We start from the raw sequence: 452507 nt of genomic DNA, 5'->3' as shown, positions 1-452507 counted from the left end.
TCGCAAGGCCGCCCCGTCCCGTGCGCGCCGGAAGAAACACTGGGCGCTGCGCGTGGTCGGGTGGTTGCTGGCTCTGTTCTTCCTCGGTGTGATCGGGGCCGCGGCCACCTTTTTCATCGGGTACCAGACCACGGACATCCCGGACCCGAACAAGGCGTTCCAGATGAACACCACCACGGTGTACTACTCCGACAACGAGACCGAGCTGGGGTCGTTCTACGACCAGAACCGCAAGTCGGTGCCGCTGAACCAGATCCCGAAGACGGTCCAGGACGCGGTGATCGCGGCCGAGGACCGGACCTTCTGGACGAACCCGGGCGTCTCGCCGTCGGGCATGGCGCGAGCGGCGTTCAACATCGCGCGCGGTCAGCAACTCCAGGGTGGGTCGACGATCACCCAGCAGTACGTGAAGATCATGTACCTGACGCAGGAGCGGACCTTCTCGCGGAAGTTCTCCGAGCTGTTCATCGCCACGAAGCTGAGCCGGCAGACGGACAAGAAGGAGATCCTCGAGGGGTACCTGAACACCATCTACTTCGGTGAGGGTGCCTACGGCATCAGTGCGGCGGGTGACGCGTACTTCAGCGAGCCCGACCCGAAGAAGCTCACCGTGGATCAGACGGCCCTGCTGGCGACGGTGCTGAACAACCCGAGCTACTTCGACCCGGACAAGGCCGTGGCGCAGAAGCGGATCCTCGAGCGGTACCGGTACGTGCTGGACGGGATGCGGATCGGCGGCACCATCTCCGAGGCGCAGTACGCGAAGTTCAGCAAGGCGCTGCCGAAGCTGGACAAGCCGCAGAAGCCAGGTCGCTTCGCCGGGACCAAGGGCTACCTGCTCGCGATGGCGAGAGAAGAGCTGGAGACCCTCGGCTACACGCCGGAGGAGATCAGCGGTGGTGGCCTGCGGGTTGTCACGACCTTCGAGATCGGCAAGCAGAACGAGGCGGTCCGCGCGGGCACGACCCAACTGCCGAAGAAGAACGCGGGCCTGCACGTCGGCCTCGCGTCGGTCCGGCCCGGGACGGGCGAGCTCGTCGCCATGTACGGCGGGGTCGACTTCCTGAAGAGCGAGCTGAACTGGGCCCGGCTGCGCGCTCGCCCCGGCTCGTCGTTCAAGCCGTTCGCCGTGGCGGCCGCGCTGGAGAACGACCGCAGCCTGTACGACACGTTCCAGGGCACCAGCCCCATCGAGATCAACGGCGAAGAGAAGAACAACGAGTTCGACCGCGACTACGGCGCCCAGGTCACGCTGCTCAGGGCCACCAAGCTGTCGATCAACACCGCGTTCTACGACCTGGTCGACAAGCAGATGGACGACGGGCCGTCGAAGGTGGTCGACGCTGCCGAGGCCGCCGGCATCCCGAAGACCGCGGCGCTCGAGCGCGGCCGGAACCAGTCGTCCACGGTGCTCGGCCCGGACCCGTACGCCTCACCGGTCGAGATGGCCAACGCGTACGCGACGTTCGCGGCCGGCGGGATGTACACGCCGGTGCACACGATCAAGACCGTCACCTCGCCCGGCAACGCGAAGAACTTCGACCAGAAGGACAAGTACAAGCCGGAACGAAAGTTCGACAAGGCGATCGCCGACCAGGTCAACTTCGCGCTGATGAGCGTGACGGAGGACGGCGGCAGCGGCGAGCGGGCGCAGAAGCTCGACCGTGAGGTGGCCGGCAAGACCGGTACGGCGGGTGGTGTCGCGGTCGAGCACCGGGCCAAGAACACCAAGTGTGATGGTTGCCTGGAGGGCGACGACACACTGACGTCCTGGTGGACCGGTTACACCCCGCAGCTCTCGACGTCCGTGCTCTACCGCGCGGGCAAGACGGGTGAAGGCGACCTCGACCCGTTCAGCGACGACGCGGCGTTCTTCGGCGGCAACTGGCCACTGAAGACCTGGCTGGCCTACATGGAGCCGGCGCTGGGCAGCTCGGACGAGGTGAAGTTCGACGAGCCGGACCCCGACTCGATGGACAGCCCGACACCGACGTTCACCCCGACGACGCCGTCCATCACCCCGACGACCCCGCCCCCGAGCAAGCCGTCGGACCCGCCGAGCACGCCTCCGAGCACCCCGCCGAGCACGCCCCCGAGCACCCCGCCGAGCACGCCGGACGACCCCCCGACGACCAAACCGACCCGGCCCACCCGGCCACCGATCACCTTCCCCACCGGACCGAACGACCCACCCGGTGAAGGCGAAGGCGGCGGTGGCGGCGGAGGAAACGGCAACGGCAACAACCAGTAGCGCTCGTTACCGACGGACCGCACCCCTCGGGTGCGGTCCGTCGGCGTTCCCGGCGACGCTCCTGTGGACCGGAACTGAGCCGGTTCAGTGGTGATGGGGCACGATGGGGGTGTGTTCGAGCGAACAGCTGGGGAGCAGCCCAAGCGGGCTCGGCGGGCCCGGGAGACGGGTGTCGCCGGGATTCGGCAGTGGTTGCCGGAGCAGCTGAGCCGGGAGGCGCTCGGGTGGTGGCTGGTCACGCGGGCGGGGATCTTCCTGCTCGCGTTGTCCGCGCCGTTGCTGTTCAACCGCGGGGACACCTACCCGAACGTCTGGCACGCGTGGTGGCAGTGGGACGTCTGGCACTTCAAGGCGATCGCCGAGTTCGGCTATGCGAACGGCGAGCCGTCCGGCGCGCCGCTGGCGGCGTTCTTCCCTGGCCTGCCGGTCCTGATGCGGGCGGCCAGCTGGCTCGGCATCGGGTACGTCGGCGGCGGCGTGCTGGTCTCCGCGATCGCGAGTGCCTTCGCCGGGGTCTGGCTGGCCAAGCTCGCCCGGTACGAGTTCCCCGAGCTGCGGGACTTCGGGCCGACGGCGGCGCTGGTCTGGTTCACCGCACCGGTCGGCGTCTTCCTGGCCGCGCCGTACACCGAGGCTCTGTTCTGCGCGTTCGCGTTCCCGGCCTGGCTGGCGGCGCGGCAGGGGCGCTGGGCCCGGGCGGCGGTGCTGGTCGCGCTGGCGTCGACGGTTCGCGTCTCGGGCCTGTTCCTGATCTTCGCGCTGTGCGTCGAGTTCGTCACCTCGAAGAAGCGCGACTGGCGGTCGCTGCCTTGGCTCGCGCTGCCGGCCGTGCCGGTGCTCGGCTTCATGGCGTACCTGAAGCAGATCCACGGCTCCTGGTTCGCCTGGCAGGAGGCGCAGGAGAAGGGCTGGGCCCGCGAGTTCACCTGGCCGTGGACCTCGATCGTCCACACTTTCGAGGCTGCCACCACCGGCCGATTCCCCGCCGACCGGACGGACTGGACCTGGATGTTCCGGGCCGAGTTGGTCGCGCTGCTGGTCGGGCTGATCCTGCTCGCCTGGCTGCTCTGGCGCCGCTCCTGGGGCGAGGCCGCCTGGGTCGGGGCGACGCTGGCCGCGTTCGTCACGTCGTACTGGGTGTACTCGCTGACCAGGGCGACGCTGCTCTGGTGGCCGCTGTGGATCGGGCTGGCCGTGCTGCTGCATCGGAGACCCTGGCTGGGCCGGTTCTACCTCGGCCTGGCGATACCACTGGCCGCCATCTGGGCCGCGGCCTTCTTCACCGGCCGCTGGTCAGGCTGAGCTCCGCACCACGTAGGAGAAGCGCTGCGGAGCAGTCTGCCCGTACGGCGTGACGACGGCGACCGCGAGCTCGTGCCGACCAGGGGTCAGGTCAAGCGCCCACTCGTCGGCGTCCACAGCCCTGTCGGACAGGTGCAGCCGGATGCCGACGCCGTACGGGTGGAAGTGCTCGAAGCGGACCACCGGGCGCGTGACCGTCCCGTCGAGCCCGGTGCGGAGGGCGGAGAGCTGTGGATAGTTGCTCTGCCGCGCGAGGTGGGGCGTCTGGATCACCCTCGCCCCTTGGAAGAGCGGCGCGAAGCTCCCGGCCGCCCAGGTCACGCCGGTCGTCGTCGCCGAGGCGAAGTACCTGAACCACTCAGCAGCCTGCGACTGACTGAGTGAACCGATGCAGCGCGGCGGACTGTCGAGCGCCTGCAGTTCCTGGACGCCCAGCGGCTGACCGGTGTCGTCGGCCCAGTACGAGCCGTTCTGCCCGTCCAGGACGACCCAGCGGTCCAGCTCGTCGATCCAGGCCTCGCTGACGACGTGGCCGCGGCCTACTCCGGTGTGGTGGGCGGGCTGGCGCAGGTCGACGCGGCGCGCGGGGATCCGTACGGCGTTGAGCGCCTGGCTGAGCACGACCGAGTACTCGACACAGGCGAACCGCTCGCCGGCGTCGACCCGCTCCAGCACGGTCAGCGCGTCTGGGTCGTTCACGTGGTCGTTGGCGTGCTGCCAGCTCTTGTGGACCCACTGGAGCAGGCCGAGCGCCGTAGCCCAGGCCGACGTCCCCGCTGAGGGCAGGCGCTCCAGCAGCCCGCTCAGCCGGTCCGGCGCGATCGTGTAGAGCTCCAGCGGCAGCATCGGAGGTGCGTCGGGCCAGTCGGTCAGCTCCAGCGATGGCAGCGGCACGTTGCCGAGCACCCGGCCTCCCAGCGCCGGCCACTCGGTCGCGAACACCTTCTCCAGCTCTCCGTCGAACAGCTCCGGCTGGCTGAACCCACCGGCAATCGCCTCCTCGAGCAGCGCCAGAGCGTCGGAGGGCGAGCCCAGGCGAGCAGCAGCCAGTGCCGCGCCCGGCGCCCACAGGTGAGCCCACCACTCGGTGTCGCCGCGCAGCTCGGGCACCAGGCCCAGCAACTCCTGGTGGCGGCCGGCCCGCAGGCGCTCCTCGGCCCGCAGCCGCAGCTGGGCGAGCTCCCGAGGCGGCAGCTCGGCGCGGTGCCCAGCCGTCGCCCGCTGGTCGTCCACCGGCCCACCCATCCTGCCTCCATCTCGCGATGTGGACTCTTGAAGTCCCGGGCAACCTATCCGGCGGCCCGTTCGTCAGTACGAGTGGAAGGGGTGGCAGGCCGGGCGGGGTCGCCACCCCTCCCTTCTCGTGAACACACGTCCGGCGGAACCTCTCAGGGGCAGGTTCCGCCGGAGAATTCGTACCGGAGGGGCGGGCCACCCAGGTGGCCCGCCCCTCCGTCGCAGCTCAGCCGAAGTTGCGCTCGATCGACTGCGACGGCGTCGGGCTCGGCTTGGTCTCCGCGACCCGCTTGTCGCTCGGATGCGTACCCGCCTCGATGCCCTTCAGCGTCCCGAGCAGCTCCAGCTCGGACAGCGTCACCCCGGTCGCCCCGGCCGCAGGCGTCAGCACCAACCGGTACTGCGTGTACGTCTTCGGCTGGGCCACGCTGAACGACCGCGTGTACGACGGGAACGCCCAGGTCTGCCCCGACCGCTTGTCCACGGTCGTCCACTTGGTCCCGTCGTTCGAGCCCTCCAGCGTCCAGCCCGAAGGCGCGGCGCCGGTGGCCCCACTGGTCAGCGTGTACATCGTCACCGGACGTCCCTGCTGCAGCGTGACGGTCACCGTCGGCGTGGCACCGGTCAGCGTGACCTGCTGCTTGGAGTCGTTGTCGGTCAGCGCGGACACGTCCACCCCGCCGGCCGCGGTGACCGCGCCCTCGTCCTCGGTCGAGTCGCGCCAGGTCTTCGGGTCCTCACCGGGCTTGGTGAGCGACGGCGGCGCGTCGTTGCGGCCGGTGCCCCAGCTCGACGGCTTGTCGGTCATCTCGAACTCGAGCTTGCCGCCGTGCGCGATCAGGTCGTGCGGCAGCGCGGTCGAGGACCACTTCTTGCCGTTCACCTTCACACCCTTGACGTAGATGTTCTTCGCGCTGTTCTTCGGCGCGCTGACCACCAGCTTCTTGCCGCCCGGCAGGTTCACCGTCGCCTTGGTGAACAACGGCGAACCGATCGCGTACGACGGCGAGCCGACCTGCAGCGGGTAGAACCCGAGCATGCTGAACAGGTACCAGGCCGACATCTCGCCGTTGTCCTCGTCGCCCGGGTAGCCCTGGCCGATCTCCGACCCGAGGTACAGCCGGTCGAGCGCCTCGCGCACCTTCTCCTGCGTCTTCGACGGCTGCCCGGCGAAGTCGTACATGTACGCGATGTGGTGCGACGGCTGGTTCGAGTGGCCGTACTGGCCCATCCGGACGTCCCGCGCCTCGAGCATCTCGTGGATCGTGCCGCCGTACCCGCCGACGTGCGTGGCGTCCTCCGGCGTCGAGAAGAACTCGTCCAGCTTCTTGGCCAGGCCGTCGCGGCCGCCGTACAGGGCCGCCAGGCCGGCACCGTCCTGCGGCGTCGAGAAGGCCATGTTCCAGGCGTTGGTCTCGGTGTAGTCGTGACCCCAGTCGCGTGGGTCGAAGGTGGTCGGCGAGTTGCCCCAGACGCCGACGGCGTCCTTGCCCTGGAAGAAGCCCAGCGCCGGGTCGAACAGGGTCACGTAGTTGCGCGCCCGGTTCAGGTAGTAGTCGTAGTTGTCCTTGTACTCCTGCTTGCGCGGATCACTCTTCTTCGCCGCGTCGTACAGGGCTTTGGACATGTTCGCGATGCCGTAGTCGTTGATGTAGCCGTCCATCGACCAGCTGAAGCCCTCGGCCGTGGTGTTGGCCGTGTAGCCGTTGAAGGTCGAGCGGTCCAGGCCCTTGCGGCCGACGTTCTCCGTCGGCGGGCGGACGGCCGCGTTCTTCAGCGCCGCGTCGTACGCCGCCTGGACGTCGATGCCCTTGATGCCCTTGAGGTAGGCGTCGGCGAACGCGACGTCCGAGCTGGTGCCGACCATCAGGTTCGCGTAGCCCGGCGAGGACCAGCGCGAGATCCAGCCGCCGTCCTTGTACTGCTGGACGAAGCCGTTCACCAGGTCGTCGGCGGTGTCCTGCGCGAACAGGCTGTACGCCGGCCAGACGGTCCGGTAGGTGTCCCAGAACCCGTTGTTCACGTAGGTCTGACCGGCCACCAGCTTCGAGCCGGTCGCGGTCGGGGTGTCCGTGCCGACCTTCGGCGAGACCGGCGACGCGTAGGTGATCACCGGCTTCTTCGCCGTACCGGTGTTCTCCGAGCCGTTGTTCGGGTAGAGGAACAGCCGGTACAGGTTGGAGTAGAGCGAGTGCAGCTGGTCCGCGGTGGCACCCTCGACCTCGATCGTGCGCAGCTTGGCGTCCCAGAGCTTCTGCGCCGCCGACTTCACCTTGTCGAACTTGCTGTCGGCATCGAGTTCGAGCTCGAGGTTCTTCTTCGCCTGCGCCGTCCCGATCAGCGAGGTGGCGATCCGGAGCTGGACCTGCTGGACCTTCTTGTCGAAGCTGAAGTAGCCGCCGACGTTGGCGCCCCCGCCGTTCGCAAGCTTGCCGGAGGCAACGACCTTCTGGTCGACCACGCCGTACACGAACAGCCGGCCGGCGCCGGTCGACAGCCCGCTCTTCACGTCGCTGAAGCCGGTCACGACCCCGGTCTTCGGGTCGAGCGTCAGGCCGCCGTTGTTGTTGGCGTTGTCGAAGACCAGCGACGCCTGGCCCTTCGGGAAGCTGAACCGCAGCATCGCCGCGTGGTCGGTCGGAGCGACCTCGAGCGCGTTGCCGTTGTCGAAGGTGACGCCGTAGTAGTACGGCCGGGCCACCTCGTTGTCGTGGCTGAACGCCCAGGCCCGCGCCTTGCGGTCCGCGGTCGGGGTCGCCGCCGTCGTCGGCATCACCTGGAAGGTCTGCCGGTCACCCATCCACGGGCTCGGCTCGTGGCTGATCGACAGCGCCTGGATCTCCGGCTTGTTCTGCTCGTTGTTGCCCTTGGCGTAGTCGTACAGCCAGGACGTCGAGCCGGCGTTCGTCACCGGCGTCCAGAAGTTGAAGCCGTGCGGTACGGCGGTCGCCGGGATGTTGTTGCCGCGGGAGAACCCGCCGGTCGAGTTCGTGCCGCGGGTGGTGATCGCGAGCTCCGACGGGTGCTTCGCCGCGGTCTTGCGCGCCGCGGAGTCCGGGTTCTCCGCCTTGGCGATCCGGACGTCGTCGATCCAGCCGCGGAAGTCGGCCGGGCCCTCGGGCTTGTCGTAGCCGACGAGGATCCGCTTGACCGTCTTGCCGGCGGCGTACTTGCCGAGGTCGGCCTCGATGTTGTTCCACTGGTTCGTGGACAGACCCTTGGCGTCGCCCTGCCCGCGCGGGCTGAGGCCGAAGCCGTGGTGGTCCTTGGCCTTCAGGTCGCTCAGGTAGGTGCCGTCCGAGAAGGCCAGGTCGAGCGCGGCGTACGTGCTCGGGTAGCTGAGGTCGCCCTCGACGTGCTCGGGGAAGATCTTGTACGACAGCCGGGTCTCCTTGCCGACCTTCAGGTCGACGTCGGCGATCTTGTTCCAGGTGAAGCCGCGACCCTCGGCGGTCTGGTGGCCGGCGTACCGGAAGGACTTGACGCCGGTGAAGCCGGTCCGGGCCCGGGCGTTGTAGGCGCTGGTCGGGCCGGAGTCGAGCCGCGACTCGGCCACCTCACCAGGAGGCGGCAGCGGAGCGCCGTTCGACAGGTACCAGTCGGCGAGCTGGATGATGTCCTCGCCGTGGTTGAGCGTGATGTCGAGCTTGAAGTGCGTGTACGCCGCCTCGTTCGCGAGCGTGTACTCCTTGGTCTGGAAGCGGTTCTCGAACGACTCGCCGGTGCGGGTGTCGAGCACGGTCCAGGTGGTGCCGTCGTTCGAGCCGGACACCGTCCAGTTCTGCGGGTCGCGGCCCTCGGCGTCGTTGGCCGAGGTCAGCGCGTACTTGCGCAAGGTGACCGGGGCGGACGTCTGGTAGGTCAGCCAGCCGGTCGGCTCGAAGACGAGCCACTTGGTGAACTTGTCGCCGTCGGCCACGTTGCTCGCGATCTCACCGCCCCCGGTGTTCTCGTCGCTGGCCGCGACCTGGGTGACCTTGTCCATCTCGCTGCCGCCGATCCCGGTCGGCGTCGGGCCTTCGACACCGCCGGTCCGGGGTTTCCCGTCCGGACCGGTCTCGACCGTGTCGGTGTAACCGGGCTGCGGCTGTCCCGGCTCGAAGGAAGTGAAGTAGGAAGCCCCACTCACCACAGGCTGCTGGTGCGCCTGGGAGGAGGTGGGAAGGGAGGCGCTCGCTGACGTCATGGCAGACATTGTCACAACAAGCCCCAGAGACGTGACGAGCCCCAGTGGGCGGCGGAGTTTCATCTCGGCTCCTCAGTACGGCAGGACGGCACCCGGCGACGGCGGCCGCCGAGCATCCAGAGGTGGTCACGCGGCCCCGATGACAAGGTTGTCAGCCCGCGTCCGCAGTGATCCTCCCTACCGAGATCACCCCGGGTCAAGACTTCGTCGCACTCAGTTCAGCAAGTTACTCCTCGCCGGCACCAACTCGCCGTACGTCGCGCGAGGCGTGTCAGGCGTACTTCCCGGCGTTCGGTCACCGGGTCGCGACGACCAGCAGCGTCGGCAGTACGGCGAGGAACCGGTCGCGCCGGGCCCGGTCGTTCTGCTCGGCCAGCCACCCGTCGGCGTCGTCCCGCGTGATCAACGCCCGGTCGACGGCCGCGTCGGCGGCCATCTCCAGCTGCTGGACCATGACGTCGTGGCCGGTGACGACCTGGTTGTGGACAACCACCTCCGGGTCGTGGAACCCGGTGTCGAGCAGCCAGTCGCGGAAGCTCCGGGCGGCCCGCGGCGCGACCGACCGCGACTCCAGCCCGAGCAGGATCACATCGGTCAGGTCCTGGTCGCTGCTGTCGACCAGCAGGAACCCGTAGTCCTGCCCGGCGAGCACTGCTCGCCCGCCAGGCCGCAGGACCCGGTACGCCTCGGTCAGCGTCGGCAGCGGGTCGTCGAGCAGGTGGAACAGCCGGGCCGCGCGGTAGCCGTCGACGGATCCATCCGCCAGCGGCAGCTCGTCGGAGCGTGCCACGTGAAACATTGCGCTCGGCAGCCGCGCCGAGGCGACGGCGATCGCGGCCGGGTCGTTGTCGACCCCGATCGTCTTGAGGCCCGCGTCGATCAGCTCGGCGGCCGCATGGCCGCAGCCGCAGGCGACGTCGACCAGCGTCTGGCCCGGGGCGAGGTCCAGCAAGCGGTAGGACTCGGCCCGCAGTTCGACCGCACCGGGCGTCTGCTCGATCCGGTCCAGGAAAGTCAGTTCAGCCATGGGACCACGGTGCAACTTCAGGTGCACCTGAAGTCAACACCCGTGGTGACCGGATCAGTCCATCGAGACCTTGTCGAAGATCGTGGTCGTGTAGCGGACGTCGACGCCGACCTCGTCGCCGACGGCCGGCGGCGCCACCGAGGACGGCAGGAACAGCATGCTCGCCTGCATGTGCGGCGGCTCGGCGAACCAGCGCTGCTTGCCCTCGATCGTGAACGGCGACAGCGCCATCCCGGCCGCGTCCAGGCTGCCCTTGGCCACCGCGATCGCGCGCTGGCGGACGCTGGCGGCCGCGGTCGGCGCCTCCAGGCCGACGCCGTGCGCCGTCCCGCCGGACACCACCAGGATGTGGCCGTCGCCCGTCACCCGGCGCTGGCGGTAGCCGACGCGCTCGCCGCGTCGTACCGAGTGCACGTCGAGCACGGTCGCGCGGACGGTGAACGCGCCCCGGTCGCCCAGCCACAGGCCGGTGCCCATCCGCAGCTTCACGTTCTCGCCGATGTCGGCCAGCTTCTGCGCCGGCACGTGCGACACCCACAACGGACCCTGCCGGACGGCGCGCGCCTGCTTGCCCAGCTCGGCGGCCTCCCGGATGTTGGCCGACGTACCGCCGGCGCCCATCGGGAAGTGCAGCGACCAGCCCTCGAACTTGATCCGGTCGAGCGCGTTCAGCAGCATCGTGTGGCGCAGCTCGCGGGCGCCGATCCCGTGCCGGCGCATCGAGGTCTGCACCTCGATCAGCACCCGGCTGCCGGCCGGGATCGAGACCAGATCAGCCAGCCGGCTGACCGTGTGGATGACGTTCTTGCCCTGCGGGACGTCGAGGAACGAGCGCCACGGCGAGAGCACCACGACGTCGTCCTTGGAGTCCGGCGGAACCTCTGTGTAGGTACCGACCGCGACCGTCTTCGCGCCGAGCGCCCGCGCCTCGGCCAGCAGCCGCGGGTTGCCCACGCCGTACCCGTTGCCCTTGGCCACCGGGATGATGTCGGCGTTCCACGTGGAACGGAGATGGTCGCGCCATCGATCGGAGTCGATGTGCAGGATCAGGGGCATGGTGTCAACGCCGTCTCATGTAGAGGTCGAATGCGGTGTAGAGCGCCTTGTTCAACGGCAGATCCCACTCACCGACGTACTCGACGGCCTCGCCGCCGGTGCCGACCTTGAACTGGATCAACCCGACGTGCGAGTCGTTCGGGTCCAAGGTGTCGGTGATGCCCCGTAGGTCGTACACGGTCGCGCCCGCGGAGAGCGCGTCCGACATCATCCGCCACTGGATCGCGTTCGATCCACGGACGTCCCGCTTGGCGGTCGAGCTGGCTCCGTAGGAGTACCAGGAATGACCGCCGACCCGGACCCAGATCGTCGAGGCGACCAGGTCCCCCTCGTGGTAGGCGTTGTAGAGCCGGAAGTCGCAGACGTCGGCTGGCTGGTTGGCCATCGCCGCCTGCATCTTGACGAAGTACGGCAGCGGCCGCGGCGTGAAGTGGTCACGCTCGGCGGTCTCGACGTACAGCTGGTGGAAGGCCTTCAGGTCCTCCGGTGTGCCGAGGGTGACCTCGACGCCGAGCTTGTCGGCCTTCTTGATGTTGCGGCGCCAGAGCTGGTTCATGCCCTTGAGCAGGTCGTCCTGGCTACGGCCGGCCAGCGGGACCTGGAAGACGTACTGCGGCTGGCCGGCGGCGAAGCCCTCGCCGGACTTTGGCGCCTTCCAGCCGAGCGCGCGCAGCTGCGCCGCGACGGTCGCGCCGGACGGCTCGATCACGTCGGCGCGGACGTCACCCAGCTTCGGCTGCTGGCCACCGGCGATCGCGTCCTTGATCGTCTTCGCGGTCCACCGCCGGGTCGCGACCGGCGGACCCATCCGCAGCCCGAACGCGCCCTGCTCCGCCGTGTGCGCCGCGAGCGGGCGCAGGAAGCGGCCGAGGTCGATCGCGTCCCAGTCGATCACCGGGCCCTCGGGCAGGTACGCCAGGTAGCGCTTCACCTTCGGCATCTGCCGGTAGAGCACCAGCGCGACGCCGACCAGCTCGCCCGGGTTCGACGGGTCGTACCAGCCGAGCGACTCGGCCTTCCACTCGCTCTTCACCGCCGCCCAGCCCGGGGTCTGCAGGAAGCTCGCCGACGGCTGGGCCGCCAGGTAGGCGGCGTGCTCGTCGGCCGAGATGGTCCGGATGCTCAAGTCACTCACGGTCGGTCAGGTTACCGGGCGGGAGCGCAAGACCGTAGCCGAGCGGACACATCCGCCCGCTGATCACGCTCCCACCCGGTACGGCGTCAGCCGATCCGGATCAGCCGGGAGCCGTGCGCGGGCACGTCCTCGGCGGTCCAGCTGCCCCAGGACCAGCCCAGGTTCTTCCGCGCCACCAGGTCACGGACGGTGTGCAGGCGGCCTGTGCCGAGCGCCTTGAAGTCGACCTTGATGTCGGCCGGGGTGGAGCCGAGGTTGTAGACCGCGGCGTACGTCCTGCCGTGCACGACCTTCTTCCAGACCTGCAGCTCGCCGCCGCTGACGCGGGTCGGCAGTACGGCGGACTGGTCGAGCGCGATCACCTCGGGGTTGGTGAGGATGCTCACGGCCTGGTCGTCGAGGTTCTGCAGGTCGCCCCCGACGTACAGGGGAGACGACGCCATCGACCAGAACGTCATCACGGACTGCCGCTCGGTGTCGCTGATGCCGTCCTGCAGTCCGGTGCCGGTGTTGTTGACGATCGGCATCGAGTCGAGGTCGCCGAGGTAGTTCGACCGCAGGTGCGGCAGCCAGTTCGGCAGGTCCTCCCAGCGGTTGTCGACCGAGCTCTCCCAGGTCGCCGTGGTGTCGCAGTAGCACTCGATGTCGGTGTCGATCCGGACGCCGTTCACCGACGGCCGCAGGCCCTCGGCGGCCGCGATGTCGACCGGCCAGGCGCTGCCGCTGAGCCAGATCTTCCGGCCGGTCCTGTCGATCGCCTTCGAGTACGCCGCCATCTCGGCCACGCTCGACGGCAGGATCCCGTCGATCTTGAGGAAGTCGACGCCCCAGGAGGCGAACTTCTTGACCACCGAGTCGATGTACTTCTGCGCGCACGGCTTGCTGTAGTCGATCATCCAGTTGTCGTCCCACTTGTTCGCCGTGGTCAGCGGCAGGACGACGATCTGCTGGACCGTGCAGTTCGTGCCCGCGATCGGCACGTTGTTGTCGTAGATCTTCTTCTCCAGGCCGATCGCGCCGTAGATCCCGAGCTTCAGGCCCTTGCGGTGCACGTAGTCGGCGACCGGCTTGATGCCGTTCGGGAAGCGGACCGGGTCGGCACTCGGGATCCCGTTGGCGTCGCTGTTGGCCTGCCAGTCGCCGCGGGTCTTGCTCCACTCGGCGTCGAGGTTGATGTAGCGGTACCCGGCGGGCTTGAGCTTGGCCGCCATCGTGTCCGCGGTCTTCCTGATCCGGGCCTCGTCCATCCAGTCACCGCCGTACCCGGGTGCCTTGGTCGAACCGATGCTCCAGCTGCTCCATCCCATGAAGGGCTGCGGATGCGGTGCCTTCGCCTCAGCCGGCGCCGCGACGGCGAAGGCCAGCAGCGGGACGATTGCTGCGAAACTGACGACTTTTCGGAGGGTCATACCAACGAACCTAAAGTCATTACTTAACCGTGGCAACAAATACCCGCCTGTCGGTTTCCCTAGAGTGATGGGCATGGGTGTGGCCTTGGTGACGGGTTCGGCGTCGGGAATCGGTGCGGCGGTCGCGCGGCGGCTGGCGGCGGACGGGACGACCGTGGTCGTGAACTCGCGGTCCAGTCGCGACGCGGGAGAGGCGCTGGCGGCGGAGCTCGGCGGGACCTACCTGCACCAAGCTGCTCGCGGCGGCGCTCGGGCCGGAGGTTCGGGTCAACGCCGTCGCGCCGGGGCTGGTCGACACTCCGCTGACGGCGACCTGGACCGAGGCCCAGGAGTTGTGGAGAACCCGCAGCCCGATGGGTCGGGCCGCGCGGCCCGAGGACGTGGCCGACCTGATCGCGGCCGTCGTCGCCGACAAGTACCTGACCGGCGAGGTGATCCTGCTCGACGGCGGTCTCAACCTCCGCTGACGTTCTGTCGGTGGGGGCTTCTACGATCGCCGGATGCCGTCGCTGGGTGTGGACTTCCGTCGTCTCTGGATCGCCTACACGGTGAGCGCCGCGGGCAGTGCGGTCGGTTTCGGTGCGCTGCCGCTGATCGCGGTGCTCGTGCTCGACGTCAGCACCTTCCAGGTCGCGTTGCTGGCCGCCCTGTCGGCGGTCGCGGGCGCGGCGCTCGCGGTGCCGATGGGCGACTTCATCGAGCAGCGGCACAAGCGGCCGGTGATGATCGCCGCGGACCTCGTGCGCTTCGCCGTACTGATCAGCATCCCGGTCGCCGCCGTGCTCGACGTGCTGACGTACGGGCAGCTCTGTGTCGTCGGCATCCTGCACGCCGCCGCGTTGATCGCCTTCACCGCGGCCAGCGGCGCGCACCTCAAGGCGCTCGTCCCGGTCGACCAGCGGACCGAGGCGAACGGCCGGTTCGAGCAGTCCACGTGGATCACGCTCAGCATCGGCCCGCCGATCGGCGGTGCGCTGATCGGCCTGATCGGTGCGACGTTCACGCTCGCGCTCGACGCGCTCTCGTTCCTGCTCTCGGCGTTCGGCATCAGCCGGATCCGCCACCCGGAGCCGGTCCCGGCGAAGCGGAACGACCGGCGCGACCTCACCGCGGGCTGGCGCTACATCTGGCGGCAGCGCGGTCTGCGGGTGCTCTTCCTCAACTCCCAGTTCTTCGGCGGTCCGGTGATGATGACGTCGCCGTTGCTCGCGGTGTTCATGCTGCGTGACCTCGGGATGCCGGCCTGGCAGTACGGGCTGGTCCTCGGCCTGCCCTGTGCCGGCGGCGTGCTCGGAGCCTGGCTGGCGCCGCGGCTGACCCGGCGGCTCGGGCTGCACCGGATGCTGCTCGTGTTCGGCGTACTGCGGGCGCCCTGGCTGCTGCTGTTCCCGCTGGCGACGCCCGGGACCGACGGGCTGATCCTGCTGATCGTGGCGGACACCGGTCTGCTCATCGCGGCCGGTGCGTTCAACCCGTCGTTCGCGACGTACCGGATGGAGGTGACCGAGGACCGCTACATGGCCAGGGTCTTCACCTCCTGGTCGATCACCTCGCGGGCCGTGCAGCCGGCGTTCATGGCGGTCGGCGGAGCGCTGGCCGGTGTGATCGGCTTGCGGCCGACGCTCCTGGTCGCCGGGATCGGCTGCCTGGTCAGCGCTGCCGTCCTGCCCTGGCGGAGCGCCGCCCATGCCGAGCCAGTGCCGGAGACTGCCTGAGCGTTGCGGTACGGTCCGGCGCATGGCGGATGCCGAAGCGACGACCGACCGCACCAGCACGTTCTACTGGGTGTGCGCGATCGCATGCCTGCTGATCGGCCTCTTCCTCGCCGCCGACGTCATCCAGTCGAACAGCCGGTACGGCGCGACCGCCTGGACCGGCGTTGCCCTGTCCGCCGTACTGATCCTGGGTCTGACCACCCTGTACGTCGGGTGCGCCCGCGGGCGCCTCGAGATGCGGCAGGTCCTGGCCGGCAACTTCACGCTCTTCCACGCCTCGACCATCGCCGTGGTCGCTGCGGTCGGCGCCGACATCCTGATCCCCGACCGCGACACCGGCGCACTCGCGCTGCTGCTCCCGTTCGGCATCACGTACTGGCTCTACAACCTGAGACCCACCGAGCCGAAGGCCTGAGCGTCAGCTGAGGTGGGCCCGCAGGTAGTCGAGGTCGGCCTTCTGGCCGTTGTCGGTGTTCGGCGTCTCGACGACGACCGGTGCGCCGGCGGCCTTCACCACCGCGACGATGTCGGCCGGGTCGATGTGGCCCTGCTCGAAGTTGCTGTGCCGGTCGGCACCCGAGCCGAACTCGTCCCGCGAGCCGTTGGCGTGCACGAGATCGATCCGGCCGGTGATCGCGAGCACCTTCTCGACGATCGTCGGCAGCTCCTCGCCGGCCGCGTGGAAGTGGCAGGTGTCGAGGCAGAAGCCGACGTTCTCCAGCCGGTCGTTGCCCGAGGCCTGCACCGCCTCCCACAGCCGCTCGATCCGCTCCAGCTGCCGGGCCATCGCGTTCTCGCCGCCGGCCGTGTTCTCGATCAGCAGCGGCACCGGCAGCTCGGCCCGCTCGACGCACTTGCGCCAGTTGTCGAAGCCGGCCTCGGGGTCGTCCTCGTCGCCGACGTGCCCGCCGTGCACGATCACGCCCTTGACGCCGATCTCGGCGGACTTGTCGAGCGTCTGCTGCAGCAGCTTGCGGCTCGGGATCCGGATCCGGTTGTTCGTGTTCGCCACGTTCAGCCGGTACGGCGCGTGCACGTACAGCGCGACGCCGGCGGCCTCGGCCCGCTCGCGCAAGGCCTCCTCGCCGTCGGCGTACGCCAGCTTCGGCGCCTTGTAGTCCTGCGGGTTGCCCAGGAAGAACTGCACCAGGTCGGCTCCCCGGTCAGCCGCCTCGGCCAGCGGGTCTTCCTGATCGACGTGCGCCCCAAGCTGAAAACTCATGGCACCCACCCTAGATCCGTCCACCGACAGTTCCGGCATCCCGTCTAGGCTCGCCCGATGATCAGTCCCGACAACTTCCGGGCGTTGCGCCCCGGCCCGGTGCAGGTCGACGGACGCACCTGGACGCTCACCGTGCACGACCTCGGCGTACTGCGGGTTCCGAGCGGCCGGCTCGAGGCCAGCGACCCGTTCGTCACGCTCGCCGAAGGGCCGGTGCTGGACGTGCCGCCCGGGGAGCATCCGGCGCTCGTCACCGTCGCGGACGTGTCGGAGGCGCAGGACGGCAGCCACCTGCGCGAGGCGTACCTGTCGCTTCGCCTGGCCGACGGCGAGGTCGCCGCGGTCGAAGCCGCCACCGGGCCCGACGACAAGCTCGGCGAGGGCGAGTTCTGGATGGTCGGCGTGGACGCGGGCACCGTCGCGTTCGCCGATGCCGAGGCCGTCCGGACCAAGATGCCGGACGGAGACTGGTACGAGGACCTGTTCGACAACGGCCGGGACGACAGCTGGTTCGCGCTGATGGACTCGGCCCACCACTTGCGGCCGGGGGCCGCGAACATCGTGCTCCCACTGGCCACCGCCGGCGAGAACGTGGTGCTCACCCACTCCGGCTGGGGCGACGGCGCCTATCCCGTCGTACGGACCGTGGACACCGAAGGGCGCGTCCTCGGCATCCACATCGACCTGCTCGTCGTCGAACCGGAGAGCGACGGCTGAGTCGCGCTCGGTGAGCGAACCGGCGGGGGACAGGCCTGTGGATATGGTCAGGAGGCGGTCCGGCCGCTGGTATTCTTCTGGTGTGGCCCGGTCCATCGACCGGGCTGCTTGCTTGGGTTCGGCGGCAATTGCCGGGCCCAGGTGTTCGCATCGCCCTCCTGCCACGGAGAGACCGTGGCCGCCAAGTCCGAAGGAGGTGGAGTTCGCGCATGCGTCGTTACGAAGTCATGGTGATCCTCGACCCTGAGCTCGAAGAGCGCACCGTCGAGCCGTCGCTCGACACGTACCTGAACATCGTCCGCAAGGAAGGTGGAACGGTCGAGAAGGTCGACATCTGGGGCCGTCGCAAGCTTGCTTACGACGTCAAGAAGAAGGCCGAAGGCATCTACGCCGTCATCGACCTGACCGCCGAGCCGGCCGTGGTGAAGGAGCTCGACCGTCAGCTCACGCTGAACGAGTCGATCCTGCGCACCAAGGTCCTCCGGCCGGACCAGCGCTGACCCTGGGGTCGTCAGCAGCATCGGTACTGTCGGCGCAGGCCGCTACTGATAGCTGTGGACACAGTCACACCCGAATGCAGGAGGAACGGTAATGGCAGGCGAAACCGTCGTCACACTGGTCGGCAATCTTGTCGACGACCCTGAACTGCGGTTCACCCCGTCCGGGGCGGCCGTCGCGAACTTCCGAGTCGCGTCGACACCACGGACGTACGACCGGCAGTCCGGTGAGTGGAAGGACGGCGAGTCGCTGTTCCTGAGCTGCTCCGTCTGGCGGCAGGCCGCCGAGAACGTGGCCGAGTCGCTGCAGCGCGGTATGCGCGTGATCGTGCAGGGCCGGCTCAAGTCGCGCTCGTACGACGACCGTGAGGGCCAGAAGCGCACGGTCTTCGAGATCGACGTCGACGAGGTCGGTCCGTCACTGCGCAGCGCCACCGCCAAGGTGACCCGGGCCTCGCGCTCGGGCGGCGGCGAAGGCGGCGGCGGCAACTTCGGTGGTGGCGGTGGCGGAAACTCCGGTGGTGGGTTCGGCGGTGGCGGCAACCAGGCCCCGCAGAACGACCCCTGGGCCGCCCCGCAGGGTGGAGGCGGTGGCGGCGGACAGCCGGCCGCCGCTCAGCAGAACGACCCCTGGGCGAGCCAGGGCGGCGGTTCCATGGAGGAGCCTCCGTTCTGATCCGTCACAGGATCCAGCACTGACACTGCGACCATTCCGGCACCCGTGCCGGGCTCTGCTAGGAGGAGAGCACCACAATGGCCAAAATTATCCGGAAGCCGAAGAAGAAGGTCTGCGGCTTCTGCAAGGACAAGGCGACGTACGTCGACTACAAGGACACGGCGCTGCTGCGCAAGTTCATCTCGGACCGCGGCAAGATCCGCGCCCGCCGGGTGACCGGGAACTGCGTGCAGCACCAGCGCGACGTCGCCACCGCCATCAAGAACGCTCGTGAGGTGGCGCTGCTGCCGTACACGAGCACGGCTCGCTGAGGGAGGTCTGAGACATGAAGCTCATCCTTGCGCAGGAGGTCGAAGGCCTCGGTAACCCCGGCGACATCGTCGAGGTGAAGGACGGCTACGGCCGCAACTACCTGGTTCCGCGCGGGCTGGCCATCGGCTGGACCCGTGGGGCCGAGAAGCAGATCACGTCGATCAAGCGGGCGCGTGACGCCCGGGCGATCCAGGGCAAGGAGCACGCGAGCAAGGTCAAGAACCAGCTCGAGCAGCTCGGCGTCACGCTGGACGTGAAGGCCGGCGACACCGGCCGCCTGTTCGGATCGGTCACCCCGGCGGACGTCGCCGGCGCGATCAAGTCCGCCGGCGGCCCGCTGGTCGAGAAGCGCGCGATCACGATCGGTTCGCCGATCAAGACCACGGGCAAGCACCAGGTCTCGATCCAGCTGCACCCCGAGGTGGCCGCCACGGTCCGCCTCGACGTCGTCGCGGTCTGACGCACCCGAAACACCAGCACGGCCCGGACTCCACGGAGTCCGGGCCATTGCTGTACCCGCGGCCGGGCTGGTCCCGCCGACCCGCCCGCCGACCCGGCTACCCGCCGACCCGCGCGCCGGCCCGCTGACCTGCGCTGACCCGCCGGCCCGCGCGCCGGCGCGTTGCGGCCTTGACGAGGTCCTACTGCCGTTCGGGGGCCGGCCAGGTGTTGGGGCGGGGATCGTTGCTCTGGGCTGTCTCCGGCCGGTCGACCGTCGGGCGGCTGACCGGCCTCGGGTCCGACTGGTTCACGGAGCCGGACGGCTTCTCGACCGTCGGCCAGCTGGTCGGCTTCGGCTCGTCCTCGAGACCCGCTGCCCCCGCCGACACCGGCGCGAAGGCAACCACCAGCGCCACCACGCCGGCGAGCCCCCACCGCCCACCAGCCCGCGCCGATGGAACCCAGGCGAGCCCCCAGCGCCCACCCGCCCGCGCCGATGGAGTCCCGGCAAGCGCCGAGCGCCCACCAGCTCGCGCCGATGGAAGCCTGCCGAGCGCCGAGCGCCCGCCAGCCCGCGCCGGTAGAACCCTGGCGAGCACCCACTGCCCACCCGCCCGTGCCGATGGAACCCTGGCGAGCGCCCACCGCCCGCCCGCGCGCGCCGACGCAGCTCCAGTGAGCCCTCGTCGCCCGCCCGGCCGCATGCGCGCGTTCACTTCTTGTCCAGCGCGTACAGAACGGTGCCGTGGACAACGATCGCCCGGTTCCCCGCGAGGCCCCACGGGCGCGCGGCGTTCTTCGGGAGCGGGGTCAGCTTGCCGCCGCCGGGGACGATCGACGACAGGGCGCCGCCGTAGTTCGCGTAGATCGTCGTACCGGTGATCGACAGCGGGTCGAAATCTTCGAGAAGACTGGTCTTCCGGCCGGTGAAGTCGATCACGCACTCGCCGTACGCCGCGACCTTGCCGGTCTGGTCCGGTACCCACTTCCAGTTCTCGACCCGGTTCAGATCCACCGTCGGGCAGGCCGCGGCGACCGAGCCGTCGGCCGTCGAGCTGACCGTCGGGATCACGTCGTTGGCCTTCTTGGTGTTCCAGACCACCAGCGCGCGCCCGGCGCTGGCCATCGCGATGTGGTTGATCCCGGTCGCCCCGGGCGGCGGTTTCAGGGCCAGTTGCTGCAGGTCCTTGCCGGCCTGGCTCCAGTACAGCGGGCCGGCGTACCGGGCGAGCAGCGCCTTGTCGCCCTCGGCCAGCAGCACGGTCGAGAAGCGCGGCCGGCCCTCCACCGTGTGCAGGTCGCCGTTGCTGACCACGCTCGCGCCCTCGCCGCTGAAGGTGACCAGCGGCGAGCTGCCGAAGAACTGCACGTCGGCGCCGTCCGGCAGGTCGAGCTCGGTCGGCTCCACCCCGTCGCCGGGGTAGTAGCGCAGCACCTTCGGCGTCGCGACCGCGAGCACCGGCTTGGAGTCGATGGTGGTGTAGACCGGATCGTTCGCGTCCCTCGGCACCTCGTCCTGCCACAGCACCTTGCCGTTGCTGTCCAGGACGACGAGCTTCTGGTCCTCGGTCAGGACCGCGACCTCGCTGCCGTCGGGCGACACCACCGGCGCGGAGCCCTCGGCGATGTCGATCGTCCAGCTCGCGTTGGTGGTCCAGCCGGGCGGTGCCGGGCGGGCGATGAACTGGTCCGGGACGATCTTCGGCATCGGCAGTTCCGGCAGCATCTTGGCCACCGGCGCCTTCGGCTTGGCCGGTTCACGCCCGAACAGCAGGTACCCCGCGGTACCGCCGATCAGTACGACGGCCAGCCCGGCGGCCGCGACGATCGGCCAGATCGGCTTCGACTTCGGCGCCACCTCGATCGCGTCGACCGTGCCGTCGGGGTGGATCACCAGCGGCCACGACGAGCCGTCGGAGTCGACCGCGGTCGCCTTCACCGGGCGCCCGAGCTGACCGGCGCGCTCGGCGATCAGCGCGATCGCGGCCTGCCGCGGGTCGTGATGGTTCACCGGGTGGCTGCGCCCGGCGATCTTCACCTCGGCGTTGTGGTCGTCGTACAGCCGAATCGTGACCTTCGGCCAGGACGGGATGCCCTTGTCAGCCACGGTCACCACTCATCCAGGCCACGGAACTCCCTCGATCGTCGGCTTCACGGGGTCTCGTTCTAGCATGGCGACCGCCCCTAACACATGCAGCCGCCCAGGCATGCCAAGCCCCGAGCCGGTCAGGCTCGGCTGACCCCGACAAGGGGGTAGAAACATCCTCGCCTGTGGATGGGTCACGCCCGTGTACCCCGTTAGCGAGACAATACTGTGGGCGACAGCCCGTGACACGCCGCGAGAGGAGGGGCCATGACGCAACCGCAGCAGAACCCGTGGACGACGCAGCAGCCGCTGCCGCCCGGGCCGCAGCAGCCCGCGTCAGGCCCTGTCGCGGAGACTGGCCCCCGTGGACCGTCGGCCCCGCAGCACGGTGTGCCCGCGCCCGCCGAGGACCAGCGGCTGCCCAAGTTCGCCATCCCCGCCGCCGACACCTTGTGGTGGGTCGGCGTGCACGGCGGCGCGGGGGAGTCGACGATGTCGCTGCTGCTGCCCGGGACGCGCGCGGCCGGTCACCGCTGGCCGATCCCGCCGCCGCCGGTGCCGACCCCGGTCGTGCTGGTCGCGCGAACGAACGGATCGGGCTTGCGCGCGGCGCAGCGCGCGGCGATCGAGTGGGCCTCGGGTGTGGTGCAGGGCGTCGCCGTCCTGGGCCTGGTGCTGATCGCCGACGCCCCCGGCCGGCTGCCGCGGGTGCTGGACGACTTCGCCGACATCGTCGGCGGTGGTGTTCCCAGAGTGTGGGACATCCCCTGGATCGAGGAGTGGCGAAGGGGGGAAGATCCCACGCCTGACAACACCCCCGACGAGGTTTTCGAAGTTCTCGAATCCATTTACGCTCTTCGCGCGTCACAACCAGCGGACTACCCCGCCCCGTACTGAGAGGCTCTGTTCATGTTGGCTAAGTACATCTACCTCCTCGTCCCGCTCCGCGAGGAGCTGCCGGACGAGGTCACCACCAAGGTCAACACGGTGGTCGACTGGGTGACCACCGTCGCGATCACGATCTGCATCCTCGGTGTGGTCATCGCCGGCGCCATGATGGCGATCGGCCAGCGCCGCGGTGAGGGCGGCGAGCACGCGGCCCGCCTCGGCTGGGTCCTCGCGGGCTGCATCGTGATCGGAGCGGCCTCGGCGCTGGTCAAGGCCATCGTCTAGTGACGACCACACCGCGCACCGCCCTGCTCGGTACGTCGAGGGCCTGATCCACGATGGCCTGGTTCAGTGGACGCGACACCTCCGGATCGGGGGACGACGGCGACGACGCCCCGATCTGGGAGAGTCGTGGCTTCGTCGCCTCGGCGATCGTCATCGGGGCGGTCGTCGTGTGTCTCGTGGTCTGGCTGGTGGTGAACGGTGACTCCGGCGCACCGTCCAGCCGGCCGAGTCCGTCGGTCACGCCCACGCTGGGCGGGACGACCGACGGTCCGACGGGCCGGCCCACCGAACCACCGGCGACTCCTGACCCGACGACGCCGACGCGGACGCCGTCCGCACCGGTGAACCCCGACGGCACCGGTGGCTGCCGGGCCAAGAACCCGCCCCAGCGCATTCCCCGGGAGGCACCGGGCGCGGTCAGCTGGCAGTTCGAGACCAACATGCTGATCCCCCTGCAGGCGCAGGGCGGCCCGGCGGTCGAGGACTCCAGGGGACTGCGGTCCTGCTTCGCCCACTCGCCGACCGGCGCCGTACTGGCCGCGATGGTGACGCTGGGCCAGATCCGCAATCCCGAGCTCACCGAGGCGGTGCTGCGGACCCGGATCGCTCCGGGCGACGGCCGCAACCTGGCCCTGCGGACGGTCCGGACCTCACCGACGCCGCGCAACACCGGCCAGACCTCGCAGTTCACCGGCTTCAAGGTGGTCGACTACCTGCCGAACCGGGCGATCGTCTCGATCGCGGTCCGCCTGGACAGCCAGAAGGTGGCCGGCCTGCCGATCACGCTGCTGTGGCAGAACAACGACTGGAAGCTGGTGCTGCAGCCCGACGGCAGCTTCAACGGCGAGGTCGCGCCGGACGTGCTGCAGTCGCTCGAGGGTTACGTCCGGTTCGGGGGCGCCTGATGATCGTGCTGGGCTGTTCCTGGGCGCCGTGGGACTGGGGCGACTGCATCTCGCAGTTCCTCGGCGACGCGCTCGAATGGGCGATCGGCAGCCTGTTCAACCTGATCTTCGAGGCGATCAAGTTCGTCGTGATCAAGGCCGTCGAGATGGTGATGAAAGCGGTCGGCACGCTCTGGATCGACATCGACACCCCGCAGTTCGGCAACAACAGCGCGATCGCGTTCGTCCAGGACCGCACGCTGTGGATCCTGATCCTCGCGGCCACCATCGCGATGATCGTCGGCGGGGTCCGGATGGCGCTCGCGCAGCGCGGCGAGGCGGTCCGCGACATCATCAAGAGCCTGCTCACGATGGTGGTGGTCTCGACCGGCTGCGTCGCGTTCTCGGCGGCACTGATCGAGATCGCCGACCAGTTCTCGGAGTGGATCGTCGACGAGGCGATCGGTGGGTCGGACTTCTCCACCCGGATCGGCGAGATCCTGGTGAACCCGCTGAAGACCGAGGGCGTCGGGCTGATGCTGGTGATCGTGATGGGCATCCTGATGATCGTCACGTCGCTGATCCAGCTGGCGCTGATGGTGGTCCGGTACGGGATGCTGATCCTGCTCGTCGGCGTCCTGCCGCTGACCGCGGCCGCGACCAACACCGAGGCCGGGATGATGTGGTTCAAGCGGGCGATCGCCTGGCTGGCCGGGTTCATCCTCTACAAACCGATCGCCGCGATCATCTACGCGGCCGCGATCACGCTGATCGGTACGCCGGAAGGCGCGACGGACGAGACGCTGGCCGTGATCACCGGCGTCGCCATGATGATGCTCGCCGTCGTCGCCCTGCCGGCCATCCTGCGCTTTGTCTCACCGAAGACCGGGAGCTGACATGCTGGCACTCCTGTGCGACGACGGCTGGGAAGCGTGCATCCGGGACTTCCTGCTGGAAGCCCTCACCCCCGCAGTCGAGGCGTTGATAGCGTTGATCTTCGATCCGATTCTCAGTGCCCTGGCCGAGGCCGTCGGCAAGGTGATGGGGACCATCGGCACCTTCTGGGTCTTCATCGACACCCCCGGGGTGGGCGACGACCAGGGCCGGCCGGACAGCGCGACCGTCGGCTGGCTGTGGGAGCACACCTCCTGGCTCGCGGTTTTCGCGGCGATCATCGGCATCATCGTGGGCGGCGCCCAGATGGCCTGGTCGAGTCGCGGCGACTCGGCGCGCGAGATCCTCAAGTCCCTCTTCACGCTGGCGATCGCGTCCACGCTGGCGATCGGTATCGCCCAGCTGCTGATCAGCATCGGTGACACCTTCTCCAAGTGCATCGTCGCGACCTCGCTGGACACCGACGCGGGCACCGGCTGGACCTGTTCGATCAGCGACGCGAACCCGCAGGCCTTCGGGGACGCGATGATCGTGCTGTTCGGGCTGTCGGTCGCGCAGGGCGGCACGCTCGGGATCGGGCTGATGATCGCGATCGCGATCCTGACCTTGCTCGCGTCGGTGATCCAGGTCGTGCTGATGGTGGTCCGGTACGCGATGCTGATCCTGCTGCTGGGGGTGCTGCCGATCGCGGCGGCCGCCACCAACACCGAGATGGGCCGCGGCTGGTTCAAGCGGATCCTCGGCTGGCTGGCCGCCTTCATCCTCTACAAACCGGTGTCGGCGCTGATCTACGCCACCGCGATCAAGCTGACCGGCGCGGCCTTCGAGGAGGGTGAGCGGAACGGTCCGCTGGCCTTCGTCGAGCAGGACCCCGGGACGGCGATCATGAACATGGTCACCGGTGTCACCATGCTGGTGCTCGCGCTGTTCGCGATGCCGGCGCTGATGCGGTTCGTCGCGCCGATGGTGTCCGCGACCGCGGGTGCGGCCGGTGCCGGCGGGATCGCGGCCAAGATGGTCGGCGCGGACAAGCTCGCCGACGGAGCCACCAAGAGCGCCTCGAGCGAGAGCGACGGCCCGTCCGGGTCCCGCAACGTCGGTCGCCCCAGCAGCAACAACTCGTCCCCGCCGAGCTCCGGCCCGAGCGGAGGCCAGAACGCCGGCCAGGCGAGCGGTAGCCGAGGCGCTGGTGGTGGCGGCGGTGGTGGTGGCGGTGCCGGTGGTGGTGCGGGCGGCGGCGCCGGAGGCGGTGCAGGTGCAGGTGCCGGAGCCGGCGGAGGCGCTGGTGCAGGTGCCGGCGGCGCGGCCGGTGGTGGCGCGGCCGCGGGAGGTGGCGCAGCAGCAGGCGGTGCCGCGGCCGGTGGTGGCGCGGCGGCCGGCGGTGCGGCCGGTGGCGCGGCGGCCGGTGCGGGTGCGGCCGCGGGCCCGGTCGGTCTCGCAGTGGTGGCCGCCGCCGCGGCGGCCAAGAAGGTCAAGGAAACCAACGACGCCGTGATCAACGAAGCAACCAGCGGCGCGGATGACGAGGGACCAAGTGGCAGCGGCTGACAACGTACGGACGGCGCCGAGAACGTACGGCAACTGGCGGGCGCCCGCCTCGGCGGGCATCGCCGGGATGGGCATGCTCGGCACCGGGATCATGATGATGGGCCTGGTGGTCACGATGATCGCCACCCTGACCAGCGGGATCGCCGGTGCGCTGGTCTCGCTGACGATCGTCGGCATCGCCCTGCTGCTGCTGATGACCAAGGACAAGCACGGGCACTCCGCCCTGCAGAGGCTCTCGACCCGAATTGGATGGCAGCGAGCGAAGATGGCCAAGCACAACGTCTACCGATCCGGACCTCTCGGCCGTACGGCGTGGGGCAAGTTCCAGCTCCCCGGTCTCGCCGCGGCCTCCCAGCTCAGCGAGTACCAGGACTCCTACGGCCGCCCGTTCGCGCTGCTGTTCTACCCGAGCACCCGGCACTTCACCGTAGTGATCAACGCCGAACCCGACGGCGCCTCCCTGGTCGACGAGGACCAGATCGACGTCTGGGTGGCGCACTGGGGTCAGTGGCTGGCGTCGCTCGGCCACGAGCCGGGCATCGTCGCCGCCTCGGTCACGGTGGAGACCGCACCGGACACGGGGATCCGGCTGCGTCGTGAGGTCTCGCAGAACATGCAGGACGGTACGCCGGCGATCGCCCGCGCGATGCTCGCCGAGGTGATCCAGACCTACCCGGAGGGCTCGGCGCTGGTGTCGGCCCGGGTCGCGCTGACCTTCAAGGGCACCGACCGCAACGGCAAGCGCCGCAAGGAAGACGACATGGGCCGCGAGCTGGCGTCCCGGTTGCCCGCGCTGACCCAGAGCCTGAACTCGACCGGCGCGGGTGCCGCCCGTCCGGTCAACGCCCAGGAGCTGTGCGAGACGATCCGGATCGCCTACGACCCGGCCGCCGCCGTACTGATCGACGAGGCCCGCGGTCAGGGCATCGCGCCGGAGCTGCAGTGGACCGACGTCGGCCCGGCCGGCGCGCAGGCGTTCTGGGACAAGTACCGGCACGACAGCGCCTGGTCGATGACCTGGTTGATGACCCAGGCGCCGCGCGGTGAGGTGTTCTCCTCGGTGCTGTCCCAGCTGGTCGGGCCGCACCCGGACATCGACCGCAAGCGGGTCACCCTGCTGTACCGGCCGCTCGACGCCGCCACCGCGGCCCGGATGGTCGAGGCCGACAAGCGCAACGCGTCGTTCCGCGCGACCGCGTCCGCCCGTCCGTCGGCCCGCTCGATGGCCGAGGCCCGGGCCGCCGACCGGACCGCGCAGGAAGAGGCCCGCGGCGCCGGCCTGGTGAACTTCGGCATGGTCGTGACCGGCACGGTGATGACCGCCGAGCAGTTGCCGGACATGATCGCCGCGATCGACAACCTCGGTGCCACCGCCCGCGTGCTGCTGCGCCCGGCGTACGGGTCGCAGGACTCCGGCTTCGTCGCCGGGCTGCCGCTCGGTGTCGTGATGCAGAGCCACCTGTCGGTTCCGGCCGGTCTTCGGGAAGCGCTGTGAGTCGACAGGAGAGCTTGTGAGCAAGCAGAAGAAGCCGGTCGACCCGAGCCGCGGCGGCCGCCGTCCGATGCCGCGTGGCTGGCCGGGGATGGGCGGCGGCTACTCGACGTACCTGCAGGCCCCCGCCGAGTGGCGCGGTACGACGGTGCAGGTGTGCGGCATGTGGCCGTTCGCGTCCGGCACCGGCAGCCCGATGGTCGGGGTGCCGATCGGCCGCAACATCCTGTCCGGCGCGACCATGTGCTGCGACCCGATCAGCTGGTTCATGCGGGCCAAGCTGATCTCCAACCCGTCGATGTTCGTGCTCGGCAAGCCCGGTCTGGGCAAGTCGACGATCACCCGGCGGATGGCACTCGGCCTGGCCGGGTACGGCGTGATGCCGCTGGTCCTGGGCGACCTGAAGCCGGACTACAAGGACCTGATCGAGGCGCTCGGTGGCCAGGTGATCCAGCTCGGCCGCGGCCGCGGTCACCTCAACGTGCTCGACCCCGGCGAGTCCCGCCAGGCCGCGCTGCGGCTGACCGGCTCGGCCCGGCAGGCGATCGAGGCCGACGCGCACGGCCGCCGGCAGACGATGGTCTCGGCGCTGATCTCGATCATGCGCTCGGCCCCGCCGACGGACCGCGAGGAGACCATCATCGACGAGGCCCTCAAGGTGCTCGACGAGCGCCACGAGGGCACGCCGGTGCTGCGCGACCTGCTGAAGGTCGTCCAGGACGCACCCGACCGGGTCCGCAACGTCACCCTCGACCGCGGCAGCCTGGACCGGTACCGGCAGATCACCGAAGGCCTGGAGGCCTCGCTGATCGGTCTGGTCGGCGGCGGCCGGCTCGGTGAGATCTTCTCCGAGCAGACCAACAACCCGATGAAGCTGGACCGCCCGGTCGTCTTCGACGTGTCCAACATCGACGACTCCGAGACCAACCTGCAGGCCGCCGTACTGCTGGCCTGCTGGTCGTACGGGTTCGGCGCGGTCGCCGTCTCGCAGGCGCTGGCCGACGCCGGCCTCGAGCCGCGGCGGCACTACTTCGTCATCCTCGACGAGCTCTGGCGGGTCCTGCGGGCCGGGCGCGGCCTGGTCGACCGCGTCGACGCGCTGACCCGGCTGAACCGGCAGCGCGGTGTCGGGATGGCGATGATCTCGCACACCATGTCCGACCTGCTGGCGCTCGAGCACCCCGAGGACCGGATGAAGGCCAAGGGCTTCGTCGAGCGGTCCGGCATGGTGATCTGCGGCGGTCTGCCGCGGGCCGAGATGGAGAACCTCACCGAGGTCGTGCCGATGTCCGAGGAGGAGCAGAACATGCTCATCGGCTGGCAGGACCCGCCCGCGTGGGACCCGGCCACCGGCGAGGAGGCCGCACCGCCCGGCCGAGGCAACTTCCTGGTCAAGGTCGGCGGCCGGCCGGGCATCCCGGTGCACGTCGGGCTGACCTCGGTCGAGCGCGAGATCAACGACACCAACAAGCTCTGGAAGACCGGCGCGGACGGCCGCCCGCTCAAGGTGGAGATCGCCGACGACGGAACCGAGGAGGTGGTGGCCGAGTACACCTTCGACGACCCGGCCCAGCTGCCTCCGCCCGACCCCACCACCCGCGTGGTCGCGCGAAGCGGAGTTGACGACTGATGGCACAGGGACGCAAGAGCACCGGCGGGGCCGCGATCTCGCCCGAGGCGATCGCGCTGTTCGTGGTGATCGGCCTGATCGCGCTGGTCTCGGTCGGGACCTGGGCCGCGGCCTCGCTCGGGGCGGCGATCAGCGGTGACAAGAAGCCGGGCGGCAACCCGCTGTCGGTCCCGGTCGACCTGTTCACCGGGGACTACGAGTGGCCGGGCGCGGCCACCGCCGTACTGGTCGTCGAGATCGTCGTGGTCGCCGCGCTGATCGTCGGCGTGTTCCTGCTGCTGCGCCGGCGGACCGGCACCAAGTCCCGCGTCGACCGGCACGCGTTCCTGATGTCGAACCGCAAGGACCTGCGCAAGATCCTCCGCGAAGGCGCCCAGGAGACCGCGAACCGGCTCGGCGCCGGGCACGCCGGTCCGGGAGTCTTCATCGGCCGGACCGTGCGGGACGACCTCGAGCTGTTCGGCTCGTGGGAGGACATGCACATCGACATCTGGGGGCCGCGGACCGGTAAGACCACCACCCGCGCCGTACCGGCCATCCTGGACGCGCCGGGTGCGGTGATCGCGACCTCGAACAAGCGCGACATCGTCGACGCCAGCCGGGGCCCGCGCAGCGCCAAGGGCCAGGTCTGGGTGTTCGACCCGCAGGGCGTCGCCGACGAGGAGCCGACCTGGTGGTGGAACCCGCTGAGCTACGTCACCGACGAGGTGAAGGCCCGGCAGTTCGCCGACCACATCGTCAACAGCCAGCGCCAGGAGGGCGCCCGGTCCGACGCCTACTTCGACACCGTGGCGGCCGACCTCCTGGCCGGGCTGCTGCTCGCGGCCGCACTGGCCAAGCGGCCGATCAACCAGGTCTACCTGTGGCTCAGCGACCAGCTGAACGACGAGCCGGCCCGCATCCTCGACAACACTCCGGGGTACGAGCTGCCCGCGCAGCAGATGGCCAGCCTCTACAGCCTGCCGGACAAGCAGCGGGCCGGTGTCTTCGGGACCGCCCAGCCGAGCGTGCAGTTCCTGCTGAACCGCCAGGTCGCCAAGTGGGTCAACCCGAACGGCCAGGCCGACAACCGCCCACAGTTCAACCCGCACGACTTCGTCCGCAGCGGCGGCACGCTTTACAGCCTGTCCAAGGAAGGCAGCGGTACGGCGGGCCCGCTGGTCGCCGGGCTCACCGTCGCGATCGTCGAGGCGGCCGAGGAGTACGCCAAGACCTGCCCGATGGGCCGGCTGCCCACCCCGCTGGTCGGCGTACTCGACGAAGCCGCGAACGTCTGCCGCTGGAAGGACCTGCCCGACCTCTACAGCCACTTCGGCTCCCGCGGCATCGTGCTGATGACGATCCTGCAGTCCTGGGCCCAGGGCGTGGAGTGCTGGGGCGAGCACGGCATCGAGAAGCTGTGGTCCTCGGCCAACATCCGGGTGTACGGCGGCGGTGTCTCCGACTCGGCCTTCCTGGAGCGGCTGAGCAAACTGATCGGCGAGTACGACATCAACTCGAACACCGTCTCGTACGAGGGTGGCAAGCGCTCGCACAGCAGCCAGGTCCAGCGGCACGCGATCATGGAGGTCTCCGACCTGACCTCGATGCCGCCCGGCCGCGCGGTCGTCTTCGCCTCCGGCACGCCGGCCACGATGATCAAGACGATCCCGTGGATGGCCCGGCCGGACGCCGCGTCGGTCCGTGCGTCGCTCGCGCAGTTCGACCCGGGCGCGGCGTCGACCGCGGGCCCGGCCGGCGGCGCGTCGAACCCGTGGATCGCGGCCGGTCAGAAGGCCAAGCACAACCCGCTCGGTCCTGCCCAGGCGACCTGGCCGGCGGTGCCCGACAACCAGCCGCAGCCCCAGCAGCAGGCGCCGCAGCCCGGACAGCAGCAGTGGGGCCAGGCACAGTGGAGCCCGCCGAACCCGAACGACCGGCGCGGGTGACAATGTGGTCCTGCAACACGGCGGTGCGGGTCGCACCGGCCGGCCGAAACGCTAGCCCTGGGCAAGGAGTGGAGCCATGGACGACGACGACGTGATGGAGCTGTACTACCCGCACGTCGCGGCCTTCGTGGAGGACAGGCTGGTCTACCTGTACGCGCGCCGGCTCGGCCAGACCTTCGTCTGGTGCCCCGAGTGGTTCCGGCACGCCGAGGCGCTGAGCCGGCTGGACTCGATCTGGCGCGCCTGGGAGCACCTGCGGCTGGACCCGGCGACGGGGATGTCGGTGTGGTGGCGCGACCACGCGGACCCGCACATGCACGTGCTGCTCAACCCCGACGGCCCGTTCGCGGGCTGCCGCGGAGCGCACAGCGAGTACACGGCCCGCCCGCTCGCCACGGTGCCGCCGCCGGAAGGCCTCTTCTTCGACCAGCGCGAGCCCCACCTGCGCAGCATCTGATCCAGCAGCCGCAAGGCTCTGGGAGAATAGAGACATGGCTATGGAATCCGCACGTCCGGTGTCGCTGACCGGGATCAAGCCGACCGGCGACCCGCATCTCGGCAACCTGATCGGCGCGATCCGGCCGGCGCTGCAGCTGGCCGACTCCTACGACGCGATGTACTTCATCGCCGACTACCACGCGCTGACCGTGCTGCGGGACGCCGAGCAGCTGCGGCACTACACCCGCTCGGTGGCGGCGACGTGGATCGCGGCCGGTCTCGACACCGACCGGATCACGATGTACCGGCAGTCCGACGTACCGGAGACGTTCGAGCTGCACTGGGTGCTGTCGACGGTCGCCGCGAAGGGCCTGATGAACCGGGCGCACGCGTACAAGGCGGCCCGGGACAAGAACGCGGAGGCCGGCAAGCCCGACCTGGACGCGGGCGTCAACATGGGTCTCTACAACTACCCGGTGCTGATGGCGGCCGACATCCTGCTGATGGACTCCGACGTCGTACCGGTCGGCAAGGACCAGTCGCAGCACGTCGAGTACGCCGCGGACATCGCCGGGACCTTCAACCACCTCTTCGGTGAGAACAAACTGAAGGTGCCGCGTCTGGTCCTGCCCGAGGACGACGCGGCCAAGACGCTGCCGGGGGTCGACGGCCGCAAGATGAGCAAGAGCTACGGCAACACGATCCCGCTGTTCGCGCCGGAGAACCAGCTGAAGAAGCTGGTCCGCCGGATCGCCACCGACAGCACGCCGGTCGAGGAGCCGAAGGACCCGGACAGCTCGTCGGCGTTCCTGATCTACGAGCAGTTCGCGTCGCCGGAGCAGCTCGCCGACACCCGCAAGCGGCTCGAGGCCGGCGGGATGGGCTGGGGCGACCTGAAGAACGAGCTGTTCGAGGTGATCAACACGCAGATCGGCCCACTACGAGCCCGGTACGACGAACTGATGGCCCCGGGCAGCGACCTCGACGCCCTGCTCGAGGCCGGCGCCGTCCGGGCCCGTGCCCGCGCCAAGGTCGTCCTGGACCGCGTCCGCGACGCGGTCGGCATCTCCCAGTAGGCGCGGCCGCCGGCGCGGTCAGCGGACCGCGCCGGTGACCAGCCACGCGTCCCGGCGTTCCCGGGTGAGCAGGGTCAGCAGGCGGAGCAGCATGAACCCGCCGAACGCCCACCACAGCGCCACGACGCCGCCGTCGAACCAGATGACGCTCAGCGCCAGCGGGACGTACAGCACGAGCGCGATCACCCCGGCGACCGCCAGGTACGGGCCGTCGCCGGCACCGATCAGTACGCCGTCCAGTACGAACACCACGCCGTTCACCGGCTGCCAGAGCGCGGCGACGAGCAGCACCGCCGAGAGCGAGTGCCGTACGGCCGGGTCCTCGGTGAACCAGGGCACGTAGATCGAGTGCAGGCCCCACAGCGCGAGGCCGCCGACCACGCCCGACCAGAGTCCCCACCACATCATCCGCCGGGTGATCGCACGCGTCCCTTCGACGTCGCCCGCACCCAGCGCCCGGCCGGTCAGCGCCTGCGCGGCGATCGCGATCGCGTCCAGCGCGAGGGCCAGGAACGACCAGAGCGTGAACGCGACCTGATGGGCCGCGACGGACGTCGTACCGAGTGAGGTGGCGACGAAGGTGGCCAGGATGATCGCGACCCGCAGCGTGAGGGTCCGGACCACCAGCGGTACGCCGGAGTGGGCCGAGGCGCGGATGCCGGGGAAGTCCGGGCGCAGCTTGGCGCCGTCGCGGCGGGCGCCGCGGACGACGACCACGACCAGCGCGACGCCGGCGGCGGTCTGGGCGAGCGCCGTACCGAGGGCCGATCCGGCGATGTCCAGGTCGAGGCCGTAGACCAGGATCAGGTTGAGCACGATGTTCAGCAGGTTGGCGGTGATCGCGACGATCATCGGCGTCTTGGTGTCCTGCAGACCACGCAGTACGCCGGTCGCCGCGAGCAGCAGCAGCATCGACGGGATGCCGAGGCAGCTGATCCGCAGGTAGATCACCGCGTGGTCGGCGACGTCGGGGGAGGGGTTGAACGCGCCGATCGCGGCCGGGGCGAGCAGGACACCGACCACAGCCAGTACGACGCCCAGCAGCAGCGCGAGCCAGAGGCCGTCGATGCCCTGGGCCAGCGCGCCCTTGTGGTCGCCGGCGCCGATCCGCCGCGCGACCGCCGACGTCGTGCCGTACGCCAGGAACACGCAGACGCCGACCAGGGTCTGCAGGATCGTGCCCGCGATCCCCAGGGCGGCGAGCTGCGGGGTGCCGAGGTGGCCGACGATGGCCGAGTCGGCCAGCAGCATCAGCGGCTCGGACACGAGGGCGAAGAAGGCCGGTACCGCCAGTCGGAGGATCTCCCGGTCCTGGCTGCTGGTAAGGCGCATAGGCCTCATTGTGCCTGGCGGCTGCTGTGCACAACGCACCGGACCGAACTGTCTCGAATCTTTTTCTTCTCCACACCTGTGGGTTTGAAAAACCGCAGGTCAGAGGGATGTTGTGGAGCTTTCCCCACAGATATCCACAGGGTTGTTCCCAACCTGTGCACAGGACTTCCCGGGGTTTCCCACAGGTGGTCCACACCCCCTGTGGATACTCGGCTACCGGGTGGCGGCCGTTCGGGCGTACCGTCGCGTGTCCGACGCCGTCCGCCCGACTCGGGGGTCCGGGTGGGTCGGGGAAAACTGTCGGCGACGCCGGATACGGTTCGATCACGTGTTCGACCCGTTGGGCGGGTCGGTGGGCGGACGAGGAGGTCGGGGCAGTGAGCGTTGCGGAGTTCCGCGGAGGGCCGGACGGCGGGAACGAGGAACGCAACCCGGCGATGGGCTTCGACCGCACCCCGCCGCAGGACCTGGCCGCCGAGCAGTGCGTGCTCGGCGCGATGATGCTGAGCAAGGACGCGATCGCCGACTGCATCGAGACCGTCCGCGGCACGGACTTCTACCGCCCGGCGCACGAGTCGGTCTACGACGCGATCACCGACCTGTACGCGCGGGGCGAGCCGGCCGACGCGATCACCGTCGCGGCCGAGCTGACCAAGCGCGGCGAGATGGCCCGGATCGGCGGTGCGCCGTACGTGCACACCCTGGTCGCCTCGGTGCCGCTGGCGGCGAACGCCAGCTACTACGCGCACATCGTCCGCGAGAAGGCGATCCTGCGCCGCCTGGTCGAGGCCGGCACCAAGATCGTCCAGCTCGGGTACGCCGGGGAGGGCGAGGTCGACGACGTCGTCGACGAGGCCCAGGCCGAGATCTACCAGGTCACCGAGAAGCGGACCACCGAGGACTACGCGCCGCTGAAGGACATCATGGAGGGCGCCCTCGACGAGATCGAGGCGATCGACTCCCGCGGCGACGCGATGATCGGCGTACCGACCGGCTTCACCGACCTCGACGAGCTGACCAACGGGCTGCACCCGGGGCAGATGATCATCGTCGCCGCGCGTCCCGCGATGGGCAAGGCGCTCGCGCTGGACACCCCGCTGCCGACGCCGTCCGGCTGGACGACGATGGGCGAGGTCGCCACCGGCGACGTGCTGCTCGATGCGGACGGCCGCCCGACCCGCGTGGTCGCCGCGACCGACGTGATGGAAGACCGGCCCTGCTACCAGTTGACCTTCTCCGACGGCACGACGATCGTCGCCGACGCCGAGCACCAGTGGGTCGTCGAGGACGGCGGCCAGCCGGTCGTCTGTACGACGCTCGACCTGCACAGCGCCATGTCGGCGTACCAGGGTCTGACTCCCGCGGTGCCGAGGTCGGCGCCGCGCGAGATCGCCGGGCACGGCGTCACCACCGGCGTGCTCGGTGAGCCCGACCGCCGCGTCGAGCGGGTCGAGCCGGTCGCGTCCGTCCCGGTCCGCTGCGTCGAGGTCGACAACCCCGACCACCTGTACCTGGCCGGCAAGACGATGGTGCCGACCCACAACTCCACGCTGGGCCTGGACTTCGCCCGCTCCGCCTCGATCAAGCACGGCCTGACCTCGTGCATCTTCTCGCTGGAGATGAGCCGCAACGAGATCACCATGCGACTGCTCTCGGCCGAGGCGAAGGTCCCGCTGCACCACATGCGCAACGGCAAGATGACCGACGAGGACTGGGCCCGCCTGGCCCGCAAGATGGGCGAGGTCTCCGAGGCCCCCCTGTTCATCGACGACTCCCCGAACCTCACCATGATGGAGATCCGCGCGAAGGCCCGCCGCCTCAAACAGCGCCACGACCTCCGCCTGATCGTGATCGACTACCTCCAGCTGATGACGTCCGGCAAGAAGGTCGAGTCCCGCCAGCTCGAGGTCTCCGAGTTCTCCCGCTCCATCAAACTCCTCGCCAAGGAGCTCGAACTCCCGGTCGTCGCCATCTGCCAGCTCAACCGCGGCTCCGAGCAACGATCCGACAAACGCCCGATGACCTCCGACCTTCGCGAGTCGGGCTGCCTGACCGCCGACACCCGGCTGATGCGCGCAGACACCGGCGCCGAGGTGTCGCTCGGCGAACTGCTGGCCGACGACACTCGGGACGTCCCGGTGTGGTCGCTCGACGACCGGCTGAAGCTGGTGCCGCGCACTCTGACGCACGCGTTCCCCAGCGGCGTGAAGGAGGTCTTCCGGCTCAAACTCGCGTCCGGGCGGGAGATCAAGGCAACCGCGAATCACCCCTTCCTCACGTACGACGGCTGGAAGCCGCTGGGTGAGCTGACTCCCGGCGCGCGCATCGGTTCGGTGCGGCACGTACCGCCGCCGCTCGAGCTGAAGCCGTGGGACGACGACGAGGTGACGCTGCTCGCTCACCTGCTGGGCGATGGCTCCTTCGTCCGGCGGCAGCCGATCCGGTACGCCAGCATCGACGAGCACAACCTCGACGCCGTCACCTCGGCAGCCAAGCGTCGATTCGGGATCACCGGGGTGCGGGACGAGTACGCCGCGGCGCGAGTGACCACTCTGCGGCTGCCGGCGCCGTACCGACTAGCTCGTGGCAAGCGAAACCCGATCGCCGCCTGGCTGGACGAGCTGGGACTGTTCGGGCTGCGCAGCCATGAGAAGTTCGTGCCGGACGGTGTGTTCGGACTGCCCAAGGAACAGGTTGGCAGCTTCATCCGGCACCTGTGGGCCACCGACGGTTCGGTCCGGTGGGACAGCAAGGCCGGTCAAGGACGGATCTACTACGCGTCGACCAGTCGCCGACTGGTGGACGACCTGGCCCGCTTGCTGCTGCGGTTCAACATCTTCAGCCGCATATACGTCGCCAGGAAGGCCGGATATCGCGACTCGTACCACCTGACAATCGACGGCGTCGAGAACCAACGACGCTTCTGCGACGAGATCGGCGTGCACGGTTTACGTGGCAAGAAGGCGCGCGAGGTTCTTGAGCGCTTGCGAGACATCAACCCTGCACCGAAGCTCGACACTGTGCCGGTCCAGGTTTGGGACCAGGTCAAGGTCGCCATGCATGATCGCGGAATGACCAAGGTCGCCCTCGCGTCCGCCCTTGGGCGGCGTAACCCGAACCGTCTGTTTGCCGGCGCTCCTACCCGAGAGCGTCTTGCGAACGTGGCCAGTGCCCTCGATCTCGCCGACCTGGAACTCATGGCAACGAACGACCTCTTCTGGGACACCGTCACGAGCATCGAGAGCGTCGGTGAACGTGAGGTCTACGACGCGACTGTCCTCGGTACGCACAACTTCGTTGCCGACGGCATCGCTGTCCACAACAGTCTTGAGCAAGATGCCGACATGGTGATCCTGCTGCACCGTGAGGACGCCTACGAGCGCGAGTCGACCCGCCCCGGCGAGGCCGACTTCATCGTCGCCAAGCACCGCAACGGCCCCACCGCCGAGGTCGTCGTCGCCTTCCAGGGCCACTACTCCCGCTTCGTCGACATGGCCCACGACGGCTAGTCGGTCCAGCGGTCCTTGGAGATGGACTCCTGGGCGAGGAGGCGTAGGGACGCGATCAGCGTCTCGCCGAGGATGGTGCCGATGACGACGCTTTCGGCGATTTGGTGGGGGTCGGTGCGGGCGGTGACCGAGGCGACCTCTAGGGCGGTGAACTTCTCGACCGCGTCGGCGTAGGAGTCGAGGAAGTCGACCAGGTGGTCCTGGTCGAGCGTGCGGAGGGCGGCGACTGTCTCGATCAGCGTGGTGAGTGCGGGGGCGTCGGGCTCGACCTTCCAGCCGCGGCGGGCGATCAGTTCGCCGACCTGTACGGCGGCCGCCGTACGCGCCTCGCTGCCGGCGGTCGGTGTGCGGGTCGGGGTGATCGCGCGGTGCGCGCGGCCGATCTGGTCGTGCAGGGGCATCGAGTCGGAGTCCAGGCCTTCGAGGATCTCCTTCACCCGGGCGACCGGCACCTGGCCGAGGTCGATCAGCGCCCGGATCAGCCGCAGCCGGCGCAGGTGGGTCTCGCCGTAGGACGCCTGGTTCGGGCTGGTCAGCTCGCCCGGTGGCAGCAGGCCCTCGCGCAGGTAGTACTTGATCGTCGGCACCGGAACCCCTGACTGCCGGCTCAACTCCGCGATGCGCATAACCGCCTTGCCTTCCCTCGACCTGTGATGGATAGTAGCAGTATCCATTAACGGATAGTCGCACTATCCATCCAGAGAAGAGGTGAAATGCTCATCGATGTCGTGCTCGTCGTCGCGACGCTGATCTTCCGCGGGCTCGGAGCACTCGGCGTGCGCCGGTTCGCCCGCTGGCCGGTGGCCGCCGCGCACGGGCTGGCCGTGATGCTGGTGCTGACCGCGAGCGCCCACTTCGTCCCGGCCGACGTGACCGTGATGCCGAACCACGCGGACATGGTCCGGATCGTCCCGCCGTTCGTCCCGTACGCCGACGCGATGGTCTACCTGACCGGCGTACTGGAACTGCTCGGCGCGCTCGGTCTGGTCCTGACCGCAACCCGCTGGGCCGCCGGCTGGTCGCTCGCCGCGCTGTTCGTGGCGTTGCTCCCGGCCAACATCTACGAGGCCGTCGAGCAGATCTCGTTCGCCAACGGGGAGGCCGCGACGCCGCTGTGGCAGCGCATCCCCGAGCAGGTCCTCTACATCGCGGTCGCCGTCTGGGCCGCCCGATCAACCCGTACGCCGTCCGCCGCGCCGCGGCCCGCGCTCGTCGACACCCACTGAAGGAGCCCGACATGTCCGACCCGACCCGCACCTTGGCCGGCGTCATCCTGCTGACGATCGTCACGATCGAGTTCGGCGGCTGGTTCCTGACCAAGATCGCCCGCGGCCAGGTGCCGATGACCGACTTCCAGAAAGCGTTCGCCCGGGCCGGCCACGCGCACGCCGGCGTGCTGGTGATCCTCAGCCTGGTCGGCCTGCTGTACGTCGACCTGACCGGCCTCGACGGTTTCTGGCTGTGGGTCGGCCGGCTCGCCTTGCCAGTCGCGGCGATCCTGATGTCCGGCGGCTTCTTCGCCTCGTCCGCGGGCAAGAACGTCACTCAGCCCACCAAGTTCATCGCCATCCTCTGGGTCGGCGCGGCCAGTCTCGCCGTCGGCGCGCTGACCCTGGGGATCGGCCTGATCACCGCCTAGCCGGTCCAACTGCGCCGACATCACCGGTCACCTAACAAGTACCGACCCTCGACAGGTGGCCGGTACTTGCTAGGTGACCGGTGATGACTGCTAGGTCGACGCCAGCCGGGCGCCGACCGACTGGATGATCGCGGCCGTCTCCGGCGGCGCCTCGAGCGTGAAGTCGGCGCCCAGGGCAACCACTCCGGCGACGTACTGGATCAGCAGCTGGGCCGAGTCGGCGCTCAGCGTGAGCACGCACGACTCCGGCCCGGTCGGTACGACGGTGCCCGGCAGCCACCACCCGTAGAAGCCTTCCCGCACCTTCTCCTCCGACAGCTCGACGCGCAGCACCGCCGAGTGCCGGTACGTCGCCGCCGCGAACGATTCGGCCAGGTACGCCGCGGCGTCGGCCGCCGGGATCTCGCGCCGGACGAACCGGTGCCGGCTCGGCCGGACGTCGCTGATCCGGTCGACCCGGAAGCTGCGCCAGTCGTCGCGGTCCGGGTCGAACGCGAGCAGGTACCAGGTCCCGACCAGCGCGACCAGGTGATGCGGCTCGACCCGCCGGCTGGTCACCGCGCCGTGCCGCGATTCGTAGCTGAAGGCAACGATCTCCAGATCGCGGCAGCAGGCGGCGAGAATCGCCAGCCGCCCCGGATCGACCTGGGGCAGATCCGCCCGAGCGACCACCGACGACGCCCCGACCGCCGCGACCTGTGGACGAAGTCGCGGCGGCAGCACCTGGGACAGCTTCGCCAGGGCGCTCATCGAGCTGTCGTACATCCCCGTCACCCCACCGCTGCCCGCGCCGGCCAGACCGACCGCGACCGCCACCGCCTCGTCGTCCGAGAGCACTAGCGGCGGCATCGCGCGCCCGGAGACCAGGCGGTACCCACCGGCCGTCCCCGTCGTCCCGACGACCGGGTAGTCGAGCGAGCGCAGCCGGTCGACGTCCCGCCGGATCGTCCGGTCGGTGACGCCCAGCCGCTCGGCGAGCTCGGCGCCCGACCACTCCCGGCGCGACTGCAGCAGCGACAGCAGCCGCAGCAGTCGTCCGGGCAGGTCGTTCATATCCACAAAGATATCCACAGCTTGAGGACAACCCCTGTCCGGAACGCCGTCTACGGTCGGCGGCATGGAGACTTGGACCCCTGAAACCGACGGCTACGACGACCAGCGCACCGGCTTCCAGCGCCGCGATCCGCACCGGCCGGCGCGGATCTTCGCCGCGACCAGCGCGACCGACATCCAGGAGGCGGTGCGCTATGCCCGCGACCACGAGCTGCGGCTCGCGGTCCAGGCGAGCGGGCACGGCCACACGACGCCGACCGACGGCGTGCTCGTCACGACCAGCGGCTTCGCCGGTGTGACGGTCGATCCGGAGCAGAAGACCGCGACGATCCAGGCGGGCGCGACCTGGCAGCAGGTGACCGCCGCGACCTCGCCGTACGGGCTGGCTCCGCTGTCCGGCAGCTTCCCCGGCGTCGGCGCGATCTCGTACACACTCGGCGGCGGACTCGGGCTGATGGCGCGCAAGTACGGCTTCGCCGCCGACCACGTCCGCCGGATCGACCTCGTCACGCCGGGCGGCGAGCTGCGCTCGGTGACGCCCGACTACGTGGAGCTGTTCTGGGCGCTGCGCGGTGGCGGCGGCAACTTCGGCGTCGTCACCGAGCTGGAGATCGACCTGTTCGAGGTCGCGACGGTCGCCGGCGGCAGCCTGTACTACGACCTCGCGACCACACCCGACGTACTCCAGACCTGGCGCGAGTGGACGGCGACCGTGCCCGAGGAGGTCACCTCGGCCGTCGGCGTCCTGGTGCTGCCAGACCTCCCGATGGTCCCCGCGCCGCTGCGCGGCAAGCACATCGCGCAGCTCCAGCTCTGCCTCCTCACCGACCTCGCACAAGCCGAGCAGCTGATCGCACCGCTGCGCGCGCTCGGCGAGCCGGTCATGGACACCTTCGGCGAGATCCCGTACGCCGAGTCCGGCCGCATCTTCGCCGAGCCCGAGCAGCCCCACGGCTACCGCGCCCAGAACCTCCTGCTCGCCGACCTCGACCCGGTCGCGCTCTCCACCATCCCCAAGCTCGCCGGCCCGGAGGCGGGCGCGATGTGCGTCATCGGCATCCGTCACCTCGGCGGCGCGCTGTCGCGCCCGCCCGCGATCCCGAACGCGGTCGGCCGCCGCGAGGCGCAGTACGCGCTGACCGTCCTCTCACCCGGCGAGCAGGACCTCACCCAGCTGCACCGCAGCATCCTGGAGCCGTGGACGTCGATCGGCCGCCAGCTCAACTTCAGCTTCGGCCCGCTCACTCCCGACCAGATCGCCGAGGCCTACGAACCCGCCGACCTCGAACGCCTCCGGCGGATCAAGAACGACCTCGACCCGACCGGCCTGCTCCAGCCGAACCATGTGATCTGAGGCTCACCCGCTGGTCGCGTCCGCCCGGCCGGAGCAGGGTGAAACCATGAACAAGGCCCATCTCGAACTCTGCTCGTCGGACTACTGGATGACCCATCTCGGCACCACCGTCGTGCCGTGGGCGCTGGAGCGGGTCGCGCTCGGCGGCCGGCTGCTCGAGATCGGGTCCGGGCCGGGCGCCGCGACGCGGGTGCTGCGGGAGAGCTTCGAAGTGACGGCCGTCGAGTACGACGTGGAGCTGGCCGCCGCGCTGATCGACCAGTTCGAGAACGACCCGCGCGTGCACGCCAAGCAGGGCGACGCCACGAAGCTGGACGAGCCGGACGGCCGGTACGACGCGGCCGCGTGCTTCACGATGCTGCACCACATCCCGTCGCGCGAGCAGCAGGACCAGGTGTTCGCCGAGCTGGCCCGGGTACTCCGGCCGGGCGGCGTGTTCTTCGGGACCGACAGCCTGGCCGGGCCCGGGTTCTTCCGGCTGCACGAGGGCGACATCTGCGTACCGGTCGACCCGACGACGCTGGCCGATCGGCTGGAGGCGGCGGGTTTCGTCGACGTCGACCTGGAAATCCGCGGCGAAGGTGTCCGCTGGACCTGCTCGACGCCGGAGCCGACCGGCGCGCGGGTGCAGGTCCGGGAGCCGTTCCTGCGGACCTACATCAGCGACGAGTTCCGCCACGGCATCGTCACCGACTGGGTCCCGCAGCTCCTCGAAGTCGTTGACCTGGGCAACGACCCGCTGCACCTCGACGCCGGCCCCGCCGACGCCGCCGAACCCCTCCGCGCCGCCGCGCCCCGCCTCACCGTCGCGCAGCTCGACCCCGCGTTCACCCCGGACCTCCGCGCTCGAGCAGCCGCGGACCTCGAGATCGTCGACGTGGACCCGCTCCACCTTCCCTTCGACGACAACCGCTTCACCGCGGCGACGGTCTTCCTCTCGCTGATGCACCTCCGCTCGGCCCGCACCCAGGACGCCGCCCTCCGCGAGCTCCACCGAGTCCTCCGCCCCGGAGCGACCTTCGCGGGCCTCAACGCCCTCGACGGCAACCACTTCCGCGGCATGAACGACCACGACCGGGCCGTCCCCATCGACCCGTTCGCCTTCGCCGCCCGCCTGGAAGCCGCCGGGTTCAGCAACCCCAAGGTCGACTACTGGTCCTTCCCCCGCTTCACCGCCCAGGCCTGAGCAACTCCGCGATCAACGCGCTCTTTCCTTCCCCGTACGCCGCCCGGTCGCGCGTCAGCTCCCGCTTCCGCGCCGCGTACCGCTCCCGCGCGACCGCGTCGACCCGCAACAGATCCCGCAGTACGACGTGATCCCGGTGCGCCGCACGATCTCGGCGGGTGGGATCACAGGGCCGCGGTCACGTCGATCTCGACGAGCTGCCCGGGGAAGCCGAGTTGGGCTACGCCCAGGAGGGTGCTGGCGGTGGTGAAGGCGGGGGCCAGTGGCGATGCGTTGAGCTGGGTCCACACGGCGGCGAGCTGCTCGCGGTCGGTGCTGACGACGTAGATCACCGTCCGTACGACGTCCTCGGGCCGAGCGCCGGCAGACTCCAACCCGGTCAGGATGTTGGTGATCACCTGGGCGGTCTGGCCCTCCAGGTCCTCGGCGGCCAGGTCGCCGGCGGGGTCCAGCGGGCACTGTCCGGCGAGGAAGACCAGGCGGGACGCCTCGACGGTGGTCACGTGGTGGTAGCCGGGGGTCGGGTGCAGGGCCGGGGGATTGGTGCGTTCGATCGTCACCGGCCCAGCCAAGGTCACCACTCACGCACGGTCAACAGAATTAGGCGATGACCACCAAGCCTCAGGCCGCTAAGCGCCGCACGTAACGCTTCTGCCAGGGCGTCTCCACCGCGTGCGAGCTGTAGTTCGCCCGCACGTAGGCGACCGCCTCGTCAGCCGGCACCCCATCGAGAATCGCCAGACAGGCCAGCGCCGTACCGGTCCTTCCGCGCCCACCACCACACGCGAACTCGACCCGCTCACCAGCGCGGAGGCGTTCGAGCGCCTCCGCGAAAGCAGAGCGTGCGGCATCCCGGTCACTGGGCAGCCGGAAGTCAGGCCAACGGACCCACCGGCTCTCCCAGCGGACCGGCGGTGGTTCCTTGCCCAGCAGGTACACGCCGAACGTCGGGTCCAGACCCGGCGGCGCCGGGTTGCGGAGTCCACGTCCTCGCACGACCAGTCCGGAGGGGAGCTTCATCAGGCCGTCGTACTCGGCCGTCCACTGGTGTGCCATCCACAAACCTTAGCCAGAATCCGCATTCCTAGAACTGCGTGCCGCCGGGGCGGACGCTGTCCGCCACCAGCTCGAGCAGCGCGGCCACCGCGCGGCTCGGCCGCCGGCCACTCAACGTGATCGTCGACAGCGTCCACGCGAGGTCGACTCCGGTGAGACGCATCCGGGTGATGCCCGGTTGGGACCCCTGCTCGATCGCCGGTACGACGGCCACGCCGAGCCCGGTCCGCACGTAGTCGGGCACGGTCGTCAGGTCCGGGACCTCGACCTGCACGCGCCGCGGCTGCCCGACCGCGTCGAAGGCCCGGTCCACGCTCGTCCGGTTGCCGAACCCGGGCAGCATGTCGACGAACCGCTCCCCGGCCAGATCCTCCAGCCGGACCTCCGCCCGCCCGGCCAGCCGATGCGTCGACGGCACCAGGACGACGTACGGGACGGTCGCCAGCTCGCGGGCCTCCAGGCCGATCAGGTCCGACTGCCCGAGGCCGACCAGTGCGACGTCCAGCCGTCCGTGCCGTACGTCGTCCGCCAGTCCCGACGAACCGCTCGGCGAGGTCGTGACCTGGACGTCGACCAAGGGGTAGCGCTGGTAGAACGCGCCGAGCAGGCCGGCCAGATCGACCAGGCCGAGGCGGGTCAGCGTGCCGATCCGCAGACTGCCGCGCAGTCCGGTGGACGCCTCCTCGACGACGGCGCGGGCGCGGTTCATGGCCTCCAGCGCGTCCTTCGCCTCCGGGAGCAGGGCCTGGCCGGCCGGTGAAAGCTCCACCCGCCGGGTCGAGCGGTCGAAGAGCGTTGTCTTCAGCTCGGTCTCGAGGCCGCGGATCGCCGCCGACACCGTGGACTGGACGGTGAACAGCCGCTGCGCCGCGCGGGTGAAGCTCAGTTCCTCGGCGACCGCGACGAAGTACTCCAGCTGGCGGGAATCCACAGCGCCAACTATCGGTGAGGGCGATGAGAGTCCGCAAGAATCTTCGTTTGTGTCGATAGATCTCCGGGCTCACCCTGAAGACATGACAACACTCACCGGACCGCGGGCGGTCGACGCCGTCGGCACGAAGGTCCGCTTCGCCCACGGCCCGGGGTTCTGGACGATCGCCGCCGCCTTCCTGACCACGATGGCGTTCTCCACGGTGCCGACGCCGCTCTACGCGATCTACCAGCAGCGCGACGGCTTCCCGACGTTCCTGATCACGGTGATCTTCGCCGCGTACGCGGTCGGCGTGATGGCGAGCCTGTACCTGGCCGGCCACGTCAGCGACTGGCTCGGCCGGCGCCAGGTCGCGCTGCTCGCCGTACTGGCCGAGGTGGTCGCCGCGCTGATCTTCCTCTTCTGGCCGGAGGTTCCCGGGCTGCTGATCGCCCGGTTCGTGTCCGGCGTCGGAGTCGGCATCCTGACCGCGACGGCGACCGCGCACCTGTCCGAGCTGCGCAAGATCGCCCGGCCGGACGAGGACCCGAGCCGGTCCGCGCTGATCTCCAGCATGGTGAACCTGGGCGGCCTCGCCTTCGGTCCGCTGATCGGCGGCCTGCTGGCCCAGTACGTCGGCCGCCCGATCGAGCGCCCGTACGAGGTGTTCCTGGTGCTGCTCGTGATCAGCGCCGTCGGCATCGCACTGGTCCCCGAGACGGTCGAACGGCGCGAGACGCGTCCGGCGTACCGGCCGCAGCGGGTCGCACTGCCGGCCGCCGCCAGGCCGCTGTTCTTCGCGAGCGCGGCCGGCGCCTTCGCGGCGTTCGCGATCTTCGGGTTGTTCACGTCGCTCGCCCCGACGTTCCTGGCGGGCACGCTGCACCACACGTCCCGGCTGCTCGCCGGAGTGGTGACCTTCGCGGCCTTCATCGCCGGCGCGGCCAGCCAGGTCGTCTTCGTCCAGCTCACCCGCACCCGTCAGCTGCAGCTGGGCCTGGCCTTCATGTCGGTCGGCCTCGTCGGAGTCGCCGCCGGCGGCCTGACCCCGAGCCTCGCCCTGTTCGTGATCGGCGGCATCGTCGCCGGCGCCGGCGTAGGACTAGTGTTCCGCGCGGCCGTCGCCACGGCAGCCGGCCTCGCCGACGCAGGCTCCCGCGGCGAGGTCCTCGCCGCCCTCTTCCTGATCGCGTACGCCGGCCTCGCGCTCCCCGTCCTGGCCATCGGCCTCGGCATCGCCTTGCTCCCGGCCGAAGTAGCCCTGGTCGTCTTCGCCGCGATCATCTTGGTCATGGTCAACGCCGCCGGACTCCGCATGCTGGCGGCCCACCAGCGCTGACCACCCCGCGCGCCGCCCCCGCGCACCCCTCTCTTTTCTCCGGCCGACGCCACCTCAGCCCCGTGCGACCCTCCCGGCCGCATCACCGGCAACCTCCGCCCCCCCGCTCGGCGAAAGCACGAGCCGCGAGTAGCGTCCCGCTCCATGGGTGAATACGTCTCCGTCGGAAGCTTGACCGCCTACCTCTCCATCGGCCGCGCCAACGGTCCTGGGATGCTGCTGCTCCCGATGATCACCGGCATCGGCGAGCAGCTCCGGGACTGGGCCGACGAGCTCGCCGACCGCGGGATCACCGCACTGACCTGGGATCCCTTCCACGGCCGCAGTACCGACAACTCCACCGTCGACGAGCTCCACGAGCTCCTCCTCCAGCTGGACGACGACGCGGCCCTCGCCGAGCAGACCCAACTCCTGGACCACCTGCTCGGCGACCTCGCCGCCCCCAAGGCCGGCGTCATCGGCTGGTGCCTCGGCGGCCGGTTCGCGATCCTGCTCGGCGCCCGCGACCACCGCCTGGCCAACGTCACGGCCTTCCACCCGACGACACCGTCGCAGCTGCGCCCCAACCAGACGTACGACGCGATCGCCGACGCCGCCGCGATCACCGCGCCCGTCCTGGTCAGCTACCCCGGCGCGGACGCCGCCGTACCGGTCGCGGACTTCGAGGCCCTGCAGACCTCGCTCCAGACCCGTCCGACCGGCCACACCTTCGCCCTCTTCCACCCCGGCGCCGACCACGGTTTCACCAACCGCGACCGCCACGACAAGCCGGTCAATGCCGACGCCTACCAGCTCGCCTGGCCCCAGGCCCTCACCTTCATCGACACCACTACCGCCTAGGCGGCAGTCGAAGCCCGCCGGTGGGCGGTCGGATTCGTTCCCCGCAGTCGCTTGAACGCGACCGACAACGCGAACGCGTTCGCATAGCCCACCCGGCGAGCGATCGACTCCACGGTCTGGTTGGTCTCCCGCAGCAGATCGGCCGCGAGCGTGATCCGCCATCCGGTCAGATACGCCATCGGCGCTTCGCCCACCAGCGCGGTGAAGCGCCGCGCCAGACTCGCCCGCGAGACGCCCGTCCGATCGGCCAGCTCGACAACCGACCACGGATGCGCAGGATCCTCGTGCAGCAGCCGCAACGCCAACCCCACCACGGGATCGGACTGCGCCTGGTACCACCCGGGCGCGTGCGACTCGGGCCGCGCGAACCAGGCCCGCAACGTCGTGATCAACGCCAGGTCGAGCCACCGGTCGAGCACACTCTGCTGCCCGGGCTCGTCGCGCTGGATCTCCCCGAGCACCATCTCCATCACCGGCCCGGTGACGTCCCCGGCCGGTACGACGAGCACCGGCGGCAGCGCGGTCAGCAGTCGCCGGCTGACGTCGCCCTCCAGCTGATAGGTGCCGCTGACAACCATCGCCTGACCCTCGGGCCGCGCGCCGTAGGTCCGGACGCCGAGCCGCGCGCTGTAGTCGACAGGTGCCCCAGGCAACGGTTCGCAGATCCCGCCGGGATGGATCCGCAGCTGCGGCTCGGTCTCCGGGGCGTCCACCACGACGTACGGCTCCGGCCCGCGCAGCACCGCGACGTCCCGTTCGTTCATCCGGACCGGATCCAGCCCGTCGCGCAGGATCCACGCCGACCCGCGGACCAGCGTCGCGAGCGCGAGCGGCGCCTCGTCGACGATGTCCAGACCCCACGGCGGATCGAGCACGGTCAGGTTGAAGACCCCGCCACGGGCCCGGGTGCCGGCCAGCAAGTCGTCGAGAACATCCATGCCGACCACCATAGCTGAGACTCTCAGACATCGAAATGCGTCGGACAACCATGGTTTGTCTCAGCTGTAGCCGCTGAAATTAACCCATGACAACGACACCGATTCTGATCCTGAGTGGTATGGGCAAGACCGGCCGACGCGTGGTGGAGCGGCTCGAGCAGCGCGACGTCCCGGTCCGGCTGGCCTCACGGTCCAGCGAGCAGCGCTTCGACTGGTACGACGAGGGCACATGGACCGGCGCCGCCGCCGGCGTCGACACGGCGTACCTGGCACCTCCGGTCGGCCCGACCGGGCTCACCCAGGCCGGCCGCTTCGTCAAGCAGGCGGCGGCCGAAGGGCTGCGCCGGGTAGTACTGCTCTCCGGCCGCGGCGTCGGCAGCCCGGAGCGCGAGTTCGCCGTGTACGAGAGCAGCGTCGAGCTCGAGAACGCCGTCAAGGAGAGCGGCGCCGAGTGGACGATCGTCCGGCCCGCGTGGTTCATGCAGGGCTTCAGCGAGGACTTCCTGCTCGACTACGTGCTGGCGGGCGAGGTGCGGGTCTCCGCCGGCACCGGAGGCGAGGCGTGGATCGACACCAACGACGTCGGCGACGTGATGGCGGCGGCGATCCTGGACGACTCGCACAGCGGGCAGCACTACACGCTGTCCGGACCGCGCGTGCTGACGATCGCCGAGGTCACGGCCGAACTGTCCGCCGCGACCGGCCGGGACATCCGGTACGTCGACCTGGACCCGGAGCAGCACGTCGAGGAACTGGTCGGCATCGGCCTGCCGCACGAGGACGCCGAGTCGGTCCGCGACCTGTTCGCGGTGATCCGGCACCACCGGTCGGAGTACGTGTCCGACGACGCCGTCCGGGCGATCCTCGGCCGGGCCCCGCGCGACTTCTCCGACTGGGCCCGCGAGACCGCGGCGACCGGGGTGTGGTCGGCATGACCAAGATCCTGACCGTCGCGGGCCTGGTCGGCAGTGCCCTGATGGGCGGACTGTTCTTCGCCTTCGGTACGGCGGTGATGAGCTCGCTGCAACGCCTCCCGGCCGGCCAGGGTGCCGCCGCGATGAACCTGATCAACACCCGGATCCAGAACCCGCTGTTCCTGCTGATCTTCTGCGGCACCGCGCTGATCTGCCTGGCCCTCCCCGTGCTGGCCCTGGTCCGGGACACCCCGGGCAAGGGCTGGATCGTGGCCGGCTCGGCGCTCTACCTGGTCGGCGTCATCGTGATCAGCTTTGCGATCAACATCCCGCTGAACGACGGACTCGCCGCCGGGACGACCGACTGGACGGCGTACCTGGCGAAGTGGAACCCTGCGAACAACCTGCGGGCCGTGGCCGGGGCGCTCAGCGTCATCGCCTTCGCGCTCGCGCTGATCAAGGCGGAGTAGGGGAGTCCGGATGACCGAGCAGCTGGTGCCCGTGAACGGTGTCGAGCTCTGTATCGAGACCTTCGGCGACCCGGCCGACCCGCCGGTGCTGCTGATCCACGGCGCAGCCGCTTCGATGGACTACTGGGAGACCCCGTTCTGTGAGCTGCTGGCGGCCGGGCCGCGGTACGTGATCCGTTACGACCACCGCGACACCGGCCGCTCGGCCGCCGACCCGCCGGGCGAACCGGCGTACGAAGGACCGGATCTGTTCAAGGACCCGGTCGGCATCCTGGACGCGCTCGGCATCGACCGGGCGCACCTGGTCGGCCTCTCGATGGGCGGCGCGATCGCCCTGCAGATCGGTCTGGACTATCCCGACCGGGTCCGCAGCCTGACGCTCGCCTCCACCAGCCCGCTCGGCGACGATCTGCCCCCACCGACCGACCGGATCCGCGAGCACTTCAGCACCGAGACCCCGCCGACCGACTGGTCCGACACCGAGGCCGCGATCGACAGCCTGATCGCCGAAGAGAAGCTGTACGCCGGAACGCTCCCGTACGACGAACCCGCCCGCCGCGACCTGCTCCGCGCGATGATCGCCCGCACCACCGACCTCGCGTCGGCCGTCACCAACCACTGGGTCCTTCCCGACGACGACACCCCGCCGACCCGCCCCCGCCTCGGCGAGGTCAAGGTCCCGGTCCTCGTCCTGCACGGCACCGAGGACCCCCTCTTCCCACCCGCCCACGGCGAAGCCCTCGCCCGCGAGATCCCCGGCGCCCACCTCGTCCTCCTCCCCGGCGCCGGCCACGAACTCCCCGAGCCGGCCTGGGAGATCGCCGTCCCCGCCATCCTCGCCAACACCACCGGCTGAACTACTGCAGAACTTGTGCGCCCGCTAGCGTGGACGACGTGATCACCGTCGAGCGTTCCGTCACCGTGGACCGGCCGGTCGAGGCCGTCTTCGGGTACCTGTCCGACTTCGAGACCACCACCGCGTGGGATCCCGGCACGGTCCGTACGACGCGGATCTCCGGCGAGGGCGGCCCTGGTACGACGTACCAGAACGTCTCGACCTTCAACGGCAAGCAGACCGAGCTCGAGTACGTCGTCCAGCAGCTCGACCCGAACCGTTTCTTCCAGGTTCGCGGCGAGAACAAGACCATCTCGGCCCTGGACACGATGACCTTCCAGGCCGACGGCGACCGCACGACCGTCACCTACCGTGCCGAGTTCACCCTGAAGGGCCTCGCCCGGCTGGCCGAGCCGTTCCTCAAAGCCCCGTTCAAGAAGCTCGGCGACGAGGCCGAAACCGGCCTCCGCGACACCCTGAACAAACTCCAGGGGTAGAGCCTGCCCCACCATCGATCCGGGCGTGGACGGGATGGGGCGGAGGCGTCGGGGACGGAAGGGTTGGAACCACTAGATTCCGACTCTCCCGGAGGACCTCCGATGAAGCGAAACAGCCGTGTCGCCGCCGCCCTGACGGCTGCCGCTCTGCTCAGCGCCGCCGCGTTGCCCGCGGCAACTGCCGTGGTGGCGCCGCCGCACAGCGCCGTCAATGCAGTGACCCAGAACCCAGTGCCGGCGCTCAACCGCGCCGCGTACCCGTTGCTCTCCACCAAGGCCACCGGCCAGCTGCACGACCTGAGGCCGCTCGTCCGCATGGTCGGTGACGCGAAGGTCGTCGGCGTCGGTGAGGCGACGCACAACTCCAGCGAGTTCTTCACGCTCAAGCACCGCATCTTCCGGGCGCTCGTCGAGCAGCGCGGGTTCACCACCTTCGCGCTCGAGGCGAGCTGGAGCACCGGCGTCGCGCTCGACCAGTACGTCGTGCACGGCGTCGGCGACCCGCGGGCGATCATGCAGCACGAGTTCCAGGGCTCGTACGAGTTCTGGAACGCCGAGGAGTACCTCGACCTGATCGAGTGGATGCGGTCCTACAACCAGACCCACACCCGCAAGCTCCACTTCGTCGGCGACGACCTCGGCTACATCTCGCCCGCCACGCTCGACCTGGTCACGTCGTACGTCGGCAAGGTCCGCCCGGCGCTGGTCCCCGAGATCACCCGCGCGTACGCCGGTATCCGGTCCGACGCGAACGCCGCCGACTTCCTCACCGAGCTGGTCGCCAAGCCGCTCGCGGAGCGGCAGAAGACCGAGGTGGCGACCCGCAAGGCGCTGGCCGCGGTCGAGTCGCTGCCGAAGAGCGAGGCGCAGACCTGGGCGGTGCAGCACGCGCGGGCCGCGTGGCAGGTCGCGAAGTTCGTCGCGTACGACATCGCGGACCCGAAGGTGCTGCCGTCGGCGATGCTGTTCCGCGACGAGGTGATGGCCGCGAACACGGTCTGGTGGACCAAGCACACCGGCGCCAAGGTCGTGCTGGGCGCGCACAACGGCCACATCGCGCTGACCTCGTCGATGCCGGCCGAGTACCCGAAGATCCAGGGCGAGTTCCTCCGCGAGCAACTCGGCCGGCGGTACGTGCCGATCGGCCTGAGCTTCGATCACGGCTCGTTCAACGCCCGCGATGTCAACGATACGAACGGCACGATCCGCAAGTTCACGGTCGCCCCGGCCGCGGCAGGCAACAACGAGCACACCCTCGACAAGGTCGCCTACCGCGACTACTACGTCGACCTGCGAACCCTGCCCCGCAGCACCAAGACCTGGCTCTCGACCGAACGCCCGACCCGAGACATCGGCACCGCCTACCCCTGGCCCGACTCACCCGTCGCCCTGGCCGCGTCGTACGACGTACTGATCCATCTCAACCAGGTGACCGCCGCCCACCTGCGCTGAAGAAACACCGAAGGACCTCGGGTCGCCCCGAGGTCCTTCGGTGTCCGGTCAGTCAGCCGACCTCAGCATCGTCCGGATCCCCACCGTCAGCCCCAGCGCGCCCGTGACGATCGCGGCCACGAAACCCCACAGCACCGCGGTCGACCACACGTCACCCGCGAACAGCGTCCGCTCGGCCTCCACCAAGTACGACAGCGGGTTGAACTTCGACGCCACCCGCATCCACTCCGGGCCGGTCTCCAGCGGCAGGAGCATGCCGGACAGGATCATCAGCGGGAACAGGAACGTCTGCTGCACGACCCAGAACATCCAGTCCTGCTTCCGTACGGCGATCGCCAGCGCGTAGCTGAACGAACCCAGACCGATCCCGAACGCCGCGAGCAGCACCAGTCCGACGATCGCGCCGTCGAGGTGCAGGTCGAAGCCGAACGGCACCATCACCGCGATCACGATCACCGCCTGCCCGAACAGCGGCACCATCTCCTTCAGCGCCCGCCCGACCAGCAGCGAGGACCGGCTCAGCGGCGTGACCAGCATCCGTTCGTGCGCGCCGGTCTGGAACTCGAACAGCAGGTTCGACCCGGTCGCCGACGTACCGAACAGCGTCGTCATCACCAGGATCGCCGGCACGAACCACTGCCAGACGCCGCCGTCCAGCGTGCCGCCCATCGAACCGGCCAGCAGCGGGCCGAACAGCGCGAGGAAGATCAGCGGCTGGATCATCCCGAACAGCAACGAGAACGGGTCCCGCAGCACCGGCTTGAGCTCGCGCACCATCACGATCCGGATGTCGCGGAACAGGCTGCGGTTCGGCACCCGGGTGGTCGGTGCGGCAACAGTGGAAGCGGTCAAGGTGGTCATCAGGCGGCCTTTCCGTTCGCGTCGCGCAGGCTGCGACCGGTGAGATTGAGGAACACGTCGTCGAGCGTCGGGCGGTGCACCTGAGCAGCAGCCACCGGTACGCCGTACTGCTGTGCCGCGCCGAGCAGGATCGGCAGGGCGGCGGGTCCGTCGGTCACCCGCAGGCTGACCTGGTCGCCCGCGGTCTCGAACTCGCGCGCACCGGGCAGCTTCTCGGCCAGCTCCCGGATCCGTGCGTGGTTGCCAGGAGCAACGGTCAGCGCGAGCCGGTCCCCGGCCAGCCGGGTCTTCAGCGCCTCGGCGGTGTCGTCCGCGATCACCTCGCCGTGGTCGACCACGACCACCCGCTCGGCCATCGAGTCCGCCTCGTCCAGGTAGTGCGTGGTGAGCACGATCGTCATCGCGTACTGCTCGCGCATCCGCAGGATGTGGTCCCACAGGTTCGCCCGGTTCTGCGGGTCGAGGCCGGTCGACGGCTCGTCCAGGAAGAGCAGGCTCGGCGCGTGCACCAGGCCCATCGCGACGTCGAGCCGGCGGCGCTGACCGCCGGACAGCTCGGACACCTTGCGCTGGGCGAGATCCTTCAGCTCCAGACCGTCGAGCAGTTCCTCGGCCCGGCGCTTCGCGGCGCGCCGGTCCAGGCCGTAGATGACGCCCTGGCCGTAGAGCTCGTCGCCGACCCGGTGCTGGTGGCCGGCGCCGTTGCCCTGACCGACGTACCCGATCTGGCGGCGGACTTGGGACGGGTGCGACGTCACGTCGTACCCGGCCACGGTCGCGGTGCCCGAGGTCGGGCCGATCAGGGTGGTGAGCATCCGCAGCGTGGTGGTCTTGCCGGCGCCGTTCGGGCCGAGGACCGCGACGAGCTCGCCGGGTTCGACGTCCAGGCTGATTCCGCGGACCGCGTGCACGGTCTCGGTCCGGCTCACCACGAAATCCTTGGTGAGTTCTCGGGTGCTGATCACGGTCGGTCTCCTTCATCGGGGGTGCTTGAGGACGACATTTCCAGGAGAAGAGGACAGGTTCTGGCCGTTACTTCTGGCAATCTGAAGTCATGTCCGAGACCTCCGCACGACTCCTCTCGCTGCTGTCCCTCCTGCAGGCCCGCCGCGACTGGCCGGGTGCGCTGCTCGCCGAACGGCTGGAGGTGAGCCCGCGCACGGTCCGCCGCGACGTCGACCGGCTGCGCGACCTGGGCTACCCGGTCCGCGCGAGCAAGGGCCCGGACGGCGGCTACCGGCTCGACGCCGGGGCCGACCTGCCGCCGCTGCTGTTCGACGACGACCAGGCGATCGCCGTCGCGGTCGCGCTGCAGACGGCGACCACCACCGTGACCGGGATCGAGGAAGGTGCGTTGCGCGCGCTCGCCACGGTCCGCCAGGTGATGCCCGCCCGGCTGCGGCAACGCGTCGACGCGCTGCAGGTGACGACGGTCGACCGCTGGGCCGACTCGAAGCGGACCAAGGTCGACTCCGAACACCTGATCGCGATCGGTACGGCGGTCCGGGCGCGCGAGGTACTGCGGTTCGACTACGCGTCGCCGGGCGCCTCCGGTGACGAGTGGGTGCCGCCGCGCAAGGTCGAGCCGCACCACCTGGTCACGTGGGGCGGGCGCTGGTACCTGGTCGGTTGGGACCTGGACCGCAAGGACTGGCGGACGTTCCGCGTCGACCGGATGCAGCCGAAGACGCCGACGGGTCCGCGCTTCACACCGCGTGAGCTCCCCGAGGGCGACGTCGCGACGTACATCTCGTCGCGTTTCGCCGGCCGCAACGAGTGGCCGTGCCGAGGCGAGGCGATCCTGCAGGCCAAGGCCTCCGACATCGCCCGGTGGTCCGGCCGGGACTCCGTGGTCGAGGAGATCACGCCGAGGTCCTGCCGGCTCATCCTGCCCGGCTGGTCGTGGACCGGACTGGCCGCGAACTTCGGGATGTTCGAGTGCGACCTGGAGTTCGTCGGCCCGCCGGAGTTGAAAGCCGCCGCTGCCACGCTCGCCGCCCGCTACACGGCGGCGGCCTCATGACGACGCCCGAGCACATCTTCACCGACGCCGCTGCCTGGCACGACTGGCTCAGCGCCGAGCACGAGACCTCCGACGGCATCTGGCTCGTCCTGGCGAAGAAGGGGACGACCGATCCGACGACCCTGACGTACGACCAAGCGCTGGACGAGGCGCTGTGCCACGGCTGGATCGACGGCCAGCGCGTCACGCGCGACGCCGGCACCTTCAAGCAGCGCTACACGCCAAGGCGCGCCCGGAGCAACTGGTCGCTGCGCAACGTCGGCATCGTCAAACGCCTGCACGAGGAGGGCCGGATGCGCCCGGCCGGCGTCGCCGAGGTCGACCGCGCCAAGTCCGACGGCCGCTGGGACGCGGCGTACGGCGAGGCGACGACCCGCGAGGTCCCACCAGACCTCGCCGAGGCCCTGGCCGCATCGCCACGAGCCGAGGCGATGTTCGAGATCCTCACGCAGCAGAACAGATTCGCCATCCTCTACCGGCTGCACTCGGCCAAACGCCCAGAGACCCGAACGAAATGGATCACCCGGTACGTCGACGAGTTGGCCACAGGAGAAACCCCGTACCCGCAGAAGCGCACGCTGGACTAGCGCCGACTCCGACTTGAGGCCAGAGCCCGCCGGACTCTCGCAGGCGCCGTGCCCCGCCAGTGCGTGCCCGCTCCCTTCCCCACAAGTAGTTGCCCTGATCCCCGGGGCGGTGGGGATCAGGGCAACGTGCGATCAGCTCCGCGGCGTGGTGAGCGAGACGATCTGCGGGTTGGTCCAGTCGCTCGACACGATCGTGGCCCCGTGCGCGGCGAGCTGCTGCACCTTGTCCGTCGCCTGCTGCACCGTCGGGTTGCGCCCGTCGATTGCCGGCGCGACGGCATGCGCCTCGACCATCACGACCAAGTAGTTGTTGCTCGTGTAGAAGGCCGTCGACCCGGCGTACCAGCTGCTCGCGTTGCCGTCGAAGGTCACATACCAAGGCGCTCGCGCACCCCCGCGCTCACCCACGCGCGGGTCGGTCGCGGACGCGCCGTTGATCGTCGTGAACATCGTCGCGCTCGCCAGCTTCCCGGCGGCGTTCAGGCCGATCAGGTGGTCGGCGTACTCGAGATCCGTGTCGTAGTTGTCGAACGGGTTGCCCGCCTCGAAGGCCCCCGTCTCCACCAGGACGACGAACTTCCCGCGCAGGCTCTCGCGGCTCGGCCAGCCACCGGTCCGTACGGCGGTGTCGAGCGAAGCCGCCGATCCCTTCACCTCGGCCGGGTGCAGAATCGCCCCCGCGCCGAGCGCGGTCGTCAGCACCGTGTCGAACTGCGCCGGCCCGAAGCCCGCCCGTCCGTCGAACCCGTTCTTCAGCTCCAGCTTGAGCACGACCGGCGCGTGGTTCGGGTTCTGGTCGTGCCAGAGCCGCAGGTTGCGCAGGCAGGTCTGCAGGCTCTGGTTGCGCGACCCGGTGCGCAGCGCGGCGAACGTGGTCGCCGACGAGCAGTTGTTGACGTTGCCGACCGGGTCGTGACCGACCCAGTACGCGCGCGAGCCGAGGAAGTTCTGCCAGACGTCGATCTCCAGCATCGAGGCGCCGGACTCGAGCGCGTCGATCATCCAGGGAAAGGTCGCCTGCACGTACGCGTTGTGCACGCCGACGCCGGTGATCCCGGCGATCGAGTCGTCGGCACGCGGCGCCGCCTGAGCGGTGGGGGACAGGGACAGAGCGGTGGCGACAACGGCCACCAGGGCAGCAAGACGCTTCACGGGAGTACTCCTCAAGGGGCGGGTCGAGGGGAACTCACCCATGATCACCCACGGTCGCGTGGCACGAACCAAACGTGAGCGAACACCAGTGGACGATCAGCGGTCGGCGAAGCGAGCCACCGATCGTTTCACCAGGTCCGAGACCGCTGTCGTGTGAGCTCCGTGCCCGGCGTCCTCGACGATCGTCAGCTCGGCGTCCGGCCAGCCCTGCGTCATGTTCCACGCGGCCTCGACCGGACTGCTGAAGTCGAGCCGCCCGACGATCAGTACGCCGGGAATCCCGGCCAGCTTGCCCGCCTCCCGCGCCAGCACGCCTTCGTCCAGCCACGCGGCGTGCGCCCAGTAGTGCGACACCAGCCGCGCGAACCGCAACCGGAACCGGGGATCGCGGTTCTGCAGATCCGCCTGGATCCCCAGTCCGCGGGTCGACATGTGCGTGTCCTCCCAGGTGCACCACGCGAGCGCCGCCCGCTCCCGCACCGCCGGATCCGGATCGTGCAGCAGCCGGCTGTACGCCGGCGCGAGATTCCCGTCCCGCTCACCCTCCGGTACGCCGTCCCGGAAGCGCCGCCACTCCTCCGGGAACACCCGGCCCATGTCGCGCGTCAGCCACTCCACCTCGCGCCGGGTCGTGTTGGTGACGCTGAACAGCACGAGCTCCGACACCGCCGACGGGTGCTGCTCGGCGTACGCGAGCCCCAGCGTCGCGCCCCACGACGCCCCGAGCACCAGCCACCGCTCGATCCCGAGCTGCTGCCGCAGCAACTCCAGATCCGCGATCAGGTGGTGGGTCGTGTTGGCGCTGAGATCGACCGCGTCGTCCCCGGCGTCCGGCGTACTCCGCCCGCAGTTCCGCTGGTCGAACAGCACCACCTTGTACTTCGTCAGGTCGAAGTAGTCCAGCCAGAAGGGCTTCGCCCCCGACCCTGGCCCACCGTGCACGACCACCGCCGGCTTCCCGTCAGGGTTACCGCGGACCTCCCAGTACACCTGGTGCCCGTCGCCCACATCCAGCATCCCGTGCTCCGTCATCCGGCAACTGTAACAGTGCTGTTAGACTCCGGGGATGGACGGAGCGATCGGCACCCAACTGCGGCACCTGCTGGAACAGCTCGACGGCGACGTCGCGCAGCTCTACCGCGACCTCGACCTGGCCGACTACCGCCCGCGCTTCTCGCCGATCGTCCGCACTTTGGTTGCCCAAGGCCCCCTTTCGGTGCGCGCCCTGGCCGATGCCGTCGGCGTCACCCACTCGGCCGCGAGCCAGACCGTCGCCCAGCTCACCAAGTCAGGCTTCGCCACCCAGCTCCCCAGCCCGACCGACGCCCGCCAACGCGTCGTCCACCTCACGCCGCGGACCGAGGCGCTGCTCCCACTCATCGAAGCCGAGTGGAAGGCAACGACCACGGCGCTGACCGCCCTCGACCAAGAGCTCTCCGTCCCGCTCGAGTCCTACCTCGCCGAGCTCCAAGCAGCCCTGACCCGCCGCCCGATGCACAACCGGATCTCCGAGCACTTCTCAGGCGGCGTCGTGCAGGACCAGTCCAAGCGTGTGCCGAAGGCCTGAGCGCACCGTACTCACTCCGTGCCGCACCGGCGCCGCCGACCAACCGCGCGTCGACTGCACCGGCCGGTCGCGCGTCGTGAAGATCAGCCCGCGCCCTTGCGGCAACGACGTCACCGTCGCCCGCGACTGAGCGCGAGGCCGCTGCTCCACCAGCAGGAACTCGCCGCCCTCGTAGTCCACGCCGGGCCGGTCCAGCCCGATCACCACCTGCAGCGGGAACACCAGGTCGCCGTACAGATCGCGGTGCAAGGCGTTCCAGTCGCCGGCCTGGTACTTGAGCAGGATCGGGGTCGGCCGTTCCTGCCCGGCGCGGTGGCAGTCGTCGAGCCACTCGCCGAACGAGTCGGGCCACGGCGCCGGCTTCCTGAGCTTGTCGGCCCAGTCGCGAGCGACCGGCAGCAGTTGCGCGTAGAACGACGCCCGCAGGTCGGCCAGCGGGTCGGGCAGGGGATAGGCGAAGTACCGGTACTGGCCCGAGCCGAAGCGGTAGCGGGCCATGTCGATCGTCGCGCGGAAGCGCTTGGCCTCGGCGTACCAGCCGCTGAGCTCCTCGCACTGTGCCGGGGTCAGCAGCGGCGGGGTCAGTGTGCAGCCGACGTCGTTGAGCTCTGCGATCCAGTCCATACCGATGGAACGGTCCGGACGCTCAGAATGTGAGGACGCCCGTGTAGGTGAGCGCGAACGTCCCGCAGGGGAACAGGAACAGGCCGGCCAGGATGACGACCTGCTTGAAGGTCTGCCCCGGGCCGATCAGCCGGCGGTAGGCGACGACGAGGACCGGGACCATCACCACCTCGAGCGCCAGCATGCCCCGAGGGATCACGTGGTCCAGTGCCGCCAGGACGACGGAGAGCGTCGCCGCGGCGATCCAGGCCGCGTAGCCGATCCGGTACGTCGTCCGCGCGCCCAGCCGGACGGCGATCGTCTGGTACCCCGCGGCGCGGTCGGCGGGCAGGTCGGCGAGCGTCGTCGGAAGGTAGAGCCCGATCGCGGCGAGCGTGCCCTGCAGCGCCATCACCCAGGGGAAGTCGCCGAGGTCCGGAGTCACCGCGGCCCACCCGGCGAGCGGGCCGAAGGCGCCGAGAGCCAGCGAGTTCGACCCGACGTCGAAGCCCGCGCGTGTCTTCAACCGCAGCGGGGGAGCGCTGTACGCCCAGCCGAGCAGCAGCGCGAACAGCACGCCGGCCGTGAACACCCACCCGACGAAAGCGCCGACCACCAACGCAGCAACCCCGGCCAGGGCCGCGAGCTTCTTCGCCTCCGCGACCGTCACCCGCCCGTCCAGCAACGGCGACTTGGACTTGCGCGGGTTGAGCAGGTCGCCCGGCAGGTCGTACGCGTCGTTGATCGCGAGCACCGCCAGCCAGAGCAGCGGGCCCATCACGACCGCGCCGAGGAGGAGCCGCGGCCAGGCGTCGACCGGCGGAACCAGTCGGTGCGTGGCCAGCAGAATCCCCACGTAGTACGGCACGACCGACACGATCCAGAACGCCGGACGCCCGACCAGAAGCACATCCCGCAGCCGGGGAAGTGTCCGCACCGCCACCATTGTGGTCACGTCTCCACACTGCTCCTCAGCGCTGCCGAGCACCTCCCTCCAACGGGTGAATCACCTCACTCCTGAGGCTGAACGTGAGCAACGGAACCCCGTTCGAGCGCCACCCACACCGACCCGTCCGGCGCCACCGCCAGTCCGTGCGGCTCGGAACCGTCGCCCAGAGCAACGGTCTGCCGTACGACGCCCGCCGCGTCCAGCCGCACCAGCGAGCCCGAACCCCACAACGTCACCCAGCACCCGCCGTCGTCGGTCGCCACCACCGCATGCGGCTTGGCCTCCCGGTCCGGCAGCGGGATCTCGGTGATCACCCCGTCCGCGTCGATCCGCCCGACCTGCCCGGCGAGGATCTCGACGAACCACACACCGTCGGGCCCACCGCTGATCCCCACCGGCCCGGCCGCCTCGGTCGGCAGGGGATAGGTCGTCACCTCACCACCAACCGTCATCCGCCCGATCGCGTTCCCCGCGTTCAAGGTGAACCACAAGTCCCCACCACCACTCGTGATGAACGCCGGAAAGGCGCCGACCGTCCCGATCGGGAACTCGGTCACCACCCCATCGACCCCCACCCGCCCGACCAGATCCGCATCCATCACCGTGAACCAGAGGGCGTCATCCGGCCCGACACAAATGCCGTACGGCGACCCACCAACCTTCACCGACGAAGCAACACCATCACTGATCCACCCAATGCTGTTGTCCCCCGACCGCGTGAACCACACCGTCCCGTCCGGCCCTGTCACCATCACACTCGGCCGGCTCTCCGCCGCCCCGAGGCCGATCCGCTCGACCTCGCCGTCCACCAGCCGCACGACCACACCGGCGTGCACCAGCGTCGTCCACACCTCCTCGCCGCGCAGCGCCACGCCGTAAGCGCCCTGACCCACCGTGAACTCACTGACTGACAAGGGAATCCTCCTCGATCGTGTGGATGGCGCCGCGCCACCGGGAGATGAAGCGGCGGTCGTGGGTCACCACGACGAGCGCGCCGGGATAACTGTCGAGCGCGGCCTCGAGCTCCTCCACGAGGACCAGCGACAGGTGGTTGGTCGGCTCGTCGAGCAGCATCCCGTCGTACTGCGACGTCAGCAGCCGCGCGAGCGCGAGCCGGCGCCGTTGCCCCGTCGACAGCGCCCCGACCCTCGTCGGCAACTGGTCCTTCCGGAACAGCCCCAACGCACCGGCACCGCGATGCCGCGCGAGCGCCTTGCGCAGCGACTCGTCCGGCCGATCCTCGACGACTTCCTGCGCCAAGTACCCGAGCCGCCCACGCCGTTCGACCACGCCACGCTCCGGCTTCAGCCGCCCCGCCAGGACGTCGAGCAGCGTCGACTTGCCGGCGCCATTGGCTCCGGTGATCAGCAACCGTCCACCCACCGGAACCTCGACGGACACAGGCCGCAACCGTCCTCCGACAGCAACGTCGACCGCCTTCACCAGTACGCCGTCCTCAGCAGCGCCCGCCGTCCGCAACGACACCGCGAACCGCAACGGCTTGGCCGGCACCGGCGGCGGGTCCGCCTCCAACCTGCGTAGCCGTTCCTTCGCGTTGCGGATCTTGCTCCGCTCCGCCTCGTTCACCCGGCCGGTCGCGCGGTCGTACGCGACCTTGTTGTTGTCCTGCATCGGTCGCCCGTACGCCACCCGGTCCGCGGTCGTCCGCACGGTCGCCTTCATCACCGCGACCTCGTCCTCCCACACCTGCCGCGTTTGCTCGGCCCGGGCGCGCTCGGCCGCCTTCTCGGCCAGGTATCCGCCGTAGCCGTTGCCGTATCGCGTGATCCGGTGCGTGTCTCCGTCCACCTCGAACAGCGTCGACGCGACCCGCTCCAGGAACGCGCGGTCGTGCGACACGACGACCGTCGTACCGGCGCGTGACCGCAGGTGCTCCTCCAGCCACACCGTCCCCGACAGGTCGAGATGGTTCGTCGGTTCGTCCAGCAGCAGCACCTCCGGCGAAGCAGCCAGTACGGCGGCCAGGTGCAACCGCGCGAGTTCGCCCCCGGACAGCTCGGCCAACCGGCGATCGCGCGGCAGGTCGGACAACCCGAGGCCGTGCATCGCCTTCGCCAGTCGCGCGTCCGCGTCGTACCCTTCGCGCGCCTCGAACGCCTGCTGCACCTCGCCGTACTCGGTCATGGCCGAGAGGTTGCCGTCAGCAAGCAATTCCTCGAGCTCGCGGAGGCGGGCCTCGAGCGCCCGGAGATCGGCCAGTGCGTGATCCGCGACGGCGGCGACGTCGAGGTGCAGCGGCACCGGGTTCTCCTGCGCGAGGAAGCCGAACCCGCCGTCGGCGACCAACGTGACCGACCCGTCGTCGGGCGGCTCGACGCCGGCGAGCAGCCGGAGCAACGTGGACTTGCCGGAGCCGTTCTCGCCGATCAGCCCGCTGATTCGTCCCGGCGGGAACGCACAGTCGACCTGATCGAGCACGAGCCGGTGGTCGTAGGACTTGGTGAGGTGGTGCACGGACAGCTGCGTAGACATACGGGTCCTCCTGACGCGCGGGTTCAGACGGTGGGCCGGGTGCGGGCCACCGGAACATCGGCGGGTCAGAGGTTCACGCGCTACTCCTAAAGGCGACGAATGTTGCGTTAAGATGAAACCATGACTGCCGCGGCCGACGCAACCCCCTTCGCCCAGGAGCCCGGCGAACCCGATGGTCCGGCCGCGCGGCGCCCCGGAGGCCGGAGTGCCCGCGTCCGCGCGCAGGTCCTCGCCGCCGTCGAGCAGGAACTCGCCGAGCACGGCTACGACGGCCTCACCGTCGACGGTGTCGCAGCGCGGTCCGGCGTCCACCGCACGACGATCTACCGCCGCTGGAAAACCGTCGACACCCTCCTCGTCGACCTCCTGGAAGCCGGCCACGACGACACCTGGGTCCCAGCTGACACAGGCACCCTCGCCGGCGACCTGATCGCCCTCAACCGAGAACTCCACACCTCCCTCGCCACCCCCTCCCAAGCACCAACCCTCACCTCACCCACCCCCGCCCAGGCACCACCCCCCGCTTCATCCACCCCCGCCCAGGCACCACCCCCCGCTTCATCCATCCCCTCCCAAGTACCGGCCCCCGCTTCACCCCCGGCTCCCGTCCCAGCCCCACCCGACGAGTCCACAACCACCGCCGTCATCGCCGCCGCCTTCCGGAACCCCGCAGCCGCCGCCGCGCTCACCCGCTTCTGGGACGACCGTTACCACCGCAGCGCGATCGTCGTCACCCGCGCGATCGCCCGCCAAGAGATCCCGGCAGACACCGCCCCAGACCGCGTCCTGATGGCCGCGACCTCCCCCCTCTTCCACCAACTGACCCTCCGCAGACAACCAATGACGGCCGAAGAAGCAGACCGCTGGGCCAAGGACACGGCCGCGGCCGCCCAGGCAGGCATCTACCGAGCCTGAGCCCCTCCACATAGGCTGCCTCTACACCGATGGAGGAGGCTGGAGTGCCTGGACGTCTGACCGGCGAGGTCGTACTGGTGACCGGAGCGGCCCGCGGGATCGGCCGCGCGATCGCCGTGAAAGCCGCCGAGGAGGGCGCCGCGGTCGGCCTGCTCGACCTCCTGCCCGACGAGCTGGCAGCGACCACCGAGGCGATCGCCGCGACCGGCGCGCAGGTCGCCGCGGCCGTCGGCGACATCACCGACGAGAGCTCGGTCCGTACCTCGGTCGACGACCTGACCGGAAAACTCGGCGCCGTCACCGTCCTGGTCAACAACGCCGGCAAGAACGCGTACGCCGACGCGACCGCCATGACGGTCGACGAGTGGGACAGCGTCTTCGACGTCGACCTGAAGGGCGCCTGGCTGATGGCCCGCCAGGTGCTGCCGGCGATGATCGCGCACCGCCACGGCGCGATCGTCAACATCGCCTCGATCCACTCCAACCTGACCACCGCCGGCATGTTCCCGTACGCCGCGGCGAAGTCCGGCCTGGTCGGGATGACCCGCAGCCTCGCCCTCGACGTCGCCCCGCACGACGTCCGGGTGAACGCGGTCAGCCCCGGCTTCATCGCCACCGACCTGCTCGAGGAGTTCTTCGACACCATCCCCGGTGCCCGCGACTCCGCCTTGGCGGTCCACCCACTCGGCCGCATCGGTACGCCGGAGAACGTCGCCGAGGTCGTCTGCTTCCTCGCCTCCACCGCGGCCGCGTTCGTCACCGGCGCCAACTGGACCGTCGACGGCGGCCTGGGCGTGCGCTACGCCTGACGACCCACCCGATCAAGCATCCTGGACCCATGAGCGAGCAGGTGCTGGACCGACGAGCCCTCAACCGAGCCACCCTGGCCCGCCAACTCCTGCTCGCCCGCCACCAGATCCCGGCCCTCGACGCGGTCCACGCCCTGGCAGGCCTGAACGCCCAAACCTCCAAGGACCCGTACGTCGGCCTCTGGGCCCGCCTCACCGACTTCGCGCCGGACGACCTCGCCGACCTCCTGCACTCCAAGCAGGTCGTCCGAGCCTGCCTGATGCGCTGTACCCAGCACCTGGTCACGGCCGCTGACTACCAGGTCGTCCAACCGGCGCTTGCCCCGATGCTCGCCCGGGTCCAACGCAGCACCTTCGGCAAAAGGACCCAAGGCGTCGACCTCGAAGAACTCGTCGGACTCGGCACGGCCGCGCTGACCGGCGTCACCCTCACCCGCCCGCAACTCGGCCGGAAGCTCAAAGAACGCTGGCCGGATCACGAGGGCAGCGCGCTGGGCTGGACCTTCCAGTACCTGGCTCCCGTCGTTCACCCGCCCCCGGACGGACTGTGGGGCCGCAAGGGCGGCGTGACTCCGTTCGCCCTGGCCGAAGACTGGCTGGAGACAACGCTCGACGAACCGGACGTCGGCCGGCTGATCCTCCTCTACCTGGCCGCGTTCGGCCCGGCGACCCAGCGGGACCTGCACGCCTGGTCGGGTCTCAGCCGCCTCGGTGACGTCGTCGACGGACTCCGGCCGCAGCTCGTCACGTTCACGAACGAGGCCGGCATCGAACTGTTCGACCTGCCCGACGCGCCACGGCCGGGTCCCGAAACACCGGTGCCGGTGCGGCTGCTACCGGAGTTCGACAACCTGATGGTCGGCTATCGCGACCGCTCCCGGGTCATGACGAAGGAGCAGCAGCGCCGCGTCTGTGACGGTGACCTGATCGCGGCCACGCTGCTCGTCGACGGTTTCGTCCGCGGGATCTGGAAGCTCGAACTCACCGACGACACCGCGACGCTGATGATCGAGCTGCTCGACGACAACGGTGGCGGCGACGTCGTACTGACTTCGGCCGAGCGTAAAGCCGTCGAGGCCGAGGGGCTCGATCTGCTGCGGTTCGTGACGCCCGAGCTGGAACACCGGGTTCAGCTGGTCTGACAGCCGCACGAGTTGCGGTGCACCAGCGTCGGCTCGACCCGGATCGTGCGGGCCGGCAGCTCCGGCTCGGCGATCCGCGACGTGATCAGCTCCAGCGCCCGCGTCGCGAGCTCGGCGTGCGGCTGCGCGATCGTCGTCAGCCGCGGCTCGAACAGGTCGGCCCAGTCGAAGTCGTCGAAGGCGACCAGCGCGATGTCCCGCGGCACCGCCACCCCGGCCTCACGCAGCGCCCGCATCGCACCGATCGTCATCTGGTTGTTCGCGACGATCAGCGCCGTCGGCGGATCGGTCAGGGCGAGCAGCCGCGCGGTCGCGCCTTGCGCCGGTACGGCGTCCGAGGCGCCGTCGGTCCGCAGCTCCGCGTCGTACGCGAGACCCGCCCGCTCCAGCCCGAGCTGGTACCCGACGATGCGCTCCTCGGACGTCGCGACGCCGGGCAGGCCGGCCACGATGCCGATCCGCGTGTGCCCGAGCCCGGTCAGGTGCTCGACCAGCTGGGCCGTCGCCTCGACGTTCTCGGTGCCGACCTCGTCCAGGCCGGACCCGATCATCCGATCCACCAGGACGACGGGAACGGTGCGCTGCCGCAGGTAGTCGAGCGTCGCGTCCGGCCGCGCGGACACCGCGATGATGATCCCGTCGGCGCGGCGTTCGTGCAGGTCACGAACGACCTGCAGCTCGCGGTCCGGGTCGTCGTGGGTGTCGGCGATCAGGATCGAGTACCCGCGCCGTTCCGCCTCGGCCTGCAGGTGGTGCGCCAGCTCACCGAAGTACGGGTTCGAGATCGAGGACAGCGCGAGCCCGATCGTGTCGGTCTTCGACATCACCAGCGACCGGGCCACCGTGTTCGGCACATAGCCGGTCTCCCGGACGGCCGTCAGCACCGCCTCGCGCGTCTCCGGCGCCACGAACCGGGTGTCGTTCAGCACGTGCGACACCGTCGTCACCGACACCCGGGCCCGCCGCGCGACGTCCGCCATCTTCACCACCCACCCATTCTCCCCCCGAACGAGGGCCGCCGGAGAACAAGGAGCTTCCGCTCCCAGCCGCGCACCAACTACAACGCTTGACGGTCCATCCCACGGCGGGGGGCGGCGGACGACGATCGGCCGGTTCACCCGACCCCGGGAAAGGAGCTTCCGCTCCCAGCCGTCCACCAGCCACCACGCCCGGCGTTCCATCCGACGGTCGGGTGGTTGGGCGGCGCACGACGATCGGCCGGCGCGCCCCGACCCCGGCGGCAAAGAGCTGCCGCTTCCAGCCGCGCACCAAGTACTCCTGCCTCCCGTACTCGAACAGGCGTGGTCCACCTAGTTCGTCGGGTTGTACGCGCAGGAGTCGGACAGGTCGCCCGCGTCGGGAGAGGCGGACGGCTTGGTGGTCGGCTTGCCGGCCGGTTTCGTCGGCGGCTTGGTCGTGGGCGGAGCGGTGGTCGGCGTACCGGAGAAGGCCTTCTCGACGATCGCGCGCATCCCCGCGTAGTTCGGGTTGCGGCCGGTCGGGAAGTTCTTCTTCTTGTCCAGGTCGAGGTTGCGGATCTTCGCGGTCTTCACCTTCGCGCCGAGCCCGGCGAGATCACCGAGCAAGGTCTGCGGGATGTCGGTCTGGATCAGCTGCTCGCCGGCCGCCGCGATCTCCTTGTAGTGCGTCAGCACGTTCTGCGGGGTCGCGCGCTCGACGATCGCCTTGATCGTGCAGCGCTGCCGAGCCTGCCGGGCGAGGTCCGCGCCGGGCACCTTGTACCGGCCGCGGGCGAACCACAGCGCGTCGAACCCGTTCAGCTTCCGGTCCGGTCCGGGCTGGAGGTAGCGGCCCGGCGGGATGTTCTTGTCGTCGTTGCCGCCGACCGGGACCGGGTAGTTGATGTTCACCGTGATCCCGCCGAGCGCGCCCACCATCTGCTCGAACCCGGCCAGGTTGATCTGCACGTAGTAGTGCAGCTTCAGCCCGAGCGCCTCGCCGACCGACAGCTTGAGTACGTCGGCGCCGGGGTTGTCGGTCTCGCCCAGCAGGTCCTTGTACTTCGGCGGGATGTTGCGGTACATCGCGTCCAGGTAGTACTCCGGCTGCTCCGGCGCGGGATCCGACGGGTCCCAGTAGCCGGTCGGGAACACCTTGTGCAGCGGGTGGTCCTTCGGGAACGGCATCCGCATGAAGTTCCGGGTCATCGAGATCAGCGAGGTCTCGCCGGTGTGGGTGTCGATGCTGGCCACCATCACCGTGTCCGCCCGCGCGCCCTGCCGGCCCTCGCCGTCGTCCGCGCCGAGCAGCAGCAGGTTGATCCGCGGCAGCGTCGCCCACGGGTCCTTCTGGTCGATCTTCGGCGCGGTCGCGCTCTTCGACTTCTCACCCGCGAACACCTTGGTCACCAGGCTGCGCTGGGCGACCAGGTTCTGCGCGCCGAGCGCCGAGCCGGACGCGATCGAGAAGCACACCACCCCGACCACGAGCGCCCCACCCAACCGAGCCAGTACGCCGGTCTGCAGCGGCCGCAACATCTTGTACGACGTCACGAGCACGACCACCAGGAACAGCCCCGCCACGCCCAGCCCGACGATCATCCCCGTCAGCACGTCCGGGTCGAGCGCCCACTGGATCACGTCGTCCCGCCGGAGCAGCACGACGTACGCCGCAGCGCCGTACAGCAGCACGCTGAGCGTGGTGACCACCGCCCCGAGCCGCTTCCGCCCGGCCGCCAGGTACGCCGTACCGGGAACCAGCACACCAAGGACCGCAACCCCCAGCGCCCCCGAAGCACGCCGCGACCGACTGCTCCGCGGCTTGGCTCTCCGTGCTCTTGATGCGTTGGGGGACATGGCTCCACTCGGTGCTCGGCAGCAGGGCAACGGGCGCCGCCCCTGATCAGCGCCCCTCTGGTTCGATTCCGGCCGGGCCCGGAAAGTTCGGCAGAATCCTCCCGTGACCGAGATCGAGGTACGCCGAGCCAAGCCCGACGACGCCGAAGCGCTCGTCCACCTCCGGGGACTGATGCTCGACGCGATGGGCATGGACGTCGGCGACGAGAACGCACCGTGGCGAGCCGTGGCCCTGCGCTACTTCTCCGAGCAACTCACAGTGCCTTCGACCTTCGCCGCGTTCGTCGTCGACGACCCCAGCGTCGGCGTGGTCGCCGGCGCCGTCGGGCACCTCAACTCCCACGCGCCGAGCCCCACCGACTTCTCCCTGGTCCGCGGCACCCTCTACAACGTCAGCACCGACCCCGGCTTCCGCCGCCGCGGCCTGGCCCGCGCCTGCGTGATCGCCCTGCTCGACTGGTTCCGCGACGAGACCCCGGTCGGCCAGATCGAGCTCCACGCCACCCAGGACGGCGACGACCTCTACCGCTCCCTGGGCTTCGTCGACAGCTTCTACCCGGCGCAGCGCCTGCTCATCACGCGCTGAGCCACGCCAGCATCCGCCGGTACTCCTCGTCGTTCTGGACATGCCCGCCGACGTACTCGACAACCTCCGCCGACGGAATCGCCGCCGCCAAGTGAGCCGCCTGCCGCCGGTCGCGGTCGCTCGCCGACCCGAACCACAGGCTCACCGGCACCTCGATCTCGCCGAGCTGAAATCCCCAGTCCCGGGCGAACGCCAGGTTGTCGTCGATCCACCCGTCCTGGCTGTCCACAAAGGTCGCCCGGACCCGGGCCATCGCCTCGGCATCATCCCGAGCCGGCGGCCCAGGCGGTTCGTTCGAAGCAGGCGGGATCTCCGGCCCGCCGGCCTCGATCAGCGCCATGATCTGTCGCGCCGTCTCCTCCACCCCGGGCCTCAGCGCCTCCTCGCCGCGGTGCGCGGCCAACCACAGCGTGCGATCTCGCCGGGGGTCGTCCGCGTCGTCCTCGGCCGGCTCCGGCCCGTCGACCAGCGGGGGAGCGTTGCCGCCCACCACGGCACACCGAGTCACCCGCTCCGGCAGCAAGGCTGCACAGGCCAACGCATGCGGCCCACCACCCGACCCACCGGCGACCGCGAACCGCTCCCACCCCTGCGCATCCGCCAGCAGCCGCACGTCAGCGGCGATATCGCCCACGCTCCGCCCGACCTGCCGGGTCGACTCGCCGTACCCGGGCCGGTCGAACGTCAGCAGCCGGATCCCACTCTCCTCAGTCGCCCGTACGACGTCCGGCCGCCGCCACCGCGTGCTCGGTGTGCCGACGTGGAAGACCACGGGCATACCGCCCGGATCGCCGTACAGGCTGTAGCCGACGGTGCGTCCGTCCGGCGTACTGATTGAGGTCACACCTGATCCAACCACCACCGGTCGCTCTCCCGGGTGTCCCGCAGCGCGTTGGTCGCGCAGTGCACCTCACCGCCGCCGAGGTGCGACCAGAAGAAGTTGTCCACCCAGTGCACTCGCACGCCAGTACGCCGCAACGCCCGCTCCGCGGTCGCCTTGAACACATCCACGCCCCGCACCTTCGGCCCCTGCGGATCCGGCGCCGCGAACTGCCGATCGGTCAGCGACAGCCCGTTCACCAGCCCCGGCGTCATCGCCCGCAGTCCGGGCAGCACCGGGTGCGCCTCGAAGAACACCGGCAGCCGCACGAGCTCGTCGGACCGCAACCCGGTCGCCTTCAGCAGGATCGCCAGCTGCTCGTCGATGTGCCCGGCGGCAGCGCGGTTGTCCGCCAAGTGCTTGCTGTCGGCAAGGATCTCGTCGACGCTCGGCTTGCGCGGCGAGTTCGTGTCGGCGAACAACCTGGCCTTCCCGGCCCCGGCCCGCTGAGCGTCCCGCAACAGCTTCTCGGCCAGCCGCGGATCCGCGACCGCCAGCGTCCAGCCCCGCGCGTTGCCGGCCCGTACGACGTGCGTCGTCTCGTCCGCGTGCCCGACCGCCAGCCACGACGTGTCCACCCGTACCGGTTCCTGGAACCCCTGCCCGGTCACGAGTTCCAGGAACCCAGGATCAGGCTTCCGCTCACCCGCGCCGTACAGCACTCGCCCGTTCGGATACCCGGCGTACGGCGGCAACGTCTCGATGTTCCCGCCCATGTTCAGCAGGTCGTCGGCATCGGGCGAAGCGGCCGGACTCAACTCCTGCACGACACCGACGTCCGGCCCGCGCAGATCGCGGAACAGCAGTCGCCCAGCCGGTCGCGGCGTCGGCAGCGGCGCCTCGGGTGTGCCGAACTCCCACACGTTCCCCGACCGGATCAGCACGCGCATCGTGTGCGCGCCGCCGACCGCCGGCAGGCTCGCGGTCGCCGGCTCGAACGTGTCCTGCAACCACATGTCCTTCCAGCCGTTGGGTGTGCCCTGCACGTACTGGAGTTTCGCTCCGCTCGACCGCGTCGCCTTGCCGAGCGTCTTCGCGAACGCGTCCCACTCACCCGGAACCCCTGGCGGGTACGGGAACACGCCCCCGTCGCCCTTGGTGGGCTTGCCGGCCAGCACGGTCTCGGCCCGCTGCAGGTCGTTCTGCAGCATCAGCGGCGCGACCCGGAGCTTCACGACATCGGTCGCGGTCCGGCCGTGGTCGGTGACGGTCAGCGTGACCGTGATCGTCCCGTCCCACTTCGCGCGGTCACGGAGGACGTCCCGCCCCTCCAGCTTCAGCCGTACTCCGTGCCGCAGCTGGGCGGCGCTCAACTCCTCGGCGACTCGACCGTCCGCGAAGATCCGCGCCTTGTCCGCTGGTACGACGTCCAGCCGGCCGGTCGCGGAGCGGCTCAGACCGCGCGCGGCGGGGACATCCAGCGGGGCCAAGTCCTTCAGGTCCCGCGGCCCGTTGATCCGCTCGTCCGCCGAGTCGTTGCACGCGGCAAGCTTCTTGTCGACGGCCGGGCCGGGGTCCTCGAGCGTGGCCGGGTCGACGCCGCAGCGCCGCTCGTCGTCGTCCACGTTCGCGAGGAAGATCGCTCCGCGCCGCGCCGACCAGGACTCCTCACCGATCTCGTCCGCCCGCGTCACCAGCCCGTCGCGGTTCACGTCCGCCCGCAGCTCGGCACCCGTCGGACCGGCACCCCACGCGACCGTCGCCGGCCCGGACGCGGTCAGCACCGCGGTCGTCGCCAGACCTGTCACCCAACGTCTCATCTCTGACTCCCCAACTATTTGGCACACCCGTGTTGTTAATCGATCCGAAACTAACACGGCTGTATCAAAACCAGCAGGGGGATTTTCGTGGTCCACCGAGAGGTGGAGAAGGGTTCGTGCCCGATCAGGCAAGTACAGGTGAGGACGCGCTCACCCCTGGGGGCGCGGTGAGGAGTCCAGCAGATGCGCAAGGTGAGGATCGCCGGTCTGGGTGTCGTCGCGGCACTGGTGGTGGTCGGGCTGTTGCAGGCCGACCCGTTCGCGCGGCACGACCTGCCCGACCGCGCGCCCGTCGCGGCGTCGGCACCGCTCGACGACCCCACGGCGACCGAGGGCGCTCCCGCCGAGAGCAAGCCTGGCAAGGGCGGCCCGCAGACCCCGGCCAAGCCCGCCGAGCCGCCGATCACCTACCCGGAGCAGGGCAGCGTCTCGTACTCCGTCCTGCCCGGCGCCCCGGAGACGATCGGGACCGAGGGCCGCCTGCTCACCTTCGAGATCGACATCGAGGACGGCATCAAGGGCATCGACCGGACCGAGCTCGCCCGCTTCGTCCGCACGACGTACGGCGCGCCGCAGGGCTGGACGGCCGGCGGGAAGTGGCGCTTCCGCCAGGTCGGTCCTGGTCAGGATCCGGGCTTCAAGCTGATGTTCGTCACGCCCGCGACCAGGGACATCCTCTGTGGCGGCGGTTGCGACCACTACACGAGCTGCCGGATCGGGCAGCGCGTCGTCCTGAACATCGCGCGCTGGGTGAACGGCGTACCGAACTACGGCGCCTCACTCACGGAGTACCGCAAGTACATGCTCAACCACGAGACCGGCCACCGCCTCGGCGAGGCCCACGAGCTCTGCCCCGGCCCTGGCCGGCCCGCGCCGGTGATGCAGCAGCAGACCCTGGGCCTGCACGGCTGCACCCCGTACGCCTGGCCGTACCAGGACGGGCGCCGCTACGAAGGCCGTCTCGGCAAGTACGACGACCCGGTGCCGGGCACCTGAGGCTCACACCTCGAGGATCGCCAGGACGTTCCCGGCCGGGTCCTTGAACCAGGCGATCAGCGGGCCTTCGCCGCGCATCACCCCGAGCTCGTCCTGCCCCGCGTCGTACCGCTCGAACGCCACTCCGCGGGCCGCCAGCTCCCGCGCCGTCGCGGTGATGTCGTCGACCGGGAAGTTGAGCATCGTGTACTCGGCCGGGACGTGGTCGTCCTTGGGATAGACCAGCACCGTGTTGCCGCCCGCGATCTTCAGGTGCAGCATCCCGTGGTCCTCCTCGACCTCCAGCCCGAGGATCCCGGCGTAGAACTCCTTGGCCGCCGGAACGTCATCCACCGAGAACCCGCTGAACGCCTTCGTCTGTCCGAACATGACTGCCTCCTACCAGGTTGTTGTCACCCGGTACGTCGGCAGCGTGCTCGGCTTCTCGACATCTCAGTTGTTCAAGGCCTGTGGAACGACCTGTCCGACCGCCGCGGTCACCGCGGCGGTCTCCAGTCCGTCGGCCACCGTGTGCAGGAGCCGCACGAGCTGTGCCGCATCCGCCGGCCCGAGAATCCCCGTGATCACGTCCAGCACCCGAACGGTCAGCGCGTCGAGCTGCGACAGCCGCGCCTGCCCCATCCCGGTCACCATCAGCACCGGCTCGCTCTTCACCAGCCCCAGCCCCGCGAGCTCCGCGATCGCCAGCTCCGCCTCACCGGTCGTCGTCCCGACCTGCTCGGCCACGGCGGCCGCCGAGTCCCGTCCGTTGGAGATCGCGCTGAGCACGAGCGCCGCCGGCATCTTCATCCCGACCGCGTCCTGCAGTCCCAGAATCAAAGGATGCGCGTGCCCGCGGACCCGCTCCACCGCGTCCAGCAAACGCAGCGCGTCCCCCACGTCACCGATCAGCTGCTCGGTCTGCACCGTCGCGATCCCGCTCAACGGCACTTCCCGCTCGGGCACGGCCAGTGCCCTGGTCCCCGTCTCTTCGATGGTCACCGTTCCAGCCTACGGATCCCCGCTGACAGTTCGGCGTGTCGTTCCTGAGGAATCCCTATGAATTCGGCCTCACCCGACAACCGAACAAGCGTTCCCACTCATCCGGTTAATCCACACGATCGTGTTAATATAACTCGGGTACGCCGATCGACCCCGAGACGGAAGGACTCCCGATGACCGCCGACGCCTCCCCGAGGCAGAGCCCGATCCGGCAGACCACCGGCGCCGGCCTGACGGCGTTGACCCTCGCCGTCCTGGCGACCGTGGGCAGCAGCCTGGCGATCCAGCTCGTCGCAGAGGATGTCCCGCGGATCGCGCTGGGGATCCTCGTCACGCTGCTGCTGTGCGTGGGCGGCGCGCTGCTGCGGACCCGCGGCCGGCACCGGCCGGTCGGCGACGCCGTTCTCGCGCTGGGAGCGCTGTCGGTCTTCGGCTGGGCCTCGGCCGTCATCACGTCGATTCCCGCCGTCGACCGCTGGCTCGAGGCCGTTCCGCTGGCGGTCGCGTTCCTCGTCGTCAACGCCACCAAGCTCACGTCCGTCGCCGCGCTGGTGATCATCGCGGTCGCCTGCGGGTGGACACGCGACGGCCTGCTCTTCGTCCGCGGCCGCATCAACGGGCGGACCTGCGTCCCCGGGCTCCGCTGGCCGGTCGTGGGTCCGATCGTCATCGTCGCGGTGGTGGCGCTGTTCCTGACCGCACCGGAGGTCCTGGCCAACTTCACCGGCGTCCGGCAGGTTGCCGACCTGCTTCTTCCGGTCCTGCCGTTCCTGCTCGCCGGACCGCTCGTCAACGCCGTCTCGGAGGAACTGCTGTACCGGCACGCGCTGATCACCACATTGCGGCCCCTGATCGGTGCCGGCGTCGCCGTGGTCGTGTCCTCCGCGATCTTCGGTCTCGGCCACGTCACCGGAAGTCCCGGAGGCTGGACCGGCGTCCTGTTCACCTTCGGCTACGGACTCGTGAGTGCGCTGGCGATGCTCCAGAACCGGGGCACGGTCTGGAACACCGGGATCCACTTCTTCGCCGACCTGGCCGCGATCTCGGCGCTGATCATCGCCGCGGCCTGATTGACAGCTGGTATTTCTGAACAAAGGAACAGTTGTTCGAGTGAACTGATCAGAAAATCCATCTTTCATTCCGGAAAATCGGAACCCAAGCGTGACCTCTGCTCCCGGTCGTGCGTTGCATCTGACATGACGGGGATCACACGGCTCAACCGTCATCGCGCTCGCTCCGCGTTCCAGGCCGACCACCCCTCAGATCTGCCTCAGGAGGACCTGTGACAACCGCCACCGCCACCCAGACTGCCGAGCGCCGACGCGTCCGAGTCTGGTTCGGTGAGCACGTGATCGCCGACTACAACGCCGAACCGGCGTTGGCCGAGCGGTACGCCCACGCCATGAGCCGTCGCTTCGCCGGACTGCGGGTCACCAACGACCCGATGCCCGCCGTGGACCGGCTCCCCGACCCCCTGCCCGGCGAGCGCATGTGGGACGTAGCCCCGCGCTGAACCGTCCGTACTGCGCACTCCCTGTTGACGCAGCACGACCGATCGACCCAGTGCGAACCACGAGTACGACGACGAACCGCCCGCACCACGGCCCACGAGGCCGGGTGCGGGCGGTTCTTTTCGTCCGTGTCGAAGGACGGTGCGGGTCTCCGACGTCTCCGGCGTGACCGATCAACCAGAGGAGACCACGATGGCCCGGCCCGTTCTGAACAGCATGCTGCTCGGCAGCACCGACCCCGACCGGCTGAAGGCCTGGTACCGCGACGCGTTCCAGGCCGGCGTCGACGGCTACGGCAACCTCGATCTCGGCGGCTTCGGTCTGGTGATCGAGCACCGCGACGACGTCGCGGCGCAGGCCCCCGAGCCCGGCCGGTTCATCGTCAACTTCGCCGTCGACGACATCGAGGCCAGCGCCGAGCACCTGCGCACCCTCGACGTCGACTGGCTGGTCGAGCCCGAGGACCGCGGTATCGGCAAGTTCGCCACTCTCACCGACCCCGACGGCAACTACGTCCAGCTGATCCAGATGAAGCCCGAGTACTACGCCAACCGCTGACGGCGAGCCCTCCGGGGCGGCGGCCTTCGGGCCCGCCCGCCCCGGCCGCGGACCCACGCCCCGGCCGCGGACCCACGCCCCGGCCGCGGACCCACGCCCCGGCCGCGGCCCCCACGCCCCGGCCACGGCCCCCAGGGCCCGGCGGACCCATCACCCCGGCAGGATGTTCTGGTTCAGGTGGAACACGTTCGCCGGGTCCCAGACCGTCTTCAGCGCCCGTAGCCGCGCGAGCTTCGCCGCCGGGAACGCCCGCCGTACCGGCTCTCCGTTGAGCGTGTTCACGTACGCGCCCGACGCGTACGGCTCGAGCCCGGCGGCGTACTCGCGCACCATCGCGATCCGGGTCGCGTCGTCGGCCGGGTCCTCCCACCGCGTCGCGGTGACGAACTCGAAGGCCGTGTCCCGGTGGCTGAAGGCAGCCGCCGCGTCCGGCACGTCAGCGATCGCTCCGCCGTACGCCTGCAGGCTCGCGCCGATCCCGGGATTGCGCAGCAACGCCCGCAGCGCCTCGTCCGGCAACGCCTTGAAGTAGTGCCCCTTCCAGTACCGCCGGAACCGGTGCCCCTGCACGTTGTCGTCCCGCGTCTGCAGCACGAGGTACGGCAATTGCTCGACCGACTCCTCGACAACGGTTCCGAGCGTGCGGAACGCCGGCAGCAGCTCCGCGCCCTCGGCCGGATCCCCGACCCACACGAACCCGACCTGTACGGCGTCGCCCACCACCGACGCGGTGAACGTCGCCTCCCGCGGCGCGGCAGCGCTCAACTCCCGCCACCCCGCCAGCACCTCGAAGCCCTCGCCGGCGCCGTACGAGAACTCCGCGACCAGCGTCCGGGTCCCCACCGCGTGCAGCCGGAACTCGAACGACGTCACGATCCCGAAGTTCCCGCCCCCACCCCGCAACCCCCAGAACAGCTCCGCGTTCTCGTCAGCGGAAGCCCGCACGACCTCGCCGTCAGCGGTGACGACCTCGTACGACACGACGTTGTCGCAGGCCAGTCCGAACCGGCGAGCCAGCCACCCCATCCCGCCACCCAGCGTCAGCCCACCGACCCCGGTGTGCGACACGTTCCCGGCGGTGGTGGCGAGCCCGAACTCCTGCGCCGCCCGGTCCAGCTCGCCGAGCAACGCCCCGCCCTGCACCCACGCCAGCCGGCGCTCCGGATCAACCCGTACGCCGCCCATCGGCGTCAGGTCGATCATCATCCCGCCGTCCGGCACCGCGAGCCCCGCGATGTTGTGCCCACCGCAGCGCACCCCGATCTCCAGCGACCGGCTCCGCGCGAACCTCACCGCCGCGGCCACTTCGGCCGTGGAAGCACACCGGGCGATGAACTCCGGACGCCGATCGACCATCGAGTTCCACACCGTCCGCGCTTCGTCGTATCCCGGGTCGCCGGCCTGCAACAGCACCGGCCGCTGGATCTCAGTCGTCGTCATCGCAGGTCTCCTTGTCCACAGGGCTGATGTCTTCACCCTGACAGCGCCCCATCGCCCGGATAAGGTCCAATTCCATGAGCCGTTCGAGGACCGGTTCCGGTACCGGTGAGCTGCTGGTCGAGATTGAGCGCAACAGCGCCGTGCCCTTGCACCAGCAGCTGGAGACCGGCATCCGCGAGCGGATCCGCGAAGGCCTGCTCCGTGCGGACGCCGTACTGCCGTCCTCCCGCGCGCTCGCGAACGACCTCGGCCTGTCCCGCGGCGTCGTGGTCGAGGCGTATCAGCAGCTCGTCGCCGAGGGCTACCTGGTCAGCCGCACCGGCGGCTACACCCAGGTCGCTCAGACCGCGCGCCCGCAGCCGGCGACCCGGGCCAACCGCCAACCGGCCGGCCCGCCGCGGATCGACTTCAAGTACAGCCGCCCCGACGTCACCCAGTTCCCCCGCGCGGCCTGGCTCCGATCCGTCCGCCGCGTCCTGAACGAGACCCCGCACCGGACCTTCTCCTACCTGAGCGGCCAGGGCGCGCTCGACCTCCGCGAGGCGCTGGCCGACTACCTCAACCGCGTCCGCGGTACGTCGGCCCGGCCGGAGAACATGCTGATCTACCACGGTTTCGCCCAGGGCTCGCGGCTGCTGTTCCAGGTCCTGGTCGCGGCCGGCTACCGACGGATCGCGCTCGAGGACCCGTCCGACTACGAGCTGCGCAACGTCGCGGTCGCGGCCGGTCTGGAGGTGGTCGGCGTACCGGTTCTCGACTCGGGCGTGGACGTCGACGCCCTCGACCGCTCCGGCGCGGACCTCGTCCTGGTCACCGCCGCTCACCAGATGCCGATCGGCGCCGTCGCGTCGCCCGAGACCCGCGCCGCGCTGGTCGAGTGGGCCGTCCGCCGGAACGCGCTGATCCTCGAGGACGACTACGACGCGGAGTACCGCTACGACCGCGAGCCGATCGGCGCCATCCAGGGCCTGGCCCCGGACCGCGTCGTCTACGCCGGTACGGCGAGCAAGACCCTCGCGCCCGGCCTTCGCCTCGGCTGGCTGATCCTCCCGGACGCACTGGTCGAGCCGATCGCCGCGGCGAAACTGGTCGACGACCGCGGCTCGTCGGTCCTGGACCAGCTGACTTTTGCCGACTTCATCGCGCGCGGCGAGTTCGACCGCCACCTGCGCCGGATGCGCCCGCGCTACCGGAACCTCCGCGATCTCCTCGTCACCCAACTGGCCGACCGCCTCCCCGACTTCAAGCCGATCGGCATCTCGGCCGGACTCCACCTGCTCACCTGGCTGCCGCCCGACCTCCCCGCCGAGGCCGTCGCCGAGGCAGCCCGTGCCCGCGAGGTCGGCGTCTACCCGCTCACGCCGTACTGGTTCACCCCGCCCGGCCCGCCGGGCCTGGTCTTCGGGTACGGCAGCCTCAGCGCGAAAGAAGTTGCTGAGGGCATCGATTTGCTGGCCGACGCGGTGGGCACTCTCAGGTCATGATCGACACCTTCCGGATCGCCGTCCCGCAGAGCGAGCTCGACGACCTCCGATGCCGCCTTGCCCGGACCCGCTGGCCCCGCGAGCTCCCCGCCGCCGACGACTGGTCCCGTGGCGTCCCGGTCAGCTACCTCCGGCAGGTCGTCGGGCACTGGCTGGACGAGTACGACTGGCGCACGTGGGAAGCCCGCCTGAACGCCTTCCCGCAGTTCACCACTACGATCGAGGGCCAGCCGATCCACTTCCTGCACGTCCGTTCACCCGAGCCGAACGCACTCCCGCTGATCCTCACCCACGGCTGGCCCGGCTCGGTCGCCGAGTTCCTCGACGTCATCGGCCCGCTCACCGACCCCCAGGCGCACGGCGGCGACCCCGCAGACGCCTTCCACGTCGTCGCCCCCTCGGTCCCCGGCCACGGCTTCTCGGTCCCTCTCGAGGACCTCGGCTGGGACCATCTCCGCATCGCCCACGCCTGGGCCACCCTGATGGACCGCCTCGACTACGACCGGTACGTCGCCCAAGGCGGCGACACCGGCTCGGTCGTCTCCCCACTGCTCGGCCAGGTCGCCCCCGACCACGTCATCGGCGTACACCTCAACGGCGGCCTGGCCCACCCGTCCACCGACCCCGGCTACCGCCCCGGCGACTTCGACGACCTCAGCCCGACCGACCAGGCCAAACTCACCTTCGCCGACCACGTCCGAGCGACCGGTACGGCGTACGCGGAACTGCAGGGCACCAAACCGCAGACGCTCGCCTTCGCCCTGAGCGACTCACCCGTCGGCCAGCTCGCCTGGATCCTGGAAAAGTTCCACGACTGGTCCGACCCGGCCCGCCCACTGCCGGACTTCGCCCTCGACCACATCCTCACCGACGTCTGCCTCTACTGGTTCACCAACACCAGCGCCACCTCGGCCACCCTCTACGGCGAACCCACCAGCCCACTGACCAAGCCCGGAGTCCCCACCGGAGTCGCCGTGTTCCCCACCGACCCAGCAATGCGCCACATCCTCGCCCGCACCCACCACCTCACCCACTGGACCGAACACCCCCACGGCGGCCACTTCGCCGCCCTAGAAGTCCCCGAGGTCCTTGTCGAAGACCTCCGAGACTTCTGCCGCCCGCTCCGCGCTCACTGACGCCAGAACGCCTCGACCACCTCCGGGGCGTACACCTTCTCGCACGGTATGCCGTTGCCGTCGGCATCCAATCGGTCCGGCATTCCCGCGTACCACCAGTACGTCACCGCTTCGCCGTACGACGCTCCGAGTGCGACCAGATCGCGGCAGAACAGGCCGTCCGGGACCGAGGCCAGTGTGCTCACCTTGCGGCCCTGCCAGTACTTCCCGACCTCGGCGCGGGAGTACTCCGGCTCGCAGGGGATTCCGTTGCGGTCGGCATCCATCCGCTGAGGCTGGCCCTGCACCTTCCAGTAGTCGACGGCGGCGACGTACCCGTACCCGCGCTTCTTCAAGTCCCGGCACAGCAGCCCCACCGGCAGTTCACGGACGTCCCCGAACGCCTTCACCGACGCCGCGGTCGAGCTCGGTCGGGGCGTCACCGGCACGGTTGCAGCCGGTGTCGGCTGGGCGACCCGGGCGGGCGCGGCGGCCTGGACCCTCGGCCCGGCCTCCTCCGGCTGGTGCATCGCCAGTACGACGAGCCCGGTGACCAGTACGGCGACGAGCCCGGCGGTGATCCCCGCGACGGCAGCGAGGAAGGCACTGCCGGCCGAGAAGCGTGTGCCCGAGTTCCCCATGGTTTCCCCCTGCTCCCAGTGAAGCCACCCGGCGCCGGGTTGTCCATGGTTGGAGGGCAAACGCGACATGGTCGCAAAAGAAGGGCGACGGGGCAACCAGTGGTGCCGACGGTTCATCGGGAGAACACCTTCACGTCATGAAGAAAGGCGATGATCGCGCCGGATTCCGCCATCCGAGAGGACGCACGATGGGACACTCCCACGACCACAGCGGTCACGGCCACGGGCATGGACACGGCCATGGGCACGGCCACGAGCACGACCACCACCACCCGAACACCGAGCTGGACGCCACGACGCTGGCCGCGCTGGACGAGTCGATCCCGGACGCGGACCTCTCGCCGTCCGAGGTGAGCCGCCGGTCGCTGCTGCGCTCGGCCGGCATCCTCGGCGGTACGGCGGCGCTGGCCGTCACCGGCGCGCAGGCGGCCGCCGCCGCGACGCCGAAGAACGTGCCGGGCTGGATCTTCCAGCGGCACAAGCGCCCGAACGTCTGGCTGGCCGGCGACCACCACATCCACACGCAGCTGAGCTCGGACGGCATGTACCGGGTGATCGACCAGGCCCGCCACGCGTCGGCGTACGGGCTGGACTGGCTGGTGATCACCGACCACGGTGGCGCCACCCACGCCCGGATCGGCGTCGACCTGGTCAACCCGCAGATCAAGGCGGCCCGGAGCGAGCTGAAGAACACCCTGATCTTCCAGGGCCTGGAGTGGAACATCCCGGCCGCCGAGCACGGTACCGTCTTCGTCGCGCCGGGCAGCCGCGAGGTCGAGGTCCTCAAGCAGTTCGAGAACAGCTACGACGGCAGCGTGAAGAACGCGAGTGGGAACACCCCGGCCAACGAGCAGCTCGCGGTCTCCGGCATCCAGTGGCTCGGTCAGCAGGTCGACCGCCGCCGGGTCCAGGACGCGCTGTTCCTGGCCAACCACCCGGCCCGCAACGGCATCGACAGCCCGCACGAGATCCGCAACTGGCGCGACGCCGACCCGCGGATCGCGATCGGCTTCGAGGGCGCGCCCGGCCACCAGGCCGCCGGTCTGCCGGCCTCGATCGGCGGCGCCTCGGCCCGTGGCTTCTACGGCAACGCGCCGGGCGCGAACTCCTTCGCCGGCTACCCGGCCGAGTCCTACCGGACCTGGGGTGGCTTCGACTGGATGACCGCGACCGTCGGCGGTCTGTGGGACAGCCTGCTCGCCGAGGGCAAGCCCTGGTGGATCAGCGCGAACTCCGACAGCCACGTGAACTGGAACGAGACGGCCCGCCGCCCCGACGGTTCCGACCAGGCCCAGTTCGACCGCGACGGCCGCTACATGGACCCGGTCTACGGCAACACCGTGAACCGGACCGCGGGCGACTTCTTCCCCGGCTACTACAGCCGCACCCACGTCGGCGCCGACCGCCGCGACTACCTGTCGGTGATGGAAGGCCTGCGGGCCGGCCGGATGTGGGTCGACCACGGCATGCTCGCCAAGGGCGTCGAGGTCGAGGTCCGCGAGGTCGGCCACCGGTACGGCGAGCCGCTCGGCGGCGCGCTGACCGTACGGCGCGGCCGCGCGGTCGAGCTGGTCGTCCGGATCACCGCCCAGACGATGCCGAACTGGTCGAACTTCGTCCCGAAGCTGAACCGGGTCGACGCGATCCGCGGCGCGGTCAAGGGCACGGTCAGCAACCGCGACACGTTCACCGCTCCCGACACCAAGGTCGTCCGGCAGTGGGACACCTCGGGCAAGCGCGGCACGTTCGAGCTGGTGCTGCCGCTGGGTCGCGCCGAGGAGCCGTTCTACGTCCGGGTCCGCGGCACCGACGGCAACCGCAGCCAGCCGGGCTACCTCGGTACGGCGATCGACCCTGCGGGCCCGCAGTTCGACGTGGTCGGCGACGCCGACCCGTGGGCGGACCTGTGGTTCTACACGAACCCGATCTGGGTGCTCCCGAAAAAGTGATCATCGCCGTCGACGCGGGCAGCCGCGACACCGCCGCGGCCGAGCACGTTCTGCACGAACTGCTCGGCCCGGCGCCGACCCCGGTGATCGCGTGCACGCACATGATCACCGGGGGCGAGACCCCGCACCTCGCCGTCTCCATCACCGCGCCGACGGACGAACTCGAGGACCACGTCCGCGCCTGGTGCACCGACCACGGCGCGGGATCGGCCTTCACCCACCCCGGCGCGACCGCCCCCGACCTCGCCGGCCCGAGCAACCTGGTGCGCGGTGCGTACGTCGCCGCGGTCGAGACCGCCCTGGGCACCGGTCGCCTGGTCCGCTGGCCCGGCCGCGAGCACGCGTACGGCGTACAGACGGCTGCTGATCTCCGCGCCAAGGCCGGGATCGACTACGTCGAGGCGATCGGCGGCCTACCGATCACCGACGCCACCGTCATCGACACCCGCGACTTCGTCCGGCCCGTACGCCGTGAAGGCCAGATCGTTCTCCAGGTCCAGCCCGCGGCCGGCGGCGTCCTCATCCCCTTCGAAGCCGAACACCAGCAGAAGTGCTGCGCCGACCACTAACTCCTGATGTCCCAGGCGTCTGACTCGGCCAGCACTTCAGGCAACTCGCCGATCACGCCGAGCCGCTGCGTGCAGCGCGTCAGCGCGACGTACAGGTCGCGCAGGCCGCGCGGCGACTCGAGCATGATGCCCTCGGGATCGACCACCAGGACCGAGTCGAACTCGAGCCCCTTCGCACCGGCGACAGTCAGCACCGTCACATCCGCCAGCTCGCCGACCGCTTCCTGCACGAGCTCCAGCCGCAGCCGTGAGGTGATCACCCCGACCTGCCCGTGCTGGACCTCCTCGCCGGCGACCTTGCTGACGTACGCCGCCTGATCAGCCGGTACGACGTCGACGTGCCACGGCTTCACCCCGGTCGACCGGACCGACTCCGGCGCCTTCACCGTCGGATCCACCAGCTGCAGCACGTGCCCGGCCAGCTCCATCACCTCGGCCGGCGTCCGGTAGTTCATCGTCAGCTCCGCGAGCCGCCAGCGATCGCCGAAGCTCGACGCCAGCGCCTGCTGCCAGCTCGTCCCGCCACCAGCCGCGCTGGTCTGCGCGACGTCGCCGACCAGCGTCATCGAGCGCAACGGGCACCGCCGCGCGATCGCCCGCCACGCCATCGGCGACAACTCCTGCGCCTCGTCGACGATCACGTGCCCGTACGTCCACCGCCGATCCACCGCGGCCCGCTCGGCCAGCGTCCGGTCGTCGTCCGCCTCGTACCGCTCGGCCAGCGCCTCCGCGTCCAGGAGGTCCCGCGCGGTCAGCACCTCCGACTCGTCGTCCTCGTCGAAGTCCGTCGACCCCGACCCGCTCAGGACGTCGAGAGACCCTTGCGCATAAGCGATCGCGCGCGCCCGCTCCGCCTTCAGCCGGGCCGCCTCCTGCCCGTCGTCCCCGAGCAGCTCGGCCGCCTCGTCGAGCAGCGGTACGTCGGCCGGGCTCCAGTCGTCGCCGTACCGGAGCAGGTGCTCGCGATCCAGCTCGCTCAGCTGCGGAGCCGCCTCGGCGAGGCGGCGCTCGTCGCCGTACAGGTCGACCAGCAGTTCGCGGGGGCTCAGGTTCGGCCAAAGACGATGCAACAGCTCCTGCACGGCCGGCTCGGCGATCACCTCCTTGCGCAGCTCGGCCAGGTCGTACTCGTCGAGCAGGTTCTCGCCGCCGAGCGGGTCGGCGCCGATGATCTCGGCATACTGGTCGACGAGCGCGTCGACGATCTCGGTCAGGAAGAACGGCCGGGCCTGGTTGTGCGTCAGCCGCCGCTCGCGCGCCCTGGCTCGCGCCTCCTCGGCGACGGTCGGGTCGAGCCGCAGGACGGTCCGGTCGACGGTCACCTCGAGCGGCTTCGCCGGCACCCACTGCCGGTCCGCGACGGCCTGGGCGATCACCTCGGCCATCACCGCGCGGCCCTTCACCTCGCCCGCCTCGGCGGACTCCGGCCGGGTCGCGGTCAGACCGGGGTACAGCTCGGCCAGTGTGACGAGACGAACACCGTCCTCACCCAGCGACGGAAGCACCTGCCCGATGAACTTCAAGAACGTCGGATTCGGCCCGACCACGAGAATTCCGCGCTTTTCCAGCTGATCGCGATGGGTGTACAGAAGGTAAGCGGCCCGGTGCAATGCGATGGCGGTCTTTCCCGTTCCGGGACCGCCTTGAACGACCAGTACGCCGGGCAGCTCGGAGCGGATGATCCGGTCCTGGTCGGCCTGGATCGTCTGCACGATCGACTCCATCGAGCCGGTCCGGCGGGCCTCGAGCGCCTTCAGCAGGACGGCCTCGCCCATCACGCCGGTCCCGAGTCGCGACTCACCCTCCGCCGTCCGGCCGAGATCGAGCTGCTCGTCCTGGACGTCGACCACCTTGCGCAGCCGGCTCTGGATGTGCCGACGCCGTACGACGCCCTGGTTGTGCACGGCTGTTGCCACGTAGAACGGGCGCGCGGCAGGCGCGCGCCAGTCGACGAGCAGCGGCTCGTAGTCCTCGTCGTGCAGGCCGATCCGGCCGAGGTGCAGGACCTCGCCGTCGCTGTCGTCGAGCCGGCCGAAGTACAGGCCCTCCTCGGCGGCGTTCAGCCGGGCGAGCCGGGCGTTCAGGTCACGGACCCGGCCGTCGCGCTGGTGCAGAGCCTGCGCGTTCCGCGTCCCGGCCACCTGCTCGCTCTCGCGCCGGGTCTCGGCCTGGCCGCGCTCGCGGTCCAGCGCCGCGTAGAACGTGGTCAGGTGAAACTGTTCGGACTGGACCGGATTCTGCAATTCCAACCCCTTGTGATAAAATGCCGCAAGTCGGCTCCCAGAACAATTCTGGTTGATCCCACAAATCCTCGATTTTAGCGCATTTCCTCCTTTCCGCCAGGAGTCGTTCCGTGGACGGGCTTGACCTCAAGTCGGGTTGAGGTATTACCGTCCGACGACGTGACCGTTCATCCGCTCCGCCTCGCCCTCCTCGTCCGCAGCGCGGAGGCCAGTCCGTTCTGCCGGACGCTGATGACCTGGTTCAGCCGGCAGGTGGACCTCCGGGACGACTTCAAGCTCGACCTCGTCGACCTGTCGCGCACCGGTGACCTCCGGCAGCGCATCGCTGACGCCGACGCGGTCGTGATCATCGCCCCGGAGTACAACCACGCCTATCCCGGCGACCTGAAGACCGCGATCGACACCGTCCGCGAGCCCTGGTACGGCAAACCGATCGGCTTCGTCGTGTACGGCGGCCGCTCGCGCGGACTGCGCGCCGCCGAGCAGTTGCGCCTCGTCTTCGGCGAGCTGCACGCCGTCACCGTCCGCGAGACGCTCAGCTTCCAGCAGTTCCCCGGGTCGGCGGATCCGGAAGAGCTCGACGACGACGCCACCGCCGCGGCCGCGACCGCCCTGCTCGACCAGCTCGCCTGGTGGGCCCGGGCTCTCCGCGACGCCCGCGCCGCGTCGCCGTACCCGGCCTGATTAGCTAGGCCCTCGTGACCCACGTAGTCGACGTCACCGCCTTCGGCGCGGACCTTGGCGGTATCCAAGACAGCACCCCGGCCGTCGTCGCCGCGCTGGCGCACGCGGGAGCCTTGGACGGCCCGGTCCGCCTTCTGTTCCCGCGGGGTCTCTACCAGCTCTACCCCGAGCACGCGGTCGAACGGGAGTTCTACATCTCCAACACCGTCGGCGCCGATCAGGCCCACCGGCACAAGCGCTTCGCCTTCCTGATCGAGGACCTGGCGGACCTGACGATCGACGGCGACGGCTCGTCGTTGGTGTTGCACGGTCTGATGGGGCTGTTCGCGGTGGTCCGCTCGGAGCGCGTGACGATCAGCAACTTCGCCTTCGACACGGTGGCGCCGAAGGTCGTCGACGTGACGGTCGCGGAGGCCGGGCCGGCGTACCGGGTGCTGAGCATTCCGCCGGGCAACCCGTATCTGGTCGCCGATGGGTTGACCTTTCTTGGCGAGACCAGCCCGGCCGGTACGCCGTACTGGCGGCACACCACCGACGAGATGTGGTACTCGCAGATCCACGATCCGGTCGCTCAGCGGACCTGGCGTGGACCGAACCCGCTCTTCGCCGAGGTCGCGGGGCTGACCGATCTCGGTGATCACCGGGTGCGCGTCGACTACGCCTCCGCGGTCGTCCCCGAAGACCTCGGCCTCGTCTACCAGCTGCGCGAGCCCACCCGCGACACGGCGGCCGGGTTCATCTGGGAGTCCGCGCAGGTCACAGTCACGAACCTGAAGGCCGGTTACCTGCACGGCTTCGGCATCGTCGGCCAGCTCAGCGCCGACATCACTGTGACGGACAACGAGTTCCACGCCGACCGCTCGATCGGGCGCAGTACGGCGGCGTTCGCGGACATCCTGCAGCTGTCGGGTGTGCGCGGCACGGTGACGATCAGCGGCAACCTGTTCGACGGCGCGCACGACGACCCGATCAACGTGCACGGCACGTACGTCGAGGTGGTGGAGGTGGATGGAACCCGGCTCGGGCTGCGGTACATGCACGACGAGACCGCGGGTTTTCCACAGTTCCACCCCGGTGATGCCGTCGAGCTGGTCGACAAGCTGACGATGGCCGGCGCCGGTCAGGCGACGGTCACCAGGGTCGACGGTCCGACCGGGATCGACAGCAGCAAGCCGCTGACCACGATGACGATCACGCTCGACCGCGCCGTACCCGCCGCGGTCGTGCCCGGCGGTCATGTCGTCGAGAACCTCACCTACACGCCGAGCGTGCGGATCGCCGGGAACACCTTCCGCAACATCCCGACCCGCGGGGTCCTGCTCACGACGCGGGGGAGCAGCGTGATCGAGGACAACGTGTTCGACGGGATGAGCATGGCGAGCAGCTACGTGTCGGCCGACGCGCACCAGTGGTACGAGTCGGGGCCGGTCCGGGATCTCGTCGTCAGGGGCAACCAGTTCCTGCGGCCGGCGACGCCGGTGATCTGGTTCGACCCGACGAACCAGATCGAGGGCGAGCCGGTGCACCGCGGCGTACGGATCGAGGACAACGAGTTCCGGCTGACCGGCGACGGCGAGGTCCTGCGCGCGAAGAGCGTCGGCGGGCTGGTCTTCACCGGCAACCGGGTGGCCGGCGGCGAGCCGTCGTACACGTTCACCGGGTGCTCGGACGTGACGGTGGACGGCGAGCCGGTACGTCGTACCGGCGCGGCTCCCGGCCCGGCGGTGGAATAGGTCGGCGGACCGGCCGGTTGGGGTTGTACGTGACGAGTGAAGCGATGCCGCTGTCCGTGCTCGACCTGTCTCCCGTGCCGAGCGGGACCAAGCCGTCGGAGGCGTTGCACGAGACGCTCGAACTGGCGAAGAGCGTGGAGGCGGCCGGCTACAGCCGCTTCTGGCTGGCCGAGCACCACAACATCCCGAGCGTCGCCAGCTCCACGCCCGAGGTGATGATCGCGGCCGTCGCCGCCGTCACCTCGACGATCCGCGTCGGCTCCGGCGGCATCATGCTCCCGAACCACTCCCCGCTGAAGGTCGCCGAGACCTTCCGCGTCCTGGCCGGCCTGCACCCCGGCCGGATCGACCTGGGCATCGGCCGCGCGCCCGGCACCGACCAGCGCACCGCGCTCGCACTCCGCCGCAGCCGCGAGGCCCTCGCCGCCGACGACTTCCCCGACCAGTACGCCGAACTCCGCGCGTACGCCGAGGGCTTCCCCGCCGACCACCCGTTCGCCCCGATCACCGCGCAGCCGTCCGACGTACCGCTGCCCCCGGTGTGGATCCTCGGCTCCAGCACGTACGGCGGCCAGGCCGCCGCGATCCTCGGCACCGGCTTCGCCTACGCCGGCCACTTCGGCACCCTCGACCCCGCCGGCGTGATCGGCAAGTACAAAGAAATCTTCCAGCCCTCCGCCGAGCAGTCCGAGCCCCACGCGATCCTCGCCCTCGCCGCGATCGTCGCCGAAACCGAAGAACGCGCCCAGCAGCTCGCCCAGGCCAACGCCCTCTCCATGCTCCGCCTCCGCTCCGGCCGCCCCGGCCCCCTCCCGTCCCCCGAAGAGGCCGCCGCCTACCCGTGGTCCGAGGGCGAAAAGGCCGCCGTCGAGGAATGGACCAACGTCGTCTCGGTCGGCACCCCCGACCAGGTAGCCGCCGACCTGGGCCGCCGAGCCAACAAGGCCGGCGCCGACGAACTCATCATCACCACCGCCATCCACGACCCCGCCGAACGCCGCCACTCGTTCACGCTCCTGGCGGAGGCCTGGGGCCTGAAACCCCGCTGAGCTGGTAGGGGTTGCTCCCACCCGACCGTCGCCCACCCGGCGGTTTCCGTCCAGCGCCTCTCATCCACGCCTCTCGCCCGGTGCCCGTCCCACGCCTCCCGCCCGGTAGTCCGACGCCGCGGCCTTGCCTGGCTTCCCTCCTACGGCGCCGACCCTCGGCCGCCGCACCGACGAGCCAGTAGTCGCCATGGTGGCGGCAGCAACCGGGGACCTAGGACAGAAAACGGGGACCGCGGACAAGCTATTAGATGTTCGAGGTCCCCATCAGTTGTTCACGCACACCCGCTCGCCGTCCAACCGAGCCAGGCCGGCGGGCTGGCCCGCGCGACTCACCCTCACCAGTTGGCCACACCCACCAGACCCATCCAGCGCCATCACTTCCTCCCAGGCCCGCGACCCGCTCAGGAGCCGAGCCGACCGGCCCTGGCGCAAGCCTCCCCCCAGCAACCTCGCTCACCGGCCGCCCCAGCACCGCTCACGACCACGCTCACCAGCCCGCCCATCACCCGCAGCCTCCGCCCAGCCGACCTCCGCCCAGATGACCTTCGGGGGCATCCGCACATAGCCCTCCCACCCGGGGGCCACCACCTGACCCCCACAGCAACGGCAGCCGGCACGGTCCACCCCATAGGGCGGCAAAGCACAACCATCGCGAACCGGGAAGCGGTCCGGTGCAGCCCCAGCGAACGCCGTACGGCGACCGCCCGCCCTCGCCTGCTCTCTTGTTGCACGACTGGTCCCTTGTTGCACCACTGACGCCGTACAACGCACCAGTGGTCACATAAGGGACCAGTCGTCGAAGAATGCAGCAGTGGATCGTTCGAGCAGCCGGCCGCGGGTTCCCACCTGACCTCACGCTTGGAGAAGCGGCAGCTGACGGAGGGCCGTACCAATCCGCCCCGCACCCCAGCAGCGAGCCCTCCCACCCATAGCCCTCCCACCCGGGGGCCACCACCTCAGCCCCAGCAGGACCTAGCATCGGAAGATGTACTTCCTGGTTCTGCTGCAGTTGCTGCCGGACGCTCCGGCGGACGTGCCTGCGCATGAGCCCTTCATCGACAGCCTGATCGAGCGGCACCTGGTGCTGCTCGGCGGTGGGTTCGGCTCCGAGCCCGTCGACGGTGTCATCGGCGGATACCTGCTGCACGTCACCGACCAGGCTCAGGCCGAGGCCATCGTCGCCACCGACCCGTACCTCACCAGCGGCGCCTGCACCGCCACCATCACCCACTGGGACCTGGTCGGCATCGACAGAGAAGCTATCGACCATGATTTTGACTGAATTGCCAGAGTCAGAACACCCGGCGCACGGGTACGTGAGCGCCGGGTGTCAGTTGGTCGGCAGCTGCTTCAAGATCAACTGTCGGCTCGCGCGGCGAGCGCTGAGGACCGTGCCCTTCTCGAAGTCGAACAGAGGATCTGGCACGAACAGGCTCATCGGTCCCCAACCCTCGACCCGTAGCTCAGCGCCATGAAGCTTGCCTTGATGCACCGTTCTCGAGCGCTTCGCGTAGGCGGTGGCGAGAAGCTCGACCTGCTCAGGCTTGAGGACTGGGCGAATGGCCTCCTCGAACCGCGCTCGGCTGCCGATGACCGACTTGCACTCCTCGCAGCGATCAGGCTTCCTGTCGAGTTGCGCGATCGTCTCGATGGCCGCGATGAAGCAGACGAGTGCGATCGAGGGATTGTGGGCGGTCAGGCCGAGGCCCTGGTAATGCATGACGAGGGCATCACGTGTTCTGGTCCGCCGCATCACCTCGGACTCGGCCTTCTCCAGCCAGCGGGGTACCACCACGGACTGTCCACGAGCGAGCGGATGGTCATCCTCGATTCGTTTCCATCCATGACCCATGAGAGGAGCTTCACCCTCCCAGTGGACGCCCGACTGCCTTGGGCCTTCTCGAATCCTCCAATGGCTGTCCCATTCCAGCGAGAGCAAGGCCACAAGCACACTGACGCGCTCAGCTGTCCGCCAATCGCCGTCCTGGCCCCAGGCATAGCACGACGCGACACCCGACAGTTCGATCGGCCAGTGGAAGCTCGGCATAACCATGACGCCGACGTCGCTCATTGTCGCTGACCTGTCTTCACTGATGCAGCCGTCGAGAAGTCGGAATTGCAACTCAGACCGGTCGGCTGACGGAGTCAGCTTTTGGGCGAAGGCCACATCCGACGGGGATTGGGACAGGATGGCGACCCACTCCACATCAGCTCTCTTTCCGAGTGTGCTCAAGCTGTGTTCGATGCATTGCTGCCAGACAAGAAGTTCCTCGCCCTCCGAACCGAGGCCGGCCGCGTACAAGATCAGGTAGCCGTCGTGGCTCACGATCCAGAGTCTCGGGAGTTCTTTTGAGCCAGAAGTGTTGAGGCAGTACTCGTCAACCCGTCCGATCGCAGGCACGTAGACGGTCCGTGAGCTGTAGCCGTAGTCGAGCCTGTCTCGCATGAACGTGATGAGTCGATGCAGGAACTCGTCCTTGGCTGTGTTCTCTACCGCAACGCGGGCGAGGCCGGGGATAGGTACGACCCAGTCAGGGATCCAGTCGGTCATGTTGTTCCCCCAGAAGCGCGGTGCCGCTTGGGCTGCAATTGTCCTTGAGTTGGATCTGTTGACCCATCCCACTTGATCTCCGGTTATCCACAGGCCTATCCACAGGTCACGGTCTGACGTGTTCGAAGATCAGGCTGGTCTCCGCGTGGACCACCGCGGGGTCCGCCGTCAGGTGGTCGAGGACGAAATCACGCAGCGCGTCAGGCGACTCGGCGGCCACGTGCAGCAGGTAGTCGTTGGCGCCGCTGACGTGGAACAACGACAGGACGCCGGGTAGCCGCGGGACCATCGCGCGGAAGCGGTCGATCTCGTCGCGGGAGTGCGCGCCGATCCGGATCGCCACCATCGCCTGCAGCGGGCGCCCGAGCGCGGCCAGGTCGACGTCGGCGTGGAATCCGCGGATCACCCCGCGGTCGCGCAGCGCGCGCACGCGCGCCAGGCAGGTCGACGGGGCGATCCCGGTCGCCTCGGCGAGCGCGTTGTTCGGCATCCGGCCGTCCGCGGTGAGCAGCCGGACGAGCTCCAGGTCGACCTCGTCGAGCCCCGGGGGGACCGGCCGGGGGGCCGGTCCGGGGGTCCGGCGATCCTTCGGCATGACCTTACTGTAAGGGCCGTCCACAGAATCCACAGCGTGTGGACAGACCTGTGGACGAATTTTCTTCGGAACTCTTGCCCCAAACTCGCAGAAGATTCCACCCTTGGCGCACCGCAGACGGACCAAGGAGGCTCGATGACCGCATCGGACACCCGCGCCGTGCACGCCGGCCGCGACGACCTGACCGCGCTCGGCGTGCACGTCCCGCCGATCGACCTGAGTACGACGTACCCGCTGACCGACCTGCAGGCGGGCGGCGCGGCGTACGACCGCCTGGCGACCGGCGGCGACCCGGCCGGCGGCAGCCTCGTCTACCAGCGGCTGTGGAACCCGAACGTCGCCCGCCTGGAAACCGCCCTGGCCGAGCTGGAGACCTGCGACGGCGCAGTCGCGTTCAGCACCGGCATGGCCGCGCTGGCCGCGGTCCTGCTCGCCACGGTCGCCTCCGGCAAGCCGCACGTCGTTGCCGTCCGACCCTTGTACGGCGGCTCCGACCACCTGTTGTCCACAGGCCTACTCGGTACGACGGTCAGCTGGGCAACCCCCGGCACCGTCGCCGGCGAGCTCCGCCCCGACACAGGGCTCGTGCTCATCGAGACCCCGGCCAACCCGACCGTCGAGCTCGTCGACATCGCCGACGTGGTCCGTCAGGCGGCCGGCGTACCGGTGGCTGTCGACAACACGTTCGCGACCCCCGTACTCCAGCAGCCCGCCCAGCACGGCGCCACGCTCGTGCTGCACTCGGCCACGAAGTACCTGGGCGGCCACGGCGACCTGATGGGCGGACTGGTCGCCGGCCCGGCGGAGTGGGTCGCCAGGATCCGCCAGATGCGTGCGGTGACCGGGGCGCTGCTCTACCCGCTGGCGGCGTACGAGCTGCACCGGGGGCTGCAGACGCTGCCGGTGCGCGTCCGCGCTCAGCAGGCCGGTGCGGCGAAGGTGGCTGACTGGCTGAGCACGCACCCGGCTGTGGACAAGGTCTACTACCCCGGTCTGCCCGAGTGTGATCCGCGCGGGCTGGTCGGTCGGCAGCAGAGCGGGCCGGGCGCCGTACTGGCGTTCCGGACGAGCCGGGCCGACCAGCTGCTGGCCAGGCTCGAGCTGATCACCCATGCGGTGTCGCTGGGCGGTGTCGACACCCTCATCCAGCACCCGGCCGCGCTGACCCACCGCCTGGTTGCCGAGGACGCCAAGCCCGACCAGGACCTGCTCCGCATCAGCATCGGCCTGGAGGACCCCGAGGACCTGGTCAAGGACCTCGCGCAGGCCTTGGCCTAGCAGCCGCCGGGGCCCGCAGTTCGGGGGAGCGGGCTCCGGCTCAGACGCTGACCGGCTGGGTCAGCACCCGGTCGACGATGCCGTAGTCGAGCGCCTGCTCCGGCGTGAACCACCTGTCCCGGTCGAAGTCCTCGGTGATCCGGTCCACCGACTGCCCGGTCCGGTCGGCCAGCAGTTCGGCCAGCTGCTGCTTGGCCAGCAGTGACTGCTCCGCCTGGGTCTTGATGTCACTGGCCGTCCCGCCCATCCCGCCGGACGGCTGGTGCATCATGATCCGCGCGTGCGGCAGGCTGAACCGCTTGCCCGGCGTACCGCAGGCCAGCAGCACCTGTCCCATCGACGCGGCCAGGCCCATCGCGTACGTCGAGACGTCGTTGCTGATGAAGTTCATCGTGTCGAGGATCGCCAGCCCGGCCGACACCGAGCCGCCGGGGGAGTTGATGTAGAGCGAGATCTCCGCCTTCGGGTCCTCCGCGTTCAGCAGGACCAGCTGCGCGCACAGCGCGTTGGCGTTCTCGTCCTTGATCTCGTCGCGCAGGACGACGATGCGCTGCCAGAGCAGACGCTGGTAGATGTGCTGGTCGAGGTCGGTGGTTCGCTGGTTCTCGCTCATGTCCCCAGCGTGACCGCCCTGGGGCCGGGCGGCCCCGGAATCTGCCCGTGGCAGATCTGCCCACCGCAGACCCGCCGGGGATGGCACACTCGGTACAGGAACCACCGAGCTCGAGGAGGACCGGACGTGCTGCTACGCCAGGTGATCGGGAACGTCTTCCGCCGGCTGCGGCGCGAGCGGGGGATCACCCTGCGCGAGCTCGCCGAGGTGGCCCAGGTGTCCGTGCCGTACCTGTCCGAGATCGAGCGCGGCCGCAAGGAGCCCTCCTCGGAGATCCTCGCCGCGATCTGCCGGGCGCTCGACCTGGAGCTGTCCGACCTGCTGGCCGAGGTGCAGTTCGACCTGGCCACCGCGGTCCGGTCCACGCTGCCGGTCCGCCTGCACACGGCGTCGATCCGGGTCGAGGAGTCGGCTCCGCAGCGGATCGGGACCTCGTCCCCGCAGTCGTACTCGACCACCGCGCAGACGTTCGCCCTGGTCGCGTAGCCGGTGCTGTACCGGGCGGCAGCCCGCTCACGTCGTACGACGCCGGCACCTGCCGACGTGCTGGCGTTCCACCAGAGCCTGGCCGACTACGCCCCCACGCCGCTGCACGACGTACCGGCCCTGGCTGCTGAGTTGGGCCTCGGCCGAGTGCTGGTGAAGGACGAGTCGCAGCGCCTGGGCCTGCCCGCCTTCAAGGCGCTCGGCGCCTGGTGGGCGATCCACCGCGCCCTCCAACCCGACACCGAGGTCCTGGTGACCGCCACCGACGGCAACCACGGCCGCGCGGTCGCCCGGCGCGCCCAGCTGCTCGGGCTGCGCTCGCACGTCTTCATCCCCGACGTGGTCAGCCCGCGAGCCATCGACGCCATCCGCTCCGAGGGTGCCGAGGTCACAGTCCTGTCCAGCTCGTACGACGACGCCGTGCTCGCCGCTGCCGACTCCATCACCCCTGGCCGCCTCCTGATCCAGGACTCGGCCTGGCCCGGCTACGAGGAGATCCCGCAACTCATCGTCGACGGCTACTCGACCCTGTTCCACGAGGTCGACGTAGCCGCCGACCTGGTCGTCGTACCGATGGGCGTCGGCTCGGTCGCCCAAGCAGGAGTCACCCACTGCGCCACCGTGCTCGGTGTAGAGCCCAGCAGCGCCGCCTGTGTCACCAGCAGCTTGCTGACCGGTCACCTGGTGACAGTGGAGACCAGCAGCACAGTCATGGCCGGCCTGAACTGCGGTACGCCGTCCAGCCTGGCCTGGCCGGTCCTGCGCGACGGCCTCCACGCGTCGGTCACGGTGGATGACCCTGAAGCCCTGCAGGCTTCAGAGGACCTTGCAGCGTTGGGCATCTCGTCGGGGCCGAGCGGAGCAGCCACACTGGCCGGCCTGCGCGCCGCACGCGCTGAGCTCGACCTGACGGCCGACAGCACCGTCGTACTGATCAGCACGGAAGGACGCTAAGTGGAACTGCGGGTGCGTTTCCCCGTCGACGACCAGGTGCTCTCGGCCCTGCACTCGTTGGCCTTCGGGGCCCCAGGCGAGGTCGAGCCATGGGCAGCCCGCCTGGAGCGCCACGCGCTCACCTGGGTCGGGGCCTTCGACAACGACGAGCTGATCGGCTTTGTCCAGGTCTGCTGGGACGGCGGCGCCCACGCGTTCGTGCTGGACACCGCCGTGCACCCGGACCACGGGCGCAAGGGGATCGGCTCGCAGCTGGTCGCCCGGGCCGCCGACGAGTCACGGGCGGCTGGGTGCGAGTGGCTGCACGTCGACTACGAGCCGCACCTCGCGAGCTTCTACCTCGACGCGTGCGGCTTCACGCCGACCGACGCCGGGCTGCTCAAACTGCGCTGAGTGCAGTCAGGCGTTCGGTGGAGACGCAGGAGATCAGGCAGCGCTCCTTGGCGTCCCCCAGCAGGTCAGCGGTCCAGCGGGTGAAGCCGCCGTCGCCCAGCTCGTTGCCGGCGACTCCCACGCCGATCGCCGTACCGGAGTAGTAGCCGGCGCCCTTGGTGCGCCCGGTGTCCTCCACGAACTCCACCGGCAGCCCAGGCCGTACGGTGTCGTCGATCCGCTCCCGGACCGCGCTCGGCGCGAACGTGGTGAAGCTGAGGTCCGCCTTGTCACCCAGTACGGCGTACCAGTAGCGCAGGTGATCCAGCAGCAGCTCCGCCTCCGTGCGGCCGGACCCGGTGTCCCGGGCCGACGACACCAGCGCGAACAGCTGGAAGTGCGCGAACATCCCAGGCCCGTCGTTCACCTGAGCGCGCACCACGCGCTGACAGGTCGCCAGGTCGACGCGCTCGGCGCCGGCACGTCGCCGTACGGCGGCCTCGAGCGCGAGCTCGTTGGTCGGGTCGCTGGCGACCTCGGTGTTCCGCATCGTGCTCAGCACCATGTTCTGGTGGATGTTGGACACGACCGAACAGGTGCCAAGCGGCGTGACCGGTGACAGCTCGACGCCTGCGAACCGGTCCGGCAGCAGGTCCCAGAGACGGGCCTGGGTCCGGACCAGCGCCCGCGGGTCGGCCTGCGACGGCTGGACGAAGCGGTCGTTGCGCCAGCGATCGAAGACGCGGGCCGGCGTCAGCTTCGCGGCGCGCTCACGACTGATCTCCAGGAACGCGCTCTGCAGGTCGGACGGGCTCAGCCCGTCGACCAGCGCCTCCCGCGTCCCGGCGGGGAGCTTCGACCAGACCCGATCGCTCGTCATGGGCCAAGCCTGGCCGAAAGTGTGGACGGGCGCGCGGCAATTAGCTCTGTACCTACTAGTATGTTCGGGGCGTCGATCGAGAGGGAGCAGGCCATGTACGCGATGCAGTACGAGGTGACCTTGCCGGCGGACTACGACATGGGGATCATCCGGCGCCGCGTGCTCGAGCGCGGCGCGGCGACCGACGGCTTCGACGGGCTCGGGCTGAAGGCCTACCTGGTCCAGGACCAGGCGAACGGCGCGGCGGTGAACCAGTACGCGCCGTTCTACCTGTGGAACGCCTCGGCCGGGATGGCGCGGTTCCTGTGGGGCGGCGGGTTCTTCACGGGGATCTGCCAGTCGTTCGGGCGGCCGAGCGTGCGGCACTGGACCGGCGTCGACTCGCTGGCCGGGCCGGACGTGGACCAGCCGGCGGTGGCGGCGACTCGGAACACCCTCGCTTTATCGCCTGACGTGGATCCAGCCGGGCCGGTGGCCGAGGCTGTCGAGTCGTTGCGCTCGACCGCTCAGCTGCCGGGGGTGCACAGCTCGGCGATCGCGGTGGATCCGTCGCGCTGGGAGCTGGTCCACTTCACGCTGTGGAGCGGCGAGCCGGGGATCGTGCCGGGCACGCGCTACCAGGTTCTGCACTTGTCCACACCCGGAACAAAAGAGCTTCTCGCCGGGTGAGGTCGCGGGTATTTTCTAGGCATGAGATACCCGAGCCCGTTCCTTTGACGCCCTGACCGCCTTTCGGTCCGCATCGTCGCCTACGAGGCGCTGCAGGACCTGATCCCTCTGTATCCGCTGTACCAGTTGCTGTTCGAGGATCACGGACTGACCTCCACCGAGATCTCGACCCTCTTCATCATCTGGTCGGCGACAGCGTTCCTGCTGGAGATCCCGTCCGGTGCCTTGGCCGACGTCTTCTCCCGCCGCAAACTGCTGATGCTCGGCCCTGCCCTGACCGGCCTGGGCTACGCAGCGTGGATCACCGTGCCGTCGTACGCCGCGTTCGCCCTCGGCTTCATCCTCTGGGGAGCAGGCTCCGCCCTGATCTCCGGCACGTACGAAGCCTTCGTGTACGACGAACTGGCCGCCCGAGGTGCCACCGCCAAGTACGCGGGCCTTCTCGGCAAAGCCAGATCGGCCAGTCTGATCGCCAACCTGACGGCGACCTTGCTGGCGATCCCGTTGTTCGCGGCCGGCGGCTACCTGCTGGTCGGCGTCCTCAGTGTCATCAGTTGCCTAGCGCAAGTAGTTGTCGCGGCATCACTTCCCGAAGCAACCCGAGTAGCTTCCGCCGAGGAGACCGATCCAGAGGCGGCAGCCCACTCCACTGGTGGTTGGCGCGGTGCTCTGGAGCGGTACGTGGTGATGCTGCGCGCCGGTCTTCAGGAAGCCTCCACCAGCCGGGTGGTGCGGCGAGCTGTGGGACTGGTTGCTCTGCTGGGCGGGTTCCTGGCGTTCGACGAGTACTTCCCACTGCTGGCCAGGGGAGTAGGGGCGACCACCACCCTGGTGCCACTGCTGATTGCAGGGACCGTGGCGGCGCAGGCGATCGGCGGTGCGCTGGCGGGACCGGCGTACCGGCTGCCTGCCGCGGTGTTCGCCGTGGGGCTGGGAGCGACGGCAGGACTGATCTCCTGGGGATCGTTGAGCGGGACGGCGGCGGGGTTCGTTCCGATCGCGGTCGGGTACGGCGTGATGCAGCTCGTCATCGTCGTCGCGGACGCGCGCCTGCAGGACGCCATCGAGGGTCCCGCGCGGGCGACCGTGACGTCGGTGTCCGGCTTCTTCGCCGAGGTGTTCGCGGTCTCGGTGTACGCCGGGTTCGCGCTCGGCGCGGTCTGGGTCAGCCTGCCGGTCCTGGTCGCCGGCCTGACCGTCCCCGTCCTCATCACCGCACTCATCACCCCGAAGGTCCTGCCCCCACCCCCGAAGAAGGAAGAGGTCTAGCCGACTCACACCACGACGCCGTCACCCGTTCCACTCAAGAGCCACGGCCCAACCCCGGCGACCGCGGAATTCGGTGTCGGCCGAACCGTCGAGCACCTACCGTCAGACCCATGAGAACCCCCAGGAGGTCGCAGTGACAGACCGGCGACAGGCAGTCCTCGCGGCCGGCGCAGCAGCCATCACCGTCGTGCTCTGGGCCTCGGCCTTCGTCGCGATCCGCCACGTCGGCCACGAGTTCTCGGCCGGCGCACTCTCGCTCGGTCGCCTCGTCGTCGGCAGCGTCATCCTCGGCGCTCTCGTCTTCACCCGCCCGCGCCGCTGGCCGGACAAACGTGACTGGAAACTCCTCCTGATCTGCGGCCTGCTGTGGTTCGGCGTCTACAACGTCGCGCTCAACGAAGCCGAGCAACGCCTCGACGCCGGTACGGCGGCCATGCTGGTCAACATCGGCCCGCTGCTGATCGCCGTACTCGCGGGCCTGCTCCTCAGTGAGGGCTTCCCGCGCCGTCTGGTCGTCGGCAGCGCGGTCGCCTTCGCCGGCGTACTGCTGATCGGCACGTCGTCGTCCAGCGGTCAGGCCGAGACCTGGGGAGTCGTCCTCTGCGTCGCGGCCGCCATCGCGTACGCCATCGGCGTCGTCGCCCAGAAGCCCTTGCTGGCCAGGCTTCCCGCGCTCGAGGTCACCTGGATCGCCTGCACGATCGGCGCGATCAGCTGCCTGCCGTTCGCGCCGACCCTCGTCAGCGAGACCGCCGACGCGCGACCCTCGACGATCTGGTGGGTCGTGTTCCTCGGCGCGTTCCCGACCGCGCTCGCCTTCACCACCTGGGCCTACGCCCTCGCCCGGACGAGCGCGGGCCGGATGGGCGCGACGACGTACCTCGTCCCGCCGCTCACGATCTTCCTCGGCTGGCTCCTGCTCGACGAGTCACCCGCGGCACTCGCGTACGCCGGTGGCGCACTCTGCCTGCTCGGTGTCGCGATCTCCCGCCTGAAGGGCGGTCAGCGCAAGGTCGACTCGATGCCGCTGACCAGCACCGTCAACGCCGACTCGAAGCCGCTGTCGAAGTCGTAGTGCAGACCGTCCCGCCCGAGGGCAAGCACCACCCGGCTCAACGTCGGCGCCTTGCCCTCGGGCAGTTTCTCGACCCGGTCGACCAGATCGGGCGCGAGCTCGAAGGTCGCCGCGCGGACCGACAGCTCGCCGAGCAGGAAGCCGTGCACGAAGTCGACGAGCGTGTTCACCGACTCGAAGATCGCCCGCGGCGTCAGCCCACCACGATCGAGCGCGCGGTAGAACGGCTCGACCGTCACCACCACGACGTCCGACACGGCTGACGGGTCCGACAACACCTGCAGCGCCAGATTCGGATGCGCCTGCAACGCGGCCCGATAGGCCCGCGCCGCATCCTTCAACTCCTCCTGCCACGACAGCCCGGCCCGAGGCTGGACGGCGTCCAGCCCCGCGAACACCACCTCCGCCAGCCCGGCGAACACCGCGGCCTTGTTCGGCAGGTGGTGGTAGATCGACATCGGGTTCACCCCGAGCGTCCCGGCCAGCCGGCGCATCGTCATCGCCTCGACACCCTCGTCGTCGACGAGCTTCAGTGCCGCCGCGAGGATCGCGTCCCGGCTCAGCCGCTCCGCCCCGGCGCGCGGCCGGCCGGGCTTGCCAGCAGTATTCATACGCCGTATGGTAGCGGAATCGTACAGCGTATGGTTAAGGAAGGTGGGCGGATGTCGAGCAAGCCTCTGGACGGCAAGGTGGCACTGGTCGCGGGCGGGACCCGGGCGGCCGGCCGCGGGACGGCGATCGCCCTGGGCGAAGCCGGTGCGACGGTCTACGTGACCGGCCGGACCACGCGCGCCCAGCAGTCGGAGATGCAGCGGCCGGAGACGATCGAGGAGACCGCCGAGCAGGTCGACCGGGCCGGCGGCCGCGGGATCGCGGTCCAGGTCGACCACCTCGAGCAGGACCAGGTCCGCGACCTGGTCGCTCGGATCGAGCGTGAGCAGGGCGCGCTGCACGTGCTGGTCAACGACATCTTCGGCCTGACCACGATGGAGTGGGACAAGACCGTCTGGGAGTCGTCGCTCGACGTCGGGCTGCGGACCTTCCGGCTCGCGGTCGAGACGCACGCGATCACCAGCCACTTCGCGCTGCCGCTGCTGATCAAGCAGCCGGGCGGCTTGGTGATCGAGATGACGGACGGCACCGACGAGTACAACGCGACCAACTACCGCGTCTCGTTCTTCTACGACCTGGCCAAGGCCGCGGTGAACCGGATGGCCTTCTCGCTGGCGCACGAGCTCGAGCCGCACGGCGGCACCGCGCTGTCGCTGACGCCGGGCTGGCTCCGGTCCGAGGCGATGCTCGACGGCTTCGGCGTCACCGAGGAGAACTGGCGCGACGCGACCGAGAAGATCCCGCACTTCGCCATCTCCGAGAGCCCTCTGTACGTCGGCCGAGCGGTCGCCGCGCTCGCGGCCGACCCCGAGGTCGCCCGGTGGAACCAGCAGTCCCTCTCGAGCGGTCAGCTCGCGCAGGTCTACGGCTTCACCGACGTCGACGGCAGCCAGCCGGACGCCTGGCGCTACATCGTCGAGGTGCAGGACGCAGGCAAGCCCGCCGACACGACCGGCTACCGCTGATCGCAGCTGACGTGTGCGGCGGTTATCGGCACGCCTAGCTCGGCCGCAAGCCGCAGTACCTCCCGGCGGGACGTCGTAGCGACAGCAGGCTCCCGCTCGTAGACGTAGACCAGCCCAGGCCACTTGGCCTGAGCTGGGTGCACCAGCACGTCCCCAGCGATCAGTGCCCGATCAGTCAGCACCGACTGGTGGCCCGGCGTGTGCCCTGGCGTCGGCAGCAGGGTCAGCCCAGCAACAGACACCTGCCCGTCCACAGCCCGCACCTGCGACCCCAGCGGCTCAATGAGATTCCGGTACGTCGTACTGCCCCGCGCGTGGTCCAGCTCAGCCTGCTGCACCACGTACGTCGCCTTGCCGAACCGCGGCCGATCGCCGTCCACGTTCCACCCCGCATGGTCCAGATGGACATGCGTCAGGATCACCGTGTCGATCTCATCGGTCCCGACCCCAGCGGACTCCAGCAACTGAGGCAACCGCCCCGCCGTACCAAGCCACTCAGCCGCCTCCCCGCCAGCCGGCCCGACCCCGGTATCCACCAGCACAGCGTGCCGGTCGGTGGTCACCAGGTACGAGTGGAAGTGCAGCAGCCAGCCCCCATCGGCTGCGACGTTCCCCGGCGCCTCCGACTCGGCCCAGCTCTGCTGCTCAGCCGACCACCCCGGCAGCGCATCGCCGATCGGCTCCGGGAACACCGCCACGGCGTCACACAACACAGTCACGTCCACCCGCCCATTGTTGGGACTCAGGGGAGCAGCATCCAGGTGCCGAGCGCGGTCATCACCACGGCGATGGCGCCGTCGAGGAACTGCCAGGCGCGGGCGCGGGAGAAGACCGGGCCGAGCTTGCGGGCGAAGTAGCCGAGGGAGAAGAACCAGAAGAAGCTGCCGGTGACGGCGCCGATGCCGTAGAGCCAGCGGCCGTCCGTGCCGCGCTGGTTGGCCAGGGAGCCGAGCAGGACGACGGTGTCGAGGTAGACGTGCGGGTTGAGATAGGTGAATCCGAGGCAGGTCAGCAGCACGGTGCGCAGTGCGGCCGGGGCATGGTCGGCCGCGGTCAGCGTGCTCGGCCGGAACGCGCGGCGGGCCGCGACCGCGGCGTACCCGAAGAGGAAGAGCGCACCGGCGTACTTGGTGATGGTCAACGCCGTGGCGTTGCCGGTGAGCAGGGCGCCGAGACCGGCAATGCCACTGGTGATCAGCAGTGCGTCGGACACCGCGCAGATCAGGACGACCGGCAGGACGAACTCGCGCCGCAGCCCCTGGCGCAGGACGAAGGCGTTCTGCGCGCCGATGGCGACGATCATGGACAAGGTCGTGGCGAAGCCGGCCAGGAGGTTCACGCTCTCGACCGTAGGGAGCTCAGTCTCGGTAGACCAGCTAAAGATTCTTCAGTGCCATTAGCATCACTTCATGCAACTCGACTCGTCCCAGCTCGACACCTTCGCGGCGGTGATCGACGAAGGCAGCTTCGACCTGGCGGCCCGGCGGTTGCGGATCACGCCGTCGGCGGTCAGCCAGCGGATCAAGGCGCTGGAGAGCCGCGTCGGGCAGGTCCTGATCCAGCGCGGCAAACCAGCCCGTACGACGGCCGCCGGCGACGCGCTGCTCCGACTCGCCCGGCAGGTCTCGCTGCTCGAGGTCGAGGCGATCGCGGCGGTGAAGGGCGCGGTCGAAGGGCTGCGCCTACCGATCGCGGTCAACGCGGACTCGCTGAACGGCTGGTTCCTGCCCGCGCTGCTCGCCGTACCGCAGGATCTGGTGACGGCGTTCGACCTGCGCCAGGAGGACCAGGACCACTCGGCCGAGCTGCTCCGCGCCGGCTCGGTGCTCGCGGCCGTGACCGCCGACCCGCGCCCGGTGCAGGGCTGCCGGGTGATGCCGCTCGGCCGGATGCGGTACCTGTCGATCGCCACACCGTCGTACGCCGAACGCTGGCTCACCGGCCGCCCACTGGCCGAGGCGCTCGGCGACGCGCCGCTGCTGGTGTTCAACACCAAGGACATGTTGCAGCACCGGCTGATGCGCAAGGTGACCCGGCGCCGGCTCGACCCGCCGGTGCACTCGATCCCCGCGCCCGGCCCGTTCGTCCGCGCGATCCGGCTCGGGCTGGGCTGGGGGATGATCGAGGAAGAGGTGGTCGAGGCCGACCTCGATGCCGACACGCTGGTAGAAGTTGCCAAGGGCAAGTATGTCGACGTGCCGCTGTACTGGCAGTACTGGAAGCTCGACTCGCCGGTCCTGGACGCGCTCACCGAGGCGGTACTGCAGGCAGCGGCCGACGGGCTTCGTACTGCTTGAGCTCGACCGCGTTGCCGACCTTCAAGGGGAGTTCGTCGATCAGCTTGCGCCACGGCAGGTACGGCATCAGCCGGAACGTGAGGTTGCGCAGGGCAAGGAATGCCCGGCTGCCGGGGATGAACCAGCGTGCGCCGTCGACCGCCTGCTTCTGGCAGGCCGCGACGAACGGTCGCATCACCGCGTCGTACGCCGCGAACGCCCTGAGGTGGGCCGCCGCTGGAGTGCTGCCGGGTCTGTGCGCTACATCGTCGGCGCGCCGATCCTTCGCGTCGGTGAGGGCTGCCTGCAGTTCGCCCGCGAGCACGTACGCGCCGACGATGCCGAGGCTGGTGCCCATCCCGGACAGCGGTGAGGCGCAGTAGCCGGCGTCGCCGACCAGCGCGATCCGGCCGCGGGAGTAGCTGTCGAGCTTGATCTGGCTGATCGAGTCGAAATAGAAGTCGTCGGCGACCCGCAGCTCGCTGAGCAGACGCGGGACCTCCCAGCCGATGCCCGTAAACGTGTCCTCGACCAACTGCCGCTGGGCGGCAGTGTCGCGCCGATCGACCGCCGGGCTCTTGCTCGCTTTGCTGGTGTCAGTGGCGAAGTAGAAGAGTGCCTTCGCCTCGGTGTTCCCGCGCGCGGAGTACGCACCGACCGTCTTGCCGGGCAGGCTGAGCAGGCGGCCGGTGTGGTCGAGGTCGAGATGGTTCGGCACGGTCGCGACCGAGACGGCGTACCCGAGGTCGTGCCGGAAGTCCTGCTCGGGCCCGAACGCCAGGCGCCGTACGGTGGAGTGCAGTCCGTCGGCGCCGATGACGAGGTCGAACCGGCGCGGCGCGCCGCGCTCGAACTCGACCAGTACGCCGTCCGCGTCCTCGCTCAGGCGGGTGATCGAGTCGCTGAACACGTACTCGACGCCGTCGCGGGTGGCGTCGTACAGGATCTCGACCAGATCGCCCCGGAGCACTTCGAGCTCGCCGCTGAACGCGGTCTCCGACGTCCGCGCGACGACTTTGCCGGACTCGTTCACGTAGTCCATGCCGCCCATCCGGGTGGCACGCGCCTCGACCGCGGCCCGCAGGCCCATCCGGTCGAGGACGTCGAGGGACGCGCCGCGGAAGTCCACGGCGTAGCCGCCCGGACGGGGCGCGGGCGCCTTTTCGATCACGGTCGCGGTGTGGCTGAACCGCTGTAACCAGTACGCGAGGGCCGGGCCGGCGACGCTGGCCCCTGAGATCAGGAAGGTGGTCATGCCATCGACTGTACGTAAGTCTTAGACGGATGTGCAAGACGTTCGTGCGAGCTTTCTCGCTAGGATCTGCGCATGGGCAATCGCGAGGCTTTGATCGACGGCGCCAAGACCTGCCTGCGGGAGAAGGGCTACACCCGGACGACCGCGCGCGACATCGCCACCGCGGCCGGGGTCAGCCTGGCCGCGATCGGCTACCACTTCGGCTCGAAGGACGCGCTGCTGAACGAGGCGATGCGCCAGGCGCTCGGCGAGTGGGGCGACGAGCTGAGCCGCACGATGAGCGCCGGTCCGAACGCGGATCGCCAGCGGCCCGCCGACCCGCAGCTCACGCCCGCCGCCTCCGGCAGCCAGACCGGCCAGCCTGCTGCCTCGGGCGGCCAGCCCGCCCAGCTCGCCGCGGACGGCGGCCAGCCCGCCCAGCTCGCCGCGGACGGCGGCCAGACCGCCCAGCTCGCCGCGGACGGCGGCCAGACCGCCCAGCCCGCCGCCTACGGCAGCCAGACCGCCCAGCCCGCTGGTGCGGCGGAGGAGCGATTTACCGCCATCTGGGCGCTGGTCGGTGACAGCTTGTCCAACCCGGAGAGCCGGGCCCTGTGGACAACGCAGTTCGAGATCCTCAGCCAGGGCTCACAGCTGCCCGACCTGCTGCAGGCGGTCTCCGCGATGCAGGTCGAGGCGCGAGAGGGTCTGGCCACGCTGTTCGGTGCCACCGACGCCGATTCCGACGAGGCGACCGTGCAGCAGACCGGCTCGTTCCTGCAGGCGCTGCTGCTCGGGGTGGTCGCGCTGACGATGTTCGACCCTGAGCGGGCGCCGCGCGGCGAGGACCTGTCAGCGTCCATCCAGCTGATGGCCGCGAAGCTCGCCCGCTAGGCTCGCCCTACCCCGGCTCGCTTCTGCCCCCCGCGTTCCTCTGGTCGAAAGGTCGTCCTGCTGTGAAGAAGATCGTCGCGAGCGCCTTCGGCATTCTGCTGACCGTCGCCGGCGTGGTCTGGACCCTCCAGGGTCTCGGCTACCTCAAGGGCAGCTCGATGACCGGCAGCAGCTTCTGGGCGATCGCCGGCCCGGTCGTCGCCGCGCTCGGGGTCTCGCTGCTGTACGTCACCTTCCGAGGCCAGCCGAAGCGCTGACCTTCGGGCGCGGCCTCGGTTCGTCAGTGCGGCGTGCCGCCGGTTGGACGTGTTGACAATCGGCGGCGCTCAGCCGGCCGGCCGGTCGAGCTCGGCCTCCGGCCACCGCAGCGCCATCGGGTTGTCCGGCGGGATCAGCCCCGACGACATCACCATCGTGCTCATCGGCCGAACCACCCGCTCGAGCTCATCCGCCTTCTCGTCCCCCAACGCCCGCCACCCCTGCTCGGCCAGGCGGTCGGTGGTCTCCTCGACCTCACGCCGTACGGCGTACCCGCGTTCGGTCAGCACGCCGTCATCACCCAGCAGCCCGCGCTCCCGCAGATCCCGCTCCGCCTCGGCCCACTCGTCGTCACTCCACCGCCGGCTCTGCCGGTACACCTCCTTCGACGGCCCACCCGACGCCGTCAACGTCAGATTCGCCTGACACGGACTGATCCCCGCCGCGATCAACGCCGCGACATGCCCGTCCCCTCGCGACTCCCGCAGAATCGTCGTCGCCTGCCACAGCACGAGATGCGGCTCGTCCGCCCAATCCAGCGCAGCATTAGCCGCCGCCAACAGCCGCCCAGCAGTCGGCGCCACCTCCGCCGCCTCCCGAGCCAACTCAGCCGCCCGCCGCACCGTCGTACTGCTCACTGCATCAGGCAGCAACCGCCGTACGGCCTGGTCCACAGCCTCCAGCCGTACGCCGACCAACTGCTCCGGCGACGCATACCCCCAAGCATCCGGAATCGCCCGCGCCACCATCCCCGGATGAAAGTTGTAGAACGCAGCCGCCACCACCTCCGGCCCCACCGCCCCCAACGGAGCCGCCCGGCAGGCGAAGTAACTCATCCACCCACCCCGCAACCCCAGCCCATCCGTAGCCCGCCGAGTCTCCGGCGCAAAATACGTCACCGCATGAACCGGCTCCAACACCCGCCACAACCGCCGCGCCCGACTCTCCGTCATCTTCCGATCCAAACACGCCGCTCTCTTCCCCACACCCCTCTGTGACCCACCAGCCATCTCACCCTCCGTCCGGGACCGGTCGCCCCCGACCGGTCACCTCGCCCCCGCCGACAACCTCGCCCCCGCCGACAACCTCGCCCCCGACCGGTCACCTCGCTCCGCGGCCGGTCACCTCGCTCCGCGACCCGCTCCCCGCCGCCAACGAACGCTGCAGTTGCTTGGCCTCCCCTCAGCAGAGTGCGGGCCGGCTGAATGAGAAGGTTCCTGCATGGCAATCCGGGTGCAGTGTGTGAACTACGACGCGATCGACCCCGCCGCGCAGGCACGTTTCTGGGCCGAGGTCCTCGGCTGGCGCATCACCTTCGAACACGAGAAGGAGTACGTCCTCGAGCCCCCGGCCGGCAGCCCCGAGGACGGCATCGTCCCCGACATCCTCTTCCTCCGCGTCGCCGCCGACGAGCCGAAGGCCCTGAAGAACCGCGTCCACATGGACCTCCGCCCCGAGGACCAGTCCGCCGAAGTAGCCCGCATCGAGTCCCTCGGCGGCAAGCAGGTAGACATCGGCCAGGACGCCACCGCCTCCTGGGTAGTCATGACCGACCCCGAAGGCAACGAGTTCTGCGTCCTCAGAGCCTTCACCCCCGAGGAACTAGCCTCCTTCTGAACGAACCCGACGACCACCGCCGGCACGACCACGGCGGGGGTCGTCGACCTGCACCCCGCCGACCACCGACCAGTCCGTCGGCAAGCACCCCGACCAACTGAGCCAGCCAACCACCCGGCCAACCAGATCCAACTGACCATCGAGCCATCCGGCCCGCAGCGGACCACTCCGGCCGACAAACCCTGCAGTCCACGCGATACTGGCCGCCCGCCGCCCGCCGCCCGCCGCCCGCCGCCCGCCGCCCGCCGCCCACCGACCCGGCGCCCACCGACCCGGCGCCCACCGACCCGGCGCCCACCGACCCGGCGCCCACCGACCCGGCGCCCACCGACCCGTCGCCCACCGACCCGTCGCCCACCGACCCGTCGCCCACCGACCCGTCGCCCACCGACCCGCCGCCCACCGACCCGCCGTGCGTCGCCGTCCAAGGCGGCCAGCCGACACCGGCAAGTAGTCCTCGGGCGTGGCTGCCCGCTGCCCAGGCCGCGGGGTGCCGCGGCCATTCGACGAGTCAGGCGACGACCGCGCCGACCCGCTGAGCAAGACCATCCTCGCCTTGGAAGACCACCGGTCTCGTCCTGAACAGCCTCGCCGTCGCGCTCACGAAAGCCCGCTGCCGTACCTCGCGCGCTCGCTGGAGTCCGCCGGTCTGCAGCGGGTGGCTGCGCACGATCAACGGCTCGCCCAGGCTTCTCCCGCCGTGTGTTGTGTCGGGTGCCAAAGGGTCGACATCTCCGGCTGGAACTGGTGGTCAAGGCCATGCACGAGAGATCGCCCGGTCGGTGAGCAGGCAGCGGTCGGCGAAGCTGTACGCAGGGGAGTACTTGCCGAGACCCAGCGCTGCACGGTCGAAGGTGGCCGCCGTGCCGTTGGCTGGTACGACGAACTGAGTCGCGCTGGTACGGCGAGAGCCGCGGGGTGGGGAGCAGGTCGCCAGCCAGCGGCCGATGATCGTGGATACCGGGTCCTGGATAACCGAGGGTCGCGGCGGCGGTTGCCAGCCGCCAGCCGCCAGCCGCCAGCCGCCAGCCGCCAGCCGCCAGCCGCCAGCCGCCAGCCGCCAGCCGCCAGCCGCCAGCCGCCGGTCGCCAGCTGCCGGTCGCCCCTTGGCGCTGGCGGGTGGGGCTGTTAGGGGAGCGGGCGGTGCATGACGTGGAGACCCACGTAGGAGTGGGTGGGGTGGTGGAAGGCTTCGGGGACGGTGCCGATGATGGTGAAGCCGAGGGACTGCCAGAGGTGGACTGCTGGGGTGTTGGTTTCGACGACGGCGTTGAACTGGATGGCTCGGAAGCCTTCGGTGGTGGACCAGGTGATCACGTCCTGGCAGAGGGCTCGGCCTACGCCTTTGCCTCGGGCGGTGGAGGCGACCATGAAACTGGCGCTGGAGACGTGGGCACCGCGGCCGGGGCGGTTGGGGTACATGTTGGCGCTGCCGAGAACGGTGCCGTCGGCATCGATCGCTACCGTGGTACGGCTGTTGGGTGCGCTGGACGGTGACATCCAGAGGTCGCGTGCCTGGTCGTCGGTCAGGGCCGGGTCGTAGGCGTAGGTTTCCCCCGCGTCGACGATCTCCCGGAAGAACGGCAGGATGGCCGGCCAGTCGTCCGCTCGGGCGTCTCTGATCTTCACCGTCACTGTGTTTCTGCTTTCTCTGGGGTGCCGTCGAGGGGGTGGGAGCCGGTCGGGCGGCAGACGACGTCGGCTGCGTCCGAACCTTCCAGGGTCAGTACTTGGAAGCCTTCTGCGGTGAGTTCGTTTCGCAGTGCGTCGGCTGAAAGGTGTCTTCGGTGTGGGGCGTACCAACGGCCGCCTAGCTCGACAACTTGGTCGCAGACGGAGCCGGGTGGGATCTCGCGGTAGTAGATGCCGGTGGATTCGTCGTAGTGGAATCCGGGTTCGGTGGTGCGTTCCGGACCTCGTACGGCCGTGGAGATGACGTAGTAGCCGCTGGGTTTCAGTCGCGCACGGACGGCCGCGAACACGGCGCGGCGGTCCTCGTCGGTGACGATGGACTGCAGGCAGTAACTGTCGAGGACGAGGTCGTACTTGCGCTCGGTGCCGATGGCGTTCGGCGAGAGGGCGCTGGGCCGCAGATCCGCACGTGGTGAGGGGGCGCCGGGCTGCGGGGGTGCGGGAACGTCGCGTCCCACGGGGGTGTCGTGTGGTTCGGTCGGTAGATCGCAGATGTCGGCCACGGCGAAGGTGACTCGCAGTCCGCGGTCTTCGGCCATCCGGCGGGCGATGGTGATGGCTTCGGGGATGAGGTCGATCGCGTCCACCTCGAAACCCTGAGCGGCGAGCCAGCAGGCTGCCGGGCCGGTGCCACAGCCGTACTCGAACGCTCTTGGAGCAGGTGCCGCCAGAGCTTCGCCGGGCAGGGCGAGGTGTGGGAGGGCCTGTTCGAGGAAGGGGCGGTTTTGGAAGTGGTCGTAGGTCCAGTTGGCGGTGGGGTCGAAGAGGTCGTTCCACTGGGTGTGGCCGCGGCGTTCGACTTCTCGGTAGGCGGACTCGTGCTCGGGGTGGTAGTAGCGCACGGGGTCACCTCCGGGGGTGGTGTCGGTGATCGGATCGATGCGAAAAGGATCACGGCGGGAGCGGTGGGATGCCAACTGGTTTGCGGTGGAGCGAATAGGATCTTGGGGGATGACAAACTCCGTGGTTCATGGGTTGCCGCGCTGGAGTCTGGCCGTGCCCCCGCTCGCGCTCGTGGTTCTGGTGCTGTCCTGGGGACGGGATCTCGGGACGGTTCTGCTGGTTCTGGTGTGCGCCGGGCTCGGTGCTGCCGTGATCGCGGCCGTGCACCATGCCGAGGTTGTCGCGCACAAGGTGGGCGAGCCGTTCGGCACGTTGATCCTCGCGCTGGCGGTCACGGTGATCGAGGTCGCGCTGATCGTCACGCTGATGGCGTCGGGTGGTGACAAGGCCGCGTCGCTGGCGCGGGACACCGTGTTCGCCGCGGTGATGATCACCTGCAACGGCATCCTGGGCCTGTCGCTCGTCGTCGGCTCTCTGCGGCACCGGACCCAGCAGTTCCGCGTGCATGCCTCGGGGAGCGCGCTCGCCGTGATCACCGCGCTGGTCACGCTCAGCTTGGTGCTGCCGACGTTCACCACCAGTACGCCGGGTGCGACCTTCAGCAGTGCGCAGCTCGCGTTCGCCGGAGTCGTCTCGCTGGTGATGTACGGCGTGTTCGTGTTCGTGCAGACCATTCGTCATCGCGACTACTTCCTTCCCGTCGAGCACCCTGTCGAGGATGGAGCGCAGGCCGGGGGAGCGCACCAGGCCACCGCGGCAGCACGCACCGGAGGCGCGGGACGAGCGGACGCCGACCTGCCATCGACCGAGGGCAGGTCGGACGCCCAGCCGTCGCCGGCTGGAAGCGAGGGCGAGTTGGACGCCCAGCTGTCGCAGACCGGGGACGAGGGCAAGTCGGATGCCCAGCCGTCGCCGGCCACCGCGGCCACCGTGGCGGCCCGGGACGGAGAGGCCGAGGCAGCAGCGGACCCGGTCACCGAGGTTGTCGAGAACGAGAACGAGGACGACGACCAGGAGACGCACGCCGCGGCGCCGAGTGGGCGGGTGGCGCTGGTCAGCCTCGGCATGCTGTTCGTCTGCCTGATCGCCGTGGTGGGGCTGGCGAAGACCGTCTCCCCGAAGCTCGAGGACGCGGTCGCGTCGGCGGGCGCGCCGGTCGCCGTGGTCGGTGTGATCATCGCTCTCCTTGTCCTGTTGCCGGAAACGGTCGCCGCCGTCCGGGCCGCCCTGCGGAACCGGCTGCAGACCAGCCTCAACCTCGCGCTCGGCTCCGCGCTGGCCAGCATCGGGCTGACCATCCCGGCGATCGCGCTCGCGTCGATCTGGCTGGACGGCCCGCTCGTCCTGGGCCTCAGCGGCACCGAGATGGTGCTGTTCGCGTTGACCGTCGTGATCAGTCAGCTCACGCTGGCGACCGGCCGGGCCACCCTGCTGCAGGGTGTCACCCACCTCATGGTCTTCAGCGCCTTCCTGTTCCTTGCCGTCAGCCCCTAAATGGGAGCCTCCAGGGCGGTCAGGTAGTCGACGACCTCCTGCTGGTGGTTGTAGACGGCCCAGCCGAGTGGCGTGCTCTGGTGGCGCGGGTCGCTGGTCGTTGGATCCGCGCCGAGCTCGATCAGCTTGCGGACGGTGGCCAAGTGGCCGTGGAAGGCTGCCTGGTGCAGCGGGGTGGCCATGCCGAGGACGTTGAGGTCCCAGCCGAGGTCCTTCAGTGGCTGCAGGGCTTCTGTTCGGCCGACTTCGGCTGCTCGGAGTGGGAGGAACGGATTGCGCTGGACGGCGCGTGCCGCCAGCGACGGATCGACACTGCCGACAGAGCCGGCCATCACGGATCGGAAGAGTTGGTGGATGTCGTCCAGGGGAGCCGCGCCGGCGTCCCGAAGGAGGTCGGCGATGGCGGTGTGGCCCTGCACGGAGGCCAGTTCGAAGGCGCGGTGGCCGCAGAAGACGGGATGCTCTGTGCCTCGGCCTTCCGGGTCGACGCCGGCTGCCAGCACCAACCGGGCCCGATCGACAAGGCCTTCCGATGAGGCGAAGACCAGCTCGTCTTCCAGCAGTTGGCTTGCCGTGGGATGGGCCACGGTCAGTCGCTGGTGCCAGGGACCACCATCGCCCTGTCCCAGTCCGAACTCCAGCAACATCCGCAGATGGTCGTCGTCGTGCGGCGGTGGGCAGCCGGGGCCGCAGTTGTACATCGTCTGGCTGTCGTTCGGATCGGCGCCGGCCTCCAGCAGCAGTCGTGCCAGCTCCAATCGGCTCTGGTGTGGTGGCTGATCGCCTTCTCCCCGGCCGAAGACACCGGTCAGCGCGGTGAAGGGCGACGGCATGCCTGCCCAGAGGAAACCGGCATTGGGATCCGCGCCGTGCCGGAGGAGGAGGCGGGCGATCTCCAGTGGGGCTTCAGGGGCTACCTCCAGACGTGAGTAGGCGAGGTAGAGCAGGGGCTCCCAGCGGAACGGGCCGCCTTGGCGCTCGGCGCGGTCCGGTGAACGGTCGAGCTCGGCGCGGACGGCGCCGACGTCACCCGCGACGACCATGGTGAAGATGTTGCTGACAGCAACTTCAGGGAAGCGGGTCAGGAGCGCGCGGGCCGCGTCGGGGTGCTGGGGGTCGTCCTGGCCGTAGTGCAGGGTCGCGAGGCGCAGGAACTCGTCGGCCCGCTGGTCCGGGGTTTCGACCGGACCACCGATCGGCTCCCGGTGGGGTGAACGGGTGTAGCGGTCGACGATCCCCAGGTGCCGGCCGAGCTGCGGCCAGCTGGGAAAGCCGTAGCTCCGGGCGATCACCAGTTGCGCGTCGGCAAGACCTTGTAGCGGCTCGGCCGCGGATCGTTCGGATGCCGCTGGATGGAACTCAGCGGCCAGCGTGAGTGCCTCGTCATCACCGGCGCGGACCTGCTTCAGCAAGGTCTTGGCCTGGTTGCGCAGGTGCTCGAGGTTCGGATCGTCGGGAAGACGGCGGGTCGGCATGGCGACCTCCTCTCTGTGTGCATGCTGTCCGCGTCGTCAGGCGAGAAAGGAGGTGGGCTCGGGTCACCCGTCAGCGCACAAGAGCTGATCGGGCACCCCGGTGGTGCACAACCTCGACCGCTCAGGTGGGCTGAGCCCTTCCCGCGGACCGGTGGCACCCTGCGTGCCGAACTCCCACAGTACGCCGGATCACGGCGCTTGCATCCACCATTCGGTGAACTCGTGGGCCCGTCCGCCCCGGTCCAGGCGGATCACCCACAGGTTGCTGAACATCGTCGGCGGGTTGGTCAGGTACGTCGTCCAGCCGCGGACGAACCCGACCCCGTCACCGAACCCGAGCACCTCGTACTCGAAGGTGGTCTCGCCCGCGGCGTCGGCGACCTCCAGCCAGGCGCGCACGATCGCGTCCCGGCCCTGCACCGGCTCCTCGTCGGGGCGCCGGAAGAAGACGGCGTCCTCGGTCCACAGCGCGCCGATGTCCTTGGGGTCGTTCGACTCCCAGGCCCGCCGGTACCGCCCGACCCACTTGTCCAGGTCCTTCTCCCGCATGTCTGCATCCTGCCTCCTCGAAGAGCCGATCCGAGGGCGCCGGGGGCCCTCTTGCCAGAGAAGATACGAAGATGACGACCTGGACCTTCGACGGAGTTTCGCTGCCTGTGGACAAGTCGGTCCGCCTGCGGTTCGGCACGGGGGACGAGGAGAAGCTGCCCGGCCGGTTCGCGCTCCCGGGGCTGGTCGACGCGCACTGTCACCTGACCGTCGACGCCGACGAGAAAGGACCGTTGCTCACGGACAGCGCCCAGGCCGAGGACCGGCTCGACCAGCTCGCTCAGGCCGGCGTGAGCGCGGTTCGCGACGTCGGCGGCCGGCGCGAGATCACGCTCCGGTTCGCGCGCGAACCGCGGGAGGACCGCCCGATCGTGCTCGCGGCGGGCCGGTTCCTCGCGCCGGAGGGCCGGTACTTCCCACGCCTGCACGACCCGGTCGAGGCCGACGAGTTACTCGCCGCCGTCGAGGCCGAGCTGAACGACGGCGCGACCTGGGTCAAGCTGGTCGCGGACTTCCCCGCGGTCGGTCCGGACGGTCCGATCCGCGGCAGTGCCATCGAGCCGACGTACGAGATCGGTCTGATCGAGCAGGTGGTCGCCACGGTGCACGCCAAGGGCGGGCGGGTCGCGGCGCACACGAACGGCACCGTTGTGAGCGAACTGGTCCGGGCCGGTGTCGACTCGATCGAGCACGGCACGGTCATCACCGAGCGGGATCTCGAGGTCCTCGGCGCCCGGGGTGGCGCGTGGACGCCGACCCTCAGTGCCTCGATCGACGGCCGTCCCGACGAGACACCGGAACAGCGCGACAGACGCCGAACGAAGGCGAAGTACCTGACCAGCATGCTCGAACTGGCCGACCGGTACGGCGTGACCGTGCTGACCGGTTCGGACGCCGTCGGCTCGGTCGCGCGGGAGATCGAACTGCTCACGCAGCACGGCCTCGACGCCACCCAGGCGATGGCGGCAGCTACCACGAAGGCCTGGGACTACCTGGGCCTGCTCGACGACGGCGGCAACCTCGTCACGTACGACGAGGACCCGCGCGAGCACCCGGAGACGCTCGTGAAGCCGGCCGCCGTGATCCTCCACGGCCACCGGATCCGCTAGCCAACGCTCACCGCAGCCGCCGGCCGCTGAGCCTCACTCCCCGACGAGACCGTCGATCCGCTCGCGCAGCAGGTCGGCGTGCCCGTTGTGCCGCGAGTACTCCTCGATCATGTGGATGTACAGCCAGCGCACCGAGAGGTCGGGCCCGCCGCGCGGCCGGGTGAACTCGTGGTCGAGGTCGTAGCCGCGGGCAATCGCGTCGGACTCCGAGACCACCTGGCGGAACGTCAGGAGATCCGCTTCGGCCTCGGCAGCCGACACCAGGTCGAAGTCGCCGTCGGGGTGCTCGTCCGTCCAGAACTTCAAGGCGTCAATGCGTCCGTCCAGCGAGAGGTGGAACCAGTACCGCTCCACCTCGGTCAGGTGCCGGACCAGTCCCAGCAGCGTCATTCCCGACGGGTCGACCGTCGGGCGGACCAGTTCGTCGCCACTCAGCGCGGACACTTTCCAGAGCAGCGTGCCCCGGTGGAAGTCGAGAAATCCTTGCAGCAGGGCGCGTTCGTCACCGGTCGACGGCGGGTCAGTACGGAACTGCGCGGAGGTGTCGGTCGTCACAGCCAGGACCGTACCGCGACCAAAGTCCCTGGGGAGGCGAACACCGATGCCGTATGCTGGTTGTTGACGGTCCGCCCAGTTCTGCCTCGGACCATTTGGCAGTCGACCCCCACGCGCCGCGGCCTGTGATGCCGCGCCGGGCAGGACGACCCTTTTCGACTTTCTTGGAGTACCAGATGGCGGTCAGCCGCCCCATGCCCACGCCCGAAACGAGTTCCGCCCGCCCGGACGGCCCCGCGCGACCCCGTCGCCGCCGCCGTTCAGGTGCCGGTGGCAACCAATCCGCACCGGCCGCCGGCCGGAGCAACCCCCAGAACAACGCACAGAGCAACGAGACCCGCACCCAAGGTGAGCGCCGTCGCGGCAAGAAAACCCCTGCCGTGCAGGCCGTTCCGGTGAGCACCGAGCAGTACGACGACATCGAGCCGCTGGTGGTCCCCGACGACCTGACCTTCGCCGACCTCGGCCTGCCGGCCGAGCTGGTCGCCGCGCTGGCCAAGTCCGGTGTCACCAAGCCGTTCCCGATCCAGGCCGCGACGCTGCCGGACTCGCTGGCCGGCAAGGACGTGCTCGGTCGCGGCCGGACCGGTTCCGGCAAGACCTACGCGTTCGTGCTGCCGCTGATCGCGCGGCTCGCGTCCAGCGGCACCCGCCGCCGGCCGAACCAGCCGCGCGCCCTGATCCTGGCGCCGACCCGGGAGCTGGCCACCCAGATCCAGGCGTCGATCACGCCGCTGACCGACGCGTTCGGCCTGCGCACGATGACCATCTTCGGTGGCGTCGGGCACGGCCCGCAGATCACCGCGCTGCGCAAGGGCGTCGACATCGTCGTCGCCTGCCCCGGCCGGCTCGAGGACCACGTCAAGGCCGGTCACGCGAAGCTCGACGCGGTGGAGATCACCGTGCTCGACGAGGCCGACCACATGGCCGACCTGGGCTTCCTGCCCGCCGTACGCCGGTTGCTGGAGGCGACTCCGGCCAACACCCAGCGGCTGCTGTTCTCGGCCACGCTGGACGCCGGCGTCGACGTCCTGGTCAAGCGGTTCATGCGCAGCCCGACCACGCACAGCGTCGACTCGGCGCAGTCGCCGGTCTCGAAGATGACCCACCACGTCCTGCACCTGCAGGCCGACAGCCGGCTCCCGGTGCTGGTGGACCTGGCCGCGGCTCCTGGTCGCACGCTGGTCTTCACCCGGACCAAGTACGGCGCCAAGTCGCTCACCAAGAAGCTGATCGCCCAGGGCGTGCCCGCGGTCGAGCTGCACGGCAACCTGTCCCAGGGCGCTCGCACCCGCAACCTGGAGGCCTTCTCCGACGGGTCCGCCCGGACGCTGGTCGCCACCGACATCGCGGCCCGCGGGATCCACGTCGACGACGTGTCGCTGGTGATCCACGCGGACCCGCCGATCGAGCACAAGGCGTACCTGCACCGCTCCGGCCGGACGGCGCGCGCCGGGGCCGAGGGCACCGTCGTCACGCTGATGACCGACGACCAGGTCAGCGACGTACGGGACCTGACCCGCAAGGCCGGTATCGCGCCGAAGGTCACCAAGCTGCGGGTCGGCGACCCGCTGCTGACCGAGCTCGCCCCAGGCGAGCGCACCTACGTCGAGCCGCCGGCCAAGCCGGACAACGACCAGGTACGCCGTACCGGTGGCGAGTCGGCCGGACGGGGACGCGGTGGCCGTGGCCGCCGCTCGGCTTCCGGCCCGGGCCAGTCCGCTCCGGCGGCCCGCGGCGCATCCACCGGCGGTGGCCGTGGAGGCGGCGCTCGCAATGGTGGAGCCGGCGCGGGTCGTAGCGGCGGAGCACGCGCCGGCGCCGGCGGCGGAGGCCGTGGCGGATCCGGTGGGCGTAGTGGTTCCGGCGGCGCACCGAAGAGCTACACCACGACGACTCCGGGTGCCAGCACCCGTCCGGCGGGAGCCGCGGCCTTCTCGGCCGGCACCCGCGCGGGCAGCGGCCGTCGCGGTCGCTGACCTCTGGCAACCCGATCGTCAGAGCCCAGGATGCCCATGGCAGCCTGGGCTCTGCCGTGTCCTGAAGGGGAGAACCGATGGCTGTCGTACGGACCGTGTTGGGCGACGTTGCACCCGAGGACCTCGGGGTCTGCGACGCTCACGACCACCTGTTCATCCGCAGCGCCATGTTGCCGCCGGGCCAGGAGCTCGACGACTACGACGCCGCGGTGCAGGAGGCGACGCTGTACGCCGACGCCGGTGGGCAGTCGGTCATCCAGTGGACGCCGCACGGGCTGGGCCGCCGGGCGGACCTGCTGCCGAAGGTGTCGGAGGAGACCGGCGTCAAGCTGGTCGCCGCGACCGGACTGCACCGCGCCGAGCACTACGCGGAGCTGCCGACCGAGGACCTGGCCGAGCTGTTCGTCCGTGAGCTGACCGAGGGCATCGGCGACAGCCAGGTGCGCGCCGGGCTGATCAAGATCGCCAGTGGGTTCCACGGGCTCGACGAGCACACCTCGTGGGTGCTGGACGCGGCCGCCGAGGCCCAAAGAGCCACCGGCGCGCCGATCGGCATCCACCACGAGCTGGGCACCGGAGCGGACGCCGTACTGGACCGCCTCGAAGGGCACGGCGTCCCGCCGGACCGGATCGTGCTCGGGCATCTGAACCGCTTCCCTGATCACCAGGTCCACCAGGTCCACCAGGAGCTGGCGGCGCGTGGGGCGTTCCTCGCGTTCGACGGGCCGTCGCGGGGCAACCATGCGACCGACTGGCGGATGGTCGATTGCCTGGCGGCGCTGGTCGAGACCGGGTACGCCGACCACCTGCTGCTCGGCGGCGACACGACGACCGCGCGGGCGCGGCTGGCGACCGGCGAAGGGCCGGGAATGCCGTACCTGTTGACGAATCTGCGACCCCGGCTCACCCGCCGGCTCGGCGAGGACGTGGTCGGGCAGATCTTCGTCACCAACCCGGCGCGCGCCTTCGCGACCGACTGGAAGTAGCGGCACGAACTCGTCCGCGGTGACGGTGCGTTGCCACGGGCCTCCGGGCGGTACGGTTCGCAGGTGAACACCGTCGCGCAGATCTTCGTTGCCCTGGCCGGGGTCCTGCACCTGGTCTTCTTCGCGCTGGAGAGCGTGCTCTTCCGCAAGCCGAGCGTCCAGAAGCGCTTCCTGATCAAGACCGAGGCAGAGGCCGACGCGGCCCGGCCCTGGGCGTTCAACCAGGGGTTCTACAACCTGTTCCTGGCGGCGGGAGCGATCGGCGGCCTGATCGCGGGTGGGGACCGCGGGCACGCGATCGCGCTGTTCTCGTGCGCGTGCATGCTCGGCGCCGGGCTGGTGCTGATCGGCTCGGACCGCCGGATGGCGAGGTCCGCCGCGATCCAGGCCGTGCCGCCGATCCTCGCGCTGCTGCTCGCCGCGGTGCTCTGAGTTCCAGCGGGCCCGAAGTGCAGAGGTTGACTTCAAGCGCACTTGAACGATGAGAGTGCTGGGCATGACCTCGACGATCACGGCGCCCCGCCCGCCCGGAGTTCTCGCCCCGCAGTACCGTGCGCTGACCGTCGGGATGGTCGCGCTGATCACGCTTGTCGCGTTCGAGGCGCTCGCCGTGACGACCGCGATGCCGACCGTCGCGCAGTCCCTCGACGGGCTGTCGCTGTACGCGCTGGCGTTCGGCGGACCGCTCGCCTCGGGCGTGGTCGCGATGGTGATCTCGGGGACCTGGTCCGATCTCAAGGGCCCTACCCGCCCGCTCTGGCACGGCACCGGATGGTTCCTGGCCGGCCTGGTCATCGCCGGGCTCGCGCCGACCATGGAGGTGCTGGTCGTCGGCCGGGCGATCCAGGGCTTCGGCGGTGGGTTGCTGACGGTCGCGCTGTACGTCGTGGTCGGGCGTCTCTACCCGGCCGAGCTCCGGCCGCGGATCTTCGCCGCCTTCTCGACCGCCTGGGTCGTGCCGTCGCTGGTCGGGCCGGCGATCGCCGGGCTGATCGTCCAGCACACGAACTGGCGGATCGTGTTCCTCGCCGTACCGGTCCTGGCCGTTCCCGCGGCACTGATCATGCGGCCCGGGCTCTCCAAGGGGCAGGAAGTCACCGGCTCGGGCAAGCTCTGGACCGAGCGGGCCTGGTACGCCGTTGGGGCCGCGCTCGGCGTCGGGCTGCTGCACTACGGCGGCCAGCAGCGTGGGGCCGTCCAGCTGATCCTGATCGCTGTCGGTCTGGCCGCGGTGGTCGTGTTCGCCCCGAAGCTGCTGCCGAAGGGCACGTTCACGATCCGTGCCGGACTCCCGTCGGTGATCGCGCTGCGCGGTCTGGTCGCGGCAGCCGGCTTCGGTGCCGAGGTTTTCCTGCCGCTGATGCTGACCCGTGAACGCGGGCTGTCGCCGGCGTTCGCGGGGCTGGTGCTGACCGTCAGCGCGCTGAGCTGGAGCGCGGCGTCCTGGTACCGGGGCCGGCCGAACCAGCCGTTCGAGCACCACGTGTTCCTGCAGGCGGGCATGGTCTCGATCTTGCTGGGCATCGCGATCGCGGCCGCCACGCTCGACGACCGGGTGCCGGTCGTGGTCGGCATCCTCGGCTGGGCGCTGACCGGGCTCGGGATGGGGACCGTGTTCCCGACCGTGTCGGTGCTGGTCCTGGAGTACTCGACCGTCGAGCAGCAAGGCGCGAACAGCTCGGCGCTGCAGCTCAGCGACTCGTTGCTGACGGCAACGGTGCTGGCGATCGGCGGGTCGCTCTTCGCGGCGATCGAACCGCACTCGCCGACCACCGCGTTCCTGACCGCCTTCGGCCTGCCGGCCGCGCTGGCACTCGTCGGAGTCTTCGCGGCCCGGCGTACTAGTCCTTTGAGCCGCTGACGGCGATGCTCGCGCCAAGGCCGATCATCATCAAGCCGCCGGTGCCGCCGACCAGCTCCAGGCGGCGAGGGGACCGGGCGAACCAGTCTCGGGCCGATCCCGCGGCCACCGCCCAGACGCTGTCGGAGATCAGGGCAATCAGGATGAAGACCAGACCGAGCAGCAGGATCTGCAGGGTGGCGTGACCGGCGGCGGGGTCGATGAACTGGGGGAGCACGGCAGCGAAGAAGACCGCGGTCTTCGCGTTGGTCACGCCGACGAGGAAGCCCTGACGCAGGACGCGGCGGGTGTTCGCCGGTCGTACTCCGCCGGTCAGGGCGGTGGCGAGGGACTTGCGGGTGCGGAAGGCGTGGATGCCGAGGTAGATCAGGTACGCCGCGCCCGCCAGCTTCACCACGGTCAGCGCGACCGCGCTCGCCGCGATCAGCGTTCCAAGCCCGAGGGCGACGGCGACCAGCAGGAACGCGGCGCCGAGCGTGTTGCCGACCATCGTCAGCATCGCCTCTCGACGGCCGACGGCCAGGGCGCGGCCGACGATGAACAGAACGCTCGGCCCCGGGACGACGATCACGATCAGTGCGGTGACGGCGAAGGCCACCAGATGATGAACGGACGGCATTCCGTCAGGGTAGGCGCGATCGGCTCGGCGTACGAGGTGATCTCACCAGGTGGGGAAGATCACCGGCGCCGCCGTCCGTTGACCTGTCACGAACCCGGCCGCTACCGTTCAAAGGTCAACCTGCGGTGCCATGAGGGAAACCGGTGAGAGACCGGTACGGCCGCGCCACTGTGAGCGAGCAGCTGCTCGTGAGTCAGGACGCTCGGGCACTCGCAGCCTTTCGATGGGGACGCGCATTTCCCCTGGAGGTTCAGATGCCCGCTCCTGCTCGCTCGGTCGCCGTACCGGCCGTCTCGCCGCGTCTGCTCGCGGTCGCCCTGCTCACCGTCGGCCTGCTGCTGGTGCTCGCCTACCTGGTCGCCTTCGACCAGGGCGCGATCTCCCAGTCCGGGATGTACATGCACGAACTCATGCACGACGGCCGGCACCTGCTCGGCGTGCCCTGCCACTGACGTCCTGCAGTTCTCCGTACTCCCGTTCCCGACCCGCTCGGGCTGATCCTCTGACAGGACCGTCATGCGTACATTCGGAAATCTCCTGGTGCGCGGACTGATCGTCGGCCTCTTCGCCGGCCTGCTGGCCGGAACCTTCGCGTACGTGATGGGCGAACCGCACATCGACGCCGCGATCGCGATCGAGGAAGCCGGCGGCGCCGCACACACCCACGGCGAGGAACCCGCCGCCCAGGCTCCCGCCGCCGAGGAAGAAGAACCCCTGGTCAGCCGCAACGGCCAGCGCTTCGGCCTCTTCCTGGCCACCAGCCTGTACGGCGTGGCGCTCGGCGGCATCTTCGCTGTCGGTTTCGCGCTGCTGCGCCGCCGCCTGCGCACCCCCAGCGACTCGTACGCCGCCCTCGGGCTGGCCGCCGCGGGCTTCGTCGGGATCGTGCTCGTGCCGTTCCTCAAGTACCCGCCGAACCCACCGGCCGTCGGTGACCCGGAGACGATCACCAAGCGCACGATCACCTACCTGCTGACGCTCGTGATCGGCCTGCTCGCGGTCTGGGCCGGTGTCGCGGCGTCCCGCTGGGCGCAGCGCTTCGGCGACGCGCCCTGGATCCGGCCGGCCGGTGGCGGTCTCGCCTTCGTGGTGACGATCGTCGCGGCGTACCTGATCCTGCCCTCGATCAACGAGGTGCCCGGGTCGTTCCCGGCGACGCTGCTGTGGCAGTTCCGGTTCGCCTCGCTCGGCACGCAGGCGGTGCTGTGGACCTTGCTGGGCTTCGGCTACGCTGCGTTGATGGATCGTCACTCCAAGGTCACCAAGGAGACCGTCGCCGCGTGACCACAACGCTGACTCTCGTCGCGCATGCGCTGACGCCTGGGCTGCGCGGGCTCGTCCTCGGTGGAGAGCCCGCGCCGGACCAGTCCGGCCTGGAGGCGGCCCACGACGTGCGGGTCGACGCCGGTACGACGTACTGCGGGCCGGAGCCGGCCGCGATCCTGACCGCGGAGGCGATGGGCTTCCAGCCGGTGGTGGTCGGCGCACTGCGCGACCGCGAGTACGGCGACTGGACCGGGCGCGACCTGGAGGAGCTGCTGGCCACGGAGACCGCTGCGGTCTCGGCGTGGCTGGAGCGGCCTCATACAGCGCCGCCCGGCGGGGAGACGGCCAACGACCTGATCGCCCGCGTCGCCGACTGGCTGGGCGACCTGACCGAGGACCCGGGGCACGCTGAGCGCCGTACGGTCGTTGCCGTCGTCCACCCGGCCGTAGTGCGCGCTGCCGTGCTCTACGCGCTGGAGGCCCCAGCCGAGTCGCTCCGGCACATCGACGTCCGCCCGCTGACGACCGTAGGCCTTTCCGCGCACGCCACCTCCTGGTCACTCAACTTGCACTGACAAACCCGTCCCCCGCGGTTTATCGTTCGCCAAAGCATCCCAACGCCCCCGAGGATGACGATGAGCTTCGACGAGCTGCTGGACCGTGTCACCGACCTCCCGTCCCAGAAGGCCGCGCGAGAGGTCAGGGACTACTTCGACGCGCTCCCGGCCGATGCCGCGTGGGCGCTCGCGGAGAGCCGGACCCATGAGGTCGGTGGGCTCGACAGTGTACCGGCCGAGCTGCGGTACCGGGCCAACCACCTTCGCCTGGTCGAGACGCTTCGGGCCAAGCTCGACGGAGCCTCCGCGGACGAGGTGATCCGGTACAACACGCTGTCCGAGATGCTGCGGCCGGTCGGGCAGCGGCTGGATGTCGATGCCGACGGCAACCGCATCGTCGTCCCGGTGCACCGGCAGTTCCTGCTGGTCGAGCCCGAGGGTCAGGGCCGGATGGCCGAGGTGCTCGGCGACCTCGCCACGGCCGACCGGGTGAGCGTGCTGGTGCCCGGGATGAACAACAACCTCGACAAGGTGCGCTCGCAGATGGCGCGCGCCCAGGACCTGCAGACGGAGTCCGGGCCGGGATCGGCGACGGTGGTCTGGCTCGGGTACGACGCTCCGCTGACCCTCGAAGGGGCGATGTCCAAGGAGAGCTCGATCGCGGCGGCGCCCCTGCTGGCGAAGTTCGCCGCCGGGCTCGGCACCGAGGTGAGGCCCGACGCGGACCGGATCCTGATCGGCAACAGCTACGGCGGCCAGGTGGCCGGCCAGGCGATGCTGCGCGAGGGTGTGCGCTTCGACCGGGTGATCCTGACCGGCTGCCCCGGCGTCGAGCCGTCCGTCCGGAGCGCGGCCGACTTCGTCCCGAAGGGTGTGCCGCTGTACGTCGCCCGCGCGCCCGGCGACTTCATCTCGTACGCCGAACCGCACGGGCCGGACCCGGCGTCGTTCACCGACGCGATCCGGTTCGAGACCAACGACGGCAACGTGCCCGTGCGCGGTCACGTGAGCTACTTCGTCCACGACAGCGAGTCGATGCGCAACATCGGCCGGATCATCCGCGGCGATCTCCGGGCGGTGACCCGGACGAGCACGACGCCGGAGGAGGAGAGCCGGGTGCTGGGCGGCCTCTCCTGGGCCGAGCCGCTGCGTCAGGCGGCGGCCAGTCCGGCCGCCGTACCGCTGGCGAGGGTGTTCGACGGCGTACGGGCGCTCGGCAAGCTCAGCACCGCGCGGCCAGAACCTGTGAACGACGGAGCCCGGGCACGGCGTACGCCGGGCCCTGGCATCACCAGACGACCGGAAGGACCTACCCGATGACGCTGACCGAGGCCCGCGACCTCCTGCGCGAGGAGCTGCTCGCGGTAGCGGCGGCCGCCGTACCGGGACAGCAGGGTGTCGTCACGCACGACGTAGGCCCGGTGAACCCGCACGTGCTGGAGGACGGGGACGGGCCGCAGTCGGTGTGCCTGATCACGGTGGAGAACGGCGACCCGGCTGTCGTCGACCCAGTGGGGCAGGTCGAGGCGGCTGTTGCGGCGCTCGCCGGTCGCGGCTGGCAGGCAGAGGTTCAGCCGGTCGAGAGCGGGCACCACCGGGCCTCCGCGACCCGCGACGGCTACGGCATCGTCGTGCACGGCTGGGACGGCGAGTGGAGGGTCACGCTCTCAGGGCAGACCCCGGAGATCGTCAGCTAGTAGCAGCCCGCTCGGCGGCCGAGCGGAGTACGCAGAACTCGTTGCCGGCCGGGTCGAGCATCACCACGAAGCCCAGACCGTTCGGCTCGCGGTGGTCGTGCTCGATCGTCGCGCCCAGGGCGACCAGCCGCTCGACCTCCTGGTCGCGCGGGATGTCCGGCTCGAGGTCGAGGTGCACCCGGTTCTTCGCCCGCTTCGGGTCGTTGTTGCGCTCGAACAGCAGCTTCACCGAGCCGGTGTTCACCGCGGCGTACGGGTCTTCGGGGTGGTCGTCGTCCGGCCGCTCCACGTCGAACACCTGCAGCCAGAACCCGGCCAGCTCCCACGGGTCGGCCGCGTCGAAGGTCACCGTGCGCACGATCGAAGTCATGCCCCGAACGATGCCGTACGACGACACCGCCCCGCCACCGCAATACGGTGGCGGGGCGGTGTCATGGAGTTGCTCAGGCCTGCCGGAGCTCCTGGCGCTGCCGCCCGAGGCCCTGGATCTCGCACTCGACGACGTCGCCGGGCGCCAGGTACGGGAAGCGGCCGGACAGCGCGACGCCCTCCGGCGTACCGGTGTTGACGAGGTCGCCCGGGTCGAGCGTCATGTACTGCGACAGGTCGCGGACCAGTGCGGCGACCGAGAAGATCATGTCGCGGGTGTTGGAGGCCTGCCGCGGCTCGCCGTTGACGAACGACTTCAGGTCCAGCGCCTGCGGGTCGCCGATCTCGTCGGCGGGGACCAGCACCGGGCCGAGCGGGTTGAAGGTCTCGCAGCACTTGCCCTTCGACCACTGGCCGCCGGACACCTCCAGCTGGAAGGCGCGCTCGGAGACGTCGTTGGAGACGGTGTAGCCGGCGATGCAGGCCAGGGCCTCCTCGTCGGAGGTCAGGTAGCGGGCGGTCTTGCCGATCACGACCGCGAGCTCGACCTCCCAGTCGGTCCGGCGGCTGTCCCGCGGCACCAGCACGTCGTCGTACGGGCCGATGACGGTGTTCGGGTGCTTGAAGAAGACGATCGGCTCCTTCGGCGGCTCGGCCCCGGACTCGGCGGCGTGCGCGGCGTAGTTCTGGCCGATGCAGACCACCGCGGCCGGCTTGGCGATCGGGGCACCGACCCGCAGGCCCTCGACGTCGGCGGCCGGCAGCGAGCCGGCCTCCAGCGCGGCGCGGGCGCGGGCGATCCCGTCCGAGGCCAGGAAGGCCCCGTCGATCTCGGCGGTGACGGAGCTCAGGTCGTAGGTGGTGCCGTCGGTGGCGCGCGCGTACGGGCGCTCCTCACCGACCGCGCCGAGGCGCAGCAGTTCCACGAAATCTCCTTAGAGCGGATTCATTCTTGGTCGAACACGGGCCGCAGCCGGGCCCGTGAGGCTTCGATGTGCGAACGCATCGCGGCGGCGGCCTGCTCGGGATCGCCCTTGCGGACCGCGGTGACGACCGCCTTGTGCTCGCGCAGCGCCTGGGTCGCGATCCCGCCGCCGTAGTACAGCCGGAACAGGTGCAGGTGGCAGTGCGTCCGGGCGAAGGACTGCCGGGCCGTCTCGTTGCCGGCCAGCTCCAGCACCAGGTCGTGGAAGCGCTGGTCGTGCCCGGCCATCGCCTTGTACGAGTCGTAGTCCGGCCGTTCCGGGACCTCGGTGTAGCTGAGCATCTCGTCCTTGAGCCGGACCAGGTCCTCGGCCGACGTCCGCTCCGCCGCCCGGCCCGCGGCCCACGGCTCGATGTGCAGCCGGTACTCGAAGAGGTCCTCGAACTCGGCCCGGGTCAGCGTCGAGGAGACCCGGTAACCGCGCAGCGGCTCCTTGATCACCAGCCCGTCGGACTCCAGCCGGGCCAGCGACTCGCGGATCGGGGTCTGGGAGATGCCCAGCTCCCGGGTCAGCGCGTCGATGTTCAGCCGGGTGCCCGGCGCGACCACGCTGTCCATGATCAGGCCCTTGACCGTCTCGTAGACGTCGTCGCTCAGTACCTGTCGCTGCGGCAGGCGCGTGAGCTGCCCCGCCAGACCCACATGCGCATCCGTCACCGTCGCTCCTCCCGAAGCATCCCATTCTGCCTGACCCGGCGGCCGTGCTCAGTCGTTACCCGGGCAAGGGTTGACGCCACCAGTGTGAAGCGGCAGCATCAGCTTCGCAATATCCTATAGGATCTTCGAGGGAGCGCCCCATGCCCAAGCCCGCGTTGTGGTACCGAAGGACAGCCGTCGCCGGCCTGGCCGTGCTCGCCCTGGCCGCCACCGGTTGCAGCACCAAGAGCTCCAACGACAGCACGGGCGGTACGGCGGGCGACGACGCGTCGACCGGCTCCACCGGCGGTCCGGTCACCCTCAAGGACGGCTCCAGCGTGAAGCTGGCACTCATTCCCGGCGGCGCGCACCCCTACTTCCAGCCCTGGAAGGCTACCGCCGAGCTGGACAAGACCGAGTTCAAGCTCGGCGACGTGACCTTCGACGAGACCGGCGAGTGGGACCAGAGCAAGCAGAACAACGTGGTCACCTCGCTGGCCGCACGGGGCTTCAACGCGTTCGGCATCTTCGGCGTGTCGCCGACCGACATCAACACCACCTTCGAGGACCTGAAGTCCAAGGGCTTCGCGGTCGGCTCGCTGGCCTCCTGCCCGGCCGGCGACACCAACTCGGCCGACTTCTGCCTGTCCACCGACGTCGAGGCGGCGGCGTACAAGGCGGCCAAGGCGACCATCGAGGCGATCGGCGGCGAGGGCACGATCGTGCACCTGACCGGCAACAACGTCGACTCCAACACCCAGCGCCGGATCGCCGGCGTGAAGAAGGCGGTCGGTGAGACCGGCGGCAAGGTGACCGAGCTGCCGGTGGTCACCGACATCGACAAGGACCTGCAGACCGCGCAGCGCTCGGTCGCCGACCTGCTCGCGGCCAAGGGCAAGGACATCAAGGGCATCGTCACCACGGCGTACAACCCGGCGGTGGCCGCGGCCGACGGTGTGGCCGGCAGCAAGCTGCCGATCAAGGTGGTCGCGATCGACGACGACGCCAAGATCCTGTCCGGCATCAGGTCCGGCGGCGTGTCGGCGACCGTCGCGCAGAACCCGGTCGGCCAGGCGTACGTCGGTGGCTGGCTGCTCGCGCTGCTCGGCTCGAAGCAGTGCACGATGAAGACGCCCGGCGTGATCGTCGACTCCGGCTCGTTCGTGGTGACCAAGGACAACGTCGACACCTACGACGACGAGCGCAAGGCCAAGACCAAGGAGCTCCAGACCGAGTTCGCGAGCCAGCTGAGCTGCCAGTGACCATCACACGCGCTGAAGCCTTCCTGGTCGATCTCGAGGTCGAGACCGTCCGGACCGACGCGGTCCAGTCGTTCCTGAAGCAGGAGACGATCTTCGTCGAGCTGGAGACCTCCGACGGCGGTGCTGGGCTCGGCTACTCGTACACCATCGGCACCGGCGGTACGGCGGTGCTGGCGATGCTGCGCGACCACCTGCTGCCGCGGCTGGTCGGTGCGGACGCCCGCAACGTCGAAGGGCTCTGGTACGACCTGTTCGCGTCCACCCGGGCGACCACGGTCGGTGCGATCACGTCGCTCGCACTGGCCGCGGTCGACACCGCCCTGTGGGACCTGCGCTGCCGTCGGGCCGGTGAGCCGCTGTGGCGGCTGGCCGGTGGGTTCCGCCGGAACGTCCCGCTGTACGACACCGAGGGCGGCTGGCTGCACCTGTCGACCGACGAGCTCGTGGCTGGCGCACTGGCCTCGCAGAAGGCCGGCTGGCCCGGGGTGAAGCTCAAGGTGGGCAAGCCCCGGGTGCACGAGGACGTGGAGCGGCTGCACGCCGTACGGGATGCTGTGGGGCCGGCGCTGGACATCATGGTCGACGCCAACCAGTCCATGACGTACCCGGAGGCCAAGCGGCGTGCTGCCGCCTTCGAGCCGCTGGACCTGAGCTGGTTCGAGGAGCCGCTGCCCGCTGACGACCTGACCGGTCACGTCCGGCTGGCGGCCTCCACCTCGATCCCGGTGGCTGTGGGGGAGTCCATGTACTCCGTCTCGCAGTTCCGCGAGTACGTCGCCGCCGGCGCGGCCGGCATCGTCCAGGTCGACGTGGCCCGGATCGGTGGCATCACCCCGTGGCTGAAGGTGGCGCACCTCGCCGAGACCTTCAACCTGGAGGTCTGCCCGCACTTCCTGATGGAGCTGCACGTCAGCCTGACCGCCGCCGTACCGAACGGCCGGTACGTCGAGCACATCCCGCAGCTGCGGGCGATCACCCGGAGCGAGATGGAGATCTCCGACGGGCACGCGGTCGCGCCGGACGCACCGGGCCTGGGCATCGACTGGGACCGGGACGCCATCGACGACCGGCGCGTCTCGTGAGCGCTCCGGTCTCGGAGACCGCCACCGCGGCGCTCCAGGAGCCGGATCAGCCGCCGTCGTCGTCCCGGGGTGGTCGGACTCCCTGGTGGGCGAACCAGCGGATCGGTCTGCTGATCCTGGTGGTGCTGCTGGCGGTTCTGTTCGGTCTGCTGCGGCCCGCGTTCTTCAACCAGCAGCTGGTGGTGTTCCCACTGCTGCGGGACATCGCGATGTTCACCGTGGTCGGTCTGGCGCAGCTGTGCGTGCTGTCGATCGGGCACATGAACCTCGCCGTCGGCCGGATGGCCGCGTTCTCGATGATGATCACCGGCATCTCGTACGACCTGTGGCACTTCAGCCTGTACGCCGGGCTGCTGGTCGGCCTGATCGCCGGCGCGGCCATCGGCGCGCTGGCCGGCTGGGTGATCGCGCGGACCGGGGTCAACTCGTTCGTCGTGACGCTGGCGCTGGACTTCCTGCTGCTCGGTCTGATTCCGCTCGTCTACACGGCGCTGACCGACAACGCGGCCTTCGTGACCAAGCCGGACGGCATGCGGGAGATGCGCAACTACTCGCTCGCCGACATCTGCATCGGCAACGTCTGCGGCTCACCGGCGGTCCCGCAGCTCGCGTTGTTCGCGGTGATCGCGATGGGGGTGGTCGGCTGGATCTACAGCCGGACCAAGCTCGGCCGTGAGCTGTTGATGACCGGTACGTCGGTCAAGGCCGCGGAGCTGTCCGGGATCCCGACCGCGCGGCGCGTCATCACCGCGCACGCGATGTCGGGCTGCCTGGCGGCGCTGGCCGGGTTCATGCTCGCGGTCAGCACCGGTTCGATCAAGGCGACGATCGGCGAGGAGTTCATGCTGCCGTCGTTCCTCGGACCGATCCTCGGGGGCACGTTGCTGGCCGGTGGGTTCATCTCGGTCTGGGGCACACTGCTCGGGACGGCGCTGACGTCGGTGATCCGCAAGGGGCTCGACCTGCTCGGCGTCGGGCTGGAGAGCCTGAACATCTACCTCGGGCTGATCCTGCTCGTTGCCTTGAGCACCGACCGGATCCGGACCGTGCTGTCGGAGCGGCAGGAGGTGCGACAACGATGAAGCGGTTCGTGAAGACGACCGAGATGACCTTGCTGGTGATCTGCGTGGTGTTCTTCGTCTTCCTGGTGATCGCCTCTGGTGGTGACCTGGTCGGGGCGAATTCCCTGAAAGTGCTGCTTCAGTTCCTGGCGGTGCCCATTCTCATCGGGTTAGCTCAAATGGTGGTCCTCGCAGTGGGCCAACTGAACCTGGCGGTCGGCGCCGTCGGGGGATTCGCAGCAGCCGCGATGGGAGTGATGATGGCCGACCACGGAGTCCCGGTGCCGTTGGCACTGCTGTTCGGCTTCCTGCTCGCGGCCGCCGCGGGCTTGGCCAACGGGTTGCTCGTCGTGCTGACGCGGATCAACGGGTTCATCGTCACGCTGGCGACGATGACAGTGTTGCTGGGTGTGCAGTACCGGTTGGTGGGCACGCGGACGGTCGACGCGTATCCGGCCGGCTTGAAGAGCTTCGGGTCGCACGCGTTGTTCGGGGTGCTGCCGCTGATCTTCCTGGTGGCGTTGGCGGTCGCGGGTCTGCTGGCGTTGATGCTGCGGCGGACGGTGCCGGGGCGGCAGTTGCTGGCCTCGGGTGGGAACCCGATCGCCGCCCGGCTGTCGGGGATCTCGAACGACCGGTCGGTGATCCTCGCGCACACGTTGTCCGGCGCGATCCTCGGTGTCGCGGCGATCCTGACCGTCGCGTCCTCGCCGGGGGTGAACAAGAGCATCGGCGGCGACTGGCTGCTGCCGTCGTTCGCGGCGCCGATCATCGGTGGTGCCCTGCTGACGGGTGGCTCGGCGGTCGTGCTCGGGACGGTGCTGGCCGCGTTCATCGTGCGCTTCGTGGACACGGCGCGGGCCGAGTTCTCGCTCGAGCCGAGCTGGGTGAACTTCGTCGTCGGCGCGGTGGTGCTCGGGTCGGTGGTGCTCGGACAGGTCCGGACCCGGCGGCAACTTCGTCGTACGGTCGTGAAAGCGCCGGACGCGGCGGTCGCCGGAGGTGTCTCGTGACGTTGTTCGTGGCCGAGAAGGTGGACAAGCTGTTCCCCGGCGTACGGGCTCTTGACGGGGTGACGCTGTCGCTCGAGGCGGGTTCGGTGCACGCGCTGCTCGGGGAGAACGGCGCGGGCAAGTCGACGCTGATCAAGGTGATCACGGGGTTGTACCGGCCGGACGGTGGGCGACTGCTGCTCGACGGTGCGGAGGTGACCTTCGGATCGCCGCACGAGTCCGCCTCGGCCGGCATCGGCGTGGTGCACCAGGAGCGCAACCTGATCCCGGGCTTCACCGTCGGGGAGAACATCCTGCTCCAGAAGCTGCCGACGTCGCGCGGGCTGGTGGATCGTGCGGCGATCCGGTCGGAGGCGTCGCGCTGGCTGGCGGAGCTGGAGCTGGACATCGATCCGGATCAGCCGGTGACCGAGCTGTCGGTGGCGCAGGCGCAGCTGGTCGAGATCGCGAAGGCGCTGTCGGTGGAGAGCCGCGTGCTGCTGCTCGACGAGCCGACGGCGTCGATCACGCCGAACGAGGCCGACCGGCTGTTCCGGGTGGTCGACAAGCTGAAGAACGACGGGCGCTCGGTGCTGTTCGTCAGCCACAAGCTCGAAGAGGTGTTCCAGATCTGCGACACCGTCACCGTGCTGCGGGACGGGGCGTCGGTGCTGGAATCGGGTGCGTTGTCGGAGCTGACGCGTGACCAGGTGGTCGACCTGATGGTTGGCCGAGTGCACGAGGCCTTGAGTCTTCCGCCGCGGAGTGTGGATCGGTCGGTTGCTCCATTGCTGGAGTTGTCGGGGGTCGGGACGGCGACTGGGCATGCGGATGTCGATCTGGCCGTGCGGCCGGGGGAGATCGTGGGGCTGTACGGGCTTGTCGGTGCTGGTCGGAGTGAGCTGGCGAAGGCGTTGCTGGGGCTGGACCGGATCACCGCGGGCACGGTGCGGGTCCGCGGCGTCGAGGTGCGGATCAAGAACGTCCGGGATGCGCTGCGGAATCACAAGATTGGTTACGTCACGGAGAACCGCAAGGAAGAGGGTGTCTTCCTCGAGCAGTCCGTGAGCCGCAACATCGCCGTCACGATCTGGGACCGGCTGCGGAAGCTGCTCGGTTATGTCCCGGCCAAGGCGGAGTCGGCGCTGGTCGCGCAGTACGTCGAACAGCTCGGCATCCGGATCGCCTCCCCGGCGCAACTGGCCGGCACGCTGTCCGGCGGCAACCAGCAGAAGGTCTCCCTGGCGAAGTGGCTCGCCGCGCAGACCGAGATCCTGATCATCGACGAGCCCACGGTCGGGATCGACGTCCGTACCAAGGACGCCTTCCACACCCTGATCTGGGACCTGGCCGCGAACGGCCTGGCCATCCTGCTGATCACCTCCGACCTGCCCGAGATGATCACGCTCGCCGACCGTGTCGTCGTCATGCGCGACCACCGCGTCCAGGGCGAGGTCTCCAACGACCACGACTACGACCGGATGAGCCAGCAGGTCATCCGCCTGATCCACGCCGAGAAGGTGATCGCATGAGCAGGGTCGACGCCCACCATCACGTCTGGGACCTCGGTGTCCGCGAGCAGAGCTGGATGGTCGGGTCCGCGATGGACCCGATCCGGCGCAACTTCCTGGTGGACGACCTGGCGCCGCTCGCCGCCGCGGCCGATGTCACGCAGACAGTCCTTGTGCAGACCGTGGGGCTGGCCGCCGAGACGCCGGAGTTCCTAGCCGTTGCTGAGAGCAACGAATTGGTGGCGGGGGTGGTCGGGTGGGTCGACCTGACCGCCGACGACGTCGAGAACGCCCTGGCCGGCCTGCTGAACCGTCCGGACGGCTCGTGGCTGAAGGGAATCCGGCACCAGGTCCACGACGAGCCGGACGTCGAGTGGCTCAACCGGGCCGACGTACGGCGTGGTCTCGCGACGATCGCGGAGGCCGGACTCGTCTACGACCTGCTCACCAAGACCCCGCATCTACCGGCCGCTGTCGAAACAGTTCGCGCCTTGCCCGAGCTGACTTTCGTGGTGGACCACATCTCGAAGCCAGTCATCGGCGGCGACCTGGAGCCGTGGGCCACCGGCCTGCGAGACCTCGCAGCCGAACCGAACGTCACCTGCAAACTCTCCGGCCTGGTCACCGAGGCGTCGTGGACCGGCTGGAAGGTCGCCGACCTGAAGCCGTACGCCGACGTGGTCCTGGAGGCGTTCGGCCCGGACCGGGTGATGTTCGGCTCCGACTGGCCGGTCTGCCTGCTGGCCGCGACCTACGGCGAGGTTGTGGACGCCGCGGAGCAACTCACGGAGGGCCTGACCACCGCCGAGCGTGCTGACGTCTTCGGCGAGACAGCCCGGCGGACCTACCACCTCTGACCGCCGCCCCAGGCAACACGAGCCTGCGCCTGCTGACCCGGCGACCCGTGACCGACGTCCTGCCCTCAGGGCGAGTTGCTGGCCCGGACCTGCCAGGACGACGTCCGGCTGCGCGACCACACCCGCCGGGCGTTCCACGAGGTCGTCGTCGAGCTGCTGGTGAACTTCGACCGGTACCGCCGTCAGCGGCCAGGCAACACCCTTGGCCTGGTCGAGGATCCGGTGTAGCTCCGGCCCGACCCGTTACGTCCGAAGAAGCGCGATGCGTCCGAAGGAGCCGCCATGCGTCCGAAGGAGCCGCGATGCGTCCGAAGGAGCCGCGATGCGTCCGAAGGAGCCGCGATGCGTCCGAAGGAGCGCGATGCGTCCGAAGGACCCGAGGCTATAGCGCTCGCGTCTTCGGACGCCAACGGCTTCTTCGGACGCTAGCGGCTCCGTGCACGTTGTTCGGACGCTGTGGTTCGGCTGGCTTCCGATGCTCGGCGACCAGTGGCCCGACGCTCGGTCACCCTGTGCCGGCTTCCGGCGCTCGGCAACCCGGTGCCCCGGACCTCGGTGCCTGGTGACCCGGTGCCTGGTGACCCGGCGATCGGAGACCGGTGGCCGACGTCCTGCCTCGGTCGTCAGCGACCATGCAACCCGGTGTAGCTCCCGGCCCGACCTGGTGCGTCCGAAGAAAGGCGATGCGTCCGAAGGACCCGAGGCTATAGCGCTCGCCTCTTCGGACGCTAGCGGCTCCGTGCGCGTTGTTCGGACGTTGCGTTTTCGGCTGGCTTCCGATGCTCGGCGACTGACCGCGTCGCGCGGGCTGGTCGGTGGCCAGTCCGCGCGGCGGAGGTCAGAAGCTGCTCCCGCGCGACGACAAGGGCGTTATCCGGTCCGTGTCACGGGCGCCGTTAGCTGGTCCGTGTGACGGGAGCCGGTGGTCGGTCCGCGCGGCGGAGGGTGGTGGTCAGTCCGTGCGGCGGAGGGGCGGAAGGCGGTCGGTGAGACGGGGAAGTTGATCCGCCGCGGCGGAGGGTTCAGAAGCCGGTGCTTGCGATGGGGGCAAGTACTTGCGGGAGATTGCGTTCTGGTTCGGGTCGGGAAGGCTCAGAAGCCGGGGAAGACCTGGCGGAGCTGGTCCAGGGTGAGCTTGTCGCTGGTCAGGGTGACCGACGGCGGGGTGTACTGCGCGGCGTTCCGGCCGGTGACCAGGCGGACGATGTACTCGGCGGGGGCGTTCAGCTCGCCGTCGGGAGTGGCCGGGGTGTCGGTGAGCTCGATGGTGTCGGCGATGGTGAGGCCGAAGGTGCGGTCGGGGGCGGTGGTGTTCACCGTGAGGGCTGCGGTGCCGTCGAGTTGGTCGGCCTTGCCGACCCAGCCGAGCAGGCGGCCGATGCCGTCGAGGAGGAGTTCGGTGGCTTCGGGGGCGAGGGTCGCGTCGGGGTCGAGGCCGACGCGGACGTCCCAGCTGTGCAGGGTGAACTCGCTCAGCCGCATCGCCGCCGCGGTCTCCACGTCGACGGGCTCGGGCAGGAAGCCGTAGTCGATGCGCAGGTTGGCGAGCTGGTCGTCGTTGAGGCCCTCGTACCGCTGGACCAGCTTCTGGTTGGCGGTGAGGAAGTTCGACGCCTGGTCGGCGGGGCTGAGTGCGTTCCAGCGGTCCCAGGTGGACGTGTTGAAGTCGGCGGCCGGCGTACCGGTGCCGTCGAGTGCGCCTTCGAGGAGGGCGAGGTTGATCTCCGCGCCGCTGCCGAGGTGGCTCAGGACGTCGGCGAGCTTCCACTCGCTCGCGCCGGAAGGACGGACGAGGTCGTCCGGCTGCAGCCCACCGACGAGCTCGGCGAGGGAGTCGTAACCGGTACGAAGGGCGCTGATCGCGCGCTCGGCCTTGCTGGTCATCAGGTGTCTCCCGGTGATGGATGAACGATCAAGTAATCACAGCAACCACGGGCCGCCATTACTTCCCGATCACCGCGGGAGATTTCGTCAGGGGAGACGGACGTAGCCGAGGGTCGCCTTCGTGGCGATCGTCTGGAGCGCAGCGAGATCCTGGGGGCGGCCGGAGGCGGCGAGTTCGAAGCCGGTGCTGGTGGCGTTGTCGATGGTGACGTAGCGCTGCAGGACCAGGCGGGTGCCGCGGGCTGGATCGGTGTAGGAGTACGTCAGCGTCGTGTACTGGAAGGTGACGCCCGCGAAGACCGGGCTGGTCGCTTGGCCGGCGCCGTCGGTTCGGGAGATGAGCTGGAAGCCCGGGGTGGACTTCAGCGCGGCCAGCTGCTGGGCGACGGAGGTGATGCGGGGTTGGGGCTTGGCCAGTACGCCGTTGAGGCGGAGAGTCCACAGCTGGTTCGGGCTGGTGAAGCGGGACTCGAAGGTGGAGAGCTTCGCCATCGACCAGGTGTTCGGGACCGGGACGATCACGCCGAGCTCGGTCTTCGGGTCGCCCCAGACGCGGTTGACGTAGGTCAGACCCTGGGCCGTGAGCGGCGCCGCCCCGACCGGCGTCGCGGTCGGCGGACCGCCCGGCCTCGTGATCGCCGGTCCGCCGGGCGCGGTGCTCGCCGGTCGGCGGGTTGCCGGTCCGCCGGGCGTGGTGGCCGCGGGACCGCCGGGCGTCGGGGGCACCGGTCCGCCGGGGGTGGTGCCGGCCGGTGACGCGGGTGCGGTCGGTGTTGCCGCGGTGCTCGGCGTACCGGGAGCGCTCGCCGCGGGTGCGGAGGTCGCGGGACGGGCCAGGAGGAGGGCCGTGGTGGCACCCGCCGCGAGGACGGCGGCTGCAACGACGGTGATGACGCGCGTGCGAGGCCTCATGGGACACCTTTCCGGTGGGCTGCCGGCGGTTGGATGCTGCCCGGCGCGGAAAAGTTGGCGGTCAGCCCGGCGAGGTTCCCTGCGTCCCGTCGGCGTCGGCGTCGGCGTCCGCGTCCGCGTCCGGGTCGGTGTCCGCGTCCGCGTCCGCGTCCGAGCCGGCGTCGGCGTCGGCGTCGGTGTCCGCGTCCGCGTCGGTGTCCGCGTCGGTGTCCGCGTCGGTGTCCGCGTCTGCGTCGGCCGGCGGGGGCGCGAACTCCGCCCGTACGCCGAGCAACCGGACCGGGCGGCGGAGCTCGAACTTCGCCAGGACGGTCAGCGCCGCGTCGGCCACGACGCCGGGATCCTGGGTCGGCGCGGGGAGCTTGCGCGACTTGATCGGTGTGAAGAACGTGATGAACCGGACCTTCACGTGCACCCGCTGGATCCAGCGGCCTTCGGCGACGACCGAGCGGGTGAGCTCCTCGGCGAGTTCACGGACCTTGTCCTGGATCTCGGCCGGGTCGGACAGGTCCTCGGGGTAGGTGACCTCGTGGCTGCGGGAGACGGGTTCGCGCGGGACGTCGGTGACCTCGGTGTCGCCGAGGCCGCGGCCGAGGGCGCCGTACCAGGTGCCCATCTTGGGGCCGAAGCGTTCCCGCAAACCGTCGAGGTCCGCGGCGGCCAGGTCGGCGACGGTCTGCAGCCCGAGGTCGTTCAGGTTCTGCGACATCCGGGCGCCGATGCCCCACAGGTCGCGGACCGGGCGGTGGTGCATCACGTCGGCCCAGTTCTCCTGGGTGAGCCGGAAGGTCCCGCCGTCACCGGCGCGCTGGTCGGGCCCGGGCTTCGCGAACCCGGTAGCGAGCTTCGCGCGCACCTTGTTGTCACCAATCCCGATCGAGCAGGTCAGCCCGGTCCGCTCCAGGACGGCGGCGCGCATCTCGACCGCCAGGGCCTCGGGATCGGAGGTCGTCGCGCCGACGAAGCACTCGTCCCAGCCCCACACCTCGACGGTCACCGGGAACGACCGCAGTACGTCCATCACCTCGGTCGACGCCGCGTCGTACGCCGTCGGGTCCGAGGGCAGGAACACCGCGTCCGGGCACTTCTTGTACGCCGCCCTCAAGGGCATCCCCGAGCCGACGCCGAACGCGCGCGCCTCGTACGACGCCGTCGCCACCACCTGCCGGGCCTGCTGCGGATCGCCCGACCCACCGACCACCACCGGCAACCCCCGCAGCTCGGGCCGCCGCCGAATCTCCACCGCCGCAATGAACTGGTCCATGTCCACATGCAGCAACCACCAGTTCGCGGTCATGCCTCAGGGGTATCACAAGCGACCGAACAGGTCGTGGAGTTTCGGGCGGACACCACAGCAGAGCAAGGAACTCGGCCCTGAGTCGGGCGCGGGCTGCTTGGACCGGCGAAAGATTGGACCGGGGAAGACTTGAAAACGTGGGCGGGGGAGGCGGCCTGACCTACAGCTGCTTGCGCATCATCTGGCTGACGGTCTCGAAGCCCAGGGACTCGTACAGGTTGATCGCGGTCGCGTTGTTGCCGAAGACGTTCAGGTCCAGCTGGCTGTACCCCCGGAGCCGGCACTCCTCTTCGGCCGCGACCATGATCGAGCGGCCGTAGCCCTTGCCGCGCTGGGCCTCGGCCACCTCGACGCCGTAGATGTATGGGACCGGCGTCAGCACGCTGATCCACAGGCTGCCGACCAGCGGGCCGTCGCCGGCGAACGCCGTCCAGAGCAGGTGCTTGTCGGTCCGGAGGCCGTCCGGGAGCAGCTTGTCGACCTCGGCGCGGGCGAACGCGATCGCGGCCTCGCCGTCGAGGCCACGCAGCGGGCCGATGCCGGCGGCGAAGGACTGCGCGTTGCGGTCCTGCCAGCCGGCGTACTCGGCATCGGTCATCGCGCGCAGCGTGACCGGGGGCGGGGTGCTCATTTCGCCGACGATAGCCCTCGGGCGGCCAGATGGCGATCGTGTTGCGGTCGGCGCTCTGTTGGTTCACAGCGTCCTCCGTCACGCACAGTGCTCATAGGGTGTCTGCCGAGGTAGTTGCCTTTGGCCACAGGAGGAGCAAACGTGCGCGTCTCACCCGTACGCACCATGGCGGCCGGAGGTCTGGCCGCCGCCGTTGCCGTCGGCCTCGGGCAGGTACCGCCGCGGGACGCGGCCGCCGACACCGCGACGACGACAGCGGGCCCGGTCGCCGGCCTGCACGCCGACGAGCTGGTGAACCCGCTCGAGGACAAGCGGCGCGAGCTGCGCGAGGCGGCGCTGAACGGTGTGCTCAACGGTTCGGCCAAGGCCGAGCAGCGTGGCACGAGCAAGGTGGTCAAGGTCGGCCAGGAGGTCGCCGGACCGGCGGCCCGGGACGGCCTCGGCAGGATCAAGTTCGCCGAGCAGCGCAGGGCCCAGTACGTCGAGCTGGCGCGTGAGAAGACCGACAAGATCTTCGTCATCCTGGCCGAGTTCGGCACCAAGCGGCACCCGGACTTCCCCGACCGCGACACCGACCCGGACACCGCCGGGCCGACGACGTACGAAGGCCCGGTGCACAACGCGATCCCGGCACCGGACCGAAAGACCGACAACTCGACGGTCTGGCAGGCCGACTACTCCGCGCAGCACTACCGCGACCTGTACTTCGGCGACGGCGAGTCGGTCAAGACGTACTACGAGAAGCAGTCGTCCGGCCGGTACAGCGTCGAGGGAACCGTCTCGGACTGGGTGAAGGTGCCCTACAACGAGGCGCGCTACGGCCGGTCGAACGGTACGCCGTGCGCCGACACGATCTGCAGCAACACCTGGGCGCTGATCACCGACGCGGTCTCCCAGTGGGTGACGCTGCAGCAGAAGGCCGGCAAGTCCGCCGCGGACATCCGTAGCACGCTGCAGTCCTACGACCAGTGGGACCGCTACGATTTCGATGCCGACGGCAACTTCAACGAGCCGGACGGCTACCTGGACCACTTCCAGATCGTGCACGCCGGTGGCGACCAGGCCGACGGCGACCCGCACCAGGGCGAGGACGCGATCTGGTCGCACCGCTGGTACGCCGACCAGAACACCAGCAGCGGCCCGGCCGCCAACAAGCTCGGCGGTGTCCAGGTCGGCGGGACCGGCCTGTGGATCGGCGACTACACGATCCAGCCGGAGAACGGTGGCCTGAGCGTCTTCGCGCACGAGTACGGGCACGACCTCGGCCTGCCGGACCACTACGACACGTCCGGGAAGCCGAGCCAGAACCCGGTGAACTGGTGGAGCGTGATGTCGCAGTCGCGGTCCGGCGCCAAGGGCGACGTCGGGATCGGGCTCAAGCCGCAGGACCTCGGCACCTGGGACAAGCTGCAACTCGGCTGGCTCGACACCGTGACGGTCAAGGCCGGTCAGACCAAGACGGTGGAGCTCGGCCCGCACGAGTACAACTCGAACCGTCCGCAGGGTCTGGTTGTCTCGCTGCCGAAGAAGAAGCTGACCAAGCAGCTGGTCGCCCCGGCGGCCGGTGCGAAGTCGTGGTGGAGCGGGACCGGCGACGAGCTCGACAACACGCTGACCCGCAAGGTGACGCTGCCGGCCGGCAAAGCGTCGCTGGCGTTCCAGGCGAACTGGCGGATCGAGGACTGTGGCGCCGAGGCCTGCGACTACGCGTACGTCGAGGTGAACGACGGGTCGGGCTTCAAGGCGATCCCGGGCAGCATCACGAAGGCCGGCGAGGCGAACGGGATCGACGGCAACTCCGGTGGCTGGAAGCCGGCGACGTTCGACCTGTCGGCGTACGCCGGGAAGACGGTCGACCTGCGGTTCCGGTACGCGACGGACTCGGCCACGCACGAGCTCGGCTTCTTCGCCGACGAGATCAAGCTGACCGCGAACGGGCAGGCCCTCGTCACCGACGGTGCCGAAAGCGGGACCGGCGGCTGGACGGCGAAGGGTTTCCAGGCGGCCGGTCAGACGGTCACCACCGAGCACGACCACTACTACCTGGCGTCGAACTACACGTACAACTCGTTCAACCGCTACCTGCAGACCGGCCCGTACAACTTCGTCGGCAACCCGCGGCCGAACTGGGTCGAGCACTTCCCGTACCAGGACGGCCTGCTGATCTCGTACTGGGACACCTCGCAGTCCGACAACGAGACCGCGGTGCACCCGGGCCAGGGCCAGTGGCTGCCGATCGACGCGAACCCGGAGCTGCGGCCGAACCCGGCCGGCGGGTTCTGGAAGAGCACGCTGCAGAGCTACGACTCGACGTTCGGGCTGCAGCGGTCGGACTCGTTCGACCTGACCGTGAGCGGCAAGAAGAACCACTTCGCCGGGGCGGACGCCGTACCGACGTTCGACGACCGCAACGAGTTCTGGTCGTCGAAGGTGCCGTCGTACGGCGTGAAGGTGCCGCACGTCGGGGTGACGATCAAGGTGATCGGTCAGCGCAGCACCAACGTGCGGGTGGTGGTCGGGCGGTAACCACGCTGGGTGAGCGTTTGCTGTCGGGTACCGATCAGAGGTGAGTGTCTACCGTCTGCTCCTCAGGACGCCCTCATGAGGCGTAAACCGCCCGCCGGGGCGGTCACCAAGGCGCCCGACGGGCTGCCGTCGGCGATGATCGAGAACTGGGCGTGGCACGACCACGCCGCGTGCCGGGACGTGAACCCGGAGCTGTTCTTCTCCGCCGAGTCCGAACGCGGGCTGCGCAAGCACGCCCGTGAACTGCTCGCGAAGTCGCTCTGCGGCACCTGCCCGGTCAGGCTGCAGTGCCGCGAGCACGCGCTCATGGTCGGCGAGATGTACGGCGTGTGGGGCGGCACGACCGAGGAGGAGCGCGAACCCGCGCTCCACGGCCGGCACCGCTAGGTCGCTACGCCCAGGTCAGTCGAACAGCTCGTCGAAGAACGACTTCTTCTTCTTGCGCTGCGGGTACTGCTGGCCGTACTTGTTGCGGTCGTCGTAGCGGCGGTCGCTGTCGTGGCGACGGTCGTCGTACCGCTTCTCCTCGTACCGCTTCTCTTCGTAGCGCGGCTCGGGCGCGCGGGTCTGCTGCGGCCCGTTGTAGGCCACCTCGGCGTCCACCAGCTTCTCCAGCTCGCCCCGGTCGAGAAAGATGCCGCGGCACTCGGTGCACTGGTCGACGGTGACGTTGCTGCGCTCGTACGTCCGCATTGCGCCCCGGCACTTGGGACAGATCAGGCTCTCCATCGCACCACCCTAAGTGACGAAAAGGCCGCCCTGACGCGGATTCAGCGAACTCTCAGGAACCCACACAGTGACGGCTGGAAACTCTTAGGAACCGCCGTGGTGAGAGGATGCAAACCGGTCGGTCGACGAGGAGTGTGGGAATGGCTGAGCAGGCCGCGGGGCTGCTGGGGCGGCGACGTGCTCGCGGGTTGTGGGTGCGTGGGGCGCGGCAGCTGGGGTTTGCCAAGGCCGACGAGAAGGCGGTGACGACGGACAAGCCGGCGGCACTGGAGAACTTCACCAAGGCGGTCGAGCTGGACCCCGGGATGACGGACGCCTGGCTCGGGTTCCACGCGGCCGGTGGGGACGCGGACACCGCGCTCGACAAGCTGGTCGCGGGCGTGAAGCGGTTCGGGGAAGAGCGGGACGCCGACAAGCGGCGGCTCAGTTCGTCGTTCCGGGCGGGCTGGTGGTTCACCCACTCGCTCGAGACGACTGATCACGTCTGGCACGCGGAGGCGCTGCGGCGGCTCGGTGCGGGGAACGCCGCGGGCGCGGCCGAGGCCACCGCCCAGGTGATCGAGGACCTGCGCCGCAACTTCCTCGAGGCCGCGGTCGCGATGAACCGGTCGGAGTTCGAGACCGCGATCGGCATCCTGCGCCGGATCCCCACCGACGGGCACCTCGGCATCGAGGCGCAGCTGCGCCTCGGCATGCTGCTGGCGACCGTCGAGCAGTGGAGCGAGGCCGAGACCATCCTGCGCCAGGCCGCCGGTCAGCAGCTCAACTCGTTCGTCGCCGTGGACGCGGAGTACTACCTCGGCTTCGTCTACCGCGGCACCAACCGCGAGCAGAACGCGATCCGCCAGTTCGAGTGGGTCTACGAGCGCGACAACTCCCACCGCCAGGTCGCCGAGGCGCTGGCCGACTCCAACGTCCGGCTGAGCACCCGTCGTACCGAAACCCGCAGTACGACGGCGCCGGCCGCGCCGGTGATCCGCCGCGGCTCGCCGTCCGCGCCCGCGCTGCACCGGCAGCCGGACTGGGGCGCGGTGCAGGGCATCCTCAACGAGCTCGACCGCAACGTCGGCATGCAGGACGTCAAGCAGCAGGTCTCGGCCGTCGCCGCGCAGGTCCGGGCCGGCCTGATGCGCGCCGAACGCGGGCTGCCCACCGCCAAGCTCGGCGGCCATTTGATCTTCGCCGGACCACCCGGCACCGGTAAGACCACTGTCGCTCGCGTCGTGGCCCGCCTGTACTGCGCGCTCGGGTTGCTCGCCGCGGACACGGTGATCGAGACCGACCGCTCCGGCCTGGTCGCGGAGTGGATCGGTCAGACCGCCGTGAAGACCAACGAGGTGGTCGACTCCGCGCTGGACGGCGTGCTGTTCATCGACGAGGCGTACGCGCTGAAGAAGAAGGGCACCAGCACCAACGACTTCGGCACGGAGGCGATCGACACGCTGCTGAAGCGGATGGAGGACGACCGCGACCGCCTGGTGGTGATCGTCGCCGGGTACTCCGAGCCGATGGCCGAGTTCCTCGAGGCGAACCCGGGGCTGCGCAGCCGCTTCTCGACCCGGATCGACTTCCCGCGCTACACCGCCGACCAGCTCCGCGAGATCGCGCTGCGACTGGTCGAGAGCCGCGGCGACCACATCACCCCGGACGCCGCAGCCAGTCTGACCGCCGCCCTGGACCAGGTCTGCGCCAACGGCCGGATCGACGAGCTCGGCAACGCCCGCTTCATCCGGACCGTGCTGGAGACCGCGGGCAAGCACCGGGACCTGCGGCTGTTCCACTCGCCTGGGTTCCCGACGGACCTGGAGCTGGTGACGCTGGACGGCTCGGATTTGAAGTCCGCGATCCAGGAGATCCTCAGCTTTTGAGCCGGGCGCGGCGAAGCCGCAGCCCCGTGGGGCTGCGGCTTCCGTCGGACCAAGGCTCTTACTCTCGGGGGCGAGGCGGGCGAAGCCCGCGAGCCCGTCTACTTGAAGCGCGTGAGGAAGTTCTTCAGGACCGGGCCGGCTGCCTTGCCGCCCGAGACGCCGCCTTCGACGATCACCGCGAAGGCCACGTCGCCGCGGAAGCCGACCATCCAGCCGTTGGTGATGACCTTGCCGTTGGCAACGACCTCGGCGGTGCCGGTCTTGCCCGAGGCGACGCCGGTGCTGGCCAGCGCGGACGCTGTGCCGTTGGTGACGGTGCTCCGCATCATCGCGCGCAGCGCGTTGGCCGTGGCCGGGGGCAACGGTGCCGCCGCCGGGCCGGCCGGGTCCTTGCCGGTCACCAGCACCGGCTTCATCGCCGTGCCGTGCTTGACCGTGGCGCCGATCAGTGCGACGCCCAGCGGGCTCGCCGTCACGGTGCCCTGGCCGATCATCGACGCGGCCTCGGCGACGTCGTCCTTCGGCGCCGGCACCTCACCGCCGTACGCCGGAACGGAGGTCTTCAGCTCCTGGCCGAGGCCGAACATCGCCGCCGCCTTGGTCATCCCGTCCTTGGCCAGCCGCCCGTGCTGGGAGATGAACGCGGTGTTGCAGGACTGGTTGAACGCCTTCTCCATCGTGCCGTTGCCGTACGGCGCGAGGCCGTCGTAGTTCTTGAACGACTTGCCGAACACGTTGATCGTGTTCGTGCACGGCAGCGGGGACGCCTGGGTCAGCCCGGCGCCCATCAGCGCCGCCGACGTGACGATCTTGAACGTCGAGCCCGGCGCGTAGTGGCCCTGGAAGGCGCGGTTGTAGTTGGTCGCGGTCGGGCCGTTCGCGGCGGCCAGGATCTGACCGGTCGACGCCTGGACGGCGACCAGCGACGCGGGCAGCTTGCTCGTGGCCAGCGCGGCCTCGGCGGCGCGCTGCAGGTTGGTGTCCAGCGTGGTGCGGACCGGCGTACCGGCCTTGCCCTCCTGCTTGAACACCTCCTTGATCACCATCTTGGTCTTGCCGTCGCGCAGGTTGACCTCGCCGCCGGGCGTGCCGGCCAGTTGCTGCTGCATCGAGTACTGCAGGCCGGTGGTGCCGACCTGGTCCTGGCTCGAGGCCGTCGGGCCCGCGTTCTTCAGGGTCTCCGCGGTCGCGGTCTTCATCGTGCCGATCACCGAGCGCGCGAACGTCGAGCTCTCCGGCAGCGACTGCGTGCCGCCCATGGTCAGGACGCCGGGCAGGTTGCCCATCTTCGGGCGGAGCTTGTCCCACTCCTCGGCGCGGATCGTGATCGCGTCGACGAACTGGCCCGCCGGGGCGGCCTTCGCGCGGTTCCACAGCTTGGTGCCGTCGACGTCGAGGTTCTTGGTGAACGCCGCGTACGTCGCCGCGGTCGCCTTGTTCCCGGAGGCGACGCCGACGATGACGACCGGGCGGTTCGTGGTCAGCGGCTTACCGGTCCGGTCCAGGATCGACGCCCGGGCCGGCACCGAACGGACCCGCTTGAGGTAGTTGGCCTCGCCGAGCCCGGGGTAGATGGTGTCGCCGGAGGCCTTGATCTTCCAGGCGTCGCCGGTCTTCACCACGGCCGCCGTACTGGTCCACTTCATCGTGCCGATGCCGCGCAGTACCGCCTCGACGGCCAGGTCCTGCGTGCAGTTGCTGTCGTCGGCGCAGTCCGGCTCACCTTGCGGCGTGACGGTCGCCGACTGCGCGACCAGCGCGGTGTCGACGTCGTCCAGCCGCGGGCCGAACGTCGCCGGGTTGTCGGTCAGCGCGGCGGCCTCGGTCGGCTTGCCGTCCGGCGCCCAGGCCTTCACCCAGCCGACCGCGAAAGCCTTGACCACCTCGGCGGAGGCCTGCTTCTCGTCGTTCGGGTCGGCCTTCCCGCCGTCACCGGACTTGCTGTCGGAACAACCAGCAGTGACCAGCAGGGCACTCAGACAAACGATGGCAGCAGTTCGCTTCACGATCTCCACTCTCGCACGGCGACGGGTTGACACTTCCGTTCAGTCTTCGGCGTGTGCCCAGCCTGCCACGAGGGGGGAAATACTCAGGCGGGCCACGGTAGTACGACGCTCAGCCGTCCCCGGCGGTTGGTTTTCGATTCCTCAAAGCTTCGTTCAGACCGACAGCTGGATCACCGCGAACACGGCCGACTCCGGGTCGGTCAGCACGGCCATCCGGCCGAAGTCGGTGTCGAGCGGATCGCCCCTGAGCCGGCCGCCGGTGCGTTCGGCGCGGGTGACGGTGTCGTCGAGGTCCGCGGTCGCGAAGTACGGCAGCCAGTGCGCGCGGGTCTCGGCCGGCATGTCCGGGTGGAACTCGCCGGTCCCGGCGACCGGGCGGCCGGCGGCGTAGAGCGCGGCGTACCGGGCGTCGGCGTACTGGTCGCCGGGTCCGAAGTCCGACGTGGTGCCGATCTCCTCGACGCGGTAGCCGAAGACCTTGGTGTAGAAGGCCTTCGCTTCGTCGTACCCGCGACTGAGGGCCTCGCTCCAGACCAGCATGCCCGGCTCCGACCGGCGGCCGGTGCCGATGTGGTCGGTGGCCTGCCAGAGACCGAAGATCGCGTCGTTCGGATCGGTCGCGATCGCCATCCGGCCGTGCACGGAGACGTCGGTCGGGTCGAGCAGCACCCGGCCGCCGGCCTCGGTGATCGCGGCCGCGGTCCGGTCGACGTGCGCGGTCGCCAGGTACGTCGTCCAGCGGCTGGGCAGGGCCTCGGTGCCGGGGTGCTTGCCGCCGATGCCGCCGACGTCCTCGCCGTCGACGCGGCAGATCCAGTAGTCGCGACTGTCCTGGTGCTCGCACTGCCAGCCGAACAGTCCGGCGTAGAACCGGGTCGCCGCGCGGGCGTCCGTCGCGGCCAGATCCACCCAGTTCGGCGTACCGGCAGGCCAGGGGGCGGTGCGATCGGCCATGCGCGCTCCTGGGGAATCGGTTACCGGAGGCACACAACCTGCCAGGGTGGGCCGGTCACGTCGAGGCGATCGCCGGTGAACCGGGTAACGGTTCGATCACTCCGGGGCGTATTCTCCCCGGTTGTGACCCGCCTCGCCCTGCACAGCCGGCTGATCGCCGGCACCGAAGAGTCCTACGCGCTCGAGCACGCCCGGGTCTGGCCCGAGCTCATCGGGGTGATGAACGCCGCCGGCATCACCGACTGGAGCATCTGGCGCAGCGGCCGGGACCTGTTCCACCTGGTCGAGTGCGACGACTACGAGGCCGCCGTGGCCCAGCTCGCGAACGACCCGGTCGATCAGCGCTGGCAGCAGCACATGAGCCAGTTCGTCGAGGGCTTCGCCGAGAACGGCGGACCGCTGCAGCATGTCTGGACCATGTCGCTGCAGACCGGCTAACGCATCTCCCAGACGAGGATCTCGGCGCCGCCTGCACCCGCGGTGACGCGCTGGCCGTCGGCCGCGACGATCCGGGCGGCGTCGGCCTCGTGGAGTTCGCCGGCGCCTTCGAGGGTGACGGAGCCGAGGGCAACGAACACGTGCACGTACGGCGCCACCGGCAGCTCGACCGTGCCCTCCGGCCGCAGCCGTGCGACCGTCATTCCGGCGCCGCGCTGGTTGATCCGGATCGCCGTACTCGTGGCGTGCTTGGCCAGGCCCGAGGCGATCGGGACCAGCTCACCGGTGCTCAACGCCTCGTCGACCTCAGCTTGCTGGTACGACGGCGCCAGGTCGATCTCGTCGGGCCGGACCCACATCTGCACGTAGCGCACGGGCTCGCCCGCGTCGTTCTTCTCCGAGTGCCGGATCCCGCTGCCCGCGCTCATCCGCTGCGCGAGGCCGGGGTACACGATGCCGCTGTGGCCCTCGGAGTCCTGGTGCACGAGCGCGCCGCGCAGGACCCAGGTGACGATCTCCAGGTCCTGGTGCGGGTGCAGGTCGAACCCGGTGCCGGGGGCAACCACTTCGTCGTTGTGCACGAGCAGGGCGCCGAACCCGACGTTCGCCGGGTCGTAGTACGGGCCGAAGGAGAACGAGTGGCGCGACTCCAGCCAGTCCTCGGTGGTCAGGAACCGGTCACCCGCACGGCGTACGTCGATGCTCACACCGACTAGTAATACCCCTTCTCGCCGTCGAGCAGCTCGCGGATGGTGTCGAGGTGGCCGACGTGGCGCGCGGTCTCCTCGATCATGTGCAGCACCATCCAGCGCAGCGTCGCCTGACCGGACTTGAAGTCGGGGTGCCGGCCGGTCTCGTCGAGGGAGTGCGCGGCGATGATCTCGTTCGACCGCTCGCACTGCGCCTCGAACTCGTCCAGCAGCTGCTTCAGCGGCACGGTCGGCATCATGTCGGCGTCCTCGGGCAGCGACTCGTCGAACTGCGGGTTCTCCGCCGACGAGCCGTTCAGGAACAGGACCTCGAACCAGCAGTGCTCGACCCAGCGCAGGTGGTAGACCAGCCCCGCCATCGTCATCGCGGGCGACGTGGGCAGCACCGACCGCAGCTCGTCGGCCTCGGCGAGCCCTTCGCACTTCCACCGCACCAGCGCCCGCTGCTGATCCAGCCACCCGACCAACTGGGTCCGCTCATCAGCAACAAACGGCGGCCGCTCGCGAGAAAACGTCATGGGCGGACCGTACTCGGCGCTCGGTCCGCCCGCGACACAATTAGACGTCAGCGGCCTTGCAGTGACTTGACGTTGTCGCCGAAGGTCCAGTTCTTCGAGCCGTCCCAGTTGATCGACCAGGTCATCAGGCCTTTGAGCTGGCCGTTGAAGCTGTTCCAGGACTGGGAGACCAGGGACGGCGCCATGTAGCCGCCGCCGGCGCCGTTCTGGGCGGGCAGACCGGGCACCTGCTTGTCGTACGGGACGCGGATGGTGACGCCCTGGATGACGAGGCCGTTGTTGAGGCAGGTGGTCTGGGCGACGAAGCCCTGGACGGTGCCGGCGGAGTACGAGTCGCCGGAGCAGCCGTACATGCTGCCGTTGTAGTACTGCATGTTCAGCCACCACAGGCGGCCGTTGTCGGCGTACTTCTTGATAATCGGCAGGTACGAGCCCCAGATCGAGCCGTAGGTGACGCTGCCGCCGGTGACGTATGCCGTCTCGGGCGCCATCGTCAGGCCGAAGTTCGACGGCATCTGGGCCAGCACGCCGTCGATGATCCGGATCAGGTTGGCCTGCGAGGTGGACAGCTGGTTGATGTTGCCGCTGCCGGTCAGGCCGGTCTCGACGTCGATGTCGATCCCGTCGAAGTTGTACTGCTTGAGGATCGGTACGACGGTCGCGACGAACCGGTCGGCGACGGTGGACGAGCTGAGGTCGATCCCCGCGGTCGCGCCGCCGATCGACAGCAGGATGGTCTGGCCCGCCGCCTTCGCCGCGCACATCTCCGCGGGCGTCGCGACCTTCACGGTTGCGTCCATCCCGTCCTCCCACTTGACCGTGCCGTCGGACAGGATCACCGGGAACGCCGCGTTGATCACGTTGTAGCCGTGCTGGCCGATCCGGGCGTCGGTGATCGGCGTCCAGCCGAACGGCGGGTGCACGCCGTTGGCGGCGCCGTCCCAGTTCTCCCAGTAGCCGTGCAGGACCTTGCCGGCCGGGCGGGACTTCACCGCGCAGGTCGCGGAGCCGGGTGGCGGCGTGGTCGGCGGGGTGCTGTCGCAGGCGCCTTGGTCGAGCCAGAGGGAGGGAGCCGCGACCGGGTTCCATCCGGAGCCGGGTGGGGCGGTGTGCGCGGAGCGGGCGGCGTACGAACGGTTCTGGTAGGTCACGGTGGCGCCGGCCGGGTAGCTGACGCCCTCGGCCCAGGCGGCCGCCGTACAGGCTGCTTGGACCGACGACGGGCCGGCCTGAGCCACCAGCCCGGCCGACGCGAGCAGCACCCCGACTGCCATCGCACTCGCGAACACGGTCCCGATCCGTCGGTTCATGGCCGCTCCTCAGTCCAATACGCAGTGACCTTTCGTTTCTTCACCGTAGGCGTTGGGAGAACCGGCGGCTACGACATGTCGGAAAGCCGACAGCTGAGGAGGTGGAATCGGTGATCCGGCCGTTGACGACAGAACGGGACTCCGGCCGCTCGGTGGGCGGTCGGAGTCCCGGTTCGTGGTTCGGGTGCCGGGGGAGGAGGGGCCCCCGGCACCGAGTTCACCCCGTGGGGTTGCCGTTGTCGGAGCCGAGCTTCGCCTTCGCCGTCTGGCCGGTCTGGCCGGAGCGGTTGTAGGTGATCGTCACTTCATCGTCCGGACGGTGCGAACGGACCGCGGCGACCAACGCGTCCCCTGACGCAATCGCCTTGCCGTCGATCGCGGTGACCACGTCACCGCTCTTCAGGCCGGCCTTGTCCGCCGCACCGCCGGACGTCACCTTGCCGAGGGTTGCTCCTTGAGTGAGCCCGCCGGAAGACTGCGCGTTGCCGACCTGCACTCCGAGCCGCGCATGGGTGGCCTTGCCCTTGGCCACCAGCTCGTCGATGATCGGCTTGGCCTGGTCGATCGGGATTGCGAAGCCCAGGCCGATGTTTCCGCCTTCGGATTGTCCCGATCCTCCGGCGGTTTTGATCGCGCTGTTGATTCCGACCACCTGGCCGGCAAGGTCGATCAGGGCGCCGCCGGAGTTTCCCGGATTGATCGCGGCGTCCGTTTGTACTGCGGGAAAGACTGTCGTGCTGTCGTTCTCGCTCTCCCCGCCCGACGTGACCGGGCGGTTGAGCGCCGAGACGATGCCGCTGGTCACGGTGGCGTCGAGGCCGAACGGCGAACCGATCGCGACCACGCCCTGCCCGACGGCCAGGTTGCCGCTCGAACCGAGGGCGGCGGGCGTCAGGTCCTTGGCGTCGGCGCGGATCACCGCGAGATCAGTCAGGGGGTCGGTGCCGACCACGGTCGCGGAGACCGTACGGCCGTCGTTCAGGATCACGCTCAGCTCGCCGCCCTGACCGGCACCCGCCACCACGTGGTTGTTGGTGACGATCAGACCGTCCTTGCTGATCACGATGCCCGAACCCGTACCGCTGCCCTGGTTGGTGGTGAAGGCGATCTTCACCACACTCGGCAGCACCTTGGCCGCGGCCTGCTGCACCGAGCCGTTCGGCGCGGACGCCGGAGCCGCTTGCCCGCCGTTCAGCGGGGCGGTCACCGACGGGGTCGCGCTGGAGTCGTTCGTGGCCGAGTAAACAGCCGCACCACCCACGCCGCCGGCGGTCCCGACCAGCAGTGCGGTCAGCGCCACCAGAGCCAGCCCACGCCGCTTGGGCTTGGGACGCTCCGGCTGGGCCGGCGGCTGGGGGCCGAACGGCGGTGGCCAGTTGGTACCCGGCGACGCCCCCTGATGCGCCCCGGTCGTACCGAACTGACCGCCTTGGTAACGCCCCTGGCCCTGCGGCGCGTACTGCTGTTGCGCGTGCTGGCCGTAGCCGGTCGTCGGCAGCTGCTGAGTACGCTCCTGCGGACTCGAGCCGTACGACGGTGGCGTCCCCTGCGGAGCCTGGTTCCCGTACGTCGAACCCTGGGCCGGGGTGTCGTTCCCGGGCTGGTTCTGCGGCTGGTGCGGCTGGTTCTCGGTCATGGGTCAACCATGGGCGCCGGACCTGAGAGAGCCCTGAAGATCCCGTCAGAGCAGCCAAAGAACTCCGTGAGCTTCCGCTGAGGATTCTGTGACGAAGCTGTGAAGAGAGGGAGTTTCCGGCTGAGGCCCGCGGTGATGCGGCCGGAGAGGTCCTCGGGGGCTGAGGCCGCTCCGGCCGGAAAGAGGAGTAGTACGAGGCCCTCCACTACCCCGGTGGGGTGGTGGGGGTCAGCGGGACTGGGTGGCGGCGTGGGGGAGCCAGAGGGTGAACTGGGCTCCGCCGGTGGGGGCGTTGCGGGCGTAGATCATGCCGCCGTGCTGTTCGGCCGCGTGTTTGACGATGGCCAGGCCGAGGCCGGAGCCGGGGCGGCTGCGGGCTTCGCTGGAGCGGTAGAAGCGGTCGAACACGTGCGGCAGGTCGGCCTCGGCGATGCCGGGGCCGCTGTCGGTGACCGTGAGGACGCCGTCGCGCAGGCGGACGATCACCCGGGACGGCGGCTCGCCGGCGGCGGGGGGAACGTCGGGGGTGCTGTACTTCGCGGCGTTGTCGAGCAGGTTCGTCACCGCGCGACCGAGCAACCGCTCGTCGCCCCACACGGGGAACGGCGCCAGCTGCACGTCCCACTCCAGCCCGGGAGCGCGCCGGCGCACCTTCAGTACGGCGTCCTCGACCACGTTCGCCAGCTCGATCAGCTCGGCGTCGCGGACCTGCGGGGTGTCGCGGGCCAGCTCGGTCAGGTCGCCGATCAGTGTGGTCAGCTCGTCCATCTGAGCGCGGACGTCCTCCAGCAGCTGCTGCCGGTCCTCCGGTCGCAGCCCGCCGCGCTTGTCGGCCTGGGCGAGTAGGTCGAGGTTGGTCCGGATGCTCGTCAACGGTGTCCGTAGCTCGTGTCCGGCGTCGCCGACGAGTCTGCGCTGGCGGTCCTGAGAGCGCGCCAGGGCCTGCAGCATCGCGTTGAACGCCTGGGCGAGCCGGGAGATCTCGTCCGAACCTGTCACCGGGATCGGCCGCAGCTCTTCCGTCCGGGCGACGTGCTCGGCGGCGCCTGTCAACCGGGTCAGCGGCCTGAGGCCTGACTGGGCGATCGCGTTCCCGGCGAGCGCCGCGCCGATCACGCCGACCAGGCCGAACGCCCAGAGCACGATCCCGAGGTTGTGCAGGGTCCGGTCGATCGGATCGAGCGACTGTGCCACGACCAACGCGGCCGGCTGCGTCTGCCCGTCCTCGGGATCGCAGCTGTTCGCGACGTACGGGCAGAACCGGGCCGGGACGGCGACGACCCGGAAGTGCTCGCCGTTGCGCGTGCCGAAGGTCCGCACGCTGGCCTCGTCGGACGGGTTCCGCGCGATGTCCAGCTCGGCGGGGCCCATCGGCGGTAGGTAGCTGTTGGTCGCGCCGATGGGCTGACCGGTGGTGAGGTAGACGCCGAGCCGGAGGTCGCTGAGGCCGAAGGCGTCGGTCGGGATCTGCACCAGGTTTTTCTGGCTGGTCAAGACGCCGTTCTTGGCGGCCTGCGAGGCGCGGTCCACCAGGCTGTTGTCGAGGTTCTGGTACATCTGCTGGCGCACGGTCACGTACGCCGAGACGCTGACCAGCGCGACGGCGAAGCCCACGGCCACGGCCGCCAGCAGGGTGACCCGGGCGTGCAGACTCAGCCGGTGCAGCTTCTCCTGCCACCAGCTCTGCGTCCGGGCAGCGGTCGCCGCCATCCGATTCCCGTTGCCGTTCAGCCAAGCCTTCGGGGTGTTGGCAGCGGAATCGCCCTGGTCGGTCCGACCCATGCCGGCAGCGGGGGTGATTCCGCCGGCGCCTATCGGGCCCTGGGCCCCAGGGCCACCCGTACCGCCTCCGCCGGGTGCGTTCCCGCTGCTCGGTGACGCAGGCCTGGGGGTTGGAGTCGGGGGAATCCGCCCGCTGCCGCCGTACTTCGGGAAGTCCGGGGGTTGCGAACTCACGGTGGGGTGTCCCTGAGGACGTAGCCGATGCCGCGGACGGTGTGGATCAGGCGGGGCAGGCCGTTGACCTCGGTCTTGCGGCGGAGGTACCCGACGTAGACCTCGAGGGAGTTGGCGGTGGTCGGGAAGTCGTAGCCCCAGACGGCGTCCAGGATGACGGCGCGCTCGAGCACGCGGCGCGGGTTGCGGATCAGCAGCTCCAGCAGCGAGAACTCGGTCCGGGTCAGCTGGATCGCGACGTCGCCGCGGTGCACCTCGTGCGCGTCCACGTCGACCACGAGGTCGGCGTACTGCAACACTTCGCCGCGCGGGCCGCCCTCGCCGGGCGTCGCGCTGCGGCGCAGCAAGGCGCGCAGGCGCGCGAGCAGTTCCTCCAGCGCGAACGGCTTGGTCAGGTAGTCGTCGCCGCCGGCGTCGAGGCCGTCGACCCGGTCGGCCACCGCGTCCCGCGCGGTCAGCACCAGGATCGGCACGTTGTTGCCCGCGGCCCGCAGCGCCTTGGTCGTCTCCAGCCCGTCCAGGCGCGGCATCATCACGTCCATCACGACCACGTCGGGCTCGACGTTGCCGATCACCGCGAGCGCCTCGGCGCCGTCGGAGGCCGTCACCACCTCGAAGTCGTTGAACTCCAGCGAACGGCGCAGCGAGTCCCGGACCGCCCGGTCGTCGTCCACCACCAGTACCCGCATCCGCCGCTCCCCGCTCGTGACCGGCGCACCGCCGGCCGGACCTGGACGGCGATCCGGTCTGCTCCTGATCACCGCCTTACGAGCCTAGGTGGTCTGTTTGAGAATCCGCTGAGAACCCGCTGATCAGTGCCGAAGGACCCGACGGCCGGTGACCCGGCCACCGCCTACGATAGTGGACTAGACAGGAACCATTCATTTGCAGCACGGGCGCCCGGCCGGGCGTCCCGATCCTTTGGGAGATGTGTCGATGAAGAACCCCGTTCGTCTGCTGACCGCCGCCACGATGCTGGGGGCCTTGGCCCTCGCGCCGCTCACCGCGGCCGCGACCCCGGCGGCGACCCGGACCTCCGCGGCGGTCCAGACACCGGCGGACGTGTTCCAGCACCAGGCCGGTCCGTACGGCGATCTGAACGCCTGCATCGCCGGCCGGCAGATCATGTTGTGGGCCAAGCCCGCGTACAAGGTCGGCAACTGCATCATCCTGTCCGACGGCCGCATCTACTTCGGGTACGACGACTGATCACTGGTCGGGCGGTCGATTTCGGCCGCCCGACCGGCTCCGCAGCATCAAGCCCTGAAGGCCGGTACGACGTCCTCCGCGAACCGTTGCAGTGGTTCGTGGTCGTAGGCGACGCCCGGGATGTAGGCGATCACGTACTCGATCCCGATCTCGGCCAGCTGTTCCAGCTGGATCCGCACTTGCTCGGCCGTCACGAGCTCGGCCCGCAGGCCCTCCAGTCCACCGCCGGCGCCGATCTCGCCGAACTCCTGCAGCGTGTAGCGGCCCCGGGCCTTCGCCGTCGCGGTCACCGGGTCGGCGCCGGTCTCGACGGGGAACACGTTGATGCTCGTGGATTTCACGATCGTGCCGTAGTCGCGGCCGACCGCGTCGCAGTGCCGGCGCAGGACGGCGAGCTTGCGCTTGATCGTGTCGACGACGCCGGTCCCGAAGTTGCAGGCGTCGGCGTACTGCGCGACGAGTTTGAGCGTGATCTTCTCGCCACCGCCGCCGATCCACAGCGGCGGCTTGCGGCGCGGTTCGACGAAGGGCTTGTCGGCCGAGTGGTACTTGCCGTGGAAGACGACGTCCTCCTCGGTCCACAGCCGGTGGATCAGTTCGACGGACTCGCTGAACGAGCCCATCCGGTCCTTGAGGCCGGTCCAGGGATACCCGTACGCCGTCCACTCGTGCTCCGACCAGCCGGCCCCGATCCCGGCGTACAGGCGGCCGTGGCTGGCGACGTCGACGGTCGCGGCCATCTTCGCGTAGAGGGCGGGGTTGCGGTATCCGTTGCAGCCGACCATCTGGCCGAGCTTCACCCGGTGCGTGTCGCGGGCCAGGGCGGCGGTGGTCGTCCAGGCCTCGAAGACGGTCTCGCGGACCGGTTCGGGCACGGTGTGGAAGTGGTCGAACAGCCAGATCGAGTCCCACGGGCCGGCGTCGGCCGTGCGGGCGACGGCGGTCATCGCCTCCCACTGCTCGACCGGGTCGTCGATCTCGACGAGGTCCATCCGCCAGCCCTGCGGGACGAAGAGTCCGAACTTCATCGGGCCATCTCCTTCACTCGGGCAACGGCGACCCTGCGTCGGGAGACCGCGACGCCGGCCAGGCAGAGCGCGCCGCCCGCGATCGCCAAGCCGGCCGGGGTTTCGGCGAGGAAGAGCCAGCCGAGGCCGATGGCAACGACCGGTACGGCGTACACGGTGACGCCCATCCGGCCCGCGGTCGAGCGGCGCAACGCGAAGGCCCAGGTGGTGAAGCCGAGCGCGGTCGGGAAGGCGCCGAGGTAGACGACCCACCAGATCGTCCCGGCGCTCGCGATCCGGAGCTCGTCGATCAGGGTAGGGGTGAACGGCAGGCAGACGACCGCGCCGATCGTGCAGGCGATCCAGGTGACCTGGGCCGCGGGGAGCCGGCCGAGCAGGGGTTTCTGGGTGACCACGCCGACGGCGTACGAGATGGCGGCGGTGACGCAGAGGACGACGCCCCAGGTCTCCGCGCGGCCGGTGGAGGTCGACGTACCGATCACCACGACGCCGGCGAACGCGACCAGGCTGCCGATCACCAGCGGCCGGGGGAAGCCTTCGCCGAGGGTGAGCCCGGCCAGCAGCGCGATCAGCAGCGGCGCGATGTGGACGAGCATCGCCGCGGTGCCGGCGTCGAGGCGGCGTTCGGCCTCGTTCAGGGTGAGGTTGTAGACGCCGAACCAGAGCAGTCCGCAGGCCAGCAGCAGCGGCCAGTCGCGGCGGGCCGGGCGTTGCCAGCGGCGGTCGCGCGGCTGGAGGAGGAGGAAGGCGCCGAGCAGGACGCTGCCGATCACGAGGCGGGCGAGGGACAGCGGGCCGGCCGAGAACTCCGTGCCGGTATGGCGGATGGCGACGAAGGAGGAGGCCCAGAGCAGCACGGTGACGGCGGCGGCGGTCGGGGCGAGCAGGTTCTTCACGGGGTCAACGTTAGAAAGAACCAGCGGGCAACGACATGGTGTTTTGAAGGTGATTTGCGGTTCGTACTTGCAAGAACGGAGGTGGATGGCGAGTTAGACTTGCTGGGTGATGGATGAACTCAATGAGCGGTTGCTGACCGAGTTGGCGGCGGATCCTCGGCTGCGGACGACCGAGCTCGCGCGCCGGCTCGGGGTCTCGGCGCCGACCGTGCGCGAGCGGGTCACGCGGCTGGAGGAGTCGGGGGTGATCCGCGGCTACCGGCTCGACCTCGACCCGGCGGCGCTCGGCCTGCCCGTCGCCGCCTGGGTGCGGCTCAAGCCCGGTCCGGGGCAGATTCCGCGGATCATCGAGCTGGCCCGGGCGACTCCCGAGGTGGTCGAGTGCCACCGGATCTCCGGCGAGGACTGCTTCCTGATCCGGGTCCAGGTCCCCGCGATCGACGCGCTGGAAGACCTGCTGGACAAGCTGAACGTGCACGGCTCGACGAACAGTTCGTTCGTCGTCTCAACTCCCGTCCCGCCGCGCGCGGTCCCGCTGCGCTGACCCGGCGTACTTGCGGGCCACCGTCGCGAAGGCCTCCTTCGGCTCGCGGCGCTCGAGGTCGTGGGCCGGGATCTTCACCACGCCGAACCCGGCCATGTCGAGGTCGAACAGCGGGTCGGACCAGTGCGGGAAGTCCTGCATCGCGTAGGTGAAGACGAAGCACCCGTGCACGCGGCGGGCGTCGTACAGGTCGATCAGTTCGCCCAGGTACGCCGCCTGGGTCGCCTCGTCGCGCTGGTACCCCTCCTTGACCCGCGGGGGCGAGGCGAACCAGTTGACGATCAGGAACGACCCGGGCCCGCGCCGGTCCGCCCCGACGAACGAGCCGCAGCCGAACTCCGTGATCACCACCGGCTTGCTCGACTCCGCGACCAGCGCGTCCAGCTGTCGCTCGTACGCCGCGGGGTCGGTCCCGAAGCGGTACAGGTTGACGCCGACCAGGTCGAAGCCGGACCAGTCGACCTGCTCCCAGTAGCCGGCCGCGTAGCTGACCGGTCCGTCGAACGACTCCCGCGCGGTCGCCAGCGCCGCCTTCAGCAGTACGCCGAGCTTGCGCGTGATCCGGCGGTCGAAGAAGCGCCGCCAGCGCACGAGCACCTGGATCCGCAGCCAGATCTTCGGCCCCGGGATCATCCCCGGCGAGCTCAGCGAGAACTCGCTGCCGACCAGCAATGTCACCTGGCCCGGATGCCGCTGCCGCAGCTGCTCGGCCATCGCCGCGGTCGTCGCCAGGTGCGCCAGGATCTCCCGGTGCGGCCGGTCCTCCAGGTACGGGCGGATCCAGACGTCCAGCCCGAGCTGCAGCGCGTACTCCGCGGCCGCGCGGTGCCGCTCGGAGTCCGACTCGATCAGCATCACCGTGTCGCAGTGCAGGTCCTCGGCGATCGCACGCAGATCCCGCCGTACGGCGTCCGGATCGGCCGCGGGAACGTACGAGATACCACGCAGCTGCAGACTCATCTCCGCAGTCTTGTCGCCGCCCCGGCCCGGCGAAAGACCAGTGGCGGCTTCCGAGACCTAAGTCGGACCGGCCGGGTACTTCGGTCGGGCCCGTGTCCGCCTGGTGGGCCCCGACCAGCGTTGGAAGTGGTCTGCCTCACTACGCTGGGAGCGACTTCAGCGACCTTCGGAAGGACCCGACCCATGGCTGCCGACAAGCCTGTCCGCAGAGTTGCCCTTCTCACCGCGGGTGGGCTCGCGCCCTGCCTGTCGTCCGCCGTCGGCGGACTGATCCAGCGCTACACCGCCGTGGCGCCGGACGTGGAGATCATCGGATACCTGAACGGGTACCACGGCCTGCTGAGCGGCCGGTACGTCGACGTGACGCCCGAGGTGCGGGCCCAGGCCGGTCTGCTGCACAAGTTCGGCGGCAGCCCGATCGGCAACAGCCGGGTCAAGCTGACCAACACCGCCGACCTGGTCAAGCGCGGCCTGATCGCCGACGGCCAGAACGCCCTCCAGGTGGCGGCCGAGCGACTCGTCGCCGACGGCGTCGACGTGCTGCACACGATCGGCGGCGACGACACCAACACCACCGCCGCCGACCTTGCGGCGTACCTGCACGAGCACGACTACGACCTGACCGTGGTCGGCCTGCCGAAGACGATCGACAACGACGTGGTGCCGATCCGGCAGAGCCTCGGTGCCTGGACCGCCGCCGAGCAGGGCGCGCTGTTCGCCCGCAACGTGATCGCCGAGCACAGTTCGAACCCGCGGATGCTCGTCGTGCACGAGGTGATGGGCCGCAACTGTGGCTGGCTGACCGCCGCCACCGCGCTGGCCTACCGCGAGTGGGTCAAGGACCAGGAGTGGAACCCGGGCATCGGCCTGACGTCCGGCGGCTGGGACGTGCACGCCGTGTACGTGCCGGAGGCAACGATCGACCTGGACGCCGAGGCCGAGCGCCTGAAGGCGGTCATGGACGAGAACGACTGCGTCAACATCTTCCTGTCCGAGGGCGCCGGCGTCCCGGCGATCGTGGCCGAGCTGGAGGCCCGCGGCGAGGAGGTCGGCCGGGACCCGTTCGGGCACGTGAAGCTGGACACGATCAACCCGGGGGCCTGGTTCGCCAAGCAGTTCGCCGAGCGGATCGGCGCCGAGAAGACGATGGTGCAGAAGAGCGGGTACTTCAGCCGCTCGGCCGCCGCCAACGACAAGGACCTGGCGCTGATCAAGGAGTGCACCGACTACGCCGTGGACGCGGCGCTGCGGGGCGAGTCCGGGGTCGTCGGCCACGACGAGGAGCGCGGCGACGAGCTGCGCGCGATCGAGTTCCCGCGGATCGCCGGCGGCAAGGAGTTCGACGCGGGCGTGGAGTGGTTCACCGCGCTGAAGGCGGAGATCGGCCAGCCGTAAGGCGTTATCGGGAGAGCCGCGCGACCCAGGTGTCCGCGGCTTTCTCGATCTGGTCGAGCACGTCGTCGAAGCCTTCGTCCTCGCCGTAGTACGGGTCCGGTACGTCGACGTCCGCGAACAGCTCGACCGTCACGACCTCGTCGCCGAGGCGGCGGTTCAGCGCGGACAGGTGACCCGAGTCCATCGCCAGCACCAGGTCGCGCTCGGCGAACCAGCAGCTGCGGAACTCCTGCGCCCGGTGCGCGCTCCCGTCGTACCCGCGTCGGGCCAGCGCGGCGGCGGCGCGGGAGTCCATCGGGTCGCCGATGTGCCAGCCGCTCGTCCCCGAGCTGGTCACCACGACGTCGGTCAGGCCGGCCTCGGCCAGCTTGGCGCGCAGGACGATCTCGCCGACCGGCGAGCGGCAGATGTTGCCCGTACAGACCACCTCGACGCGCCTCACCGCGGGACTCATCTCAGCGGATCTCGGCCTTGTCCGGGAGGACGGCGTTCAGCAGGACGCCGACCAGGGTGATCACCAGCGAGCCGAGCAGCGCCGCGACGAACCCGTCGACGTGGAACTGGACGTCCAGCTTGCCGGTGATCCAGGAGGTCAGCAGCAGCATCAGGGCGTTGATCACGAAGATCAGCAGGCCCAGCGTCAGGATGATGAACGGCAGCGAGAGCAGCTTGGCGATCGGCTTCACGACCGCGTTCACGATGCCGAAGATGGCCGCGACGATCAGCAGCGTGAGCACCCGCTTTCCGGTGGTCGCCCCCTCCAGCGTGATCCCCCCGACGACCCAGCTCGCCACCGCCAGCGCCACGGCGTTCGCCAGCAACTTGATGATCAGGTTCTTCATACCCCGATCCTCCCATCTCCGGTGCCGCGACGGCCGACCGGTGACCCTGAGGCGTCCCGAGTCTTGACAGGCTAATGACCAAGTGATCAGATCATTTTCTACGTGTGGTCAATCCCTGCCGAAGAGGATGATGGTGAAGGACAACAAGTCACACCGCCGCTGGATCGCCGCCGCCACCACCCTGGCCGCCGCGGTCGCCGCCACGAGCCTGTCGCCCGCCGCCGCCGAAACCGGCCCTCCGCCCGTCATCGGCAACCTCCGGGCCCCGGCGACCACCACCGCGCCGGCCCACGCGTTCGCCGCGCAGACCGGGTCGCGGAGCTGCGCCACTGTACGGACGAACTGGAAAGCGACCGCGCGGCCGCACGCCGCTCCCGAGGCCCTGTTCAACGCCTACAGCGACACCGGCAAGGGCTGGACGGGCGCCGACAGCACGTACTCGGTCCGCCTGCCCGGCGGCCGGACGGCCTGGATCTTCTCCGACACCTTCCTCGGCCCGGTCAACCCGGACGGCAGCCGTCCCACCACGACGCCGTTCATCAACAACTCCTTCATGGTCCAGCGGGGCAACTCCCTGAAGACCGTCACCGGCGGTACGGCGAACGACCCGACCGCGCTGGTCCCTCCGCCCGCGAACGGCTGGTACTGGTTCGGCGCCGCGGGGACGAGCAAGGCCGGCCGGAACCTCGACGTCGTCGCGCTGCGGTTCGAGCGGACCGGGACGGGCCAGTGGGACTGGCGCTGGGCGAGCAACTCGCTGGCCCGGTTCGACAGCAAGACGCTGAAGCTGCAGAAGCTCGTCCCGCTGCCGTCGGCGGCCAACGTCCAGTGGTCCGCGTGGCTGCTCCGGGACCGTGGGTACACCTACGTGTACGGCGTGGAGGACCTGGGCGCGTCGAAGTACGAGCACGTCGCGCGAGTCCGCGGCGACGACCTGGCCGCGGCGCCCTGGCAGTACTGGACGGGCAGTGGCTGGTCGGCGGACGAGACCGCCTCGGCACGGGTGCTCGAGGGCGTCGCCAACGAGCACAGCGTCACCCGCTGGGGTGACGGCTACCTGCTGGTCACGCACGACACCACCGAGCTGTTCAGCGATCGCGTCGTCGGCTACTTCTCCTGCTCGCCGACCGGCCCGTTCGTCAACCAGGTCGAGCTGTACCGGACGCCGGAGACCGGCGCGTCGGGCAGCTACGGCGACGCGGACATCATCACCTACAACTCCCACGAGCACCCCGACCTGCGCCGCGGCAACACCCTGCTGGTCAGCCACAACGTCAACAGCCTCGACGCCAACAACGACCTGTACGCCGACGTGAGCATCTACCGGCCCAGGTTCACCGGCGTCACCCTCACCCGGGACAGCGGCCCGTGAGCACGCCAGGCGTCGTACGACGTACGCTGCTCGACGATCTGGCCGCGTCGATGCTGGCGCTGATCGCCGATCGCAAGCTGGCCGCCGGCGACCAGTTCGAGTCGGTCCGGTCCCTGGCGGACCGGTTCAAGGTCGCGGTGCCGACCGTCCGCGAGACGCTGCGCCGGCTCGAGGCGACCGGCGCGGTCGAGCTCCGGCACGGCTCCGGCGTGTACGTCGGGCCGCACATCGGCCGGCTCGTGCTGGCCAACCCGCTGGCCCCGACCCCGTCGGCCGACCGGCTGGTCGAGCTGCTCCAGGCCAGGGCCCTGATCGAGCCGCCCGTCGCGGCGCTGGCCGCCCAGGTCCGCGGCGCCGAGGCGCTCGACCGGATGGCGACCGATCTGGCCGCGGCCGCGGAGCTGATCGCCGTCGGCGACCACGCCCGGCTGGCCGAGGTGAACATGGACTTCCACCGCAACCTCGCGCAGGCGTCGGGCAACGCGACGCTGGCCGAGGTGGTCGAGTCCGTCACCGTCGTCAACGTCCGTGAGCAGCTCGAGATCCTGCACATCCACGGCGACCGGCAGACCGACCTGGTCGAGCACCAGGCCATTCTCGCCGCCGTCCGGGCCGGCGACGTCGCGCTGGCCGAACGGCTCACCCGTGAACACCTGGGCGGCGTGCTCGCCGTCATCAACGAACGCGTCCAGCACCCCTGAGAGAGGTCGACCCATGTCACGCTTCGCCAATCGCCGCACCGCGCTCACCGCACTCGCGGTGGCCGGCGCGCTCGCCCTGTCCGCCTGCGGCGGTGGTGGTTCCCCGGCCGCGAAGGGCGAGGACAAGCCCGTCGACTCGCTGAAGTTCTACAACGACAAGGGCGGCTGGAAGGACGCCTTCGTCCAGGTCGGCGCCGCGAGCAAGAAGGACGCCGGGGTCGGCATCGAGCCGGTCGGGTACTCCGACTCCAACGCCTACACCGCGTTCATCAGGTCGTCGTTCCGGACCAAGGAGAAGGCGGACCTGTTCACCTGGCACACCGGCAAGGAGCTGGAGGACCTGGTCGACCAGAACCTGGTCGCCGAGACCACCGACCAGTGGACCAAGGCGGTTGCTGATGGCAACATCCCGGCGGCGCTCAAGCCGTACTTCACCTACGACGACAAGCAGTACTGCGTCCCCCTGAACGCCGGCTACTGGGTGATGTACTACAACAAGGCCGTCTTCAAGAAGGCCGGGATCACCGCGACGCCGAAGACCTGGCCGGAGCTGCTCGCCGTCGCCGACAAGGTGAAGGCGGCCGGGGTGAAGCCGTTCTACCAGACCAACATCCTGTTCAGCTTCGTCTGGTTCGAGACGCTGCTGGCCGGTAAGGACCCGGACCTGTACGACGCGCTCGCGACCGGCAAGGCCAAGTACACCGACCCGGGCGTGGTCGAGGTGATGAACGACTGGAAGAAGATGATCGAGGCCGGCCTGTTCAGCGACCCGGGGTCGAAGACCGAGCCGCAGAGCCAGCTGAAGAACGGCGACGTCGGCATGATCAACTTCGGCACCTGGTTCAGCGGCTCGCTGAACACGCTGAAGATGAAGGCCGGCACCGACTACGACTTCTTCGTCATCCCGAACGTGAACGCCGCGCTGCCGAAGACCTCGATGATCTTCGAGACCGGCCCGGTCTGCTCGGCCGCCAAGGGCGAGCACAGCTCGACGGTGACCAAGTGGAACGACTGGTGGGTCAGCCCGCAGGCGCAGACGGCCTGGGCGAACGCCCGTGGCGACCTGTCCTTCAACCCGAAGGCCGAGGTCAAGGACCCGAGCCTGGCGAGCCTGAACAAGGACGTCGGCGGCGAGGGCTACCGGCTGATCAACCGCTGGTTCGAGGCGACGCCGGTCCCGGTCGCGACCAAGGCGCTGGAAGTGTTCGGAGCGTTCGTCACCAAGCCGGGTGACCCGATGCCGGGCCTGCAGAAGATCCAGGCCGAGGCGGACGAGTACTGGGCCAAGCAGAAGTGAGCTCGGCTGTCCGCGACGCCCGTACTGGTGGTCGGGCAGCGCCCCTGTTCGGACTGCCGGCCGTCGGCGTCGTCGCGCTGCTGCTGTACGTGCCGTTCCTCTGGACGACGTACGTCAGCTTCACCGACTACGACGGACTCGAGTCACCGGTGTGGTCCGGACTGACCAACTACAAGGCGATGTTCAGCGACCCCGACCTGATCGGGGCGCTGACCAACACGCTGCTGTGGGTGGTCGGGATGGTCACGCTGCCGGTCGCGCTCGGCCTGGTGATCGCGGTGCTGACGTACGGGCACCGCTGGGGCACCTGGCTGCGGCTGCCGTTCCTGCTGCCGTACGCGATCTCCGGTGTGGCGGTCGGCGTCATCTGGGGCTTCGTGCTGCAGCCGGACGGCGCGCTCGGGCAGGCGCTCGGCTTCTTCGGGCTGCCCGGCGCGAGTACGGGCTGGTTGCAGGCCGGTCCGGGCAACACGCTGATGATGATCGTGGCGGTCACCTGGCAGGCGGCCGGCGTGAACGCGCTGCTGTTCGTGGTCGGCCTGCAGTCCATCCCGGCCGAGCCGCTGGAGGCCGCCCGGCTCGACGGCGCCGAGGGGTTCCGGTTGTTCGCCCACCACCTGTGGCCGCAGCTGCGGCCGATCACCACCGTCGTGATCGGGCTGTCCATCGTCGGCAGCCTGAAGACCTTCGACGTGGTCTGGGTGATGACGCAGGGCGGACCCGGTACGTCGTCGGAGACGCTCGCGCTGTCGATGTACAAGGAGACCTTCGTGCTCAACGACTACGGCCAGGGCGCGGCGATCGCGCTGTTCCTCAGCCTGGTCACCTTCGCCGCGTCGGTGCTCTACCTGCGCTATCAGCTCGCGGACGGGGACTCACGATGAAGAACACCTCCTCGGGCTCGGTCCGCACGGTGCTGCTCGCCGTCCTCGGGCTGATCTGGCTGCTGCCGGTCTACCTGCTGGTCGTGAACGCGGCCAAACCGGTCGACGGGTACAACGCCGCCACCGTCTGGAAGCCGGACGGGTTCTCGCTGTTCGCGAACTTCGCCGACGCCTGGGACAAGGCCGCGCTCGGTGGCACGGTGCTGGCGACCACGCTCTACAGCGTCGTAGCGCCGGTGCTCGCCGTCCTGATCGGCGCGGCCGCCGGGTACGCGATCGTCGTCCTGCGGCTCCGGCGCGGGTTCCTGTGGTTCGTGTTCATCTTCGGCGGCACGATCTTCCCGCTGCAGATGGTGCTGATGCCGCTGTTCTCCGGCTACGCCAGCTCCGGCCTGTACGACACCAGGCTCGGCATGGTCGTCGTCTACACCGCGATCAGCGTGCCGTTCTCGGCCTTCGTGATGCGCAACTTCTTCACCGGGATCGCGCGCAGCGTGTTCGAGGCCGCGATCGTCGACGGCGGCAGCCTGTTCCGGATCTTCCGCAGCATCTACCTGCCGATGGCCGGCAGCGCGCTGGCCGCGATCTTCATCCTGCAGGCGACGTTCGTCTGGAACGACCTGCTGCTCGGCCTGACGCTGAGCCAGTCCGACTCGGTCCGGCCGATCATGCCGGCCCTGACCGGCCTGCAGAGCACGTACGGCGGCGCCGCGCTGCCCACCGTGCTGGCCGGCGGCCTGCTGGTGTCGCTGCCGACGGTCGTGCTCTTCCTGGCCGCCCAACGCTTCTTCTCCCGGGGCCTGGCCCTCGGGCAGTTCTGATCTCGGAGGATCTCCATGTCACAGGAACCGCTTCGCACCGTCGTGGTCACCGGTGGTGCCGCCGGGATCGGCCGGGGCGCGGTCGAGCGCTTCGTCCAGGCCGGGGCCCGGGTCTTCGCCCTGGACCGGGACGCCGATGCCCTGGCGGCGCTGGCGACCGAGCTCGGTGGGCAGGTTGTCCCACTGGTCGTCGACGTGGGGGACCGCGACGCGCTCGCGGGCGCAGCGCGGCAGGTCGCGGCGGCGCTCGGCGACGACAGCCTGTCCGCGCTCGTCTGCGCGGCCGGCGTCCAGCGCTACGGCACCGTCACGGACACGTCGTACCAGGTGTACGACGAGGTGATGGCGGTCAACGTCGGCGGGGTCTTCTTCGCCTGCCAGGCGTTCGTCCCGTTGCTGTCCCGCGGCGGCAGTGTCGTCGTCGTCGCCTCCGTCCAGGCGTACGCCGCGCAGCACGGCGTCGCGGCGTACGCGATGGGCAAGGGCGCCCTGCTCTCGCTGGTCCGGGCGATGGCCGTGGACCACGCGGCCGACGGCATCCGGGTCAACGCGGTCTGCCCGGGCTCGGTGGACACCCCGATGCTGCGGACCTCGGCCGCGGAGTTCGGCGGCGGCCGGTCGACCGACGAGGTCGTTGCCGAGTGGGGCCGCTCGCACCCGCTCGGCCGGGTGGCGACGCCGCAGGAAGTTGCCGACGTCATCCATTTCCTGACCTCCCCGCCGGCGGCGTTCGTGACCGGGGCCGACGTGAAGGTCGACGGCGGGCTGACCGCCGGGCTGGCCGTCGTACTGCCGGAGGAGGCCAAGTGAGCGGGCTGAAGATCGTCGACGTCCGGGCGACCACGGTGACGGTGCCGCTGGAGGCGCCGTTGCGGCACAGCAACGGCGCGCACTGGGGACGGTTCGTCCGCACGGTGGTCGAGGTCGAGGCCGACAACGGCCTGATCGGCCTCGGCGAGATGGGCGGCGGCGGCCAGAGCGCCGAGGCCGCGGTCGCCGGGCTGAAGCCGTACCTGCTCGGGCACGACCCGGCGCGCACCGAGGCGTTGCGCTGGATGCTGGCGAACCCGACCGCGAGCCTCTACAACAACCGCACCCAGCTGCTCGCCGCGATCGAGTTCGCCTGCCTCGACCTGCAGGGCCGCGCGCTCGGCGTACCGGTGCACGAGCTGCTCGGCGGCAAGGTCCGGGACCGGGTGCCGTTCGCCAGCTACCTGTTCTTCCGGCACCCGGCCGAGGACGGCAGCGGCGAGATCAGGACGCCCGAGCAGCTGGTGGAGCACGCCCGGGCGCTGGTCGACGAGCACGGGTTCGGCGTGCACAAGCTGAAGGGTGGCGTCTTCCCGCCGGACTACGAACGCGACTGTTTCCGGGCGCTGGCCGAGGCGTTCCCCGGGCACCGCGTCCGGTTCGACCCGAACGGCGCCTTCAGCGTCGAGGAGGCGATCCGCTTCGCCCGCGGGATCGAGGACCTCGACAACGACTACCTGGAGGACCCGACCTGGGGCATGAACGGGATGCGCCGGGTCCGCGACAAGACGCCGATCCCGCTGGCCACCAACACCGTGGTGGTGAACTTCGAGCAGCTCGCCGCGAACGTCCGCGACCCCGCGGTCGACGTGATCCTGCTCGACACCACCTTTTGGGGCGGCATCCGCCCGTGCGTGAAGGCCGCCGGCGTCTGCGAGACCTTCCAGCTCGGCGTGGCCGTGCACTCCTCGGGCGAGCTGGGGATCCAACTGTCCACCATGCTGCAGCTCGGCGCCGTCGTACCGAACCTGGCTTTCGCCGCCGACGCGCACTACCACCACCTGCGGGACGATGTCATTGCCGGAGGCAAGCTTCCGTACGTCGACGGCGCGATCGCCGTACCGGACGGCCCGGGTCTGGGCGTCGAGCTCGACCGGGACAAGCTCGCCGAGTACGCCGAGCTGTTCCGCGAGCTCGGCCCCTACCCGTACGACCGCGACCCGGCCCGCCCGGACTGGTACCCCCTGCTCCCGAACACCGATTGGGCTCCCGTATGACCATCCCGCGCTCCGTCGATCTCTCCAGCGACGTCCTCACCCACACCTACGACGACATGTTCAACCCGCCCGGGCTGACCAACTTCCTCGGCACGGCACAGGTCGACCTGGACGTGTTCGCCGTGCGGAGTGTGAACTTCCCGCCGTACTCGCACGGCGACTGCATCACCGGCCAGCTGTACGTCGACGGCCGGCTGGCCCGCTCGTACGGCGGTGAGGTCGAGGTCGTCTGGCAGCCGGACCGTGTGGTCCGCTCGACGACGGTCGATGCGCTGTCGCTGCGGACTACGACGGCGTGTGCGCCGGGACGCCCGGCGGTCGTCGTACAGCTGGAGGTCGAGGGGACGCCCGGCCGTGAGGTGCGGATCGGGTTGGCGCTGGCCAGTACGGCGACCCGCTCGCCCACCGGCTGGCTGCGACCAGAGCCGCCGTCGGAGCCGAACAATCTCGCCGCGGCCGACGGGCGCGTCGCCCTGGTGGGGACCGGTGAGTCGGCGTCCGCGGTGAGCCTGCAGGGGCTCGACGGACCGGGGGAGGTCCGTGGGCAGTCTCTCGTCGAGACGACGCTCACGCTCGATGCTTCGGGGCGGGCTCGGCTCGGGTACGTCCACGTCCTCGCCGGGACGCTGGAGGAGGCGGGCGAGCACTACGACGCCTGCGTGGCCGACGTACCCGGTGTCCTGGTGGCAGCCGAGCAGCTGTGGGACCAGGCGCTGGCTGACGCGTTCGACCCGGACGGTGATGGGTTCAGCGGGTCGCTGCCGGTGCTGGAGACGTCCAACGAGGCGCTGCGCAAGCTGTACTGGTGGGGCGTGCTCGGGGTGATCTGGTTCCGGCGGGACAACCCGGCGAGCGTGTTGGGCCGGACCTACGACACGTTGATGCCGCGGTACTGGCAGACCACGACGTTCATCTGGGACTACAGCCTCTCCTCGCTGACCCACGCGCTGCTCGACCCCGCGCCGATGCGGCGCCACATCGAGCACTGGATCGACCTCGACACCCACGCGCACTTCGGGACCGAGTGGCTCACCGGCGGACCGGTCGGCTACTGGTACTCGGTCAACGACTTCGCGATGACGCGGCTGGTACGGGACTACGTCAGGTTCACCGGGGACGGCGACTTCCTCGCGGCACCGGTCGGCCGGGAGACCGCGCGCAAGCCCGTCGCGGAGCACCTGCACGACTGGGCGACGGCGTGGCGCGGGCTGCGCAAGGACCACGCGCTCGCGGACTACGGCGGCATCGACAACCTGATGGAGTGCGTCAGCAGCTACGTCCACGAGGTGGCCAGCTTCAACGCGGCGAACGTCTGGTGCCTGCGGGTGGCTGCTGAGGTCGTCGAGCGCGGCGGTGACGTCGACCGGGCCGAACTGCTGCGCAAGGAGGCGGACGAGCAGGCCGGTCACGTCAACGAGCTGTACATCGAGGGCGCCGGCTTCTGGCACGCCCGCCAGCCGGACGGGACGCTGTTCCCGGTGCGGCACTGCTACGACTTCAACATCGTCGGTACGACGATGGCGGACGACCTGTCCGAGACGCAGCGCGCCGAGATGGTCGAGTTCTTCCAGCGGGAGCTGCAGACGCCGACCTGGATGCGGGCGCTGTCGCCGTACGACGCGGACGCCGCGTTCAGCCTGCGGCCCGACCACCAGTGGAACGGCGCGTACCCGGCGTGGCCCGCGGACGCCGGGCGGGCGCTGTTCGCCCTGGGCCGCGGTGACGTCGCACTGGACTGGCTACCGGGTCTGGCGAAGACGGCGAACCAGGGACCGTGCGGCCAGGCCCACTTCGTCGAGGAGGCTGTCCCGGCGATGGCCGGCGGAGCCCGGAAGTCGCCGCCGCAGTTCCCGTACCTGATCGACTGGTCCTGCTCGTCGTCCGGCTCCTGGGTGAGCCTGATCCTCGAGGGCGTGTTCGGTCTGCAGGTCGGCCTCGACGGCACTGTCGCCGCGAACCCCCAGCTGAGCACGCTCGACCCCGACGCTCGCCTGCTGGGCCTGCGCATCGGGGCGTCCACCTACGACGTCACTGCTGATGGGGTGACTGCTGTGCAGTGATCAGCTGTGCGGGATCGCGATGGCTTCCAGCAGAGACTCCTCGGCCCCCGCCAGATGTCTCCGCAGCTCCTCGACGCACTCGTCGAGCTCACCCTTTTCCAGCAGCCGGATCAGCTTCCGGTGGGACGCGACCTGCTGCTTCGCGTCCTGCCGGAGCGCGTCCACCCGAGCCAGCGCCAGCCTGGCCTCGCCCGTGATCGAGTCGGCCGTGGCGATCAGCCGCTCGCTCCCGGTCAGCGCGACCAGGCTGCGGTGGATCGCCAGATGCGTCTCCGTCATCGCCTCCGGGTCCGCGCCGTCCTTGGCCGTCGCGGCGAATTCCCGCATCGCCACCCGGACCTGCTCCCGGGCGGACTCCTCGGCGTCGTACCAGGCCTTGATGCCGGCCGACTCCAGCACGAACCGCGCCCGGCAGATGTCGGCGACCGCGGCCGGGTGCAGGATCGCGACGCTGACGCCCTTGTTCGGCTCGCGGACCGCCAGGCCCTCGGTGACCAGCATCGTCATCGCCTCGCGGACCGTGCTGCGGGCGACGCCGAGCGCCTCCGCCAGCGGCTGCTCGCGCAGCGGGGTCCCCGGTTCGAGGTCACCGGCGAAGAGAGCGGCCCGGAGCGCGTCCACGACCCGGTCCACCGTGGTCGAGCGATCTACCCGCAGCCGTTCGTACATGGGAGGATTCTCGTCCAGTCAGGGGCCGTTGTCGCGCGCGGCACCCGTCCGGGACCCGACCTGTGGACAACTCCCGGCATGATGAGCCCCTTTTCGGGCAGTCTGTTCCCAGGCGAACGACGGCCGCCCACTCTCCGCCCGGAGAGCCGCTGATCGACCAGGAGGACGCGATGGAGGGTAAAGCGCTGCCGGCGCTGAGCGCTGTCGGGCTCGTCCTGGTCCTCCCGCTGCTGATCGTGCTGGCGATGCTGCTCACCTCGATGGGCTCGATCGGGCAGGCCTCGGAGTGCGCGCCGGCGACGAGCGCCGGCAAGGCGTTCGGCTGGCCGACCGACGAGCACGAGCCGTCCGAGGGCTGGGACGACGGCGACCCCAAGCACACCGGCCTCGACTTCGACGTCGACAAGGGCAGCAAGGTGATGGCCGCCGAGGACGGCGAGGTGATCGACACCGCCGGCGACTGGATCAAGATCAAGCACCAGGACGACGCGGTGCAGACCTGGTACCAGTTCTTCGAGTCCAAGAGCGTCCGGGTCGGCGACAAGGTCACCCGCGGCCAGGAGATCGGCAAGTCCGGCGAGGGCGACGAGGAGGACCCGGGCGAGGACGGCGAGCACCTGCACTTCGAGCTGCGGATCCGCGGCGGCGAGAACGGCGGCGGCGACCTCCAGCCGCAGGACCCGACCGACGAGCTCGGCGAGGACACCACCGAGTCGTCCGGTGGCTGCGGGTGCGGCGGCGGCCCGCTGGTCGGCGGCAACAACCAGGAGAAGGCCTTCAACTTCTTCGCGTCGAACGGGTTCAGCAAGGAGCAGGCCGCCGGCATCGTCGGCAACATGATCCACGAGTCGAGCGTCGAGCCGGCTCGCCTGCAGAACACGGCGCCCGGCGTCGAGACGAGCGCGAGCGCGGCCCGCGGCAGCGAGCTCGGCTGGGGCATCGTGCAGTGGACGCCGGCCGGCAAGATGATCAACCCGTCGATGGAGGCCACCAACAACGACGAGGCCAAGGTCGCGTCGCTGGAGTGGCAGCTGGAGTTCCTGCTCAAGCAGCTGAACGGCGAAGGACCGCTGCCGGAGGGGAACGCCGGCGACAAGCTCCACGCGGCCAACGGGGTCGAGGCCGCCGCGGTCGCGTTCGGCCAGTACTTCGAGCGCTTCGCCGGGTCCGAGGACCTGAGCAACCCGCGGTACACCGAGCGCAAGGCGACCGCGGTCGAGGTCATGGCGACCTTCGGCGACGGTGCCACGCCGGGTGGCGGTGGCTGCGGCGCGGGCAACATGGACATCGTCGCGACCGCGAAGAATCTCGCCTGGGACACTCCCGGCCACGGCAAGAACAAGGGCGACGCCAAGCCGGAGTACCAGGCGGCGATGCCGGAGTACAACGGCTCGACCGGCACCGACGAGTACTCCGACTGTGGCGTGTTCGTCGCGACCGTGATGCGGATGAGCGGCGCCGACCCGGACTACCCGGTCCGCGGCACCAGCATCCAGGAACCGTACCTGCGCAACTCCGGCAAGTACGACGTGTACGACAACATCACCACCGAGCAGCTGAAACCGGGTGACATCCTGATCGGGCCCGGTCACACGTACCTGTTCGTCGGTGAGTTCAACGGCTACGACGCGGCCGCCGCCTCGCTGCACGGGCACGTCCCGGAGGCCGGCAACACCTACAACATCGGCAGCGAGTTCGCTGCCGCCCGGTTGAAGAACCCGCCGACCCCGAAGGCCTGACCGACCCGTACCGACCGCCCGCCCGCAACGACCGAGGGAGAGACTGATGGAGGACGAGAGGCTGCCGCGGCTGTGGCTGCTCAGCGGCGTCGTGGTCGTCATCCTGGTGGTGCTGGTCGGCGGCTACCTGGTCTTCCGCGGCGGCGCGGAGTCGAAGCTGACCGTGCGATCGATCCCGAACGACCTGACCCTGACCATCGACGGGCAGCCGATCGCGGCGAACGGCGAGGTCAAGATCAAGGCCGGCCAGCACACGCTGAAGGCCGAGCGGGACGGTTTCGAGACCTACACCCAGACCGTGACCGCCAAGGGCGGCGACCCGCTGTCGGTCAAGATGTACCTGTACTCCAACGGCCCCGCCGGCCGGACCTGGACCCAGAACAACCCCGAGCAGGCCCTCGAGGCCGAGGCCGAGGCCGGCCGCCGGTACGACGAGATCCAGCGCCGCCTGGCCGCGAAGTACCCGGTCATGCGCGAACTCCCGTACGTCGGCCCCGGCTTCAAGGCGACGTACGGCGCGTCCAAGTCCGACCCGAAGAACCCCGAAGCGATCTCCCTCAAGATCCGCACCTTCAGCCCCGAGGGCCGCACCAAGGCCCTCCAATGGATCGAAGGCCACGGCTACGACCCCGCCACCCTGGACATCGTCTGGACAACTTCGTAAGCCCACACCACCACCCCCGAACAACGCGCGCCCCCACCGCCGAACAACGCGCGCCCCCACCGCCGAACAACGCGCGCCCCCACCGCCAAGGCAGCAAATAGTCGCTGAACCCCCACTCAGCTGCCTGTAAGCACCCCCCCGCGCCGAGCCTAAAACCCAAGACCTCCGCACCTAACCGCCCACCCGCCACCCCTGCGGCGGCGCCCGCACATACCTCCCCCCGTTCAAGCCCGTCGCCGCACCACGACCGCCCTCACCCACCCCACGCACCCCGAGCGGCTTGACGCCACTCAAGCAGATCTGCAAACTGACTGATTGTCGGACAATCAGAGAATCCGTCGATCACGGATCAGAGTGCGAAGAGGTGCGTCCATGGGTCAGCCGCTGGGGTGGGGTCGCCGTAACCTGATGGTCCGTCCGGACCACTACCGCATCGACTACGTGATCAACCCGTACATGTCGACCCAGGACCAACCCGATCCGAAGCTGGCGACCAAGCAGTGGGAGTCGCTGCGTCAGGCGATCGTCGACGCCGGCGGCACCGTCGAGGTCCTCGACCAACGCCCGGACTCACCCGACATGGTCTACGCCATGAACGTCGGCCTTGCCACCGCCGACGGCCGCGCAATGCTCTCGCACATGCGCTTCGAGCCCCGTCGCAAGGAATCCCTCTCCGCGGCCGACTGGTTCACCACCAACGGGTTCACCCTCGGCCGAACCGGCACCGACGGCGTCGGCCCGCACTTCGAGTCCGGTGACGCGTTCGTCTTCGGCGACGCCCTGGTCGTCGGTTACGGGCACCGCTCCGAGGCACTGGCGCTCAAGCACCTGGCGACCGAGTGGAACATCCGGGTTCGCGGCCTGCGGATCGCGCACGAGGGCATGTACCACCTGGACCTGCCGTTCTGCCCGGTCGACAGCACCCACGCGATGGTCTACCCGCCGGCCTTCGGCGCGGCCAGCCGGGGCCGGCTGGAGCAGATCGTGCCGGAGCCGATCGTGCTCACCGACGAGGAGGCGTTCGCGTTCAGCGGCAACTCCGTCGTGGTCGGCGAGACGATCCTGATGCCGGACTGCTCGCCGCGGCTGCGGGAGATCCTGACCGGCCTGGGGCTGCGCGTCGTCGTGCTCGACCTGTCCGAGTTCCACAAGGGCGGCGGCTCGGCGCGGTGCATGACGAACCCGCTAGATTTCGACCTTTCCGGGATCGGTGTCGCCGGTGGAGAGGTCATTCTGCCGGACTGATCCCGATTGGCTGGACAGTTTGTACAGTCGCCGCGTTAGCTCTTCTGCCCGGGCCGGTGAAGCACTTAGCCTGCGGTCATGACCGCACAGGATGAGGTCCGCTTCCGCCCCTGCCTGGACGACGTCGCGGCGTACAAGCCGGGCCGTCCGCCGGAGCGCACCGACGGCCGCCCGACGTACAAGCTGTCCAGCAACGAGAACCCGTACCCGCCGCTGCCGGGCGTGCTGGCCGCGGCGACGGCCGCGGCCGGGGACATGAACCGGTACCCGGACATGGGTGCGGTCGACCTGCTCGAGGCGCTGTCGGAGCGGTTCGGCCTACCGGTCAGCGATCTCGCGGTCGGCACGGGCTCGGTCGCGGTGCTCTACCACCTGCTGCAGGCGGCCTGCGCCGCCGGCGACGAGGTCATCTACGCGTGGCGGTCCTTCGAGGCGTACCCGATCGCCGTGCAGCTGACCGGTGCGACGTCGGTGCGGGTGCCGCTGACCGAGGACGCCCGGCACGACTTCAAGGCGATGGAAGCCGCGATCACCGACCGGACCCGGGTCGTGCTGGTCTGTACGCCGAACAACCCGACCGGTCCCGTCGTCCGCCGCGACGAGCTGCTCGCGTTCCTGGACGTCGTCCCGTCGAACGTGCTGGTGGTGATCGACGAGGCGTACCGCGAGTTCGTCCGCGAGCCGGACACCGTCGACGGCGCCGAGCTCTACCGCGACCGCCCGAACGTGGTCGTCCTGCGCACGTTCTCGAAGGCGTACGGCCTGGCCGGCTTCCGCGTCGGCTACGCCATCGGCCACCCGCCGGTGGTCGCCGCCATCCGCAAGTGCGCCCTGCCCTTCGGCGTCAGCCAGGTCGCCCAGGCGGCCGCGATCGCGTCCATCCAGGCCGAGCAGGAACTCCTCGACCGGGTCGAGGCCCTGTGCCACGAGCGCCGCCGCGTCGTCGGCGAGCTCCAGGCGGCCGGCTGGGACGTCCCCGAAACCCACGCCAACTTCGTCTGGATGCCACTCGGCGACGACACCGTCCCCTTCGCCGAAGCCGTCCAGGCCGAAGGCGTATCCGTCCGCCCGTTCCCCGGCGAAGGCGCCCGGGTCACCATCGGCGAGGCCGAAGCCAACAACCTCTTCCTCCAGGTCGCCCGCACCTGGCGCAAGTGAAGTCCACCGCCGTCGGTACGTTGGCGGCGTGAGCGGACAAACACTGGTCTGGATCTCCGGTGCCTCGGCGGGCATCGGCGCCGCGCTGGCCACGGACGTGCCCTGGCCGGACTCTCGGGTGATCGATCTGTCACGGCGTGGGGGTGGTCCGGCCGAGCACTTCGCGGTGGACCTGGCTGAGCCGTCGGAGTGGGAGCGAGTCGAACAGCACTTCGTGGACGAGCTGGCCGGGTTCGCGGGCGAGCGGGTGGTGTTCGTGCACAACGCGGGGACCGTCGTGCCGATCGGGCCGGCGGGGGAGGTCGATGCGGCGGCGTACGCGCGGGCCGTGCTGCTGAACTCGGCGGCGCCTCAGGCGCTGGGGCGGTCGTTCCTGGCGGCGACGGCGGGGCTGGACTGTGAGAAGCACCTGGTGATGCTGACGTCGGGCGCCGCGAAGAAGCCGTACGCCGGATGGTCGGCGTACGGCGCAGGAAAGGCCGCGGTCGACCACTGGGTGCGGACGGTCGGCCTGGAGCCGAACGGGTGCCGGGTGGTCGCGGTCGCACCCGGGGTGGTCGACACCGCGATGCAGGGCGAGATCCGGAAGGCCGACGAGCGGGCGTTCCCGTCGGTGGAGCGTTTCCGCGAGCTCCAGCGCACCGGCGGACTGGTCACGCCGCGGCAGGCCGCCCAGGGGATCTGGTCGCTGGTGGACCGGGCGCTGCCGAGTGGTTCGGTCGTCGATCTGCGCGAGCTCTGACAACAGAAGAACGGCACCGGGAGGAGTGAGGCTTTCTTCCCGGTGCCGTTCGGATGGTGCTACCGAATCAGTCACCCCACCGAGGGGACAGGTTCGGGTCCTGCATCACTGACCAGGGAGGGTCAGTTGTTCTGGCCGACTTCCTGCTCACAGGTCTTCAGCGACTCGACCGCGTTCGCGTTCTGGTCGAGGCCCAGCAGACCGGTCAGGTCCGAAACCGGAACCTGAACGCCAACGGCGTTGATCGGGATGTCGTTGTGGCAGGCCTGGAACGGGCCGACCTTGTTGTCCGAGACCGAGATCAGGCCGTCGTCGCCGGCGCGGTACCACTTGCCGTGGTGGTCGTTCTGGCCGACCTCCTGCTCGCAGGTCTTCACCGCGGTGGCGGAGTTGCCGTTCTGGTCGAAGCCGACGATGCCGACGATGTCCTTGACCGGGACCTGGACGCCCACGGCGTTCACCGGGATGAAGTTGTCGCAGGCCTGGAACGGGCCGACCTTGTTGTCGTCGATGGCCAGCAGGCCGCCGTCGCGGTCAACGCCGTACCACTTGTGGCCACCCTTGTCGCCGTAGCCCTTGGAGGCCGAGGAGACGGTGTCAGCAAGGCCGCTGTTGGCCTTGGTGTCGTCGATCATGTTCGCGCTGACGACGGTGGCCAGGCCCAGCGTGGCGACGGTCGCCACGGCCGCAGCAGCGGCGATCTTGCGTGTTACCTGCATTGTGCGAGGTTTCCTTTCGGGTTCGACGGATTCGTCTTAGTGGGTAACGACACCTGGTCATGGGGGTTACAGAATTCTTCGAGGACTTTTGTTTCGAAAGCGTCTCGGGAGCGCTGCCGAGGAGATGCCTGACATTGCAGCAACTGCTGTCTGACCAGGAAACTTGCCCAGCCCGTAACTCATCCCCGATTTCCTCGTTGTGTCATCGCGGGAGACGGATCGCCCGGTGATTCATGGAGATTTTCGGTGGGCTCGGTGGCCGTCGAATCGGCAATACCATGATGAATCGGTATGTCGTCGCACTATTGCCGGAGTTCGCGCCGTGTTTTTTCGGGGCACAGCGCGCGACCGGCAACTGAGGACCCGCTGCCGCGCGCATCGGCAGCGGTGGGAGACCCGGGCACCCCATGGGAGCCCGGGTCTTTCCTCTTCCTTCCGCGCGCGGGTGCCCGCGCGCGAGCGAGTGGTCTACTCCGCGGGCGGAGCGCCGGCGCCCGACCTGGTCGTCGCCACCGCGGGCCGCCGCTCGGCGGTCACCACCAGTGCCACACCCAGGACGACGACCGCACCGCCCAGCAGGATCGTCGTCGTGACGTGCTCGCTCAGGACCAGCCAGCCGAGGAACACCGCGACCGCCGGGTTCACGTACGCGTAGGTGCCGATCAGCGAGATCGGAGCGTTCGCCAGCAAGTACGAGTACGCCGTGTACGCGAGCAGCGAGCCGAAGACGACCAGGTAGGCCAGTGCGAACCAGCCCTTCGAGTCCACCGCGCCGAGGTGCAGCCGGGCGGGCTCGCCGCGGAGCACGCCGATCACGATCATCGCCGTACCGCCGATCGCCATCTCGTACGTCGTCGCGACCAGCGGGTCCTTCGGCAGCCCGAGCCGCGGCGAGAAGCGCGAGCCGATCGCCCAGCTGATCGTGCCGAGCACCAGGATCGCGACCGAGAGCGGCTTCGCGCTGGTGTTGCCGCCGGAGACCGACAGCAGGGCCGCGCCGGCGAAGCCGATCAGGACGCCGGTCCAGGTCAGCACCCGCGGGCGCTCGCCGCCACCGACGCGAAGCAGCATCAGCCACAGCGGTACGGCGGCCACCAGCAGCGCCGCGAGGCCGGACGGCACGGTCTGCTCGGCGATCGCCACCGCGCCGTTGCCGAAGGCGAGGAGCAGCAGCCCGACGACGCCCGAGCCGAGCAGTTCGCGCCGGGTCACGTTGAGCCGGCGGCCGCCGGAGCGCAGGACGAGGAACGTCGCCAGCAGCAGGGCGGCGGCCAGGAAGCGGGTCGCCATCCCGAGCATCGGCGGGATCCGCGCCTCGACCACGATCCGGATCGCCAGGTACGTCGAGCCCCACACGACGTACACGATCGCCAGCGCCAACCAGATCATCGCGGGCGACGCGCTCCGGGCGTCGGGCAGTGCCGGGACGACGGGTGCGGAGGCGGCCATCAGATCTCCTTGTAACCAGTAAAACTGCAAGACGATCCTTACGCTAGTCGGCGGCCCGGGCGGCGGCAAGGGGATTCCCTGCCAGCCGCCGACGGTTTCCTGCCGGGTTCACGCACCGGCCAACCGGCCGTCATCGGCTCCCGCGATCGTGACCGCCAACCGTGAGGAGACAGAACATGCGCTACGTCGCTGCACTGACCGCAGGCGTGCTGCTTGCTGCCGCCGCCACCGGCTCCGCCGGGGCGGCTGGGTGGGGAGAGGGGGAGGGGCGCGCCGCCCCCGCCACCGGCTTCGCCGGGGCGGCCGGATCCGCTGCCGCGAGCAGGGCGCCCGCGCTTGCCCAGGTCCGGGCTGTGGCCGAGACCGCGCCGAACTGGGACGACGCGGCGGGTGGTGACGCCAACGCCGACGACCCGGCGATCTGGGTCAGTCCGACCAGGCCCGAGAAGTCCGTCGTGCTCGGGGCGCTCAAGAACGGTGGACTGACTGCCGTCGACCTCACCGGCAAGGAGCTGCAGCACATCGCCACCCCGCCGGCGCCCGAAGAGGGCCAGGAGCCCGGCCGGTTCAACAACGTCGACCTGGTGCAGAACGCCGTACTCGGCGGCCGCCTGAGGGATCTCGCCGTCGTCACCGACCGCGGCCGGGACCAGCTGCGGATCTACTCGGTCGACCGTCGCGGCGCCGACGCCAAGGACAAGGTGCTCACCGACCTCACCAGCGCGAAGGCCCCGCTCGTCTTCAGCAAGGACACCGACGAGGTGCAGGAACAGCGCACGGCGTACGGCGTCGCGGTGCTCGCGGACCCGCTCGGCCCGCTGGTCGCCGTCACCCGGCGCAGCGAGGCCCGGATCGGGCTGTTCCGCCTGGTCGCGGACGGCGCGAAGGTCACCTACAAGCCGGTGACGCGGTGGGACTTCCCGACGAGCTTCAAGCTCCGCGACGGCAGCACCTGGGCGCCCTGCGAGGAGCCGGGCGACCGTCCGCAGTTCGAGGGCATGGTCTTCGACCGGACCACCCGCACCCTGTACGCCGCTCAGGAGCACGTCGGCATCTGGCGGGTCCCGCTGCGTGGCAAGCCGGAGCTGCTGGAGAAGGTTCGCGAGTTCGGCCAGCCGGCGGCGTACGACGAAGAGACCGAGGAGTGCGCCCCGACCGGCCCGGCCCGGCCGGACGCCGGCAAGTACCTCAGCGCGGACGCCGAGGGCCTGACCATCGCGTACAAGAACGGCCGCAAGACCCTCTACGCCTCGAGCCAGGGTGACTCGACCTTCGCGGTCTACCGGCTTGACGCCCGCGGCCTCACCTACCGGGCCGGCTTCGAGGTCGTCGACGGCCACGCGACCGACGGCGTTCAGCACAGCGACGGCGCGGCCGTGACGACCCAGCCGCTCGGCGCCCGGTTCCCGCACGGCCTGCTCGCGGTCCACGACGGCGAGAACACGCCCGGCGACGGCGACCGGGAGGGGACCAATTTCAAACTGGTCCGGCTGGAGCAGTTGCCCTGATCGGTACGAAGCTGTGACACAAAACACTCGGAGCGGGCAGCGGGCGTCACATCGCCCGCTCCGAGCGTGCCGGGCGCCCCGGATATGACCACTTGATGGACTGGTGTCTCAGGGCGGCACGCGTTTCGGTACCGGCGTACGAGTTGGCGTCCAGACAGTTAGCGCAACCACCACCGGCTCGGTACGGTGTCCGGCAAGATGGGCAGTGGTACCAGTGAGGAGGTTCACTGCCGGACGGTGCATCAACCCTGGACCCACGCGGTCCTGTCTGAGAGGCCTCACCCGGCTGGTCAGGCCGGCAGCGTGCAAGTTGCGGTCGCGGCGATCCCGCGCTCGAACCCCCGAGGAGTGCATGTGAGTGAGTCGGTGCCGGGCCTTGCCCCGGAAGTGTTCGCGCCCGTCGAGGCGCCGGTCAGTCCCCCGCAGGCCTCCGAGGAGGTCGAGTTCGTCCAGCTGCTGACGCCCGAAGGTGAGCGCGTCGAGCACCCGGACTACTCGTTCGACCTCGACGACGAGGCGATCAAGGGCTTCTACCGGGACATGACGCTGGTCCGCCGGATCGACACCGAGGCGACCGCGCTGCAGCGCCAGGGCGAGCTGGGCCTGTGGGCCTCGCTGCTCGGCCAGGAGGCCGCCCAGATCGGCTCCGGGCGCGCGCTCAACCGCAAGGACATGGTCTTCCCGACCTACCGCGAGCACGGCGTCGCGTTCTGCCAGGGCGTCAACCCGCTGAACCTGCTCGGCCTGTTCCGCGGCGTCGACCAGGGCGCCTGGGACCCCCGGGACAACAACTTCCACCTCTACACGATCGTGATCGGCGCCCAGACGCTGCACGCGACCGGGTACGCGATGGGTCAGCAGCGCGACCACGCGGTCGGCGACCCGGAGAACGGTGAGGCGACGATCGCGTACTTCGGCGACGGCGCCAGCAGCCAGGGCGACGTGAACGAAGCCTTCATCTACGCCTCGGTGTTCAACGCCCCCGTGGTCTTCTTCTGCCAGAACAACCAGTGGGCGATCTCCGAGCCGATCGACCGGCAGACCCGGATCCCGCTCTACCAGCGCGCGGCCGGCTTCGGTTTCCCCGGCGTCCGCGTCGACGGCAACGACGTCCTCGCGACGTACGCCGTCACCCAGCAGGCGCTGAAGCGGGCCCGCGAAGGCAGCGGCCCGACCCTGGTCGAGGCCTACACGTACCGGATGGGCGCGCACACCACGTCCGACGACCCGACGAAGTACCGGCTGTCGGAGGACCTGGAGTACTGGAAGCTCAAGGACCCGATCGAGCGCGTCAAGGCGTACCTGGCCCGCCAGGCCGGTGTCGAGCACGACTTCTTCGACCAGGTCGAGGCCGAGGCCGACCAGGTCGCCGCCGAGCTGCGTCAGGGCTGCCTGGCGATGCCGGACCCGGAGCTGACCGACTTCTTCAAGTACGCGTACGTCGACATGCCGGACGAGCTGGCCGAGCAGCGTGACCAGTACGCCGCGTACGCCGCTTCCTTCAACGCAGAGGGCGAGGGCTGAGCCGGATGACGAAGATCAGTCTCGGCAAGGGCATCAACGCGGGCCTGCGGGCCTCGATGGACAACGACCCCAAGGTGATCATCCTGGGTGAGGACATCGGCAAGCTCGGCGGTGTCTTCCGGGTCACCGAGGGTCTGCAGAAGGACTTCGGCGAGGACCGGGTGATCGACACCCCGCTGGCCGAGTCCGGCATCATCGGGACCGCGGTCGGCCTGGCGCTGCGCGGCTACCGGCCGGTCTGCGAGATCCAGTTCGACGGGTTCGTCTTCCCGGCGTACGACCAGATCATCAACCAGGTCGCCAAGATGCACTACCGGTCGATGGGCAAGCTGCGGATGCCGATCGTGATCCGGATCCCGTTCGGTGGCGGCATCGGCGCGGTCGAGCACCACTCGGAGTCGCCGGAGACGCTGTTCGCGCACATCGCCGGTCTCAAGGTGGTCGCGTGCGGCGACCCGGTGGACGCGTACTGGATGATCCAGCAGGCGATCAGCTCCGACGACCCGGTCATCTTCCTGGAGCCCAAGCGGCGCTACCACGAGAAGGCCGAGCTCGACGAGAGCGTGCCGCCGGCGTACCCGCTGCACAAGGCGAAGGTGGTCCGCGAGGGCACCGACGCGACACTGTTCTGCTACGGCCCGATGGTGAAGACCTGCCTGCAGGCGGCCGAGGCGGCGCTCGAGGACGGGCGCGACCTGGAGGTCGTCGACCTGCGGACCATCTCGCCGCTGGACCTGCGGACGATCTTCGACTCGGTCAAGAAGACCCGGCGCGCGGTCGTCGTGCACGAGGCGCCGTTCTCGCTCGGTCCCGGCGCGGAGGTCGCGGCGCGGATCACCGAGGAGTGCTTCTACCACCTGGAGGCGCCGGTGCTCCGGGTCGCCGGGTACGACACTCCCTACCCGCCGTCGCGGATGGAAGAGGAGTACCTGCCCGACCTGGACCGGGTGCTCGACGGTGTCGACCGGGTGATGGGGTACTGATGGGCATCCAGCAGTTCCGCCTCCCCGACGTCGGCGAGGGTCTGGTCGAGGCCGAGATCGTCAGCTGGAAGGTCAAGCCCGGCGACACGGTCAAGCTCAACGACACCGTCGTCGAGATCGAGACCGCCAAGTCCCTGGTCGAGCTGCCGGTGCCGTTCGCCGGCACGGTCGCCGAGCTCCTGGTCCCCGAGGGCGAGACCGTTCCGGTCGGTACGCCGATCATCGCCGTCGAGACCGCCGACGCCACGCCTGGTGACCTGACGCCACCGGTGGCCTCCGGTACGCCGAAGGAAGACCTGGTCCCGGACATCGAGAACGGCGGCACGGGCCGTACGGCGGTGCTGGTCGGTTACGGCCCCCGGACGACCGAAGCCAAACGCCGTCCCCGCAAGGGCGGAGCCCCCGCGGCCGCGCCCGCCGCCCTCGCGCCGTCGGCGGTCCCCGCCCCGGCAGGGGCCGTCGCGCCGCAGGCGGTCCCCGCCCCGGCACCGGTCGTCCCCGCCCCGGCTCCAGTACCGGCCCCCGCTCCGACTCCGGCCGCCGCAGCAGTTGCTGCTGGCAACGTTCATGTCCTGGCCAAGCCCCCGGTCCGCAAGCTGGCCAAGGACCTGGGCATCGACCTCGGCACGGTCACCGCCACGGGTGTAGGCGGGATCATCACCCGCTCCGACGTGGAGAACCACACCACCACACCACCTGCTGCTGCAGCACCTGCTCCGCAGTACGTCGTACAGCCTGGTGCTGGTGACGTGCGGATTCCCGTGAAGGGCGTCCAGAAGGTGATGGCGCAGGCGATGGTGGCCAGTGCGTTCACGGCGCCGCACGTGACCGAGTGGATCACTGTCGACGTCAGCGCGACCATGGACCTGGTCGAGCGGCTGAAGAAGGACAAGGCGTTCAAGGACCTGCGGGTCTCGCCGTTGCTGATCGTCGCGAAGGCGGTCACCCTCGCGGCCCGCCGGACGCCGATCATCAACGCGGCGTGGGACGAGCCGAACCAGGAGATCGTGCTCAAGGGCTCGGTCAACCTCGGCATCGCCGCGGCCACGCCGCGCGGCCTGATCGTGCCGAACATCAAGGGTGCCGAGTCGCTCACCCTGCCCGAGCTGTGCGGCGCCCTGAACAACCTGGTCGCCACCGCCCGCGACGGCAAGACCTCCCCGGCCGACCAGGCCGGCGGGTCGTTCACGATCACCAACGTCGGCGTCTTCGGCGTCGACGCCGGGACGCCGATCATCAACCCGGGCGAGGCCGCGATCCTCGCCTTCGGCGCGGTCCGCAAGCAGCCGTGGGTGGTGGACGACGAGATCGTCCCGCGCTGGATCACCACGCTGGCGCTGTCGTTCGACCACCGCCTGATCGACGGCGAGAAGGGCTCGATCTTTCTCGCCGACGTCGCGAGCATCCTCGAGGACCCCGCTCGCGCGCTGATGTTCTAGAAGAGCACAGGAAAAGAGGGGGTCCCGGGCGGGGGACCCCCTCTTTTCAGTTCAGGTGGTGACTCACCAGAAGCGCTTGACCGCGTCCAGGGCGTCCGCGATGCCCTCGCCGTAGAAGGCGTTCTTCGCCGTCGTACCGGTGCAGCGCGCGTCCGGCGTGGTCGGGCAGGCGGTGTCGTCGGCCTGGCGCTGCAGGGCCTTCTCCAGGTCGCGCGGGCCCCACCACGGGTGCGCCGACTTCATCAGCGCGGCGACGCCGGCCACGTGCGGGGACGCCATCGACGTACCGCTGAACACGGCGTACTTGCCGTCGGGCACCGTCGACAGGATGTTGCTGCCCGGCGCGGCGACGTCGATCGAGCGCAGGCCGAAGTTGGAGAAGTCGCTCTTCGTCCTCGCCTGCGTGGTGCTGGCGACGGTGATCACGCCGGGCAGCTCGGTCGGGATGTCCAGGCAGTCGTTGTTGATGTCCCGGGTCACCGCGGTGCTGTCGTTCGGGCTCGAGGTGTCGGTCGTCTTGTTCGACAGGTCGTAGTTCGAGTTGCCCGCCGCGGCGACCGACAGGACGCCCTTCTTGGTCTGGTAGTTCATGGCCCGCCGGACGGCTTCCTGGACCGCGCCCTGGTCACCGTCGTCGTCGCACCAGAACTGCCACGGGTCGATGAAGTAGCTGTGGTTGGTGACGTCCATGTGGTGCTCGGCGGCCCAGACGAAGCCGCAGATCGCGTACTCGGGGTAGATGTAGCCGTCGTCGTTGACCACCTTCACCGAGGCGATCCTGACGCCCGGCGCGACGCCGACGATGCCGACGCCGTTGCGCGCGGCCGCGATCGTGCCGGCCACGTGGGTACCGTGCGAGCTGGTGGTCGGCCGCCAGCCGCCCACCGTCCGGTCCGGGACGCCGTTGCCGGTGCAGTTGACCGAGTTCTTCGCGTCGAAGTTCGGCTTCAGGTCCGGGTGGGTGTCGTCGACACCGCTGTCGGTGACGCCGACCAGGACGCGCTTGGAGCCGTCGGTGATCTTGTGCGCCTGGTCCGCCTTGATCTGGACCATGTCCCACTGCTTGTTCTCGTCCGGGTCCGGTACGACGGTGCCTTCGCCGGCGTTCAGTCCCTTGGCGGCGGCCTTCTTCGCCGTACCGACCGGGCCCTCGGACACGGCCGCGGTCCGGGTGGCGCCGACCGACTGCACCTCACGGCCGTTGCGGCCCTGGCGGACGTCGGTCCGGAAGTCCGGGTTGGTCGACTGCGCGATCACCACGCCGAGCTGGTCGTACGACGAGACGACGGTCCCGCCGGCGGCCTTGACGGCCTGCTCGACCTTCTTGACGTGCAGCTTCGTGGCGCGGGTGTTGACCACGTAGTTCATCAGGACGCCGGGCTCGGCCGCGGCGGCGGTGCTGGTCGAGGGTGCGAACGGGGCCGCCTGGGCGGCGGTCGCGGCACCGGCGGTGGTGAAGGCCAAGGCCGCCACCGCCAGACCGGCGCTCAGCCGGCGGGTACGTGAGCTTCGGAACACACTCTCTCCTCAAGACACAGAGCGAAACGGGACGGCAACGCTCCGGTGAGCCTAGATCGGTTTGTGGCCCGTGCGTACTCCAGCGCGCAGGACAGGGGAAACCCCGCACGCTTATCCACAGGTTTATCCACAGAATGTGGATCAAACAGTCGAGTGATAAGATAGATACAACAGAGATACCAGTCGTATGTTTCAGATCGTAGAGCTTGAGGAGTGTTGGTGGAGAGCGGGGTGCCCGGCGGTCGGCCGGTGCTGGGGGACGAAACAGCCGAGATCGCCCGGGTGGTGGTCGAGCAGGCGCCGGGAGTGGAGAAGATCCCGGCCGCGGAGCGGGTGTACGCGTACGTGAAGGCCGCGATCCTGGATCGCGTCTACCCAGGCGGTGAGCTGCTCACCGAGGGTGAGCTGGCCACGGCGGTAGGAGTCTCCCGTACGCCGGTGCGCGAGGCCCTGCTGCGGCTGGAGGAGTCCGGCCTGGTCAAGCTGTACCCGAAGAAGGGCGCCCTGGTCCTGCCGGTGCTGCCGCAGGAGATCAACGACGTCCTGGAGGCTCGCGAGCTGCTCGAGACCCACGCGGCCGCGAAGGTCTGGCCGCGGCGCAAGCAGCTGATCGAGGTGCTGACCGCGAAGGTCGACGAGATGCGCGCGCACCGCAAGGCCGGCGACGCGAAGAGCTTCCTGGAAGCCGACCGCGCTTTCCACGAGGCGATCGTCGGTGCGGCCGGCAACGAGATCCTCGCCAAGCTCTACAACAGCCTCCGCGACCGCCAGGTCCGGATGGGCGTGCCGGGCATCGAGGTTCAGCCGGCCCGGATGGACCGGTCGATCGTCGCCCACACCGAGATGATCGAGGCGCTCGGCGGCAACAGCGTGAAGCGGTTCCGCGAGCTGGTCGTGTCCCACATCGAGGTCGCCGCGGCGGATCTGCGAGGGGTGCGGTGACCGAGCTCCTCTTCCCCCTGGGCGGTCGGCGAGCCTGGGCGGTGTGGGCGGCTGCCGTCTTCACCTACCTGGTGACCGTGCTGCACCGCGGCTCGATGAGCGTCGCCGGTCTGCAGGCGGCCGAGCGCTTCCACATCTCCGCGTCGGCGCTGGCCAGCTTCACCGTCGTACAGCTCACCGTGTACGCCGCGATGCAGGTCCCGGTCGGCATCCTGCTCGACCGGTACGGCTCGAAGCGGCTGCTGATCACCGCGTCCGGTCTGCTCTTCCTGGCCCAGTCGGCGTTCAGCCTGGTCGACTCCTACCCGGCCGCCCTCGCGGCCCGGGCGGTGCTCGGCGTCGGTGACGCGCTGGTCTTCATCAGCGTGCTCCGAGTGGTGATGTCCTGGTTCCCGGCGCTGCGCCAGCCCGTGATGTCGCAGGCCACCGGCATGCTCGGCGGTATCGGCGCGATCGTCTCGACGGTCCCGATGGCCGCGGCGTTCCACGCCTTCGGCTGGACCGGGACGTTCGCCGGCGCCAGCGTGCTCAGCCTGATCACGGGCGTCGCCGTACTGTTCCTGATCAAGGACACCCCGTACGACGAACCGCTGCACCGCGCCAAGCAGTCGCTCACCGAGGTCCGCCACAACCTGCGCCGCGCCTGGTGCGAGCCGGGTACGCGGCTCGGCCTGTGGACGCACTTCACCACGAGCTTCTCCGGCTCGACCTTCGGCCTGCTCTGGGGGTACCCGTTCCTCGTCCGCGGACAGGGACTCTCCCCGACCACGGCCGCGTCGTTGCTGATCCTGCCGGTGCTCGCCGGGCTGTTCTACGGCCCGCTGGTCGGCCGGTACGCCGCGCGCTTCCCGTTCTACCGGTCCTGGATCGTGCTGGCGGTGGTCAGCGGATCGGTGCTGATGTGGACGGTCGTGCTCGTCTGGCCCGGTCAGGCGCCGCTGCCGGTGCTGTTGCTGCTGATCGTCGTACAGGCTGCTGGTGGTCCGGGATCGATGCTCGGGCTCGACTACGCCCGGACGTTCAACCCGTCGACGCGCTTCGGCGCCGCCAACGGGATGGTCAACACCGGCGGCTTCATCGCGACGCTGATCTGCATCGGCATGGTCGGGATCCTGCTGGACGTGTCGTCGGGCGGTGCTCCACAGGAGATCGGCGACTTCAAGTTCGCGCTGGCGTTCCAGTACGTGCTGTGGGCGATCGGTACCCGGCAGATCCTCAAGTACCGGCGCAAGGCCCGTGGCCACCTGGCCCGGTACAACCCGGAGGCGTACCAAGCACTGCTCGCCAACCGGATCATGCCGCTGAAGGGCTGAGACAGCCCGCTGAGACGGGCTGTCAGCCGAGTGCCAGGCCGGTGCCAGCGGGTCGGTGGACTGTGGTTCCCAGAGACACGAAGTCATCTGGAGGAACCGAATGTCCACACCGAACCAGCCCGCCATCGTGGCGGAAGGCCTGGTCAAGAAATATGGCAGCACGATCGCGCTCGACGGCGTCGACCTGACCGTGCCGACCGGCAGCGTGCTCGGCGTCCTGGGACCGAACGGCGCGGGCAAGACCACCGCCGTCCGGATCCTCGGCACGCTGCTCCAGCCGGACGCCGGGTACGCGAAGGTCGGCGGGTTCGACGTGGTCAAGGAGGCCGGCCGGGTCCGCGAGATCATCGGCCTGACCGGGCAGTACGCCTCGGTCGACGAGGACATGTCCGGCCGCCGCAACCTGGTCATGATCGGCCGCCTGATCGGGCTGACCCGCCCGCAGGCCAAGAGCCGCGCCGACGAGCTGCTTGAGCGCTTCGAGCTGACCGACGCCGGTGACCGGATCGCCAAGACCTACTCCGGCGGCATGCGCCGCCGGCTCGACCTGGCCGCGAGCCTGGTCGGCAACCCGAGCATCCTGTACCTGGACGAGCCGACCACCGGACTCGACCCGCACGCCCGCAACGGCGTCTGGGACACCGTCCGCAACCTGGTCCTCGACGGTACGACGGTGCTGCTCACCACGCAGTACCTGGAGGAGGCCGACGCCCTGGCCGACTCGATCATGGTCTTCGACAAGGGCCGCGTCGTCGCCGCCGGTCGCCCGGCGGAGCTCAAGGCGCAGGCCGGCAAGCAGTCGCTCGACGTCCGCCCGGCCGAGCCCGGCCACCTCGAGCGGGTCGCCGCGATCGTCGCGGAGTCGACCGGCACCCGGCCGACCGTCGACGTCGTCAACGCCCTGGTCAGCGTGCCGGTGAGCGACGGGTCGTCGATGCCGGTCGTCGTACGGCGGCTGGACGAGGCCGGAATCGCCGTCACCGAGCTGTCCCTGCGGCTGCCCAGCCTGGACGAGGTCTTCCTCGCCCTGACCGGCCACGCCGCCGAAGCAGAGTCCACCGCAGTCCTGGAAGGAGCGGGCCGATGAGCACCGCAACCCTCACCCCTACTACCGCGGACCCGCAGCACGCCGTACGGCGGAGCAGCCCGTTCGCCTGGGTCCAGCAGAGCCTGACGCTGGCCTGGCGCAACATCGTCCGGATCCGGCAGAACCCCGAGGCCCTGGCCGACGTCACGTTCCAGCCGATCATCTTCCTGGTGCTGTTCCTGTTCGTCTTCGGTGGCGCGGTCAGCGGCGGTACCGGCGGGACCTGGCAGGACTACCTGCCGTTCCTGCTGCCCGGCGTACTCGTGCAGTCGGTGGTCTTCTCGACGCTCGGCACCGGGATCGCGCTGAACGAGGACTTCGCCAAGGGCGTCTTCGACCGCTTCCGCAGCCTGCCGATCGCCCGGGTGTCACCACTGATCGGTGCGGTGCTCGGGGACACCGTCCGCTACCTGACCTCGATCGCGATCCTGATGGTCACCGGCCTCGCGCTCGGATTCCGGTTCGAGAACGGCGTCGGCAACGGCCTGCTCGCCCTGCTGCTGGTGCTGGCCTTCGCGCTGTCGCTGTGCTGGGTGTGGGTCTGGCTCGGCCTCAAGCTGCGGACGGCCCAGGGCGTCCAGGGCATCGCCTTCCTGGTGATGTTCCCGCTGACCTTCGGCAGCCCGATCTTCGTCCCGACCGACACGATGCCCGGCTTCCTGCAGGCGTGGTCGAACATCAACCCGATCAGCTACCTGGTCGACGCGATGCGCGGCCTGATGCTCGGCGGCGAGATCCAGAAGCCGCTGCTGCTCACGCTGGCCTGGATGGTCGGCCTGGTCGCGGTCTTCGCCCCGCTGGCGATCCGCGCCTACCGCAAGCGCACCTGACGAACCCGCGGACGACGAATGGCCGGAGCTCCCCAGCTCCGGCCCTCGCCGTTCTCAGCTCGCGATCGGCGTCGTCTGGGCGAGCACGATCGTCCACGCGCCGTCGGTCCGGGCGCACACGTAGGTGAGCGCACCGGTCAGCGGCAGCGCGGACGGGGCAGCTCCCGGCCGCCGGTCGTCGATGGTCTTCACGCAGCTGACGACGGCCAGGTCCGGGAGCGGTGCGGACCAGTGCCCGGATCTGGTCCTCGTCGGTCGTTCTTGGCGAAGTCATCCGGACAGCCTGCTACCTCAAGACCGCTTGAGGTCAAGCGGCGCGGCTCCACGGCGCCCCGCAAACCAGCTGACAAGACCTTGCGCTGAGTGACTAAGATGAGCGGGTCACGCACGGGGTAGCGACAAGAGGTGTTATGAGCGATCCCTCCGTGCGCCGGTACTCCGGACGCTCGGTCGACGAGTGGAAGGCCGCCAGGCGGGAGCGCCTGCTGGACGCCGCGCTGGAGCTGTTCGGGACCGACGGGTATCCCGCGACCTCGGTGGAACGCCTGTGTGCACAGGCGAAAGTGTCGACCCGGCACTTCTACCACGAGTTCCAGAACAAGGAAGCCGTGCTGCTCGCGGTGCACGCCCAGGTGATCGAGCTGGGGGTGCGCAGTACGGGGGACGCGCTGGCGGCGACGCAGGACGCGCCGGTCCGCGAGCGGATCGCGGCGGCCCTCGACGGCTACCTGCAGACCATCATGACCGACCTGCGCCGGGCCCGGATCTCGTTCGTCGAGGTGGTCGGGGTGAGCCCGGCGGTGGAGGAGCAGCGGATCGCCTTCCGCGAGCTGCTGGTCTCCAGCGTGGTCGCGATCGGCGACGAGGCGGTGGCCCGGGGCGAGATCACCCGCAAGGACTTCCGCTTCCTCGGCCTGTCCTTCATGGGCGCGGTGAACACCGTCGTCTACGACTGGATGCTCGCCGACCCGCGTCCACCGGAGCAGCAGGTCCAGGCCGCCCTGCGCGCGCTCGCGGTCAATCTGATGACAGCAGACCCCCGCGACGGCGACCCGTCGGCAGGGTGAACCGCTTGCGCAGCTCGGCCATCGCGTCGTCGTGCCCCAGTCCCGCCCCGGACCGGAAGGCCGTCTCGTAGGCCGCTTCGCCGAGCGCCGCAAGGGTGCCCTCGACGGTCCCGCGGACCCACTGGTCGGGGATCGTCCGGACGCCACGGATCGCCGCGGCCAGGCCGAGGGTCCGGGCCGCCAGCTCGGCGTCACCGGCCATCAGCTCGACCGACGCGGCGACCTCGACCACGGCCGACGCGATCGGCATGTCCTCGGTGGTCAGTGCCAGCGCGACGGCCGGCTCGATGTTGCGGCGGGCCCCGGAAAGGTCGCCCTTGGCAACCATCACCCGGGCCAGCTCGGTCATCACCATCGCCTCGCCGTGCGGTGCCATGCGCTCGGCCTGCGGGTCGAGCGTCGCGAGCGCCCGTTCGGCCAGCTCGAGCGCCTCGTCCAAGCGTCCGGCCATCCGGCTCAACGCGGCCATCCCCATCAGCGCGGTGCCCTGGCCGCCGCGGCCACCGGTCTCCCCGGCCAGCCGCTGCGCCTCACGAACGTCGGACCACGCTCCGTCGAGGTCGCCCAGCTCCGCGCGGCTCGTCGCCGCCTGCCCGAGCAGCTGCGGCATCCCTTCGCTGGTGCCCAGCTCCTCGGTCAGCCGCATCGCCTCGGTCAGCGCGTCGATCGCGGCCTGGTGATCGCCGTGGGTCGCCGCGTGAGCAGCCAGACCACGCAGCGCCAGCGACGTACCCCACCGGTCGCCGAGCGCGGTGAACCCGTCGTGCGCGAGCTGCAGGTCGGCCGCCATCTGCTCGACGTCGCCCTCGTTCTCGCGGAACATCGCCGTCATCATCACGGCCATGTTCCGGGTCCAGGGGTCGATGCTCTCGCGGGCTTCCTCCAACTGCTGGAAGGAGGTCGCCTTGTCCCGCCGGAAGGCGGCCCACGCGGCGTTGGTGAACCAGCCGACCGCGGACAGCCGGACCTCCTCGTGCCGCCGGCTGAGCAGCCGCACCTCGGCCAGCCCACGGATCGCCTTGGTCACGGAGTCCGAAGGGTCGGCGCCGTTGGACAGTGTGCCGAGCGAGTAGAGCATCACGGTCAGCGCCCGGGCCAGCGGTTTCGTCGGTCCCGGTACGGCGAGTGCCGCCTCGAACCAGGCCACCGCCTCCGACGGGCGGCCGCGCATGTTCCAGTACTGACCGAGGACCGCGACGAGCTTGATCGAGTCGTTGGCCCGGCCGGCGTCGATCGCCGTCCGCAGCGCGTCCAGCAGGTTCTCGTTGTCGGCGTCCATCCGGGCCATCCACTGCAGCTGGTCGCCGGTGCGCAGCTTCGGTTCCGCCTTGCGCAGCAGATCACCGAAGTACGCCGCGTGCGCCTCGCGGACCTGGTCGACCTCACCGGCGGCAGCGAGCTGCTCGGCGCCGTACGCCCTGACGGTCTCGAGCATCCGGTACCGGACCGAGCGCTCCTCGGCGCCGGCCTCGACCAGCGACTTGTCGACCAGTGAAGCCAGTACGTCGAGCACAGCCTCGGGCGGCAGGCCCGGTCCGCTGCAGACCTGCTCGGCGGCCTCGAGCGTCGCGCCACCGGAGAAGCGCGACAGGCGGCGAGCCACGGCCTGCTCGTCCGGCTCCAGCAGCTCCCAGCTCCACTCGACGACCGCACGAAGCGTCTGGTGCCGCGGCAACGCCGTACGGCTGCCGCTGGTCAGCAGGCGGAACCGGTCGTTCAGCCGGTCCACGATCTGCAGGGGAGTGAGCGCCCGCAACCGGGCGGCGGCGAGCTCGATCGCCAGCGGCATCCCGTCGAGCCGGCGGCAGATCTCCGCGATCGCCTGGCGGTTCGCGTCCGTGATGGCGAAGTCCGGGCGCACCGCGCGGGCGCGGTCGACGAACAGCCGGACCGCCGGGTAGTCGTCGTCGGTCGCGTCGACCGGCGGCAGCGCGAGCGGGCCGACCTGGTGCAGGTGCTCGCCGGGGATGCCGAGCGGCTCGCGGCTGGTGGTGAGCACCCGCAGCCGCGGGCACTGCGCCAGCAGCGAGTCGACCAGTCCGGCGACCTCCTGGATCAGGTGCTCACAGTTGTCGAGCACGAGCAGGATGCGGCGGTCCGCGATCACCTCGACCAGCCGGTCCGTCGCCGAGCGGCTGGTGGGGAAGCGTTTCGGTGTCAGCGTGGTCTGCATGGTGTCGACGTACTCGCTCGCGCCCAGCGCTGACAGCAGCGTCGGAGCCACGTCGGCCTCTTCGGCCAGCGGTGCGAGCTCGACGAAGTAGATGCCGTCACCGCTCTGGTTGACCAGCGTCCGGCCGGTCTCGGTCGCCAGCCGGGTCTTGCCGGCGCCACCTGGCCCGACCATCGTCACCAGCCGGGTGCCGTCGCTCAGCTGCCGTGACAGCTCGGCCACGTCCTCGGTCCGGCCGACGAAGCTGGTCAGCGGGGTCCGCAGATTGCTCTTCGGCTTGGGGGCCGGTTCAACAGCTTGTACGCCGCCTGAGGTGGCCGGTGGGTCGATCTCGTCGCCGCGGAGCACTGCCACGTGGACGTCGCGCAGCCGCGAGCCGGGGTCGGCGCCGAGCTCGTCGGCGAGCGTCGTACGGACTCGCTCGTACGCCGCGAGCGCCTCGGCCTGGCGTCCGTCGGCAGCGAGCGCGCGGATCAGCAGCTCGTGCGGGCGCTCCCGCAGCGGGTGGGCGAGGGTCAGTCGCTCGAGGTCGGCCACGACGTCGCGGGCGTGACCGGTGGCGATCCCGGCCTCGGCCAGGTCCTCCGCGGTGCCCAGTCGAAGCTCGGTCAGCCGGTCCGCCTCCACCTGGGCGAACGGCAGGTCCCGCAGGTCGGCCAAGGCCTCGCCTCGCCAGAGCCGGTCGGCCTGGGAGAGCAGCTCGCGCGCCTGACTCGGGTCGGCGGCGAGCAGTTGCCGCCCGCGCCGAGCCAGCTCCTCGAACTGCACCGCGTCAACGCAGTCAGGCCCGATGGTCAGCGTGTAGCCCGCTGGGCCGGACTGCACCGAGATGCTCGACTCGGTAGCGGGCAAACCGGCCCGCAGCCGAGAGACCAGCGACTGCAGAGCGTTGGCACTCGGTGCCTCACTGCCCCACAGCCCGTCGACGAGCGTGTCCACCCCAACCGGCTTCCCAGCACCGAGAGCCAGCCTCGCCAGCAGTCCACGCAGCCGAACGCCGCGGACGTCCAGCGGTGATCCGTCGGCCGCCCACATCGCGAGTGGACCGAGCACCGCTATGCGCACCCCACCAGCCTCCCACAGCACCCGCTCAAACCCCCTGCCGTTTGTCACCGCTGTCGGGCTAAGGTCGGCTTCCGTGACAGACATCGCCGCGCAGACACAGACCGCGCTCACCCGGATCATCACCGAGCGTCAGACCAAGGGCCGGGTTCCGGGCCTGGTCGGCGCCGTCGCTCGTGGCGGGAAGCTCGCCTGGTCGGGCGGCGTCGGCTCGGCCTCGCTGGACAAGCCCGGCGTCGCGCCGACCGCCGACACGCAGTACCTGATCGCCTCGCACAGCAAGACGTTCACCGCGGTCGCGATCATGGCCCTGCGCGACGAGGGCAAGCTCAGCCTCGACGACACCGTCGACCGGCTGATCCCGGAGAGCAAGCACGCCGGCGTCACCGTGCGGCAGATGCTCAGCCACGTCAGCGGCATGCAGCGCGAGCCGGTCGGCGACGTCTGGGACGTGATGGCCTTCCCGGACCGCGCCGAGCTGATCGCCGGCTGGAACGAGGCCGAGCGGATCGGCAAGCCGCACCACCGGTTCCACTACTCCAACCTCGTGTACTCCGTGCTCGGCGAGATCATCGCGCGCCTCGACGGCCGGTCCTGGTACGAGTCGATCCAGGCCCGCATCCTGCAGCCGCTGGAGATGCGCCGCACCACGGTCGGGATGGACGGCGGCCCGGCCGCGTCCGGGTACTACGTGCCGCCGTTCAGCGACGTACCGGTGCCTGAGCCGTTGCTCTCGCTCGGCGCGATGGACGCCTGCGGCGGCCTGGCCAGCACCGCCGAGGACCTGGCCAGGTGGACCTCGTTCCTGGCCGACCCGACCGACGAGGTGCTCTCCAAGGACACCCTCGACGAGATGTGCCAGCCGCAGATCATGGCCGATCTGGACCGCTGGCAGCTCGGCTTCGGTCTCGGCTTCATGCTGCTCCGGGTCGGTGAGCGCGTCTTCATCGGCCACACCGGCGGCATGCCCGGCCACATCACCGGCACCTTCCTGCACCGCCCGTCCGGTACGGCGGGCATCGCGCTGATGAACACCTCCGCCGCACCGTCCCCGGCCGCCCTCGCCACCGACCTGGCCATCAAGGTCCTCGACGACGACCCGGTCCTGCCCGAGCCCTGGACCCCCGGCACGACGATCCCCACCGAGCTGGCCGGCGTCCTCGGCACCTGGTTCACCGAGGGCTCGCCCTTCGTCTTCTCGGTCCGCGAAGGCCACCTCGAAGCCAAGTCCCCGGCCGCCGCCGACTACGTCGCCCCGGCGGTCTTCGAACAGATCTCCCCTGACGTCTACCGCACCGTCTCCGGCCGCGAGACCGGCGAACTCCTCCGCATCACCCGCAACGCCGAGGGAACCCCAGTGAAGTTGAACTGGGCAACATACCTGTGCACCCGCGACCCCCTGGCCTTCGGCCAGCACCTGTAGGAGGGGGAGGCGGCCCCCGCCGCCCGGCTACGCCGATGCCCGAGTCGGGCGGTTCCCGCGACCCGGCAACGCCGAGGCCTTGCGAGGCCCCGGCGTGCCGGCGTACGGGCTACTCCGTGTAGCTCGTGTGGCCGTCGAGGATCTCGCGGATGATGTCGAGGTGGCCGACGTGCCGGGCGGTCTCCTCGATCATGTGGCAGAGCACGTAGCGCAGCGAGGCGGCGCCTCCGCCCGCGCGCATCGACGGCGGGCCCTGCTCGAGCGCGTCCAGCGAGAGGTCCGCGATGGCCGCGTTCGACCGGGCGCACTCCTCGTCGTACTCGTCGAGCAGTTGGGCCAGCGGTACGTCGTCGACGAACATCTCGGCGTCGACGTGCCCGTCGTCGGTCCACGGTGTCTGCCCGGTGTCGGGCACCCCGGCGACGTTCAGCTGGAACCAGGAGTACTCGTTCCAGCGCAGGTGGGCCACGAGGCCCGCGACCGTCATCAGCGGGGACGTCGGCAGCACCTTGCGGTGCTCGTCGGCCGGGCTGAGGTCACGGCACTTCATCCGCACGAACGACCGCTGAAGATCCAGCCAGCCGATCAGTTGGGTTCGCTCGTCCGCGGTCAGCGGCGGACGGGTCACTTCGGTCATTCACGACTCCAAGAGTGGAACTGGAGCCACCGCTCAGTCGCTGGTACGACGAGTCGGCGGCACGAAGGTCTTACCAGACATCGCGCTCACCTCCTCTCGTCGTTGCCCGAACCCTAGCGGTCCGCGGTGCCGGAGCTCAACAGGATTGCCTTCACCTCGGCCTTGAGCACCTTGCCGACCTTCGACCGCGGCAGCTCGGTCCACACCACGACCTGCTTCGGCGTCTTCACGCTGCCCAGCCGGCTCTTCACGTAGTTGCGGACCTCCGACTCCGACACGGTCAGCCCCGGGTGCAGCTGCAGTACGGCGGTGACCCGCTCGCCCCACTTGTCGTCGGGCAGCCCGACCACCGCGCAGTCCTGGATCGCTGGGTACGTCATCAGCGTCTGCTCGACCTCGGCCGAGTACACGTTGAACCCACCGGTGATGATCATGTCTTTCGCCCTGTCCACGATGTAGAGGTAGTTGTCGTCGTCAAGGAACCCGATGTCCCCCGTGTGGTGCCATCCGTACGCCGACGCGGCCGCGGTCGCCTCGGGATCCCCGTAGTACCCGGCCATCACGAGCGACCCCCGGACCACGATCTCCCCGCGTCCACCGTGATCCAGGAGCCGTCCGTCGTCCGCCATGATCGCGACCTGGATCAGCGGACTCGGCCGCCCCGCGGACGCGAACCGCTCGACCGCGGGCGACCCGTCGGGGTGGAAGTGGTCGGCCGGCGCCATCGTCGCGATCATCATCGGCGCCTCGCTCTGGCCGAACAGCTGGGCCATCACCGGCCCGATCCGCTCCAGCGCCTCCTCCAGACGGGTGGCCGACATCGGCGCCGCGCCGTACCAGAAGCACTGCAGCGAGCTCAGCTCCGTACTGGGCAAGGACTCCTCGGCCAGCAGCATGTAGATCAGCGTCGGCGGCAGGAACGTGTGCGTGACCCGGTGCCGCTCGACCAGGCCCAGGAACGCGGGCAGGTCGGGCTTCGGCATCACGACGATCTCGCCGCCGAGCGTCAGCACCGGGAAGCACAGTACGCCGGCCGCGTGCGTCAGCGGCGCGAGCGCGAGGTAGACCGGCCGGCCCTCGAACGGGTAGGCCATCAGCGTGATCGCCGACATCGTCTCCAGGTTGCGTCCGGTCAGCATCACGCCCTTCGGCCGCCCCGTCGTACCGCCGGTGCCGACCAGCATCGCGACGTCGTCGACCGGTTCGGCCTGCCACGGCTCCGCCGGTACGCCGGCCAGCCACTCCGCGAGACTGTTTGCCTCAGGCAAGGAATCGTCCAGGCAGACGGCCAGCCGCAGCTTCGGCAGCTCGGGCAGGATCCGTTGCACCAACGGAAGGAACGCCCGCTGGAACACCAGGACCGAGCAGTCGAACCCGTCCAGCAGGTCCCGGTTCTCGGCCGCCTCGTTGCGCGGGTTCACCGGGCACCAGACCGCGCCGGCCCGGGAGATCCCGAAGACGCACGCGAACGCGATCGGGTTGTTCGCCGACAGGATCGCGACCTTGTCGCCCGGCCCGATGCCGGACTTCGCCAGCGCCCGGGCGACCTGGTACGACAGCTCCTGCACCTCGCCGTAGCTCAGGCTGGTCCCGTCCATCGTCAGGCACGGCGCCGCCGGACCGAGCGACGCCCCCTTGTCCAGATAGTCGTACAACCGCACGCGAACTCCTCGGCCGGGTGGAACAGGCACGGGGGCGATCCGAGGGGGTCGAGGGACGCCCCCGCGCCTGGCTCAGTGGTGGACGGTCAGCTCACATCCCCATGCCACCGTCGACCGGCAGTCCCGCGCCGGTGATGAACTTGGCCGCGTCGGAGGCCAGGAAGACCACCGCGTCGGCCATGTCGCCGACCTCACCGAGCCGCCCCAGCGGCGTCAGCCCGATCACGTCGCCGACCGCCGCTTCGGCGGACGGCCAGAGCCCGAGGGTGACCATGTCGGCGGCGAGCTTCATCCCCATCTCGGTCGGGACCAGGCCCGGGTAGACGCAGTTCACCCGGACGCCGTACCCCAGCTTGCCGGACTCCATCGCCGCCACGCGGGTCAGCCGGTCGACCGCGGACTTGGTCGCGGAGTAGCCCGCGATGCCCGGGAACGGGATCGTCGCCGCGACGCTGGAGATGTTGACCACCGAGCCACCAGACCCCGCCGGTCCGCCCGGGCGCATCGCCCGGAACGCGTGCTTCACGCCGAGCGCGGTGCCCAGCACGTTGATCTCCAGCATCTTGCGGACGTCGTCCGGGTCGAGGTCGACGACCAGGCCGGACAGCTCGACGCCGGCGTTGTTCACCAGGATGTCCAGGCCGCCCAGCTCGCCGACGGCGGCGGCGATCGCGGTCTCCCACTGGGCGTCGTCGGTCACGTCGAGCGGTACGAACGCGGCGTTCGCGCCGGTCTGCTTCAGTTCGTCGGCGGTCGTCCGGCCCAGGTCCTCCTGGACGTCGGCGATCACCACCGACGCTCCGGCGGCGGCGAGCGCCGCGGCCATCCCGGCGCCGAGGCCGCGGGCACCCCCGGTCACCAGCGCCTTGCGTCCGGTCAGGTCGTACATGGCATCTCCCCTCAAACGGTGCGGATGCTTGACGCCACGGTCACCGGTGAGGCGGTGACCGGGCGATGGACTCAGCGTCACGGAAGGTTGGACAGTCGTCAAGACTTTCTTGGACAACTGTCAAGAAATCCCGGCCGGGGCGGGTAGGATCGTGGTCAGGAGGCTCGCCGATGACCGAGGTGACGGACCGGATCTCGCGCCGGCAGGTGGACAAGTTCGCGGAACGCCGCGCGCAGCTGGCCACCTCGGCGCTCCGCACGCTGTCCGAGCTCGGGTACGCGCGGACCAGCCTGCGCGAGATCGCCCAGAACTCGGAGTTCTCGCACGGGGTGCTGCACTACTACTTCCGCGACAAGGTCGAGCTGATCACCGCCTGCGTGCGGCAGTACAAGGCCGAGTGCGTCACCCGGTACGACGAGATCGTGGTCACCGCCACCACCGCCGAAGGCCTGCACAAGGACTTCGCCGACGCCCTGGCGACCACCTGCCGCGAGGACGCCTCGATGCACCGCCTCTGGTACGACCTGCGCAACCAGGCCCTCTTCGAGGAGTCCTTCCGCAAGGACGTCCTGGAGATCGACCAGACCCTCGAACTGATGATCTGGCGGGTGGTCACCACGTACGCCGATCTCGCCGAGCGCCCCCTGACCGTCACCCCGTCCACGGCGTACGGCGTCCTCGACGGCCTCTTCACCCAGGCCCTCCTCCGCCACCTCGCCGGCGTCCCGAACGCCACCGAAGACCTGGCCGCCGCAGCCCACCAAACCCTCCCAAAGCTCCTGGAGCCCTGACCCACCTACAAGTCGGCACCACCAGTCATCCTGCCGTCTCCGCCAGGGTGCCGGCCCTCAGAGCCTCCGCTGGTCGTCGATCCGTTTCGCCTTGCCCAGTGAGCGTTCCAGCGCGTGCGGCGGCAGGACCTCGATGGTCGCGGTGATCCCGATGTGGGTCTTGATGCGGTGGGACAGGTCGCGGACAGCCGGGGCGTGGTCGGTCAGGCCGGGAGCGGCCTCGACCCGGACGGTCAGCTCGTCGAGGCGGTTCGGGCGGGTGAGGACACACAGGTAGTGCGGGGTGAGGCCCTCGACCAGCAGGAGCTGTTCCTCGATCTGCGTCGGGAAGACGTTGACGCCGCGGACGATCATCATGTCGTCGGTGCGCCCGGTGATCTTCTCCATCCGGCGCATCCCTGGCCGCGCCGTACCGGGCAGCAGGCGGGTCAGGTCACGGGTGCGGTAGCGCAGGACCGGGAAGGCTTCCTTCGTGAGGGTGGTGAAGACCAGCTCACCCTCGGAACCGTCCGGGAGTACCTCACCGGTGACCGGGTCGATGATCTCCGGGTAGAAGTGGTCCTCCCAGATGTGCAGCCCGTCCTTGGTCTCGACGCACTCCTGCGCGACGCCCGGGCCCATCACCTCCGACAGTCCGTAGATGTCGACCGCGTGCATCCCGGTCCGCTGCTCGACCTCGAGGCGCATCTGCTCGGTCCACGGCTCCGCGCCGAAGATCCCGATCCGCAGCGAGGTGTCGTGCGGGTCGAGCCCGCGCGCCTCCATCTCGTCCAGGATCGACAGGAAGTACGACGGCGTGACCATCACGATCTCGGCGCCGAAGTCGCGGATCAGGTCGACCTGCCGCTCGGTCATCCCGCCGGAGATCGGGACCACCGTGCACCCGAGCCGCTCGGCGCCGTAGTGCGCCCCGAGCCCACCGGTGAAGAGCCCGTACCCGTAGGCGACATGACACACGTCGCCCGCGCGGCCGCCCGCGGCGCGGATCGACCGGGCGATCAGATCCGCCCACCGGTCGATGTCGCCGCGCGTGTACCCGACCACGGTCGGCCGGCCCGTCGTACCGGACGAAGCGTGCACCCGCACGACCTCCGACCGCGGTACGGCGAACATCCCGAACGGGTAGTTGTCGCGCAGATCCTTCTTCGCCGTGAACGGCAGCCGGCTCAGGTCCGACAGCTCCCGCAGGTCGTCGGGTGCGAAGCCGACCCCGTCCAGCGCGGCCTTGTAGTGCGGGACATTCTCGTACGCCGCGCGCACGGTCTTCCGCAGCTGGTCGAGCTGCCGCGCCCGCAACTCGTCGACGGACATCCGCTCACCCGCGTCCTGCAGCGCGGGCGGGCAAGCTTCACCGAGAAAACGCTCGGTCATGGGCGGAGACCCTCTCTCTACGGCCGCGCCAGCAAGGTCGCGATCCCCTGCCCGACGCCGATGCACATGGTGGTCAGCGCGTACCCGGCGTCGCGGTGGCGAAGCTCCAGGGCGGCGGTCAGAGCGAGGCGGGCGCCGGACATCCCCAGGGGGTGACCCAGGGCGATGGCGCCGCCGTTCGGGTTGACGTGCTCGGCGTCGTCGGACAGCCCGAGCTCCCGCAGTACGGCGAGGGACTGGGCGGCGAACGCCTCGTTCAGCTCGATCACGCCGACATCCGCGAGCGGTACGCCGGTCCGGTCGAGCAGCTTGCGGGTCGCGGGCGCGGGCCCGATCCCCATGATCCGCGGCGGTACGCCGGCCGCCGCTGTCCCGACGATCCGAGCCAGTGGGGTGACACCGAGCCGCTCGACCGCTTCGCCGCTCATCACCAGCAGCGCGGCCGCGCCGTCGTTCACGCCGGACGCGTTGCCGGCGGTCACCGTGCCCGGATCGCGGAACGGAGTCTTCAACCCCGCAAGGGCTTCCAGTGTCGTCTCACGCGGGTGCTCGTCCGTGTCGACGACGGTCACCGCGCCACGCTTGCCGGGCACCTCCATGGCGACGATCTCCTCGGCCAGCCGGCCGTTCGCGATCGCCTTGGCCGCGCACTGCTGGCTGCGCAGCGCGAACAGGTCCTGGTCCTCGCGGGCGATCCCGAAGTCGGCCGCGACGTTCTCCGCGGTCTCCGGCATCGAGTCGATCCCGTACTGACCCTTCAGCACCGGATTGACGAACCGCCAGCCGATCGTGGTATCGAAGATCTCCGCCGAGCGCGAGTACGCCGAGGTGGCCTTCGGCATCACGAAGGGCGCCCGCGACATCGACTCGACGCCGCCGGCGATCACCACGTCGTTGTCACCGGCAACGATCGACCGCGCGGCCGAGGCGACCGCGTCCAGGCCGGAACCGCAGAGCCGGTTGATCGTCGAGCCGGGCACGCTGTCCGGGAGCCCGGCCAGCAGCACGGCCATCCGGGCGACGTTTCGGTTGTCCTCGCCGGCCTGGTTCGCGCAGCCGAGCACGACGTCGTCGATCGACGCGGGGTCGAGCGAGGGGTGGCGCGCGAGCAAGGAGCGCAGCACGTGCGCCGCGAGATCGTCGGGCCGCACCGCGGCCAGCGCACCGCCGTACCGGCCGATCGGGGTCCGGATCCCGTCGACGAGATAGGCCACGCGGGTCATAGCGCCATTCCGTTCTGGATCGAGGAGCACGCGAAGGTCATGGGGCCTCCCGGTCTGGACTGAGGAGAGAGGGAGCGCAGCGACCGAACGACGAGGGAAGACCGGGAGACCAAGCCCCATGACCCGCCGAGCCGGAGGCGAGGCCAAAAGCACAGCTCATGAGTCCTCCTTGATGACGGTTCCGGACAGCTGGCGGCTGCGGCCGCGGAACTCGGCGACCACCTCGTCGCCACGGCGGACGGTGACGTCGTAGATCGCGTTCCGGCCGAACGTGGTCCGCTCGCGAGCCTCCGCGACCAGTACGTCGCCGCGCTGGACGGCCGTGACGAACACGATGTCGCAGGCCTGCGCGACGGTGACCTGGTTGCGCGAGTTGCAGGCGAAGGCGAACGCCGAGTCGGCGAGCGTGAAGACGAAGCCGCCGTGAGCGATACCGTGGCCGTTCACCATGTCGTCGCGCACGGTCATCTCCAGCCGCGCCGTCCCGGTCCCGACCGCGACCAGGCGCAGGCCGAGACCCGCGCTCGCGGCGTCGTCGGCCCACATCGCGGCCGCCACGCGGGCGGCCAGCTCATCACTCATGGTTGTTACACCCTATCGACGATCTGTCCAGCGACTGTAACATCCACTCTGTCGACCACCTCAGCTTGGAGCGCACCCCATGACATCGACCGACTGGCTCGCCACCCACCGCGACCGCCTCGACGGCGCGCTGGCGGCGATCCGCAGCCGCGGCTACTTCTCCGCCTTCCCCGAGTCGCCGAGCCCGCGGGTGTACGGCGAAACCGCGGCCGCTGACGGCAAGGCCGCCTTCGAGCAGCATCTCGGCCAGGAGTACGTGCTGGCCACCCCTGGCGCGAACGGGTCGGTCGTCACCGAGCAGTCGCCGTTCGGCATCGAGCTGAACGTGGAGTACCCGCGCACCACCGAGAGCGGCCTGGACGAGCTGCTCGCCGCCGCCCAGGCCGGGCTGACCGACTGGCGCAAGGCCGGGATCGACGGCCGCACCGGCGTCACGCTGGAGATCCTCGACCGGCTGCACCAGCGCGTCTTCGAGCTCGCGAACGCCGTACACCACACCAGCGGCCAGGCGTTCGTGATGGCGTTCCAGGCCGGCGGCGCGCACGCGCTGGACCGCGCGCTCGAGGCGGTCGCCTACGCGTACGAGGAGATGAGCCGCTACCCGGCCGAGGCGCTGTGGGAGAAGCCGGCCAAGGGCGACCCGATCCGGATGACCAAGAACTTCACCGTCACCGGCCGCGGCGTCGCGCTGGTGATCGGCTGCAACACGTTCCCGACCTGGAACTCCTGGCCGGGCCTGTTCGCCTCGCTGGTCACCGGCAACGCCGTCGTGGTCAAGCCGCACCCGCTCGCCGTGCTGCCGCTGGCGATCACGGTCGACGTCTGCCGCGAGGTCCTCGCCGAGGCCGGTCTCGACCCGAATCTGGTCACCCTGGTCGCCGAGCGTCCGGACGACGGCCTGGCCAAGCCGCTCGCGCAGCGCCCCGAGGTCAAGCTGATCGACTTCACCGGCGGCAGCGAGTTCGGCGAGTGGCTCGAGCAGAACGCGACCCAGGCGACGGTGTTCACCGAGAAGGCCGGCGTCAACGCGGTCATCGTCGACTCGACCGACTCGTTCAAGGCGCTGTGCAACAACCTGGCCTTCACGCTCTCGCTGTACTCCGGCCAGATGTGCACCACCACGCAGAACCTGTTCGTCCCGGCCGGCGGTATCGCGACCGACGACGGGCACAAGTCGTTCGAGGAGGTCGGCGCCGGGATCGCCACCTCGATCGGCAAGCTGCTCGGCGACGACGCCCGCGCGGTCGAGATCCTCGGCGGGATCGTCAACCAGGCCGTCGTCAACCGGCTCGAGCTGGCCGCGGAGTACGGCGACGTCGTGCTGCCGTCGCGCGCGATCACGCACCCGGCGTACGACGACGCCGTGGTCCGGACGCCGCTGCTGGTCGCGATCGACGCCAAGGACGAGGGCGTCTACGCCAAGGAGTGCTTCGGCCCGGTCTCGTTCCTGGTCCGGACCGCGGACACCAAGGAGTCGATCGAGCTGTTCGGCCGCACGGTCGCCGAGGGCGGCGCGATGACCGCCGGGATCTACTCGACCGACGAGGGCGTACTGGAGCTGGCCCGTGACACCGCGCTGGACGTCGGCGTCGCGCTGTCGGAGAACCTGACCGGCCAGGTCTTCGTGAACCAGTCGGCCGCGTTCAGCGACTTCCACGGCACCGGCGCCAACCCGGCCGCCAACGCGACGTACACCGACGGTGCCTACGTTGCGAGTCGCTTCCGCGTCATTCAATCCAGGCGTCACGCCTAATCTTGGAGGCGTGCCCAAAACTGTGGATGACCGGAACCTGACCGAAGTCCTCGCGTACTACGACCGCTGGCTGGCCTTCAACCAGCGCTACCAGCGGGTCCCTGGGATCCAAGCCGCCGTGTACGCCGGGGACCGGGTCGCGCTGTCCACGGCGTACGGGCTGGCCGACGTCGAGGGCGGCGTCGCGCTGACGCCCGAGCACCTGTTCCGGATCGCGTCGCACTCGAAGACGTTCACCGCGACGGCCGTGCTGCAGCTGGTCGAGCAGGGCCGGTTGCGGCTGGACGACAAGGCGTCGGCGCACGTCACCGAAATCGTCGGGACACCGCTGGGGGAGCGCACGCTGCGCGACCTGCTCAGCCACGCCGGCGGTGTCACCCGGGACAGTCTGGAGGCGGATCACTGGCAGCTCGCGACGCCGTTCCCGGACCGTGAGCACCTGCTCGGCGTACTGAAGGCGGACACGTCGGCGGTGATCGAGGACAACGACCGGTTCAAGTACTCCAACATCGGCTACGGCCTGCTCGGCCTGGTGATCGAGGCGGTCACCGGGACGTCGTACAACGAGCACGTGCAGACCGCGATCGTGGCCAAGCTTGGCCTCGCCGACCTCGGTCCAGAGCTCGATCCGAGCCGCGGCGCGCAGTACGCCGCGGGCTACAGCGCCTACGCGTACGCCGACCAGCGGGTGCCGATCGAGCACGTCGACACCCGGGCGCTCGCCTCCGCGACCGGCTTCTACGGCAGCGCGCAGGACCTGGTGACCTACTGGTCGGCCCACCTGATGGGCGACGAGCGGCTGCTGAGCGACGCCTCGAAGCGGCAGATGCAGCACGGGCTGTGGAAGACCACCGAGGAGGACGGGCCGCGGTACGGGCTCGGCCTGATGATCAACCAGGTCGCCAAGCGCGACGTCTTCGGGCACGGCGGCGGCTATCCCGGGCACATCACCCGCTCGATGGTCGACGCCGAGCGCCGGATCGCGGTGTCGGTGCTGACCAACTGCATCGACGGGCCGGCGGCCGAGCTGGCCGAAGCCCTGCACAAGCTGATCGACCTGGCCGAGTCGAAGGAACGCGGCGAGGGCGACCTGGCGCGGTTCACCGGGCGCTTCGCGAACCTGTGGGGCGTGACCGACATCGCGCTGCTCGGCGGGCGGCTCTACCTGATCGACCCGACCGGGGCGGACCCGACGGCCGAGCCGACGACGCTGGAGCTCGCCGACGACACCACGCTCCGGGTGACCAGCGGATCCGGGTACGGCGGGTACGGCGAGCCGATGCGCTTCGTCTTCGGCGCCGACGGTCAGGTCGAGTCGGTGCGCGGGGCCAGCGGTCTGGTCAGCCGCCCGATCGAGCAGTACTCGCTGCCCGATCGAGTCGTCGCCGTACGGTAGCTCCATGACCATCCACGGGGACCACCCGTTCCTGCCCGCGGAAGGCGACCGGAGTCCGGTCCGCCGCTTCCGCGGGCGGCTCGCCTCACCGGTCGGATTGTGGACCTCGGAGTACGCCGGGAAGCGCGCCGGGCTGACGGTCTCCTCGATGATCGTCGGCGACGGCGATCCCGGCGTCGTGGTCGGACTGCTCGACCCCGACTCCGACCTGTGGGAAACGTTGCGTCAGGCAAAGACCGCCGTGGTCAGCCTGCTCGGCGGACCGCACCAGCAGCTCGCCGACGCCTTCGGGTACGTCGCTCCCGCGCCCGGCGGGCCGTTCCGCATGCTCGAGTGGACCGACACCTCCTGGGGCCCGGCCCCGGTCGGCGTCAGCACCTGGGCCGGCTGCCGGCTAGTGAGTGAGGACCCACCCGAGGCTGGCTGGTCCCTGCAGGTGCAGCTCGCGATCGAACACGTCGAACTGCTCGCCGACGACGTCCCGCCGCTGGTCCACCGTCGCGGCCGGTACACCGTCATCTGAATCTTCAACCATCAGGCTTATGCTGCGAGCATGCGAGCCACCACGATCCACGCCCCGTTCGACGTCCGGCTCAGCGAGGTCCCGGACCCGGTGATCGTCGACCCGACGGACGCGGTGATCAAGATCGTTGCCGGGTGCATCTGCGGGTCCGACCTGTGGTCGTACCGGGGTGAGAACAAGATCAAGCCGGGCAGCCGGATCGGGCACGAGTACGTCGGCATCGTCGAGGAGGTCGGCGCCGACGTCCGGACCGTGAAGCCGGGCGACTTCGTCGTCACCCCGTTCGTGGCCAGCGACGGCACCTGCCCGAACTGCCTGGCCGGGTACCAGTCCGTTTGCCAGCACATCGTCGGGATCGGCAGCGACCGGGCCGATGGTGGCCAGGGCGAGTACGCCAAGGTCCCGTACGCCGACGGCACGCTCGTCGCGACGCCCGAGGTCCCGGACGACAAGCTGATCCCGTCGCTGCTGACGCTGTCCGACGTGATGGGCACCGGCTGGCACGCGGCCCGGTCGGCGCGGGTGAAAGCCGGCGACACCGTCGTGGTGGTCGGCGACGGCGCGGTCGGGCTGTGCGGCGTACTGGCGGCGGTCCGGATGGGGGCCGAGAAAGTTGTTGCCCTGTCGCGGCATGAGTCGCGGCAGAAACTCGCGAAGTCCTTCGGCGCCACGCACATCATCGCCGAGCGCGGCGACGACGCGAAGACCGCCGTCCTGGAGCTGACCGACGGAGTCGGCGCGGACGCCGTGCTGGAGTGTGTCGGGACCGACCAGTCGTTCCGGACCGCGTTCGACATCGCGCGGGCCGGGGCGACGGTCGGGTTCGTCGGCGTACCGCACGGCGTGGAAGTCCCGATCCGCCGGATGTTCAGCAAGAACGTCGGGCTGGCCGGTGGGGTCGCGCCGGTGCGCGCGTACCTGCCGGAGCTGATGACCGCCGTCCTGGCGGGCGAGATCGAACCGGGACGCGTGTTCGACCAGCAGTTGCCGCTGGCCGAGGTGGCCGAGGGCTACCTTGCGATGCACGATCGGCGCGCGATCAAGACCCTCCTGTGGCCCTGATCGACAAATCCACACAAAAGGTGTCACATGTGCACAACGTGCTGGGGCGGAACGTTGACACCCCCGGACGCTGGTGCCCAGAGTTGGCCCGTCAAGGGGCCCTCCACGAACTGATCGGAGACAGAAAATGCGTGGTGGTTGGAGCAAGACCGTGGCGGTGCTGGGTGCCGCGGGTCTTCTCGCGGTCAGTGCCTGCGGGAACAGCGACGACGGTGGCAGCGGGGACTCGTCGGCGAGCAAGGACGTCACCGTCTTCACCTGGTGGGCCGACGGCGGCGAGAAGGCCGGGCTCGACGGCCTGGTCTCGACGTTCGGGACCGAGTGCAAGGACTTCAAGTTCGTGAACTCGGCCGTCGCCGGTGGTGCCGGCTCGAACGCCAAGCAGGTGCTGGCGAACGACCTGGCCGCGGGCAAGCCGCCGGCGACCTTCCAGGCGCACGCCGGAGCCGAGCTGGGCGACTACATCAAGAACGGTCAGGTCGACGACGTCAGCGACCTCTACAAGGAGTTCGGCCTGGACAAGGCCTTCCCGCAGAGCCTGATCGACAACCTGACCGTCGACGGCAAGATCTACTCGGTGCCGGCCAACGTGCACCGCGCCAACGTCGTCTGGACCAGCCCGGCGGTGCTGAAGAAGGCGAACCTCGACGCCACCAAGGCCCCGGCCTCGGTCGACGCCTGGATCGCCGACATGGAGAAGCTGAAGGCGGCCGGGGTCAAGGCCCCGCTGGCCACCTCCAAGGGCTTCGCCGAGGAGATGGTGATGGAGGTCGTGCTGCTCGCCGAGCTCGGCCCGGACAAGTTCACCGGCCTGTGGAACGGTCAGACCGACATGGCCGGCGCCGACGTCACCGCCGCGCTGGAGAAGTTCAAGAAGATCCTGTCGTTCAGCAACGCCGACCGCGAGGCGATCGACTGGCCGGACGCGCTGCAGTACGTGAACAAGGGCCAGGCGGCGTACACGGTGATGGGTGACTGGGTCGCCGCGCAGCAGCTGGCCGACAAGGTACCGGACTCGGCGTACACCTACTGGCCGGCTCCCGGCACGGCGGGCAACTTCCAGTACCTGGCCGACTCCTTCACGCTGCCGACCAACGGGCAGACCCCGGAAGGCGCCAAGTGCTGGCTGAAGGTCGTCGGTTCGGCCGAGGGCCAGAAGGCGTTCAACACCAAGAAGGGCTCGATCCCGGCGCGTTCCGACGCCGTCGTGACCGACTACCCGAAGTACCAGCAGGCCGCGATGGCCGACTGGAAGGCCAACAAGATCGTCCCGTCCTGCGCCCACGGTGCCGCGTGCACGCTCGGCCAGAACGACTCGATCCTGTCGGCGATGGGCCAGTTCAGCAGCGGTATGGACGTCGGCGTACTGCAGAAGGCACTCGTCGCGGCCGCCAAGCCGAACTGACCTAACCCTCTCCACCGGCCGACCAACGATTCGGAGTCCTGAGTCTCATGCACGGAAGGATCCGTACCTGGGGACCAGGGGCACTGGTACTGCTGCCCACGGTCCTGCTGCTCGGGTACTTCGTCTACGGGCTGATCGCCTGGACGTTCAACACGTCGCTGACGGACAAGCACAACGCCCGGCCGGTGCCGACGAACCACGTCGGTTTCGAGAACTACGTCAACCTGTTCGGTGAGGAACGGTTCCTCAACTCGCTGAAGAACCTCGGCGTGCTCACGGTGGCGTTCATCGTGGGCACGCTGATCTTCGGCCTGCTCTGGGCCCTGCTGCTGGAGAAGGGCGTCCCGGGCGAAGGCATCTTCCGCTCGGTCTTCCTGTTCCCGATGGCGGTGTCGATGATCGCGTCCGGCGTCGTCTGGGGCTGGTTGCTGAACCCGTCCCAGGGCGACGACGCGCGCGGCCTGAACCGGCTGTTCTCGATCCTGCACCTGAACTTCCTCGAGAACCCCTGGTGGACGGCGGGATCGCGCTGGACCACGATGGCCTCGATCGCGCTGCCGGCGGTCTGGCAGCTGTCCGGCTACATCATGGCGCTGTTCCTGGCCGGCTTCCGCGGGATCCCGCCGGAGCTGCGCGAGGCGGCCCGGGTGGACGGCGCGTCGGAGTTCAAGCTCTACCGGTACGTGCTGTTCCCGCAGCTGTCGCCGATCGCGCTGTCCGCGCTGATCATCCTCGGCCACATGTCGCTGAAGCTGTTCGACCTGATCTACGCGATCACCGGACCGAATCAGTTCCGGACCGAAGTGCCGTCGGTCTACATGTGGAACACCCTGCTCCGCAGCGACATGGCCAAGGCGGCCGCGATCGCGATCGTGCTGCTCGCCGTCGTCGCCGTCCTCGTCATTCCGTACGTCGCGTACACCGTCCGGCAGGAGAGCGAAGAATGAGTGTCGTCGAGGCCAGTCAGGCGACCGGCAAGGCCGCGGCGGCCGTCAGCAACAAGCCGCGGCGCAACGCGGTCAGCGACGGCTCGACCCGCACCAGCCGGACCGTGCGCTACATCCTGCTGCTGCTCTTCCTGCTGTTCGTGCTGACGCCGGTGTACGTCGTACTGATCACCAGCTTCAAGACCTCCCAGGACACCACCGCCGCGGCGCAGTGGTCGCTGCCGGAGACCTGGACGCTCGAGCCCTGGCGCAAGGCCTGGGACGTGCTGCAGCCGTACATGGTCCGCTCGCTCACGCTCGCCGTACCGGCCGCGATCATCGCGTCGCTGATCGGCTCCGCGAACGGGTTCGTGCTGGCCCGGTGGCGCTTCCCCGGGGCGAACCTGGTGTTCGCGTTCATCCTGTTCGGCATGTTCATCCCGTACCAGGCCGTGATGCTGCCGCTGCGGCAGACCTACCAGGAGCTGGACGTCACCCGCGGGATCCCGACGCTGCTGATCACCCACGTCATCTACGGCATCCCGATCTGCACGCTGATCTTCCGCAACTACTACGCGACCGTGGTCCCGATGGAGATCATCGAGTCGGCCCGGGTGGACGGCGCGGGGCTGATCCAGACCTACGCGCGGATCATCCTGCCGATCTCGATCTCCGGGTTCGTGGTCACGCTGATCTGGCAGTTCACCTCGGTCTGGAACGACTTCCTGTTCGCGCTGTTCCTGACCCAGCAGAACAACGGGCCGGTCACCCTCGGGCTGGCGGCGCTGTCCGGCGGGCAGAAGGTCGACTACGCCGCCTCGATGGCGGGCGCGCTGATCACGTCGTTCCCGACGCTGCTGGTCTACATCGTGCTCGGCCGGTGGTTCATCGGTGGGCTGATGGCCGGTGCGCTGAAGGGCTGATCCGGTTTCGGAGGCCCGTGGTTCCCGCGTGGAGCCACGGGCCGTAGTACTTAAGTGACGGCGTGTCGTAAAGGTTGTCCACAGGACTCGCGCACTGCCCTGCGGGCGGGTGCGCTTCGGCGGTAATCTCGCCAAGGTGACCAAGTCACGAGACCGGGACGGACGCGGCAGCCACCTGCGGCTGGTCGGCTCCACTCCCGGACCGAATCCCCCGCCCCCGGCGGGTGTCGACGACGCCGACACCACGCCGAGCGTCGCTGTGCTGGACACCCTGCAGGAAACCTTGCTGCTCGACCTGGCCGCGGCGCCGCCCGCCCTGCACCCGGTGATCGCCGAAGCCTCGGTGGCCCGGTCCGCCGCCCTGCTCGCCGACCAGCTCTGGCCGGCCGGGCGTCCCGACGAGATCGGCGAGGTCGAACGCTTCTTCTGGGCCGACGCCGCCCGCGTCCTCGGCGAACGCCGGGACGTGGATTCCTTTGTCCTGTTGACGAGTCTGGCCCGCACGGTCGGCCCGGCCGGCCGGCTCCCGCTGCAACGCGCGCACCTGTCCCGCGGCCGCACGCAGTACGACGTGCCCGACTGGGTCGCGCGGATCGCGGGCTTCCGGCTGACCAGCGCGATCGTCTCCGAGGACGTCACCGGCGACGGGCTGAGCGTCGTACTGGACTACGACGACGACCGCCACCCGCACACGCTGGTGGTCTTCGTCGACAACAACCTCGGCGCGATCGCCAAGGACGTCTTCGTCGGCCCACCGGTCGACCGGGTCGTCGAGGCCTACCAGCGCGGCGGGCGGGTCACCGTGCGCACGGTCCGCCCGGCGACCGCCGCGGGGATCATCCTGCAGGCGCTCGGTCACACCCACGACCACGACGAGCCGCCGGTCACCGAGGACTTCGAGTTCTTCTCCGGTCTGCTGGTCAACCGTCTCACCCAACTGCCCGAACGCCCGGTCCGGCCGCCGATCCGCCCCTCGCAGTCGCCGCGTCAGCGCGAGCAGCTGGTCGAGGAGTTCCTCGAGTCGTCGTACGCCGTGGGCCTGCCGGGCGACGCCGGCGACATCGCCCGCCTGTGGATCGACCACGCCGTCGACCGCACGGTGGGGGGCCCGCTGCGCGTCAGCGCCATCCTGGTCGAGCTCTTCCTGGCCAACTGGCTGCCCCGCAAGGTCCTTGCCGACAGCACCTACTTCGGCCACGTCCCGCTCGTCGTCAAGGCCTGGCTGGCCTTCGCCGGCGACCGCACCCAACTCGACCTGGACGCCGTCGAGGAGGCCGTCGACGCCGTCGACGTCTGGACCCCGGCCCTGGAAGCCGCCGCCCTGGACGAACCCATCGGCTCGGTCTCCGGCGAACGAGTCTTCCTCGACGAGACCAGCACCGACCTCGACGAGGCCTACCGCACCCTCTCCGGCCTCGGCTCCCCACCCCGCCCCGACCTGGACGGCCTCGACAAGTCCCAGGCCGCGACCCTCTCGGTCCTCGCCCCCCACGCCTGGCTCCTGGCCGGCGAGACCCTGGGCATCGCCTACGCCACCGACGCCTTCGAAATCGCCGAACGCCTGGTCCGCGAAGCCCCCGACCTCCTCACCAAGGCCCGCCTCTCGACGTGGCCCAGGGCAATCGTCTGGCACCTCGCCCACCACCACCGCCTGGTAGGCCCCGGCGAACCCCTCACCCCCCACGCCCTCGCCGCGGACCTGGCCTCGTCAGCCCCTACCCTCCGCAAAACCACCAAGCTCCTGACCGACACCCTCGTCCTCCCGAGGTAGATGGAGGTCCGGTGAGCGGCCCTGCTGGAGGTGCTGCGGGGGCTGATATGGAACGCTGCGGGTATGGAAGCAGTCGGCACGTTGGCGATCGGTGTTGAGCTTCAGCTTGTCCCGGTGGGGGAGGGCGGACGGGAGTCGGCGCTGAAAGGCGGCTGCGCACCCACGGACCGCTTCACCTACCGCCCGAACTGGGGAATACCCACCTGGGGCGCCGGCGAGCAGACAGCGGGCCCGGTCCTGGGGTTCTCGACGACAGACATCCAGCCGGGAGAGACCGCTCGCGCGGTCCTGGTCCCGACCATCCCCGACCACCTGCCCGCCTGGCGCGGAGTCAGCCCGGGCGAGATCCTCCGCATGTACGAAGGCCCCCGAGTCTGCGGATTCGGCACGGTCGTCTGGGTCGAGCCCGCCAGCTGGCCGATGCCGCCGTACGAGCAGGAGCAGTTCACCGCCTGGCTTAAGGGCGAAGGCAACCCAGGCCTACGCCGACTCAGGTGAGCAGCCACACGGCGCGCGCGTCTCGGGTGGTGGGAGGCTCTCGGCGGCGCGATTGAGCCGGGGCGGATGATGGACGCATGCATGTGCGCGCGCCGGAGCTCAAGGGTCGGGGATGGTTGAACACCGGGGGGTCGGAGCTTCGGCTTGCGGACTTTCGGGGGCGGTTCTTGCTGCTGGATTTCTGGACGTTCTGCTGCGTGAACTGCCTGCACGTGCTGGACGAGTTGCGGCCGGTGGAGGAGAAGTACGGCGACGCGCTGGTGATCGTGGGGGTGCACTCGCCGAAGTTCGCCCATGAGGGGGAAGAGGCGGCCGTCAAGGCGGCTGTTGAGCGGTACGAGGTAGGGCACCCGGTGCTGGACGACCCGGAGCTGGTGACCTGGCAGAACTACACGGCCCGGGCCTGGCCGACGCTCGTGCTCGTCGACCCCAACGGGTACATCGTCGCGCAGTACTCCGGCGAGGGGCACGCACACGCGCTCGACGCATTGCTCGAGGAGCTGATCGCCGAGCACGAGCAGAAGGGGACGCTGACGCGCGGGAAGTCGCCGTACGTGGCGCCGGTGGCGGAGCCGACCGAGTTGCGGTTCCCGGCGAAGGTGATTGCGAAGGGCAACGGGTTCTTGGTGGCGGACGCCGGGAACCACAGCGTCGTCGAGCTGGCGGAGGACGCACAGACCGTCGTACGGCGGTTCGGCAGCAAGACCAGGGGCTTCCAGGACGGCGGGCCCGGCACCGCGACATTCTCCGAGCCGAACGGGCTGACCCTCCTCCCGGACGAGGTCGCCGACAAGGTCGGGTACGACGTGGTCGTGGCCGACACCGTCAACCACGCGCTGCGCGGGATCACCACGAGCACCGGCGAGACCCGGACGCTCGTCGGGACCGGCAAGCAGTGGATGGACGGCGACGGGACCGGCGTCCTCAGCTCGCCGTGGGACGTGGCGTGGTGGGACGGCAAGGTCTGGATCGCGATGGCCGGCGTGCATCAGCTGTGGACCTTCGACCCGCTGACCGGCGTGACCGAGGTCGCCGCGGGGACGACCAACGAGGGGCTGCGGGACGGCGCGCTGAAGGAGGCGTGGTTCGCGCAGACCAGCGGGCTCGCGGCCGACGGGGACCGGTTGTGGCTCGCGGACTCGGAGATCTCCGCGCTGCGGTGGGTCGACGACGAGGTGCACACCGCGGTCGGGACCGGGCTGTTCGACTTCGGGCTGCGCGACGGGAAGGCCGAGGAGGCGTTGCTGCAGCACCCGCTCGGGGTGACCGCGCTGCCGGACGGTTCGGTCGCGGTCCTCGACACCTACAACGGCGCCGTACGCCGGTACGACGGACGCCAGAACCTCGTCGAGACGATGGCGACCGGTCTGGCCGAACCCAGCGGTGCGGTTGTCGTGGGCAACGAACTGCTCGTGGTGGAGTCGGCGGCGCACCGCCTGACGCGGGTACCGCTGGGTGCGTCCGCGCAGGTGGACGAGTTCAGCACGCGGACCCAGCGGCCGCCGATGGAGATCGCCGGGGGCGAGGTGACGCTGGAGGTGGTGTTCACGCCGCCGCCGGGGCAGAAGCTGGACGACCGGTACGGGCCGTCGACGCGGTTGCTGGTGTCGTCGACGCCGGAGAGCCTGCTGCGCGAAGGGGCCGGTGACACGACCGACCTCACGCGGCGGTTGGTGATCGACGAGCGGGTGGGCGACGGGGTGCTGCACGTCGCCGTACAGGCTGCTTCTTGTGACGACTCGTCAGCTGTCGAGTTCCCTGCTTGCCACATGCACCGGCAGGACTGGGGCGTGCCGGTCGTCGTCAGTGCTGACGGACCGGCCCGCCTCCAGTTGGTCCTCTCCGGCGGCAACTGAACGCGACCCGCCGGTCTGCGAGAGTCCTACTCCTTGACGTCGCGGTGTTCTTCGACGACTCGGTACTCCTCCTCGACCGCGGGGTCGAGGGACTCGTTCGGGACGCGCCGGCGCCGGTTGGTGATGTAGAAACTCAGCACGATGCCGAGTGCTCCGGCGAGCAGGAAGATGTAACCGACGACGGTCAGGTCGACCGCGTCCCAGGAGTCGCGGACGGCGAACGCGAGGATCGCGCCCACCACCATCAGGAAGATCCCCACACCGATGCTCATCCGAGCCTCCTCGTGAAGTCGTTCGACACCTTTGAAGCTACTCCGGCCCGAGGGCGGAATCCATCAGCAAAGGGTGTCGATCACGCCACTTGCGAAGGCCAGGTACCCGGCGGCAAACCTCAGGACCCGTGGGCGGTGAGCTCGACGTCCCCGGAGACCGTCTTCGCGCGGATGGTGTGGTCGGCCTGCATCGCGTCGCCCAGGCCGTTCTCGACCTCGCCGGAGCGGGTGTCGGTCTCGACCCGGTACGCACCGCTCGGCGCGTTCACCTCGATGTCGCCGCTCGTCACGTCCGCGGTCACGTCGTTGGCCTCGACCAGGTCCAGCGTCAGGTCGCCCGACGTCGTCCGGACGTTCACCGCGCCACCCTTCAGCCCCCGCGCCTCGATGTCGCCCGACGTGGACTGTACGTCGAACCGCCCGCTCAGCCGGTCGACCTTGACGTCCCCCGACGTCAGGTCCAGCTTCACGTCGCCCGCGACGTCCGAGAGCTCGATCTCGCCCGAGCGCGACTTCAGGTCGACCGCACCGATCCCGCTGAGCTGGAGGTCGCCGCTGCCGTTGTCGCCGGTGATCTTCGTCCCGCGCGGCACGGTCACGACGTAGTCGGCCCGGCACTGCCAGCCGCAGTCGCCGTCGAGCTTGAGCGTGTCCCCGTCGACCGAGAACCCGTCGTCGCGCTTCAGCAGCCAGTAGTTGCGCTTCACCTGCACGGTCGTCTCGGAGCCGTCGCCGACCTTCACCTCGATGTCGGAGTTCGGCGAGTCCAGCTGCACGGTGGAGATCCGCTCGCCCACCTGCGCGGAGTCGTCGGCCTGCCGGTCACCCCACGTCCAGAAGGCCAGGCCGATCCCGGTCACCAGCAGCAAAGCACCGACCTGCTTGACGTCAGCCATCGTCCGTCCAATCCTCGTCCCGCCCCGAACCGTCGTGTCGACAGTAGGTCCGTACGACGGCCCGCTGGATCAGGCGCCAACCCCCACCAACCCCTGAACACCCCCTCAGGGAGCACTCAGGACTTGTGCTGACCCCGCATCACCGCAGCGGGCAGATCGTCGGTGAGGTTCCCGAAGAACGTCCGAGCCCACAGGTCGTCCCCGTGCCAGTACGGCCCGTCCTCCCCGGGCAGCGACTTCGGCGCCGTACCGGACTTCAGCGCTCGCCGGCACTCCGCGCACAACGGCAACGCCACCGTCGTCCCGTCGCTCTCGACCTGCGTGAGTCGCCCGGAAGCCCTTCCGTGCAAGGGATTGAACGCACACAGCCCCGGTACGACGACCACCTTGCGATCCTCGGAGATCGCCACCGCCTGGTCGTACTCGCGCCGGGCCTGGTCCAGCAGCACCATCGCGCCGACCAGATCCACCAGGTCCCGCGACGAGTCCAGCACCTTGCCGGCCGCGTGGTGCGCGTCGAGCGCGGCCTGCTGATGCTCCAGCCCCTGACCAGCCGTCGACGGCAGCGCGGCGAGCTCCGACCCGAGCGTGGTCAGCTCGGCCGTCGTCTCCCGGGTCAACCGCCGGCGCCGCTCGGCGGCAACGGTCTGCGCGACGTGCGGCGGAATGCTGAACGCCTTCTCCCGCCGTACCGGCCGACGCCCGCGCAGCCCGATCACCAGCCCGAGCAGCACCAGTGCCGCGATCGACCCCATCACGATCAGGAACACCGGCGCGCCGCCGTCCTCGGAATCGGAGCCGGAGTCAGACGACGCCGGCTTCCGCACCGGCTTCCGTGTCTCGACCGGTCCGAGCGGCGGCCCCGCCAGCAACTCGTAGAACTTCGCGACAGTCTCGGTCGGCCCGGCGTCGTACCCGGTGTCCTCCAGCGCGTGCGACCGCGCGTTGTTCAGCTGGTCGTTGTCCTCGCCGAACTGCGGCAGGTCCTGCACCTTGAAGTACGGGAACCGCTGCCCGCCGTCCACCACGACGTACAGGCCGGGCTTCTTCAGCGCGTCCATCACCAGCGTGAGGACGTTCGTCTCCTTGCCCTGGAACGCGTCGCTCGGCGTCAGCGGCAGGATGATCGTGTACGTCGCGAAGCCCAGCGCCGACGCCTTCGCCTTGAGGTCGCTCCGCAGGTTCTCCGGCAGCCCACTCTTGTACGCCGGGTCGACGTACAACGGGTCCTTGGCCAGCGCGGTCGCGATCTCACGCGCCCGCTCGGCCGGTGTCTGGGTGGTCAGGGCTCCAGCCGGTACGGCGGCCAGCGAGAGCACCACCGCCACGACTGCCGTCAACACGTACCTGGCCTTCACGACCGACCTCCACCTCGTCGGGCGACCAGAGCCGCCACTCCCAGCACCACTCCGGCCAGCACCGCGCCGCCCATCAGACCGAGCATCGCGCCGCCCAGGCCGTTGCCGATCGCCTTGCCCACGGTGAACCGCTCGGGCTCCGAGCGCCGTTCCTCCCGCGGCGGCAGCGGCGTCGTCCGGGCCGGCTCGGCCTCGTACCGCTCGCTCAGCCTGATCTTGTCCACGTACTCGATGACCTGCGCCGACGGATCCTTGGCCGACGTCCCGTAGACGCGTCCCGGTCCGGAGGCCTTGACCAGGTGGTCGACCCCGGTGGTGACGCTGTCGCCGATCACCAGGTACATCCCGGGCTTGCCGTTCGCCGCCGCCATCCAGCCGGCCAGCAGCGCTTCGTCGCCCTTCTCCTGGAACCAGGCTCCGCTCGGTACGACGGCCACGAACACCGGCACCGGCGACGTCGCGATGCGGGCGACCATCTTCTCGACCTGCGCCGCGTCGACCTCTTCGGCGTACTGCGGGTCGACGTACACCGGCTGGTCCTTCCAGGCGGTCACGGCCGCGGTGATCCGAGGATCGGCCGGGACGCTCCAGGCGTTCACCGGCAAACCCAGAGCCAGCGCGGCGACCGCGAGCAGCAGCAAGCCCGCCCGGCGGATCATCGGACACTCCCGTAGACCCGCTCGACCCGTTCGGCGAGGTCGTCCGACAGCGCGCCGAAGCCGGTCGCGACCATCGGGTTCTCCGCGTCGAGCGTCCAGTACGGCTCCGCTCCGCGAGCGCCGCCGAGCAGCCCCGCCTCCGGCGTCACGCGGAACCCGTACGGCGTCTCGCCGCGGCTGACCGTCTGCGCGCAGGTCCGGCAGGCGGGCACCTCGGTGTCGTCCGACCAGGCCGCCGTACTGGTTCCGGACGGGTGAGTCGGGTCGAAGAAGCACGGCCGCAGCAGGTCGTTGCTGCTGGCCACTTGATTGGCCTGCCTGGCCAGCACCAGGGCGCCGGCGTTGGCGAGCAGCTCGTCGGGCTCGGCCTTGCGCAGCGTCCGCGCGGCGTCCAGACGGAGCCGGGCGTCGTCGCGCTGGTCGAGCTGCAGGGGAGTCAGTTCCCGCCGCTTCTCCAGGTTCTTCAGCGTGCGATCGGCCTTGGAGATCCAGCGGTTGGCCTGGGTCCGCACGCTGCGCAGGGTGATCTCGGCGGCCGGCAGAGACTGCTTGGCAGAGGTCCGGCCCGGCTTCGGCTTGGCCTTGCTGGTGGACCGCGCGGCCTTCCCGCGGCTGCGCAGCACCAGGATCAGCACGAGCAGGAACCCGATCAGTCCGCCGACCCCCATCCCGACGAAGACCGACCGGTCCTCCTTGTCGGTGGTCGAGAGGCCTCGCCGCGGCGTGTAGGGCTCTTCCAGGTCGCTCGCCGGGATCGCGGGCAGCGCGCGGCCGTCGTACGCCGTGGCCGCCTGCTGGATCGTGCGGACGATCTTCGGCGCCGGCCGGTCCTTGACCAGGTCGTTGTCCTGCTTGTCGTCCAGTTGCACGCTGGTCAGGTCGCGGCCCTGCAGCCCGGCGGGCCGGAACAGCTCCTCGCTGCCACTCCAGTAGTCGTCCGTCACGGTCCAGACCACGTACAGCCCCGGCTGACCGACGCGTGCCTGGAGCAGCGTCGGCATGTCGAAGTAGATCTTGCGCACGGACGGCGTCCTCGGCAGCAGCGCGACGTACACCGGAAGGCCGGAGGCCGCCGAGGCGGTCCGGATCCGGTCCAGCTCGGCCTTCGGGAAGCCCACGCGCAGCGCGGGGTCGACGAAGATCCGGTCCGTCCGCCAGGCAGCGGCGATCTGGTCCGAGAGGTCGGGCGGGGCGGCGTGCGCCGTACCGGCCGGAACGAACGCCAGGACGGCGAGCAGCGCGGCCAGGGCGCGGAAACGGGCGGACATCGCGCTCACCTTACGACGACGGGATGCCTTCACGCCTGCACTGACGCGAACCGGTGGCGTCCGGTTCCGAGGAGGTGACGCCCCTGGCCGGGACAGGGGAGACCGAGCCAGGGACGTCAGTTACTCAGGGCGAAAACGTTGCTACAGCCGGGCGGGACTCACCAGGGCAGACCGGGATCTGCCCCGGCCGTTCGGTTCAGAAGGCCGACTCGGGCAGATCCATCACGTCGAGGTCGACCAGCTCGGCCTTGACCCGCTCGGCGCGCACGGTCGGCATCGTGGAGCGGACGAACCACTGCGCGGCGGCGACCTTGCCGGTGTAGAAGTCCTGGTCGGCCGGCGACAGCTCGCCGCCGAGCCGCTCGAGCGCGACCTCGGCCTGCCGCAGCATCAGCCAGGAGCAGACCACGTCGCCGAGCACGTAGAGCAGCCGCGAGGTGTTCAGGCCGACCTTGTAGATGTTGCGCGGGTCGCCGTTCTCGGCCTGCGGGTTGCTCGCCATCAGCGCCTGGCCCATCACGCCGAGGATCTTGTTGGTGTCCTCGAGGCCCTTGGCCAGCAGGCCGCGCTCCTCCTTCAGGCGGCCGTTGCCGGCCTCGGAGGCGACGAAGGCCTGGATCTGCTCGGCCAGGTGACCGAGCGCCTGGCCCTGGTCCTTGATGATCTTGCGGAAGAACAGGTCCTGGCCCTGGATCGCCGTGGTGCCCTCGTACAGGGTGTCGATCTTGGCGTCCCGGACGTACTGCTCGATCGGGTAGTCCTGCAGGAAGCCGGAGCCGCCGAAGGTCTGCAGCGACTCGGTGCCGAGCAGCGTCCAGGACTTCTCCGAGCCGTAGCCCTTGACCAGCGGCAGCAGCAGGTCGTTGACCCGCTCGGCCAGCTCGTCGTGCTCCCCGGCGTACCGGGCCTGCTCGGCGCGGTCCTGGTAGGTCGCGGTGAACAGCACCAGCGCGCGCAGCGCCTCGGCGTACGACTTCTGCGTCAGCAGCGAGCGCCGTACGTCGGGGTGGTGGGTGATGGTGACCCGCGGCGCGGTCTTGGCGGCGTTGGTCAGGTCGGCGCCCTGGACCCGCTCCTTGGCGTACTCCAGCGCGTTCAGGTAGCCGGTCGACAGGGTCGCAATGGCCTTGGTGCCGACCATCATCCGGGCGTACTCGATCACCTGGAACATCTGCGCGATGCCGTCGTGCACCTCGCCGAGCAGGTAGCCCTTGGCCGGGATGTTCTCGCCGAAGGTGATCTCACAGGTGGTGGAGACCTTGATGCCCATCTTCTTCTCGACGTTCGTGACGAAGGCGCCGTTGCGCTCCCCGGTCAGCTCGCCGGTCTCCAGGTCGAAGTCGAACTTCGGGACGACGAACAGGCTCAGCCCCTTCGTGCCCGGACCGCCGACGCCGTCGATGCCCTGCGGGCGGGCCAGCACCAGGTGCACGATGTTCTCGGTCATGTCGTGCTCGCCCGAGGTGATGAACCGCTTGACGCCCTCGATGTGCCAGGTGCCGTCGTCCTGCAGCGTGGCCTTGCTGCGCCCGGCGCCGACGTCGGAGCCGGCGTCCGGCTCGGTCAGCACCATCGTCGCACCCCAGCCGCGGTCGATCATGTGCTGAGCGATCAACTTGTCGCGGTCCGTGCCGTTGCGCCAGAGCACGTGCGCGAAGTTCGGCCCGGCGGCGTAGATGTGCACAGCGGGGTTGGACCCGAGCACCATCTCGGCCGCGGCCCAGCGCAGCGAGGGCGGCGTCGGCTGGCCGCCCAGCTCCGGCGGGAGCTCGAGGCGCCACCACTCGGCGTCCATGTAGGCGTGGAAGCTCTTGGTGAACGACTCCGGCATCCGGACGTCGTGGGTCGCGGGGTCGTAGACCGGAGGGTTGCGGTCGGAGTCCTCGAAGGACGCGGCCAGCTCGTTCTTGGCCAGCCGGTCGACCTGCGCCAGCACGTCCCGGGCGGTCTCGACGTCCATCTCGGCGTACGGGCCCTGCCCGAGCACGTCGCCGCGGCCCAGTACCTCGAGCAGGTTGAACTCGATGTCGCGCAGATTCGACTTGTAGTGGCTCACAGGGGTTCCCCTAACCTCTTCGCTTCGCTTTACCCACGAGTAACTTCGAGTATATACCCGCCAGTAACGAAGGCAAAGCGACATCGGCCACCAAGGAGGGTTCCTTGGTGGCCGATCGGGGTCCTGCGGGGCTTCTACGCCGTGTAGACCGCGTTGCTGCCGTACAGCGGGTTGGTGAAACCGGAGATGTAGCTGCTCGCGTTGCCGGCGCCGAGGTCGTAGGTGAGGAAGACCCCGTAGCCCTCGGTCTTGGTCCGGGTGGCCAGGCTCGCCGCGTTGGACGAGACGTTGATGTGGACCGCGGCGGGGGAGAGCTTGGACTTCGCGCTCGGGCCGCGCGGGACCGACCAGGTGCCGTAGTACGGGTTCCAGGCGTAGTTGAAGGTCTCCGCCACGCTCTGGCCGTTGTAGCTGAGGCGGGCCGCGGCCGGGCCGATGTCGTACAGGGTGATCAGCTTGTTCGGCAGCTTCTGGCGCAACGCCTGGACCAGGTAGACGAACGAGCTGGCGTTCGGCTGCGGCGTGCCGTTGACGCCGTAGTCGGCGTACTCGTCGTCGAAGTCGATACCGTCCAGCCCGTACTGGTTGACCGCGTCGGCCAGTTCCTGGGCGAAGGCGTCCGCCGCGGCCTGCGACGGGAAGTTGGCGAAGCCGGCGCCCTGGTGGTTGCCGAGGATCGACAGCAGGACCTTGATTCCCTTCTGCTGCAGGGGCCTGACCTCGGTGGCGACGTTGTCGAGCACGCGCTGGACGTTCTCGTTGAAGTGCAGGTACGCCTTCGAGCCGTCGTAGTTGATGTTCGCCGCGAAGATGACCGCGACGTCGAAGACCTGCGCGCCGCCGTTGGCCAGTGTGTACTTGCCGACGTTGAGCATGCTGTTGTTGTTGACCTCGACGTACGCGACCGAGATCGGGCCGTTCTTCGCACGCGGCCTGCACTCGGCGGCCGCGGCGGTCAGGGGGACGCCGGTCGCGACGGCCGCGCCGGCGACGGCGGCCGCCGACAGCAGGGTCCGGCGGCGCATGAGCTGGTCCTTCATCTCTACCTCTTTCAGGGCGGGAACGGAGGGAGATAAACCGGTATAGCTCCCCGATCATCGGGCGCCGTGCGAGCTGTGTCAAGGTTCGGACACAGGCGGTGAGTGCCGGTGGGACCGGGCTCGCGATTTGGGAACTTGTGGACCAAGATGGTGGTGTCAGTGGGAGGAAAGTTACCGGGGGCGAGCGCGGAGAGGACCCGATGAGCAGCTCTGCAGGGACGCCGACGGTCGACGTACGGCGGCACCGCCGGTCACTGGTGGCCGGGACGGTCGGCAACTTCGTCGAGTGGTACGAGTTCGGCGCGTACGGGTTCTTCGCCACGGTGATCGCGGCGAACTTCTTCAGCAGCACCTCGACCAGCGACGCGGAGAGTCTGATCAAGACCTACGCGTCGTTCGCGCTGGCGTTCTTCTTCCGCCCGATCGGCGCGGCGATCTTCGGCCGGGTCGGCGACCGGATCGGGCGGCGCCCGACGCTGATCCTGGTCCTGCTGCTGATGACGCTGTCCACCACGCTGATCGGCCTGCTGCCGACGTACGCGACGATCGGGGCCGCGGCGCCCTGGTTGCTGACGCTGGTGCGGGCCTTGCAGGGGTTGTCGGCCGGTGGTGAGTTCGGCGGCGCGGTCGCGATCATGACCGAGTTCGCGCCCCGGAACAAGCGCGGTCTGTACGGCGCTTGGCAGTCGCTGACCGTCGCGCTCGGGCTGCTGGTGGGTGCCGGGCTGGCGGCGATCCTGGCGACCGTGCTGAGCACCGAGGCCTTGCACGACTGGGGTTGGCGGGTGCCGTTCCTGCTGGCGCTGCCGTTGGGGCTGGTGGCGTTGTTCCTGCGGTTGCGGCTGGACGAGACGCCGAACTTCGCGCGTGTGCAGTCTGCCGCGGTCCCGCCGGAGCCGGCCGGCAAGGGTGAGGTCGCGAAAGCGATTGCCCTGGGCATCGGTCGGCTGATGGGCTGGTCCGCGGCCGGGTACACGTTCTTGGTCGTGATGCCGTCGTACCTGCAGTCGACGCTCAACGCGACGTTCCAGCAGGCGCTGGTCGCGACCGTGCTGGCGAACCTCGGGTTCGCGGTGTCGATCATGCCGGCGGGGTGGATCAGCGACAAGATCGGCCGGCGGCCGGTGATGGTGACGGGGGCCGCGCTGGTCGTCGTACTGGCGTTCCCGTTGATGAATCTCCTGCAGGACAAGGATTCCTCGAACGCTGCGAAGGGGATCGCGGTGTTCGTGGCCGGCTTGGTCGTCGGGCTGATGGCCGGGCCCGGGCCGGCGATGCTGTCGGAGATGTTCACGACCCGGGCGCGGTACACCGGGCTCGGGCTGGCGTACTCGTTGTCGAACGCGGTCTTCTCCGGGTCCGCCGGGCTGATCATCACCGAGCTGATCAAGCGGACGAAGAACATCGACATCCCCGCGTGGTACGTGATGGTGACGTGCGCGGTCAGCGTGGTCGCGTTGCTGACGCTGCGCGGCGACGACCACCAGAAGGAGCTTCGGGACTGACATGCGCGTCATTGGGTTGATGTCCGGGACGTCGTACGACGCGATCGACGCCGCGGCGGCGGACCTGCGGTTCGAGGGCGACGAGCTGGTGCTGCAGCCGCTCGGGATGCTGAGCCGGCCGTACTCGCCGTCGCTGCGTTCCTTGCTGGCCGCCGCGTTGCCTCCGGCAAGCACTTCGCTGGCCGCGGTGACCGAGCTGGACACGGGCGTCGGGCAGGCATTTGCCGAGGTCGCCGCGCAGGCGGTCGAGCAGTTGTGCGGCGGTGCCGCGGATCTGATCGTGTCGCACGGGCAAACGGTGTTCCACTGGGTCGACTCCGGCGTGGTGCGGGGGACGTTGCAGCTCGGCCAGCCCGCGTGGATCGCGGAGGCGACCGGTACGACCGTCGTCTCGGACCTGCGGTCGCGCGACGTCGCGGCGGGCGGGCAGGGGGCGCCGCTGGTCAGCCTGTTCGACGTGCTGTGGCTGCGCGGCCGAACCGGTACGCCGGTCGCGCTGAACCTCGGCGGGATCGCGAACATCACCGTCGTACCGCCTGGTGGTGATCCCGTCGCCTTCGACACCGGTCCCGCGAACGCCCTGATCGACGCCGTAGTCGGCGAGCTGACCGCCGGCCGCCTGGCCTTCGACGCCGACGGCGTGATGGCCGGCCGAGGCCGAGTCCACTCCGAACTCTTCGACCGCCTCCTGTCCGAGCCGTACTACGCCCGCCCGGCCCCCAAGAGCACCGGCAAGGAACTCTTCCACCTCGCCTATCTAGCCGACCGCATGCAGGGCCTCCCCGAGATCGCCCCCGACGACGTGGTCGCCACCGTCACCGCCCTGACCGCCCGAACCGTCGCCGACGCCGTCAAGTCCCACGGCGGCACCGAAGTCATCGCCGCCGGCGGCGGCATCCGCAACCCCGCCCTCATGCACCGCCTCGCCTGGGAGCTGGGCGAGGTCCCCCTCCTCAACACCGACGACCTGGGCCTGCCATCCCCCGCCAAGGAGTCCTACGCGTTCGCCGTCCTGGGCTTCTTGACCCTCCACGGCCTGGCAGGCACCGTCCCCAGCTGCACGGGCGCCAGGCATGCGTCGGTGCTGGGGTCGATCACGCCTGGGCGCGGTGGGCTGCCGCAGACGCCGGCTGCGACGTTCCCGACGAGTCTCCGGCTGACCTGACCACGTGTGATCATCCGGCGCATGGACATCTCCTCCTCCGAGATCGTGGTCGATGGTCGGCCCGGGTTGCTGACTGTGCCGGCTGATGGGGTGGTGCGGGGTGGGGTGGTCGCCCTGCACGGGTCGAGCAGTTCGTCGTACCGGCAGGTGATCTTCGAGCACCTGGCGGAGACCGTCGCGCCGCTGGGGATCGCGGTGCTGAGTTTCGAGCGTGCGCCGTGGGACCGGGACGACGTGGACATCCCCTTCGACGTACAGGCAGCGGGAGCAGTGGCGGCGTACGACGTACTGCAGAGCCAGTACGACGTACCGATCGGCTTCTGGGGCGTGAGCCAGGGGACTTGGATCGCCGCGCTGGCCGCCCGCGAGCGGGATGCGGCGTTCCTGGTGCTGCTCGGGTGTTCCGGCGTGAGCCCGGCCGAGCAGATGCGCCACGCGACGGCCGAGGCGGTCCGACGCGCTGGGTACGACGAGCAAGCGGTGGGCCACGCCGTCAGAATTCGTGACGCCGTGGCCAACCTCCTCAGAGGCACCGCCGACCGCCACCAGGTGATCGACCTCCTCCAACGCCAGGCCAACGAACCGTGGTTCGACCTGGTCGGTCTCACCGCAGACGACCTCGGCGAGAACCTCCCGGTCTGGCACGAGATCGACTTCGACTCCGAACCCCTCTACGCGACCGTCCGCTGCCCGGTCCTCCTCATCCACGGCGCCGACGAGGCCAACCTCCCCGTCCCCGAAACCCTCGAAGTCTGGCGCCGAGCCGCCCAGACCGCAGGAAACACCCAGGTCACCAGCGTCCGAGTCCCCGACACAGGCCACTGGCCCGGCACCCCCGACCGCTCCCGCGAAGGCATCAGCCCGGCGTACACAAAGATCCTCGAGGACTGGTTCAGCACCACGCCGTGACCTGGCGGGCGTTCGAATGGCCTAGTCGTTGACCCAGGCCAGAATCTCGCGCGCCGACTCCTCCGGCGTACCGCCGCCCTGCACCGACCGCGGGACGAGCGTGCGGAGCTCGGCCGCGTCGCGGACCGCGTCCTCGATCTCGTCGGCGGACCAATCGCGAGCAGTCAGCCGCTTTCGCCGTACGTCGTCCGGGCAGTCGAGGTGCAGCCAGCGCCCCTCCGGCAGCTGGCTGGGTGTCAGCGGTCCGAGCAGAAGGACCGGGATGCCCGAGCGGCGAACCAGTTCGGTGATCCGCAGCCAGAGCGTGTTGTACGCCGGCCAGTGCGGCGCCGCGGCCGGGTCGGTGATCGTGATCCCCAGCAGCGAACCGTCGTCGTCGAGCAGTTCGTCCATGTCCATCACGACCAGCCCGCCGGCGCTCAGCCGCAGCAGCTCGGGCACGACAGTGGACTTGCCCGCCCCCGGCGCTCCGGTCACCACGAACAGCCTCGACACTCCACCATTGTCCCCACCCCGGCCACCAGCCGTCGCCCGCGCCTACCCTCCGCGCGTCGTCTCTCGGCTTGGGGTGCCGCGGCGGACCTGCAGCACTCAGTAGGTCGGCGGAGATACCGAAGGTCCCGCCTGCGGCGCCCTGGAAAGCGGCCGTTGTGGGAGGTTGGTGAGTGGTGGAAGTCCGGGGACGACGCCGGCCGGGTTCGCAGGTACTGCGTCGTACGAGCCCGCCGCGGCAGGCTCGCCTGTTGACCTTCGAGTGGGTGGAAGGTGTTGGATCGAGGCGTGGTGGACGACCTGGTGAGCATCAGCGCGTTTGCGCGGCGGGTGGGGTTGACGCCCAGCGCGCTGCGGTTCTACGACGATTGCGGGGCACTGCGGCCGGCGGTGGTCGACGAGGGGAACGGGTACCGGTACTACGCGCCCGACCAGGAGCAGCGGGCTCGGTTGTTGCGGGATCTGCGGGAGATCGATCTGCCGCTTCCGGAGGTACGCCGGGTGCTCGACGGCGCGCCGGGAGCCGCGGCGGCGGTGGCGGTGGTCGAGGCGCATCTGCGGACGGTCGAGCAGAAGGCGGCCAGCACTCGCCAGGCCGCGCAGCGGATCCTCGCGGGGCTATCCAGTACGTCCAGCAAGTCGCCCCAGGTGACCCTCGGCGGCCCGGAGCTCGCCAGCGCGATCCGCCAGGTGGCCCCGGCGGCCGCAGAACCTGAGCCGATCCCTGCGCTTGGTTGCGTACGGATCGAACTGAGCGAAACCGAAGTCACCCTCGTCGCCACCGACAGGTACCGGCTCGCGGTCCGCAAGCTGCATCCGCAGTCCTTCGACGGCACCCCCGGAGCGATCCTGATCCCGGCGCCGGCGTTGACCGAGTTGACGCGGTGGCTGGCCGCCGCGGACACGGTCCACCTGCGGGCCGGAAGCGACCTCACGCTGTCAACCTCCGCGGAGACGCGGACCCTCGCGTCGATGGATGCCGAGTACCCCGACTACCAACTGATCCTGGACGGGCTGGAACCACCGGTCTGCCGGGTGATGGCCGACCGCGCCGCCCTCGCCGAACTCCTCGGCACCGACGAGGTAGTTGCTCTAGGCATCGAAAGCGAAACGATTGGCATCGGCAACCAGAAGCTGGAGGCGATCATCACCGGCGCCCCACTCCGGATCGGCTTCACCACCCGCCTGCTCGCCGAAGCCCTCGCGACCGGCGTAGGCCCCGACGTCCTCCTCGAGATCCACGCACCCGACCGCCCCGTCGTCATCCGCTCCGCCGACCAGGGCACCTTCACCACCCTGGTCATGCCGAACCGCCTCTAACCGAAGTCGATCTCGAACGTCGGATACTCCGGCTGCGGACAAGCCGCCCCTCGGTACCCGAGCCGCTCGTAGAACGGCGCGGCCCGCTCGTGGTGCGCCTGCCACTCCAGCCAGCGCACCTCCCCGGCGGCCCACTCCACCACCGCCGCGACCAGCTCCCGCCCAACGCCTGTACGGCGAGCGCCCGGCTCGACGTACAGGTCGTGCAGCCGCCCCTGATGCCGCCGCCCGGCGCGCAAGTGCGGCCCATAGTTCTGCGCGGCGGCGTACCCGATCAGTCGGTCCTCGAACAAGGCGCCGAAGATCGCCCAGCGCGGGTCCACGAGCAGCTCGCCGTACACGTCCCGCGCCTCGTCCTCGGGCAGCTTGGTCCCGAAGCCCTGGAGCAGCGGCCACAGGTCGGTCCAGTCGGACGGTGTCAGGCGGCGTACAGGCATGGGCTCAGCGTGTCACCAACACCGGGGCAACCACTGTCGGCCGCAAGAGCCGATGCGTGACGACGGCGGCAACCAGCCACGCGCCGGCCATCGCCACCATCGGGAACGCGTGGCCCGACTCCTCGTCGAACAGTGCGAACATCGACAGGTTGACCGCCGTGTGAGCGACGGTCGCGACGGCGAGATTTGTGCCGCGTGCGGACTGGAGCACGGCGCCCAGGACGACCGACAGGGAGATCGTCATCACCAGGAACGCGCCCATGAAGACCGGCCCGTTCGCGAACCCGCCGACGTGCCACACGCCCCACAGGACGCCGACGGTGAGCGACGAGCGCAGTACGCCGTACCGGGTCTGCAAGTACGGCTGGAGGTAGGCGCGCCAGCCGAGTTCCTCGCCGGCCGAGCCGATCAGCATCGTGAAGGTCAGCGCCCACAGCGGGTACTTCTGTTCGTCGAAGTGCAGCGGCTGCCCGGCGACCACATGGACGACGACCGACACGGCCATCGCGGCGACCACGATCCCGGCGACCAGCGCGGACTTGCGGGCGACCACCTCGACCGGCGTGAAGCGAGCCTCCACACGCGTCGTACGGCGGAACAGCACGAACATCAGCCCGACGCCGAGTGCCGGCGCGAACTGCACCAGCTCCAGCAGGTCCGGATCCGGTCCGATACCGCCCTGTAGAGCGATCAGTAGGCCTGAGAACAGCAGCGTGGCGACGTAGAAGACGGCTACGCGCAGAAACATGTCACTCCTCGATCAGGTACGGCGCGAGCAGCAGGTCGAGCTGGTCGCGCAGGAAGTCGGTCAGCGAGCCCCAGCCGTTCACGGCCCAGACCTGCAGGGCGCCGTTGAAACAGACCAGGGTCAGGCGGGCGAGCGCGTCGACATCGGCGGAAGGCTTCAGCTCGCCGGCCGTCCGGGCGGCACCGAGGAGCCGCGCGGTGGTGTCGACGATCGCGGCCGAGTGCGCCAGCGCGTGCTCGCGGAACTCGGGATCGGCGACGTCCAGCTGCACGAACCCCAGTCCGTTGCCGAGCTGCTCACGCCGCTCGATGTGGGCGACGCTCGACAGCGCGAAGTCGCGCAGCGCGGCCATCGGCGAGGTGTTGCGCGCCTCGGCCTCCGCGGCCGCGCGGATCACCATCAGCGGGGACCGGGCCGCGGACGCGAGCAGCAGCCCGCGCTTGGAGCCGAACCGCTGGATGAGCGTCGGCGCGGCCAGCCCGACCCGCGCGCCGACGGCCGCCAGGGTCAGCTTCACCGGGCCCAGTTCGGCCAGTACGACGCGCGTCGCGTCCAGGATCGCGTCGTCGTCGATCAGGCGTGGGCGAGCCACGGCGTACCCCCTCGGCAGTTTATAAATGGCCATTCACTAACTCGAAGACAGTAACAGATCGCTGCCCGATCAGTTATTCGTGAACGACGGCCGACCTCTGCCTGTGGTTAGGGTCTGTGCCGGTCGGTCCTCCGCCCTGGACCTGACAAGTCGTCAACGGGAGCCCCATACATGCGTTTCGCCCGCATCACCCTCGGTCTGCCACTCGCGCTCGTGGGGGTGGTCGCCACGCTTGCCGGGGCCGCCTCCGCGTTCTGGCTGGTCGGCCCGGACAGCACCGTCGAGACCGGTGAGCAGCGGCTGACCAGTCGCGGCCTCGCCGTCGCCACCGCCCCCGACCTGCTCGCCCGGCACGGCTTCACGCTGCACGTGACGGCGTCGAGCGCGCGGCCGGTGTTCGTCGGGGTCGCCCACGACCTGGATGTCAGCAGCTACCTCGGCGAGGCGTCGTACACGCGGATCGTCCGCTTCGACCTGCCGTCGGACATCGCGACGCAGGAGATGAAGGGCGGCTCCGAGCGGCTGAACCCGCCGACCGGGCTGGACTGGTGGGTCGCGGACGCGGGCGGCGCGGGGAAGCAGTCCGCCGAGTGGGAGACGCTGGACGGCGCGTACGACGTGGTGGTGATGAACGCGGACGGTACGCCGGGAGTCGATGCCACGGTGACGTTCGGCGCCGAGCTCAAGGGCCTGTTCGGGATCTGCCTGGTGGTGCTCGGGGCCGGGCTGATTCTGCTGTTCCTGGGGATCTGGCTGGTGATGCCGCGTCGCCGGCGACCGGAGGAGCCGAGTGCGCCGGTGACGCGGCAGGAGACGATGCCGTACGTCGTGCCGACAGTGCCGAGCCGCCCGACCGCCGCGGCGCACCCGCCCGTCCCCGCGCAGGATCCGGCGCCTGTGCGCCCGCCCGTGCCCGCGCCTGTGCGCCCGGCTGTGCCCGCGCAAGACCCGGTGCCGGTGCGCTCGCCTTTCCCCGCGCAGGACCCGGCGCCCGCTCCGGTGCGCCCGTCCGCGCCTGCCCCAGCCCCGACTCCCGCGCCGACCTCGGGTCCGGCCCCCGCCTCGACCCCAGCTCCCTCGTCGGCGGGCTCGGCCCCCATCTCGATGGGTTCAGGCCCGGCCTCGTCCGGTTCAGGCCCCGCGTCGTCCGGTTCAGGCCCCGCGTCGTCCGGCTCAGGCGCCGCCTCGTCCGGCTCGACCCCCGCCTCAGCGGGGTCGGCCCCCACCCCAGCGGGTTCGGCGCCCACCTCGGCGGGTTCGTCTCGCCCGGGCACGGGCACGGGCGCATCCGCGCCCCGGCCCGAGCCGGCCGACGAGCCCGCCCCCCGCCCGGCCCCCGTGCCGGGCATCCCGCCGCAGTACCAGGCCCCGGCGTACTCGCCGCCCAAGGCGAAGCGCGTGGTCTCCGCCCTCACCGGCGGCATGCTGTTGCTGACGGCAACCGGTTGCGTCGCCGTACCGCAGGAGAACACCAGCAGCGGCCCGTTCACCCGGGCGGCTGTGACGGTGGCGGGCGGGCTGGCCGTCGTCGAGAAGTACAACGACCTGAACAACCAGGCCAACCAGGCCCGCAACCCCAAGCTGGCCGAGGCGATCGAGACCGACCCGACGCTCGCGATGACCCGCGCCGGGTACCAGATCGGCCGGAAGACCGACGAGACCGGCAAGGACAAGGTCAAGCCGTTCACGTACACCGAGCCGGTGGTCGGCGCGCCGCAGTACGGGGCGTACCCGATGCGCTTCGTCGTCGCGTCGGGCGTCTCGACCAGCCCCGACAACAAGCAGCTCGGCGTCTGGGAGCGCACGACCGCGGGCGACCCGTGGGTGCTCAAGTACTCGGTCTATCCGAGCACGACCGTCAAACTCCCGCCGCTCGAGGGCCTCCGCGCCCCGACCAAGACCGACATGAGCAAGCTCGCCAGCCTCCCGCAGTCCGCGGCCGCCAACCTCGCGGAGTACCTCACGGGCGGACCGAACTCACCCAAGGCAAGCCTCTTCACGCCGTCGCCCGGGACCGTCACGCTGCTCAACCAGCGCGCCAAGGACAAGGTCACCGACGCCAAGAAGCCCTACATCGCCACGGCCACCGACACCTTCCGCCCCTCCGGCGACCCTCTCACCTTCATCACCGCGGACGGCCGGGCGCTGGTCTTCCTCGCCCTCACCGAGCAGTACCTCCAACGCGTCGAGCCCGGCTCCAACGCGTACTGGACCAGCGGCCCTCCCACCGCCTTCAGCAGCTACGTGAAGTACACCCAAACCCTCCACCAGGACTACCTCCACCAACTGGCCGTCGTCATCCCCCCGAAGGGCCAGGGAAAACTCCAAATCCTCTCCCTCGACGGCCAACTCGTCGGAGCCGGCGGCAGCTGACCCAGCCGACGCCCAGCACTGATCAACCTCGCTCGGTCGGTTCTGCTCAGGCGTGTGCGGGGGGTGAAGTCGGCGGTTGGCGGCAGGTTGATCAGTGGTGGACGTCGGGATCCTGCCTCTAACGCAGCTTGGCGGTGATGGTTGCGCCGTGTTGGTGGTGGGTGGTGAAGGTCACGCGGGTGCCGAGGAGGGTGTGGGTGAGGCGGACGGCGGGGTTGGGGGCCGTGAGGGTGAGCCAGCGGGCCGGGATCGTCAGCGTGATCGTCGCGCGGGCGAAGGTGGGGTCGGAGACAGCCACCGTGAGGTGACGGCCGGTGGTGCGGGTGATCGTGGAGGCGGGGCCGTCGATGATCAGGCCGGGGAGGAAGTGGGGGCCGGAGGTGAAGGTGTTGGCGGCCGTGAGGTTGGCGGACTGGATGGCCTGGCCTCGGGTGGTGTTGGTGAGGATGCGCGGCGGGCGGTGGGTGGCCAGCTGAGTGCGGCTCGCGTTGGGGAGCAGCGAGTACGCGTGGGAGGTGAGCGCGCCGGCAGCGTGGTCGAGGGTCAGGGAGAAGACGTTGCGGGTGACCGCGGTGTCCGGGTTCGACGTACGGATGACGCGGCGGCTGCGGGTGACCTGATCCAGACCCACGCGGGCCCGGGAACCAGCGTGGAAGTAGTAGCCGACCGACTGGGCGCCGTTGGAGTAGTGGAGCCAGCGGAGATCCGCGACGCCCGCGCCCGACCAGCGGCGGCCGTTGCGGAGGACGCCTTCGACAGCAGGCAGAGCCACCGACGGACGGGCATCGACGGTCGTCGTCGCCGCGCGCCGGGCGTCGCCGGCGCCCGCGGCCAGGACGACGATCTGGTCGTCGAGCAGGAACCACGACTTGGTCGCCGAAGCGTTGCGGTAGACAACGAAATCGTCGGGCAGTTCGGCCCGCTGCGCGTAGGCGTAGTCGTCGGACTGCACCCACCCGACCGCCCCGACCGCGTCCAAGGTCGCGCCACCGGAGTGCCGGTTCGTGCCGGTCGGGAAGTACACGTAGGTGTTCTGCGACTCCGACGACGGGGTGAAGTTCAGCGGGTGCGTCGGGTTGTCGTAGTACGCCGTCCCGTACAGCGCGGGGATCGACTGGCGCGTCTCGACCGGCGCGGTCACCCCCGCCAGCCCGTACGGCGACACGGTGGTGAAGTAGTCGACGCCGTACGCCTGCGTCTGGTCCTGCCCCGACAGATAGAGGTAGTACGCGCCGTCACCCTGGAACCACGGCAGCAGGTTCTCACCACTCATGTACTCGTACTTGCTGATCCGCTCCGAGTTCCGCGCCAGCGCGAACGCGTAGCCGGGCCGCCGGTGCACGGTCTTGTCCATCGCGTTGAACGCCACCGACGAGGCCGCCGGGTTCAGATCCGCAGGCACCACAGCTGGATCTGCGACGATCTCGGCCAGCCGCGCGACACTGACGGGAGAGACGAAGCTGTTCGGGTTCAGCGTCGGCCGCGCGGTGAACTTCACGTACGACCGCAGCCGCGCCGCGTCCGCGGCGGCCGCGTAGTCGGCGAGGTCGACGACCGCCTCGATCACGACCGCGACGTCGTCGTACCCGGTGCCCGGCCGCGAGACCGCGCGGCCCTTGACGATCTCCATCATCCAGCCCTCGAAGATCAGCGGCGCGAACCCGGTCTCGACCCAGCCCTGCACCACCTTCACCAGGTCGTCGCTTGCCGCGTACGCCGTACCGTCGAGCAGCTTGACGGTCTGGACGACGCGGCTGAGCAGACCCTTGCCGTACGAGCCGGTGTACGCGACCGAGCTGTGCTGGATGAACGAGCCGTCCGCGTAGTACCCGTCGGTGACGCCGTGCTGCAGGTCGTACGGGTCGATCGTCGCGAAGACCGTGAACTGGTCCTGCAGCGCCTTGCGGATCCGCGCGTCGTCGGCGAGCAGCGCGCCCTGGACGATCCGGTTGGTGGTGATGTCGGCGAGGTTCGCGCCGGTGTGGAAGCGCGAGTCGAGATTCACGTCGCCGTTGGTGCCGCTGCGCAGGTAGGCGTCCATCGATGCGACGTACGTCGTGACGAGGTCGCGCGGCGCGTCGAGCAGCGCGAGGGTCTTGCCGGCGAAGCCGGAGATGCCGATCTCCCAGGTGAACCAGTTGCCGTAGTACCCCTTCGACTGGTCGCCGTAGTAGTTCGCGTGCAGCCAGGTCAGCTTGTCGAGCACCTTGGTCCGCACCGCGGCGTTGCCCTGCAGTTCGGAGGCCGGGCCGGGACGCCGGAAGGCGAGCGCGATCTCGTAGAGGTGCTGGTACGACGCGCTGAGGTTCGGGTCGCTGGTCCCGAGCGGCAGCCCGGCGAAGGCCTCGGTCGCGCCGGCGCGGTCCATCGCCGCGAGCCAGGTGCGCGCGGTCTGGTCGAGCGCGGCGAGCTTGGCGGCGACCTCCGGGCGCACGTTGGACTCGGCGGTCCCGGTGAAGATGCCGGCCAGGTTGGCCAGCAACTGTTCAGGCCCGGCGGCTACGGCAGCTTCGGCGGACAAGCCGGCGGCCGAGGCCGGCGCGGGATGGACCGCGGTCAGCAGGGCGGCGGCGGGGACGAACGACAGCAGGCGGCGACGACTGAGCTCCACAGCAACTCCCGGGCGAAAGGGAAGAACCTCACGGCCCGAGTCAACCAGCCGCAACTATCTTTCGGCAACCGCTTACCGAAGGTTTCCCGCCACAGCCCACCGCCGGCACCTGCCGTTGACGAAAGCGCGGAACAGATCGGCGGCCGGCGCGGTTGCTGGTGATCGGTGTCCGGCGCGCAAGCCGGCGACGACTGGAAGGCGGGACAGGCTGTGGCCGAGGTGCTGGTGGTCGGGGGAAGCGGGGGACTGGGACTCGCGGTGGCTCGGAAGTACGCCGCGCAGGGCGACTCCGTGGTGGTGACGAGCCGGACCAAGGCCGGCGCCGACGAGGCGGCCGCACTGGTCGGCGGCGCGACGCGTGGGCTGGCGGTCGATCTCGCGCAGCCGGCGACGATCGAGGAGGCGCTCGCTGAGATCACCGCGGTCGATCGTCTGGTCGTGACCGCGATCGCGCAGAGTGCGAACACCATCGCCGGGTTCGACCTCGAGGACGCACTGACCGCGGCGACGGTGAAGCTCGTCGGGTACGCCGAGACCGTGCGCGTGCTGGCGAGCCGCTTCAACCCCGGCGCGTCCGTCGTACTGCTCGGTGGTCTGGCGAAGGACCGTCCCTACCCGGGCTCGACGATGGTGACCGCGACCAACGGCGGCGTCTCCGCGCTGGCGCGGACGATGGCGGTGGAGCTCGCGCCCGTGCGCGTCAACGTGCTGCACCCGGGCGTCGTCGGCGACAGCCCGAAATGGGCGGACTCCGACCTGGCCCACGTCGTCAACCGCACGCCGATCGGCCGCACGGTGACGGTGGACGAGGTCGTCGACGCCGTCGACTTCCTGCTCCGCAACGGCGCGGTCAACGCGGTCGACCTCGAGCTCGACGGCGGCACGCGCGTCCTCTGACGCAGGCCGTGTACGACCTACTGCGGGCCGCCGTTGCTAGCGAGCAGCCACGGCGGCCTGACGTCGTCCACCACTGAACACGGCCAGCGCACTCACGATGTCGGCGACGAAGACGAGATGCAGCAGCGTGTTCACCACGCCGTACCGCGGGCTGACCGCGCGCAGCCGCATCATCAGCGCCAAGCACGTCACGCCGTAGATCGAGGTGGGCAGCAGCATCAGGTAGGTGCCGATCACCGTGGGGACCAGACCCGTCGCCGTGAAGACGCCGACGAACGCGAGCCCGGCCGGGCCGGCGAAGAGAATGAGGCCGCGGGTGACGACCACCGGCAGCAACGTCAGGCCGAGCACGATGACCGTGCAGATCACGAAGTTCTGCAGGAAGAGCGGGATCAGCACGAGCTTGACCGTCCGGGCCGTCCGTCGCAATGTGTCGAGATCGCCACTGAGGAACAGCCGCACAGCGGTCCGGAACGTCACCAACGGCACGACCGGTACCACCACCAGGAGTACGAACTCCGCCGGTGGGACGAGCACCAGCCAGAAGATGCCCTCGGCGATGAAGTCGGGACGGAAATCGAGTCCGTAGAAGATCGCGACGAGCAGCAGCCAGACGGTGGCCAGCGATGAACCGGCGACCAGCACACCGGTCATCAGGTTCCGCGACCAAGCGCCCGGCGCGCGAGCGATCCCGAGCAGTCGCCTGGCCACCTCGACCACGACGATCGAGCTGAGCACGTCGACGACGAACAGAAAATGCAGCGTCGCATTGATGCCGAAGAACACCGGCCCGACCTGCTCGTCCTTGCGCATCACCACCAAGCAGCCCACGCCGTACGCCGACGTCGGCAGCAACGCGAGATACGTCAGTACGACGAACAGCAGCGCCACCAGGAACCCGTCGAGACCGAGCCGGTCGCGATCGCCGGCACCCTGGATCACGACCGCGCCGGCCAGCGCGACGAAGTTCATCAGGAAGAACGGGATCGCGGCGAGCTTCACGCCATCGGCCGCGCGCTGCAACGCGTCGAGCTCGCGGCGGCGGGTCAGCCGGACCGCGTCCGCGACGACGAGCATCCCGAGCACGAGCTGGACGGCGAGCCAGCCGCCGAGGACGGCGTACGCGATGCCCAGGTCGCTCGCCTCGTCGATCCGGAACGGGTGCTTCAGCACGATGCCCGCGGCCACGCCGGCCGTCAGGACCGCGCCCAGTCCGAGCCACCCGCCGAACACCTTGGCCATCATCGGTGTCATCTCTTTCCCCCCTCCGCCAGACAGTTTCGCGGCGGCGCGGGTCACCGGCCGGCGACGGCCCCGATCGGCGAAATGCCGGTGGTTGCCGGGGGCTACCCGCTCTGGGAGCGGTCAAACCCGGTCGTCAGTTGATGTTCGAATAGGCCGTGTCGCGGCGCGTCCACAAGTGAAAAGGCGCCTCCCGCATTCCGGGAAGCGCCTGTACCGCTGGTCAGGACATGAGCCCTGGATGGAGCGGGTGACGGGAATCGAACCCGCACTGTCAGCTTGGGAAGCTGATGTTCTGCCATTGAACTACACCCGCACGCCTGGCAACGCGAAGGATCATACCTGGTTTCCCCGGCCGTTTGCACGGGGGGTGCGAAGGGCAGTTTTCCACAAACCACTGCCCAAGGGCTGGGCAGAGCGCCCGAACTCTGGCAGATTAGAACGCGTTGCCGGGGGCAACAATGGACGCAACGTGAGGATGCGGTCCTGACCTGGACCGGACAAGATGGTTGCGGGGCAACTGCAAAGAAGGGGTGAAGAGGTGGCAACTGACACTAACGACGCACTGGACAACCTGGAACGGGAGCTCGTCACGATGGCGCGCCGGCTGCGAGGTCTGCAGCGGACGCTGTCCGACGAGGCGCACCCGGACCTGGAACCGGCCCAGTACGCGTTGCTGAACCACGTCGAGGAACTGGCACCGGTGCGGATGGCCGACCTGGTGGCAGCACTCGAGGTGGACAAGGGTCCGGTCAGCCGGGCCTGCGCACGGCTGGAGGAGGAAGGTCTGCTCAAGCGGGCGGCCGACAAGTCCGACGCGCGCGCGACGTTGCTGACGCTGACCGCGAACGGCAAGCGCAAGCTCGCCGCGGCCCGCAAGAAGCGGCACAAGGTGATCGAGGACCTGCTCAAGGACTGGTCCCCGACGCAGGTGAAGACCTTCGCCAACCAGGTCTCGAAGTTCAACAAGCTGGCCTGAGCAAGGTCGGGTACGCCGCGGCACGCCGGCCGTGGCGGAAGCTGTTGCCGACGGCCCGTTCGGGTGCCGTGTTCCGGAGAGCTGAGGGGTCCGGACCGGGGCGACCGAGTCGACGGGGAGCGATGGTGGGCGGGTCTCTCGATTCCCGCCTACTGCGCGGCACTCGGCACGGCACCTCGGAGCACTGGAGCAAAGCCCACGATGGAAAAACATCGAGGGCTTCACTCCAGCACTCCGAGCTACCGCACCGAGCACCTGCTCGCTACGGCGGGAATCGAGAGACCCGCCCGGGGCCGTCAGTAAGGGTGTTCCGAGTGGCGCGTAGGCGGTCCGGCCTGCCCTCTGGAGGCTGGGCTGCGCTACTGTGCCTGCGTGCTGCTCTCCGACCGCGACATCCTGGCCGAGCTCGACGCCAAGCGGGTCCAGCTGGACCCGTTCGACGCTGCGATGGTCCAGCCGTCCAGCGTCGACGTACGCCTGGACCGGTACTTCCGGGTCTTCGAGAACCACAAGTACCCGCACATCGACCCGGCCGAGGAACAGCCCGACCTGACCCGCACGGTCGAGCCGCTCGGCGAGGAGCCGTTCATCCTGCACCCGGGCGAGTTCGTGCTCGGGTCGACGTACGAGCTGGTCACGCTGCCGGACGACGTCGCGGCGCGGCTGGAGGGCAAGTCCTCGCTGGGCCGCCTCGGCCTGCTGACGCACTCGACGGCCGGGTTCATCGACCCGGGCTTTTCCGGGCACGTGACGCTGGAGCTGTCGAACGTCGCGACTCTGCCGATCAAGCTGTGGCCGGGCATGAAGATCGGCCAGCTGTGCTTCTTCCGGCTGTCGTCACCGGCCGAGCACCCGTACGGTTCAGCGAAGTACGGCTCGCGCTACCAGGGGCAGCGCGGACCGACTCCGTCGCGTTCGCACCTCAACTTCCACCGCACCGACATCTGATCAGCCGACGGCCTTCTGGACCACCAGGATCTTCTCGGTGTTGGTCGGGGCCTTGCTGCCCGGGTCCTGCAGGTAGACGCTGCCGTACTTCGAGACCATCACCGGCGACTTCGGCTCGCCGTTCAGCAGTGACGTGTCGCCCCAGCCGCCGATGTTGCCACCGCTGAACGACGACTGCGCGTCGGACGGCGTGCTGCCCTCGGTCGGCGTCGCCGCACTGGAAGGCACGTCCGTGCCGGTCTTGGCGTCCAGCAGGACCGCCTGCTCGTCGGCCGTCCCGTAGACCAGGCCGTTGTAGATCGCGGTGATCGCGGGCACGATCCGGTTGGCCGACGCGTCGTACTTCCAGGCCAGCTTGCCGGTGCTGTCGTCGAAGCCGGCGATCCCCTTCTGGTCGCCGATCGAGACGTTGCACACCACCGCCGCGACGTGGTCGGACAGGCAGCCCGCGCCACCGCCCTGGTCCTTGGAGTTCGGCAGCTTGGCCTCCGCGATCTCGCCGGTCGCGATGTCGACCGCGTAGAACGAGTTCACGTAGTGGTGGTCGTACTTGGTGTCCTGCACATAGCCCGTGCCGCTGAAGTAGGCGTGCTTGCCGCCCGATCCCGCGGGACTGAGGTAGTTCATCGTCGGCACCGGCACCGTCTTCTTCACCGTCCCGGTGACGGCGTCGACCTGGACGATCGCGTTGTCCTTGGCCCCTTCGCCGCCTTCGCCCTTGACGCCGACGACCGTGCCGTTCAGGACACCGGCCGCGCGCACCGACGGGATCGTGCTCGCCTTCTTCGTGACCGGGTCGGCGAACACGGTGAACTGCCGGATCTTCGCCGACCGGTCCGGCGACGACACCGTGAGCCCGATCGCGATCTGCCCGGTCGCCGCGTCGTACGCCGGCTGGTAGAAGTCCTTGCCGCTGTTGCCCGGTCCGAGCAGCGTCGACAGGTCGGCGACGGCGGTCGCGAGCACGTCACCCGTGCTCGGGTCGATCCACTGGAAGCTCACCTGACCGTGGGCCTTCTGCGTCCCGCTGCCCTGCACGATCTGCGTGTACGCCGTGGCGACGACCTCCTTGCCGTTCAGCTGCACGGCCATCGGCGCGGTGAAGTCGTTGGTCGTCGTGGTCGGTACGTCGGACGCCGGGACCTCCCAGCTGTTCGCGCTCAGGGTGCGCGCGGTCAGGCCGCTGCGCAGCGCGTACAGCGAGGCCTCGCCGACCATGCCCGCCTCGATGTTGAACTGGTTGGACTGACCGGTGTTGCCCTGCGCCAGCGCCGAGACCGGCGTGAACGCCTTCGGCGGGTCGAACGTCGCGAGGTCCGGCCCGGTCGGCGTCGAGGAGGCCGAGGCGGACGGCCCGCCGTCGCTCGAGGGCTGGTCGGTCGCCTTGTCGTCACCCCCGCTGCAGCCGGCGAGCAGAGTGGCGGCAACAGTTGCCATGATCAACGGACGCAGCATTCGCTTGTCTCCCACGAGGTTCAGCCGATCGCTTTCAGGACCTGGAGGCTGCCGATGACGTCCTCGGTCGACATCTCGTCCTCCCGCAGGTACGTGCCGCCGTACTCGGAGACGCTGGTGGGGGAGAGCAGCTCGAGGTCCGGAGCGGCGGGCACCGGGCCGACGCCGGGCGTGCCGGACGGCGAGCTGCCGTCGCTGGGCGTCGTGCCGTCGGTCGGCGTCACGCTGTCGCTCGAGGTCGAGCCGTCGCTGGGCGTCGTACCGTCGCTCGGTGTCGTGCCGTCGGTCGGGGTGGCGCCCGGCGTCGCGGAGCTGGTCGGCGTCGGGGCCGGGACGTCCTGGCCGGTCAGGCCGTTGACCAGGACCGGCTTGCGCTGGACGGTCGCGTAGACCATGCCGTGGAAGGCGGTCGTCACGGTCGGGACCACCCGCCCGGGGCTCTTCTCGGTGTAGCCCCAGAGCTTCTTGCCGGTGGTGTCGTCGAAGCCGAGGATCTCCTCCTCGCTCGCGCCCTGACCCGCCGTACAGACGACCGTCTTCTGCCCGTCGGCCCAGCAGGTGTAGTCCACCAGGTACTTGGTCTCCTTCACCGCGGACTTCGTCTGTACGACGGTGCCGGTGGCCGGATCGACCGCGTAGATGCTGCCGACGTAGTCACCCAGCCCGTAGTCGCCGATGCCCTTGGTGTACTTCTGCCCGTACAGGTAGACGTACTTGCCGCCGTTGCTCCCGGTCGGGTTGAGACCCTCCAGCCCGGGCAGCAGCCCGGACTTGGTCACCTTGCCGGTCGTGGCGTCGACCAGTGCGAGCGAACGGCGGGTGTTCTCCTTGCCCTGGGCGCCGACCAGGACGCCCTTGCCGAGCCCGGCCGGCTTCATGAACGGGATCGTGACGCCCTTCTTCGTGTTCGGGTCGGCGATCACCGTGATCACGCCCGACTTGGCGCCGATCAGACTGGTCGGCGCGACGCCGACGGCCACCTGTCCGGTGGCCGTGTCGACCGCCAGGTCGGTGAAGCCGCCGGGAAGGCCGCTGTTCACCTCGTCGTCGCCGAGCAGCGGGGTCGCGTCGACGATCGCCTCGGAGATCGGCTTGCCGTCGGCCGGGTCGAGCCAGCGGAACAGCACCTGCACGCTGGGCTTCGCCGTCCCGCCGCCCTTGATCCGCTGGTAGTACGCGACCGCGACGGCCGACTTCCCGTCGAGCTGTACGGCGGTCGGCTGCGTGGCGTCGTTGTTCACGACACTGCCGTCGGTGGTCTCGGTGGACAGGGTCTGCCAGGGCTTCTCGCCGCCGGCCACGCTCTGACCGACCGCGCCGCTCAGGCTGTTCGCCACGGCGGTCGTGCCGACCATCGCGACCTGCGGCTCGAACGAGCTGCGGCCCTTCTCCTCGGCCAGCGAGGAGGCGGCCACGCCCTGGAAGGCCTTCGGCGGGTCGTACGCCGTCGGGGCCGGGACGGTCGGTGTGCTGGACGTCTCCCCGGCGCCGTCCTTCGGGGTGTCGGTCGACTTGTCGTCCCCGCCGCTGCACCCGGCCAGCAGGGCGACCGCGGCCGTGGCGGCGAATACCTGATGCAACATCTTTCGTTCTCCCCGAGTCCGGAACCAGGAATCAGCGGAACGCGAGTGTCCCGCCGCGCTCACGGAACGCTAGCAGCGCGACCGGGCCGCCGAAGCCCTCGGACCGGACCGGGGAGATTGCAGGTTCCTGCAGAGTGCCGGGCAAGTGCCTGACACGTCAGCGGACCACGGACAAGCCGGTCCGCCGGTGCCGCGGCTGGGGCTCGAGGCGGTCGGCCAGCCGGCGCAGGACGCCGGCCAGTTCCCGCCGCGGGGCGTTGACGCCGTCGGTGTCGCGCCGGTCGGCGCGGTCCTGCTTGCACAGGGCCCGCCGCTCGGCGTTCCGCAACTGCTCGGCGACCTGGTAGCGCGCGATTTCCTGGTGTTCGGTGATCATCCTGCTTCTCCCCTCACTGGTCCCCGTGAACGATGTGGTGATTTGTTGCCTCAGGCCCGTACGACGGTGATGTCGCCGGACACGGTGCGGGCCCGCAGGACCAGCGAGCGCTCGCCCTCGGCCGGCTGCTCGCTCGGCTCGAGGTCGCACTGGATCTGGCCGGTGACCGTCTTCAGGTCCAGGTACGTCGGGACGCCGTCCGGCACACCGATCTGTACGTCGCCGCGCGCGGTCTCGGCCCGGACGCTCGGTCCGTCGGCCAGCTCGACCCGGACGTCACCGGAGCCGGAGGTGGCGACCGAGTGGTCGCGGATCCGCTCGATGGTGATGTCGCCCGAACCGACCTTCACGGTGGTCGGACCGGCCGCGTCGCCGACCCGGACGTCGCCGGACCCGGTGGACAGCCCGAGCTGGCCGTCGGCCTGCTCGATGTCGATCTCCCCCGAGCCGGTGTTGGCCCGGACGGCACCGGTCGCATGCTCGATCCGGATGTCGCCGCTACCGGTGCCGGCCGCGAGCGTGCCCTCGACCCGGTCGAGCCGGATCTCACCAGATCCGGTGGACAGCCGGGACTCGCCCAGTGGCACCCGAGCCGTGATGTCACCCGAACCGGTCTTGATCCGGGCCGCCAGAACGTCCGGGGTCTGGATCACGACGTGGACCTCCGGCCCGCGCCGCTGGTTCTTCGTGGTCTCGACGACCAGCTCGCTGCCGGACAGCTTGTAGCGCAGGTCGTCCTCGGTGCCGTTCTCGACGTCGATCCGGACGTGGGTCCGGTCGCCGTCGGTCGGGACGAGCTCGACCCGGCCGGCGCCGATCTCGATCCGGACCCGGTCGAGCTCGCCGGGCTCGCCGGTCAACTGCGTGCTGAAGCCGCTCACTGCGCCCACCCCGTCATCCGCTGTCCCGGTCCGCGCCCACCGCGGCCGTGGTTGTGTCCGCGGTCCCGGCCGCGCTCACGGCGTTCGCCACGCTCGCCACGCCGTTCACCGCGCTCGCCGCGGTCACCGCGCCGGCCGTCACCGAACACGCCGTCCGGTCCGAACGGTCCGTCCGGACCGAGCACGCCGTCGGGGCCGAAGACCCCGTCGGGACCCAGCGGTCCGTCGGGCCCGAGCGGGCCGTCCGGTCCGAAGATCCCACCGCGCGGTGGGCGCGGGGGCCGGGGCGGCCGGGGGCCACCGCGGCGGCCGCGGTCGCCGGTCAGGGCGGTCATCACGGTGCGCATCAGCCACGCGTTCGAGGAGATGCCCTCGGCGGTCGCGGCCTCGTCGACCTTGTTCTTCACCGACATCGGCAGCCGCAGTGTGATCCGGGCGGTCGGCTCGTCGGCGTCCAGTGCGAGGTCGGCCGCACCGGTGTCGTTGTCGTCGTCTTCGGTCTCGTCGTCCACGTCGTCGTCCGCGCCGGTCAGCTGACTCGGGGCGGGGGTGACGACGAACTCGGGACGGCCGCCGGCCATCCGGAGCTCGACCGATCCGGGGGACAGCTCACGGCTGATCTCCCCGGCGGCGTCGGACAGGGCTGAGATGAGGGCCAGGCGGCCCGCGTCATCCAGCGTGGCTCCGAGGCGCTGGGCCACGGAGCGGGTTTGGTCGTCGGCCAACGCGGTGGCGTTCTCCACGCTACGGCGGACCGACTCGAGGTAGTGGTCAAGTTCCATGACGCAATCATGACGTCAAAGTGACGTCACTGTCAACCTTCTTGATGTCACTTGGTCGTCGAAGTGGTGTCACGGGCAGAATGAGGACCTGCCAACGAGAGGGGACCAGGGTGTCCAGAGGAGTACTCGTCACCGGTGCGTCACGCGGCGTCGGAGCGGAGGTGGCCAAGGTGTTCGCGGCCTCCGGCGACCGGGTCGTGCTGCACTGCCGCGGCGCGGTCGACCAGGCGGAGGCGGTCCGTCGCGAACTGCCCGGCGAGGGCCACGGAGTGGTCGCGGCCGATCTCGGCGACCCGGCCGCAATCTCTTCCCTGGTTGAGGAATCGGCCGCCGTCCTCGGTCGGATCGACGTCCTGGTCAACAACGCGGCGCTGTACGTCGAGGAGCCGGTGGCCGGGTCGCGCCGGATCGGTCATCCAATCGCCGAGACGCCGTACGACGAGTGGGTGGCGGCCTGGCGGCGGACTCTCGCGGTCAACCTCGAAGGGGCCGCTCACCTGACCTGGTGCGTCGCGCGGCAGATGATCGACCGGGAGCCCGCTGACGGCGTACGGCGGGGTGCGATCGTGAACGTCGGATCGCGGGGAGCGTCCCGCGGCGAGCCCGACGTCCCGGCGTACGGGGCCTCGAAGGCGGGTCTGCAGGCGTTCGGGCAGTCGATGGCGGTCGCTTTGGCGCCCCATGACATCACCGTGACGTCAATCGCGCCCGGATTCATCGGGACCGACATGGTCGCCCAGCGGCTGAACTCGCCGGAGGGTGACGCGCTGCGGGCCCAGAGCCCGTTCAACCGGATCGCCACGGCCGCGGAGGTCGCCGCCGCCGTGCACTGGCTCGCCTCGCCAGGGTCAGGCTGGTCGTCAGGCGCCGTTCTCGACTTCAACGGCGCCTCGTACCTGCACTGACCCGTTCCCGTGGGCGCAACGAGCCCCTTGACGCCGTACCGGCCGGGCACGATGCTGACCGCTCGCACAGGACTGCTGACAGAGAGGTAGGGCATGTCGAACCCGAAACAGGCAGGTACGAGAGCGTCCACGGTACGGCGCCGGATCGCGGCCGCGACCCTGGCCGCGACGGCATCGGCGGGGCTGATGACGTCGGCGGCAGGGACGGCGCAGGCCGCGGAGTGGACCTACATCGCGGCGTACCGCTATCTCCAGGACTGCAAGGACACCGGCAACCAGTACGTGCACCAGTTGATCGCCAGCACCTACAAGTGCACCGGCACCTACGCAACCGGCTACTCGCTCTTCATCAAGTACCGGATCGCGTAGGCAACAAGCTCAGCTGACGATGTCCTTCTTGGCCGGCGCCTTGATCGAGACCGGGGCGCCGGCCGGGTCGATCGTCATCAGCAAGCTGACGCCCTGCAGGTCGAAGGAGAACCGGCGGGCCATCTTGCCGGCGTCCAGCCACATCGAGTACGGCAGCGTCTTGGGCACACCGGCCGGGATCTTCTTGCCCTGCGCCTTCAGCACCGCGGCCGTGTCGACGGTGATGTCGTACCGGTCCAGCTTGACCCCGCCGATCGTCTCCGACTTCACGAACTTCACCCCGCGCAGTGCGCCCTTGAAGGACTCGAACGTCTTGCTCGGGTCGCCGGTACCGGCCAGCTCACTGAACTGGGCCATCGACGGGTCGGTCGAGTCGAGCTTGGCGTACTTCCCGGCCGGGGTCACCCCGGGGATCGACATGTACAGCGTCTTGCCGATCACCACGACCTTGGCCGTCTGACCCTTGAAAGCGGCGCCGGTCATCGAGATCGACGCCGCCGGCGGCTTGGCCTGCTGGACTCCGGTGATCGTCATCAGCACCTGCCCGTTGGCGGTCATCTTGCCCGTCGTGCGGTAGCTGGTCTGCTTGGCCAGCGCGGAGTTCATCGCCGGCAGGAACGTCGCGCGGTCCAGCCGTACGACGGCAGGTGCCGCGGCGGTCGGCGGGGCGGGCGTACTGGCCGGTGCTTCCGGCGTACTGGTCGTGGTGGTGCTGGACGACGGGCTGCCGGCCGACTTCGGCTCCTCGCTGCCACCGCAGGCGGCGACCCCCAGAACCAGCGGTACAACGGCGAGCGCGGCTGCCGCTCGTGTACGAACCCTCACAGTGCGTTTCCCCTCCCAGGTGGATCGAACGCCGGATCCTATGGGCCCGGAGCCCTGCCTGGGAAGGGAGTTGCAGCTTGTTGCAGGTCTAGCTGTCGCCGCGCTTGACCGAGGCGAGCAGCAGCTGGGCGACGTCGGAGACCTCGACCTCCTCGCGGGCCGAGCCGTCGGCCTGCTTCGCGGTCAGGCCGTCGGACAGCATCACCCGGCAGAACGGGCAGCCGGTGGCGATCTTGTCGGCACCGGTCTCGACCGCCTCGGTGGTGCGGTTCACGTTGATCCGCGAGCCGGTCTTCTCCTCCATCCACATCCGCGCGCCGCCCGCGCCGCAGCAGAACGACTTGGTCTTGTTGCGCGGCATCTCGGCGTACTCGGCGCCGGGGATGATCTCGAGCAGCTCGCGCGGAGCGTCGTACACCTGGTTGTGGCGGCCCAGGTAGCAAGGGTCGTGGTAGGTGATCTTCTGCCCGTTCAGCGTGCTGTCGGCGGGTGCGACCGGGGTCAGCTTCTTCTCCCGGACGAGCCGGTTGAGCAGCTGGGTGTGGTGGATGACGTCGAGCTCGACGCCGAGCTGGGAGTACTCGTTCTTCAGCGTGTTGAAGCAGTGCGCGCAGGTCGAGACGACCTTCTTCGCGCCGGTCTCCTTGAACACCTCGGCGTTCTGCATCGCCAGCTGCTGGAAGACGAACTCGTTGCCCGCGCGCCGCGCCGGGTCGCCGGTGCAGGTCTCGCCGTCGCCGAGTACGGCGAAGCTGACGCCGGCGATGTTCAGCAGCTCGGCGACCGCCTGCGTGGTCTTCTTCGCGCGGTCCTCGAAGGCGCCCGCGCAGCCGACCCAGAACAGGTACTCGACCTCGGCCAGCGTCTCGACGTCGGTGCCGACCTGCTTGACCTCGAACGGCAGGTCCTTGGCCCAGTCCATCCGGCCGGACGGGTTCATGTTCCACGGGTTGCCCTTGTTCTCCAGGCCCTTGAACAGCCCGTTGAGCTCGGACGGGAACGACGACTCGATCAGCACCTGGTAGCGGCGCATGTCCATGATCGCGTCGACGTGCTCGATGTCGACCGGGCACTGCTGCACGCACGCGCCGCACGACGTACAGGCCCACAGCGCCTCCTCGTCGATCACCGCGACGTCGGCCGAACCGACCAGCGGCTTCTCCTGCTCGTCCAGCACGAGCTGGGACAGCGACTTGCGGTCGTCCTCGTCGGCCAGCAGGTACGGCGCCTTGGCGTACGCGTGCTCGCGCAGGCCCATCATGATCAGCTTGGGCGACAGCGGCTTCTCGGTGTTCCAGGCCGGGCACTGCGACTGGCAGCGGCCGCACTCGGTACAGGTGGTGAAGTCGAGCAGGCCCTTCCAGGTGAAGTCCTCGACCTTGCCGACGCCGAGCGCGGCGTCCTCGTCGAGCTCCTCGATGTTCTCGAAGTCGATCGGCGCGCCGTTGACCATGATCGGCTGCAGCGCGCCGAGCGACGTCCCGCCGTCGGCCTTGCGCTTGAACCAGATGTTCGGCCAGGCGGTGAAGCGGTGCCAGGCCACACCCATCGTGGCGTTCAGCGAGATGGTGATCATCCAGGCGAACGAGATCAGGATCTTGACCATCGCGACCAGGTAGACGGTGTTCTCCAGCGCGCGCTCGGACAACCCGCCGAACAGTCCGCTGCCGATGAAGAACGTCGACGGGAAGTGGAACTTGTCGCCGGCACCGAGCTGGAACTCCAGCCCGCGCAGCAGCAGGATGCAGACCAGGACGCCGAGGATCGTGTACTCGACGTAGTACGCCTGCCAGGCGGTCGATCCGAAGAACCGGCTGTAGCGCCCCTTCTCACCCTTCGGCAGGTTCCGCAGCCGAATCGCGATCAGCCCCGCGATCGCGACCAGCCCGGTCCAGGTGAGGAACTCGCTCACCCACTCGAACACGAACCAGTGCCCGATGATCGGCAACGCGAAGTGCGCGTCGAACAACTGCCCGAACGCCGTCACCAGGCTCAGGAACAGCCCGATGAACCCGAACGCCACGAACCAGTGCAGCACCCCGATATGACTCCACTGCAGCATCCGCGTGTGCAGCAACGACTCCTTGGCCAGCGTCAGCGACCGCTGCCCCGGCCGATCAGTCCGCCGAACCGGCTGCCCGAGCCTGACCACCGACACCATGTGCCCGATCGTCTTCCCGAACAACGCAACTCCGACCGCGGCAACCGCAAGCGAAACAACGATGGCGAAGATCTGCATACCAGCGATGTTATTGGTTGGTTACCGACGAGTCATGTCGATGAGCCCCTCATCACGCCAGCGTGTCCCGTCTCACTTCCGCGAACGGTTGATCTTCACGTCCTCGAGACAGCTCGCCGTCGTCCGCAGCCGATGGTGGTCCAGACCAGCCGCCTCCAGCTCCAGCGCCCCCGTCTCAGCAGCTACCCCCAGACCACGGAAAGCCGACAGCGAACGGCCACTACGCGCCGACCTCACTATATTTTGTCTTTGTCTGTCTCTTGGGTCTGTTCTTTGTCTTCTTTGCTCTTGCCCTTGTGTCTCTGTCTTCTGTTCTTGTTCTTGTACGGCCGAAGGGCCCCAGCCGGGTGGCAGATTCTCGGGGTCCTCGCAACACCTGATGGTTTTATGTGGTTGTCAGTAGATCACGCAGGCGCTCGGCTGGGGTTTTCCAGTCGAGCGTTTTGCGTGGTCGGCCGTTGAGTTTCTGGGCGACGTGTTCGAGGTCTTCGGGACTGTGGGCGGACAGGTCGGTGCCCTTGGGGAAGTACTGGCGTAGCAGGCCGTTGGTGTTTTCGTTCGATCCCCTTTGCCAGGGCGAGTGCGGGTCGCAGAAGTAGACCGGAACGCCGGTTGCCACGGTGAACTGCTTGTGGGCGGCCATCTCGCAACCCTGGTCCCAGGTCAGCGAGCCACGTAAATGTGCGGGCAGGGTCTGGATCAAGACCACCAGCACGTCGCGGACCTCTTCGGCGGTGTGCCCGCCGGGCAGGTGCCCGAGCATGACGTAGCGGGTCGAGCGTTCGACCAGGGTCACGATCGCGGACTCGTTGCGGGTGCCGACGATCAGATCGCCTTCCCAGTGGCCAGGAACCGCCCGGTCCTCGACGTCTGCAGGGCGTTCGGAGATCATCACCATCTCGTCGACGAACCGGGGCGTGCGCTGCTCGGGCCTGCGGCGGGGTTTGCGGCGGGTGCGCCCGGTGCGCAGCGCGACCGTGACCTCGCGGCGCAGCCCACCACGGGCCTGGACATAGATCGCCTGGTAGATCGTCTCCGGGCTCACCCGCATGCCCTCGTCGTCGGGGAACTCCATGACCAGAGCCTGACAGATCTGCTCAGGTGACCACTGCTCCCGCAGCTTGCCCGCGACGTAGCCGCGCAGCCGGCCCTCCTGGGCCAGCATCGATTCCTTGGGCCGTGCACGACTGGCTGCCCAGGCCCGCTGCGCCCGGTGCGGCCGGTAGACGCCCTCGACCGAACGGGCGTCGATCTCGCGTTTGACCGTGGACGCCGACCGGCCCAGCGCCCGCCCGATCGCCCGCAGCGAATCGCCCCGGCGACGCAGATCAGCGATCAACTCCCGCTCGGTCACCGTGAGGAACCGAGCATGCAGCTCGGCCTCGACGGCCGCAAGACACGGCCCTGCCGCAACAGCAATGGTGGTCACACCGGTCTTGTAGTCGATCCGGCGACCATCAGTGTGCAGGCGCGCGTCACCGATCTTGCGGACCCCCCGGTCCCAGTCCTGCGCAGTACGCTCATGCACCCCGACCTGCCGTGCCGCATCGCGGCGCCGCACCCCGCCCGCACGCAACCGGTCGTACTCCGACCGCCCCGGATGCCCGGCCGTGCCCGTCTTCCCACGACCACGCACACCAGCCCGCCGAGCCCACCCGTACGCCGTCGCACGACTCACCCCAACCACCCGAGCAGCACCCGAAATACTGCCGCCCTCACGATCCAGCACCTCGAAGAACCTCGCCCTCAACTCCCCAGAAACCACGATCCCCACAACTCCCTGAAAATCCAGGGTGTTGCGGGGATCGTTAGAACCTGCCGTTGGCTGGGGCCCTTCGGTTGGTGCTGGGGGTTACTTGGAGCCGAAGACCTGGAGTTCGGTCATGTCGGTGAACTGGCAGCCGCCGAAGGCGCCGGTGGGGCAGTTGGTGGCGAAGTCGGGGACCTGGGGGCTGAGCATCCAGAAGCGGACGTACTGGACGTTCGTGGTCGCCGCCGACGGGGTGAGCTCGGTGTACTTGCCGCGGTTCGCGGCGGTGAACTCGCCCTCCTGGGCGGTGGCCCAGGTGGTGCCGTCGGCCGAGGTCTCGATCCGGTACCTACCGGTGGCCGAGCTGCCCGGGTCGCCGCAGGTGTTCGACGGGTCGACCGAGAACTTCGACACCGTGACCGCCGACGGCAGCTTGATGTCGATGTGCTTCGGAATCATCACGCCGGACGGCGTGCCCGCGTCGTCGCCGGTGGTGCTGCCCCAGCCGGTGCCCTGGCTGGAGTCGATCGCGTACGACGGCCCGCACTGCGGGCTGAAGTCCGGACCGTTGAAGTCGACGACCGCGCCGCCGCCGGAGGCCGCGGCCCAGTTGCGCCGCGGCGCGAAGTTCGCCGTGGTGCCGCCGGCCTTGACCTTCAGCGCGTTGCCGAGGATCTCGTAGCCCGCACCGGAGACCACGAACTTGCCGTAGGTCCCGGGGAAGACGTTGTCGATCGCGTAGCTGCCGTCGGCCTTGGTGACGGCCGAGTAGTCACCGGCGTACCCGGAGGCGTGACCGCCGATGAAGACCAGCGCGCCGGCCACCGGAGCCTTGGTGTCGGAGTCGGTCACCTTGCCGGTGATCGTCGTGGTGGCACCGGTCGGCGGGATGTGGAAGTCCTCGACCGGGTTCGCGTCGCCGCCGTCCAGGACGCCGGCGTACCAGCCCATGCCGCGGTTGGCGAAGACCTGCCAGATGATCTTGGCGTTCTTGCCGCCGGAGGCGACCAGGTCGGCCTGCACGATCGCGTTGCGCATGTCGAGCATGGTCGGGTCGGCCGCGGACAGCTCCATCGCGCGGGTGATGATGCTCAGCGCGTACGACCGGCCGAAGCGCTCCCGCAGGTCCCACAGGGTTTGGGCCCAGACCTCACCGGAGGAGTGCACCTCCGGCGTACCGCCGATGGTCGGGAAGTCGCCGTAGGTGTAGCCGCCCTGCGAGCCGTCGATGCCGACACAGGCCGTCGCCTTGGCCTTGACCCGGCAGTCGTTCGCCTGGGTCCGGATGGTGCCGCCGCCGGTGACGTACTTGCCCTCGAGCAGCTCGCCCGGCGCGGTGGTGTCCTTCTCCAGGTTGTGCGAGACCAGGTAGTCGAGCGCGTAGAAGTCGCTCCACGCCTCGCCCATCGAGCCGGCCTGGATGCTGTTCAGCGTCGAGTTGCCGGTCGCGTCGACGACCAGGCGGTTCGACAGGCCGTGGGTGTACTCGTGGTACAGGATGTCGGCCGCGTTCGACGAGCTGGTCGGCACCGTGGTGTTGTCGCCGGCGCTGCCGAACAGGTACATCTGCATGGTCGGCGGGGTGCCGTCCGGCGGGGTGTTCATGTTCGCGTTGTTGACGTGGTTGGCGTCCGGGCCACCGTTGGCCGCGGTCGCCGCGCCGTCCAGCGAGTTCAGCAGGACCGGGTCGCCACCGTCGGCGTCGAACGAGCCGGCCGCCTTGGTGAAGCTGATCGGCGGCTTGGCCAGCCAGTCGTGGAAGTTGCTGGCCAGGTAGAAGCCGTTGGTGACGTCCTGGTTCATGTTCGTCTTCCAGGAGTCCGGCTTGGCCGGGTCCCAGGTGCAGACGAACGTCGCCGAGCACAGCGGGTTCGACTGGAACGGCACCAGCTTGTACTCCGAGGCGCCCGGCGTCCCCGGCGCCTTGACCGTCTCACCGGCGTTCGGCTGGTTGTCGTCGTTCACGTCGGCCCAGGCCGCGACCGAGGTGCCTTCGAGCAGCGTCTTCGCGCCCTTGGGCAGCCACTTGTTGTAGATCAGGTTCTCGGTGCGCTGCTTGCCGCCGAGCGGCGCGCCCGGGTAGTTGTCCTGCACGAGCGCGTCGCCGACACCGGTGCCCGCGTTGCTGGACAGGTCGCGCCGGTACAGCAGCGCGCCGGTCTGCGCGTCGACCACGTGGGTGTAGATCAGCGAGCCGCCCGCGTTGGTGTACGTCGACCAGCCCTTGCGCAGGCCGTCCGCGGTGTGGAACCAGACCTCCTTGGCCCAGTCGCCGTTGCTCCAGGTCGTGGTGGCGCCGGCCGACTTCGCGGTCGCGCTCTTCGCGGTGCCGCCGACGTCCTCGGTCGCGGCGCTGCGCGCGGCCGCGGCGGTCAGCTTGGCGGCCGCCGTACGGGCCTTGGCGAGTCCGGCCAGGCCGGCCACCGGCGCACCCTGGACGGAGATCAGCTTGCCGTCCTTGGTGACGTTGGCCTTGACGCCGTTGCCGAACACCTCGAGACCGCCGACCACCTGAACCCAGGAGATGTGGTGGGTGCCGAGGTCGTCGACGTAGTCCTTCCGGAGCTTGAGGGTGCCCAGGTCGGAGTCGGTCAGCTTGAAGACCTCGGGGTGCGCCTTGATGTAGTCCAGCGCGACCTGGGTGGCCTTCTTCGAGCTCGCGGCGGTGAGGAAGCCGTTGAGCTTGGTCACCTGCGACGGGGTCCCGGTGTTCTCGTCGATGCCGACGATGCCCTGGGCGCCGAGGGAGTCGCGGAACTTCTCCGCTGCCGCGGTGTCCTTGCCGACCACCTTCGCGGCCCGGGCGAAGCTCGTCCGGGCGCTCGGCGTGCGGGCGTCGAAGTTGCCCTTGCGCTCCTTGGCGGCGATCGACGGGCTGTGCTCGTCGCCGGCGTTCGGAGTGGCGGCGGTGGCGGCCGACGCGCCGCCGCCGGCGGCTACGGCCAGTAGGGCGGTGGCGGACACGGCAGAGACTGCCAGGAGCCCCCGTCCTTTGCCTGAAACATTCACAGCAACGCTCCATGAAGTTGTGTGCGCGGGTCGCCCTCCACGACCCGTCCGGGCCGACCCTAAGCCTGCTCGGAGTCCGGCGGAAGAGAATTCGCCACAAATATGTCTAGTCGAGGGTTGTCCTTCGTGCACGGTGCAGAACTGCCAGTGACGCCACGATGGTCGCACCGAGCAACGACCCGAACGCGAACAGTGTCGAACGGCCTGGGTGCACGAGGGATTCGCCGCGCTCGGCCTGCCAGGTGACCAGCCAGATCAGACCCCCGTACGCCGAAGCGCCGATCGCGACCAGCGCGGTGCGCGGACCTTCGGGCCGCAGTACGGCGTACCGGCGCGCGAGGAGAATGAGGCCCAGGGCAAGCAACGGGATCAGCTGCAACGCGTGCACGCCGAGGAAGTGGCCGATCCGCAGGTCGCCGCCCTCGGTGCTCCAGCCGGTGATCGGCATGCCGGGCCCGCCGTCCTCGACACCGACTGAGTGGGAGCCGAAGAAGTCCTCGCGGCCGGTCGCGTCCATCGCGGCCTGCTGGGCCGGTGTCGCGCGGAACATCAGGTTGCCGAGCAGCATCCCGCCGAGCGTCGTACCGAGGGCGAACCGGATGGCCCAGCGCAACGCGCGATCGCCGGGCTTGTCGAACAGCAGCTGGATCGCGACCACCAGGACGGCGATCCAGATCACGTACACCGTCCCGGCCATGATGTCGTGGATCAACTTGTCCGCGGGCGTCGACATGTTGAAGTGCAGTTGCCGGCCGCGGAGGACGACCTGGCCGACGATCAGCACCATCTCGGCCGCGACGCCGGCGGCGACGACGGTGCCCATCCACCAGCCGAGTCGCCGGGCCTTGGTCTGCAGCGACAGCATCCAGGCCAGCGTCGCGCAGTACAGGGCGAAGCTGATCATGAACTTCAGCGGTTTCATCCAGATCGGGTGGCCGAGCAGGTCGCGGTCGTCGAACAGCGCGCCGCCGATGCCGGCGAGGGTCAGTACGGCGAGCGCGATCGAGACGGCGACGAGCGGCCGGTGCAGCCGGTGCGGGCTGCTGGGCAGGGTGGGGAGCGTCGGCTGGACGGGCCTCGTGGTGGTCATGGACCGATCGTCGAGGCGTCTGCGGAGTGGGAACAGAGGGTCAGGCACCCTTCGCGGGGTGGTTCTGGGCCTACCCTGAGTCCACCCTGATCCAGTGTTGGCCGCCGGACTCCTGGAGGACCCTGGTGCTGCGCTACCCCCTGATCCACCCGCCGCTTCTCGGAGCGCTGGCCCGGGCCGGCCACGGCTCCGTCGTACTGCTTGCTGATGGCAACTACCCGTACGCGACCGCGGTCGCGCCGGGCGTCGAGACGATCTGGCTGAACCTGCGGCCCGGGCAGATCCCGGTGGACGACGTGCTGGAGACGCTGCTCGGCGTCGTACCGGTGGAGGCGGCGCGGGTGATGGCGACCGAGTCCGGTGAGGAGCCGGACGTGTACCGGCGCTTCCGCGAACTGCTGCCCGGTACGCCGTTGCAGCCCTTGCAGCGCGCGGACTTCTACGCGATCGCGCGCGGCCCGGAGTTGGCCGTCGCCGTCGCGACCGGTGAGCAGCGGTTGTACGCGAACATCCTGCTGACGTTGGGCGTTGTCGCCGGCAGCTGACCCCGGTCCTGCCCTTGACAGGGGTTCAGGGGCGCAGCCTATTGTTGTGAGAAATCGATTTCCCGCCCAGGGCGCGGGACGCGCTGGTGACGAGTCGTCGCGCCTGACGAACAGGAGCGCGCGATGAGCCCTGCGATCGATCGGACCAGCTTCAGCCTGCCCTTGAGCCGCCGCGGATTCCTCCGCGCGGCCGGCGGTACGGCGCTCGCGGCCGCCGCCGGCGGTGCGCTGACGGCCTGCGGTGGTGACGACGACCAGGGGTCGGCCACCAAGGAGCTGTCGTTGGTCTACATGGGAACGGCCGAGGAACAGGCCGCGTGGAACAAGCTGTTCGCGAAGTTCACCGAGAAGCATCCGGAGATCAAGCTCAAGGCCGAGGGCGTCCCGGGACCGGGGTGGGGCGAGTTCTTCAACAAGCTGTCCACCCGGTTGGCCGGCGGGCAGGTCCCGGACGTGATCCAGGTGGCCACGGAAGGCCAACGCCTGTTCGCTTCCAAGGGCCTGCTGGCGCCGCTGGACGACTACATCGCCAAGGACCAGGCCGTGATCGACGAGTACTACGCCGACCTGGACCCGAACCTGATCGAGTGGAACAAGAAGTACAGCTCGACCGACGGCAAGACCTACTACCTGCCGGGCGAGTTCAACACGATGTGCATGTGGTACTCCAAGGACCTGTTCGCGAAGGCCGGCGTCCCCGAGCCGACGGCCCGGTGGACCTGGGACGACTTCCGCACCGCGTGCGAGCAGATCAAGGCGAAGACCGGCGCCTTCGGGTACGCCGCCGGCCCGGAGTACTTCGCCGCCATCATGCCGTGGCTGCTGACCAACGGGACCAGCAGCTTCTCCGACGACTGGTCGACGCCGACGCTGAACGACGCCAAGGCGATCGAGGCGGCCGAGTTCAACCGGGCCCTGGTCGCGGACAAGTTGTCGCCACCACCGGGCGGTCAGTTCGACGCGCCGACCGCGCTCGCGCAGGGCAAGCTGGCGATGTTCGGCGGCGGCCGCTGGCCGATCATCAGCATCCGCAACCTCAAGGCGCAGACCAGGACCGGGATCGTGCCGTGGCCGACCAAGGTCGAGCAGGGGTCGCCGGTCGGCTGGAACGGCTACCCGATCATGAAGGCGTCCAAGAAGAAGGACGACGCCTGGACGTTCGTCAAGTTCCTGATCTCGGCCGAGGGCTCGTCGTTCTTCGCGCAGCTCGGCGGCACGATCGTCCCGGCCCGCAAGTCGATCGCGAACAGCAAGTCGTTCCTGGACAACGCGCCCAAGGGCACCGAGTCGCTCTACCAGGCACTCAGCTACGCGACGCCGATTCCCTCGCCGGACAAGGGCACCGCCGTACAGAAAGCGATCGAGGACGGCTGGAAGCAGGTGCTCACCGGGAACGCCTCACCGGCCGACGCGCTGGGCAAGGCGCAGACGGCTCTCGAAGGACTGGTTTGACCGCACAGCGGCGGGACTGGCTGCCGGGGTACCTGTTCATCAGTCCTGCCCTGCTGCTGTTCCTGGTCTTCGTCGCCGCTCCGCTGGTCGGCGCCTTCGGGCTGAGCCTGTTCCACTGGGACCTGCTCAGTACGCCGGAGTTCGCCGGCCTCGACAACTTCCGTCAGCTGGTCACCGACGAGGCGACGGTCCGCGCGGTGATCAACACGTTCGTGTTCGCGCTCTCGTCGGTGGTCACCCACATCGGGCTCGGGATGCTGCTCGCGCTCGGTGTGCACCGGACGATGACGCGCGGCACCAAGTACTTCGTCCGGACGGCGTACTTCTTCCCGTTCCTGGTCTCCTGGGCCGCGGTCGCGCTGATCTGGAAGTACGTGCTCGACCCGACCTTCGGGCTCGCCACGCATTACCTGCAGGAGCTGGGCCTGCCGGTGACGAACTGGCTGGCCTCGCCGACCTGGGCGCTGCCGACGCTGATCGTCGTCGACTGGTGGCACACCATCGGCTACACGTTCATCATCCTGCTGGCCGGGCTGCAGACCGTACCGGCCCAGCTGCACGAGGCGGCCCGGGTCGACGGCGCGAACGCGTGGTGGCGGTTCTGGAGCGTGACGCTGCCGGTGATGTCGCCGACGATCTTCTTCGCGACCGTGATCACGTTCATCGGTGCGTTCCAGATCTTCGACCCGATGCTGATCATGACCAACGGCGGTCCGGACGGCGCGACCCGGTCGATCGTGATGTACACGTACGAGAAGGGCTTCCAGTCGTTCGAGGTCGGGTACGCCGCGGCGCTGTCGCTGGTGCTGTTCGGAGTGATCATGGTCGCGACCGGCCTGCAGTTCCGGCTCAGCCGACGGTGGGTGCACCAGTGAAGGGCCGGCTGCTCGACCTCGTCCTGGTCCTCGGCGGGCTGCTGATGATCGCGCCGCTGGTCTGGCTGGTCGTCACCGCGCTGTCCCAGCCGATCGACGCGTTCCAGCTGCCCCCGCGCTGGATCCCGCGGCCGCCGACGCTGGAGAACTTCCAGCAGGTGCCCGACCTGATCCCCTTCGCGCGGATGGCGTGGAACAGCCTGCAGATCGCGGTGATCACCACGGCCGGGTCGTTGCTGACCAGCGCGCTGGCGGCGTACGCGTTCTCCCGGCTGCGGTTTCCGGGGCGGGACCAGATCTTCCTGGTGCTGCTGGCCGCGCTCGTCGTACCGGTGCAGCTGACCGTCGTACCGGTGTTCATCCTGATGCGGTGGCTGCACCTGGTCGACACCTCGGTGGCGATCTGGCTGCCGGCGCTGGTGAACGTGTTCGGCATCTTCTTCCTGCGGCAGTACATCGCGTCGATCCCGCGCGAGCTGGACGAGGCCGCGATCATGGACGGCGCCGGGCACTTCTGGATCCTGTTCCGGGTGATCCTGCCGCTGGCCCGGCCGGGGCTGACCGCGCTCGCGATCTTCGTCTTCGAGGCGTCGTGGAACAACTTCTTCTGGCCGTACATCTTCCTGTCGTCGCCGGAGAAGATGACGCTGCCGGTCGGCCTGGTGTCGCTGCAGGGCGCGATGGGCGGTGGGCCGGCGGTGGTGCTGTTCGCCGCGATCACGCTGGTGGTGCTGCCGATCCTCGTGCTGTTCCTGATCTTCCAGCGCTCGTTCATCGCGTCGATCGCCTCGACAGGGTTGCGCGGATGAAGGACCGGATGCCTGGTGCTCTGCGGGCGTTGTGGCACGAGCTGCCGCTGCTGGCCGTGTCCGGAGTGTTGGTCTGTACGGCGTTCGTCGGGGTTGTCGCGTTGATGCCTGGCCTCGGGCCTGGCGGGGTGCTGCTGATGGCGGTGCTGGTGGCACCGGTGTGGGCTGGGGTGGTGGCTACGACGGACTCGGTGGTGCTGGGTGGGCGAGGCGGGGTGCTGCAGTTGCTCCGCTGCATTGGGCGCCATTGGCTTGCCGGACTGAGTGTTGGAGTGGTCCCTGGAGTCGTGGTGGCGCTCGCACTGGTCAACTGGTCGCTCTACAGCGGGCCGGTGATGCTCCTGCCGCTAGGACTCAGCTGCTGCGCCGCCGTACTGCTGGTGCTCGCGTCCTTCAGCGCCTTCAGCCTGCGGGTGACCGGAGGCCTTCGTGGCAAGGCACTCTGGCTCGCTGCACTCGGTGTGGTCGCCCGCAGCCCGTGGATGCCGCTGGGCGTGCTCTCGGTCGTCGTGGTCGCGCTGCTGCTCGGCACCTCGGTGACTGCCTCGTTGCTGTTGCTCGCACCCGGCCCGGTGGCGCTGTTCGCCTCGGCCGGTACCTGGACTGTCTATCGGATGGAGAACCTGCATGCGCTACACCGGTGACAACCTGCGGCACTTCGCTCTGCCCCTGGGCGGTCTGGGGACAGGCACCCTGGCACTGGCCGGCAACGGCGCTCTGCGGCAGTGGCAGCTGCACAACCTCGGCAACCACGAGGGCCACGTACCGGACAGCTTCTTCGCGCTGCGGGTGTCGCGGGGCGAGCCGCCGTACGACGACATCCGTTTGCTGCAAGGGCCTCCACTGGAGTCGTCGGAGACGCCGCTGGTGTCGGACGACGTCGTACCGCCTGGTGAGCACACCCTGCACGAGGTGCTGAAGCCGGTGGGTTCCGTGACTGTCGAGGCGGTCTATCCGCAGGCCCGGGTGTCGTACGAGACCGACCTGCCGGTCGACGTGAGCATGGAGGTCTTCAACCCGCTGGTGCCGCTGGACGCCGACGCCAGCTCGCAGCCGGTCGTCGGGTTCACCTTCACGCTGCACAACCCGGGCGCTGTGGCTGTGCACGGCTCGCTGGGAGGCGCGCTGCAGAACTCGGTCGGCTGGGACGGGGTCACGCCGATCGACGGGGTGTCCTGCGGTCTGTACGGCGGCAACACCAACCGGGTCAGGCGCGGGTCCTGGACGTCGCTGGTGATGGAGAACGTCTCGCTGCCGGCCGAGCACCCTGGAGCCGGCCAGTTGGTGATCTCCACCGACGCCGTGGGGGCAACGGCGTCGCCGCAGTGGACGCGGCCGGCTGCGTTTGTCACCGACCTTGCTGGACGGCCGACCTCGCGTGCCGGTGTGGTGAGTGGGCCCAGTGCGCCGGGGACGACCTGGAACGGCGGGCTGATCGCGCCGTACACGGTGGAGCCGGGGGAGACCGTGCGGGTGCGGTTCCTGATCGCGTGGCACTTCCCGAACCGCTATGTCGACTTTCACCAGTTCGGGCCGCGGCGGGACTACGGGCACACGAAGTTCTGGCTCGGCAACGCCTACGCGAAGGTCGACGCGGTGGCTGCGGCGGACGCGTTCATCGCGCGCTGGGACGAGCTGGCTCAGGCGACAACTGCCTGGACTCGCGCGCTGGTCGACAGCAGCCTGCCGGGGGAGGCTGGGCATCGCCTTGCTGCGCTGGGCGCCGACATCCGGAGTCCCACCGTCTTCCGGACCGCCGAGGGGACCGTGCACGGCTTCGAGGGGGTGCTCGGCCGGTCGACGGAGATGTGGGCCGGCCGGTACGGCGGCTCGTGCCCGCTCAACTGCACGCACGTCTGGAACTACGAGCAGACCCTGTCGCGACTGTTCCCGGAGCTCGAGCGGAACATGCGCGACACCGAGTACGACGTGATGCAGGCGCCGTCGGGGTACATCCCGCATCGGGTCCTTGCGCCGACGTACCTGAAGCAGCTGTGGGACGTGGTGATCGGCGGACCGGAGGAGCCCGCGCTCGACGGCATGCTCGGCACCGTGCTCAAGACCTACCGGGAGGTCCGGCAGGGCGCAGGGCTCGACTGGCTCGCTGAGCGCTGGCCGAACGTCGTACTGCTGCTGCAGCACATCAGGGACAAGTGGGACCCGGCCGGCACCGGTGTGCTGCGGGGGATCCAGCCCAGCACCCACGACATCGACCTGTCCGGGGTCAACTCGTTCATGGGGACGCTCTGGCTGGCTGCACTGCGTGCGGCCGAGGAGATGGCGCAGCTGCTCGGTGAGGACGCCAAGGCGTACAGGGCGTTGTTCGAGGCCGGCAGCACGGCGTACGACGAGCTGCTGTTCACGGGGGAGTACTACCGGCAGGTGCTGTCGGCTGAGGACAAGCAGGAGTTCCAGTGGGGTGAGGGGTGCCTGGCTGACCAGCTGATCGGGCAGTGGTGGGCCCACCAGCTCGACCTGGGCTACGTGCTGCCGGAGGACCACGTGAAGACGGCGCTACGGTCCGTCGTACGGCATAACCTGCGGACCGGCTTCGCCGACTTCGAACACTCGTACCGGGTCTTCGCCGATGGGGACGACACCGGCCTGCTCATGTGCACCTGGCCCCACGGCGGCCGACCAGCTGTGCCCACCCGCTACTGCGACGAGGTGTGGACCGGCTCGGAGTACCAGGTAGCCGCCCACTGCCTCTACGAAGGCCTGACCGACGAGGCCTTCGCCATCCTCGACGGCCTGTGGGCCCGGTACGACGGCACCCGCCGCAACCCCTTCAACCCCATCGAGTGCGGCGACCACTACATCCGCAACGCCGCCGGCTGGTCAGTCCTGGAGGCCCTGGCTGGCTACCACTACAGCGCCCTGACCCGGACACTGACCTTCGCGCCACTAGCTGTCGCCCGCAACGGCGACGACTGGCAGGTGCCCTTCGTAGCCGGCACCGGCTGGGGTGTAGCCCGCTGTACTGCTGACAAGCTGGTCCTGACCTGCCACTCCGGCCACCTGGACCTCCACGCCGTGCACGTCGACGGCAGGTCGCTGGGCGTCGACGCGCGGGTCGTCGTACCGGGGAGTCCGCTGGAGGTCCCACTGACGGCATAGAAGAGCGCCGGCCGCCCGGCAACGCCACCGGACGGTCGGCACTCGTATCAGAGGAGACCGAGCTCCATGGACTCCTGGTCGCTGAACAGGCGGGACCTGATCAGGAAGCGGACTCCTTCGGGGGCCTCGACCGAGAAGCCGCTGCCGCGGCCCTTGACCACGTCGACGGTCAGGTGGGTGTGCTTCCAGTACTCGAACTGGTTCGCCGACATCCAGAAGCTGACCGGCTTGTCGAGGCCGTCGACCGTGAGGTCGCCCAGATGCACGTCCGCTGCCCCCGTCTTGAACTCACCGTCCGGGTAACACATCGGCGAGCTGCCGTCGCAGCACCCGCCGGACTGGTGGAACATCAGTGGCCCGTGCAGCTCGGTGAGGCGGCGGAGCAGCTCCGCCGCCTCCTCCGTGTACGAAACCCTCTCGACCATCACGCGGCCTAGAAGAAGCCGAGCTTGTCGGGCGAGTAGCTGACCAGCAGGTTCTTGGTCTGCTGGTAGTGGTCGAGCATCATCTTGTGGTTCTCGCGGCCGATGCCCGAGTTCTTGTAGCCGCCGAACGCCGCGTGCGCCGGGTAGGCGTGGTAGCAGTTGGTCCAGACCCGGCCGGCCTGGATCTCCCGCCCGGCCCGGTACGCCGTGTTGATGTCGCGCGACCAGACCCCGGCGCCCAGCCCGTACAGGGTGTCGTTGGCGATCTTGAGCGCGTCGGCGTAGTCGTCGAACCGCGTCACCGAGACGACCGGTCCGAAGATCTCCTCCTGGAAGATCCGCATCTTGTTGTCGCCCTCGAAGATCGTCGGCGTGATGTAGTAGCCGCCGCTCAGGTCCCCACCGAGGTCGGCCTTCTCGCCGCCGGTGATCACCTTCGCGCCCTCGGCCTTGCCGATGTCGATGTAGGACAGGATCTTCTCGTACTGGTCGTTGCTGGCCTGCGCGCCCATCATCGTGTCGGTGTCCAGCGGGTTGCCCTGCTTGACCGCCTCGGTGCGCGCCTTCGCGTCGGCCAGGAAGGAGTCGTAGATGCCGCCCTGGATCAGCGCCCGGGACGGGCAGGTGCAGACCTCGCCCTGGTTCAGCGCGAACATCGTGAAACCCTCGAGCGCCTTGTCGTAGAAGGCGTCCTTGCTGTTCGCGACGTCGTCGAAGAAGATGTTCGGGCTCTTGCCGCCGAGCTCGAGCGTGACCGGGATGATGTTCTCCGACGCGTACTGCATGATGAGCCGGCCGGTCGTGGTCTCACCAGTGAACGCGACCTTGGCCACTCTGTTGCTGGAGGCAAGCGGTTTGCCGGCCTCGACGCCGAACCCGTTGACGATGTTCAGCACACCGGGCGGGAGCAGATCGGCGATCAGTTCCATCAGCACGTGGATGGACGCCGGCGTCTGCTCGGCCGGCTTCAGGACGACGGCGTTGCCGGCCGCGAGCGCCGGGGCCAGCTTCCAGGTCGCCATCAGGATCGGGAAGTTCCACGGGATGATCTGCGCGACCACGCCGAGCGGCTCGTGGAAGTGGTACGCGATGGTGTCGTCGTCGACCTGCGAGATCGAGCCCTCCTGGGCCCGCAGCGCGCCGGCGAAGTACCGGAAGTGGTCCACGGCCAGCGGCAGGTCGGCGGCCAGCGTCTCGCGGACGGCCTTGCCGTTGTCCCAGCTCTCGGCGACCGCGAGCAGCTCGAGGTTGGCCTCGATCCGGTCGGCGATCTTGTTCAGGATGTTCGCCCGCTCCGCAGCCGACGTACGGCCCCAGCCGGGCGCGGCGCCGTGGGCGGCGTCCAGCGCGGCCTCGACGTCGTCGGAGGTGCCGCGGGCGATCTCGGTGAAGTTCTCGCCGGTGACCGGGGTCGGGTTCTCGAAGTACTGGCCCTTGGCCGGTGGGACCCATTCGCCACCGATGAAGTGGTCGTAGCGGGACTTGTAGGTGACCGGGCTGCCTTCTTGCCCGGGAGCGGCGTAGATCGTCATTAATCCTCCTGCTCCGGTGCGGTGCTTGAGCACGCTAGAGCGGGGGACGTTGCATCAACGTTGCACGCCGCCCCCTTGAACGGCGTCCGGATCCGGGCGAGGGTTGAGTGTGGACGCACCGGACCAGGCGCGGCGGCTGAGCGAGCTCTACGACGAGGTGCTCAGCGGCGGTCGCGTACCCGAAGCGCCCCGGGCGCTGGTCGCCGAGTCCTGGCAGCGGTCGCTGGCCGCGCTGGTCGACCCGGAACTGGACGCGCCGCCGGTCGTGGTCTCGGGCGAGGAGCTCGAGGAGATCCGCGCCGGGCACCCGCTGCACGCCGTCCTGCCGGTCCTGCGCCAGACGCTGACCACGATCGCGGACGAGGCGTCGCACATCATGATCGTCACCGACGCGCGCGGGCTGATCCTGTGGCGCGAGGGCGCGGCCGCCGTACGGCGTCAGGCCGACCGGATCGCGCTCTCCGAGGGGGCGATCTGGTCCGAGGACGCGATCGGGACGAACGGGATGGGGACCGCGCTGGCGGCGGACCAGCCGGTGCAGATCCACTCGGCGGAGCATTTGGTACGGCGGATTCACGCGTGGACGTGTGCGGCGGCGCCGGTGCACGACCCGGACACGGGGAAGCTGATCGGGGCTGTTGATGTCTCCGGGCCGCTGCGGACCGTGCATCCGGCCATGATGGCGCTCGTGACCGCGGCCGCCGGGCTGGCCGAGGGGCAGTTGCGGGTGCGGATGGCGGCGGCCGACGAGGTGCTGCGGGCTCGGAACATGCGGCATCTGATTGCTCTGGGCGATGCGCCGGGCGCGTTGCTGACGCCGACCGGGCGAGTGCTCGCCGTCCAGCCGCTGGCGTGGCTGCCGGATCGGCTCGCCGTACCGGCCGGTGCCGATCGGATCGACCTCGGCGACGGGCGCGAGGGCGTGATCGAGCAGCTCGACGAGGGGTACCTGCTGCGCATCCCGGGCGCGGTCCGGCGGCGTACGTCGCTGCGGCTGCGGTTGCTGGGGTCTGCACAGCCTTTGGCGGTGGTCGGCGGGCGGGAGATCCCGCTGACCCTCCGGCGCGCCGAGGTGCTCGCGCTACTTCTTCTGCACCCGTCGGGGCTCACCGCTGAGCAGCTGATGCTTCAGCTGTACGGCGACGAGGGCAACCCGACCACCGTCCGCGCCGAGATGCACCGGCTGCGCACCTTGCTGGGCGCCGGCGTACTCGACACCAAGCCGTACCGGATCCTGGCAAACGTCACCGGCGACGTCACCGACGTCCAGGGCCTGATCCGGCGCGGAGCCCTCGCCCAGGCCCTCGACCTGTACGCCGGCCCACTGCTCGCCCGCTCCGACGCCCCGGCCCTCCGCGCCGAACGCGACGAGTTGGACGCGACCCTCCGCCGCGCCGTCATCGACGCAGCAGACCCCGACCTCCTCTGGCGCTACGCCGACACGTCGCTCGGCGCCGAAGACCTGGAGGTGTTCGAGGTGCTCGCCCGGCGCCTCCTCCCCGACGACCGCCGCCGCCCCGCGGTGGCGGCGCGCCTGGAACGCCTCGCCGAGTAGGCCTGGCCCCCAGCCAGTCCCGGGACGCCTGTCCGCTGGCCGCCGACCTTTACCCGGCACCCGCCCGGCGTCAGAGCAAGCAAATGGGCCCCTGTTCCAAATGTTGAGATCCGGGCTTAAGTCCACCGATTTAGTCTAGTTTCGTGGTGTGGATGCAGAGGCTAGAAGGTCGTCGTCACGCCGGTGCGGGCGGGGCGGCGACCGAGCCACGCTCGATCAGGGTCGGCACGACCGTGGTCCGGCGGACCCTGCGGTTGGTGTCGACGGCGGAGGTGACCCGGGCGACCACATCCTGGACCAGCTCGTCGAGCGGCCAGCGGAACGTGGACAGCGGCGGCGTGAGCAGCTGGGACATCGGCTGGTCGTCGTACCCGAGCAGGGACAGCTCGTCCGGTACGGCGATGCCGAGCTCGGCCGCCGCGGCGTACACCCCGAAGGCCATCGAGTCGGCCAGCGCGAGGATGCCGGTCGGGCGTGGCGTCCGGCAGAGGAGCTCGCAGGCGACCGCGGTCGCGGTGGTGAGGTCGTGCGGACAGGGCACGATCGTCACGCGAAGCTTCAGGTCGCGGGCAATCCGCTGGGCGATCTCCTCCGCCGGGCGGTCCACCTCGACGCGGCGCGACGGCGTCAGGACGGCGACGTCGCGGTGACCGGCCGCGGCGAGCCGGCGGAGCGCCGTACTGATGCCGAGCTCGTTGTCGAACAGGACTTCCGACTTGGCCTTGGCGGCCGGCAGCGCGTCGCCGATCGCGATCACCGGCGCCTGCTGGGCGATCGGCGCCCAGCCCTTGGCGGCCGGGTCGATCGGGATCACGACGATCGCGTCGGCGCGGTGGTCGACCAGGTGCTGGGCCAGCTCGAGCTGGCGATCGGCGTCGCCGGCCGAGTCGATGATCCAGGCGTTGCGGTCCGGGGCGAGCAGTTCGCGGCCGAGCGCGGCGGCGAGACGCTGCTGCCAGAGGTCCTCGAGCGAGGCGCACAGCACGCCGACCGACCCACTCCGGCCGGACGCGAGCGCGCGAGCGACCGGATCGGCCTGGTAGCCGAGCCGTTCGGCCGACTCCTGCACCCGCTGCCGGGTCTCGGGCGTGCCGTGCAGACCTCGCAGCGCGTAGGAGACGGCGGCCATCGAGAGACCGGTGTCAGCCGCGATGTCCTTGAGGGTCGGCCGTCGGCCAGTACCGGACATGTCGACGAGCCTATGCGCTGCCGTGGACAGAAACTTGACAAGAACCGCTTTGAAGCGCTTCACTCTTCTCAGCTTGAAGCGCTTCAAAGTCTTCATCGGGAGGTGAGTTCGTGATCGACGTCCATCAGCACCTGTGGCCGGATGCCTTCGTCGACCGGTTGCGGGCTCGCCGCGAGGCGCCGTACCTGGACGGCTGGACGCTGCACACCCTGGGCGAGCCGCCGTACGACGTCGACCCCTCGGACCACGAGGTCGACAAGCGGGTCGCGCTCGAGCTGGACGCCGGTACGTCGCTGGCCGCGGTCTCCCTGTCGAGCCCGCTGGGCGTCGAGCAACTGGGCGATTCGGCGCTGCTGGATGCCTGGCATGCCGGCGCGGCCGCGCTGCCCGCGCCGTTCCGGGCCTGGGCGTCGGTGTCTTTGCCGGAGCCCGATCTGTCCGGCCTCGCCACGTTGCTGGAGAACTTCGTTGGTGTGCAACTGCCGGCACACGTGCTCGGTACGCCGGACGGTTGGGCCGCCCTGGCGCCCGTACTGGCGATCGCCGAGCAGGCCGACAAGCCCGTCCTCGTCCACCCGGGCATCGCGGGGCAGCCCGGGGCAGCTCAGCTCCCTGGTTGGTGGGCTCCGGTCGTCGACTACGTGAACCAGCTGCAAGCCGCCTGGTGGGCCTGGCACGCGTACGCCGGTCGCCAGTCCTTCCCCGCGCTGCGTCTCTGCTTCGTCGCCGCGGCCGGACTCGCGCCGGTTCACCACGAACGGCTGACCGCCCGCGGCGGACGGTTCGGCACGATCGACACCAACCTGTTCGTCGACACCTCGAGCTACGGCCCGCAAGGCATCGACGCGGTCGCGCGAGTCCTCGGCATCGACCAGGTCGTCCACGGCACCGACCGCCCGTACGCCGGAATCACGGAACTCCGCCAAGGCGAGGCCGCGACCACGGTGATCCGCCACGACAACCCGCACCGGTTGCTGTTCGGCACCTCACCACCCCGCGACGCCCCCGGCCGCATCGGCTTCGGGCGCGGCGCACCGTCGTACTGAATCTTCCGGCGTCCTGTACGCCGGGCACCCACTCGCTGCGGACCAGCGGCGAGCCAACCGATCCGCCGGCACCACGCCGGCATCCTCCGAGAGGGGAGTGCAGTGACTGCTCAGCCCGTTTCCGACGCACCCGTCGTTCCCGCGCGCCAGGCCAGCCGGCTCGTGGAGCTGAACGGCTGTCTGTCCCTGGACAACCTCCCGGGACGTGATCTCGACCCCGACGAACTGGCCGAGCTCGCCGGCAGCCTCGCCGCCCAGCCACACCTCTGGGAAGACAAGGTCGCGTACTCCGACGAGGAGCGGGTCTTCGCCTCCCTCCACCGCGACGCCAACGTCGACGTCTGGCTCATCTGCTGGACCCCCGTCAACGACACCGGCTGGCACGACCACGACGTCTCCTCCGGCGCCGTAGCCGTAGCCCAAGGCCGCCTCGTAGAACACAACCTCGCCCTCGGCACGGCTTCCCTCGAAACCGAAATCAAAGCCGGCGACGTCTTCGGCTTCGGCCCCGACCACATCCACCGAGTCGTCGGCCTCGACAAGGGCTCAGTCACCATCCACGCCTACAGCCCACCCCTGTGGCGCATGGGCCAGTACTCAGCCAAGGACGGCGTCCTGAAGCGCACCTCGGTCTCGTACGCCGACGAACTCCGCCCGATCGACTGAACAAGCAGGACAACAGAAGACCCATAGAACAAAGACAAAACTGAAGAACAGAACCAAAGAACAAGAGCAAATACAGTTAGGCCGGCGCGTGGTTGCGGTGGCTTCTACCTTTACGCCCGCTGCGGCGAAGGACCACCGCACCCCGTGGCAGGTGCGCCGACCAACCGGTAGACGCCTTGCGTGAAGCGCACCAGGAGCCCTGACTGTGCGAGTCGGCCGATGGCCTTTCGGCTGCTCCCGACAGCCTCGGCCCGGGCTGTGGTGACGTGGCCCACTGATCCGCGGCGAGGTCTGCGAGATCGGCAGTCGCACGAGGTTCGGAAGGAAGCAGTGGAGTCGGCTGCCTGCGGGCGTTAGGCACGTTGGCCTACTGCGAGGAACTGGGAGCTGGCGGGGACGAGGTCTGGGTAGCGGTCGGCTAGGTGGGAGGACAGGAGGGCGGTTTGCAGGGGGTCGGGGGTGGTCAGGGTGCTTGGGGTTTGGAGGTCCTGGAAGTGGGCGTCGAGGGCTACGGTCAGCCAGCCGCCGGGGCCGGTGAGGGCGTGGATGGTGATGGAGTGGAGGCCTTGGCCGGAGAGCTCTTGGCGGAGTTGGGGGACTGAGTGGTAGGTGGTTTCGGGCATTCGGTCGTTGGTGGGGGTGTGGCCGGTGTCGAGGATGTCGCGGACGACTTGTTCGCGTTGCTGGAGTTCGTTGGCGAGGGTTGCGCCGATGAGGTTGGCGGTTCGGTTGAGGGCTACGACCGCTACGAAACCGCCGGGGCGGGTGACTCGGGTGGCCTCGCGGATCGCGGTGAGGCGGTCTTCGAGGCGGGGTAGGTGGTAGAGCGGGCCGGCCAGGAGAACGCCGTCGAAGTACTCGTCTTCCCAAGGGAGTTGACGGGCGTCGCCGACGATCGCGTCGATGCCTGCGGCGCGGGCTTCTTCGACGTGCTGGGGCATGAGGTCGAGCAGCTCGACCTCGTAGCCGCGGGCTTGTAGCCAGCGGGCGTGTACGCCGGTGCCGCCGCCGATGTCGCCGAGGACTGCCGGTGGGTCCGGTAGGTACCTGCCCAGCAGGTCCTGCATCCGTGCGAGTTCGAACTGGCCTTTCACGGTGGAGGTCAGCCGCAGACTCTCGTCTCGGTCCAGGTAGTGCGCCTCGAGCGCGGTATCGATCAACATCCTTCGACCTTGCCGCTGGCGGCGACTCTTCAGGAGGGCTGATCGCGGGGCATTCGAGGGCAGATTGACTTGCAGTGCAGGTGGTCCCGCTGTCTCGCCTCAGGTTTCCTGGGGTGGGAGATGGCCTTGGTTTGCTGGAGGGCTGCTGAGGATGCGCCAGGTGGACAGGGCGTCTTCTCGGTGCGGGCCGAGGGTTGTCCAAGCTGGGTGGTTCGGGTCGGCGAGATGCTTGTCCAGGTAGAGGATTCGGCCGTAGTCACTGCCTTTGAAGTGGGTTCTGAGGTTGATCGGGTCGGCGACCAGCGAGGTGAGGAACGCGGCGTCGGAGACGTGGCGTTCGGGGCGGAGTTTCTCGGTTCTGAAGGCGGCGGCTTTGAGGATGAGGGCGCCGAGCAGCGAGGGGATGGCGATCTTGGTGGTTCTCGCGTTCTTGGCCACTTGGACTGTCTGAGATCGTTGGAGTGCTTGGGTGCCGCCGTCGATACGGAGGGTCGTCCGGGGTCGTTTGGTGATCGGTGGCCAGGACTGGTGATCCGGGGCGAGGATGTCGATCACGGAACCGTCGGTCCGGCGTACGAAGCGATGGAGCAGGTCAGGGTCGTTGGCTTCCAGGGGTGCGAAGCCGAGGTTCTTGACCGTGCGAACGCATGCTTTGAGTTTGGGTTTCGACGGCGGGAGCAGGACTGCGGCGAGCAGGTCGATGTCATTGGTGGCTCGTGTCATGACCCTGCCTGCGATCAGCCCGTGCAGCATCACCATCTGTCCGCCGACGAGCATCCACTGGTCGGCGGACAGTGCTTCACCGAGGTCGACGATCGTCTCCCACAGGTTGTCCAGTGCGGGCGGTAGCGGCGGGAGGATGCAGGGGGTCGTGTGATCGGGCTCAGACACGACGGAAGTCGGCCAGGAGGCGCGCTGCCAGCTCGGAGCCCGCGTGGGTCGTCCGGGCGTCGGCGGACTCGATGAGGTCCACGGCGACGACGGCGGCCGGCATCGCCGTACGGGCTGCGAGGACTGCTTGCGCGAGGGCCGGATCTTCGATTGTTCGGACGGTCGCATTCGGACTGCTGGTTGTCGTGGTGATCGCGAAGCGGGCGAAGAGCTGTTCGCGCGTACGACGGTCGCAGTACAGTTCCGCGAGGTCCATGGCGAGGATGTCGGCCCCAGCAGATTCCGCGGCACTCAATCCTGCCTCGACGACGCCTTGTTCCTTTGTCACCGTCTCGAGGTAGGCGGGGAGGATTCGGCAGTGTTCGACGCGGGCTCGTTGGCGGACGGCCAGGGCGAGCGCCTGCGGGTCCGTTTCGCGGAGGCGTTTACGCAGGCGTGATTTCTCGGAATCGCCCAACCAGTCCGGCGTCAGCCCGGACAGCAACCACAGGCCGCCCCACGAGATTCGCTCGGACCAGGGGCGTCCTCGAGTCGGTGTGGCGACCTGCCTGCGCGTGACGTCGTCGCGGTCGACGTGCCAGACGCCGCCGAATCGATGGCCGCGCAGGGTGCCCTCCGCGACCAGCCTGCGGACGCGCCGCTGGCCGATCCCCAGCCTGTGCGCCGCCTCTTGCGAAGTGATCTCCACCTCGACCGCCCTAGTGGCCTGGCCCATTCGACAGTTGTCCTTGCCGAGGTTAGCAGAATTAGCCCGTAGTCGGGCCGTTTGTGTTGAGCTTTGTCGCGTCGCTTGGTCCGCGGTGTGGGGCAACATCCTTCGAGGTTGTCGCCCCGTGCAGTGTCTGGGTAGGGCTGATCGTGGGGAGTTCTGGGGCAGATTGCGGCGCTGACATGGTGCCCCTGTGGTGCTCTTCGTGGGTGAAGCCGAACGAGGAGTGCCGCGACCCCCGGCGGCGTGTGACCGCCGTTTGGGGTGGTGGTTGAACACCTTCCGGGTGGACGGTTCGGGGGGTCGGTTCAGTGGTAGATATTGCGGCATGACCGAGCTTGCGATCAGTCCGCTGAATCCTCCGATCCTGCCGGCTGCGACCGGGAACTACACGCATGGGGTCGAGGTGACGGGCGGGCGGCGGATGGTGTTCGTCAGTGGGCAGGTGCCGTGGGGGGACGAGCAGGGGCGGATTCCGGAGGATTTCGAGGACCAGTGCCGGATGGTGTGGCGCAATGTGCTCGCGGTGCTCTCGGAGGCCGGGATGAGTGTGGAGAACCTGGTGAAGGTGACCACGCATCTGTCTGATCGGCAGTACCGGGCGGCGAACTCGAAGATTCGGGAAGAGGTGCTGGGAGATCATGCGCCGGCGTTGACGGTGCTCATCTGCGACATCTATGCGGAGGAGTGGTTGCTCGAGATCGATGCGATCGCTGTTGGTTAGCTGGTACGGCGGTCTGTGGCTGGGCGCCGCTGTTCCGCCGGGGGACGTTGCTGGAACTTCTCGCCGCTGCCGGCGGAGAAGAGGAGTTGAGTGCGGAGCCTGGGGTGGGTGGATGCGGTCGGCGGTCGGCGGTCCGCGGTCGGGAGTCGGGAGTCGGCGGTGGGGAGTCGGTTGGTGCGGCGTGCGTGCTGGCGCGGCGGGGGCTGGTACTTGGTGGCGCGGGGGCTGGTCCTCGGAGGCACGGCGAGGGGTGGGGGAGTTGGTGGCCCACCCCTCGGCCTGTGACTACGCCCAGGTTTCGAGGGGTGGGGTAGCTGGCGGGCCCACCCCTCGGCCTGTGACTACGCCCAGGTTTCGGCGTGGGTTACTACGCCGTTGGGGGCGCTGATCTCGGTGATGACGTCGTCGGCGTCGGCTTCGAGGGGGTCGAAGGGGTACTCCGGTACGACGTACGCCCGGGCGCCGGCGACCAGGTCGACGCCGGGGAGTTCGAACCAGGCCTCACCGGTTTCGCGGCTGATTTCGTAGATGGCCTGTTCGGCGGTGTCGACCGGGTCGCGGTCGCCGGACTCGTCGAGTTCGACCGGGTGCCGTTCCTGGGCCGCGCGGCCGGCGTCGAGCAGGGTCTCCAGGTCGACCACCTTCAGGTCGAACCGGGACACCACGCTGATCAGGTGGTCCTGCTCCTCGGGCTCCTCGTCGTCCACCTCGACGATCTCGTCGTCGAGCAGCAGCGGCGTCGTACCGGTGTGCTCGAACACGGCGTCGTTCCAGCCCTCGACGAGTTCCTCGAGCTGGGCGTTGTGCTCGTCGAGCACGGCCTGCTCCTCGTCGCCGGTCATCGCCAGCAGGGCCTCGGTGTGGGCCTGGAGGCGCTCGGCGAGCAGCCGGCTGGCCTCGGCCAGCGACTTGCGGGACTCGTCGGAGAAGAACTGCTCGGAACCCTGGGCGGGGAACTGCTGGTCGTCCACTTCAGTCACTGCGTTCTTCCCTAACTCTGCGAAGACTTCTCATTGCCAGGCGTAAGTATGTGGGTTGCGGCCGCCACGGCGAAGTCGTGTCCGGTATCAGTGCTGCCGAGGGGCGGCTGACACTATGGAGTCATGGCAGGTCGCGGGCGGCTGAGGATCTATGTCGGCGCCGCGCCCGGCGTCGGCAAGACGTACAAGATGCTGGGCGAGGCACAACGGCGGCGCGAGCGTGGGACCGACGTGGTCGTCGGTTTCGTCGAGACCCACGGGCGCGAGCACACCGCCGCCATGCTCGACGGCCTGGAAGTGGTGCCGCGACAGATCATCGACCATCGCGGCGCGAGTTTCACCGAGCTGGACCTGGACGCGCTGCTGGCCCGCCGGCCCGAGGTCGCGCTGGTCGACGAGCTGGCTCACACCAACGTCCCGGGCAGCCGGAACGCGAAGCGCTGGCAGGACGTCGACGAGCTGCTCACGGCCGGGATCGACGTGATCTCCACGGTCAACATCCAGCACCTGGAGTCGATCAACGACGTGGTCGAGAAGATCACCGGCGTACCGCAGCGCGAGACCGTGCCGGATCGCGTCGTCCGCGCCGCGGACCAGATCGAGCTGGTCGACATGGCTCCCGAGGCGCTGCGGCGGCGGATGGCGCACGGCAACGTGTACGCCGCCGACAAGGTGGACGCTGCCCTGGGCAACTACTTCCGGATCGGCAACCTGTCCGCTCTGCGCGAGCTGGCGCTGCTCTGGCTGGCCGACCGCGTCGACGCGGGGCTTCAGCAGTACCGCGAGCAGCACGACATCGACTCGACCTGGGAGGCCCGGGAGCGGGTCGTGGTCGCGCTGACCGGCGGGCCCGAGGGCGAGACGCTGATCCGGCGCGCGGCCCGGATCGCGGCCCGGTCGGCGGGCGGCGACCTGCTCGCCGTACACATCACGCGGTCGGACGGACTGACCGGCGCGGACCCGGCCCGGCTCGCCCAGCAGCGGCAGCTCGTCGAGAGCCTGGGCGGGAGCTACCACCAGGTCGTCGGCGAGGACGTTCCGGACGCGCTGCTCGCGTTCGCCCGTGCGGAGAACGCGACCCAGCTGGTGCTCGGCGGCAGCCGCCGGTCGTTCCTGTCGACGCTGCTCACCGGCCCGGGGATCGGCGCGACCTCGATCCGCGAGTCGGGCGACATCGACGTCCACATCGTCACGCACTCGCAGATGGGCCGCGGCCGGCTGCCGCGGTTGCACGGCAGCTTGTCGCGGATGCGGCTGACCTACGGCTTCGCCCTCGCGGTCCTGCTGCCGCCCGCCCTCGCCCTGTTGCTCGGCCCGGGTGGCGACACGCTCAACCTGACCAGCAACGTGCTGGCCTTCCTCCTCGCCGTCGTCGTGGTCGCGCTGGTCGGCGGGTTGTGGCCGGCGATGCTGACGGCGATCGCCGGCACGTTGGTGCTGAACTGGTTCTTCACGCCGCCGACCCGTTCGTTCTCGATCACCGAGCCGAACAACGCGCTCGCGCTGGGCATCTTCATCCTGGTCGCCGCGATGGTGAGCTCGGTCGTCGACCGGGCGGCCCGTCGTACCAGGCAAGCCGCTCGGGCCGCTGCCGAGTCCGAGACGCTCGCGACGCTCGCCGGGTCCGTACTGCGGGGAGAAACGGCGCTGCCCGCGTTGCTGGAGCGGGTCCGCGAGGCGTTCGGGATGGCGTCGGCCTGCCTGATGGAGCGCGTCGACACCGACGAGCTGACCGAGACCTGGCGACCGATCGCCTCCGCCGGTACGCCGACCTGCCGCCGCCCCGAGGACGGTGACGCGGAGATCCCCGGCCGCGAAGATCTCGTGCTGGTGCTGCAGGGCCGATCGCTGGCCGCGGACGAACGCCGCCTGGTCGGCGCGTTCGCGGCGCACGCCGCCGCGCTGGTCGACCGGGCCCGACTCACCGAAGCCGCCGCCGAGGCCAAGCCCTTGGCCGAGGCCGACAAGCTCCGTACGGCGTTGTTGCGGGCCGTCGGCCACGATCTGCGGTCGCCGCTGGCGTCGGCGAAGGCGTCGGTGACGAGCCTGCGGAGCTCCGACGTCGAGTGGAGCCCGCCCGAGCGGGACGAGCTGCTGGAGACGGCCGACGAGTCGCTCGACCGGTTGAGCCGACTTGTCGACAACCTGCTGGATCTGAGCCGGCTCCAGGCCGGCGTGCTGCCGGTGTTCACGCGGCCGACGGCGCTGGACGAGATCCTGCCCGGCGTACTGGGTGAGGAGGGGACCGGCGTGACGATCGACCTGCCGCCGGGGTTGCCGCTGGTCGAGGCCGATCCGGCGTTGCTCGAGCGCGTGGTGGCGAACCTGCTGGCCAACGCGATCCGGTACTCGCCCCCGGGGCACGGGCCGACGCTGTCGGGGAGTTCACTGGGGGACGTGGTGGAGATCCGGGTGATCGATCGGGGGCCGGGGATCCCGGCCGAGGACCGGGACCGGGTGTTCGCGCCGTTCCAGCGGCTCGGCGACACCGACAACACGACCGGCGTCGGGCTCGGCCTGGCGCTGGCGCGCGGACTGGCCGAGGCGATGGGTGGGTCGTTGCGGCCGGAGGACACGCCCGGCGGCGGTCTGACCATGGTCGTCTCGATGCCCTCAGCAACAATGAACGACTTACCGGTGCCCGGCCGGCTGGAGCGGGGAGCTTGATGACCAGGGTCTTGGTGGTCGACGACGAACCGCAGATCGTGCGGGCGCTGCAGATCAACCTGAAGGCACGCCGGTACGAGGTGCATGTCGCCGGCAGCGGGACGGCGGCGCTCAAGGTGGCCGCGCAGCACCCGCCCGACCTGGTCATACTCGACCTGGGCCTGCCGGACTTCGACGGTGTCGAGGTGATTCGCGGTCTGCGCGGCTGGACCGAGGCGCCGATCCTCGTCCTGTCCGGGCGCACCGACAGCACCGACAAGGTGGAGGCGCTGGACGCCGGCGCCGACGACTACGTCACCAAGCCGTTCGGGATCGACGAGTTGCTCGCGCGGATGCGCGCCGTACTGCGGCGCAGCGGTGCCGCGGCCGAGGAGCCGGTGGTCACGGTCGGCGACGCCGAGGTGGATCTGGCGGCCAAGCGGGTCACGATGGCGAACGGCGACGAGGTCCGGCTCACGCCGACGGAGTGGCATCTGCTCGAGGTGCTTGTCCGCCACCCCGGCAAGCTGATGTCCCAGCGCCAGCTCCTCACCGAGGTCTGGGGCCCGGGCTACGAGAACGCCGGCGGCAACCTGCGCTTCTACATGGGCCAGCTCCGCCGCAAGCTCGAGGCCGACCCGGCCCGCCCCCAGCACCTGCGCACCGAACCCGGCATGGGCTACCGCTTCGAGCCCTGATGTTCGACCGGGGTGTGAAAGTCCGCGCTCCAGCGTCCGATTCCTGTAAGACATCCGGCGTACGAGTTGGCAGGGTGGATACATGGAGATCTTCGCGAGTGGTCGGGAGTTTGTCAGGCGGGACGCGCGGCTCGTGGAGCGGCGGTTGTTCGCGACCCTGTTCGAGGGTGCGGACGGGGCCGGCGTCCTGGACGCGCTGCGCGGGTACCGGAACGCCGACGGCGGGTTCGGGCACGGGCTCGAGCCGGACAAGCGGTGCCCGGACAGTACGGCGCTCGACGTGGAGGTCGCGTTCGACGTGATGATCGCGGCCGGCGTACGGGACGACGAGCTGATCGGCGGGGCCTGCGACTGGCTGCAGTCGGTCGCGACGCCGGACGGCGCGGTGTCGCTGGCGAGCCCGGTGATCGAGGGGTACCCGCGGGCCGATCACATGTCCGACTGGACCTACGTTCCGGGGCTCAACCCGACGGCCGGCCTGGTCGGGCGGCTGGACACGCTCGGGTTCGAGCACCCCTGGCGTGACCAGGCGGCCGAGTGGTGCAAGGCCGAGCTGGCCAAGGGACTCCCGCAGGACGGACACGGGATGCTCGAGACGCTGCACTTCCTGGAGCACCAGCCGGATGTCGACCTGGACCAGATCCGGGACTGGCTGCCGAAGCTGTCGACGTACCGCGCCAACGCCGACGATCCGTCGTACGGCGTGACGCCGCTGGACTTCGCGCCGACGCCCGGCAGCCTGTGGCGGCAGCTCTTCACTCAGGAGCAGATCGACGGCCACCTCGACCGGTTGCTCGCCGATCAGCAGGCCGACGGCGGCTGGGCGATCACGTGGGAACCGCCGGGCCCGATGGCGACCCTGGAGTACCGCGGAGTGGTCACCGTGGCGGCGCTGCGCAGTCTCCAACTGAACGGGAACTTGTCCATCGACTGAATGAGCTCACCCTCCGGCTGTGGAAGAATGTGGACGGTGAGGCCGCCCCCGTGATGCTCGCCGAGAGCTGGATGCAATCGCTCATCGCGGCGATTGCCATGGTCGCCTCATCGCTGCCGGGTGCGCCCGCGCCGCAAGCGCCCGCGCGGGTCGCGCCGCCGGACGGCTGGGTCGCGAGCTGGGGTGTCGCCGTGACGCAGGCCGGTCCGTCCGGGCCGTCTGCGACCGGCGTACGGAACACCACGATCCGGCAGGTCGCGCACCTCTCGCTCGGCGGCGGCGCGATCCGGCTGCGGCTGTCGAACCGTTTCGGCAAGCAGCCGCTGGTCGTCGGCGCGAGCTCGATCGCGCCCCGCAAGGGCGGTGCCGGTACGCCGAACCTCGAGCTGCTGAAGAGTGTCCCGGTCACGTACGGCGGCCGCGCGGCGGTCACGATCCCGGTCGGCGCGGAGTCCTTGTCGGACCCGATCGACCTGCCGGTCGGCAACGACAGCGACGTCGTGATCAGCACGTACTTCCCGGGGCCGACCGGGCCGCTGACCCAGCACCCGGCCGGGTACGCGTCGGCCTTCAGCGCGGCGGGGAACCAGACGCGCGCGGGTGGTGCGCCGTACCGGAAGATCCCGGGGATGGCGCGGTTCGTCGTGTCCGGGGTCGACGTGAAGACGCGGGCCGAGGGCTCGATCGTGCTGTTCGGCGACTCGATCACCGACGGCGCCTCGTCGCCGGTCGACCAGAACCTGCGGTACCCGGACCAGCTCGCCGACCGCCTCACCAAGCGCCAGTACGCCGTGGTGAACGCGGGCATCGGTGGCAATCGGCTGCTCGCCAACGGCGGGGTCTCGGGCGAGGCCGCGATCGCGCGGTTCGAGCGGGACGTGGTCCGGCGCAGCGGCGTCCGGGCGGTCGTGATCCTCGAAGGGATCAACGACATCCGCGCCGGCAAGGGCACGATCTCCGGGGCGCAGCTGATCAACGCGCACCGCCAGCTGATCGCTCGCGCACGGGCCGCCGGGCTGCGGGTGTACGGCGCGACGCTCACGCCGTACTGGGCGGCCGATCACTACACCGTCGGCGGCGAGGTCGCGCGGCAGGCACTGAACCAGTGGATCCGGACGGCCGGCGAGTACGACGGGTACGTCGAGTTCGAGCACGCGGTGCGCGATCCGTACCAGCCGCTGCGGCTCGCGCCCGGGTACGACGGCGGGGACCATCTGCACCCGAACGCGAAGGGCTTCGCGGCGATGGTCCGCGCCGTCGACCTCGATCAGCTGACCTCTTAGCGCAGGGGTTCGACCGCTCACCGACCGTAGGGTTGCGGTCCCGGAGCGTGCTGCGTGGAATCGATACTACGTGTCCGTCCCACGAGAGGTGCTGTCATGCGCCCGTTGCGCAAACTGGTCGTCACCGCTGCTGCTCTGCTCGTCATTCCACTCGCTCCTGCTGCCGTTCCGGCCGCCGCCGAACCGTCCTTCGGGGCGGACTGGGTCGGTTCTTGGGCCGTTGCCGTGACCCCACCCGGTACGTCCGGCCTGTCGGCGACCGGCGTCACCGACACGACGCTGCGCCAGGTCGCGCACTTGTCCGTCGGCGGATCCGAGCTGCGGCTCAGGCTGTCGAACGTCTACGGGACCAGTTCGTTGAAGGTCGGGAAGGTGACCGTCGTCCCGCGCGCCGATGCTCTGGCCGGCACGCCGACCGTCGACCCGGCCAAGGTCAAGCCGGTGACCTTCAACGGCCAGGCCTCGGTGACCATCCCGGTCGGGACCGAGTGGGTGTCCGACCCGGTGCGGCTGCAGGTCCCGGACGACACCGACCTGGTGATCAGCACGTACTTCCCCGGGCCGACCGGGCCGTTGACGCAGCACCCCGCCGGGTACGCGACCGGGTTCACGGCGGCGGGGGACCAGACCGCGGCCGCTGGTCCGTCGTACACGGCGATCCCGGGTGCGGCCCGGTACGTGATCGAAGGCGTCGACGTGAAGAGCCGGGTGCGCGGATCGGTCGTGCTGTTCGGGGACTCGATCACCGACGGCGTCGTGTCGCCGATCGACAAGAACCTGCGGTACCCGGATCAGCTGGCCGACCGGTTGCTGGCCCAGCCGTCGTGGCGTGAGCTGGGCGTGCTGAACGCGGGGATCAGCGGGAACCGGCTGCTGGCCAACGCCGGTACGGCGGGCGACTCGGCGCTGGCGCGCTTCGACCGGGACGTGCTCGGGCAGACGGGTGTTCGCAGTGTGGTGCTGCTGGAGGGGATCAACGACATCGGGAACAGCCGCGGCGCGACGGATCCGGCCGAGCTGATCGCGGTGCACCGGCAGTTCATCCAGCGGGCGCACGAGGCCGGGCTGAAGGTCTTCGGGGCGACGCTGACGCCGTACGAGGGCGCTGGGTACTACTCGGTCGAGGGCGAGGCGGACCGGCAGGCGCTGAACCAGTGGATCCGGACGTCGCGCGAGTACGACGGTGTCGTGGACTTCGACAAGGCCGTCCGGGACCCTGCCTCGCCCGGCAAGATGCTGCCGGCGTACGACGTGGGTGATCACCTGCACCCGAACGCCGACGGGTTCAAGGCGATGGCCGCCGCTTTCGACCTGGCGGCGCTGAGCCGGTGAGCCTTTCGATGCTGCTGGAATAGGCGGCATCCGTTGTGGAGAACGGTTGTCCGGCCTCTGACCTGCGCGTTCGGCGTGCTGGGGCGGGGGCCGGACAGTCTTGTGGGGGTTGCTTCGAGGTCGCCGGTCTCGGCACGCTGCGGGCGTTCCCTTTTCTGACGGAGGAGTGCTCATGCGTGGTGAGAAATCGATTGCCCGAATGGTTGGTGCGGTCGCGTTGATCGTGGCCGGTGGAGTGGTGACGACGTCCGAGGCGGCGGCCGGCGCCTGCCCGGCGACGGCGGTCTTCCAGACCGACGGCTACACGGCTGGCGAGTCGCTGGTGAACTGGAACAACTCGCGCTTCAACCACAACGTGCCGGCCGGCGTGCAGGTGGTTCAGGTGCCGTACTACGCGGGGGTCTTCCCGGTCGTCGACCGGCTGGCGCTGGACGCGTCGGTCGGCGAGGGCGTCGGCAAGCTGACCGCCGCCGTCAACGACTTCCACGGCCGGTGCCCGGGATCGCAGCTCACGCTGGCCGGGTACTCCGAAGGAGCCGTTGTCGCGGGCAACGTTCTTGAGCGGTTCGCGCAGTCGTCGGCGATCCCGCACGCGCAGCTCAACGGTGTCCTCTACGGCAATCCCCGCCGTCCCTTCGGTCCCGGCGGCCGAGGTGGAGTCGCCGGCGGCATCGAAACCAACCTGCCGTCCGTCCTGCCCGGCGTCACCATGCAAGGCCCGCACGACTACGCCGGCATCGCGGTCCGCGAGGTCTGCAACGAGAACGACGGCATCTGCAACTCCACCAACCTGATCACCAACCTGGCCGCCTTCGCCAACGGCCTGGTCGGCTACACCTCCGGCGACCACGGGTACGACCTGGATCCGATCCGGGACACCGGCAACGGCGTCACCCTGCACGCCCAGAACCCACGCATCCCCTACGGCGCCCCACTTCCGCTCCCGATCGGTACGCCGTGGCAGATCCAGCAACAACTCTTCGGCGACGGCCCGGCCCGCCAGGCAGCCGTCACCGCCCGCAACTCCCTCGGCTCGGTAGTTCCCCCAGAAGCCCTTGCAGCGTTGGCCAACCGCCCATGGTTCCGCCTACTGGCAGCGGCCTGAGCTGATCGGCGCCGAGCGGTCGCCGCGCCCACCTGCAAGTGGGTCAGGCTGACTCGGCTGGGTGTTCGACCTGGCGGTCGCCCCATTGGGTCATCAGGCCTCGGGCGATCTCCAGGTCGTCGCGGAGGGAGCGGTCGGCGAGGACTGGGGGGAGGGCCACCAGGGCGTCGGCCAGCCAGGGAGCGATGGAGGCCGGTGCGAGGTCTACGGGAGTGAAGCCGGCCAGGCGGATGGCTCGTACGGCGGTGACGAGTTCGCAGGCGAGGACCTCGCGCAGGGCGTCGAGGAGCTGGGTGGTGAGGACCGCCGCCTGGGGCGCGAAGCTGGCGTGGTGCTCGGCGCCTCGGGAGAGGGTGGCGGTGCCCAGAGTGGCCGGCTGGGCGGTCGAGCGGACGGCGGCGAGCGCGTCGTGGGCGACGTACTCGATCATCATCACGCCGGAGCTGGCGTCGGCGCCGCTGGCGAGGAAGCGGGACAGGCCGGTGAAGTCGGGGTCGACGAGGTTCGCGACGCGGGAGGTGGACAGGGTCGCGACGCTGTGCAGGCTCAGGCGCAGCGAGTCGAGCGCCAGGGCGATCGGCATCGCGTGCCAGTTGCCGTTGTGCAGGACGGTGCCTCCGGCAACCAATGGGTTCTCGGCCGAGGCGTTGATGTCGACCCTCAAGGCGTTCCCGAGGGTGTCGACGTGATCGACCGCGGGCCCGAGCACCTGCGCGAAAGCCCTCAGACCGAAGGGATCCTGGATGCGCGCGGGCGCCAGCGGCAGACCGGCGAGCAGAGCCCTCATCCGGTTCGCGACGCGGACCTGCCCAGGCTGAGGCCGCGCCTCGTGCACGCGGACGTCGTACACCTCGGCGTTGCCGCGCATCGCGACGTGCGACAGGGCACCGACCAGCGGTACGACGTTGATCAGCGTCGCCGCCTCGACGTACGCGAGGCAGCACTCGGCCAGCGTGATCGCGTTGCTCGACAGCAACGGCAGCGCGCTGGTCCCGTCGATCACGTCGCCGAGCGCGAGCCCGAGCTCGGCGAGCGGACCGAGGTCGCCGGTACCGATCGCACCGCCGCGATGCAGGTCGGGGAGCTTGTCCTCGTTGAGCAGCCGCACGATCGCCTCGGCGACCTCGGGCACCAGCCCGGATCCGCCGGAGGCGAGCTGGTTGACGCGGATCAGCAGGCCGAGCCGGACGACGTCCCGCGGGTACGGCGTGGTGCCGGTGGTCGAGTGCGACAGCAGCAGCCGCGTGCCGTGCTCCGGGTCGGAGGTGAGCACGTCGCGGTTCGCGCCGACGCCGGTGGTACGCCCGTACACGGGCTGGTGCCGCGCGATCTCGGTGACGGCCGCGGCCGAGTCGGCCATCCGCTTGCGGGCGACCTCGCCCAGGCGGACCGGCGTACGGCGCTGGCCGAGGCCGACAGCGGTCAACGGCGTCAGCCCGGCCCCGGAAAGCTCGATCGGCTCCACAGCCACAGTGTGGGACCTGTCCACCCACCGGCTGAAGCACCACGCCACGATCCCCGTCTCGAATCCGAGACGACGGCGGGACGAAAGGAAGGCCCGCCGATCCTGGGGGAGGGTGGGATCAGCGGGCCGGGTGGCAGCGGCCGCCGGGTCGAGCGGTGACCGTGCCTGGTCTTGCGCGGGGCCGGAGCCCCGCGTCAGGTCTTACTTCTGGCCGTAGCGCTTCTTGAACTTCTCGACGCGGCCCTGGGTGTCCATCACGCGCTGCTGACCCGTGTAGAACGGGTGGCTCGCGGACGAGATCTCGACGTCGACCACCGGGTAGGTGTTGCCGTCGTCCCAGACGACCGTCTCGGAGCTCTCGCGGGTGGAACCGGTCAGGAAGCTGAAGTTGCCCGACTTGTCGCGGAAAACGACCCGACGGTACTCCGGGTGAATGTTCTGCTTCATGCAGCGGTACTTCCTTCCAGATAAGGGGCGAACGGGTCGGTCAGGCTCCTGGCCTCTTCGTCCGCACGTAGGACACAACCGTTCAGGCGGCGTTCTAATTCCCAGACGTCGAGGTCGACTCCGGTGAAGGACAGGTAGCTCGCGCGGTCGCCGTGCTCCGGGTGCCATTCGAAGGCCGAGCGGGCCCGGTGGCTGCTGCTCACCTCCGGCCAGCGGTCGGCCGGGAGGTCGACGAGCCAGCGGCCCAGGACGCCGAGCGAGATGTTCGTGCCGAAGCTGTCCCACCCGAGCCGGGCCCGCGGCTGCGTTGCCAGCCACACCGTTCCCTTGCCGCGGGCGGACTTGTCGACCAGGTCCTCCAACGCGTCGTACAGGCGTTCGGGGTGGAACGGCCGGTCCGACGAGAAGAGGAACGTCCGGGCGGGCCCGATTTCTTCCCGCAGCGGTGCAGTGATCGTTCCCGGCTCGATCCGCGCCCGCGCGGCGGCCAGGTCGTGCAGCGTGACGCCGGCCAGCTCACGAGACCGTACGACGATCCGGGCCTGCGGGTTGAGCGCTTGCACCAACGAACCCGCTGCCGACCCGGGATCGACCAGTACGGCGTCGGCGTACTCGACCTGGTGGACGACAGCCTCGGCCAGTGCCCGGTTGTCCTCCGCGGCAGTCGGGATCCCGCGGTCGCGGACCAGCTCCTCGCCGGTCGCGTCAGCGACGAAACTGCTCGCCTCCACGACCGCGAGGACCACGCTGACCTGCAGTTCCTCGGACGCGTCCCGCGCGATCTCCTCGGCCAGCGCCTCCGGGTCGCCGGCGGCCGGGAGGTTCACCACCGCCGCGTCGTACCGGCCGACGACCGCGATGCTCCGGAGCAGCTCGACCAGCGTCCCGCGCATCGCGCAGGACACGCACGGGTGGTTCATCCGGATCACCTCGCGGTCGATCACCCCGTCCGTCGTCCGCGCGATCCGGACGACCGAGCCGCCGGCCAGCCCGCGCACGTCGTACTCGACCAGGACGGTCGCGGGCCGCAGGAGATCGGTCGCGGCGGTGTCGCGGGTGGCGGTGTCGACCCCGCTGACCAAGGTGACCGGCAGCATCCGTACCCTCTTCCTCGACGCTTATTGAAAATGATTACCAACACAACCTACACTCCAGGAGCCGGAATAGTCATCCGGGTCCCAGGTGTTCACCGTACTGAGTCCAACGGCGCGCGAGCGCCCAGAAAGGTTGGTCGATGGCCAAGCACAACGACATCCGCCCGATCGTCAAGCTGCGGAGCACGGCCGGCACCGGGTTCACCTACGTGACCCGGAAGAACCGCCGCAACGACCCCGATCGGCTGATGATCCGCAAGTACGACCCGGTTCTGCGCCAGCACGTCGACTTCCGCGAAGAGCGGTAACCGGTGGCGAAGACCAGCAAGATCGCCAAGAACGAGCAGCGCAAAGTGACCGTCGCCCGGTACGCCGAGCGCCGCGCCGAGCTGAAGCGGCTGATCGCCGACCCGGCGACCGGTTTCGCCGAGCGCGGCGAGGCGCAGCTCAAGCTGCAGAAACTGCCGCGGGACGCGAGCCCGATCCGGGTCCGCAACCGCGACGTGGTCGACGGCCGCCCGCGCGGTTTCCTGCGCAAGGCCGGCATCTCCCGAGTCCGCTTCCGCACGATGGCCCACCGTGGGGAGCTCCCGGGGATCACCAAATCGTCTTGGTGACCCGCAGTCGATGGCCCGGCCGCTCCGGCCGGGCCATCGGTCTGTCCGGAGCCGGACGCCCACCACTCACCAACCACCGACGTTCAGAGCCCCGCACGCTCACGCCCGGCGTCGACCGGTCCGGATCGGCCGGTTGGTGAGTGGTGGGCGTCCGGCTAGCCGCGGAGCCGACGGGTCAACGCCTCGGCGGCCTGGCGGACGCGGCGGGCCAGCAACGAGCGCTCGCCGGGGCTGACCGACTCGCTGCGGAAGGAGATGCTGATCGCGGCGGCCGGATGCCCGGCGTGGTCGACGGCGGCACTGGCGACCGAGGTGACGCCGGCGGTGACGTGGGACTCCTCGATGGCGAAGCCCTGCTGGCGTTCGTCGGCAAGCAGGCGTCGGAGCTGGCTGAGCGTCTGCGGCCCTTGGTCCGTCCGGCGAACGAACGACTCGGGCGTGGGGAACAGAGCCCGGACCTGCGCGGGAGGCAGGGCCGCCAGTAGGGCTCGCCCGGAGGCAGTCAGGGTGGCGGGCAGGCGGACACCGACGTCGGTCACCAGCGTCAACGGCCGGGGCGGCTGTTCTTTCAACAGGTAGACGAGTTCACGACCGTGCAGTACGCCGAGGTGTGCGGTGTGGCCGACCTCGGCGACGAGCTGGGCCAGCAGCGGGCGCGCCAGCCGCTCGAGCGGGTCGTGCCGCAGGTAGGCCGATCCGATCTCGAAGGCGGCGACCCCCAAGCCGTAGCGCTTGTCCTCCGGCAGATGCACGACGAAGCCTTCGTCGATCATTGCCCGGAGCAAGTGATAGGTCGACGAGCGCGGCAAGCCGACCGCGGAGGCGATGCGCTCCATCGGTACGGGTCCGGGCTGGGTGGCCAGGAACGTCAGTACCCGCAGGGTCCGGGTCGAGGCGGGAACGTTGCCGCTCACAACTGTGAGAGTAGCGGCCCTGTCTCAGATTTTGGACGATTGACCGCTCCGGGCGCGGCCGCGCCGGATCTTGAGCCGGGTCAGCTCGCCGACCAGGGCGACCGCGAACAGTCCGCCGGCCAGCCGCCAGTCGAAGGTCCGGTCGGCGCCCGAGAGCAGGAACCCGACCGCGATCGACAGCGCGGCGAAGAACGACAGCGACAGCACGAGCTTCTTGGTCACAGTGTCTTCTCCGCCGTCCAGGCCGAACCGGCGAGCCGGTACCCGAGCCAGTCGTTGACCGCGAGCATCGGTGCGTTCGCGGCGTCGTTCCCGGTCGAGGCCGTCGCCAGGCCGGCCAGGTGGGCCCGTCGCAGCGCGTGCGACTTCACCACCTTGGCCAGCCCACGCCCCCGGTACGCCGGGATGGTGCCGGTCAGGTTGGACCAGATCACGCCACGCTCCGGGTCGGCCGCCGTACTCACCAGGGAGACGACCTGCTCGCCGTCGAGCAGCACGATGCTGAGATCCGGGCGCAGGTCCGGGTTCCTCCAGCCCGACTCGACCCACTCGTCGAACGGCCCGAGGAACGACAGCCCGCTCGGGTCCCCACCGATCACCGCGGACATCGCCTCCCAGACCGGCCGCGGACCGACCTCCTCGTACGACGCCAGCCGCAGGCCCTCCGGCGGGTCGACGGGATCGGGCGTTCCGGCGAGCACGGCCTCGGAGTGGCTCATCTGCCGGTCGACCACGAACCCGCGCTGCCGCGCGAAGTGCAGCGAGCGGTCGTCGTCCTCGATCACGGTCAGCAAGGACACCGCGCCGGCGTCGGCGGCGACCCGCTCGATCTCGGTCAGCAGCGCCTGGCCGACGCCGCGGCCGCGATGCTCCGGTGTCACCTGCACGGCGACCCGGATCCGCTCAGCCGTCTCGCCCGGATCGGGCAGGTAGACGTTGCCGTAGCCAACCGTCCGGCCCTCGTCGACGCCCAGCAGCACGACGCGCGACGGACTGGACCGCAGCTCGGACTCGAGCCCGCGGGCCGTCTTCACCAATCGGGGCAGCGAGGCCGCGAGCACCGCCGCGATTCCCGCCCCGTCACCCGGGACCGCCCGGCGTACTTCGACCATGGCCTGAGCCTATTGCGCGACAGGGTCGCGGCAACTGTCTCGCATCTGAGACAGCAACTGGGGTGGCGGTCCTGTCGGTGCGGGCGAGGGCGCGGTGCAATGGGCGGGTGGAGACAGCTGAAGTAGTGGTGGGTACCGGGCCGTTGGCCGCCGGTGACGTGGTCGCCGTGGCCCGGTACGGCGCGACGGTGCGGATCGACGACCACGCGCTGGAGGAGATCGCCAAGTCACGTGCCGCGATCGAGGCGCTGGCGCACGCCGACATCCCGCACTACGGGGTGTCGACCGGCTTCGGGGCGCTGGCGACGCGGCACATCGCGCCGGAGCTGCGCGCCCAGTTGCAGCGCAGCCTGGTCCGTTCGCACGCGGCGGGTTCAGGCCCCGAGGTCGAGACCGAGGTCGTCCGCGCGCTCGTGCTGCTGCGGTTGTCGACGCTGGCGACCGGTCGCACCGGCGTGAAGGTCGAGACCGCACAGGCGTACGCCGGCCTGCTGAACGCGGGGCTGACCCCGGTCGTGCACGAGTACGGCAGTCTCGGCTGCTCCGGTGATCTCGCGCCGCTGTCCCACGTCGCGCTCGCGGTGATGGGTGAGGGCAAGGTCCGCGACCGCGACGGCACCCTGCTCGACGCCGGCGAGGCACTCGCCGAGAACGGCCTGCGGCCCGTCGTACTGGCCGAGAAGGAAGGTCTCGCGCTGATCAACGGGACCGACGGCATGCTCGGCATGCTGGTCCTCGCGATCGCCGATCTCGACCGCCTGCTGAAGACCGCCGACATCGCCGCCGCGATGAGTGTCGAGGGGCAGCTCGGGACCGATCGCGTGTTCGCCGCCGATCTCCAGGCACTGCGCCCGCACCCGGGTCAGGGCGCCGCCGCCTCCAACCTGCGCGCCGTACTGGCCGACAGTGCGATCGTCGCCAGCCACCGCGGGCCCGACTGCAACCGGGTCCAGGACGCGTACTCGTTGCGCTGCTCGCCGCAGGTGCACGGCGCCGCTCGCGACACCATCGCCCACGCGGCCACGGTCGCCGGCCGCGAGCTGGCGGCCGCGATCGACAACCCGGTCGTGCTGCCCGACGGCCGGGTCGAGTCGAACGGCAACTTCCACGGCGCTCCCGTGGGTTACGTCCTGGACTTCCTGGCGATCGCCGTCGCCGACGTCGCGAGCATCAGCGAACGGCGTACCGATCGCTTCCTCGACGTCGCCCGCAACCACGGGCTGAACGCGTTCCTCGCCGACGACCCGGGCGTCGACAGCGGCCACATGATCGCGCAGTACACGCAGGCCGCGATCGTGTCCGAGCTGAAGCGCCTCGCGGTCCCGGCCAGCGTCGACTCGATCCCGAGCAGCGCGATGCAGGAGGACCACGTGTCGATGGGCTGGTCCGCCGCGCGCAAGCTGCGCCGCTCGGTCGACGGCCTCGAACGTGTGCTGGCCGTCGAGATCCTCACCGCCGCTCGCGCGCTGGACCTGCGCGCGCCGCTGGAGCCCGCGCCCGCGACGTCCGCCGTACGGCGTGAGCTGCGCACCCACGTCGAGGGGCCGGGCACCGACCGGCACCTCGCCCCCGAGATCGAGCACTCCGTCCGGCTCGTTGCCGACGGCACCTACCTGTCCGCTGTCGAGGCCGTCACCGGCCCGCTCGCCTGATCAACTGGAAAGGCTGGATCACCCATGTCCGGACCCCGTCCCGTCCGCGCCGCGCGCGGCACCACCCTGACCACCCAGGGCTGGCAGCAGGAAGCCGCACTGCGGATGCTGCAGAACAACCTCGACCCCGAGGTCGCCGAGCACCCCGACGAACTGGTCGTGTACGGCGGTTCGGGCAAGGCCGCGCGGGACTGGAACTCCTTCGACGCGATGGCCCGCACGCTGACCACGCTGAAGGACGACGAGACGATGCTGGTCCAGTCCGGCCGTCCGGTCGGCGTGATGCGTACCCACGAGTGGGCGCCGCGGGTGCTGATCGCGAACTCCAACCTGGTCGGCGACTGGGCCAACTGGGAGGAGTTCCGCAAGCTGGAGGCGCTCGGGCTGACCATGTACGGCCAGATGACGGCCGGGTCGTGGATCTACATCGGCACCCAGGGCATCCTGCAGGGCACCTACGAGACGTTCGCCGCGGTCGCCGCGAAGAAGTTCGGCGGCACCCTGGCCGGGACGATCACGCTGACCGCCGGGCTCGGCGGCATGGGCGGCGCGCAGCCGCTCGCGGTGACGATGAACGACGGGGTGGCGATCTGCATCGATGTCGACGACTCGCGCATCCACCGCCGGATCGAGCACCGCTACCTCGACGTACGGGCCGACTCCGTCGACCACGCGCTGCAGCTGGCCGAGGAGGCGAAGAAGGCGCGTCAGCCGCTGTCGATCGGTGTCCTCGGCAACGCCGCGGTGATCGTGCCGGCGCTGCTGGAGGCCGGTGCGCCGATCGACATCGTGACCGACCAGACCTCGGCGCACGACCCGCTGATGTACCTGCCGGTCGGGGTGGACTTCGAGGACTGGGCGGCCGAGCGGCAGAAGGACCCGGCCGGGTTCACCGAGCGCGCGCAGGCCTCGATGGCCCAGCACGTGGCGGCGATGGTCGGGTTCCAGGACGCCGGGGCCGAGGTGTTCGACTACGGCAACTCGATCCGCGACGAGGCGCGCAAGGCCGGGTTCGGCCGGGCCTTCGACTTCCCGGGCTTCGTTCCGGCGTACATCCGGCCGTTGTTCTGTGAGGGCAAGGGCCCGTTCCGGTGGGCGGCGCTGTCGGGCAACCCGCGCGACATCGCGCGGACCGACCAGGCGATCCTCGAACTGTTCCCGGACAACGAGCACCTGACCCGGTGGATCAAGATGGCGCAGGAGCGGGTCGCGTTCCAGGGCCTGCCGGCCCGGATCTGCTGGCTCGGCCAGGGCGAGCGGGACAAGGCGGGGCTGCGGTTCAACGAGATGGTTGCCTCCGGCGAGCTCGAGGCGCCGATCGTGATCGGCCGCGACCACCTGGACACCGGAAGCGTCGCGTCGCCGTACCGGGAGACCGAAGGCATGCTCGACGGCTCGGACGCGATCGCGGACTGGCCGTTGCTGAACGCGCTGGTGAACACCGCCAGCGGCGCGTCCTGGGTGTCCATCCACCACGGCGGTGGCGTCGGGATGGGCCGCTCGATCCACGCCGGTCAGGTGTCGGTTGCCGACGGCACCGAGCTCGCCCGGCAGAAGCTCGAGCGGGTGCTCACCAACGACCCGGCGATGGGGGTGATTCGGCACGTGGACGCGGGGTACGAGAAGGCGGCAGAGGTCGCGTCCGAGCGTGGGGTGCGGATTCCGATGCAGGAGTCCTGACCCCGGCGTACGGCACGGGGGAACGGGGATTCGGACACAGAGTGCGACCGCGGCAATTCACAGCGCTAAGGTGCACTTTCCCGAGGAACGAGAAAGGTGCCGATGGCGTGGCACCTGGCCCTTGTTCCCCTAGGATCGTCTCCGCGATCGCCGACCAGCGCGAAGGGGCGCCATGATCGAGTTCGAAGACGTCACCAAGCAGTACCCGGACGGCACGGTCGCCGTCGACAACCTGAGCCTGCGGATCCCGAGCAACGAGATCACCGTGTTCGTGGGCCCGTCGGGCTGCGGCAAGACGACCTCGCTGCGGATGATCAACCGCACCATCGAGCGGACCAGCGGCCGGATCTCGATCGACGGCGAGGACATCACCGCCGGCGACCCGGTCACCTTGCGGCGCGGGATCGGGTACGTGATCCAGCACGCCGGGCTGTTCCCGCACAAGACGGTGGTCGACAACGTCGCGACCGTGCCGAAGCTGCTCGGCTGGGACAAGCGCAAGACCCGCGAGACGGCGATGGAGCTGCTGGAACGCGTCGGGCTGGACCTCAAACTGGCCGAGCGGTACCCGGCCCAGCTGTCGGGTGGTCAGCAGCAGCGCGTCGGCGTCGCCCGAGCGCTCGCCGCGGACCCGAAGATCATGCTGATGGACGAGCCGTTCAGCGCCGTCGACCCGATCGTGCGCCACCAGCTGCAGGAGGAACTGCTCCGGCTGCAACGCGACATCGGCAAGACGATCGTCTTCGTCACCCACGACATCGACGAGGCGATCAAGCTGGGCGACAACGTCGCCGTACTGCGGGTCGGTGGCCAGCTGGCGCAGTTCGCGCCGCCGGCGGAGCTGCTGGCCAAGCCGGCCGACGACTTCGTCGAGAGCTTCATCGGGCAGGACCGCGGGTACCGCGCCCTGACGTTCGTCACCGCCGAGGACCTGCCGCTCGGGCCGGTCCCGGCCGAGCTGACGGTCGGCGAGGACGGCAAACCGGCGGGCTGGCAGAAGAACGGCGACACGTTGCCGATCGGCGCGGTGTTCCAGCGCAGCGACTCGCTGCGGGCCGCGATGGACGCCGTCCTGACGTCACCGATCGGGCAGGGTGTCTGCGTCGACGAGGCGGGCAAGCCGGTCGGCGTGATCGACTACACCGGCTTGACCGGGGTGCTTCGCCCGTGACGTGGGTGGGCGACAACAGCACGCTCATCTGGGAGCAGCTGCGCGAGCACCTGTTCCTGTCGTTGCTGCCGATGCTGCTCGGGCTGCTGATCTCGGTGCCGCTCGGGTACGTCGCCACGCGGTACAGCTGGCTGGCGAATCCGCTGGTCGCGCTCGGCGGCGTGCTCTACTCGCTGCCGTCGATCGCCCTGTTCATCGTGCTGCCGGCCATCATCGGGACGAAGGTGCTGTCGGCCGCGAACATCATCATCGCGCTGACCATCTACGCGGTCTCGCTGCTGATCCGCAACGTGATCGACGGCTTGCGCTCGGTCCCCGAGGACGTGCTGCAGGCCGCGGTGTCGGTGGGCTATGGAACCCTGCGCAGGGTGGTGACCATCGACCTGCCGATCGCCGTACCGGTGATCTTCGCCGGCCTGCGGGTCGTCACGGTCGCGAACATCTCGATGGTCAGCGTCGGCGCGATCATCGGCATCGGTGGTCTGGGCGAGTTGTTCACGCTGGGCTTCCAGCAGGACTTCCTGACCCCGATCGTGGTCGGTGTCGTGCTGTCGCTCGCGCTGGCGCTGCTGGCCGACGTCCTGCTGGTCGGGCTGCAACGGCTGCTGACGCCGTGGGCCCGGGTCAACACCCCGAAGGAGGCCTGACATGGTGCAGGGATTCCTCGACTTCATCAGCGACTCGGCGAACTGGGCCGGTGCCGAAGGCATCGGCAACCGGATCCTGCAGCACCTCGGCTACACGTTCCTCTCGCTGCTGATCGCGACCCTGATCGCGCTGCCGATCGGTCTGCTGATCGGGCACACCCGGCGGGGCGCGTTCGTCGCGATCAACACCGGCAACGCGGCCCGCGCGCTGCCGACGCTCGGTCTGCTGACCCTGATCGTGCTGCTGATCGGGATCGGCCAGGTGCCGGTGATCGTCGCGCTCGTCGTCCTGGGCATCCCGCCGATCATGGCCTCGACGTACGCCGGAGTCTCCGGCGTCGACCGGTCCACGATCGACGCCGCCCGCGGGATGGGCATGACCGGGCGCGAGATCCTCACCAAGGTGGAGATCCCGATCGCGCTGCCGCTGATCATCTCCGGGCTGCGCAGTGCCACCCTGCAGATCGTCTCGACCGCGACCGTGGCGGCGTACGTCGCGCTCGGCGGGCTGGGACGGTACGTGATCGACGGCCTGAGTCTGCGGGACTTCCCGCAGATGCTGACCGGCGCCGTGCTGGTCGCCGTCCTGGCGATCCTGCTCGACCTGCTGTTCGCCTTCGCCGGACGGTACGCCGTGTCGGCCGGGCTGACCGGCCGGCTGCGGCGCAAGACCGACACCAAGACCTCAACTGCTCCGGCACCGGCCGGGGTGCAGTAGAACGGACCCTGGAGGATCCCGTGTTCAGAAGAACCTTCATCCGCAGTGCCATCGCCGCGACGGCCGTGTTCGCGCTCGCAGCCTGCGGGGGCGGCGAGGACCCGCTGGGTGGCGGCAACGACGCCGGCGGCGGCGCCGCGCCCGACAAGGTCGACTCGCTCACCGTCGGATCCGCCAACTTCGCCGAGAGCCAGGTGCTCGCCGAGATCTACGCCCAGGCGCTGGAGGCCAAGGGCATCAAGGTCAACCGCAAGCTGAACATCGGCGCCCGTGAGCTCTACATGGCCGCGATCCAGGACAAGTCGGTCGACCTGCTGCCGGAGTACACCGGGGCCACCCTGGTCTACTTCAAGAAGGACGCCACCGAGAACGAGGCCGAGGCCGTCTACAAGGCGATCCCGGGTGTCCTGCCGTCCGGCCTGGAGGTGCTCGACAAGTCCGAGGCGGCCGACGAGGACGCGATCGTGGTCACGCCGGAGACGGCGCAGAAGTACTCGCTGAAGTCGATCGCCGACCTGAAGGCGGTCAGCAAGGACCTGGTCGCGGGTGGTGGTCCCGAGTTCAAGACGCGGACCGCGGGGCTGGCCGGCATGAAGGACAAGTACGGCGTTGAGTTCAAGAAGTTCAAGACGCTGGACGCCGGTGGTCCGCTGAGCCTGAAGGCGCTGAAGGACGGCACCATCCAGGTGACCCAGTTCTTCACCACCCAGTCGGCGATCAAGGACAACAACCTGGTCGTGCTCGAGGACCCCGAGCACATCCACCTGCCGAACAACATCGTTCCGCTGATCCGCACCGACCACAAGAGCCCTGACGTGGCGTCGACGCTGAACGCCGTACAGGCCAAGCTGACCACCGACGCGCTGACCGACCTGGTCAAGCGTGCCGAGGGTGGCAGCGAGTCCGCCGCCGCCGTCGCCAAGGACTGGCTGTCGAAGAACCCGCTGTCTTGACCTTCGAACAGCTCTGGACGGACCTGTCCGCCATCGGCCGTGACCCCCACACCGGGGGTTACCGCCGAGGCGGCTGGACCGAAACCGAACGAGCAGCGACTGAGTGGTTCGTCGATCAGTGCACGACTCGGGGCCTGGCCTTGGAGTCGGACGGCATCGGCAACCTGATCGCTTGGTGGGGTCCGTCTACTGGCAAAGGTGTAGTGACCGGCAGCCACCTGGACTCCGTCCTCGACGGTGGTGCCTTCGACGGACCTTTGGGTGTCGTCTCGGCGCTTGCTGCTGTTGACCAACTGCGGGCTGAGGGCTTCCAGCCTTCTGTACCTGTTGGCGTCGGTGCGTTTGTGGAAGAAGAAGGCAGCCGCTTCGGGATGCCGTGTCTCGGCTCTCGGGTGGCTGCCGGTGTGCTGGCGCCCTCGAAGGCGTTGGCTCTTCAGGACCGTACGGGTGTGACGCTCGCCGAAGCTCTGTCGGAAGCAGGTGTCGACCCGGCAGGAGTGGGTCCGTCACCGTTGCTCGAGAGGATGGGCACCTTCGTCGAGCTCCACGTCGAGCAGGGCCGCGCGCTCACCGCACCCGTCGGCGTGGCCAGCTCGATCTGGCCCCACGGCCGCTTCCGCTTCACCTTCGGCGGCGAGGCCAACCACGCCGGCACCACGCTGATGGAAGACCGGCACGACCCGATGCTGACCTACGCGATGACCGCCCTGGCGGCCAACAAGCAGGCCCGCCTGGCCGGCGCCCGCGCGACCTTCGGCCGGCTGTCCGTCGAGCCGAACGGCACCAACGCCGTACCGTCCCAGGTGACCGCCTGGCTCGACGCCCGCGCCGCCTCCACCGAGATCCTCGACAAGTTGCTAGAGGCAATCACTCGGCAAGCAGTGGAGCGCGCCGAACGCGACGGCACCACCGTCGAGGTGACCGCCGAGTCCGTCTCCCCGGTCGTCGACTTCCCGGCCGGCCTGCGCGACCGCCTGGCCGGCGTACTGGACGGTGCGCCGGTTCTTCCGACCGGCGCCGGGCACGACGCCGGCGTGTTCTCCGACGCGGGGATCCCGACGGCGATGCTGTTCGTTCGCAACCCGACCGGCATCTCGCACTCGCCGGCCGAGCACGCGGAGATGGACGACTGCCTGGCCGGGGTCGACGCGCTCGCGACGGTGCTGAAGGACCTGGCCAAGTGACGACGTACTGGTGTGAGCGCGCAGTTCTCCCCAGTGGGATTGAAGATTCTGTCCTGGTCACTGTCGCCGATGGACGAATCACAGCACTTGAAACTGATGCCTCTCCGGGCTCGGCCGTCCGGCTCAACGGCATCGTCCTCCCGGGCCTCGCCAACTGCCACAGCCACGCCTTCCATCGCGCGCTCCGCGGCCGCACGCAGACCGGGCGCGGCACCTTCTGGACCTGGCGCGAGCAGATGTACGCCGTCGCCTCCAAGCTCACCCCCGACACCTACTACCGTCTCGCCCGCGCCGTCTACGGCGAGATGCTGCTGACCGGGATCACCGCCGTCGGCGAGTTCCACTATCTGCACCATGCCCCCGGCGGCCGCCGGTACGACGACCCGAACGCCATGGGCGAGGCTCTCATCGCCGCCGCCCGCGACGCCGGCCTCCGGATCGCGCTGCTCGACACCTGTTACGTTGCCGGCGGCATCGATCAGCCGCTGAACGAGGTGCAGCAACGCTTCAGCGACGGTGATGTGGTCGGTTGGGCGTCGCGCGTCAACCGGTTGAAAGGCGCCGACGACGTGGTGATCGGCGCGGCCGCGCACTCGGTCCGCGGTGTTCCGGCCGACCAGCTCGGCGCGGTCGCCTCGTTGTTGCCCGAGGCCCCTTTGCATGTGCACCTGTCGGAGCAGGTCGCGGAGAACGAGGCCTGCTTGGCGGCGTACGGGCGGACGCCGACCCAGGTGCTCGACGAGGCCGGCTTCCTGAGCGCGCGGACGAGCGCCGTGCACGCGACGCATCTGACGCCGGTCGACATCGACCGGCTCGGCAGCTCCGCGACATACTCGTGCTTCTGCCCGACCACCGAACGCGACCTGGCCGACGGGATCGGCCCGTCGGTCGCTCTGCGCGCGGCCGGTTCGGCGGTGACGCTGGGGTCGGACAGTCATGCTGTGGTGGACCTTTTCGAGGAGATGCGCGCGGTCGAGCTGGACGAACGGCTCGCCTCGCAGGAGCGCGGACACTGGTCGGCGGCGGAGCTGCTGGCCGCGGCTGGTCTGGACGGGCATCGGTCGCTGGGGTTCCGGGATGCCGGTGTGATCGAGGTCGGTGCGCGGGCCGACCTGGTTGCCGTGCGGACCGACAGCGTGCGAACGGCCGGGACCGGGGCGTCGATGGAGACCGTGGTGTTCGCGGCGTCCGGGGCCGATGTCACCGATGTGGTGGCCGACGGCGTCCATCGTGTTGCTGACGGCAACCATTCGAAGCTGGACGTCGGTGCCGAGCTGGCGGCCGCGATCGCGGAGGTGACATGAGCTCGCTGCTGCTGACCGGGATCAGCTCGCTGGTGACCAACGACCCGTCCCACGGGCCGCAGCTGGGTGAGCTGCACGACGCCGCGCTGGTGATCGAGGGCAGCACGGTCGCCTGGGTCGGCCCGCGGACCTCGGCTCCCGCTGCCGACGCCTCGATGGATCTCGGCGACCGGGCCGTCGTACCGGGGTTCGTGGACTCGCACGCGCACCTGGTGTTCGCCGGGGACCGGGCCGAGGAGTTCGCGGCCCGGATGACCGGTACGCCGTACAGCGCGGGCGGCATCCGGACGACGGTCGCCGCGACCCGCGAGGCCGCCGACGAGCAGCTCGCCGCGAACGTGGCGCGGCTGGTCGCGGAGATGCGCCGCCAGGGCACGACGACCGTCGAGATCAAGTCGGGCTACGGGCTGACCGTCGCCGACGAGGCGCGGTCGCTGGCGGTCGCGGCCGAGTTCACCGACGAGACGACGTACCTGGGGGCGCACGTCGTACCGGCTGAGTTCGCCGACGATCCCGCGGGCTACGTCGAGCTGGTGACCGGTCCGATGCTCGACGCGTCGGCGAAGCACGCCAAATGGGTCGACGTCTTCGTCGAACGCGGCGCCTTCGACGCCGACCAGGCCCGTGCCATCCTGCGCGCCGGCCAGGCCGCCGGGCTGTCCGCCCGGGTCCATGCCAACCAGCTCGGCGAGGGCCCTGGGGTCCAGGTCGCCTGCGAGGTCGGCGCCGCCGCTGCTGACCACTGCACGTTCCTGACCTCCTCGGACGTGGACGCGCTGGCCTCGGCAGGAGTCGTCGCCGGCCTCCTCCCCGCCATCGAGTTCTCCACCCGCTCGCCGTACCCCGACGCCCGCCGCCTCCTCGACGCCGGCGTCACCGTAGCCCTCGCCACCGACTGCAACCCCGGCTCCGGCTACTCCTCCTCCATCCCGTTCTGCATCGCCCTGGCGGTCCGCGAAATGCACATGACCCCCGCCGAGGCGCTCTGGTCCGCCACCGCCGGCGGCGCCGCGTCCCTGCGGCGTACCGACGTCGGCCATCTCTCCGTGGGAGCCCGAGCCGACCTGGCGGTCCTGGACGCCCCGTCGTACCTCCACCTCGCCTACCGCCCTGGCGTCCCGCTGGTGACCCAGACCTTCGTCGGTGGTCGCCCGGTCTGAGGTGCGGACGCCCACCACTCAGTAAGCTGCCTGCTTACCCCCGCTCGCAGCGTGGCGGCCTGGTCAGGCGGCCTGTGGAAGCCGGTTAGTGAGTGGTGGGAGTTCAAGCGCCCCACGCACCGCCTCCACCACCCAATCCCTGCCGTACATCACGTCCTCCCAGCTGAATCGCAGCACGAGCCAACCGCGCAGGCTGAGGTTGACCTGCCGACGGCAGTCGCGGACGAAGGCCGTCCGGCCGCCGTGGTGCTCGAAGCCGTCCGCCTCGAGCCCGATCCGCCGTTGGCGGTGCCCAAGGTCCAGCCGAGCGCTGAACCCGGCGTCCCGGACCGGGACCTGGGGCTCGAACCCGTCGATGCCCTCCTCGATCAGGATGGCCCGAAGAGCCGACTCCAGCACGGACTCGGCTCGTCTGTCCGCCAGCCTGACGACCTGCTGAATCCGCCGCCGATTCGGTCCCACCAGCCGCGCGGACGCGTCCAGCAGTTCGTCGTGGTCGACCAGACCCAGGTGAAGCGCCGAGTCGGCGACCGTGAGTGCCTCGTTCATCGGCAGCGTCCGGGCGCAGTCGAGAACGGTCCGGATCGGGGTGGTCACGTCGTCGATGACGGGCACGTCGGCCCAGTGCACGACGCACGGAAGGCCGGCCCGTCGCCGTTGCCGGCCGATGGGCAGGGTCACATGAGGAAGCGACGGCGCCGCGAGGACTCCCAACCGCCAGTGCTGAGCCGCACTGAGATGCGAGACCGCGCCTCCCTGACTCCGTGCTGCGGTCAGCGCCGGCGGCGCCTCCGGGAGCGCGTAGACCCCTTTGGCGATCCGGCGGATCGTTCCGGCGGTGAGCGCGGCGCGGATCGCCCGTGCGGACACGACAGCCCGGAGGTCGGCGAACCCCGCACTGCCACCACGCCGCGCTAGAACCTCACCAACCTCAGCCACGGCAGCAGCTTGACCTATTCGCGCGGCCGACGGCTGCGGTCATCCACAGACGCGGACGTCCACCACTCAGTAAGCGGCATGAGAGGGGATCCGCTTGCCGAACCTGAGCGTGGGGACGGGATGCCAGCTGTAGTTAGTGAGTGGTGGACGTCCGCATGTGAAAGCGTTGGCCCATGAGCCGCGTGGTGATCGCCCAGAGCATTGCTGGTCAGCTGCCGTACTTCCCGAGCGCCATCAGGCTGGCGGACGGGCGGGTGCTGGTGGTGTGGCGGGAAGGGCTGGGGCATGTGCGGAGTGTGGGGCGGATCGTCGCCGCGGAGTCCTCGGACGACGGGCGGTCGTGGTCGGAGCCTCGGGTGGTGGTGGACAGGCTCTACGACGACCGGGACCCGATGGTGGTGCAGTTGGCCAACGGGGACATCCTGCTGAGCTGGTTCCAGATCGACTGGTCGGTGCGGCCGTACGTGTGTCCGGGGGTGCTCGTGGCTCGGTCCGTCGACGGCGGGGCTTCTTGGGGTGAGCCGGTCGCCGTCGGGTCGGCGATGGTGGATCACGAGACCGCCCAGGTGTGGCACGGGTTTCGGGCGGCGCACATCGTGGCGCACGGGCAGATCCTGGAGCTGCCGGACGGGGATCTGCTGGCTCCGGTGTACGGGGTGTTTCCGGGGGATCAGAACCACTCGGCGAGCGTCGTCCGGTCGACCGATGGTGGGCTGACCTGGCCGGCGGCGCAGGAGATTGTGCTGGGTCGGCGGGACGGGCGTGAGTACCTCGAGCCGGTGCTGACCTTGCTGCCAGGTGGTCAGGTCGTGGCGTTGCTGCGGACCGACGAAGAGGCCGAGCTGGTCCGGAGCGACGACAACGGGCTGACCTGGTCGGAGCCGGAGCTGTGCGGGTTGCATGCCTCGTCGGCTGACACGCTGACGCTGTCGGACGGCGCAGTGCTGCTGGCGTACGGCGATGTGTCGAAGCAGTTCAACCCGGGGCGGCCGACGGTGGCCACGATCATCGGTGAGCCGCTCGGACCGTGGGACCAGGACGCGCTGCGGGTGGTGATCGACGCCGGGCAGGACACGATGGACCAGGCCAATCCCGCGGTCGTCGAGCTTCCCGGCGACGAGCTGCTGGTGATCAGCTACGACATCTTCACCCGCGAGATCGTCGGCGAGCTCTTGCCGCGTACGGCGCTGCAGTGAACCGGCCGCTGCAGTAGACGGGGCGCTGCAGGTAGACAGGGCGGCGTCGCGGTAAATGCAGTGCGCCCGCGAGGCCGGGCCGTCACGCTTGGAGCATGTCCAGGTCAGCAGTGCACCAGCAGTCCGCCGGCGGCGTCCGCGGCCGGCTGCGCGCTGCCTACCGGACCAGGCAGGACCGCGGCGACCGCTGGGGCTCCGCCGACCTGACCGGCTGGTGGCGTGACGCGGAGCTGCTCCGCGACCTCGGCCCTGCCCTCGCCGGCCTGTACGACGAGTCGCCGACCGTCGTCGTCGGCCCGGTCTCGCGCGGCGCCATGATCGGCGCCCTCACCGCTGCCGCGCTCGGCGTCGGGTTCGTGGAGGCGCGCAAGGAGATCGCGCAGGCGACCGACAGCGACCGCTGGGTCTGCCGCACCACCGGACCGGACTACCGCGACCGCAACCTGGTGTTCGGGTTCCGCCGCGGCCTGCTCCGGTCCGGCGACCGGGTCCTGATGGTCGACGACTGGGCAGACACCGGCGCCACCGCCCGCACCGTCCGGCAGTTGGTCGAGGACTGCGGCGCCCACTTCATCGGCGCCGCCTGCATCGTCGACGGCCTGCTCGACCCCCGCCTCCGCCACGACCTCCCTGTCCGCGCCCTCCTCGACGTACGGACCCTCTAGGTCAGCTCCTTGGAGAGCATGGCGCTGGTGGTGCCGTCGGGGCGTTGGAGTTTGCCGACCTCGACGAAGCCGCGGGCGGCGTGCAGGGCCAGGGACGGGATGTCGGGCGGGTCGGACTGGACGCGGCAGACCAGGCGGTCGAAGGGCTTGGCGGCTCGTTCGACGGCCTTGTAGACGGAGGTGGCGATGCCCTGGCGGCGGTACGGCTCGGCGATCACCAAGCGGTCCAGGTAGAGGTAGCGGTCGGCGTAGGTGTCGGCGAACCACTGGAAGTCGAGGCCGTCGTACGCGGATCCGGGGGCGAAGGTGAGGACGAAGCCGGCGATGTCGCCGTCGACGTCGACGACGGCGGCGTGGGCGGCGATCAGGCGGAGCCAGTCCAGCCGGTCGGGACCGAGTTTGTCGAGGTGGGACTCGGCGGCGTTGAAGGCGAGCACGGTGGACTCGTCAGCGGTGGACAGTGGGCGGAGTTTCACCTGGTCAGCCTCCCACGGCAAGCGCTTGCAGCGGCAGGGGTCGGACCAGGGCCGAACAGGGGTGATCCCGGAAATCCGAGGGCCGGGGTTGGGAATGAGCCGGGCGTGGTGCAATGTTGAGCCAGGTGTACTCAAGTCTGCCGGATCGGATCCGGGGGCAACTTGAAATACCGATCCTGGATCGGCAACATTGAGTCTGCATCACTCAACTTCGTGGAGGTAACGCACATGGCCCGCGCGGTCGGTATCGATCTCGGTACGACGAACTCCGTCATCGCCGTACTGGAAGGTGGCGAGCCCACCGTCATCCCCAACGCCGAGGGAGCGCGTACGACGCCCTCGGTGGTCGCCTTCGCCAAGAACGGCGAGGTCCTGGTCGGCGAGGTGGCCAAGCGCCAGGCCACCACGAACGTCGACCGGACGATCCGTTCGGTCAAGCGCCACATGGGCGAAGACTGGAACGTCAGCATCGACGGCAAGAAGTTCACCCCCCAGCAGATCAGCGCGTTCGTGCTGCAGAAGCTGAAGCGGGACGCCGAGGCGTACCTCGGGGAGCAGGTCACCGACGCGGTCATCACCGTGCCGGCCTACTTCTCCGACGCGCAGCGCCAGGCGACCAAGGAGGCCGGCGAGATCGCCGGCCTGAACGTGCACCGGATCGTCAACGAGCCGACCGCGGCCGCGCTGGCGTACGGCCTGGACAAGGGCACCGAGCAGACCATCCTGGTCTTCGACCTCGGGGGCGGCACCTTCGACGTGTCGCTGCTGGAGATCGGCGACGGCGTCTTCGAGGTGAAGGCCACCTCCGGTGACAACCACCTCGGTGGTGACGACTGGGACATGCGGATCGTGCAGTGGCTGGTGACCCAGTTCAAGAACAAGAACGGCACCGACCTGTCCGGCGACAAGATGGCCATGCAGCGGCTGCAGGAGGCCGCGGAGAAGGCCAAGATCGAGCTCTCCAGCGCCGCCGAGACCTCCATTCACCTGCCGTACCTGAGCCTGACCGACTCCGGCCCGCTGCACCTGGAGGAGAAGCTCTCCCGCGCCGAGTTCCAGAAGCTCACCAACGACCTGCTCGAGCGCGCCCGCTCGCCGTTCAAGGCCGTCATCAAGGACGCCGGCATCGACGTGGCGAAGATCGACCACGTCATCCTCGTCGGTGGCTCGACCCGGATGCCCGCGGTCGCCGAGCTGGTCAAGGAGCTGACCGGCGGCAAGGACCCGAACAAGGGTGTGAACCCGGACGAGGTCGTCGCCGTCGGAGCCTCCCTGCAGGCCGGTGTGCTGAAGGGTGAGGTCAAGGACGTCCTGCTGCTCGACGTGACCCCGCTGAGCCTGGGCATCGAGACCAAGGGTGGCGTGTTCACCAAGATCATCGAGCGCAACACCACGATCCCGACCAAGGGCTCGGAGATCTTCACCACGGCCGAGGACAACCAGCCGTCGGTGATGATCCAGGTCTACCAGGGCGAGCGCGAGATGGCCCGCGACAACAAGTCGCTCGGCAACTTCGAGCTGACCGGCCTGCCGCCGGCGCCGCGCAACGTGCCGCAGATCGAGGTCACCTTCGACATCGACGCGAACGGCATCGTGCACGTCAACGCCAAGGACCTGGCCACCGGCAAGGAGCAGCGGATGACGGTGACCGGTGGCTCCGCGCTGCCGAAGACCGACATCGACCAGATGGTCCGCGACGCCGAGCAGTACGCCGAGGAGGACCGGCTGCGCCGCGAGGCCGTCGAGTCCCGCAACCAGGCGGAGGGTCTGGTCTACCAGACCGAGAAGTTCCTCGAAGAGAACGAGGACAAGATCCCCGACGACGTCAAGACCGAGGTCAAGGACGGCGTCGCGGAGCTGAAGAAGGCGCTCGAGGGTGACGACGCCGAGGTGATCAAGACCGCCTCGGAGAAGCTCGCCCAGTCCAGCCAGAAGATGGGTGCCGCGATGTACGCGAACGCCCAGGCGGCCGGTGGTTCCGAGGAGAACGCGTCGTCCGGCGACCGCCCGGCCGACACCGAGGACGACGGTGTCGTCGACGCCGAGATCGTGGACGAGGACCGTCCGCAGGACACCAAGGCCGACGACGCCAAGCCCGAGGACACCAAGTGACCGATCCGTCCGACCCTGGAAGCGAGTTCGGCGACGGCGACCCCGTCGTCCGGGACAAGCGCCGGATCGACCCGGAGACCGGCAACCTGCGGGAGCCCGGCGAGCCTGTCTCGCCGGCCCCCGCGGGTGGCGCCGCGCCCGGCCTGCCCGGTACGCCGGGCGCCCAGCCGCCGCGCGACCCGTCCGACCTGATCGGGCCGTCGGCCCAGGAGGCCCTGTTGACCGAGGCGCTGTCCGAGCGTACGGCGGACCTGCAGCGCCTGCAGGCCGAGTACGTGAACTACAAGCGCCGCGTCGACCGGGACCGCGAGGCCAACCGCGAGGTCGTCATCGGCTCGGTGCTGACCGAGCTGCTGCAGACCCTGGACGACGTCGGCCGGGCCCGCGAGGCGGGCGAGCTGGAGGGCGCGTTCAAGGCGGTCGCGGAGTCGCTCGAGCGGGTCACCGAGAAGCTCGGACTGGTGAAGTACGGCGAGGTGGGCGACCCCTTCGACCCGCGGATCCACGAAGCGCTGCTGCACAACTACTCCGACGAGGTCGACGGACCGACCGCGACGCTGGTCATGCAGCCGGGCTACCGGCTGGGCGAGCGGATCCTGCGGGCGGCCCGGGTGGCGGTGTCGGAACCGACCGAGCAGCTGCCGGCCGGCGCCGAGGACGGGGCTGAAGGCAACGATGACGACAACCAGGCCGCAGACAAGCCTGCGGAGTAACCGGCGGGAGGTGGGACGTCGATGAGTACCAAGGACTGGTTGGAGAAGGACTTCTACAAGGTGCTCGGCGTCTCCAAGACCGCCGAGGCCGACGAGATCAAGAAGTCGTACCGCAAGCTGGCGCGCAAGTACCACCCGGACTCCAACGCCGGGGACGCGTCGGCGGAGGCCAAGTTCAAGGAGGTCTCCGAGGCCTACGACGTGGTCGGCGACGCCAAGAAGCGCAAGGAGTACGACGAGGCCCGGCGGCTGTTCGGCAACGGTGGTTTCCGGATGCCGGGCAGCGGCGGGACGCAGGGTGGCGGCTTCGGCTTCGACGTCGGTGACCTGTTCAACCGCGGCGGAGCGAACGCCGGTACGGCGGGCAGCGGGCTCGGCGACATCCTGGGCGGCATGTTCGGTGGTGGTGGCCGTACGACGACCACCACGTCGACCGCGCGACCGCGCCGGGGTGCCGACATCGAGACCGAGGCGACGATCGAGTTCGGCGAGGCCGTCAACGGCGTCACCGTCGCGCTCCGGATGACCAGCGACGAACCGTGCAAGACCTGTCGCGGGACCGGCGCGAAGTACGGCACCGTGCCCAAGGTCTGCCTCAAGTGCGAAGGCACCGGCATGCAGACCTCGGTCCAGGGCGGCGTGTTCGCGATGACCGAGCCCTGCACCGAGTGCAAGGGCCGCGGTCTGGTCGTCGACCAGCCGTGCGAGACCTGCCACGGCTCCGGCCGCGGCCAGTCGAGCAAGACCATGCAGGTCCGCATCCCCGCGGGCGTGCAGGACGGGCAGCGGATCCGGCTCAAGGGCAAGGGCGCGGCCGGCGAACGAGGTGGCCCCGCGGGCGACCTCTACGTCACCGTGCACGTCACCCCGCACCGGATCTTCGGCCGCCAGGGTGAGCATCTGACTCTGGCGGTTCCGGTGAGCTTCACCGAGGCCGCGCTGGGCGCCGAGATCAAGGTCCCGACGCTCGACGGTCTGCCGGTGACGGTCCGGATCCCGGCCGGTACGGCGAACGGCAGCAAGTTGCGGGTCCGCGGCAAGGGTTCGGTGCGCCGCGACGGGACCAAGGGCGACCTGCTGCTGACGATGGAGGTGCAGGTGCCGCACGAGCTGACCGACGAGCAGCGCGAGAAGCTGCAGGAGTTCAGCACGGCGTCGGGCCAGCCTGATCTGCGGGCCGGGTTGTTCGGGAGCGCGTGATGGCCTCGGGAGCGAACCGCCCGTTCAGCCAGGTGCCGACCTGGGACGACCGCACCCCGATCTACGTGATCTCGGTGGCGGCCCAGCTGGCCGGCATGCACCCGCAGACCCTGCGGCAGTACGACCGTCTGGGGCTGGTGGTCCCGAGCCGCGCGAGCGGCCGGGGCCGCCGCTACTCGGCGTACGACGTGGCCCGGCTGCGGTACGTCCAGCACCTCTCGCAGGAGGAAGGCGTCAATCTCGCCGGAATCCGGCACATCCTCGACCTGCAGTCCGAGGTCGAGGGGTTGCGCCACCGGGTGAACCAGCTCCTCGCGGAGGTGCAGCGTGGGGTCGGTGTCTCCCGGCGCAGCACGGCCAGCCGGGTGTTCTCGGCCGGTCCGGCGGGCGACGTGATCGCGATGGGCCGGCAGCAGACCACCACGCGGTGGATCCGCACCGAGCCGTTGGAGATCGGCCCGCGCTAGCTGTTGACTGAAAGAAGCCCGGCGCGAGCGGTGTGCGCCGGGCTTCTTGCTGTTCTTGCGCGAGTTGTTCATGTTGCGGAGCTTGCGGGCGGACGGTTGCCGATTACCTTGGAGTGGTGACGGTGACTCTGGAGACTGAGCGGCTGTTGATCCGGGACTGGGTCGAGGAGGACGCGGACGCCGCGCTCGAGATCTACGGCGCGGCGGACGTCGCGCAGTGGCTGTCGCCGGCGATCGAGCGGGTGGCGGACGCGGCGACGATGAAGATGGTGCTGGGGGCATGGATCGAGGCCCAGCCCAACTTCGTGGTGCCGGCCGGGCGGTGGGCGATCGTGCGCAAGGACGACGGCGAGGTGATCGGCGGGATGCTGATCCGCCTGCTGCCGCCGTACGAGGAGGACCTGGAGATCGGGTGGCAGCTGAAGCCGGCCGTCTGGGGACAGGGCTTCGCGAGCGAGGCGAGCCGGACGCTGATGAAGTGGGCGTTCGACGACGCGGACACCGACGAGCTGTACGCGGTCGCGCGGCCGCACAACAAGCGCGCCATCGCGACCGCCAAGCGGCTCGGCATGGAGTGGGTCGGGGAGACCGACAAGTACTACGACCTCAACCTGCAGGTCTACCGGATCAGGGCGGCCGACTTCCTCTCCTCCTGAGCTCGTACGACGCTCTGGCTGATCAGGGCGGCGACACCGACCAGCACGTACGCCGATCCGACGACGTGCTCCAGCAGCGACCAGTCGCGCCCTTCGGCCGGCAGGAGGGCGTGCGGGCCGACCACGAACACCAGCGCCGTTGTCCACAGCAACCGGCGCTTGGTCAGCAGCACCAGCACCGCCGGCGCGATCCACACCCAGTGGTGCGACCAGCTGACCGGTGAGGCGAGCAGGCCCCACACGGCGACGACCAGCAGGGCCGTGACGTCGTCGCCCTCCGCTCTGCGCCGCCAGGCGGCCAGCCAGGTCAGTGCGCCGCTCGCAGCCACCAGGGCAAGCCAGACGACGGTCCGAGCGAGGCCTTCGTCCATGACCCGGGCCAGCACGGCCTGGAAGCACTGGTTGAAGGCGTACGTCGCTCCGCCGATCCGGTCCGGGTCGAAGAGCACGCCGAACCAGTAGGTCCGCGAGTCACCCGGCGCGAGGACCCAGGCGAGCAGGGTGAAGCCGGCGAAGCTCACCGCCGACACGGCCGCGGAGCGGTAGTCCCGTCGTACCAGGAAGAAGACGACGAAGACGGCCGGGGTCAGCTTGATCGCAGCAGCCAGACCGATCAGGAGACCGCGTGGCCACCGGGTGCGCGGCAGCAGGCAGTCCAGCGCGACCAGGCCCATCAGGATCAGGTTCACCTGGCCGAAGCCGATCGTGGAGCGCACGGGCTCCAGCACCATCGCCACCAGCACGCCGGACAACCCGATGACCACCGCACGCCGGTTCCAGCCGTGCAGCCGGGCGCTGACGACCAGCATGGTCGCGGCGAGGCCGGCCACGCCGGCTGCGTTCATCAGCAGCTCGGCGACGGTGAACGGGACGGCGTACAGGGAGGTGAACAGGATCGCGGCGAGCGGGGGATAGGTGAACGGCAACCGGATGCCGGGGATGAGGTCGGCGAACTGCTCGGAGTACAGGCTGACTCCGTGGAGCCAGGCGTAGCCGCCGGTCCGGTAGACCTTCAGGTCGAGCGAGCCGGCGTACAGGGCGTAGAGGACCGGCAACAGGGCGACCAGTCCGGCCAGGACGAGGACGCGGCGGTCACGCAGCACGACGGCGCATCCCGTAGAGAGCCAGGCCGATCGTCGCGGCCGCGCACAGGGCGTAGGAGTTCCCGGCGATCAACTGGAGGCCGTGGTGGGTGTACTCCTTGTCACCCAGGTACGGCGTACGCCACGGCAGGCCGACGGCTGTCGAGACGAGCCAGGCCAGGGCCAAGCCGCCCAGTACCCAACTCCGGGCTTGCAGCGCGCCGTGCACCAGTACGGCGATGATCGGCAGCGCCCAGACCCAGTGACCGGTCCAGGAGATCGGTGAGACCAGCACACCGACCAGTGAGGTCAGCAGCACGGACTCGAGCACCAGCCCTTGCTCGTAGGCCCTCCTGACGACGAAGAACCCCAGCGCGAGAGTGATCGCGACCGCCAGCAGCCAGTACGGCGCGATGCCGTCAATCCCGCCGTTGACCCGGGCGAAGACCCCGCGCCAGGCCTGGTTGCTGATGAAGTGCGTCGCGCCCGGCCGGCTCGGGTCGAAGATGTAGTGGCCCCAGAACTGCCGCGACGCGTCCGGCATCGCGATCGCGCCGGCCAGCATCGTGCCGATCGTCGCCGCGGCCGCCGTCCCTGCCTCGCGGTAGCGACGGGTGACGAGCAGGTAGACGATGAAGATGCCCGGCGTCAGCTTGATCCCGGTGACCACGCCGACCAGGACTCCGCGGAACCGGTAGGGCAGGTGGCCGAGCAGATCGACCAGGAGCAGGGCTGCGAGGATCAGGTTCACCTGGCCGAGGTCGAAGGTCGACCGGACCGGCTCCAGCGCCACACCGGCGGCTCCGACCGCCATACCGATCGCTGCAACGCGGTAGCGCGTCCACTGCGGTCGCAGTGCACGTAGCGTGACCACGCCGATGACCAGCAGGGCCGACGCGTTCACCAGCGACATCAGGACGCGGCCGCCCGACGTACCGAGTAGGGCGACCGGTGCGAAGACCAGTGCGGCGAACGGCGGGTAGGTGAAGCCGAGCGCCATGTCCTTCGGGTAGGCCAGGTGGGCGGTGTAGATGTCCTGGCCGTGCAGGAACGCCTGGGCCGAGACGACGTACACGCGCAGGTCGTACTGGAGCGAGCCTGGCGACCAGTTCCAGAGGCAGAGCCCCAGGAAGACGATGCCAGCGGCAACCAGCAGGAGGACTGGGCGACGGGTCCGGACGGCGGTGTCACCGGCCGGACGAACGGGGGGACTGATGGTCATGCTGTAGACCCTCGCGGCGAGGCCCCCTCCGCCACATCGCCGCCAAGAGCCAGCTCCGGTCGCCGATTGGAGTGATCCGCCACGCCGGGGGATCACTCCAAAGAGTGACGGCCTGGGACCCTGCGCGCCCGCAGAATGGCTGGGTGACCGTTGACGCCGTGCCTGCGCCCCCGCGCCGCCGAACGGTTCGCCCGCTGATGGTGGACGCCCTGATCGCGGCGCTTCTCACGGCTGCCGTCGACGGCTACTACCTGTGGGTCACCCCGCCCTGGAACTCCTTCTACCCGTCGTCATCGACAGTGGCCCAGCTGGTCATGCTCTCGCCGCTCGCGCTGGTCCTGCTCCGCCGCCGGCCCGAGGTGCCCGCCGTGGTGCTGACGGGAGCCTCGATCCTCGCTACACCCGTTGTCTCGCCGTTGCCGGTGCTGGGCTGTGCCGCACTCGCCATGTTCTTCCTGGGGCTCGGCCGTCCACGGCAGCAGGCAGCGTTGAGCGCGCTCGTCGTCCTGGCGATCCCGACCGGACGGCACCTGCTGGCGTTCCGGCCGTTCGACTACCTGAATGCCGAGGTGCCGCCGGTCTGGTCGTCGACGCTGCTCGTCCTCGCTGGGCTGGCTGTGAGCGTCGCAGCCGGTGGGTTCGTGCGCAGCCGAGGCTTGACGTCCGCTGCCTTGGGCAACGGGCTCCTCCGGTTGCTGGACGACCCCGTCTTCAGGACCTGGGCGGACGGTCTCTTGGCCGCCGGCCTGATGGTGCTGATGGTCCGCGAGCTGCAGAACGACCCGGCGGGTGGTGACTGGGCCGACGCCCAGCAGTGGGTGCTCCTGCTGACCGCCGCGGCGCCGGGCTCTCTGACACTGCGCCGCAGGATCCCCGAGATCCCGCTGGGCGTGCTGGCCGTCACCTGCCTGGTGGTCTACCCCCTTGCCCAGACGCAGTGGGTGCTGCTGATGGCCTTCGCGCTGGCGCTCTACTCGATCGCAGTCCACCGCACCTGGTGGAAGTCCGCGCTGTACGTCGGTACGACGCTGCTCGCGCTCCGCGTGATCAGCTGGCTGCTGCACGACGGTCCGCTGGCCCGGTTGGTCGTGGACGACCTGTACTCCGTCAGCGACCGCCGCATGACCGAGCTGCTGGTGCGGATCTGGCCGGTCTGGCTCTCCGTGGCGCTCGCACTGGCCTGGGCGATCGGACTGCTCACCCGGCTCGCCCTGCAGAACCGGCAGGCCGCCCAGCGCGAGGCGGCTCTGGTCCAGAAGACCCAGGAGCAGGAGCAGCTCCAGGCGCTGCTGGAGGGCCGCTCGCAGATCGCCCGGGACCTACACGACGTCGTGGCGCACCACGTGAACCTGATCGTCATCCAGGCCGAGACCGGCCCGGACCTGATGCAGCGGGACCAGGACGACGTCCTGCAGGGGTTCCAGCGGATCGGTGACGCCGGCCGGAAGGCGCTCGGCGAGCTGGACCGGATGCTGTCCGCCCTGCGCGACGCCAACGGCATCCCCGACCCGGCGCTGACGCCGCAGCCGGGCCTGGGCGACCTCCGGGCACTGGTCGACGGGCTGGCTGACCAGGACCTGCCGGTGACCTTCGAGCTGCGGGGACAGGCGGACGACGTACCGGTCGGCGTGCAGCTCACGGCGTACCGGCTGGTGCAGGAGGCGCTGACCAACGTGGTGAAGCACGCCGGCGCGCGGCGTGTCACCGTGGTCGTCGAGGTCACGACAGACAGCCTGACGACGCAGGTCACCGACGACGGACAGGGCTTCGACCCGGCGACCACCCCGGACGGCCGGCACGGCCTGACCGGCATGCGTGAGCGGGTCCGGGTTCACGAGGGCACGCTGCAGGTGGAGTCGCGGACTGGTCACGGCACGCAGATCAGCGCGTGGCTGCCGCTGGGGGAGAGCCGATGAGCCTCGTACGACGGGCCCGTGGCCTGTTCGCCGATGCGGGCGGTGACGTCGTGCTGGCCGTGTTGGCGGTCGGGCTGACCCAGGTGTGGTTCCTGGGGTCCACGGACGACTGGATCTACGCCCGGCTGGGCTTCCCGCTGTTCGTGGCAGCGGTGCCGGTGCTGGTCGCGCTGTGCAGGATCGAGCCGATGGTCGCCGTGGTGGGGCTGGCACTGGGTGCGTTCGGGTCCCTGCTGATCGGCAACGTCAACTGGGTCGTGGTGGCCGGCTGCTGCCTCGCACTGTGGTGGCTGCCGGCCCGCTGCGACCGGCGGACCGTCCTGGTGACCGTGGCGGCGGTGACGGCGCTGCCGTTCGGGCTCAACCTGATCCGCGTCGACCTGGCCACGATGGCCTTGCCGAGCGTCTACGAGGGCATCTACGACGAGAACGGCGTACTGACCGGTGAGATGAGTGGGATCGCCCAGGACCGCGCCGAGCGGATCTACGACCTGTCCTGGCCGTGGTGGTACTCGGTGCTCTTCCTGCTCGTCGGCGTCGCCTCCTGGCTGTGGTGGTCGCGGCACAGCGACCGGATCGAGGTGAAGGCCGAGTGGCAGCGGCGGCAGGAGCTGGGCGCGTTCCTGCGGCGCCCGGACCGGATCCTGGTGCTGGACGCCTTGCTGGCAACGGTCATGAGCTCGTTCGTCCTGCTGGACCTGGTCCGCGACGTGGTCAAGGACGGCAACTGGTGGACGGCGCCCGGCTGGATGCCGTACGCCGTCGCGTGCTCGGCCCTCACTCTCGTCGTACGACGGCGCTGGCCGGTGGTTCCGGTGGTCGTGCTCGCGGTCAGTGCCCTGCTGACGTACTGGCAGACCTGGAACAGCTGGTCCGTGCTGGGTGCTCTCGGCCTGGCCGTGTACTCGCTGGCAGCCGGGCGACTCAAGCCGCGGTGGATCCTGGTGACCGCAGTTGCCGTGCTCGGCGCACTGCCCCTGATCGCCCGGGTCGTCCGGTACCCACAGATGATCCTGATCTTCCCCGAGCTGGACAAGCAGCCGTTCAGCTTCGGAGTCCCCGAGGACGGCATCCTGCACAACACGGTCTACGACGCCCTGGTCGACCGGAAGTGGCCGGTGTCCCTGTCGCTGCTCCTCCTGCTGCCGCTGTCGCTGGGCTTCCTGGCCAGGCTGTACTGGCGCAACCGCGAGGCGTCGCAGCGGGAGGCCGCGCTGGAGCAGGCCGCAGCGGAGCAGGACGCGGCGAAGGTCGTGCTGACCGAGCGGTCGCACATCGCCAGGGACCTGCACGACGTGGTGGCGCACGCGGTGAACCTGATGGTGATCCAGGCCGAGACCGGTCCCGACCTGATCGCCCGCGGCGACCAGGACGTGCTGGCTGGCTTCCAGCGCATCGGTGACGCCGGACGGCGAGCGCTGGGAGAGCTGGACCGGATGCTGTCGGCGCTGCGCGATGCGGAAGGCGTACCAGACCCGGAGCTGACCCCGCAGCCCGGCCTGTCCGACCTACGGCGGTTGGTGAAGGACGTGGCGCACGACGGACTCGTCGTCGAGCTGGACGTGCAGGGGGAGACCGAGCTGGCGCCGACGGGACACCAGCTGGCGGCGTACCGGCTGGTGCAGGAGGCCTTGACCAATGTGGTGCGGCACGCGGAGGCGAGCAAGGTGGTGGTGATGCTGGAGGTCCAGGCCGACGAGCTGCGCGTGGAGGTCAGCGACAACGGGCACGGGTTCGACCCGGAGGTGGCGCGGACCGGCGGCCGGCACGGGCTGGCCGGCATGCGTGAACGGGTCCGGATCCACCACGGGACACTGACGATCGACTCGACGCCGGCGCGTGGGACTTCCGTGTCGGCCCGGATCCCTTTGACTGCTGAGGTTTCCCGGTGATCAAGGTGATGGTGGTCGACGACCAGGACCTGGTCCGGGACGGGATCTCGATGATCCTGGACGGGCAGCCGGACATCGAGGTGGCCGCGCAGGCCGTCGACGGCGCCGACGCGATCCGGCAGGCGGCCGCGCTGCTGGATCTGCGGGTGGTGCTGATGGACGTCCGGATGCCGGTGATGGACGGGATCGAGGCGACTCGCCGGCTGGTCCAGGGACCGAACCCGCCGAAGGTGCTGATCCTGACGACGTTCGATCTGGACGAGTACGTGTACGACGCGCTGCGCGCCGGGGCCAGCGGGTTCCTGCTCAAGCGGTCCTCGCGGGACGAGTTGATCAACGCGGTCCGGGTGATTGCCGACGGCGACGCGCTGCTGGCACCGCCGGTGACGCGGCGGCTGCTGGACCGCTTCGCCCGCGGCCGGCCGGACCCCGACGAGTCCGGCCGGCTGGACGAGCTGACCGCGCGCGAGCGTGAGGTGCTCCGACTGGTTGCCGAGGGCAACTCCAATGCGGAGATCGCGGCGGCGCTGCACCTGACCGAGCACACGGTCAAGACGCATGTCAGCCGGATGCTGACCAAGACCGGGTTGCGAGACCGGGTGCAGGCGGTGATCCTCGCCTACGACACCGGCCTCGTCGAGCCGCGGCCGTTGGATCAGCGGACCAGTCCGTAGGCCCGGGTCACCTCCTGCTCGAGCGCGTTGCCGTCGGCGTCGGTCCCGGTCAGCTTGAGGGACGGCGCCTGGCCGGCCTGGCTGTTCGGGTGGGTGACCGTCGTGGTCCAGCGGCCGTCGGCGGTCTTCTTCAGGGGCAGGTCGGTCCACCGGCTGCCGTCGTACGAGAGTGACAGCTTGGCCTTGGTGAACTTCGCGGTGCTCTGCGAACCGGTCTGGTGCCGCAGGCCGAAGGTGATGGTCGTCGGCCGGCCGGTGCGGACCTGGCTGGCCGCATCGGCCTGCGGTACGTCGAGGTCCGCCAGGACCAGCGGCATCACCTCGTCGGCGCCGCCCTTGCTCTTCCAGGTCCAAGTGGACTTCACCTGGGTGGAGTACTTCCAGTAGTCGTTCTCCCGGCGGGTGTCGAGCGTCGCCTTGTAGCTCGCGGCGTCGTCCGGCAGCTCCACCCAGATCCCCGTGTCCTCGGCGGTGCCGACCTGCTCACCGTTGCGCTCCAGGGTGAGCTGGGTGTCGCCGTTGCCGTACGGCGCGGCGTACTCCTGCTGGTGCTGGAACGGGCTCACCTGGAACTGCAGTCCGCCCTCGATGAACTGCGTGTACTGCACCCCTTCCGGCAGCCCGCTGAGAAGCACCGGCTGGAGCCAACGCTCGGTGGACTGGTGGCCCGGACGGTAGATCTTGGGAGCGCCGCGCGCCTCCATCGTGCCGCCGTCGGCGTTGTTGTAGTAGACGCCGCTGTCCCAGCTGAGGCCGTGATTGGCCTGGACGTAGGAGACCCGCTGGGACGGCGTCGCGAAGGTCGGCACCAGCCAGCTCCCGGACTGGTTGCCGCCCGGCGTCAGCGTGCCTCGGGCCTCTGACGTCTGCATGCCCTGGGTGTGGCTGCCGAACGTCTCGTCGACCTTGGCCAGCTGGTTCTGCTTGACGGTGTGGGTGCCCGCGGCCGGGACGTGGTTGGCCCACGGCTGCATGAGGTCGTAGACGTACGGCGTACTGGCCAGGCCGGTCACCTGGACCGTGGCGGGCTTGTTCTTGAGCAGCGCTTGGGCGTTGGCTCGTGAGGTGCGCATGGCCGGGATGGTCGCGTCCTGGTCGCCGTACGCCCAGTAGCTGTAGAGGCCGTTCATGCCCGGGACGTCCGGGTTGTAGAGCAGTACGGCGGCCGCACCGGCGTCCTCGGCGGCCCGGGTGACCTGACCGTTCCAGCGTGGGTCGGAGTCGCTGAGCTTGATCAGGGCGAGCTTGCCCTTCACGCCCTTCAGCTCCTCCGGGGATGCCGTGCCCGCGTCGTACAGGGGGAGGTTCTTGGTGCCGGTGAAGCGCGGGCCGAAGTAGAAGTCCAGGACCTCGAACGCGCGGCCTTGAGCCTTGGCCTGGTACGGCGCGCGCTCGAGCCTCGCGCCCAGAGCGAACTCGGAGCTGCCGGTGGTGAGCTTGGCGTCGCACTGGTCAGGCGGGCTGCGCCGGTCCAGGAGATGCCGGTGCCGCCGGTGATCAGACCGTCGGTGTTCTTGAGCGTGTAGCCCATCGCGCGTTCCCTGGCCGGCAGTCCGGTGGCGCCCTGAGCGGTCAGGTCGATCGGCTTGGCCTTGCGGGCGTCGAGGGTCGTGGCGAGGTTCTTGTCGACGTGGAGCTCGTTGGAGGACAGGACCGAGTACTCCTGCGCCCTGCTGTCCGTGGGGTCGGTGAAGAGGACCGTCGAGACGACGTACCGGCCCGGTGCGAGCCGTGCGGTCGCCTTGCCGTCGCGCAGGGGCAGGGTGTTGCCCGGCGTCGGGTCGCCGTCCAGACGGGCGATGTTGACGTCCGTCTGCGCGGCGCTGCCGTCCTTGGCGATGCCCTGGATGGTCAGGTCGTACATCTCGGGCTCGGCGTACCAGCCGTACGTCGTGACGATCGGGTCCTTGCCTGCGGCTGTGGCGGTGATGCGGCCGGAGTACTTGCCGACACCCAGCGCCGCACGGTCGAAGGTGGCTTCGACTGTCGCCGTGCCGTTGGCCGGTACGACGAGTTGCTTCGCGCTGAACTGTGGGGTCTCCTGCGTGGACGCCTGGAGTTGGAGCGTGATCGGCTCGCTGGTCGGGTTGCTGTAGGTGAGGGTCTTGGCCAGCTCCTCCTGGGCGGGGAAGGGCCAGCGCAGTGTGCCGAGCTCCAGCTCGCCGGTGTCGACGGTGACGGACTGGTCGGTCGCCTGGTCGGCGTCGACGCGTCCGGCGCCCTCCTCGTCGACCCTGCCCTGCTGGGGATCGGCGGTGGAGATCAGCTGGGCCTTGAGCTTGGCGGCTGTCCAGTCCGGGTGGGCTTGGGCGACCAACGCGGCCGTGCCGGCGACGTGGGGCGACGCCATCGACGTACCGCCCAGCGTCGTGTAGTTGTCGTCGACCGGATCGCCCAGCTCGGTGCCGGCGGCGCGGGCCGCGACGATGTCGGTACCGGGCGCGGACAGCTCGGGCTTGATCGCGCCGTCACCGGCCCGCGGACCGCGGCAGGAGCCGTCGTTCAGCGAGCCGTCGCGCTGGAGGTTGCCGACCGCGAGGGCCTCGTCGGCGGCACCGGGTGAGGTGATCGTGCCGGGCTGCGGGAAGAAGCAGTTGCCTGCAGCAACTACGAACAGCGTGCCAGTGCTCCGGGTGAGACGGTTGACGGCCTGGGACAGGTCGTCGGTGCCGTCGGACGGTTCCTGGCTGCCGAGGCTCATGTTGACCACGTCGGCGCCCTGCGCGGCCGCCCACTCCATCCCGGCGATGATGCCGGAGAAGCTGCCGGAGCCGGTGTCGTCGAGGACCTTGCCGACCAGCAGCGTGGCGTCCGGAGCGACGCCCTTGTACTTGCCGCCGGAGGCCGCGCCGGTACCCGCCGCGATGCTGGCGACGTGGGTGCCGTGACCGTGGTGGTCGACCGTGTCGGCGGTGTCGGTGAAGTTCTGCTGGGCGCCGATCCGGCCGGTGAAGTCGGCGTGGTTCGGGTCGATGCCGGAGTCGAGGACGGCGATCTTGACGCCCTTGCCGGTCAGGCCGCGTTCCCAGGCGGCCGGGCCGCCGATCTGCGGCACGCTCTGGTCGAGCTGGACCTTCACCTTCCGATCCAGCGAGACCTTCTGAACGCCCTGAACGGTGCTCCAGAAGTCGGCGGCCTTGGTCTTGTCGACCCGAGTGGCCTGGGCGTTGATGCTCTTGAGGGCGCGGGAGCTCGTGACGCCCTTGAGCTGCTTGGGTTGTGCGCCGTACCGCACGATGACCGGCAGGGTCGTGGACTTGGCGTCGTCCTGTCCCTCGGCGATCAGCGTGGTGACGTCGAACAGGGCGCGATCGAGCCGGCCCGCGGAGACGTCCTTCGTCGCAACCTCCGGTACGACGTACGTGTGGCCGTTGGCGTAGCTGGTGACGGCGGCCGTGGAGCGACTGGCCGGTCCTGGCTCGAAGGTGACTTTCTCCGGTTGACCAGGGCGGCTGGTGACCTGCACGCGGTCGCCGGTGATCAGGGTGATCCGGGTGGTGAGATCGGTGGGCTTGGCTCGGGGTGATGGGGCCGGGGCGGCTTGGGCGGTGAGTGGCAGTGCGCTCAGAGCGACTGCCAGCGCGGGCGTGATCCAGCGATGACGCAAGAGTCCTCCACAGGCAGAAAAGTGGTCACGCTGGAAGACGCTCTCCGCAGGCATCTTGGTTCTGTAAGGCGAGAGATTCGATGTCTGTCGCAAAGCTGGCCGCCGGGGGCACACTCGGCGTACGGGAGGGGGACACCATGGCAGTGCGTCTGGATGACCGGGGGCTGCTGGCTCACCACGCCGAGTGGGTCGGGCGGAGGACGGGGAGATCCGTGGCCGGGCTGGGACCTGAGGACGGTACGGCGCTGCTGTTCGCGGCCGACGAGTTGCTGGTCGACGGGGAGCACGTGAAGTTCTGCGAAGTGCCACGGGTGGAGGGGCAGGATGCCCTGTTGTCCCTGCTGGCGTTGGACTTCCGCGGAGACGTCGTGGTGACGTCCGACATGGGCGCGGCGGTCGCCGCCCTGGCTGCTCGCTACCGCCTGGACGGTCGGGGCGCTGCGCTCGACCTGGTCAGTCCTTGCTCTGCTTCAGGCGTGTTCGAGCCGAGCAGTTCGTTCGACACCGCCACGCTGATGCTGTTCCAGGCCGTCCGTTGGAGCCCATGCCTGCGCCAGAGCTGGGGCCCGGGCACCTACGAGACGACCTCCGGCCACTTCCGCCTGAAGGTTCCCCAGCGAAGCATCTACACCCGCCCGACCGTCACCGTCTCCGGCTCTTCCTTGCAGGTCGTCCTCTACGACGACCACCGCATCGAGCTGGATCGCTGGTCGGACGCTTCACGCGTCACCGTCCATCCCCCGGAGTGGTCCACCTGCTACTTGACGGTCAGCAGCCCCACGCCGTACCGGATCGGTACTGCGATGACTCTTGATACTCCCGTCATCGCAGGCCCCCACCACGAGATCGAGGTCCTCCCGAAGTGGTGGTCCGACCCACCCCCGCTCCTCCTGACCGAGCCAACCACTCGCTACCTGTACGACCCCTGCCCCGGCGAGGGCCCAGCCCTGCTCTTCGAGCGACGAGCCGTCCGCATCGAGCTCCTTGACCGCCCAGGCCAAGTCATCCGCCGAGCGAGTCCGATGAGCGATGCCCTGTCCCTCGACACCACCGACCTGCCCTCGGGCCCGTACGTCCTCCAGATCACCCGCCAGTCCAAGGAAGTCGTCCCCCTACGCCAGCTCCCACCCCTGCTGCAACGAGCAGATCCCCTTCCTGGTGGTGCCTGGCAACCAGCTGCAACCCCACAGGCGCCCCACCCGCGGTCAACCCCGCCGGCAAGCTGACCGCCGGATGCCCACTCACGTTGAACCCCCAGGTCAACGCCACACTCATCTCCCGCCCCGGCCCCGCATGACCGTGCGGCGCGTTGGGCGTCGTCGGCGTCGCCAAGAGCTCAACCCCGCTGAAGACCTCCCCCAACCGCCGATCGTTCTCCTCCCGAATCCCCAAGCCACCCGTTGTTTTCGTCCGGAGCGAAGTCCACGCCGGCTCCGGGTTCAGCAGTTCAACCTCCACCGCCACCTCGACGAGCACCCCCGTGGTTACCAACCTCTCGAACGCTCCTCGAGCGATCGCCGCGATCTCCGGCGACGTCTCGGCGTACCCGAGATCACTCGACCACCCCACCCGAAGCGGCCCTCCACTGGTGACATCATCGACCGCCCGTCCCTGCACGGCAAGCCACGCCCGAAGATCCCCAACCTCCCGAGCCAGCACCCCACCAACCCCGAGCCCGCTCGAATCCACGGGCGGAACAGTCCCGTTCGTCGCCTTCAATCCCAGCACCCCACACCACGCCGCCGGGATCCTCACCGACCCAGCCCCATCACTCCCGGTCGCCAACGGCACCATTCCCGTCGCCACAGCAACCGCCGACCCGGCCGACGATCCACCCGGCACCAGGTCGGCATCCCACGGATTCACCGTCGGCCCCCGGTCGGTCAACCCCCATGTCTGCCACTTGGTCCCTTGCCCCGGCCCAGCCGTAGCCCCAACCACGACAGCCCCCGCCGCCACCAACCGCTCAACCTGCTTCCCCATCCCCTTGACCCCCACCGGCACACCAAGCAACGGCCGCCCTCGACCCACCTCCGAACCTCCGGCAAGCTCCCGATCGATCACCCGAGCCGCCGCCACCGCCCGCTCCGGCCACACCTCCCGGAACGCCCGCATCCGCCTGTCCAGCTCCTCGATCCGCCGAAGCGCCGCCTCAACCACCGCAACCGCCGACACCTCACGCGCCGCAACCGCGGCCCCGATCCCCGCCGCGGACAACTGCTTGTACTCGTCACCGGTCATTTGCACCTCCCCTCCAATCCAAGCGTCTCTGGACGCACCCGGACCGCCGTCCACCGGCGCCGATCGGGAGCAACCCTGAGTTTTCCCCAGGTTTTGGCAGAGTTGAGTGGAATGGACTCAACTTTCGGTAGGTTGTAGTCAGAGACTGCTGTTAGTAGAGCTTGAAAGGCTGGAACCAGATGGATGTTCAGCGGTTGACGACGCTGGCCCGGGAAACCCTGTCGGTCGCGATCCGTCAGACCTCCGCGGCGGGCAACCCGACCGTGGAGCCAATTCACCTGTTGTCGGGATTGCTGGCGCAGCCCGAGGGGACCACGGTCGGTCTGCTCGAGGCGGCCGGCGGTGACATCGACTCCGTACGGCGGAAGACCGCCGAGCAGCTGGCCCGCTTGCCCAAGGCGAGCGGCGGCAGCGTGCAGGCGCCGAGCCTGTCGCCGAAGACCAGCGACGTGCTGAGCCAGGCGGAGCAGCGCGCGCTCGGACTCGGCGACGAGTACGTCTCGACCGAGCACCTGCTGATCGCGCTGGCGACCGTCGAGGGCGTGGCCAAGTCCGCGCTCGACGTGACGCCGGACGCGTTGCTGCAGGCGTTCGACACGATGCGCGGCAACCGGCGGATCACCTCCCCGGAGGCCGAGGGCACGACGAAGTCGCTGGAGAAGTACGGCATCGACCTGACCGAGCGGGCCCGCGACGGCAAGCTCGACCCGGTGATCGGCCGCGACTCCGAGATCCGCCGCGTCGTCCAGGTGCTGTCCCGCCGGACCAAGAACAACCCGGTCCTGATCGGTGAGCCCGGCGTCGGCAAGACCGCCGTCGTCGAGGGCCTCGCCCAGCGGATCGTGGCCGGCGACGTACCGGAGTCCCTGCGCGGTCGTCGGCTGATCAGCCTCGACCTGGGCGCGATGGTGGCCGGCGCGAAGTACCGCGGTGAGTTCGAGGAGCGGCTGAAGGCGGTGCTGACCGAGATCAAGGAGTCGGACGGCCAGGTCATCACGTTCATCGACGAGCTGCACACGGTCGTCGGCGCGGGCGCGTCCGGCGAGGGCGCGATGGACGCCGGCAACATGCTGAAGCCGATGCTGGCCCGCGGCGAGCTGCGGATGATCGGCGCCACGACCCTCGACGAGTACAGGACCAGGATCGAGAAGGACCCCGCGCTGGAGCGACGCTTCCAGCAGGTCTTCGTCGGCGAACCGTCGGTCGAGGACTCGATCGCGATCCTGCGCGGCCTGAAGGAGCGGTACGAGGCGCACCACAAGGTCGCCATCTCCGACAGCGCGCTGGTCGCCGCCGCGACCCTGTCGAACCGGTACATCACCGGTCGTCAGCTGCCCGACAAGGCGATCGACCTGGTCGACGAGGCGGCGTCCCGGCTGCGGATGGAGATCGACTCCTCCCCGGTCGAGATCGACTCGCTGCGGCGCACCGTCGACCGGCTGAAGATGGAGGAGTTGGCGCTGTCCCGCGAGGACGACGCCTCCAGCCGCGAGCGGCTCGAGCGGCTGCGCGCCGACCTCGCCGACCGCGAGGAGGAGCTGCGCGCGCTCGAGGCCCGTTGGGAGAAGGAGAAGTCCGGCCTGAACCGGGTCGGCGAGATCAAGGAACGGATCGACGAACTGCGTGGCCAGGCCGAGCGCGCCCAGCGCGACGGCGAGCTGCAGCGCGCCTCGGAGATCCTGTACGGCGAGATTCCCGAGCTGACCAAGGAACTCGAGGCGGCTGCCGCCGAACCCGAGGTCACCGACGGTCCCGACGCGATGGTCAACGAGGAGGTCGGCCCGACCGAGATCGCCGAGGTGATCGCGATGTGGACCGGCATCCCGACCGGCCGGCTGCTCGAGGGCGAGACCGGCAAGCTGCTTCGGATGGAGGACGAGCTCGGGAACCGGCTGATCGGTCAGCGCGAAGCGGTCAAGGCCGTCAGCGACGCCGTCCGGCGGGCCCGCGCGGGCATCTCCGACCCGGACCGTCCGACCGGTTCGTTCCTGTTCCTCGGCCCGACAGGTGTCGGCAAGACCGAGCTGGCCAAGGCCCTGGCGGACTTCCTGTTCGACGACGAGCGGGCGATGGTCCGGATCGACATGTCGGAGTACGGCGAGAAGCACAGCGTCTCCAGGCTGGTCGGCGCCCCACCCGGGTACGTCGGCTACGAGGAGGGTGGCCAGCTGACCGAAGCGGTCCGCCGGCGGCCGTACTCGGTGATCCTGCTCGACGAGGTCGAGAAGGCGCACCCCGAGGTCTTCGACATCCTGCTGCAGGTTCTGGACGACGGCCGCCTGACCGACGGGCAGGGGCGCACGGTCGACTTCAGGAACGTCATCCTGATCCTGACCAGCAACCTCGGCTCGTCGTACCTGGCCGACCTGACCCTGGACGACAAGGCCAAGCGCGACCAGGTGATGGCCGTCGTACGGCAGTCGTTCAAGCCGGAGTTCATCAACCGGCTCGACGAGATCGTCCTGTTCGACGCCCTCGGCAGCGAAGAGCTGACCAAGATCGTCGCACTCCAGATCACCGCCCTGCAAAAGCGCCTGCTAGACCGACGCATCACCCTGGACGTAGGCGAGGACGCCCTGGAATGGCTGGCCCTGACCGGCTACGACCCGGTCTACGGCGCCCGCCCCCTCCGCCGCCTCGTCCAGTCCGCCATCGGCGACGAACTAGCCCGAGGCCTCCTCTCCGGCACAGTCCGCGACGGCGAAACCGTCCACGTCCACCTGAACGAATCCAAAGACGCCTTAGAGGTCACCTAACCCACAGCTGCCCGGGATCCCTTGATCCCGGGCAGCTGCATTCCCGCCCGGCGTACGCCTCGCCCGGACAGCCGCCCTCACCAGCCCAGGCCCCGGACCAGCCCCGCCGTCCCGGACCAGCTTCCGCCTCCGGCCACCGCTACGCCCCAGACGCCACACCTACCGCTCGCCCCTGCTCCGGCCCTGCGCCTGCCCTCGCCTCGCACCTGCCGCGAGCGCCGGCCCACGCGGCCGCCTTCGCCCCGCCTGCTCCGAGCCCCGCGCCTCCGCGCCTGCTCCAAGCCTGCGCCCCCGCTCCGCGCCCGCTTCCGGCCACCGCCCCCACTCTGGGCTCGCGCCCACCTCTCGCCTCCCGCCTGCTTCGGCCTCCGCGCCCGCTCCCGCTCCCGCTCCCGCCTTCGCGCTCTCTGAGCCCGCGCCCGTCCCGCCACCACCGCGGGCCTGTACCTGCCCTTGGCGCGAGCCCTCGCCAGCCCCGGCCCCTGCGCCGCTCTGGCTTCCGGGCCTCACGCCTTCTCTGGCGCCCGAAACAGCCCGCTTCGCCTCCACATCTCCCCGGGCCTCGCGTCTGCCGTGAGCCAGGCCTCGTCCTCAAGCCCAAGCCTGAGCCCGTCCCAGCCCTGCCCCGCTCTGGGCTCCGCGCTTGCCTCGAGCCTCACGCCGACCCCGGGCCTAACGCGTGCTCTTGCGCCCGATCCGGGCCCTCGCGCCTCGCGCCTCGCGCCCCGCGCGCCCGCCCCGCCTCGCGCCTGTCTCGAGCGCTGGCCCACGCGCCCGCCCTCCCCGGCCTCACGCCGGCCCTCGCCAACTCCGGGCGGCTGCCCACGGCCCACCGCCCGCTCTCGCCTTCGCACTTCTCCGGGCCTCGCGCCCGCCTCAAGGCCCGTGGCCGTCCTGCCTGCCGCGCCGCTCTGGGTTCCACGCCGGCCTCGGGCCTCCGGTCCGGTCCTGGGTCCCGATTCGGCCCCGGACCGCGCCTGTCCTCGCCTCGCGCCTGCTCCGCCCTTTGCGCTTGCGCCTCGCCTCGCGCCTGCTCGGAGCGCCTCGCCTCGCGCCTGCCTCGCCTCGCGCCTGCCTCGCCTCGCGCCTGCTCGGAGCGCCTCGCCTCGCGCCTGCCTCGCCTCGCGCCTGCTCGGAGCGCCTCGCCTCGCGCCTGCCTCGCCTCGCGCCTGCCTCGAGCGCCGGCGCACGCGCCCGCTCCTACCCGGGCCTCGCGCCTGCGCCGAGCACCGCGCCGTCGGCGCCTGTCCCTCGCCTGGCGCCTGCTCCGGGCTTCGCCCCTGGCCCCGGCGCGCGGCCGCCTGCCCCTGGTTCCGGGTGGCCGTACCGCCCTGGTCACCAGGACTGCGGCCCGTCGAACTGCATGCCAAGGTCGTACGGGATCGAGTCGAAGCCGTCGCCTGCGCCGGGTCGGGCCTCGGCCTGGATCTGGGGCTTGCTGTGGCTCAGGCGAGGGCCGCGGCGAGTGCTGCGCGATGTCTGGCGGTGAATGCGTGTTCGCGGTGGGACCAGGCGATGCGCTCGGTGATCTGTTCGGGAGTGGCGTCGACGCTTTCGCTTGGTAGGTCGCGCCAGAAGTGTGCGTTGCGACTCTGCCGTTCCAGCATCGCGTCGACGAGCAGGGTCCGTTCGTGTGTGGACAAGCCGTAGGCGTTGGCCAGTACTCGGACTTGCGCCGCCTGAGACTCCGCCGAAGGTGCTGTCGGCTTGGAGGAGACGCACCACAGCCAGGCCATGTAGCCCACGTCTTCCAACGGATTCCCCGGCGCCGCCAGGTCGAAATCGATGAAGGCCACAGGTACGTCGTCCCGAAAGACGGCGTTGTTGGGTCCTAGGTCGTGATGACAAACCACCGGGGAACTCCCTGCGAGCTCACTGCCTCGGGTCGCCTCGTGGAGCTCTCGAGCCAACGCTCCCGCCGCACCGATCTGTGCGTCGGACCACGTACGGAACTTCTCGGGAACCGCGCCTGGCAGGTAGCTCAGTACGTCGCGGCCGGCGTCGTCATGTCCGAGCCAGCGAGGTGCTCCTGCGAATCCGCGCCGCTCCAAGTGCCGTAGCACTGAAGCGGCAAAGGGTGAGGGCGGTCGCCGTACGGTGCTTCCGACGCGCACCACTCCACGGGTGATCCGGCCTCCGCGCAGGACGACCTCGTCGTCAGCAGCCGGCGATCGGGTCGGTGGGACTGTTGCTCCGTCGAGGCGCGAGGACACCGGCAACGAACTGTCGTCCCACGGCTCTCCGCTACCCACGCGCGACGCCGACGCCGACGCCTGGCCAGTCATACGCGACGCCGACGCCTCGCCAGTCACACGCGGGGCTGCCGCTTCTGGGTGCTGCCCGGGGTCGGTCTCGGCGTTGGGCTCCGGAGGGGCCGGCTTGCGTCCGACGAAGGGGGCTTGGGTCCGCAGGAGGCGAGGGTATGGGGCTTGGTTCTTCGGGCATTGTGTTGTGCTCTCGGCCTGCGGTCGCTGCGTTGTCGGCCACGGAGGGGTCAGCTGCGGGTGACCACGTGGTGTGGCGTGATGCGGACGACGACCCGCCGGACCTCGGGTGGGAGTGCGGCGTACTCGGCGGCCGCCTCGGGGCCCTCGTACTTGATGGCGAGGGCTTGGGCGAGTGTGCGGTCGGTGTCTTCGGTGATGGTGGCGGTGCCGCGGAGTTCGGCGTAGCGGAGGGGGTTGGTGGCGTCGATGACGATCAGGCTGGTGCGGGGATCGGCTTCCAGGTTGCGGATCTTGCGGAGGCCCGCGGTCGACGAGATGAGGACGTCGTTGCCGTCGCGGCTGACCCAGATCGCGGACGTCTGCGGGCTGCCGTCGGGGTTGAGTGTTGCGAGGACGGCGAGGTTGGGGCCGTCGAGCAGTTTGCGGGTGTGGTCGTCGAGGTCCGTGGTCACTCGGCCGAGTTTAGGTGCGGTCTGCGGTCAACCGGCCGAGGCAGGCAACCGGCAAGAACAGCAGGCCGCTCACGGAGGTGGTGCAGTGGTGGCACGCAGCACCAGGGACGTCTCCAGCACCCGGCGCGGATCGTCGTGGCGGCCGTCCAGGGACGAGACCAGGAGGTCGACCGCCGCGCGCCCGGCGTCGCCTCCGTGGGCCGAGACTGTGGTCAGGGGTGGGGACATCGTCGCGGCCAGGACGTCGTCGCAGCCGATCACGCTGAACTGGTGGGGGACCGCGATGCCCCGGGTGGCCAGGGCGGCCAGGATTCCCTGGGCGAGCAGGTCGTCGAAGGCGATCGCCGCCGAGGCGCCCGAGCCGAGGATCGCGTCGACCTGTTGCACGCCCGCGTCGTACGTCGAACGGCGGGCGGCCACGGCGCTCACCTGCAGGCCGAGCCGGCGTCCGGCGGCGCGGACGGCGCGGCGGCGTTCGGAGTTCGACCAGGAGGAGGCCGGGCCGCTGACGTAGACCAGGTGGCGGTGTCCGAGCTCCGCCAGGTGTTCGACCGCGGCGGCGATGCCGGTCGCGGTGTCGATCAGTACGCGGGGCAAGCCGCTCACGTCGCGGTTGACCAGGACCAGCGGTCGCCGCGCGGCGTGGGTGCGGATCTGCTCCTCGGTCATCCGTGACGAGACCAGCACGATGCCGTCGGTCTGCGGGGCGAACTTGCCGACCAGCACGTCCTCGCGGGTCGGGTCCTCGTCGGAGTCGCCGAGCAGCAGGCTGAAACCGGCCTGGTCGGCGGCCGCCTGCGCGCCCCGGATCAGCGGCGGGAAGAACGGGTTCGCGATGTCCGGTACGACGATCGCGACCGTGCCCGCGCGGCCCGTACTGAGGGCGCGGGCGGTGTGGTTCGGCACGTAGCCGAGCCGGGCGGCGACCTCCATCACGTGCGCGACCGTCTCGGCGGTGATCATCTCGGGCCGCGAGAACGCGCGCGAGACGGTCGACTTGGACACGTTCGCCGCGGCCGCCACCTGGCTGATGGTCGGCCCCCGCTGCTGCGTCACCAGGTCACTGTACGTCGCCGGGGATCAAGACCGCCGTACGCGCCCCTCACGGACGCATTTCGCTGACCTGCTTGACGTGCAACCGGTTGCACGGCATGGTTGCACAGAACTACGGGCCTGGCTCGTGCCCGGCAGAGGAGACTGACGATGGCAGCGTTGGACTGGGTGGTCGTCTGCGGCTACTTCTTCGTGATGGTCGCGATCGGCCTGTGGGCGAAGGCCCGCGTCCACGACGCGGCGGACTTCTTCACCGCCGGCGGCAAGATGCCGTGGTGGCTGTCCGGCATCTCGCACCACATGTCCGGGTACAGCTCGGCGGTGTTCGTCGGGTACGCCGCGATCGCGTACACCGAGGGCTTCGTGCTCTACGTCTGGTGGGCGCTGGGCATCACCTTCGCGATGGTGGTCGGCGCGTTCGTCTTCGCGCCGCGCTGGCCGCGGCTGCGGCAGCGGCTCGGCGTCATCTCCCCGCTGGAGTACCTGAAGATCCGCTACAACCTGCCGACCCAGCAGCTGCTGGCCTGGAGCGGTACGGCGCTCAAGGTCTTCGACGTCGGCGCCAAGTGGACCGCGACCGCCCTGCTGCTGAACGTCTTCGCCGGGGTCCCGCTCGGGTGGGGCGTCCTGATCACCGGCGGCGTCACGCTCGTCTACTCGACCATCGGCGGGTTGTGGGCCGACGCGCTCACCGACCTCGGCCAGTTCGTCATCCAGCTGGTCGCCGGCGTCGTGCTGTTCGTCGCCGTCCTGGCCAAGCTCGGCGGGGTCTCCTCGATCTGGACGATGTGGGGCGATCTCCCCGAAGGTCACGCGGAGCCGTTCAACGGCCAGTACACGGTGCTGTTCGTGATGGTCTACCTGCTGATCAACACCCTGTCCTACAACGGTGGCACCTGGAACCTCGCGCAGCGGTTCATCGCCGCGCCCACCGGGAGCTCGGCCCGCCGCGCCGCGCTGTTCTCCGCCGGGCTGTACCTCGTCTGGCCGCTGGTGATGTTCTTCCCGATGTGGGCCGCCCCGATCCTGCTGCCGAACCTCGCGAAGCCGGACCAGTCCTACGCCCTGCTCACCCAGGAACTGCTGCCGATGGGCCTGATCGGGCTGGTCCTGGCCGGCCTGTTCTCGCACACGATGGCGATGACCGGCTCCGACGCCAACGCGATCTCGGCGGTCGTCACCCGCGACATCCTCCCGGCGGTCTGGCGCGGTGCCCGCAGCCTGACCAGCCGGACCGAGCTGATGGTCGGCCGCTTCAGCACCTTCGCGTTCATCGCGCTCAGCATGGCGATCGCGCTGACCGCCGACAGCTTCGGCGGCGTACTGGGGCTGCTGATCCTGTGGTTCGGCGGGCTGGTCGGCCCGATCGCGATCCCGATGCTGCTCGGCCTGCTGCCGGCGTTCCGGCGCTGTGGGCCGTCCGCGGCGATCATCTCCTGGGCAGTCGGCCTGCTCGTCTTCTTCGTCACCCGGTACGTCGTCGAGGACTGGGTCGCCGAGCTGGCCAAGGACAAGGTCACCGCGGTCCAGGTCGGTGGGCCGGTGGTCTGCTCGCTGATCGTGTTCGTGCTCGTCGGGCTCGTTCGCCCGTGGCGCGACTCCGACTCCGACTCGCTGGTCGATGCCTTGGGCAAAGACAGTTTGGAGGCCGACGCCCGTGTCTGAGGCCGTGGCCTGGCGGGACCACCTGGTCGAAGACGTGCTCGCTTGGTGGATGACGCACGGCCCTGATCCGGAGTACGGCGGTGTCCTGACCTGCTGGGACAACGCGGGGACGACCCTGGTGTCGACGGACAAGTACACCTGGTCGCAAGGGCGCTGGATCTGGCTGACGGCCCGCGTGGCCGCCCAGGCCGAGCTGCTCGGGGTCGACGCGGAGCGTTATCTCGCCCAAGCTCGGTCGACCGCGGCCTTCGTCCGCGATCACGCGCTGCTGCCCGACGGCAGTACGGCGTACGTCACCGACCGCGCCGGTACGCCGAAGGAGCCGGTCGCCGGACAGGGCACCAGCGTCAGTGTGTTCGCGGACCTGTTCGTCGCGCTCGGCTTCGCCGGGCTGGCCCAGCACGATCCCGAATGGGCTGAACCGGCCGAGTCGATCCTGCTGAGTGCCGCCGCGCGGATCGCCGACGGCACGTTCCGATCCGAGCCGTACCCGGTGCCCGAGGGGCGTGCGTCGTTCGCGCTGCCGATGATCCTGGTCGGCGTCGGTGAGCAGGTGCATCGCGCCACCGGTTCGGCCCGGTCGCTCGGGATCGTCCGGGCGGCCGTCGGTGCGATCGAGTCCACCTTCGTCCGGGGCGACGAGGTGATCGAGATGCCGCCGTACGACGACAGCCTGCTCGGGCGGCACCGAGCGCCCGGCCACACCCTCGAAGCGCTGTGGTTCCTGCACCACGCAAGGGATCTGGCCCCCGGCACGCTGGCCGCCGACACCGATCGGCTCTGCGACCTCGCGGCGCACGCCTGCCAGCTCGACTGGGACGAGGAGCACGGCGGCCTGCTCCGCTTCGTCGACAGCGGCGGCGGCGCGCCGGCGGGGCGTCGTACGGATGATCCGTACGAGGCGCTCGTGGCCGGGACGTGGGACACCAAGCTCTGGTGGCCGCACGCGGAGGCGCTCTACACGACCGCGCTGCTCGCGCGCGCGGGCGGCCGGGCCGAGCTCGACCACTGGCACGAGTGGCTCCGCGACTACACGCTGAAGACCTTCCCGGCCGGGCCGGGCGAGGAGTGGATCCAGATCAGGCGCCGCGACGGCAGCCCGCTGGACGAGGTGGTCGCGCTGCCGGTGAAGGACCCGTTCCACATCGCCCGGTCGCTCCTGCTGCTGGCCGAACTAGACAAGGAGATCCAGTGACGGTGAAGGTGTTCCCCGACCGGCAGGAGCTCGGCCGGCAGGCCGGCGACGACCTCGCCGCGGAACTGCGACGGCGGCTGAGCAGCCAGGACCTGGTGCGCGTGGTCTTCGCCTCCGCGCCCAGTCAGCGCGAGACGCTCGAGCGACTGAAAGTTGCCAAGGGCATCGACTGGCGCAGGGTCACGGCCTTCCACATGGACGAGTACGTCGGCCTGCCGGCCGGTGCGCCGCAGCGGTTCGCCGAGTGGCTGAAGGCGACACTGTTCGACCACGTACCGCTGGGCAGGAGTCACCTGCTCGACCCGGGCGTGACACCCGACCAGTACGCCGAACTGCTGGCCGCGGCGCCGATCGACGTCGTCGTACTCGGGATCGGAGTGAACGGCCACCTCGCGTTCAACGATCCGCCCGACGCGGACCTGGACGATCCGCGGCCGGTCCGCCTGGTCGAGCTGGCCCTGGCGAGTCGTCAGCAGCAGGTGGACGACGGGTGCTTCGACCGGCTCGAGGACGTGCCGACCCAGGCGGTCACGCTGACGGTGCCACGACTGCTGGACGCGGCGCGCATGTTCTGCGTCGTACCGGGTGCCGCGAAGGCCGACGCGGTCCGGGCCGCCGTCCAGGATCCGATCGGGCCGGCCTGCCCGGCGACCGCGCTGCGGCGCCACGCCGATTGCACCCTCTACCTCGACAAGGAGTCCTCCGCTCATGTCCGATGACAGCATGGTGACGACGGCCGAGGAGCTGACCGGCGGCTATCTGGCGCAGGTCCACGACCTACTGCTGCGGATCCAGACCGAGGAGACGGCGGCGATCGCGACGGCGGCCGGACTGCTGGCCGACCAGGTGGCCGCCGACCGGCTGGTGCACGTGTTCGGGCCCGGTGGGCACTCCAACCTGGCGGCGCAGGAGGTCTTCTTCCGGGCCGGCGGGCTGATGCACATCGCCGCGATCCTGGACGAGGGGACGCTGCTGTCGAACGGCGCGCTGCGGTCGATGGCGATCGAGCGGACCCCGGGGTACGGACGGATCGTGGTCCGGGATCGTGAGCTGGGCGAGGGCGACCTGCTGATCCTGGTGAACGCCTACGGGATCAACGCGGCGCTGATCGACGCCGCGCTGGAGGCCCGGGAGCGAGGCGTGCGGCTGATCGGGATCAGCTCGCGCTCGCACGCCGAGCAGACCGCGCCGGAGCACCCGGCCCGGCATCCCACCCGCCAGAACCTGCACGACCTGGTCGACGTGGCGATCGACTCGAAGGTGCCGATCGGCGACGCCGTGGTCGACGTACCGGGTGCGTCCGAGCGGATCGCCGCGGTGTCGACCTTCGCGAACGCCTTCGTGCTCAACGCGCTGACCCTGCACACGGTGCAGACGCTGGTGGCCCGCGGTATCGAGCCGCCGGTCTGGCGGAGCGGGAATGCGCCGGGTGGAGACGAGGCCAACAATCGTTTCGTCGGGCGCTTCCGGCAGCGGGTCAAAGCCCTGTGACTTCGTACGAGGGGCGCGATCCAGCGACCGGGCGGGCGTTGTCCGTCCGGGTCGAGGACGGCCGGGTCGCGGAGGTCGTCGCGGCCTCCGGGCCGGTCGACGGCTGGCTGGCGCCGGGCCTGGTCGACCTGCAGGTGAACGGTTTCGGCGGGTACGACGTCAACGGGCCGGCCGTCACGCCGGAGACCGTGATCGAACTCGGCCGGGCGCTGGCTGCGGCGGGGACGACCAGCTTCCTGCCGACGGTCATCACCGCGCCCGAGGACGAGATCATCGCCTCGCTCCGGGCGGTCGCGGCGGCGCGAGAGGCTGATCAGGCGACGCGGGACGCGATTCCCTTCGTGCACGTGGAAGGTCCGCACCTCTCGCCGGAGGACGGCGCTCGCGGGGTCCATCCGCTGGAGCAGCTCCGGCCGCCTTCCGTGGACGAGTTCCGCCGCTGGCAGGATGCGTGCGGCGGGATCGTCGGCCTCGTCACTTTGTCGCCTCACTACGCCGGGACCGCCGAGTACGTGCGGGCTTTGAGCCGGGCCGACGTCATCGTCGCGCTGGGGCACACCGCGGCGTCGCCGGAGCAGATCACCGCCGCTGCGGACGCGGGCGCGGTGATGTCCACACACCTCGGCAACGGCGCGAGCGCAGTGCTGCCGCGACACCCGAACCACCTGTGGACCCAGCTGTCCGACGACCGGCTGACCGCCGGATTCATTGCCGACGGCCACCATCTCCCGGCCGACGCGCTGACCGCGATGGTCCGCGCGAAGGGGATCGAGCGCAGCTTCCTGGTCTCCGACTCGGTCGCCCTTGCCGGATCCGCGCCGGGCGACTACGAGACGGCCGTCGGCGGGACCGTCCACCTGTCGGCCGAAGGCCGCCTGTCGTACGCCGGTACGCCGTACCTCGCGGGCGCCGCCCGCTCGCTGGCCGACGACGTCGCCTCGGCGGTCACGCTCGCCCGGGTCGGTCTGGGGGATGCGGTGCGGATGGCGACGATGAACCCCGGCCGGTTTGCCGGCGGTCGCGGCGTACTGCGACCGGGTGCACCGGCGGACCTGGTGTGCTTCGACTGGGCGCCGGGGGACAGCGCGCTGAGCCTGCGGACCGTCGTACGGGGCGGTCGGGTGGTTGGCTGATCTGGGAGGATCAAGGGAGAAGCGGAGGAGACCACTCAGATGAGCGACCACCCCAGCAGCCCCAACGACCCCCAGCCGCACGATCCTGACCGGCCGGCTCCCACCGGCGACTCCCCGAGCCCTCGGACCGGCGAGCCCACGGGTGAGCGGCCCGGGCCCTACGGAGGGGTGTTCGGGGCGAGCGGGCAGGCGCCGTCCGGGCCGCAGTACGACCCGGCCGCGGGTGCTGAGCGGCCCGGCCCGTACGGCGGGGCTTTCGGGCAGCCGACCGGTGGGCTCCCGCAGGGCGGGCCCGGTGGCTACGGGCAGCAGCCGGGGAACGCTTGGGGCCAGCCGGCGCCGTACGGGTACCAGCCGGGGCCGGTCGCGCCGCCGAAGCAGGTGACGGTGGCTTCGGTGATCTCGTTCGCGCTGGGTGGGTTGTGCATCCTGCTCGGGCTGTTCGCGCTGACGTCGGCGGGCGAGGACATCGCCGAGACGCTGACCGGGGACGCCGGGGCCCGCGGGCTGGTCGTCGGGGTGATCCTGGTCTGCGGCGCCGCGTATATCCTGCCGGCGATCTTCCTCCGGAAGCGCCGGCCGTGGGCGCGGATCATGCTGATCGTCGTCGCGGCCCTCGGCATCATGGGCGGCGTCAGCGCGCTGCCCGGCAGCCTGCTCGGCCTGGCCCTGCACGTCGCGCTCCTGGTGATGATGCTCCAGCAGCCGACCAAGCTCTGGTTCACCCACCGCTGAAGCAGTCCGGGTGGACGGTTGGTGTTCTAGGCTCCCGGCTGACTCGGGAGGAACTCCATGCGCAAAACTCTGCTCGCCGCCGCCCTGACCGCGACGGGACTCGTTCTCAGCACCCAGCAGTACGCCGCCGCGGCGGTCGCCGACGTACCGGCCGACTGCGGCGTGTACATGTCGGCGTACCGCTCCGACGGCCAGCGGCTGTCGTACGGGTACGACGCCAAGAAGACCAGCATCACGTCGTACCCGGGGGACAAGCTCGCCTGGGTGCCGTCCGCGCAGCAGCAGCTCGGTGGGGCCGGTGACACCGATCTGTTCATCAGCACCGAGGTCGCGGCGCACCCGACCGACGGCTACCTGTACCGGCTCGATCGCCGGGGCGAGCGGACGAACGGCGTCTGGAAGATGACCCAGAACACCGCGACCCGGATGAAGTCCGGCTTCGCCGGTACCCGCATTCTTGCCAGTGGCACCTATCTCTACCGGGTCGCGGGGACGTCGCTCTCCCGGTACCAGCTCACCTGGCCGAACGGCGTACCGACGCTGTCCGCGCCGACGACGCTGAAGACGACCGGCTGGGACTCGGTGAAGACGCTGACCTTCGAGCGCACCGAGGGCACCGGCGCCGCGGCCGTCGACGTCCTGGTCGGCACGAAGACGAACGGCGAGCTGAAGGAGTGGCGGATCAACCTCGCCACGCCGACGACGATCGGCTCGACCGTGCTGCAGGCGAGCGGGTGGAGCTCGTTCGCCGCGCTCAGCACGGGGTACTGCCAGGCCCACCCCAATGGGCGGCCGCTCCTCGGCATCGCGTCGACGGGCAGTGCATCGGTCTACTTCGATGCCAATGCGACTGATCGCGTTGGCACCGACATCAAGGGTGGCTCGCTCGGAGCCCTCGGCTGGACCGCGAAGGGTTACGGCCAGTAGTAGTTGCTGGTCAGAGTTTGGTGAGACGGCTCAGGGCCTCTTCGAGGACGTCGAGCTTCTTGCAGAAGGCCCAGCGGACCAGCGGGCGGCCGGCGTCGAGGTTGTCGTAGAAGACCTGGTGGGGGATGGCGACGACGCCGGTCCGTTCCGGGAGCATGCGGCAGAACTCGACGCCGTCCGTGTGGCCGAGCGGGCGGATGTCGGTGGTGACGAAGTACGTGCCCTGCGGGCGGTGGACGCCGAAGCCGAGGGACTCCAGGCCGTCGCAGAGCAGGTCGCGGCGGTGCTGGAGGCCGGCGCGGACGCCGTCGAAGTAGTCGTTGCCTAGGGCAAGTGCTCCGGCGACGGCGGGCTGGAAGGGCGCGCCGGAGACGTAGGTGAGGAACTGCTTGGAGGTGTTCACGGCGGTCACCACCTCCGGCGTACCGGTGACCCAGCCGATCTTCCAGCCGGTCACCGAGAACGTCTTGCCGGCGCTGCCGATCGAGACGGTGCGGTCGGCCATGCCGTCGTACGCCGTGAGTGGACGGTGCCGGCCGCCGTCGTAGATCAGGTGCTCGTAGACCTCGTCGGTGATGACGACCAGGTCGTGCTCGACGGCGATCGCGGAGATGCCGCGCAGCTCCTCGTCGGTGAGCACAGTGCCGGTCGGGTTGTGCGGGGAGTTGATCAGCAGGACCTTCGTCCGCGGGGTGACCGCGGCGCGCAGCTCGTCGAGGTCGAGGCGGAAGTCCGGGGCGCGCAGCGTGACCGGTACGCGGCGGCCGCCGGCCATCGCGATGCAGGCGGCGTACGAGTCGTAGTACGGCTCGAGGGCGATCACCTCGTCACCTGGCTCGACGTACGCGAGCAGGGCGGCGGCGATCGCCTCGGTGGCGCCGGTGGTGACGAGCACCTGCGTGTCGGGGTCGTACTCGAGCCCGTAGAACCGCCGCTGGTGGTCCACGATCGCCTGCCGGAGCGCCGGGATGCCGCGACCCGGCGGGTACTGGTTGGCCCCCGCGCGGATCGCGTCGACCGCCGCCTCGAGCACGGAGTCGGGCCCGTCGGTGTCCGGTAAGCCCTGCCCGAGGTTCACCGCCCCCGTCCGCACCGCAAGCGCCGACATCTCGGCAAAAATCGTCGTCCCGAGCCCGTCCAGCCGCTGAGCATGTGCACGCATACCCCGACCCTAGTACGCCGAACCGCGGCGTGGTCGGGGGTGTCCAAGGCGGCGCGGCGAGGGGCGGTGGGCCCCCGGCACCCCGCTTCGCGCGGGATCGCTGCTCGATTCGCACAGGTTTGGGGGGAGGAGGCGGGTCGCCCTGGAGCGCCACGCTTCGCGGGCGCCGCAGGGGCCGCGGAAACGTGGGGCTTGCCGCGCCGCCTCGGAGGGGAGAGGCGGCGCGGCGGCTGGGGTTAGTTCCAGGGGGTCGGTGCTGGTGGAGGTACGACGGGTGGGCGGTCCTCGCACCAGGTGGCGTTGGTCCAGTTGCCGTCGTTGCCTTGGAGGAGGTCGACGTCGAACTCGGGTGGGCCGTTGAAGTGGAAGGTGCCGCAGTTGTTGATGAAGGGGGCTCCTACGTTGCGGGCGTCGACGTTCTCGAAGGTGGCGGAGCCGCCGACGCGGGCGTTGACGACGTTGGTGCCGGTGCCGTCGACGCGGATGTTCTTCACCGTGACGTTGGACAGCGAGTACTCGTCCTTGACCGGCCAGTCGACGACGAACAGGAAGGCGTTGTACGTCGAGTCGAGGAACGAGCTGTCGGTGATCTCGATCTGGCCTTCCATGTCGGACTGGAGGGCGTAGAGCCAGATCGCGCCCAGGCCGAGGTCCCAGTTGAGGTCTCGGGGCGCGCCGCGGACCGTCGTGTTGCGGGCGAAGACGAGCTTGCCCTCGAACGGCGTGGAGGTGAAGCGGGAGCCGGCGTGCAGCGTGCTGCCCTCGCGGATCGGGTCGGCGACCAGGTTGTCGGTGACGGCGTTGTCGCGGCCGCCGTAGATCGCGATGTTGTTCGCCAGCACCGGCGTCTGGACCGTGTTGTGGTCGTAGACGTTGTTGTGGTTGACCAGGCCGGCGGAGTTCACCTCGGACCACATCGCCAGCCCGTCGTCCCCGCTGTTCCGGACGAAGTTGTTCGTCGCGCGGACGTTCGAAACACCGAGATGCAGGTTCATCCCGTCCGCGATCTGGTCGACGATGATGTTGTCGCGGATCAGCAGCCCGTCCATCGGGCCGTCCAGCCAGATCCCGACCTTGGTGTGGTGCAGGTACAGCCCGCGGATCGACGAGCCACCACCGATCGCACCGCCGACGCCGTTCACCTGGTCGGTGTCGATCCGGTCCCGGACGTCGCTCTCGATCGCGAAGTCGGCCAGGTGCACGCGCGTACTTCCACCGTCCGCGGCGTACTTCCCGTAGAACCCGGGCGCCGAGTGCACCGACTTGTCCGGCGCCGGCTCGGCCAACGGAAGCACCGACCCCTTGATGATCGACCACCAGTTCCCCGCGCCCTGGATCGTCACCTTGTCGACGACGATGTGCCGGTTCACCTGGAACGTCCCCGCCGGGATGAACACCGACCACCCGATCTTCCGAGCCGCCGCGACAGCCCGATCGATCGCCGGCGCCGCATCCCGCCGCCCGGTCGGATCAGCACCGAACAGCCGGATGTCCAGCGACCGAGCAGGGGCCCGCTTGGCAGCGGCGACCAGCTCGAAGTCCGCGACGTCCAGCACGTACCAGGACGCCGGCGTGTGCCGCGGGATCTCGAACCGCACCCGATCGCCCGCGCGATAGGTCTTCCCGAGCAGCAGCCGCTGCTCGTCGTAGAAGTGGTTCGGCCGGAACGGCTTGGTCACCGGGTCCGGCTCCGGCTTCCACCAGCCCGGGTTCGGGTCGACATCCGGGTCGTTGGAGAACGGGTACATCCCGTACAGCCAGGCGTACTCCGAGGTCAGCGTCATCGTCTGCTTGCGCTTGCCGTTGACCGTCACGTCGAGCGGCGCGCGCAGGCCGCCGCCGTCCGCGGTGTCCGGGATGCTGTAGCGCAGCGTCAGTGCGTTCGCGGGCTGCGTGAGCGTGAACTCGACGTACTGGCCACGCTCGGTGAGCCGTACGGCGGTCCGCCCGGAGGCCTCGGCGGGCAGTGTGTAGGCCTCGCGGCTCGGGCCGATCCGCTCGCCGTTGGTGTAGGCGTTCTCGGCCTCCTGCTCAACGAACGGGACGGTCGCGCCGCGCCCCTGGACGAGCGCCGGGTCGAGGCCGGCGCGCGTCTCACGGGGAGCCGGGCGACTGACAGCACTGGCGGTCAGCGCCGAACCGGACAGCAAAGCGCCGATCACGACGCTGGTCACCGCCAGGCGGCGACGGAACCTCGGGTGGTGGGACAAGGGGACCCCCTCGGACGTTGGTGCCCGGACAGTACGGCTGCACGACGGATCGTTGCAAGATCTCGACATCAGAAAGTAATTTCCGGGCAATCGAAGCCGGTGGGAGACTGTCAGGCGGTGAACTCAACAGCTCTGTCCCTGGTCCTCGGTGCCGCCGTCCTGCACGCCGCCTGGAACTTCGCGGCCAAGCGTGTACGACGTGGCGGCGCGGCGTTCGTCTGGTCCTACTACACGGCCGCCAGTATCCTCCTGCTCCCCGCCCTCGTGATCGCGCTGATCACCTCGGACGTGCACCCGCACTGGAACTGGCTCGTCGCGGCCCTGGTCACGGCCGTGCTGCACATCGGCTACGGCATCGTCCTGCAACGCGGGTACGACGTCGGCGACCTCTCCGTCGTCTACCCGGTCGCCCGAGGAACCGGCCCGCTGCTGTCGGTCGCCTTCGCCGTGCTCCTCCTTGGCGAGCGGCCCGGCGTGCTCGGCCTGATCGGCGCCGCGCTGATCATCGCCGGCGTGCTCGGCATCAGTGGTGGCCGTAGGCAACAATCGGCGCGTGGCGGGGTGAAGGCCGGCATCGTGTACGGCGTGGCAACCGGCGCGCTGATCGCGGCGTACACCCTGTGGGACGCGTTCTCCGTGACCGACCTGGCCGTGCCGCCGCTGATCTACTTCGGGGCCGCGTCGATCCTGCAGAGTCTGCTGCTCGCACCCCAGGTGCTGAGCAAGCCGGAGCCGCTCCGCCTGCTCTGGAAGGAGAACTGGCGCGAGATCCTCGCCGTCGGACTGCTGTCGCCGATCGCGTACCTGACGGTCCTGTACGCGATGCGCCTCGCGCCGGTCAGCCTGGTCGCGCCGGCGCGCGAGGTGAGCATCGTGCTCAGTGGTCTGGCCGCATGGCTGGTCCTGGGTGAAGCAGACGCACGACGCAGACTGATCGGCAGCGCCGTCGTACTGGCCGGCATCGTCGCGATCGCAATAGCCTAAGGCAGATCGACCTGCGGCACCGGCCGCAGCGCTCGCAGCCACAGCTCGGTCTGCGCGATGTGCGCCGACGCGGCGGTGGCCGCCGCGGCCGGATCGCGGTGGGCGATCGCGGCGAGGATCGCGCGGTGACCGAGATCGCTGGTCCGCTTGATCGCGTCGAAGTCCGCACCCGGTTCGAAGATCCGGTAGTGCCCGCCGCGCCCGCGGATCACACCGGTCAGCGCGGTCACGGTCGGATTGCCGCCGGCCTCGCAGATCGCGCCGTGGAACTCGGCGTCCAGCGACTGGATCTCGGCGGCGTCGGTGGTCTTCTCCAGCCGGTCGAGAATGTCCGCGAGTCTTGAAGCGAGCGCCGGGTCCTGCCGCGCGGCGGCGGCCGCGGTCGCGTGCGCCTCCAGGATCCGCCGGACCTCGAGCAGCTGCAGCACGCCTTCCAGCGGGATCAGCTCGACCGACAGCGAGAACCGGCTGATGATCTCGGCCGGGTCGAGCGCGGACACGTACGTCCCCGAGCCGTGCCGGGACTCGATCACGCCCAGCGCGGCCAGCGATCGGGTGGCCTCGCGCAACGAGCTGCGGGACACCCCGAGGTGGTCGCACAGTTCCGGCTCGGGCGGGAACTTCGCCCCCGGGCCGAGCTCGCCGGACGCGATCATCTGCCGCAGACCGGTCAGCGCGCGATCAGTCGCCGCCATCGCCGCCTCCTCCCCTTGCCGGCCGACGTACCGGCGTACTGATGTTAAGTCCTCAGACCACTTACGGTCACATCTTCGGCGAGTTCTTGTCCAGCCCGCGCGAACCCGGTTAATGTGCGGACAACGATTGACCGATTCGTCTGATGTCCCCTGCTCCTGGCCCACATCCCCTGAGGAGAAGCGCCATGCGTCACCGACAGATGCTCGCACCTCTGACCGCCGCGCTCGCCGCCGCCACGCTGGTCCTCAGCGCCTGCGGTCCCGGCCCGGCCGAGAAGGCCCAGAGCGGCGGTGAGGTCAAGCTCCAGATGGTCGAGAGCCTGACCAACCCGACCCGTACGGCGCTGCTGAAGAAGCTGATCGCCGACTTCGAGGCGGCCAACTCCGGCGTCAAGGTCCAGCTGATCTCGCCGCCGACCAACCAGGCCGACCAGAAGATCACGCAGATGCTGCAGTCCGGCAAGGGCGTCGACGTGCTCGAGGTCCGCGACACCACGGTCGGGCCGTTCTCGACCAACAAGTGGATCTACGACATGGCCCCGGACCTGAAGGACTGGGACGGCCTGCAGGCGCTGACGCCGAACGCGCTCGCCGTGACGCAGCAGGGCGGCAAGTCGTACATGGTCCCGTACGGCTTCTACGGCCTGTCGCTGTTCTACCGCAAGGACCTCGTCCAGCAGGCCGGGTTCGCCGGGCCGCCGAAGAGCTGGTCGGAGATGGTCGAGCAGGCCAAGAAGATCAACGACCCGACCAAGAACAAGTACGGCTACTCGTTCCGCGGCGGGCTCGGTGGCGCCGGCAACGCGATCGCGGTGATCTCCGGCTACGTGATCGACGACATCAACAAGGACAACGCGTTCAAGCTGACCAGCGGCAAGACGATCTTCTCGTCGCCGAAGGCGGTCGACGCGCTGAACCTGTACGTCGACCTGTTCAAGAACGCGTCCCCGCCGTCCTCGGTCAGCTGGGGCTACCCGGAGATGGTGCAGGGCTTCACCTCCGGTACGACGGGCTTCCTGCTCCAGGACCCCGAGGTGATCGCCACGGTCCGCGAGTCCAAGACGATCAAGGAGGACCAGTGGGGCACCGCGCCGCTGCCGGTCGGCCCGACCGGTAAGGCCGCGCAGCCGCTGGCCAACGCCGGCTGGGGTGTCGCGCAGGGCAGCGAGCACAAGGCCGAGGCGGTCAAGCTGGTCAAGTTCCTCACCTCGGGCGACCCCGCGCTGACGTTCTCCAAGGAGAACAGCCTGGTCCCGATCCTCAAGTCGGCCGCCGACGACCCGTTCTTCAAGGACGGCCCGTGGGCGTCGTACGTCGCGATGAACTCCTCGCCGGAGACCTACGTCGTCGTCACCCAGCCGCGCGGCGTGCCGTGGTCGACCGAGTGGGGCAACAAGGCCGACGCCGACGTGCAGAAGCTGATCACCGGGAAGGCCCAGCCGGCCGAGATCCTGCAGGACTGGGACGCGTACTGGACCAAGAAGTGGGCCGGGAACTGATTCATGGCCGTGACTGACACCCGGCCGGCCGCGAGCTCCCGCCGTACGGCGGGCTCGCGGCCCCCGGCCGGAGGACGGCGGCGCTTCAGCGGCCGGACCGCGCTGGTGCTGCTCGCCTTCATGCTGCCCGCGATCGTGTTCGTCGGGCTGTTCACCTACTACCCGTTGCTGAACGGCATCTCGATGGCCTTCCGCAACTACAACCTGAACGACCTGTCCGACACCTCCTGGGTCGGGCTGAAGAACTTCCGCACGCTGGTCGGCGACGAGATGTTCCGCGGCACCGTGCGCAACTCGATCGTCTGGGTGGTCGGGTCGCTGGTGCCGCAGTTCCTGATCGGGTTCACGATGGCGCTCTGGCTGCGGCGGAAGTTCCGCTTCCGCGGTGCGTACCAGGCGCTGGTGTTCTTCCCGTGGGCGGTGTCGGGCTTCCTGATCGGGATCCTGTTCCGCTGGATGTTCAACGGCGAGTTCGGCGTGGTCAACGACCTGCTGATGAAGACGCACCTGATCGACACGCCCGTGCCCTGGCTGGCCGACGCGAAGTACGCGATGGTCGCGGTGATCGCCGCGAACGTCTGGTACGGCGTGACGTTCTTCGCGATCATGATCCTGGCCGCGCTGCAGTCGGTGCCGGACGAGCTGTACGAGGCGTCCGCGATCGACGGCGCCGGCAAGGTCCGGACGCTGTTCAGCATCACGATCCCGTCGATCCGGACCACGCTCGCGCTGACCGTGCTGCTGCGGGTGATCTGGACGTTCAACTCGCCCGAGCTGATCTTCGGCATGACCGGTGGCGGACCCGCGAACGAGACGCACATCGTCACGTCGTACATGATCCAGGTGACCCAGGAGGGCGACTACGGCCGGGCCTCCGCGATGGGCGTGATGGTGGTGTTCGTGCTGCTGCTGTTCGCGATCTTCTACCTGCTCTCGGTCCGCACCCGGACCCCGCGCACCCGACGGAAGGTGGTGGCCGGATGATTCTCGACCAGACCCTGGCCGGCAAGGTCGCGAAGTTCACCGGGCTCGGGATCTGCCTGCTGATCACGGTGTTCCCGCTGTACTGGATCCTGGTCACGTCGTTCAAGGACCCCGGGTCGATCTTCGCCTACCCGCTGAAGTACTGGCCGACGGACTTCTCGCTGGACAACTACACCGGGCTGTTCGAGCAGTCGAACTTCGGGGTGTTCATCGGCAACAGCCTGATCGTGTCGCTGGTCGCGGCCGCGCTGGCGACCGTGGTGTCGCTGCTGGCGGCGTACGTGCTGGCGCGGTTCGAGTTCGTCTCCAAGGGTGCCGTGATGGGCGCCTTCCTGGTCACCCAGATGATCCCCGGCTTCATCGCGCTGGGGTCGCTCTACATCCTGATGACCAGGCTGTACCTGGTCGACAGCCGCGCGGGCCTCGTGCTCGTGTACGTCGCGGTCTCGATCCCGCTCTGCACGGTGATGCTCCGGGGCTTCTTCGAGAACGTGCCGGCCTCGTTGGAAGAGGCCGCGATGGTCGACGGCTGCTCGCGGCTGTCCGCGCTCTTCCGGGTGCTGGTCCCGGTGATGACGCCCGGCATCGCCGCGTCGTTCATCTTCAACTTCGTGAACTGCTGGAACGAGCTGTTCCTGTCGGTCACGCTGCTCAACAGCGACAGCAACAAGACCGTCCCGGCCGCGCTGAACGGCTTCATCTCCAGCTACAACATCGACTGGGGCTCGATGTCGGCCGCCGCCGTCCTCTCGATCATCCCCACCATGATCCTGTTCGCCGTGGCCAGCCGTTACATCGTCCAAGGCCTCACCGCGGGAGCCGTCAAGGAGTGACAGACTGGGGGCATTCACCGACGGAGGGATAGTGGCGTGGCGACTGCGCTGGTGACCGGGCCCACGGCGGGGATCGGGCGGGCCTTTGCGGACAAGCTGGCTCGGGAGGGGTACGACCTGGTGCTGGTGGCTCGGGACGAGAGCCGGCTGAAGGAGGTCGCGACCGAGATCAGCCGGCTGCACGGGGTGGCGTGCGAGGTGCTGGCGGCCGACCTCACGGACCCGGCCGAGCTGGCGGTGGTCGAACGGCGGTTCGCGGACGGGCCGATCGAGGTGCTGGTGAACAACGCCGGGTTCGGGCAGAAGAAGCCGTTCTGGGCGAACCCGGTCGAACAGGAGGAGAAGCAGCTCGACCTGCTGGTGCGCGTCGTCCTGCGGCTGACGCACGCCGCGGTGCTGCCGATGATCGAGCGGGGATCCGGCGCGGTGGTGAACGTGTCGTCGGTGGCCGGGTTCGTGCCGCGCGGGACGTACAGCGCGCACAAGTCCTGGGTGACGAACTTCTCCGCCGGGCTCGCGATCGAGCTGCACGCCAAGGGGGTCGCGGTGATGGCGCTCGCGCCGGGGTTCGTGCACACCGAGTTCCACGAGCGGATGGGGATGGACAAGACCGTCGTCCCGTCGTTCCTCTGGCTGGACGCGACCGACCTGGTCGACGAGGCCTGGAAGGACCTGATGCGGGGCAAGGCGATCTCGATCCCGACCTGGCGCTACAAGCTGATCTCTGCCGGCGCGCGCTACGTGCCGCGGAGCCTGATCGCACGCTTCTCCACTCTCGGCCTGGACGGACGCCGCCGCGGTTGAAGGTCCTGACCTGGAACCTGTGGTGGCGCTTCGGGCCCTGGGAGGACCGCGCGGCGGCGATCCTCGCCGTCCTGAGGGAGGCCGACGCCGACCTGATCGGGCTGCAGGAGGTCTGGGCGACGGACGACGAGAACCAGGCGGGACTGATCGCGGCCGAGCTGGGAATGCACTGGGCGTTCGCGCCGCTGAGCAGGCCCGAGCTGTGGCAACGACGTGGCGGCGACCCATCGGTTGCCGTGGGCAACGCTCTGCTGAGCCGGCAGCCCCTGGTGGAGCCCGCGGTGCTGGAGCTGCCGGGGACCGAGGGGCGCAACGCGCTCTTCGCGCTGACCGGCGGGATCCCCTTCTTCACCACGCATCTGGAGGCTCCGCTGCACGCCTCGGCCGTGCGCTGCGCCCAGGTCCGCGCGCTCGCGGCGTTCGTTGCCGAGCGCCCGCATCAGCACCCGCCGGTGGTGACCGGCGACTTCAACGCCGTACCGGACTCCGACGAGCTCCGCCTGTTCAGCGGCGTACGGACGGCGCCCGCCGTACCGGGGCTGACGCTGATCGACGCGTGGGAGTACGCCGACGAGGCCGGGCCGACCTGGGACGCCGCCAACCCGTACGTCGCGAAGACGTTCACCCCGAGCGCTCGGGTCGACTACATCCACCTCGGTCCGCCGAAGGCCGACGGGCTCGGGCGCGTGACCGGCGTACGGCGTACTGGCACCGCACCCGTCGACGGCGTCTGGCCGTCGGACCACGCGGCCGTGCTCGCGGTGATCGGGAACTGAGACACGAAACCGGCGCAATATCCGGGGTGAACCAAACCGTGCTCGCTAGCGTCCATCTGGTCGAGGAGTGACGAGCAGAAGGTTGACGAGATGTCCGTACGGGGATGGAAGTACGCGGCCGGACTGGCCGTGCTGCCGTTGGCGCTGGTCGCGTGCGGCAGCGACACGCCGGGAACGGACGGTTCCGGGGGACCGGCCGTTTCGATCGACACGCCGGCGCCGAGCCTGACGCCGACCCAGACACCGTCCGCGACGCCCTCGGCGACCCCGGCGGTGACGCCTACCACGACCCCCACCGGCGGACCCACGCCGACCAAGACTCCGGGAAAACCAGTGGAGACACCGACACCGCTCAAGCCGATCCGCCTGACCAACTCCATGCTGCTGACCGGCGGCGAGGTCGCCAAGGGCGACCCCAAGCGCGGCTGGGCCGCGACCGCCGGCAGCGCCAGTACGCCGATCTGTGGCCGCGGATCGACCCGCGGCGACGGCGTGCTCGGCGCGCTCAGCCGCAACTACACCAACGGGCTCGACGCGTCCGGCGGCCAGTGGCTGACGCGGTACAAGGACGCGGCGTCGGCCAAGGCGGCGTACGAGGAGATCCTGAAGACGATCGCGTCCTGCAAGTCGGCCCGGCCGGCTCCGACGCACGCGCGCAAGATCACCGAGGACCGCGCGGTCGCGGTCGGCGACGCGACCCGGATCGTCCGCTGGTACGACTACCCGCTGCCGTCGGACCAGGGCAGCGAGGACGGTGGCTTCCCGTACGCCGTGACGCGCAAGGGCGCGATCGTGTCGGTGGTCGCGTTCCGCGAGATGGGCAAGGGCATCAAGCCCGCCAACTTCGAGGCGATCGCGCGCTCGGCGGCGGCCCACCTGGCCTGAGACCTGGGGGAAGGGGGATCCGCGGGCGCCGGTCCGCGGATCCCCCTTTGGTGTACCGGTGTCCTTGGCGTCGACGGTCGTGTCAGCTCAGGGCGGCGCGGATCGAGTCCGCGAGCGGCGTGGTCGGGCGACCGATCAGGCGGGACAGGTCGCCCGGCGTACCGGCCAGTGCTCCGCGCGAGATCGCGTCGTCGACGTCCGCGAGCACGTGCGCAAAGCCCTCGGGGACGCCGACCTTGACCAGGAGCGCCAGGTTGTCGTCGTGGCTGAGCGCGGTGTGCACGACCGGCTTCCCGGCCTGCCCGGCGATCTCGGCGGCGAACTCGTCGAACGTCCACGCGACGTCCCCGCCCAGTTCGTAAGCCTGGTTGAGATGCCCGTCGGTCCGCAGTACGACGGCCGCCGCCTCCGCGTAGTCCTCGCGGGTCGCCGTCGCCATCCGGCTGCCCGGCGCGACGCCGTTGACGACCGCACCCCGCTCGACGACACCGGCCAGATCGCTGGTCAGCATCTCGACATACCAGTTGTTGCGGAGGAACGTGTACGGCAGGCCCGAGTCGAGGATCGCCTGCTCGGACGCGCGGTGGTCCGCGGCGAGCAGGAAGTCCGCCTTCGGCCCGCCGAAGATCCCCGTGTACGCGAGCTGCGCGACGCCCGCGGCCTTGGCGGCGTCGATCACCGCCTGGTGCTGCGGGATCCGCCGGCCCGGCTCGCTGCCCGAGATCAGCAGCACCCGGTCGCCGGCAGCGAAGACGTCGGCGTACGTCTGCGGCTCGTCGTAGTCCGCGATCACGACCTGAACACCCCGCTCGGCCAGGCCGGCCGCCTTCTCCTTGCTCCGGGCAACGGCCTTGATCTCCCCGGCCGGCACCCCGGCCGCCAGCAGGTCCTGAATGACCAGCCGCCCCAGCGCTCCGGTCGACCCCGTCACAACGATGCTCATCTGTTCGCTTCCTCCGGTTTGAGTGCCTGTACCACTCACCGTAATCGGGGTACTAACTTTACGAAAGTACCCACTTTGAAGTAAGGTACTGGTCTTCGAGTAAGGAGACTTCCATGACCGCCGCCTGGCCCGATGTGTACCGCGCCGACTGCCCGTCCCGCGTCATCCTGGAACACGTCACCAGCCGCTGGGGCGTCCTGGTCCTGATCGCCCTCCTCGACCGCTCGTACCGCTTCAGCGAACTCCGCCGCCACATCGGCGGCGTCAGCGAAAAAATGCTCGCCCAAACCCTGCAAGCCCTGGAACGCGACGGCTTCGTCCACCGCGCCGCCCAACCGGTGATCCCGCCACGCGTCGACTACTCGCTCACGCCGCTGGGCGTGGAGGCGGCCACGCATGTCCGCAGCATCACGGAGTGGGTCGAGTCAAAGGTCCCGGATGTCCAGGACGCGAGGCTCCAGTACGACGCAGTCCGCACCTGACTGGCGCCTCGGCTCGACCCGGCCCAAGATGACCGGGTGACCAGCGGCCCGCCCTTCGCCCAGCTACTCCGCGAGTTCCGCACGACCACCGGCCTGACCCAGGAGCGGCTGGCAGAGCTCGCTGGGCTCAGCGCGGTGGCGATCGGCGCCCTTGAAGGCGGGCGACGGACGGCGCCGAGGATCAGCACCGTGGGACAGCTGGCAGATGCTCTGCGGCTGAGCCGCGACGATCGTCAGCGATTGGCAACGGCGGCCCGGCGGCCCAACAAGCCCCGGGAACGTGCGTTCGGCATACCCCGTCAGCTTCCGCCGGCGGTCGCCGACTTCACCGGTCGCGCGGACGAGCTCCGGCGTCTCGTCGAGCTGCTGCGTTCTCCGCACGCCGCCGCTCCGGGGATCGTGATCTCGTCCATCGGTGGCATGGCGGGTGTCGGCAAGACGACGCTCGCCGTGCAGGCCTCACGCCGTGCTGTCGACCAGTTCCCGGACGGGCAGCTGTACCTCAATCTCCGGGGGAGCGGCGAGAAACCGCTCACACCCACGGACGCTCTGACAGCGTTGATGCTGAGCCTCGGTTTGCCTGCGACGGGGATCCCGGACAATGGTCACGCGACGGCTGCTCGCTATCGCACCGCGCTGGCCGGACGGCGGATCCTGCTGATGCTGGACGACGTCGCGAGCGTCGACCAGGTCGCCCTGCTGATGCCCGGTACGCCGGGAGCGGTGGTCGTGATGACGAGTCGACACCCGCTGACGTCCTTGCCCGGGGTGCGGCATCTCGCGCTGGAGGTCATGACCGAAGCCGAGGCCCTCCAACTGCTGACCGAAGTCGTTGGCCAGCCACTGGAGGGTGCGGAACGCGAGACGGGGCTCGACATCGTCCGTCGGTGTGGGCTGCTACCACTGGCGATCCGCATCGCGGGTGGCCGGGCGCGGACCACCGGCCTGGACGATGTCGCGGTCAGCTTGGCGAAGCACCGCGGGCGGCTGCAACTCCTGACCGGTCCGGCCGCGGAGGTCGGCCAGAGCATCGCGCTGTCGCTCGACCACCTGCGGTACGCCGGTGATCCCATCGGGTCCGCGGCCGCGGAGGCGTTTCCCGTCCTCGCCCTGCTGGACGGCGACCGGTTCCCCTTGCGCGCCGCGGCCGCTGTGATCGATCGGTCTCTCGACGACACCGAGGACCTGCTGGAGCGCTTGGTCGACGTCCACCTGCTGGAGACACCGGCGCTCCACCAGTACTGGATGCACGACCTGGTCCGCGAGACCGGACGGATGCTCGCGGCAACCACTTTGCCCGGGTCGACGGTCGCGGACGCCCGCTCCCGCGAACTGACCTGCTACGTCTCGACGCTGTGGCGCTGGGAGGAGCTACGGGGCCGCGAAGAGGTGTACGGCTCGAGAACGGGCATCCCCTGGTCGCTGGGCGCCGAGGATCTGGACGATCTCGAGCTGGCCGAGGACTGGCTGGGGTCCGAGCTGCCGAACGTCGTACGACTGGCGCGAACCGCCGCGCCGGGCGAGGCCGGCGAACGACTTGCGGTGGTGCGCTTGGCGTTGGGGATGCTGCCGCTCTCGATCGCGTTAATGAGGTTCGCCGAGGCGAGGGCAACGGTGGCCGCTGCTCTCGAGCACTCGGACGGCCTGCCGGAGGAACTGGAGTTCGGCCTGTTCTACGCGGCGGGAGCGCTGGCCTCCGCCGCCGGACTGTACGAGGAGTCCGGCCGATGGCTGCGGCAGGCGCTGGTGAACGCGCGTCGACGGGAGTCGGCTGCCGATGTCGCGGCCTGCCTGATCGACATCGGCTACGGGCTGGGACGTCTTGGACGACCGGCCGAGGGGATGCCGCTGTGCGAGGAGGGCCTCGCGGCCGTGGTGGAGTCCCAGCTGGCGAAGTTCGAGGTCGGCGCCAACGTTGCCGTCGGCTCGCTGGCGGGGTTGGCCGGTGACCTGGAGCGGCAGTGGACGGCGTTCGACCGTGCGCTGACGCTGATGTCCGAACTATCTGCTCCCGCCCCGGCCGTCATCCACAAGAGCATGATCGGCCACTCGTACCGAGACAGCGGTCGCTACGACGCTTCAGCGGCCATCCTGCGCGACAACCTGCGCGCCGTCCGGGAGCTCGGCAAGCAGGTCCTGGAAGCCGATGTTCTGATCGAGCTCGGCACCACCCTGCTGGCCTCGGGAGATCTCGCCGAGGCCGAGCGAACCCTTCGTACCGGTCTGGAGCTCGCAGCCCGCTTCCCGGAGGAGAACCGTGAGGCGGCACTCCTCCAACCTCTCGGTCAGGTCCTCGCGGCGCAGGGCAGTCCGACCGAAGCAACGGCCCACTGGCACCGAGCCATCACGCTCTACGAGCGCCAGGTCGACCCACGCGCCGACGTCGTACGGAAGCTGCTCTCAGAACTCCAGTTGGGCCGCCGTTTCGGCGAGGGTTTTGAGGGTGGCGGTGATCAAAGGGTGGTCGGCTCGCGCCCGCCGGGTGGCGATCAGGACTCGGCGGGTGGGAGTCGGGGGCTGCAAGGGCCGGATCACCGCGGGCGTAGTCGGCGGGAGCGTCAGGCGGGGGACCAGGGAGACCCCGGCGTTGGCGGCGCAGAGGGCGGCTACTGAGCGGAAGTCGTCGGAGGTGTGGACGATGCGGGGCTGGAAGCCGGCTTGTTCGCAGGCGAGGAGGACTACGTCGCGGATGGGGTTGCCGACCGAGGTCATGACCCAGTCGTCGGTGGCGAGGGCGGTGAGGTCGACCGTGGGGGAAGCGGCGGCGGGGTGGGTCGGGGGGAGGACGGCGACGAAGGGCTCGGCGTACAGAGGGGTGAGGGTGAGGCGGTCGTCGTCGGTGGGGCGGGGGGAGCCTCGGTGTTCGACGGTGACGGCTAGGTCGACCTCGCCGTCGAGGAGTTGGGTGAGGGCCTGGTGGCCTTCGGCGTCCTGGACGACGAGGCGGAGGCCGGGGGTGGTGTCGCGGAGGCGGGCCAGTGACGGCGCGACCAGGAGGCTGATCGCGGTGGCGAAGGAGGCGATGCGGAGTTCGCCGTTGGTGCCGTCGGCGTACAGGCGCATCGCGTCCTCGGCGCGTTCGACCTCGGTGAGGATCGTGTCGGCGTGGGTGAGCAGCAGGCGGCCGGCCGAGGTGATCGCGACGCGGCGGCCGCGGCGTTCCAGCAGTTCCTGGCCGACCTCGGACTCGAGGGCGGCCAGCTGCTGGGAGACGGCGGACGGCGTGAGGTGCAGGACCTCGGCGGCGGCCGTCACGGTGCCGTGGTCAGCAAGGGCCCGCAGTACTCGCAACCTGCGCACTTCGATCACGGCGATCAGCTTCGCACACGACCCGCGGCGGGCGTCGCGCCCAGCGGCGCAGGGCGCGCAGCGGATGGCGGCGCGGGACCTCGAGCTCCGGTACGACGGGCGCGTTGGGCAGTGCGGAGTTGGCTTCGCGGCGGACCTTCTCGATCACGGTGACGGGGTAGATGTACACGGTGCTTCCTTTCGTCTCTTCGACGGTAGGTTCGCGCGTGTTCATACGTCCAATGAAAGTTCTGGCGTTACTTCATGCGTCTGATGCATGATCTAGTGCATGGAACTCCGCCAGTTGCAGTCGTTCGTCGTGGTCGCCGAGGAGCTCAACGTCGGCCGCGCGGCGGTCCGGCTGCACCTGACCCAGCCGTCGCTCAGCCGCCAGATCGCTGCCCTGGAAAGGGATCTCGGCGTCGAGCTGTTCGCCCGGGTGAAGAAGCGGTTCGTGCTGACCGCGGCCGGGGCCGCGTTCCTCGACGACGCGCGGGACCTGCTGCGGCGCGCGGACGACGCCGTCCGGACCGCGCAACGTACGCAGCGCGGTGAGGTCGGGAAGCTGCGCTTGCGGTTCGTGCAGTCGGCGACGTTCGAGGCGTTGCCGCGGCTGCTCGGGGCGTTCCGTACGGCGTACCCGGACGTCGTACTCGACCTGGAGACGATGACGACGATCCGGCAGACCGAGGCGTTGCGCGACGGCCGGATCGACGTCGGCCTGCTGCGGTTCCCGGCCGGCGAGCCGGGGCTGCGGTCGAAGGTCGTGTCCGAGGACCCGCTGGTCGCCGCGCTGCCGGCCAAGCACCCGTTGGCGAAGCGGCGCCGGATCGCGCTGAAGGACCTGGCCGCGGACGACTTCATCCTCTACACGAGGGCGACCGGGCCGTCCGTGCACGACGTCATCGTCGGCTACTGCCAGGCCGCCGGATTCACGCCGCGGATCAGTCAGCAGGGCGCCGACGTCCAGACGATCGTGTCGCTGGTCGCCGCCGGGCTCGGGGTGTCGTTGCTGATCGCACCGACCCCACCGATCGACCCGGCGGCCGTGGTCTACCGCGAGCTGTCCGACGACCTGCCGCCGTGGCGGCTCTCGGTCGCCTGGTCGCCGGCCAACGAGTCGCCCGTACTACGGCAGTTCCTGCGGCTCAGCTGATCAGCCGAGGGTGTCCGGGTCGCCACCGGTGCGCTGACCGGTCTCCAGGTCGGCGATCGCGGCCATGTCCTGGTTGTCCAGGGTGAAGTCGAAGACGTCGATGTTCTCCGCGATCCGGGTCGGGGTCTTCGACTTCGGGATCACCACGTTGCCGAGCTGCAGGTGCCAGCGGATCATCACCTGGGCCGGCGACTTGCCGTGCTTGCCGCCGAGCTCCTTCAGCACCGGGTGACCGATCAGCTCGCCGGAGGCCAGCGGGCTCCACGACTCGGTGACGATGTCGTTCTCGGCGTGGAACGCGCGCAGCTCGTCCTGCGGCAGCGCCGGGTGCAGCTCGATCTGGTTCACCGTCGGGCGGACGTCGGTCTCGTCGAACAGCCGCTGCAGGGCGGGGAGGTGGAAGTTGGAGACGCCGATCGCGCGGATGCGCTTGTCGGCGTACAGCTTCTCCATCGCCTTCCAGGTGTCGACGTACTTGTCCTGCTTCAGGCACTGCCAGTGGATCAGGTACAGGTCGACGGTCTCCAGGCCGAGGTTGGCGACGCTCTGGTCGAAGGCCCGCAGGGTCGAGTCGTAGCCCTGGTCGTGGTTCTGCACCTTGGTGGTGACGAAGAACTCGTCGCGGGGCAGGCCGGAGGCCGCGATCGCGCGACCGACGCCCTGCTCGTTGCCGTACGCCGCGGCCGTGTCGATGTGCCGGTAACCGGCTTCGACGGCGGCCTCGACGACACCGGTGACGATTCCGTCGTCGACCTGCCACACGCCCAGGCCCAGTTGAGGGATCTCGACGCCGTTGTCCAGAGTGATCGTGGGGACTGTGCTCATCTGCCTATTTCACTGGGCGGAGGGTCTCCAGCCCAGTCATCCGACGTGTGACAACAACCTCATCGACCGGCCGTAACCACGCCGTAGGTCTTCGCATCGGGCTCGAGAAACCGTAGTAACGCCTCGCCTTCACGCTCCAGCGCGGTCTTCACGCGCTTGGTCACGGGCTCGAACGGGGTCAGCGTGAGAGTCGCCACAGCGCGCTTCTTCTCGGCCGTCCACAGCCCGGCGACCTGCCCGTCGACGAGGTACGTCGCCTTCACCCGCAGGTTTTTCGTGAACACCGCCGGGCGATAGGCGTCGGCTATCACCCGTTCGCGCTTGGCGTGCGCGAGCAGCAGGTTGTCGAACTCGGGCAGGAACCGCACCGGGGCCGGGGTTTCCGGATCGGGCCGGGGAGCTGTTGGTACGTCGTACAGCGTGCGGCCGTCCTCGTCCTCGAAGCGTTCCAGCTCGGCGTCCTCGAGGAGCGCCTTGGCCGACGGCAGGCCCGACCAGGTCTGGAAGTCCGCGGGCGTGGCCGGGCCGAAGGCGTCCAGATATCGGATGACCAGTTCGTCCGGTACGGCGCCGAGGAACGGCTTGCGGCCGATCCACTGCTCGGCCGGGGTGAACCGCGCGTTCGCCGGCCAGCCCCAGCGGGTGTCGGTCGGGTACATCACCAGCGGCACCATCATCCGCGTGCAGAACCCGAGGGCGCGGTCGTTCACCGCCGGGAACTGCTCCTGCAGCGCGTCCCGCACCTGCGTGAACGTGAGCGGTTCCTTCGTCAGCAGCTTCCGTGCGGCCGCGACGACCTTGTCCGGCTCCAGCCCTTCGCCGCGCTCCTTCAGCATCTTCAGCCCGGCCTCGAGCACCGGCGCCAGCGTCGTCCGGAACCGCAGGTAGTCTTCGGCCGTCACCAGGTGCAGCGTCCCGCGGAACAGCGTCGCCCGCACGACCTCCCGCGCCTCGACCGCCGCCGTCAGCTCCGCGTCGGCGAACCCGTCGAGCCGCGTCCACAACCCGACGTACGGATGCTTCGGCTCCTGCCCCTGCATCCCCGCCAGCCGCCGTACGGCCTCAGCCGGCCCGACCTCGGCCCGCTCGAGCAACAGCTGCCGGCTCAACGTCGCCCGATTGATCGCCTTCGCACTCAGCACCACCATGAAAACATCCTGCCGGACCCCACCGACACATGGTCTGATGAGCCGCGGACGGGGTCAGCGTTCGTGGACCTGGGTGTTGGCGAGGCGGTCGGCGTACGTCGGGCGGTTGCGGAGGATGGCGGCGGCTTGGGCGCCGAGGGCCAGGTAGGCGCCGGCGGCGAGGACTGAGCCTCGGCGGGTGTGGCCGGAGCGGAAGTCCCAGACTGCTTGGTGGCCCAGTTCCCACGGGATCGCGGTCTTGAGGGCGGACCGGACGAGCGCCTGCTGGAAGGTCGGGGTGGAGCCGGACGTGGCGTCCTCGACGGTCAGGCCGAGGGCTCGTTTTCCTGGGGTGCCGCCGGTCGCGTCGGCGACGGCCAGGGCGCAGGACAATGGGACGGTGACGCCGGCCGCGACCATCAGGCGGAGGGTGGCCGGGTCGGGGTCACGGCGCTCGCCGGCGGGTTGGCGGGAGCGGCGCAGCAGGGTCACGGCGGCCAGTACGCCGAGCGCGCCGGCCACGGCGGAGTAGTCGATCACGGTGGCCAGACCTCGGCGGGCGATGAGCATGCCGGTCATCGTAGCGGCGGGAAATCGCCGATGCTGAGAGAACACTGAGGAAGTATCAGACTTTCCCCCCGGTTTCAGTGCTGCTCGAAAAGCTGGCGGAAAAAAATCTGCCGTGCATTCCCTGAAATGAGCGTTTGAAAACACGGGTGACTCCAGAGTAGCTGACCCAAAGTAGTGATGAAGGAAGTCTCACTATTTGGTTGCCGAGGGTCGGTGCCCGGCCTGAAAACGCCTGTTTTCCAGGGGTTTCCCGACCGTCGAGCGACCTGACCAGCGAGCGTTTCCATCGCGGATAGTCATCAACTTTTAGCGCTTAAATTTCATCTGTCAGATGGTTCCCGAGGCCTGGGTTCGCTGTTAGCGTCTGCCTCCATCGAAGCCGAGGTTCCGGCTTGATCGTTGCCTTTTGAATCGGATTCCTGGGGAGGAAGCGGCGTGGGAATGCAGATGGCGCAGGTGAAGCCCGAACCACCCGCGCCCCGGTCCGGGGCGGTCGTCCGGGTGTCCGGGGTGAGCAAGTCCTTCGGCCCCGTCGAGGCCTTGCGCGGGGTCGACCTGGAGGTCGTCCCGGGCCAGGTGTACGGCGTACTCGGGCCGAACGGCGCCGGCAAGTCCACCCTGCTGCGGATCCTGCTCGGCCTGGTCCGGCCCGACGCCGGCGAGGTGCGGGTGCTCGATGCGAGGCCGGGCAGCCCGGAGGCCTTACGCCGTACCGGTGCGCTGATCGAGACACCCGCCTTCGTCCCACACCTGTCCGGCCGGACGAACCTCGAGGTCCTGGCACGAGCCGCCGGCTTGCCGCGCGCCGAGGTCGACCGGGTGCTCGACGTCGTCGGCCTGCGCGACCGCGGCGGCGACCGGTTCGCCGGCTACTCGCTCGGGATGGGCCAGCGGCTCGGTGTCGCGGCCGCCCTGCTCGGCAGCCCGCCGCTGCTCATCCTCGACGAGCCGACCAACGGCCTCGACCCCGAAGGCGTCGCCGGGATGCGCACGCTGATCCGCGATCTGGGGGCCGCCGGGAGCACGGTGCTGCTGTCGTCCCACCTGCTCGGCGAGGTGCAGCAGATCTGCGACCGGGTGGTGGTGATCGACCGCGGGCTGGTGATCGCCGACGACACCGTCACCGCGATCCGCAACCGCCCGGGCGGCGGTGCCCTGGAGCTCTGGGCGGCACCGTCGGCGCAGGCGCGGTCGGTGCTGGCTCAGTACGCCGGGACGGAGCCGGTCGAGGTCGGCGAGCCGGACGAGCGCCACTGGCGGGTCGCTCCGGCGCCCGACGACATCCCCGGTCTGGTCCGGGCCCTCGTCACGGCCGGCGTCGACATCCACGAGCTGCGCCGTGAGAAGCAAAGCCTGGAGGGCGTCTTCTTCGCCCTGACCGAGCACGACGACACCAACGACGGCACCGGCGGACTGGGGGTGACGGCATGATCGACGCGGTCTCGTCCGAGCTGCTGCTGATGCGCAAACGCCTGGCCCCGGTGGTGATCGGCGCGGCCTGGGTGCTGATGGTGATCGGCTTCGCCTTCGCGATCCCGTACATCGTCTACAGCGTGCTCGACCCCGCCGACCCCAGCCGGAACGGGCTGCTCGAGATCCTGCTGCCCGCGGAGGTCGGCGCCACCTCGCTGAGCAGCTACCCGCTCTTCGGCGGCGCGATCATGCTGATCCTCGGCGTCCTGGTGACCGGCTCGGAGTACCGCTGGAGCACCTGGACCGCCCGGCTCACGCAAGGCCCCAGCCGGACCCAGGTCGTGCTCGCCAAGCTCGTCGTCGGAGTCCTCGCGGCCACCGCGATCGCGCTGGCGGCCTCGCTCGCGTCGGTCGTCGCCGCGGCCGTGATCGCGGCGGTCGAGTCCCAGCCGGCCAACTGGCCGGGTGTCACCACCTTGCTCGCGTCAGTCGGCGCGGCCGCGCTGATCTCCGCCGCGTGGATGAGTGTCGGCGCAGCGCTCGGCGTGCTGTTCCGCGGAACGAGCGTGGCACTCGCGGTCGGCCTGCTCTGGACCCTCGGCCTGGAGAACGCCGTGTCCGGCCTGGCCACCATCCTCCCCGCGCTCGAACCGGTGCGCACCGTCCTGCTCGGCTCCGCGAGCGGTTCGGTCGTCGCCGGTCTGGGCGCTCCGACCCAAGGCGACGGCGGTACGCCGGGCGTCGTCGACTACCTGTCCCCACCGGTCGCCGTCGTCGTACTGCTCGCCTACCTCGCCCTCAGTACGACGCTCGCCGTGTTCCTGATCCGCCGCCGCGACGTCACCTGACGCCGCACCGCCCACCCCCCGCCCCCACCACAGCTCTCACCCCACATCGGCTCCCGCCGATCCCGCCCCCAGCTCTGCTTCCGCCTTCCCGAGGAGCTTCGCGATGTCTCAGCCCGACCAGCTCGCCCGCCCGCGGCTCCGCCAGGACGTCGCCTTCCTGCAGACCCTGGAAGGGGTCTACGTCCGCGGCCACGACGGCGCGTTCGTGATCCGTGGCGCCGGGGCCTACCAGTACCTGTCGGCGCTGCTGCCCCACCTGGACGGCGGCAGCACGATGGCCGAGATCGTGGCCGGGCTGCCCGACGCGCACGCGTCGGCGGTCCGCAACCTGCTCGGCACGCTGGCCCGGCGGGGTGTGGTGCTGGACGGTCCCGACCCGCGCTCGGCGCTCGACCCCGAGACCAGGACCAAGTACGCCGGCCAACTGGCGCTGCTCGACCACTACGGCGACGACGGCACCGGCTTCGCCCGTGCGGCCCAGGCCCGGGTCCTCGTCGTCGGCGCCGACCAGCAGGCCACCGCCACCCTGGCCGCCGCCCTGACGGCGAACGGCGTCGGCAGTACGGGATCGGTGCGCCAGGCAACAACCGTCGACCCTGCCGAGCTGCTCGCAACGACCGCCGGCCCGGCCCTGGACCTCATCTGTCTGGTAACGCTCGACGGCCCCGACCCCGCGCTGTTCGAGTTGGCCGACGCCGCCCGCGCCGCCGGGGTGAAGTTCGTACCGCTGCTCCGGGTCGGCGACCGGTTCGTCTGCGGTCCCCTGCAGGCGGATGGGGCGTCGGTGCGGTCGGCGCTGCTGCGGATGAGCGACAACGCCGTTCCCGGGGTCGAGGCGATCTGGCAGGCGGCGGTCGCCGGGCGGTCCGCCGTACCGGCGTTGTCCGCCTTGCCCGGTACGGCGACCTCGCTGGCGGTGAACCTGGCCGGCTTCGAGCTGTTCAAGGTGCTGACCGGCCGGATCGACGGCGATCTCGACGGCCGGGTGATCGTGATCGACCCGCTCCGGCTGACGGCCCGGACCGAGCCGCTGGTCGCTCACCCGGCGGTCCCCGCGGACGCCGTACGGCATCCGGCCGGTGAGGGTGGGGAGGTCCGGTCCGAGGTCGAGGCCGCGTACCGCCTGTACGACTCGGTGGTCGCGGACCACGTCGGCATCTTCCGGCGATTCGACGACGACGCGATGCCGCAGATCCCGGTCAAGACGGCGGTCCTGCTCGCGCCGCGGCCCGTGGTCCGGTTCGGGGTCGAGACCGTCCTGGAGGCCCGGCTCGCTGCGCTCGAGGAGGCCGCGGCCGAGTACGCCGTGGCGGCCGCGCGCCGGACCGGCTCGTTGCCTGAAGCAACCACCGCCGCGGAGACGATCGCCTCGGACCGGCTCGAGGGCCGCCTCGGTTCCGGCCCGGTCCGGTCGCGACTGGTCGCCGCGGCGGACTACGCGACCGGCCGGCCGCTCGCCGTCGAGCAGGCCGCGGTCCTGGCCGGTCCCGCTGATCGCAACGCCGCCGAGTTCGAGCCGGCCACCACCGGCGTACGGGCTGCTCCGACGCTTGCCGAGGCGCGGCGGCGAGGGCTGTTCGAGATCGCGGCCATCGCCGCGACGGCATCGGTCGTCCGGGCCGAGGTCGGCCTGCAGGAGGTCGGCGACGAGCTGCTCGCCGAGGTACTGGCCGCCGCCGAGGAAGGCCCGCGGCTGACCATGCTGCTGCGTGAGCTGACCGACGAAGGCTGCCAGGTCCGGCTCTTCCACGCCGACGCCGCGCTACCGGTCGCCGTGGCCGTCGTCCGCGAAGGCGGCCGCGACCTCCGGACCGCCCGGGCCGCCGCCTCCTGGCCGCTCGCCCTCGAAGAGCTGCTGCTGGAGCTGGTCGGCCGGCGGCAGATCGCCGGTACGCCGTACGCCGACCTCCGGCCGGCCCTCGTCGACGACCTGGACGCGGCGCTGCTCGGCGGCGCGGCCGCCGGCGCCGGCCAACTGACCCGGTCCGTCGACGAGGAGACCGTGCTCGCCGTACTGGCCGAACGGGGGTACGCCGTGGCGGTCGCCGAGCTGACTCCGCCCGACCTCGCCGGTGTCACCGCGGTGGCCCGGTGCCTGCTGTTCCGTTCGTCCACCGATCTGGAGGAGTCCCGATGATCGACCTCACCACCGAGCTGCTCGGCCTGGAGACCGCGACCTTCGAAGTCGAGGAGATCGCCGACGTCGGCCAGGACAACGCCGGCTGGTGCAGTTCCAGCACCAGTACGTCGAGCTGCTCGTCCTGCAGCACGTCGAGCTGCTGCGGCTGTTCCAGCTGCAGCTGCAGCAGCACCAGCTGACCGTGGTCGGCTGCCCTGGATTCCGCCACCGGCCACGGTGGCGGTCCGCCCGGAACGGAGAGGGGGTGACCACATGGTTCTCAGCGAAGAACTGCTCACGCTCGAGACGGCGACCTTCGAGATCGAGGACATCGTCGATGTCGGGCAGGACGCGGCCGGTTGGTGCAGTTCGAGCTGTTCGTGCTCCAGCTGTTCCAGCTGCAGCACGTCCAGCTGCTGCTCGACCAGCACCAGCACCGGGTGCGGCGGCTGAGGCCGGCGCTTTCACCCTGATCCATCCAGCGACACCGTGAGAGGAGGAAGACATGACGAACCAGACCCTGAGCGTTGAGCTGCTCGACCTCGAGGCAGTGACCTTCGAAGTGGAGGAAGTCGCCGACTCGGCGATGGACATGGCTGCCAGCAGCTCGTCCTGCAGCTGCTCCAGCTGCTGCTCCTGCAGCACGTCCAGCACCTCGTCGTGCAGCACGAGCACGTCCAGCTGCGGCTGAGCAACACCGCCACGCTGAGGCTGCGGACCAAGGGCCCTGGTCCGCAGTACCTCGTCTCCCCGTCCGACTCCCGAGAAAGCCGCCGCCCGTGACCACGTTGACCGAACACCAGCCGGCCGACCCCGCGCCGGCCGACCCGGACGCCGTCCTGCTGACTCTGGGCCGGGACCTCGCCGGCCTGATCAGCCCGCGCACCGCGCAGTACAGCGGCGCGCTCGACCTCGCCGTACTCGGCCTGCCCGGCCGGGACCTGCGGCTGCTCCACCAGGTCGGTCCGTCGTCGACGGCCCGCCTCAGCCTTCGCCTGTACGCCGGAACGGTCGTGGTCGCGTCGACCCCCGCCGGCGACGGCCCCTGCCCGCACTGCCTCGACCGTCGCTGGCTGGCGTGCCGCCCGACCGTCGAGCGCCGCGTCCTGGAGGACCCGCGCGGCCTGCTCGGGCCGCGCGAGCTCGACGCACCCACGCCGTACGTCGTGGCGGTCGCGGCCGCCCTGCTCGACGAAGCCGCCGGTCAGGTGCCGCCGGGACCGGACCATGTGGTCTGGGAGATCAACGGTCTCACCGGCCACGTCGAGCGGTACGGACTGATCAAGGACTCCTCCTGCGAGCGCTGCTCGGTCCCCGCCGAGGACACCGCTCGCGCGGCGCGGATCCGGATCGTCCCCACACCGAACGCGGCCCCGGGCAGCACCCGGGCCAGGCCGCCCGAGTCCCTGCAGCTCCCGATGGACGCGCTGGCCAACCCGGTCTGCGGTGTCCTCGGAGCCCCGGCGTTCCGCGCCTACCACGCCACGGCGACCGCTCCGGTCAGTGGGCACTTCGAGGTGCGGAGCAAGTACGGCCTGCACGAGATGTGGTGGAGCGGCCACGCGGAGAGCTACCAGCGCAGCGAGCTGCTCGGCGCTCTGGAAGGACTCGAGCGTCACGCCGGCCAGCTGCCCCGCCGGAACCAGATCGCGCGCCGCGCGGCGGTCACCGAGCTCGACGTCCCGTACGTCGAGTTGGAGCAGTGCGGTCTCTACACCCCGGAGTTCTACCGGGGGCACTTCGAGCAGTACGTGCCCTGGTCCGAGAACCCTTCTGTGCCGTGGGTCTGGGGCTGGTCGGTCCGCGACGACCGGGCGCTGCTGGTCCCCGAGCAGATCGTCTACTACCTCGACCACCGCGCCGACCACCGCAACACCGTGCAGGAGTGCTCCAACGGCTGCGCTTCCGGCAGCTCGGTGACGGAGGCGGTGCTGCACGGCCTGCTGGAGCTGATCGAGCGGGACGCATTCCTGATCGCCTGGTACAGCGGGCTCACCCCGCGCGAGATCGACCTGGACACGGTCGACGAACCGCTGGTCCGGCAGATGCGTTCGCACGTCGACCTGCTCGGCTACGACCTGCGGTGCTTCGACATCCGGATCGACCTGCCGGTCCCGGCTGTCGGGGCGGTCGCCGTACGGCGTGACGGCGGTCCGGGCACGCTCTGCTTCGGTGGCGGCGCCTCACTCGACCCGGCCGACGCCGTCCGGGCCGCGGTCTGCGAGGTCGCCTCCTACGTGACCGGCTTCGAGGAGCGGGTCGCGGCCCGCTCGGAGGAGGTCGAGGCGATGGTCACCGACTACGCCAACGTCACCGAGCTGGCGCACCACGCGTTGCTGTTCGGACTGCCCGAGATGGCGCCGTACGCCGAGCACTGGTTGCGCCAGTCGACGCGGACCCCGCTGGACGAGGTGTACGCCGACTGGACCCTGAACCGGCCGCCGCTGACCGACCTGGCCGAGCCGGTCCGCGAGATCGTCGGCCTGCTGGCGGCGCAGGGCATGGACACCGTGGTGGTCGACCAGACGACCCCGGAGCAGGCCGGGCTCGGCATCAACACGGTCGCCACGATCGTGCCCGGGCTGATCCCGATCGACTTCGGCTGGCACCGGCAGCGGGTGCTGACGATGCCCCGGATGCTCTGGGCGCCGTACCAGGCCGGCCTGACCGAGCAGCCGCTGCAGGTGGAGCAGCTGCACCTCGTCCCGCATCCCTTCCCGTAGGAGTTGAGTGCTGTGAACGCATCGAGACCGCCCGGGTCGGCGATCGCGCTGGAGTACGCCGAACGGATGTTCCGTCGCCAGCAGGTGATCCTGCCGCCGATGGGGTTCCGGGTCGACTGGGACGACCAGCCGGCGCGCCACAAGCTGTACCTGGACGTGCCGAAGGTGCCGCTGCCGGCGCCCTTCGACGGTCTGCCGCCGGTCAGTGTCGCGGCTGCCGCTGCGGCAGCCGCCGGACCGGTCGCGGCCGGGATGCCCTCGACCGAGCAGCTGGCGTCCGTACTGGGCTGCTACGGCCTGATCGGTCGCCGCACTCAGCCGAACTGGAACGAGGACAGCAGCTCGAAGCTGGGCTCGGACCGGCCGGTCTGGGCGCGGCCTACGGCGTCCGGCGGGGGCATGTACCCGGCCGAGAGCTACCTGGTCGCCGGACCGTCCGCGCCGCTGCGGCCTGGTGTCTACCACTACGACACCGCCGCGCACAGCCTCGACCGCCTGTCCGGTGCGGACCACTGCGCCGATCTGGCCGAGGCAACGGGAACCGCTGCCGGGCTGTACCTCGTGGCCACGTTGCGGTTCTGGAAGAACGCCTTCAAGTACAACTCGTTCAGCTACCACGTCGTGACACAGGACGTCGGCGCGTTGCTCGCCTCGTGGCGACTGGTCCTCGGCGCGTTCGGCGCCGTACCGCAGCCGGTGCTCTGGTTCGACGAAGGACCGGTCTGTACGGCGCTCGGCGTGGACGGCCGGACCGAGGCACCGTTCGTCGTCGTACCGCTGGGTCCGACCGGGCCGGCCGGTGATCGTGCGGCCGAGCGGCTCGCCGTACCGGGGCTTCCGCGGGAACGGCACCGGGTGTGGGAGCGGTCGCGGCAGATCCGGGACTTCCCGATGGTCGAGCAGGTCCACGCCGCCGCGATGGTCGGTACCGCGCCGCGACCGGCAGCGGGCCCCGATGACGTCGTCGGCTCCGGTCCGGAGACCGGCACCGAACTGCAGTTGCCTGCAGCAACTACTCCCGGGACCGATCTGGCGACCAGCCTGCGCACCCGCCGCTCCAGTTTCGGCCTGTTCTCGGCCCGCCCGGCCCTCGCCGCCGAGGACCTCGGACAAGTGCTCGCGACCGTGGCCGAGGTGTCCCGCAGCGGAACCGACACCGCACCGGCACCGCGATCCGGCAGCTGGATCAGGTCGTGGGTCCTGCCCAACGCCGTCGAGGGCCTGGAGAAGCGCGGCTACGTGTACGACGACAGCCGGCACCGCCTGGTCGGTGTGCAGCCGATCGACTTCGCCGAGCTGCAGCGGCACTACGCGCTGGCCAACTACAACCTGCAGGAGGTCGCCGCCGTGCTGGTCCTCACCGGACGGCTGGAGTCGCTGGTGGAGACCTACGGCGCCCGCGGCTACCGGATGCTCAGCATCGAGGTCGGGCAGGCCGCCCAGAGCGCCTACCTGGCCGCGACGGCCCAGGGGATCGGCGTCGGCGCCGTACTGGGGATCGACAACCCGGCAGTGGACGACATGCTCGGCCTGACCGGGACGGGGGAGTCCAGCATGCTCTTCATCTTGCTGGGCCACGAGAGACGAGTAGTGGCCGGCTACGAGCATCTGGTGCATGGTCCGGAAGGAGCCGGCCGATGACCGACCTGCATGAGGTGACCGAGACCCGGCAGCCCGACGGCGGCCCCGGGGACTGGCGGCTCGGCCCGACCTGGTTGCTCCGGGTCGCCGGCCAGCCCGCTGCCCGGGCGGCGGCGTTGCGGACTCCGGCGGCGGTTGCGTGGACCGAGGACGTGTTCGCGGCGGAGGCCGAGCGGGACCGGGTCGGTGAGATCTTCCGGCTCGCGCTGGAGACGGCGATCTCCGGCCTCGGCCCGGAGGACTCCGGCCGGATCACGCTGATCAACCTGCGCCGGGACGTGTTCAACGCGCGGCGGCCGCGTCCGGTGATCCGCGAGCGGGCGCAGGCCGCCCTGCCCGAGGTCAGCTGGGTGTGGGCCGAGCGGTGGATCGCCGCCGTGGAGCGGCTGGCCGAGCTGCGTGCAGCCGGGCCGGGCATCCTGACCGACGAGGTGGCGAAGGTCCGGGCCGAGGCCCGCCTGCTGCTCGACGACGGCAAGCTGCGCAGCGCCGTACTGCTGCAGTCGGAGGTCCTCGAGAAGAACATGGACCGGTACCTCGATCCGACGCGCAAGCTCGACAAGAGCGGCCGGCAGGTCGAGCGCACCCTACTGGAGCTGCTCTACCGGGCCGCACTGAAGACGAGCCCGTTCAGCACGCTCACGTCGGTCGGCCTCGGTGAGTTCCGGACCGACTCGGTACGGCGGCGGCCGGAGCCCGCGTCACTGCGGCAGCAGTCGACCGTACGGCTCAACATCGCCGTACTGGCCCGCCTGTCGGCCGTGATCCTGGCCGACCCGGTCCTGCGGTCCGGACTGCGCGTCACGCTGGCACCGGGGGCGAGCACCGACGGCGAGACCATGCGGTACGTCCGGCGCCGGACCGCGCTGGGCAACGACCCGGACGCCGTCGTCGCGATCGACAGCGTGCACGAGGACCTGTTCTTCCTGCCCAGCGGTCCGGTGCTGGCGGAGGTCGCCGAGCTGACCCGGGACGTCTCACTGCCGCTGCACGAGCTCGCGGCGCAGCTGACGGCGGCCGCGGACCGCGGCCGGGCCGAGGTCGACCAGCTGCTCGGGCACCTGCTGCGGCTGGGCTTCCTTCTCGCTCCGGACCTGCAGATCGACCTGCGGGCGGCCGAGCCGACGGTCCGGTTCGTCGCGGCCCTGCGGACGCAGGACAACAAGGTGCTGAAGGCAACGGCCGAGCTGCTCGCCGAGACGCTCTCACTGGTCGGCAGCTACCGCGAGACCTCGCCGCGCGGGCGGGCCGCCGTACTGGCGCAGATCAAGCAGCGGGTCAGTGCCGCCTTCGAGACGGTCGGTGGTCCGCTGGAGGCCGTCCCCCGGACGGTGCTCTACGAGGACACCACGGTCACCGGGGCCGGCCTGGACATCGACGCCTCCCGGTGGGACCAGGAGGTGCTGCCCGTGCTGGCGGACCTGGCCGACGTACTGCCGGCGTTCGACCTCAACCTCCCGCGCCGGCTCACCGCGAAGGGCTTCTTCGTCGCCCGGTACGGCGCGGGCGGGACCTGCGAGGACGTGGTCCGGTTCTGCCACGAGTTCCAGCGCGACTTCTTCGACCCGTACAGCCAGCGGGCGATGCGCCGGCGGCAGTTCGACGACGACAACGCCTTCGTGCCGCAGGAGAACTGGTTCAAGCTGGCCGACATCGAGGCGGTGGACCGGGCTCGCGAGCTGGCGTCGACGTACCTGCGTGACCGCAAGGCGGCGTACGGGCCGGACGCGGAGGAGATCCAGCTCGGCAGCGGGTTCGTCGAGCAGGTCCGCTCGGCACTGCCGCCGGGGCGTCAGCTGGCCCAGCCCTGGTCGTTCTTCGTCCAGGTCGCCGACGAGGGCGGTGACGGCGCCGGGCGGCTGGTGCTCAACCAGGCGTACGCCGGGCTGACGCTGATGTTCTCCCGGTTCGCCCACAGCCTGGAGGACGGCGGAGTGCCGGCCCAGCGCCTGATCCGGGACACCGTCCGCGGCTACGCACCGGACGGCGCCGTACTGGCCGAACTGCGCGGCGGCTACGAGACGACCAACCTCAACGTCCACCCGGTGGTGACCGACTACGAGATCGTCTGCCCCGGCGACGCTCCCACGCGGCCGGCCGAGGAGCAGATCGCACTGGCCGACCTGTACCTGCTGCACGACCCGGAGGCCGACCGGGTGCGGCTGATGTCGGCCCGGCTCGGCCGCGAGGTGATCCCGGTCTACCTGGGCTTCCTGATGCCGATGGCGCTGCCGGAGATCCAGCAGGTGCTGCTGTGCTTCTCGCCGTCCGGGATGGCCCAGATCGACCTGTGGGCAGGGACCGGCGACCCGGTGCCGGCCGAGGGCATCACGTCGTACCCGCGGCTGATGCTCGGCGAGTTGGTGCTGCAGCGGCGGATGTGGAAGCTGTCCACCGACGTCTTCCCGTTCCGGGACACCCGGCACAGCGACGCCGAGCACCTGCTCCGCGTGCAGCGCTGGCGCCGCGAGCACGGGCTGCCCCGCCGCCTGTTCGCGCAGACCGACAGCGGGGCCGCACGGTCACCAGGTGACGACGCGGACCACGCCGGCCCCGACCGCAAGACCGGGCGCAAGCCGCTGCCGGTCGACTTCGACAGCTGGTTGTCGCTGGTCCTGCTGGAGCAGCTGGCGCTGGGGGCGACGAACCGGATCGTGCTGACCGAGGCGAACCCCGACGTCGACCAGCTGTGGCTTCGGGACGAGGAGGGCAGCCCGCACGTCAGCGAGCTGCTGCTGGAGCTCTACGACACCGGGAGGGATTCCGATGACCGATGACTGGGTCGCCCTGCACGTCTTCTACGCCAGTGACGCCAACCCGATCCTGGTCGAGGCGGTCCGGCCGCTGGTCGCCGAGCTGCGCCAGGACGGGCTGATCGACGGCTGGTTCTTCATCAAGTACTGGATGGAGGGCCCGCACGTCCGGGTCCGGCTGCACCCGGCCGACCCGGCCCGGCGCGACGAGGTGGAGGCCAGAGCCACCACCGCGATCGAGGCCTTCCTGAAGCGCCGGCCCGCCCTGTACGACACCGACGTCGCCGGGTTGGGCGAGCTGTACCGCAAGATGTACGTCGCCGAGTACGGCGAGGAGCGCTACGTCGAGGAGTACGGCGACGGCGAGATGCCGTTCCGGCCGAACAACAGCGTGATCGCGTTCGACTACGAGCGCGAGTACGACCGGTACGGCGGACCCGTCGGCATGGAGCTGGCCGAGTGGCACTTCGAGCACTCCAGCGACCTGGTGGTCAAGCTGCTCGCCACCTCCAACACCCACGTCCGGCCGGTGCTGCTCGGCCTGGCGACCCAGCTGTCGCTGCTGACGGCGTACACCTTCCTGGGCGACGACCAGGCGGTCCGCCGGTTCTTCGAGCGCTACCGCGGGTTCTGGGAGACGTCGTACCAGGAGCCGTCCGACGACTACCACAGCTCCTTCGACAAGAGCTACGAGCTCACCAAGTCCACGCTGCTGGAGCGGATCGACCGGATCCGCTCGATCACCGGGCAGACCGGCGAGCAGGCGCTGTCCGGGATCGAGCTGACCTGGCTGAGCCACTGCCGGGAGCTGCGCGACCGGGTCCGCGCGGCGGCCGGCCGTGGTGAGCTGCGGTTCACCGACGGGCGGACCGTGGACGACCCGGAGGCACTGGCCGCGGTCCTGCTCAGCTCCTACATCCACATGACCAACAACCGGTTCGGCGTGGCGATCCTCGACGAGATCTACCTGTCCTACCTGATCGAGAAGGCGCTCGACCCGGCCGCCCGGCTGGCCGAACCGGCATGAGCGCGCCGGTGGCCGACGACTGGCTGACCGTGGCCCGTCCGGTGCTGCGCGGCACGGTCGAGGTCGGGCCCGGTCTGCTCAAGGGCACCCAGGTGGTGCACATCGTCGGCGACCGGGAGACCAGCGCGTTCCTGCGGGTCGGGCCGCGCGAGGCCTTCCTGATGCGGCAGCTCGACGGCCGGCGGACTCTGGCCGAGATCGGACTCCTGTACGCCGAACAGTTCGGCAAACGGCTCGCCGCGGCGCACTGGCAGCAGCTGCTCACCATGCTCGCCGGCCACGCGCTGATCGAGCCGGCCGAGCAGGGCCGGCTGTCGGAGATCAGGACCAAGGCCGAGGAGACCCGGCGGGCCAACGGGCGATCGCCGCTGCTGTGGCGTCGCCCGATACCAGGGGCCGCGGAGCTCGCCGTACGGCTGGCCGGTCGGCTGGGCTGGATGCTGCGGCCGCTGGTCGCCGTACCGCTGGCTGGGCTCGGTCTGGCGGTCGCGGCGTACGTACTGGTCGAGTGGGCGCAGCTGTGGTCGGCCATGACGGGCAACCCGTCGCGCTGGACGGCCACGGTCGTGGGGCTGCTGGTGGCCTGGCTGGTGATCGCCGCGCACGAGCTGTTCCACGGCATCGCCTGCGTCCGGTACGGCGGCCGCCCGACCGAGATCGGGGTGATGTGGCGGTTCCCGATGATCGCGCCGTACTGCAAGGTCGACGACGTGGTGACCTTCGACCGGCCGGCCCACCGGGTGGTCACGGCGTTCGCCGGGATCTACGTCAACCTGGTCGCGCTGCTGCCGTTCGCGGCGCTGTGGTGGTGGGGACCGCAGTCGGGCTGGTGGCACGGGCTCGCCGCCGTCCTGCTGCTGTTCGGGGTCGTGTCGGCGCTGGTCAACCTGGTGCCGGTGCTCAAGCTCGACGGCTACCACATGCTCGAGCACGCCACCTCGACGACGAACCTGCAGACGGAGTCCTTCAAGTACGTCGGTGCGGTACTCCGCCGCGGCCGGTCCGCGGCCGGCGAGTACCCGGCGCGTGGGCGGGTCGTCTACCCCCTGTACGCCGCGGTGTCGGTCGCGATCCTGCTGCCGCTCGTGGTCGTCGTACTGCGGACCTGGTACCTGACGCTGAGCGACCTGTGGGGTCCCGCGGCGGCGGTCGCCGTGCTGGTTGGGGAAGCGCTGGTCGCCGGTCTGGTCCTACGCTGGGCGGTACGGCGGCGACGCACAGCGACGGAGGCGACCTGATGGACGTTCTGCAGGCGATCCTGGGGATCCTCTTCGTGCTCGGCCTGAGCAGCGGCGGCTGGATCGTCTGGGGCATCGTCCAGAGCCGCAAGCAGGCCCGCGAGCTGGAGGCGCTGCGGGAACGCGAGCTGACCAAGCGCGAGCAGCTCCGGATCGAGGCGGAGGAACGGATCCAGGAGCGGGCCGACCGGATCTACCTGGACGCCGTCCAGCGGCACACCGGCGAGCTCCCGCCCTCGGCCGAGGACGGGAACCCGCCAAGGCCCTAGGCCAGCGCGGCCCGGGCCTCGACGAAGGCGGCGACGGCGTTCTCGACGTCCTCGGTGGAGTGGGCGGCCGACAGCTGGGTGCGGATGCGGGCCTTGCCGTGCGGGACGACCGGGTACGAGAAGCCGATCACGTAGATACCGAGCTCGAGCAGCTTGTCGGCCAGGCGGCCGGCCTCGGCGGCGTTGCCGATCATGACCGGCGAGATCGGGTGGTCACCGGGCAGCACGTCGAAGCCCGCCGCGGTCATCTTGGACCGGAACAGCGCGGTGTTGGCGGCGAGCTTGTCGCGCAGGTCGCTGGAGCCGCCGATCAGTTCGAGCGCCTTCAGCGAGGCGGCCGTCACCGACGGGGCCAGCGAGTTCGAGAACAGGTACGGGCGGGAGCGCTGGCGGAGCAGCTCGACGATCTCGGCGCGGCCGGAGACGTAACCGCCGGAGGCGCCGCCGAGGGCCTTGCCGAGCGTGCCGGTGACGACGTCGACACGGTCCTTCACGCCGAACAGCGACGGCGTACCGGCGCCGTCCGCGCCGACGAAGCCGACCGCGTGCGAGTCGTCGACCATCACCAGCGCGTCGTACCGCTCGGCCAGGTCGCAGATCTCGTCCAGTGGGGCGACGTACCCGTCCATCGAGAACACGCCGTCGGTCGCGATCAGCCGGTACCGCGCGTCGGCGGCGTCCTTCAGCTGCGCCTCCAGGTCGCCCATGTCGCGGTTCTTGTAGCGGTAGCGCTTGGCCTTCGAGAGCCGGATCCCGTCGATGATGCTGGCGTGGTTGAGCTCGTCGGAGATGACCGCGTCCTCGGCGCCGAGCAGCGTCTCGAACAGCCCGCCGTTGGCGTCGAAGCAGGAGCTGTAGAGGATCGTGTCGTCGGTACCGAGAAAGTTGCTCAGGGCACCTTCCAGGTCCTTGTGGATCTCCTGGGTGCCGCAGATGAAACGCACCGAGGCCATCCCGAAGCCCCACCGGTCCAGCGCGTCACGCGCCGCGGCGACGACCTCGGGGTGGTCGGCCAGGCCGAGGTAGTTGTTGGCGCAGAAGTTCAGCACTTCCTTGCCGGAAGCAACGGAGATGGCGGCGTTCTGCGGCGAGCTGATCACCCGCTCCGCCTTGTAGAGCCCGGCGTCCCGGATCTCGCCGATGGTGGTCGTCAGGTCGTCGCGCATCCGGCCGAACATCAGTGCTTCTCCTCGTACGTCGGGGTGGTCCAGTCCATGATCACCTTGCCGCACTGACCGTGCCGCGCGGTGTCGAAGGCGAGCTCGAAGTCGGCGTACCCGAACCGGTGGGTGATCACCGGGCCGAGGTCCAGGCCGCGTTCGAGCATCACCGACATCGAGTACCAGGTCTCGAACATCTCCCGGCCGTAGATGCCCTTGATGGTCAGCATGTTGAGCACGACCGTGCCCCAGTCGATCGCGATCTCGTCCGACGGCAGCCCGAGCATCGCGATCTTGCCGCCGTGATTCATGTTCGCCAGCATGTCGCGCAGCGCGACCGGCTGCCCGGACATCTCCATCCCGACGTCGAAGCCCTCGCGCATCCCCAGCTCGCGCTGCGCGTCGGCGATGCTCTCCTCGCCGACGTTGACCGCCCGGGTCACCCCGAGCTTGCGGGCCAGGTCGAGCCGGTAGTCGGACAGGTCGGTGATCACCACGTTCCGGGCGCCGGCGTGCAGCGCGACGGCCGCGGCCATGATCCCGATCGGCCCGGCGCCGGTGATCAGCACGTCCTCGCCGACCACGGGGAACGACAGAGCCGTGTGGACGGCGTTGCCGAACGGGTCGAAGATCGCGGCCACGTCCAGGTCGACCGGGTCACGGTGCACCCACACGTTCAGGGCCGGCAGCGCGACGTACTCGGCGAACGCACCGGGGACATGGACGCCGAGGCCGCGGGTCTTGATGCACAGGTGCCGGCGGCCGGCCCGGCAGTTGCGGCAGCGGCCGCAGACCAGGTGGCCCTCGCCGCTGACCACGTCACCGACCGCGACGTCGCGGACGCCGGCGCCGATCTCGACCACCTCTCCGCAGAACTCGTGCCCGGTGACCATCGGGACCGGCACGTTCTTCCGCGCCCAGGCGTCCCAGTTCTGGATGTGCAGGTCGGTGCCGCACAGTCCGGTCCGCAAGACCTTGATCAGGACCTCGTCGGCCTCGATCGTGGGCTCCGGAACGTCCTGCAGCCAGAGCCCCGGCTCGTTCTTCGCCTTCACCAGCGCCTTCACGCCATCCTCCTCGGTGATCGCCGTCCACATCGTCGTCCTCGGCAACGGTGCGCGTCCATCGACACGTCGTACACAGGCTTTGCAGTCGATCTGCATACTTGTCGTCATGGGTCGGGGGCTGGTCAGAGGGCTGGGCGTGCTGCTGTTGCTGGCCGGGGTCGGGCTGCTCGGCTGGGTCGGCTGGCAGTACGTCGGCACCGGGATCACCTCGAACCGCACGATGGACCAGCTCGAGCAGGACCTGCGCGACCGGTGGCAGGCGCCGCCGGCTCCGGCCGAGAAGCCGGAAACCGGTACGGCGATCACGCTGCTGCGGATCCCGAAGTTCGGGCCGGACTGGGAGAAGCCGGTGGTCGAGGGCGTCGGCAAGGACGAGCTGTCCCGCGGGATCGGGCACTACCCGCAGACCGCGCTGCCCGGCGAGCCGGGCAACTTCGCGATCGCCGGGCACCGGGTCACCCACGGTTCGCCGTTCCGCAAGCTGCTGGAGCTGACCAAGGGCGACCAGGTGATCGTCGAGACCGCGGACGCCGTCTACACCTACGAGCTGGACGGCTCCCCGAAGGACCTGACCGTGAAACCGGCCGACACCTGGGTCCTCGACCCGGTCCCCGGCAAGCCCGGCGCATCGCCCACCAAGCCGATGCTCACCCTCACCACCTGCCAGGACCTCTTCCACTCCCCGGACCGTTCGGTCGCCTTCGCGCACTTGGTGAAAACAGAGCGCAAGTCCTGATTTAGGCTGTGGCCTCATGAGCTCAGATCGCGATGCCCTGCTGGACCAGGTGAAGACCAAGGCCGTCGTGCACGGGAAGGTGACGCTGGCGTCGGGCAAGGAAGCCGACTACTACGTCGACCTGCGCCGGGTCACCCTGGACGCCGAGGCGGCGCCGCTGATCGGGCCGCAACTGCTCGAGCTGACCGCCGACCTGGAGTACGACGCGGTTGGCGGGCTGACGCTGGGCGCCGACCCGGTCGCGCTGGCGATGCTGCACGCGGCCGCGGCGAAGGGGCGCAAGCTCGACGCGTTCGTCGTCCGGAAGGCGGAGAAGGCGCACGGTCTGCAGCGCCGGGTCGAGGGGCCCGAGGTGAAGGGCCGCCGGGTGCTGGCGGTCGAGGACACGTCGACGACCGGCGGCTCGGTGCTGACCGCGGTCGAGGCGCTGCGCGAGGCCGGTGCCGAGGTGGTCGCGGTCGTCGTGATCGTGGACCGCGCGACCGGAGCGCAGCAGAAGGTCGAGGCCGAGGGCCTGGAGTACCGCTGGCTGTTCGGTCTGGACGACCTCGGCCTGAGCTGACGGACACCGGCTGCGAGGTCGCCGGTCCGGACCCGGGCCAGGGTTAGAGTCCGGGGGTACCTCTACCTCGGGAGCAGGGATATGACCGCAGTCATCATCATCGTCGTGGCGCTCGTCGTGATCCTGGCGATCGCGCTGATCGTCTCGTACAACCGCTTCGTCAAGCAGCGGAACCTGATCCAGGAGTCCTGGCGGCAGATCGACGTCGAGCTGCACCGGCGCTACGACCTGATCCCGAACCTGGTCGAGACCGTGCGGGCGTACGCCGCGCACGAGCGGCACGTGTTCGAGGAGGTCGCGCGGCTGCGGACCCAGGCGGTCGGCGCCGAGGGTGCCACGCCGGAGCAGCGGGCCGCGGCCGAGGGCCAGCTGTCCGGTGCGCTGCGGCAGATGATGATCTCGGTCGAGGCCTACCCGCAGCTGCAGTCGAACCAGAACTTCCTCGGCCTGCAGCGCGAGCTGACCGACACCGAGGACCGGATCGCGGCCGGCCGCCGGTTCTACAACGCCAACGTCGGGGACTACAACACCCGGATCGAGGCGTTCCCGTCGAACCTGATCGCGGGCAGCTTCAAGTTCGAGAAGGCCGGCTACTTCGAGGTCAAGGACGAGAGCGTCCGGTCGGTGCCGCAGGTGTCGTTCGGCACGATCGGCTCGGTCGCCGGCGAGCAGGCGCCGCCGCAGATGCCGCAGGGCCAGCAGAACTCGGGCCAGATCCACCCGCAGATGCCGGGTGACCAGCAGGGCGGCTACCAGCAGCTCCCGCCCCAGAACCAGACCCAGGGGCAGCAGTACCCGAGCCAGCCGCCGGCCGGTGGCCCGCCCGCCGGAGCCCCCGGTCCGCAGGACGGCCAGCCGCCCTTCACCGGGTCCTGAGGGAACAGAACCGGGTCCTAGACAAAAATTCAGGCCCGGGGGCGACGGCGTCTAGTCCGTCATCCCCGGGCCTGCCCTCCCCCCGGTACCTGCTTCCAGACTGCCCGGCACGCATACATCCGGCGTACATCGGTGCGTACATCGATCCGGACCGAGGCTTCCCGGACCGAGGCCGGGATGCCACGATGGGGCGCGAGCGGAACAGTTGAGAGGGCAGCCAAGTGGACAGTCTGAGGTACGAGATCCTCGGACCCCTGCGTGTCGTGCAGCTCTCCAACCAGCAGTTACGCGCCAGTAAGCCCCGCCAGCTGCTCGCCACGCTCCTGCTCCACCCGAATCGTTTCGTCTCCACCGACCTGATCGCCGACGCGCTCTGGGAGACCTCCCCGCCACGCTCCGCGACCGCCAACATCCGCACGTACGTGCGCGCACTCAGAGGCGCTCTCCAGGACGCCGGCCTGCCCGCGCCGATCGACACCTCGGCCGCCGGCTACAGCATCGAGGTCGGCGTCGACGAGCTGGACTCCAGCATGTTCGAGTCGCTGTTGGCCGAGGGCGGCCACCTGCGCGACGCCGGTGACACCCGCCAAGCGCTGCAGGTGCTGTCCCGCGCCTACGACCTCTGGCGCGGCCACCCACTGGCCGACCTGGGCATCTCCTCCGCCTGGGAGGGCTCGATCGCCCGTCTGGAAGCGCAGCACCGCGGTCTGGTCGACAGCCTGCTCGACCTGCGTCTCGAGTACGGCGACCCGGGCGGCGCCGCCGTACTGCTCAGCGACCGACTCACCGAGGACCCGTACGACGAACAGCTCTGGCGTCGGCTCATCGACACCCTGGTGGCGGCCGGCCGGACCAGCGAGGCGCGAGCGGCGTACTCGAAGGCGGTCCGCACGCTGGCAGACGAGCTGGGCGTCGAGCCGGGCCAGGAACTCGAGGCGGCCGGTGGTCGCGCCCAGAACGGCCACACCGCGAACTGGCCCGACCCAGGCATCCCAGCAGTCCGTACGCCGAAGCCGGCGTCCACCGAGCCGCCCGGTCCGATGTCGGCGCCGGCTCTGACCGACCCGCAACGGCCGCCGTCCCAGCTGCCACTGGACCTCGCCGACTTCAGCGGCCGCGCCGAGTACCTGGACCAGCTGCGCGACCTGGTCTGCGGACGCGATCCGGTCCGGCCGCCGATCGCGGTGATCTCCGGAGCGCCCGGCACCGGCAAGAGCTCGCTGGCGGTGCGCCTGGGCCATCTGGTCAGGGATTCCTTCCCGGACGGGCAGATCTACCTGGACATGCGCGGCGCCACCGACCCCCGCGATCCGGCCGGTGCGCTGACCGACCTGCTGCTCAGCCTGAACCTGCCGGACTTCGCCGTACCGGCCGACCCGGACCGGCGGTCCGCGATGCTGCGCTCCGAGCTGGCCAGCCGCCGGGTGCTGATCATCCTGGACGACGTGGCCTCGGCCAGCCAGGTCGCTCCGCTGATGCCTGGCACCGGGGCGTCCGCTGTCGTCGTGACCAGCCGGAACCGGCTGATGGACCTGGCTGGTGCCGACCCGATGCCGCTGGATACCTTCGACGACCGGGAGGCCACCGAGCTGCTCCTGCGCGTCGCGGGTGCCGGACGGATCGACCGAGGCTCACCGGCGGCCGAGGAGATCCTGCTGGCCTGCGGGAATCTGCCGCTGGCGATCCGGATCGTGGCGAGCCGTCTGGCCCAGCGGCCCGACCTGAGTGCGAGCGAGCTGGCCCGGCGCCTTCGCGACGAGACGCACCGGTTGGACGAGCTGACCATCGGCGAGCTGGCCGTCCGGACGAGTGCGGACCTCAGCTACGACTCGCTCAGCGCGGAGGAGGCCCGGCTCTACCGGCTGATCGGCCACTTCGCGGTGGGGGAGTTCTCTGCCCGGGTGCTGGAGCCGGTGGCCAGTCCGGCCGTCGTACGGCGGAGTCTGGACCGGCTGATCGAGGTCAACCTGGTGCAGATCAGTTCCATCGACCCCACTGGCAAGGCGCGCTACCGGGTGCACGACCTGCTGCGGTTGCACGCGATCGGGGTCGGCGACGAGACCCAGAAGGCCGACGCGCTGAAGGACCTGGCCACACTGCTCGATGCCCTGCTGGCCAAGGTACGACGGGCTGCGGCGGCTCTGCCGTTCGGCTACTTCGGCAACCTCGACTACGAGGGTCCGTTGCTGTCACCGGACCCGCAGCCGTTCACCGACACGGATGCGATCGCCTGGTTCGACAGTGAGCGCAGCAGCTTCGTACCGGCCATCCGGGCCGCCGCCCAGAACGGCCTGCACGAGCACGCCTGGCGGCTGGCCGCCGCCTGGGGTCCGTACCTCGACATGCGCGCGGGCTTCGACGACTGGAACGAGTCGCACCAGCCCGGTCTCGCCAGCGCGATCGCCTGCGGCGACCGCCGGGGTGCCGCGATCCTGCACCGCAACCTCGGCCAGCTAGCGCTATACCAGGACGACTGGGAGCCGGCCTGGCACCACCTGACCACCTCGGCCGAGTTGTTCGCCGAGGTCGGGGACCGGTTCGGTGACGGCATCGCTGCCGTCGGCGTCGGGACGTGGCTGCGCGAGCGCGGCCGGCCGGACGAGGGGCTGACCCACTACGAGAACGCCGTCCGGGCGTTCGTCGAGGTCGGCGACGCCAACGGCGAGGCGGTGGCCCGCAGCGCGGCCGCGTCGATCTGGCTGGCCCGCGACGACACGGTGACCGCCGGGCGCTACCTGGCCGAGGCGTTCCTGCTCGGCGTACGCCGTGGCGACCGGCACCGGGAGGCCAAGGTCCGACGGCGGATCGCCACCCTGCGGTCTCACCAGGGCCGGCCGGAGCAGGCGGTCCGCCAGCTGCAGGCGTCGCTGGCGATCTTCACCAAGATCGGTGACGACCACTGCGCGGCGTACGCGCGGGCCGATCTCGGGAAGGCGCTGGTCGCGGTCGGTGAGGACGCGGCGGCCCGCAAGATGCTGCTCGACGCGATCGAGATCGGCCACCGGCTCGGCGACCGTAGCGTCGAGGGCGAGGCGGCGTACCAGCTCGGCCGGTTGCACGCGACCACCGGCAACAGCGACTTCGCCCGGCGATACCTGAACCGCGCGGTGCGTGCCTGGCAGCAGATCGGCAACGACGCCCGGGTGGCCGAGGCCCAGCAGGTAGTCAAGAATTTGAATGTACGAATGCTGTATGCGGGTGCTGAAGGCTGAACCTCGCCATGGGGGAGGGGAAGCTGATGGAGCGGCAGATGGCAGAACGGGTCGCGAACCCGAGGGACACCGAGTCCGCACTGGACTGGCAACTGGAGCGCGTCGGCTCCACCGCCTGGCAGGAGTGGACCCTGAAGTTCCAGCGCATGGCCTTCGGCTACGCCAACGACAGCGGTTGGCACGACTCCGCCGACGCGTTGCAGTGGCTCGATCACCACGCCCTCCTCCGCGAGGGCGCGGCGCCACGGGGGGCGCTGGTCTGGTACCAGGCGGTGGACCGAATCCGAGTGGCCTGCTCACTCGGCTCCGGCCAGGTGATCGGGCCACTACCGTACGGCGAGGTCGCCGTAGCCGCCCTGATCAGCCTGAGCACGGACTACGTCTGGTCCGACCCGCACTTCCCCTTCGCCCATTGAGCACAGTGCCCCGCTAGGGGAAGTCACTCGTTGTTGATCTTCTCCATCACCGCGGTGCGCTCGGCTTCGGTGTCGTAGCGGTCGTCGTGGCCGGCGCCGTTGTCGTGGGCCTTCGCGCGGCGTTTGGCCAGGACGTACTCGACGACCATCGGGATGATCGAGATGAGGACCAGCAGGATCAGGGCCGACTCGAGGTTCTCGTGGATGAACTTGATCCGGCCGAGTGCGTGGCCGAGCAGGGTGACGCCGGTGCCCCACAGGACGGCGCCGATGCCGGTCCAGAAGAAGAACTTGCGGGGATCCATCCGGCCGGCGCCGGCGGTGACGGTGATGAAGGTGCGCACGATCGGCACGAACCGGGCCAGCACCAGTGCGCGCGGGCCGTACTTGTCGAAGAACGCGTGGGTGTCCTCGATGTACTTGGGCTTGAGGAACTTCGCGTTCGGGTTCTTGAACAGCGTCGTCCCGAGCGCCCGGCCGATGTAGTAGCCGGACACGTTGCCCAGGAAGGCGGCGATGGTGAGCACCACGCAGGCCAGCCAGAGCGGGACGTCGATCGTGCCGAGGGCGACGAACAGGCCGACCGCGAACAGCAGCGAGTCACCGGGCAGGATCGGGAACAGCAGTCCGCACTCGATGAAGATCACCGCGGCGGTGCCCCACAGAGCCCAGTCGCCCAGCCAGTTCAGCAGGAACTCCGGGTCCATCCAGTTCGGCATCAGCATCGCCATCTGTATCAGCACGCCGACAGGGTAGCGTCCCCACCTGTGCATTCAGCGAATCGTGACAGTGCTGCTGACCTGGTCGGAGCCGATCAGGTCGGTACGGCGGAGGTCGGGGTCGGCCCCTGGCCGGGCGACGTACCGGCTGATCCGAGGCTCGATCCGGAGCTGCTCGCCGAGGGCGACCGCCGCAACGTGGTGGACAAGTACCGGTACTGGCGGCTGGAGGCGATCGTCGAGGACCTGGACGCCCGGCGGCACCCGTTCCACGTCGCGATCGAGAACTGGCAGCACGACCTGAACATCGGCTCGGTCGTCCGGACCGCGAACGCGTTCCTGGCCCGCGAGGTGCACATCGTCGGCCACCGGAAGTGGAACCGCCGCGGCGCGATGGTGACGGACCGCTACCAGCATGTCCGTCACCACCCCCAGTTGGCCGACCTCGCGGCGTACGCCGAGGAGCAGGGCGTCCCGGTGATCGGCATCGACAACCTGCCCGGGTCGCTGCCGCTGGAGACCTACCAGCTCCCCGAGGCCTGCATTCTGCTGTTCGGCCAGGAGGGCCCCGGCCTGACCGAGGCCGCCCACGAGATCTGCACCGACGTCCTGAACATCGCCCAGTACGGCTCGACGCGCTCGATCAACGCCAGCGCGGCGGCGGCGATCGCCATGCACGCCTGGATCCGCCGCCACACCTTCCAGCAGGAGCCGTGAGGGCTCCCGTGCCGCGGGCGATCCTGAAACCCGAGACACAGCTGTGTTTTCTGTGATGCGCCCGTAACTCTCCGGCCTGCTGCGCCGTTGTGAGATGCGGAAGTCAGTCCCAACTCGGGAGGGGACGGCTCGCCGCTGTGGCGTGCCGTACCGGGTGAGCGACGACGTGGGGGAGACACGGTGAGTTCTGGCCTGTATGCGCATCGACCGGAAGAGCTGCAGGAGATCGCGGTGGTGCCGCCGGCGGCGGTGCGGGAGACGGCACAGATCTGGCGGGAGCTGATCCACGAGCTGGCGACCGTGCGCGCGCTGACGGCGGCCGCGCTCGACGCCTCCGACGAGGCGTCCCGGCGCGCGATGCTGATGCTGATCGAGGCCGAGACCGACGAGGCGGCAGCGCTGGCGCGGCACCTGCAGGCCAACGATCAGGTGGCCTGATCGCAGCCGCCATGTCGGCGGAGTACGGTCGTCGGATGTGGACCGACCATGCGATCTGGTGGCACGTGTATCCGCTCGGCTTCACCGGCGCCGAGCGGGCTCTGGCTGACCTGACCGACGAACCGCACCACCGGTTCGGCCGGCTGGAGGACTGGCTCGACCACGCGATCGAGCTGGGCTGCTCCGGCCTGCTGCTCGGCCCGGTGTTCGCGTCCGAGACGCACGGCTACGACACGATCGACCACTTCCGGATCGACCCGCGGCTCGGCACCGACGAGGACTTCGACCAGCTCGTCGCTGCGGCGCACGCGCGGGGTCTACGGGTGGCGCTGGACGGTGTCTTCAACCACGTCGCGCGGTCGTTCGCCGGTCCGCACGAGTGGTTCCGCCGGACCGACGAGGGGCTCGCGTCCTTCGAGGGGCACGAGCATTTGGTTGCCCTCGACCACGATCTGCCCGCCGTCCGCCAGTACGTCGTCGACGTGATGACGCACTGGATGGCGCGCGGCGTCGACGCCTGGCGGCTGGACGCGGCGTACGCCGTACCGGCCTCGTTCTGGCGGGACGTGCTGGCCGAGGTCCGCGCGCGGTACCCGGAGGCGTGGTTCTTCGGTGAGCTGATCCACGGCGACTACGCGGCGTACGCGCAGGAGAGCACGCTCGACTCGATCACGCAGTACGAACTGTGGAAGGCGATCTGGAGCTCGCTGAACGACGGCAACTTCTACGAGCTCGCCCACGCCGTGGAGCGCCACGACCAGTTGCTGGACACGTTCGTCCCGCAGACCTTCGTCGGCAACCACGACGTCACCCGGATCGCCAGCCAGCTCAGCGACGAGCGCCACGTCGGGCACGCCGTCGCGATCCTCTTCACGATCGCGGGCGTTCCAAGCGTGTACGCCGGGGACGAGTTCGGCTGGCAGGGCGTCAAGGAAGATCGCGAAGGCGGCGACGACGCGATCCGTCAGCAGTTCCCGGACAAGCCCGGCAAGCCCGATCCGCTCTACCAGGAACTGATCGGCGTACGGCGGCGCAACCCCTGGCTGGTCAGGGCGCGGACGACCGTCGAGCACCTCAGCAACGAAGCCGTCGCACTCAAGTCATCAGCCGAAGGCCAGAGCCTCACCCTGCTGCTCAACGTGAGCGACGAGCCCTACCACTTCCCCTTGGAAGTGCCACCGCACAGCTGGAAACTAACGACCTAGGATCGCGCCGAACGCCTGCCGCAGCGTCTCGGTCGGGTCCTCCGGCAGCTCACTGGACCGGAAGGCGATGTGCGCGTCCGGCCGAACAACCAGGCACCCGTTGTCCGGGATCTCCCGCAGCCGCGCCCAGTCGCCGTACAGATCCTCGAGCTCCCGTCCAGGCCCGACCACCGCGGCCTCGATCGGCAGACCGAGCGATTCCGAGACCGCCTGCGCGGCCTTCACCCACGACTCACCGCCGATCCCGGTCAGCACCGTGAAGCGCCCCTTGCCGACCACGTCGAGCGTCGAGACCGTCTCGGAGCCGCGAGTCAGCCAGCAGTGCGGGATCCGCGCGCCCGGCCAGGTGGTCGGGTGGTAGTACAGCTCGGCATCCCGCTCGTACGCCGGTTCGGCCGTCCCGTCCGGCACGACGGCCGACGACGCGTAGCGCTGGCCGAGCTCGACCCCGTGCGCGTTGAACTCGTAGTCCTTCAGCTCGATCGCCTCCCGCAGTTCGTTGCGCTGGGCAACGCCCTCGGGAGTGTCGTCCTTGCGGGACTCGATCGTCCGCCCGGCTGGCGCGTCCGGTGTCATCCCGAGCGCGCGGAAGATCTGCCCGAACTGCGTGCGGCTCTTGTTCGCCCGCTCGACGATCTGCCGCGCGATCGGCACCCGCTCCTCGTCGTACGACGCCAGCAGCGACGGCGCCGCCTGGCCCTTCAGCACCAGCGACAGCTTCCAGGCCAGGTTGTACGCGTCCTGGATCGACGTGTTCGAACCCAGCCCGTTGCTCGGCGGGTGCCGGTGGATCGCGTCGCCCATGCAGAACACCCGGCCGACCGACGCCTGCTCGGCGTACATGTGGTTGACGCTCCAGACCGACGTGCCCTTGAGCTTCACGTCGATCGTGTCGTCACCCACCAGGTTGTGCACGATCTCGGTCGCCATCGCCTCGTCGACCACCGGCGGCGGCTGGTTGATGTCGTAGCCCCAGACGATCAGCCACTCGTTCCACGGGCGGACCATCCGGATCAGCCCGGCGCCGATGCCGCCGATCTGCGCACCCGGCTGCAGCACCCAGTACAGGACGCTCGGCCGGTGCGCGACGTACTTCGACAGGTCGGCCTCGAAGACGATGTTCATCGAGCCCTCGACGTCCATCTGACCGGCCATCGGCAGCCCGATGTCCTGCGCGACCTTGCTCCGGCCGCCGTCCGCGCCGATCAGGTACTTGGCCCGGATGTCGTACTCCGACCCGCTGAGCCGGTCCCGCACGTGCGCGGTGACGCCGTCCGCGTCCTGCTCCAGCGACAGGTACTCCGTGTCGAACCGGACGCGTGCGCCGCGGCTGGCCGCCGTACTGACCAGGATCGGCTCGAACAACGTCTGCGGGAGATCGCACGGCAGCGTCGGCGACGCCTCGGTGTAGTCGGCCAGGCGGCGCGGGTGCGTTCCCCAGGTGCGGATCCGGCCGATCTCCTCGCCGGCGAGGCTGGTGCAGAAGGCGGTCTGGCCCATCAGCGCATGCTCGGTGCCTTTGTCGGTGATCTGGTCCTCGATGCCCATGTCCCGCATCAACTCGACCGTGCGCTGGTTGGTGATGTGCGCCCGCGGGGTGTTCGCGGTCCAGCGGTAGCGGGTCAGGACGACGTTGTCGACGCCGTACGACGACAGGAACAGCGACGCGGCACCACCGGCCGGGCCGGTGCCGACGATCAGGACGTCGGTCTCGAAGGAATCGGTCACAGCGTCTCCTCGGTGGTGGCCAGAACGAGGTCGTAGTGCACCGCGGCCCAGGCCTGATAGACCACGCGGCCGTCCGGCGCCGTCCCGGCCGGGTGCTCGGTGAACTCGGCGATCAGCGAGTCCTTCACGCCGAACACGGCGTCGTCGACGAGGTGCTCGTCACCGGCCGCGAACACGTGCGTGATCAGGCGCGCGAAGCCGGGCGCGGTGACCATGAAGTGGATGTGCGCCGGCCGCATCGGACCACGGCCGCCCGCGCGGAGCAGCTCGCCGACCGGGCCGTCGTCCGGGATCGGGTAGGCGACCGGGCGGACCGACCAGAACGAGAAGTTGCCCTCGGCATCGGTCGTGAAGTGGCCGCGGTTCTGGGGCGAGTCGAGGTCCTTCTGGACGTCGTAGAAGCCGTCCTCGTCGGCCTGCCAGGTCTCCAGCAGCGCGCCGCCGATCGGCTGACCCTTGGTGTCCAGGACGCGGCCGCTCACCAGGCACGGCGTACCGGGGGCGCCGTTGGCGATGTCGTCGCCGAGCGCGTACGCCGGGGAGCCCTCGACGAAGAACGGGCCGAAGACGGTCGCCGCGGTCGCCTCGGCCGGGAGCTTCGCATCCAGGCCGACCGTCAGCATCGACAGCCCGAGGACGTCGGCCAGCAGCACGAACTCCTGCCGGGTCGCGGTCGAGATCTGCCCGGTCCGGGTCAGGAAGTCGATCCCGCGGAAGTACTCCTCCTCGGTCAGGTCGACCTCGCGCGCGAACGCGTGCAGGTGCCGGACCAGCGCACCCATCACGTCCTTGGTCCGCGCGTCCGGACTGCCGTCGAAACTCGCCACCACCTCGTCGGTCAGGTTGTCGCTCATGCCTTCGCTCCTCATGCCTCGATCACCATCGCCAGTCCCTGGCCGACGCCGATGCACAGCGTCGCCAGACCGTAGCCACCGCCGCGCCGGTGCAACTCGTGCGCGAGGGTGGTGAGAATCCGTGTGCCGGAGCTGCCCAGCGGGTGACCGAGCGCGATCGCTCCGCCGTTCACGTTGACCTTCGCGCGGTCCAGCTCGGGCCACTCGCCCAGGCAGGCCAGGCTCTGCGCGGCGTACGCCTCGTTCAGCTCGACCAGCTTCAGGTCGTCCCAGCCGATGCCGGCCTTCGCGAGCGCCTTGCGGGACGCCTCGACCGGGCCGATGCCGAAGTACTGCGGCTCGACGCCGTGCACTCCACGGCTGACGATCCGGGCCAGCGGGTTGATGCCGAGGCGCTGCGCGGTCTGCTCGTCACCGATCAGTACGGCGGACGCGCCGTCGTTCAGGGTCGAGGCGTTGCCTGCGGTGACCGTGCCGCCGTCGCGGAAGGCCGGTTGGAGCTTGGCCATCACCTCGGGGGTGCCGCCCTCGCGGATCGATTCGTCGCGGGTCAGCTTGTTGGCTGTTCTGGGCAGGATCGGGGCGAGCTGCTCCCAGGGCACGATCTCGCTGTCGAACGTCCCGGCCGCCCAGGCCTTCGCGGCCTTCTCGTGCGACTCCAGGGCGAACAGGTCCTGCGCCTCGCGGGTGACGCCGTACTTCTCGGCGAGCTGCTCGGTCGCCTCGCCGAGGGAGACGGTCCACTCCTTCGGCATGCGTGGGTTGATCAGCCGCCAGCCGAGCGAGGTCGACTCCGCGGTCATGTTCCCGTGTGGGAAGGCCCTGTCGGGCTTCGGCAGCACCCAGGGCGCGCGGCTCATCGACTCGACGCCGCCGGCGACGACCAGTCCCGCGTCGCCGGTCTCGATTGCTCGTGCTGCTTGGATCGCTGCTTCGAGGCCTGATCCGCAGAGACGGTTGACCGTCGTACCGGGGACGCTCGGGGGGAAGCCCGCCAGCAGTGCGGCCATCCGTGCGACGTCCCGGTTCTCCTCCCCGGCGCCGTTGGCGTTCCCGAGGAACACGTCGTCGATCTCGGCTGGGTCGAGACCGGGATGGCGGACCAGTAGTTCGCGCAAGGTGACGGCGGCGAGATCGTCAGGGCGCCCGCCGGACAGCGCACCGCCCAGTTTGCCGACCGGGGTGCGGACCGCGTCGTACAAGGAGGCGGACTTCATGGGGTGCTCCCTTCCGCGGGTCGTTCACCGGCCCAGGCGCGGGTGAGCAGTGCGGTCAGGGCGGGCTCGTCGATCAGCGTCGGGTTGCTCTCCGCGAAGGTGTGGATGGCTTCCTTCAGCTGGTCCTCGGTCAGCCCCAGGGCGTGCAGGCTGGTCGGGACGCCGGCCGTGGTGAACAGGTCGTACAAGCCGGTCGCCAGATCGTCGGTCTGCAGTGCGGCTTCCAAGCGGGCTCTCGCCCGGGGAACGGCCTTCAAGGCCGTGGCGTGGGGAAGGACTGCCGCGTGCGTCTCGGCGTGGGGGAGGCCGTAGGTGCCGCCGAGCAGGTGGCAGAGCTTGTGGTGCAGGCCGGTCCCGGCCGAGGCCAGTGCCGATCCGGCCAGGCTTGCGCCGTACAGAAGGTTGCCTCGGGCATCCAAATCGTGCAGGTCCTCGATGACGGCGAGCAGCCCGTCGCGCAGGGCCCGTGCGCCTTCGACCGCGGTGACCTCGGTGATCGGATCGGCCTTGACCGTCCAGGTGGCCTCGACGCAGTGGGCCAGCGCGTTCGCGACGCTGGCCGCGGTGACGGCGAGCGGCAGGCCGCGGCTGAGCACGGGATCGTAGACGACGGTCCGGGGGAGTACGGCGAGATCGGTGCCGGTGGTCTTGCTGCCGTCGGCGGTCTGGCCCCAGACCGGCGTCATCTCCGACCCGGCGTACGTGGTCGGTACGGCGACGATCGGCAGTCCGCTGGTGAGCGCGATCGCCTTCGCCAGCCCGATCGCGGACCCACCGCCGATCGCCACGATCCCGTCCGCCTTGATCTCCTCGGCTTTCGACCGCGCCGCCTCGGCCCGCTCGATCGGCACGTGCTGCCGCACCTCGTCGATCCGCCCCGCGAACCGATCCCCGAGGCCCAGCTGGACAACATCCGCCGAGTCCCGAGCAGACCCCGTAGCAATTATCAGCGCTCTCGAGATCTCAAGTAGTTCCACCTCGACGGCAACTTGGTCCAACGTCCCAGCCCCGAAGACCACCCGGCTCGAAAACCCCGTGTGCACAAAGGATTCAGGCATCGATCGGCTCCCGGTCGCGCAGCTTCCGCAGTACGGTCAGCTCGTGCTCGGTCGGCGCCGGCACCTCTTCGATGCTGTCGGCAACCTTCAGCGTCCACCCCGTCGCCGCGACCGCCTGCTCGACCGTCACCCCAGGATGCAACCGCGTCATCGTCAGCTCGTGCGTCACCGGATCCGGCTCCAGTACGCCATGATCGGTGATCACGAGCGTCGGCCCCGCGCCGGGCGCCTCACGTTCCTGCCCGGTCGGCCCGTAACCGACCGAGGAGACGAAGTCGACGGTCTCCACGAACGTCCGCGGCGACTGCTTCACGATCACGATCACCCGCCGCGCGGCCGCCGCGATCTCCGGCGCGCCGCCCGCTCCGGGCAGCCGCACCTTCGGGTGCGCGTGGTCGCCGATCACCGTGGTGTTGATATTGCCGAACCGGTCGAGCTGAGCGGCGCCGAGGAACCCGACGTCGATCCGTCCGGCGCCGACCCAGAAGTTGAACATCTCCGGCACCGACACCACCGCGGTCGCGGTCGCGGCCAGGTCGTCGTCGCCGATCGACAGCGGCAGCCGCCGCGGCTTCGCGTCGATCGCTCCCGATTCGTAGACCAGCCGGCAGTTCGGCGCGTGCGTGTGGCGCGCGAGATTGGCCGCGAGGTTCGGCGGCCCGACCCCGACCAGGCAGACGTCGCCGTCGTACAGCTCGCGCGCGGCCGCGACGTTCATCATCTCGGCGCTGTCCCACTCAGACATCGGCGCTCTCCTTCAGGTCGTTCTCCGCGGCCCAGGCCAGGAAGGACTCCCGGTCCCGCGCGATCGCGTCCCAGCGCTGGTAGAAGTCGTTGTCGCGTACCGAGTAGCCGGCGGCGTACGACGGCCAGGCGCCGTTCGGCACGACGCAGACCGCGGCGAGCACCCAGCTCGGCAGGATCACCGCGCCGGTCCGCTCGGGGAACTCGTCGACGACCTCCTCGACGGTGACGATCGCCCGGTCCGCCGCCAGCACGGCCTCGCGCTGGACGCCGGTGATGCCCCAGAGCATCACGTTGCCGTCGCGGTCGGCGAGCTGCGCGTGGATCACGGTGACGTCGGGGTTGACCGCCTTCACCGCGGCCAGTTCCTCGCCGGTGAACGGGCAGGTGACCCTGGAGATGATGTCGCGCTGCTGCTCGAGATCGGTGCCGCGGTAGCCCCGCAGTACGGCGAACGGCAGCCGCGCGGCGCCGGCCGAGTACGCGTTCGCGAGCCCGGCGTGGCTGTGCTCGTGCACCGCGAGCGGGTGCGGCCAGGCGTTCTCGACGGCGTCGCGCAGCCGGTGGAGTGAGCCGACGCCCGGGTTGCCGCCGTACGAGAAGACGAGCTTGTCGGCGACGCCGAGCCCGATCAGCTGGTCGTAGACGAGGTCCGGCGTCATCCGGACCAGGGTCAGATGGCGACGGCCCTGACGGGCGATCTCGTGCGCGGCGGCGAACGGGATCAGGTGCGTGAAGCCCTCGAGCGCGACGGTGTCCCCGTCGTGCACGTGCTCGGCGACGGCGTCGGTGAGAGGAACTGGACTCGGCATCGAAGCTCCGCTAGGATTTCGCTCAGCGAAAAGTTCTTCTTTCAACGAAAAGGCTAGCCGATGTCCGGTGACGCGTCCACAGGCACGTTCCTGCAGGGGCTCGAGCGTGGGCTGGCGGTGATCCGTGCGTTCTCGGCGGACACGCCGTCGCTGACGCTCAGCGAGGTCGCCCGCGACGTCGGCATCACGCCCGCGACCGCCCGGCGGATCCTGCTGACGCTGGAGCAGCTCGGGTACGTGCGCAGCGACGGACGGCGCTTCGCGCTGACGCCGCGCGTGCTGGCGCTGGGCTGGGCGTACCTGTCGTCGCTGGACCTGGGCGACATCGCCGGGCCCTTCATGGAGGAGCTGAGCGCGCAGACCCGCGAATCCTGCTCGATCGCGACACTGGACCTGCCCGACATCGTGTACGTCGCCCGCGTGCCGACGCGGCGGATCATGACGGTCGCACTGGGCGTCGGAGCCCGGCTGCCGGCGTACGCGACGTCGATGGGCCGGGTGCTGCTCGCCGGGCTTCCCGAGAACGAGCTGACGGCGTACGTGGAGTCGGTGGAGACCGAGCAGCACACCGAGCACACCCTGACCTCACCGAGCGAACTGCGCGACGCGGTGCGCCGGGCCGGTGAGGAGGGCTACGCCCTGGTCGACCAGGAGCTGGAGCTGGGCCTGCGATCGATCGCCGTCCCGATCCTGGACTCCCGCGGCCGAGCAGCTGCCGCCCTGAACGTCTCGGCCCACGCGTCCCGCAGCACCAAGTCAGCCCTCAAGACGGAGACCCTCAAACCCTTGCGGGCCTGCGCAGAACAAATCGGCACCGCCCTACGCCAACGAGGCCGCATCTGAGCGCCCCGCTTCCGGGCGCGAACCAGGAAGCGAGGGGCGTCAGCCCGAGCACCTGCCGCCGACCGCTTCGCAACAGCTGTGCCGACCACAACACCCGGTCCTCGCGCCACTGCCGCCGACTACCTACCACAGGTGCGCCGACAGCCACGCCCAGTCCCCGCCCGGCGCCACCTGCCGCCGGCTACTTCGCGATAGCTGCGCCGACCGCCACATCCGGCCCCCGCGCCACCTGTCGCCGACTACCTCGCCACAGCTGCGCCGACCACCACGCCCCCGCCCCGCCCCGGCCACCTGCCGCCGACTACCTCGCCACAACTGCGCCGGTTACCCCGCAACATCTGTTCCGGCCGCCGCGGCATCAGCCATAGGGGACGTCTCCGGCCGCATGGACGCCGGGCGCCGCCGCCCGGCGACCCGACGGTCGGCCACCTCGTCAACTTCTGTTTTCCGGCCGCCGCGGCATCAGCCGCAGGGGACGTTTCCGGCCGCATGGTCGCCGAGCGCCCGCCGCCCGGCGACCCGCCGGGCGGCTACCTCGTCAACAACTGTTTCCGGCCGCACGCGTGCCGGGCTGTAGCTCGGGCGGTCAGTCTGTCTGGGTGACCTTGCGGAGGCCTCGGGGGGCGTCGGGGTCGAGGCCGAGTTTGCGGGCTAGGGCTTCGATGGCTCGTTGGGCGGGGATCACCAGCGCCAGTGGGGCGAGGGTTTCGGGGAGATCCGGGCCGGCCAGGTTCACGTCGCAGAGGGAGGCGAACTTGGCGTCGCCGCCGATGCCGAGGATCTTGCTGCCCTTCTCGCGGACGATCGAGGCGAGCTCGGTCATGCCGGGCAGCGCCGGGCCGTCGGCGGCGGCGACCAGGATGGTGACGAGGTCGGCGTCGACGACCGCGATGGGGCCGTGCTTGAGGTCGGCGTACGAAAGGCCCCGGACCGGCTGCAGGCAGGTCTCCTCGAGCTTGAGGGCGACCTCAAGGGTGGTGCCGAAGGTCAAGCCTCGACCACTGGAGAGGACGTCATGAGCACCGGCGAGCAGGTCAGCAGCGGCCTCAACCGAGCCTTCGAGCATCTTCGCCGCAGCGTCGGGGACGCGAGCGATATCGGCGTCCAGCGTCCCCGGCTTCTGCGCCAGCGCGTCGACAGCGACCGTGATCGCTGCGAGCTGCGTCGTGTACGTCTTCGTCGCCGGCACCGCCAGCTCCTGGCCGGCCTGCGTGATCAGCGCGACATCGGCGGTCGACGCCAGCGGGCTGTCCGCATCGTTGGTGATCCCAACGATCGCGGCCCCGTTCCGCTTGGCCCACTCCGCGGTGTCGACGATCTCCTGCGTGGCGCCGGACTGGCTGACCGCGACGACCAGCGAGTTCGACAGGTCGAGGTTCGCGCCGTACAGCGTCGCCACGGACGGCGCCGCGAGCGAGGCCTGCCGGCCGGCGTGGATCTCGGTCAGGTAGCGGCCGTAGACCCCGGCGTTGTCGGACGAGCCCCGGGCGAGAAAGATCACGTTCCGGCGCCCGGCCGCGAGCCGGGTGACATCGTGCCGGCTGGGCAGCACGTGCTCGAACGTCGCGGCCAAGGCGGCCGGCTGCTCGGCGATCTCGCGTGCCATCTGGGTGGCAGGGGCGGGGACAGACACCACTGGGATCACTGGTCCTATCTGGTCTTAACAGGTATGCTGCGCACGATAGCAGTGAGCGGTCGTCCGGGGCACCCCCGCGGGCAACGCCGATGGTCTGGAGGATCGAGTTTCGATGGTGGCTACCAAGCGGGCCCAGGTCCGGTCGGTGCTGGAACGGCTGATCGACGTCGAGCTGCACCCCGGCGACCCGATCCCGTCCGAGCGCGCCCTGGTGGACAAGCTGAACGTTTCCCGGGTGACCGTCCGGCAGGCGATCAGCGATCTGGTCGAGTCCGGCGCGCTGGAACGCGTGCACGGCAAGGGGACCTTCGTCACCGGGCCGCAGGTCGACTCCCAGCTGCACCTGACCTCGTTCTCCCGCGAGATGCGGGCCCGGGGGCTGGAGCCCGGCACGGTGGTGCTGTCGGCCACCGAGATCGAGGCCTCCGACGAGACGGCCAAGGGGCTGCGGGTCGCGAAGGGCACGAAGGTGATCCGGGTCGAGCGGTTGCGCACGGCCGACGCCTCCCCGATGGCCTACGAGGTCGGGTACTACCCGTCCGCGCTCTTCCCCGGCCTGCTCGGCCGCGAGCTCGGCACCCTGTACGACGTCTTCGCCAGCGAGTACGACGTCGTCGTCACCTCGGGTGAGCAGACCGTCCGGGCGGACAACGCCGACGGTCATGTCGCCCGGGTGCTCGGCGTGGCCCGGCGGGCACCCCTGCTGGTCCTCGAGCGCACGACCTTCGCCGGCCGCAAGGTCGTCGAGCTGTCCTGGTCGGCCTACCGCGCCGACCGCTACCGGTTGCACATGGCCCTCACCCCGCGTGGCCCGCGGACCGGTTCCTCCACCTGATCCAACTGGACCTGTCCTGTTGGGTCACTGGTCTGTTCCCTGCTGTTCGCTCCCCGGTCACCCGGCCGGCTCAGCAGGTGGCCCGCCGAGTACGACGAGGTGCCCGGCCGCAATACTGGAGCTACAACCCACATGAACTTTGCTGTGAGGAGTACCGCGAGACATGCCTATTGCCACCCCTGAGGTCTACGCCGAGATGCTGGACAAGGCCAAGCAGAACCGCTTCGCCTACCCGGCCATCAACGTCAGCTCGTCGCAGACGCTGACCGCCGCGATCCGCGGCTTCGCCGAGGCGGGCTCGGACGGCATCGTCCAGGTCTCCACCGGCGGTGCGGAGTACCTGTCCGGCTCGACGATCAAGGACATGGTCACCGGCTCGGTCGCGCTGGCCGCCTACGCGCACGAGGTCGCGAAGAACTACGGCGTCAACATCGCGCTGCACACCGACCACTGCCCGAAGGACAAGCTGGACGGCTTCGTCCGGCCGCTGCTGGAGATCTCCGCCGAGCGCGTCGCCCGCGGCGAGAACCCGCTGTTCCAGTCGCACATGTGGGACGGCTCGGCCGTTCCGCTGGACGAGAACCTCGAGATCGCCAAGGACCTGCTGGCCCGCGCGCACGCGGCCAGGATCGTGCTGGAGATCGAGGTGGGCGTCGTCGGCGGTGAGGAGGACGGCGTCGCGAACGAGATCAACGACAAGCTGTACACGACCGTCGAGGACGGCCTGGCCACGGTCGAGGCGCTCGGCACCGGCGAGAACGGCCGCTACCTGACCGCGCTCACCTTCGGCAACGTGCACGGCGTCTACAAGCCGGGTTCGGTCAAGCTGCGTCCGGAGATCCTGAAGGAGATCCAGGACGCGGTCGGCGCGAAGGTCGGCAAGGAGAGCCCGTTCGACCTGGTCTTCCACGGCGGCTCCGGCTCGACCCTGGAGGAGATCCGGGCCGCGGTCGACAACGGCGTGATCAAGATGAACGTCGACACCGACACGCAGTACGCGTTCACCCGCCCGGCCGCCGCGCACATGTTCAGCAACTACGACGGCGTGCTGAAGATCGACGGCGAGGTCGGCAACAAGAAGGCCTACGACCCCCGCGCCTGGGGCAAGGCCGCCGAGGCCGGCATGGCCCAGCGCGTCGCCGAGGCCTGCGAGAACCTCCGTTCGACGGGCACCTCGCTCAACGCCTGAGCAAGAGCACAGAAAAGTAAGTTCTGACGGACCCGCTGCCTTGGGCAGCGGGTCCGTTGCTGTTCAGCGGACCACGAGGCCTCCCCAGTCGGGGGCGTAGAACGGGGTGATCGACTGGCAGTCGGTGATCGGCTCGTCGGTGGAGCTGAAGCCCCAGAGCCAGCCGAGGCGGTCGGTGCGGCCGTCCTTCAGGGAGAACGAGACGGGCTTGCCGACCAGTGCTGGGTCGGCGGACTTGGTGACGACGCCCGTGGCGACGCCGACCGGAACGCCGACGGCCAGGCAGGTGATGCGGCCCTGGAAGTCGGCGACCACTCGGCCGTCGGGCTTGTGGTGCGTGACGTGGAAACTGCCCTTTACCTGCAGCGCGTTGTCACCGAGGGCGATCCGAGCGGCGACGGTGAAGCGCAGCGGATCGCCGGAGAACTCGGGTGTCTTGCTGGTGCCGCCGAGAACCGCGAGCACGTTCGTCCCGGTGGCGCCCGACTTCAGTTCGACCCGCTCGGACGAAGGAGAGGAGCCGGCGGAGGATGACGACTGCTGGCCCGCGTCACCGCGGACGCTGAAGTTGCCCCAGGTGACGGGGAAGTGCGGAGCGGTGCCCTGGACGCGGCTGACCGGGGCGCCGAAGAATCCCCAGACCCAGCCGATCCGGTCGCCCTTGCGGCCGCCGTCGTACACCGTGAGCGCGATCTCCTTGCCGACGAACTCCAGCGGTACGCCGGGGTGCTCGGCGCGATCGATCGTGCCGGTGACGATGCCGACCTCGTCGACGGCGTACAGGCTGGAGACCTTGCCGCTGAAGTCGGCGACCAGGCTGCCGTCCGGATTGCGGTGGACGACGTGGAAGGTGCCGATCGGGTTGAGCGGATCGTCGCCGCGGGCATCGACCTCGAAGCTCACCGGATCACCGGCGAAGTCCGGCCCCCACTCCTCGCCGAGAACTCCACCGGCCTTGCCCTTCACCTGCATCGCCCCATCACGCTTCGTCGGGGAGGGAGAAAGGCGGAGGCCCGCGGCCGCCGGATCGCCGAGCGCCGGCCGCGTCGCAGACGCTGCCACCCCGCCAAAGGCGGGCTGTGCCGCGGATACCGCCACTCCGGCGAGGGCGGGCTGGGTCGCTGATGCCGCTGTTCCGGTCAGGACTGCGAGCGCGGTTGCGGTGGCCAGGCTGGTGGTGGTGCGGAGGACTCTTCGTCGGGCGGACGGCACTGGTTCGGCTCCTTTGGTTCGGCTTGTTCGACCACCGTCGTCGGTTCGGGCGCGGGACAGATCCCTCCAGGGAGTGAATCGGCTAGCTCGGACGGGGGATTCGGCCCGGAGGCCGTGGGCGTCGGCGGCGATCGGGGTCGAAGGTTCTGACCGTCGTGGAGCGCAGCGCGCGGGCGAACGTCGTACGGACTTCTTCGACGACGGCGGGTGGGTCGTCGAGATCCGACCAGGAGATCCAGCAGTAGCCGGCGGGGGAAGGGTCGGCGGGAAGGCCGGGGCGGGGGACGCCGAAGGCTCGGTCGGCGGCTTCGGCGAGGTAGGCGGCGAGGGCCGGAGTGGTTTCGTCGGGAGCGTTCGACCAGTACGGACGGTGCGGCTCGAACTCGACGACGGTGCGTTCGGCCGGGAACCACAACGAGCACCCGACCTGGTCTGCGTCGACACCTGGTGGGGGAGAGGAGGACGGCGTGGGCAGTCCGGCGTCGGCCAGGATCACGCGCAGCCGGGACTCGGCGACCGACGCCGACTCGTGCGTGGCACGAGCGACGACGCACCGGGCCTGCTCGATCCCGTCGATCAGGTGATCGGTCGCCTTCCGGAGCGTCGTGGCGGTGGTGAGACCTGAGTACAGGCTGGCGTCGGCAACAGCTTGGGCGGGAGCGGTCGGACAGGTCGCGGCGACCTCGGCGACCGTGCGTGGAGGCGACGTCACGCGCAGCCCGTTCCACACGACGACGCCAGGACCCAACGGGCTCCGCACATGCCGCACCACGTCGTCCTCGACAACCCTGCGATCACCCCGCGCAGCACCGCCGACCACTCGGCCGCGCAGCACCTCCGGGACCTCCTCCAGCGTGAGGTGCACTCTCGCCAGATCGAGGCCCCACAACGGCAGGCCGTGCAGGGCCGCCGCCGACTGGTGGCTGGCGGTGCGCCCTGAGGATTCACGCAGCAGCTGGAACGTCCGCCGGACGTGCAGGGTCTCGTCGGTGACCAGCGCGAGGTCGCGGAAGCCGGCGTACCGCCCGGGGCGGATCCGGCGCCAGCCGCCGGTTCGGAGCAGGGAGTCGATGTCGGGGTCGGAGTAGCCGCAGGCGCGGGCGTCGGCGCGGGTGAAGACGCCGCCACGGATCGCGCGGAGCACGTTGAGGGTTGGGTTCACACCTCAGAAGATGCCGCGATCGGCCCGTCGGCCGACGACCATCACCTCAGCTGTGGACGACCCCGGAAAAGGGCATAAAAAAGGCCCGTCATGTCTCGATGACGAGCTCCGCGCGGGTTGGTACCCAGGGTTGCCACAGCAGGGGCATGTTGGCCTCGGACGGCGTCCGGTTGCCCTTCCGCTCGTTGCAGGCAGCATGGGCGGCGACCGCGTTCAGCCACTCCGTGCGGCCGCCTCTGGATCTCGGTTGAACGTGGTCCATCGTGTCGGCGTTCTCCAGCCCGCAGTAGGCACACCGGAACCTGTCGCGGCGCAGGACGCCATGCTTGCTGTACTTCATCCGGCCGGCCGCGTAGCGCCAGTGGGTGACCACGTAGCGCACCAGCCGGAGCACCCTGGGGACCGGAAAAGGGCCGATGGTCCGTTCGCCGTGCGCCTCTTCGACCACCGCGACCTCACGCACCAGCATCCGGATGGCGTGCTGGATCGAGACGGTGTGCAGTGGCTCGTACGACGCGTTCAGGACGATGACACTCATCCGGTGCCTCCTTTCCGGCCGTAGCTGGGAACCACGGCGGTACGACGCAGGGTCTCAAGCATCCGTGGCCGGTACGTGAACGGTCAACGGATTTCGTCAGACGGTCACGTGCCGGGCCGGCAGCGTGATCGGCGAAGATGTGCCTATGGAATTGAACAATCTGCTGAGCGGTCCTCCCGAGACCCTACTCCCCGAGGACCCGGCCGCGGCGGAACTCGCCGCCGGACTCGCTCCGGTGGACGCCGCCGCCAAGTACCCGACCTCCTCGCTGGCCTGGTCGGAGCTGGCCGAGGCCGCCTTCGCCGACGGCCGGACCATCGAGGCCTACGCCTATGCCCGGACCGGTTACCACCGGGGGCTCGACCTGCTGCGCCGCAACGGCTGGAAGGGGCACGGCCCGGTTCCGTGGGAGCACGAGCCGAACCGCGGCTTCCTGCGCTGCCTGGCGGTGCTCGGCAAGGCGGCGGCGGTGATCGAGGAGAAGGAGGAGGCCGAGCGCTGCGTCACCTTCCTGCGCGACTCGTCGCCGACTGCTGCTGACGAACTCAGCTGACACCGTCTGAGCTGAAACCTGCTTGTACGGCGGCCGCCGGCGAGGCATCGTCTCGCTGGTGACCAGTCCTTACGCGCAGTCCGGGTACCGCGTCGGCTTCGACTGGGGACCAGCCGGTGCCGCCGCCGTACCAGGTGCGCTCGTCGCGGTCGTCGACGTCCTCTCGTTCACCACCTCGGTGACGGTCGCCGCCGACCGCGGCATCACGGTCCTGCCGTACCGCTGGCACGACAGCACCGCGATCCAGTACGCCGAACAGCACGCCGCCGCCCTCGCGGTCGGCCGGTCCGAGGCCGGCCCCGATGGCATCAGCCTGTCCCCGGCCAGCATCCGCCAGGCGCAGTACGTCGAACGCCTGGTCCTCCCGAGCCCCAACGGCTCCACCATCTCCCAGCAGCTGGCGGACAGTGGTTCCACTGTCCTGGCTGTCTCTCTGCGGAACTACCAAGCAGCTGCACACCATGCAGCACAGGCAACTCAAGTAGTAGCTGTAGCTGCAGGTGAGCGTTGGCCGGACGGGTCGCTGCGGCCGGCAGTGGAAGACCTGTGGGGTGCCGGTGCCTTCATCGCCGCGCTGGAAGACCTCGGCGTCGGTCCGCTCTCGCCGGAAGCCCGAGCGGCCGCGGCGGCGTACAGAGATGCTGCCGACGAGCTGCCCGACCGGCTGCACGACTGTGCGGGCGGACGGGAGTTGACGCAGTACGGCTTCCCGCAGGACGTGGCGGTCGCGGCGGAGGTCGGCAGCAGTCAGTCCGTTCCGGTGCTGCGGGCCGGGGCCTTCGTAGTAGACTGAACGCGCTAGAACACCTCATCGATGTTCTGCCCGGCGACATAGCCGGCAGGCGGCGTGCGTCCCCGCTTCCTGCCGAAAATGGACGGTTGTAGGCGGCACTGACGGACCGAACGAGCTGGACGCCCACGGTCAGATCACCGCCCCGCCGGGTAGCGAAAGGCTCACCCGTGCCGGCACTCACCGGACGGATCAGCACGCCCCGCACCAGCTACGGCAGCGTCCTCAGGACGCCGGGAGCGTGGAAGTTCTTCCTGGCAGCGGCTCCAGCGCGCATCGGCATCGCCATGACCGGCCTAGGCATCGTCTGGCTGGTGCACGGCTCCACCGGCTCGTACGCCGTGGCCGGCACCGTCACCGGCGGCTTCGCCGTCGCCGAGGCGTTGGCCGGGCCGCAGGTGGCGCGGCTGATCGACCGCTACGGCCAGACCCGCATGCTGCCGATCACCCTGCTGCTCCACGCGGCCGCGGTCGCCCTGCTGATCACCCTCACCACCAGTCACCAACCACAGAGCATGCTGATCGCTGCAGGTGTCCTCGCCGGCGGCACACTGCCCCAAGTCGGCGCGCAGACCTCGGCCCGCTGGGCCTGTGCCCTCCGCGGCAAGCCAGGACTCAACACAGCCTTCGCACTGGAGGCGCTGAGCACCGGTGTCGCCTTCATGGTCGGCCCAGCCCTCATCGGCACCGTCAGCTCGCTCACCACACCAGTAGCCGGGTCAGCCTTGGCCACAGGGCTCCTGGTCGCAGGCGGACTGTCGCTGGCAGTGCAACGCAGTACAGCCCCACCAGCAGCCCGGGCGCAAGACCGCGAGAGCTCAGCACGCCTTGTCCACAAGGGGTTTCTCGCGTTGGTCGCCACGAGTGTCGGCATGGGCCTGTTCTTCGGCAGCATGCAGGTCTCGGTCACGGCCTTCGCCGTCGACAACGGCAGTCCCTCGCTCGCCGGACCGCTCTACGCGATCACCAGTCTCGTCAGCCTCGTCAGCGGTCTCGCGTACGGCGCCAAGCACTGGCCGATGCAGCCGGCCAAGCAGTTCGTCCTGGCCCTGACTGTCCTGACGATCAGCACGATCCCGTTGCTCCTGGCCAGCAATCCACTGGCTCTCGGACTCGCGCTAGCCCTTCCTGGCTTGGCGATCGCGCCCATCCAGACCCTGTCGGCGGTCATCACCGAGCGCGAGGTGGAGCCGAGCGTCCTCACCCAGGCCTTCACCTGGCTCAACTCCGGAGGCGCCGCCGGAGTAGCCCTCGGCGCGGCCTTCGCCGGCCACGTGGTCGACGGCCACTCCGCCCAGCAGGGCTTCGCTCTCGCTCTCGCGGCGGCAGTGACGGCGACGTTGTTCGGGCTGGGAGTGAAGCGTCAGCGGTAGGTGATCTGGCGCTCGGCGGCGGTGCGCGCTGCGTAGTCGGTGGGCGTCAGACCGATCTGGTCCTTGAACTCGCGGGCGAAGTGGGCCTGGTCGAAGTAGCCGAGGGCGACGGCCAGGTCGGCGAGCTCGGTGACCTCGCCGCGGGCCAGCAGCTCGGCGCCGTCGTGCAGGCGGTAGCGGCGCAGAACCCACTTCGGGCCGACGCCGACGTACCGGCGGAAGAGGCGTTGCAGCGTGCGGATCGGTACGTCGAACTGCTCGGTGACCTGGTCGACGCGGGTCACCGAGCGGTCCTCCGCCATCGCGGCGACGATTCGCCGGACCAGCGCGTACGACGGGTCGTCGGCCACCAGGTGGTCGGCCAGGTAGGCCTCGACGACCGCGCGCCGCCGTACGTCGGAGTCGGCGGCGAAGACCAGGTCGGCCAGCTTGTCCGCGTCCGGGAAGACGTCGGTCAGCGGCAGCACCTGGTCGCGGAACGACGCCACGTCACGCCCGGTCAGCGCGCCGAACCCGCCGGCCCAGAACTTCACCCCGAAGACCCGGCCGCGACCGGCCAGCTCGCGCTCGAACTTGCGCGTGCAGACCCCGTTCAGGAAGGCGCCGCCGGGCTGCTCGAACGTCACGTTCACGCTCGGGTACGGCAGCACCTCGGCGACGTACGGCTCGGTCAGCTCCCACTCGACGATCCAGTACCACTCGACGAACCGGCCGACCGTCGGCCCGGGCGCGAGCCGGCTCAGGGAGCGGTGCCGGGCCTGTTCCTGCGGATGCAGGATGCCCTTCTCGCTGTCCGCGGGCTGCGTCACGGGTGGCTGTCGCTTTCTTCCAAGACCCGAGGGGCCGGTAGGGCGTTGACTGAACGTCATGACGACGAACACGGTAAACCCCGTCCCCGACGGTTATCACTCGCTGACCCCGTACCTGGCCGTGGACAACGGGCCGAAGGCGATCGAGTTCTACCAGCAGGTCTTCGGCGCGGAGGTGGTCAGCCGGCAGGACATGCCCGACGGCCGGCTCGGGCAGGCCGAGCTGCGGTTCGGGAACTCGATGCTGCAGCTCAGCGACCAGATGCCGCAGATCGGGCTGCGGGCCCCGAACGGCGAGTGGGTGCACTCGTCGCTGGTGCACTACGTGCCGGACGTGGACGCGACGTTCGCCAAGGCGATCGAGGCCGGCGCGCGGCAGGTCGAGCCGGTCTCGACGTTCATGACCGGCGACCGGTACGGCACGGTGATCGACCCGTTCGGCCACCGCTGGGCGATCCTGACCAAGGTCGAGAACGTCTCGCCGGAGGAGGCGGACCGGCGGGTGAAGGAGTGGCTGGCGTCGAACCCGGAAGGGCTGGACGAGGCCTGAGGCAACGAGAATCACCAAGCACAGAAGACTGTGCGCACAAGGAAGCGGCCCGCCGGAACCGTCCCCTGCGGCAGTTTCGGCGGGCCGCTGACTAAGAGTGTGCACGTGATCACGGAAAATGGCAACCCCGGTTCACGGTCCGGATCACTGACACGGAAACCTCTGCAGGGACCGCCGGTCCGGTAGGCTTCGGTCGTAAGAGCCTGGAACGCTTGCCGGATGAACGTTCGGTGAAGTGTGCCGGGCTTCACCGTTTCCAGCGGCCGACCACACGCGGCGATGATGCCGCCGGTCGACGCGTTGAAGAGGAGGGCTGAGATGCCCGCAATCGTGCTCGTCGGCGCCCAGTGGGGCGATGAGGGCAAAGGCAAGGCGACCGATCTGCTCGGCAACACCGGGACCGCGATCGACTACGTGGTGAAGTTCAACGGCGGCAACAACGCCGGCCACACCGTTGTCATCGGCACCGAGAAGTACGCGCTGCACCTGCTGCCGAGCGGAATCCTGACCCCGGGCGTGACGCCGGTGATCGGCAACGGCGTGGTGGTCGACCTGAGCGTCCTGTTCGAGGAGCTGGACGCACTGCAGGCCCGTGGGGTCGACACCAGCCGGCTGGTGGTGAGCGCGAACGCGCACGTCATCCCGCCGTACAACCGGACGCTGGACAAGGTGACCGAGCGGTTCCTCGGCAGCCGCAAGATCGGCACCACCGGCCGCGGCATCGGGCCGACGTACGCCGACAAGATGAACCGGATCGGGATCCGGATCCAGGACCTGTACGACGAGAAGATCCTCGAGCAGAAGATCACCGGCGCGCTGGAGCAGAAGAACCAGCTGCTGGTGAAGGTCTACAACCGCCGCGCGGTGGAGATCTCCGAGGTCCTGGACGAGCTGCTCGGGTACGCCGAGCGCCTGCGCCCGATGGTCGCCGACACGAGCCTGCTGCTCGGCAAGGCCCTCGACGCCGGCAAGACCGTGCTGATGGAGGCCGGTCAGGCGACGCTGCTCGACGTCGACCACGGAACGTATCCGTTCGTCACGTCGTCGAGCGCGATCTCCGCGGGCGCGTGCACCGGTGCCGGCATTCCGCCGACCCGGATCGACCGGGTGATGGCGGTCATCAAGGCCTACACCACGCGGGTCGGCGAGGGTCCGTTCCCGACCGAGCTGCTGGACGCGGACGGTGAGTGGCTGCGCACACAGGGCTTCGAGTTCGGTACGACGACCGGCCGGCCGCGACGCTGCGGCTGGTACGACGCGGTGATCGCGCGGTACACCGCCCGGGTCAACGGCGTCACGGACTTCGTGCTGACCAAGCTGGACACGCTGACCGGGCGCGAGAAGATCCCGGTCTGCGTCGCGTACGACGTGAACGGCGTGCGGCACGACGAGATGCCGATGACGCAGACCGACTTCCACCACGCGAAGCCGGTCTACGAGGAGCTCGACGGCTGGGACGAGGACATCACCGGCTGCCGTGACTTCGACGACCTGCCGAAGAACGCGCAGACCTACATCCGCACGGTCGAGGCGATGAGCGGCGCGCCGATCTCGGCGGTCGGTGTCGGCCCCGAGCGCTCGCAGATCGTGATGCTCGACAACCGCAACTGAGCACCCAGGACAGGCTCTTCACAGGATGCTGTGAGGAGCCTGTTCTCAGTTGACGAACGGCAGGTCGCGGATCACCGGGAGCTGCCGGAGGTCGCCGATGGTCGGGCTCGGCAGGTCGGGCAGCCGGAAGGCGTCAGCGAGTGGCGTCCAGTTCGTGCCGGTGTCGTAGGCGCGGAGGGCCAGCACCGCGGTGACGACCAGCAGCCCGAGCGACACCACCGTGCTCAACCAGGCCGGACGGAACACCGTCCGCAGACCAGCTCGCGCACCTCGGCGCAGCGACCCTCCACCCGGGCCACCCCAGGCGGAGAGCAGTCCGAACACCGCGCCGACAGCAACGCTCGCCGGAGCCAGCGGAGCCCAGTCGAAGCCCATGGCCAGCGCGATGACCAGTGTGGTGATCCCACCGACGCTGAAGCCGACGATGAGCGGCAGCAGCGCACTGGGCAGCGACACCAGAGCCGCACTGGCGAGGTGGACCGGGCTGGCTGCGACGGCCACGAGCCCGTCCGACCTGCCGCGGTAGCCACGGGCTTCGCGTCGGCGCAGCAGCGCCGTACTGGACCTGTCGACCATCCGCGCCAGCACAGTGAGTGCACCGGCGACCAGCATGCCCACAACCGGCAGTACGGCGATCAGCGCGGCCAGTGCGAGCAGGATCGCGAACAGCAGGCCGCCACGAGACGCCGGCGGTAGCGGCGGGCCGGACGGCCGGTGCTCGATCGCCTTGTTCTGCTGGGGAACCGGATGGTTCTGCTGCTGCGGGACTGGATAGTTCTGCGGCTGGGCGTAGATCGGTCCGGTCGGCGGAGCGTAGTTCGGCCCGGCCGCAGGCCCGCCCAGTCCAGCGGGCGCAGTTTGGTACGGCAGGGGCATCGCCGCCGGAGCAGCAGCGCCCGGGACCGGGCTGTACGTCGCAGGGTGCACCGGCACTGCCTTGGCAGCCAGTCGGGCAGCCTTCTGCTCGGCCGCGACGTCCCGCACCTTGTCGCGCAGCGGCGCGAAGGCGGACAGCGGAGGAATGACCGGCGGTACGAGTTGGGCGACTTCCGCTGGGTCCGGATCACCGGGCATCACCCGGGTGCCGTCTTCAGCCGCAGGCATCACCATGGTCGACGGGTGCAGGTGGATGGTCTCCGGTGCGGTCAGTACCGTCTTGGCCTCGGTCGGCGGGACCAGGGCGTCGCGGCCCTCGGCGTACCGGTTGAGGCCGGTCATGATCTCGAGCTGGGTCGGCCGGTTCCGGCGGTTCGGCGACAGGGCGGCGGCGAGCAGCGGCTTCAGTCGCGGGTCCAGTCCCTCCAGGTCGGCCTGTCCGCTGTGGACCCGGCTCAGCACCACCTCGAACGGGCCCTTGCCGAACGGCCGGCGTCCGGTAGCGGCGTACGCGGCCGTCGCTGCCCAGCCCCACCAGTCGGCCGACTCGGACACCATCTCGCCCTCGATCAGCTCCGGCGCCAGGTAGCCCGGCGTACCGATCACGAGGCCGGTCTGGGTCAGCCGCAGGTCGTCGGCCGCCTGGGCGATGCCGAAGTCGATCATCACCGGCTTGCCGTTGAACATCATCACGTTGCCGGGCTTGAGGTCGCGGTGGATCACTCCGGCCGCGTGGATCGCCTGCAACGACTCGGCCAGGCAGCCGGCCAGCGGAAGCCAGCGCTGCGGTGTCAGCGGCCCGCGGTCGTCCACCTGCTCGTCCAGCGGTCGCCCCGGGATGAAGCGCGTCACCAGGTACGGCCGGTCGCCCTGCAGGTCGTAGTCGAGCACTCCGGCCACGCCAGGGTGGTCGATCCGTCGCAGCGTGGTCGCCTCGCGCTCCAGCCGCGCCCGCGCGGTCGGGTCGTGCGCGACGTGCGACCGCAGCACCTTGAGCGCGACCTCGCGCCGCTCGGGCCCTTCGGCCAGGTAGACCACACCCATGCCGCCCTGCCCGAGGCGCCGGATCAGCCGGTACGGCCCGATCCGCTCCTCCACCTCCACCGGCTTCTCCACCGGCAGGCCCCCTGTACCCGACATGCCATCTACCGTACGTCGGCAGCAGCCCACCCGCCCGGGCTCAGCCGCATGACCCGACAGGTAATCGTCGCGATACAGCATCTCCGCCAGCCTGGTGTGCATCAGCACCGATCACCAGGAGGACCCACCATGACGCACTACGCGATCGCCAACCTGACCGACGTCGACCTCGGCGCCGGCATCGTCGAGTACCTGGAGCGCATCGACGCCACGCTCGCGCCGTACGACGGCCACTTCATCGTGCACGGTCACGAGCCGGAGCACCTGGAGGGGGTGTGGGCCGGTGCACTGATCGTCATCGAGTTCCCCGGCTACGAGGCCGCCCGCGGCTGGTACGACTCTGCGGCGTACCAGGAGATCCTGCCGCTGCGGACGGACAACTCCGAGGGCGTGACAATGCTCGTCGAGGGCGTCGACCGCGACCACGTCGCCACGGATGTCCTGCACTGAAGGACGCGGCCGGTGCCTCGGGGCGGTGGGCGCCGGCCGCGTCCTGGTTCAGGTGACGGGCAGCTTGAAGGCGAGCAGGCCGGTGCCGATCGCGTTGGTGATCCAGGGGCCGGCGCCGAGGTGGCCCTGGTAGGTCAGACCGGTCACACCCGTTGCCGGGCCGGACAGGGTCAGCACGAGCTTGCCGCCGGGCTGGTAGGCGACCGACGAGACCGTGACGGCTCCGCCTTGCAGTACGAAGTCCGCTGCCGAGCCGGCAGCGACAGTGAGCGGATCGCTCGACCGAAGCTGTACGACGAGCTGCGACCCGCTAGCGGTGACCCGAGACGGGTTCGGCGGAGCGACGCCGGCCGACGGGCCGCCGTACAGGTCTCTGCCCAGTACGGCGAACGTGTGGTCGCCCATCTCCCGGTAGCCGCCGATGTACGCGTAGTGGCAGCCGTCGTGGCCCGACAGCCCGTTGGTGGACAGCAGCGTCACGCCGGCGGTGTCGCCGAGCTGGCGCTGGGCTTCGCGGACGTTCATGGTGGTCGTCGTGCCGCAGGGCGACGTACGTACCTGGTACACGTAGTACTTGGCCGCGCCGAAGTCCGAGCGCCAGTCCTGCAGCAGTGTGGTGAACCCGCCGACGTGCACCGCGGCGTTGTCGTTGTCGGACTCGCCCTGGTACCAGAGCACGCCTTTGACGCTGCCCAGCACACCAGCGGCCTGCAGACGTTGCCGGAGCCGGCCGTAGTTCGTGCCGAGGTCGTTGGGGTTGCCGTCGTTGCGCTGGAAGAAGCTGATCGGCTGACCACCGTGCGCGCCGTTGAACAGGGCCACCGGGACCTTGTACGTGTCCACGATCCTGCGGCCCATCCGGATCGCCCACTGGCCGACCGAGCCGGACTGGTTGGTCACGTCGCCGGTCGCGTAGTGCCAGACCCGGTCGGCACCGGAGATGGTGCCGTCCGACGTCGGCGTACCGAAGCTGCGCAGGTACCGCGACTCCTCCGCGTTGGCGGCGCCGTTGAACTTGGCGGCCTCCGCGTTGGACTGCCCCTGCACGACCAGGACGTCGCCGGAGACCACACCGTCCCGGCGGGCCACTACGCGGTCGACACCCGGCCCAGTGGCCCGTAGCTCGAAGCTGTACTCGTGCAGCCCGGCAGTGATCCGCGGAGTGAAGCGGAACGACCTCGACGACGAGGTGAAGGTCTGGGTCCGTCCGGCACCGGTCACCCGCAGCTGCACCCGCCGTACTCGCGGATCGGTGACAGCGCCCGCAACCGGTACGACGGCGCCGTTCCGGCTGTCCCGCGGTACGAGTTGCCGGTCCTGCGGCGACTCCGTCACGCTCACCAGAGACGTGCGGACGTACGCCGTCAGGCGGCGCTGCGAGTAGCGGTTCGCGTTGTTGGCGAAGGTCCAGTCCGGCTGGCCGCTCAGGTTCGTCCCGATGCCCAGCGACAGCAGGCCGTTCGCCGACTCGGTGAACGTGTTGATCGCGAACACCTGCTTGGCCGCGAGGCTCGACGGCCGGTCCGCACCGATCTGGCCGACCTGGAACGAGCCGTAGCCGAGCGGTGAGGTCGGGTTGTCGTCCACGTCGAACGTGATCGGCGAGGCGTTGGCGACCTGCGTGCTGGCGCTCTCCTGGTACTGGTTCGGCCACATCTCCAGGTAGCCGGTCTGGCCGCTGCCGTTCGTCACCCCCGGCACGTTCGACCGGACCTCCAGGTCCCCGACCCGCTGCCGGACGAGCTCACCAGGGCGCGTCGGCAGTCCGATCCGGGCAGCGGTCGCGCTGAACGGCTCCATCGCCGTCCAGACCCACTGCGGTCCGTCAGGGCCGTTCAGCTCGACGCAGTAGCCGACCCGGTCGAAGTTCGAGCCGACCTCACCGGTCCGGTCCAGGCTGTACGGCGGTGTCTGGTTCAGGTAGCTGCCGCGCTCGGGCAGGTCGAGCTGGAGCACAGGGGTGAAGCCGGTTGCCGCGCTGTCGCAGGCGGTCGCAGCAGCGCCGTTCACTGCCGATGCTGGAGTGATCAGGGCTGTGAGGGAGACACCGCCGGCCAGCACGGTGGTGGCGACAGCGATGAGGGAACCGGCATGGGAGCGACGGACCAGGGCGCGGGCGGGCGCAGAACGAGGCATGGACGGACCTCCGGTGGCGTGATGTCTCCACCATGGGTAGCTGTCCGCTCACTGTTCGTGCGAGCGCCTTGCGCCCAGCGGTCCGATCCCTGCGCCCAGTGGCAGGATTCCGGCCCGGTCGTCGGCCTGGCCAGATCCTGGCGAAGACCGGCCGCCGGAGGGCTGGCCCGGGCTCGTGCCAACCGATGGGATGAAGGACATGCGGATCGAGATGCTGGTGTTCGACGGTGTGGACGAGATGGACGTGATGGGCCCGTTCGAGGTGTGGAGCCACGCGGCTGCGCGCTCCGGCGAGCTGGAGGTCGTGCTGGTCGGGCTGGACGGTCCGGTAGAGGTCACAGGCATGCACGGCCTGCAGTTCCGCGCACCGGCCGGACTGGGTACGCCGAACGGCCTGTTCGTCCCCGGTGGCGGCTGGCTCAACCAGGCCGAGAGTGGCGCTTGGGTCGAGGCCCAGCGCGGCGTACTGCCGGCCCGGCTCGCCGAACTGGCCCCGCGGCTCGACTGGATCTCGTCGGTCTGTACCGGCTCGATGCTGCTCGGTGAGGCCGGGCTGGTGAAGGGCCGCCCGGCCACCACGAACCGCAACGCCTGGGAGGACTTCACGGCGTACGGGCCGGAGCTGAAGCAGAACCGGGTCGTCGACGACGGCACGCTGGTCACAGCCGGCGGCATCACCGCAGGCATCGACCTGGCCTTCCGCATCGTCGAGCGCGAGCTGTCGCCCGAGCTGGCCGACCGCATCGCCCGGTCGATGGAGTACACCCGCGATCGTGACCTCTACGTCAGCGCCGCCTGAGCAGTACTCCGCTGCTGCCGCGTTTGCGGAGGTCGGCGCGGCCGCCGACGACTGGTTCGAAGCGTGGGCCTGCCAGCTCGACCTGCTCCATGACACTCCAGCTGGACGGCCAGGACTGCTTCGCCAGCTCCACCGGCTCCATCGCGACGAACAGGCGGTCCGTCGGGAAGCGGTCGAGCAGGGCCAGGTCCTGCGCGTAGTACAGGACCTCGACCAGCAGGTACGCCGAGCCGGTGAGACGCCGGGTGGTCGCCAGGTCCTCGTAGCTGTGCGGATGCACTCGTACGTCGCCCTGCACCTCGCGAAGCCTTCCGTAGAAGGCCTGGTTCGGCTCGGTCGCGTCGACCGAGTAGCCCTCGGCCAGCAGCCGTCGGGTCAACGCGCCCTCACAGGCACCCACCTCGATCACCCGCCCGGCCACTGGGTCCAGGTGTGACCGCACCCAGGCCACTGTCGCGTCCAGCCGCTCCAGCTCGTACGGCGAGGAGGCGAACTCCCATGGGTCCTCCACCAGGGCGGCGTTGTCGCCCATGCTGCCCATCAGCGCGAACAGCCGGGCCCGCTCGTCCGGTGTGGAGCCGAAGAACCGCTCGACCGAGTGGACCTTGCCGGTGAGCAGTGCGTTCTCGTCCCCCTCGTCCAGGCCGAGCAGGTCGGTGCCGTGGGTGTTGACGAAGTCCAGCTTGGCGTCGATCAGTGCAGGGCTGAGCTGCTCGTCGACGTCGGTGACCCACTGGAACCACCGCGCGTCGCCGACCGCGTGCAGCACCGGCGCCCGGCGTACGAGGTCTGCGAGCTCCAGACCCCAGCGGCCTCGGCGCTCGCGGCTGTCCGCCGGGTTGTGGGTCCAGACGGTCGCCTCGACGTCACCGGTCTCCAGAGCGATCGCATCGGCGGCAGCGCCGGGGGAGAAGGGCTTGGCGCCCTCAGCGGAGGTGCCGAGCAGTTCAGCGAGCGGAGCGAGGCGGCCGGCCAGCGGGACCCCCACTGGCAGCTTCAGGTAGGTCCCGCGGTCAGCGACGAGCAGGTGGACCTCACGGCCGCGGGCCGGATCGAGAACGGACAGGAAATCGACGACAACATCTTCCGGACGGAGCACAGCGACGACATCGATCACCCGGTCATTTTACGCAAACTCTCTACGAAATGCGGCTTGATGCGTGTCGGCCAGTACGCCGACGCCGACAACATCACGCGGGACCCGCTGGCCCATCGGTGACGTAGTTTCGCCGGGGTGAGGCTTCTCGTGGTGATGGTCGCCGTCGTGCTGCTCGGCGGGTGCGGGACCGAGGTCGCGAGCCAGGGCGCGCCGCCGCCGGCGACCCCGGTTCCGACCGGGAAGGCGAGCGGTGGGCCGATCCCGACTCCGCCGCCGAAGGTGTGTCCGGCGTCCGGTGCGCAGGTCACCGTCGGGCCGGTCGAGGCGGCGCTCGGGCATCGTGCGGTCGTGCTGAAGGTGACCAACTGCCGGGCCCGGACGCTGACGCTCAACGGGTACCCGGCGGTCGCCGTACTGGACTACGGGCGCAAGCCGCTCGGGATCACGGTCGCGCACGACTCGTCGTACATGGCGATCGATCCGGGGCCGGCCAGGCTCAGGCTGGCCAAGGGCCAGACCGCGCTGTCGGTAGTTGCCTGGAGCAACACCGTGGCCGACGGGCCCGACCCGGAGACCGGGCAGTTCCTGAAGGTTGCCGCGAGCAAAGGTGACGCCCAGGCCGTCTGGCCGGTGGTGACCGATCTCGGGACCACCGGCAAGCTCGAGGTGACAGCCTGGGCGCGGAAGCTGAAGACTTAGGCCCTCAGCGCCTCGTAGACGTCCTCGATTGCGGCGGACGGCGCGCCCTTGGCGAAGCGGGCGGTGGCGTCGGCGAGGACCTCGTGGGCGCCGGTCTCGACGCCGTCCAGGGCGGCCTTCGCGATGTCGGCCGGGTTCTCCTTCGGGGCGGTGACGGCGGCGGCCATGTCGGTGTCGACGTAGCCCATGTGCAGCGAGGTGACGCCGATGCCCTTGCCGAGCAGCTCGATCCGCAGGGCGTTGGACTGCGACCAGAACGCGGACTTCGTGGCGGCGTACGCGCCGTGGTGGGCGACCCAGGACAGCGCGGACAGCATGTTCAGGATCTGGCCGCCGCCGTTGCGCTCGATCACCGGGACGAACGCGCGGGTCAGCTCCAGCGGGCCGAAGAAGTTGACGTCCATCAAGTGCCGGATGTCCTCGATCGGGCTGCCCAGGTAGCTGTTGCCGGGGACGTCCAGGCCGGCGTTGTTGACCAGCACGGTGACGTCGGGAGCCGCCTTGACCAGCGCTCCGATCGAGGCCTGGTCGGTGACCTCGAGCGGGAGCGTCACGACGCGCGGGTCGGTGCTCGGCTCCGGCGTGCGGGAGGTCGCGTAGACCTTGGCGGCGCCGCGGCCGAGCAGGTCGTCGACGACGGCCTTGCCGATGCCGCGGTTGCCACCGGTGACGAGGACGGTGGCGCCTTGCAGTGCAGTCATGAGGAGCTCCGGGGTTCGGTCGAGCGTGGAAACTGATCGGTTCTAGCAAAGATACACCGGTCGGTTTCTTTGATCAAAACGGGGCGGTACGCTCGATGTATGAAGAGCCAGGCGACATCCCGCGAGCGGCTGCTGGAAGCCGCGAGCGAACTGTTCTACCGCGACGGCGTGAGCATCGGCGTGGACGCACTCTGCAAGGCCGCCGGGGTGTCGAAGAAGTCGATGTACCAGCTGTTCCGGTCCAAGGACGAGGTGATCGCGGAGAGCCTGGCCGCCCGCGGGCCGTTCTACAACGCGCTGCTGCTGCCGAGCCCGGACGACGAGCGCTCGCCGCGGGAGCGGATCCTGTCGGTCTTCGAGCGCGAGGACGAGCTCGCCGCCGGGAACGACTTCTACGGCTGCCCGTTCGTCTCGACGGCGACCGAGCTGAAGAACCCCGAGCACCCCGGCAGCGTCGTGGCCCGCCACTTCAAGCAGGCCCTGACCGACTTCTTCCGCGCCGAGCTGGTCCGCGCCGGAGCCGGCGACGCGGACACCGTCGCCATCCAGCTCACGATGATCTTCGACGGCGCCGGCGCCCGCGCGGTCGTGCGCGCCCAGCCGCTGCGCAACGTCGGCGTCCAGCTGGCCGGCACGGTGCTCGACGCAGCCGGCGTACGCGACGAGCAACTCGCCGCGCACGCTCGCTGATCCTCAGGTGGTCAGGGTTGCCAATTCAGCACCTGCCAGCAGGAAAGCACCTACTCCGAAGTCGGCCGTCGACTGGTAGTTGACCGGCTGGCTCGACTCCGGCCGGTCGCCGACCTTCTGCACGTAGCCGAGGAACCCGTCGGGATGAACGGCCGTGGCCACCATCCCGTTCCACGCCTTCGCCGCCGTCGCACGGTAAGTTGCCGACGGCACCAATCCGGTCTTCACGGCGTACGCCGTCGCGTAGCAGAAGAACGCCGTCCCACTCGTCTCCGGTCCCGGCAAGTGGTCGGGATCGCCGAGGTTCACGTTCCAGAACCCGTCGGCCCGCTGGATCGGCCGCAACGCACCCACCAGCTGCGTCAGCGTGGTCTTGTACTCGGCAACGTTCGCCTGCCCGGAGGGCAACGCCTTGAGGGTTTTCACGTGCCCGGCCGCGACCCATCCGTTGCCTCGCGACCACAGCACCGGCTTCCCGTTCGGCGACACGATCTTGCCCGGCAGGAACCGGTCGTCGCGGTACCACAGCCCGCTCGACGGCACCCACAGTCCGCGCCGCCGCTTGGTGTCGTCGTACAGGCGGTACAGCTTCGACCAGTACGCCGGATCGTTGCGCAGCCTTCCGATCCGCGCGAACGGCGGCATTGCCATGTGCAGCGCGTCGTCCCACCACCAGTCGTCGATCTTGCTGCTGGCAACCATCCGGCGCAGCGTCTCGGTCGCGCCGGTCAGTTTGTCGGCCGACGGCTCCACGTCGTACAGGTCGAGGTAGGCCTGGATGGCGTTGTGGTTGTCGGCGTGCCGCGTCTGCACGCCTTCGCGGATCCCGTACCGGTGCTTCTCGGCCCAGCTGCGGGTGTAGTCCAGGTAGCGCTTCTCGTTGGTCAGGCGGTACGCCGCCATCAGGCCGCTGAAGAAGGTCGCGCGGGCCCAGCCGTTGTCACCGGAGTCGGTGTGGCCGGCAATCCACTGGTCGGCGACCCGGCGGACCAGCGTGATGATCTGCGCCCGCGGCGGGACGACGTCGGACGGCGGTACGGCGTACGCGGTGGTGGTGACGGAGGGTAGTGCCGGGGCAGCCAGGGCGACGGTTCCGAGGGTCAGGAACTGGCGTCTTTTCATGGGACAAGACCTCACTTCGTTCCGGAGGAGTGGGACAACCCAGAGTTTTGTTCCACAGTGAAGTTTCTTCGTCTCTGGATATTGACGGGTTCACCCTGTGTCGTCAAACTTCCGAAAAGACCCTGCGGTAATGGGGGAATCGCAGTGGCCTCCCGCCCCCGGAGAACAGGACATCCGCCCATGCGAAGCAAGCCCATCCTGCTGGCCGCCGCGTGCGCCGCGCTGGTCGCAGGCACGCTCAGCAGTCCCGCCGTCGCGGCCCCGAAGGCCGAGCCGGCACTCGCCCATCAGCCGTCCGCCGTCCTGGCGCCCGGCACCTTCACCCACCCCGGCGTCGGGGTGAGCAGGCAGCAACTCGACTTCGTCCGCGCCAAGGTGCAGGCCGGGGCGCAGCCCTGGACGAACGCCTTCAACCAGGCGAAGAACAGCGCGTACGGTTCGCTCAGCCGGACCGCGAAACCGCGTGCGGTGGTCGAGTGCGGCTCGTACTCGAACCCGAACAACGGCTGTACCGACGAGCGCGAGGACGCCATCGCGGCGTACACGAACGCGCTGGTCTGGTACATCACCCGTGACGACCGGTACGCCCAGAAGGCGATCCAGTTGATGGACGCGTGGTCCGCGACCATCCGCGACCACACCAACAGCAACGCCCCGCTGCAGACCGCGTGGGCCGCGTCGTCGTGGCCGAAGGCGGCCGAGATCATCAAGCACGTCTACGGCAACTGGCCGAACGCCGGCCGGTTCGGCACGATGCTGCGCAACGTCTACCTGCCCGAGATCATCAACGGCTCCAACTCCAACGGGAACTGGGAGCTGAGCATGACCGAGGCGATCCAGGGCATCGGGGTGTTCCTGGACGACAAGGCCGTGTACGACAAGGCGATCTCGCTGTTCCGGGTCCGGACGCCCGCGTTCGTGTACCTGGAGTCCGACGGTGCGCTGCCGAGGACCAAGCCGTCGCAGAACCTCAACACCCGCGAGAAGATCGTCGCGTACTGGCAGGGCCAGGGCACGTTCGTCACCGGCCTGACCCAGGAGACCTGCCGCGACTTCGTCCACACCGGGTACGGCATCTCGGCGATCTCGCACGTGATGGAGACGTCGTACATCCAGGGCGAGAACCTGTACCCCGAGTTCGGTGAGCGGCTGCGCCAGGCACTCGGCTTCCAGTCCAAGTGGGAGCGCAACCTCGAGCCCGTCCCGTCCTGGCTGTGCAAGGGCACCCTGAAGCGGGGTCTCGGCCCGATCACCGAGGTCGGCTACAACGGCCTCCACACCCGCCTCGGCATCGCCATGGCCAACACCCAGGCCCTGACCGAGTCCCGCCGCCCGTCCGGCTCGAACAACCTGTTCGTCGCCTGGGAGACCCTCACCCACGCGGAGAACCCCAGCTAGTCCACACCCCCGCTGCGTCCGAAGAATCCCGCTGCGTCCGAAGAATCGCGGTGCGTCCGAAGGATCCGAGGCTATAGCGCTCGGTCCTTCGGACGCATGCCGATGCTTCGGACGCCAGTGGGCTTCAGATCTGGGGTTCGCCGCGTTTCCAGTAGCCCTGGAAGGAGATGGCGGTCTTGGGGAGGCCGACGGTGTTGACCAGGTGGCGGCGGACGGTCTTGATCATGCCGGACTCGCCGGCGACCCAGGCGTAGTCGACGTCGTACGGGAGCCCGGCGGCTTTGAGGGCCTCGGGCAACGACTTGGGGCCGTCGTCGACGGGCGCGACCCAGGTGATGTCGGCCGTACCCGGAGTCGGCAGCGGGCGGATGTCGCGCAGGTCGGGGACCTGGACGAAGACCGTCGCGTGGACCGTCGGGGGAAGCTGCTCGAGGATCGACGCGAGCGCGGGGAGCGCGGTCTCGTCGGCGACCAGGACGCGGCGCAGGCTGGTTGCCGGGGGCACGTAGTCGACGCCGGACTGGAGCAGGCCGCGGGTGCTGGTGGTGTCGACCTCGAACGGCACGATCAAGCCGACCGTGTCACCGACCGACGCGGTGCTGACCCACGCCGAGGCCGGTCCGTTCACCCCGTGCAGCACGAACTCGATGTCCAGCTCGGCGACCGCGGGTCGCAGCGCGCGGATCGTGTACGTCCGCATGACGAAGCGCTCGTCGGCCGGCATCGCGCACCACTCGGCGTACCACTCCGGGCCCTGCGGCAGCCGCAGCTCGCCACCGTCGGGCGGGGTGAGCAGCACCTTGATCCGCTGGTCCGGCCCGGCCGGTACGACGTCCGCGAGCCGCGGCGCGACGAAGGTCACCTTCCGCAGGTGCGGACTGAGGTCCTCGATCGCCGCCACGGTCACGAGAACGGAGTCGAACGTGATGGGACGCTCGAGCACTGTGGTCATCGCAGGGTCTCCGCAGGGAAAGTAGTGACAAAGCAGGGGTCCCCAGATGCGTCCCGGTGGCGAGCGGGCTATTCTGAGGCGTCTAGAGGTAAGCCTTACCTAAGAGGATCCCAAAAGTCCAATGACCTCGCCGCCTGCCGCCGTCACCAGGCCGGCCACCCCCAGCAAGGACAGCGCGAAACGCCGTCCGCCCGTCCGCCGGACCACTCTGGTCGCCGGGCTGCTGGTGGCTGTCCTGCTCCTGCTGGTGGTCTGTCTGCTCAGCATCGCCGTCGGATCGAAACAGATCCCGCTCGGTACGGTGCTCGACGCCCTCCGCCACTACGACGAGACGAACACCGACCACGTGATCGTCCACTCTCTCCGCATCCCGAGGACACTGATCGGTTTGCTGGTCGGAGCCGCGCTCGGCCTGTCCGGCGCGCTGATGCAGGGCGTCACCCGCAACCCGCTGGCCGACCCCGGCATCCTCGGCGTGAACGGCGGCGCCGCGCTCTTCGTTGTCGGCGGCATCTACTGGTTCGGCCTGACCAGCCTGACGGCGTACGTCTGGCTCGCCTTCGCCGGAGCCGCGGCCGCTTCGGTCGCGGTCTACACGCTCGGCTCGCTCGGCCGCGAAGGCGCGACCCCGGTCAAGCTCGCGCTGGCCGGCGCCGCCCTGACCGCGATGCTCGGCTCGCTGACCACCGCGCTGCTGATCGGCGACGTGGACACCTTCGACCAGTTCCGGTTCTGGTCGGTCGGCTCGCTGGCCGGTCGTGGCTCGGACATCGCCGGCCAGGTCGCGCCGTTCATCCTGATCGGCATCGTGCTCGCCCTGGTCTCCGGCCGCCTGCTGAACGCGCTGTCCCTCGGCGACGACGTGGCCCGCTCGCTCGGCCAGCGGGTCGGCCTGGCCCGGCTGTTCACCGCGGTCACCGTCGTGCTGCTCTGCGGCGCGGCGACCGCGGCCGCCGGACCGATCGGTTTCATCGGCCTGACCATCCCGCATGTGGCCCGCCTGATCACCGGCCCGGACTACCGCTGGATCCTGCCGTACTCGATGATCCTGGCCCCGATCCTGCTGCTCGGCTCCGACGTGGTCGGCCGGATCGTCGCCCAGCCCGGTGAGCTCCAGGTCGGCATCGTCACCGCCGTGATCGGCGCGCCGTTCTTCATCGCCCTGGTCCGCCGCCGGAAGCTGGCGGACCTCTGATGACCCAGCTCACCGATCTCACCCCGGCCCAGGTCATCACCCGGGCCCGGACCGTCCGCCAGGCCCGCAACCTGGCCGTCACGATCGTCGTCGCCGTCCTGGTCTTCGCCGCGTTCTGCGTCTCGCTGTCGCTCGGGGACTTCAAGATCCCGGTGATCGACGTGGTGAAGACCCTGTTCGGCCAAGGGGACAAGGCGACCGAGTTCATCGTCAACCGGCTCCGCCTGCCGCGGGCGCTGACCGCGCTGCTGGTTGGCGCCGCGCTCGGTATGTCCGGTGCGATCTTCCAGAGCATCGCCCGGAACCCGCTGGCCAGCCCTGACATCATCGGCGTCACGTACGGCGCCAGCGCGTTCGCGGTGTTCGCGATCGTCACGCTCGGGCTGACCGGGCCGGCCGTGGCCGGGATGGCGATCCTCGGCGCGCTGCTGACCGCGTTCACGATGTACGTCCTGGCCTGGCGGCGCGGGGTATCGAGCTACCGGCTGATCCTGGTCGGGATCGGCATCGGCGCGATCGCGACCAGCGTCACGTCGTACCTGCTGACCAAGGCCCGGGTCGAGATCGCGCAGCAGGCGCTGATCTGGCTGACCGGCAGCCTGAACGGGCGGGACTGGTCGCACGTCCGCACGATGGCGATCACGCTGGTGGTGCTCGCGCCGTTCGTGGTGGTGCTCGTGCACCGGCTGCGGATCCTGCAGCTCGGCGACGAGACGGCGTACGGGCTGGGCCTGCGGGTCGAGGGCTCGCGGCTCGGGCTGATCGTGATCGCCGTCCTGATGGCCGCGGTCGCGACGGCGGCGGCGGGGCCGATCGGGTTCGTCGCCTTCGTGGCGCCGCCGATCGCGCGCCGGCTGACCCGGTCGCCCGGTCCGGCGATGGTCGCGTCGGCGCTGATCGGCGCGCTCGTGGTGGCGCTGTCGGACCTGATCGCGCAGCACGCCTTCGGTGAGACCCAGCTGCCCGTCGGTGTGGTCACCGGTGTGGTCGGCGCGCCGTACCTGATGTTCCTGCTGGCCCGGTCGAACCGGGTGGGGAGTGGTGGTTGAGAGATGGAGAACCCTGTGGAACACAGCCTTTCCGCCAATGATCTGGCGGTCGGTTACGACCAGCGCGAGATCATCCACGACCTGTCGGTGCGGATCCCGACCGGCAGGATCACGGTGATCGTCGGGGCGAACGCGTGCGGCAAGTCGACGCTGCTGAAGACGCTGGCCCGGCTGCTGAAGCCGTCCCGGGGCACGGTGATGCTGGACGGCAAGAGCATCCAGCAGGTGTCCACCCGCGAGGTCGCGACCAAGCTCGGGCTGCTCCCTCAGTCGCCGACCGCACCGGAGGGGATCACCGTCGCCGACCTGGTCGGTCGCGGGCGGTACCCGCACCAGGGCTGGATCCGGCAGTGGACCAAGGCCGACGACGAGGCGGTCGCCGCCGCGATGATCTCGACCGACGTGCTGGAGATCGCCGACCGGCCGATCGACGAGCTGTCCGGCGGTCAGCGCCAGCGGGTCTGGATCGCGATGGCGCTGGCCCAGGAGACCGGGATCCTGCTGCTCGACGAGCCGACCACGTTCCTCGACCTGACCCACCAGTTCGAGGTGCTCGACCTGCTGGTCGACCTGAACCGGAGCGAGGAGCGGACGATCGTCCTGGTCCTGCACGACCTGAACCAGGCCTGCCGCTTCGCCGACCACCTGATCGCGATGAAGGACGGCGCGATCGTCTGCGAGGGCAACCCGCGCGAGGTGATCACCGAGCAGATCGTCGAGGACGTCTTCGGGCTGTCGGTGAAGATCATCCCGGACCCGGTCGCCGGTACGCCGATGGTCGTGCCGATCGGGCGGCACACGACCCGCGAGGACAAGCCGGCGGCCGCCGTACAGGACACGAATCCTGCGGCCAGAGCGTTGGCTGCCAGTGCTCTGGCCAACGGCATCTGCAGACCGACCGACAGATAGTCAGTTTCTCCTGGTCTGGAACACGATCAGTCCGGCCAGCAGAGCACCCAACGTCCCCAACGCCATATCCCCGAGCGTGTCCGTGTACGCCGACTGCAGCTCGGCGGAGTGCCGGATGAACGCGTAGTACTCGCCGACCTCCCACACCACCGCGGCCGTCGCTCCGAAGCCCAGGGCAACGAACGCGGTCAGCCCACGCGACAGCGGCCGCGGCGCGAACGCGAGCAGTACGCCGGCCGTCAGCAGTCCCCAGAGCACGAAGTGCATCGCGTCGTCCCACCACGGCACGGTGTCGAACAGGTTCAGCCGGTTGCCGACCAGGTCGACGAACCACGGCAGCGTCATCAGCAGATCGGCCGTCCACGGGAAGCGCCGGTGCAGCTTCGACCGGGTCCGCCCGGAGGCCCACCACCACAGTGGCAGCACCATCGCGCCGATCGGGTAGACGATCAGGCGGGCGGTCGACGCCTTGCCCTTGATCCCGCTCAGGTCCGGCCAGATCAGGGCCGTCAGCAACAACAGGAACAGGGCCGCCTTGACCGCCAGGGCGGCGTACCGGACCCAGCCCGCGGTCCGCGTCGTCGGGACAGAGGTGGCAACCATCGTCGTCATGCCTCCCAGTCAAACTTCTCCGGGCGGCTGGGCGAATCGGTAGGACTACGCAGAAAGCCCCCGGGTGCGTCGATTGTGACGCACCCGGGGGCTGTGGAACGGTAGGTCAGCTGACGCTGATCAGGTCGACGACGAAGATCAGGGTCTCGCCGGGCTTGATCGCGTTGCCCGCGCCGCGGTCGCCGTAGCCCAGGTGCGGCGGGATGACCAGCTTGCGGCGGCCACCCACCTTCATGCCCTGGACGCCGGTGTCCCAGCCCTGGATGACCTGGCCGACGCCGAGCTGGAAGGCCAGCGGCGCGCCGCGGTTGTACGACGCGTCGAACTCCTCGCCGGTCGAGTGGGCCACGCCCACGTAGTGCACGTTGACGCGGGAGCCGGCCTTGGCCTCGTCGCCGTCGCCCTCGGTGATGTCGGTGATCTCCAGATCCACCGGCGGCGGGCCGTCCGGAAAGTCGATCTCAGGCTTGTCAGTCATGTGACCAGCTAAGCAGATCGGTGAACGTGCACCACTCACTAACCCCGTCTTGGGCCGTTTCCGGAGCCGCCGCCACGCCTGGCCGGGCGTGGCGGCGGGTGGTTGGTGAGTGGTGCACGTCCGCCTCAGGCGTCCAGGACCTCGCGGAGCTTGCCGGCGAAGGCCTCGGGCTGCCCCGCCATGCCGCCGCCGTACTCGTCGCCGAGGAAGCCGCCGTGGTTCGACGGGAAGACCACCGGCGTGAGCCCGAGCCGCGCGGCGATCGCCTCGCCGCCGCGGCGGGCCAGCTGCGTGTTCGACTCCTCGCCCACCGCGACCACCAACCGGTCGGTTGCTCGCGCCAGCGCGGCCTCGTCCGGCAGGTACGACGTACAGCCGCGCAGGTTCTGCGCGATCAGCGAGTCGTCGCGGTTGCCGTCGTCCTCGCTCGGCAGGCCGAACATCGCCGGGTCCGGCGCCGGCTGCTTCAGGTAGTCCTCGGTGAACTCGCCCTCGAAGCTGGTGATCGCGATGAACTTGGCCATCGCCTGGCCCATGCCCTCGCGCTGGTAGGTCTGGTAGATGTCCTCGGTCGCGGCCAGCGCGTACTCGGAGTCCGGGATCAGCCCGGCCAGCGGCGGCTCGTGCGCGACGGCCCGGCGTACGAGGTCGGGTCGCTGCGCCAGCAGGGCGAGTGCGTTGACCGCGCCGCCGCTGCTCGCGAACAGGTCGACCGGGCCCGCGTCGAGCGTCCCGATCAGCTTGACCAGGTCCGCGGCGTGCTGGTCCGGCGAGAGCTCGCCGCCGCCATCCGTACGGGTGCTCCGCTCGACGCCGCGTGGGTCGTAGGTGACCACGGTCCGGTCCTCGAAGTGCGACGCCAGCGTCGGGAACCCGCTCGCGCCCATCGGCGAACCGATCAGCAGCAGCACCGGCCGCTCGCGAGCGGCGAGGTCGCCACGGACGTCGTAGGTGAGAACGGCCCCCGGTACGTCGAGCGTGTGGCTGGCAGGTTCCGGCATGGCAACTCCTCGGTTGGCGACCGCGGTCGGGTCGTGATGTTGCGGAGACTAGACCGGAACGGCGATGGTGCGGAAGGTGCCCCTCTGCGCGATTAGCGTCGATCTTCATGCGGAGAAAACTTGCTGTACTCACGGTGGCCGCCGGACTGCTCGCCGCAGTCGGCGCGGTCGCGGTCAACCGGCCTTCCGAAGCCTCCACGGCCGCACCGGTGGCGGAGAACTACGGTCAGTACACGCTGATGTTCGAGCGCTCGGCCGGCCAGTACTGGGCCGGTGGAAGTGCTGCGGGGCAGTGGTCCTGGAGCCCGCTCAGCGCGACCGTTTCGGACATCTCCTGGGGTGACCCGAAGGCCTGGCCGCCGAAGAACGCCGAACGCTTCGTCAAGTCCGGCGACTGGGTCCTGCTCGACGGCTACAACGACGGCGCCGGCCGGCCGCTGACCCAGATCCAGCGGATGACCAGCGAGAAGATCGGCGACGCCGCCTGCAACAACCTGCAGGACCTCTCGTCGGCCGGCGGCAAACAGCACTACGCCCAGTGGACGATCCCCGCCGACGGCTACTGCATCGACGGCACCGGCACGATCAAGCCGCCGAACGGCTCCACCACCGTCAACTTCCGGCACGTCCAGAAGTGGCTCCCGCCCCACCCGTGCAGCAACGCCGACTTCCCCGGCCAGACCTGCATCACCCAGGTCGAGCAGTGGTGGGACGACAACAACCACCCGTACTCGCTCCAGCTCGACCGCTCCATCGAGCTCGCGCGCGGCCTCGGCATGGCCTTCACGAACCGCACCACGGTCCCGGTCAACTGGAACGCCGACGGCCGGTACTACTGGCACTACTGACCCCGGGCGATGAGACTGGGGCGGTGAGCGAGTCACCCGACGTCGATCGGATGCGGTCGAGCGTCGGGAAACCCGCGCGGCGGCTGATCCAGCGCATCTCGGCCCTGCAGGCCCGGACCGAGGAACTGGTCGAGCGGCCCGCGCTGCTCCGGGAGCAGGCGCGGGACCAGCTGCGGTCGCTGACTCGGCGGCAGGTCCAGAGCGAGCTGGACGGGCTGCCGGTGTCGTCGCTGCAGGAGGTCGTGGGGGCGCGGTTCGCCGGCGTACTGGAGGAGGCTCGGTACGCGACGATCGGGCGGCTGGTCGGGGTGTCCGACGAGGAGCTCGTCGCGCTGCCGGGGATCGGGCCGAAGACGGCGTCGAAGATCAGTGCCGCGGTGCGGACCGTGGTGGCGGACGTTTCCGGATCCTCGCGGTTCCGGTTCTCGCCGGACCACCCGGATGCTCAGCAGGAGAAGCTGCTGGCGACGTTGGCCGCCGTACGGCGTGCTGATGCCGCGGCGGCGGAGCTGATCGGGCCGGCGCGGGAGATGGCGAGTACGGCGCGATCGTTGCTGGACGCCGCGGGGCCGGCGCGGGGGCGGTTGCGGTTGTGGCTGACCGGGCGGGAGAAGAAGCGGGCCGCGCTGGAGGCGTTGAGCCGGCTCGAGGTGATCGACTCGCATCCCCGGACCGCTTGGCTGGAAGGGGAACTGGCGCGGCACGCCGGGGTTGTTGCTGACGACAACGGATTGTGGGACGACTACGCGGCGGACGCGGCGTCGTACAACGCGATCTTGTCGACGGTCGGCGAGGTCGAGCTCGAGGACGAAGCCGCTCAGGGATTCATCCCGGAGGAGCTGCGGCAGCGGATCACGGCGGTGCCGCTGGACACGTCGCTGATCAAGTCGACGTTGCGGGGGTACCAGGTGTTCGGGGCGCAGTACCTGATCCACCAGGAGCGGTCGATCCTCGGGGACGAGATGGGCCTGGGCAAGACGATCCAGGCGCTGGCCGCGGCGGCGCATCTCGCGGCGCGTGGGCAGCAACGGTTCCTGGTGGTGTGCCCGGCGAGTGTGCAGATGAACTGGCTGAACGAGATCGCCAAGCACACGCGATTGCAGGCGCACAACCTGCACGGCACCGGGCGCGAGGGCGTCGCCCAGCGGTGGTTGCGCGACGGCGGCGTCGCGGTGACGACCTTCGGCACCCTGGGGAGCCTCGAGACGGTGGAGGTCGCTCTGCTGATCGTCGACGAGGCCCACTACGTGAAGAACCCGAAGGCCCGCCGTTCGAAGGTCGTCGTCACGGCCATCGGCGCCGCCCAGCGCGTCGTCTTTCTCACCGGTACGCCGATGGAGAACCGCGTCGACGAGTTCCGCACGTTGGTCTCCCACCTGCAGCCCGTGACCGCAAAGGGGCTCAAGGCAACAGATGCCATCGCCGGGGCCAAACAGTTCCGCCGTGCGGTCGCTCCGGTCTACCTGCGCCGCAACCAGGAAGATGTGCTCACCGAACTCCCCGAGAAGATCGAGATCGACGACTGGGTCCTGCCCGGGGCCGCCGATCAGACGGCGTACGTCGCCGCCGTCCGCTCCGGCAACCTGATGCGGATGCGCCAGGCCGCCTTCGAGACCTCGACGTCCGCCAAGCTCGAACGCATCGCCGAAATCGTCGAAGAAGCCCGCGAGGACGGCCGCAAGGTCATCGTCTTCTCCTTCTTCCTGAACGTCCTCGACCGCATCCAGCAATCCATCGCCCCCACCGCCGGCTCGATCCGCGGCGCCGTCCCACCCGCCGAACGCCAACGCCTCATCGACACCTTCACCGCGGCCCCCGGCCACGCCGTACTCCTCAGCCAGATCGAAGCCGGCGGCGTCGGCCTCAACGTCCAGGCCGCCTCGATCGTCATCCTGGCCGAGCCCCAGTGGAAACCCAGCACCGAAGACCAAGCCATCGCCAGAGCCCACCGCATGGGCCAGATCCGCACGGTCCAGGTCCACCGCCTGCTGGCCAAGGACACCGTGGACGAACGCATCCGCGAAGTCCAGGAGAACAAACGCCTCCTCTTCGACGAGTACGCCCGCAAGAGCGACGCCAAGAACCTGGACCCCCGAGCCGTCGACACCCTCAACCACCTCACCGACGACTCCCGGCCCCTCCAAGACCGAGTAGTCCAAGCCGAACAACACCGCCTGGGCATTTCCCCGGTCCAGGACAGTCTGTAGACCGGGAGCTCTCGGGGTGCACTAGGCTCATGGCCCGTGAAGGTTCTCGTTGTCGGCTCTGGTGGCCGTGAGCACGCACTGGTCTGGGCGTTGAGTCAGGATCCCGACGTCGCGCAGGTGGTGGCGGCCCCGGGGAACCCTGGGATCGCCGCGTTGCGCCCGGCGTACGACGGGCAAACGATCGTTTGCCGACCGGTGGACATCTCTGACCACGATGCGGTCGTCGCGCTGGCGACGGAGTTCGGCACCGATCTGGTCGTCGTCGGGCCCGAGGTCCCGCTGGTCGCGGGGGTCGCCGATCCGCTGCGCGCGGCCGGGATCGCGGTCTTCGGGCCGTCCAAGGAGGCGGCGCAGCTCGAGGGGTCGAAGGCGTTCGCGAAGGACGTGATGGCCGCCGCGAGCGTGCCGACCGGCCGGGCGTACGTCTGCAAGACGCCCGAGCAGGCCGCGGAGGCGATCGACGCGTTCGGTCCGCCGTACGTCGTGAAGGACGATGCGCTTGCCGCCGGCAAGGGTGTGGTGGTGACCTCGGACCGCGCGGAGGCGCTCGCGCACGCGGCCGAGTGCGGGCAGGTGCTGATCGAGGAGTTCCTCGACGGTCCGGAGGTGTCGCTGTTCGCGATCACCGACGGGACGACGGTGCTGCCGATGCAGCCGGCCCAGGACTTCAAGCGGCTCGGCGACAACGACGAAGGCCCGAACACGGGTGGCATGGGCGCGTACACACCGTTGCCCTGGGCCCCGGACAAGCTGGTCGAGGAGATCACCGAGAAGGTGCTCCAGCCGACGGTCGACGAGATGCGACGTCGTGGTACGCCGTTCAGCGGTCTCCTGTACGCCGGACTGGCGCTGACCAGCCGCGGCGTGCGTGTGATCGAATTCAACTGCCGCTTCGGTGACCCGGAGACGCAGGCGCTGCTGCCGCTGCTGAAGACGCCGCTCGGTGGTGTCCTGCACGCCGCCGCGACCGGCAAGCTGGCCGACGCCGAGCCGCTGGCATGGAAGAGCGGTTCCGCCGTCGCGGTCGTGGTCGCGGCGAAGAAGTACCCCGCCAAGCCGCGCAGCGGCGACGCGATCGCCGGGATCGACCAGGCCGAGGCCGGCAACGTCCGGGTCTTCCACGCGGGCACGAGCCAGGACGGCGAGGAGCTCGTCACTTCCGGTGGACGGGTTCTCGCGGTCAGCGCGACGGGCAAGGACCTCGACGAGGCGCGGCAGCGCGCGTACGCCGGAGTCGGCCAGATCCGGATCAAGGGCTCGCAGCACCGCACGGACATCGCACTCAAGGCGGCCCGGGGCGAGATCACCGTCTGAGTCCGCGCGTGGTGCAGGAAGCCTGGCCGGCGCCGGGACCGTCGCCTGTGGCCGAGGCCGCTGCGGCGCAGTTGTAGCCGAGGGGGTTTCGGCGGGCGGGCTGAGGCTAGCGCGGTGAATTGCGCACCGTCGTCGACGTCACGATCGAGCTCGCGGCGCAGGCCCGGGCCAACGAGTTTCGGTTGCTCGATCCACCGGCTTGTCCGGGCCGGGGCTGGCGCGGTGGATTGCGCAACGTCGTCAATCCACCGGCCGCTCGGCGCCGGGGCTGTTCGACTGACCCCATGCGTACACCAACCACCTCGGCGGCTGTGGCCGCTCAGCTGATTCGCGCCGATCGGCAACGCCTGCTGAATCTTGTCGTCGGTTTGCCGGAAGAGCGCCTCCGGGCGCCGTACGGCGTGGCCGATGGGCCGCTCGGGCACTTCTGCGACTCCCTGCACGATCTGGTCGCGCACATCGCGATGTGGGACGAGATCACGCTCGCTGTCCTGCGGGAGGACGCGGCCGGGCGCCGGCACTGGAGTCTGGAGGCCGCGTGGGAGACGGCCGAGGCCGGGAGCGCGCTGAACATTGGCGGCGTCGAGGCTGGGCGTCACGTCTCGTCGGCCCTGCTGGTGGAGCGGCTGGCGACTGTGGTCGACGCGTTGGTTGCTGAGATCACCGCGTACGACGAAGCCGCGTGGCAGGGCCAGGCCGCGGCAGAGGACTTCGACGGCAGCGTCGGGGCGCTGGCCGAGTACGCAGCGTCGCCGCCTGGCGGGCTGCCGTACGGACATGTCGCCAAGCACCTCGGAGCCATCGAGGAGGTCGTGGATCCGCGGTTCGGGCCGGAGACCGATGCTCTGCTGGCGCGGTTCGCTGCCGCGCCGCAGGACGACGAGACCGACCAGTACAAGGCCCTGCTTCGGGATCGGGAGGAGCTCCCCGACCCCGAGCTCGCCGGAGTCACCCACCCGGCGGCCCGGGTGACCGACCTCCAGCTGGAGCTGCCCGGGCGGACCCTGCAGGCGCGCCTCTACCGCCCGGAGACCGACGAGCCGCGGCCGGTCCTGCTGTGGTTGCACGGCGGCGAGTTCATCGGTGGGGACCTGCGCGACATCGAGTACGCCGCCTCCGGGATCGCCGTACGCGGGGACGTCGTCGTGGTGTCGCTCAGCTACCGACTGGCGCCCGAAAACCCTTACCCAGCAGGGCTCGAGGACGTCGTCGACACACTGACCTGGTTGCGTGAGAACGTAGACGAGCGGACTCTCGTCGGCGGTCAGAGCGCGGGCGCGGCACTCGCGGCCGGTGCCTGCCTGAGAGCGGCAGCACTCGGCCTGCCGATGCCTGAGCGTCAGGTGCTCTGCTACCCGAGCCTCGACTTCGACCAGGACACCGAGTCGGCAAGGCTGTTCGACGGGGTGTTCTTGAGCACCAAGCCGGGCTGGGCCGACGAGGTGTATTTCCCACCAGGTGAGCTGCCCGCGACCGCCGTCCCGCTGCGCGCCGACGATCTGAGCCGGCAACCGCCGGCGCTGATCCTCGCCGCCGGGCGTGATCCGCTGCGCGACGACGCCCGCGGGTACGCGACCCGGCTGGCCCAGGCCGGCGTACCGGTGAGACTCGTCGAGTACGCCGACACGATGCACGCGTTCCTGAACTTCCCGGCCGCGCTGTCGGCCGGGCGGCGGGCGGTCGAGCTGATCGGCGACGACCTCCGGGCCGCGGTGCGCTGAGACCCAGTACGGGGCGGTTCGCCGTACCAGGGAGAATGGGGCCGTGCCGAACTCCAGCAAGCCCCGGATCCCGAACGTTCTCGCCGCGCGTTACGCCAGCCTGTCGATGGCCGAGCTGTGGTCGCCGGAGCACAAGATCGTGCTCGAGCGGCAGCTGTGGCTGGCCGTGCTGAGCGCGCAGAAGGACTTCGGCGTAGACGTCCCGGACGGGGTCCTGGAGGACTACCGCCGGGTGCTGGACCAGGTCGACCTGGGGTCGATCGCGGAGCGTGAGCGGGTCACCCGGCACGACGTGAAGGCCCGGATCGAGGAGTTCAACGCGCTCGCCGGGCACGAGCACATCCACAAGGGCATGACGTCGCGCGACCTCACCGAGAACGTCGAGCAGCTGCAGATCCGGGCCGGGCTGGAGCTGGTCCGGGACCGCGCGGTCGCGACGGCGGTGCAGCTCGGCCAGAAGGCGGCCGAGCACGCGGCGCTGGTGATGACCGGCCGGTCGCACAACGTCGCCGCGCAGGCGACGACGCTCGGCAAGCGGTTCGCCTCGGCGGCCGACGAGCTGCTGGTGGCGATCGCGCGGCTGGAGGAGCTGATCGAGCGGTACCCGCTGCGCGGGATCAAGGGCCCGGTCGGTACGTCGCAGGACATGCTGGACCTGTTCGGCGGGCAGGACAAGCTGCTGGCCGGGCTGGAGTCGGAGGTCGCCCAGCACCTGGGCTTCCGCCGTACGCTCACCAGCGTCGGTCAGGTCTACCCGCGCTCCCTCGACTACGAGGTGGTCACCGCGCTCGTGCAGCTGGCGTCCGGGCCGTCGAGCCTGGCGACCACGATCCGGCTGATGGCTGGGCACGAGCTGGTCACCGAGGGCTTCAAGGAGGGCCAGGTCGGCTCGTCCGCGATGCCGCACAAGATGAACACCCGGTCCTGCGAGCGGGTCAACGGGCTCGCGGTGATCCTGCGCGGGTACGCGTCGATGGCCGGCGAGCTGGCCGGCAACCAGTGGAACGAGGGTGACGTCTTCTGTTCCGTCGTACGGCGAGTGGCGCTGCCGGACGCGTTCTTCGCGCTGGACGGGCTGTTCGAGACGTTCCTGACCGTGCTGGCCGAGTTCGGTGTGTACCCGGCGGTCGTGGACCGGGAGCTGGAGCGGTACCTGCCGTTCCTGACCTCGACGAAGATCCTGATGGCCGCGGTGAAGAACGGTGTCGGCCGGGAGACCGCGCACGAGGTGATCAAGGAGCACGCCGTCGCCACCGCGCTCGACCTGCGCAAGGGCCTGGCCGCCAACGACCTGTTCCACCGCCTCGGCGCCGACGGCCGCCTCGGCCTGACCGAGGAGCAGATCGTCGGCATCGTCGGCGAGCCCCTCACCTTCACCGGCGCCGCCGTCGCCCAGGTCGACACGGTCGTCGCCAAGATCGACCAGCTGGCCAAGCGCTACCCCGAGGCCGCGGCCTACGCGCCGGGTGACATCCTCTAGCTCGTGTACGAACCGCTGACCTGGACGCTTGTCGGGTTGTCCCTTGCCGCGATGGTGTTCGCGATCGTGCTCGCGGGGCTGGACCGCCGGATCAACTGGACGCTGCTCGCGGTGCTGGGCGTGGTCGAGGTCGCGCTGGTCGCGCAGCTCGTGGTCGGGATCGTGCAGTTCGCGGGGACCGAGCGGGAGGTGTCCGGTGGGTTCTTCTTCGGCTACCTGGTCGGCGCGTTGCTGATCCTGCCGCTGGGTGCGTTGTGGGCGCTGGCGGAGAGCAGCCGCTGGGGTGCCGGGGCGCTGGCGGTCGCGTGCTTCGTGATCCCGGTGCTGGAGCTGCGCATGCACGAGATCTGGACCGCCTGATGACGGCCGCGGCCGATCCGGAGGCCACGCGGCACGGGCCGGGCCGCATCCTGATCCTCGTGTACGGCGTCTTCGCGCTGTCCGCGACCGGGCGGGCGGTCTTCCAGATCGCCAACCAGTTCGACCGGGCGCCGATCGCGTACCTGCTGTCCGCGCTGGCCGCGATCATCTACGTGCTGGCGACGTTCGCGTTGGCCAGGGCCACGCACCTGTCCCGCCGGATCGCGACGATCGCGATCGTGATCGAGCTGGTCGGGGTGGTCGGCATCGGCGCGTTCAGCTACGCCGTACCGGACGACTTCCCCGACGCGACGGTCTGGTCGCACTTCGGCCAGGGCTACGGGTTCGTCCCGCTGGTCCTCCCGGTTCTCGGCCTGCTCTGGCTGCGCCGTACGGCCTGAAGTACTCCCAGGGAACTCCCAGCCGCGCGCAGGGGCGGGCACAGGTTGAGCCGACAGCCTGGGGGACATGCAGAACTCAGGTCATCCGCGGGTCGAGATCGTCGTACCCGTTCGCAACGAGGAGTACGACCTCGGCCCGAACGTCCGGCGGCTCCGGGACTTCCTGGACACCGCCTTTCCCTTTCCGGCCGAGGTCTGCATCGCCGACAACGGCAGCACCGACGCCACCTTCGAGATCGGCACGCTGCTCGCCACCGAGCTGGCCGGCGTACGGATCGTCCGGATCGAGCAGCCGGGCCGCGGGCGGGCGCTGAAGCAGGTCTGGTCGGGCAGCTCGGCCGACGTCCTGGCCTACATGGACGTCGACCTCTCCACGAATCTGAACGCGTTGCTCCCGCTGGTCGCGCCGCTCGTGGCCGGCCACAGCGACGTCGCGATCGGGACCCGGCTGGCACGCGGTTCCCGTGTCGTACGACGGCCGAAGCGCGAGCTGATCTCGCGCGGCTACAACCTGTTGCTCAAGGCAACGCTCGGGACGCGGTTCTCGGACGCGCAGTGCGGGTTCAAGGCGATCCGGGCCGACGTCGCGGCAGAACTGCTGCCGCTGGTCGAGGACACGAGCTGGTTCTTCGACACCGAGCTGCTCGTGCTGGCCGAGCGGGCCGGACTGCGGATCCACGAGGTGCCGGTGGACTGGGTCGACGACCTGGACTCCCGGGTCGCGATCGCGCAGACGGTGGCGGACGATCTGCGGGGGATCGCCCGGCTGCACCGGACGGTCGGGCGGTTGCCACTCGAGCCTGTACGGCGGAGCTTCGGGCGTCCGGCGGTCGCTGACCCTCGTACGGCGCTGGCCGCGCGCGTGCTGCGGTTCGCGTGCGTCGGGGTGCTCAGCACGATCGCGTACGCGCTGCTCTACCTGCTGCTGCGGAACACGATGCCGGCCCAGGCCGCGAACCTGGTCGCCCTGCTGGTGACGGCCGTCGGCAACACCGCGCTGAACCGCCGGATCACGTTCGGTGTCCGCGGCATCGAGAACCGGGGCCGGCACCAGTTGCGCGGCCTCGTCACCTTCTTCATCGGGTGGAGCCTGACCGCGTCGTCGCTGTGGCTGCTGCACACGGCGGTCGCCGTACCGGCCACTGCTGTCGAGGTCACCGTGCTGACGGTCGCCAACCTGGCGGCCACGGTCGTCCGCTTCACCCTCTTCCAGAGCTGGGTCTTCGACGACGAAGCGCCCGCCCTGCCCACCTTGGAAATCCTCGAGCACAGCCGGAGCAACTGATGAGCACCCTGACCGAACCGACCACCTCCTCACCGCCGACGCGCGCCGCGAGACCGCGCGTGCTCGCGGCGTCCTCCGCGATCACCCGCGACAAGGCCCTGTACGGCGGCCTCCTGGTGCTGACCGCGATCGCCTACCTGTGGGGCCTGTCGAAGAACGGCTACGCCAACGAGTACTACGCGGCCGCGGTCCAGGCCGGGTCGACGAGCTGGAAGGCCTGGTTCTTCGGGGCGTTCGACTCCTCCAGCTTCATCACCGTGGACAAGACGCCGGCGTCGTTGTGGGTGATGGGACTGTCGGGCCGGATCTTCGGGTTCGGCGTCTGGAGCATGCTGATCCCGCAGGCGCTGATGGGCGTGGCCGGCGTCGGGTTCGTCTACGTGTCCGTACGCCGGTGGTTCTCGGCCAATGCAGGCCTGCTGGCGGGCGGGATCCTGGCGCTGACGCCGGTCGCCGTCCTGATGTTCCGGTTCAACAACCCGGACGCGTTGCTGGTGCTGCTGCTCGTCGCCGGTGCGTGGGCGGTGACGCGGGCGATCGACTCGGAGCGGTTCGCGGGGCGCTGGATGGCGCTGGCCGGGCTGCTGGTCGGGTTCGGGTTCCTGACCAAGATGCTGCAGGCGTTCCTGGTGCTGCCGGCGTTCGGGCTGGCGTACCTGATCGCCGGCCGGCCCGCGCTCGGGAAGCGGATCGTCCACAGCCTGGTCGCGCTCGGCGCGATGATCGTCGGCGCCGGGTGGTGGATCGCGGTCGTCGAACTGCTGCCGGCCTCGTCGCGGCCGTACGTCGGCGGGTCGCAGACGAACAGCATTCTCGAACTGACCTTGGGCTACAACGGACTCGGCCGGTTGACCGGCGACGAGGCCGGGTCCGTCGGCGGCGGGACCGGGAACCCCGGCTGGGGTGGGGCGACAGGGCTGCAGCGGTTGTTCGGTGGGGAGTTCGCCGGGCAGATCGCTTGGTTGTTGCCTGCGGCATTGATCGCGACGGTGGTGCTGGTGGTCGCGGCCGGGCGTTCGGCGCGGACCGACCGGACCCGGGCGTTCGCGATCCTGTGGGGCGGGTGGCTCGTCGTCACCGGGCTGGTCTTCAGCTACATGCAGGGGATCATCCACAGCTACTACATGGTGGCGCTGGCGCCGGCGATCGCGGCCTTGATCGGTGCGGCAGCGCTGGTGCTGTGGCGGCGCCGGGCCGAATGGTTGCCGCGGGCCGTCATTGCGGGTGGCGTGTTGCTGACCGCTGGCTGGAGCTTCTCGCTGTTGTCGTCGACGTCGGACTACCTGCCGTGGTTGCGCTGGACGGAGCTGGTGGTCGGCGTCGCGGCCGCGGGGGCGGTGATGGTGCTGCCGGAGCTGGGGCTGCGGCGTACGACGGCTCGGCGAGCCGGTGTGTTCGCGGGGCTGCTGCTGGTGCTGACGGCGCTGGCTGGGCCTACGGCGTACTCGGTCTCGACGATCAGCGAGGCGCATGCGGGAGCGCTGCCGTCGGCTGGACCGGCGAGTGCGGGCGGCTTCGGTGGACGCGGCGGCGGGATGGGCGGTCCGCCCGGCGGACAAGCCGGTACGGCGACGGGCGGTCCGGCGACGGGCGGTCCGGCGATGGGTGGCACCCGCGGAGGTGCCGGCGGGTTCCTGGGCGGTGGCGGGACCAGTGGAGTCTCCAGCGAGCTGGTCACCTTCCTGCAGCAGGGTGCGAACGGCTACACCTGGGCAGCGGCAGCAGTCACCGCCAACGGTGCCGCTCCTCTCCAGATCGCCGCGGAGGTTCCGGTGATGGCGATCGGCGGGTTCAACGGGACCGATCCGTCGCCGTCGCTGGCCGAGTTCCAGCAACTTGTTGCCCAGGGCAAGGTCCACTACTTCGTCGGATCCGGCGGTGGAGGCTTCGGTGGCGGCCGGGGCGGGACCACGAACGAGATCTCCACCTGGGTGCAGGAGAACTTCCAGGCCCAGACCATCGGCAGTACGACCATCTACGACCTGACGAGCAACGGAGCATGACGATGACAGAGAACCAGGCAGCACAGCCGGCCGAGGAGCCGGTGGCGGGAAGCAGGAAGATGCCCAGTGGATTGGCGCTGGCAGGCGCCGGGTCGGTGCTGGCGGTGCTGGCCTTCCTCGGTGGAACTGCGGTGGGACACGCGTGGGGAGACGGTGCTGCCGGCAACGAGCAGACGCAGTTCGGCGGGCCGGGCGGCGGTGGGATGCGGCAGTTCCCCGGAAACCAGCAGCCGGGGCAAGGCACGCAGCAGCAGGACCCCAACCAGCAACAGCAGCCGGGCCAGACTCGTACCAGTTGAGGTGATCAAGCCGCGACACGTCAGGCGGTGCGGAACCCGGCCAGCAGGGCCGCGACCGCACGGCGTACGGCGGCCTCGAACGCGTCGTCGGCCAGTGTTCGGCCGGCGCCGGCGACGCGGTCCCAGATCAGCCCGTCGAGCATCGCCGCGAACGGCCAGGCCGCCTGCTCGGGCTCGCGAATGCCGAGGTTGCCGAGGATCCCGGCGAGGTGCTCGCGCAGGACGCGGCCGCCTTGGGTGATCGCGTCGAGGAGCTCGGGCCGGCGGCCGGCTTCGAGGGACAGTTCGTAGCGCGCGAGCTGGTCCTCGGAGCGGTGGTCGGTGAGCTGCAGAACCATCGCACTCATCAGTTCGGTGGGACTACTTGGAAGATCTATGGGGGGCTGGACGGCGAGGTCGCGTTCGAGCATGCGGGTGACACAGGCCGTGAGCAGGGCGTCCCGGGTGCGGAGGTAGTACGACGTGGAGCCGGGTGGGAGGCCCGCCTCGGTGTCGACGGCTCGGTGGGTGAGGCCGCGGAGGCCGCGGGTGGCGACCAGGTGGATGGCGGCGTCGGCGATCGCGGCGCGGCGGTCGTCGCCGCGGGGAGGGTTCTTCGGCACGGCGCACACTCTACCGACCAATCCTCTACAGATGTAGAGTCAGGTCATGAGGACAGCGATCGTGGTGGGGGCGGGGATCGGGGGCGCGTCGGCGGCGGTCGGGCTCGAGCGCGCCGGGTGGCGGGTGACCGTGCTGGAGCGGGCGCCCGCGCTGGGTGAGGTCGGCGCGGGGATCTCGGTCTGGCCGTCGGCGGTGAAGGCGCTGGCCGAGCTCGGCGTCACGGGCGTGGAGAAGGCGGCCGCGGTGTCCGCGCCGGCGGGGATGCGGCGGCCGGACGGGCGCTGGGTGGTGAAGGCGTCCGCGCTGGGTGTCGAGGTGCCGGTGATGATCCACCGCGCGCGGTTGCACGAGCTGATCACGAGCCGGTTCGGGGCGGGGGTGACCGTGCGGGCGGGGGTGACGGTCGACGGCTTCGAGGACGGCGCGGTGCTGGCCGGCGGGGAGGAGTTGCGCGCGGATCTCGTCGTCGCGGCCGACGGGCTGCGGAGCGTCGTACGGGGTGCTTTGTTTCCGGCGTACGGCGGGCCGCGGTACTCCGGCTATGCGGCGTACCGGGGGATCGCCGAGGTCGAGTTGGACGACGGCGGCGGGGAGACGTGGGGTCGGGGGAGGCGGTTCGGGTTCGCCCGGCTGCTCGACGGACGGTACTACTGGTACGCGACGGAGAATCGTCCGGCCGGAGTCGTCGATGCGGATGTGTGGACGGGGTTCGGCGACTGGCACGACCCGATCCCGCAGCTCCTGAAGGCCTCGGAAACCGTGCTGCAGAACGACATCTACGACCTGAGGTTGCCGCTGGTGCCGTTCGTGCACGGCAACGTCGTGCTGCTGGGAGACGCCGCGCATGCGATGACGCCGAACCTGGGACGAGGCGCCTGCACGGCGATCGAGGACGCGGCCGCACTGCCGAGACACCTGGACGACTTGAGCGGGTACGACAGGGAGCGGCGGGCGGCAGCGACCAAGCTCGTCCGCGCCTCGCGGGTGATCGGCCGGGTCGGTCAGCTCGACAGCCGGCTGCTCTGCGGCGTACGGGACGACGTGTTCACCGTCGGCGGCAAGGTGGCCGGGGTGCTCGGGCGGAAACGGGAGATGGGAGAATCCCACGGGTGACCACTCTTCCGCAGGCTGTTGAGATCCCTGGCGCCAAGCATCTGCACTCGGGCAAGGTCCGGGATCTGTACGAGCTCGGGTCCGGCCACCTGCTGATGGTCGCGAGCGACCGGATGAGCGCGTTCGACTGGATTCTCGAGACGCCGATCCCGGACAAGGGCAAGGTGCTCACCGCGATGAGCCTGTGGTGGTTCGAGCAGCTCGACGTGCCGAACCACATCGTCTCGACCGACGTCCCGGCCGAGGTCGCCGGCCGCGCGGTGGTCTGCGAGAAGCTCGAGATGTTCCCGGTCGAGTGCGTCGCCCGTGGGTACCTGAGCGGCTCCGGCCTGCTCGACTACGCCGCGACCGGCGAGGTCTGCGGCATCCCGCTGCGGGCCGGCCTGGTCGAGGGGTCGCGCCTGGACGCGCCGATCTTCACGCCGGCGACCAAGGCCGAGCTCGGCGAGCACGACGAGAACGTGTCGTACGACGCGGTGGTGGCGACCGTCGGCGCCGAGACCGCCGGCCGGCTGCGCGACCTGACGCTGGACATCTACGCGCGGGCGCACGCGATGGCCGAGCAGCACGGCATCATCCTGGCCGACACCAAGTTCGAGTTCGGGGCCCGCGCCGACGGCACGATCGTGCTCGCCGACGAGGTGCTGACGCCCGACTCGAGCCGCTTCTGGCCGGCCTCCGAATGGGCGCCGGGCCGGCCGCAGCCGTCGTACGACAAACAGATCGTCCGCGACTGGCTGCAGTTCGAGTCCGGCTGGGACCGCGCGTCGGGCGAGGCGCCGCCGCCGCTGTCCGACGAGGTCGTCGAGCGCACGCGTTCGGCGTACATCGAGGCCTACGAGAGCCTCACCGGCCGTACGTTCACCGCCTGAGCGCTCGGCGTCAGAACAGGCCGACGCCGAGAGCCAGCGTCACGAACCGCGCCAGCCGCCCGGCCAGCACCGACAGACTGAAGGTGACCACCCCCATCCGGCTGGCGCCGGCGATCAGCGCCACGCCGTACAGCGGTGGAATCCCGACCGACGCGCTCAGCAACGTGACCGGCACTCCCCACCGCCGGTCGCTCAAGGCATCCAGCAGCCGCTTGCTGAGCTCCCGGTTCCACTGCACGAACCGCCCCCACCGGGTGTCCAGGTCGAGCGGCTTCGGCTCCTTGGACTTCTTCCCGGCGTACCCCGGCCGGTACCGCACCGCCAGAAACATCGCGATCTTCCCGATCGTCTGCCCGACCGAAACCCCGATCGCCGCCACCACCGGGTCCAGCGCCCCGCTCACCCCGACCCCGAGCACGTACGCCTCAGCGTTCAGCACCGGCACCACGGCCGACCCGATCCCGAACCCGACGGCCAACACCAACTGCCACACCCACATGCCGCCGAGCCTATGCGCACCCGCTTGACCCAGCAGGGACCCCAACCCCACCCCAGGGGTGAACCAGGGCCTCCCTCCACCGAAGCCCCAGCCCCCTTGACACCGGGGGTGGCACAACCACAGAAATGTGACGTTCGGCGACCGCGCTGCAACTTCCTGCAGTTCTCTTGCCCTGTCAAACGAGGGTTTGGTTGACTCTGTACCGAGATATTCGAGACATTTTCAGGAGGGTGCATGCGAAGGGCGCGAAAAGCTTTCCCGAGTGCATTTTCCGGGATTTCTCTGGTGGCCGGAGTCGTCGCTGTCACGGCGCAACCGGCAATTGCTGCCCGGGTGGACTCGCCGGTCCAGCGTATCGAGGGCGGCACCTGCCCGGCCAAGACCCCACAGATCTGATCGACCCACTTCGAAGGAGAGCCCATGCGAGGAGTACGGAAAGCCACGTTGAGCACGGTCGCGGGACTGCTGGTGGCGACCGGCGGACTCGTCGCCGCGACCCAGCCCGCCGCGGCGTCGCGGACGGACTGCCCGGCCAACAGAATCTGCATCTGGCACAACCAGAATTTCACCCCGACGGCGATTCCCTACGTCAAGAACGAGCCGCACCTGGGGAGCAACAGCGACGAGGCGCACTCGGTGTACAACAACGGCAGTGTCGCTTGGTTGCTGCACGACGACGACAATTACTCGCGCAGTGACACTTTCTTCTGCATCAGGGCCGGTCAGTACACGTCCGACCTCGGCCAGCCGGCGTACAAGTTCGGCGACAAAATCACCTCGATCAGCAAGCTTCCCAACAACAACTGCCCGAGCGGAGCAAAGGTCCTCTGAGCGGCTCGGCGGAGTAGTCAGGTGAAGAGACGGCGCCATCTCCTACCTTGAGAACTGGAAATTCTTGCGATGTCTCGCCGTAGGCGCGGCAGAAGCCGGAGTCCGGGGCCCCTCAACCCCGAACTCCGGCTGGTCTGTCGGTGCGGTCAGGCCGACCGCAGGTTCTGTGGGTCGATCGCCTCGCGGACCTGGCCGCGCAGGAGGGCCGCGGCTCCGGTCGCGACCAGCCAGGTCAGTGCGCTCCCGACCAGGACCACGATCACGAACCACAACAGGGCGGTGCCCTCCCTGCCCGGCGACTCGCGCAGCACGGTGAGGAGGTAGCCGATCGCCAGGCCGACCCCGATGGCCGGCGGGGCGATCGCGGTCAGTTGGAGCTGGACCGATCGCCGGAGATGGGCCTCGCCCATGCCGAAGATGCTCAGGCAGGCGAGATTCCGGCGCTGGTCGAGCAGGTCGTCGGCGGTCCCGGCCAGCAAGGAGGCGCCGGCGGCCAGTCCGACCGCCAGGGAGGCGACCGCGGCCAGGCCGAATCCGGTGGAGTAGAAGGTCATAGAGTCTCCCCAGGTGCCCTCGCCCTCGGCGTACGGGACCCACAGCGCGAACATCGAGGCGGCGCAGAGCCCGACCACGACCCCGCAGAGCACCATCAGGGTGATCGAGCGGCCGGCTGCTCGCGTGGTCCGGATCAGCCGTCCACCCGCGATCACCTTGATCGGGTCCCCCGACCGGCTGAGCCGCCGGCCCTGGCCGTAGGCCAGCAACGGAGCCAGCGCGATCGTCGCGATCAGGACGCCTGCGGCCGGAACGAACAGGAGGCCCGCGCCGAGGACCGTCGAGCCGGTCGTGATGGCCCTCATCGCGGCCAGGGCGATCAGTACACCCACAACAGCGAAGATGATCCTGGCCCGGAACCGGGTCGGCCTGTGCTCGGGGGCCGCCGAAGGATCCGTCACCAGTCCACGCCGTAACCACCCGCCCACAGCCGCGGTCGCCGCGCCGAGCACCAGCGCGAAGACCGGCCAGTAGAGCAGGTCCCACCCGTCCGGGCGGGGAAGGACCCTGGCCACTCGCGGGAACGTCTGGACGAGGAACGCAAGCGCGAAGTAGACGGGACCGGCGAGGACTCCGCCGGCCAGTCCGGCCAGTGCTCCTTCGACGGCGCCGAGCCCTCGGACCTGGCCTGGGGTCGCGCCCGCCAAGCGGAACGCGGCCAGCCTGCGGTCGCGCGCCGCCGTACCGAGTTTGAGGGCCTGGTAGGCCAGGGCGAAGGCCCTCGCCGCCAGGAAGACCGTGGCCAGGGCCACCCCGCCGCGGAGGCCGTCCTCCTGAAGGTAGTTGCTGTAGGCATCGGCTGACCTGTCGGAGTAGTAGACCCCGTCCAGTACGTCGATGCCGGAGGACAGCCGGGTGATCCGCAGTCCCGCCAGCAGGAACGCGCCGGCCACCGCGACCCCGAGCACCAGCAGTTGCAGGCGGCGCCGATCGGTGGCGGACCGGGGAAGGGCCAGCGTGACGAAGGTGCGCAGATTCATGACAGTGCCACCTCGTGCTGGATCAGACCGTCGCGCAGGCGGACCTCGCGGTCGGCGTGCGCGGCGACCAGGTTGTCGTGGGTGACGACGACCAGCGCGGTGTCGCCGGTTCTCGCCGCCTCGAGCAGCAGGTCGAGGACCTGTTCCCCGGCGCTGCTGTCCAGGCTGCCCGTCGGTTCGTCCGCGAACACGACCGCCGGGCCCGTGACGAGTGCCCTGGCGACCGCGGCCCGCTGGTTCTGCCCGCCGGACAGCTCAGCCGGTACGGCGTACGCGTCCTCGGCCACTCCGACTCGCTCCAGCCAGCCGAGAGCCGCTCGGCGCGACGCCGCCCGGTCGTGGCCTTCGAGGAGCAGCGGCAGCGCCACGTTGTCGACCAGGGAGAGGTCCGGGACCAGCTGGCCGAACTGCATCACCACGCCGACCTTGGTACGCCGCAGCCGGGTGCGATCGGCCTCGGACAGCTCCGACAGGTCCTGCCCGGCCAGCTTCACCGTGCCGGCCTGCGGCCGCAGGATGCCGGCCGCGCAGTGGAGCAGGGTCGACTTGCCACAACCGCTCGGGCCGGTGACGGCCAGGACTTCGCCCGGACGCACCTGCAGCGAGACGCCCCGCAGGGCGATGTCGCGGCGGTACGCGTACTCCACCCGGAGGACTTCCAGGACCAGGTCGGTCATCGGGTGCTCTCCTTCTGAGCGGTGATTCGGTCAAGAGCGGTGTCCAGCCAGCGGAGATCGGCGTCCAGGTGCAGCGCCATGTAGTCGCGCGCGAGCCGGCCGGGCGTGTCTTCGGTGCGGCCGGAGGCCTTCAGCTCACGGATCCGGCGCAGGTGGCTGGACCGCTGCCGGGCCAGGAACGCGGTCGCGTCCTCGCCGGTCCGGATCGTCGCGACCACCTTGCGGACCAGCTCGTCGACCGCGCCCAGCGCGGGCTGGATCGGCTCGGCCAGCCACTCGGCCAGATGCTGCCGGCCCTTCGCGGTCAGCGCGTAGACGGTCCGCTCGGGACCGCCTTCGGAGCCCCGGTCGACGACCTCGACGAGCTCGTCGCGCTCCAGCCGGGCCAGCGTCGAGTACACCTGCCCGAACGCCAGCGGCTTGCTGTCGGGGAACCATGCGTCGTGACCGCGTTTCACGTCGTACCCGTGCGCCGGGCCGCCGTGCAGCAGTCCCAGGACCAGCTCTGCGGTTGCCATGGGAACGACTATACACACGAGGTATGTACTGAGTGAATAGTCGCCGGGTGCGTGGATCCGGGAGCCGGTCGGTAGGATTCGGTTTGTCACCCCGGATCGAAACCAGGAGTAGTCAGTGGCTCGCGTTGTCGTCGATGTCATGCTCAAGCCCGAGATCCTCGACCCGCAGGGCAAGGCGGTGCACGGCGCGTTCGCCCGGCTCGGCTTCGACGGCGTGGCCGACGTCCGCCAGGGCAAGCGCTTCGAGATCACCCTCGAGGGCGAGGCGACCGAGGAGCGGGTCGCCGAGATCCGGAAGGCCGCGGACACGCTGCTGGCCAACCCGGTGATCGAGGACTACACGCTGCACGTCGAGGGCGACCGATGAAGATCGGCGTCGTCACCTTCCCGGGCTCGCTGGACGACGTCGACGCGCGCCGCGCGGCCGCCGTGGCCGGCGCCGAGGCGGTCCCGCTGTGGCACGGCGACGCCGACCTGCACGGGGTCGACGCGGTGGTGCTGCCGGGCGGCTTCTCGTACGGCGACTACCTGCGCGCCGGGGCCATCTCCCGGTTCGCGCCGGTGATGGACACGATCATCAAGAAGGCGGGCGAGGGCCTGCCGGTGCTCGGGATCTGCAACGGTTTCCAGGTGCTCTGCGAGTCGCACCTGCTGCCGGGCGCGCTGATCAAGAACCACCACCGCAAGTTCGTCTGCAAGGACCAGGGGCTGCGGATCGAGAACAACCGCACCGCGTGGACCAGCGACTACGACGCGAACCACGAGATCACCATCGTGCTGAAGAACCAGGACGGCTCCTTCGTCGCCGACGAGGCCACGCTGGACCGGCTCGAGGGCGAGGGCCGGGTGGTCGCGCGCTACCTGGGCAACCCGAACGGCTCGTACCGCGACATCGCCGGCATCACCAACGAGCGCGGCAACGTGGTCGGCCTGATGCCGCACCCCGAGCACTGCGTCGAAACCCTGACCGGCCCGAGCACCGACGGCCTCGGCTTCTTCACCTCGGTCCTGAAAGCCGTCGTCGCCTCCTGATGAACCGTCCGGGGATGCGCCGGCTGCTGGCCCGCACCCTCATCCCGATCGCGACCCTCGCCGGCGCCGCGGCCGCGTTCGCCCTGCCCGCCGAAGGCGAGGGCTCCGGGCGCGCTGCCGCCCTTCCCCCCTCCTCCGCGATTCCAGCGCCGCAGGCGCGGGAATCGCTCCTGGCGAAGGTTGTCGTCATCGGCGTACCCGGTCTGACCTGGAACGACGTGGAGGCCTCGCCTGAGCTGACCGCGCTGGTGGACCAGTCGCACGTCGGGTCGATCACCGTGAAGACCGCCGGGCCGCACACCTGTCCGGTGGACGGCTGGCTGACTCTCAGCGCCGGGACGCGGGCCTGGGGGAGCGTGGCGGACCAGCCGTGCGGCGAGTTGCCGGCTGTTGCCGGCGGCAAGGTTCAGGACTGGCAGACGTACGTCGACCGCCAGGCGGAGCACCACACCGGCGCACCGCTCGGTCGCCTCGCCGAGAGCCGCGAGAAGGTCTGCGGCTTCGGCCCGGGCGCCGCGATCGCGACGGCGAAGACCGACGGCACGGTCACCAACTGGCAGCCGACCTTCGACCCGGCCAAGCTCTCCACCTGTGGTGACGCGATCGTCGACGCCGGGGCGATGCCGCTCCGCGAAGGCCGCGAGGAAGCGCGCAAGAAGGTCGCCGATCTCGTCGCCCAGGCCCGCGCGGCCGACGGCTGGGTCCTCCTCGCGGGCATCAGTCAGGCGACCGCGAACGCCCACCAGGAACCCCTCGTCGCGCTCCAACTTCCCCCGGACAACGGCCCGCGCTGGCTCACCAGCGACTCGACCCGCCGCCCCGGCCTGATCCAGCTCACCGACCTGACCGCGACGATCCTCCGCGGCGAAGGCAAGCCGATCGACCCGGCCGGCGAGGCCGAGCCCGGTCCGCTCGACGGCAACGAGATCGGCTTCGGCGGCGACCTCCACACCGACGCGGCCGCCGTCATCGAGGACCGCCTCGACGCCAATCAGCGTTTCGAGCAGCCCCGCCCGATTCTGGTCGCCGTCTCGATGACCATCCTCGCCGCCGAGCTGATCGCGCTGGCCTGGTTCTGGTTCACCCGCAGCAAGCGTTCTCGCAGTGTCTTCTCGTTCGCGCTGCTCACCCAGGGCGGCTTCTTCATCGCCGTCTTCCTGTCCACCGCGACCGTCTGGTGGCGCTGGCCGTCCCCCGGCCTTTCCCTGTACGCCGTGGTGCTGGCGATCAGCGCAGCGTTCGCCGCGGGAGCCAAGCTTCTGCTCGGCAGATCCGCGTACGTCGGGATCGCGCTCGCGGCGTACCTGATCCTGCTCGTGGACGGCGTGCTGGGGACGCCGCTCCAGTTCGGCAGCATGTTCACCGACGGCCCGGTGATCGGCGGCCGGTTCTACGGTTTCGGCAACTCCACCTTCGCCACTCTGGCCGTCGCCGCGCTGGTGGTCGCCGGTGTGGTCGCGCAGAAGCTGATCGACCGCAGCCGCGTCCAGGCCGCGCTCGCCGTCCTGGCGATCGGCGGCGCCGCGATCGTCGTCGACGGCAAACCCGGCTGGGGCACGGACTTCGGCGGCATCATCGCGCTGACGCCGGCTGTCCTGCTGATGGCTTGGCTGACCTGGCGCGGCGGAATCACGCTGCGCGCTCTGATCGGCATCGGCGTGGCCGGCGTACTCGCGGTCTCCGCCGTAGCCTTCCTGGACTACCTGCGGCCCGAGGACCAGCGCAGCCACTTCGGTGCGTTCGTGGCCCGGCTGCTCGACGGCGACGTGGCCGACGTGCTGATCCGCAAGCTGGAGATGGCCGTCGCGTTCTTCTCCGGCCCGGCCGGCTGGGCGATGCTCGTCGGCGTGGTCCTCGCGATGCTGGCGACCGTCCTGCCCGACCGGGTGCCGTCGGCGGCGTACCGGGAGTTCTACCGCAGCCGGACGATGGTCCGGCCCACGCTGCTCGCGCTGTCGACCTGTGGTCTGGTCGGCATGCTGCTCAACGACGCGGGCGTCGCCCTGCCCGCGATCATGACCGGCTTCGCCGCCCCGCTGCTGGTGGCCCATCTGGTCGCCGCGCCGAGGCCAGCTACCGTTTCTCCCGAGTCCCACCTAGTTCAGGAGCACTGAAGAATCGTGTCCACCGACACCGTGAGCAACGCGACCAGTACGCCGGACGTCGAGCAGCCGTGGGCGGAGCTCGGCCTCAAGCCGGACGAGTACCAGCGGATCCGGGACATCCTCGACCGGCGCCCGACCAGCTGCGAGCTGGCGATGTACTCGGTGATGTGGAGCGAGCACTGCTCGTACAAGTCGTCGAAGGTGCACCTGAAGAAGTTCGGCGACATCCCGCAGGAGACCCCGGCGGGCAAGATGCTCGCGGGCATCGGCGAGAACGCCGGCGTGATCGACATCGGTGAGGGCTACGCGGTCACCTTCAAGGTCGAGTCGCACAACCACCCGTCGTACGTCGAGCCGTACCAGGGCGCGGCGACCGGGGTCGGCGGCATCGTCCGCGACATCCTCGCGATGGGCGCCCGTCCGGTCGCGGTGATGGACCCGCTGCGGTTCGGCCCGCTGGACGCGCCGGACACCAAGCGCGTGCTGCCCGGGATCGTGTCCGGCGTCGGTGGCTACGGCAACAGCCTGGGCCTGCCGAACATCGGCGGCGAGGTCGTGTTCGACTCGACGTACCTGGGCAACCCGCTGGTCAACGCGCTCTGCGTCGGCGTGATGAAGCACGAGGACCTGCACCTGGCCAACGCGACCGGCGTCGGCAACCAGATCATCCTGTACGGCGCCAAGACCGGCGGCGACGGGATCGGCGGTGTCTCGGTGCTCGCGTCGGAGACCTTCGCCGACGGCGGCCCGACCAAGCGTCCCGCGGTCCAGGTCGGCGACCCGTTCATGGAGAAGCTGCTGATCGAGTGCACGCTCGAGCTGTTCGCGGCCCGGATCGTCGAGGGCATCCAGGACCTCGGTGGCGCGGGCCTGTCCTGCGCGACGTCGGAGCTGGCCAGCGCCGGCGACGGCGGGATGTACGTCTCGCTCGACAAGGTGCCGCTGCGCGACGCGTCGCTGGCGCCGGAAGAGATCCTGATGAGCGAGTCGCAGGAGCGGATGATGGCGGTCGTCACGCCCGCGAACGTCGACCGCTTCCTGGAGATCTGCGCCAAGTGGGACGTCCAGGCCGACGTGATCGGTGAGGTCACCGACACCGGGCTGCTGCAGATCGACTGGCACGGCGAGCGCGTGGTCGACGTACCGCCGCGTACCGTCGCGCACGACGGCCCGGTCTACGAGCGTCCTTTCGAAAGGCCTTCCTGGCAGGACGACCTGCAGGCCGACGGCGCCGAGAAGTTGCCGCGCGCAACCACTGGCGAGCGGCTGCGGGACACGCTCCTGAAGCTGATCGCGTCGCCGAACCTGTGCGACAAGTCCTGGGTCACCGACCAGTACGACCGGTACGTGCTGGGCAACTCGGTGCTCGCGCAGCCCGAGGACAGCGGCATGATCCGCGTCGACGAGACCAGCGGGCTGGGCGTCGCGGTCTCCACCGACTGCAACGGCCGCTTCGCGAAGCTCGACCCGTACACCGGCGCCAAGCTGGCGCTGGCCGAGTCGTACCGCAACGTCGCCACCACCGGCGCCCGCCCGGCCGCGGTGACCGACTGCCTGAACTTCGGCTCGCCCGAGGACCCGGGCGTGATGTGGCAGTTCTCCGAGGCCATCCGCGGCCTGGTCGACGGCTGCATCGAGCTCGGCATCCCGGTCACCGGCGGCAACGTGTCGTTCTACAACCAGACCGGTGAGACCCCGATCCTGCCGACGCCGGTGGTCGGCGTACTCGGTGTCATCGACGACGTCACGCGCCGTACGCCGATCGGTTTCACCGCCGAGATGGAGGGCCACCAGCTCTACCTGCTCGGCGAGACCGAGGAGGAGCTGTCCGGCTCCGAGTGGGCGCACGTCGTCCACGGTCACCTCGGCGGCCGCCCGCCGGCCGTCGACCTGGCGGTCGAGCAGCAGCTCGCCGACATCCTGATCAACGCGTCGCGCGACGGCCTGATCGACGCCGCGCACGACGTCAGCGACGGCGGCGTCGCGCAGACGCTCGTCGAGTCGGCCATCCGCGGCGGCACCGGCGCGCGGGTCTGGGCGCCGGACGGTCTCGACCCGTTCCTGTTCCTGTTCGCCGAATCGTCCGGACGCGCGGTGGTCGCGGTTCCTCGGACGGAAGAGGTCCGGTTCACCGACATGTGCACGGCGCGCCGCTTCCCGCACGCGAAGATCGGCGTCATCACCGGGGACACGCTGGACGTCCAGGACCAGTTCGAGATCACGCTGACCGACCTGCACGCCACCTGGTCGGCGACACTGCCGGCAGCACTGGGCTGACCGACCGGGGCCGGACCGGCAGCGGTCCGGCCCACCGATAGCCTCCGCCGCATGCGTGAACTCGAGTGGGACGGCGCCCTCAACGCCCGGGACCTGGGCGGCCTCCCGGCCACCGGCGGCACGATCCAGTACGGCCGCGTTTACCGCTCGGCCCACCCCGACGCCCTGACCGCCAAGGGCCGCGAGGCGTTGCTCGCGGCCGGCATCACCACGGTCATCGACCTCCGCAACGCCGAGGAACGCCTCGCCGTACAGGCCATCGACGGCATCACGATCCACCACCAGCCCGTCGAGGACCAGTCCGACGAGGCCTTCATGGCCAAGTGGGGCGAACGCCTCAGCAGCCCGGCGTACTACAACGCCGTACTGCACCGCTGGCCCGGCATGATCACCGCCGTCTTCGCCCGCCTGGCCGACGCCCCACCCGGCGGCGTCCTCATCCACTGCCGAGCCGGCTGCGACCGCACCGGCATGATCGTCTCCATGCTCCTGGCCCTGGCCGGCACCCCGGTCGCCGACATCCTCGACGACTACGAACTGGCCCTCCGCACATACGCCGAATCCGCCGACGACCGCCCCCTCCCCGGCCAAACCCTCGACCAGCACTGCGCTCAAGCCTGCGCGGAACTGATCGGCTTCCTGGGCTCGATCGACATCCCTGGCTATCTCACCTCCAGCGGCCTGACCTTCGAGCAGCTGGCGCGGCTGCGCGACCGGCTGGTCTCGGAAAATCTGGCCTGACCAGGCGTCTGGCACACTCGGAGAAAGCTAGTGGGGAGTGTGGGATGGCTGACAGAGAGCGTGAGCGGCGGCCTGATCTGCCCTGGGGGAAGCCGGGGGACGGGCCTCGGGCCGGGCAGCTGTCGAATCTGGCGGGGATGGCGGCTGCCGCGGGGCAGGAGGCTCGGGTGGTGGCGGCTCGGCGGCGGATGGCTTCGGTGCGGTTGACCGATGAGGAGCGCCGGGTTTGTTTCGACGAGCTGGCGGAGCAGTTCGCGGTGGGGCGGCTGGACGAGGCGGAGCTGCATCGGCGGGTGGACCTGGTGCAGGAAGCTGTGACGCACGGGGATCTGCTGGTGGCCTTCGGTGGTTTGCCGGCGCCGGGGTTCTACTCGCCGCCGGTGAAGAAGCCTGGGCGGTGGCGGTGGGCGGCGTTCGTCGGGGCGGTGTGGCTGGCGTTGCCGTTCTTCCTGACGGGGCTGGTCTTCCTGGTGTTCGGGAGGGAGATCGCGGCCGCGATCTTCGGGTTGCCGGCGATCGCTTGGGTGCTGGTGACGTGGCGGTGGGCGTCCGCGCCCAAGCGGCAGGCCCGCCGGTCCGGGTAGGACCGACGGGCCGGCAGGGCTACTTGGTCTCGGCGACTTCCAGTCTGACTTCGCCGGCGACGTACGAGATCGCGTCGTGGACGTACCACGTGTCGGGTGGGGTGCTGATCGGGGGCGCGTCGGTGGGGCTACCCGCCGCCTGGAACTGCTCGATGGTGAGGTCGCGGGCGGCCAGGATCGGCTTGAGCTCGGCGATGGTCAGGCCGCGGAACTTCACCCCGGCCAGCACCTCGCCGGGATCGTCGATGTTGCTGCTGAAGTGCCGGTACATCTCGCCTTTGTGGGCCGCCCGGCCGAACTGGATCTCGGCCCAGCTCTCGAGGCTCTTCGGGACCTCGACACCTTCCTGGCAGCCGGGGTCGGAGGCGTCCAGCGTGCCGCTGCATTTCTCGCCGGGGACGAGGACCTTCAGGTTCTCCTTCTTGTAGTCCGGCAGCGAGTAGCCGACGAACGTGCCGACCCACGGGGCACTGACCGCGACGGCTTCCACCTTCACCTTCAGGCCCATCGCCTTGAACTCGGCGTTGAGGCGCTTCGGGTCGGCGTTCGGGTCGACGACCCGGACGATGACCGAGCTGCCGCTGTCGGTGAACGACAGCGCCCGCGGCTGGTCCTGCCCAGGGCTCCGTACGACGCTCGCCGCGACGACGCCGACGATCAGCAGGCTGAACGCGCCGGCCAGCACAAGCCGCGGCCGGGAGTTGCGTACTGGTCTTTGGGGTACTTCTCCGGAATCTGTGGCAGAGACAGCGACGATGTCGTCGGCCAGGTCGGACCACGTGCTGTCCGCTACCGAGGTGGTGGTGCTGGGCTTGAGGGCGCGGACGGCCGCGTCGGTGTCAGATGTCTTCATGGGAAACCTCTCCTCTCACCGTGGCCGGTGCGGTGGTGGTGAGCAGCTTGGCGAAACGTCTGCGGGCCCGGTGCAGGCGGATCCGGACGGCGTTGCGGGAGCAGCGGAGCACGGTCGCGATCTGGGCGGTGTCCAGGTCCTCCCAGGCGACCAGCGTGAGCAGCTCGCGGTCCGGTTCGGGCAGGGCGCGGAACGCCCTTGCCGTCGACGAGTCACCGTCGATGGGCTCCGGACCGGGGGTGGCCGTGTCGACCAGCTCGTCGCGGAGCCGGTCGGCCAGCGCGTTGCGCCGGCCCTCACCGCGCCGATGGTTGGCCAGTACGCGCCGGGCGACGCCGTACAGCCAGGGCTTGGTCTGGTCCCCGCCGGGGACCTCGTCGAGGCGGCGCCAGGCCACCACGAACGTGTCCGCCAGCAGGTCGGCCGCGTCGTGGCTGGAGCCGGTACGGCGTTGCAGGTAGCCGAGCACCGCCTCCCGATGGGCGCCGAACACCTCCTCGAAGCGCTCCCGGCGCCCGCTGTCCCCTGGCGGGTCGTGCACGGCTGCCTCGCTCACTGGCCCGGAGCGGGGCCTGATCGGTGTCTGCGTCATGCCCCGTACATGTCCAGCACCTTTCCGACCATTTCACCGCACGGAGGTGTCAGCGGGTGATCACCTGGGGTAGGACAGGGGGTGTCTCACGTTGTCATCCCGGCGAAAGGCTCGCGCATGCCCGTCCTTCCCCCTGCCACCCGCGGCGGTCACTACGTGCCGAACCGGGAGCCGCTCCAGCCGGTGCCGTTCCAGAAGCTCCCGCCGGGCGCGATCGAGCCCCGCGGCTGGCTCGCGCAGCAGCTCGACCTCCAGGTCAAGGGCCTGTGCGGCCGGTACGACGAGATCTCCGACTTCCTGGTCTACGAGACCAACGGCTGGGTGGACCCCGCCCAGGGCGCCTGGGAGGAGCTGCCGTACTGGCTGCGCGGCTTCGGCGACCTCGGGTACGTCACCGGCGACACCGGCGTCCTGACCCGGACCGAGCGGTGGATCAACGGGATCCTCGGCACCCAGGCGGCCGACGGGTGGTTCGGCCCGGAGCGGCTGCGGACCTCGCTGGAGGGCGGCCCGGACTTCTGGCCGGGGATGCCGCTGCTGGGCGCGCTCCGGTCGTGGTTCGAGTTCACCGGGGACGAGCGGGTGATCCCGTTCATGAGCCGGTACCTGGCCTTCCAGAACACGCAGCCGGCGGAGGTGTTCAACCGGTCGTGGGGCGCGTTCCGCTGGGGCGACAACATCGACAGCGCGTACTGGCTCTACAACCGGACCGGCGACGCCTGGCTGCTCGAGCTGGTGCACAAGATGCACGCCGGGTCGGCCGACTACGTGAGCGGCATCCCGAACTGGCACAACGTCAACCTCGCGCAGGGGTTCCGCGAGCCGCTGCAGTACGGGCTGCTGGCAACGGATCCGGCGCTGGCCGCGGCGACGTACCGCAACTACGCGACGATCATGGAGCTCTACGGGCAGTTCCCCGGCGGTGGTTTCGCCGGCGACGAGAACTCGCGGCCCGGGTTCGGCGATCCGCGGCAGGGGTTCGAGACGTGCGGGATCGCGGAGCTGATGCACAGCTTCGAGATGCTGACCCGGTTCACCGGGGACACGGTGTGGACCGACCGGTGCGAGGAACTCGCGTTCAACGCGCTGCCGGCGTCGTACGACCCGCTGCAGCAGGTCATGCACTACATCACCTGCGCGAACAGCGTTCAGCTCGACGACCGGGTCAAGCACGGGCAGTTCGAGAACCCGTTCGCGATGCAGGCCTTCAAGTACGGCGTACGGCAGTACCGGTGCTGCCCGCACAACTACGGCATGGCCTGGCCGTACTACGCGCAGGAGCTCTGGCTGGCCACGACGGACAGCGGCCTGGCCGCGTCGATGTTCGCCGCGAGCAAGGTCACTGCGACGGTCGGGGACGGGACGGTGGTGACTGTTGTCCAGGACACCGACTACCCGTTCGACGAGACCGTGACGCTGACCGTGCAGACGGCCGAGCCGGTCGAGTTTCCCTTGTACGTAAGGATTCCCGGCTGGGCCGAAGGGGCCGAGGTCAACGGTCAACGGGCCGAAGGCAACTGGGTCAAGCTCGACCGGACCTGGCGGGACGGCGACCAGGTGACGGTGACACTGCCGATGCGGATCAGCACGCGGGTCTGGGCCGACAACCAGAACTCGGTCTCGGTCGACCGTGGCCCGCTGACCTACTCGCTCGCGATCGCCGAGCGCTACGAGCGGATCGGCGGCACGGACGAGTGGCCCGAGCTCGCGGTCTACCCCGAGTCGCCGTGGAACTACGGTCTTCCGGCCGACCCGACCTTCGAGCTCGTACGACGGGAGGCCGGTCAGGACCCGTTCACGCAGGACGGCGTACCGGTCGCGCTCACGACGACGGGACAGCGGATCCCGCAGTGGGAGACCGACACCGAGGACGTCGTCGGCCTGCTGCAGCCGGGCCCGGCGCTGACGACCGAGCCGGTCGAACAGATCGCGCTGATCCCGATGGGTGCCGCGCGGCTGCGGGTCGCGTCGTTCCCGCAGGTCGATGCCGACGGCAAGGAATGGGTCTACCGGACCCGGATCACCGCGTCGCACGTCAACAACGGCGACTCCCTCGAGGCGCCCCACGACGGCCGTCGGCCGGCGTCGTCCGCCGACAGCACCATCCCGCGCTTCACCTGGTGGGACCACCGCGGCACCACCGAGTGGATCCAGTACGACCTGCGCAGCCCGCGCGACATGTCGACCATCGAGGTCTACTGGTACGACGACACCGGCACCGGCGAGTGCCGCGTCCCCGCCTCCTGGCGAGCCCTGTGGCTCGACGGCAACACCTGGCACCCGATCGATACGACGTACGAAACCAAGCCGGACCAACTGAACACGGCGACCTTCGCACCCGTCCGCGCCCAGGTCGTCCGCGTCGAGGCGATCCTGCAGCCGACCTTCTCGGCAGGCATCCTGTCCTTGGCGTTCAGCTGAGCCCTGGGGGTGGGATGCAGGACGAAGTCCTGACGGCGCACATCGTGCGGATGCTCGGCGGTGGTCCGCGGAGCTCCGCCGACCTGGCGCGGCGGATGGGTGTCCCCGCAGAGGATCTCGTCGTCGTGCTCGACAGCCTGGTCGACGAGGGACTGCTGCGGGGCCGGGACCCGTACGAGCTGAGCGACGAGGGGCGCGCGCGGGCGCAGTGGAGCACCCAGCTGCTCCTCGGCGGCCCGGTCGACCCGACCGGTCACCTCGACGCGGCCGAGCAGAGCCGGGCCCGGGAGCAGGAGGAAGCCGAGGAGGCAGAACGCCGGCAGGAGAAGGCGCGGAGGCTCGCCAAAGCACGGCGTCGGGCCAGGAGAGCTGCGGTGTGGGCCGTCGCCCGCGAGAAGCAGCGCCGGAGAACGTTGAACAGTCAGTCACAGCAACTGCTCGAGGAGGGCGCACGCACGCCGGTTCCCGCCGGGACGTTCCGGTGGTGGATCGAGGCCGTCGTACAGGGCGTCGCCGGCTCCTGTGTGCTGGTCGGGATGCTGGTCCTCCTGATCGTCAGCGATCACCCCGATAAGGTCATGCACGCTTTCATCGTCCTGCTCATCGGTGGCGCTCTCCTGCCAGAGCCGTTCGGGCTCACTTCGGGTCGCCGTGAGCGATGAAATACCGTGGCCCTCGTGACCCCTATTCTGCGGCCGGCCGTGCTGGCGGATGCTGCCGCGATCGCCGAGTTGATGCGGGCGTCGACGGTCGAGCTGTTCCCGGCGTACTACGACGAGCGGCAGACGGCGAGTGCGGCCGTGCACATCGCCACGCTGGACCTGGCGCTGATCGAGGACGGTACGTACTACGTCCACGACGCCGCCGGTGAGATCGTCGCGTGCGGCGGCTGGAGCCGGCGCAACAAGCTCTACAACGGGACCGGCGCCGGCGCGGACGCGCGGCTGCTCGACCCGGCGACCGAACCCGCCCGGATCCGCGCGATGTTCGTCCGCGGCGACTGGACCCGCCGGGGGCTCGGCCGGGCGATCCTGACCGCCTGCGTCGACGCGGCGAGGGCGGAGGGGTTCACGGAGCTCGCGCTGATGGCGACCCTGCCCGGCGTACCGCTGTACAAGTCCTTCGGCTTCACCGAGCGCGGCGCGGAGGAGCTGACCATGCCTGACGGCGTCGTCCTGGGCGGCGTCGCGATGGAACGATCCGTCGACTGATCGGAGACCCACCACCATGACCGCTGGAACCAAGGCGCAAGCCCCCGACGGCACCGAGGTCGTGCTCGGCGAGATCGGCACCCGGGTGCTGCTGGAGAACCCCCGGGTCCGGGTCTGGGAAGTCGCGCTCGACCCGGGCGAGGCGCAGGGCTGGCACCTGCACCACAACCCGTACGTCGTGCTGTGCCTGTCCACGTCGCCCTGCCACATGGACTGGCTCGACGGCAGCCCGGCGCGGCAGCTGAGCGAGACGGTCGGCGGTTCGGTCTACCGGCCGGTGTCGCCGGTGCACATGCTCACCAACCACGGCGACACGGCGTACCGGAACCGGCTGATCGAGGTGCTGGACCTGGGGGAGGAGACCTCTGGCACGCCGTACGACGTACCAGCTGGTGTTGCCGCCGACAGCAGCTTCGCCGAGGTCGGTGAGGTCCCGGCGAAGGTCGTGGTGGACGAGGACGACGTACGGGTCCAGCACGTCACGCCGGACGCCGGGGAGTCGTACACCTGGCAGACCGGCGCGTACCCGGCGCTGGTGGTCGACCTGGACCTGGACACCGAGCCGCTGAGCGGTCTGGTCTACCTGGAGCCGGGGGAGTCGTACACACTCCCCACCAAGCCCGCTAGGACCTCCGGCTACAACCTGGTTGAGCTGCGCTACTTCAGCCGCTGACGGACGGCCGCTGCGCTGTCCAGGGTCAGTGCGGTCGCGGCGGCCATCGCTGCGTCGACCGCGCTGATCTGACGAAGCTTCGCCTTCACCAGGGCGACCTGTGGGCCGACCGCACTGAGCTCCTGTACGCCGAGCCCGACCAGGAGCGGCGCAGCGAGCGGATCGCTGGCCAGGTCGCCGCAGACGGCGACATGGACGCCTAGCGGGACCTGGCGGACCACACGGTCGATCAGCCGCAGTACGGCGGGATCGAGGCCGTCGGCGAGCGGTGCGACGGCTGTGTTGGTCCGGTCGGCTGCTGTCGTGTACTGGGTCAGGTCGTTGGTGCCGATGCTCACGAAATCGAGCCCGACGGCCAGCGTCTCGATCCGCAGCGCGGCGGCCGGGACCTCGACCATGATGCCGACCTTGAGCCCGTCCGGCCGCGGACCGAGCTGCCGCAGGGCCCAGGCGACCTCCTCGGCCATGGTCACCATCGGGAACATCACCTGCACGGGCGTCGCGGCGGCGACCTCGCGGATCGCGTCCAGCTGTATTTTGAGCAGCTCGTGTCGCCCGGGCTGCGCGGATGCGGCTGTCGGTTGCTCCGGCGTGGCGTGCCGGAAGGTCCTGATCCCTCGCTCGCCGAGGAACGGGTTCGCCTCGGCTGCTTGCGGCAGGAACCGCAGCGGTTTGTCGCCGCCGACGTCCCAGGTCCGGATCGTGATCGACTTGCCGTTCAGCGCGGCCGCGATCTCCCGGTACGCCGCCACCTGCTCGGCCGCGGTCGGCGCGGTCCGCCGGTCGCCGAACAGCACTTCGGTCCGCACGAGCCCCGACCCGTCGGCCCCGCGTGCGTCGCGGGCGTCCTGCACGGACCCGACATTCACCATCACCGGGATCGTGCGCCCGTCGACGGTGGTCGCCGGCTCGTCCACCGCGCGGAGTGCGGCGTCACGCTCGTCCTGGCGCTCCTGGATCGTGGTGGCGAACGCCTGCCGATCGGGCTCGACCAAGAACGACCCGGTCCGCGCATCGAAGCCCACCGTCACACCGTCGGCGACGGTGATGTCTCCGATCCCTGTGATCAAAGGGATCCCCCGCGATCGGGCCACGATCACGCCGTGCCCGGTCGTGCCTGCGGCCCGTACGGCGATGCCTGCCACCGATGCGTCGACTTGGGCCGCCGTCGCCGCGTCCAGCTCGGGGACCACAAGCACACTCCCGGGCGCGGGCTCCGCACCTTCCGGCGCACCGGTCAGCGCACGCAGCACCCGGTCACGCACACTGCGGACGTCCTGCGCCCGCTCGCGTTGATAGGCATCGTCGAGTCCGTCGAAGCTCGCGGCCAGCTCGTCCAGCGCCTTCTTCCAGAACGTTGCCACATTGGTGCTGCCAGCAACTGCTTCCAGGACGGCGGGATCTCGGAGCAGGACTGCTTGCGCGTCGAAGATGCCGGCTTGGTCGGCCGGTGCTTTGTCCTTCAGGCCGCTCAGCTGCTGTTCCGCCTGACGAAGGGCCTGTTCGAGCCGGTCGTGTTCGTTGTCGCCGGCGACGTAGCTGCTGAGGTCGACCTCGGCGTCCACCACCATTGCGGGTCCGACTGCGACGTCCAAGCCCGAACCGCTTGCTGCTTGGACCACTTCAGTGCTGGGTGGTACGTCGTCGAAGTCGCGGTCGGCGAGCGCCTGGATCGCCTCCAGGGCTTCTGTGGCCTGCGGACCGCCGGCGGCGAACTCCAGGCGGTGGTTCTGCTGCGCGTTCAGCGTCGCGACCCGGCTGAGGCTGCCGGCATCGACTGGACCCCGATCGGCGTCCAGGTCGCGGACCGTTACCTGTGCGTCGAACTGGCCGACCACTCCGACCAGCTTCGCCGCCGGTCTCGCGTGCAAGCCGTGTTCGATGCGCAGGACAACGTCCAGCGTCAGTTGACCGGCGGAGACTGCCGCAGGTTCTTCAGGTGCGGCCTCGCCCAGGTGGTCCTGCTTGCCGGCCAGGCCTCGACCGGCCTCAGCGGCGACAGCGTCCAACGATGCCCCGGTTGATGCCGTGACGACCGCGGCGACCAAGCCCTCGACCAGCGGTGCGCTCGACAGCTTCACCCGCGCGGCCGTTTCCGGGTCCACGAACTCCAGGGCCATCTCAGCGCTGAGGACAGCACTCCCGAGGTCAAGCAGCACCAGCACACCGTCCGGCCCGTCCGCCGCACCGATCGCCTCCGCGACAGCCGCCGCGTCCGTGCCGAAGGTGGTCTCGTCCAACCCGGCCGCCACCGCGATCACCGGACGGTTGTCAGCAGCAACCATTTCCGAAGCCAAGCCGACGGCCGCATCGGCCAAGGCGCGGCTGTGCGACACCACCACTATTCCGATCACAGCGCTCAGCCCAACGTGCGTGCGGCCGACTCCAGCAGCAGTGTGGTGCTAGTGGCGCCAGGGTCCTGGTGGCCGGAGCTGCGTTCGCCCAGGTAGCTTGCGCGGCCCTTTCGGGCGATCAGCGGCACCGTCTCGTCACGCCCCTTGGCCGCGGCCTCCGCGGCGGCGACCAGGGCGCCGCGCAGGTCCGAGCCTCCGGCAACCGCTTCGTCGTACGCCGACAGCGCCGGCGCCCACGCGTCGTACATGGTCTTGTCGCCGACCTCGGCCTTGCCGCGGGCGAGGATTCCGCCGACGCCGGCGCGCAATGCCTCGCCGACCGTCGCGGCCGACACCTCGACGCCGGCGAGCGCCGTACCGAAGCGCAGGAAGAACGTCCCGTACAGCGGTCCACTGGCGCCGCCGACCTTGCTGACCAGCGTCATCCCGGCCTTCTTCAGCAGCTCGTCGACCGACTCGAACGTCGTCTCGTCGAGCACCGCGACGACGGCTTGGAAGCCGCGGTCCATGTTGCTGCCGTGGTCCGCGTCGCCGATCGCCGAGTCGAGCTCGGTCAGGTACGCCGCGTTGTCGTGCAGCGTCCCGGCAAGGTCGCGCAGCCAGTTCGCGAAGTCGTCGACACCCATGCTCACGCGCCCCAGCGTAGGCCGGGGGTGTTCACGGGCGCGTCCCAGAGCCGTACCAGCTCGTCGTCCACCTTGAGCAGCGTGACCGAGCAGCCGGCCATCTCCAGCGAGGTGATGTAGTTGCCGACCAGTGAACGGGCGACGGTGATCCCGGCCGCGTCGAGCAGCTGACGCACCTCGTTGTACATCACGTACAGCTCGATCAGCGGCGTCCCGCCCATACCGTTGACGAAGGCAATCACCGAGTCGCCCTGCTGGTACGGGAGATCCTGCAGCACCGGGTCGACGAGCAGCGCGGCGACGTCCTTGGCGGGGGCCAGTGGCAACCGTTGCCGGCCGGGCTCGCCGTGGATGCCGATGCCGACCTCCATCTCGTTCTCGGCCAGCTCGAACGTCGGCTTGCCGGCGGCCGGCACCGTGCACGAGGTGAGCGCCATGCCCATGCTGCGGCCTTGCGCGTTGACCTTCGTGGCCAGGTCGGCGACCTCCCGCAGCGGGCGGCCCTCCTCGGCGGCCGCACCGACGATCTTCTCCAGCAGCACGGTCACGCCGACACCGCGGCGGCCGGCGGTGTAGAGGCTGTCCTGGACCGCGACGTCGTCGTCGGTGACCACCGACAGCACCTCGGTGCCCGCCTCGGCGGCGGCCAGTTCGGCGGCCATCTCGAAGTTCATCACGTCGCCGGTGTAGTTCTTCACGATGTGCAGGACGCCGGCGCCGCCGTCGACCTCCTTGGTCGCGGCCATCATCTGTTCCGGCACCGGGGAGGTGAACACCTCACCCGCGCACGCGGCGTCCAGCATGCCCGGCCCGACGAACCCGCCGTGCATCGGCTCGTGTCCCGACCCGCCGCCGGAGATCAGCCCGACCTTCCCGCTGCGGGGTGCGTCCTTGCGGTAGACGATCCGGTTCTCGTGGTCGACCCGGACGTGGTCGGGATGCGCGAGAGCGATTCCGCGCAACGCTTCACTCACAACATCGGCAGGGTCGTTGATGAGCTTCTTCATGGACCCATCTGAGCACACGTTGCGGCCCAGCGGCAGACCCAATCGGACGACCCGAGGTCGCGGTGGGTAGCAGCAGGCCGCCGGATCGGGGGCTCCGGCGACCTGCTGCCGTTTCAGTCCGCCAGCCCGAAGGCTCGCGGCAGTTCGTGGTGGACCCGGCTGCCCGCCTGGTCGACGGCGTCGAGCTGCAGCGACACGGCGGTCGCTCCGGCCGGAGCCTTCGGGATCGCCACCTTGCGGGTGCTTCCCTTACCGGTCACCGTGCCGGGCTTCCAGGTCCGGCCGTCGTTGAAGCTGTACCAAACCGTCAGCGAGGTCAGCGGCTTCTCCGCGGCCGTACTGGTCTCGTGGTACGCCGTCAGCTCGACCACCGAGCCCGCTCGCGGTGCCTGGTTCCGGCCGTTCAGGTCGGCCTTGGCCCGCACCTGAAGCAGCGGCTGCACTCCGCAGGCACCGGTGAGCCCGAGGTTCGGGCACGCCGTACCGGCTGTAGTGCTCGCAGTCGACCGCTTGCTGGTGAAGGTCCACTCGGTCCTGATCGCCCGGCCGTACTGCATGAAGGCCGGCAGTCCGGAGCCGTCGCGCTCGTAGGTCACCTTCAGCGTCGTCGGGCTCGCCGGTACGTCATACACGCCGTACCGCCTGCTGGTGGTCTGCCGCTTCGGCAGCTCCTTGCTCCCGGCGTACACCCGCACCGAGTTGGTCGGGTCCAGCCACTCCGGAATCGGGATGGTCCCGTCCTGGTAGGTCCCCGGCAGAATGCCGACGTCAGGGTCGGTCAGTGCGGTCGGGTCCGACAGGGTCAGCGTCGGCCGCACCAGCAGGGTGTCCCCTTGCCGGCAGGTCGAGCAGAACCGGGTGACGAGCGGGTGGTCGACAGCAGCACCAGGCATCTGCGGTACGGCGAACGAAGCCTCCTGTGCGTTCTTGCCTGCCTTCAGCACCGAGTTGCGGTAGCCCTGCGTCCAGTAGCTGCTGGCCTCGCCGGGAGCAGGCGGCCAGGTGCTGTCGGTCCTGCTCCATCGGTTCCAGGTCTGCCCGGGCTGTAGCGGTCCGACGAGCAGCGTCAGCTTGGCCGGGGCCAGCTGCAGCACCGACGGCGCCAAGGTGAGCAGACCGGCTCCGGAGGTGTCCGGCAGCTCTCCGGCCGCTCCCCACTTCCCCAGCGTGTAGCGCCACTGGTAATCGTGCTCGGAGCCGCTGGTGCGGTACTCCTGCGGAACCTGCGCCAGCTGCGAGTCCTTGACCGAGTACTGCAGCGATCCGATGCTGTCCCGCTCGTAGAACTTCAGGCTGTACTGGTACGGCGTCTGGGTGACGCTGGTCAGGTTGACCCCGACCGGCCCAGCCGCCAGCCGCCGGCTCAGGTCGTCGCCCTCCTCGTACGGCAGACCGCCGACCGGGATCGTCCGCTCCTGCCCAGGACCACTCGCGTAAGGCGTGCGGTAGGCCAGGTCAGGCGTCCACACCAGTACGCCGGTAGCTCCGGCCTTCGCGAGCTCAGCGACCTGCGCCGGCGCCACCGAGCTCCCGTACCGGCCCGTGTAGACGTTGTACGGCGGCATCGCGAGCGCGATCGCTCCCCGCAGCCTGGACGCCTCCGCCGGTTCGAGTGTCGGACCGACGTCGACCACCGGAGCGTTCTTGACCGTGGCCGGGAACTTCGGCTCGGCCGCCGAGTACGTCGTGTACCGCGGGTGCAGCGCCAGCGGGGCGGCTCCGGTCGTCTTGCCCTGGAGCGGTACGGCGCCCAGCTCCAGCTGGGTGGTCAGCAGCATCGACCCGACCGTCACCTTCGGTGCGGGGATCGACCAGAGCGCACTCTCGTTGTAGCCGGTGATCCAGCCGTTCAGGTAGTAGTGCTCGCCGGCCTGCCGCTGATAGAGCTGCGTACCGGAGTACAGGTGCTGCGGCCGCTCGGTGGCGACCGTGACCGGCCGTGCCTTGGCAGCGCTCAGGTTGACCATCTGGAAGCCACCGGCGTTCTTGGCGACGACCAGCTCCGGCACCGTCAGCACTGCGACGTTGGACGTCCCGTTGGCGACGAACTGCACGTTGGTGGACACGGAGTACCGGCCCGGCCGGACCAGCAGCGGCTGACTCGCGTCAGTGGTGCCGACCGACAGCTCCGGGTCGTCCAGGTTCATCGCGAAGACGCTGGTGTAGGCGCAGCCTTCGGAGCTCGCGCCGCTGGCGCACTTCTCACCGTTGCGGCCGGTCACCATCGCCAGCAGCTTCATCGTCTCGGGTGCACGCACGTACCCGATCGCCGTCCGCACCTGGCCGGTGGAGCCGGTGGCTACGAGCATGCCGGAGTACTGGCCCAGGCCGAGCTTGCCGGCGTCCAGAGTGACCGGTACGTCGGCCTTGCCGCCCGCGGGGACCGTCACCTTGGCCGGCACGCTCAGCACTCCGGCTGGGACCGCCGTACCGTTGCTCAGCTTGAGGTCCGCGGTCAGGGTCAGCTCGACCGGAGTACTACCGGTGTTGCTGTAGCTCAGGGTCCGCTGCACTGGCGTGGTCGACGTCTCGAGCGAGCGACCGAGGTCGAGTGAGCCGCGGCTGGTCACCGTCTGCTCCAGCGCGCCGAATACGTCCAGCCGTCCGGAGCCGCGGACGAAGCTGTCGCCCTCGACCTCGTCGGCCGCAGCGGTCAGCGCGTCCTTCAGCTGTACGCCGGTCCAGTCCGGGTGGCGCTGAGCGAGGACCGCGGCCGCCCCGGCCACGTGCGGCGTGGCCATCGACGTACCGGAAGCGCTCGTGTAGAGGTCGTCGACCGGTGTCCCCATCGTCGTACCGGTGGCGCGAGCGGCGGCGATGTCCACACCCGGTGCGGCCAGGTCAGGCTTCAGCACCCGTTGGTAGGCCTGGGGGAGCGGGCCGCGCGAGGAGAACTCGGCCGTCTGGTCGCTGTCGTCCACGGCTCCGACCGTCAGCGCCGAGGCGGCGACGCCCGGCGTACCGACGGTGACGCCGGTCGGGCCTTCGTTGCCGGCCGCGATCACGAAGACCGTGCCGCCGGTGCTCAACCGATCCACGGTCTGCGCGAGCAGGTCCTGCGACTCCAGCTCGGGAGCGGGCGCGCTCAGGCTCATGCTGACCACCCGTGCGCCCTGCTCGGCGGCCCACTCCATTCCGTCCAGCACGGACGACAGGGGACCGCTCCCGTTGTTCGCGAGCACCTTGCCGACGAGCAGTTGGGCGCCTGGCGCGACCCCCTTGTACTTGCCGCCCGCACCGGCTCCGGTCCCGGCGACAGTGGACGCGACGTGAGTGCCGTGGCCGTGGCCGTCGGCCACGGCCTCACCGGCGATGAAGCTCTTCTCGCCGACCACCTTGCCGGCCAGGTCCGGGTGCGAGGCGTCGATCCCGGTGTCGAGTACGGCGACCTTGACGCCGGTGCCGTCGTAGCCTGCTGCCCACGCCTCGGGCGCATGGACCTGCGGCACGCTCTTGTCCAGTACGGCGTGCACAGGGCGGTCCAGCAGCAGCTTGGCGACGTTGCGGGCCAGTGTCTTCGCCGGAGCCGACCCAGCGCCGCTCTGCACGCTCTGCCAGAAGCCGGCGGCCTGACCGGTCGGCACCGACAGCGAAGCACCGTTGACGGTCTCCAGCGTCCTGACGACCTCGGCACCGGCCAGACTGTCGCCCTGGCGCTTCAGGTTGCCCTTGGCCACCGATCCGTCGTACGTCGAGATGACGGGGATCGCGGTGGTCGTGCCGTACCCCTCCCGGCGGAGCTGGGTGAGGTCGAAGAGCGCGTCGTCGACCCGGCCGGAGGCGACCAGCGCGGCGGCGTCGTCGGGGACCACCAGGACCCGCCGGTTCGCGGGGTCCTTGGTGGGCGGGCTGGTCACCGCGAAGTTCGGCTCGCGACCGTCGCGGCGCGGAGCGGGCGTGACCGTGACCGCGCCGCCGTGGGTGGAGACGACGTCGCCGGTGATCAGCGTGACGTCAGCACCGTCCGGTACGGCGGCAGCGGGCGGCTGGGTGGGCGCAGCGGTCTGCTGCGGAACACTCGCCGCGGCTGGGCTGATCAGACCGGCCAGCAGGCCGAGACCGGCGCCGGCGCTCAGCCAGCCGGTCACGGTACGCCGCCGGCGTGATGGATCGACAGGACTCATCAGGACTCTCCTCAGGCGGTGGAGCTCAGATCTGGACCCAGCCGTCACGGCTGGTGGGGCTGGACGACGACTGCGGCTCTGCCGTCTCCTCTGCGGCGGGCGGAGCCTCGGTGGGGCCGGCCTGCTCCGCCTCCAGGGGCACGGCGGAGTGAGGGGCAGTCTCGGCGGGCGGTACCGGGTCGGGGTGGTCCATCGCATCAGAGTGCGCTGGGCCACGAGCCGTAGCCAGTGGGCGAATGCCCCATCCTTGCTACGAGTCGTTGCCCGCCAGGTGGTGCGCCAACGCGGTCCGGGAGCGCAGACCGAGCTTGGCCAGCGCGCTGCGCAGGTGCTTGTCGACCGTCTTGTGGGACAGGAAGAGTTCCTCTCCGATCTGCTTGTTCGTCCGGCCGGTGGCAGCCAGTTCCGCGACCTGCTGCTCCCGTGGCGACAGATCGGCGCCGTACCCGCGCCGCCCACCGCGATGCCGCCCAGGCACCGGTACGCCGTACTGGCGGGCCAGCGTGGTGGCCCGGTCGTCGTCACGCCGGGCGCCCAGTACGCGGTAGCGCGCCAACGCCTCCACTAGGTTCTCCGCCCCGCCGGCCTCACCGGACTCCAGTCGCAGACGCGCGGCGGCTTCGCGGGCGAGTGCTTCGTCGTACGGCGCTGACACCCGGGCGTACTCCGTCGCCGCCTGGAGCAGCAGGTCGACCGAGCCCGCCAGGTCCCCCTCTGCTCGCCGCAGAGCCGCCGTAGCCAGTGGCAGATCCAGCTGCGCGAACTCAGCCTCGCAACGGCGTACCAGCTCGTCCGGAGCAGCCGAAGCCTGTGCCAGCGCCGGTAGCGCGTCCGGCAGGAGTGACCACAGCTCATGCGATCCGTACAACTGGGTCAGGTGGTCGGCGAGGCTGGCCGCCGTCGCCATGTCACCACGGTCGAGCGCGTACCGCACCAGGACAGCAGTCGGCCGGCCGAGCAGGTCCACGACGTGCCGCTGCTCGGCATCACGCAGTACGGCGGCCAGCCGGTCGTGCGACTCCTGGGTCCCACTGGTCACCGCCACCAGACTGGCCGCGACGGCGTCGACGTCGATCCCGAAGTTCGGTGACTCGCGCAGCTCCGCGCTCAGGCCGGCCAGCCGGTCGGCGAGCCCGTCCCAGTGGCCACGGTAGTAGTCGAGGACAGCCCACGCAGCACGGGCCCGCAGCCGCAGCTGGTGACTACCGGCGGCGTCGGCCCGCTCGTCCGCTTCCGTGAGCAGCTTGGCCGCGTCGGGGTAGTGGCCGACGTACACCGCCTCCAGGCCGACGGACGTGTAGGCGTTCGCCACCATCCGGTGCGACGACGCCGGCGTGGTCCGGCGAACCATCTGCTCGGTCACCTGGCGCCACAGCGGATCGCCGACCGCCAGCATCACCATCGCGATCTTGCCCAGCAGGAACACGGGAAAGTCCGGATCGGTCACCCGCTCGAGCGTCACCAGAGCCCGCTCGAGCCAGTGGCGCCGCTCGACCGGATCGGTGCCCGGCGCCGGCAGCCCGAGGCCGACCATCGCCCAGGCCTGCAGATCCGGGCGCTCGTCCAGCTCGCCGACGGCGGTGCGGTACAGCTCGGCCTCGCGGGCGGGATCGATGTCGTCGGACACGTGGGCCAGCAGGCCGAGGCGGAGCCGGAGCTCGCCCCGCACGACCGGCGGCAGTTCGTCGTCCAGTACGTCGGTCAGCAGGCTCGCGACCGTCGGGGCGACGTGCAGCATCTCGATCGCCGCCTGCCCGAGCTTCACCGCCAGCCGGCCGCGCAGTACGGCGTCGCCCTTGGTCTCCCGGAGAACCTGCTCGTAGAGCCGGGCCGCTTCCATATCGTTGCGCAGGGCAACGGCTTGGTCGGCGGCCTGCTCGGCGGCGACCAGCCACTGCGCGGTCCGGCCGGCCTGGTGGAGATGGTGGGCCAGCTGTCCCAGCGGCACCGGATCGAGCGTCGCCAACGCGGTCGCGGCGCGATCGTGCAGCGCTCGCCGTTCCGGTCCGGAAAGCCCTCCGAGCACGGCCTGTCCGGCCAGCTGATGGCGGAAGCCGATCGGGCCTTCGGCGTACTCGCTGAGCAGGCCGGACCTCAGTGCCTCGGTCAGCCCTGCGACGGCATCGGCCGGGTCGAGGCTCGCGGTCGCGATCAGCACCTGGTCGGGCATCGGGACCTGGAGCACGGATGCCGCCTCGGCGATCCGCCGCGCCTCGGGCGAGAGCCGGCCGAGCCGCTCGAGCACGGCGTCCCGGATTCTCGCCGGGACGTCCAGCTCGTCGAGGGTCCGGCGCTCCCAGCCTCCGTCACGTCGTACTAGGGAGCCTCGGGCCTGCAGCAGGGCCAGCAGCTCCTCGATCGCGAACGGCAGCCCCGACGTCCGCTCGCACAGGTACCGGCCGAACTCGTCGGACACCGTGGTCGCCCCGAGGATCGTACCGGCCAAGGTCGCGGTCGTCGCGGCGTCCAGCGGTGTCAGCGCGAGGACAGGCCCGTCGGACCATCGCGCGGCCAGGGCCAGTACGTCGGGTGCCGCGTCCTCGCGCCGGTACGTCAGGACGACGGACAGCTCCGCGGGCAGCACGGACGCGAGGTGGTCCACGAAGTCGAGCGTCTGCCGGTCGGCCCAGTGCAGGTCCTCCAGCACGAGTACGGCCGGTCCGAGCGCGGTCAGGATCTCGACCAGCCCGCGGAACAGCCGGTGCGTCTCGGCGCTGCGGTCGTCGAGGGCCTCCGGCAGGGTCGGCAGGACCGCCGCGAGCTCGGGCAGGAAGGGCCTCACGGATCCCGCGACCGGCGACAGGTGAGCATTCTGGAGGGTCGGGGCGACGGCTCGGAGCGCGTCGAGGACAGGGCCGAGGGGGAAGGGCTCACGGATCCAGCGGCAGGACCCGCTGACGAAGAGGCGGTCCGGAGCGCGGCGAGCGAGCTCGGCGACCAGCCGGGTCTTGCCGACACCGGCCTCGCCTTCGACGAGGGCGATCGCGTGGGAGCTGGTCGCTGCCGCCAGTAACCGCTTCAGTTCGGCATCCCGCCCGACCAGTTCCGGCGAGACCAGGCGCGCTGTCACCCACTCATCTGAACACGGGCCAGGGTCGCGGCGCTCATCTGAAACACCTGCCGGGGTCGTTGCGCCGTTGAACGTTAAAAGCCGGGTGCGCGCAGGTGGGACCGGGTCGTGAGCCTCGGAGGTGAGGGACCTGGTCGCGACTGGTCAGCTGAGATCGCGCTGGTACTTGCTGTGGTGACTGTGGTGATGGTCACCGTGTTGCTGGTGCCGGGAGGTGCGCTTTCGGGCAGGTTTGGGGTCAGTCTTTGGGGCGGAGCAGGGGGCGGACGACCTCGCGGGCGTCGTGGATGCGGGACTTGACGGTGCCCAGAGGGGCGCCGACCTCGGCCGCGATCTCCTCGTACGACAGGCCGTAGACGTCGCGCAGGACCAGCGGTGTGACCATCTGCGGGCGGGACTTCTCCAGCGTTTCCAGGGCCTCGAGCAGGTCCAGGCGGGTGCCGGCGATCACGCTCGTGGTGCGCGGGTCCGGGCGATCCATCGTCTCCGGGTTGTGCGCGGCCTGCGCGGTGCGCTTCAGCTTGCGGTACGTCGAGCGGGCCGAGTTCGCCGCGACCGAGTGCACCCACGTGGAGAAACTGCTGCGGCCCGAGTACGTGTTGATCTTGGTGGCGATGTTGAGCAGCGCCTCCTGCGCGGCGTCCTCGGCGTCCGCGGAGTACGGCAGCACGCTGCGGCAGATCCGCAGGACCCGCGGATGGACCAGCCGGAGCAGGTCGTCCAGCGCGTTCTTGTCACCGGCCTGCGCCCGCTCGGCCAGGACCCCGAGATCGTCGGTCGGACTGCTGGTATCGCTCATCAGCGCCTTGTCTGTTCGATGCCGCCAGGTGGGGTCCCGGAGGTTGTCAACAGGGTTGTCAACACGGCCGGGACCAGGGAACTCCCAGTGATCCATAATGCCTTGTATGGGGGTCCCATCCAGACTAGGCCGGTACGTCGTGCGCCGACGCCTGGGCTCAGGCGGTTTCGCGACGGTGTGGCTGGCTCACGACGAGCAGCTGGACGCCGAGGTCGCGGTCAAGGTGCTGGCCGAGAACTGGGCCCACGACGACGCCGTCCGGCGGAGGTTCCTCGAGGAGGGGCGTTTCCTGCGCCGAGTCGAGTCCGAGCACGTGGTTCAGGTGCACGACGTCGGTGAGCTGGAGGACGGGCGCCCGTTCCTGGTGCTGACGTACGCCGATCGCGGGACGCTCGCGGACCGGTTGAAGAAGGAGCCGCTCGCGCCGGCGAACGCCGTGGGCGTCGTCGTCCAGGTCGGACGGGGTCTCCAGGCGCTGCATCGGCGCGGACTGCTGCACCGTGACGTGAAGCCGGCGAACGTGCTGTTCCGCAGTGCGGACGAGGGCGAGCGGGCGGTGCTCTCGGACCTCGGGCTGGGCAAGTCGCTGGACGAGGTCTCCCGGATCACGATGCCGGGCGGTACGCCGTCGTACGTCGCGCCGGAGCAGGCGATGGGCGAGCGGCTGGACGAGCGCGCCGATCAGTACTCGCTGGGTGCGGTCGCGTACGCCGCGTTGACGGGCCGGTCGCCGCACCAGGTCGACGGGCTGGGCGCGGCCGGGCGGGTGCACGCACCGGCGCCGCCGAGCAGCCTCGGGTTCGACGTACCGGACAAGATCGACGTCGCGATCGTG

General features: G+C 69.9%; 417 protein-coding genes, 1 tRNA gene, 4 pseudogenes and 1 riboswitch (2 of these 423 cut by a window edge). Of the genes and pseudogenes, 247 read left to right on the top strand and 175 right to left on the bottom strand.

Features of this window, described 5'->3' with window-relative positions; genetic code table 11:
• Both HDA39_RS29370 and HDA39_RS29365 read left to right on the top strand, forming a co-directional pair.
• Positions 1-2251, top strand: the 3' portion of a protein-coding gene (locus HDA39_RS29370) for a transglycosylase domain-containing protein (RefSeq protein ID WP_184800646.1). It extends 14 nt beyond the left edge of the window; only the last 2251 of its 2265 coding nucleotides appear in the window; its start codon lies off the left edge, out of view; the stop codon is at positions 2249-2251.
• Between the two features lie 111 nt (positions 2252-2362).
• Positions 2363-3553 (top strand): mannosyltransferase family protein, encoded by a 1191-nt coding sequence (locus tag HDA39_RS29365; RefSeq protein WP_184800644.1) that lies wholly within the window; start codon positions 2363-2365, stop codon positions 3551-3553.
• Here HDA39_RS29365 and HDA39_RS29360 read toward each other — a convergent pair.
• The 6 genes from HDA39_RS29360 to HDA39_RS29335 form a co-directional block, all read right to left on the bottom strand.
• Positions 3545-4798 carry a transglutaminase domain-containing protein gene (locus HDA39_RS29360; protein ID WP_184800642.1) on the bottom strand — a complete coding sequence of 418 codons (1254 nt, stop codon included), beginning with the start codon at positions 4796-4798 and terminating at the stop codon, positions 3545-3547. The genes HDA39_RS29365 and HDA39_RS29360 overlap by 9 nt on opposite strands.
• Positions 4799-5015: 217 nt before the next feature.
• The gene (locus tag HDA39_RS29355) at positions 5016-8975 is read right to left on the bottom strand and encodes a GH92 family glycosyl hydrolase (RefSeq protein WP_238356176.1); all 3960 of its coding nucleotides are present in this window, start codon (positions 8973-8975) and stop codon (positions 5016-5018) included.
• Positions 8976-9270: 295 nt separating this feature from the next.
• On the bottom strand, positions 9271-10002 hold the full coding sequence (locus tag HDA39_RS29350) for a methyltransferase domain-containing protein (RefSeq protein WP_184800638.1): 732 nt from the start codon (positions 10000-10002) through the stop codon (positions 9271-9273).
• A 54-nt stretch (positions 10003-10056) separates the two neighbouring features.
• Entirely contained in the window at positions 10057-11058 is a 1002-nt protein-coding gene (locus tag HDA39_RS29345; protein ID WP_184800636.1) for an alanine racemase, read from the bottom strand.
• A gap of 4 nt (positions 11059-11062) precedes the next feature.
• Positions 11063-12193: a peptidoglycan bridge formation glycyltransferase FemA/FemB family protein gene (locus HDA39_RS29340; RefSeq protein ID WP_184800634.1), complete on the bottom strand. Its 1131-nt coding sequence runs from the start codon at positions 12191-12193 to the stop codon at positions 11063-11065.
• A gap of 86 nt (positions 12194-12279) precedes the next feature.
• The gene (locus tag HDA39_RS29335) at positions 12280-13602 is read right to left on the bottom strand and encodes a glycoside hydrolase family 27 protein (RefSeq protein ID WP_202893152.1); all 1323 of its coding nucleotides are present in this window, start codon (positions 13600-13602) and stop codon (positions 12280-12282) included.
• Here HDA39_RS29335 and HDA39_RS43875 point away from each other — a divergent pair.
• The 4 genes and pseudogenes from HDA39_RS43875 to HDA39_RS29320 form a co-directional block, all read left to right on the top strand.
• A pseudogene (locus HDA39_RS43875) lies at positions 13499-13759 on the top strand (hypothetical protein); the annotation flags it as partial. The gene HDA39_RS29335 and the pseudogene HDA39_RS43875 sit on opposite strands and share 104 nt — an antisense overlap.
• Before the next feature lie 76 nt (positions 13760-13835).
• A complete protein-coding gene (locus tag HDA39_RS42630; protein WP_238357047.1) occupies positions 13836-14069 on the top strand; it encodes an SDR family oxidoreductase in 234 nt (77 codons plus the stop codon).
• A gap of 33 nt (positions 14070-14102) precedes the next feature.
• Positions 14103-15317, top strand: a complete 1215-nt coding sequence (locus tag HDA39_RS29325) for an MFS transporter (RefSeq protein ID WP_184800632.1) — start codon at positions 14103-14105, stop codon at positions 15315-15317.
• A 22-nt stretch (positions 15318-15339) separates the two neighbouring features.
• On the top strand, positions 15340-15732 hold the full coding sequence (locus HDA39_RS29320; protein ID WP_184800630.1) for a hypothetical protein: 393 nt from the start codon (positions 15340-15342) through the stop codon (positions 15730-15732).
• A 3-nt stretch (positions 15733-15735) separates the two neighbouring features.
• Here the strand turns inward: HDA39_RS29320 and HDA39_RS29315 are convergent, their stop codons facing one another.
• A complete protein-coding gene (locus tag HDA39_RS29315; RefSeq protein WP_184800629.1) occupies positions 15736-16539 on the bottom strand; it encodes a deoxyribonuclease IV in 804 nt (267 codons plus the stop codon).
• Between the two features lie 57 nt (positions 16540-16596).
• On the opposite strand from HDA39_RS29315, the gene HDA39_RS29310 reads away from it, so the two are divergent.
• The 5 genes from HDA39_RS29310 (at position 16597) to rplI (ending at position 19201) form a co-directional block, all read left to right on the top strand.
• Entirely contained in the window at positions 16597-17256 is a 660-nt protein-coding gene (locus tag HDA39_RS29310; protein WP_184800627.1) for a DUF4241 domain-containing protein, read from the top strand.
• A 209-nt stretch (positions 17257-17465) separates the two neighbouring features.
• A complete protein-coding gene (rpsF, locus tag HDA39_RS29305; RefSeq protein ID WP_184800625.1) occupies positions 17466-17756 on the top strand; it encodes a 30S ribosomal protein S6 in 291 nt (96 codons plus the stop codon).
• A 91-nt stretch (positions 17757-17847) separates the two neighbouring features.
• Positions 17848-18429 carry a single-stranded DNA-binding protein gene (locus HDA39_RS29300; RefSeq protein WP_184800623.1) on the top strand — a complete coding sequence of 194 codons (582 nt, stop codon included), beginning with the start codon at positions 17848-17850 and terminating at the stop codon, positions 18427-18429.
• A gap of 77 nt (positions 18430-18506) precedes the next feature.
• Positions 18507-18740, top strand: a complete 234-nt coding sequence (gene rpsR, locus HDA39_RS29295; protein ID WP_012924539.1) for a 30S ribosomal protein S18 — start codon at positions 18507-18509, stop codon at positions 18738-18740.
• A 14-nt stretch (positions 18741-18754) separates the two neighbouring features.
• The gene (gene rplI / locus HDA39_RS29290; RefSeq protein ID WP_184800621.1) at positions 18755-19201 is read left to right on the top strand and encodes a 50S ribosomal protein L9; all 447 of its coding nucleotides are present in this window, start codon (positions 18755-18757) and stop codon (positions 19199-19201) included.
• 181 nt (positions 19202-19382) lie between these two features.
• Here the strand turns inward: rplI and HDA39_RS29285 are convergent, their stop codons facing one another.
• The gene (locus HDA39_RS29285) at positions 19383-19601 is read right to left on the bottom strand and encodes a hypothetical protein (protein WP_184800619.1); all 219 of its coding nucleotides are present in this window, start codon (positions 19599-19601) and stop codon (positions 19383-19385) included.
• A 293-nt stretch (positions 19602-19894) separates the two neighbouring features.
• Positions 19895-21295: a hypothetical protein gene (locus tag HDA39_RS29280; protein ID WP_184800617.1), complete on the bottom strand. Its 1401-nt coding sequence runs from the start codon at positions 21293-21295 to the stop codon at positions 19895-19897.
• A gap of 240 nt (positions 21296-21535) precedes the next feature.
• Here HDA39_RS29280 and HDA39_RS29275 point away from each other — a divergent pair, with 240 nt between their 5' ends.
• The 10 genes from HDA39_RS29275 (at position 21536) to HDA39_RS29230 (ending at position 32331) form a co-directional block, all read left to right on the top strand.
• On the top strand, positions 21536-22165 hold the full coding sequence (locus tag HDA39_RS29275; RefSeq protein WP_184800615.1) for a DUF6668 family protein: 630 nt from the start codon (positions 21536-21538) through the stop codon (positions 22163-22165).
• 12 nt (positions 22166-22177) lie between these two features.
• Entirely contained in the window at positions 22178-22441 is a 264-nt protein-coding gene (locus tag HDA39_RS29270; RefSeq protein ID WP_184800613.1) for a TrbC/VirB2 family protein, read from the top strand.
• A 53-nt stretch (positions 22442-22494) separates the two neighbouring features.
• Complete coding sequence (locus tag HDA39_RS29265) at positions 22495-23346, top strand: DUF8175 domain-containg protein (RefSeq protein WP_184800611.1); 852 nt, start codon at positions 22495-22497, stop codon at positions 23344-23346.
• Positions 23346-24221, top strand: coding sequence for a TrbL/VirB6 family protein (locus HDA39_RS29260; protein WP_184800609.1), 876 nt, complete (start codon positions 23346-23348; stop codon positions 24219-24221). The genes HDA39_RS29265 and HDA39_RS29260 overlap by 1 nt, the downstream gene beginning before the upstream one ends.
• Before the next feature lies 1 nt (position 24222).
• Positions 24223-25767, top strand: a complete 1545-nt coding sequence (locus HDA39_RS29255) for a TrbL/VirB6 family protein (protein ID WP_184800607.1) — start codon at positions 24223-24225, stop codon at positions 25765-25767.
• On the top strand, positions 25754-27262 hold the full coding sequence (locus tag HDA39_RS29250) for a MotA/TolQ/ExbB proton channel family protein (RefSeq protein ID WP_238356175.1): 1509 nt from the start codon (positions 25754-25756) through the stop codon (positions 27260-27262). Before HDA39_RS29255 ends, HDA39_RS29250 begins: the two co-directional genes overlap by 14 nt.
• 16 nt (positions 27263-27278) lie before the next feature.
• The gene (locus HDA39_RS29245) at positions 27279-28889 is read left to right on the top strand and encodes an ATP/GTP-binding protein (protein WP_184800604.1); all 1611 of its coding nucleotides are present in this window, start codon (positions 27279-27281) and stop codon (positions 28887-28889) included.
• Positions 28889-30817, top strand: coding sequence for a type IV secretory system conjugative DNA transfer family protein (locus HDA39_RS29240; protein ID WP_184800602.1), 1929 nt, complete (start codon positions 28889-28891; stop codon positions 30815-30817). Before HDA39_RS29245 ends, HDA39_RS29240 begins: the two co-directional genes overlap by 1 nt.
• Positions 30818-30893: 76 nt before the next feature.
• On the top strand, positions 30894-31274 hold the full coding sequence (locus HDA39_RS29235; protein WP_184800600.1) for a DUF4913 domain-containing protein: 381 nt from the start codon (positions 30894-30896) through the stop codon (positions 31272-31274).
• Between the two features lie 40 nt (positions 31275-31314).
• Entirely contained in the window at positions 31315-32331 is a 1017-nt protein-coding gene (locus HDA39_RS29230) for a tryptophan--tRNA ligase (RefSeq protein WP_238356174.1), read from the top strand.
• Between the two features lie 18 nt (positions 32332-32349).
• On the opposite strand, the gene HDA39_RS29225 is transcribed toward HDA39_RS29230, so the two are convergent.
• On the bottom strand, positions 32350-33663 hold the full coding sequence (locus HDA39_RS29225; protein ID WP_184800596.1) for an MATE family efflux transporter: 1314 nt from the start codon (positions 33661-33663) through the stop codon (positions 32350-32352).
• Positions 33664-34040: 377 nt separating this feature from the next.
• Here HDA39_RS29225 and HDA39_RS29220 point away from each other — a divergent pair, with 377 nt between their 5' ends.
• Positions 34041-37172: a replicative DNA helicase gene (locus HDA39_RS29220; RefSeq protein WP_420488746.1), complete on the top strand. Its 3132-nt coding sequence runs from the start codon at positions 34041-34043 to the stop codon at positions 37170-37172.
• Here HDA39_RS29220 and HDA39_RS29215 read toward each other — a convergent pair.
• Complete coding sequence (locus tag HDA39_RS29215) at positions 37169-37798, bottom strand: MerR family transcriptional regulator (protein ID WP_184800594.1); 630 nt, start codon at positions 37796-37798, stop codon at positions 37169-37171. The two genes, HDA39_RS29220 and HDA39_RS29215, sit on opposite strands and share 4 nt — an antisense overlap.
• 87 nt (positions 37799-37885) lie before the next feature.
• On the opposite strand from HDA39_RS29215, the gene HDA39_RS29210 reads away from it, so the two are divergent.
• Complete coding sequence (locus HDA39_RS29210) at positions 37886-38398, top strand: DoxX family protein (RefSeq protein ID WP_184800592.1); 513 nt, start codon at positions 37886-37888, stop codon at positions 38396-38398.
• 11 nt (positions 38399-38409) lie between these two features.
• Positions 38410-38811 (top strand): hypothetical protein, encoded by a 402-nt coding sequence (locus HDA39_RS29205; RefSeq protein WP_184800590.1) that lies wholly within the window; start codon positions 38410-38412, stop codon positions 38809-38811.
• Between the two features lie 90 nt (positions 38812-38901).
• On the opposite strand, the gene HDA39_RS29200 is transcribed toward HDA39_RS29205, so the two are convergent.
• Positions 38902-39864: a helix-turn-helix transcriptional regulator gene (locus HDA39_RS29200; protein ID WP_184800588.1), complete on the bottom strand. Its 963-nt coding sequence runs from the start codon at positions 39862-39864 to the stop codon at positions 38902-38904.
• Positions 39865-39928: 64 nt separating this feature from the next.
• Between HDA39_RS29200 and HDA39_RS29195 the strand changes: the two genes are divergently transcribed.
• Both HDA39_RS29195 and HDA39_RS29190 read left to right on the top strand, forming a co-directional pair.
• Entirely contained in the window at positions 39929-41218 is a 1290-nt protein-coding gene (locus tag HDA39_RS29195; protein WP_184800586.1) for an FAD-binding oxidoreductase, read from the top strand.
• Between the two features lie 46 nt (positions 41219-41264).
• The gene (locus tag HDA39_RS29190; RefSeq protein ID WP_184800584.1) at positions 41265-42404 is read left to right on the top strand and encodes a class I SAM-dependent methyltransferase; all 1140 of its coding nucleotides are present in this window, start codon (positions 41265-41267) and stop codon (positions 42402-42404) included.
• Here HDA39_RS29190 and HDA39_RS44150 read toward each other — a convergent pair.
• The 4 genes and pseudogenes from HDA39_RS44150 to HDA39_RS29170 all read right to left on the bottom strand — a co-directional run.
• A pseudogene (locus tag HDA39_RS44150) lies at positions 42388-42546 on the bottom strand (GrpB family protein); the annotation flags it as partial. The gene HDA39_RS29190 and the pseudogene HDA39_RS44150 sit on opposite strands and share 17 nt — an antisense overlap.
• A gap of 22 nt (positions 42547-42568) precedes the next feature.
• Complete coding sequence (locus HDA39_RS29180; protein WP_184800582.1) at positions 42569-42964, bottom strand: Rid family hydrolase; 396 nt, start codon at positions 42962-42964, stop codon at positions 42569-42571.
• A gap of 61 nt (positions 42965-43025) precedes the next feature.
• Positions 43026-43460, bottom strand: a complete 435-nt coding sequence (locus HDA39_RS29175; protein ID WP_184800580.1) for a protein-tyrosine phosphatase family protein — start codon at positions 43458-43460, stop codon at positions 43026-43028.
• Positions 43461-43488: 28 nt separating this feature from the next.
• Positions 43489-44391, bottom strand: coding sequence for a LysR substrate-binding domain-containing protein (locus HDA39_RS29170; RefSeq protein ID WP_184800578.1), 903 nt, complete (start codon positions 44389-44391; stop codon positions 43489-43491).
• A gap of 82 nt (positions 44392-44473) precedes the next feature.
• On the opposite strand from HDA39_RS29170, the gene HDA39_RS29165 reads away from it, so the two are divergent.
• Entirely contained in the window at positions 44474-45709 is a 1236-nt protein-coding gene (locus HDA39_RS29165; protein WP_184800577.1) for an MFS transporter, read from the top strand.
• Positions 45710-45853: 144 nt separating this feature from the next.
• Positions 45854-46549 carry a dienelactone hydrolase family protein gene (locus HDA39_RS29160; protein WP_184800575.1) on the top strand — a complete coding sequence of 232 codons (696 nt, stop codon included), beginning with the start codon at positions 45854-45856 and terminating at the stop codon, positions 46547-46549.
• On the opposite strand, the gene HDA39_RS29155 is transcribed toward HDA39_RS29160, so the two are convergent.
• The gene (locus HDA39_RS29155; protein ID WP_184800573.1) at positions 46546-47487 is read right to left on the bottom strand and encodes an AraC family transcriptional regulator; all 942 of its coding nucleotides are present in this window, start codon (positions 47485-47487) and stop codon (positions 46546-46548) included. The genes HDA39_RS29160 and HDA39_RS29155 overlap by 4 nt on opposite strands.
• An 86-nt stretch (positions 47488-47573) precedes the next feature.
• Between HDA39_RS29155 and HDA39_RS29150 the strand changes: the two genes are divergently transcribed.
• The 5 genes from HDA39_RS29150 (at position 47574) to HDA39_RS29130 (ending at position 51655) form a co-directional block, all read left to right on the top strand.
• Positions 47574-48422, top strand: coding sequence for an NAD(P)H-binding protein (locus HDA39_RS29150; RefSeq protein WP_184800570.1), 849 nt, complete (start codon positions 47574-47576; stop codon positions 48420-48422).
• Complete coding sequence (locus HDA39_RS29145; RefSeq protein ID WP_184800569.1) at positions 48419-48871, top strand: anthrone oxygenase family protein; 453 nt, start codon at positions 48419-48421, stop codon at positions 48869-48871. Before HDA39_RS29150 ends, HDA39_RS29145 begins: the two co-directional genes overlap by 4 nt.
• A 10-nt stretch (positions 48872-48881) precedes the next feature.
• Positions 48882-49727 carry an alpha/beta fold hydrolase gene (locus HDA39_RS29140; protein ID WP_184800567.1) on the top strand — a complete coding sequence of 282 codons (846 nt, stop codon included), beginning with the start codon at positions 48882-48884 and terminating at the stop codon, positions 49725-49727.
• Positions 49728-49765: 38 nt separating this feature from the next.
• Entirely contained in the window at positions 49766-50203 is a 438-nt protein-coding gene (locus tag HDA39_RS29135) for an SRPBCC family protein (RefSeq protein WP_337925942.1), read from the top strand.
• A 102-nt stretch (positions 50204-50305) separates the two neighbouring features.
• Complete coding sequence (locus HDA39_RS29130; RefSeq protein ID WP_184800565.1) at positions 50306-51655, top strand: erythromycin esterase family protein; 1350 nt, start codon at positions 50306-50308, stop codon at positions 51653-51655.
• Positions 51656-51703: 48 nt separating this feature from the next.
• Here HDA39_RS29130 and HDA39_RS29125 read toward each other — a convergent pair whose 3' ends face one another.
• Together HDA39_RS29125 and HDA39_RS29120 are read right to left on the bottom strand one after the other, a co-directional pair.
• Positions 51704-52516, bottom strand: a complete 813-nt coding sequence (locus HDA39_RS29125; protein WP_184800563.1) for an ABC transporter permease — start codon at positions 52514-52516, stop codon at positions 51704-51706.
• Positions 52516-53481, bottom strand: a complete 966-nt coding sequence (locus HDA39_RS29120) for an ATP-binding cassette domain-containing protein (RefSeq protein ID WP_184800561.1) — start codon at positions 53479-53481, stop codon at positions 52516-52518. The genes HDA39_RS29125 and HDA39_RS29120 overlap by 1 nt, the downstream gene beginning before the upstream one ends.
• A gap of 89 nt (positions 53482-53570) precedes the next feature.
• Here HDA39_RS29120 and HDA39_RS29115 point away from each other — a divergent pair, with 89 nt between their 5' ends.
• Positions 53571-54539, top strand: a complete 969-nt coding sequence (locus HDA39_RS29115; RefSeq protein WP_184800559.1) for a helix-turn-helix transcriptional regulator — start codon at positions 53571-53573, stop codon at positions 54537-54539.
• Positions 54536-55126, top strand: coding sequence for a YdeI/OmpD-associated family protein (locus HDA39_RS29110; RefSeq protein ID WP_184800557.1), 591 nt, complete (start codon positions 54536-54538; stop codon positions 55124-55126). Before HDA39_RS29115 ends, HDA39_RS29110 begins: the two co-directional genes overlap by 4 nt.
• Before the next feature lie 132 nt (positions 55127-55258).
• Here HDA39_RS29110 and HDA39_RS29105 read toward each other — a convergent pair whose 3' ends face one another.
• Complete coding sequence (locus HDA39_RS29105) at positions 55259-56278, bottom strand: Ca2+-dependent phosphoinositide-specific phospholipase C (protein WP_184800555.1); 1020 nt, start codon at positions 56276-56278, stop codon at positions 55259-55261.
• A 96-nt stretch (positions 56279-56374) separates the two neighbouring features.
• Positions 56375-57310, bottom strand: coding sequence for a prolyl aminopeptidase (gene pip, locus HDA39_RS29100; protein ID WP_184800553.1), 936 nt, complete (start codon positions 57308-57310; stop codon positions 56375-56377).
• Between the two features lie 34 nt (positions 57311-57344).
• Here pip and HDA39_RS29095 point away from each other — a divergent pair, with 34 nt between their 5' ends.
• Positions 57345-57845 (top strand): MarR family winged helix-turn-helix transcriptional regulator, encoded by a 501-nt coding sequence (locus tag HDA39_RS29095; protein WP_184800551.1) that lies wholly within the window; start codon positions 57345-57347, stop codon positions 57843-57845.
• On the opposite strand, the gene HDA39_RS29090 is transcribed toward HDA39_RS29095, so the two are convergent.
• From HDA39_RS29090 to HDA39_RS29075, 4 genes are all read right to left on the bottom strand, one after another.
• On the bottom strand, positions 57798-58469 hold the full coding sequence (locus HDA39_RS29090; protein ID WP_184800549.1) for a 2OG-Fe(II) oxygenase: 672 nt from the start codon (positions 58467-58469) through the stop codon (positions 57798-57800). The two genes, HDA39_RS29095 and HDA39_RS29090, sit on opposite strands and share 48 nt — an antisense overlap.
• A gap of 22 nt (positions 58470-58491) precedes the next feature.
• The gene (locus HDA39_RS29085; RefSeq protein WP_202894218.1) at positions 58492-59394 is read right to left on the bottom strand and encodes a UbiA family prenyltransferase; all 903 of its coding nucleotides are present in this window, start codon (positions 59392-59394) and stop codon (positions 58492-58494) included.
• 65 nt (positions 59395-59459) lie between these two features.
• Positions 59460-60311: a Vgb family protein gene (locus HDA39_RS29080; RefSeq protein ID WP_184800538.1), complete on the bottom strand. Its 852-nt coding sequence runs from the start codon at positions 60309-60311 to the stop codon at positions 59460-59462.
• Positions 60298-61890, bottom strand: a complete 1593-nt coding sequence (locus HDA39_RS29075) for an ABC-F family ATP-binding cassette domain-containing protein (protein WP_184800536.1) — start codon at positions 61888-61890, stop codon at positions 60298-60300. The genes HDA39_RS29080 and HDA39_RS29075 overlap by 14 nt, the downstream gene beginning before the upstream one ends.
• Positions 61891-62010: 120 nt before the next feature.
• Between HDA39_RS29075 and HDA39_RS43440 the strand changes: the two genes are divergently transcribed.
• Genes HDA39_RS43440 through HDA39_RS29060 form a run of 3 tightly spaced genes read left to right on the top strand, consistent with a single transcriptional unit; the run spans position 62011 to position 64756 of the window.
• Positions 62011-62805 (top strand): TetR/AcrR family transcriptional regulator, encoded by a 795-nt coding sequence (locus tag HDA39_RS43440; RefSeq protein WP_184800534.1) that lies wholly within the window; start codon positions 62011-62013, stop codon positions 62803-62805.
• A 44-nt stretch (positions 62806-62849) separates the two neighbouring features.
• A complete protein-coding gene (locus HDA39_RS29065; protein ID WP_184800532.1) occupies positions 62850-63614 on the top strand; it encodes a glucose 1-dehydrogenase in 765 nt (254 codons plus the stop codon).
• A gap of 29 nt (positions 63615-63643) precedes the next feature.
• Entirely contained in the window at positions 63644-64756 is a 1113-nt protein-coding gene (locus HDA39_RS29060) for a winged helix DNA-binding domain-containing protein (RefSeq protein ID WP_184800530.1), read from the top strand.
• On the opposite strand, the gene HDA39_RS29055 is transcribed toward HDA39_RS29060, so the two are convergent.
• The gene (locus HDA39_RS29055; RefSeq protein ID WP_238357042.1) at positions 64744-65736 is read right to left on the bottom strand and encodes a LacI family DNA-binding transcriptional regulator; all 993 of its coding nucleotides are present in this window, start codon (positions 65734-65736) and stop codon (positions 64744-64746) included. The genes HDA39_RS29060 and HDA39_RS29055 overlap by 13 nt on opposite strands.
• Positions 65737-66066: 330 nt before the next feature.
• Entirely contained in the window at positions 66067-67479 is a 1413-nt protein-coding gene (locus tag HDA39_RS29050) for an LCP family protein (RefSeq protein ID WP_337925941.1), read from the bottom strand.
• A 196-nt stretch (positions 67480-67675) separates the two neighbouring features.
• Between HDA39_RS29050 and HDA39_RS29045 the strand changes: the two genes are divergently transcribed.
• Positions 67676-68158 carry a GNAT family N-acetyltransferase gene (locus HDA39_RS29045; RefSeq protein WP_184800524.1) on the top strand — a complete coding sequence of 161 codons (483 nt, stop codon included), beginning with the start codon at positions 67676-67678 and terminating at the stop codon, positions 68156-68158.
• Here HDA39_RS29045 and HDA39_RS29040 read toward each other — a convergent pair.
• Together HDA39_RS29040 and HDA39_RS29035 are read right to left on the bottom strand one after the other, a co-directional pair.
• Positions 68148-69002, bottom strand: coding sequence for an alpha/beta hydrolase (locus tag HDA39_RS29040; RefSeq protein ID WP_337925940.1), 855 nt, complete (start codon positions 69000-69002; stop codon positions 68148-68150). The two genes, HDA39_RS29045 and HDA39_RS29040, sit on opposite strands and share 11 nt — an antisense overlap.
• On the bottom strand, positions 68999-70798 hold the full coding sequence (locus HDA39_RS29035) for a protein-arginine deiminase family protein (RefSeq protein WP_184800522.1): 1800 nt from the start codon (positions 70796-70798) through the stop codon (positions 68999-69001). Before HDA39_RS29035 ends, HDA39_RS29040 begins: the two co-directional genes overlap by 4 nt.
• 183 nt (positions 70799-70981) lie before the next feature.
• Here HDA39_RS29035 and HDA39_RS29030 point away from each other — a divergent pair, with 183 nt between their 5' ends.
• The gene (locus HDA39_RS29030; RefSeq protein WP_184800520.1) at positions 70982-71794 is read left to right on the top strand and encodes a DUF3152 domain-containing protein; all 813 of its coding nucleotides are present in this window, start codon (positions 70982-70984) and stop codon (positions 71792-71794) included.
• A gap of 3 nt (positions 71795-71797) precedes the next feature.
• On the opposite strand, the gene HDA39_RS29025 is transcribed toward HDA39_RS29030, so the two are convergent.
• Positions 71798-72163, bottom strand: coding sequence for a VOC family protein (locus tag HDA39_RS29025; protein ID WP_184800518.1), 366 nt, complete (start codon positions 72161-72163; stop codon positions 71798-71800).
• Between the two features lie 63 nt (positions 72164-72226).
• Positions 72227-72775 carry a MarR family transcriptional regulator gene (locus tag HDA39_RS29020; RefSeq protein WP_184800516.1) on the bottom strand — a complete coding sequence of 183 codons (549 nt, stop codon included), beginning with the start codon at positions 72773-72775 and terminating at the stop codon, positions 72227-72229.
• A 173-nt stretch (positions 72776-72948) separates the two neighbouring features.
• Between HDA39_RS29020 and HDA39_RS29015 the strand changes: the two genes are divergently transcribed.
• The 3 genes from HDA39_RS29015 (at position 72949) to HDA39_RS29005 (ending at position 74844) form a co-directional block, all read left to right on the top strand.
• Positions 72949-73845, top strand: coding sequence for a CPBP family intramembrane glutamic endopeptidase (locus HDA39_RS29015; RefSeq protein WP_184800514.1), 897 nt, complete (start codon positions 72949-72951; stop codon positions 73843-73845).
• A 212-nt stretch (positions 73846-74057) separates the two neighbouring features.
• Positions 74058-74288 (top strand): hypothetical protein, encoded by a 231-nt coding sequence (locus HDA39_RS29010; RefSeq protein WP_184800512.1) that lies wholly within the window; start codon positions 74058-74060, stop codon positions 74286-74288.
• Positions 74289-74478: 190 nt separating this feature from the next.
• Positions 74479-74844 carry a VOC family protein gene (locus tag HDA39_RS29005; protein ID WP_184800510.1) on the top strand — a complete coding sequence of 122 codons (366 nt, stop codon included), beginning with the start codon at positions 74479-74481 and terminating at the stop codon, positions 74842-74844.
• A 150-nt stretch (positions 74845-74994) separates the two neighbouring features.
• Here HDA39_RS29005 and HDA39_RS29000 read toward each other — a convergent pair whose 3' ends face one another.
• Positions 74995-76284 (bottom strand): FAD-binding oxidoreductase, encoded by a 1290-nt coding sequence (locus tag HDA39_RS29000; protein ID WP_184800508.1) that lies wholly within the window; start codon positions 76282-76284, stop codon positions 74995-74997.
• Positions 76285-76358: 74 nt separating this feature from the next.
• Here HDA39_RS29000 and pdxR point away from each other — a divergent pair, with 74 nt between their 5' ends.
• Both pdxR and HDA39_RS28990 read left to right on the top strand, forming a co-directional pair.
• A complete protein-coding gene (gene pdxR, locus HDA39_RS28995; protein WP_184800506.1) occupies positions 76359-77768 on the top strand; it encodes a MocR-like pyridoxine biosynthesis transcription factor PdxR in 1410 nt (469 codons plus the stop codon).
• Positions 77765-78904 carry an epoxide hydrolase family protein gene (locus HDA39_RS28990; protein WP_184800504.1) on the top strand — a complete coding sequence of 380 codons (1140 nt, stop codon included), beginning with the start codon at positions 77765-77767 and terminating at the stop codon, positions 78902-78904. The genes pdxR and HDA39_RS28990 overlap by 4 nt, the downstream gene beginning before the upstream one ends.
• On the opposite strand, the gene HDA39_RS28985 is transcribed toward HDA39_RS28990, so the two are convergent.
• Positions 78898-79524: an excalibur calcium-binding domain-containing protein gene (locus HDA39_RS28985; RefSeq protein WP_184800502.1), complete on the bottom strand. Its 627-nt coding sequence runs from the start codon at positions 79522-79524 to the stop codon at positions 78898-78900. The two genes, HDA39_RS28990 and HDA39_RS28985, sit on opposite strands and share 7 nt — an antisense overlap.
• Before the next feature lie 188 nt (positions 79525-79712).
• Between HDA39_RS28985 and HDA39_RS28980 the strand changes: the two genes are divergently transcribed.
• Positions 79713-81473, top strand: a complete 1761-nt coding sequence (locus HDA39_RS28980) for a histidinol-phosphatase (RefSeq protein WP_184800500.1) — start codon at positions 79713-79715, stop codon at positions 81471-81473.
• On the top strand, positions 81470-82042 hold the full coding sequence (locus HDA39_RS28975) for a hypothetical protein (protein WP_184800498.1): 573 nt from the start codon (positions 81470-81472) through the stop codon (positions 82040-82042). The genes HDA39_RS28980 and HDA39_RS28975 overlap by 4 nt, the downstream gene beginning before the upstream one ends.
• On the opposite strand, the gene HDA39_RS28970 is transcribed toward HDA39_RS28975, so the two are convergent.
• A complete protein-coding gene (locus HDA39_RS28970) occupies positions 82039-84285 on the bottom strand; it encodes a HelD family protein (protein ID WP_184806639.1) in 2247 nt (748 codons plus the stop codon). The genes HDA39_RS28975 and HDA39_RS28970 overlap by 4 nt on opposite strands.
• A gap of 159 nt (positions 84286-84444) precedes the next feature.
• On the opposite strand from HDA39_RS28970, the gene HDA39_RS28965 reads away from it, so the two are divergent.
• The 4 genes from HDA39_RS28965 to HDA39_RS28950 all read left to right on the top strand — a co-directional run bounded on the left by HDA39_RS28965 (position 84445) and on the right by HDA39_RS28950 (position 89033).
• Positions 84445-84969: an NAD(P)H-dependent oxidoreductase gene (locus tag HDA39_RS28965; RefSeq protein ID WP_184800496.1), complete on the top strand. Its 525-nt coding sequence runs from the start codon at positions 84445-84447 to the stop codon at positions 84967-84969.
• 14 nt (positions 84970-84983) lie between these two features.
• Complete coding sequence (locus HDA39_RS28960; protein ID WP_202893149.1) at positions 84984-86702, top strand: alpha-1,3-galactosidase-related protein; 1719 nt, start codon at positions 84984-84986, stop codon at positions 86700-86702.
• 29 nt (positions 86703-86731) lie between these two features.
• A complete protein-coding gene (locus HDA39_RS28955; RefSeq protein ID WP_337925939.1) occupies positions 86732-87751 on the top strand; it encodes an LLM class flavin-dependent oxidoreductase in 1020 nt (339 codons plus the stop codon).
• A 985-nt stretch (positions 87752-88736) separates the two neighbouring features.
• Positions 88737-89033 (top strand): YciI family protein, encoded by a 297-nt coding sequence (locus HDA39_RS28950; protein ID WP_184800494.1) that lies wholly within the window; start codon positions 88737-88739, stop codon positions 89031-89033.
• Positions 89034-89081: 48 nt separating this feature from the next.
• Here HDA39_RS28950 and HDA39_RS28945 read toward each other — a convergent pair whose 3' ends face one another.
• Together HDA39_RS28945 and HDA39_RS28940 are read right to left on the bottom strand one after the other, a co-directional pair.
• The gene (locus HDA39_RS28945; RefSeq protein WP_184800492.1) at positions 89082-90302 is read right to left on the bottom strand and encodes a hypothetical protein; all 1221 of its coding nucleotides are present in this window, start codon (positions 90300-90302) and stop codon (positions 89082-89084) included.
• Between the two features lie 106 nt (positions 90303-90408).
• Positions 90409-90897 (bottom strand): Lrp/AsnC family transcriptional regulator, encoded by a 489-nt coding sequence (locus HDA39_RS28940; RefSeq protein ID WP_184800490.1) that lies wholly within the window; start codon positions 90895-90897, stop codon positions 90409-90411.
• A 135-nt stretch (positions 90898-91032) separates the two neighbouring features.
• Between HDA39_RS28940 and HDA39_RS28935 the strand changes: the two genes are divergently transcribed.
• Positions 91033-92175 (top strand): trans-sulfuration enzyme family protein, encoded by a 1143-nt coding sequence (locus HDA39_RS28935; RefSeq protein ID WP_184800488.1) that lies wholly within the window; start codon positions 91033-91035, stop codon positions 92173-92175.
• Between the two features lie 40 nt (positions 92176-92215).
• Here HDA39_RS28935 and HDA39_RS28930 read toward each other — a convergent pair whose 3' ends face one another.
• The gene (locus HDA39_RS28930; protein ID WP_184800486.1) at positions 92216-92788 is read right to left on the bottom strand and encodes a ClpP family protease; all 573 of its coding nucleotides are present in this window, start codon (positions 92786-92788) and stop codon (positions 92216-92218) included.
• A gap of 126 nt (positions 92789-92914) precedes the next feature.
• On the opposite strand from HDA39_RS28930, the gene HDA39_RS28925 reads away from it, so the two are divergent.
• From HDA39_RS28925 to HDA39_RS28915, 3 genes are read left to right on the top strand one after another with little or no spacing between them, the layout of a single operon-like run.
• Positions 92915-93274: a helix-turn-helix domain-containing protein gene (locus tag HDA39_RS28925; protein WP_184800484.1), complete on the top strand. Its 360-nt coding sequence runs from the start codon at positions 92915-92917 to the stop codon at positions 93272-93274.
• Between the two features lie 3 nt (positions 93275-93277).
• Positions 93278-94228, top strand: a complete 951-nt coding sequence (locus HDA39_RS28920) for a pyridoxal-phosphate dependent enzyme (RefSeq protein WP_337925938.1) — start codon at positions 93278-93280, stop codon at positions 94226-94228.
• Complete coding sequence (locus tag HDA39_RS28915; RefSeq protein ID WP_184800482.1) at positions 94229-94621, top strand: GNAT family N-acetyltransferase; 393 nt, start codon at positions 94229-94231, stop codon at positions 94619-94621.
• On the opposite strand, the gene HDA39_RS28910 is transcribed toward HDA39_RS28915, so the two are convergent.
• Positions 94608-95480, bottom strand: coding sequence for a hypothetical protein (locus tag HDA39_RS28910; protein ID WP_184800480.1), 873 nt, complete (start codon positions 95478-95480; stop codon positions 94608-94610). The two genes, HDA39_RS28915 and HDA39_RS28910, sit on opposite strands and share 14 nt — an antisense overlap.
• Before the next feature lie 93 nt (positions 95481-95573).
• On the opposite strand from HDA39_RS28910, the gene HDA39_RS28905 reads away from it, so the two are divergent.
• From HDA39_RS28905 to HDA39_RS43870, 3 genes are all read left to right on the top strand, one after another.
• Entirely contained in the window at positions 95574-96149 is a 576-nt protein-coding gene (locus HDA39_RS28905) for a DUF4865 family protein (RefSeq protein ID WP_184800478.1), read from the top strand.
• A gap of 72 nt (positions 96150-96221) precedes the next feature.
• Complete coding sequence (locus HDA39_RS28900; protein WP_184806634.1) at positions 96222-97418, top strand: MFS transporter; 1197 nt, start codon at positions 96222-96224, stop codon at positions 97416-97418.
• Positions 97419-97551: 133 nt separating this feature from the next.
• Positions 97552-98493, top strand: a complete 942-nt coding sequence (locus HDA39_RS43870; RefSeq protein WP_184800476.1) for an EamA family transporter — start codon at positions 97552-97554, stop codon at positions 98491-98493.
• On the opposite strand, the gene HDA39_RS28890 is transcribed toward HDA39_RS43870, so the two are convergent.
• Positions 98421-99104 carry a TetR/AcrR family transcriptional regulator C-terminal domain-containing protein gene (locus HDA39_RS28890; protein ID WP_184800474.1) on the bottom strand — a complete coding sequence of 228 codons (684 nt, stop codon included), beginning with the start codon at positions 99102-99104 and terminating at the stop codon, positions 98421-98423. The genes HDA39_RS43870 and HDA39_RS28890 overlap by 73 nt on opposite strands.
• A 51-nt stretch (positions 99105-99155) precedes the next feature.
• On the opposite strand from HDA39_RS28890, the gene HDA39_RS28885 reads away from it, so the two are divergent.
• Complete coding sequence (locus HDA39_RS28885) at positions 99156-100070, top strand: SDR family oxidoreductase (protein ID WP_184800472.1); 915 nt, start codon at positions 99156-99158, stop codon at positions 100068-100070.
• Here HDA39_RS28885 and HDA39_RS28880 read toward each other — a convergent pair.
• Both HDA39_RS28880 and HDA39_RS28875 read right to left on the bottom strand, forming a co-directional pair.
• Complete coding sequence (locus HDA39_RS28880; RefSeq protein WP_184800470.1) at positions 100061-100795, bottom strand: MBL fold metallo-hydrolase; 735 nt, start codon at positions 100793-100795, stop codon at positions 100061-100063. The two genes, HDA39_RS28885 and HDA39_RS28880, sit on opposite strands and share 10 nt — an antisense overlap.
• A 17-nt stretch (positions 100796-100812) precedes the next feature.
• Positions 100813-101409, bottom strand: a complete 597-nt coding sequence (locus HDA39_RS28875; RefSeq protein WP_337925937.1) for a LysE/ArgO family amino acid transporter — start codon at positions 101407-101409, stop codon at positions 100813-100815.
• Positions 101410-101479: 70 nt separating this feature from the next.
• Between HDA39_RS28875 and HDA39_RS28870 the strand changes: the two genes are divergently transcribed.
• Positions 101480-102367, top strand: coding sequence for a LysR family transcriptional regulator ArgP (locus tag HDA39_RS28870; RefSeq protein WP_184800468.1), 888 nt, complete (start codon positions 101480-101482; stop codon positions 102365-102367).
• On the opposite strand, the gene HDA39_RS28865 is transcribed toward HDA39_RS28870, so the two are convergent.
• Positions 102318-103601, bottom strand: coding sequence for an FAD-dependent monooxygenase (locus HDA39_RS28865; protein WP_184800466.1), 1284 nt, complete (start codon positions 103599-103601; stop codon positions 102318-102320). The genes HDA39_RS28870 and HDA39_RS28865 overlap by 50 nt on opposite strands.
• 72 nt (positions 103602-103673) lie before the next feature.
• Here HDA39_RS28865 and HDA39_RS41910 point away from each other — a divergent pair, with 72 nt between their 5' ends.
• Entirely contained in the window at positions 103674-104474 is an 801-nt protein-coding gene (locus tag HDA39_RS41910) for a TetR/AcrR family transcriptional regulator (protein ID WP_202893147.1), read from the top strand.
• A gap of 62 nt (positions 104475-104536) precedes the next feature.
• Complete coding sequence (locus tag HDA39_RS28855) at positions 104537-104731, top strand: hypothetical protein (RefSeq protein WP_184800464.1); 195 nt, start codon at positions 104537-104539, stop codon at positions 104729-104731.
• Positions 104732-104800: 69 nt separating this feature from the next.
• On the opposite strand, the gene HDA39_RS28850 is transcribed toward HDA39_RS28855, so the two are convergent.
• Positions 104801-105685, bottom strand: a complete 885-nt coding sequence (locus HDA39_RS28850; RefSeq protein ID WP_184800462.1) for an SCO6745 family protein — start codon at positions 105683-105685, stop codon at positions 104801-104803.
• A 268-nt stretch (positions 105686-105953) separates the two neighbouring features.
• Between HDA39_RS28850 and HDA39_RS28845 the strand changes: the two genes are divergently transcribed.
• The gene (locus HDA39_RS28845; RefSeq protein ID WP_184800460.1) at positions 105954-106349 is read left to right on the top strand and encodes a VOC family protein; all 396 of its coding nucleotides are present in this window, start codon (positions 105954-105956) and stop codon (positions 106347-106349) included.
• A 1128-nt stretch (positions 106350-107477) separates the two neighbouring features.
• On the opposite strand, the gene HDA39_RS28840 is transcribed toward HDA39_RS28845, so the two are convergent.
• Together HDA39_RS28840 and HDA39_RS28835 are read right to left on the bottom strand one after the other, a co-directional pair.
• Complete coding sequence (locus tag HDA39_RS28840; protein ID WP_184800458.1) at positions 107478-107978, bottom strand: GNAT family N-acetyltransferase; 501 nt, start codon at positions 107976-107978, stop codon at positions 107478-107480.
• A 2-nt stretch (positions 107979-107980) separates the two neighbouring features.
• A complete protein-coding gene (locus tag HDA39_RS28835; protein ID WP_184800456.1) occupies positions 107981-108883 on the bottom strand; it encodes a methyltransferase domain-containing protein in 903 nt (300 codons plus the stop codon).
• Between the two features lie 109 nt (positions 108884-108992).
• On the opposite strand from HDA39_RS28835, the gene HDA39_RS42600 reads away from it, so the two are divergent.
• Positions 108993-110378, top strand: coding sequence for a calcium:cation antiporter (locus tag HDA39_RS42600; RefSeq protein WP_184800454.1), 1386 nt, complete (start codon positions 108993-108995; stop codon positions 110376-110378).
• On the opposite strand, the gene HDA39_RS28825 is transcribed toward HDA39_RS42600, so the two are convergent.
• Positions 110375-111853, bottom strand: a complete 1479-nt coding sequence (locus tag HDA39_RS28825; RefSeq protein ID WP_184800452.1) for an ankyrin repeat domain-containing protein — start codon at positions 111851-111853, stop codon at positions 110375-110377. The two genes, HDA39_RS42600 and HDA39_RS28825, sit on opposite strands and share 4 nt — an antisense overlap.
• Positions 111854-112042: 189 nt before the next feature.
• Complete coding sequence (locus HDA39_RS28820) at positions 112043-112402, bottom strand: YybH family protein (RefSeq protein WP_184800450.1); 360 nt, start codon at positions 112400-112402, stop codon at positions 112043-112045.
• A gap of 71 nt (positions 112403-112473) precedes the next feature.
• Here HDA39_RS28820 and HDA39_RS28815 point away from each other — a divergent pair, with 71 nt between their 5' ends.
• Positions 112474-113511: an amidohydrolase family protein gene (locus HDA39_RS28815; RefSeq protein WP_184800448.1), complete on the top strand. Its 1038-nt coding sequence runs from the start codon at positions 112474-112476 to the stop codon at positions 113509-113511.
• Between the two features lie 33 nt (positions 113512-113544).
• On the opposite strand, the gene HDA39_RS28810 is transcribed toward HDA39_RS28815, so the two are convergent.
• On the bottom strand, positions 113545-114066 hold the full coding sequence (locus HDA39_RS28810; protein WP_184800440.1) for a mycothiol transferase: 522 nt from the start codon (positions 114064-114066) through the stop codon (positions 113545-113547).
• A 395-nt stretch (positions 114067-114461) separates the two neighbouring features.
• Between HDA39_RS28810 and HDA39_RS28805 the strand changes: the two genes are divergently transcribed.
• The 4 genes from HDA39_RS28805 to HDA39_RS28790 all read left to right on the top strand — a co-directional run bounded on the left by HDA39_RS28805 (position 114462) and on the right by HDA39_RS28790 (position 118892).
• Positions 114462-116045 (top strand): DEAD/DEAH box helicase, encoded by a 1584-nt coding sequence (locus tag HDA39_RS28805; protein WP_420488745.1) that lies wholly within the window; start codon positions 114462-114464, stop codon positions 116043-116045.
• A gap of 77 nt (positions 116046-116122) precedes the next feature.
• Entirely contained in the window at positions 116123-117031 is a 909-nt protein-coding gene (locus tag HDA39_RS28800) for a phosphotriesterase family protein (protein ID WP_184800438.1), read from the top strand.
• Between the two features lie 63 nt (positions 117032-117094).
• A complete protein-coding gene (locus HDA39_RS28795; protein ID WP_184800436.1) occupies positions 117095-117463 on the top strand; it encodes a DUF1304 family protein in 369 nt (122 codons plus the stop codon).
• Positions 117464-117527: 64 nt separating this feature from the next.
• Positions 117528-118892, top strand: a complete 1365-nt coding sequence (locus tag HDA39_RS28790; protein WP_184800434.1) for an MFS transporter — start codon at positions 117528-117530, stop codon at positions 118890-118892.
• Here HDA39_RS28790 and HDA39_RS28785 read toward each other — a convergent pair.
• Positions 118873-119511, bottom strand: a complete 639-nt coding sequence (locus HDA39_RS28785; protein ID WP_184800432.1) for a LysE family translocator — start codon at positions 119509-119511, stop codon at positions 118873-118875. The two genes, HDA39_RS28790 and HDA39_RS28785, sit on opposite strands and share 20 nt — an antisense overlap.
• Before the next feature lie 88 nt (positions 119512-119599).
• Positions 119600-119736: riboswitch (cobalamin riboswitch) on the top strand.
• A gap of 29 nt (positions 119737-119765) precedes the next feature.
• On the opposite strand from HDA39_RS28785, the gene HDA39_RS28780 reads away from it, so the two are divergent.
• The 5 genes from HDA39_RS28780 to HDA39_RS28760 all read left to right on the top strand — a co-directional run bounded on the left by HDA39_RS28780 (position 119766) and on the right by HDA39_RS28760 (position 123031).
• Complete coding sequence (locus tag HDA39_RS28780) at positions 119766-119963, top strand: CbtB domain-containing protein (protein WP_184800430.1); 198 nt, start codon at positions 119766-119768, stop codon at positions 119961-119963.
• 64 nt (positions 119964-120027) lie between these two features.
• Positions 120028-120795, top strand: coding sequence for a CbtA family protein (locus HDA39_RS28775; protein WP_184800428.1), 768 nt, complete (start codon positions 120028-120030; stop codon positions 120793-120795).
• A complete protein-coding gene (locus HDA39_RS28770; protein ID WP_184800426.1) occupies positions 120792-121352 on the top strand; it encodes a histidine phosphatase family protein in 561 nt (186 codons plus the stop codon). The genes HDA39_RS28775 and HDA39_RS28770 overlap by 4 nt, the downstream gene beginning before the upstream one ends.
• Positions 121353-121412: 60 nt before the next feature.
• Positions 121413-122654: an alpha/beta hydrolase gene (locus tag HDA39_RS28765; RefSeq protein WP_184800424.1), complete on the top strand. Its 1242-nt coding sequence runs from the start codon at positions 121413-121415 to the stop codon at positions 122652-122654.
• Entirely contained in the window at positions 122651-123031 is a 381-nt protein-coding gene (locus tag HDA39_RS28760; RefSeq protein WP_238356170.1) for a hypothetical protein, read from the top strand. Before HDA39_RS28765 ends, HDA39_RS28760 begins: the two co-directional genes overlap by 4 nt.
• Here the strand turns inward: HDA39_RS28760 and HDA39_RS28755 are convergent.
• From HDA39_RS28755 to HDA39_RS28745, 3 genes are all read right to left on the bottom strand, one after another.
• Entirely contained in the window at positions 123024-123401 is a 378-nt protein-coding gene (locus HDA39_RS28755; protein ID WP_184800422.1) for a VOC family protein, read from the bottom strand. The two genes, HDA39_RS28760 and HDA39_RS28755, sit on opposite strands and share 8 nt — an antisense overlap.
• Before the next feature lie 73 nt (positions 123402-123474).
• Positions 123475-124326 carry a fumarylacetoacetate hydrolase family protein gene (locus HDA39_RS28750; RefSeq protein WP_184800420.1) on the bottom strand — a complete coding sequence of 284 codons (852 nt, stop codon included), beginning with the start codon at positions 124324-124326 and terminating at the stop codon, positions 123475-123477.
• A gap of 20 nt (positions 124327-124346) precedes the next feature.
• The gene (locus tag HDA39_RS28745) at positions 124347-125042 is read right to left on the bottom strand and encodes an FCD domain-containing protein (protein ID WP_184800418.1); all 696 of its coding nucleotides are present in this window, start codon (positions 125040-125042) and stop codon (positions 124347-124349) included.
• A gap of 140 nt (positions 125043-125182) precedes the next feature.
• Here HDA39_RS28745 and HDA39_RS28740 point away from each other — a divergent pair, with 140 nt between their 5' ends.
• The 7 genes from HDA39_RS28740 (at position 125183) to HDA39_RS28710 (ending at position 132014) form a co-directional block, all read left to right on the top strand.
• A complete protein-coding gene (locus HDA39_RS28740; RefSeq protein WP_184800416.1) occupies positions 125183-126283 on the top strand; it encodes a sugar ABC transporter substrate-binding protein in 1101 nt (366 codons plus the stop codon).
• Positions 126280-127365: a mandelate racemase/muconate lactonizing enzyme family protein gene (locus HDA39_RS28735; RefSeq protein WP_337925936.1), complete on the top strand. Its 1086-nt coding sequence runs from the start codon at positions 126280-126282 to the stop codon at positions 127363-127365. Before HDA39_RS28740 ends, HDA39_RS28735 begins: the two co-directional genes overlap by 4 nt.
• Positions 127362-128447 (top strand): ABC transporter permease, encoded by a 1086-nt coding sequence (locus HDA39_RS28730; protein WP_184800414.1) that lies wholly within the window; start codon positions 127362-127364, stop codon positions 128445-128447. Before HDA39_RS28735 ends, HDA39_RS28730 begins: the two co-directional genes overlap by 4 nt.
• On the top strand, positions 128444-129439 hold the full coding sequence (locus HDA39_RS28725; RefSeq protein ID WP_184800412.1) for an ABC transporter permease: 996 nt from the start codon (positions 128444-128446) through the stop codon (positions 129437-129439). The genes HDA39_RS28730 and HDA39_RS28725 overlap by 4 nt, the downstream gene beginning before the upstream one ends.
• On the top strand, positions 129436-130950 hold the full coding sequence (locus HDA39_RS28720; protein ID WP_184800410.1) for an ATP-binding cassette domain-containing protein: 1515 nt from the start codon (positions 129436-129438) through the stop codon (positions 130948-130950). Before HDA39_RS28725 ends, HDA39_RS28720 begins: the two co-directional genes overlap by 4 nt.
• A complete protein-coding gene (locus HDA39_RS28715) occupies positions 130947-131786 on the top strand; it encodes an amidohydrolase family protein (protein WP_184800408.1) in 840 nt (279 codons plus the stop codon). The genes HDA39_RS28720 and HDA39_RS28715 overlap by 4 nt, the downstream gene beginning before the upstream one ends.
• Before the next feature lie 75 nt (positions 131787-131861).
• Entirely contained in the window at positions 131862-132014 is a 153-nt protein-coding gene (locus tag HDA39_RS28710) for a hypothetical protein (protein WP_184800406.1), read from the top strand.
• An 864-nt stretch (positions 132015-132878) separates the two neighbouring features.
• Here the strand turns inward: HDA39_RS28710 and HDA39_RS28705 are convergent.
• The 4 genes from HDA39_RS28705 to HDA39_RS28690 all read right to left on the bottom strand — a co-directional run bounded on the left by HDA39_RS28705 (position 132879) and on the right by HDA39_RS28690 (position 136510).
• Positions 132879-133670, bottom strand: coding sequence for a maleylpyruvate isomerase family mycothiol-dependent enzyme (locus HDA39_RS28705; RefSeq protein ID WP_184800404.1), 792 nt, complete (start codon positions 133668-133670; stop codon positions 132879-132881).
• Between the two features lie 87 nt (positions 133671-133757).
• On the bottom strand, positions 133758-134582 hold the full coding sequence (locus HDA39_RS28700) for a hypothetical protein (protein WP_184800402.1): 825 nt from the start codon (positions 134580-134582) through the stop codon (positions 133758-133760).
• A gap of 61 nt (positions 134583-134643) precedes the next feature.
• Entirely contained in the window at positions 134644-135879 is a 1236-nt protein-coding gene (locus tag HDA39_RS28695; RefSeq protein WP_238356169.1) for a DNA polymerase IV, read from the bottom strand.
• Between the two features lie 160 nt (positions 135880-136039).
• Positions 136040-136510 carry a GNAT family N-acetyltransferase gene (locus tag HDA39_RS28690; protein ID WP_184800400.1) on the bottom strand — a complete coding sequence of 157 codons (471 nt, stop codon included), beginning with the start codon at positions 136508-136510 and terminating at the stop codon, positions 136040-136042.
• 141 nt (positions 136511-136651) lie between these two features.
• On the opposite strand from HDA39_RS28690, the gene HDA39_RS28685 reads away from it, so the two are divergent.
• Together HDA39_RS28685 and HDA39_RS28680 are read left to right on the top strand one after the other, a co-directional pair.
• Complete coding sequence (locus tag HDA39_RS28685) at positions 136652-139036, top strand: immune inhibitor A domain-containing protein (RefSeq protein WP_184800398.1); 2385 nt, start codon at positions 136652-136654, stop codon at positions 139034-139036.
• Between the two features lie 75 nt (positions 139037-139111).
• Positions 139112-139423 (top strand): WhiB family transcriptional regulator, encoded by a 312-nt coding sequence (locus tag HDA39_RS28680; protein ID WP_184800389.1) that lies wholly within the window; start codon positions 139112-139114, stop codon positions 139421-139423.
• A gap of 15 nt (positions 139424-139438) precedes the next feature.
• On the opposite strand, the gene HDA39_RS28675 is transcribed toward HDA39_RS28680, so the two are convergent.
• Positions 139439-139765 (bottom strand): TFIIB-type zinc ribbon-containing protein, encoded by a 327-nt coding sequence (locus HDA39_RS28675; protein WP_184800387.1) that lies wholly within the window; start codon positions 139763-139765, stop codon positions 139439-139441.
• Positions 139766-139905: 140 nt separating this feature from the next.
• Between HDA39_RS28675 and HDA39_RS28670 the strand changes: the two genes are divergently transcribed.
• The gene (locus HDA39_RS28670; protein ID WP_184800385.1) at positions 139906-141633 is read left to right on the top strand and encodes an AAA family ATPase; all 1728 of its coding nucleotides are present in this window, start codon (positions 139906-139908) and stop codon (positions 141631-141633) included.
• Positions 141634-141731: 98 nt separating this feature from the next.
• On the opposite strand, the gene HDA39_RS28665 is transcribed toward HDA39_RS28670, so the two are convergent.
• Positions 141732-143639, bottom strand: a complete 1908-nt coding sequence (locus tag HDA39_RS28665) for a penicillin-binding transpeptidase domain-containing protein (protein WP_184800383.1) — start codon at positions 143637-143639, stop codon at positions 141732-141734.
• 153 nt (positions 143640-143792) lie between these two features.
• The gene (locus HDA39_RS28660; protein WP_184800381.1) at positions 143793-144593 is read right to left on the bottom strand and encodes a VOC family protein; all 801 of its coding nucleotides are present in this window, start codon (positions 144591-144593) and stop codon (positions 143793-143795) included.
• Between the two features lie 123 nt (positions 144594-144716).
• Here HDA39_RS28660 and HDA39_RS28655 point away from each other — a divergent pair, with 123 nt between their 5' ends.
• On the top strand, positions 144717-145031 hold the full coding sequence (locus HDA39_RS28655) for an L-rhamnose mutarotase (protein ID WP_184800379.1): 315 nt from the start codon (positions 144717-144719) through the stop codon (positions 145029-145031).
• Here HDA39_RS28655 and HDA39_RS28650 read toward each other — a convergent pair.
• The 6 genes from HDA39_RS28650 to HDA39_RS28625 form a co-directional block, all read right to left on the bottom strand.
• Complete coding sequence (locus HDA39_RS28650) at positions 145028-145738, bottom strand: pirin family protein (protein ID WP_184800377.1); 711 nt, start codon at positions 145736-145738, stop codon at positions 145028-145030. The two genes, HDA39_RS28655 and HDA39_RS28650, sit on opposite strands and share 4 nt — an antisense overlap.
• Before the next feature lie 5 nt (positions 145739-145743).
• Entirely contained in the window at positions 145744-146259 is a 516-nt protein-coding gene (locus tag HDA39_RS28645; RefSeq protein WP_184800375.1) for a DinB family protein, read from the bottom strand.
• Between the two features lie 47 nt (positions 146260-146306).
• A complete protein-coding gene (locus HDA39_RS28640; protein WP_184800373.1) occupies positions 146307-147569 on the bottom strand; it encodes a carbohydrate-binding protein in 1263 nt (420 codons plus the stop codon).
• A gap of 217 nt (positions 147570-147786) precedes the next feature.
• A complete protein-coding gene (locus HDA39_RS28635; protein ID WP_184800371.1) occupies positions 147787-149205 on the bottom strand; it encodes a S1C family serine protease in 1419 nt (472 codons plus the stop codon).
• 228 nt (positions 149206-149433) lie between these two features.
• Positions 149434-150987, bottom strand: a complete 1554-nt coding sequence (locus tag HDA39_RS28630) for a sensor histidine kinase (protein WP_238356168.1) — start codon at positions 150985-150987, stop codon at positions 149434-149436.
• A gap of 170 nt (positions 150988-151157) precedes the next feature.
• The gene (locus HDA39_RS28625; protein ID WP_184800369.1) at positions 151158-151850 is read right to left on the bottom strand and encodes a response regulator transcription factor; all 693 of its coding nucleotides are present in this window, start codon (positions 151848-151850) and stop codon (positions 151158-151160) included.
• Between the two features lie 247 nt (positions 151851-152097).
• Here HDA39_RS28625 and HDA39_RS28620 point away from each other — a divergent pair, with 247 nt between their 5' ends.
• Positions 152098-152370 carry a hypothetical protein gene (locus tag HDA39_RS28620; protein ID WP_184800367.1) on the top strand — a complete coding sequence of 91 codons (273 nt, stop codon included), beginning with the start codon at positions 152098-152100 and terminating at the stop codon, positions 152368-152370.
• 47 nt (positions 152371-152417) lie between these two features.
• Here HDA39_RS28620 and HDA39_RS28615 read toward each other — a convergent pair whose 3' ends face one another.
• Together HDA39_RS28615 and HDA39_RS28610 are read right to left on the bottom strand one after the other, a co-directional pair.
• Complete coding sequence (locus HDA39_RS28615) at positions 152418-153398, bottom strand: TIGR03560 family F420-dependent LLM class oxidoreductase (protein ID WP_184800365.1); 981 nt, start codon at positions 153396-153398, stop codon at positions 152418-152420.
• Complete coding sequence (locus tag HDA39_RS28610; protein ID WP_337925935.1) at positions 153395-154294, bottom strand: DMT family transporter; 900 nt, start codon at positions 154292-154294, stop codon at positions 153395-153397. The genes HDA39_RS28615 and HDA39_RS28610 overlap by 4 nt, the downstream gene beginning before the upstream one ends.
• A 109-nt stretch (positions 154295-154403) precedes the next feature.
• Here HDA39_RS28610 and HDA39_RS28605 point away from each other — a divergent pair, with 109 nt between their 5' ends.
• Complete coding sequence (locus HDA39_RS28605; RefSeq protein WP_184800363.1) at positions 154404-154838, top strand: Lrp/AsnC family transcriptional regulator; 435 nt, start codon at positions 154404-154406, stop codon at positions 154836-154838.
• Here the strand turns inward: HDA39_RS28605 and HDA39_RS28600 are convergent.
• Positions 154800-155798 (bottom strand): hypothetical protein, encoded by a 999-nt coding sequence (locus tag HDA39_RS28600; RefSeq protein ID WP_184800361.1) that lies wholly within the window; start codon positions 155796-155798, stop codon positions 154800-154802. The two genes, HDA39_RS28605 and HDA39_RS28600, sit on opposite strands and share 39 nt — an antisense overlap.
• 183 nt (positions 155799-155981) lie before the next feature.
• On the opposite strand from HDA39_RS28600, the gene HDA39_RS28595 reads away from it, so the two are divergent.
• On the top strand, positions 155982-157193 hold the full coding sequence (locus HDA39_RS28595) for a pyrophosphate--fructose-6-phosphate 1-phosphotransferase (protein WP_184800359.1): 1212 nt from the start codon (positions 155982-155984) through the stop codon (positions 157191-157193).
• 4 nt (positions 157194-157197) lie between these two features.
• Here HDA39_RS28595 and HDA39_RS28590 read toward each other — a convergent pair whose 3' ends face one another.
• Entirely contained in the window at positions 157198-157635 is a 438-nt protein-coding gene (locus HDA39_RS28590; RefSeq protein ID WP_337925934.1) for a low molecular weight protein-tyrosine-phosphatase, read from the bottom strand.
• A 13-nt stretch (positions 157636-157648) separates the two neighbouring features.
• Entirely contained in the window at positions 157649-158035 is a 387-nt protein-coding gene (locus tag HDA39_RS28585; protein WP_184800355.1) for a phage holin family protein, read from the bottom strand.
• A 133-nt stretch (positions 158036-158168) separates the two neighbouring features.
• On the opposite strand from HDA39_RS28585, the gene HDA39_RS28580 reads away from it, so the two are divergent.
• From HDA39_RS28580 to HDA39_RS28545, 8 genes are read left to right on the top strand one after another with little or no spacing between them, the layout of a single operon-like run.
• Positions 158169-159407 (top strand): DUF4185 domain-containing protein, encoded by a 1239-nt coding sequence (locus HDA39_RS28580; protein ID WP_337925933.1) that lies wholly within the window; start codon positions 158169-158171, stop codon positions 159405-159407.
• Entirely contained in the window at positions 159404-160108 is a 705-nt protein-coding gene (locus tag HDA39_RS28575; protein ID WP_337925932.1) for a FadR/GntR family transcriptional regulator, read from the top strand. The genes HDA39_RS28580 and HDA39_RS28575 overlap by 4 nt, the downstream gene beginning before the upstream one ends.
• A 13-nt stretch (positions 160109-160121) precedes the next feature.
• Positions 160122-161405 (top strand): ABC transporter substrate-binding protein, encoded by a 1284-nt coding sequence (locus tag HDA39_RS28570; protein ID WP_184800351.1) that lies wholly within the window; start codon positions 160122-160124, stop codon positions 161403-161405.
• On the top strand, positions 161402-162289 hold the full coding sequence (locus HDA39_RS28565; RefSeq protein WP_184800349.1) for an ABC transporter permease subunit: 888 nt from the start codon (positions 161402-161404) through the stop codon (positions 162287-162289). The genes HDA39_RS28570 and HDA39_RS28565 overlap by 4 nt, the downstream gene beginning before the upstream one ends.
• Positions 162286-163110, top strand: coding sequence for a carbohydrate ABC transporter permease (locus tag HDA39_RS28560; RefSeq protein WP_184800347.1), 825 nt, complete (start codon positions 162286-162288; stop codon positions 163108-163110). Before HDA39_RS28565 ends, HDA39_RS28560 begins: the two co-directional genes overlap by 4 nt.
• A gap of 15 nt (positions 163111-163125) precedes the next feature.
• Entirely contained in the window at positions 163126-163920 is a 795-nt protein-coding gene (locus tag HDA39_RS28555) for an SDR family NAD(P)-dependent oxidoreductase (RefSeq protein ID WP_184800345.1), read from the top strand.
• Positions 163917-165137 (top strand): enolase C-terminal domain-like protein, encoded by a 1221-nt coding sequence (locus HDA39_RS28550; RefSeq protein ID WP_337925931.1) that lies wholly within the window; start codon positions 163917-163919, stop codon positions 165135-165137. The genes HDA39_RS28555 and HDA39_RS28550 overlap by 4 nt, the downstream gene beginning before the upstream one ends.
• Positions 165134-167197 (top strand): glucosidase family protein, encoded by a 2064-nt coding sequence (locus HDA39_RS28545; RefSeq protein WP_184800342.1) that lies wholly within the window; start codon positions 165134-165136, stop codon positions 167195-167197. Before HDA39_RS28550 ends, HDA39_RS28545 begins: the two co-directional genes overlap by 4 nt.
• Here HDA39_RS28545 and HDA39_RS28540 read toward each other — a convergent pair whose 3' ends face one another.
• Positions 167198-167866 carry a GntR family transcriptional regulator gene (locus HDA39_RS28540; RefSeq protein ID WP_184800339.1) on the bottom strand — a complete coding sequence of 223 codons (669 nt, stop codon included), beginning with the start codon at positions 167864-167866 and terminating at the stop codon, positions 167198-167200.
• A gap of 170 nt (positions 167867-168036) precedes the next feature.
• Here HDA39_RS28540 and HDA39_RS28535 point away from each other — a divergent pair, with 170 nt between their 5' ends.
• The 5 genes from HDA39_RS28535 to HDA39_RS28515 all read left to right on the top strand — a co-directional run bounded on the left by HDA39_RS28535 (position 168037) and on the right by HDA39_RS28515 (position 173414).
• Positions 168037-169605 carry a phage tail tip lysozyme gene (locus HDA39_RS28535; protein ID WP_184800337.1) on the top strand — a complete coding sequence of 523 codons (1569 nt, stop codon included), beginning with the start codon at positions 168037-168039 and terminating at the stop codon, positions 169603-169605.
• A 46-nt stretch (positions 169606-169651) separates the two neighbouring features.
• Positions 169652-170269 (top strand): PEGA domain-containing protein, encoded by a 618-nt coding sequence (locus HDA39_RS28530; RefSeq protein ID WP_184800335.1) that lies wholly within the window; start codon positions 169652-169654, stop codon positions 170267-170269.
• Between the two features lie 372 nt (positions 170270-170641).
• Positions 170642-171514, top strand: a complete 873-nt coding sequence (locus HDA39_RS28525) for a dimethylarginine dimethylaminohydrolase family protein (protein ID WP_184800333.1) — start codon at positions 170642-170644, stop codon at positions 171512-171514.
• 78 nt (positions 171515-171592) lie between these two features.
• Positions 171593-172672: a histidinol-phosphate transaminase gene (hisC, locus tag HDA39_RS28520; protein ID WP_184800331.1), complete on the top strand. Its 1080-nt coding sequence runs from the start codon at positions 171593-171595 to the stop codon at positions 172670-172672.
• Positions 172673-172700: 28 nt separating this feature from the next.
• Positions 172701-173414 (top strand): SDR family NAD(P)-dependent oxidoreductase, encoded by a 714-nt coding sequence (locus tag HDA39_RS28515; RefSeq protein ID WP_184800329.1) that lies wholly within the window; start codon positions 172701-172703, stop codon positions 173412-173414.
• 122 nt (positions 173415-173536) lie between these two features.
• Here the strand turns inward: HDA39_RS28515 and HDA39_RS28510 are convergent, their stop codons facing one another.
• A complete protein-coding gene (locus HDA39_RS28510; protein WP_184800327.1) occupies positions 173537-174133 on the bottom strand; it encodes a hypothetical protein in 597 nt (198 codons plus the stop codon).
• Positions 174134-174601: 468 nt separating this feature from the next.
• On the bottom strand, positions 174602-175582 hold the full coding sequence (locus HDA39_RS28505) for an EamA family transporter (protein WP_184800325.1): 981 nt from the start codon (positions 175580-175582) through the stop codon (positions 174602-174604).
• 176 nt (positions 175583-175758) lie between these two features.
• On the opposite strand from HDA39_RS28505, the gene HDA39_RS28500 reads away from it, so the two are divergent.
• The 4 genes from HDA39_RS28500 (at position 175759) to HDA39_RS28485 (ending at position 181036) form a co-directional block, all read left to right on the top strand.
• The gene (locus HDA39_RS28500; RefSeq protein ID WP_184800323.1) at positions 175759-177090 is read left to right on the top strand and encodes a phytase; all 1332 of its coding nucleotides are present in this window, start codon (positions 175759-175761) and stop codon (positions 177088-177090) included.
• Positions 177091-177444: 354 nt separating this feature from the next.
• Positions 177445-178614 (top strand): pyruvate dehydrogenase (acetyl-transferring) E1 component subunit alpha, encoded by a 1170-nt coding sequence (gene pdhA / locus HDA39_RS28495; protein WP_184800320.1) that lies wholly within the window; start codon positions 177445-177447, stop codon positions 178612-178614.
• A gap of 5 nt (positions 178615-178619) precedes the next feature.
• Complete coding sequence (locus tag HDA39_RS28490; RefSeq protein WP_184800318.1) at positions 178620-179597, top strand: alpha-ketoacid dehydrogenase subunit beta; 978 nt, start codon at positions 178620-178622, stop codon at positions 179595-179597.
• On the top strand, positions 179597-181036 hold the full coding sequence (locus HDA39_RS28485) for a dihydrolipoamide acetyltransferase family protein (RefSeq protein WP_184800316.1): 1440 nt from the start codon (positions 179597-179599) through the stop codon (positions 181034-181036). The genes HDA39_RS28490 and HDA39_RS28485 overlap by 1 nt, the downstream gene beginning before the upstream one ends.
• A gap of 63 nt (positions 181037-181099) precedes the next feature.
• Here the strand turns inward: HDA39_RS28485 and HDA39_RS28480 are convergent, their stop codons facing one another.
• Complete coding sequence (locus HDA39_RS28480; protein WP_184800314.1) at positions 181100-182554, bottom strand: S8 family serine peptidase; 1455 nt, start codon at positions 182552-182554, stop codon at positions 181100-181102.
• A 219-nt stretch (positions 182555-182773) separates the two neighbouring features.
• Between HDA39_RS28480 and HDA39_RS28475 the strand changes: the two genes are divergently transcribed.
• From HDA39_RS28475 to HDA39_RS28460, 4 genes are all read left to right on the top strand, one after another.
• The gene (locus HDA39_RS28475) at positions 182774-183496 is read left to right on the top strand and encodes a GntR family transcriptional regulator (protein ID WP_337925930.1); all 723 of its coding nucleotides are present in this window, start codon (positions 182774-182776) and stop codon (positions 183494-183496) included.
• Positions 183493-184809, top strand: a complete 1317-nt coding sequence (locus HDA39_RS28470; RefSeq protein WP_184800312.1) for an MFS transporter — start codon at positions 183493-183495, stop codon at positions 184807-184809. Before HDA39_RS28475 ends, HDA39_RS28470 begins: the two co-directional genes overlap by 4 nt.
• Before the next feature lie 100 nt (positions 184810-184909).
• Positions 184910-185896: an ATP-binding cassette domain-containing protein gene (locus tag HDA39_RS28465; protein WP_184800310.1), complete on the top strand. Its 987-nt coding sequence runs from the start codon at positions 184910-184912 to the stop codon at positions 185894-185896.
• Positions 185893-186726 (top strand): ABC transporter permease, encoded by an 834-nt coding sequence (locus HDA39_RS28460; RefSeq protein ID WP_184800302.1) that lies wholly within the window; start codon positions 185893-185895, stop codon positions 186724-186726. Before HDA39_RS28465 ends, HDA39_RS28460 begins: the two co-directional genes overlap by 4 nt.
• A 54-nt stretch (positions 186727-186780) precedes the next feature.
• On the opposite strand, the gene HDA39_RS28455 is transcribed toward HDA39_RS28460, so the two are convergent.
• Positions 186781-186918: a hypothetical protein gene (locus HDA39_RS28455; protein ID WP_184800300.1), complete on the bottom strand. Its 138-nt coding sequence runs from the start codon at positions 186916-186918 to the stop codon at positions 186781-186783.
• A 218-nt stretch (positions 186919-187136) separates the two neighbouring features.
• Between HDA39_RS28455 and HDA39_RS28450 the strand changes: the two genes are divergently transcribed.
• Positions 187137-187793 carry a TetR/AcrR family transcriptional regulator gene (locus HDA39_RS28450; RefSeq protein ID WP_184800298.1) on the top strand — a complete coding sequence of 219 codons (657 nt, stop codon included), beginning with the start codon at positions 187137-187139 and terminating at the stop codon, positions 187791-187793.
• On the opposite strand, the gene HDA39_RS28445 is transcribed toward HDA39_RS28450, so the two are convergent.
• On the bottom strand, positions 187744-191031 hold the full coding sequence (locus tag HDA39_RS28445) for a BTAD domain-containing putative transcriptional regulator (RefSeq protein WP_184800296.1): 3288 nt from the start codon (positions 191029-191031) through the stop codon (positions 187744-187746). The genes HDA39_RS28450 and HDA39_RS28445 overlap by 50 nt on opposite strands.
• Positions 191032-191104: 73 nt before the next feature.
• Here HDA39_RS28445 and HDA39_RS28440 point away from each other — a divergent pair, with 73 nt between their 5' ends.
• On the top strand, positions 191105-192451 hold the full coding sequence (locus HDA39_RS28440; RefSeq protein ID WP_184800294.1) for a serine hydrolase: 1347 nt from the start codon (positions 191105-191107) through the stop codon (positions 192449-192451).
• Positions 192452-192560: 109 nt separating this feature from the next.
• On the opposite strand, the gene HDA39_RS28435 is transcribed toward HDA39_RS28440, so the two are convergent.
• The 3 genes from HDA39_RS28435 to HDA39_RS28425 form a co-directional block, all read right to left on the bottom strand.
• Positions 192561-193088, bottom strand: coding sequence for a DinB family protein (locus HDA39_RS28435; RefSeq protein WP_184800292.1), 528 nt, complete (start codon positions 193086-193088; stop codon positions 192561-192563).
• Between the two features lie 113 nt (positions 193089-193201).
• The gene (locus HDA39_RS28430) at positions 193202-194749 is read right to left on the bottom strand and encodes an AMP-binding protein (RefSeq protein WP_184800290.1); all 1548 of its coding nucleotides are present in this window, start codon (positions 194747-194749) and stop codon (positions 193202-193204) included.
• Between the two features lie 91 nt (positions 194750-194840).
• Complete coding sequence (locus HDA39_RS28425) at positions 194841-195638, bottom strand: SDR family NAD(P)-dependent oxidoreductase (protein WP_184800287.1); 798 nt, start codon at positions 195636-195638, stop codon at positions 194841-194843.
• A gap of 170 nt (positions 195639-195808) precedes the next feature.
• Between HDA39_RS28425 and HDA39_RS28420 the strand changes: the two genes are divergently transcribed.
• Positions 195809-196429 carry a TetR/AcrR family transcriptional regulator gene (locus HDA39_RS28420; RefSeq protein ID WP_184800285.1) on the top strand — a complete coding sequence of 207 codons (621 nt, stop codon included), beginning with the start codon at positions 195809-195811 and terminating at the stop codon, positions 196427-196429.
• 57 nt (positions 196430-196486) lie between these two features.
• Here the strand turns inward: HDA39_RS28420 and paaK are convergent, their stop codons facing one another.
• From paaK to paaI, 3 genes are all read right to left on the bottom strand, one after another.
• Positions 196487-197800, bottom strand: coding sequence for a phenylacetate--CoA ligase PaaK (paaK, locus tag HDA39_RS28415; RefSeq protein ID WP_184800284.1), 1314 nt, complete (start codon positions 197798-197800; stop codon positions 196487-196489).
• A gap of 17 nt (positions 197801-197817) precedes the next feature.
• Positions 197818-199023, bottom strand: a complete 1206-nt coding sequence (gene pcaF / locus HDA39_RS28410; protein WP_184800282.1) for a 3-oxoadipyl-CoA thiolase — start codon at positions 199021-199023, stop codon at positions 197818-197820.
• A gap of 156 nt (positions 199024-199179) precedes the next feature.
• Positions 199180-199605 carry a hydroxyphenylacetyl-CoA thioesterase PaaI gene (paaI, locus tag HDA39_RS28405; protein WP_184800280.1) on the bottom strand — a complete coding sequence of 142 codons (426 nt, stop codon included), beginning with the start codon at positions 199603-199605 and terminating at the stop codon, positions 199180-199182.
• 79 nt (positions 199606-199684) lie between these two features.
• Between paaI and paaN the strand changes: the two genes are divergently transcribed.
• From paaN to HDA39_RS28355, 10 genes are all read left to right on the top strand, one after another.
• Positions 199685-201358, top strand: coding sequence for a phenylacetic acid degradation protein PaaN (paaN, locus tag HDA39_RS28400; RefSeq protein WP_184800277.1), 1674 nt, complete (start codon positions 199685-199687; stop codon positions 201356-201358).
• Positions 201359-201368: 10 nt separating this feature from the next.
• On the top strand, positions 201369-202754 hold the full coding sequence (locus tag HDA39_RS28395) for a serine hydrolase (protein WP_184800275.1): 1386 nt from the start codon (positions 201369-201371) through the stop codon (positions 202752-202754).
• A gap of 4 nt (positions 202755-202758) precedes the next feature.
• Entirely contained in the window at positions 202759-203277 is a 519-nt protein-coding gene (locus tag HDA39_RS28390; RefSeq protein WP_184800273.1) for a flavin reductase family protein, read from the top strand.
• 30 nt (positions 203278-203307) lie between these two features.
• A complete protein-coding gene (locus tag HDA39_RS28385) occupies positions 203308-204339 on the top strand; it encodes a zinc-dependent alcohol dehydrogenase family protein (protein WP_184800271.1) in 1032 nt (343 codons plus the stop codon).
• Positions 204340-204466: 127 nt separating this feature from the next.
• Positions 204467-205744, top strand: a complete 1278-nt coding sequence (locus HDA39_RS28380; RefSeq protein WP_184800269.1) for an ABC transporter substrate-binding protein — start codon at positions 204467-204469, stop codon at positions 205742-205744.
• A gap of 47 nt (positions 205745-205791) precedes the next feature.
• Entirely contained in the window at positions 205792-206691 is a 900-nt protein-coding gene (locus HDA39_RS28375; RefSeq protein WP_184800267.1) for a carbohydrate ABC transporter permease, read from the top strand.
• The gene (locus HDA39_RS28370) at positions 206688-207593 is read left to right on the top strand and encodes a carbohydrate ABC transporter permease (RefSeq protein ID WP_184800265.1); all 906 of its coding nucleotides are present in this window, start codon (positions 206688-206690) and stop codon (positions 207591-207593) included. The genes HDA39_RS28375 and HDA39_RS28370 overlap by 4 nt, the downstream gene beginning before the upstream one ends.
• A 136-nt stretch (positions 207594-207729) precedes the next feature.
• On the top strand, positions 207730-209364 hold the full coding sequence (locus HDA39_RS28365) for a hypothetical protein (RefSeq protein ID WP_337925929.1): 1635 nt from the start codon (positions 207730-207732) through the stop codon (positions 209362-209364).
• Positions 209365-209427: 63 nt separating this feature from the next.
• Positions 209428-209862, top strand: coding sequence for a hypothetical protein (locus tag HDA39_RS28360; protein WP_184800263.1), 435 nt, complete (start codon positions 209428-209430; stop codon positions 209860-209862).
• A gap of 77 nt (positions 209863-209939) precedes the next feature.
• A complete protein-coding gene (locus HDA39_RS28355; protein ID WP_184800261.1) occupies positions 209940-211718 on the top strand; it encodes an NHL domain-containing thioredoxin family protein in 1779 nt (592 codons plus the stop codon).
• 26 nt (positions 211719-211744) lie between these two features.
• Here the strand turns inward: HDA39_RS28355 and HDA39_RS28350 are convergent, their stop codons facing one another.
• The 7 genes from HDA39_RS28350 to HDA39_RS28320 form a co-directional block, all read right to left on the bottom strand.
• The gene (locus HDA39_RS28350) at positions 211745-211990 is read right to left on the bottom strand and encodes a DUF6458 family protein (protein ID WP_184800259.1); all 246 of its coding nucleotides are present in this window, start codon (positions 211988-211990) and stop codon (positions 211745-211747) included.
• A gap of 119 nt (positions 211991-212109) precedes the next feature.
• The gene (locus HDA39_RS28345) at positions 212110-212886 is read right to left on the bottom strand and encodes a DUF4097 family beta strand repeat-containing protein (protein WP_184800257.1); all 777 of its coding nucleotides are present in this window, start codon (positions 212884-212886) and stop codon (positions 212110-212112) included.
• Between the two features lie 116 nt (positions 212887-213002).
• Positions 213003-214244 carry a hypothetical protein gene (locus HDA39_RS28340; RefSeq protein ID WP_184800255.1) on the bottom strand — a complete coding sequence of 414 codons (1242 nt, stop codon included), beginning with the start codon at positions 214242-214244 and terminating at the stop codon, positions 213003-213005.
• Positions 214241-214903: a hypothetical protein gene (locus tag HDA39_RS28335; RefSeq protein WP_184800253.1), complete on the bottom strand. Its 663-nt coding sequence runs from the start codon at positions 214901-214903 to the stop codon at positions 214241-214243. The genes HDA39_RS28340 and HDA39_RS28335 overlap by 4 nt, the downstream gene beginning before the upstream one ends.
• Positions 214900-216171, bottom strand: coding sequence for a hypothetical protein (locus tag HDA39_RS28330; protein ID WP_184800252.1), 1272 nt, complete (start codon positions 216169-216171; stop codon positions 214900-214902). The genes HDA39_RS28335 and HDA39_RS28330 overlap by 4 nt, the downstream gene beginning before the upstream one ends.
• A 196-nt stretch (positions 216172-216367) precedes the next feature.
• Positions 216368-218227, bottom strand: a complete 1860-nt coding sequence (locus HDA39_RS28325; RefSeq protein WP_184800250.1) for an acyl-CoA dehydrogenase C-terminal domain-containing protein — start codon at positions 218225-218227, stop codon at positions 216368-216370.
• 134 nt (positions 218228-218361) lie between these two features.
• A complete protein-coding gene (locus HDA39_RS28320) occupies positions 218362-219267 on the bottom strand; it encodes an endo-beta-N-acetylglucosaminidase H (protein WP_184800248.1) in 906 nt (301 codons plus the stop codon).
• 200 nt (positions 219268-219467) lie between these two features.
• On the opposite strand from HDA39_RS28320, the gene HDA39_RS28315 reads away from it, so the two are divergent.
• The 3 genes from HDA39_RS28315 to HDA39_RS28305 are packed head-to-tail and all read left to right on the top strand — an operon-like array spanning position 219468 to position 222846.
• Positions 219468-220772, top strand: a complete 1305-nt coding sequence (locus HDA39_RS28315; RefSeq protein ID WP_184800246.1) for an MFS transporter — start codon at positions 219468-219470, stop codon at positions 220770-220772.
• A gap of 1 nt (position 220773) precedes the next feature.
• Positions 220774-221937 (top strand): anhydro-N-acetylmuramic acid kinase, encoded by a 1164-nt coding sequence (locus tag HDA39_RS28310; protein ID WP_184800244.1) that lies wholly within the window; start codon positions 220774-220776, stop codon positions 221935-221937.
• A gap of 21 nt (positions 221938-221958) precedes the next feature.
• Positions 221959-222846, top strand: a complete 888-nt coding sequence (locus tag HDA39_RS28305) for an alpha/beta hydrolase family protein (protein WP_184800242.1) — start codon at positions 221959-221961, stop codon at positions 222844-222846.
• Between the two features lie 21 nt (positions 222847-222867).
• Here HDA39_RS28305 and HDA39_RS28300 read toward each other — a convergent pair whose 3' ends face one another.
• Positions 222868-223341, bottom strand: coding sequence for a DEAD/DEAH box helicase family protein (locus tag HDA39_RS28300; RefSeq protein ID WP_337925928.1), 474 nt, complete (start codon positions 223339-223341; stop codon positions 222868-222870).
• A gap of 285 nt (positions 223342-223626) precedes the next feature.
• Here HDA39_RS28300 and HDA39_RS28295 point away from each other — a divergent pair, with 285 nt between their 5' ends.
• Positions 223627-224658 (top strand): DNA polymerase III subunit beta family protein, encoded by a 1032-nt coding sequence (locus tag HDA39_RS28295; protein ID WP_184800240.1) that lies wholly within the window; start codon positions 223627-223629, stop codon positions 224656-224658.
• Here the strand turns inward: HDA39_RS28295 and HDA39_RS28290 are convergent.
• From HDA39_RS28290 to HDA39_RS28280, 3 genes are read right to left on the bottom strand one after another with little or no spacing between them, the layout of a single operon-like run.
• Positions 224655-225095 (bottom strand): GNAT family N-acetyltransferase, encoded by a 441-nt coding sequence (locus HDA39_RS28290; protein WP_184800238.1) that lies wholly within the window; start codon positions 225093-225095, stop codon positions 224655-224657. The genes HDA39_RS28295 and HDA39_RS28290 overlap by 4 nt on opposite strands.
• A gap of 4 nt (positions 225096-225099) precedes the next feature.
• Positions 225100-225843, bottom strand: a complete 744-nt coding sequence (locus HDA39_RS28285; RefSeq protein WP_184800236.1) for a CPBP family intramembrane glutamic endopeptidase — start codon at positions 225841-225843, stop codon at positions 225100-225102.
• A gap of 1 nt (position 225844) precedes the next feature.
• Positions 225845-226435, bottom strand: a complete 591-nt coding sequence (locus HDA39_RS28280) for a TetR family transcriptional regulator (RefSeq protein ID WP_184800234.1) — start codon at positions 226433-226435, stop codon at positions 225845-225847.
• 171 nt (positions 226436-226606) lie between these two features.
• Here HDA39_RS28280 and HDA39_RS28275 point away from each other — a divergent pair, with 171 nt between their 5' ends.
• Positions 226607-228808 carry a DUF8094 domain-containing protein gene (locus HDA39_RS28275; RefSeq protein ID WP_184800232.1) on the top strand — a complete coding sequence of 734 codons (2202 nt, stop codon included), beginning with the start codon at positions 226607-226609 and terminating at the stop codon, positions 228806-228808.
• Between the two features lie 118 nt (positions 228809-228926).
• Here the strand turns inward: HDA39_RS28275 and HDA39_RS28270 are convergent, their stop codons facing one another.
• Positions 228927-231419, bottom strand: a complete 2493-nt coding sequence (locus HDA39_RS28270) for a polysaccharide lyase family 8 super-sandwich domain-containing protein (RefSeq protein WP_184800230.1) — start codon at positions 231417-231419, stop codon at positions 228927-228929.
• A 165-nt stretch (positions 231420-231584) separates the two neighbouring features.
• Between HDA39_RS28270 and HDA39_RS28265 the strand changes: the two genes are divergently transcribed.
• Positions 231585-232316 carry an SDR family oxidoreductase gene (locus HDA39_RS28265; RefSeq protein ID WP_202893143.1) on the top strand — a complete coding sequence of 244 codons (732 nt, stop codon included), beginning with the start codon at positions 231585-231587 and terminating at the stop codon, positions 232314-232316.
• A 36-nt stretch (positions 232317-232352) separates the two neighbouring features.
• Here the strand turns inward: HDA39_RS28265 and HDA39_RS28260 are convergent, their stop codons facing one another.
• Positions 232353-233570: a DUF6652 family protein gene (locus HDA39_RS28260; RefSeq protein ID WP_184800228.1), complete on the bottom strand. Its 1218-nt coding sequence runs from the start codon at positions 233568-233570 to the stop codon at positions 232353-232355.
• A 230-nt stretch (positions 233571-233800) separates the two neighbouring features.
• Positions 233801-233874 (bottom strand) — tRNA-Gly (locus HDA39_RS28255).
• A 225-nt stretch (positions 233875-234099) separates the two neighbouring features.
• Here HDA39_RS28255 and HDA39_RS28250 point away from each other — a divergent pair.
• Together HDA39_RS28250 and dcd are read left to right on the top strand one after the other, a co-directional pair.
• Entirely contained in the window at positions 234100-234537 is a 438-nt protein-coding gene (locus HDA39_RS28250; RefSeq protein WP_337925927.1) for a MarR family winged helix-turn-helix transcriptional regulator, read from the top strand.
• A gap of 372 nt (positions 234538-234909) precedes the next feature.
• Positions 234910-235485, top strand: coding sequence for a dCTP deaminase (gene dcd / locus HDA39_RS28245; RefSeq protein ID WP_184800224.1), 576 nt, complete (start codon positions 234910-234912; stop codon positions 235483-235485).
• Here dcd and HDA39_RS28240 read toward each other — a convergent pair whose 3' ends face one another.
• The 5 genes from HDA39_RS28240 to HDA39_RS28220 form a co-directional block, all read right to left on the bottom strand.
• Positions 235486-236940, bottom strand: a complete 1455-nt coding sequence (locus HDA39_RS28240; protein WP_184800222.1) for a PQQ-binding-like beta-propeller repeat protein — start codon at positions 236938-236940, stop codon at positions 235486-235488. It abuts the gene before it with no gap.
• 20 nt (positions 236941-236960) lie between these two features.
• On the bottom strand, positions 236961-238523 hold the full coding sequence (locus HDA39_RS28235) for a hypothetical protein (RefSeq protein WP_184800220.1): 1563 nt from the start codon (positions 238521-238523) through the stop codon (positions 236961-236963).
• A gap of 157 nt (positions 238524-238680) precedes the next feature.
• Positions 238681-238899, bottom strand: a complete 219-nt coding sequence (locus tag HDA39_RS28230) for a hypothetical protein (protein WP_184800218.1) — start codon at positions 238897-238899, stop codon at positions 238681-238683.
• Between the two features lie 50 nt (positions 238900-238949).
• Positions 238950-239780 carry a DUF4097 family beta strand repeat-containing protein gene (locus HDA39_RS28225; protein WP_337925926.1) on the bottom strand — a complete coding sequence of 277 codons (831 nt, stop codon included), beginning with the start codon at positions 239778-239780 and terminating at the stop codon, positions 238950-238952.
• Entirely contained in the window at positions 239777-240562 is a 786-nt protein-coding gene (locus HDA39_RS28220; protein ID WP_184800213.1) for a collagen-like protein, read from the bottom strand. The genes HDA39_RS28225 and HDA39_RS28220 overlap by 4 nt, the downstream gene beginning before the upstream one ends.
• Positions 240563-240672: 110 nt before the next feature.
• Between HDA39_RS28220 and HDA39_RS28215 the strand changes: the two genes are divergently transcribed.
• Positions 240673-241467, top strand: coding sequence for an SDR family NAD(P)-dependent oxidoreductase (locus HDA39_RS28215; RefSeq protein WP_337925925.1), 795 nt, complete (start codon positions 240673-240675; stop codon positions 241465-241467).
• A 93-nt stretch (positions 241468-241560) separates the two neighbouring features.
• A complete protein-coding gene (locus HDA39_RS28210) occupies positions 241561-241836 on the top strand; it encodes a hypothetical protein (RefSeq protein WP_184800209.1) in 276 nt (91 codons plus the stop codon).
• Between the two features lie 9 nt (positions 241837-241845).
• Here the strand turns inward: HDA39_RS28210 and HDA39_RS28205 are convergent, their stop codons facing one another.
• From HDA39_RS28205 to HDA39_RS28185, 5 genes are all read right to left on the bottom strand, one after another.
• The gene (locus HDA39_RS28205; RefSeq protein ID WP_184800207.1) at positions 241846-242661 is read right to left on the bottom strand and encodes a LolA-like protein; all 816 of its coding nucleotides are present in this window, start codon (positions 242659-242661) and stop codon (positions 241846-241848) included.
• 88 nt (positions 242662-242749) lie between these two features.
• On the bottom strand, positions 242750-244900 hold the full coding sequence (locus HDA39_RS28200) for a (Fe-S)-binding protein (protein ID WP_184800205.1): 2151 nt from the start codon (positions 244898-244900) through the stop codon (positions 242750-242752).
• A gap of 385 nt (positions 244901-245285) precedes the next feature.
• A complete protein-coding gene (locus HDA39_RS28195) occupies positions 245286-246461 on the bottom strand; it encodes an IS30 family transposase (protein ID WP_184805761.1) in 1176 nt (391 codons plus the stop codon).
• A gap of 291 nt (positions 246462-246752) precedes the next feature.
• Entirely contained in the window at positions 246753-249614 is a 2862-nt protein-coding gene (locus HDA39_RS28190) for a M36 family metallopeptidase (RefSeq protein WP_337925924.1), read from the bottom strand.
• A 151-nt stretch (positions 249615-249765) separates the two neighbouring features.
• Complete coding sequence (locus tag HDA39_RS28185) at positions 249766-250749, bottom strand: hypothetical protein (RefSeq protein WP_184800201.1); 984 nt, start codon at positions 250747-250749, stop codon at positions 249766-249768.
• A gap of 125 nt (positions 250750-250874) precedes the next feature.
• Between HDA39_RS28185 and HDA39_RS28180 the strand changes: the two genes are divergently transcribed.
• The 6 genes from HDA39_RS28180 (at position 250875) to HDA39_RS28155 (ending at position 257547) form a co-directional block, all read left to right on the top strand.
• A complete protein-coding gene (locus HDA39_RS28180) occupies positions 250875-251294 on the top strand; it encodes an RbsD/FucU domain-containing protein (protein WP_184800199.1) in 420 nt (139 codons plus the stop codon).
• A 123-nt stretch (positions 251295-251417) separates the two neighbouring features.
• Positions 251418-252746 (top strand): ABC transporter substrate-binding protein, encoded by a 1329-nt coding sequence (locus HDA39_RS28175; RefSeq protein ID WP_184800197.1) that lies wholly within the window; start codon positions 251418-251420, stop codon positions 252744-252746.
• Positions 252743-253621, top strand: a complete 879-nt coding sequence (locus HDA39_RS28170; RefSeq protein WP_184800195.1) for a carbohydrate ABC transporter permease — start codon at positions 252743-252745, stop codon at positions 253619-253621. Before HDA39_RS28175 ends, HDA39_RS28170 begins: the two co-directional genes overlap by 4 nt.
• Positions 253606-254430, top strand: coding sequence for a carbohydrate ABC transporter permease (locus HDA39_RS28165; RefSeq protein WP_337925923.1), 825 nt, complete (start codon positions 253606-253608; stop codon positions 254428-254430). Before HDA39_RS28170 ends, HDA39_RS28165 begins: the two co-directional genes overlap by 16 nt.
• Entirely contained in the window at positions 254427-255074 is a 648-nt protein-coding gene (locus HDA39_RS28160) for a hypothetical protein (protein WP_184800193.1), read from the top strand. Before HDA39_RS28165 ends, HDA39_RS28160 begins: the two co-directional genes overlap by 4 nt.
• Positions 255058-257547 (top strand): GH116 family glycosyl hydrolase, encoded by a 2490-nt coding sequence (locus tag HDA39_RS28155; protein ID WP_184800191.1) that lies wholly within the window; start codon positions 255058-255060, stop codon positions 257545-257547. Before HDA39_RS28160 ends, HDA39_RS28155 begins: the two co-directional genes overlap by 17 nt.
• Before the next feature lie 47 nt (positions 257548-257594).
• Here the strand turns inward: HDA39_RS28155 and HDA39_RS28150 are convergent, their stop codons facing one another.
• Both HDA39_RS28150 and adh read right to left on the bottom strand, forming a co-directional pair.
• Positions 257595-257972 carry a DUF779 domain-containing protein gene (locus tag HDA39_RS28150; protein WP_184800190.1) on the bottom strand — a complete coding sequence of 126 codons (378 nt, stop codon included), beginning with the start codon at positions 257970-257972 and terminating at the stop codon, positions 257595-257597.
• Positions 257973-257980: 8 nt separating this feature from the next.
• The gene (gene adh / locus HDA39_RS28145) at positions 257981-259504 is read right to left on the bottom strand and encodes an aldehyde dehydrogenase (RefSeq protein WP_184800188.1); all 1524 of its coding nucleotides are present in this window, start codon (positions 259502-259504) and stop codon (positions 257981-257983) included.
• Positions 259505-259613: 109 nt separating this feature from the next.
• Between adh and HDA39_RS28140 the strand changes: the two genes are divergently transcribed.
• Positions 259614-261059, top strand: coding sequence for a GAF domain-containing protein (locus HDA39_RS28140; RefSeq protein ID WP_184800186.1), 1446 nt, complete (start codon positions 259614-259616; stop codon positions 261057-261059).
• Between the two features lie 175 nt (positions 261060-261234).
• Here the strand turns inward: HDA39_RS28140 and HDA39_RS28135 are convergent, their stop codons facing one another.
• Complete coding sequence (locus tag HDA39_RS28135) at positions 261235-262248, bottom strand: LacI family DNA-binding transcriptional regulator (RefSeq protein WP_184800178.1); 1014 nt, start codon at positions 262246-262248, stop codon at positions 261235-261237.
• Between the two features lie 110 nt (positions 262249-262358).
• On the opposite strand from HDA39_RS28135, the gene HDA39_RS28130 reads away from it, so the two are divergent.
• Positions 262359-263294 carry an amidohydrolase family protein gene (locus HDA39_RS28130; RefSeq protein ID WP_184800176.1) on the top strand — a complete coding sequence of 312 codons (936 nt, stop codon included), beginning with the start codon at positions 262359-262361 and terminating at the stop codon, positions 263292-263294.
• A gap of 102 nt (positions 263295-263396) precedes the next feature.
• A complete protein-coding gene (locus tag HDA39_RS28125; RefSeq protein ID WP_184800174.1) occupies positions 263397-263960 on the top strand; it encodes a cupin domain-containing protein in 564 nt (187 codons plus the stop codon).
• Positions 263961-264070: 110 nt separating this feature from the next.
• Here the strand turns inward: HDA39_RS28125 and HDA39_RS44145 are convergent, their stop codons facing one another.
• The 4 genes from HDA39_RS44145 to HDA39_RS28105 all read right to left on the bottom strand — a co-directional run bounded on the left by HDA39_RS44145 (position 264071) and on the right by HDA39_RS28105 (position 266828).
• Positions 264071-264235, bottom strand: coding sequence for a type IV toxin-antitoxin system AbiEi family antitoxin domain-containing protein (locus HDA39_RS44145; RefSeq protein ID WP_202893141.1), 165 nt, complete (start codon positions 264233-264235; stop codon positions 264071-264073).
• Between the two features lie 78 nt (positions 264236-264313).
• A complete protein-coding gene (locus tag HDA39_RS28115; protein ID WP_184800172.1) occupies positions 264314-265123 on the bottom strand; it encodes a class I SAM-dependent methyltransferase in 810 nt (269 codons plus the stop codon).
• 99 nt (positions 265124-265222) lie between these two features.
• The gene (locus HDA39_RS28110; RefSeq protein WP_184800170.1) at positions 265223-266014 is read right to left on the bottom strand and encodes a hypothetical protein; all 792 of its coding nucleotides are present in this window, start codon (positions 266012-266014) and stop codon (positions 265223-265225) included.
• Complete coding sequence (locus tag HDA39_RS28105) at positions 266007-266828, bottom strand: helix-turn-helix domain-containing protein (protein WP_184800168.1); 822 nt, start codon at positions 266826-266828, stop codon at positions 266007-266009. Before HDA39_RS28105 ends, HDA39_RS28110 begins: the two co-directional genes overlap by 8 nt.
• A 223-nt stretch (positions 266829-267051) precedes the next feature.
• Between HDA39_RS28105 and HDA39_RS28100 the strand changes: the two genes are divergently transcribed.
• Positions 267052-267447, top strand: a complete 396-nt coding sequence (locus HDA39_RS28100) for a RidA family protein (RefSeq protein WP_184800166.1) — start codon at positions 267052-267054, stop codon at positions 267445-267447.
• Positions 267448-267788: 341 nt separating this feature from the next.
• Here the strand turns inward: HDA39_RS28100 and HDA39_RS28095 are convergent, their stop codons facing one another.
• The gene (locus tag HDA39_RS28095; RefSeq protein ID WP_184800164.1) at positions 267789-268427 is read right to left on the bottom strand and encodes a hypothetical protein; all 639 of its coding nucleotides are present in this window, start codon (positions 268425-268427) and stop codon (positions 267789-267791) included.
• A 123-nt stretch (positions 268428-268550) separates the two neighbouring features.
• Here HDA39_RS28095 and HDA39_RS28090 point away from each other — a divergent pair, with 123 nt between their 5' ends.
• The 6 genes from HDA39_RS28090 to HDA39_RS28065 all read left to right on the top strand — a co-directional run bounded on the left by HDA39_RS28090 (position 268551) and on the right by HDA39_RS28065 (position 276425).
• Positions 268551-271094, top strand: coding sequence for a sensor histidine kinase (locus HDA39_RS28090; RefSeq protein ID WP_184800162.1), 2544 nt, complete (start codon positions 268551-268553; stop codon positions 271092-271094).
• Positions 271094-271771, top strand: coding sequence for a response regulator (locus HDA39_RS28085; RefSeq protein WP_184800160.1), 678 nt, complete (start codon positions 271094-271096; stop codon positions 271769-271771). Before HDA39_RS28090 ends, HDA39_RS28085 begins: the two co-directional genes overlap by 1 nt.
• An 82-nt stretch (positions 271772-271853) precedes the next feature.
• On the top strand, positions 271854-272705 hold the full coding sequence (locus HDA39_RS28080) for a hypothetical protein (protein ID WP_184800158.1): 852 nt from the start codon (positions 271854-271856) through the stop codon (positions 272703-272705).
• Between the two features lie 71 nt (positions 272706-272776).
• On the top strand, positions 272777-273988 hold the full coding sequence (locus tag HDA39_RS28075) for an SGNH/GDSL hydrolase family protein (RefSeq protein WP_184800156.1): 1212 nt from the start codon (positions 272777-272779) through the stop codon (positions 273986-273988).
• Between the two features lie 96 nt (positions 273989-274084).
• Entirely contained in the window at positions 274085-275320 is a 1236-nt protein-coding gene (locus HDA39_RS28070) for an SGNH/GDSL hydrolase family protein (protein ID WP_184800154.1), read from the top strand.
• Positions 275321-275492: 172 nt separating this feature from the next.
• Positions 275493-276425, top strand: coding sequence for a PE-PPE domain-containing protein (locus HDA39_RS28065; RefSeq protein WP_184800152.1), 933 nt, complete (start codon positions 275493-275495; stop codon positions 276423-276425).
• Between the two features lie 43 nt (positions 276426-276468).
• Here the strand turns inward: HDA39_RS28065 and HDA39_RS28060 are convergent, their stop codons facing one another.
• From HDA39_RS28060 to HDA39_RS28050, 3 genes are all read right to left on the bottom strand, one after another.
• Positions 276469-277890, bottom strand: coding sequence for an aromatic amino acid ammonia-lyase (locus tag HDA39_RS28060; protein WP_337925922.1), 1422 nt, complete (start codon positions 277888-277890; stop codon positions 276469-276471).
• A 201-nt stretch (positions 277891-278091) separates the two neighbouring features.
• Entirely contained in the window at positions 278092-278337 is a 246-nt protein-coding gene (locus tag HDA39_RS28055) for a type B 50S ribosomal protein L31 (protein ID WP_077018606.1), read from the bottom strand.
• Complete coding sequence (locus HDA39_RS28050; protein ID WP_184800147.1) at positions 278334-279434, bottom strand: CobW family GTP-binding protein; 1101 nt, start codon at positions 279432-279434, stop codon at positions 278334-278336. The genes HDA39_RS28055 and HDA39_RS28050 overlap by 4 nt, the downstream gene beginning before the upstream one ends.
• 137 nt (positions 279435-279571) lie before the next feature.
• On the opposite strand from HDA39_RS28050, the gene rpmG reads away from it, so the two are divergent.
• Entirely contained in the window at positions 279572-279739 is a 168-nt protein-coding gene (gene rpmG, locus HDA39_RS28045) for a 50S ribosomal protein L33 (protein ID WP_184800145.1), read from the top strand.
• 3 nt (positions 279740-279742) lie between these two features.
• Positions 279743-280048, top strand: coding sequence for a 30S ribosomal protein S14 (gene rpsN / locus HDA39_RS28040; RefSeq protein WP_184800143.1), 306 nt, complete (start codon positions 279743-279745; stop codon positions 280046-280048).
• 155 nt (positions 280049-280203) lie between these two features.
• On the opposite strand, the gene HDA39_RS28035 is transcribed toward rpsN, so the two are convergent.
• Genes HDA39_RS28035 through HDA39_RS28025 form a run of 3 tightly spaced genes read right to left on the bottom strand, consistent with a single transcriptional unit; the run spans position 280204 to position 282074 of the window.
• Positions 280204-280962: an IclR family transcriptional regulator domain-containing protein gene (locus HDA39_RS28035; protein ID WP_184800136.1), complete on the bottom strand. Its 759-nt coding sequence runs from the start codon at positions 280960-280962 to the stop codon at positions 280204-280206.
• A 24-nt stretch (positions 280963-280986) separates the two neighbouring features.
• Entirely contained in the window at positions 280987-281184 is a 198-nt protein-coding gene (locus HDA39_RS28030; RefSeq protein ID WP_184800134.1) for a hypothetical protein, read from the bottom strand.
• Positions 281181-282074, bottom strand: coding sequence for a GNAT family N-acetyltransferase (locus tag HDA39_RS28025; RefSeq protein WP_184800132.1), 894 nt, complete (start codon positions 282072-282074; stop codon positions 281181-281183). The genes HDA39_RS28030 and HDA39_RS28025 overlap by 4 nt, the downstream gene beginning before the upstream one ends.
• Positions 282075-282181: 107 nt before the next feature.
• Between HDA39_RS28025 and hutH the strand changes: the two genes are divergently transcribed.
• The 9 genes from hutH to hutI all read left to right on the top strand — a co-directional run bounded on the left by hutH (position 282182) and on the right by hutI (position 292543).
• Positions 282182-283726, top strand: a complete 1545-nt coding sequence (gene hutH, locus HDA39_RS28020) for a histidine ammonia-lyase (protein WP_184800130.1) — start codon at positions 282182-282184, stop codon at positions 283724-283726.
• A 24-nt stretch (positions 283727-283750) separates the two neighbouring features.
• Positions 283751-285406, top strand: a complete 1656-nt coding sequence (gene hutU / locus HDA39_RS28015) for a urocanate hydratase (protein WP_184800128.1) — start codon at positions 283751-283753, stop codon at positions 285404-285406.
• Between the two features lie 172 nt (positions 285407-285578).
• On the top strand, positions 285579-286577 hold the full coding sequence (locus tag HDA39_RS28010) for an ABC transporter ATP-binding protein (RefSeq protein ID WP_184800126.1): 999 nt from the start codon (positions 285579-285581) through the stop codon (positions 286575-286577).
• Complete coding sequence (locus tag HDA39_RS28005) at positions 286574-287224, top strand: ABC transporter permease subunit (RefSeq protein ID WP_184800124.1); 651 nt, start codon at positions 286574-286576, stop codon at positions 287222-287224. The genes HDA39_RS28010 and HDA39_RS28005 overlap by 4 nt, the downstream gene beginning before the upstream one ends.
• Position 287225: 1 nt before the next feature.
• The gene (locus HDA39_RS28000) at positions 287226-287942 is read left to right on the top strand and encodes an ABC transporter permease (protein ID WP_184800122.1); all 717 of its coding nucleotides are present in this window, start codon (positions 287226-287228) and stop codon (positions 287940-287942) included.
• 20 nt (positions 287943-287962) lie between these two features.
• On the top strand, positions 287963-288895 hold the full coding sequence (locus HDA39_RS27995) for an ABC transporter substrate-binding protein (RefSeq protein ID WP_184800120.1): 933 nt from the start codon (positions 287963-287965) through the stop codon (positions 288893-288895).
• Positions 288892-290079 carry an allantoate amidohydrolase gene (locus tag HDA39_RS27990; protein WP_184800118.1) on the top strand — a complete coding sequence of 396 codons (1188 nt, stop codon included), beginning with the start codon at positions 288892-288894 and terminating at the stop codon, positions 290077-290079. Before HDA39_RS27995 ends, HDA39_RS27990 begins: the two co-directional genes overlap by 4 nt.
• A complete protein-coding gene (locus tag HDA39_RS27985; RefSeq protein WP_184800115.1) occupies positions 290076-291383 on the top strand; it encodes a formimidoylglutamate deiminase in 1308 nt (435 codons plus the stop codon). Before HDA39_RS27990 ends, HDA39_RS27985 begins: the two co-directional genes overlap by 4 nt.
• On the top strand, positions 291380-292543 hold the full coding sequence (gene hutI, locus HDA39_RS27980) for an imidazolonepropionase (protein ID WP_184800113.1): 1164 nt from the start codon (positions 291380-291382) through the stop codon (positions 292541-292543). The genes HDA39_RS27985 and hutI overlap by 4 nt, the downstream gene beginning before the upstream one ends.
• Before the next feature lie 63 nt (positions 292544-292606).
• Here hutI and HDA39_RS43865 read toward each other — a convergent pair whose 3' ends face one another.
• Positions 292607-293482: a DUF559 domain-containing protein gene (locus HDA39_RS43865; RefSeq protein WP_184800111.1), complete on the bottom strand. Its 876-nt coding sequence runs from the start codon at positions 293480-293482 to the stop codon at positions 292607-292609.
• Positions 293483-293655: 173 nt separating this feature from the next.
• Here HDA39_RS43865 and HDA39_RS27970 point away from each other — a divergent pair, with 173 nt between their 5' ends.
• The gene (locus tag HDA39_RS27970) at positions 293656-294678 is read left to right on the top strand and encodes a sialidase family protein (RefSeq protein ID WP_184800109.1); all 1023 of its coding nucleotides are present in this window, start codon (positions 293656-293658) and stop codon (positions 294676-294678) included.
• A 95-nt stretch (positions 294679-294773) separates the two neighbouring features.
• Positions 294774-295343 carry a phosphoribosyltransferase family protein gene (locus HDA39_RS27965; protein WP_184800107.1) on the top strand — a complete coding sequence of 190 codons (570 nt, stop codon included), beginning with the start codon at positions 294774-294776 and terminating at the stop codon, positions 295341-295343.
• Here HDA39_RS27965 and HDA39_RS27960 read toward each other — a convergent pair.
• Positions 295340-295819 carry a GNAT family N-acetyltransferase gene (locus HDA39_RS27960; RefSeq protein ID WP_184800105.1) on the bottom strand — a complete coding sequence of 160 codons (480 nt, stop codon included), beginning with the start codon at positions 295817-295819 and terminating at the stop codon, positions 295340-295342. The two genes, HDA39_RS27965 and HDA39_RS27960, sit on opposite strands and share 4 nt — an antisense overlap.
• A 228-nt stretch (positions 295820-296047) precedes the next feature.
• On the opposite strand from HDA39_RS27960, the gene dnaK reads away from it, so the two are divergent.
• The 5 genes from dnaK (at position 296048) to HDA39_RS27935 (ending at position 300967) form a co-directional block, all read left to right on the top strand.
• The gene (gene dnaK, locus HDA39_RS27955) at positions 296048-297931 is read left to right on the top strand and encodes a molecular chaperone DnaK (RefSeq protein ID WP_184806610.1); all 1884 of its coding nucleotides are present in this window, start codon (positions 296048-296050) and stop codon (positions 297929-297931) included.
• Positions 297928-298644: a nucleotide exchange factor GrpE gene (gene grpE, locus HDA39_RS27950; RefSeq protein WP_184800104.1), complete on the top strand. Its 717-nt coding sequence runs from the start codon at positions 297928-297930 to the stop codon at positions 298642-298644. The genes dnaK and grpE overlap by 4 nt, the downstream gene beginning before the upstream one ends.
• Before the next feature lie 21 nt (positions 298645-298665).
• Positions 298666-299844, top strand: coding sequence for a molecular chaperone DnaJ (dnaJ, locus tag HDA39_RS27945; protein WP_184800103.1), 1179 nt, complete (start codon positions 298666-298668; stop codon positions 299842-299844).
• Positions 299844-300311 (top strand): heat shock protein transcriptional repressor HspR, encoded by a 468-nt coding sequence (locus HDA39_RS27940; protein ID WP_184800101.1) that lies wholly within the window; start codon positions 299844-299846, stop codon positions 300309-300311. Before dnaJ ends, HDA39_RS27940 begins: the two co-directional genes overlap by 1 nt.
• Positions 300312-300427: 116 nt before the next feature.
• Positions 300428-300967 carry a GNAT family N-acetyltransferase gene (locus HDA39_RS27935; RefSeq protein WP_337925921.1) on the top strand — a complete coding sequence of 180 codons (540 nt, stop codon included), beginning with the start codon at positions 300428-300430 and terminating at the stop codon, positions 300965-300967.
• On the opposite strand, the gene HDA39_RS27930 is transcribed toward HDA39_RS27935, so the two are convergent.
• Together HDA39_RS27930 and HDA39_RS27925 are read right to left on the bottom strand one after the other, a co-directional pair.
• Positions 300931-302070 carry a glycosyltransferase 87 family protein gene (locus HDA39_RS27930; protein ID WP_184800099.1) on the bottom strand — a complete coding sequence of 380 codons (1140 nt, stop codon included), beginning with the start codon at positions 302068-302070 and terminating at the stop codon, positions 300931-300933. The genes HDA39_RS27935 and HDA39_RS27930 overlap by 37 nt on opposite strands.
• Positions 302060-303271 carry a glycosyltransferase 87 family protein gene (locus tag HDA39_RS27925; RefSeq protein WP_184800097.1) on the bottom strand — a complete coding sequence of 404 codons (1212 nt, stop codon included), beginning with the start codon at positions 303269-303271 and terminating at the stop codon, positions 302060-302062. The genes HDA39_RS27930 and HDA39_RS27925 overlap by 11 nt, the downstream gene beginning before the upstream one ends.
• A 143-nt stretch (positions 303272-303414) precedes the next feature.
• Here HDA39_RS27925 and HDA39_RS43860 point away from each other — a divergent pair, with 143 nt between their 5' ends.
• Genes HDA39_RS43860 through HDA39_RS27910 form a run of 3 tightly spaced genes read left to right on the top strand, consistent with a single transcriptional unit; the run spans position 303415 to position 307753 of the window.
• Positions 303415-305187, top strand: a complete 1773-nt coding sequence (locus HDA39_RS43860; protein WP_184800095.1) for an ATP-binding protein — start codon at positions 303415-303417, stop codon at positions 305185-305187.
• Positions 305184-307079, top strand: coding sequence for a sensor histidine kinase (locus HDA39_RS27915; RefSeq protein WP_184800093.1), 1896 nt, complete (start codon positions 305184-305186; stop codon positions 307077-307079). Before HDA39_RS43860 ends, HDA39_RS27915 begins: the two co-directional genes overlap by 4 nt.
• Positions 307076-307753: a response regulator transcription factor gene (locus HDA39_RS27910; RefSeq protein ID WP_337925920.1), complete on the top strand. Its 678-nt coding sequence runs from the start codon at positions 307076-307078 to the stop codon at positions 307751-307753. Before HDA39_RS27915 ends, HDA39_RS27910 begins: the two co-directional genes overlap by 4 nt.
• Here the strand turns inward: HDA39_RS27910 and HDA39_RS42585 are convergent.
• The 3 genes from HDA39_RS42585 to HDA39_RS27900 all read right to left on the bottom strand — a co-directional run bounded on the left by HDA39_RS42585 (position 307735) and on the right by HDA39_RS27900 (position 313601).
• Positions 307735-309009 (bottom strand): PA domain-containing protein, encoded by a 1275-nt coding sequence (locus HDA39_RS42585; RefSeq protein ID WP_337925919.1) that lies wholly within the window; start codon positions 309007-309009, stop codon positions 307735-307737. The genes HDA39_RS27910 and HDA39_RS42585 overlap by 19 nt on opposite strands.
• A gap of 5 nt (positions 309010-309014) precedes the next feature.
• A complete protein-coding gene (locus HDA39_RS42580) occupies positions 309015-311360 on the bottom strand; it encodes a S8 family serine peptidase (RefSeq protein ID WP_238356166.1) in 2346 nt (781 codons plus the stop codon).
• A 1083-nt stretch (positions 311361-312443) separates the two neighbouring features.
• Entirely contained in the window at positions 312444-313601 is a 1158-nt protein-coding gene (locus HDA39_RS27900; RefSeq protein ID WP_184800091.1) for an amidase, read from the bottom strand.
• Between the two features lie 179 nt (positions 313602-313780).
• Here HDA39_RS27900 and clpB point away from each other — a divergent pair, with 179 nt between their 5' ends.
• Positions 313781-316357: an ATP-dependent chaperone ClpB gene (gene clpB, locus HDA39_RS27895; protein WP_184800089.1), complete on the top strand. Its 2577-nt coding sequence runs from the start codon at positions 313781-313783 to the stop codon at positions 316355-316357.
• A gap of 1445 nt (positions 316358-317802) precedes the next feature.
• Here the strand turns inward: clpB and HDA39_RS42575 are convergent.
• From HDA39_RS42575 to HDA39_RS27880, 3 genes are all read right to left on the bottom strand, one after another.
• A complete protein-coding gene (locus HDA39_RS42575) occupies positions 317803-318642 on the bottom strand; it encodes an aminoglycoside phosphotransferase family protein (RefSeq protein WP_184800087.1) in 840 nt (279 codons plus the stop codon).
• Between the two features lie 209 nt (positions 318643-318851).
• Complete coding sequence (locus HDA39_RS27885; RefSeq protein ID WP_184800085.1) at positions 318852-319256, bottom strand: TIGR03618 family F420-dependent PPOX class oxidoreductase; 405 nt, start codon at positions 319254-319256, stop codon at positions 318852-318854.
• A 69-nt stretch (positions 319257-319325) separates the two neighbouring features.
• The gene (locus HDA39_RS27880) at positions 319326-320312 is read right to left on the bottom strand and encodes a LacI family DNA-binding transcriptional regulator (RefSeq protein ID WP_337925918.1); all 987 of its coding nucleotides are present in this window, start codon (positions 320310-320312) and stop codon (positions 319326-319328) included.
• A 147-nt stretch (positions 320313-320459) separates the two neighbouring features.
• Between HDA39_RS27880 and HDA39_RS27875 the strand changes: the two genes are divergently transcribed.
• From HDA39_RS27875 to HDA39_RS27845, 7 genes are read left to right on the top strand one after another with little or no spacing between them, the layout of a single operon-like run.
• The gene (locus tag HDA39_RS27875; RefSeq protein ID WP_184800083.1) at positions 320460-321974 is read left to right on the top strand and encodes a sodium:solute symporter family protein; all 1515 of its coding nucleotides are present in this window, start codon (positions 320460-320462) and stop codon (positions 321972-321974) included.
• A complete protein-coding gene (locus HDA39_RS27870) occupies positions 321967-323169 on the top strand; it encodes an AGE family epimerase/isomerase (protein ID WP_337925917.1) in 1203 nt (400 codons plus the stop codon). The genes HDA39_RS27875 and HDA39_RS27870 overlap by 8 nt, the downstream gene beginning before the upstream one ends.
• Positions 323166-323888: a 6-phosphogluconolactonase gene (locus HDA39_RS27865; protein ID WP_184800079.1), complete on the top strand. Its 723-nt coding sequence runs from the start codon at positions 323166-323168 to the stop codon at positions 323886-323888. Before HDA39_RS27870 ends, HDA39_RS27865 begins: the two co-directional genes overlap by 4 nt.
• On the top strand, positions 323878-324660 hold the full coding sequence (locus HDA39_RS27860; protein ID WP_202893139.1) for a sugar isomerase domain-containing protein: 783 nt from the start codon (positions 323878-323880) through the stop codon (positions 324658-324660). The genes HDA39_RS27865 and HDA39_RS27860 overlap by 11 nt, the downstream gene beginning before the upstream one ends.
• The gene (locus HDA39_RS27855; protein ID WP_184800077.1) at positions 324657-325793 is read left to right on the top strand and encodes an amidohydrolase family protein; all 1137 of its coding nucleotides are present in this window, start codon (positions 324657-324659) and stop codon (positions 325791-325793) included. Before HDA39_RS27860 ends, HDA39_RS27855 begins: the two co-directional genes overlap by 4 nt.
• A 39-nt stretch (positions 325794-325832) precedes the next feature.
• Entirely contained in the window at positions 325833-326528 is a 696-nt protein-coding gene (locus HDA39_RS27850; RefSeq protein ID WP_184800070.1) for a hypothetical protein, read from the top strand.
• Between the two features lie 57 nt (positions 326529-326585).
• Positions 326586-327455: a hypothetical protein gene (locus tag HDA39_RS27845; RefSeq protein WP_184800068.1), complete on the top strand. Its 870-nt coding sequence runs from the start codon at positions 326586-326588 to the stop codon at positions 327453-327455.
• A gap of 10 nt (positions 327456-327465) precedes the next feature.
• Here HDA39_RS27845 and HDA39_RS27840 read toward each other — a convergent pair whose 3' ends face one another.
• Both HDA39_RS27840 and HDA39_RS27835 read right to left on the bottom strand, forming a co-directional pair.
• On the bottom strand, positions 327466-328617 hold the full coding sequence (locus HDA39_RS27840; RefSeq protein ID WP_184800066.1) for a pyridoxal phosphate-dependent aminotransferase: 1152 nt from the start codon (positions 328615-328617) through the stop codon (positions 327466-327468).
• Between the two features lie 236 nt (positions 328618-328853).
• Positions 328854-330791 (bottom strand): glycosyl hydrolase family 28-related protein, encoded by a 1938-nt coding sequence (locus tag HDA39_RS27835; protein WP_337925916.1) that lies wholly within the window; start codon positions 330789-330791, stop codon positions 328854-328856.
• A gap of 153 nt (positions 330792-330944) precedes the next feature.
• Between HDA39_RS27835 and HDA39_RS27830 the strand changes: the two genes are divergently transcribed.
• Positions 330945-331811 carry an EamA family transporter gene (locus tag HDA39_RS27830; RefSeq protein WP_184800062.1) on the top strand — a complete coding sequence of 289 codons (867 nt, stop codon included), beginning with the start codon at positions 330945-330947 and terminating at the stop codon, positions 331809-331811.
• On the opposite strand, the gene HDA39_RS27825 is transcribed toward HDA39_RS27830, so the two are convergent.
• Positions 331808-332506 (bottom strand): FadR/GntR family transcriptional regulator, encoded by a 699-nt coding sequence (locus HDA39_RS27825; RefSeq protein WP_184800060.1) that lies wholly within the window; start codon positions 332504-332506, stop codon positions 331808-331810. The genes HDA39_RS27830 and HDA39_RS27825 overlap by 4 nt on opposite strands.
• Before the next feature lie 185 nt (positions 332507-332691).
• Between HDA39_RS27825 and HDA39_RS27820 the strand changes: the two genes are divergently transcribed.
• The 6 genes from HDA39_RS27820 (at position 332692) to HDA39_RS27795 (ending at position 338287) form a co-directional block, all read left to right on the top strand.
• On the top strand, positions 332692-334005 hold the full coding sequence (locus HDA39_RS27820; protein ID WP_184800058.1) for an ABC transporter substrate-binding protein: 1314 nt from the start codon (positions 332692-332694) through the stop codon (positions 334003-334005).
• 3 nt (positions 334006-334008) lie between these two features.
• Entirely contained in the window at positions 334009-334989 is a 981-nt protein-coding gene (locus HDA39_RS27815; protein WP_184800056.1) for a carbohydrate ABC transporter permease, read from the top strand.
• On the top strand, positions 334986-335822 hold the full coding sequence (locus HDA39_RS27810; protein ID WP_184800053.1) for a carbohydrate ABC transporter permease: 837 nt from the start codon (positions 334986-334988) through the stop codon (positions 335820-335822). Before HDA39_RS27815 ends, HDA39_RS27810 begins: the two co-directional genes overlap by 4 nt.
• A 36-nt stretch (positions 335823-335858) precedes the next feature.
• Positions 335859-336626 carry an SDR family NAD(P)-dependent oxidoreductase gene (locus HDA39_RS27805; protein WP_184800051.1) on the top strand — a complete coding sequence of 256 codons (768 nt, stop codon included), beginning with the start codon at positions 335859-335861 and terminating at the stop codon, positions 336624-336626.
• A complete protein-coding gene (locus HDA39_RS27800) occupies positions 336623-337402 on the top strand; it encodes an endonuclease/exonuclease/phosphatase family protein (protein WP_184800049.1) in 780 nt (259 codons plus the stop codon). Before HDA39_RS27805 ends, HDA39_RS27800 begins: the two co-directional genes overlap by 4 nt.
• A gap of 90 nt (positions 337403-337492) precedes the next feature.
• Positions 337493-338287 carry a hypothetical protein gene (locus HDA39_RS27795; protein WP_184800047.1) on the top strand — a complete coding sequence of 265 codons (795 nt, stop codon included), beginning with the start codon at positions 337493-337495 and terminating at the stop codon, positions 338285-338287.
• Between the two features lie 82 nt (positions 338288-338369).
• Here the strand turns inward: HDA39_RS27795 and HDA39_RS27790 are convergent, their stop codons facing one another.
• The gene (locus HDA39_RS27790) at positions 338370-339230 is read right to left on the bottom strand and encodes an SDR family oxidoreductase (protein WP_184800045.1); all 861 of its coding nucleotides are present in this window, start codon (positions 339228-339230) and stop codon (positions 338370-338372) included.
• A 113-nt stretch (positions 339231-339343) separates the two neighbouring features.
• Between HDA39_RS27790 and HDA39_RS27785 the strand changes: the two genes are divergently transcribed.
• Both HDA39_RS27785 and HDA39_RS27780 read left to right on the top strand, forming a co-directional pair.
• Complete coding sequence (locus HDA39_RS27785; RefSeq protein WP_184800043.1) at positions 339344-339712, top strand: winged helix-turn-helix transcriptional regulator; 369 nt, start codon at positions 339344-339346, stop codon at positions 339710-339712.
• A 36-nt stretch (positions 339713-339748) separates the two neighbouring features.
• Positions 339749-341935, top strand: a pseudogene (locus HDA39_RS27780) (helix-turn-helix domain-containing protein); the annotation flags it as partial.
• Positions 341936-342112: 177 nt separating this feature from the next.
• On the opposite strand, the gene HDA39_RS42570 reads toward HDA39_RS27780, so the two are convergent.
• Positions 342113-343021 (bottom strand): LysR family transcriptional regulator, encoded by a 909-nt coding sequence (locus HDA39_RS42570; RefSeq protein WP_337925915.1) that lies wholly within the window; start codon positions 343019-343021, stop codon positions 342113-342115.
• A gap of 268 nt (positions 343022-343289) precedes the next feature.
• Here HDA39_RS42570 and HDA39_RS27775 point away from each other — a divergent pair, with 268 nt between their 5' ends.
• Positions 343290-344156, top strand: coding sequence for a LysR family transcriptional regulator (locus tag HDA39_RS27775; RefSeq protein WP_184800039.1), 867 nt, complete (start codon positions 343290-343292; stop codon positions 344154-344156).
• Here the strand turns inward: HDA39_RS27775 and HDA39_RS27770 are convergent, their stop codons facing one another.
• The 3 genes from HDA39_RS27770 to HDA39_RS27760 are packed head-to-tail and all read right to left on the bottom strand — an operon-like array spanning position 344157 to position 346678.
• Entirely contained in the window at positions 344157-344981 is an 825-nt protein-coding gene (locus HDA39_RS27770; protein WP_184800037.1) for an aldo/keto reductase, read from the bottom strand.
• 59 nt (positions 344982-345040) lie between these two features.
• Positions 345041-346129 carry a winged helix DNA-binding domain-containing protein gene (locus HDA39_RS27765; protein WP_184800034.1) on the bottom strand — a complete coding sequence of 363 codons (1089 nt, stop codon included), beginning with the start codon at positions 346127-346129 and terminating at the stop codon, positions 345041-345043.
• 54 nt (positions 346130-346183) lie between these two features.
• Positions 346184-346678 carry an RDD family protein gene (locus HDA39_RS27760; RefSeq protein ID WP_184800033.1) on the bottom strand — a complete coding sequence of 165 codons (495 nt, stop codon included), beginning with the start codon at positions 346676-346678 and terminating at the stop codon, positions 346184-346186.
• 441 nt (positions 346679-347119) lie between these two features.
• Here HDA39_RS27760 and HDA39_RS27755 point away from each other — a divergent pair, with 441 nt between their 5' ends.
• The 11 genes from HDA39_RS27755 to HDA39_RS27705 all read left to right on the top strand — a co-directional run bounded on the left by HDA39_RS27755 (position 347120) and on the right by HDA39_RS27705 (position 360709).
• Positions 347120-348109 (top strand): ABC transporter ATP-binding protein, encoded by a 990-nt coding sequence (locus tag HDA39_RS27755; protein WP_238356995.1) that lies wholly within the window; start codon positions 347120-347122, stop codon positions 348107-348109.
• On the top strand, positions 348106-348939 hold the full coding sequence (locus HDA39_RS27750; protein WP_184800031.1) for an ABC-2 transporter permease: 834 nt from the start codon (positions 348106-348108) through the stop codon (positions 348937-348939). The genes HDA39_RS27755 and HDA39_RS27750 overlap by 4 nt, the downstream gene beginning before the upstream one ends.
• 103 nt (positions 348940-349042) lie before the next feature.
• Positions 349043-351076, top strand: coding sequence for a YcaO-like family protein (locus tag HDA39_RS27745; protein ID WP_184800029.1), 2034 nt, complete (start codon positions 349043-349045; stop codon positions 351074-351076).
• Positions 351073-351258, top strand: coding sequence for a thiazolylpeptide-type bacteriocin (locus HDA39_RS27740; RefSeq protein WP_202893138.1), 186 nt, complete (start codon positions 351073-351075; stop codon positions 351256-351258). Before HDA39_RS27745 ends, HDA39_RS27740 begins: the two co-directional genes overlap by 4 nt.
• Positions 351259-351563: 305 nt before the next feature.
• Positions 351564-351749, top strand: coding sequence for a hypothetical protein (locus HDA39_RS27735; protein ID WP_184800027.1), 186 nt, complete (start codon positions 351564-351566; stop codon positions 351747-351749).
• 88 nt (positions 351750-351837) lie between these two features.
• A complete protein-coding gene (locus tag HDA39_RS27730) occupies positions 351838-353781 on the top strand; it encodes a TOMM precursor leader peptide-binding protein (protein WP_184800025.1) in 1944 nt (647 codons plus the stop codon).
• Between the two features lie 12 nt (positions 353782-353793).
• Entirely contained in the window at positions 353794-355422 is a 1629-nt protein-coding gene (locus HDA39_RS43855; RefSeq protein WP_184800023.1) for a nitroreductase family protein, read from the top strand.
• Entirely contained in the window at positions 355419-358199 is a 2781-nt protein-coding gene (locus HDA39_RS27720) for a lantibiotic dehydratase (RefSeq protein ID WP_184800021.1), read from the top strand. Before HDA39_RS43855 ends, HDA39_RS27720 begins: the two co-directional genes overlap by 4 nt.
• Positions 358189-359202 (top strand): thiopeptide-type bacteriocin biosynthesis protein, encoded by a 1014-nt coding sequence (locus HDA39_RS27715; RefSeq protein ID WP_184800013.1) that lies wholly within the window; start codon positions 358189-358191, stop codon positions 359200-359202. The genes HDA39_RS27720 and HDA39_RS27715 overlap by 11 nt, the downstream gene beginning before the upstream one ends.
• On the top strand, positions 359199-360440 hold the full coding sequence (locus HDA39_RS27710) for a M50 family metallopeptidase (protein ID WP_184800011.1): 1242 nt from the start codon (positions 359199-359201) through the stop codon (positions 360438-360440). The genes HDA39_RS27715 and HDA39_RS27710 overlap by 4 nt, the downstream gene beginning before the upstream one ends.
• On the top strand, positions 360440-360709 hold the full coding sequence (locus HDA39_RS27705) for a hypothetical protein (protein ID WP_184800009.1): 270 nt from the start codon (positions 360440-360442) through the stop codon (positions 360707-360709). Before HDA39_RS27710 ends, HDA39_RS27705 begins: the two co-directional genes overlap by 1 nt.
• Here HDA39_RS27705 and HDA39_RS27700 read toward each other — a convergent pair.
• Entirely contained in the window at positions 360706-361887 is a 1182-nt protein-coding gene (locus HDA39_RS27700) for a glycine C-acetyltransferase (protein ID WP_184800007.1), read from the bottom strand. The two genes, HDA39_RS27705 and HDA39_RS27700, sit on opposite strands and share 4 nt — an antisense overlap.
• Complete coding sequence (gene tdh / locus HDA39_RS27695; RefSeq protein ID WP_184806596.1) at positions 361887-362936, bottom strand: L-threonine 3-dehydrogenase; 1050 nt, start codon at positions 362934-362936, stop codon at positions 361887-361889. The genes HDA39_RS27700 and tdh overlap by 1 nt, the downstream gene beginning before the upstream one ends.
• Before the next feature lie 106 nt (positions 362937-363042).
• Between tdh and HDA39_RS27690 the strand changes: the two genes are divergently transcribed.
• The 5 genes from HDA39_RS27690 (at position 363043) to HDA39_RS27670 (ending at position 368738) form a co-directional block, all read left to right on the top strand.
• Complete coding sequence (locus tag HDA39_RS27690; RefSeq protein WP_184800004.1) at positions 363043-363672, top strand: class E sortase; 630 nt, start codon at positions 363043-363045, stop codon at positions 363670-363672.
• 16 nt (positions 363673-363688) lie between these two features.
• Entirely contained in the window at positions 363689-364234 is a 546-nt protein-coding gene (gene pyrE / locus HDA39_RS27685) for an orotate phosphoribosyltransferase (RefSeq protein WP_184800002.1), read from the top strand.
• 81 nt (positions 364235-364315) lie between these two features.
• Positions 364316-365110, top strand: a complete 795-nt coding sequence (locus HDA39_RS27680) for a LemA family protein (protein ID WP_184800000.1) — start codon at positions 364316-364318, stop codon at positions 365108-365110.
• Positions 365111-365331: 221 nt separating this feature from the next.
• A complete protein-coding gene (locus tag HDA39_RS27675; RefSeq protein ID WP_184799997.1) occupies positions 365332-368322 on the top strand; it encodes a BTAD domain-containing putative transcriptional regulator in 2991 nt (996 codons plus the stop codon).
• A gap of 38 nt (positions 368323-368360) precedes the next feature.
• Positions 368361-368738 carry a hypothetical protein gene (locus HDA39_RS27670; protein ID WP_184799995.1) on the top strand — a complete coding sequence of 126 codons (378 nt, stop codon included), beginning with the start codon at positions 368361-368363 and terminating at the stop codon, positions 368736-368738.
• 23 nt (positions 368739-368761) lie between these two features.
• Here HDA39_RS27670 and HDA39_RS27665 read toward each other — a convergent pair whose 3' ends face one another.
• Positions 368762-369481, bottom strand: a complete 720-nt coding sequence (locus HDA39_RS27665) for a DedA family protein (protein WP_337925914.1) — start codon at positions 369479-369481, stop codon at positions 368762-368764.
• A gap of 24 nt (positions 369482-369505) precedes the next feature.
• Here HDA39_RS27665 and HDA39_RS27660 point away from each other — a divergent pair, with 24 nt between their 5' ends.
• The 3 genes from HDA39_RS27660 (at position 369506) to HDA39_RS27650 (ending at position 371817) form a co-directional block, all read left to right on the top strand.
• On the top strand, positions 369506-370174 hold the full coding sequence (locus tag HDA39_RS27660) for a TrmH family RNA methyltransferase (protein WP_184799993.1): 669 nt from the start codon (positions 369506-369508) through the stop codon (positions 370172-370174).
• Between the two features lie 180 nt (positions 370175-370354).
• Positions 370355-370612 carry a hypothetical protein gene (locus HDA39_RS27655; RefSeq protein ID WP_184799991.1) on the top strand — a complete coding sequence of 86 codons (258 nt, stop codon included), beginning with the start codon at positions 370355-370357 and terminating at the stop codon, positions 370610-370612.
• 35 nt (positions 370613-370647) lie between these two features.
• Positions 370648-371817: an alpha-amylase family protein gene (locus tag HDA39_RS27650; protein WP_202893137.1), complete on the top strand. Its 1170-nt coding sequence runs from the start codon at positions 370648-370650 to the stop codon at positions 371815-371817.
• Here the strand turns inward: HDA39_RS27650 and HDA39_RS27645 are convergent.
• The 6 genes from HDA39_RS27645 to HDA39_RS27620 are packed head-to-tail and all read right to left on the bottom strand — an operon-like array spanning position 371806 to position 378230.
• A complete protein-coding gene (locus tag HDA39_RS27645; RefSeq protein WP_184799987.1) occupies positions 371806-373545 on the bottom strand; it encodes an FAD-dependent monooxygenase in 1740 nt (579 codons plus the stop codon). The two genes, HDA39_RS27650 and HDA39_RS27645, sit on opposite strands and share 12 nt — an antisense overlap.
• Positions 373542-374399, bottom strand: a complete 858-nt coding sequence (locus HDA39_RS27640) for an intradiol ring-cleavage dioxygenase (RefSeq protein WP_184799985.1) — start codon at positions 374397-374399, stop codon at positions 373542-373544. Before HDA39_RS27640 ends, HDA39_RS27645 begins: the two co-directional genes overlap by 4 nt.
• A gap of 11 nt (positions 374400-374410) precedes the next feature.
• On the bottom strand, positions 374411-375616 hold the full coding sequence (locus HDA39_RS27635) for a thiolase family protein (protein ID WP_184799983.1): 1206 nt from the start codon (positions 375614-375616) through the stop codon (positions 374411-374413).
• A complete protein-coding gene (locus HDA39_RS27630; RefSeq protein ID WP_184799981.1) occupies positions 375613-376674 on the bottom strand; it encodes a maleylacetate reductase in 1062 nt (353 codons plus the stop codon). Before HDA39_RS27630 ends, HDA39_RS27635 begins: the two co-directional genes overlap by 4 nt.
• Positions 376667-377419, bottom strand: coding sequence for a CoA-transferase subunit beta (locus HDA39_RS27625; RefSeq protein ID WP_184799979.1), 753 nt, complete (start codon positions 377417-377419; stop codon positions 376667-376669). The genes HDA39_RS27630 and HDA39_RS27625 overlap by 8 nt, the downstream gene beginning before the upstream one ends.
• Complete coding sequence (locus HDA39_RS27620; RefSeq protein ID WP_184799977.1) at positions 377412-378230, bottom strand: CoA transferase subunit A; 819 nt, start codon at positions 378228-378230, stop codon at positions 377412-377414. The genes HDA39_RS27625 and HDA39_RS27620 overlap by 8 nt, the downstream gene beginning before the upstream one ends.
• A 60-nt stretch (positions 378231-378290) precedes the next feature.
• Between HDA39_RS27620 and HDA39_RS27615 the strand changes: the two genes are divergently transcribed.
• Complete coding sequence (locus HDA39_RS27615; RefSeq protein ID WP_184799975.1) at positions 378291-379073, top strand: IclR family transcriptional regulator domain-containing protein; 783 nt, start codon at positions 378291-378293, stop codon at positions 379071-379073.
• A gap of 586 nt (positions 379074-379659) precedes the next feature.
• Here the strand turns inward: HDA39_RS27615 and HDA39_RS27610 are convergent.
• A complete protein-coding gene (locus tag HDA39_RS27610; protein WP_184799973.1) occupies positions 379660-380679 on the bottom strand; it encodes an SIS domain-containing protein in 1020 nt (339 codons plus the stop codon).
• A gap of 142 nt (positions 380680-380821) precedes the next feature.
• Between HDA39_RS27610 and HDA39_RS27605 the strand changes: the two genes are divergently transcribed.
• The gene (locus HDA39_RS27605) at positions 380822-381544 is read left to right on the top strand and encodes a GntR family transcriptional regulator (protein WP_145803939.1); all 723 of its coding nucleotides are present in this window, start codon (positions 380822-380824) and stop codon (positions 381542-381544) included.
• 163 nt (positions 381545-381707) lie between these two features.
• On the top strand, positions 381708-382733 hold the full coding sequence (gene fbaA / locus HDA39_RS27600) for a class II fructose-bisphosphate aldolase (protein ID WP_184799972.1): 1026 nt from the start codon (positions 381708-381710) through the stop codon (positions 382731-382733).
• 63 nt (positions 382734-382796) lie between these two features.
• Here the strand turns inward: fbaA and HDA39_RS27595 are convergent, their stop codons facing one another.
• The 3 genes from HDA39_RS27595 to HDA39_RS27585 all read right to left on the bottom strand — a co-directional run bounded on the left by HDA39_RS27595 (position 382797) and on the right by HDA39_RS27585 (position 385645).
• Positions 382797-383705 (bottom strand): hypothetical protein, encoded by a 909-nt coding sequence (locus tag HDA39_RS27595; RefSeq protein WP_184799970.1) that lies wholly within the window; start codon positions 383703-383705, stop codon positions 382797-382799.
• Positions 383706-384027: 322 nt separating this feature from the next.
• Positions 384028-385107 carry a type IV toxin-antitoxin system AbiEi family antitoxin domain-containing protein gene (locus tag HDA39_RS27590; RefSeq protein ID WP_238356165.1) on the bottom strand — a complete coding sequence of 360 codons (1080 nt, stop codon included), beginning with the start codon at positions 385105-385107 and terminating at the stop codon, positions 384028-384030.
• An 88-nt stretch (positions 385108-385195) separates the two neighbouring features.
• Positions 385196-385645, bottom strand: a complete 450-nt coding sequence (locus HDA39_RS27585) for an HNH endonuclease (protein WP_184799968.1) — start codon at positions 385643-385645, stop codon at positions 385196-385198.
• 145 nt (positions 385646-385790) lie between these two features.
• On the opposite strand from HDA39_RS27585, the gene HDA39_RS27580 reads away from it, so the two are divergent.
• The 3 genes from HDA39_RS27580 to HDA39_RS27570 all read left to right on the top strand — a co-directional run bounded on the left by HDA39_RS27580 (position 385791) and on the right by HDA39_RS27570 (position 388361).
• Complete coding sequence (locus HDA39_RS27580) at positions 385791-386198, top strand: DUF3151 domain-containing protein (RefSeq protein ID WP_184799966.1); 408 nt, start codon at positions 385791-385793, stop codon at positions 386196-386198.
• A gap of 58 nt (positions 386199-386256) precedes the next feature.
• Positions 386257-386991 carry a 2-phosphosulfolactate phosphatase gene (locus tag HDA39_RS27575; protein WP_184799964.1) on the top strand — a complete coding sequence of 245 codons (735 nt, stop codon included), beginning with the start codon at positions 386257-386259 and terminating at the stop codon, positions 386989-386991.
• Between the two features lie 167 nt (positions 386992-387158).
• Positions 387159-388361 carry an MFS transporter gene (locus HDA39_RS27570; protein WP_184799962.1) on the top strand — a complete coding sequence of 401 codons (1203 nt, stop codon included), beginning with the start codon at positions 387159-387161 and terminating at the stop codon, positions 388359-388361.
• On the opposite strand, the gene HDA39_RS27565 is transcribed toward HDA39_RS27570, so the two are convergent.
• Complete coding sequence (locus HDA39_RS27565; protein WP_184799960.1) at positions 388352-389170, bottom strand: DUF6597 domain-containing transcriptional factor; 819 nt, start codon at positions 389168-389170, stop codon at positions 388352-388354. The two genes, HDA39_RS27570 and HDA39_RS27565, sit on opposite strands and share 10 nt — an antisense overlap.
• Before the next feature lie 58 nt (positions 389171-389228).
• On the opposite strand from HDA39_RS27565, the gene HDA39_RS27560 reads away from it, so the two are divergent.
• Together HDA39_RS27560 and HDA39_RS27555 are read left to right on the top strand one after the other, a co-directional pair.
• Positions 389229-389720: a VOC family protein gene (locus HDA39_RS27560; RefSeq protein ID WP_184799958.1), complete on the top strand. Its 492-nt coding sequence runs from the start codon at positions 389229-389231 to the stop codon at positions 389718-389720.
• 318 nt (positions 389721-390038) lie between these two features.
• Entirely contained in the window at positions 390039-391331 is a 1293-nt protein-coding gene (locus tag HDA39_RS27555; RefSeq protein ID WP_184799956.1) for an adenylosuccinate synthase, read from the top strand.
• A gap of 45 nt (positions 391332-391376) precedes the next feature.
• Here the strand turns inward: HDA39_RS27555 and HDA39_RS27550 are convergent, their stop codons facing one another.
• Positions 391377-393347, bottom strand: coding sequence for a serine/threonine protein kinase (locus tag HDA39_RS27550; protein WP_184799955.1), 1971 nt, complete (start codon positions 393345-393347; stop codon positions 391377-391379).
• A gap of 129 nt (positions 393348-393476) precedes the next feature.
• On the opposite strand from HDA39_RS27550, the gene HDA39_RS27545 reads away from it, so the two are divergent.
• On the top strand, positions 393477-393797 hold the full coding sequence (locus HDA39_RS27545) for a DUF1330 domain-containing protein (RefSeq protein ID WP_184799953.1): 321 nt from the start codon (positions 393477-393479) through the stop codon (positions 393795-393797).
• A 48-nt stretch (positions 393798-393845) separates the two neighbouring features.
• Here HDA39_RS27545 and HDA39_RS27540 read toward each other — a convergent pair whose 3' ends face one another.
• On the bottom strand, positions 393846-395933 hold the full coding sequence (locus HDA39_RS27540; protein WP_184799951.1) for a sialate O-acetylesterase: 2088 nt from the start codon (positions 395931-395933) through the stop codon (positions 393846-393848).
• Positions 395934-396132: 199 nt separating this feature from the next.
• On the opposite strand from HDA39_RS27540, the gene HDA39_RS27535 reads away from it, so the two are divergent.
• Entirely contained in the window at positions 396133-396732 is a 600-nt protein-coding gene (locus HDA39_RS27535; protein WP_184799949.1) for a DJ-1/PfpI family protein, read from the top strand.
• Here HDA39_RS27535 and HDA39_RS27530 read toward each other — a convergent pair.
• The gene (locus tag HDA39_RS27530; RefSeq protein WP_184799947.1) at positions 396719-397849 is read right to left on the bottom strand and encodes an SAM-dependent methyltransferase; all 1131 of its coding nucleotides are present in this window, start codon (positions 397847-397849) and stop codon (positions 396719-396721) included. The two genes, HDA39_RS27535 and HDA39_RS27530, sit on opposite strands and share 14 nt — an antisense overlap.
• 117 nt (positions 397850-397966) lie before the next feature.
• On the opposite strand from HDA39_RS27530, the gene HDA39_RS27525 reads away from it, so the two are divergent.
• Complete coding sequence (locus tag HDA39_RS27525; protein WP_202893135.1) at positions 397967-398530, top strand: DUF4232 domain-containing protein; 564 nt, start codon at positions 397967-397969, stop codon at positions 398528-398530.
• Here the strand turns inward: HDA39_RS27525 and HDA39_RS27520 are convergent.
• Positions 398527-399231 (bottom strand): SDR family oxidoreductase, encoded by a 705-nt coding sequence (locus HDA39_RS27520; RefSeq protein ID WP_184799945.1) that lies wholly within the window; start codon positions 399229-399231, stop codon positions 398527-398529. The two genes, HDA39_RS27525 and HDA39_RS27520, sit on opposite strands and share 4 nt — an antisense overlap.
• A 99-nt stretch (positions 399232-399330) precedes the next feature.
• On the opposite strand from HDA39_RS27520, the gene HDA39_RS27515 reads away from it, so the two are divergent.
• A complete protein-coding gene (locus tag HDA39_RS27515; RefSeq protein ID WP_184799943.1) occupies positions 399331-399921 on the top strand; it encodes a TetR/AcrR family transcriptional regulator in 591 nt (196 codons plus the stop codon).
• A gap of 3 nt (positions 399922-399924) precedes the next feature.
• Here HDA39_RS27515 and HDA39_RS27510 read toward each other — a convergent pair whose 3' ends face one another.
• The gene (locus tag HDA39_RS27510; protein ID WP_184799941.1) at positions 399925-401043 is read right to left on the bottom strand and encodes a glycoside hydrolase family 88 protein; all 1119 of its coding nucleotides are present in this window, start codon (positions 401041-401043) and stop codon (positions 399925-399927) included.
• A gap of 180 nt (positions 401044-401223) precedes the next feature.
• Between HDA39_RS27510 and HDA39_RS27505 the strand changes: the two genes are divergently transcribed.
• Entirely contained in the window at positions 401224-402441 is a 1218-nt protein-coding gene (locus tag HDA39_RS27505) for an alginate lyase family protein (RefSeq protein ID WP_184799939.1), read from the top strand.
• A 124-nt stretch (positions 402442-402565) separates the two neighbouring features.
• Here HDA39_RS27505 and HDA39_RS27500 read toward each other — a convergent pair whose 3' ends face one another.
• Positions 402566-403393: a siderophore-interacting protein gene (locus tag HDA39_RS27500; protein ID WP_184799937.1), complete on the bottom strand. Its 828-nt coding sequence runs from the start codon at positions 403391-403393 to the stop codon at positions 402566-402568.
• 121 nt (positions 403394-403514) lie between these two features.
• On the opposite strand from HDA39_RS27500, the gene HDA39_RS27495 reads away from it, so the two are divergent.
• Genes HDA39_RS27495 through HDA39_RS27485 form a run of 3 tightly spaced genes read left to right on the top strand, consistent with a single transcriptional unit; the run spans position 403515 to position 406546 of the window.
• Positions 403515-404588, top strand: coding sequence for a FecCD family ABC transporter permease (locus HDA39_RS27495; RefSeq protein WP_184799935.1), 1074 nt, complete (start codon positions 403515-403517; stop codon positions 404586-404588).
• Positions 404588-405637, top strand: coding sequence for a FecCD family ABC transporter permease (locus HDA39_RS27490; RefSeq protein ID WP_184799932.1), 1050 nt, complete (start codon positions 404588-404590; stop codon positions 405635-405637). Before HDA39_RS27495 ends, HDA39_RS27490 begins: the two co-directional genes overlap by 1 nt.
• 3 nt (positions 405638-405640) lie before the next feature.
• Positions 405641-406546 (top strand): ABC transporter ATP-binding protein, encoded by a 906-nt coding sequence (locus HDA39_RS27485; protein ID WP_184799930.1) that lies wholly within the window; start codon positions 405641-405643, stop codon positions 406544-406546.
• On the opposite strand, the gene HDA39_RS27480 is transcribed toward HDA39_RS27485, so the two are convergent.
• From HDA39_RS27480 to HDA39_RS27470, 3 genes are all read right to left on the bottom strand, one after another.
• A complete protein-coding gene (locus HDA39_RS27480; protein ID WP_184799928.1) occupies positions 406547-407158 on the bottom strand; it encodes a DUF2238 domain-containing protein in 612 nt (203 codons plus the stop codon).
• Positions 407159-407264: 106 nt separating this feature from the next.
• On the bottom strand, positions 407265-407636 hold the full coding sequence (locus HDA39_RS27475) for an FKBP-type peptidyl-prolyl cis-trans isomerase (protein ID WP_184799926.1): 372 nt from the start codon (positions 407634-407636) through the stop codon (positions 407265-407267).
• 125 nt (positions 407637-407761) lie between these two features.
• A complete protein-coding gene (locus HDA39_RS27470) occupies positions 407762-408637 on the bottom strand; it encodes an alpha/beta fold hydrolase (RefSeq protein ID WP_184799924.1) in 876 nt (291 codons plus the stop codon).
• Between the two features lie 107 nt (positions 408638-408744).
• On the opposite strand from HDA39_RS27470, the gene HDA39_RS27465 reads away from it, so the two are divergent.
• From HDA39_RS27465 to HDA39_RS27420, 10 genes are all read left to right on the top strand, one after another.
• Positions 408745-409485, top strand: a complete 741-nt coding sequence (locus HDA39_RS27465; RefSeq protein ID WP_238356163.1) for a hypothetical protein — start codon at positions 408745-408747, stop codon at positions 409483-409485.
• A gap of 23 nt (positions 409486-409508) precedes the next feature.
• Positions 409509-411692 carry a DEAD/DEAH box helicase gene (locus tag HDA39_RS27460; RefSeq protein ID WP_337925913.1) on the top strand — a complete coding sequence of 728 codons (2184 nt, stop codon included), beginning with the start codon at positions 409509-409511 and terminating at the stop codon, positions 411690-411692.
• A 36-nt stretch (positions 411693-411728) separates the two neighbouring features.
• Positions 411729-413006, top strand: coding sequence for a phosphoribosylamine--glycine ligase (gene purD, locus HDA39_RS27455; RefSeq protein WP_184799922.1), 1278 nt, complete (start codon positions 411729-411731; stop codon positions 413004-413006).
• A gap of 284 nt (positions 413007-413290) precedes the next feature.
• Positions 413291-414727 carry an alpha/beta hydrolase fold domain-containing protein gene (locus HDA39_RS27450; protein WP_184799920.1) on the top strand — a complete coding sequence of 479 codons (1437 nt, stop codon included), beginning with the start codon at positions 413291-413293 and terminating at the stop codon, positions 414725-414727.
• A 43-nt stretch (positions 414728-414770) separates the two neighbouring features.
• Entirely contained in the window at positions 414771-416207 is a 1437-nt protein-coding gene (gene purB, locus HDA39_RS27445; protein ID WP_184799918.1) for an adenylosuccinate lyase, read from the top strand.
• Positions 416208-416210: 3 nt separating this feature from the next.
• Positions 416211-416567, top strand: coding sequence for a hypothetical protein (locus tag HDA39_RS27440; protein ID WP_184799916.1), 357 nt, complete (start codon positions 416211-416213; stop codon positions 416565-416567).
• Complete coding sequence (locus HDA39_RS27435; RefSeq protein WP_184799914.1) at positions 416567-416968, top strand: hypothetical protein; 402 nt, start codon at positions 416567-416569, stop codon at positions 416966-416968. The genes HDA39_RS27440 and HDA39_RS27435 overlap by 1 nt, the downstream gene beginning before the upstream one ends.
• A gap of 67 nt (positions 416969-417035) precedes the next feature.
• Positions 417036-418253 carry a bifunctional glycosyltransferase family 2/GtrA family protein gene (locus HDA39_RS27430; protein WP_184799912.1) on the top strand — a complete coding sequence of 406 codons (1218 nt, stop codon included), beginning with the start codon at positions 417036-417038 and terminating at the stop codon, positions 418251-418253.
• A complete protein-coding gene (locus HDA39_RS27425; protein ID WP_184799910.1) occupies positions 418253-420256 on the top strand; it encodes an ArnT family glycosyltransferase in 2004 nt (667 codons plus the stop codon). The genes HDA39_RS27430 and HDA39_RS27425 overlap by 1 nt, the downstream gene beginning before the upstream one ends.
• A 2-nt stretch (positions 420257-420258) precedes the next feature.
• Complete coding sequence (locus HDA39_RS27420) at positions 420259-420555, top strand: hypothetical protein (protein ID WP_184799908.1); 297 nt, start codon at positions 420259-420261, stop codon at positions 420553-420555.
• Between the two features lie 20 nt (positions 420556-420575).
• On the opposite strand, the gene HDA39_RS43850 is transcribed toward HDA39_RS27420, so the two are convergent.
• A complete protein-coding gene (locus tag HDA39_RS43850) occupies positions 420576-421157 on the bottom strand; it encodes a TetR/AcrR family transcriptional regulator (RefSeq protein WP_184799906.1) in 582 nt (193 codons plus the stop codon).
• Between the two features lie 46 nt (positions 421158-421203).
• Between HDA39_RS43850 and HDA39_RS27410 the strand changes: the two genes are divergently transcribed.
• Both HDA39_RS27410 and HDA39_RS27405 read left to right on the top strand, forming a co-directional pair.
• Complete coding sequence (locus tag HDA39_RS27410; RefSeq protein WP_184799904.1) at positions 421204-422271, top strand: FAD-dependent monooxygenase; 1068 nt, start codon at positions 421204-421206, stop codon at positions 422269-422271.
• On the top strand, positions 422268-423143 hold the full coding sequence (locus HDA39_RS27405) for a phosphoribosylaminoimidazolesuccinocarboxamide synthase (RefSeq protein WP_184799902.1): 876 nt from the start codon (positions 422268-422270) through the stop codon (positions 423141-423143). The genes HDA39_RS27410 and HDA39_RS27405 overlap by 4 nt, the downstream gene beginning before the upstream one ends.
• Positions 423144-423153: 10 nt before the next feature.
• Here HDA39_RS27405 and HDA39_RS27400 read toward each other — a convergent pair whose 3' ends face one another.
• Positions 423154-423642 carry a hypothetical protein gene (locus HDA39_RS27400; protein ID WP_184799900.1) on the bottom strand — a complete coding sequence of 163 codons (489 nt, stop codon included), beginning with the start codon at positions 423640-423642 and terminating at the stop codon, positions 423154-423156.
• A gap of 420 nt (positions 423643-424062) precedes the next feature.
• Between HDA39_RS27400 and HDA39_RS27395 the strand changes: the two genes are divergently transcribed.
• Complete coding sequence (locus HDA39_RS27395; RefSeq protein ID WP_184799899.1) at positions 424063-424473, top strand: peptidase inhibitor family I36 protein; 411 nt, start codon at positions 424063-424065, stop codon at positions 424471-424473.
• Between the two features lie 146 nt (positions 424474-424619).
• On the opposite strand, the gene HDA39_RS27390 is transcribed toward HDA39_RS27395, so the two are convergent.
• Genes HDA39_RS27390 through HDA39_RS27380 form a run of 3 tightly spaced genes read right to left on the bottom strand, consistent with a single transcriptional unit; the run spans position 424620 to position 427203 of the window.
• Positions 424620-426008 (bottom strand): FtsX-like permease family protein, encoded by a 1389-nt coding sequence (locus HDA39_RS27390; RefSeq protein ID WP_184799897.1) that lies wholly within the window; start codon positions 426006-426008, stop codon positions 424620-424622.
• Positions 426005-426685, bottom strand: a complete 681-nt coding sequence (locus HDA39_RS27385; protein WP_184799895.1) for an ABC transporter ATP-binding protein — start codon at positions 426683-426685, stop codon at positions 426005-426007. The genes HDA39_RS27390 and HDA39_RS27385 overlap by 4 nt, the downstream gene beginning before the upstream one ends.
• Entirely contained in the window at positions 426682-427203 is a 522-nt protein-coding gene (locus tag HDA39_RS27380; RefSeq protein ID WP_184799893.1) for a PadR family transcriptional regulator, read from the bottom strand. The genes HDA39_RS27385 and HDA39_RS27380 overlap by 4 nt, the downstream gene beginning before the upstream one ends.
• Before the next feature lie 115 nt (positions 427204-427318).
• Between HDA39_RS27380 and purS the strand changes: the two genes are divergently transcribed.
• Genes purS through HDA39_RS27350 form a run of 6 tightly spaced genes read left to right on the top strand, consistent with a single transcriptional unit; the run spans position 427319 to position 433942 of the window.
• Positions 427319-427570 (top strand): phosphoribosylformylglycinamidine synthase subunit PurS, encoded by a 252-nt coding sequence (gene purS / locus HDA39_RS27375; protein WP_184799891.1) that lies wholly within the window; start codon positions 427319-427321, stop codon positions 427568-427570.
• Entirely contained in the window at positions 427567-428235 is a 669-nt protein-coding gene (purQ, locus tag HDA39_RS27370) for a phosphoribosylformylglycinamidine synthase subunit PurQ (protein WP_184799889.1), read from the top strand. Before purS ends, purQ begins: the two co-directional genes overlap by 4 nt.
• 14 nt (positions 428236-428249) lie before the next feature.
• Positions 428250-430349 (top strand): hypothetical protein, encoded by a 2100-nt coding sequence (locus tag HDA39_RS27365; RefSeq protein ID WP_184799887.1) that lies wholly within the window; start codon positions 428250-428252, stop codon positions 430347-430349.
• 6 nt (positions 430350-430355) lie between these two features.
• Complete coding sequence (gene purL, locus HDA39_RS27360) at positions 430356-432617, top strand: phosphoribosylformylglycinamidine synthase subunit PurL (protein WP_184799885.1); 2262 nt, start codon at positions 430356-430358, stop codon at positions 432615-432617.
• A 51-nt stretch (positions 432618-432668) separates the two neighbouring features.
• The gene (locus tag HDA39_RS27355; protein ID WP_184799883.1) at positions 432669-433358 is read left to right on the top strand and encodes a tyrosine-protein phosphatase; all 690 of its coding nucleotides are present in this window, start codon (positions 432669-432671) and stop codon (positions 433356-433358) included.
• 44 nt (positions 433359-433402) lie between these two features.
• Positions 433403-433942 (top strand): DUF1707 SHOCT-like domain-containing protein, encoded by a 540-nt coding sequence (locus tag HDA39_RS27350; protein WP_184799881.1) that lies wholly within the window; start codon positions 433403-433405, stop codon positions 433940-433942.
• A 19-nt stretch (positions 433943-433961) separates the two neighbouring features.
• On the opposite strand, the gene HDA39_RS27345 is transcribed toward HDA39_RS27350, so the two are convergent.
• Together HDA39_RS27345 and HDA39_RS27340 are read right to left on the bottom strand one after the other, a co-directional pair.
• Positions 433962-434795 (bottom strand): hypothetical protein, encoded by an 834-nt coding sequence (locus HDA39_RS27345; RefSeq protein ID WP_184799879.1) that lies wholly within the window; start codon positions 434793-434795, stop codon positions 433962-433964.
• Entirely contained in the window at positions 434782-435351 is a 570-nt protein-coding gene (locus tag HDA39_RS27340; RefSeq protein WP_337925912.1) for an RNA polymerase sigma factor, read from the bottom strand. The genes HDA39_RS27345 and HDA39_RS27340 overlap by 14 nt, the downstream gene beginning before the upstream one ends.
• 153 nt (positions 435352-435504) lie before the next feature.
• Between HDA39_RS27340 and HDA39_RS27335 the strand changes: the two genes are divergently transcribed.
• The 4 genes from HDA39_RS27335 to HDA39_RS27320 are packed head-to-tail and all read left to right on the top strand — an operon-like array spanning position 435505 to position 439692.
• Entirely contained in the window at positions 435505-437808 is a 2304-nt protein-coding gene (locus HDA39_RS27335; RefSeq protein ID WP_184799875.1) for a beta-L-arabinofuranosidase domain-containing protein, read from the top strand.
• Between the two features lie 14 nt (positions 437809-437822).
• Positions 437823-438470, top strand: a complete 648-nt coding sequence (locus HDA39_RS27330) for a helix-turn-helix domain-containing protein (protein ID WP_184799873.1) — start codon at positions 437823-437825, stop codon at positions 438468-438470.
• 15 nt (positions 438471-438485) lie between these two features.
• Positions 438486-439019 (top strand): GNAT family N-acetyltransferase, encoded by a 534-nt coding sequence (locus HDA39_RS27325; RefSeq protein ID WP_337925911.1) that lies wholly within the window; start codon positions 438486-438488, stop codon positions 439017-439019.
• Between the two features lie 16 nt (positions 439020-439035).
• Positions 439036-439692, top strand: a complete 657-nt coding sequence (locus HDA39_RS27320; protein WP_184799869.1) for a cupin domain-containing protein — start codon at positions 439036-439038, stop codon at positions 439690-439692.
• On the opposite strand, the gene HDA39_RS27315 is transcribed toward HDA39_RS27320, so the two are convergent.
• From HDA39_RS27315 to HDA39_RS27290, 7 genes and pseudogenes are all read right to left on the bottom strand, one after another.
• A complete protein-coding gene (locus HDA39_RS27315) occupies positions 439677-441581 on the bottom strand; it encodes an HPr family phosphocarrier protein (RefSeq protein WP_337926136.1) in 1905 nt (634 codons plus the stop codon). The two genes, HDA39_RS27320 and HDA39_RS27315, sit on opposite strands and share 16 nt — an antisense overlap.
• A 54-nt stretch (positions 441582-441635) precedes the next feature.
• A pseudogene (dhaM, locus tag HDA39_RS43845) lies at positions 441636-442055 on the bottom strand (dihydroxyacetone kinase phosphoryl donor subunit DhaM); the annotation flags it as partial.
• Entirely contained in the window at positions 442052-442672 is a 621-nt protein-coding gene (gene dhaL / locus HDA39_RS27310; RefSeq protein ID WP_184806586.1) for a dihydroxyacetone kinase subunit DhaL, read from the bottom strand. The gene dhaL and the pseudogene dhaM, both read right to left, overlap by 4 nt.
• A 2-nt stretch (positions 442673-442674) precedes the next feature.
• Positions 442675-443679, bottom strand: coding sequence for a dihydroxyacetone kinase subunit DhaK (gene dhaK / locus HDA39_RS27305; RefSeq protein WP_184799865.1), 1005 nt, complete (start codon positions 443677-443679; stop codon positions 442675-442677).
• 113 nt (positions 443680-443792) lie between these two features.
• The gene (locus tag HDA39_RS27300) at positions 443793-447803 is read right to left on the bottom strand and encodes a S8 family serine peptidase (protein ID WP_184799863.1); all 4011 of its coding nucleotides are present in this window, start codon (positions 447801-447803) and stop codon (positions 443793-443795) included.
• 250 nt (positions 447804-448053) lie between these two features.
• Positions 448054-450873: an AAA family ATPase gene (locus HDA39_RS27295; protein ID WP_184799861.1), complete on the bottom strand. Its 2820-nt coding sequence runs from the start codon at positions 450871-450873 to the stop codon at positions 448054-448056.
• 238 nt (positions 450874-451111) lie between these two features.
• Positions 451112-451672 carry an RNA polymerase sigma factor gene (locus tag HDA39_RS27290; RefSeq protein WP_184799859.1) on the bottom strand — a complete coding sequence of 187 codons (561 nt, stop codon included), beginning with the start codon at positions 451670-451672 and terminating at the stop codon, positions 451112-451114.
• Between the two features lie 106 nt (positions 451673-451778).
• Here HDA39_RS27290 and HDA39_RS42555 point away from each other — a divergent pair, with 106 nt between their 5' ends.
• Positions 451779-452507: the 5' end (the start) of a serine/threonine protein kinase gene (locus HDA39_RS42555; protein ID WP_238356162.1), read on the top strand. 864 nt of this gene lie beyond the right edge of the window; the window shows 729 of its 1593 coding nt (coding positions 1-729); it begins with the start codon at positions 451779-451781; its stop codon lies beyond the right edge, outside the window.

This window comes from Kribbella italica (assembly GCF_014205135.1).
Classification (GTDB): Bacteria; Actinomycetota; Actinomycetes; order Propionibacteriales; family Kribbellaceae; genus Kribbella; species Kribbella italica.
This window is presented reverse-complemented; position numbering and strand designations above follow the sequence as displayed.

What these genes read in the sequence shown, in the direction of transcription:
- HDA39_RS29360 (WP_184800642.1), bottom strand. Translation starts at nt 4,798, where the DNA reads ATGGGTGGGCCGGTGGACGACCAGCGGGCGACGGCTGGGCACCGCGCC.
- HDA39_RS29355 (WP_238356176.1), bottom strand. Translation starts at nt 8,975, where the DNA reads ATGACGTCAGCGAGCGCCTCCCTTCCCACCTCCTCCCAGGCGCACCAG.
- HDA39_RS29350 (WP_184800638.1), bottom strand. Translation starts at nt 10,002, where the DNA reads ATGGCTGAACTGACTTTCCTGGACCGGATCGAGCAGACGCCCGGTGCG.
- HDA39_RS29345 (WP_184800636.1), bottom strand. Translation starts at nt 11,058, where the DNA reads ATGCCCCTGATCCTGCACATCGACTCCGATCGATGGCGCGACCATCTC.
- HDA39_RS29335 (WP_202893152.1), bottom strand. Translation starts at nt 13,602, where the DNA reads ATGACCCTCCGAAAAGTCGTCAGTTTCGCAGCAATCGTCCCGCTGCTG.
- HDA39_RS29325 (WP_184800632.1), top strand. Translation starts at nt 14,103, where the DNA reads ATGCCGTCGCTGGGTGTGGACTTCCGTCGTCTCTGGATCGCCTACACG.
- HDA39_RS29320 (WP_184800630.1), top strand. Translation starts at nt 15,340, where the DNA reads ATGGCGGATGCCGAAGCGACGACCGACCGCACCAGCACGTTCTACTGG.
- HDA39_RS29315 (WP_184800629.1), bottom strand. Translation starts at nt 16,539, where the DNA reads ATGAGTTTTCAGCTTGGGGCGCACGTCGATCAGGAAGACCCGCTGGCC.
- HDA39_RS29310 (WP_184800627.1), top strand. Translation starts at nt 16,597, where the DNA reads ATGATCAGTCCCGACAACTTCCGGGCGTTGCGCCCCGGCCCGGTGCAG.
- rpsF (WP_184800625.1), top strand. Translation starts at nt 17,466, where the DNA reads ATGCGTCGTTACGAAGTCATGGTGATCCTCGACCCTGAGCTCGAAGAG.
- HDA39_RS29300 (WP_184800623.1), top strand. Translation starts at nt 17,848, where the DNA reads ATGGCAGGCGAAACCGTCGTCACACTGGTCGGCAATCTTGTCGACGAC.
- rpsR (WP_012924539.1), top strand. Translation starts at nt 18,507, where the DNA reads ATGGCCAAAATTATCCGGAAGCCGAAGAAGAAGGTCTGCGGCTTCTGC.
- rplI (WP_184800621.1), top strand. Translation starts at nt 18,755, where the DNA reads ATGAAGCTCATCCTTGCGCAGGAGGTCGAAGGCCTCGGTAACCCCGGC.
- HDA39_RS29275 (WP_184800615.1), top strand. Translation starts at nt 21,536, where the DNA reads ATGACGCAACCGCAGCAGAACCCGTGGACGACGCAGCAGCCGCTGCCG.
- HDA39_RS29270 (WP_184800613.1), top strand. Translation starts at nt 22,178, where the DNA reads ATGTTGGCTAAGTACATCTACCTCCTCGTCCCGCTCCGCGAGGAGCTG.
- HDA39_RS29265 (WP_184800611.1), top strand. Translation starts at nt 22,495, where the DNA reads ATGGCCTGGTTCAGTGGACGCGACACCTCCGGATCGGGGGACGACGGC.
- HDA39_RS29260 (WP_184800609.1), top strand. Translation starts at nt 23,346, where the DNA reads ATGATCGTGCTGGGCTGTTCCTGGGCGCCGTGGGACTGGGGCGACTGC.
- HDA39_RS29255 (WP_184800607.1), top strand. Translation starts at nt 24,223, where the DNA reads ATGCTGGCACTCCTGTGCGACGACGGCTGGGAAGCGTGCATCCGGGAC.
- HDA39_RS29240 (WP_184800602.1), top strand. Translation starts at nt 28,889, where the DNA reads ATGGCACAGGGACGCAAGAGCACCGGCGGGGCCGCGATCTCGCCCGAG.
- HDA39_RS29235 (WP_184800600.1), top strand. Translation starts at nt 30,894, where the DNA reads ATGGACGACGACGACGTGATGGAGCTGTACTACCCGCACGTCGCGGCC.
- HDA39_RS29230 (WP_238356174.1), top strand. Translation starts at nt 31,315, where the DNA reads ATGGAATCCGCACGTCCGGTGTCGCTGACCGGGATCAAGCCGACCGGC.
- HDA39_RS29225 (WP_184800596.1), bottom strand. Translation starts at nt 33,663, where the DNA reads ATGCGCCTTACCAGCAGCCAGGACCGGGAGATCCTCCGACTGGCGGTA.
- HDA39_RS29215 (WP_184800594.1), bottom strand. Translation starts at nt 37,798, where the DNA reads ATGCGCATCGCGGAGTTGAGCCGGCAGTCAGGGGTTCCGGTGCCGACG.
- HDA39_RS29210 (WP_184800592.1), top strand. Translation starts at nt 37,886, where the DNA reads ATGCTCATCGATGTCGTGCTCGTCGTCGCGACGCTGATCTTCCGCGGG.
- HDA39_RS29205 (WP_184800590.1), top strand. Translation starts at nt 38,410, where the DNA reads ATGTCCGACCCGACCCGCACCTTGGCCGGCGTCATCCTGCTGACGATC.
- HDA39_RS29200 (WP_184800588.1), bottom strand. Translation starts at nt 39,864, where the DNA reads ATGAACGACCTGCCCGGACGACTGCTGCGGCTGCTGTCGCTGCTGCAG.
- HDA39_RS29195 (WP_184800586.1), top strand. Translation starts at nt 39,929, where the DNA reads ATGGAGACTTGGACCCCTGAAACCGACGGCTACGACGACCAGCGCACC.
- HDA39_RS29190 (WP_184800584.1), top strand. Translation starts at nt 41,265, where the DNA reads ATGAACAAGGCCCATCTCGAACTCTGCTCGTCGGACTACTGGATGACC.
- HDA39_RS29175 (WP_184800580.1), bottom strand. Translation starts at nt 43,460, where the DNA reads ATGGCACACCAGTGGACGGCCGAGTACGACGGCCTGATGAAGCTCCCC.
- HDA39_RS29165 (WP_184800577.1), top strand. Translation starts at nt 44,474, where the DNA reads ATGACAACACTCACCGGACCGCGGGCGGTCGACGCCGTCGGCACGAAG.
- HDA39_RS29160 (WP_184800575.1), top strand. Translation starts at nt 45,854, where the DNA reads ATGGGTGAATACGTCTCCGTCGGAAGCTTGACCGCCTACCTCTCCATC.
- HDA39_RS29155 (WP_184800573.1), bottom strand. Translation starts at nt 47,487, where the DNA reads ATGGATGTTCTCGACGACTTGCTGGCCGGCACCCGGGCCCGTGGCGGG.
- HDA39_RS29150 (WP_184800570.1), top strand. Translation starts at nt 47,574, where the DNA reads ATGACAACGACACCGATTCTGATCCTGAGTGGTATGGGCAAGACCGGC.
- HDA39_RS29145 (WP_184800569.1), top strand. Translation starts at nt 48,419, where the DNA reads ATGACCAAGATCCTGACCGTCGCGGGCCTGGTCGGCAGTGCCCTGATG.
- HDA39_RS29140 (WP_184800567.1), top strand. Translation starts at nt 48,882, where the DNA reads ATGACCGAGCAGCTGGTGCCCGTGAACGGTGTCGAGCTCTGTATCGAG.
- HDA39_RS29130 (WP_184800565.1), top strand. Translation starts at nt 50,306, where the DNA reads ATGAAGCGAAACAGCCGTGTCGCCGCCGCCCTGACGGCTGCCGCTCTG.
- HDA39_RS29125 (WP_184800563.1), bottom strand. Translation starts at nt 52,516, where the DNA reads ATGACCACCTTGACCGCTTCCACTGTTGCCGCACCGACCACCCGGGTG.
- HDA39_RS29115 (WP_184800559.1), top strand. Translation starts at nt 53,571, where the DNA reads ATGTCCGAGACCTCCGCACGACTCCTCTCGCTGCTGTCCCTCCTGCAG.
- HDA39_RS29110 (WP_184800557.1), top strand. Translation starts at nt 54,536, where the DNA reads ATGACGACGCCCGAGCACATCTTCACCGACGCCGCTGCCTGGCACGAC.
- pip (WP_184800553.1), bottom strand. Translation starts at nt 57,310, where the DNA reads ATGACGGAGCACGGGATGCTGGATGTGGGCGACGGGCACCAGGTGTAC.
- HDA39_RS29095 (WP_184800551.1), top strand. Translation starts at nt 57,345, where the DNA reads ATGGACGGAGCGATCGGCACCCAACTGCGGCACCTGCTGGAACAGCTC.
- HDA39_RS29090 (WP_184800549.1), bottom strand. Translation starts at nt 58,469, where the DNA reads ATGGACTGGATCGCAGAGCTCAACGACGTCGGCTGCACACTGACCCCG.
- HDA39_RS29085 (WP_202894218.1), bottom strand. Translation starts at nt 59,394, where the DNA reads ATGGTGGCGGTGCGGACACTTCCCCGGCTGCGGGATGTGCTTCTGGTC.
- HDA39_RS29075 (WP_184800536.1), bottom strand. Translation starts at nt 61,890, where the DNA reads ATGTCTACGCAGCTGTCCGTGCACCACCTCACCAAGTCCTACGACCAC.
- HDA39_RS43440 (WP_184800534.1), top strand. Translation starts at nt 62,011, where the DNA reads ATGACTGCCGCGGCCGACGCAACCCCCTTCGCCCAGGAGCCCGGCGAA.
- HDA39_RS29060 (WP_184800530.1), top strand. Translation starts at nt 63,644, where the DNA reads ATGAGCGAGCAGGTGCTGGACCGACGAGCCCTCAACCGAGCCACCCTG.
- HDA39_RS29055 (WP_238357042.1), bottom strand. Translation starts at nt 65,736, where the DNA reads ATGGCGGACGTCGCGCGGCGGGCCCGGGTGTCGGTGACGACGGTGTCG.
- HDA39_RS29035 (WP_184800522.1), bottom strand. Translation starts at nt 70,798, where the DNA reads ATGAGACGTTGGGTGACAGGTCTGGCGACGACCGCGGTGCTGACCGCG.
- HDA39_RS29030 (WP_184800520.1), top strand. Translation starts at nt 70,982, where the DNA reads ATGCGCAAGGTGAGGATCGCCGGTCTGGGTGTCGTCGCGGCACTGGTG.
- HDA39_RS29025 (WP_184800518.1), bottom strand. Translation starts at nt 72,163, where the DNA reads ATGTTCGGACAGACGAAGGCGTTCAGCGGGTTCTCGGTGGATGACGTT.
- HDA39_RS29015 (WP_184800514.1), top strand. Translation starts at nt 72,949, where the DNA reads ATGACCGCCGACGCCTCCCCGAGGCAGAGCCCGATCCGGCAGACCACC.
- HDA39_RS29005 (WP_184800510.1), top strand. Translation starts at nt 74,479, where the DNA reads ATGGCCCGGCCCGTTCTGAACAGCATGCTGCTCGGCAGCACCGACCCC.
- HDA39_RS29000 (WP_184800508.1), bottom strand. Translation starts at nt 76,284, where the DNA reads ATGACGACGACTGAGATCCAGCGGCCGGTGCTGTTGCAGGCCGGCGAC.
- pdxR (WP_184800506.1), top strand. Translation starts at nt 76,359, where the DNA reads ATGAGCCGTTCGAGGACCGGTTCCGGTACCGGTGAGCTGCTGGTCGAG.
- HDA39_RS28990 (WP_184800504.1), top strand. Translation starts at nt 77,765, where the DNA reads ATGATCGACACCTTCCGGATCGCCGTCCCGCAGAGCGAGCTCGACGAC.
- HDA39_RS28985 (WP_184800502.1), bottom strand. Translation starts at nt 79,524, where the DNA reads ATGGGGAACTCGGGCACACGCTTCTCGGCCGGCAGTGCCTTCCTCGCT.
- HDA39_RS28980 (WP_184800500.1), top strand. Translation starts at nt 79,713, where the DNA reads ATGGGACACTCCCACGACCACAGCGGTCACGGCCACGGGCATGGACAC.
- HDA39_RS28950 (WP_184800494.1), top strand. Translation starts at nt 88,737, where the DNA reads ATGTACTTCCTGGTTCTGCTGCAGTTGCTGCCGGACGCTCCGGCGGAC.
- HDA39_RS28945 (WP_184800492.1), bottom strand. Translation starts at nt 90,302, where the DNA reads ATGACCGACTGGATCCCTGACTGGGTCGTACCTATCCCCGGCCTCGCC.
- HDA39_RS28940 (WP_184800490.1), bottom strand. Translation starts at nt 90,897, where the DNA reads ATGCCGAAGGATCGCCGGACCCCCGGACCGGCCCCCCGGCCGGTCCCC.
- HDA39_RS28935 (WP_184800488.1), top strand. Translation starts at nt 91,033, where the DNA reads ATGACCGCATCGGACACCCGCGCCGTGCACGCCGGCCGCGACGACCTG.
- HDA39_RS28930 (WP_184800486.1), bottom strand. Translation starts at nt 92,788, where the DNA reads ATGAGCGAGAACCAGCGAACCACCGACCTCGACCAGCACATCTACCAG.
- HDA39_RS28910 (WP_184800480.1), bottom strand. Translation starts at nt 95,480, where the DNA reads ATGACGAGCGATCGGGTCTGGTCGAAGCTCCCCGCCGGGACGCGGGAG.
- HDA39_RS28905 (WP_184800478.1), top strand. Translation starts at nt 95,574, where the DNA reads ATGTACGCGATGCAGTACGAGGTGACCTTGCCGGCGGACTACGACATG.
- HDA39_RS28890 (WP_184800474.1), bottom strand. Translation starts at nt 99,104, where the DNA reads ATGAATACTGCTGGCAAGCCCGGCCGGCCGCGCGCCGGGGCGGAGCGG.
- HDA39_RS28885 (WP_184800472.1), top strand. Translation starts at nt 99,156, where the DNA reads ATGTCGAGCAAGCCTCTGGACGGCAAGGTGGCACTGGTCGCGGGCGGG.
- HDA39_RS28870 (WP_184800468.1), top strand. Translation starts at nt 101,480, where the DNA reads ATGCAACTCGACTCGTCCCAGCTCGACACCTTCGCGGCGGTGATCGAC.
- HDA39_RS28865 (WP_184800466.1), bottom strand. Translation starts at nt 103,601, where the DNA reads ATGACCACCTTCCTGATCTCAGGGGCCAGCGTCGCCGGCCCGGCCCTC.
- HDA39_RS41910 (WP_202893147.1), top strand. Translation starts at nt 103,674, where the DNA reads ATGGGCAATCGCGAGGCTTTGATCGACGGCGCCAAGACCTGCCTGCGG.
- HDA39_RS28850 (WP_184800462.1), bottom strand. Translation starts at nt 105,685, where the DNA reads ATGACGGAGAGTCGGGCGCGGCGGTTGTGGCGGGTGTTGGAGCCGGTT.
- HDA39_RS28845 (WP_184800460.1), top strand. Translation starts at nt 105,954, where the DNA reads ATGGCAATCCGGGTGCAGTGTGTGAACTACGACGCGATCGACCCCGCC.
- HDA39_RS42600 (WP_184800454.1), top strand. Translation starts at nt 108,993, where the DNA reads ATGACAAACTCCGTGGTTCATGGGTTGCCGCGCTGGAGTCTGGCCGTG.
- HDA39_RS28825 (WP_184800452.1), bottom strand. Translation starts at nt 111,853, where the DNA reads ATGCCGACCCGCCGTCTTCCCGACGATCCGAACCTCGAGCACCTGCGC.
- HDA39_RS28820 (WP_184800450.1), bottom strand. Translation starts at nt 112,402, where the DNA reads ATGCGGGAGAAGGACCTGGACAAGTGGGTCGGGCGGTACCGGCGGGCC.
- HDA39_RS28815 (WP_184800448.1), top strand. Translation starts at nt 112,474, where the DNA reads ATGACGACCTGGACCTTCGACGGAGTTTCGCTGCCTGTGGACAAGTCG.
- HDA39_RS28800 (WP_184800438.1), top strand. Translation starts at nt 116,123, where the DNA reads ATGGCTGTCGTACGGACCGTGTTGGGCGACGTTGCACCCGAGGACCTC.
- HDA39_RS28790 (WP_184800434.1), top strand. Translation starts at nt 117,528, where the DNA reads ATGACCTCGACGATCACGGCGCCCCGCCCGCCCGGAGTTCTCGCCCCG.
- HDA39_RS28785 (WP_184800432.1), bottom strand. Translation starts at nt 119,511, where the DNA reads ATGCCGTCCGTTCATCATCTGGTGGCCTTCGCCGTCACCGCACTGATC.
- HDA39_RS28780 (WP_184800430.1), top strand. Translation starts at nt 119,766, where the DNA reads ATGCCCGCTCCTGCTCGCTCGGTCGCCGTACCGGCCGTCTCGCCGCGT.
- HDA39_RS28775 (WP_184800428.1), top strand. Translation starts at nt 120,028, where the DNA reads ATGCGTACATTCGGAAATCTCCTGGTGCGCGGACTGATCGTCGGCCTC.
- HDA39_RS28765 (WP_184800424.1), top strand. Translation starts at nt 121,413, where the DNA reads ATGAGCTTCGACGAGCTGCTGGACCGTGTCACCGACCTCCCGTCCCAG.
- HDA39_RS28760 (WP_238356170.1), top strand. Translation starts at nt 122,651, where the DNA reads ATGACGCTGACCGAGGCCCGCGACCTCCTGCGCGAGGAGCTGCTCGCG.
- HDA39_RS28755 (WP_184800422.1), bottom strand. Translation starts at nt 123,401, where the DNA reads ATGACTTCGATCGTGCGCACGGTGACCTTCGACGCGGCCGACCCGTGG.
- HDA39_RS28740 (WP_184800416.1), top strand. Translation starts at nt 125,183, where the DNA reads ATGCCCAAGCCCGCGTTGTGGTACCGAAGGACAGCCGTCGCCGGCCTG.
- HDA39_RS28725 (WP_184800412.1), top strand. Translation starts at nt 128,444, where the DNA reads ATGAAGCGGTTCGTGAAGACGACCGAGATGACCTTGCTGGTGATCTGC.
- HDA39_RS28715 (WP_184800408.1), top strand. Translation starts at nt 130,947, where the DNA reads ATGAGCAGGGTCGACGCCCACCATCACGTCTGGGACCTCGGTGTCCGC.
- HDA39_RS28705 (WP_184800404.1), bottom strand. Translation starts at nt 133,670, where the DNA reads ATGACCAGCAAGGCCGAGCGCGCGATCAGCGCCCTTCGTACCGGTTAC.
- HDA39_RS28700 (WP_184800402.1), bottom strand. Translation starts at nt 134,582, where the DNA reads ATGAGGCCTCGCACGCGCGTCATCACCGTCGTTGCAGCCGCCGTCCTC.
- HDA39_RS28695 (WP_238356169.1), bottom strand. Translation starts at nt 135,879, where the DNA reads ATGACCGCGAACTGGTGGTTGCTGCATGTGGACATGGACCAGTTCATT.
- HDA39_RS28690 (WP_184800400.1), bottom strand. Translation starts at nt 136,510, where the DNA reads ATGAGCACCCCGCCCCCGGTCACGCTGCGCGCGATGACCGATGCCGAG.
- HDA39_RS28680 (WP_184800389.1), top strand. Translation starts at nt 139,112, where the DNA reads ATGAGGCGTAAACCGCCCGCCGGGGCGGTCACCAAGGCGCCCGACGGG.
- HDA39_RS28675 (WP_184800387.1), bottom strand. Translation starts at nt 139,765, where the DNA reads ATGGAGAGCCTGATCTGTCCCAAGTGCCGGGGCGCAATGCGGACGTAC.
- HDA39_RS28670 (WP_184800385.1), top strand. Translation starts at nt 139,906, where the DNA reads ATGGCTGAGCAGGCCGCGGGGCTGCTGGGGCGGCGACGTGCTCGCGGG.
- HDA39_RS28660 (WP_184800381.1), bottom strand. Translation starts at nt 144,593, where the DNA reads ATGGCCGATCGCACCGCCCCCTGGCCTGCCGGTACGCCGAACTGGGTG.
- HDA39_RS28645 (WP_184800375.1), bottom strand. Translation starts at nt 146,259, where the DNA reads ATGACGTTTTCTCGCGAGCGGCCGCCGTTTGTTGCTGATGAGCGGACC.
- HDA39_RS28640 (WP_184800373.1), bottom strand. Translation starts at nt 147,569, where the DNA reads ATGAACCGACGGATCGGGACCGTGTTCGCGAGTGCGATGGCAGTCGGG.
- HDA39_RS28635 (WP_184800371.1), bottom strand. Translation starts at nt 149,205, where the DNA reads ATGACCGAGAACCAGCCGCACCAGCCGCAGAACCAGCCCGGGAACGAC.
- HDA39_RS28630 (WP_238356168.1), bottom strand. Translation starts at nt 150,987, where the DNA reads ATGGGTCGGACCGACCAGGGCGATTCCGCTGCCAACACCCCGAAGGCT.
- HDA39_RS28625 (WP_184800369.1), bottom strand. Translation starts at nt 151,850, where the DNA reads ATGCGGGTACTGGTGGTGGACGACGACCGGGCGGTCCGGGACTCGCTG.
- HDA39_RS28620 (WP_184800367.1), top strand. Translation starts at nt 152,098, where the DNA reads ATGAAGAACCCCGTTCGTCTGCTGACCGCCGCCACGATGCTGGGGGCC.
- HDA39_RS28615 (WP_184800365.1), bottom strand. Translation starts at nt 153,398, where the DNA reads ATGAAGTTCGGACTCTTCGTCCCGCAGGGCTGGCGGATGGACCTCGTC.
- HDA39_RS28605 (WP_184800363.1), top strand. Translation starts at nt 154,404, where the DNA reads ATGGATGAACTCAATGAGCGGTTGCTGACCGAGTTGGCGGCGGATCCT.
- HDA39_RS28600 (WP_184800361.1), bottom strand. Translation starts at nt 155,798, where the DNA reads ATGAGTCTGCAGCTGCGTGGTATCTCGTACGTTCCCGCGGCCGATCCG.
- HDA39_RS28595 (WP_184800359.1), top strand. Translation starts at nt 155,982, where the DNA reads ATGGCTGCCGACAAGCCTGTCCGCAGAGTTGCCCTTCTCACCGCGGGT.
- HDA39_RS28585 (WP_184800355.1), bottom strand. Translation starts at nt 158,035, where the DNA reads ATGAAGAACCTGATCATCAAGTTGCTGGCGAACGCCGTGGCGCTGGCG.
- HDA39_RS28570 (WP_184800351.1), top strand. Translation starts at nt 160,122, where the DNA reads ATGTCACGCTTCGCCAATCGCCGCACCGCGCTCACCGCACTCGCGGTG.
- HDA39_RS28560 (WP_184800347.1), top strand. Translation starts at nt 162,286, where the DNA reads ATGAAGAACACCTCCTCGGGCTCGGTCCGCACGGTGCTGCTCGCCGTC.
- HDA39_RS28555 (WP_184800345.1), top strand. Translation starts at nt 163,126, where the DNA reads ATGTCACAGGAACCGCTTCGCACCGTCGTGGTCACCGGTGGTGCCGCC.
- HDA39_RS28545 (WP_184800342.1), top strand. Translation starts at nt 165,134, where the DNA reads ATGACCATCCCGCGCTCCGTCGATCTCTCCAGCGACGTCCTCACCCAC.
- HDA39_RS28540 (WP_184800339.1), bottom strand. Translation starts at nt 167,866, where the DNA reads ATGTACGAACGGCTGCGGGTAGATCGCTCGACCACGGTGGACCGGGTC.
- HDA39_RS28535 (WP_184800337.1), top strand. Translation starts at nt 168,037, where the DNA reads ATGGAGGGTAAAGCGCTGCCGGCGCTGAGCGCTGTCGGGCTCGTCCTG.
- HDA39_RS28530 (WP_184800335.1), top strand. Translation starts at nt 169,652, where the DNA reads ATGGAGGACGAGAGGCTGCCGCGGCTGTGGCTGCTCAGCGGCGTCGTG.
- HDA39_RS28525 (WP_184800333.1), top strand. Translation starts at nt 170,642, where the DNA reads ATGGGTCAGCCGCTGGGGTGGGGTCGCCGTAACCTGATGGTCCGTCCG.
- hisC (WP_184800331.1), top strand. Translation starts at nt 171,593, where the DNA reads ATGACCGCACAGGATGAGGTCCGCTTCCGCCCCTGCCTGGACGACGTC.
- HDA39_RS28510 (WP_184800327.1), bottom strand. Translation starts at nt 174,133, where the DNA reads ATGCAGGTAACACGCAAGATCGCCGCTGCTGCGGCCGTGGCGACCGTC.
- HDA39_RS28505 (WP_184800325.1), bottom strand. Translation starts at nt 175,582, where the DNA reads ATGGCCGCCTCCGCACCCGTCGTCCCGGCACTGCCCGACGCCCGGAGC.
- HDA39_RS28500 (WP_184800323.1), top strand. Translation starts at nt 175,759, where the DNA reads ATGCGCTACGTCGCTGCACTGACCGCAGGCGTGCTGCTTGCTGCCGCC.
- HDA39_RS28490 (WP_184800318.1), top strand. Translation starts at nt 178,620, where the DNA reads ATGACGAAGATCAGTCTCGGCAAGGGCATCAACGCGGGCCTGCGGGCC.
- HDA39_RS28485 (WP_184800316.1), top strand. Translation starts at nt 179,597, where the DNA reads ATGGGCATCCAGCAGTTCCGCCTCCCCGACGTCGGCGAGGGTCTGGTC.
- HDA39_RS28465 (WP_184800310.1), top strand. Translation starts at nt 184,910, where the DNA reads ATGTCCACACCGAACCAGCCCGCCATCGTGGCGGAAGGCCTGGTCAAG.
- HDA39_RS28460 (WP_184800302.1), top strand. Translation starts at nt 185,893, where the DNA reads ATGAGCACCGCAACCCTCACCCCTACTACCGCGGACCCGCAGCACGCC.
- HDA39_RS28450 (WP_184800298.1), top strand. Translation starts at nt 187,137, where the DNA reads ATGAGCGATCCCTCCGTGCGCCGGTACTCCGGACGCTCGGTCGACGAG.
- HDA39_RS28435 (WP_184800292.1), bottom strand. Translation starts at nt 193,088, where the DNA reads ATGACCGAAGTGACCCGTCCGCCGCTGACCGCGGACGAGCGAACCCAA.
- HDA39_RS28425 (WP_184800287.1), bottom strand. Translation starts at nt 195,638, where the DNA reads ATGTACGACCTGACCGGACGCAAGGCGCTGGTGACCGGGGGTGCCCGC.
- HDA39_RS28420 (WP_184800285.1), top strand. Translation starts at nt 195,809, where the DNA reads ATGACCGAGGTGACGGACCGGATCTCGCGCCGGCAGGTGGACAAGTTC.
- paaK (WP_184800284.1), bottom strand. Translation starts at nt 197,800, where the DNA reads ATGACCGAGCGTTTTCTCGGTGAAGCTTGCCCGCCCGCGCTGCAGGAC.
- pcaF (WP_184800282.1), bottom strand. Translation starts at nt 199,023, where the DNA reads ATGACCCGCGTGGCCTATCTCGTCGACGGGATCCGGACCCCGATCGGC.
- paaI (WP_184800280.1), bottom strand. Translation starts at nt 199,605, where the DNA reads ATGAGTGATGAGCTGGCCGCCCGCGTGGCGGCCGCGATGTGGGCCGAC.
- paaN (WP_184800277.1), top strand. Translation starts at nt 199,685, where the DNA reads ATGACATCGACCGACTGGCTCGCCACCCACCGCGACCGCCTCGACGGC.
- HDA39_RS28390 (WP_184800273.1), top strand. Translation starts at nt 202,759, where the DNA reads ATGACCATCCACGGGGACCACCCGTTCCTGCCCGCGGAAGGCGACCGG.
- HDA39_RS28385 (WP_184800271.1), top strand. Translation starts at nt 203,308, where the DNA reads ATGCGAGCCACCACGATCCACGCCCCGTTCGACGTCCGGCTCAGCGAG.
- HDA39_RS28380 (WP_184800269.1), top strand. Translation starts at nt 204,467, where the DNA reads ATGCGTGGTGGTTGGAGCAAGACCGTGGCGGTGCTGGGTGCCGCGGGT.
- HDA39_RS28375 (WP_184800267.1), top strand. Translation starts at nt 205,792, where the DNA reads ATGCACGGAAGGATCCGTACCTGGGGACCAGGGGCACTGGTACTGCTG.
- HDA39_RS28370 (WP_184800265.1), top strand. Translation starts at nt 206,688, where the DNA reads ATGAGTGTCGTCGAGGCCAGTCAGGCGACCGGCAAGGCCGCGGCGGCC.
- HDA39_RS28360 (WP_184800263.1), top strand. Translation starts at nt 209,428, where the DNA reads ATGGAAGCAGTCGGCACGTTGGCGATCGGTGTTGAGCTTCAGCTTGTC.
- HDA39_RS28355 (WP_184800261.1), top strand. Translation starts at nt 209,940, where the DNA reads ATGCATGTGCGCGCGCCGGAGCTCAAGGGTCGGGGATGGTTGAACACC.
- HDA39_RS28350 (WP_184800259.1), bottom strand. Translation starts at nt 211,990, where the DNA reads ATGAGCATCGGTGTGGGGATCTTCCTGATGGTGGTGGGCGCGATCCTC.
- HDA39_RS28345 (WP_184800257.1), bottom strand. Translation starts at nt 212,886, where the DNA reads ATGGCTGACGTCAAGCAGGTCGGTGCTTTGCTGCTGGTGACCGGGATC.
- HDA39_RS28335 (WP_184800253.1), bottom strand. Translation starts at nt 214,903, where the DNA reads ATGATCCGCCGGGCGGGCTTGCTGCTGCTCGCGGTCGCCGCGCTGGCT.
- HDA39_RS28330 (WP_184800252.1), bottom strand. Translation starts at nt 216,171, where the DNA reads ATGTCCGCCCGTTTCCGCGCCCTGGCCGCGCTGCTCGCCGTCCTGGCG.
- HDA39_RS28320 (WP_184800248.1), bottom strand. Translation starts at nt 219,267, where the DNA reads ATGAAGGACCAGCTCATGCGCCGCCGGACCCTGCTGTCGGCGGCCGCC.
- HDA39_RS28315 (WP_184800246.1), top strand. Translation starts at nt 219,468, where the DNA reads ATGAGCAGCTCTGCAGGGACGCCGACGGTCGACGTACGGCGGCACCGC.
- HDA39_RS28310 (WP_184800244.1), top strand. Translation starts at nt 220,774, where the DNA reads ATGCGCGTCATTGGGTTGATGTCCGGGACGTCGTACGACGCGATCGAC.
- HDA39_RS28305 (WP_184800242.1), top strand. Translation starts at nt 221,959, where the DNA reads ATGGACATCTCCTCCTCCGAGATCGTGGTCGATGGTCGGCCCGGGTTG.
- HDA39_RS28290 (WP_184800238.1), bottom strand. Translation starts at nt 225,095, where the DNA reads ATGCCTGTACGCCGCCTGACACCGTCCGACTGGACCGACCTGTGGCCG.
- HDA39_RS28285 (WP_184800236.1), bottom strand. Translation starts at nt 225,843, where the DNA reads ATGTTTCTGCGCGTAGCCGTCTTCTACGTCGCCACGCTGCTGTTCTCA.
- HDA39_RS28275 (WP_184800232.1), top strand. Translation starts at nt 226,607, where the DNA reads ATGCGTTTCGCCCGCATCACCCTCGGTCTGCCACTCGCGCTCGTGGGG.
- HDA39_RS28260 (WP_184800228.1), bottom strand. Translation starts at nt 233,570, where the DNA reads ATGACACCGATGATGGCCAAGGTGTTCGGCGGGTGGCTCGGACTGGGC.
- HDA39_RS28240 (WP_184800222.1), bottom strand. Translation starts at nt 236,940, where the DNA reads ATGCTGCGTCCGTTGATCATGGCAACTGTTGCCGCCACTCTGCTCGCC.
- HDA39_RS28235 (WP_184800220.1), bottom strand. Translation starts at nt 238,523, where the DNA reads ATGTTGCATCAGGTATTCGCCGCCACGGCCGCGGTCGCCCTGCTGGCC.
- HDA39_RS28230 (WP_184800218.1), bottom strand. Translation starts at nt 238,899, where the DNA reads ATGATCACCGAACACCAGGAAATCGCGCGCTACCAGGTCGCCGAGCAG.
- HDA39_RS28220 (WP_184800213.1), bottom strand. Translation starts at nt 240,562, where the DNA reads ATGGAACTTGACCACTACCTCGAGTCGGTCCGCCGTAGCGTGGAGAAC.
- HDA39_RS28210 (WP_184800209.1), top strand. Translation starts at nt 241,561, where the DNA reads ATGTCGAACCCGAAACAGGCAGGTACGAGAGCGTCCACGGTACGGCGC.
- HDA39_RS28200 (WP_184800205.1), bottom strand. Translation starts at nt 244,900, where the DNA reads ATGCAGATCTTCGCCATCGTTGTTTCGCTTGCGGTTGCCGCGGTCGGA.
- HDA39_RS28185 (WP_184800201.1), bottom strand. Translation starts at nt 250,749, where the DNA reads ATGACCACCACGAGGCCCGTCCAGCCGACGCTCCCCACCCTGCCCAGC.
- HDA39_RS28175 (WP_184800197.1), top strand. Translation starts at nt 251,418, where the DNA reads ATGAGCCCTGCGATCGATCGGACCAGCTTCAGCCTGCCCTTGAGCCGC.
- HDA39_RS28160 (WP_184800193.1), top strand. Translation starts at nt 254,427, where the DNA reads ATGAAGGACCGGATGCCTGGTGCTCTGCGGGCGTTGTGGCACGAGCTG.
- HDA39_RS28155 (WP_184800191.1), top strand. Translation starts at nt 255,058, where the DNA reads ATGCGCTACACCGGTGACAACCTGCGGCACTTCGCTCTGCCCCTGGGC.
- HDA39_RS28150 (WP_184800190.1), bottom strand. Translation starts at nt 257,972, where the DNA reads ATGGTCGAGAGGGTTTCGTACACGGAGGAGGCGGCGGAGCTGCTCCGC.
- adh (WP_184800188.1), bottom strand. Translation starts at nt 259,504, where the DNA reads ATGACGATCTACGCCGCTCCCGGGCAAGAAGGCAGCCCGGTCACCTAC.
- HDA39_RS28135 (WP_184800178.1), bottom strand. Translation starts at nt 262,248, where the DNA reads ATGTCCGGTACTGGCCGACGGCCGACCCTCAAGGACATCGCGGCTGAC.
- HDA39_RS28115 (WP_184800172.1), bottom strand. Translation starts at nt 265,123, where the DNA reads ATGTTGATCGATACCGCGCTCGAGGCGCACTACCTGGACCGAGACGAG.
- HDA39_RS28105 (WP_184800168.1), bottom strand. Translation starts at nt 266,828, where the DNA reads ATGTTGCCCCACACCGCGGACCAAGCGACGCGACAAAGCTCAACACAA.
- HDA39_RS28100 (WP_184800166.1), top strand. Translation starts at nt 267,052, where the DNA reads ATGACCGAGCTTGCGATCAGTCCGCTGAATCCTCCGATCCTGCCGGCT.
- HDA39_RS28090 (WP_184800162.1), top strand. Translation starts at nt 268,551, where the DNA reads ATGGCAGGTCGCGGGCGGCTGAGGATCTATGTCGGCGCCGCGCCCGGC.
- HDA39_RS28085 (WP_184800160.1), top strand. Translation starts at nt 271,094, where the DNA reads ATGACCAGGGTCTTGGTGGTCGACGACGAACCGCAGATCGTGCGGGCG.
- HDA39_RS28080 (WP_184800158.1), top strand. Translation starts at nt 271,854, where the DNA reads ATGGAGATCTTCGCGAGTGGTCGGGAGTTTGTCAGGCGGGACGCGCGG.
- HDA39_RS28075 (WP_184800156.1), top strand. Translation starts at nt 272,777, where the DNA reads ATGCAATCGCTCATCGCGGCGATTGCCATGGTCGCCTCATCGCTGCCG.
- HDA39_RS28070 (WP_184800154.1), top strand. Translation starts at nt 274,085, where the DNA reads ATGCGCCCGTTGCGCAAACTGGTCGTCACCGCTGCTGCTCTGCTCGTC.
- HDA39_RS28065 (WP_184800152.1), top strand. Translation starts at nt 275,493, where the DNA reads ATGCGTGGTGAGAAATCGATTGCCCGAATGGTTGGTGCGGTCGCGTTG.
- HDA39_RS28055 (WP_077018606.1), bottom strand. Translation starts at nt 278,337, where the DNA reads ATGAAGCAGAACATTCACCCGGAGTACCGTCGGGTCGTTTTCCGCGAC.
- HDA39_RS28050 (WP_184800147.1), bottom strand. Translation starts at nt 279,434, where the DNA reads ATGCTGCCGGTCACCTTGGTCAGCGGGGTCGACACCGCCACCCGCGAC.
- rpmG (WP_184800145.1), top strand. Translation starts at nt 279,572, where the DNA reads ATGGCCAAGCACAACGACATCCGCCCGATCGTCAAGCTGCGGAGCACG.
- HDA39_RS28025 (WP_184800132.1), bottom strand. Translation starts at nt 282,074, where the DNA reads ATGGTCGAAGTACGCCGGGCGGTCCCGGGTGACGGGGCGGGAATCGCG.
- hutU (WP_184800128.1), top strand. Translation starts at nt 283,751, where the DNA reads ATGTCCGGACCCCGTCCCGTCCGCGCCGCGCGCGGCACCACCCTGACC.
- HDA39_RS28010 (WP_184800126.1), top strand. Translation starts at nt 285,579, where the DNA reads ATGATCGAGTTCGAAGACGTCACCAAGCAGTACCCGGACGGCACGGTC.
- HDA39_RS28000 (WP_184800122.1), top strand. Translation starts at nt 287,226, where the DNA reads ATGGTGCAGGGATTCCTCGACTTCATCAGCGACTCGGCGAACTGGGCC.
- hutI (WP_184800113.1), top strand. Translation starts at nt 291,380, where the DNA reads ATGAGCTCGCTGCTGCTGACCGGGATCAGCTCGCTGGTGACCAACGAC.
- HDA39_RS27970 (WP_184800109.1), top strand. Translation starts at nt 293,656, where the DNA reads ATGAGCCGCGTGGTGATCGCCCAGAGCATTGCTGGTCAGCTGCCGTAC.
- HDA39_RS27965 (WP_184800107.1), top strand. Translation starts at nt 294,774, where the DNA reads ATGTCCAGGTCAGCAGTGCACCAGCAGTCCGCCGGCGGCGTCCGCGGC.
- dnaK (WP_184806610.1), top strand. Translation starts at nt 296,048, where the DNA reads ATGGCCCGCGCGGTCGGTATCGATCTCGGTACGACGAACTCCGTCATC.
- dnaJ (WP_184800103.1), top strand. Translation starts at nt 298,666, where the DNA reads ATGAGTACCAAGGACTGGTTGGAGAAGGACTTCTACAAGGTGCTCGGC.
- HDA39_RS27940 (WP_184800101.1), top strand. Translation starts at nt 299,844, where the DNA reads ATGGCCTCGGGAGCGAACCGCCCGTTCAGCCAGGTGCCGACCTGGGAC.
- HDA39_RS27925 (WP_184800097.1), bottom strand. Translation starts at nt 303,271, where the DNA reads ATGACCATCAGTCCCCCCGTTCGTCCGGCCGGTGACACCGCCGTCCGG.
- HDA39_RS27915 (WP_184800093.1), top strand. Translation starts at nt 305,184, where the DNA reads ATGAGCCTCGTACGACGGGCCCGTGGCCTGTTCGCCGATGCGGGCGGT.
- HDA39_RS27900 (WP_184800091.1), bottom strand. Translation starts at nt 313,601, where the DNA reads ATGACCGGTGACGAGTACAAGCAGTTGTCCGCGGCGGGGATCGGGGCC.
- clpB (WP_184800089.1), top strand. Translation starts at nt 313,781, where the DNA reads ATGGATGTTCAGCGGTTGACGACGCTGGCCCGGGAAACCCTGTCGGTC.
- HDA39_RS42575 (WP_184800087.1), bottom strand. Translation starts at nt 318,642, where the DNA reads ATGACTGGCCAGGCGTCGGCGTCGGCGTCGCGCGTGGGTAGCGGAGAG.
- HDA39_RS27875 (WP_184800083.1), top strand. Translation starts at nt 320,460, where the DNA reads ATGGCAGCGTTGGACTGGGTGGTCGTCTGCGGCTACTTCTTCGTGATG.
- HDA39_RS27860 (WP_202893139.1), top strand. Translation starts at nt 323,878, where the DNA reads ATGTCCGATGACAGCATGGTGACGACGGCCGAGGAGCTGACCGGCGGC.
- HDA39_RS27850 (WP_184800070.1), top strand. Translation starts at nt 325,833, where the DNA reads ATGAGCGACCACCCCAGCAGCCCCAACGACCCCCAGCCGCACGATCCT.
- HDA39_RS27845 (WP_184800068.1), top strand. Translation starts at nt 326,586, where the DNA reads ATGCGCAAAACTCTGCTCGCCGCCGCCCTGACCGCGACGGGACTCGTT.
- HDA39_RS27840 (WP_184800066.1), bottom strand. Translation starts at nt 328,617, where the DNA reads ATGCGTGCACATGCTCAGCGGCTGGACGGGCTCGGGACGACGATTTTT.
- HDA39_RS27825 (WP_184800060.1), bottom strand. Translation starts at nt 332,506, where the DNA reads ATGGCGGCGACTGATCGCGCGCTGACCGGTCTGCGGCAGATGATCGCG.
- HDA39_RS27820 (WP_184800058.1), top strand. Translation starts at nt 332,692, where the DNA reads ATGCGTCACCGACAGATGCTCGCACCTCTGACCGCCGCGCTCGCCGCC.
- HDA39_RS27815 (WP_184800056.1), top strand. Translation starts at nt 334,009, where the DNA reads ATGGCCGTGACTGACACCCGGCCGGCCGCGAGCTCCCGCCGTACGGCG.
- HDA39_RS27810 (WP_184800053.1), top strand. Translation starts at nt 334,986, where the DNA reads ATGATTCTCGACCAGACCCTGGCCGGCAAGGTCGCGAAGTTCACCGGG.
- HDA39_RS27795 (WP_184800047.1), top strand. Translation starts at nt 337,493, where the DNA reads ATGTCCGTACGGGGATGGAAGTACGCGGCCGGACTGGCCGTGCTGCCG.
- HDA39_RS27790 (WP_184800045.1), bottom strand. Translation starts at nt 339,230, where the DNA reads ATGAGCATCGTTGTGACGGGGTCGACCGGAGCGCTGGGGCGGCTGGTC.
- HDA39_RS27785 (WP_184800043.1), top strand. Translation starts at nt 339,344, where the DNA reads ATGACCGCCGCCTGGCCCGATGTGTACCGCGCCGACTGCCCGTCCCGC.
- HDA39_RS27775 (WP_184800039.1), top strand. Translation starts at nt 343,290, where the DNA reads ATGGAACTCCGCCAGTTGCAGTCGTTCGTCGTGGTCGCCGAGGAGCTC.
- HDA39_RS27770 (WP_184800037.1), bottom strand. Translation starts at nt 344,981, where the DNA reads ATGAGCACAGTCCCCACGATCACTCTGGACAACGGCGTCGAGATCCCT.
- HDA39_RS27765 (WP_184800034.1), bottom strand. Translation starts at nt 346,129, where the DNA reads ATGGTGGTGCTGAGTGCGAAGGCGATCAATCGGGCGACGTTGAGCCGG.
- HDA39_RS27760 (WP_184800033.1), bottom strand. Translation starts at nt 346,678, where the DNA reads ATGCTCATCGCCCGCCGAGGTCTGGCCACCGTGATCGACTACTCCGCC.
- HDA39_RS27755 (WP_238356995.1), top strand. Translation starts at nt 347,120, where the DNA reads ATGCAGATGGCGCAGGTGAAGCCCGAACCACCCGCGCCCCGGTCCGGG.
- HDA39_RS27750 (WP_184800031.1), top strand. Translation starts at nt 348,106, where the DNA reads ATGATCGACGCGGTCTCGTCCGAGCTGCTGCTGATGCGCAAACGCCTG.
- HDA39_RS27745 (WP_184800029.1), top strand. Translation starts at nt 349,043, where the DNA reads ATGTCTCAGCCCGACCAGCTCGCCCGCCCGCGGCTCCGCCAGGACGTC.
- HDA39_RS27740 (WP_202893138.1), top strand. Translation starts at nt 351,073, where the DNA reads ATGATCGACCTCACCACCGAGCTGCTCGGCCTGGAGACCGCGACCTTC.
- HDA39_RS27735 (WP_184800027.1), top strand. Translation starts at nt 351,564, where the DNA reads ATGACGAACCAGACCCTGAGCGTTGAGCTGCTCGACCTCGAGGCAGTG.
- HDA39_RS27720 (WP_184800021.1), top strand. Translation starts at nt 355,419, where the DNA reads ATGACCGACCTGCATGAGGTGACCGAGACCCGGCAGCCCGACGGCGGC.
- HDA39_RS27715 (WP_184800013.1), top strand. Translation starts at nt 358,189, where the DNA reads ATGACCGATGACTGGGTCGCCCTGCACGTCTTCTACGCCAGTGACGCC.
- HDA39_RS27710 (WP_184800011.1), top strand. Translation starts at nt 359,199, where the DNA reads ATGAGCGCGCCGGTGGCCGACGACTGGCTGACCGTGGCCCGTCCGGTG.
- HDA39_RS27705 (WP_184800009.1), top strand. Translation starts at nt 360,440, where the DNA reads ATGGACGTTCTGCAGGCGATCCTGGGGATCCTCTTCGTGCTCGGCCTG.
- HDA39_RS27700 (WP_184800007.1), bottom strand. Translation starts at nt 361,887, where the DNA reads ATGTTCGGCCGGATGCGCGACGACCTGACGACCACCATCGGCGAGATC.
- HDA39_RS27690 (WP_184800004.1), top strand. Translation starts at nt 363,043, where the DNA reads ATGGGTCGGGGGCTGGTCAGAGGGCTGGGCGTGCTGCTGTTGCTGGCC.
- pyrE (WP_184800002.1), top strand. Translation starts at nt 363,689, where the DNA reads ATGAGCTCAGATCGCGATGCCCTGCTGGACCAGGTGAAGACCAAGGCC.
- HDA39_RS27680 (WP_184800000.1), top strand. Translation starts at nt 364,316, where the DNA reads ATGACCGCAGTCATCATCATCGTCGTGGCGCTCGTCGTGATCCTGGCG.
- HDA39_RS27670 (WP_184799995.1), top strand. Translation starts at nt 368,361, where the DNA reads ATGGCAGAACGGGTCGCGAACCCGAGGGACACCGAGTCCGCACTGGAC.
- HDA39_RS27650 (WP_202893137.1), top strand. Translation starts at nt 370,648, where the DNA reads ATGTGGACCGACCATGCGATCTGGTGGCACGTGTATCCGCTCGGCTTC.
- HDA39_RS27640 (WP_184799985.1), bottom strand. Translation starts at nt 374,399, where the DNA reads ATGAGCGACAACCTGACCGACGAGGTGGTGGCGAGTTTCGACGGCAGT.
- HDA39_RS27635 (WP_184799983.1), bottom strand. Translation starts at nt 375,616, where the DNA reads ATGAAGTCCGCCTCCTTGTACGACGCGGTCCGCACCCCGGTCGGCAAA.
- HDA39_RS27630 (WP_184799981.1), bottom strand. Translation starts at nt 376,674, where the DNA reads ATGCCTGAATCCTTTGTGCACACGGGGTTTTCGAGCCGGGTGGTCTTC.
- HDA39_RS27625 (WP_184799979.1), bottom strand. Translation starts at nt 377,419, where the DNA reads ATGTCTGAGTGGGACAGCGCCGAGATGATGAACGTCGCGGCCGCGCGC.
- HDA39_RS27620 (WP_184799977.1), bottom strand. Translation starts at nt 378,230, where the DNA reads ATGCCGAGTCCAGTTCCTCTCACCGACGCCGTCGCCGAGCACGTGCAC.
- HDA39_RS27615 (WP_184799975.1), top strand. Translation starts at nt 378,291, where the DNA reads ATGTCCGGTGACGCGTCCACAGGCACGTTCCTGCAGGGGCTCGAGCGT.
- HDA39_RS27610 (WP_184799973.1), bottom strand. Translation starts at nt 380,679, where the DNA reads ATGGCACGCGAGATCGCCGAGCAGCCGGCCGCCTTGGCCGCGACGTTC.
- HDA39_RS27605 (WP_145803939.1), top strand. Translation starts at nt 380,822, where the DNA reads ATGGTGGCTACCAAGCGGGCCCAGGTCCGGTCGGTGCTGGAACGGCTG.
- fbaA (WP_184799972.1), top strand. Translation starts at nt 381,708, where the DNA reads ATGCCTATTGCCACCCCTGAGGTCTACGCCGAGATGCTGGACAAGGCC.
- HDA39_RS27595 (WP_184799970.1), bottom strand. Translation starts at nt 383,705, where the DNA reads ATGCAGGTGAAGGGCAAGGCCGGTGGAGTTCTCGGCGAGGAGTGGGGG.
- HDA39_RS27585 (WP_184799968.1), bottom strand. Translation starts at nt 385,645, where the DNA reads ATGAGTGTCATCGTCCTGAACGCGTCGTACGAGCCACTGCACACCGTC.
- HDA39_RS27580 (WP_184799966.1), top strand. Translation starts at nt 385,791, where the DNA reads ATGGAATTGAACAATCTGCTGAGCGGTCCTCCCGAGACCCTACTCCCC.
- HDA39_RS27560 (WP_184799958.1), top strand. Translation starts at nt 389,229, where the DNA reads ATGACGACGAACACGGTAAACCCCGTCCCCGACGGTTATCACTCGCTG.
- HDA39_RS27555 (WP_184799956.1), top strand. Translation starts at nt 390,039, where the DNA reads ATGCCCGCAATCGTGCTCGTCGGCGCCCAGTGGGGCGATGAGGGCAAA.
- HDA39_RS27550 (WP_184799955.1), bottom strand. Translation starts at nt 393,347, where the DNA reads ATGTCGGGTACAGGGGGCCTGCCGGTGGAGAAGCCGGTGGAGGTGGAG.
- HDA39_RS27545 (WP_184799953.1), top strand. Translation starts at nt 393,477, where the DNA reads ATGACGCACTACGCGATCGCCAACCTGACCGACGTCGACCTCGGCGCC.
- HDA39_RS27540 (WP_184799951.1), bottom strand. Translation starts at nt 395,933, where the DNA reads ATGCCTCGTTCTGCGCCCGCCCGCGCCCTGGTCCGTCGCTCCCATGCC.
- HDA39_RS27535 (WP_184799949.1), top strand. Translation starts at nt 396,133, where the DNA reads ATGCGGATCGAGATGCTGGTGTTCGACGGTGTGGACGAGATGGACGTG.
- HDA39_RS27520 (WP_184799945.1), bottom strand. Translation starts at nt 399,231, where the DNA reads ATGACTGCACTGCAAGGCGCCACCGTCCTCGTCACCGGTGGCAACCGC.
- HDA39_RS27515 (WP_184799943.1), top strand. Translation starts at nt 399,331, where the DNA reads ATGAAGAGCCAGGCGACATCCCGCGAGCGGCTGCTGGAAGCCGCGAGC.
- HDA39_RS27510 (WP_184799941.1), bottom strand. Translation starts at nt 401,043, where the DNA reads ATGAAAAGACGCCAGTTCCTGACCCTCGGAACCGTCGCCCTGGCTGCC.
- HDA39_RS27505 (WP_184799939.1), top strand. Translation starts at nt 401,224, where the DNA reads ATGCGAAGCAAGCCCATCCTGCTGGCCGCCGCGTGCGCCGCGCTGGTC.
- HDA39_RS27500 (WP_184799937.1), bottom strand. Translation starts at nt 403,393, where the DNA reads ATGACCACAGTGCTCGAGCGTCCCATCACGTTCGACTCCGTTCTCGTG.
- HDA39_RS27495 (WP_184799935.1), top strand. Translation starts at nt 403,515, where the DNA reads ATGACCTCGCCGCCTGCCGCCGTCACCAGGCCGGCCACCCCCAGCAAG.
- HDA39_RS27490 (WP_184799932.1), top strand. Translation starts at nt 404,588, where the DNA reads ATGACCCAGCTCACCGATCTCACCCCGGCCCAGGTCATCACCCGGGCC.
- HDA39_RS27485 (WP_184799930.1), top strand. Translation starts at nt 405,641, where the DNA reads ATGGAGAACCCTGTGGAACACAGCCTTTCCGCCAATGATCTGGCGGTC.
- HDA39_RS27480 (WP_184799928.1), bottom strand. Translation starts at nt 407,158, where the DNA reads ATGACGACGATGGTTGCCACCTCTGTCCCGACGACGCGGACCGCGGGC.
- HDA39_RS27475 (WP_184799926.1), bottom strand. Translation starts at nt 407,636, where the DNA reads ATGACTGACAAGCCTGAGATCGACTTTCCGGACGGCCCGCCGCCGGTG.
- HDA39_RS27470 (WP_184799924.1), bottom strand. Translation starts at nt 408,637, where the DNA reads ATGCCGGAACCTGCCAGCCACACGCTCGACGTACCGGGGGCCGTTCTC.
- HDA39_RS27465 (WP_238356163.1), top strand. Translation starts at nt 408,745, where the DNA reads ATGCGGAGAAAACTTGCTGTACTCACGGTGGCCGCCGGACTGCTCGCC.
- HDA39_RS27450 (WP_184799920.1), top strand. Translation starts at nt 413,291, where the DNA reads ATGCGTACACCAACCACCTCGGCGGCTGTGGCCGCTCAGCTGATTCGC.
- HDA39_RS27435 (WP_184799914.1), top strand. Translation starts at nt 416,567, where the DNA reads ATGACGGCCGCGGCCGATCCGGAGGCCACGCGGCACGGGCCGGGCCGC.
- HDA39_RS27430 (WP_184799912.1), top strand. Translation starts at nt 417,036, where the DNA reads ATGCAGAACTCAGGTCATCCGCGGGTCGAGATCGTCGTACCCGTTCGC.
- HDA39_RS27425 (WP_184799910.1), top strand. Translation starts at nt 418,253, where the DNA reads ATGAGCACCCTGACCGAACCGACCACCTCCTCACCGCCGACGCGCGCC.
- HDA39_RS27420 (WP_184799908.1), top strand. Translation starts at nt 420,259, where the DNA reads ATGACAGAGAACCAGGCAGCACAGCCGGCCGAGGAGCCGGTGGCGGGA.
- HDA39_RS27410 (WP_184799904.1), top strand. Translation starts at nt 421,204, where the DNA reads ATGAGGACAGCGATCGTGGTGGGGGCGGGGATCGGGGGCGCGTCGGCG.
- HDA39_RS27400 (WP_184799900.1), bottom strand. Translation starts at nt 423,642, where the DNA reads ATGTGGGTGTGGCAGTTGGTGTTGGCCGTCGGGTTCGGGATCGGGTCG.
- HDA39_RS27395 (WP_184799899.1), top strand. Translation starts at nt 424,063, where the DNA reads ATGCGAGGAGTACGGAAAGCCACGTTGAGCACGGTCGCGGGACTGCTG.
- HDA39_RS27390 (WP_184799897.1), bottom strand. Translation starts at nt 426,008, where the DNA reads ATGAATCTGCGCACCTTCGTCACGCTGGCCCTTCCCCGGTCCGCCACC.
- HDA39_RS27385 (WP_184799895.1), bottom strand. Translation starts at nt 426,685, where the DNA reads ATGACCGACCTGGTCCTGGAAGTCCTCCGGGTGGAGTACGCGTACCGC.
- HDA39_RS27380 (WP_184799893.1), bottom strand. Translation starts at nt 427,203, where the DNA reads ATGGCAACCGCAGAGCTGGTCCTGGGACTGCTGCACGGCGGCCCGGCG.
- purQ (WP_184799889.1), top strand. Translation starts at nt 427,567, where the DNA reads ATGAAGATCGGCGTCGTCACCTTCCCGGGCTCGCTGGACGACGTCGAC.
- HDA39_RS27365 (WP_184799887.1), top strand. Translation starts at nt 428,250, where the DNA reads ATGCGCCGGCTGCTGGCCCGCACCCTCATCCCGATCGCGACCCTCGCC.
- HDA39_RS27355 (WP_184799883.1), top strand. Translation starts at nt 432,669, where the DNA reads ATGCGTGAACTCGAGTGGGACGGCGCCCTCAACGCCCGGGACCTGGGC.
- HDA39_RS27350 (WP_184799881.1), top strand. Translation starts at nt 433,403, where the DNA reads ATGGCTGACAGAGAGCGTGAGCGGCGGCCTGATCTGCCCTGGGGGAAG.
- HDA39_RS27345 (WP_184799879.1), bottom strand. Translation starts at nt 434,795, where the DNA reads ATGAAGACATCTGACACCGACGCGGCCGTCCGCGCCCTCAAGCCCAGC.
- HDA39_RS27335 (WP_184799875.1), top strand. Translation starts at nt 435,505, where the DNA reads ATGCCCGTCCTTCCCCCTGCCACCCGCGGCGGTCACTACGTGCCGAAC.
- HDA39_RS27330 (WP_184799873.1), top strand. Translation starts at nt 437,823, where the DNA reads ATGCAGGACGAAGTCCTGACGGCGCACATCGTGCGGATGCTCGGCGGT.
- HDA39_RS27320 (WP_184799869.1), top strand. Translation starts at nt 439,036, where the DNA reads ATGACCGCTGGAACCAAGGCGCAAGCCCCCGACGGCACCGAGGTCGTG.
- dhaL (WP_184806586.1), bottom strand. Translation starts at nt 442,672, where the DNA reads ATGGGTGTCGACGACTTCGCGAACTGGCTGCGCGACCTTGCCGGGACG.
- dhaK (WP_184799865.1), bottom strand. Translation starts at nt 443,679, where the DNA reads ATGAAGAAGCTCATCAACGACCCTGCCGATGTTGTGAGTGAAGCGTTG.
- HDA39_RS27300 (WP_184799863.1), bottom strand. Translation starts at nt 447,803, where the DNA reads ATGAGTCCTGTCGATCCATCACGCCGGCGGCGTACCGTGACCGGCTGG.
- HDA39_RS27290 (WP_184799859.1), bottom strand. Translation starts at nt 451,672, where the DNA reads ATGAGCGATACCAGCAGTCCGACCGACGATCTCGGGGTCCTGGCCGAG.